This window comes from Agrobacterium sp. AGB01, assembly GCF_014851585.1.
GTDB lineage: Bacteria > Pseudomonadota > Alphaproteobacteria > Rhizobiales > Rhizobiaceae > Agrobacterium.
Genome location: NZ_JACVAB010000002.1, coordinates 345,393 through 806,765, shown reverse-complemented (window position 1 = coordinate 806,765; position 461,373 = coordinate 345,393). Strand labels below are relative to the sequence as shown.

Here is a 461,373-nt window from a genome sequence, read left to right as displayed (position 1 = left end):
CCGTATGCGCTCCAAGGCAGGTCCCGACATTTCCAACTTCCAGCAAAGTTTTGAAGCGACCTATGGTACGTCAGAACAGGATCATTTCGCGGAACTGGCGCAGGATAGTTACGACGAGATGGCCAGTGAAGCGGAACTGGAAAGCTGGAACAAGGAAATCCGCTCAGCGGAATCCGACCAGTCCTATGAGCCCTACCGGCCGGAAATGCTGCCCGGTACCAGCGCCTTCAAAAGCGCTACTACCAATCAGCAGCCGGGCACCTCGTCCGGCCTGCCAAAGGTTGGTTCGCTGAGAGAAAGCTTGTTGAAAAAGCCACTCGGAAGCCTGTATCGCAAGGATTGATCAGGGCGCGATCCGCTCCCAATCATCGCCCATCTGGTTGCGGAACCATGTCATCTGCCGTTTGGCATATTGGCGGGTTGCAGCAGACGCCCGCTCAATCGCCTCTTCGCGTGTCAAACGTCCGGCCAGCATCTCGGCAATCTGCGATACACCGATAGCCTTCATTGCCGTTGCATCCGGTGCAAGGTTAAGTGCCAGAATGGCCTGAACCTCTTCTACCGCGCCATTCTCCATCATAAGTTCAAACCGCCTGTTGATACGGTCATGCAGCACCGCCCGCTCCGGCAGCACCACGAATTTTTGCGCCCGCGCCGGATCGACGATGACGGGGCCGCTGGTTCCCTGAAAATGGGCGATCGATTGGCCGGTCGCGTTGAATATTTCAAGTGCCCGCACGATACGTTGCCCGTCCTGCACATTCAGCACTGCGGCGACTTCAGGGTCCTGCTGCGCCAGCTCGGCATGCAACGCAGCCGAACCTTCATTGGCAAGGCGCGTGCGATACACATCGCGAATATCGTCGGGCACGGCGGGCATGTTGGAAAGCCCGCCGGTCAGCGCCTTGAAATAAAGTCCGGTGCCTCCGACAAAAACCGGAAAACGTCCTTGGCTTTTCAACTGTTCGAGACGTGCGGTCACATCCCGCAGCCACTCGCCGGTGGAATAAAGCTGGCTTGCCGGCACATGGCCATAGAGAAAGTGCGGAACGCCTTCCATCTCCGCCTCGGACGGGCGGGCCGACAACACCTGCAGCGTATCGTAAACCTGCATACTGTCGGCATTTATCACCACACCATTGCGCTCCCGCGCCAGACGAAGTGCAAGCGCGGACTTGCCGCTGGCCGTCGGTCCGGTTATCAGGATCGCATCGATATCGTCATCAAGGTTTTTCATCATGGCTCTCGTTGCCACGCTTATTGCCAATCCGTCAAATCCTGTCGTTACTTCGGCCCTTGGAGAAAAGGTGGCAAAGGCACTCAATGCTTCCGGTCTTTATTGGCTGGCAGATGGCATAGCATGCGATATCGTACTTGCTGATGGCACGGATGCAACGGCAGCCCGCCAGACAGTTGAAACAGCCCTTGATGGCGCGCCTGTCGACATCGTCATTCAGGACCAGGACACCCGCCGCAAGAAACTGCTGATCGCCGATATGGATTCGACCATGATCGGCCAGGAGTGCATTGACGAGCTGGCAGCCGAAGTAGGCCTGAAAGACAAGGTTTCCGCCATTACTGCCCGTGCCATGAATGGCGAGATCGCCTTTGAACCTGCGCTTCGCGAACGTGTTGCCCTGCTCAAAGGTCTGCCGGTTTCCGTTGTTGATGATGTCATTGAAAAGCGCATTACCCTGACACCGGGCGGCAAGGAACTGATCGCCACCATGAAGGCAAAGGGCCATTACACGGCGCTGGTGTCCGGCGGCTTCACCGTCTTTACCAGCCGCGTGGCCGACATGTTGGGCTTTGACGAAAACCGCGCCAATCTGCTGGGCGAAGAAAACGGCGCTCTGGATGGCACGGTCGCAGAACCAATTCTTGGCAAACAGGCAAAGGTCGATTCGCTGATCGACATCGCTGGCAAGCTTGGCATCTCAACCGATGATGCCATCGCCGTCGGTGACGGCGCAAACGATCTCGGTATGCTCGGCCTTGCCGGTTCTGGCGTTGCCATTCACGCCAAGCCCGCCGTTGCCGCCGAAGCAAAAATTCGCATTGACCACGGCGATCTGACCGCCCTTCTTTATATTCAGGGTTATCGCAAATCGGATTTTGTTACCGCTTGATGATGCTTGAAACGCCACGCCTGATCCTGCGCGAATGGAAAGAGAGCGATCGCAATCTTTTCCGTGAGATCAACGCTGACGAAAAGGTCATGGAGTTTTTTCCGTTTCGCCACAGCTATGAGGCCGCCGATGCTGCCCTTGAGCGTGTCAACGACATGATCCGCGCAACCGGCTTTGGTTTCTACGCGGTGGAGCTGCGCGAAAGCCAGGAGCCGATGGGGTTCTGTGGCATTGCCCCCGTCGACATGAAGGGCATATTCCCCTTTGGCACCATGGAAATTGGCTGGCGTTTCGCCACCCGTTTCTGGGGTAATGGTTACGCAACAGAAGCTGCCAATGCCCTGCTGGCCAATGCGTTTGAAGAAAAAGCAATGCCGGAAGTGGTATCCTTTGCGGTTGAAGTCAACAACCGCTCGACTGCCGTCATGAAACGACTTGGCCTATTTCGCAGCCCCGAGCGCGACTTTGACCATCCGCGCGTGCCCGACACCCATCCGCACCTGAAACGGCATGTGACCTATGCGATGACGCGCCAACAATGGTTTGATCGGTCAGTTTGAGCTTTTTAAAAATGCACGCCCGATTTCAGGCTACAGCCATGACGGATGTGATTTAATAAGAGCCATGTTGTTTGCTCTTCCTGACACCCAAACACTCTACAAGGCTCTTCTGGAGCGCGACCAGTCCTATGATGGCCGCGCCTATGTCGGGGTAACTTCGACCGGAATATTCTGCCGTCTCACCTGCCCGGCCCGCAAGCCGAAGCCGGAGAATTGCCGCTTCTTTGCAAGCGTGCCTGAATGTATGTCGGCCGGCTTTCGAGCCTGTCTGAAATGTCACCCGCTCGGCCCGGCCGCAGAGGCTGATCCAGCCATTGCCACCTTGCTAAATGCCTTGAAGGACAAGCCCGGTTATCGCTGGAGCGAACAGGATGTCGAGAGATTGAACCTCGACCCCTCCACAGTCCGCCGCAGCTTCAAGCGGCATTTCGGCATGACCTTTCTGGAAATGGCACGACTGGAACGGCTCCGGCAGGGTTTCGAAACGCTGGGTGATGGTGGCCGCGTTATCGATGCCCAGCAGGATGCAGGCTTTGAATCTCCCACCGCATTTCGTGTCGCCTTCTCGCGCCTGCTCGGGCAAGTCCCAGGGCGGTTGGCAGACAATGCATTGCTGCAGGCAGACTGGCTGACCACGCCGCTTGGCACAATGATCGCCGTCACCGACAACAAGTCCTTGCACCTGCTGGAATTCGCCGACCGTAAAGCCCTTCCGGCTGAACTGAAAAAACTAGTGGATCTGTCAAAGGGCAGTGTCGGTGTTGGTCGTCTTCCACCGCACGACGTGCTGGAGAAGGAACTGGACGCTTACTTCACCGGTAAGTCCTCAGACTTCAAGATACCGCTCGCCTGCCACGGCAGCGAATTTACCCGCACCGTCTGGGATGCCTTGCGTGAGATACCGGCTGGCGCTGTGCGCAGTTACAGCCAGATTGCCGAACAGATTGGCAGACCAACCGCCACGCGCGCCGTTGCCCGCGCCAATGGCGCCAACCAGATCGCGCTGATCATTCCCTGCCACCGCGTCATCGGCGCAGACGGATCCTTGACCGGATATGGCGGTGGACTATGGCGCAAACAGAAACTGATCGAAATCGAACGACAGTTTTTGACCTGACACCTGCGTCACGCCACACAGCGGAATTCAAAACAAAACCCCATGCAGATCATCATCTGCATGGGGTTCTTGATTCTTACTTTCGGTTTAGGACGGCCTATTCGAGCGGCAGAGCCACGAACCTCAGATTGCCCTGCGCATCGGCAATCATCATATGGGCGTTCTTGCGACCTTCGGATTTCAGACCGTTGACGCGAACCATCACATCACCGGGAACTTCCATAAAGTCCTGCCCAACTTCAACGATGATATCACCGGACTTCACACCCTTTTCGCCAGCAACCGAACCGTCGGTCACGCTCTCGACCAGCACGCCTTCAACGCTTGACGCGATGCCACGTGCAGTCCGCAACTCGTCGGTCAACTTCACCAGTTGCATGCCGAGCACGTTTTGTGGCGCGTCATTGCCATCAGTCATCTGATCGTCGACCATCGGCGAACCATCATCCTGCTGGGTCATATCGTTGCCGGTGTCACCATCGGTCTGCTCTTCCGGTGTTGTCTCTTCCGTGGCCGAAGCTGCATCGTCCAGACGGCCCAGCGTGACTTTTACAGTCTGCTGCTTGCCGTCCCGCACGATGATAACGTCTACTTCCTTGCCAACCGGGCTTTCAGCGACAACACGCGGCAGATCACGCATTTCATTGACCGGCTTGCCGTCAAAATTCAGAATGATGTCGCCAGCCTCGATAGGACCGTTTTCAACCGGACCACCCTTCACGACGCCAGAAATCAGCGCACCCTTCGTGCTATCAAGACCAAGACTTGCCGACACGTCATCAGTCACAGGCTGCACACGTACACCGAGCCAGCCGCGGCGTGTCTCACCAAATTCGATCAACTGATTGACGATGTTCTGGGCAAGTTCGGTCGGCACGGCAAAACCGATACCGATGGAACCGCCACTTGGCGAAATGATCGCCGTATTGATGCCGATAACCTCACCCTTGAGGTTAAATAGCGGACCACCGGAGTTACCCTTGTTGATCGCCGCATCCGTCTGGATGAAGTTGTCGTAAGGACCAGCATTGATGTTACGGCCACGCGCCGAAATGATGCCGACGGACAGCGAACCACCGAGGCCAAACGGGTTACCAATGGCCATCACCCAGTCACCAATGCGCATGGCGCGGGAATCACCGAATTTCACAGCCTTGAGCGGCACCTTTGGCTCTACCTTCAAAACGGAAAGGTCGGTCTTGGTATCGGTACCGACAAGTGTTGCCTTCAGCTTCGAGCCGTTTGGAAAAACCACCTCGATATCGTCAGCACCTTCGATGACGTGGTTGTTGGTAACAACAAACCCCTTGGGATCGATAACGAAACCGGAACCAAGCGAGTTGACCTTCTGGCCACCTTGCTGCTCACGCTCGCCATCAAAGAAGTCCTTGAAAAATTCCTGGAACGGCGAACCCTCAGGCACCTGCGGCACAGGACCCTTGCCGGTTTCTTTCACCTTCTGCGAGGTCGAAATATTGACAACAGCGTCCAGCAACGGCTCGGCAAGATCAGCAACCGAGGCTGGTCCCTGGCTTTGCGCATATGCTGGCACCGTCAAAACCAGACCGTTCATCAACATTGCAATTCCTGCTGCCACGGAAACGGTGGAGCGGAAAGGCGAGCGCAGTATCAGGGCCATGGTATCCTCGTGTCGTGAACCGCAAATCGAATTCTAAAAACTTATTCTTCCCGCTTAACGCATGATTTATTCGGGGAATGCAAGCTTTCTCTCAATCCTATTCATCAACCATAAGGCGGAATGATGAAGTGTAAAAATACCTTTTCGTGATCAACAGCATTTTCCTCTATATTTGCCGAGTATTGCCGTCATAGATCACAGGTTCGCCAAGCTTGAACCATGCTTTGGCGATCTTGCCATCTTCAACTTCGTAGATGCAAATCACATCGACTTCACCTTTACCCTGAGGGAAGTTGCGGATCACCGTCTCATGGTCGATCACCACATTGCCGACGGATATACGGCTCAACAACTTGCCCTGAAGATCAGGTTCTTTGAAACGTTCAACGTGGCGAGAGCGAATTTCTGCGGCGCTGTTCGCCAGAAGCGTTGAGGGAAATGCGAAGTATTGGCAATCCTCTGCCCACCACAGCATGAACGTGTCGATGTCGCGGGCATTGTAAGCCTCCAGTTGCTTTTGCACTGGCAGCAGAACCGCATCGTCAGTCTGTTTCGTCATCAATCCAAATCCTGAAAAATCTTTCGCAATAAAAAAGGCCGGTATCAAACCGGCCTTTTTCCTATCAGACTTTCAACATCGATCAGTTGGCAGGAGCCGGCGCAGCCGGTGCAGCCGGTGTCTGTGGCTGCGGCAGTGTGCCCGAGAGGTTGTTGAAATAACGGAAGAACTGCGAATCTGGTGACAGAACCAGCGTCGTGTCCTTGCCGTTCATCGAGGCAGCATAAGCAGCCATTGAACGGTAGAACTCGAAGAAGGACGGATCACGCGTGAAAGCATCCGCGAAAATACGGTTTCTTTCAGCATCGCCCTCACCGCGCATGACTTCGGAATCGCGCTGCGCTTCCGATTCCAGCTCGACGACCTGACGGTCGGCGATAGCGCGACGGCGCTGACCTTGTTCATTACCGCGAGCGCGGATCAGTTCGGCTTCCGCCAGACGTTCAGCCTTCATACGCTCGAAGGTCTGCTGCGAGACTTCCTGCGTCAGGTCAGTACGGCGAATGCGAACATCCACGATGCTGATACCGAGCGATTCCGCGTCAGGACGCAGATCGTCACGAACTTCCTGCATCATCGATGCACGGGCATCAGACAAGGCCGATTCGAAACCGCGCAGACCGTAAACCCGGCGAAGCGAGGCATCGAGGCGGGTGCGAAGACGTGCTTCAGCAGACATCTGGTCACCCGAAACCGTTTCACGGAAACGACGAGCATCGGTAATGCGGTAAACAACGAATGCGTCTACCTCATAGAACTTACCGCCGGAAACCTGCACGCGGATGTCGTCATGATCGAAACGCAGAGCGCGATTTTCAATGTACTGCACACGATCCGCGTCCATGAACGCGAATGGCAGCTTGAAGTACAGACCTGGTTCGGTCTTCACGTCCTTGATCTGACCGAAGCGTACCACGATGGCCTGCTGACGTTCAGTAACCACGAAAATCGACGAATAACCGAAGAACAGCACAAGGCCGATAAAAACGAGGAGTGCAGAGAGACGATTGCTCATATTAGTTGCCTCCCTGCGTCGCGGCAGCCGCTGCGGCACCGCGTGTAATCTCGTTGAGCGGCAGGTAAGGAACAACCCCCTGCTTCTCGTCAATAATGATCTTGCTGGTACTCTTCATGACCTGTTCCATCGTTTCGATGAACAGACGCTGACGGGTAACATCAGGTGCCTTGGTGTATTCATCATAGATGGACACGAAACGCTGCGCTTCACCCTGAGCTTCGTTTACAACACGGCTCTTGTAAGCGTTTGCTTCTTCGCGGATCTGAGCTGCCTGACCGCGTGCCGCACCAAGCTTCTGGTTGGCATACTGGTTGGCTTCTTCAACGAAACGGTCTTCGTCCTGCTCGGCACGCTGCACTTCGTCAAACGCATCTGCCACTTCGCGAGGCGGTGCTGCATCTTCGATAGCAACAGCATTGATCGAAAGGCCAGCTCCGTAACCGTCCATCGTAGCCTGAATGATGTTACGAACATCAGCAGCGATCTGTTGGCGGTTATCACGGAAAATGTCCTGCGCCGGACGGCGACCAACAACTTCACGCATCGCGCTTTCGGAAACCTGTTGCAAGGTTTCAGCAGGCGTGTCGACGTTGAAGAGATAAGACTTTGGATCCGTTACGGTAAACAGCACGGAGAACTGTACGTTCACGATGTTCTGGTCGCCGGAAAGCATGACGCCTGTACCGGTCGACGATGTCGCACGCGAACCAATATTCTGCTGCTGCTCTGTAACCTTAACGATTTCGACCGTTTCAATCGGCCAGAAATGGAAGTGAAGGCCCGGCATGGACACTTCATCCTTCGGCTTGCCGAAACGCAGTTCAACGCCGCGCTCATCTGGCTGCACCGTGTAAATGGACTGCATGGCAACGAAAGCAATCAGCACCAGCGCAAGTATGGCAACAACACCGCCATTAAAACCACCCGGCAATATGTTGCGAAAACGATCCTGTCCGCGTCGGATAATGTCTTCCAGATCCGGTGGGCCACCATTTCCACCACCACCACCACCGCCGCCACGCGGACGGTTTGGTCCCTGCCCCCACGGGCCTCCTTGGTTATTACCACCGCCGCCGCCCCACGGGCCGCCGCCGCCATTTTGATTGCTCCAGGGCATCAATACCTCTTGTGTTATGAATTCTCCCGCCCCCACCCTGCCGATTGCTCGCGCTGAACGGGTATATCGACCCCGTTATAGGGACGCAAACCTGCGGTTTCAACGCAGAGGCGGTAACTTATTCGACAATCAGGGTAAATTGTTCACTTTGCCGCGCCTCTTCGCCTGTAGGTAGCAAAGGTCACAGCATAGTTGTCTTTCTCACCGGCTGGTGCGGCCGTTTCGTCCACCTTTTCAAACCGCTCAAGATCAATGTCCGGAAAATACGTATCCCCATCAATCCGTGCATCAATATGCGTCATATAAAGGCAGTCGGCAAATGGCATCGACTGGGCGTAGATTTCACCGCCACCGGCCACAAAAACCTCGTCCACACCAAGCTCTTTCGCCTTGGCCTTTGCCAGATCAAGTGCGGCCTCTAGCGACGACACCACGTCAACACCATCTGGGCGATAATCGGCATTACGACTGATGATGATATGCGGACGCCCCGGCAAGGGACGCTCGCCGACCGAGATGAATGTCTTGCGACCCATGATCATCGGTTTACCCATGGTCAGCGCCTTGAACCGCTTGAGATCGGTGGACAGTTTCCAAGGCATGTCAAGCTCGCGGCCAATAACACCGTTTTCTGTCACTGCAGCAATCAGGGAAATGTCAGGCGTTCTCATACCGCAATCGGAGCCTTGATGCTTGAATCAGCTTCGTAGTTTTCCAGCGTAAAGTCTTCGAACTTAAAGTCAAAAAGGCTTTTCACGTCAGGGTTGATGCGCAGTGTCGGCAAGGCTTTTGGCGTACGCGTCATCTGCAGTTGCGCCTGCTCGAAATGGTTGGAATAGATATGTGCGTCACCCAGCGTGTGCACGAAGTCACCCGGCTTCAGACCAACCACCTGTGCCACCATCAGTGTCAGCAGAGCATAGGACGCGATGTTAAATGGCACGCCAAGGAAGATGTCAGCCGAACGCTGGTACAACTGGCAGGACAATTTGCCATCGGCGACATAGAACTGGAACAGGCAGTGGCACGGCGGCAGCGCCATGTCATCCACCAGCGCCGGGTTCCATGCCGACACGATATGACGGCGCGAATTGGGATTGGTCTTCAGGCTTTCAATCAACAGGGCAATCTGATCGATATGGCGACCGTCAGGGGCTGGCCAGGAACGCCACTGCGCACCGTAGACCGGACCGAGATCACCATTTTCATCCGCCCACTCGTCCCAGATCGAAACGCCGTTTTCCTTGAGATAGGCGATATTGGTATCACCCTTCAGGAACCACAACAGTTCGTGAATGATAGAGCGCAGATGCAGTTTCTTGGTGGTGAGAACCGGAAACCCCTCAGAGAGATCAAATCGCATCTGATAACCGAACACGGAGCGTGTTCCGGTGCCGGTGCGATCGCCACGGTCGCTTCCAGTGTCCATCACATGTCGGAGAAGATCGAGATATTGCTTCATGAGGGGTCCGCCGCAGATTCCATATTGTCTGGAATATAATAGTGAAAGGCGGCGGAACCAATGTCTATCGGGGGCGCTCCCCCGCTTTTTTAGAGCTCACCCAGTTTGCCAAGTTCCTTGGCAACCAGATAATAAAAGGTCACGCGCGATTTGGAGCGGTCAGCCGCCAGGGTTTTGCACACGGCATCAACGGCATTATCGGCAGCAGCGCCCGTGACGCCAAGTTTTTTGCCGCACCACTTTTCTTTAACGCGCGCCAGTTCTTCAGGATCGGACGTCGAAACCAGCGAGGAATCGCGATTGCGAAGCGCAATACCCAGGTGCTTGACGATTTTGCTGACGATTGCCTCGTCTGCATCAGCGTCGTATTTTTTCACATCTGCAAGATAGTCCGTCATGTCCTCTCCTTCGTGTAGTCAAGCGTCATCTCCACTTAATTCGGGAGGCGCTTGTTAAGTACAATCTATCAGAGCAATGATTGCGTCAAGAACGGCCACGATGTTTTGCCGACTTGTCACATAGCCTGACTTTAAAGGGGTTTTCTGGCCCGTTTGCAAAAACACAATGGCGCAATCGTCCATTCAGGCTTCCAATTGAATTTAACGGATAAAACCAATCAGACCCTTGTTTTGTTCACGTCTCCGGCTTATCTAGAGGGTGCTTCGCAAGAAGATATGGCGATAAATGGTCGGTGTAATAAACCTATTGGACCCGGGGGCGGTACCCGGCGCCTCCACCAAAAACCGGCGGCCTTCTGGCCGGCTTTTGATGGGGGCGAAATAGGATCGACAAGGGCGTAAAGATCGTACTTTTGCTCGGCATGATACCGCCGTTATCGGGTCACAAGTGTAGTTGCAAATGACAACAACGCTAAGGAATACGCTCTCGCTGCCTAATGGCGGTGCGGGAATTCCGCTCTAAGTCCTTACGGTTAGCCCCGTAAGGCGGGGTTCGGAGGTACCTGGCAACAGAAACCTCCACCTTCTTTCTTTCAACAAATTCCTATATAATGACATGACTCATACGCAGGGTTTGGCGTTGCCGTCCCATGCGTCATTGAATATAGTGTCTGCAAAGACAATTGCATGTATAAAGAAAGATAGGATCGCATGGGGCAGGACCATATCCGTTACGATATTCTCGCACAGGATGCTCTTCGCGGCGTTATCCGCAAGGTGCTGAGCGAAGTTGCCGCAACTGGCCGCCTTCCCGGTGATCACCACTTCTTCATCACCTTCCTGACCGGCGCGCCGGGAGTGCGAATCTCCCAGCACCTCAAGGCTAAATATGCCGAGCAGATGACCATCGTCATCCAGCACCAGTTCTGGGATCTGAAGATCACCGAAACACAGTTCGAAATCGGCCTTTCCTTCTCCGACACACCAGAGAAGTTGGTTATTCCGTTTAATGCCATCCGTGGCTTCTACGATCCTTCCGTCAACTTTGAGCTGGAATTCGATGTTCCGCTGTCTGACGAGGAGGAAGAAACCGAAGGCGCAGAAATCACCGCTTACCCGGAAGTGACGGCTGAAAAGGCACCTGCGGTCGAAGGTGAAGCAGGCGAAGAGAAAAAGGCCGGCTCGGTCGTTTCGCTCGACGCATTTCGCAAGAAACATTAATCCGGCAGCACCATTCGCTTTGTGACTGGTGCGTTTACAGAATGAACGAAGCCATTGGTTTTCGTTCAAGGTCGTGGCGGGTGTTCCCGCCACTTTCGTTTTATGTTGACACTTATTGGTCAGGAAACCGAGATGTCCGCTGACGTTGTCAATCTTCGCCAGTTCCGCAAACAGAAGGCGCGCTCTGAAAAAGAGAAGCAGGCGGACCAGAACCGCATTACCTTCGGACGCACCAAGGCGGAAAAGAACCTGACCAGCGCCCTGAATGACAAAGCGGAAAAAACACTGGATCAGGGGCGCCTCGAAAAACCGCAGGATGACAAGTGAGCGGAAACAAACGCTACTTTTCAAACACTTGCAGCAGGTTTCAGACTCAATCTGACAACAGCTTGAATCAGTTTCGAAAGCCGAAACAGTGATCCGCAAACATTCAGCCACCCTGCACGGTCACCGCACCAGCATTTCCCTGGAGGACGCCTTCTGGAGCGAATTGCAGGATATTGCCCGCCACCGTGGCATGAGTTTCGCCGCCTTGCTGGCCGAGATCGATGACAATCGCCCGCCAGAAAGTAACCTTTCCTCCTCGCTTCGGGTCTATGTGCTGGAGTGGATCAAAGCCTCTGTCAAATCCGAGAGCAACGACACCGTCTCCTGACACAGCCAGAAATATGGCCTGAGACATAAAGGCGCTTGCCTCAAAGGTCATATCGCGACCTCCCGCGATATGTACCTGACTGCCAGATGTAAAACACACAGCTCTACTTAACGTCCTCGCAGCACCGGAACTATCGGTGCGGTTTATTCAAAAATTACGCAAAACACATACCGCCAATACTCCACTAAAAAGATGTATTTTGCTGTTTATCCCTGAAACCCGTCACTATGCTCTCAATCCAGGACAACAAATCCGAAACCGGAACCCTGCGAACAAGGTGCTTACATGACGATCAAAAAGTTTCTCACGATTACAGCAGCCACTATGGGTGTGGTCTTTGCAGGAATGACGGCTGAGGCCGCTGACAAGAAGGTTGTTGTCGCCTACCAGACCGACGCGCTGCCTTCCTCCGTAGCCATTGCCAATGGCGAGTTTAAACAGCCGGGTTACGAGATCGATTTCCGCAAGTTCAATTCCGGTGCAGAAATCTTCGCGGCCATTGCGTCGGGAGACGTGCAGATCGGTTACGTCGGCTCCAGCCCGTTCGCATCGGCAACATCCCGCGGTCTGGATGTAAAGGCATTCTACCTGTCATCGATTTCCGGCACTGACGAAGCGCTGGTTGTCAGCAATGCCTCCAAGATCTCATCTCTCGATGACCTCAAGGGCAAGAAGCTGGCCGCCGCTCCCGTGTCGACCGACCATTACCAGCTTCTGGCACTGATCAAGTCGCTGGGCCTCAGCGAAAAGGATGTTCAGGTTCTTGCCATCCCCCAGCCTGAAATCGTTGCCGCCTATACCCGTGGTGACATTGACGGCGGCTTCGTGTGGGACCCGGCGCTGACTGAACTGAAGAAAAACGGCAAGGTGCTGATCACCTCGAAGGAAGTCGCAGAAAAGGGTGCCCCCACCTTCTCCGCCTGGGTCGCGACAGGTGAATTCACCAAAGACAATCCGGACTTCCTGAAGACGTTTTCCGGCGTGATCAACAAATATTACGGCTCCTTCCTCACTGACAAGGCCGCATGGGGACCAGACAGCGACAACGCAAAGACATTGGCGAAATTCCTCGGCGGTACTGCCGAGCAGCAGGCTTCTGCACTGACCAACCTCAATCTTCTGACACCGGAAAAGCAGGCCTCTGCCGACTGGCTGGGCGGCGGTGAAAAGTCGGGTGCTGCCAATATTCTCAAGGAAACCTCGGAGTTCCTGAAAAGCCAGGGCAAGATTTCCGAAGTGCTGCCAAGCTACGCCGCCTTCGTGACGCCGGACGCCTTGAAGTAACGGATAACGCGAAGCAAACCCTGTCCTGCCGGTCGCAACGATCGGCGGGACACTCTGTTACCAGAGCAACAATATCGGGGAACAAAAATGTTGAGCATTCAAAATGCCAGTGTCTATTTCGACGGGCGCGATGGCCGTGACATCCACGCACTTGACCGGGTGAATATCGATATTCCCGAAGGCGCCTTTGTGGTGGCGCTTGGCGCATCAGGCTGCGGCAAGTCAACTTTGCTCAACGCGATCGCCGGTTTCCTGCCGCTGTCAGAAGGCGCAATCACACTGAATGGACGCGCCATTACGGGCCCCGGCGCAGATCGCGGTGTGGTTTTCCAGAAAGATACGCTGCTTCCGTGGTCCAATGTTCTCGACAATGTGGCTCTAGGCTTGAAATTTGCAGGCACCTCCAAACGGCAACGCCACGAAAAAGCGCAGGAATTGCTAGCGCTCGTTGGTTTGAAGGACTTCGCCAAAAGCTTACCCTATGAGCTTTCGGGTGGCATGCGCCAGCGCGTTGGCATTGCGCGCGCACTTGCAACAGAGCCGGACATTCTGTTGATGGACGAACCCTTCGGCGCACTGGACAGCCTGACCAGAGAACAGATGCAGGAACTGCTGATTTCTGTCTGGCACCGCACGGGCAAACGCATCTTTTTCATCACCCATTCCATTGAGGAAGCCTTGTTCCTGGGCACCCATGTCATCGTCATGTCGCCGCGTCCCGGACGGATTGTTGCCCGTTACGAACTGGATTTCGTCAAACGTTTTGTCGAAACCGGCGATGTCAGATCCATACACCTGTCACCGGAATTTGGTCTGTTGCGCGAAGAAATTCGCGAAATTCTGCATGGCGACGACAATAAGGGGCGGTTAAGCGCATGACAACGATAGAGCTAGATAACACCCGGCCACACACATCCGAGACCACCGCGCCAACCCGCAAAAAAACCGTTCGCATGGCAGGTTTCGGCATAGATGGAAAACCGACGCTAGCCATCAGTCTGGTTACCGGCGCAATCATCATTTTGCTGTGGTGGGCTGCAACCGCGTTGAAACTGACACCAAGCCTGTTTCTGCCCAAACCCGGTGAGGTGCTGCGCCAGTTCTTCGTCATCTGGAATGATGGTTATGCCGGTGCATCGCTTGGCGAACATGTCGGCGCAAGCCTGTTTCGCATTGGCCTTGCCGCAATACTTGCACTGGCAACGGCGATTCCGATCGGTCTGTTGATGGGACTGAACCGCTGGGCAAAAGGCATCCTTGATACGCCAATCGAATTTTACTGGCCGCTCCCGCCTCTCTCCTATCTGCCATTGATGATCATATGGCTCGGCATTGGCGAAACCTCGAAAATTGCCCTGCTGTTTCTGGCAATGTTTGCGCCAATTTGTCTCTCTGCACAGGCCGGTGTTCGCTCGGTTTCGATTGAGCGGGCGCAGGCAGCCCGCGCGCTAGGCGCCACGCGCTGGCAGCTGTTCTCCCATATCGTGCTACCAAGTGCGTTGCCGGAAATCCTGACCGGCGTGCGCATTGCCTTCGGTATTGGCTGGGGAACGCTCGTGGCCGCAGAACTGATTGCCTCAACACAGGGCATCGGTTTTCTCATCATGTCGGCAGCACAGTTTCTGGCAACCGACGTGGTGTTTGTCGGCATCGCCATTATCTCCGTCTGCGCCTTCGGTTTCAGCGCATCGGTCCGCTTGCTGGAACGTGTTCTGGTGCCGTGGAAGGGCAAGGCCTGACCAAACAAGGGGGCGGCGCACCCTGCTCCGCTCGCCTGCCTGAAACTGCGATATAGCAAGCATGACATGCATGACTGGAATGACCATGAGCAAGCCCAACATCCTGATCCTGATGGCCGACCAACTTAACGGCCTGTTCTTTCCGGACGGCCCCGCCGACTTTCTGCACGCCCCTAATCTGCGACGGTTGGCATCGAGATCAACACGCTTTGCAACGGCCTATACCGGCAGCCCGCTTTGCGCGCCGGGCCGCGCCTCGTTCATGTCGGGACAATTGCCGAGCCATACTCGTGTCTATGACAATGCAGCCGAGTTTGCCTCCGACATCCCAACCTTTGCCCATCACCTTCGTCGTGGCGGTTATCACACCAGCCTTTCCGGCAAGATGCATTTTGTCGGTCCAGACCAGCTCCACGGGTTTGAGGAACGACTGACCACCGACATCTACCCCGCCGATTTTGGTTGGACACCGGATTATAACAAGCCAGGAGAACGCATCGACTGGTGGTACCACAATATGGGCTCGGTCAAGGATGCGGGCATTGCCGAAATCACCAACCAACTGGAATATGATGACGAGGTCGCCTATCACGCCGTTGCCAAGATCAGGGATCTGTCGCGACGTCTGGATGACCGGCCGTGGAGCCTGACGGTCAGCTTCACCCATCCGCACGATCCGTATGTGACACGGCAGAAATATTGGGATCTCTATGAAGACTGCGCCTTTCTTGACCCCGTGACCGGGCCAATCCCTTATGAGCAGCAATGCCCGCATTCGCGGCGCATTCTCGATGCCTGCGACCACTTGGCGCTCGATATATCTGCCGAGGATGTGCGGCGCTCCCGCCGCGCCTATTTTGCCAATATCAGCTATATCGACGAGAAGATCGGCGAAATTCTTGATGCACTCGAGGCGGGTCGCATGGACAAGGATACGATAATCGTTTTCCTGTCCGACCATGGCGATATGCTTGGCGAGCGGGGCATGTGGTTCAAGATGAGCTTTTATGAAGGTTCGGCGCGTGTACCCTTGATGATCGCCGCTCCCGGCCTGACGTCAGGCCTTGTCGAGCAACCGGTGTCGACGCTGGATGTTCTGCCAACCCTTGCGGCGCTTGCCGGTATCGACATCAGCCCGTTTGCATCCTGGATCGATGGCCAGAGCCTTGTCGATATTGCCAATGGCAAGGCAGACCGCGATCCTGTCTTCATGGAGTATGCTGCCGAGGCCTCCATCGCCCCGCTGGTTGGTGTGCGTGATGGTCAATACAAGCTGGTGCTTTGCCCGGTCGACCCGCCGCAACTTTTTGATCTTGGGGCAGACCCACAGGAAACCACCAACTTTGCGACTAATCCTGCCTATGCCGAGGTTTTTGCGAAGCTGGAAGCGCTGGCATTACAGCGTTGGGACATCGCGCGTTTTGATGCCGATATTCGAACCAGCCAGGCACGTCGGCATGTGGTCTATGATGCGCTCAGAAGCGGTGCCTATTATCCATGGGATTTCCAGCCGTTGCAGAAGGCGTCGGAACGCTACATGCGCAACCACATGGACCTGAATATTCTCGAAAGTTCAAAACGTTATCCGCGAGGAGAATAACGGCACTCATCGCGCTGTTTTCCTTGTCTGTGTGGCTCAAGGTGTTGCGGTCGAAGGCGGCGGTCCTAGCTCCTGACGGATTACACCCTCTTCCGGTGAAACCGGCATGGTGTTCTGCATATCGAACTGCAACTGCTGCGCCTTTTCCTGCTCAGCTTTTTTTCTCGCTTGTTCTGCAAGACGTGCTTTTTCTTCAGCTTCCGCCTTTTCGCGCGCAGCCTGGCGCTCGGCGGCGCGTGTCACGTAAAGGGCTGCCTCGCGGCGCAGGCGCTGTTTTTCCAGAATATTGGCCTGCAAGGTTTCCACCCGGCGGCGTTCTTTTTCAAAGGCCCGCAACGAAAGGTAACCGCTCATTGCCGCCACATCAGTGCCGACCGAAGGCGTAGCAACCGGGCCGGAATAGACAAGTCCGACAGATGGCTCGCCGCCCGCCTGTGCTTCCTGTCCCGGATTGAAAGCAACCGTGACATTGCCATCCACTGTCTGCTCAAGCAGATCGAGGTTCAGCGTACCGGTCAGATTGGCTTCGCCAGCCGGCAGTCCTACATTCTGCAGACGCAGGATGCCATTGTTGATCGTGAACGGCATCACAAGGCTGTCCGCCTTGACTTCACCATTATAGATTAGCGCATCTACAAGTGGCTTGGTTTTGGAGGCATCGATCTCGCCTTCAATCTTGTCGGCCTCAGCCAGCAGCGGGGCAAACGCCGCGACATTGATACCACGTATCGTCAGGCCATTGGCGCGGATGTCACCCGAACCACCGGCAGAAACCAGCATGTCATGCACACTGGCACCGGTTGCCTCCGCATTGAAGCTGGCATCAAAACGCCCAGTCGCGACCGGTGCACCGGCAAACTGCCACATATGCGCCTGCGGATCGACGCCGGTCACTTTGATATTCGAACGGAATATGCCGGCCTTTTCACCCGTTGCCATAACCAGCGAACCGGCCACCTTGCCGCCCATCCAGTCGCCGCTTATTTCTTCCAGCGACAGGCGACCATTGCTCTGGTTCAGGCGGGTCGAAAATCCCGACACAGATTCCAGAGTACCGGCCTGCAGATTGCCTGCCTTCAGCATTACCGATGCCTCAAGGCCCGGGAAAGCTGGAAGAGAAACAGCCTCGGCATTCAAGCCGCCATGGGTGCTGTCAAACACCGGGCCATAGGTGGTGTCACCAAGCCAGGCCAGATCAACCGTACCAAGCGACAGATCGCCCTCGATCTTATGCGGCGATGCCAGTTGCATCGTCAAATTACCGGAAACCGGATTACCGGCCGTCTGCCCGTTGATGCCGGACACCTTGATGGCATCTGGCAGAACCTCAACTCTGGACTTCATTTTCGTGGCCATGCCGCTGCCAATCTGCGGCAACGAAACACCATTCATGATGAGATATGGTTCGATATCCGCGCTCTCCAGCGAAAAGTCACCGGCGCCCTGCCCGAATTTTTCAGTACCAAGGTTGAAAGCACCAACCATGGTTGCATGGGTTTTTTCAGTGGAGAAACGAATGTCCGTATTGGCCGCATTGCCAAGCGTGCCATTGATTTTCAGCGATACCAGCCCTTCGCCATCCGCATCAAACGGCAGCGGATCGAAACCGACCTGCCCGAACAGAATGGCGGTCGACTGGTTCTTCAACACCGATTCCAGCGAAAATGCCGTATCATCGGTGATCGCCAGAACATCAGGTACCTTGCCCACTGCCGAAATACGGCTGCCATTGACCGTGCCGGACAATGCGACGCTCATGCCCTCATTCTCGGAACCGATGGAAAGATCGGCTTTGAGATCGGAATTGACGTACCAGCTGGCGCTATCGAGCATCTTTTGCAAGATAGGATGGCCGGGCAAATGTTTTTGCAGCATGGCAAGGAATGGCTGCGGATCAGCAGCCCGCAGGCTGACGGTTCCTTTCCCTGCGTAATTCAGCAGTGAGCCTTCCAGCCTTGCATTGGCGTCAAGTTGTGCGCCGGCCACATCACCAGCGGTCAGTTTTTCAACATTCAGCACGCCATTGTCGACGCTGAAGGCGGTCTCTACCTCATTTGCGGTCACGCCGGATACGTTGAAGCGGTCAGCCTTGAACCTGGCAGCCATCCGGTGCTGGGAAATGGAGCTGTCGCCCTGCTCGCCCATGACAAGGCCGCCAATGGCTTTCAGCGCATCAAGATCAATCTCGTTACCTGCCAGATCAATCGACAGACTTGGCGCCTGACCTTCGGCCGATTCCCGTTCCAGACGGCCCTTCAACGAGGCATTGCCAATCACCAGCTCAAGATTTTCCAGTCGCTGCAACTGCGTGGTCAGCGATACGGATGCGGAAAAGCCGGCAGAACTCAGCTGTCTGATCGCCGGATCGACCGTACCAGACAGCCAGTTGGCCAGGCCCGACGGCTGGTTGGAGGCAACCAGCAGATCACCATTAAAGGCCGGGCCACCGGTTAGCGTCAGCGCACCGCTTGCCTCAAGCTGCGTGCGCCCCGGCATAATGGCAACCGCATTGACAATCTGCCACCCGGCACCGGCCGGGCGCACATCCAGCTTGATGTCGCGAATGGTCGTGTCATCGGCGACAAGTGCCGGCAGGCGAATGGTGGCCTTGCCCGGTACCTGCGGCACCGGAATGCGGGCAATCAGGGCCGCAAAAGCTTCAATGCGCTGGCGAACCGAGACAACGGGGACACGCGCCGTCTTGCCCGTTTGTACCGGCACGGCGAAGCTGTTGACATCGATTTGCTGGCCATCGGCCGTCAGCAGAAACTCTGGCTGCGTTCCGGTATCGAGCGTGGCTTCGCCGGTAATAATGTAAGGATTTCCGGCATCCCCCAACTCCATGCGGTATTCGGGAACACGCACACTTTCGTTGGTCAACTCAAACTTGCCCTGCGTGCGGGGCGCAGAAAAAATAGACGCCTGCTGCGGCTGTTTTTTATCCTTCTCGTCCTGACGGATCTGGAAGGTAAAATTGCCGCTGTAAACAGGCTTGCCATCGGTAACCGCCAGACCGCCATCGAGATCAACCGCAACGGGATGCTCATCCGGGAGCAGGCGCAGGCGCAAACCGATACGCGCCAGTTTGGCGTCTGGCTCACCGCTCGACAGTGAAAATGTGCCAGCATGTCCATCAATGGCACCGCGTCCCTCCACGCGCCAGGGACCAGCCAGCGAACGGGCGGACATATCCGCCGTCAGGCCGGTAACCGTGCGGTTGCGTCCGGACTGCTCATCGATAAATTCAATCTGGCCACCTTCGATGCTGACCTTTTCCAGCACAACGGTTTTCGCCGGAATATCGGCGCGGCTGCCGCGCATCCAGTCGAGCGTGCCATCCTTTAACAGACGGATTTTTGCCTTCGGCTCTTCAATGCGCATATCAAAGATACGCGCTTCCCCAGACATGAACGGCGCGAGTTCAGCATCCATGGAAAAACGCGCAACCTGAATGAGCGGAGATCCATCCGCGTCCATACCAGCACGCACATCATGCAGCGTAACGGAAGGGAACGGCAGAAGTCGCGCTTCCACAGCACCGTACACAACAACCTTCTTGCCCAGAATGCGGCTTGCCTGATCCTCGAAGTCCCTGCGGAAACTGGTCCAATCGATAAAATACGGCACAAGCAGCGCCGCAAACAGCGCTACTACGAGCAGTCCGCCCAGAAAAACAAGAATGCGTCCGAGCACTGCCCGATATCTCCATAAAAACAGTAAGGAAGTTAGTTCTTTTTGCACCAAGGGCAAGACACGTTTTTGATTGTCCCTTTGATTGCCCGTTTTGATTGGTTTGTTGAACTTAACTCATCCGGAACAACTTACCCGGATTAAATATGTTATCGGGATCAAGTGACGACTTGATGGCGCGCATCAAATCCACTGCATCTCCCAATTCTTCCTGCAGGAAACTCAATTTGCCCTGCCCTATGCCGTGTTCACCCGTGCAGGTGCCATCCATCGACAGCGCGCGGCGATTAAGTCGTGCAACAAACTCTTCTGTCTTGGCTATGCTGTCAGCATCCTTGCCGTCAAACAACACCAGCACGTGGAAATTGCCGTCACCGGCATGACCGACGATCGGTGCAAGGAAGCCGTTTTCAGCAATGTCCTTTTGTGTTTCCACCACGCAATCAGCAAGACGCGAAATCGGCACGCAGACATCGGTGGACAAGGCATCGAGCTGCGGTGCCAACGCCCGGCAAGCCCAATAGGCGTCATGGCGAGCCTTCCACAGCTTGGCACGTTCCTGCGCGTCGCCTGTCCACTGGAAATCGGAGCTGCCAAACTCTGCCGCAATCTCGGCAAACTGCTGAGACTGCAATGCGGTTGTTTCTTCCGTACCGTGAAACTCCAGAAACAGTGTCGGCTTTTCTTGGTAGGAAAGGCCGGAATAGGCATTGCAGGCGCGGATCTGCACCTCGTCCAGAAGCTCGATGCGCGCCACCGGAATGCCCATCTGGATGGTCATGATCACGGCGTCGCAGGCAGCCTTGATCGTATCGAAGGAGCAGACGCCACCGGAAATCTTTTCGGGAATACCCTGCAATCTCAGGGTCACGGAGGTCAAAACGCCAAGTGTCCCTTCCGCCCCCACAAACAGCCGGGTCAAATCGTAACCGGCAGAGGATTTGCGCGCCCGCCTGGCGGTACGGATTTCCTCACCATTCGCTGTCACGGCCGTGACCGACAGCACATTGTCCTTCATGGTGCCGTAGCGTACGGCATTGGTACCAGAGGCACGGGTTGAGGCCATGCCGCCAATAGAGGCATTGGCACCGGGATCAATTGGGAAAAACAGGCCAGTATCACGCAGATAGGTATTGAGCTGCTCGCGCGTCACACCCGGTTCAACCGTCACGTCGAGATCTTCAGCATTGACCTCGATGATGCGGTTCATGCGGGTAAAATCAATAGAGATGCCACCAGATGGCGCATTGACCTGCCCTTCCAGCGACGACCCGGTTCCGAAGGGAATAACCGGCACCTTATGCTCTGCGCATGCTCTGACAACAGTCTTTACATCATAGGCATTTTCAACAAACACAACGCCGTCAGGCAGCTGCGTGGTCAGGTATGTCGTGGTGTGAGCGTGCTGTTCGCGGAAGGACTGGCCAGTCTGGAGCTTGTCACCAAGCTGCTGTGCAAGAACTTTCAAGACATTGGCAATGCCTGCCTCGTTTCTGGTTCCCGAAATTACATCCTTCAAAGCCATCGGCGATCTCCACGGCGGCATCGGTTTTTAGAAAAATCGCAACCGATTTTCAAAAGGTCCGATGCTTATTTCAATAGGCTGGAACAAGCTCCTTAAAGCATCAGCAAGGACGCGAAGTGCTCCAAAATGCACAAGCCGGACTCAACGTTATCACGCGAGCCCGGCTTGGTATGAGACACGATACAATGTTTGTCCAGCACTGGCATTCCCGCCAGCACTATGTTTACCGCAGGTTACTCCGCCGCAAGAAGTTGCTTGTCCTCTTCCAAAGCCCGGCGACGAATGGCCGTTTCCAATTCACGGTGCAGACGGATTTCCTCATCGGCCTGCGGCTTGGCGAAACGGGCCAGCAACACATAGGACACCGGCGTGATGTAGAGTGTCACTAGCGTCGCAAAACCAAGGCCACCCACGATAACCCAGCCGAGTGCAATACGGGCTTCCGCACCAGCACCCTGCGCCAGCACAAGTGGAACACCGCCGAGAATGGTGGCAATCATCGTCATCATGACCGGACGCAAACGAATGCTGCAGGCCTTCTCAATCGCCTCCCTTACCGTTTCCCCCTGGTCACGCAGGTGGTTGGCAAACTCCACAATCAGAATGCCGTTTTTCGCCATGACGCCAACCAGCAACACAAGTCCGATCTGACTGTAAACATTGAGGCTGGAGCCGGTCACCAGCAGCGCAATCACGGCGCAGGCAAGACCAAGCGGCACTGTCGACATGATGATGACGGAACTCAGCACACTTTCAAACTGTGCGGCCAACACCAGGAAAATAATGGCAATGGCAAAACCGAAGGTCAGCAACATGCCACTGGAGTTTTCCTGAAGCGTTGCGGCCTCACCCATTGGCAACAGGCGTGCACCCTGCGGCATGATAGATTGCGCCAGTTCATTGACCTTGGCGACGGCATCACCCAGCGCCACCCCCTCCTTCAGGCTGGCGGTAAAACCGACCGAAGGCAACTGCTGTTCACGGTTAAGCTGCGGTGCAACAGCTGTCTCCTTCAAGGTCGCAATAACCGACATCGGCACCATCCGCCCGTCCTTGGCCTTGAGGAAGATGTTTTCAAGGTCCGTCGGGTCATTGATGGGTCGGGTCGAAGACAACAGACGCACGGGAATGGCGTCGCCATCCACGAACACATCCACGATTGAGCGACCTTCCAGCAGCGACTGCATGGCACGCGCCAGACCGGTGATGTCGATGCCAAGATCGGATGCGCGTTCACGATCGATCGAAACAGAAAGCTGCGCCTGGTTTGGTTCATTGTCAAAACGCGGCGTGTCGAACATGCCGGTTTCGTCCATCGCCAACAGCAGCTTTTGTGTCGCCTGTGTCAGGGACTGATAGTTGCTGCCAACCATCGCCATGCTGAGACCATTACCCGCACCGCGAATACGAAGACTGTTGGGCTGTTGGGCGGTGGCGCGCAAACCTGGCACCTTCTGTGCAACAGCATTCACATCCTGCGCAATCTGGTTTTGCGTGCGTTCACGTTCGGACCAAGGCGCAAGGGTCATCACGATAAAGCCGGTGTTGGACGAACCATTCATGCCGGTGATCGAATAAATATTACGGATCTCGCCGCTGTCGCGCAGCGGCTTCAGCCCCTCTTCCACACGCTGTAATTGGTCACGGGTATATTCAAGGCCGGCACCCTGTGGCGCGGTTACGCGCATGAACAGCGACGAACGGTCTTCGCGCGGCGTCAACTCGCTCTGAACCAAGCCGAACGCAACCCACGAGGCACCCGCAAAAGCGACAGCCACGATAACGACGCTCAGTGGATTGTTGAGGCAGGAAGACAGCGTCCTTTTATAGGTGGAGGCAAAAACCTTCCCAAACCACGCCAGCGGCCCCGTCTGAACCTGCTCACCCTGCTTCAACATGCGCGAGGCAAGCATCGGGCACAGCGTCAAGGCTACGATGGAGGACAGGCCAACCGCAAAGGCCAGCACGAAACCAAACTCGCGGAACAGGCCACCAAGCTGGCCCGGCAGGAAGGACAGTGGAATGAACACCGCAGCCAGCGTTGCAGTTGTGGCAATAACTGCAAAGAAAACTTCCTGCGTGCCAAGAACGGCAGCGGCACGTGGCCCCATGCCTTCGGCGCGGCGACGCACGATGTTTTCAAGCACCACGATCGCATCATCCACCACAAGACCGGTCGCCAGAACGATGGCAAGCAATGTGAGAATGTTGATCGAAAAACCGATCATGTAGATCGCGACAATCGTTCCGATCAAGGCAACTGGCATGGTGATGGCCGGAATAAGCGTTGCCCGCCAGTCCCGAAGGAACAGGTAAAGCACCACCACAACGATGAGGGCGGAGAGGCCAAGCGCCAATTGCACTTCGTGCAGCGCGCCTTCAATGAATACCGCGTCATCACTGGTGATGACGATACGAGTGCCCTCGGGCAGGTTGGCCGACATCGCATCGACAGCGGCTTTGACACCGGTGGAAATATTCAGCGTGTTAGACTGTGCCTGACGCACGATACCAAGACCAACGCCTTGAACACCGTTAGAACGCAGCGATGTGCTTTCATCGTCCGCACCCAGCATGACGCTGGCAACATCGCGCAGCCGCACCTTGTCCTTGACCATCAGGTTTTCAAATTCGGCTGGTGTCGTGAGGTTTGCGGTAGCCCGCACCACAATATCCTGCGTGGCGCTTTTCAGCGACCCGGCCGGCACATCAAGTGCTGCCGTTCCAAGAGCTGTCGAGACATCGGTCACCGTCAGACCACGGCTGGCAAGGGCCGCCTGATCGAGATCAATACGAAAAACCTTGTCCTGGTCACCCGACAGTTCCACGTCGGCCACACCTTCAACGGCGGCCAGACGGTCAATGATCTCGTCATTCACCAGCTTGGTCAGATCTTCCATGCCAAGCGTCGACGAAGTGACCGCCAGTCGCATGATTGGCTGGCTGTCGGAATCCGCCTTTATGATCTGCGGTTCGTCCGCATCGTCAGGCATCTGGTTGGTGACGCGGCCAATGGCATCGCGCACATCATTGGAAGCAACGGCCAGATCAACCTTGTCGCCGAATTCAAGCGTCACACGGCTGCTGCCGAATTGCGACTGGGAAGAAATAGTCTTTACACCGCTGACACGGGCCACGGCACCTTCAATGGTCTGCGTCACTTCCTGGTCAATGGTTTGTGGTGAGGCACCGTCATAGGTGGTGCGCACAGTGATAACCGGACGATCGACGTCAGGCAATTCACGTACATCAACGCCAACCAGTGCCGCCAGACCGGCGACGACCAAAAGCGTATTGATAACGGCCGCAAGAATGGGGCGCCGAACGAAAAGCGCGGTGAAGGCGAGTTTGGAATCCTGGCCGCCTGGAGGCGTCTGGGTGGTCATTGATCCGCTCACTGACTTGCTACCTCCGGTGCTCTCGGCTGATTATTTGTACGCACTGCTCCGCCTTCACGAACGCGCTGCAATCCTTCTGTAACAAGTGGATCGCCTTCGCTAAGTTCCGCCTTCACCAGAACGGAATCCGGGTTACGCTGCACGATCTGGACGCGAACCTTGCTGGATTTGTTATCCACCACACGCCAGACATAGGAACCTTCCGCATCCCACTGCACAGCCAACGGATCGACGGATGGATAGTTTTCACCAGAGAAACGCATGGTCACCGAGAAGGACATGCCTGCTCTCAGATCGTCATTGGCATTGTTGAAGACGGCGCGAACCCGAATGGTTCTGCTAGCTTCATCCACGCGGTTATCAATGGCTTCAACTTCACCTTTGAAAACCTCACCCGGACGGGAGATCGAAATTGCCTCCACAGGCATACCCAATTTTATCGCGGTGGCGAACCGTTCTGGCGCCCAGAAATTCACCAGAATTTTCGAACGGTCATCAAGGCCGACAATGCTGGTTTGCGTCGTGGCGTTGTCACCAATATTGATTGCGACAATACCGGCGATACCTTCAATCGGTGCTACGATATTACGGCGTTTGAAATTGAGTTCGGCGGTGCTGAGCGCCAGCTTGGCAGCTTCCTCGGCAATCTGTGCATCCAGCACATCCAGGCGGGAAACGGATTTCAGATTGCTGTAGGAGGTGGATTTTTCAACCGCACTTTTGAGAGACACCTGCGCCTTTTCACGCTCAATGATTTGCTCGTCATCATCAAGTCGTGCCAGCACGTCGCCCTTTTTGACCTTCTGGCCGGATGCCACGAGAATTTCCGAAATAAGCCCGGATGCCTGTGGTGTGACCACAACCGACTGAATGGCCTCGCCATTACCAATGGCATTCATGCGGTCATTGATGGTGCCCATCTTGACCGGCGCAATGGACACCAGCGTTGCATTGCCGCCCTGACGACCCTGGCCGTTTCCACCACCCTGGCCTTGCGCACCGCCCTGGCGTTGCGAACCACCATTGCCCGTCGCATTGGCTGCCGTTTCCGCAGCCGGCTTTTCGGCCGACAAAATCCCGGCCTTGGCCAGGATATTGCGCCCGTCAGACGTATTAAGTGCCCACAGACAGACACCTGCGCCCACGACAGCCAGACTGACACCAACCTGCTTCCAAGCCTTCATGCAATTCTCCGAATGATATGCTTCGGGGCCAGCATGATAACGCTGCACACACCCCTATGTGATTTGCTCCAGTATCTTTGCTGGATTTGAACAACGCAATGCACAAAACCGTTTGTTACGTAATTGTAATTTGCGTCATTTTTTGAATTGAACCCATCAAATAAGTTCAATTTACAATAGTGTCACGTTCACTATTGTGACTGTTGTAAAACATGCCTTTTTTGATTTCCGCATTCATTTCAAAACCTGCACGGGAGACGTACAACATGTGCAATGCCTGCGTAATAAACGATATTAAAGACCGCATGCTTTCCAGGCGCAGCCTGTTCAAGGCCGCCGCAGCGGGAACGGTAACAGCCGCAGCCGCCACATTCGGAAGCGCACCGGTCGCCATGGCGCAAGCCGCCAGCAGCGTTACAGACATGACCCATGAACTGCATGAGGATTTCCCGACCTTCTTCGGCGAGCAGCAATTTTTCAAGGACCAGAAATTCAATTACGCCGAACACAAATTCAACCTGTTTGAACTGCGGGTCAACGAACACACCGGCACCCATGTAGACGCACCCCTTCACTTCTCCGAAAACGGCACGTCGGTTGCCGAAATTCCGGTTGGCAATCTGGTGGTACCGCTCGCCGTTATCGACATCCGCGAAAAGGCAGCATCCAATCCAGATGCGGAAGTCACGCCCGATGACATCAAGGCTTGGATCTCCAAAAATGGCGACTTGCCGGAAAATGTCTGCGTCGCCATGTTGTCCGGCTGGCAGCAGCATCTGGGCACGGACAAGTTTCGCAATGCAGATGGCGAAGGCAAGATGCACTTTCCCGGCTTCCACGTAGAAGCGGCAAAATACCTGCTGGAAGAAAGCAAGGCCGCAGGCATTGCCGTCGACACACTGTCGCTCGACTTCGGCAAGTCGCCGGATTTCGCCACCCATTACGCCTGGCTTCCGGAAAACCGCTGGGGTCTGGAAGGTATCGCCAATCTGGACAAGGTTCCGGTCAAGGGCGCAACACTTGTCGTCGGCGCACCGAAACACCGTGGCGGCACCGGTGGGCCTGCCCGCGTTTTCACACTCGCATAATTCGGCAACCTGCTGACCAAAAACGGAGGAAACATTGATGAGCACCGTCTCCAAAACACAAGATCCGGAAACAAATCCGCGTGTGAAGGCGGTGTTCGACGATATCCGTGCGACACGAAAGTCCGACTTCATCAACAATATGTGGCTTTACCTCGCCTTTGATGCCGACCTGTTGGAAAAGACATGGGGCGAGGTAAAGGCTGTGATGGCAACACCATCGGCGCTTGATCCTTTGACCAAGGAGCTGCTTTATATTGCCGTGTCCGTCACCAATGGCTGCTCCTATTGCGCCCATTCCCATACCGCTGCCGCCAAGGCGAAGGGCATGACGGATGAACAACATGCCGATCTTGTCAGGGTGATTTCGCTTGCCGCCAAAACCAACCAACTGGCAACGGCGCTGCAAGTGCCGGTCGACACGGTTTTCGACGCCGATCAGAAAAGCTGACCCTCAAAATGCACCGATAGAGGTGTTTTGACGGCTGAAACGGGAATAAAAGCAGAACATGCTTCTGGCCTTTCAGCCCCGAATCACTACATTGGGCCGCATGAGCAACAATTTTGATGATATCCCGTTCTTCGATGAAGAACCGGCAGAGCCACGCAAGCCAGCACCAGCGCCACAACAGGGCAGCGGTCTTGGCATTGCAGCCCGCGCCATGGCAGCGCGTGATCAGGCGCGTCCCGCCCCCGATTATCTCTCTGGCCTGAACGCAGAACAGCGTGAAGCCGTGGAAACACTGGAAGGCCCGGTTCTGGTGCTGGCCGGCGCAGGCACCGGCAAAACTCGCGTGCTGACCACACGTATTGCTCATATTCTGGAAACCAAACGCGCCTTTCCAAGCCAGATCCTGGCGGTGACCTTTACCAACAAGGCCGCACGCGAAATGAAGGAACGTATTGGCGTTCTGGTTGGCGGGGCCGTTGAAGGCATGCCATGGCTCGGCACGTTCCACTCCATCGGTGTCAAGCTGTTACGCCGTCACGCTGAACTCGTCGATCTGCGGTCGGATTTCACCATTCTCGATACTGACGACGTCGTGCGGCTGATCAAACAGCTCATTCAGGCCGAAGGTCTGGATGACAAGCGTTGGCCCGCCAAGCAGTTTGCTGGCATGATCGACAACTGGAAAAACAAGGGGCTAACTCCGAAAGACATTCCGGAGGGTGACGCGCGCGCCTTCGCCAATGGCAAGGGACGTGAGCTCTACACCGCCTATCAGGCCCGGTTGAAGACGCTCAATGCCTGCGACTTCGGTGACCTGCTGCTGCATCCGATCAGCATGTTCCGTCGCAACCCGGATATCCTCAACGAATATCACCAGAAGTTCCGTTACATCTTGGTCGATGAGTATCAGGACACCAACACTGCACAATATATGTGGCTGCGGCTTTTGGCGCAGCGCCCCAAGGGTGAAGTGCAAAACGTCTGCTGCGTGGGTGATGACGACCAGTCCATCTATGGCTGGCGCGGTGCCGAGGTCGATAACATCCTGCGTTTCGACAAGGATTTTCCCGGCGCAAAGGTCATCAAGCTGGAGCGCAACTACCGTTCCACCGAACACATTCTCGGCGCTGCCGGTCATCTGATTTCACACAATGAAGGCCGGCTTGGCAAAACGCTGTTTACCGACCGCGTTGATCCCGATGACGAAAAGGTCATTGTGCACGCCGCCTGGGATTCCGAAGAAGAAGCCCGTGCAGTTGGCGAAGAAATCGAACAGTTGCAGCGTCAGAGCCATAATCTCAACGACATGGCGATCCTCGTGCGCGCCTCGTTTCAGATGCGTGAGTTTGAAGATCGCTTCGTGACGCTGGGGCTGAACTACCGCGTTATCGGCGGCCCACGCTTCTATGAACGCCTCGAAATTCGCGATGCCATGGCCTATTTCCGCCTCGTCTGCCAACCGGCTGACGATCTGGCCTTTGAGCGCATCGTCAACACACCGAAGCGTGGACTTGGTGACACCACCATCCGCAACCTGCATGACTATGCACGGGCCCGCGATATTCCGATGCTGGCGGCTGCCGCCGATATTATCGAAACGGATGAATTGAAACCGAAGGCCCGCAAGGCGCTGTTCGATGTGATTCAATCTTTCAGAAACTGGCAGCAACGGCTTGAAACCACGTCACATATCGAACTGGCCGAGCAAATTCTCGAAGAGTCCGGCTATACCGACATGTGGAAGGCCGACAAGTCGGCCGAAGCACCGGGCCGCCTCGACAACCTGAAGGAACTGATGCGCTCGATGGAAGCATTCGAGAGCATGCGCGGTTTCCTTGAACACGTGGCACTGGTCATGGACGCCGAGCAGAACGAAAACCTCGATGCCGTCTCGATCATGACGCTGCACTCCGCCAAGGGTCTGGAATTCGACACCGTGTTCCTGCCCGGCTGGGAAGAAGGGCTGTTTCCGCATCAGCGCGCACTGGATGAAGGTGGACGCTCCGGGCTCGAAGAAGAACGCCGCCTTGCCTATGTCGGCCTCACCCGCGCCAAGCGCCGCTGCCATATCTGGTTCGTATCCAACCGCCGTATTCACGGCCTGTGGCAATCGACCATGCCGTCGCGCTTCCTTGAGGAGCTACCGGCAAACCATGTCGATGTTGCCGCCTCCGACAATAATTACGGCGGATATGGTGGACGCGGCGGTTACGGCCAGTCCCGTTTCGACAAGGCCGATCCCTTCGCCAATGATTATTCGACCCCCGGCTGGAAACGTGCGCAGGCCAATCGATCTGACGCAACGCGTGACAACTGGGGCAGCCGCTCAGGCCACGCTGTGGAACGTATTGGTTATGGAGAAAGTGGTCCGAAAGCCCGCACCATTGATGGCGAGCTGGTTGCCAAATCCGTATCCGAAACGCCATCGCGCTTTAATGTGGGCGATCGCGTGTTGCACATGAAGTTCGGCAACGGCAACATCACGACAATTGAAGGCAACAAGCTGACCATCGATTTTGATCGCGCCGGCCAGAAACGTGTGCTGGATGGATTTGTTGAGAAGGTCTGAGGCGTCACAAACTGACGTCTCTGGCACCAGCCCTAGCTCACCTCACCCGGTGTAAAACCAAAGATGTAGATGGCAGCGATAACGACTGCGATTGCAAAAATGAAAGCCACAAAGGTAATCATTCGGTGGAGTGGTTTGCGTGTTGTCTGTTTCATGGACAGGAAACGGCCCAGCCGTAAATTCCGTTCCCAACAAAATCGGATACAGTCGTCGCCCACCACCCATTCACGTAATTTGATTCCGTATCAAAGAGATATCGGCTAAAGCTGAATCAGATTTTCAGCATTTGGCCTCCCATGACACAAACGACAAGCTCTCCTCGCCTCAACCCGTTGCATCTGGCGGCCGCCTTCGGTAGCGGCTGCCTATTGACCCTGATGGTGCATTTCAATGGCATGTTGGCCCATTACGGCAACGCCATGTTCTCCTCATGGACCGCCCATGGCACAGGCACAATCGCCGCCCTGATCTATCTTGCCATTCTCTACAAGAAACCCAAGCCGGGTGAGATTGCCAAACCCAAGGCACCGCTCTGGGCCTATTTCGGTGGCGTCGTGGGTGCCGCCATCGTCATGCTGACATCAAGCGCCGTCAACTCACCGCTCGCACTGTCGGGCACCATCGCACTTGGACTGGGTGGACAGGTCATCTTCAGCCTTGCAGCCGACCTCTGGGGTTTCTTTGGCCTGCCACGTCGCCGACCAGATGCGCGCGACCTCTGCGCCGTTGCCCTGATCCTTGGCGGCAGCGCCCTTATCATTCTGGTTGGGAGAGCGGCATGATCCTGTGGATTTCCATGGCCTTCGCAGGCGGCGTCTTCGTCGCTCTCAGCCGCCAGATCAACGGCCGTCTCAGCCTGTCAAACTCGCCGCTGATTGCGTCCTTCTGGAACCATATTGTCGGTTTTGTCGTGCTGACACTGCTTGGCCTCGCAGTTGGCGGCCTGCTGCCTGAAGGTGCGGCTGACGCGCCCTGGTACGCCTTTATCGGCGGACCGATCGGTGTGGTGTTCATTGCCTCGGGAAGCTGGCTCATTCCGCGCATTGGTGCGGTCAATACCGCACTTCTGGTCATCAGCGGTCAGATGGTATCGGGTGTGGTGCTGGATCTGTTCAGCAATCAGCCGCCAAAGATCTGGGCAAGTGCCCTCGGCGTGCTGCTTATTCTGGCAGGAATGGCGCTCACCCAGCGCCGCCCCAAATAAGCGTCTTAAAACGGCCGGTCAGCCTTTTCTTGAAAACAGGCTGGCCAGTGTCTTCGTGGTACCTTTGCTGTCCTTGTCGACAAACACCGGTTTCGATTCCAGGCGAGAAACCACAACAATGCGGTTGACGTCACCACGTTTGAAGGCCGCCAGGAACTTCGGATATTCCTTGAACACCACGCAACCATTGGATTCACCGCGTCTGGCCAGCATGTAGGTATGCGCCAACAGGCCGTTGCGGCCGTGCGGGTTGACGCCGCTTTCCGGTGTCAGACGAAGGGCCTCGACACCGTGGAACAGCGCTTCACGCATCGTCAGCTTGTAGGACGATGGCGGGGTAGACCCTTTCATCTTCACATGCACATATTTCGGATTGTCGCGCATCGAACCGAGGCCGGAATGAGCCTCCAGCTTGTCGCCATTGGGCATGTGCACCGTCGCGGTCTCGATTTCATAGACAGCAGTTCTGGCACCCATGGCAGACGGTCGGGACGCTACGCTTGGAATGATTGGTTTTTCCGGACGCAGCATTGCAACTTCTTTTTCCACCGCTTCCGTGCCGGTTTTCGGCTGGGCAGCAGGTGAGATTTTTGCAATCTGTGGGCGGAATGATGGCAGCGGAATGCTGTCAGGCATATCCTGCGCCGTCTCAGGTGCCGCTTCCGGCGCTGATCCATTCAAAATAAGGTCGAAACGGCGGCTGGCAGAAGCATTGGCATCCGGCTTCACCTCGACAAGCGCCGAGAGCGAGCTTGTGCTTGGTTTCATCGGTGCGGCACTGGCCAGAAGCGTTGCCTCACGCAACGCCTTGTCCATTTTCACCTTCGCCAGTCGAAGCTCGGTGCGTTTATGGGCAGCCTTGATACCTTCAGAAGTCAAACTCGCCATGCGAACCTGGTCTTCCGACGGTTTTCCAAGGCGGGAAAATTTGTTGATACGCACATCATGGCTTCCCGAAGGCAGCGAAACGGGCACATGTGCGGCAATGGCAATCTGCGGCTTGTTAGCGTGCGAAGGCGTCAGAGAAGCGTGCACACTCTGCATCGTGGAGACAGTAAATCCCATCCAGACGGCAACAGTAATGACAACACCGGACACAATGGTAACCGGACTTATCATCTTGTTTTTTCTGAAAGAACGAACTCTACGGCCCGACGATACGGGTTCGCCAAAGGTGTGCACCTTAGTCGCCATGGTACTCATTACCTAACACGTTACTCTGCTCCCGGACACGCAGATAAAAACCGGGCACTCTGCACCGGCCTGCCCCACAGGAAGCGCCGATCACATAAAACAATGGCAAATTATGGTAACCAAACCCTTTACGCCGAAGATTCATTCTTCGATTATTTTTGGATTAGAACTCGCCATTCATTCCAACCTGCACGCCGACAGAGCCGCCGGGCGCATCACCGATCCATTCACCACCAAAGGGTAGTCAACATCCAGCATATGCGCCACGACAAAGCTGGTGGCAAATTCACCGCTATAGGTCGCAACATTGGTCGCCCGGGAAGTTTTTCCAGGTGCTGATGGTGTTGGTGCGCCCGTCATCGCCATGGCCGCAGCAATCCCCTTATCCGCATCCCTGCGGTTGCGATCGACCGTCGTCTTAAGCCTGGATATGTCACTATTAAGGCTAGTAATATCAAAATCCGTGGTGGCGAGATTGCCGTTGGCATCCGCCGTCACCAGTTTGACCGGACCGACCTGTGCCGCACGACTGGCGGCCGAGCCTATGCCCGTCATGGTATAGGTATTGGATGCCGTGCCCAGCGCCACCTGCGCCGATGCAGTTCTGGCACAGATAAGCGCCGACAAACTGAGGGAGGCAATTGACTTGTGTCTTGATTGCACACCGGAAGCAGCGTACCCAAAACGATATCGTCCCCAAGGAGGAGCCAACCATGAAAGCGTTGTTGCTGATCGATATCCAGAACGGGTTTTGCCCCGGAGGTAATCTGCCGGTTGCCGAGGGTGACAGGATCGTTCCCATCGCCAATGCGCTCATTGAAAATGGCGGTTACGACCTGATCATCGCATCACAGGATTGGCACCCGGAAAATCACGGCAGTTTTGCTTCCCAGCATGCCGGAAAAGAACCGTTCGACATGGGTGAACTCTCCGGCAAGCCACAGGTCATGTGGCCGGACCACTGTGTACAGGGTACGTCAGACGCACAATTCCACCCGGATTTAAACACCGACAGTTTCGACTATGTGCAACAAAAGGGTGAGAACCCGGCCGTCGACAGCTACTCTGCCTTTCGGGACAACGATCAGGCTGCCGTCACCGGCCTTGCCGATTATCTGACCCGTCAAGGTGTGACATGCCTCGACATTTGCGGGTTGGCCACCGATTATTGCGTCAACTTTTCCGTACAGGATGCAGTGGATATGCTGCCTGACGTCAAGGTGCGTTTCATTGAGGACGCCAGCCGCGGCATTGATCCAGAAGGCGTCAAGGCAGCCATTGCAGCCATGCGTGCCAAGGGTGCTGACATCATCACCAGCATGGATATTCTGGCCGCCTGAGGCGACGTTTTTACCTTATTACTTAGGGATGGTCTTTTCGAGAATATCGATATCTGACGCAGCGTCTTCCATACGCCGCGTCACGGCGGTCAGCGCATCATTCAGCCCGCGATTGTAAAAGCGTGGGCCGAGTTCGGCAGACAGGAAGTCCAGCAACATTTCGCCCTGAAGCCCGCTGATCTCACAATCCAGTTCTTCACTCAGATGTTTGCGGATACGGCTGACGAGATCGGTTTTTTCCTGTCTGCTAAACTCGATAATACTCAATGCAGCGTCCTTCCCGACTCTCGATTTCAGCGGTTTCGATACCAAAAATGGCGCACCGCAGGCAATGCTTCACAAAATTCAATTTATCAATCAAAGCAATTGCATTGCATCCGCAGGATCACCGCTCTAGAGCGTTGCCTGACTAAATTGATCTGCTGCGGTCATTTGCACCGAACCATCCAACACACATTCGGTTTAGTCAGGAAACGCGCCTGTAGCGCGCAAGGAGAATACCCATCAATGGCACACGCAGACTTCAAAACTGGCCTCAAGGGCGGTTTTCTCATCGCATTGTCAGCGGCACCCTTCGGCTTGCTGTTTGGCGCCGTGGCGGTGGACAACGGCCTGACCATGTTCGAAGCGGTGCTAATGAGCGCAACTCTCTATGCAGGCGCCAGCCAGCTGGTGGGGATTGAACTGTTTGGACAAAAGATCGAGGCCTGGCTGGTCATCCTGTCGATCTTTGCCGTCAACTTCCGGCACATTCTTTATTCGGCAGCCATGGTGCGCCCCCTCGCCCACTGGTCGCTCGGTCGCAAGCTGATCGCCTTCTTTTTCCTGGTCGATCCACAATTTGCTGAATCTGTGCGCCGCAATGAAAACGGTGAAAAGATTTCCTTCTCCTGGTACATGGGTTTTGCCCTTGCCATCTATTTCCCGTGGCTGGTCACCACCGTTCTCGGCGTGATGTTCGGAAAGCTGATCGGTGATCCACGCGCACTCGGTTTTGACGTGCTGTTGCCAATCTATTTTATGGGCATGGTGCTCGGCTTCCGCAAAAGACAGAATTTCTATCCCGTCATGCTCGCAAGTGGCATCGGCGCCATCGTCGCTTTCCATGTGGTGGGTTCGCCCTGGCACGTCAGTCTCGGTGCCTTTGCTGGTATTCTGGTGGCTGTGCTGCTGCCTCCGGCACCGAGCCATATAAACAATATTGAAGATGCCGGGGAGCAGAGCCTGTGAGCGACCTTTTCAACACCTATACGCTCTGGCTGATCATTGCTGGTGCAATCGCCACCTATATGACGCGCATTGGCGGTTATCTTCTGATGACCCGCATGAAGTCCATTCCGCCACGCGTCGAGGCCGGATTGAATGCGGTACCGGTCGCGGTTTTGACCACGCTGGTCACGCCAACCTTTTTTGACGGTGGATACGAGGTCAAGGCCGGCATGATCGTCGCCCTGATCGTCGGTTTGCGCTTTCCCGGTCTGACCATGCTGTTTGCCGGATGGTTGCTTGTCGTCACCACCCGGCATTTTGTCGGTTAAGGCCTAACACCTCAAACTGCGGCAGTGGCCTGATCAAGCCATGCCAGAACAGCCTCGTCGCTCAACAGCGGCGAGATTTTCTCCCGTACATTGGCATGATAGGCATTCAGCCAGTCACGCTCTTCTGCCGTCAGCAACTCTGCCACCACCAGACGGCGATCAATCGGGCACCATGTCAGCGTCTCAAAAGCAAACATCGGCAGATCACCACCCTCAATCTGTTCAGGCTCTGCCACATAGATAAGGTTCTCAATACGAATGCCAAACTGACCGGGACGATAATAACCGGGTTCATTGGACAGGATCATGCCCGGCAGAAACTCCTGTGTGGCAAGACGGGCAATGCGCTGCGGCCCCTCATGCACCGAGAGATAAGAGCCCACGCCGTGGCCTGTACCATGTCCGTAATCGACGCCGGCTTTCCACAGGGCAATACGCGCCAACGGATCGAGATCGCAACCACGCGTGCCCTTGGGGAAACGAGCCGCACTGATGGCAATCATACCTTTCAGAACAAGTGTGAAGAACTTCTTCTGCTCATAGGGCACGTCACCAATTGCAACCGTGCGCGTAATGTCCGTTGTGCCATTCACATATTGAGCGCCGGAATCGATCAGGAACATTTCGCCAGCATTCAACATGCGGTCGGTCGGTGTCGTGACGCGGTAGTGGATGATCGCCGCATGTTCACCGGCACCGGAAATGGTGTCGAAGGAAATATCCTTGAGCGGGTTCTGCATGCGGGACCCGACATGAGACCGAGTACGCTCCAGCATTTTGACCGCTTCGATTTCGCTGACGCTGCCCGGCTTGGCATTATCCAGCCAATAGAGAAACTCCACCATGGCTGCGCCATCCTGTAGATGGGCAGCAACACTGCCGTTCAGTTCGGCTGAGTTTTTGCAAGCACGTGGCAGCTTGGCAGGATCAACAACCTCAACCAACTCCCCACCGGCAAGCGTAATGGCATTGCGTAGGGCAACCGGCGCAAGATCGGCGTCAACGGCAATCCTTGCCCCGTCCTTGGCGTGCCGGCGCAGACGTGCCTCAATTTCGGATGGCGGCAGCTGCACGGCCAGCTGCGCCAGATAGGCCTCTACTTCGATGCCGGTCTTGCGCTTGTCGAGGAAGATTTCGGCCGTGCCATCTGCAAAAACCAATGCACGTGCTAAAGGATGCGGCGTGTGCGGCACGTCATTGCCGCGGATGTTGAAAATCCACGCCACGGAAGACGGCTCACCGATCAGCACAGCCTGCAGGTTTGCAGCGGTCAGATCCTGAGCAATGGTGGCAATCTTCTTACGCGCCAGAACGCCGGCATGCATTTCCGTCTGAATTGTCACCGCGCCCAAAGGCTCGGATGGCCGGTCTTTCCACACGGCATCAAGCGGATTGTGCTGCAGGAGAACGATCTCACCGCCAGCATCTTTCAGCGAAGCCTCAAGTCGGCGCAGTTCAGCACCGGTGTGCAGCCATGGATCAAGACCCAAACGGAAACCCTTCGGGGCATTTTTCTTCAGCCAGATCGGCGGGGGTGCATTAACCAGATCGCCACCGGTGAAGACATCACCATCCACCTGCTCAACCAGCTGCGTGGTGTAGCGTCCGTCAACAAACACGATGGCTTGGGTGCGCGTCACTAGAATGACACCGGCCGAGCCAGTAAAACCGCTGAGCCACGACATGCGCTCGGCCGAGGCCGGTACATATTCGCCTTGATAGTCATCCGCGCGCGGCACCAGAAAACCGTCGATACCAAGAGCATCAAACGAAGCCCTCAAGGCCTCAACCCGCTCACGGCCATATTGCGGGGCGGAAGTGGTTTCGAACGACTGAAACATGAACTGCTTTCCAAAAGATTCCATTGTGGCCGCGAATTTATCGCCGCGCTGCTGATGGGTCCAGCCGAAAGAACGGCGCGAAACCGGCGACACCTAAAAAACCATCAGGAAGGCGCAGCATTTGCATATGTTTTGCGCAAAAAAGCCGCAATCTGCATACGAGCCACCACCAGCCATGCATCATGCGCATAACACCATTGAGGTGAGCCACCTACCTGAAATGAAAAGTATAACTTATGTTGTAGTCATCGAAGGGAACACGACGTTTCCTTCAGTATGTAAGGAACACGGCAATGGCAAAATCTTTCTTCCGCACAGCTTTCGATCGCGTTATTGAAGCTCGCGAGCGTCAGGTCGGCCGTTACGTAAACGGCGCGCTCCTGAACCTTGACGACCAGTCTCTCAAGGCTCTTGGCACCAGCCGCGAAGAACTTCGCCGCAAGGGCACCAGCTACGTATTCTGATTATTAAGCCCGGCTTGCTTTCTCCTCCTCCCGAAGTGGCCTGGCATCGGAATACGTTTCCCGCTCGAGCACCCTCCCAGCTCGCGGGCGATCAGCATGACTGATCGAAAGGCGACGCGAAAGCGTCGCCTTTTTTATTGGCGCCATGTCAAAACATGGACAAACATCTTTGCATTTGATGCATTGCTCTAAAAAAATCCAATTGCAAATCGACGGCGGACACGCCCGCCCACTCGCCAAGACCATCAGATATCAAGCAAAAGCGCGCTTAATTGCGCACGTAGCTGTAATTTGCGAAGGCGGACACTACTTGCGCAGGTGAATCGTCACCCAGCCATTGCGCCAGATGGTGCGAACATGGCTTAGATGCTCGCCATTATAGGCAGCCAGGACCTTCCAGCGCTGCGATGCCAGAATTCCGGACAGGATTACCGAACCACCCGGAGCAAGATGCGCAACCAGTTGCGGCGCCATCTTGATCAGTGGCCGCGCCAAAATATTGGCGATGATCAGATCAAACGGGCCATGTTTGGCAAAGGCATCCGAATGGAAACCAGGGGCCGTTTCCAACGTCATGCCTTGCGCTATACCGTTGAGGCGCACATTTTCCTTGGCGACACGCACCGCAATCGGATCGATATCGGTGGCCAGAATCGGAATGCGGCGCATCTTGGCAACGGCGATTGCCAGAACACCACTGCCGGTGCCCAGATCAAGCGCATTACGCACGGTACGGGCCCGCACAACCGATTCAATCATTTCAAGGCAGCCAGCGGTCGTGCCGTGATGACCGGTTCCGAAGGCCTGCCCGGCTTCGATCTCAATCGAGATATCGTTGACGCGAACCTTGTCGCGATCATGAGAACCGTGAACCAGGAAACGCCCTGCCCTGACCGGCTTCAGGCCTTCAAGCGACTTGGCAATCCAGTCGATGTCGGGAATGATCTCACGCTGTACGGCAAGATGCGGGAACGAGTTTTTCAGAAGTGTGTCGAGACGCTCGCGCACTTCCTCTTCTTCTTCCAGCAAAAGATAGACGGATGCTTCCCAGATGTCCTTCTTTTCATCGACCTCGGTCGTGGCGATGGCAATGCCATCTTCCTCGAACACCTCGGTCATGACATCCAGTACCTGACCGGCCTCGATTTCGGTGGTCGTCACATAGAGGCGGATCTCGCTCACGGCAGCATCTCTTTCGGAAAATATCGGACTTGCCTGCCTTTGCCACAAAAGCAGGCGCAGTCCAATACCACCAGAGAAGAAACCGGCATTAACCCTTCAGGAGATTTTGCAGTTTCTGGACCGCGACATCAGGGTTTTCGCCGTAGGCAATGGTGCTGACGAAACGTCCCTGCGCATCCAGCAGGAAAACCGACGCAGTATGATCCATGGTGTATTCACCGTTCGGATCTTTTTCATCCACTGGCACCCGCTTGGCGTAAACGCGGAAGCTCTTGATCATTTCGGCAATCTTGTCCGGCTCGCCGGCAATACCAGTGATACGGCTGGTGACGTTGGAAATATACTGACCAAGAATTTCCGGCGTATCACGCTCGGGATCAACCGTTACGAAATACCCCTGCATCTTGTCGCCGGCCGGATCAACCTTCTCCATCCAGCCATTCAGCTCGAAAAGGGTTGTCGGGCAGACTTCAGGGCAATGGGTAAATCCGAAAAACAGCGCCGTCGGTTTGCCCTGGAAGGCCTTTTCGGTGATTGGCTGGCCGTTTTGGGCAACAAGCTGGAATGGCGCGCCATAAGGGCCTTCCGTCATATGCTGTTTTGACTCAGACAGCGCAAATGCCAGCCAGGTAACAACACCGCCCAGAAGGACAACAACACACCAGAGAACGATACGGACTTTTTTCATGCCAGATCAGCCTTCACACCAAATTTGATGACCACCAATGCGGCAGCATCCCAGTCTCGAAAGCAAATAATCAAACTTGCCCCTGATCGCAAATCAACAACCAGTTGATTGGAGGGACTGCGCGGATTTGCCGCCCTCGCCTACGCCGTCAGGTCAAAGGCACCAAGAAAGACCGGTCTGCGACAGGGTGAGGAAAATATCGACGCCATGCGTCATCCAGCCCTGGAATGCCAGCAGGCTGACACCCAGAAAGCTCAAGACGGCCACAGCCATCAGCAGCATGTGATTTGTGTTTCGCACTAACGTCGACATGCCCTGATGATAACATCGATGCCCCTCACCAACAACAGGACCAAAAACTGAAAGCCTGAGAAAAGACGCCGTTAGTAAAAGGTTAAACGGTTACAGTGCATGATCATCATGCGGTCTTCCAAGATAGCGACATGACGTCTGCCGGGTTTTCCAACAACCGGTCTTCCGCATTACCTGCCATTATGAACACCCGGACTTTAGCGCGTCCAGAACCGCCAGGAAGAATTCAGACCATGACGAATGCAATCAAGCAATCGGGTTCTCATCTCGAAATCGTTTCCTTCCATCTTGGCGATCAGGAATTCTGCATCGACATCATGGCAATCCGTGAAATTCGTGGCTGGGCACCAGTTACGCCTATGCCGCACACGCCTCCTTACGTTCTCGGCCTTATCAACCTACGTGGCGCCGTTATTCCTGTCATCGACATGGCCTGCCGCCTTGGTATGAAAATGACTGAACCTTCGGAACGCTCTGCCATCATCGTTACCGATATCGGTGGCAAGCTGGTTGGGCTGCTGGTGGAACAGGTTTCCGACATGATGACCATCCGTTCGGAAGACCTGCAGCCGACACCGGAAATCATTCCTGAGACCCAGCGTAGCTTCTCGCACGGCATCGTCGCGCTTGAGAAAAGCATGGTCTGCTTCCTCAACCTCGATACGGTCATCGCGGAAGAACTGTCCCGCGAAGCCGCTTAAGACTTTACATTACTGAGATTTTTGAAACGGCAGGCCTTACGGCTTGCCGTTTTTCCATGTCGGGTTCTGCCCGTAGAGCGGTACGGTTGAAATTGCCATCTTGGCCGAACCATCGGTCAATTCGCGGGTGTGCACCAGATAGATCAAGGTATCATTCGGCTTGTCGTAAATGCGGGTCACCAAAAGCTTCTTCCACACCAGCGACATGCCCTGACGGAACACTTCCTCACCATCCTTGGACAGATCGATATCACCGATCTCGACCGGTCCCGTCTGGTTGCAGGAAATGGCGTTGTTAGACGGGTCTTCAAACCAGTTGCCGTTTTTCAGCCGGTCAATGACGCCACGCTCAAAATAGGTCACGTGGCAGGTCACGCCCTTCACTTCCGGATCGGCTACCGCCTCAACGATAATGTCGTTGCCAATCCAGTCGACGCCGACTTCACCAACCACCTGCGCATGCGCAGCGGTGACCGGAACCGCAACGAGCAAGCCAACCATAAGTTTTCGTAACAGGGATAATGCCATTCCAGCCTCCATTGACTATCCCAAAGATAGGATCACGGAGAAAGATGGCAAGTTGAAAGGCGTGTGTTTTAACGCCGCCGCATGGTGCAGGGCTCATAGCCAGTCGAATGGACCTTACCGGCCACCATGCCGATCTTGCTGGGAATATCCCTGATCTCTGGCACTTCGATCGATTTGGCCATTTGGATGGCCGCAGAGGCACACACCAGAGCGTCCTCGGCGGCATTGTGGTGCACAAAGCGCAGGCCCAGGTGCCCGGCGATGATGTTGAGTTTGTGTGAGGGCAATTGCGGCCAGATCTTCTGGGACATTTTCACGCTGCACAGATAAGAAAACGTCGGATAGCTCTGCCGATACTTGTCAAAGCAGGCGCGCAGCACGCTGAAGTCGAAGGCCGCATTATGGGCAATCATCGTCGCACCCTGAAAATCATCCAGAAACTCGTCCATTACCTCCGGAAATTCCGGCGCATCTTCAACCGTTTCCGGCCGAATGCCGTGAATGGAGATATTGAACGATGAAAAGCGCATGTCACGCGGACGGATCAATCTTTCCTCCACCCGCACCACCTGACCATTCTCTACCCATGCCAGACCGACAGAACAGGCGCTGCCGCGCTCTTCATTGGCAGTTTCAAAGTCGATGGCGATGGTCTTCAAAGGACGATTCCCGATTGGTTCTTGCGCACCGCATAATACAATTTCCCCTGACATAGAACCGCTTCATGCCGGCCCGTTGGCCAGAACGACAAACGCCTTGTTTAAAAGCAAGTTTCGGGTGGCACGACTCACAAATCTCGATACACCAGTATCCATCACACATATTTCGTCGGGGCACGGCAATGGCAGCGATACAACGGCAGATGAACGCCAGCGAATGGGCCATGCTCATTGCCCTGTCGGTCCTGTGGGGCGGTTCCTTTTTCTTCATCGGCGTTGCGGTAAAGGAACTGCCACCGTTGACCATCGTCACGCTCCGTGTCGGTCTGGCGGCTATTGCGCTGCTCATCGTCTGCCGTGTCATGGGGTTGAAGCTGCCAAGAGAAGGCCGCATCTGGCGCGCCTTCTTTGCCATGGGCATACTCAACAACATCATCCCCTTTTGCCTGATCGTCTGGGGCCAGACGCATATCGCCAGTGGCGTTGCCTCCATTCTCAACGCAACAACGCCGTTGTTTACCGTCATTGTCGCGCATTTTCTGACGGTTGATGAAAAGCTGTCACCCAACAAGCTGACCGGCGTGCTGATTGGCTTCGTTGGCGTTGCCACCATGATCGGTCCTTCTGCCCTTGGCGGCAGCGGATCAAATCTTTGGGGCCAGCTTGCCATTTTGGGTGCAGCCACGTCTTACGCCTTTGCCGGTATCTTCGGCCGCCGTTTCAAGACCATGGGTGTTGCACCACTGATGACAGCAACCGGCCAAATTTCATCGTCAACCCTGATGTTGATCCCGGTTGCTCTACTGATCGATCAGCCGTGGACACTGGCCATGCCAAGCGCTGCCACCTGGGGCGCCTTGCTCGGCATCGCCCTGCTCTCCACCGCGCTTGCTTATCTACTGTTCTTCCGCATTCTCTCCACCGCCGGTGCCACCAATCTTGCGCTTGTCACCTTCCTCATTCCGGTCAGCGCCATTCTACTCGGCTCGCTGTTTCTCGGTGAACAGCTGGAAATGAAGCATTTTGTCGGCATGGCGATGATTGCCGCCGGTCTGATTGCCATTGATGGACGCTTGTTGCGCCGCCTGAAAGCGGCGGGCTGATCCAGACCCGACGCTCTCTATTACGGCTCCCAATAGGGCGGTGAACCAAACGCCTTACGCAAATGATCAGCCAGCGCTCTCAGCTTTGCAGACGGCCGCCGTCCCTCCGAATGGGCGATGTAGATAAATTCATCTTCTGCCTGTAAGCCGACATCGATCACGGTCAGGCTGCCATCCCTGATGGCAGGGCCGGCAATAAAGGTTGGCAACAGGGCGATGCCAAGCCCCGCCACCGCAGCGTCGCGGATCATATCGCCATGATTGACCCGCAGGGCGACCTTCGCCCGAACGATGACGGCACCGTTTGGGCCGACAAACCGCCAGTCCGCGACACCACGATTGGTGTAAAAAATTCCGCGATGTCCCTCCAGTTCAGCGGCATTATGGGGCGTTCCATGCTGTTCGAGATAGTCAGTTGATGCCACCAGCAGACGTCGGCTGGGCGCCAGCTTCCATGCCATCAATCGTGAATCAACAATCGGCCCATGCCGCACCACCGCATCAAATCCGGCAGACGACACATCGACACGGCGGTCATCCATATCCAGACTGACTTCGAGCGCCGGGTTCTGTAACAGAAACGGATAAAGCGCCGGGCCAAGATGCAGCCGACCAAAGGTCACAGGCGCAGACAGGCTGAGAGCGCCCTTGAGATCACCACGCCGCTCGGCCATGTCATCCGTGGCATCCCGCACCTCGTTGACGATGCGCACTGCCCTTTCCAGAAAGGCACTGCCATCTTCCGTCAGGCTGAGGCTGCGGGTTGTTCTGTGCAGCAGTGTCGTGCCCAGAACACGCTCGAGCTCTGACAGCCGGTCGCTCACTACCGATTTCGAAAGATTGAGGCGGCGCGATGCCTCGCTGATCGACCTGGATTCTGCAACGGCGACAAATGCGGTTATGCCTTCAAGCTTCATCATTGTTCGGTTTTTCCGGAAAGCTGAGCCAACACTTGCAGACTAATCAGAACGATTGGAAAAAGCCATATTCGCTGCAGGCAAACACGCCACTCCGAACAAAGGAAAATGATCATGACACGCTTGCAGAACAAGACAGCACTTATCACTGGCGGCACCAGCGGCATCGGCCTTGAAACGGCCCGCCAATTTATAAGCGAAGGCGCACGCGTCGCGGTCACCGGCACCAACCCTGCCACCATCGAAAAGGCGAAAGCTGTGTTGGGTGATGATGTGCTTTACATCCGCGCCGATGCCGGAAACGTTGCATCGCAGAAAGAAATTGCTGACCAGATCGCCGCAAAGTTCGGCAAACTCGACATCCTCTTCGTTAACGCAGGTGTGGCTGAATTCCGCACCATGGACCAATGGGATGAAGCGGCCTTTGATCGCTCGGTCTCGGTCAATGTCAAAGGCCCGTTCTTCCTGGTGCAGGCGCTGCTGCCTGTTTTCAGCAACAAAGCCTCCATCGTGCTCAATACCTCGGTCAATGCCCATATCGGCATGCCAAATTCCAGCCTCTATGCGCTGACCAAGGCAGCGCTGCTGTCACTGTCTAAGACATTGTCGGGTGAATTGCTTGGCCGTGGCATCCGCGTTAATGCCGTTAGCCCCGGCCCGGTTGAAACCCCACTGCATGAAAAGTTCGGACTGGATGACGCTGGTAAAAAAGCCATGGCTGACTCGATTGTCGCGCAGATCCCGCTCGGACGATTTGGCCATGTTGCAGAAATTGCCAAGGCCGTTGTTTTCCTGGCATCCGATGAAGCAAGTTTTACGGTTGGCGCGGAACTGATTATCGATGGTGGCATGATTACCCTGTAACGCTTGGCCACTCTCAGCCCTGATTTTCCCGGGGTGGATGCGATCGCTCCGGGAAACAGCATTGACATCAAGGCATAGGCCACGCATTTTCACGCCATGATCACAAACGCAATCATCGTGATGCTCAACATCGTGACCACCGGCACCCCGGCGGGCATAGGATTGTTGACGCGTTAAACCGATCATCCATCCAGCCCTGCCAAAAAGAGCAGGGTTGATGAAACACCTGCTCTCCGGTCCCAAAATAGGAGAACAGGCATGCCGCCAGCCCAAAACCAAAACCTTGACTATGCTGATTTCGACCGTTCCGACATCACGGTACGGGCAACCCGTCTGGATGATGCGGCTGCGATCACCGAAATCATGAACCTGCCCGGCGTTCGCCATGGCACCTTGCGGCAACCATTTCAAAGCGTTGAGAAAACCCGCAAATTCATTGAAAGCGCCTCCCCCAACGATATCCAGATTCTCGCTGAATGGCGTGGCAAGATCATTGGCAATGCTGGCCTTCACCGCAAGGTGGGCCGACAGCTTCACGCGGCTTCGCTTGGCATTGGCATTCACGATGATTTCGCCGGCAAGGGCGTCGGCTCGGTCCTGTTATCAGCCCTGATCGACGCTGCCGACAACTGGCATGATATCCGCCGTATCGAACTGAGCGTCTTCACCGACAACACGGCCGGAATTCATCTCTACGAAAAATTCGGCTTTCAGCACGAGGGCATCCTTAGGCAATACGCCTTTCGCAATGGTGAATATGTCGATGCCTATATGATGGCGCGCCTGCGCGGTTGAAGACAATGCCGCTGCACTGACTGACATGGTCGCAGCGGCACCCGCCGCTCACCCACCAATCAGCGCCAGCCACTCATCCTCATCCATGGTCTGGATACCAAGCTCGACAGCCTTTGCGAGCTTGGAACCGGCACCGGGACCAGCCACCAGAATATCGGTCTTTTTCGATACCGAACCCGCCACCTTCGCACCAAGGCTTTCAGCGCGGGCTTTCGCCTCATCGCGGGTGAATTTCTCCAGCGAGCCGGTAAACACTACCGTTTTGCCGGAGACCGGACTGCCCTCGGTCGATGGCTTTTCGGCCTCCTTGGGCTGCAGCTCGGCAATCAGCTCGTCGATCACTTTCAGATTGCGCGGTTCCTTATAGAACTCGACAATCGAACGGGCGACAACCTCGCCAATACCGTCAATGCTGTTGAGCTCGGCCCATGCCTCACCCGTCAAGGGTGCCGCGGCCTTCATCGCCTCTTCAAAATGTTGGTAAGTGCCGTAAGACCGCGCCAGCAGCTTTGCTGTGGTTTCACCGACGTGGCGAATGCCAAGCGCAAAGATCAAGCGGTGCAGGTCGATTTCACGACGCACATCAATGGCATCGAACAGCTTCTTGACGCTGACCTTACCGAAACCGTCGATATTTTCGAGCTTGGTCAGGTGAGACCCTTCCTGACGTTTTTTCAGCGTGAAAATGTCAGGCGCCGTCTTGATCGACAATGCAGGGTCGTCGCTTTCAAAAAAGAAATCGATCTGCTTGGTGCCAAGCCCCTCAATGTCGAAGGCATTGCGTGACACGAAATGTTTGAGATGCTCCACGGCCTGCGCACGGCAAACGAAACCGCCGGTGCAACGGGTCACCGAATCGAGTTTACCAGTCTTTTCATTGCGTTCACGCACAGCATGGCTCTTGCACACCGGGCAGGTCTGCGGAAACTCGTAAGGCACCGCATCCGCGGCCCGTTTTTCAGGGATGATATCCAGCACCTGCGGAATAACATCGCCGGCGCGCTGCACGATAACGGTATCACCGACGCGGATATCATGCCCGACCGGGCGAATACGTTCGCCGCTATTGCCGATACCTTCGATGTAATCCGCATTGTGTAGCGTGGCGTTGGTCACAACCACACCACCCACCGTTACAGGTGTCAGACGCGCCACTGGTGTCAACGCGCCCGTGCGACCAACCTGAATATCGATGCCCTCGACAATGGTGAAAGCCTGTTCTGCCGGAAATTTATGGGCAGTGGCCCAGCGTGGACTGCGTGAGCGGAAACCAAGACGTTCCTGCAGATCAAGACTATCGACCTTGTAGACCACGCCATCGATATCATAATCGAGATTGGGGCGTTCAACGCCGATTTCACGATAATGCTCAAGCAGTTGTTCAATGGAATTGATTCGACGCATCAGCGGATTGACGGGAAATTTCCACTCCCGGAATTTTTCCACGATGCCATATTGTGTGTCGGACAAACGCGTCGCCTGCCCACCATTGGACACCTCACCCAGTGCGTAGGCAAAGAACCGCAACTTGCGTGCCGCCGTTACCTTCGCATCAAGCTGGCGCAGTGATCCGGACGCCGTGTTGCGCGGGTTCACATAGGTCTGTTTGCCTTCGGCCTCCATCTGGGCGTTGAGCGCCAGAAAGTCGCTCTTGGCCATATAGATTTCGCCGCGCACCTCAACCACATCAGGTGCACCAGCAGGAAGCGTATTGGGAATTTCAGAAATGGTCAGAATGTTGGCTGTGACATTTTCACCAGTTGTGCCGTCACCACGGGTGGCCGCCGTTTTCAGCCTGCCGTTTTCATAGCGGATCGACATCGAAAGACCGTCGATTTTTGGCTCCGCGGTGAAGGCAATCGAGTTATCCGGCAGTCGGCCCAGAAAACGATAAACCGAAGCAATAAAGTCCTGCACATCCTCGTCGGAAAACACGTTGTCGAGCGATAGCATAGGCCGCGCATGCACAATCGGCGCAAATGTCGGCAGTGGTGCAAATCCAACTTTTCTCGATGGACTGTCAGCCCGGACCAGTGTCGGAAACGCCACCTCTATCGCGTCGTTACGACGCTTCAGCGCATCATAATCCGCATCGGAAATCTCCGGTGCATCCTTGCCATGATAGAGCGCATCGTGCCGCGCGAGCTCTGCGGCGAGATAGGCAAGCTCGGAAGAAGCCTCAAGTTCGGTCAGTTTATCAACCGCGGTCAGTTCGTTTGCCATGGATGCCTCGCGCATGAATCTGCAACGCTTTTAGCGAATTATTTCGGCATGCAAAACCATCGCTTTGCAAAACACAGGAATAGATTATCCTGAAAATCCGGATCGATACAGAACCGGAGACACCAATGGAATTTACCACGCTTCTCGCCTTCGCCGCCGCATTTTTTGTCTTCGCAGCCAGTCCCGGCCCCGACAATATGACCATCATCGCTCGCACGATCACCCATGGCGCGGCATCCGGTTTCGCCTATGGTGCAGGCACCGTTGTCGGCATTCTGATGTTTTTGACTTTGGCCGCCTTTGGCCTTTCCATTCTTGCCAGTGAAATGAGCATGGTGATGACCGTTCTGCGTTATGCCGGTGCGGCCTATCTGGTGTGGATGGGCATCAGACTGTGGACAGCAGAACCTGTTGTTCCACAGTTGCAGCCAACTGCCGGCCAGCGTGGCCTGCTGCCGGTTTTCATGACTGGTATTGCCCTAAACCTCGGCAACCCGAAAATGCCGCTGTTTTATGTGGCTCTGCTTCCCAACGTGGTTGGCGCATCCCTGACACTCGATCACCTTGCGGCACTTGCAGCCATCGTCATTGCGGTAGAGATTATCGTGATCGGTGGCCATGTGGCACTTGCCGTGCGGGCTCGCAGGCTGTTACGCCAACCTCACATCGTACGGCGGGTCAATCGCACCGCTGGCTGCGTCATGATCGGTTCGGGCATCTTCGTCGCGACAGCGCGCTAACAGGGGTAGTTTCAGCATGAGCAAGACGATGACCATCAGCACGGACACGATGCGCATCCTGCAACCCTATCCAGACATCTATGCCTATTACGATGGCCGGATGAACAAGCGCCTTTATTCGCCGGAACCGAACTGGCTGGATGACGGTGCCTACACGCTGGGCACCGCCTCCTATGCCATCGTCTCAGAAGGCCATGCACTCGTCTATGATACGCATATGTCGCTTGATCACGCCCGTTTCATCCGCAACCATCTGCAAAGCCTTGATGTCAGCGAAATCACGGTGGTGCTCAGCCACTGGCACACCGACCATATTGCCGGAAACGAGGTGTTTGCCGATTGCGAGATCATAGCGCTGGATTTGACCGCAGATACCATGGCGAAAAACCGTGAGGCTCTTGCCAAGCGAAATCCGCCGATCTCGCCGGTGATCATGCCGACACGCACCTTTAAGACTACGCTCGGCCTTCAGATCGGCAAACGGCTCGTGGAGATGCACCACTTCGATATTCACAGCGCCGATGGCAATGTGCTGTGGCTACCGCACGAAAAAATCCTGTTTGCGGGCGACACGCTGGAAGACACCGTGACCTATATCTCAGAGCCCGAACATATCGCCACCCATATCGAAGAACTGAAGCGTCTGCGCCAATGGCCAATTGCCAGAATTCTTCCCAATCATGGCCTTGAGCAGCGTATCGCCGAAGGAGGTTATGCACCGGAGCTGATTGACGCCAACCAAGCCTATCTGGAACGCCTGACCGGCCCGAATGGCCTGGCACTGGCCGGCAAACAAACGCTGAAGGAGTTTGTGGCCCCGGAACTTGCTGAGGGCGCAATTGTCTATCACGCCGATTACGAAGAGGTTCACCGTCACAATATCGATGCTGTCAGGAAGATACGGGCCCTGTAGGGCCCGTTTGATGACGCTGGTCGCTTCTTAGTCCTTGGCGGCCAGAAGACGGGCTGCAGCTGCCCTCGCCTCATCCGTAACAGAGGCACCCGCCAGCATACGGGCGATTTCCTCGGTGCGGTGCTGCGGTTCCATCGTTGCCACCTTGGTGGCAATCCGCTCGGTGCCATCACCCGTCGGTCCCTTGGAGATCAGCAGATGTGTCGCCGCACGTGCCGCCACCTGCGGGGCATGGGTAACCGACAGAACCTGAACGGTTTTCGACAATCTGCGAAGGCGCTGGCCAATCGCATCAGCAACTGCACCACCCACGCCGGTATCGATTTCATCAAACACCAGTGTCGGCGCAGAACCACGATCTGCCAGAGCAACCTTGAGAGCCAGCAGGAAGCGCGAAAGTTCACCACCCGACGCCACCTTCATGATCGGCCCTGGCCGTGTGCCGGGGTTGGTCTGCACGTGGAATTCAACCACGTCGATCCCTTCGGCTGTCGCCGCCTCGGCATCGGTCGTGACTTCAACGCTAAAACGGGCGCGTTCCAGCTTGAGGGCGGGCAGTTCTGCCATGACAGCGTCCGAAAGCGCGCTGGCTGCAGTGTGCCGCTTGTGCGACAGCGCAACGGCAGCCTGATCGAAATCGGCCTTTACCAGATGCAGATTTGCTTCGAGCCTTGCCAGCGTTTCCTCACCGGCATCAAGCTCGGCAAGATCAGCCACCATCTTTTCGGCCAAGGCAGGCAGCTCGATCACCGGCACGGAATATTTGCGACCCGCTGCACGCAGCGAAAACAACCGCTCTTCAACACGCTCCAGCTCACGCGGATCAAACTCCGTGCGGCGCAGCGCGGCTTCCACTTCGGTTTGCGCATTGGAAAGGTTGTCCAGTGCTGCATCCAGCAACTGCACCGTATCTTCCAAAAGACCCGGCGCTTCGTGGCTCTTGCGCTCCAGACGACGCATCATCGATGCGATCATCGGCACAGGCGACGCGTTGCCATTTAAAAATTCGCTGGCTTCGGCAATATCACCGGCAATCCGCTCAGACTTCTGCATGACGGCGCGGCGTTCCGCCAGCTCGTCTTCCTCGCCGTCCTGCGGCGAGAGCTTTTCAAGCTCTTCGACAGAAGATCGCAAAAATTCAGCCTCACGGGCCGCCGCTTCAACCTTGGCGCGGTGCACTTTCAAACCGCGTTCGGCATCTTTCCATTTGCGGTAAAGTCCCTGTAGCGACAAGGCCTCGTCACTCAAGCCTGCAAAGGCATCGAGAAGCGCGCGGTGCGCATCTGTGTCGACTAGCGCGCGGTCATCATGTTGGCCGTGTATCTCGACCAGCAGCACGCCCAGCTGGCGCATCATCTGCACGCTGACTGCCTGATCATTGACATAGGCTTTGGTGCGGCCATCAGCGGATTGTACGCGGCGGAAAATCAGATCGCCGTCGTCATCAAGGCCATTTTCTCGCAAGAGAAGTCGTGCCGGATGGTCGTTTGCCAGTTCGAAGGTTGCAGTCACCTGCCCCTTATCCTCACCATGACGTACAAGGCCACCATCCCCTCGCCCACCAAGGGCAAGAGACAGACTGTCCAGAAGAATGGATTTACCGGCACCCGTTTCACCTGTTAGCACCGACAGGCCCGCCTCGAACGCAAGATCGAGCCGTTCAATCAGGACGATATCCCGGATCGATAACTGCGTGAGCATGGGTTACACCCTCAGATCAAACGCCAAGAAGCTTGAGGCCAGCCTTGGAAATCCACGATCCCTTGTTCTCGCGTGGCTGAAGTCCGCCGGACTGCAACAGCTTGAACGAATCGGCATACCATTGGCTGTCCGGATAGTTGTTGCCCAGAACCGCAGCGGCGGTCTGTGCTTCGTCCGTCAGACCCATTGCATAATAGGATTCGGTCAGACGCGCCAAGGCTTCTTCGATCTGGTTGGTATTTGGATATGTCTCGACCACAACGCGGAAGCGCTTGATGGCGGCCAGATATTCCTTGCGCTCAAGGTAATAACGGCCGACCTGCATTTCCTTGCCGGCCAGCTGGTCGCGTGCAAAGCGGATCTTCGCCTGCGCATCGCTGACATATTCCGAATTCGGATAATCATTGACCACCTTGGACATCGCTTCGATGGTGCGGGCAGCAGCGCGCTGGTCCTGCGTCACGTCAACGATCTGCTTTGAATAAGCCAGGCCGACCAGATACTGAACGTAAGCGGAATCTTCAGAACGCGGATATTGCTTGAGGTAACGGTTGCCTGCTGCAATGGCTTGCTCGTTACGGTTCATACGGGTGCTGACGAATGTCTGCATCACCAGAGCCTTGCGGCCCCATTCCGTAAACGGATGTTGTTTGTCAATCGCTTCGAACTTGCGCGATGCTTCGGTCATGTTGCCGGAGTTCATGTTGGCGAGACCCTGCTTGTAGAGTGTCTCAGCCGATTCGCTTTCGAAACCAAGTTTGGTGATGTCGATATCTGGGTCCGACTGGCATGCGGTCACGAGCGTTGCAGCCCCGGCCAGCAACATCGATACAAGCGCGACCCGAACCGTTCTATTCATTGCACCAGACCCTACATGCTTCATTATACAGATCCCATTTCGCGCAAATACATCAACATCAGCTTTGCACTGGCGTTTCTAGCCATAAAAGCGTCGGTAGAGCAACGCAATGATGACGCATTAACGCATTTTTATGGCGTACCACTTTGACGAGGACGAATATTTCCTGTTTTTCAGGTCAAAAGACGCCGCGTTTTATTCCCTCACCTGCACATTTTCTTGTCGTCGCTTCTGAGTCGCGACTGGTTCCACCAAGCGGATAAAATGTGAACAGTGCCATGCATTTTCATAGAAAAAAGCCGCATCCAGAGGACGCGGCTTTCAAAATCTTCAATCACGAAATCAGGCAGACCAAGGCGACACGTCAGCAACATTGACGCGGACAAACTCGGCGGCGCGCACGCGCTGGCTGCGGGAAACCGGAGCTTCTACAATTTCATAGGCGGTCGGATCGCTGAGCAGCGCCTTGAGCGCATTGGCGTTGACCTTGTGGCCACCACGGTAGGAACGGTAGCAGCCAATGAACTGCGCACCGGCCAGTGCCAGATCCCCAACAGCGTCCAGCGTCTTGTGACGAACGAACTCGTCCTTCTCGTAACGCAGGCCTTCCATATTGATGACAGTGTGGTCATCGGAAATCACTACGGAGTTCTCAAGCGACGAACCGAGTGCATAACCGGCCGCCCACAGACGCTCCACATCACGCATGAAACCGAAAGTACGGGCGCGAGACAGTTCCTTGGTAAAGGTTTCTGCAGTCAGATCGCCAGCCCAAGTCTGACGGCCGATCAGCGGCGTATCAAAGTCGATCTCAACTTCGAACCGCGTGCCGTTGTATGGACGGAACTCAGCCCAGGATGAACCGGCGTCGATACGAACCGGCTTCAAAACGCGGATATAACGGCGCTTTACGCCGAGATTGACGATGCCAACCTGCTCGATAGCTTCGATGAACGGGAACGAGCTGCCATCCATGATCGGCGCTTCGGGACCATCAACTTCAACAACCAGGTTGTCGAGGCCAAGCGCATAGATCGCGGCCATGACGTGTTCGATGGTGGCAATGGACTGTGTCTGCGAGCGGCCAAGCACCGTGCAGAGATCGGTGTTGCCGACATTGGCGGAAACAGCCTTGATCTCGGTGATATTGCCGTTGTCGTGATGACGCTGGAAAACAATGCCGGTACCGGCTTCAGCCGGATGGAAGGTCATGGAAACCGGATTGCCCGAATGAACGCCAATACCGGAAATCTGCGCAGCAGCGGCGATAGTCGTTTGAAAACCAAGCAATTCGATACTCATTCACATGTGCCTTGTCTAACGGGAACCAAAACGTCAGGGGTTCGGCTCCCCAATTCCAAATTGAGGAAACATACGGTTTTCCTCACAACTTGCAGTCATACATACGTATGGTCAGGCCACATAACAAATCACTGTTTCTTTCGCATTGTTACAAGTTTAAGAAATTGATAAATCGACATCTTTCTTCACATTTGGAAACAGTTTGTAACAAAAAACCCGGGCCTTTCGGTCCGGGTTTGATGTTTAGAAGAATCGCATCTGATCAGTTCGACTGACGGCGCAGGAACGCCGGAATTTCCAACTGGTCGTCTTCGTGCGAGCTTGCAGCCTGCGGTGTGACACGACCCTGATTGTCGAGCTGGCCACGACGCGGTGCGTACAGGCTTGCCTCAGCGGAAAGCTGACGGCGCTGCTGTGGAGCAAGCGATGGTGCGTCCATCAACTCGGAAGGAACGTTGTCGTCTTCTTCACGACGTCCCAGCGAGTTGGTGATGCGCTTCAACAGACCCATCGGGCCACGCTCTTCCGGAACCGTCGATGCCGGATGCGCAGTGCGGTGGTCCATTTCAGCCTTCACGACCGGAGGAAAGTCCTCGATCTTTGGCATGCGAACCGGCTCTACATGGCGAGGTGCCGCTGCAACCGGTTCATGGTGCACAGGTGCCTGTGGCTGCTGCATGCGTGGTGCAGCAACTGGCTCAGGTGCGTGGTGGGCCTGTGGTGCAGGTGCGGCCTGAACTGGAGCCTGACGAACAGGTGCAGGTGCTGGAGCTTCAACCGGAGCAGAAGCAAACAGCTTGCTCTGCGGGCGGAATTCAGCTTCTGCCTGTGCCTGGCGCAGCTGCTGTTCAGCAGCTGCCAGAGCCAATTCGCGTTCCATTTCGACTTCAGCCGTACGGATGGTCTGTGCGATTGGGTCAATCGCCTTAGGGGCCTGCATGACGGGGGCAGGCTGAACTGCGGCCGGAGCCGAAGCAACGGCCGCCGAAGGACGGATAAGGGGCTTTGCAGCAGCGGCCTGCGCCAGGTACTGGTCGTTCTGGCCTGCAACGCGGTCGATACCGGTCGCAACAACAGACACGCGGATGAGGCCTTCGAGCGCTTCGTCGAAGGTCGCGCCGAGGATGATGTTTGCATCCGGGTCGACTTCTTCGCGAATACGGGTCGCAGCTTCGTCCACTTCGAACAGGGTCATGTCGCGACCACCGGTGATGGAGATCAGCAGGCCCTGTGCACCCTTCATGGAGGTTTCGTCCAGCAGCGGGTTGGCAATAGCGGCTTCAGCAGCCTGCATTGCGCGGCCTTCGCCGGAAGCTTCACCCGTACCCATCATCGCACGGCCCATTTCGCGCATGACAGAACGAACGTCAGCGAAGTCGAGGTTGATAAGACCTTCCTTCACCATCAGGTCGGTGATGCAGGCAACGCCCGAATAGAGAACCTGGTCGGCCATTGCGAAGGCATCCGCAAAGGTGGTCTTGTCGTTGGCGATGCGAAACAGGTTCTGGTTTGGAATGACGATCAGCGTGTCGACCGACTTCTGAAGCTCCTGAATGCCCTGTTCGGCAAGGCGCATACGGCGCTGGCCTTCAAAGTGGAACGGCTTGGTCACAACGCCAACCGTCAGAATGCCCTTGTTGCGAGCAGCCTGTGCGACGACAGGAGCTGCACCCGTACCGGTACCACCGCCCATACCAGCAGTAACAAAGCACATGTGTGTTCCGTTGAGGTGATCGACGATTTCATCGATGCACTCTTCAGCAGCAGCGCGACCGACTTCCGGCTGCGAACCAGCGCCGAGACCTTCAGTAACCTGAACGCCCATCTGAATGATGCGTTCGGCCTTGGTCATCGTCAGGGCCTGTGCGTCCGTGTTAGCCACAACAAAATCAACGCCCTGAAGACCAGCCGAGATCATGTTGTTTACGGCGTTGCCACCACCGCCACCAACACCGAATACGGTGATGCGAGGCTTCAACTCGGTGATATCAGGCTTATGCAGCTGTATCGTCATTGTCACATTCCTTCTTTGTCTTGGCCGCATCGCCACGCTGGCCGATTCATTACAACTCTTTACACACCTGCTCCGGCACCACGCCGGTTCAGGTCAAAAACTTTCTTTCAACCACTGCCCTACCCGGGCAATCCGTCCGCCACTTGTGCCGAACGGAGAAAACAGCCCGCCTTGTGAGGCATGTACTTCCGCGTCCGCGATCTGCGGATAAATCATCAGGCCAACCGCCGTCGAAAATGCCGGACCCTTGGCTGCAACCGGCAGACCGGAAACACCAAGCGGACGACCAATACGCACGTTACGGGCTAGAATGCGGCGCGCCGTTTCCGGCAGACCGGTTAGCTGGCTTGCGCCACCGGTCAGAACAACGCGCTTGCCGACAATCGGGCTGAAACCGGACTTCTGGATCCGGTCACGAATCAGTTCCAGGGTTTCTTCGATACGGGCACGCACGATGCGCGTGACCAGAGCGCGGGAAACCTGTGACGGTTGATCGCGGTCATCCTCGCCGATTGGCGGGATCGAAATCATGTCACGTTCGTCTGCACCATTGGCCAGGGCAGAACCGTGAACCACCTTCAGACGCTCGGCGTCCTCGATGCGGGTGGACAGGCCGCGTGCCAGATCGGTGGTGACGTGGTGGCCACCAAGACCGATTGCGTCGGTGTGAATGAGACGGCCTTCAGCGAATACCGAAATCGTCGTGGTGCCGCCGCCCATATCGATGGCTGCGCAACCCAGTTCGACTTCATCGTCAACCAGTGCAGCAAGACCACTTGCGTAAGGAGTCGCAACCATGCCCTCGACCGACAGGTGAGCGCGGTTGACGCACAATTCGAGATTTTTCAGCGCCGAACGTTCTGCGGTGACAACATGCATGTCGACGCCGAGAAGATCGCCATACATCGACAGAGGATCACGGATGCCACGCTCGCCATCCAGCGAATAACCTGTTGGCAGGGAGTGCAGGATTGCCCGGTCCTGACGCAGCGACTGCTGGCTCGCGGCAATGAGAACCTTGCGCAGATCGCCTGCTTCGACTTCCTGGCCACCCAGATCAATACTTGCGGTATAGATGTCGCTGGCCAGACGGCCGGCCGATACGTTGACGATCAGGCTGTCGACTGTCAGGCCTGCCATACGCTCGGCTGCATCGACAGCCAGACGAACGACGCCTTCAACGGCATCCAGATCGGCGATGACACCGGACTTCACACCGCGCGAACGCTGGTGGCCAATGCCGATGATTTCAACCTTGTGGGTACGACCCGGCAGCACTTCTGTTTCCTGACGTGGCGTCAGACGACCGATCATGCAGACGATCTTGGTCGAGCCGATATCCAGCACGGAAACGACATGTGACCGCTTGGAAGAAAGCGGTTTAAGGCGCGGCAGTCCAAAATGGGAAGAACCGAAAAAGCTCATATGTTCCCCGCTTTCTTGAGCGCCTTTTCACGTGCCGTAACGGCGGCCTCACGGCGCTCGGTTGCGGCTTGCGTTAACTGAATGGTGGTGCGATCGGAAAGCCGCAAATCGATTGCTGCGATGTCGCGTGACATAACCTGCTGTTCAGCATCGAGACGCGACAGCAAATGCAAGGCCTTGGCGACATTGACTTCTGGCAGCTTGATGATGATGCCGTTGTTCAGGTGCAGGTCCCAGCGACGACCGGAGATGCGAACATAGGCCTTGACCTTGCTGCGAATTTCCGGCCAGGCGTCCAGCTGCTCCATGAAGCTTGCAGCGCCGGTTTCTGCGTCACGACCAACGAACAGCGGCAGGGCTGCAAATTTATTATCACGCAGCGGTGCAATCACGCTGCCGTTCTTTTCGATAAGCGACAGCTCGGAACCGTGCTGCCAGATACCGAATGCATCGCGCTCCTTGAGACGGATCTCGATGGTGCGCGGATAGATCTTGCGCACATCAACATCTTCCACCCACGGCAGATCAGCCAGACGGCGGCGCGCTGTGTTGACATCCATAGCAACAAGCGAGGTCGTACCGTCGAGGCCGAGCAGCTGCAGGATATCGATTTCGGAGGTCTGCGCGTTGCCGGAAACCTTGACGTCTTCGATGGCAAAACCGGCAGCAGATGTGGTTGCCTGCGCAACGGTCTGCGTGTGGCCACCAAGCGACATGCCATAGAGACCGGTGGCTGCAAAAAATGCGATTGCGGAAATCGTGCCTGTGTGTGCGGGAATGTTGACGCGGCCCGTTGCGAGGCTGACACAAAAGCGCACGACGCGACGCAGCGGACGAGGCAGCACGATGCGCTCGTCAGCGGCAGGAGCGAACTGCTCCACCCGGCGTCTGTTTGCTTTTTTGCCACCGATCATCGCGAACACGAAGCGTCCTCCACCATCCAGCGGACGAATTGACCAAACGTTAAACCATCATGAGCTGCCATTTCCGGCACGAGAGAGGTTGGTGTCATGCCAGGCTGAGTGTTGACCTCAAGCCAGATAATCTCACCATCCTCAGACAGACGGTCATCGTAACGAAAGTCTGACCGGCTCACTCCACGGCACCCGATTGCCCGGTGCGCCATAAGAGCCAATGATTGTATTTTTTGGTAAATTTTCGGTGAAATTTCTGCAGGAATGACATGTTTCGAGCCACCCGCGGCATACTTCGCATCATAATCGTAGAAGCTGTGTCCAACCGGCACCACCTCAGTGACACCAAGCGCACGATCGCCCATGACACCACAGGTCAGCTCACGACCGGGAATATAACGTTCAACCATCACCGCATCACTGTAACGCCATTCAGATGACGTCAGGACCTGCGGAGGATGGGATTGATCCTCTTTGACGATCACAACTCCGAAACTGGAGCCTTCACGAACAGGCTTGACGACATAAGGCGGCGCCAGCGGGTGTTCATTGGTGAAATCAAAACGGTTCATCAGGCGCGCTTCGGCAACCGGCACGCCAGCAGCGGCAGCAACTTTCTTGGCCTGCCCCTTATCCATGGCAAGAGCAGACGCAAGCACACCGGAACCGGTGTAAGGAATTTGCAGATATTCAAGAATGCCCTGAATGGTGCCATCTTCGCCAAAAGGGCCGTGGAGAGCATTAAAGACAACATCAGGATTAAGGCGCGACAGCACGGCCGACACATCACGATCGACGTCGACGCGAGTGACCTCGTAGCCTTCGGCTTCAAGAGCAAGCGCACACGCCTCACCTGAAGAAAGGCTGACCGGCCGCTCCGATGAAAAACCACCCATAAGGACAGCGATATGTTTGCCGCTCATTTAAATCCCCGACATCAAACGTTTCTCTGACGCCACTAACGACCGCCTTACGCCCAAATTCCGGCACTGATTCTCTCAGTACCATCCACTGAACCACTTAAGAGCCATTAAGGTTAATGAAGCGTTTACTTTCGTTAACCAGCGCACCTTCCATGCGGTTTTTTAAACATGAATCATTCAATGTTCGGATTAATGCCTTAGAATCAGAGAGTTGCACTAAATGCAATATGTCTGGGTCAAAAAAAGCAAAAATGAGACCATGTTTCGCTTCAGGACAATCGTTAACAGGCAAGCCTCAAACCGTTAAGATTCAGGCTTATCCACAACTCATGGATGAACATGACAAGATCCAGAAATTTTGCGACGCAACATTGGGCGTCATTTTCGCCTTTCAAACCGGCTTTTCCGCCCTCAAAATGCCTCCAGGAACACCATAAAGCCGGGCAAAAACGCTTATATGATCAAAAAACAATGCTATTTTAAATTTTATTGCGCTTGCAGCATTCCATATTTGCGAAAATTGCGTTAACGCAATCACGCCGTTCAAGGCAATCTCAACACTTGAAGCGTATGTGCCTGTGCCCGAAAGGCCGCACGGCGCTTTGATACAATGGAACCAACACAATGACCGACGCGATATCCCGTGTATCGCCGACCGCTGACATTCCGAACGATGTAAAGACAAATTCGCCTGCACGAGTTCTTACTGCCAGCGTGGTCGGCACGACCATCGAGTTCTTCGACTTTTACGTCTATGCGACAGCCGCAGTTCTCGTGTTCCCAACGCTATTCTTCCCCAACAATGACCCGATGACGGCACTGCTGGCTTCTTTTGCCACGTTCTCCATCGCGTTTTTCGCGCGGCCGCTGGGCGCCGTTGTATTCGGCCACTACGGCGACCGTGTCGGCCGCAAGACAACACTTGTTGCCGCACTTCTGACCATGGGTATCTCCACCGTCATTATCGGCTTGCTGCCGTCCTATGAGACTGCCGGCATCATTGCGCCGTTGCTTCTGGCGCTGTGCCGTTTCGGTCAGGGCTTTGGTCTTGGCGGTGAATGGGGTGGTGCCGTGCTTCTTGCAACGGAAAATGCACCTCCTGGCAAGCGTAGCTGGTACGGCATGTTCCCGCAGCTTGGCGCGCCAATCGGCCTGCTGCTCTCTTCTGGCGTGTTCTGGATTCTGCTGCACTTCATGTCGCAGGAAGCCCTGCTGAGCTGGGGTTGGCGCATTCCGTTCGTCGCATCGATCATTCTGATTGCTGTTGGTCTGTGGGTTCGACTGTCGATCACAGAAACACCGGCCTTCCAGAAGGCGATCGATCAGGAAGAGCGCGTTGCCGTTCCGGTTGCTGAACTGTTCCGCAACCACAAGCGCAGCCTGGCGCTCGGCACATTCGTTGCTCTGGCAACATTCGTGCTGTTCTACATCGGTACCGCCTACTTGCTGTCCTACAACGTTAAGGTTCTGAAAATCCCGTTCCTCGACGCTCTGGAAGTGCAGATCCTCGGCTCTATCGTGTTTGGTATCTTCATTCCGTTCGCTGGGAAGCTCGCAGAGCGTTTCGGTCGTCGTGAAATCCTGATCCTGACCACTGTGCTGATTGGCGCATTCTCGTTCCTGCTGCCCGGCCTGATGAGCGGTGGCGAAGGCTCGATCTTCCTCTTTGCAGCTCTCGCCATGGCACTGATGGGCATGACCTACGGTCTGATCGGCACTGCACTTGCAGCACCCTTCCCGACAACCGTGCGCTACACAGGCTCGTCGATCACCTTCAACATGGCCGGCATCTTCGGCGCCTCGCTGGCACCATACATCGCCACATGGCTGCAGGTGAACTACGGCATGGCCTATGTCGGTTATTACCTCTGCGCCGCAGCGGTCATCACGCTGGCCTGCATTTTGCTGTCACGCAAGAACGAAGTCTGATCCTGAATCAAACTGACAACAAAGCCCGCGAAGTCGCTGACTCCGCGGGCTTTTTCTTTGAGTGAATCATCACATGAACCACAGCGATGTCACGACAACATCAATACACGCACTGGCAAGACACCCCTCTCCCCAGAAACAAAACGGCCGGGTGATAAACCCGGCCGTTCTTAAAATATTGAAAGCGTTTGCGTCAGGCGGCATCAGCCACCGAGGAAGGGCTCGACTTCACGGCCCGGCATGAACAGGCCAAGGCGCTTGATTTCCCATTCCAGCTGAATGCCAGAGTGCTCACGCACACGACGGCGAATGGTCTCGCCGAGATATTCCAGATCATAGCCGGTCGCATTACCGGTATTGATCATGAAGTTGCAGTGCAGCGACGACATCTGCGCGCCACCGATTACCAGGCCACGGCCCCCAGCCTCGTCAATCAATTCCCATGCCGAATGGCCTTCTGGGTTTTTGAAGGTCGAACCACCAGTCTTTTCGCGGATCGGCTGAACAGTCTCACGATGAAGACGCACGGCATCCATATCTGCACGAATTTTTGCTCTGTCTTCAGGATAGCCTTCGAAAAGCGCATCCACAAAGATCAGGCCTTCCGATGCGCTGGAGTGGCGATAGGTGTAACCCATCTCCTCATTCGAAAGCGTGTGGATATTGCCCTGACGGTCAACCGCACGCACTTCCACAACGCGCTCGCGGGTTTCGCCGCCATTGGCACCAGCATTCATGCGCAGCGCACCACCGATTGAACCGGGAATGCCGTAATAGAAATGGAAACCACCGATACCATTGTCCATGGCCATCGCGGCAATATGCTTGTCCGGGCAAATAGCACCAGCGCGAATGCGGTTTTCGCCGGCCAGTTCAAGATTGCCAAAACCCTTGGCGGAAAGACGCACGACAACGCCAGGAATGCCGCCGTCACGCACCAACAGGTTGGAGCCAACGCCAACAACCGTCAGCGGCACATCTTCCGGCAGCAGTTTCAGGAAGGTAACAAGATCATCCACATCGTGAGGCTGGAACATAAGCTCCGCAAGACCACCTGCCCGGAACCACGTAACGCGGTCCATCGGCGCATCCGGCGTCAGGCGTCCACGCAGTTCATTCACTCCCTCGCCGAGCCTTCCCAGCAGCTTAACCCCATCCACCTGTTTCATGCAGACTTTCCTGATATGCTTTCCAGTTCAGAAGGCAGCGACGCCGCCCATTGCGTAATATTACCAGCACCCAACAGAACCACGAAATCACCGGGATTCGCAATGCCTGCGATCAATTTGGCAAGTTCATCCTTGGAAGGCAAAAACCGCGCATCACGATGTCCTGCCGCCTTGATGGCCGAAATCAGAGCTTCGGAGTTTGCGCCTTCGATTGGATCTTCGCCCGCCGCATAAACCGGTGCAAGGATAATCGTGTCTGCATCATTGAAGCAATGCGCAAAGTCGTCAAACAGGCTGGAAAGACGGCTGTAGCGGTGCGGTTGGTGCACGGCGATGATACGGCCCTTGCAGGCTTCACGCGCAGCTCTGAGCACCGCCTTGATTTCTACCGGGTGATGACCGTAGTCATCAAACACCTGAACGTCGTTCCAGGTGCCGGTCAGCGTGAAGCGACGCTTTACGCCACCAAACGAGGCAAGACCCTTCTTGATGTTTTCTTCCGAAATACCGAGACGGTTGGCCACGGCAATGGCCGCGCAGGCGTTCGACACATTGTGACGGCCTGGCATTGGCAGGACAAGATCCTTGAAGGTAAAGATCTTGCCGGTACGACGACGGCGGATTTCAACGTCGAAAATGGAACGCGTGCCATCAATGCGGACATTGGAGAAACGCACGTCGGCCTGCGGGTTTTCACCATAGGTGACAACCTTGCGGTCTTCGATCCTGCCCACCAGCGCCTGAACCTCTGGATGGTCGAGGCACATGACGCCAAAACCGTAAAACGGCACATTTTCCACGAACTGGCGGAAAGCGGCACGCACGGCATCAAAATCACCATAGTGATCGAGATGCTCAGGATCGATATTGGTCACCACGGCCACATCGGCCGGCAGTTTCAGGAATGTGCCGTCAGACTCATCAGCCTCGACAACCATCCACTCACCTTCACCCATACGGGCATTGGTGCCGTAAGCATTGATGATGCCGCCATTGATAACGGTCGGGTCCAGCTCACCGGCTTCCAGCAGCGTCGCGACCATCGATGTGGTCGTGGTCTTGCCATGCGTACCGCCAATGGCGATTGCATTACGGAAGCGCATCAGTTCTGCCAGCATTTCCGCACGACGTACAATCGGCAAATGCTTTTCGCGGGCAGCAATCAGTTCCGGATTGTTCTTCTTGATCGCAGTGGAAACCACGACCACTTCGGCCTCGCCAAGGTTTTCAGCGGTGTGGCCGACAAACACATCGATGCCCTTTTCGCGCAGACGCTGCACATTGGCGCTGTCTGACTGGTCAGAACCCTGAACCTTGTGGCCGAGATTATGCAGCACCTCGGCAATGCCGCTCATGCCGATGCCACCGATACCGATGAAATGAACAAGACCTATGGCTTTTGGCATCTTCATGGATGCTCTCCTTCAATTTTCTTTTTAAATTCGGCAATGGAACCACCCTGCGCAAGCGTTTCCACCATATCGGCGAGAACCGAGGCCGCATGCGGTTTGCCGGTTGCCTTGGCAGCAGCGGCCGTCGTAGCCAGCCGCTCCGGTTGTATCAGCGCGTCTGCCAAAATGGTCGACAGCTTCTGCGGAGAAAGTTCGGATTGCTTGATAACACTTGCGCCACCAGCACTAGCAAGGGCGGCAGCATTGGCGGCCTGGTCATGATCAAGCGCATGCGGATAAGGCACCAGCACCGAAGGTCGGCCAATCACCGACAGTTCCGATACGGTTGAAGCACCTGACCGGCTGATCACCAGATGGGCAGCGCCGATCCTTTCGGCCATGTCGCCAAAAAACGGCGAAACATCGGCCTGCACGCCAAGCTTGGCATAGGCGGCAATGACGTTGTCTTTGTCTTCCGGGCGTGCCTGCTGGGTCACTGAAAGGCGTGAACGCTTCTCATCTCCCAAAAGGCAAATGGCAGCCGGAATGGCGGCAGCGAAAAACTGCGCGCCCTGGCTTCCACCAAACACAACAAGCTTGAACGGCTCGGTGTTTTCCGAAGGGTCATAGGCAACATTAGCCGCCTCGAGGACTGCAGGCCGAACCGGATTGCCGGTTGCCACGGTCTTGTTGGCATATTCACCACGATCCGACGGCAGGAAACCACCGGCAATTGCCTTGACGCGTTTAGCCAGCGCCTTGTTGGCGCGGCCCATCACGGCATTCTGTTCATGCAGCATCGATGGAACGCCAAGCCCCGTGGAGGCGAGCAGCGGCGGAACGGTGGGGTAACCACCAAAGCCAACCACGGCCACCGGCTTCAGTTTCGTGATGAGGCGTCGTGCCGCGCGAAGACCGGTCCACAGCTTCAACAGTGAACGTGCTACCGCAATCGGATTTTTCGAACCGATCGTCGCAGATGGCACGACATGGATTTCATCGGCTGGAAACTTGCCGGCATAGCGTTCAGCGCGGCTGTCGGTGACCAGATGCACCTGATAGCCACGCGCTTTCAGCTCATAAGCCAGAGCCTCTGCCGGAAACACATGACCGCCGGTTCCCCCGGCGGCGAGCAGCACAATACCTTTGTTCATTCATATTACTCCGCGGGCACTGCCCCTACGCGGAAAAAGCTGCGCTCCTGCGCACGTTTTTCCGGCCTGTGGCGCGTCAATGCCAGAAGGAAACCGGCGGTGACGCTGATTGCCATCATTGATGAACCACCATAGGAAATCAGCGGCAATGTCATACCCTTTGCAGGCATGAGTTCAAGATTAACGCCGATGTTGATCATCGACTGAATGCCGATCTGCAAGACAAGACCAGCCACAGCAAAGCGGGCGAAATCGTCTTTTTCCTTAAAGGCATGAGACAGACCGCGCAGCACGATGAAGGCAAAAATCACCACTAGAACCATGCAGAACAGAATGCCGAATTCTTCTGCCGCAACGGAGAAGATAAAGTCGGTATGGCTGTCCGGGATGATGCGCTTGACCACGCCTTCACCCGGGCCCTGACCGAACCAGTTGCCGCGGATGATCGCCTCACGGGCGGTATCCACCTGGAACGTGTCACCTTCACCGGTCAAAAAGCGGTCGATACGACCGGCCACGTGCGGGAAAACGAAATAGGCCGATATGAAACCGGCAACACCCAGACCGCCAAGCAGGATGATCCACAGCCATGGCACGCCGGCCATGAAGAACATGCCGCCCCACACCGCGCTGGTCAGGATCGTCTGACCAAAGTCAGGCTGGGCAATCAAAAGGGCTGCAACAACACCGAAGGTGATGATGGCAAACAGGTTGCCTGGAATTTCCGGATGGCGTGCCCGTTCGGCAAACAGCCATGCGCAGACCACCACAAAGGCCGGCTTCATGAATTCGGACGGCTGGATCGAAAATGTGCCTACGGAAATCCAGCGGCGCGCACCCTTCACTTCCATGCCGAAGAACAGCGCAAAAATCATCATCAGCAGTGACGCGATCAACATGATGATCGCGACACGGCGGATTTGACGCGGCGACAGGAACGACAGGCCGACCATGATTGCAATCGACGGCAGGATAAATACCGCGTGTCGTTCAACGAAAAAGAAGCTGGTGAGGCCGATACGCTCAGCCACCGCCGGAGATGCCGCGAAGGAAAGCATCAGGCCGATGCCCATCAGCGCAATGAACGCGGCCAGGAAAAATCGGTCAATGGTCCAGAACCATTCGGCAACCGGACCTCGGTCAATACGGCTTACCATAGCGTCAGTTTCCCTTTCCAGAACCAATCAGCATTGTCACGCCGTCAAGAGCAGCGACATGTGCAACGAACGCATCACCACGCACTTCAAAGTTCTTATACTGGTCGAAGCTTGCGCAAGCCGGTGATAACATCACGACATTGCCGGTATTTTCGTCTTTTTGCGCATCTGAAGCAGCGTGTTCGACAGCTTTGTCCAGAGTGCCTGAAATTTCATAAGGAACCGTATCCCCCAGCGTCGCGGCAAATTCGGCCGCCGCCTCACCAATCAGGTAGGCTTTTGCAATGCGCGGAAACAGGCTGGACAGGCTGGAGATGCCACCGGATTTCGGCAGGCCACCGGCAATCCAATAGATGCGATCATAGCTCGACAGTGCCGGAGCTGCCGCATCGGCATTGGTCGCCTTGCTGTCATTGATAAAGGAAACGGACCCGCGGCGCGCCACCGGCTGCATGCGATGCTTGAGGCCGGGGAATGTCTTCAAGCCTGCACGAATGTCATCGGCACTGACGCCGACGGCAAGGCAGGCCGCAATCGCAGCCGCCGCATTCTGCGCATTGTGACTGCCGCGCAATGTCTGGATGCCATCAAGATCGACAAACAGCGACGACGTGCCCCCCTGCGCCAGCATGATCTGGCTGTCCTGCGCATAAAGCCCTTCTGCCACAACATTGCGTTTGGAAATGCGCTGCACCTTGACACCAGCCCGTTCAACCCGGTCGGCAATCAACGCGCAGTAACTGTCATCAACCCCGATAATGGCGGTATTGCTGCCAGCAACCAGCCGCTCTTTCACTTCACCATAATGCTGCATGGTGCCATGACGGTCGAGGTGATCGGGTGTCAGGTTGAGGAGAAGACCGGCTGTCGGGTTTAGCGTCGGAGTAAGATCGATCTGGTAGGAGGAGCACTCTACGACGTAGTAACGTTCCGCCTTTGGCGGATCAAGCGTCAGCACGGCGGTACCGATATTGCCGCCAAGTTGCGTGTCACGGCCGCTCGCGCGCAGAATATGGGCGATCAATGCCGTGGTGGTCGATTTGCCATTGGTACCCGTAATGGCGATGAACGGGCAATCGGGCGAGTGCGCTCGGCGCTCACGCACGAACAGTTCCACGTCGCCAATGATTTCGACACCGGCAGCGCGCGCCAGCTCAACCGTCCAGTGCGGTTTGGGGTGTGTCAACGGCACGCCGGGAGCAAGGACAAAGGCCGCCAAAGACGGCCAATGAACAGTTCTGAGATCCGCAACGGTTATGCCTTCGGCCGCCGCCTTGGCTGTACTGTCGGGATTGTCGTCATAAGCAACGACATCAGCCCCGCCAGCAACCAGCGCCTTTGCGGTGGCAAGGCCGGAACCGCCCAGACCGAACAGAGCGGCCTTGCGACCTTTAAAAACCGTAACAGGGATCATGCCATCACCTCAATTTCAGTGTGGCAAGGCCGAGCATGGCAAGGCCAACGGCAATGATCCAGAAGCGAATAACGACCTGACTTTCGGTCCAGCCCTTCTTTTCGAAATGGTGGTGGATTGGCGCCATCAGGAACACACGACGGCCGGTCTTCTTGAACCAGAATACCTGGATGATAACCGACAGGGTTTCCATAACAAACAGGCCACCGACGATGACCATGACAATCTCGTGTTTGGTGGCAACGGCCACAGAACCGATCAAGCCACCCAATGCCAGCGAACCGGTGTCACCCATGAAGATAGCGGCAGGTGGTGCGTTGAACCACAGGAAGCCGAGACCGGCACCAATAACCGCACCAACGATAACGCCAAGCTCACCCGTGCCCGGTACGAAATTGATCTGCAGGTAGTTTGCAAAAACCGCATTACCAACCAGATAGGCAATCACGCCGAAGGTTGCAGCAGCAATCATCACCGGCACGATGGCAAGGCCATCGAGACCATCGGTCAGGTTGACCGCGTTGCCGGCGCCAACAATCACGAATGCACCAAACAGCACAAAGAAGTAGCCGATGTTGAGCACGAATTCCTTGAAGAACGGAAACGCGATCGAGGTACCGAGTGTCGGGTTGTGCGGGCTGGATGCCAGCGACATTTTCATCATGAAAAACACGGCAATCGCTGCGATGACAAATTCAATGCCCAGACGCGCCTTGCCGGAAAAACCCTTGTCGCTCTGCTTTGTAACCTTCAAGTAATCGTCGTAGAAACCGATGGCGCCAAATCCAAGCGTCACCATCAACACACTGACCACGTAAACGTTGGACAGGTCACCCCACAGCAAAGAGCCGCCGAGAATACCGGCCAGGATCATCAGGCCGCCCATGGTCGGCGTTCCTGCCTTCTTGAAATGGGTCTGCGGACCATCGGCACGGATCGGCTGACCCTTGCCCTGCCTGACACGCAACGAGGCGATGATCGAAGGTCCGAAAATAAAGACGATCAGTGCGGAGGTAAACATGGCCGCACCGGCACGGAAGGTGATGTACCTGAACAGGTTGAAAATTTGAATATGGTCAGCCAGTTCGACAAGCCAGATCAGCATAATTGCCCTTTCAGCAAGGCAGTTTTAGTTTTGGGGTTCCGTGTCGGGGAATGGCGAATGCTTGTCAAGCAGAGCTGCGACGATCTTGCCGAAACCAATACCAAGAGACGATTTTAGCATCAGAATGTCGCCCGGTTGCACCGCACTGGCGACGAATTCATTCAATTCCTGCGTGGTCTCAAACCAGAAGACGTTGACACTGTCAGGCAGTGCGTCGCGCAGATGCGCCATGGCTTCGCCCGCCAGCCAGACATTTTCAATGCCTGCCGCAAGCAAGGGACCAGCCAGCTCTTCATGCACCTGCGCAGAAAACTCGCCCATTTCCAGCATGTCGCCCAACACGGCAACACGCCTGCCCTGCGCCTTGGCATCCACGGTTGCAAGAACTGCAATGGCTGCACGCATCGAAGCGGGGTTTGCATTGTAGCTCTCGTCAATCAACACGAAGGAACCATCACCAACCGTCAGGCGGTGGCGCTGGCCACGACCCTTGACGGCTTCCAGACGACGAAGCGCAGAAACGGCATTTTCGAGATCAGCGCCACACAACAGCGCCACACCGAGTGCCGCCATGGCGTTGTCGGCAATATGGCGACCCGGCGCACCGATACGCAATTCGCGGGTTTCGCCATTGATGATTGCCCATAATGTCGAACCGCTAGGGGTGTTTTCATAATCGGCCAGACGGAAATCTGCCTTGGCGTGCTGCCCAAATGTGTAGATGTGTTCGACACCAGCCTTCTGGGCGGCTTCCTCAAGAAAATCGAACTGCGAGTTGTCACGGTTGAGAACAACCGCGCCACCCGGCTCAACGCCCTCAAAAATTTCGGCCTTAGCGGCCGCAATTTCTTCAAGGTCACGGAAGTTGCCCAAATGGGCTGCAGCAATGGTAGTGATGGTTGCCACATGCGGACGCACCAACTTTACCAGCGGACGAATTTCGCCAGGATGATTCATGCCGACTTCAAATACGCCGAAATCACAATCGGCAGGCATACGCGCCAAGGTCAAAGGCACGCCCCAGTGATTGTTGAACGAGGCAACGGCGGCATGCACCTTGCCCGATGGCTCAAGTATCTGGCGCAGGATTTCCTTGGTTGTGGTCTTGCCGACCGAACCCGTCACAGCAATGATCTTGGCCTGACTTCTGGCACGTGCCGCAACGCCGAGCTTGACCAAAGCAGCCAGCACGTCTTCCACCACGATCATCGGCACGGTCAGACGGCCGAGCGCCGGCAGCTTCGCCTCGCTGATAACAAGCAATCCGGCGCCATTGGCAACCGCAAAGCTGGCATAATCATGCCCGTCTACCCGGTCGCCCTTGATCGCAAAGAAGGCTTCACCGGGTTTGACCGTGCGGCTGTCGATGGAAATGCCGGTTATGCCCAGCGGCAAATTGCCGACCGGCCGTCCCGACATAACCGAAATCAATTCCTGCACTGTCCATAACCAGTTCAAAGCGACGTCTCCTCCAATGCACTGCGCACCTGTTGATGGTCCGAGAATGGCAGGACCGTCGTTCCGACGATCTGTCCCTCTTCATGACCCTTGCCGGCAACGATCAACGTGTCGCCGCTTTCCAGCATCGCCACGGCGTGGCGAATGGCCTCAGCGCGGTCAGCAATTTCCAGCGCGCCGGGAGCCGCTGCCATGATTTCGGAACGAATGGTTTCGGGCACTTCGGAGCGCGGGTTATCGTCGGTCACGATCACCACATCCGAAAGGCGTGAGGCAACCTCACCCATGATCGGGCGCTTGCCCTTGTCGCGGTCACCACCGCAACCAAACACCACGACAATGCGGCCAGAGGTGAACGGCCGCACCGAGGTCAGCACGTTTTCCAGCGCGTCGGGCTTATGGGCATAATCCACATAGGCAAGCGCGCCATTTTTTGCATGACCGACGAGCTCAAGGCGACCAGCCGCACCCACCAGCTTTTCCAGTGCTCGCAGCGCAACAGCAACCGGAACGCCGGTCGAAATCGCCAGACCAGCCGACACCAGCGCGTTGGCAACCTGAAAATCACCCGCCAGCGGAATATCGACTTCGAAAATTTCGCCCTGATGATGAATTTCAATCATCTGCTTGTGGCGGAAATGTTCGACGCGCTTCAACGTCAGGAAGTTACCCTTGCGGCCAACGGTGCGCACATCAAGCCCAGCACTTTCAGCGGCATTGATGGCATGTTGCGACCACGGATCGTCAGAGAAAATAACCGCTGGCTGGCCCTTTTCGAGCAACTCGCTAAACAGCCGCATCTTGGCAGCCATATAGTTTTCCATCGTCGGATGGTAATCCATATGATCACGGCCGAGATTGGTGAAGGCACCGGCAACCAGCTTCACGCCGTCAAGACGGTGCTGGTCGAGACCATGGCTGGATGCTTCCATTGCGGCGTGGGTTACACCCTCGCCAGCCAGTTCAGCCAGCAGCGCATGCAGCGATACCGGATCCGGCGTTGTCAGCGAACCATAGTCGGAACGGCTAGGCGAAATAACGCCGGTCGTGCCGATCTGCGCCGCCGCATGACCGGCTGCTGCCCAGATCTGACGTGTAAAGGACGCAACGGAGGTTTTACCCGCAGTGCCGGTAACAGCCACCATGGTCTGTGGCTGTGCGCCGTAGAAACGGGAGGCTGCCAGTGACAGATAGCGGCGAGGATTGGAAACAGCCAGAACCGGCACAGGCGCATCAGCCGGATGACCGGACAAAATGAGGGATGCACCCTTGGCAACAGCATCATTGATAAAGGCTGCGCCATCTGCCTTGGAGCCGGCAAGAGCGACAAATAAACCGCCCGGCTCCATCTTACGGCTGTCAGCCGTGAGGGATTTGATTTCAAGCTCTCCGAGAGTGGAGCGCATAACTTCGTTCAGTTCCGGAAACTCTGTTCCGGACAGATCTCGCAATTTCATCGACTGTTTTCCGTCTTGTCCCCCGACTCGAATCGTCGGTTTATAGTAAGCTCTAACAATCAATAAGACACGAGCAAGGCCGAGCCATCCTCACCGAACTTTGGTTTCACACCGAGTATGGCTGCAGAACGGCTGATGATCTCTTTGACCATTGGTGCCGCAGTGTTACCGGCAAGCGCCGCCCCGTTGCCCTTGTCTGTCTTTGGTTCATCAATAAATGTCAGCACCACATATTGCGGATCGCTGATCGGGAATGCCGCAAGGAACGCGTTGAAGTTCTTGTCATGCGCGTAACGGCCATTGACGACCTTGTCTGCCGTACCGGTCTTACCGCCCACGTCAAATCCGTCGACACGCGCATTACGGCCGGAACCCTTCGTGCCATTCCAGTCAAACAGGAAGCGCATGTCCTTGCTGGTCGATGGCTGGATAACCTGTGTTGCCACAGCATCCGCATCAGCGCGGCTTCTTGGCAGGAATGTCGGCTCGATCAGCTTGCCACCATTGACCAGTGCTGCACCGGCAACCGCCGTCTGCAAAGGCGTCGTCGACACACCGTGACCAAAGGAAATCGTGATCGAGTTGATCTTCTTCCATTCACGCGGCTGGGTTGGCATTGCCACCTCAGGCAATTCCGTCTTCATACGGGTCAACAGACCAAGCTTGGTCAGGAAGTCCTTGTGGCCCTGAATACCCACAACGTCAGCCATCTTGGCCGTGCCGATGTTAGACGAATACTGGAAAATCTCAGGTACCGAGAGAACACGTCCCTTGCCGTGAAAGTCCTTGATGGTGAAGCCACCGATACGGATCGGCGCCGACGCATCAAAGCTGTCGGTAATCCGCACCTTGCCGGTGTCCAGCGCCATGGCTGTGGTGAAGGATTTAAATGTCGAACCCATTTCGAACGTACCGTTCGACATGCGGTTCAACCAGCCTTCCTTGGCGCCTTCGGCCGGATTGTTCGGATCATAATCCGGGGCAGATGCCATGCCGAGAACTTCACCGGTATGGACATCCAGCACTACGGCACCGGCACCAATTGCTTCGGTTTTTGCAATCCAGTTGTAAATGACTTCGCGCAGGATTGCCTGAACGCGCAGATCGATGGACAGCTTGACCGGCTCTAGCGGCTGGTCGGTCGTCATGCCAAGCGCTGTCAGATCAGCCAACCCCTGGCTGTCGACGTAACGCTCCATGCCGGCAACACCACGGTTGTCGATATTGACGTGACCGACAATGTGCGAGGCCGTTGCGCCACCCGGATAGAAGCGACGCTTTTCAGGACGGAAACCGATACCGGGAATACCGAGTGCCAAAATCTGGCTCTGCTGCTTTGGGGTCAGCTGGCGGCGCAGCCACTGGAAGCGCGAATTGGAAGAGAGCTTCTGATAGGTGCCACGCGCATCGAGATCAGGCAGAACCGTTCTCAGCTTTTCGATGGCTTCATCGACATCAACAATACGGTGCGGTTCGGCAAACAGCGAAACGGTCCTGATGTCGGTTGCCAGCACTTCGCCGTTACGGTCCAGGAGGTCAGGACGCGATGCCATCAAGCGGTCGGCCGGTGCAATGCTGGAAACGATTTCCGGCTTTTCCATGCCGTACTGCACCAGACGTCCACCGATAACACAATAAAAGGCTGTAAAGCTCAGCGCGATGATACCAACGCGGCTTTTGGCCTGCCCTGCCCGTTTTTTGCGTGCGCCTTCAAAGGCTGCATGATCGGTCACACCTCCCGTGGATACGGAGTAATGTGCCCGGCTTTTGTGAACCATGATACGGGAAAGAAATGACATCAGCGGTTCACCGATCCTGTTGTCGTTGTATCTACACCAAGCACGGAAGCACGCGGCTGCGGAACGGGAATGCCCTTCGAGGCAAGCCCGCCGGTTGTCGCGCCACGCGAAGCAAGTTTGGTATCATTGGAGCCGGCCGTCGCCGAGGCAATCGCATCCTCAACACTCATGCCTTCCGGCTCTGGCGGCTGCGGCAACTGCGAGCGCAACATTGGCAGTTCACTCGGCTGCGCAAGCTGGGTCGACAATGTCGGTACCAGCTTCAACTCGTCACCATAAACCGTCACAAGGCGGTGCAGACGATTTGGCTGCGTCAGCAAGGCCCAGTCAGCGCGCAGAAGGTCAATCGTGTCCTTCTCCAGCTTGATTTCGGTTTCGAGCTTGCGAACCTCGGCCAGCTTTTCATCCGCCCGATGTTTGATCGTATAGGTAACGACCGCTGCAGAAATCATGACGCCGACCAGAACGAGATCAAAAGTACGCAGCATGTCAGCCTCCTAGTTTTTCGAGGCTGGCCAGATCGGGCAGCTCGAATATCGAGACATCCGCCTTTGGCGCCTTGGCTGTGGTGCGCACGCCGGCTCGCAGCTTTGCGGAACGGGCACGTGGGTTCAATGCAGCTTCTTCTTCGGTGGCTGCAACCATAGGCTTGCCCAGCGCATCAAATATTGGGGACTTCTCTTCGACCATCGGCATGTGACGGGAGCCTGAGGCACGACCGGAACGATCGGCAAAGAACTTCTTGACGATACGGTCTTCCAGCGAATGGAACGTCACCACCACCAGTCGACCGCCTGGTTTCAGCGCCCGTTCGGCAGCAAACAGTGCCGAGGCAAGTTCACCCAGTTCATCATTGACGAATACACGCAACGCCTGAAACACCCGCGTGGCAGGATGGATCTTGTCCTTGGCCTTGCGCGGAGTAACGATTTCAATCAGCCCGGCCAGATCGCGCGTGGTGCGGAAAGGTTCTTCGGCACGCTTCTTTTCAATGGCGCGCGCAATGCGACCCGCCTGCTTTTCTTCTCCGAGAAAACCGAAGATACGCGCCAGATCACCCGGCTTGCAGCGATTGACCACGTCAGCAGCTGATACGCCTGACGATGACATACGCATGTCAAGAGGGCCGTTTTTCTGGAACGAGAAACCGCGATCGGCTTCGTCGATCTGCATGGAAGACACGCCGATATCCAATACCACGCCATCAAGACCGCCTTCCGGCGCATGGTGAGCAAGGTCGGAAAACCGTGACTGAATAAGAGTGAGGCGTCCGCCATTGGCAGCAACCTTTGCCTGACCGGCAGCAATGGCATTCGGATCGCGATCCAGTGCGATCACCTCTGCGCCTTGGTCTATAATTGCTTGGGTGTAGCCGCCTGCCCCGAATGTACCATCGAGAATAATCTTGCCGGGTTGCGGATCAAGAGCGACCAGCACTTCCTTCAACAAAACAGGAATATGACGAACGGTTTCGCCACCGGCATCATCAATGCCTTCGTCGGAATTCACTGTCATCTTGTTTCCCCGTATCAAACCGGACGCGTTACCGCAAAACTGCGCCCGGATCTTGCGGCCACCTGCGCTTCCTGAAAAGCATCCGGTTGCCAAAGCTGAAAATGGTCTGCTCGACCGACGAATGTGACTTCGGAGGAAATCCCGGTAAATTCCCGGATGAAATCCGTCACCATAAGCCGCCCTTCGGAATCGAGCTTCATAAAAACACCGCCGCCATGAACCAGCAACGACATCATGTTGGCCTCCGGCGAAAAAGCATCCATTGCCGAGATTTGCCGCTCGTAACGATCCAGCAAATCCGGCCCACCGACACTGATCGCCGGAAACGCGAAATCCTGCAGACAATACAATTCTTGAACACCGCGCACGGCCAGAACGGAACGAAATGCCGAAGGAACGGAGACCCGTCCCTTTGTATCGATCTTGTTCGTGACGTTCGACAGAAAGCGGTTCATTGCCCGTCTCGTTTAAAACACCACCCGAAAGACGGACCAACCGCCCCACAGGCCACACCGATACACACGACAACACGCCAGCCGTCAGAACAGCATGTTCCACAGCACCCCCAAGGAGGCCTTCCGAAGATTTCAGCGATTGTGGGCCAGAAACACGACCCTTTGCGATGTGCATTTGGGATACCATGGGACACTATGGGCGTCAATGGGAGAAGCCAGCACAATACTGTCTTCCGCATCGTATATTCATAGACCGTTAAGTTTAATGAATGGTTTATGCGGCTTGCGAAAGCGCAACCGAAACGGCGCACAAAACCGAGCTATAAACCACGATTTATTCATACATTTCAGCGAAATAACAGGAAAAGCGGAATCAAATCCGCAAAGGCCCTCATCGGGAGGAAAATCGCCAGTTGGCCTATAAGCCGGGTTTTGTATGGCCCCGGTTTGACCCGGAACGTGGCAGCCATTCATCTGGGACGATGTTTGCACACCGCCTCTCGCAACCCACCCGGATGACTGGCCCGAAAACCGGCTGTAGGCGCTTGCGCGCCCCGCGTCATCCCTATTCGGTCTTGCTCCCGGTGGGGTTTACCTTGCCGCTTCTGTTACCAGTCGCGCGGTGGGCTCTTACCCCACCCTTTCACCCTTACCACGCATGCGTGGCGGTTTGCTCTCTGTGGCACTTTCCCTGGGGTCGCCCCCGCCGGACGTTATCCGGCACCGTGTTTCCGTGGAGCCCGGACTTTCCTCACCCTACCGTCTTTCGACATTGGTAAAGCGCGGCTGCCCGGCCAACTGGCATCGGCTCCTTAAACGGCTTTCGGCAGGAAAGCCACAGTGAAAAACAGGAAAAGGCTGTAAAACCGGCAATCACTTGGGATCGCCGGTTAGTATCACATCGTTGCAAAGGCGGGTTTAAAGTCCGTGACATAGGCAGCATCATCAATCTGCCCCTCTCGTACCAAGGTCGCACCCAACCGCCCAATCTCGTCCGAGCTCTTGGCGGCCGTTCCACATCCACCCGTCAGCACAGCAATACGGGGGGACGATGTAAAGCCGATGGCCGGATACCCACCCGGTGTTTTCGACACCACGCAGGCACCTGTTGAAACACGTGACAAATCAACCGATGGCACAAGGGTCGCAACAATTGCCGTCAGATGATCCTGCGCAACCTGTCGGCCGCCGGCGCGGAACCACTCACGCATGTCGGCATCACCGGAAACCAGCTTATCGTCAGGGTCACCGCCTATTTTGAGGTAAACCTTGCCATCGGGATAACGCACCGGCGGTAACATATAGATGTGCTTTGACGGATCGCTCGGCTCATAAATCAGCGATGGCATGCCGGAATAAGCATCCAGTTCGTCTTCGGGAATTTCAAAAAACGTCACCGTTCTTTTGTAGACATTGAGCTTCACAGGCTGCGGCAGCAGACCTTCCATGATCGAGAACCCACCAGCAGCCACCAGCACATTATCAGCGCGGTATTCATTGCCTTCAGCCGTTGTCACCACGGCAACGCCGCCTTCGTCACGAACAGACACAGCCACTTCGCGCAGAACGGTAGCGCCAGCCTTTTCCGCCAGCGCGCTTTGCGCCTTCACCAGCGCGCGAGGATTGACGTATCCGGCATTTTTGGCCTCAAACACCCCCTCGCAACCCGCTTCAAAGGCGAAATAGGAAAAGTCCTTTGCCAGAGCATCATTGCTCAACAGCTGCGTTTCGACATTCAGTTTGGCAGCCGCACTGCAGATATTCTGGATAAATGGATTGCTGCCGCCACGCTTCGGCCCAACGACGAGGCATCCAACAGGAGCGTAAAATTCAACACCGCTTTCCCGTGCAATGTCACCGTAACGGGCGATCGAGCGATTTGCCATCAATGCCCAATCGGCATCGGGATCAATGGTACGGGTTATGCGCGCTTCATCATAGTGACTGGCAAAAACGCCCTGATGGGTCTTGGCGTCCTGGGGTTCATCGGGACCAATCACCGCAACGCCCTCGGTCTGTCGCGCCAGATATTTGGCAGCGGCGGCCCCCATCATGCCGCGACCAATGACGATATGCTTGAAATGTGCTGACATGCTGTTCCCTTATTATTTTAAATATGCGTCCCGCTTTTTGGATTCAGGATCAATACGTTCTAGCGATCCGCTGTATCAAAGTCAGACGAAAACCGGCGCCATTGCTGCGGCGAATTCACGCTCCTGCAGCGCTCCGTCAAATAACAGCTGCGCACCGAGCCTGCCAATTTCATCTGAGGATTTTGCCGCAACAAAATTGCCACCCGTCAGCACCGCGATATTGGGTGCATCCGTGTAACCAATATAGGGATATCCGGTTTTGGTAATTGATGCGACGCAGGAGCCTGATGTGACCGGCGCACCAGCAAGATTAGGCATCAACGAAAGCGCACGTTTGGTCAGATAGTCGACCTCTGCAAGATTTCCGTCCGACTGGAACCAAGAGACTGCATCACTGAGCGAACCAAGCGCGCTCTTTTCCCCCTCGCCGCCAATCTTCAGATAGACCTTGCCATCCGGGTACCGCACCGGCGGCAGGATATAGACGATATCGTCGTCATTATCGGCCAGCACGATGGTGGACGGCATATTCTTGAACAGCGCCTGTTTTGCCTCATCAAGCTCAAAGAACACGATGGTTCGGCCAGTCGCCGCCATGTCGACCGGGCGCGGCAAGATATCGGCCATATTGGTAAAACCACCGGCCGCCACCAGCACCTTTTCTGCCGTATAGCTGTTGCCATCGGCCGTTTCGACCAGCACATGCGAAGACATGTCATTGACGCGGATTGCCGTGTCCCGCAGCACCGAAACACCCTGTGTTTGCGCGACAGTCAGCTGAGCCTTCACCAAGGCGCGCGGGTTCACATAACCGGCATTCTGCGCTTCGAAATATCCGTTATGAGCTGGCGGCAGCGCAAACATCGGAAAACGCGCCGGCATGGCGTCCGGCCTGACCGTCTCGATATCAAGATCAAGCCTGGAAGCTGTGGCAAAGGCACGACGCACATAATCGGTACTTGAGATTGGTTCTTCGCCCGAGAACAGGCAGCCGACTTCACTGTAGAAGGAAATACCGCTGGCCACTTCGATGTCGGAATACCGGGCAAGAGATCGGACCGCGAGCGTTCCCCAAATCGGGTCGCCATCGAAACCGCGCGTGATGCGGGCTTCATCATAATGGCTGGCAAACACACCGGAATGGTTTTTACGGTTTGCCGGTTCTTCAGGACCAATCAGCGCAATGCCATCGGTCACTTGAGAAAGGTGGCGGGCTGCGGCTGCGCCCATCATGCCCGCACCTATGATTATGTATTTAAAGTCCGTCACTGCATTCTGCTCCATATTCCGGAAACAGAGCTACCATGATCGGCAGTCCGCCTGTCAACACATGATGTGAACGCGACCGCGGAACTCAAACGGCAAGAACACAACCGTTTGATTGACACCAACGTGAAAGGACAATCAACCTTCCAGAAGTGCCTGCACCTTACCACAGTAACGCTTGGAAACCGGGTTCATGCGTTTTGCACCATGGCCTGCATTGTAACGCAGAATGGTGCCGCAGGTCTGGCCGCCGCCAAGCTGATGTGCCCGCGCAAGATATTCCATACCCCAGCGAATGTTGGTCTCAGGGTCGTAAAGGCCCTTTGCCGTACCGCGATAACCAAGCATACGCGCTGTTGCCGGCTTAATCTGCATCAGTCCAACTTCACCGGCACTGCCGCGGGCCTTTGGATTGAACTTGCTCTCGACGCTGACAACAGCATGAGCAAGACCAACAGGCACACCATATTTCTTGGCGTATTTCACGATGATCGGGGAGTAAGAATTGGTAAGAGCCGAAGGAACTGCCTTTTCCGGCATTGGATAACCGGGCTTACGGATCATAGTTTCTAGTGTAACGGTTTTGGTTTTCACCTTCTCATCACGGGCAAACGCAGATCCACCCTGTGCAACGAGCATGGCAATACATGCTGCACCGGCAACAACAACTCTTTTCATATTTAGAAAAATTCTCCAGACGTAAGACGGGAATGGCGCCACAGCGCAACAACTCACCTTGCGGAGTCCATCACGGATACTCCGGCTAAAAAAGTCTTACTTGTTGATATTCACGACAGTTGCTTAAATGAGCGTCCCACCGCAGTTCAATGGTGACGTTTAAACAGCCTATTAAGGATATACTGTGGCAACTCGGAAAAACTGATCTTCACAGCTGCCAATTCAGGAACAAAACGACTGAAAACAACTTAGACAGAGCGGTATTTTGGAAGTTCTGTTAAAAGCCTGTGCAGCGTGTCGATTGTCGAGAAATCGGCGATACCATCCACCCGCAGCGGACGGAAATGGCGCTGGAATGCAGCAACGACACCTTCTGTCTTTTCACAGAAAGACCCTGTAATTTCAACATTGTATCCGTAGAAGGACAGCATGGACTGCAGGGCCTCGACCGGTTGGCCCGCATCACCGCGCTGGAAAAAACGTCCGCCAGTTACCGTACCAGGCTCCACCCAGTGCCCGACCCCGTTTTCATGCAGGACTTTCCAGGGGAAGTTTTCGCCTGGATCAACCTTGCGAACCGGCGCGATATCAGAGTGCGCCAGTATCCTTTCAGGCGCGATAGACCAGCGCTCGCCACAATCTCTGCACAATTCGACAACCGCTTTGATCTGTTCGGCAGGAAACGCGGGCAAGCCGCCGGTGTGGCCAGGATTGGCAATTTCAATGCCGATGGAGCGTGAATTGATATCCGTGGCACCAGCCCAGAAACTTTTGCCCGCATGCCATGCACGGCGCGCCTCTTGCACAAGCTGCACCACACGGCCGTCTTCGTGGACAAAGTAATGGCTGGAAACTTCGCTTTCCGGATTGCACAGCCATGACAGAGCACCATCTGCGCTCGGCATACCCGTGTAATGAAGAATGATCATATCAGGCGGACAGTTATCTACCCGCTCGCCATGGTTAGGCGAAGGTGCGACGGATGCACCCATGTAATCCGGTGTAAAAGCAGTCATGCAGCGCGGCGTTCTTTCTCAATCGCCGCATAAGCGGCATTGAGTGCAGCCATACGTTCATTGGCAGCGGCATGCAACTCCATCGGCACGCCACGGGCAATCAGACGGTCCGGATGGTGTTCTGCCACCAGACTGCGGTAACGCTTGCGGATCTCAGTAAATGCGTCAGAACGCGAAACACCAAGTACCCGGTAAGGGTCACGACCATCGAGATGAACGTGGCGGGCCATGATCGTTTCGAAATGGTCTTCGGTAATATGGAAGATTTCCGCAATACGGCCAAGGAATGCCAGTTCGCGCTCATGGATCAGACCATCCGCCTTGGCGATATGGAAAAGACCGTCAATGACGCTTTCCAGCATCTGGCAATTGTCCTGTCCCGAACCGCAAAGGCCAGCCAGACGCTCGGCATAAGCTTCATAACCGGCCACGTCCTGACGGGCGAGATTATAAAGACGGGCAACGTTTTGCGCTTCTTCTTCCGGAAAATCGAAAATCTGCCTAAAGGCTTTCACCTCGGCATCGTTGACGACACCATCAGCCTTGGCCATCTTGGCAGAGAGCGCGATGATCGCCACAGAAAATGATACTTTACGACGGGTTTCCGGGTCGCCTTCAAACAGCGTGCGGATGGCTTCCACCACGCGACCGAGCGTATTTCCCGCCACGTCGCCGATTGCACCGAGCAGCCGTTCCCACAGAGATGAAAGTTGCAGACAGGCGAAATCTATAATCATCATGCAGATTCACCAGATAATGCCCGAAAAATCAAGGTGCACGGCACTCTGCCAGTATTAAGTTTTATTCATCTTTGGTCGCGATGAAACTGATGATCGAAACTGGCACACACGCACAACCTGCCACGGGACTCAGCACAGACAAGGTTATCCACAGCCCGCCAAATGGCACCACATCACCGTCATCAATTGAAACGATTATATTTGCCCTTGGCCGCAATCGCCTCCAAAAACCGGGCGAAACTCCCGTTTTTCTTGATAAATTCACTTTACAGCCGCGGCCTGCTGTCGCATCCATTTGCCCACAGACCAGATTTTCATGACCTAAAAGGAGTGCCGTTATGGCCAAACAGAAAGTCGCAATGCTGACCGCCGGTGGACTTGCTCCCTGCCTCTCTTCCGCTGTTGGCGGCCTGATTGGCAGATACACGGACATCGCACCGGAGCTCGACATCGTGGCCTACCGTTCCGGTTATCAGGGCGTTCTTCTGGGTGACCGCATCGAAATCAACAAGGACATGCGCGAAAAGGCGCACCTGCTGCACCGTTATGGCGGCTCGCCAATCGGCAACAGCCGCGTCAAGCTGACCAATGCTGCCGACTGTGTGAAGCGCGGCCTCGTCAAGGAAGGCGAAAACCCGTTGCGCGTTGCGGCTGAACGTCTGGCCAATGACGGCGTCACCATCCTGCACACCATTGGTGGTGATGACACCAACACCACCGCTGCCGATCTCGCAGCCTATCTTGGCGCCAACGGTTACAACCTCACTGTGGTTGGCCTTCCAAAGACCGTCGACAATGACGTCGTTCCAATCAAGCAGTCGCTTGGCGCATGGACAGCCGCCGAAGTCGGCGCCAACTTCTTTGACAATGTCAGCAATGAACAGAGTGCCGCACCTCGCACATTGGTGATACATGAAGTCATGGGCCGCCACTGCGGTTGGCTGACGGCCGCAACCGCCCGTTCCTACATTCAGAAAACCAGCGCCAATGAATATGTCGACGGTTTCATGATGAATGCCGCGATGAAGAACATCGACGGCCTTTTCCTGCCGGAAATGGCGTTTGACCTTGAGGCAGAATCTGAGCGTCTGCGCGCCATCATGGACAAATCAGGTTATGTCACGCTGTTCGTGTCGGAAGGTGCAGGCCTCGATACCATCGTTGCCGAACGCGAAGCGGCTGGCGAAAGCGTCAAGCGCGACGCCTTTGGCCACGTCAAGATCGACACCATCAATGTCGGTGGTTGGTTCCAGAAGCAGTTTGCGTCGCTGATCGGCGCGGAACGCTCGATGGTTCAGAAGTCTGGTTATTATGCCCGCTCGGCCCCGGCCAATCAGGATGACCTGCGCCTGATCCAGAGCATGGTCGATCTTGCAGTCGAAAGCGCGCTCAACAAGGTGTCCGGTGTCACCGGCCATGATGAGGAACAGGGTGGCAAGCTGCGCACCATCGAATTCCCGCGCATCAAGGGTGGAAAGCACTTCGATATCTCGGCAAAATGGTTCACCGACGTGATGGATCACATCGGCCAGAAGGCTGTGTCAGCATGACGCATAAGGGCGCTCTGCAACCTGCGGGTGCCCTAACCATTTGAATTTATGCATCGGCATGTCAGGAAAATTTCTTTTTGATTGACGACCCGATGCTTTTTCAGGGTAAATTCCCTTGCAAGACGTCAGGAGCATGGCATCATGCTTCTGATCTTGCTAAATTAAAGCATGGCACACAAAACTGTGTAGCGGTTTTGAGATAAGAACATGCGATAAGAAAGACTTAAGGCGCGCCCGGACTATCTGCTGATCCGTTGCGCTTTGGGAGGAAAGGGAGCCGAAATGATGAACGCCGAGCTATGGATCACATTTGCCGCAGCTTGCGCCATTTTGTTTTCACTTCCCTCGCCGCTTTCACACCGGGTAGCATCCTACCGTGCCATCAGAGGCAAAAAAACCATTATCCCGGCCATTACAGGCGCATCGATTGGCATTGTAACCGCCATGACGGCCGCCGCGGTGCCAACGCTCGGTTTTGCCTATCTCTCCGCATCCCTGCTGGAAATCGTGCAATGGGCCGGCATTGGCTGGCTGTTGCTGTTCATGCTGTGGGTGTTTGCCAGCCCGGCTGTGCGGCTTGCCAAGGCCGACAATGACAACCTTCCTTTCAAGACAGCCAGCGGTGTTTTCACCGACTGTTATTGCCTGGCGCTGACACCACGTTTCATCGCTGTCTTTCTGGCCTTGTTGCCGCAGTTCGTGACAGCAGGTGCAGACAACATTACCTTGCTGGCAGAAATGCAGGCGCTGGCCCTTCTGATGTCGCTTGTTCTGGCCCTCGGACACGCTGTTTTTGCCGAAAAGAGCCTGTCACTTGCGCGGCAGATGAGCAACCAAAAACGCAAGCCTTATCAACGCCGTAGCTACTTCATCAGCGGTCGCGCCGTAACAGCAGGATACCGCCGCATTGCCGCCTGACGTTGCGGGCCTGCTTGCCGCCCGGTTCACAATAGGTTAATGGACGTCACATGTAGTGGCCTGCTTCGTTCGCGACGAGGGCGTCGAAAGACAGGCAAAACGAGAGCGGCAACATGACAAAACGCCTGAGTGCAAGCCGGAGAACGGCGCTCCTGATATCGACCACTTTTGGTATCGCAGCCACTTTGGCAGGTTGCACCAGTGTAGAAATTGCTTCCAAGCCTCAGCTTGAAACCACCCAGCCGACCTTGCAGGCGCAGGCAACGACAGAGCCTGCTGCAGATGGCACGACCCCGGCCGCCGCAACCGTAGCTGCAGGTAACGAAGTTGCTGCACAGGCCGCAACAGCAACCGTCGCCGTTGATGCTGCCGGCAAACTCGTTCTTCCACCAGCCGCAGAAATTGCCGCAGCTGCCGCCCAAGCGCCGACCGATGGCCAGGTAGAAGCACAAATGGTGGCGCAGGCAAACACCCCGGCAGCAGAGCAGGCAACAACCGCACAGGCCACACCTGCTGCAGCCGCAAACACCGTTGCCACAGCAGGCAACACGGCCACTTTCACACAGGTTGCCGCCGTAAAGGGTTCGTTCCCAAGCAAACAATCCGAATCTGCGGCCATGCGCATTTCCATGGCCATGCAGCCGTTTGACGATGGCAAGGCCGCCCAGGCCGCCATTTCCGCGCAGACAGCTGTTCCCTCTCAAAAACCGCAGGGCGTGATGATGGCGTATGCCTCCGCCCCGCAGAACTCGGCCATCGCTGCCATCAACACCCGCGAAGGCATGGAAACTTCTCCTGTCGGACGCGAAAAGCTCAGCACGCTGATTTCCAAATATTCGCAGATGTATGATGTGCCAGAAGATCTGGTGCACCGCGTCGTACAACGCGAAAGCCGTTACGTTCCGTCCGCCTTCAACCGTGGACATTACGGCCTCATGCAGATCAAACACGCCACCGCCCGTTCCATGGGCTTTGATGGCCCTGCGTCCGGTCTGTTCGATGCAGAGACCAACCTGAAATATGCCGTCAAATATCTGCGCGGCGCATGGCTGGTGGCTGACAACGACCGTGACAATGCCGTACGTCTTTATGCACGTGGTTACTACTACGATGCCAAGCGTAAGGGCATGTTGCACGTCCTGCGCAAATAGGCGCTATCCACAGCACGTCATCAAACTGTAGCGTATCAGAGATAAACGCCTCTAACCCAATGTAGAGGTGGAATCATATGACGAGCGCCACACACAAAACCAGCTTTCGTAACAATGGAAAGCTGAAGAATGCCCTTCTCCAGCACAAGACACTTTCTACGGATGGCTTTTCCGAGCGTCTGTTCGGCGTGCTGTTTTCCGGTCTGGTTTACCCGCAAATATGGGAAGATCCGGAAGTCGACATGGAAGCCATGGAATTGCGGGACGGGCACCGCATTGTCACCATCGGCTCCGGTGGCTGCAATGTACTGGCATACCTCTCGCGTAATCCTGAAAGCATTGATGTCGTCGATCTCAATCCGCATCACATCGCCCTCAACAAGCTCAAGCTGACCGCCTTCCATCACCTGCCCGGCCACGGAGATGTTGTTCGCCAGTTCGGCCAGTCCAACATCCGCAGCAACAGTGAAGGCTATGACCGCTTCATCGCCCCTCACCTCGACCACCAGACCCGCGCCTATTGGTCGAAGCGCACGATGACCGGCCGTCGCCGTATTTCGGTGTTCAATCGCAATATCTACCGCACCGGCTTGCTCGGCCGCTTCATCGGCGCAGGTCACGTCATTGCCCGCCTGCACGGCGTCAAATTGACCGAGATGATCCACGCCCGCACCATGGATGAGCAGCGCCGCTTCTTTGATGAGAAGGTAGCACCGCTGTTTGACAAGCCAATGATCCGCTGGCTCACCAAACGCAAAAGCTCGCTGTTTGGCCTTGGCATTCCGCCACGTCAGTATGACGAACTGGCAAGCCTCTCGGATGGCAACACCATTACCCCGGTTCTGCGTGCCCGCCTCGAAAAGCTGGCCTGCGACTTCCCCTTGAAGGATAATTACTTCGCCTGGCAGGCATTTGCTCGCCGGTATCCAGAGCCGCATGAAGGCGATCTGCCAGCCTACCTGAAGCCGGAATATTACGAAGCCATTCGTAACAACGCGCTCAAGGTTTCAGTACACCACGCAACCTTCACGGAGCTTTTGGCTGGCAAACAGGCCGCCAGCCTTGACCGCTATGTGCTATTGGATGCGCAGGACTGGATGAACGACACACAGCTCAACGATCTGTGGAGCCAGATGACCCGCACCGCTGCCCAAGGCGCACGCGTCATCTTCCGTACCGCTGCGGAAAAAAGCGTCATCGAAGGCCGCCTGTCACCGGAAGTCCGCAACAATTGGGTCTATCTGGAAGAACGGTCGCACGAACTGAACCGCAAGGATCGTTCGGCAATTTACGGCGGCTTCCACATCTACGAAAAGACCACGGCATGAGTGGTCAAAGCAAAGGCTTTCAGTCCCTTGATAGCAATGACCATGCCGGCCTGATGGATGATATGTACCGCTACCAGCGGTACATTTACGACCTGACCCGCAAATATTACCTGCTGGGACGCGATGGCACCATTGCTGGCCTGAATATCCCAGCCGACGGCACCATGCTGGAAGTCGGTTGCGGCACAGGTCGCAATCTGCTGCTGACCCGCAAGACGTTTCCTGCCGCCCGTTTGTTCGGTCTGGATATTTCTGCACAAATGCTTGAAACAGCTGCCGCAAACTTCAGATCTGAATCGACAAAACCGGTTTTCAAAGTGGCCGATGCCACGGCCTTTGACGCAGCCGATTTCGGACAGGACGGCGGTTTCGACCGGATCATGATTTCCTATGCGCTGTCGATGATCCCCGACTGGCACGGCGCAATCGATGCGTCATTGTCTGCACTGGCACCGGACGGCAGCCTGCACATCATCGATTTCGGCCAGCAGGAAAAACTGCCCTTGCTGTTCAGGCGCCTGTTGCGGGGGTGGCTTACCCGCTTCCATGTCACGCCGAGAGCTGATCTGCGACACGTTCTCGAGCAGCGCCTCACGCAGCATAACGCCACCTTGCGCTTTGAAACCATTGGCGGTGGCTACGCCTGGCGGGCCGTGATTACCAAAGTCCAGCAGGGATAAACGGCAAAATCGGCCCTCTCACATCCAGCATCATCCTCGGTTAAAAACCGGGGATGATGACATCTCGCTGCAAAGCCTTGCTTAAATACCAAGCAAAACAGTGTTTTGCCCCTTGTCATAACCGGTTGTTTACCACGATATGCTGAATTAAGAATATCCGAACTGCTTCGAAACCGAGGTGGTGTGGGGGTAATATTCCTTTTTTAGACGAGACAGACATGGGGCGACGGCTTTTACCGGTGGTTCTTTCCACATTGATGCTTGTCAGTGGCTGCACTTCCGCCAGCTATGACCTGCTGGAAACGGCATCCGTTGCCAAACCACGCTTTCAGGACACCGATCCGCAGGACTTTGGCGTCAACAATCCGCACCGCCATGATATCCATGGTATCGATGTGTCCAAGTGGAACGGCGATGTCGATTGGCAGCAGGTGCGCAAGTCAGGCGTCTCCTTCGTCTTTATCAAAGCCACCGAAGGTTCGGATCGTATCGACCCGAAATTCAATGACCACTGGCGCCTCGCCGCGAAAGCGGACATCCTGCATGCGCCCTACCATTTCTACTATTTCTGCTCGACGGCGGATGCGCAGGCCGACTGGTTCATCCAGAACGTGCCGAAGGAAGCCGTAACCCTGCCGCCGGTTCTTGATGTCGAGTGGAACCCGTCTTCCCCGACCTGCAAGACGCGCCCTGCCCCGATGGTCGTGCGCGCCGAGATGCAGCGTTTCCTCGACCGTCTCGAGAAACACTACGGCAAACGTCCCATCATCTACACCTCGGTGGACTTCCATCGTGACAATCTGGTTGGCCAGTTCAAGGACTACCATTTCTGGGTGCGCTCGGTGGCCGCCCATCCAACCAAGATCTATGAGGATCGCCGCTGGGCGTTCTGGCAATATACCGCAACCGGCGTTGTGCCCGGTGTGACCGGACCGACGGATATCAACGTGTTCGCGGGCAGCGAAAAGAACTGGAAAAGCTGGGTTACAACCGCTAGCAAGTAATGCTGAAAGGCCTTTGTTAACGAACCTACCATCAAACCGGGTGTTTAGCCCGGTTTTGGGGTGTTTTTATACCAGGCCTCATGCTTTCGTCACAAAGCTTGCCGAAAGCAGGAAAACGTCACCACCAAGGAACCACACGATGTTCATGCCATCCGTCCGCAGCGCGGTTCTCGTCGCTGCCACCTGCCTTCTGACTTCCGGTACTGTTTTTGCGCAGGCGCAGACAACAACACAGGCACCCGCACAGGCCGCAACTTGCGGCGGTGATCTTTCAGCCTTCCTGCAGGGGGTAAAAACAGACGCATTGGCAAAGGGCATTCCGGCTGACGCCATCGACAAGGCTCTGGCAGGCGCGCAGATCGACCAGAAGGTTCTGTCGAGAGACCGCGCGCAAGGCGTTTTCAAACAGACCTTCCTTGAGTTCTCGCAGCGCACCGTCAGCCAGGCTCGCCTTGATATCGGCCGCAAGAAGATCCAGCAGCTATCCAGCACCTTCCAGCGTGCCGAGCAGGAATTTGGTGTTCCAGCTGGCGTCATTGCTGCCTTCTGGGCCATGGAAACCGATTTCGGTGCCGTTCAGGGTGATTTCAACACCCGCAACGCACTTGTGACCCTGTCGCATGACTGCCGCCGTCCGGAACTGTTCCGTCCGCAACTGCTTGCCCTGATTGAAATGGTGCAGCATGGCGATCTCGACCCTGCCACCAACACCGGTGCATGGGCTGGTGAAATCGGCCAGGTACAGATGCTGCCTAAGGACATTATCGCCTTTGGTGTCGACGGTGACGGCGACAACCACATCAACGTCAAGACCAGCGCTCCCGACGCCATCCTGACTGCCGCGAAGTTCATCCAGAGCCTTGGCTTCCGCAAGGGCGAGCCATGGATCCAGGAAGTCAGCGTTCCGGAAAACCTGCCTTGGGAAAAATCTGGTCTCGGTGGTCCTTTGACGGCTGGCGAGTGGTTTGCGCTCGGCGTGACCCCGCGTGATGGCAACAAGAATTTCGCAAACCTGCCAGCCGCACTGGTGCTGCCACAGGGTCGCAAAGGCCCGACCTTCATCACCTACCCTAACTTCAATGTGTATCTGGAGTGGAACCAGTCCTTCATCTACACGACGTCCGCGGCCTATTTCGCCACACGTCTGATGGGCGCACCTGTTTACAACAAGGGTAACCCCGATCAGGGCCTGGATGACGCGGCGATGCGCGAGCTGCAAACCAAGCTCGATAACATGACCCATGACGTTGGCAAGATCGACGGCATTCTCGGTTCAGGGACCCGTGTTGCCGTCCAGCGCGAGCAGAAGCGTCTTGGCATGGCAGCCGATGGTTGGCCTACCCGTGAGCTTCTCGACGCGCTTTAAGGCAAAACTGCCACATTTGGCACCAATTGAACCAAGCGGCCCCTGTTCGAATCTGGGGCCGCATTTACCATCCCGCTTAAGGATTATGTCCTAATCTCGACAAAACGACTGGGGATAAGCGGCCTGGATTTACTTTTTCTCAATAAAACAATTAATTTCTAATATTGAAATATTATTTGATTTTCAATGGATTGAGGAAATTCATTCCTAAAAACCGAACAAATGCACTGCGCTGCGGCATAAAATACGCTTTTCAAGCGACACAAAACGGTCATATTATCCTCCAGTCAACAGAAGGAGGCAGACCATGGGACTCACGAACTCTCTTAATGCCTTGGTAGTCGGTATGGCGTTTGTGTTCGTCGGAGCAATGCTTTTTATCTGACGAGGACTTTAAGGCTCGATCAAGCATCCAAAACAGTTGATGACTTAAAAAAATTTAAAAGCGCAGATTCGGGAGGATCTGCGCTTTTTCCGTATTTGTAAGAACTTAAGTCGGTTCAGGCTGCCGAGCGTCTTTCACGCGACAGGCCAAGATTTTCCAAAACAGCATTGACCAGTGGCGCACGGTTCATGGTGTAAAGGTGAAATTCGCTGAAGCCGCGTCGCTGCAAATCCTCGATCTGCTCAGCGGCCACATCGGCGGCCACCTTGGCCCGGTCTGTCGGGTTGTCATCCAGACCTTCGAAGCGAGTATCCAGGAATGAAGGCACGCTTGTGCCGCAACGACCAGCAAAACGCTTGAGCTGCGTCAGGTTCTGGATCGGCATGATGCCCGGCACCACGGGAATGGTGATGCCAGCAGCCGTTACACGCTCCATGTAACGCTCATAGACGTCGTTATCGAAAAAGAACTGCGTCAGGGCACGCGTTGCACCATTGTCGAACTTGCGCTTCAGCATGTCGATGTCAGCCGCTTCGTCGGTGCTCTCAGGATGTTTTTCCGGATAGGCGGACACAGAGATTTCGAAATCGCTAATCTCGCGCAGCCCCTTCACCAGTTCCGATGCATTGGCGTAACCGTCCGGGTGCGGCTTATATGCCGTGCCTATACCGGTTGACGGATCACCACGCAGCGCCACGAAATGGCGTACACCGGCAGCACGAAATTCGTCCACAACCTTGTGCACGTCCTCGCGGCTGGCATCAACGCAGGTCAGATGGGCCGCGGTATGCAGCTTGGCATCGCCAATCATTCTTCGCACAGCCTCAAGCGTCGGTGCCTTGGTCGTGCCACCAGCGCCATAGGTCACCGACACGAAGTCGGGGTTCCAGCGCGAAAGCTCGGCCACGGTTTCCCACAATTGTTTGTCCATCTCCGGCGATTTCGGTGGAAAGAATTCAAAGGACAGATGAATATGGCCATTGGCGCGATTTTGTTCTGTCGTGGCCATTGTCATGCCCTCCCCGAGGCAACAAACGGAGTGGATGCTGCTGCCTCGTTTGCAATCAGCAAACGTTGGTCCTTTGCAATCCAGATTGTAACATCCAGTGACTGGCTTCCAGCTTTGCCGGAGCGCAGATCAACCGCCTTGAGAAGCTCGAGTTCAGACTTCTTCAGCCAGTCCTCAAGCGTTTGGTGAGAAAATCCGAGCCGCACATGGGCATGGTCTTCCCGCAGATAGTCAAATGAATGCGGTGCCAGATCGATGATGACCAGACGGCCACCGGGACGCAACAAACGCGCAGCTTCGGCAATGGCCCGGTCAGGCTCATCCAGGAAATGCAAAACCTGATGGATAACGATCAGATCGAAATCCTGACCTTCAAGTGGCAGGTTGAAAATGTCACCGTGACGGACGGACGCATTGCTAATGCCCGACTTGTCTAGATTGGAACGCGCCACGGCAAGCATGTCACGGCTGGCATCCACGCCAATCGCACGGCGGTAGACACCGCTGAGCAACTGCAGGATACGGCCGGTGCCCGTGCCAAGATCCAGCATTGAGTCGATCGGCGTCGTACCAATCAGGCCAAGAAGCTGCTCTTCGATCAATTCGTCGCTGACATGCAGCTTGCGCAATTCGTCCCAGGCGGCCGCGTTGCGGCTGAAATAATCCTGCGCGCGCTCAGAGCGGACCCGCTTCACATCGGCCAGACGCTCGCTATCACGCAGTAAAACGGCATCATCCTTGGCAGTTGCGTCCAGCAACTGGCGCACCAGCGAAGCGGCATTACCATCCTGTTTCAGACGGAAATAAGCCCATGCACCTTCCTGATAACGGTCGATCAGATCTTCTTCCGTCAAAAGCTTCAAATGCCGGGACACACGCGGTTGGGATTGACCGAGAATTTCGGTAAGATCGGTTACAGTCAGATCGCCAGCCGACAACAAAGCCAGCAGACGCAACCGCGTCGGCTCACCTGCCGCCTTCAACAAATCCACAAGATTGTTCAATTCAAACTGCACAACACGCCTCGCCAAGACCCAATCAAGACATAAAGATATCTTTATGTGATTTGCTGGGCGGTTGCAAGCGATAATCCAGAAACTGTTAACGCATTTTGTCAGGTCACGACAGCTCCCCAGGGCGGCCGTTTGGCGACGCCCCGGCCGCCCCGAGGTGAGCAATCAAGATCAAACGACGTTGATACCCGCTTGCCAATGCTCATAAAGCGTTTCGATGTCGCCACTGGTCAGCAACGGCATAACCTGATGCAATTGTTCATCGGGCCAGTTCCACCACTGCATTTCCAGCAACATAGCAATCAGGTGCTCATCGAAACGCAGACGAATGTTACGGGCGGGATTACCGCCGACGATTGCGTAAGGCTCGACATCACGGGTTACCAGTGCGCGTGTACCAATCACCGCACCATCCCCGACCTTAACACCCGGCATGATAACGGCCTCGGAGCCGATCCACACATCATTGCCGATGACAGTATCGCCGGCCGGTTTGTAACCGTTCTGCGCGCCTGCAAATGCCGGCACCTCCGACATCCAGTAGAATGGAAAAGTGCTGATCCAGTCGTTTCTGTGGCCCTGATTACCAGCCATGATAAAGGAAGCACCTGATCCAATCGAGCAGAAACTGCCAATGATCAGCCTGTCGGCACCTTCATCCGGCAGAAGATACCGGGCACAGTCATCAAAACTGTGACCGTGATAATAACCGGAATAATAGCTGTAGCAACCAACAACGATGTTAGGATTGGTTATCTGCTTGTCGAGCGTAATGCCCCTGAAAGGGCTTTCAAAATAGTTCTGCATTGAAGTTCTCTCTGCATGTGTTTCGCCGCGACGCACTTGCAGGCACGCGGCACCCTTGCGAAAGACCAGAGGCCTTGTCGCCACAGCCCCTCACGTCAGATGCGCGGGAGCACTATGCAGATGGTACACGGTGCAGATTTCATAGGACGCTTTTAGCCTGTTTCCCGTCTGGAGGAAACCCTCTGCGCGACATCGACGACCAGTCACCCTCCCCCCACAAATCGAGCGGTAGAACAAGAGCTGAATTGACAGCGGCCGCACAAGGCTCCCCTTATGCGGCCGCTATATCGAAGTCAGGTTGAAGGTCAGCCCTCTGCCACGGGCCTATGAGATCAGAACTCGGTCCAATCCTCGGCAACGGCCGCATTGCCATGCGCAACCGCAGCAGAGCGGCGAACCGGCGCCTGTCGGGGAGCCGTCGGCACAGGTGCTGCCACACGACGCATGACATCCGCCGCCGCCTGCAACTGCCCAACCTGCTGGCCAAGCTGGAACTGCGACAGCAGGGAGTTCAGATTGACGCTTTCTTGCGCAAGCGCCGCACCGGCCGCATTCATCTCCTCCACCATCGCCGCATTCTGCTGCGTCGACTGATCCATGTGATTGACGGCCGTATTGACCTGCGCCAGTCCAGCGGACTGTTCATGTGCTGCGGTCGCAATGGCTTCCATATGGACATTGATCGACTGAACCAGACCGGCAATTTCAGCCAGACCTGTACCGGTATCGTTGACGAGGCGCACACCTTCGCTGACGGCAATTTCAGAATTGCCGATCAGCGATTTGATTTCTTTGGCGGCATTGGCAGAACGCTGCGCAAGTTCACGCACTTCCTGTGCGACGACAGCAAAGCCTTTGCCTGCCTCACCCGCACGTGCGGCCTCGACGCCAGCGTTCAGTGCTAGCAGGTTGGTTTGGAAGGCGATCTCGTCGATAACACCTATGATCTGGCTGATCTGCTGGGAGGAGTTTTCAATCTTTTCCATGGCAGAAACGGCATTGCGTACGACATTGCCGGAGTTATCAGCACGATCACGGGCGTTACGCACCACATCGCGCGCCTCGCCTGCCCGTCTGGATGTCGAAGTCACATTGGCGGTGATCTGTTCCAGCGCCGCGGCGGTTTCCTCAAGTGACGCGGCCTGCTGCTCGGTACGCCGTGAGAGATCATCAGATGCAGACGAAACCTCTTTCGATCCACCCGTCACCGTGGATACGGAATGACCAACACTTGCCAGCGTCTCACGCAACTGGCAAACCGAACTGTTGAAGTCCTGCCGTAATGCTTCAAACTGCGAGGACAGTGGTTCATGCAACTCGCACAACAGATCACCAGCGGCCAGACGTTTCATGCTGCTGGCAAAGGTGCTTGTGGCCTCAACCAGTCGCGCTTCTGCTTCCGCCTCCGCAACCCGTTGCATTTCCAGCCGCTCGCGCTCTGCACGGCCCCTTGCCTCTTCCTCTGCCGCTTCCAGTTCACGATTGCGAATAGCGGCCTGACGGAACACCTCGACGGCCTGTTCCATGTCGCCTATTTCGTCCTTGCGGCCGGTCGCGACATCATTGTTGTCGATATCGCCATGCGCCAAACGCCCCATGATCTGAACCATGCGCGCAATCGGACGCACAACGGTCATTGCCATCAGGCCGGAAAACACCACCATGATGAGGCCGCCGATAAGGCAAAGGACGGCAATCACAACAAGATTGCTGAAAGCACCATCGGCATGCGCCTGCGCCAATGCCGCGATGCGCTGCAAATCCTCATTTTCGATCTGTTTGAGCGTTTCAATACGTTTGGTGGAAACAGTGAACCATTTGCCGCTGTCGAGATTGCCCAGCTCGGCATTTTCGCCATTTGCAAGAATAAGCGCGCGGATCGCGACAACGTCTTGGGAAACGTCGGCAATCATCGCCTGATATTTGCTGCGCTGGTTTTCATCCAGAACCGACAGCGAAGAATTGAGAAGCGCGGCCTGACCGCCAGCCATGGCTGCAAACTCTGCGAAGCGGCTTGGGTCCACTCGTTTTGCTGTAATAAAGCCATTGCCAATTGCACGTTCCTGACCGGCAATTTCCTTGGCCTGCATTAGTTGCACATAGCCAGACATCTGCTGGGCAATGTCGGCGTCTTGCGCAGTAGCGGCGATATTGCCGGAAAGACCGACAATCTTGCCAACGACGCCCGTGTAGAAACTGAACGATTGCGCACCGGTCGTTGACAGGCTGTCGACGGATCTACGTAGAACTGCAATTTCGCCAATACCGCTGCTGATTGATTGCTTGGGACCGGCCAGATCAAAATCAACCGCTTTCGCCAGTTCCTGCGACAACGCCTGGAACTCTCCGACCGCTGCATCGGTCTGCGAACGGGCGCTAGCAAGCTGGGACGCATTCTGATTGCCTTTCGAGGCGATAAACCCGGCAGTCAGGCCACGCTCCACTTGTAGGGCGTGCACCATATCGCTCAGCTTTTTCAGCTGTTCACTGGCGACCGTGATCTGCTGCATGTCATTATATATGACCAAGCGATCTGATATCTGGGCATAGGCAAGATAACCGGCAGCAAGCATGGGCAAGGTGACTGCGGTCCACAGCCGCTTGCTGATTGAAATATCGACCAATCTCATGAGACACTCCTGAAGCATGGCCTCATGCCATCTAAAATTGTGCCGATCATGCACTAGAAAAAACTACAAAAATCACCTTAAGAAAAAACTGAAAGTAAAAGTCAAAACAATGGCTTAAAATGACGATCATCAAGCTGCACACATATGTCGCAGGCACTGCTTTTTTTAGAAATCAGCAAGATTTGCCGCACAAAATAAAAGCCTCTGCACACATAGCGTGCAGAGGCTTCATGAAATTGTCCGTTATTCGGACAGGTCTTAGCGTGTCAGGCGCTTGTAGGCCTGGCTGCCCGGATTGAGGGCGTCAGGACCAAGGCGACGAACCTTGTCTTCTTCGTAGTCTTCGAAGTTGCCTTCGAACCATTCGACATGGCCATCACCCTCGAAAGCAAGGATGTGTGTCGCCAGACGGTCAAGGAACATGCGATCGTGGCTGATGATGATGGCGCAGCCTGCGAAAGCTTCCAGCGCGCTTTCCAGCGCACCGAGTGTTTCCGTATCAAGGTCGTTGGTCGGTTCGTCGAGCAGCAGCACGTTGCCGCCAGCCTTCAGCATCTTTGCAAGGTGAACACGGTTACGCTGACCACCCGAGAGATTGCCAACCTTCTGCTGCTGATCGCCGCCCTTGAAGTTGAACGCGCCGCAATATGCTCTGGAGTTCATGTCGAACTTGCCAAGCTTGATCACTTCCGCACCACCGGAAATTTCTTCCCAAACGGTCTTGTTGCCATCCAGCGCATCGCGGCTCTGGTCAACATAACCGAGGTGAACCGTTTCACCGACGCGGATCGAGCCGGCGTCCGGCTTTTCCTGACCGGTGATCATCTTGAACAGCGTCGACTTACCGGCACCGTTCGGACCGATGATACCAACGATACCACCCGGTGGCAGTTTGATCGACAAATCGTTGATCAGCGTGCGGCCTTCAAAGCCCTTGTTGATGCCTTCCAGCTCGATAACGACCTGGCCAAGACGCTCGGAGACAGGAATGATGATCTGCGCGTCGCCTGGACGGATGTTTTCAGCGGCATCCACCAGCTGTTCGTAAGCCTTGATACGGGCCTTCGACTTGGCCTGACGGGCTTTCGGGCTGGATGCAATCCATTCCTGTTCGCGCGACAGTGCCTTCTGGCGGCCTGCTTCTTCGCGGGATTCCTGCTGCATGCGCTTTGCTTTGGCCTGCAGGTAGGCAGAGTAGTTGCCTTCGTAAGGAATGCCACGGCCACGGTCGAGTTCGAGAATCCAGCCCGTGACGTTGTCCAGGAAGTAGCGATCGTGGGTGATCATCATTACGGCGCCCGGATAGTCACGCAGGTGCTTTTCGAGCCAGGCAATGGTTTCGGCGTCAAGATGGTTGGTCGGTTCGTCGAGCAGCAGCAGGTCAGGCTGCGACAGCAGCAGACGGCACAGCGCGATACGACGGCGCTCACCACCCGACAGCGTTTCAACATTGGCGTCCTTTGGCGGGCAGCGCAGTGCTTCCATCGCCATTTCGACCTGCTGTTCCAGATCCCACAGGTTCTGGCTGTCGATGATGTCCTGAAGCTTGGCACCCTCATCCGCAGTTTCGTCGGAATAATTCATCATCAATTCGTTGTAACGATCGATAACGGCTTTCTTATCGGCAACGCCTTCCATGACGTTTTCAAAAGCGGTTTTCGCAGGATCAAGCTTCGGTTCCTGCTCCAGGTAACCAACAGTCGCGCCTTCGGCGAGCCAGGCTTCACCGGTAAATTCCTTGTCCTGACCGGCAATGATGCGCAGCACGGTAGACTTACCGGCACCGTTTGGACCGAGAATACCAATCTTGGCATCCGGGTAGAACGACAGGTTAACGTTTTCGAGGATCTTCTTCGCCCCGTAGGACTTGTTAAGACCAGACATATGATAAATGAACTGACGTGCCATTAAAGGAATGCTCCGCGCCATGAAATGAGGTTTGCCGCTATGTAGGCGAAATGACCGTGTGGGGCAACATGTCAAACCAATTTAGCAAGCGAAGTCTTTGCCGGAGTTATTATGGACAGCACCATGTTCTCGCAGATCAACCGCCTTGAAAGCCCGTCCGGCGCCTCAGTTGCCTATCGCCACATGCCCGCTGAAAACGAGGCACGCGGCGTCTTGATGATCTGCCACGGTCTTGTTGAACATGCTGGCCGCTACGCCCGGTTTGCCGATGTCATGGCAAAACAGGGTTTTGAAGTTTACGCCCATGACCACCGAGGCCACGGACGGACAAAAGCCGATGACGCGCCGCTAGGCCGTTTTGCCTGGAAAGATGGCGTCGACAAGGCGATCAAGGATGTAATGGCTGTGCGCAGCCTGGTTGGCGAGCGTCATCCCGGCCTGCCAGTTGTCCTGTTTGGACATTCGATGGGTGGACTTGTGGCACTGAACACCGCCGTCAGCCATCCGCAATCCTTTGCTGCCCTGTCCATCTGGAACTCCAACTTTAACCCCGGTCTTTCGGGCCGTGCCGCACAGGTGGTGCTTCGCATCGAGAAATGGCTGAAGGGTTCGGATGTGCCGAGCGGCATTCTGCCCAAGGCAACGTTTCGGACATGGAATGCCCGTATGCCGGAAAAGCGCACCACTGCCGACTGGCTGAGCCACGACAAGGCTGCCGTCGACGCCTATGTCGAAGATCCGCTCTGCAGTTTCGATGCAAGTGTCTCTCTCTGGCAGGACGTGTTTGAAATGTCTTATCGTGGCCCAAAACTGATCAGCCGATTACCAAAAGACATGCCGATCCTGCTGGTCAGCGGAGACGAGGATGCCGCCACCAATGACGGCAAGGAAATTGTCTGGCTTGCAGACCAGTTCCGAAATGCCGGCTTCACTGACATCAAGGACATTATTTACAAGGGCATGCGCCACGAAACATTGAATGAAAAAGGCTGGGAAGTGCCCGCAGCCGATTTCGCGGCATGGTGCACAAAGGTCGTCGAGGACTGACCGCTCCTGTGCCGAAACGGAATATCATCATGAGATAATATCGAATGCGCTCCCTTGAAAAGGGTGTTCTATAGTCGCGACACCGTTGCGCATTCGCACGTTGAAAGAAACACCAATGGCATCGAAAATGACCCGCGGAAAAACAGCACCTCAAGCGACAGCTCTGGCATCCGGCAGTGTATCCACCGGGCTGTTCATGATGTTTGCCGCGGTGATGATTTCCCCGATCATCGACATTTTCGCCAAGCTGGCCATCACCACCGTTCCAGCGATTGAAATCAGCGCGGCGCGTTTCCTGATCCAATCGCTTGCAGCCCTGCCTTTTCTCATGATGCGACCGCATCTGTTCTCGATGTCCTGGCGCTCAACCGGCTTTCACATCGTTCGTGGTGGCATCCTTGCCCTGTCGATGATCAGTTTCGTTGCCACGCTGGAATTCATGGAAGTGGCAGATGCAATTGCCATCTTTTTCGTAGAGCCAATCATTCTGACCATCCTCAGCAGCGTCATCCTGAAGGAAGCAATTGGCTGGCGGCGTTATACCGCCTGCGCCGTCGGCTTTTTCGGCGCGTTGCTGGTCATCCAGCCCAGTTTTGCCGAAGTCGGTTACGTTGCGCTTCTGCCAGTTCTTTCGGCATTCTGCATTGCCATTTTCGCCATTCTGACCCGCATCGGTTCGCAGAAGGAAGATCCGTGGAGCATGCAGCTTCAGTCCGGCATGTGGGGTTTCCTGTTCTGCGCCTTGCCAATGCTGTTCAGTGACATGCTTGGCATACCCGGCATTGCCTTTACCTCGGCCGATACCACAATCCTGTTTTATCTCTTGGGTGTTGGTGTTTCAGCCACTCTATCAGGCATTCTCGGCGTTTACGCCTATCGCGCGGCCCCCGCCTCGATGCTGGCCCCGCTGCAATATCTAGAAATTGTTTCTGCGACAATCTTCGGCTGGCTGGTGTTCAACCACTTCCCAGATGCCATCAAATGGCTTGGCATCGCCATCATCGTAGCGTCGGGCCTCTACATCATCTGGCGGGAACGCCGCTTTGCCTCAAAGCCAGTCTCCAATGTCGAGACAACACCGCTGACCCCATGAGATAATGACCCTAGACATGACCCAGCAGACACATGACAGACAACCACCACTTAAAGGCATCCGTGTTATCGAACTGGCCCGTGTCCTGGCCGGACCATGGGCGGGACAAATGCTGGCGGATATGGGCGCCGATGTCATCAAGATTGAAAACCCTGATGGTGGTGATGACACCCGCACATGGGGGCCACCCTTCGTGGAAAGTGTTGATGGCGAGAACCTCTCGGCCGCCTATTATCACGCTACCAACCGCGGCAAACGGTCGATCACCGCTGATCTGCGCACGACTGAGGGCTGCGATCTCGTTCGTCGTCTGGTCGCAACGGCAGATGTGGTCATCGAAAATTTCAAGCGTGGCGGGCTTGTCAAATATGGGCTGGATTATCAAAGCCTGAAAACGCTTAATCCGAAGCTGATCTATTGCTCGATTACTGGCTTCGGCCAAACCGGCCCATATGCGGATTTCGCCGGTTACGATTACATCGTGCAGGGCATGTCAGGTTTCATGTCAATCACCGGTGAACCGGATGGCCAGCCAATGAAGGCGGGCGTTGCAGTCGCAGACATCTTCACCGGCATTTATTCGGTGACCGCCATTCAGGCCGCCCTCATCCACGCGATGCGCACCGGACAGGGCCAGCATGTCGACATGGCCCTGCTGGATGTTCAGTCGGCCGTGCTGGCCAACCAGAACATGAACTATCTCATTTCCGGCAAGCCTCCGGTGCGTCTTGGTAATGCCCATCCCAATATATCCCCTTACGAGGTGGTACCCACAGCCGATGGTTTCCTTATTCTGGCCGTCGGCAATGATGGCCAGTTCAGCCGCCTGTGCAAAATTCTTGGGATTGCCGAAATCGCCACAGACGAGCGTTACGCGACCAACAAGGCGCGCGTCGCACACAAGGGAGACGTCCGCCGCATCATATCCACCGAAACCTTGAAGTGGCAAAAGCGCGATCTGCTGACCGCCTGCGAGAGCAACGCCGTGCCAGCCGGCCCGATCAACTCGATCGAGGAAATGTTTGCCGACCCGCAGGTAGAGGCGCGAGGATTGCGGGTTGATCTGCAGGCCGCAGATGGCACCACCATTCCCGGTGTCCGCACCCCTATCGTGCTGTCCGAAACACCATTGCAATACGAACGCCCCAGCCCGCGACTTGGCGAACATCAGGCTGATGTGCTGGCTGAACTGGAAGAGATTGAAAGGAACATGACGCCATGAAAAGAACCGGCGGACAATTGATTGTCGAGGCACTGAAGGCCAATGGCGTAACACGCGTTTCCTGCGTTCCCGGCGAAAGCTATCTCGCCGTTCTCGATGCACTCTATGAAAGCGGCATTGAGACCATTGTCTGCCGTCAGGAAGGTGGCGCAGCCATGATGGCTGACACCTGGGGTCGCCTGACGGGCCAACCTGGTATCTGCATGGTAACCCGTGGCCCCGGTGCCACCAACGCGTCAGCCGGCCTGCATATCGCCATGCAGGATTCCATTCCGATGATCCTGTTCATCGGTCAGGTGCAGCGTGATGCGCGTGAACGTGAAGCCTTTCAGGAAGTCGAATATCGCCGCGCTTTTACCGAATTCGCCAAATGGGTGGGTGAGATCGATGACGTCAGGCGCATTCCAGAATTTGTAAGCCGTGCCTTTGCCGTTGCCTCCTCCGGCCGTCCCGGCCCTGTTGTTCTCACTCTGCCTGAGGATGTGCTGGTTGAGGAATTCGACGCACCGCAGGCCAAGCCATCGACCCCGGTCGAGGCGCATCCAGGTGCAGCACAGATTGCTGACTTTGCTGAAATGCTGAAGGACGCCAAACGTCCTCTGGTCATTCTTGGTGGCACCCGTTGGACGGACGAAAGCGTGGCACAGTTCCAGGCTTTTGCTGAAAAGTTCAAACTGCCGGTCGGCTGCTCTTTCCGCCGCCAGATGCTATTTGATCATCTGCACCCATCTTACGCCGGTGACATCGGCATTGGCGTCAATCCAGCACTTGGCAAGGAGGTCAAGGAAGCCGACCTCATCGTGCTGCTCGGTGGACGTTTCTCCGAAATGCCGTCCTCCGGCTACACACTGCTTGATATTCCATATCCTGCGCAGAAACTGGTGCATGTCTATCCGGACCCGGATGAACTCGGTCGTGTCTACCGCCCGGATCTGGCCATCTGCGCCAGCCCGAAGGATTTTGTAGCAGCCCTCGCAACACTTGAGGCACCTGCTCATCCCGTCTGGGAACAGCGTACTGTTGCCATGCACGAAACCTATCTCAAGTGGTCTACCCCACCCAAGACAGGTCCCGGTTCGGTTCACATGGGGCCGATCATGGAATGGATCGAGGAAAACACCCCGAAGGATGCCATTTTCACCAATGGCGCTGGCAACTACGCCACATGGCTTCACCGTTTCCATCGCTTCCAGCGCTTCAACACCCAGTCCGCGCCAACATCGGGCTCGATGGGTTACGGTCTGCCGGCTGCCGTTGCCGCCAAACATCTGTTCCCGGAGCGCGAGGTCATCTGCTTTGCCGGTGATGGATGCTTCATGATGCATGGCCAGGAATTCATCACGGCAGTGCGTTATGGCCTGCCCATCATCACGCTGCTGATCAACAATGGCACCTATGGCACCATCCGCATGCATCAGGAGCGGGAATATCCCGGTCGCGTCAGCGGCACGGATCTGGTCAATCCGGATTTCGTGGCTTTTGCCAAGGCCTATGGCGGTCATGGTGAACTTGTCGAAACCACGGATCAGTTTGCACCGGCGTTCGAGCGCGCACGCGCCAGCGGCAAACCGGCAATCATCGAAATCAAGCTGGATGCGGAAGCCATCACGCCGACCCGAACACTGACGCAAATTCGCGAAAAAACCTGATACTTGGCATGGACAGGTTTCCGGAATGGTGCAATTCCTGCGGTCGAATAAACCAACAGGAAGCGCCATGCCGGAAGCACAGTCCCCAGTGATCACCCCTAGAGGAATGAAGATCGAGCCCAGCGCCGGCGCCCCTTTTGAAGCGGTGCGGGTTTCTAAAACCGTTCTTCATACCTGCCGGTTTGCAGCGCTGGCGACCATCGATCCCGTCAGCGGTTATCCCTACACCACAGTCACCAATATCGCGATTGAGCCGGACGGCACGCCATTCTTTTTTGCAGCACGTCTGACACTTCACGCCCGCAACATCGAAGCCGATAACCGCATTTCCCTGACGCTTGCCCCGTTTGGCAAAGGTGATGCGCTGACGGAACCTCGCCTGACACTGGTCGGCCGCGCCGTCTTGATCGAGGCAGATGAATTTGAAACGGCAAAGGCCGCCTATCTCGCTCGTTACCCGAAATCCAAGCTCTATCTGTCACTTCCCGACACGTTGCTGTTCCGGCTGCAGGTTGAGGGCGTGCAGATCAACGGCGGGCCAGCACGCAATGCCAGTAACATTACACCTGTAGACCTGCGGACCGACCTCTCCGGTGCCGACGCGCTGATGGCTGGCGCTACCGACGAAATAAAACGTCTCAACGCCATCAAGGGTGAGGCCACTCGGCTGGCGTCGCTGGCCGGCAAAAAAGCCGGCAACTGGAAAATCACTTCGATTGATCCTGAAGGTATCAACCTCGCGGCCTCGTCCGATCTGGCGCGGCTGTGGTTTGCGGACCGTGTCGAAACATTGAATCAACTTGCAAAGGCGTTGAATCAGGATTCGAAGTAACAGCGACAAGGGATTCACAAACAACGACAATCCCTGGGCGCCCCCTCGACAACCTCATAAAAAAGGCCGGTCAGCATGACACTGACCGGCCTTTTCTGTTTGATCGTTGCGATCAGCGACTTAGAGCGCTGCCGTCACGATAAACTCAACCTTGTAATCCGGCGTTGCCAGAGCAGCTTCGCTGGTTGCACGTGCTGGCGGGTTTGCCGGGTCAATCCAGCCTTCCCAGACAGCATTCATTTCACCGAAGGTCGACATGTCGGAGAGGTAGATGATGGTCTGAAGGATCTTGGATTTGTCAGAACCGGCAGCAGCCAGCAGACGATCAACTTCAGCCAGTGCAGACTTGCTCTGCTCGGCAACCGACGAACCTTCACCAACCTGACCAGCCAGATAAACAGTGTTGCCATGAACGACTGCACCGCTCATACGCTTGCCGGGTTCGATACGCTTGATGCTCATGAAAATGCTCCTGTTATAAGCTTATATGAAATTTCCTGCCCCATTTCGGGCAACGTGCAAAAACGACTTAGCCGCGCAGATGGTGGGTCTTGTCGTAGATGGCAGTCGAGCGCGCGCCAGAGCGGCAATAGCCCAGCATCGGACGCTGCAACTCGTCAAGCGCATCCACCATTCCGGCAACAGCTTCACCATCGACACCGTTCCGGCCAACCGGCACATGTGCAATGGTCAAACCCAGCTCTTCAGCCCGCTCGGCAATATCGGCAAACAGAGGCTGGCCCTCTTCTTCACCGTCTGGGCGGTGGCAAACGATGGATTTAAAGCCGAGCGCCTTGATCTGATCCAGATCGGCAACGCTGATCTGGCCGGTCACTGAATATTCATCGTCAATACGTCGGATATCCATCTTCAAATCCTCCTGAAATGCCTTGGCTCGGCAAGCCTTTCGGCCCTTCGCCTCTAAAATTGAAGTGCCAAGGGTGTAAGGCGAATTGGGCGGTGCGTCAATCGACAAGCAACTGCCAGCATCGGGTTTAAAACCGCATCAGGCAATGTGGAAACGCAAACCGTATGACCGCGTTTCGCCCGGCTGCAACATGTTGAACTCGCCACTGTCGGCAAGCTCCTCACGGCTGACCCAGCGGTGCGAAACCGGCTCGATGCCAAGCACATGGGCAGGCGCCTTCTGGTTACGCCAGATTTGCAGATAAGGCAGAGTATCGGTGCGGAACTGCGCTGTCAGGCTCTTGCCGCCAAGTGAGGCAATCGGCCCCAGACGAAGCGTTGCCCAATCCTCATTGCCGGTGGCTTGCACACAGAACACGCTGCCCGGTTCCTCGCCAAACCGCCAGTTGAAGCCACCCCCCTCCAACATGTCGCCTTCGAGCTGCACCTTGTCATCGAACAGCCTTGCCCCGACATTCATGTGGTACATCAGAAATACCGGTTGCACCGTGTCACTGGTGTTGGTGATCGTGTCGTCCAACGCCACTTCACCAGTTGCCCCGTCAATCGTCCAGACACGCTGCAACAATGCCGTGCCGCCAGTGGCAAGCCGCACCGGAATATCCGCTGCGATCCTTGCCCTTTTCTCGCCGACGTCCCAAGCGGTTATTTCAGCCGGGTGGGACGAGAACGAGCCATGCAGCGGATATTTGCGCCCCGTGGTATCGCCCTCAATCGGCTGAGGATGGCGAATGTGGTCAGGGCCACAGGTGAAAAGGAAACCTTCCAGCGAGTGATCGATGCGCGGGTCGCCATCATCAGGAATAGCCCGGCCCGGTGCGATATTGATTCCCTCGACAATGCAGGAACCGATGTCCAGAACCGACGTTTCATCAAGATGAATAACTGGCGATTTACCGAGTTGAATGTCTCGCATACGGCCTCTCACTGGAAGTTGAACTATATTTTACCGTGAACGTCCACTGAGACATGATGAAATTAACGTAACGTTCACTTCGAATTCATCTTTTTCACAATAGGGTCAATATTGTGATGTGTAGGTGGATGAAAAGAGTGAGGAAAAGCGGAATCGTGAAACAGTTTCTTAAAACAACTTTTTTCGTGGCTGTTACCACTTTGTCCGTCTTGCCGTTCAGTTTCGCTGAGGCGCAGGACCGCTATCGTTATGCCACTCAGGAACAGCCACTGCTGGTAACGCCGGATGGACGCGTGCTTGATTTCATTCCGCAACGCAGTGACATCGTCATCAGCCGCGACCGCATTGGCCGCACCGTTTTCTATGACAGCTATGGCAACCTGCTGGCCACTGAAATGCCGCCGGAGGCTGTACGCAGGCAGCAGCCTTCCCGCGAAACCTATTATCCGCCAGCACCTGGCCACTCACAGCGCGATATCGGCTATTACGACAATGGTAGCGTTCGTGATTACCGCGAATATCGCAATGATGGGACAGACCGTGACGTCTACACCGGCTCTGTGCCCGCACCTGGCGCCATTGAAAGCGCACCGCTGGAACAGCCAATGCCCGGCGAAAGCACGACAGCCGCCGTTCCGCAGCCCGATCGCCTGATCGAGCGCCACGCCCCGGTTACCGCACCGACAAATCGTTCGCGTCAGGAAATTGTCGCACTTCAGACATTCCTCGACCGTGAAGGCATCTCGCCCGGCGTAATCGACGGCAAGATGGGCTCCAACGTCACCAAGGCCATTTCGGCCTGGCAGGATATGACCGGCGAAACACTGGACCCGAACAACTCGGAAGACATTCTGGAGCGCCTGCGCATGTCCGGTGGCATGGCCATCGTCAACTACACGATCACCGCAGCCGATGCTGCCGGTCCGTATGTTGCAGCCATTCCTGACGACTACAGCCAAAAGGCGCAGCTTCCCGCCATGTCGTTTACCTCGGTCACTGAATCGCTTGCCGAGCGTTTCCACATGGATGAAACCTATCTGAAAGAGTTGAACCCTGGCGTTGACTTCACGGTGCCCGGCTCGATCATCAAGGTTATCGATCCGGGCAAACCGAAGGTGGGCTCGGTTGCGCGCATCGTCGCCCACAAGGGCATCAAACAGGTATTCGCCTATGACGAAACCGGCACGCTGGTTGCTGCCTATCCGGCCACCATCGGTTCGTCTGATACACCTTCGCCAAGCGGCATTCACACCGTTGAACGTATCGCACTGAACCCCGGTTATACCTACAACCCGAAAATCAACTTCCAGCAGGGTCAAAATACCCAGATCCTGCAGATCCCACCAGGCCCGAACGGTCCGGTCGGCACCGTCTGGATTGCCCTGTCGAAACCGACTTACGGCATTCACGGCACGCCGGAGCCATCCAAGATTGGTAAGACCAACAGCCACGGTTGTATTCGCCTGACCAACTGGGATGCCACCGAATTGGCCAAGATGGTCAAGCCTGGCGTAGTGGTTGAGTTCGCCGAATAAGGTCTCCAACCATTTCCACGGCATGAAAAAGGCGCGACACTTGTTGGGTGTCGCGCCTTTTCTTTTGTCTTCGTGGAGGCAGGTCTGTCAGACCTTGATCTTGTGTCTGCGACCCTTGCCGATATCCGGCAGCAGCACTGTCAGCAATCCAAGCAGTGGCAGGAACGAGCAAACCTGGTAGACGTAGACGATGCCCTTGTGGTCAGCCACCACGCCAAGTGCCGCAGCACCGATGCCGCCAATACCGAAAGCGAAACCGAAGAACAGTCCGGCAATCATGCCAACCCGGCCCGGCACCAATTCCTGTGCAAACACCACGATTGCCGAGAAGGCCGACGCCATGATCACACCGATGATAAATGTCAGGACAATCGTTGTGTTGTAGCCGACGTAGGGCAGCACCAGCGTAAACGGCAGCGCACCAAGGATCGAGAACCAGATCACGAACTTCGTGCCGAACCAGTCAACAACAGGTCCACCTGCAACCGTACCGATGGCAACGGCGCCGAGGAACACGAACAGCAGGATCTGTGCATACTGCACCGACACATCGAAACGCTCGATCATGTAGAAGGTATAGTAGCTCGAAAGGCTGGTCATGTAGAGGTATTTCGACAATACCAGCAGTGCCAGAACGGCAATGGCCTTCATGACCTTTGCGCGCGGCAGCACGATAGCTGGTGCAGCAGCCATGCGCTTTGCGGTGGCAACACGGTGCTGCGAATACCATCTACCCACCTGGAACAGAATGATCATGCCAGCCAATGCCGCAGCAGAGAACCACGCAACACTTTCCTGTCCGCGCGGCAGCACGATGAATGCAGCCAGCAACGGTCCAAGTGCCGAGCCAAAATTACCGCCCACCTGAAACAGTGACTGCGCCAAACCATGACGGCCACCGGACGCCAGACGGGCAACACGCGAGGATTCCGGATGGAATACCGCAGATCCCAGACCCAACACACCGGCTCCGAGCAGCAGGACCTCGTAGGAATGCGCATAGGCCATTAACAACAGGCCGATCAGCGAAAAGCCCATACCGACCGACAGCGAATATGGCAGCGGACGTTTATCGGTATAGATACCGATCAACGGCTGAAGCAGCGACGCAGTGACCTGAAACACCAGTCCAAGTAGACCGATCTGCGTAAAGTCGAGCGCATATCCATCCTTGAGCATGGGATAAAGCGCCGGGATAAGCGACTGCATCGTGTCATTCAGCAAATGACAGAAGCTGACAGCCATGATGATGCCGAAGACCGTTTCTTCCGCTTTGTGTGTCTCCAGACCTACTGAGTTATTGGCCACTTTCGTCTCCATTATTTGACATAATCCAATAAGAGGATTGTGGCGTCCCCGCTTTCGTGTTTTGGTCCATTTATTACGCGAGTGGGCCAAATGCAGCAAAAGAAGCCACAAGAAATAATGGGACCCCGCAGCAAGCACTATGACAGGCTGTGGGCGATAGAGACTGCGGCTGGTCCGGTTCACACCTCACCCAACCATTACAGTGCTGGCGATCTGGTTGAACGCCACAGCCACAAGAGAACACAATTGCTTTATGCGCGCTCCGGCGTGGTGCTTGTCACCACCGATCAGGGCCGCTGGATGGTGCCACCTGAGCACGCCTTGTGGATACCGCCGGGCGTCGAACATTCTGTGGAGATGTTAGGTGCCGTAACCATGCTGTCGCTTTATCTTGACGCCAGTGCCGTGCCTGACCTCCCCGCCTTCGTGCGCGTGGTTAGCATAACCGGTCTGGCACGAGAGCTGATCATCGAAGCAGTGCAACCGCCGTCGGACGACAACAGCCGAGAACGCGCCGACCTGATCCTGCCGTTGCTGTTGAATGTCGTGGCCAAACTGCCTGACATTTCGCTCGGCCTGCCATTCCCAGAGGATCCCCGCCTTGCTGCCTTGTGCCGTCGGTTCATCGCCAACCCAACGCCGGATCTGATCATCGATAAATGGGCAAGGGAGTTGTCGATGAGCAGGCGCGCCTTTACCCGCGCTTTTCGCCGGCAAACCGGCCTGTCACTGTCCGTGTGGCGCCAGCAGGCCTGCCTGTTTGCAGCATTGCCACGCCTTGCGGCCGGTGAAGCCGTAACCACTGTGGCGCTCGATCTCGGTTATGGCAGCATTCCAGCCTTCACCACCATGTTCAAACGTATGCTCGGCACCTCTCCCCGCTCCTACCTCAACTCGCACAGCAATCACTGAAAACAAAAACGCCCGCTGGTGATGCAGCGGGCGAATATCTGTTTCTGAACTGGGAGCACTATCAAGCAACCTTGCGTCTCAGAATGCTGGGAACGTGAGGTACGCTACGCACGACCCTGACCGGCAAAAGCCGCAGGATTTCCTTGGCAAGCGACTGGGCGTTTTCTTTTGCCTTGTCGAGATTGCTTACCTTGAGTGGATCGAGACCCGAGAGCGTACCGCCGTAATCGAAAATGTCGCGATACGCCGCACGCTCGGCAATCGCTGTGTCGAGCACGCGCACGTTTTTGGTCGCCAGAAGACCTTTGACCAACAGCAACGAACGTGTGGTGATCATCGCATTGACGCGCGTCAGCACAACCGAATGATTAATCTTTCTGCCGGTCTTTTCGGTGAGGAATTCAATCAGTTCCAGAACCTGCGCGCCGCCGCGCGCATCCATCGCACAGCCTTGAATGGGAATAACGACATGGTCAGATATGCCAAGCGCCATCGTCAGCAACGGGCTGCGAGTGCCAGGCATATCAATGATAAAACAGTCCGTATTGGCTTTGTTTTCTCGGATATGGGCCTCAAGCGACGAACTCGTGACGTGCGAAATAACCGAGAGGTTTGGGATATGCCCGGAAAGTTCGTGCCAGCGGGAGATCCAGTGCTGCGGATCGGCATCAAGGATGGTGACGCGATGGCCCATGCGGGCAAGTTCGGTTGAGAGCAGAAGCACGGCGGTGGTTTTACCGGCGCCGCCTTTGGTATTTGCGAATGTAATGACTGGCATGGAGCCCTCGAAGTGATGCAGAGCCTAATTTCATCGCTCCTGAAGGCACCTCACGCTCATGGTGCCAGCCCATATTCTTAACGATTATGGTTAATGAACCGGAAATTTTGGAAAGATTGTAAATTTGCCAAAACGCAAGATCATCGGCTGCAATAATCAGAGAGAAAACATGTAACACATTGTTCCATCGAGATTTTTCGAGGCATAACACGACAAAGGGCCGTATAGAAATTTTCCTATACGGCCCTCATATTCCAACCGCGAAATGCAGTATCGATGCCTTAAAGGTTCAGAATGCGCTCGCCTGTTTTATGCCTGCTTGCGGCAAGACCCGACATCTGAGGCGCGTAACCGTCCGGCCTTCAGGTCTTCATATTGCGGCAGGCTGGCATCCGGCCCTCCGATATTGGCCTCGTAGGTTCCACGATCAATGCTGATTGTGCGACCGCTACTGGTAAAGCCGATCATGCCCTCTTTACCGGAATAGGCCACGCCAACCTTCATTTCGCAGAAGTAGCGTGTCCCGCTTTTCATAAAGGTCCAGCCCCAGATACCTGCCTTGTTTTTGGCAAGTGGTCCGACTGCATAACCCTGTCCTGTCAGGCTTTTGAAGCTCTCTGCTTGCGCACCGGCTGGCAGACAAAAAAGCGCCACTGCAATCAGTGGCGCAAAAGTAGAGTGTTTGAACATTATGAATTTGGCTTTCAGAAGCAGTCTTCGAACAGTTTTTTGGTGTTTTCCAGTGTCATCGGCACCGGATTACCGCCGCAGCTTGGGTCCTTGATGGCTTCGGCTGTCAGCTCATCAATCCGGTCTGGCTTGATGCCCATTGCCGTCAGATTTTCTGGCACACCCAGCTCTTTGCGAAGCTCAAGAACGTAATTGTAGAAACCGTCAAAGCCACCCTCAATGCCGAGATAGGCTGCCGCGCGAGCAATCTTGTCTTCAATGGCGGGGCGATTGAAGCGCAGCACCGCCGGCATCACCACCGCATTGGTCATGCCGTGGTGGGTGTTGTAGACAGCACCGATAGGGTGCGACAGCGAATGGATGGCACCAAGCCCCTTCTGGAAAGCAACAGCGCCCATGGCAGCAGCAGCCATCATATTGGTGCGGGCTTCGATATCGCTGCCATCCTTGTAAGCGCGTGGCAGATATTCCTTCACCAGACGCAGACCTTCCAGCGCAATGCCTTGGCTCATTGGATGAAAGAACGGTGACGAATAGGCCTCAAGGCAATGAGCAAAGGCATCCATGCCGGTACCGGCGGTAATCATCTTCGGCATACCGACCGTCAGTTCCGGATCGCAGATAACAACGCCGGGCAAGAACTTCGGATGGAAGATGATCTTCTTCACATGGGTCTTGGAGTTGGTGATAACGCTGGCGCGCCCGACTTCTGAGCCGGTGCCTGCTGTGGTCGGCACGGCAACGATCGGGGCGATGCCTTCTACATTGGCACGTGTCCACCAGTCGTCAACATCTTCGAAGTCCCATACCGGTCGGGTCTGGCCAGCCATGAAGGCGACCGCCTTGCCAAGATCAAGGCCGGAGCCGCCACCAAAGGCAACAACGCCGTCATGACCACCGTCCTTAAACGCCTTTACACCGGCTTCAAGATTGATTTCATTCGGGTTTGGGTCAACTTCGGCAAAGATTGCACGACCAAGACCTGCCTGCTCCAGAACATCCAGCGCATGGCCGGTAATTGCCATGCTTGCCAGACCACGGTCGGTTACCAGCAGCGGCTTCTTGATGCCCAGTGTCTTGCAGGCATCCGCAAGTTCCTTGATCCGTCCACGGCCCAGCTTGACTGCGGTCGGATAGCTCCAGTTCGCGACAATATTCATTTCGTGACTTTCTTCAGATGGTAGGACTTTGGACGGGTAAGGTTCTGGAAACCGATGACGGACAGCGAACCGCCACGACCGGTTTCCTTCACGCCGGTCCAGCACAGTGCAGGATCGAGGTAGTCGGCCCGGTTCATGAAAACGGTGCCGGTTTCAATCTCGCGACCAATCCGCCCTGCCCTTGCCGGGTCTTGCGTCCACAGGGATGCGGTCAGTCCGTATTTGCTGTCATTCATCAGTGCGATGGCTTCGTCGTCATTCTTGACCTTCATGATGCCGACGGCAGGACCAAAGGTCTCCTCGGTCATGAACTCCATGGAGTGATCGACATTGACCAGGATCTGCGGCGCGACATAGGCGCTTTCACCATCATCGGCAGCAAATAGCTTTGCATCGACCAGCGGCTTTGCACCCTTGGCAACCGCATCGGCAATCTGCTGGCGCACCACCTTGGCAAAACGCTTGTTGGCCATCGGTCCCAGCGTTGTTTCCTGCTCCAGCGGGTTTCCGAGTTTGTAATTGGACACCCAGGCAACGGACTTTTCGACAAACGCATCGTAAAGCGCTTCATTGACATAGATACGTTCGATCCCGCAGCAGCACTGGCCCGAATTATAGGTCGCTCCATCCATCAGCGTATCGACCGCTGCGTCAAGATCGGCATCTTCCATGACATAACCGGGGTCCTTGCCGCCAAGCTCCAGACCAAGGCCGGTAAAGGTGCCAGCCGCAGCGCGCTCGATGGAACGTCCGCCTTCAACAGAACCGGTAAAGTTGACGAAGTTGAACAGTCCTTCGGAAATCAGGGCAGACGTGGTGCCGTGATCCAGAAACACATTGATAAACACGTCTTCGGGTACACCCGCCTCGACAAAGGCACGTACCATGCGCTCACCCACCAGCAGGGTCTGGGCGGCATGTTTGATCACGATCGTGTTGCCTGCCATCAGAGCCGGCGCAACCGTGTTGATCGCAGTCATGTAAGGGTAGTTCCATGGTGCGATAACAAACACGACACCATGTGGTTCGCGCTCAATGCGACGTTCGAAATTGCCGCTTTCTTCGATCACCAGCGGCGCCAAAGCATCAGCCGCAATCGAGGCGACGTAATTGGAGCGCTCGTTGAAACCTTTGAACTCACCACCATAACGTACGGGGCGGCCCATCATATGTGCCAGTTCCGGCACCACCTCACCGACCATTTCATTGAGGCGTGCCACGCCCTTCAGCACCAGTTGCACACGGTCCTCAAGCGGACGCCGCGCCCAATCCTTCTGGGCCTTGCGTGCTTTGGCAACGGCAGCTCGTGCCGCGTCCAGCGACAGCGCCTCGCGTTCGGCATACACCGAACCGTCAATGGGTGAGATATTCTGGATCATAACCACGATCGTTTTCCTGTGTTAACGGAATGACGCAAACCATTGTTTTCGTCGCTCCATATTCTTGTCTTTTAACACCGGACCGAAACCGCATGTCACGGCTCGACCCAGTGTTGCTTATGCTCGCTCAAAACCGCGTGCGACCTCCCAGTCGGTCACGCGACGGTCGTATTCTTCCTGTTCCCACTCGGCAGCGCGCACATAGTGGTCAATCACCTCATCGCCAAAAGCAGACCGCAACATGGCAGATGATTTCAATTCCGCAGTTGCCGCGCGAAGGGTGTGTGGAATTTCCCGCACCTCTTTCGCACCGTAAGCATCTCCTACGAAAGCAGGCTCCAATTCAAGTTTCTTCTCAATGCCATCAATGCCTGCGGCAATCAGCGCCGCCATGGCGAGATACGGATTGAGATCGGAACCACCCACCCGGCACTCGACGCGGATCGCCTTGCTGCCTTCACCGCACAGGCGATACCCTGCCGTGCGGTTGTCCTTGCTCCAGATGGCCTTGGTTGGTGCAAACGTACCAGCCATGAACCGCTTGTAGGAGTTGATATAGGGCGCAAGGAAATAGGTAATCTCGCTGGCATGCGCCAACAGACCCGCCATGTAATGCTTCATTGTGTCAGACATGCCATGCTCTCCCCCCTTGTCGAAGAAGGCTGGCGTCTTGCCGTCAAGGCTCCAAAGGGACTGGTGAATATGTGACGAACTGCCGGCGGAATTATAATTCCACTTGGCAAGGAAGGTGATGGCCTTGCCCTTGGACCAGGCAATTTCCTTGGCAGCATTTTTGATGATCGAATGGCGGTCAGCCATGGTCAGCGCATCGGCATACCGCACGTTGATTTCTTCCTGGCCGGGCGATGCCTCACCCTTGGAGTTTTCCACCGGAATGCCTGCTCCCTGCAGGCCCTTGCGCAGCGCGCGCATTACATCTTCTTCCTTGGTGGTCTGGAAGATGTGGTAATCCTCGTTGTAACCGCTGGCGAGGTGCAGGTTGCGATATCCGCTTTCACGCGCCGCATCATAGGTCTGGTCGAATAGGAAAAACTCCAGCTCCGTTGCCATGAAGGGCTTCAACCCCATCTCGGCCAGTCGCGCCACCTGCTTTTTGAGGATGGCACGCGGTGAATGCGGCACCTCTGCATGAGTGTGATGATCCAGCACGTCGCACAGTACCAGTGCCGTACCTTCCAGCCATGGCACGCGCCGCAGCGTCGAGAGGTCAGGCTTCATGGTATAATCGCCATATCCCTTTTCCCAGCTTGTCGCCTTGTAGCCGGCAACAGTCTCCATCTCCATGTCGGTCGCCAGCAGGTAGTTGCAGCTGTGCGTTTCTTCATGGGCACTTTCCACGAAAAATTCCGCCTGAAAACGCTTGCCCATCAGGCGGCCCTGCATATCAACCAGACATGCCAGCACAGTATCGATACGCCCTTCGGTCACGTCTTTTTTCAGTTCATCGAATGTATAGGTGGCGGTCATTTTTTATCTGATCCCTCAATCGAAAGGAGACGGCCCGAATTGTGGGCCGTCCGTTTCTTTTTATTGGCGTGCGTTAAGCACGCGTAGCGGCCTGCTTGTGCTCCAGAGCAAACTCTTCTTCCGGAGACAGGATCAGACGATGACGGCCGACCAGTGCGAAGTAAGCAATGGCAACGGCAAACCATACGGCCACCCAGACAACACCCTTTGAGAAGTTAGGGTCCTGAACCTGATACAGCAGAGTTACGACAGCAATGATGATGGTCAGCACTGCGCCTGGAATACCGACGGGAGAACGGAATGGCCGTTCAATGTTCGGCAGATTGCGGCGAAGCATGATGAACGAGATCGCCTGCATGATGTAGGAGAACATCGCACCAAACACCGCCATGTTCAGCAGCACGCTGCCAATGATGCTGCCACCCTGGTCTGCGCCCAGCGAGAACCAGATTACCAACATGACGCTGAGGCCGACGAGAGCACCGGTCAGCATTGCAACATGTGGGGTTTTGAATTTCGGGTGGGTGACAGAAAGTGCTGTAGGGAAATATCCGGCACGCGACAGCGAATAGATCTGGCGTCCCTGCGCATAAAGGATCGTATGGAAGCTGGCGATCAGACCGGTCAAGGCAACGAGACCGAGCAGAACCACGCCACCGTCACCATAGACGGCCTTAAAACCATCCAGCAGCGGCTCAAGCGACGAACCGAGATGGAAGGCACCCACGCCTGGCAGCGATGGGTTGAGCAGCACAATCATGAATGCCGAAATCATTAGCGTGATAATGCCGAGAATGATGCCCTTCGGCATATCACGCTTTGGATCAACGGATTCCTCGGCCGTCAGCGGCAACTGTTCGATGGCAAGGAACAACCAAACGGCAAATGGCAGCGTGGCCAGAACACCGGAAAAACCGAATGGGAAGAATGATCCATTGCCCTCTGGCAGTTCAACCGCAGCGCCATCAGGCCCGACGCCGATGTTCAATGCCCAACGCGAAAAGTCCATGTTCGGAATGGCGCTGATCCAGAAGAACACCAGAACACCGAGCGAAATCAGCGTGATGACCAGCGTTACCTTGAAGGAAAGCTCAAGCCCGAAAATGTTGAGAGCAAGAAAGATCACGTAGAACAAGACCCATAAGAAGGGTGAATAGACGGGATCAAGCCCAAGGATTGAGTTCACATAGGCCGTGATGAAAGTCACGATAACGGCGGGGGTGAGAACATATTCGACGTTCTCACAAAGGCCGGTGATAAAACCGCCCCACGGACCCATGGCTGTGCGGGCAAAGGAATAGGCCGCACCCGTATGCGGCAGCGCCGGGCTCATTTCAGCAATGGAAAGAGTAAGGCCGAGATACATGACCGCGATAATTATGCCCGCGACGAGCATGCCACCCCACCCGCCGGTAGAAAACCCGAAGTTCCAGCCGGAAAAATGCCCTGAAATAACCGCGCCAACCCCAAGTGACCAAAGTGACCACACACCGGCGTAGCGTGAAAGTCCTCGTTTTTCGAAATAGGAAGCGTCTGCTTTTTTATAGCTGACGCCTGCTGATGAACTGTCCATGCTCTTCTCTCCTGAAAAAGAAAAAACAGGCAGTCAGCCGGAATGGCCGATTTTGCCCCAGTTGATCGGGTGCGTTCGGAACGATTGATCCGCTAGCGCCCATGCGCATTTACTGTTCCCCTGCAGCACTTCGCGCCTTTTCGGCTGTCTGAACGTGCGGCAGTATTTCCAATATTCTTATTGCGAGTGCGGATCTTTGCCCGCCATCTCCCCAGATTGTTTCATCGTGCCAACGATGACAGTGCCTGTTTCACAAGTCTCGCCACAAAATCCGCGGCAGCTTCCTGCTCCTTTTCATCCCTGATGAGATCGTTGCGAATTTCGATCATCACGTTGAGCAAACCTTCCGGCAGTGCGTGCAGACGCAATGTGTGCGTCACGCCATCTTCCGGTCCGTAAGGCTGGTTTCTTTCCACCTGATAGGATTTACCCCCTTCAGGAGAATCACTGTTTGCCGCCGCCAGCATTCCGTCGGCCAGACGGCTGTCGACGTCATGAAGAATGCCGACCTGAACCTCACGGAGCTGGCCGTAATAAACAGGCGTGAAGCTGTGAATGGTCACGATGACGGGCTGACGCCCCTGCACCAGACGGGCGGCAATAATGTCATCCACTTTCTCGTGAAACGGCATGTAAACCGCCGATGTGCGGGCAAAACGCTCGGCATCGGAAATCTGCCGATTACCCGGTATTTCATAAATCTCGCTGGAAGACGGCATTGCTGCCAAGGATTCCGGCGGGCGGTTGCAGTCGTAGATCAGTCGTGAATATCGTTGATAAACAAGGGTTGCATCAAGCTTGTCCACCAGCAGTCTGGAGACCGCCAGTGCGCCTGGGTCCCAGGCAATGTGGCTGGACAGCACATTGGCATCCAAGCCCAGCGTGCCAAAATACTCCGGAATTTCCCGTGACGCATGTTCGCAGATCAATAGCACATCACCGACGGCATCCGCGTTTTCCACGGCGACAGTGTCACCCTCAGCATCAGTGAAAAACCGTGAACGCAAAGTCATGCAAAGAACCCCGCCAGATCATGCCACGTCCCCACGCAGCAAGAAAAGAATTCTTCACCATTCACATTCTGTCAATGAAATTCTGAAAAAATCTTTTCAAGTTTTCGATTGACTCCCCCAACATCCCCATTGTTAATCTGCAAATCCAGACCGGCAAAAAGACCGGAGGGGGAACAATTTGCAAAGTGCAGCGGCAACCGTATCGGATGTCATCCATAGCCATTATGAAAACCTGACGAGAGCTGAAAAACAGCTCGCGGAAAGCCTGCTTGCCAACTACCCCGTCTCAGGACTGGGCAGCATAACCACGGTCGCGGAAAACGCTGGCGTCTCCACGCCAACCGTCGTGCGCATGGTGCAGAAGCTTGGCTTCAAGGGATATCCGGAATTTCAGGCAAGGTTGCATCAGGAACTGGAAGCAACGATTTCCGGCCCGATTGCCAAACATGACCGCTGGGCATCCAATGCGCCTGGCCTGCACATTCTCAACCGCTTCGCCGATGCCATTACCAGCAATCTGCGCGACACGTTGAGCGATCTCGACACCGCCTCCTTCGACAATGCCGCTGCGCTGCTCGCCGACCGTAAGCGCAGCCTCTATTTCGTGGGTGGCCGCATCACCGGATCGATCGCGGAATATTTCTTCACCCATATGCAGGTCATCCGCCCGAAAACGACGCTGATGTCGTCCAACTCCAGTTCATGGCCGCAATATATGCTGAACATGAGCGCCGGTGACGTGCTGGTGATCTTCGACATCAGGCGTTACGAACATGACATGGCGACCCTTGCAGAGGTTGCCCATGCCAATGGCGTCAGCATTCTGCTGTTTACCGACCAATGGACCTCCCCTGTCGCAAAACATGCACTGCATACATTTAGGGTGCGGATCGAAGCGCCGTCCGCGTGGGATTCGTCCGTTGTTACCCTGTTCGTTGTTGAAGCCCTGATCGAAGCCGTTCAGAGCCGCTCATGGGATGAAACAAAGGAACGCATGAACGCGCTGGAAGGACTTTTCGAGCAGACACGTCTGTTCCGCAGACCCGACAGAACATGAACATCAGTCAGAATGCATATTCCTTGACGAAAATTGCATCTGCTGCTTGGATAACCTTACAACGCTTCCGGCGCGTGATGGGGAGAACATAAGCCGGAATAGACGCCTTGAAATTTTTCACTGAACAAAAAAATATTTTTCCGCTCCATGGGTTGCAACAAAACGCAAAGATGGCGGAAAAAAGGCGAAAAGCGGCGGAATCCGGATAAGGGCAACGCAATCTGATCGTCACATTAAGTTCACGTAACGGAAGTATCAGCGTCCGCCGACGCCTGAGAAACACGAAGAGGAGAAAAAAGTGATCTCTAACAGCCGCCGCCTGCTAGCACTGTCTACAGCCATTGTGATCGCCTCCACGGCCGTCGCATCTGCTCAGCCAAGTGCAGAACTCATCGAAGCAGCCAAGAAGGAAGGCATGCTCACTACCGTCGCCCTGCCACACGACTGGTGTGGTTATGGCGATGTCATCGCAGCCTTCAAAGCCAAGTATCCAGAGATCACCGTCAACGAACTGAACCCAGACGCCGGTTCCGCTGACGAAATCGAAGCCATCAAGGCAAACAAGGACAACAAGGGTCCGCAGGCTCCTGACGTTATCGACGTCGGTCTGGCTTTCGGTCCACAGGCAAAGGCTGAAGGGCTGTTGCAGCCTTACAAGGTCTCCACCTGGGACGAAATTCCAAATGAAGTTAAGGATGCCGAAGGCTATTGGTACGGCGACTACTACGGTGTTATGTCCATCATGGTGAACAAGGATCTCGTATCCAACGTTCCAACCGACTGGGCTGATTTGCTGAAGCCGGAATATGCTGGCCAGGTTGCTCTTGCTGGTGACCCACGTGCTTCCAACCAGGCTATCCTCAGCGTTCTGGCTGCTGGTCTTGCGTCCGACGCCAAGTCTGGCAAGGACGCCGGAGAAGCTGGCCTGAAGTACTTTGCAGAACTCAACAAGGCTGGCAACTTCGTACCAGTTATCGGCAAGGCCGGTACGCTGGCACAGGGCGCAACCCCGATCGTCATCGCGTGGGACTACAATGCTCTGTCCTGGGCAAAGACACTGAATGGCAACCCTCCGACAGAAGTTGTCGTTCCTGCCAAGGGCGTTCTGGCTGGCGTTTACGTACAGGGTATCTCGGCTTACGCGCCACACCCGAACGCTGCCAAGCTCTGGATGGAACACCTGTATTCTGACGAAGGTCAGCTCGGCTGGTTGAAGGGCTTCTGCCACCCGATCCGCTTCAATGCGATGGCAAAGGCCAACAAGATCCCACAGGATCTGCTTGATGCCCTGCCACCAGCAGCTGCTTACGAAAAGGCATACTTCCCGACCCTTCAGGAAGTTGACGACAACAAAGCCGCTGTAACAGCTGGCTGGGATAGCGTTGTCGGCGCAAACGTTCAGTAAGCATTGATACAAGCCGCCCCGGCCATTGCGTGCTGGGGCGGTTTTTATAAAATTGAAGCAAGAGACCGCATCAACTGCGGCGTTTGGGGCACACGGCATGTCATCAGCCAACACTGGCGCGACCCGGCAGACAAGCAAGCGACCTCGTCTTCCGCTTGATTGGCTGGGCGTTGTTCCTTTTCTTATATTTGTTGTTCTTTTCCTTTTTTTGCCGACGATGAAAATCGTCATTGGCGCTTTTCAAAATCCTGATGGCAGTTTTACACTGGACAATATCAAGGGTCTGTACACGCCCTCGATTATCGCCGCCTACTGGATTTCCATCAAAATCAGCATCGCCTCGGCCCTTCTCGGCTGCCTGATCGGTTTTGGTGTGGCCGCAGCCGTTGTGCTGGGTGGCCTGCCCAACTGGATCCGTAGCCCGCTGCTGACCTTTTCCGGTGTTGCCTCGCAGTTTGCCGGTGTGCCACTGGCCTTCGCCTTCATCGCCACACTCGGCCCTGTTGGTCTCGTCACGGTTTTCCTGAAAACACAGCTTGGTCTTGACCTACGCCTGATGGGCTTCAACCTGCTGTCGTTCTGGGGCCTGACCATCACCTATCTGTTCTTCCAGATCCCGCTGATGATCCTCATCATCACCCCTGCCCTGGATGGTTTGAAGCGCGAATGGCGCGAAGCCGCCGAAATCCTCGGCGCCAGCGGTTTCCAATACTGGCGCATGGTTGCATTCCCCATCCTGCTGCCATCCATTCTCGGCACCATGTCGCTGCTGTTTGCCAACGCCTTTGGCGCTGTTGCAACCGCTATCGCATTGACCGGTTCATCGCTCAGCATTGTGCCCATTCTGCTTTTTGCGCAGATCCGTGGCGACGTTCTCGGTAACCCGCATTTGGGTTACGCACTTGCATTCGGCATGATCGTACTGACCGGCATTGCCAACGCGCTTTATATCTGGCTGCGCGCCCGCAGTGAAAGGTGGCTGAAATGAAGCGTATTTTTGCCTGGGGTGCGCTGGTTTTCGGCATTCTATATTTTGCCCTGCCGTTGATCGGCATGACAAACTTCTCCATGAAAATGCGACGCGGCGAATATTCATTCGACGCTTACGCCAAGGTGCTTGGCGATCCGCGTTTTCAGGAAACCTTCAGCTACTCTGTGATGATGGCGCTTTTCACCATCGTGTTCGGCGTGTTGCTGGTGGTTCCTACTGCCTACTGGGTGCGTCTTAAACTGCCAGCGCTTCGCCCTTACGTCGAATTCGTCACGCTGCTGCCACTGGTTATTCCAGCCATCGTTATCGTGTTCGGTTACATCCGCCTTTACAACACCTCGAGCTGGCTGCCGCTGACCGGTTCTGCCTTCGGCACCGACCTGTTGTTGATGTTCGGATATGCAATACTTGCTTTGCCCTACATGTATCGTGCCGTCGATACGGGTCTGCGTACCATCGATATCGGCACACTGACTGAAGCCGCCCAGAGCCTGGGTGCGGGATGGTTTACCATCCTGTCGCGCATCATCCTGCCAAACGTGCTCGTTGCCGTCCTGTCAGGCGCATTCCTGACCTTTGCCATCGTCATTGGTGAATTCACCATGGCAGCGCTTTTGAACCGCCCCGCCTTCGGACCTTACATGCAGTTGCTCGGCGCCAACCGCGCTTATGAGCCTGCCGCCCTTGCCGTGATTTCCTTCGGCATTACATGGGGTTGCCTTGGTCTGATCCAACTCGTCTCACGCTACCAGAAGGGCGCGCCTCCAAAGGCCTGAGGAAGATTTTATGAGCTTTTTGACACTTCAGAACATTAAAAAATCTTTTGGCCCGGTGCAGGTCGTCCATGACTTCAACATGGCGATCGAAAAAGGTGAGTTCATCTCGTTCCTCGGCCCATCGGGATGCGGCAAGACCACCATCCTGCGCATGATCGCCGGTTTCGAGACACCCAGCGACGGTGACATCGTCATCAACGGTCGCAACCAGACGACATTGCGGCCAAACCAACGCAACATTGGCATGGTGTTTCAGGCCTACGCCCTGTTTCCAAACATGAACGTGTTTGAAAACGTCGCATTCGGCCTCAAGGTCGCCGGCAAGCCAAAGAGCGAGATCGACGCACGCGTCAAGGAAATGCTGGCGCTCATTCACCTCGAACATCTGGCAGACCGTTACCCCTATCAGATGTCCGGTGGTCAGCAGCAGCGTGTTGCCTTGGCCCGTGCTCTTGCGCCAAAGCCGGAAGTGCTGCTGCTCGACGAACCGCTCTCGGCTCTCGACGCCAAGATCCGCGTGTCGCTGCGTGAAGAAATTCGCCAGATCCAGCGTCAGCTAGGCATCACCACCATTTTCGTGACCCACGATCAGGAAGAGGCCTTGTCGATTTCCGACCGCATCGTGGTGATGAATGCCGGCCGTGCAGACCAGATCGGCACGCCGTTTGAGGTTTACAACAAGCCGGAAACCCGCTTTGTGGCATCCTTCGTCGGCACGCTCAATATCCTTGAGGCAACGGTGGTTGATCCGGCCAGCGCCACGGTCAAGATCGGCGAAACGACACTGAAGTTGGCAGAACCAATTGCCACTCACAAACAGGGCGATAAGATTTCGCTCGCGCTTCGCCCGGAAGCAGGAACGCTGTCTGCATCGGAAAACAAGGACTCGTCGATTTCCGGAAAGGTGCTAAGCAGCAACTTCCTTGGCTCGGTCATCCGTACGCGTCTGGATGTCGCCGGTCACAAAATCTCGTTCGACATGTTCAATAATCCCGGCATGCAGCCACCAGAACATGATTCTGTCGTGACCTTGTATTTCGACGCACGCGACCTTCTCGTTATCCGCGAGTAGGAAATACAATCGATTTAAACTGGCTTTACGCCGCTTTTGTCCACCGTCGGGCAAAAGCGGCCAGAAACTGCTTGTAATCCCCCTGACGATACCGCATTCAACCGCCCGGACAGTGAGTTTCAGACAATCCGCCCATGGCACCATGCGCCGGACAGTCTCCTCAATGTTGTATGCGCAATCCATTGCCATGACATAATTCAAACGAGCGGCGGGTTGCGTGGGGTCACCTACGAAGAGAACGGCATCATTATGTCTCCCACCACGACACCGGCGGCTGCCCGCCCCCTGAATTCACAGGATTACCGTACACTCGGCCTGTCCGCCCTTGGCGGCGCGCTTGAATTTTACGATTTCATCATTTTCGTCTTTTTCGCCACCGTCATCGGCCACCTGTTCTTCCCGGCCGACATGTCGGACTCGGTGATCATGATCCAGACCTTCGGTATTTTTGCCGCCGGTTATCTGATCCGACCGATCGGTGGCATCGTACTTGCCCATTTCGGTGACCGTTATGGCCGCAAGCGTGTGTTTGCTTTCTCCATTCTGCTGATGGCGCTTTCCACGCTCGGCATGGCGCTGATGCCAACCTATGCATCAATTGGCATTGCGGCACCGATCATGCTGGTTATCCTGCGCATGTTGCAGGGTGCTGCCATTGGTGGCGAAGTACCGGGCGCCTGGACATTCGTGTCTGAACACGTGCCATTCCGCCGTGTTGGCCTCGCCTGCGGTTTCTTGACCTCCGGTCTGTCGCTCGGCATCATGCTAGGTTCGCTCATCGCGACCGCCATCAACAGCATTTTCACGCCTGAGGAAGTTGCCGCTTACGCTTGGCGCATTCCGTTCTTCATTGGTGGCATCTTCGGCCTCGTTGCCGTTTACCTGCGCCGTTGGCTCGAGGAGACCCCGATCTTCAACGAGATGAAGAAGTCGAAGTCGCTGTCGCGCGACCTGCCACTTGGCACCGTTTTGAAGAACCACAGACGCGGCGTCATCATTTCTGCCCTGCTGACCTGGGTTCTGTCTGCGGCAATCGTCGTCACGACACTGATGACCGCTACTTTCCTGCAGAAGCTTTATGGCTACTCGGCGCTTGAGTCACTGGCTGCCACCAGCTTTGGAACGCTATTCCTGATCATCGGTGTCATTCTGGCCGGTGCACTGGTCGACAAGATCGGCAGTGGCCGTTTCTTCATGGGCGCCAGCGTGTTTTTCGGTATTGCGACTTTCACGTTCTACAGCTTTGCCGGTATCTCGCTCACCGCCCTGTTCGGCCTTTACGCGGTTATGGGCTTCTCGGTCGGCATCGTCGGCGCAGTACCATACGTGATGGTCCGTGCCTTCCCGGCATCGGTGCGTTTCTCCGGCATGTCCTTCGCCTACAATGTCTCCTACGCGATCTTTGGCGGCCTGACACCAGTTGCCGTCACTACCGCGCTCGCCTACACCCCGATGGCTCACGCCTGGTATCTGGTGTTCATCGCCGTTCTGGCCTTTGCCATTGGTGTCTACCTGCATCTGCGTGGTGACGAGGTGGAAAGCCATGTCGGCATCGAGGAACTGGAAACACTGCGCGCCTGACAAGGCCGCCGCCTCGCCGTCCCAAAGGGCGGGGCCGACACAGTCTTTGAGGCAACAAAAAAGGCGCGAAGTTTTTCGCGCCTTTTTCTTTTCCTTCAATGCCTTGTCGATAAAACCGGACTCAGATCTTCAACGGCCTGACGCAAACTCTCAGGCCGCATTTTCCACGTCGTCGTCGCCATTGGTCGGCACATAGTTCAGCACCGGTCCAAGCCAACGCTCAACCTCGACAACCGGCATGCCCTTGCGCGCCGCATAGTCGTGAACCTGATCGCGCTCTACCTTGGCAACGCCGAAATAGTAGCTTTCAGGATGGCCGATATAGATGCCGGACACGGAAGAACCCGGCCACATGGCGTAGCTCTCGGTCAACTCGACACCGGCGGCATTTGTCGCGTCCAAAAGTTCGAACAGCGTTTTCTTTTCGGTGTGATCCGGCTGGGCAGGATAACCCGGCGCCGGGCGAATACCGGCATAGGCTTCACCGACCAGATCTTCATTGCTGAGGCTCTCGTCCTTGGCATATCCCCAGAACTCCTTGCGCACACGTTCATGCATGCACTCGGCAAAGGCTTCGGCAAAACGGTCTGCCAGCGCCTTTACGAGAATGGACGAATAGTCGTCGTTGGCGCGCTCAAACCGTTCGGCAATCGCCACTTCCTCGATACCAGCCGTGACAACGAAACCGCCGACATAGTCCTCAACGCCGCTGTCCTTTGGTGCCACGAAGTCAGATAGCGCCACATTCGGACGACCGTCGCGCTTGGACAACTGCTGACGCAGAGTGAAGAACGTCGCCAATTCCTCCGCGCGGCTTTCATCGGTAAACAAGCGGATATCGTCACCAACAGTATTGGCAGGCCAGAAACCGATAACAGCCCGCGGACGGAACCACTTCTCATCAATGATCTTCTTGAGCATGGCTTGTGCGTCAGCATAAAGCTGGCGTGCGGCCTCACCCTGCTTTTCATCGTCGAGGATCGCCGGGTAGCGGCCTTTCAGTTCCCATGTCTGGAAGAATGGGGTCCAGTCAATGTAACGCGACAATTCCTCAAGGTCGTAGCTCTCGAACACCTTGGTGCCATAGAACTGCGGTTTGACCGGCTTGTAATCGCTCCAGTCAACCTTGTGGGCATTATCACGGGCACGCTGCAACGGTAGGCGCAACTTCTCACGCTCGTTACGGGCATGGGCTTCGGCAACTTTGGCGTATTCACCGCGAATGCCATCGATATAGGCAGGCTTCTGCTCGTTGGACAGCAACGCCGACACCACGCCTACGGCACGAGAAGCATCGGTGACGTAAATCGCCTGCCCCTTCTCATAACGCGGGTGGATCTTCACGGCCGTGTGCACACGGCTGGTGGTTGCGCCACCGATCAGCAGTGGGATGTCAAAACCCTGCCGCTCCATTTCGGCAGCAACATGCACCATCTCGTCCAGTGACGGCGTGATCAGGCCGGAAAGACCGATGACATCGACCTTTTCAGCAATCGCCGTTTCCAGAATTTTCGAGGTCGGCACCATCACGCCAAGATCTATGATCTCATAGTTGTTACAGGCCAGCACGACGCCGACAATGTTCTTGCCGATGTCGTGTACGTCGCCCTTCACGGTCGCCATCAGCACCTTGCCGGCAGCACTACGTTCAGAACCGCCATTCAGACGCTTCTCTTCTTCCATGTATGGCAACAACACGGCCACGGCCTGTTTCATGACACGGGCGGATTTCACCACCTGCGGCAGGAACATCTTGCCGGCACCAAACAGGTCACCCACCACATTCATGCCGGCCATCAACGGGCCTTCGATAACGTGCAGCGGACGCTCAGCCTTCTGGCGTGCTTCCTCGGTATCGGCATCGATATAATCGGTAATGCCATTGACCAGCGCATGCGACAGGCGCTTTTCAACCGGCAACTCACGCCAGGACAGGTCCTGCACCTTGGCTTCCTTGGCACCAGAACCACGGAAACGTTCTGCAATTTCCAGCAGTCGCTCAGTGGCATCGTCACGACGGTTCAGCACCACGTCTTCACAGGCGTCACGCAGTTCAGCATCGATATTGTCGTAGACAGCCAACTGGCCAGCATTGACGATACCCATGTCCATGCCAACCTGAATCGCGTGATACAGGAACACCGCATGCATGGCTTCGCGCACCGGCTCATTGCCACGGAACGAGAAGGACAGGTTGGAAACACCGCCGGAGATATGTGTCAGCGGCATGGTCTTGCGGATGGTCTCTGTCGCCTGAATGAAGTCGACACCGTAATTATTGTGCTCTTCAATACCGGTTGCCACCGCAAACACGTTCGGATCGAAGATGATGTCTTCCGGCAGCAGACCAGCCTTTTCGGTCAGCAACTTGTAAGCCCGGCTGCAAATCTCGACCTTGCGCTGATAGGTATCGGCCTGGCCAACTTCGTCAAACGCCATGACGACTACGGCAGCACCGTAATTGCGCACCAACCGTGCCTGCTCGAGAAACTTCTCCTCGCCTTCCTTCAGCGAGATGGAGTTGACGATGGACTTGCCCTGAACGCACTTCAGACCAGCTTCGATGATCTCGAATTTCGACGAATCGATCATGACAGGAACGCGGGCAATATCCGGTTCGGCAGCAATCAGGTTCAGGAACTCGACCATGGCCTTCTGGCTGTCGATCAGGCCTTCATCCATGTTGATGTCGATGACCTGCGCACCGTTTTCCACCTGATCGCGGGCAACGGCAAGTGCAGCCGTATAATCACCAGCGGTAATCAGCTTGCGGAAACGGGCAGAGCCGGTCACGTTGGTACGTTCACCGACGTTGACGAAGGGAATGTCTTTGGTTAGCACGAAAGGCTCAAGGCCAGACAGCGACATGAAGGACCTGTGCTCAGGCACCTGGCGCGGCTTGTGGCCCTTTACGGCCTCGGAAATGGCGCGGATATGGTCAGGCGTCGAACCACAGCAACCGCCGACAATATTGACCAGACCGTCGCGTGCAAAACCTTCAACCTGCTTTGCCATCATCTCAGGCGTTTCGTCATACTGGCCAAATTCGTTTGGCAGGCCAGCATTCGGATAGGCGCAGATGAAGGTATCAGCAACGTCAGACAATTCCTGCAAATGCGGGCGCATGGCGTTGGCACCAAGCGCGCAGTTCAGGCCAATGGTGAAGGGATTTGCGTGACGCACTGAGTTCCAGAACGCCGATGGCGTCTGCCCTGACAGAGTGCGGCCCGAAAGGTCGGTGATCGTACCTGATATCATCACCGGCAGATAAATGCCCTTGGCAGCAAAACGCTCCTGGCAGGCAAAGATCGCCGCCTTCGCGTTCAGCGTGTCGAAGATCGTTTCAATCAGGATGATGTCAGAACCACCATCGATCAGACCATCGATCTGCTCGCCATAGGCAAGACGCAGATCATCGAAGGTCACAGCACGATAACCGGGATTGTTCACATCAGGGGAAATGGATGCGGTACGGTTGGTCGGGCCGATGGCACCAGCCACGAAACGACGCTTGCCATCTTCGCGTTCGGCGCGCTGCGCGGCACGGCGCACGACGGCTGCACCTTCACGGTTCAGGTCATAAACAGCACCTTCCATCTCGTAGTCAGCCTGCGCGATGCTGGTTGACGAGAAGGTATTGGTTTCCAGAATATCGGCGCCGGCAATCGCATAGCGATAATGAATGTCTTCAATCGCACTTGGCTGGGTCAGAATAAGAAGGTCGTTATTGCCCTTCTGATGGCAGGCGCAACCAATGAACCGGTTGCCACGGAAGTCGTCTTCCTCAAATCCCAGCCCCTGGATCTGCGTGCCCATTGCACCATCAAGGATGAGGATACGCTCACGCGCTGCCTGTTGAAGGGCTTTCAGAATTTCTGCGCCATCCTGGCGACCACCTTCTGCGCCGAACACTTCGTCAAACACGGGCACTCTCCTCATTCCAGCTTGCGGTATCGCAAGCATCAACTCACATAAAGATATGTTTATGTCAATATATCTTCAAGGCATAGCTATGGTTTCACATGATGTCGCATCATAAGAGAATGCTCTTCTGCGTGACAGCCAATAGATGAGCAGATATAGCTTTCCCCAACATGGAGGAAGACAATGCCAAAGGCCGAAACACTCTCTGCGAACTGGAGCACCCTGCCCCTGCATAGGCAATGGCTGTTGAAACAGGCGGATGGATTGTATGATTTCTTTCAATATCGTGCCGTCAATCCCAAGGGTGGTTTCTTCGATCTGAACGCCAGTGGCGCGCCTTTGCAGCCGGAAAACCCGGTTCGCGGCATTCACGCCTCTGCCCGGATGGTGCATTGTTTCGCCATTGGCCATTTGCTCGGTCGCCCCGGCTGCGGCGATATCATCGACCATGGCATGACCTATCTCTGGGAAAACCACCGTGACACCCGACATGGCGGTTATTTCTGGCAGGTCGATGACAACGGTCCAGTCGATTCGAGCAAACAGGGTTACGGCCACGCATTCGTACTGCTGGCCGCTTCCTCCGCCAAGGTGGTCGGCCACCCGCTGGCAGATGCCATGCTCGCCGATGTGACCGAGGTTTTGCAGACCCGCTTCTGGGAAGAAAACCACGGCGCAATCAATGAGGAGTTCAACCGCGACTGGTCACCTATCGAAGCATATCGCGGTCAAAACTCCAACATGCACCTAACCGAAGCGCTGATGGCGGCTTATGAGGTGACCGGCGAACGCAGCTATCTCGACAAGGCCGAGCGCATTGCCGACCTCATCATCAACCGCTGCGCGCGCGCGTTGGATTTCCGCGTGCCTGAGCATTTCGATGATAACTGGACGCTGAACAAGGATTATCGCGGCAACGAAATGTTCCGTCCTTCCGGCTCCACTCCCGGCCACTGGCTGGAATGGGCACGCCTCATCCTGCAATTATGGGTGCTGGGAGACCGCAAACACGACTGGATGCCGCTTGCAGCCCAATCCCTGTTCGTACAGTCCATGGCTCTTGGCTGGGACAGACAACAAGGTGGCTTCTTCTATACGCTGGACTGGGACAATGTTCCCGCCAAGACGGAAAAGCTCTGGTGGCCAATGTGTGAGGCAGCCGGTGCTGCCCACTTCCTCAATGAAAATCTGCCGGCTGACGCGTTTTACGAGGACAGCTATCGCAAGATCTGGAGCACCATTTCAAACCGCTTCATCGACCACAAAAATGGCGGCTGGCATGAGGAACTGACCGAAAACCTCGTTCCTGCCAATACACTGTTCCCCGGCAAAGGCGACATTTACCACGCGCTGCAGGCCTGCCTCATTCCGCTATTCCCAGCCGATGGCAGCCTGACCAAGGTTATCACCGAGAAAGGGGCCCGGTTCTGAATTGATTTCAGATCCGCAAACCAACGAAACAGGAAAAACTCTTAATTCTTATGGTTAGCAGCTGTTAAAAATTGAGAGTTTTTTTAATAATTATTCGTATCGATTGCACGACGGGTTGAATTGCAACCCAATACAAAAGGCAACGATATGCGTAAATCTTTTTCAGTTCTTCTGATCGTTACAAGCGCACTTTCAACCAATGCATTTGCCGCCGATCTTTACACACCTGTTCCCGGTGTCACCGACGCGCCGCTGCGCCCGGCTTTTTCATGGCAGGGCGCCTATGTCGGTGGCCAGGCCGGTTACCACTGGGGCAAAGGTTCATTCCAAATGAACGGCATCTCCACCTCTGCTTCCCCTGAAGGGTTGAATGCAGGCGTTTATGCTGGTTACAATTTCGAGATCATGCCGTCCTTCATCCTCGGCCTGGATGCAGACATTGGTTATGATGGCATTCGTTACAACGACAACAATGTTGGCACGACAATTACCGCCGGTCTTGAAAGCTCGATCCGTGCGCGCATGGGTTACGCCTTCGACAGAACCTTGGTCTACGCAGCCGGCGGCTACACCGGCATGAATGCTAAGTTTGAAAATGGCAACTCGACCGCCAAGCAATGGCTGAACGGCTGGACCGTGGGCGCCGGTGTCGATTACGCGCTTGCTGACAACGTCTTCATCCGTGGCGAGTATCGTTATTCCCGATATTCACCTGAAAGCTTCGAATTCCTTGGATCCAACGCGAGGGTTGGTTTTTCCAAACAAACTGTCAAAATCGGCTTTGGCGTAAAATACTGATCAAGACGACTTGAGAGGGCGTATGATCTTTACGCCCTCGTCTAACGCTAGTACCGCATATCGTGGCTAGACGGCTCAAGGATAAGGATGGGTTGCTTGGGGTTAAAACCCGATGCTTTCTTCAAATTCATCCCAGGATTCGTACATCGCATAACGACCAATACCAGGGATCGGCACATGGCCGTAATAAGGTGACAGCTGGAATTCGGAAAACATCTCGCTCTTACCGGCAACGGCACCAACATACATGGCAGACACCAGCCCGGTGCGGTTGGCGCCATGCTCACAATGGATGAGAATGGGCTTTTGGGCGTTTTTCATGATCTCGACCAGAAGCTCAGAATCATCCTGCGTCAGCTTTTCCTTGGAACTGAGCGGAAAATCGACCAGACGAATACCGTGTGCCTTAGCCGCTTCGCTTTCGGCGTTGTACCATGCTTCGCGTTTCTCATCCCGCAGATTGATGATGGTCTTGATGCCGTAGGTTTCGGCATAGGACGTTATGTCCTTGCCGCTTGGCTGCGCCGAGCGGTAAAGCTCACCCGGCAGCACTTCATGGAAATTCCCGATCAACTGATTGATGCCCATATGGGCGCCGGTCAAAACAGGCAATGCGACCAGGCAAACAGCCGCAATCTTCGCTATTTTCAAAATTCGCACAAACATACACTCATATACGCACGCAACAATGGCACTTACTTGTCAGCGCACAGGCGATAAAACAAGTAAGCCAGGGTTGCATTCACAGGCGTAGAGGCGTCACGATTGCGTGATGTTTTCGCCTTGGCTCCACTCGGGCAGTGGGAAAACGCGGTCATAACCCCAATTGAAAACAAAGGCATAGACCATATAAAACAGTGCGAAAGCCGCATCCATGACAAACGCTGCCCAGAGGGTGATGCCGAGATAAGTCGCAATGAACGGCAACAGCACCACAAGCAGACCGGCCTCAAACAGCACCGTATGCAGTACACGGATCGTAATGGTCTTTTCGGTCGTGCCGCGCCAGCGCGTCATCAGTATGTCAAAGGACAGATTGTAAACGTAATTCCACAGGGTGGCGAGCGTTGCACCGACAACTGCAATAACGCCAATGTCTTCAATCGGTTTGTTGAACACCACCGCGCCCAAAGGCGTAACCAGCAAAAGACCAATGATTTCAAAACTGATAGCGTGACGGATTCTGTCGCGAACGGAGCGCATGATATTCCCCCTGCGGGTGGTACCGGGTCGTCCCGATCAATGTTCCCGTTATGGGGGAGGCCGTCCTCTCTTGTGCCCTAAATAGGACATGATGTCGTAAATGCAACTGCTTTTCTTTGGCGAAGTGTCTGAGACAAGGCGCGGGACAAACAGCACCACGAACAGACAAAGGGCAACGGCAAACCGTTGCCCCTCGCCGCTAAAAGATTACTGTTCCAGCGCAAATGTCAGGTTTACAGTCACAGTATAGGTGTTTTCACCAGCCGCGATCGGTACGCCCGCATCCATTTCTTTCATCATGGCTGCGCGCACCATTGGCTGCGCCATCGGGCGTGGCATGTTTTCATTGATTTCAATGATACGGCCAAGCTTTACGCCAGCGGCTGCAGCAAGGGTCTTGGCTTTTTCAACCGCATTGGCAACGGCTGCCTTGCGTGCCTCCTCAACCGTCGCATCCGGCTTGTCGTTAGTGAAGCTGATATCGCCACCCTGATTGATACCAAGCTTGACCGAGGTATCCATGATGCCGCCAAGCTTCGCCAAATCGCGCACCCGCACCGTCAGGCCGTTGCTAACCTGATAACCGATGATCTCAGGCGCAACATAAACGCCATCTTTTGGCTCAACCTGCTTGTAGAGCGGCTGAATGGAGAAGTTGCTGGTCTGCAGATCCTTGTCGTCAATCTTGTCGGCCTTCAGGGCTTTCAAGACTTCGGCCAGTGCGTTGCTGTTGGCATCAAGAGCTGCCGCGGCAGTGTCAGCCTGCTGAACAACGCTGAAGGAGAGAATCGCCATGTCAGGCACAATTGCCGCCTGGCCTTCGCCCGAAACATTGATAACTGCCTCGCGTGGTGTGGAGGCCTGCGCAAAGGCAACACTTGCACCCATTGGCAGTGTCGAAAAGGTCGTGAATGCCGCCAGAATCAAAGCAGTACGGGCATTTTTAGCAATCATGGAATGTCTCCTCATTATTGGATGCACCAAATCGTTGCAAGTTTGAGCGCATCATTATCCTGTGGCAATAGATTGTGAAGCCTTTACGGCAATGGCTTGTAGGTTCCCGCAAATTGGTTTAGAGCCATTTTTGCGCCGATATGAACCATTGCATCCGGCGTACATGAGCACGTGTTGCTCAGTGGGCCTGTAGCTCAATGGTTAGAGCCGGCGGCTCATAACCGCTTGGTTGGGAGTTCGAGTCTCTCCAGGCCCACCAACTTTCTCCAGAACACTTCGATATCACGTATTCTCGAAACGGGGGTGCGGAAAGTTGCGGGCTGATTTGTTGAAACGCCCCGTGCCTGCCCGTGAGAGCAAAGCAAGAGGCGTTCCTTTCAGGCCGTCAAGGGCGGGTGGACCAGACGGCTGATGCTGTGAAATGATTAGCGGCGGATAACCGGGCAACCACGCTGATTGGCGAAGATAACGCGGTCACGGCCGTGACGGTCAAAACCGGCGACAACAACGCGACGTGGCGATACGTCAACAACGCGGGCGCGGCGCAAGCCCATGCGGCTTGCCTTTTCTTCTGCAAACCAAGGTGAGCAATTGTCGCGGCGACGATCGCGCTCACGCTGCCAGCCATGACCACCACCGTGGCCACCGCCGTTGTAGATACCGAAACGAATTTCCGGACCACCGGCAGAAGCTGTCGATGCGGTCGCAGAGAAACCACCAAGAGCGATGAGTGCTGCCAGACCGGCTTTTGCAAAACTATTCAACATTGTGTTTTCTCCAATTTCCTTGAGGGTTGGACCAATAACGATCCCGCATTTCCCAAGCGGTTGAAGAGAACATAGAAAGATCAGGCTGAACGGATTCAGAACCGTCCGTTCAGCTATAGTTCATTATGATTAACTCGGACGAAAATTCGAAATAACGGACTGATTTTCATATAAAAATAAAAAGTCACGCCGATAGGTGAAGTACGATTTCACGCCGGTGAGACTGGTCTCGATGCTCGAAAAGATAGATGCCCTGCCATGTTCCCAAAGACATGCGACCTGCTGACACGGGGACACCGATGGACACCTGTGTCAGAGCTGATTTGATGTGAGCTGGCATATCATCAGACCCCTCCATCGTATGAACAACCCAACGCATGGAAGGGTCGTTTGATGGGGGAACAAGGCGGGCAAAAAACTCCCGCAAATCTCGCTGCACATCCGGATCGGCATTTTCCTGAATCAGCAGAGAACAGGATGTGTGGCGCACGAACAGCGTCAGCAGCCCGTCCTCACCGCCGCAGTCCCGTATAAAAGACGCCGCCTCACGGGTAAATTCGTACAGCCCCTGCCCTCTGGTGGAGATCACTATGGTTTTCTGCGGCATGTATTTTTTCCTGTTTTAAAATGGAACTTAAATGCTTTGGAAATGTTGATGGCCATAAGGGGCAATTTCCATAACGGGACAAACGCGTGACGACTGAAACCTTGGACCGAATTTTTGCCCCGACACGATCGAATCTTGACCGAAGGCAGTCCTCTATGTCGCCTGGCACCGACGCCATCTTCAATCGTTTCCCGCTGATAATTCATCAAAAATCATCAATTGCGACTGTATATCCGTACGGCAACGTGATTGCTTCAGTTCCGGTTCGTTTTGAAAGTATGGCATATGAATATCCCTGACAAACAGGTCAATCTGACCAATTGCGACAAGGAACCAATCCATATACCCGGATTCATACAGCCCCATGGTTGTCTGATCGCCTGTGACAAAACCATGCACACCATCATTCGCCACTCGGAAAACTGTGGTGAAATACTGCGTGAAACTGAGAACCTGAACGGCAAGCCGATTGAAAGCATTCTTGGTGATCAGGCGGTGCATGACCTGCGCAACGCGCTGACCATTATGAACCGCAGCGAAAGACCGGCAGTATTACCGGGCGTCAAAATCAAAGATGGCCTGATTTTCGACATTTCCGTGCATAGGCACAAATCTACTACAATCATCGAACTGGAGCCGGCCAGCGATGAAGTCCATCCCTTGCACTTGGCACAGCGGATGATCGAGCGGATCAAGTCGCTCAATAACATCGAAATATTTGTAGAGCGCGCCGCCAAGCTGGTAAAAGCCACGCTCGGTTATGACCGCGTAATGATCTACCGTTTTGAAGACGACGGCGCGGGCAAAGTCATCTCCGAGGCGAAAGAACGCGAGCTGGAAAGTTTTCTTGGGCAATATTTTCCCGCAAGCGACATTCCTCAGCAGGCTCGCGCGCTTTACCTGAAAAACACCTTGCGCATCATCTCCAATGCCAACGGCGATCGGGTTGCGATAAACCCGGTTCTTGATGCTTCCGGAGAACCGCTCGATCTCTCATTTGCCCATTTGCGCAGCGTTTCGCCCATTCACCTGGAATACTTACGTAACATGGGGGTGTCGGCCTCCATGTCGATCTCCATCATTGTAGATGGTGTGCTCTGGGGCCTTATTGCCTGCCACCACTATTCGCCTCGCATGCTGTCGCTGCCAGGCCGCATCGCTGCAGAAATGTTTGGTGAGTTTTTCTCCCTGCATCTCCAGGCTCTGAAACAGAAACGCAAATTGGACACGGCTAATCAGGCGCATGCTGCACTCGATACGTTTTTGCGTGTTGCAGCCCACCACACGGATATTGAGCAACTTCTCGTCGAGAGTTTCCATGACTTCACCCGGTTGATGCCATGTGATGGGGTTGGGCTTTGGTTGAAGGGCAAGTGGTATAGCCAAGGCTCTACACCGCCAGAAGATGCGATCCCGGGGCTCATCATGTTCACCACATCAATGGTCGAAGGCGCCAAAATCTGGGCAGGTCATTGCCTGTCGCAACAGCATCCGGAAGCAGCAGCTTACAGCAATGTTGCAGCCGGAATGCTTGCCATCCCTCTTTCGCAGGTCGAAGAAAAATACCTGCTGTTTTTCCGCAAGGAACTGATCCAGACTTTGAACTGGGCCGGAAATCCGGAAAAATCCTATGATACAGGTCCTTTGGGCGACCGCCTGACCCCGCGCAAGAGCTTCGCCATCTGGAAAGAAACCGTGGAGATGCAGGCGCAACCGTGGACTGAAGCCGACCGGCAAATTGCCGAAGCCGCACGTGTTGCACTGATGGAAATCGCCTTTCACCACAGCGAATTGATGGCAGGCGAGCGCAAACGCGCCGAGGTGCGTCAGCGCATGCTGAACGAGGAGCTGAACCACCGCGTCAAAAACGTGCTGGCGATTATCAAGTCACTGGTGGGTAATCCGAAACAGCAAGGTCGCACACTAGAGGACTACATCACCTCGCTGAAAGGTCGTATACAGGCACTGTCATTCGCCCACGACCAGATCATTCGTGGTGATGGCGGTGGTGCCCTCAAAGACCTTCTGGACGCCGAATTGACACCGCATAACGCTGGTGAGGGTACAATCAGCCTGGACGGCCCGCATATCGTCCTCGATTCGCGCGCTTTCTCCGTTATGGCGCTGGTCCTGCACGAACTGGCCACCAATGCTGCGAAATATGGCGCCCTCGCCCACAGCGGCGGACAATTGTCCGTAAGCTGGAAGCTGAACGAGGTGGGAGATTGCGTACTGGAATGGCGCGAAGTGCTGCGTACGCCGATGATTGCGCCGTCACGCACCGGCTTTGGCACGGCACTGATCAATCGCAGCATTCCCTACGACCTCGGCGGTAAAAGCACGACGACCTATTTGCTGGATGGTTTGCAGGTACAGATGCTGCTGCCTGCCCGACACATCTCCTCGTCAAAAATCGAAGCCCCGGTTGCGAGCGAAACCAAAAACACTGCCCCATCACACCATCATAAAAAGGGTGAACCTTTGAAAGTGCTCCTCGTTGAAGACCAGATGCTGATTGCTATGGATGTTGAAAATATGCTGGAAGACAATGGTATCTTCGGCGTTGAAACAGCGACATCCTCCGGCATGGCACTGGAAAAGCTGAAAAGCTTCTCACCGGATGTCGCCATTTTGGATATCAATCTTGGCTCGGACACATCCATTCCGGTCGCCCAGGAACTCTTGAGACGCAAGATTCCATTCATGTTTGCGACCGGTTATTCTGATAGCCTGGCCGTACCGGCAGAACTGGCCAATGTGCCAGTTATCCGAAAACCTTATGATGAAGATGCCCTCATGTCAGAAATTGGCAGACTGTCGCAAAAAGCGGAAACTGCCTGAGACGTCAGGTTCAATAAACCGATAAACCACGCTTCACGGCATCGGCCTGCGGCACCGCCGTCTTGCCGATGTCGAACCGAAACGAGGTGACTTTGAAGTTGTCGAGGTCAACCTCACATTGAAATGTAATATCGTACCAACGATTATTGATGTTAAACGCACCACCACTCGCCTCCAGCACATTGCCGGTAATCACACGACCCTTTTCCGAATTTGGTACAACGCCACGCAGTCCATCGGAGTCAGCGCGCGTCTCACGGATCTGCGCCAAGGCCTCAATGCTGCACATCTGCGCGATACGGCGTTTGGGTGGCAAATCACCCAGCATGGAGCGTACGGCAGGATCTTTAATCGTCTGACCTGACAAAAGCTTCTTGGCACTCTTTAATTTCTTTGGTGCATCGGTCGTCGGAGGCGCTGCCGCTGACTTCTGCTCGACAGGTTTCTCCTGTGGCTTGACTTCTTCGGCTTTCTTTGGATCTTCTGCCTTTACAGGATCAGGCGGTGCCAGCTCAGCATCGGCGGCGGTCGGCGGCGGGTTGTCCTTGGCAGCAGCTGGTGCCGTTTTCGCATCGGCAGTCTCAACCGGCTTCTCGTTTGGCTCGGTGGTTGGCTTTTCTTCCGGTTGAGCAGGATCTTCCGAGACGGACGCCTCGTCTTCAGGACTGATGCCAGGATTATCCATGACATCAGTCTGTTGCGGCTCTGGGCGGATCGGGATGTCCGGCAGCGCGGCCAACGGCAAGTTTTGCGCAGCCTCTTCCGCTGGTGGTGGTGGCGGAGGCGCCTGCTCCTCCGGCTGCTTCTGCTCAGGCTCAGGTGGCGGCGGTGGTGGTTCCGGCTCTGGCGGCACCAGATCAACACTTATGCTTTCAGGCTCCGCCATTTCGGTCGGGAAATCCGGAAACTGCAGAAAGAACGCACCAACAATAGCAAGGTGCAGTACGACCGATACCGGGATCGTCCATCCTTTTTGCCACCATTGTTTGTCTGAAATCTTCTGCATTGCACAACATCAATAATGCAAACCAAGCCAAAGTGCGACGGCATCTCGTACAATATACCGTGCGTTCCACGCGTTAGTGCTTTGCCTCACATAAGCTTGAAAGCGCGCAACAAAAAACCGGCCACAAGGGCCGGTTTTTCAAGTGCGATATTTTGCTTTTAGCTATCCAGGAACGAACGCAGCTTGCGCGAACGGCTTGGGTGCTTGAGCTTGCGAAGCGCCTTGGCTTCAATCTGACGAATACGTTCGCGTGTCACCGAGAACTGCTGACCAACTTCTTCCAGAGTGTGGTCGGTGTTCATGCCGATGCCGAAACGCATACGCAGAACGCGCTCTTCACGCGGTGTCAGGGACGCCAGAACGCGCGTGGTTGTTTCACGCAGGTTGGCCTGAATGGCAGCATCGATAGGCAGAAGCGCGTTCTTATCTTCGATGAAGTCACCCAGATGCGAATCTTCTTCGTCACCCACTGGCGTTTCGAGCGAAATCGGCTCCTTGGCGATTTTCAGAACCTTGCGCACCTTTTCAAGCGGCATGGCCAGCTTTTCAGCCAATTCTTCCGGTGTCGGCTCGCGACCAATTTCATGCAGCATCTGGCGCGATGTACGAACGATCTTGTTGATCGTTTCGATCATGTGCACCGGAATACGAATGGTACGCGCCTGGTCCGCAATCGAGCGGGTGATAGCCTGACGAATCCACCATGTCGCATAGGTCGAGAACTTGTAACCACGACGATATTCGAACTTGTCCACCGCCTTCATCAGGCCGATGTTGCCTTCCTGAATAAGGTCGAGAAACTGCAGACCACGGTTCGTGTACTTCTTGGCGATGGAAATAACGAGACGCAGGTTGGCCTCAACCATTTCCTTCTTGGCGATACGCGCTTCGCGCTCACCCTTCTGCACCATCGACACAATGCGGCGGAATTCGGCAATGGAAATGCCGGTTTCTGTGGCCAGATTCTGGATTTCCAGACGGATATCACGGATTGTCTGGTTCTCTTCGCGTGCGAAGTCCTTCCAGCCCTTTGCAACAAGATTGGCAATCGACTTCATCCAGTTCGGATCAAGTTCGGCACCGTGATACTGCTCAAGGAAGCTGTCACGCTTCACGCCGTAGGATTCAGCCAGACGCAGCAGACGACCCTCGTTCTGCATCAGACGCTTGGAAATGTCGTAAAGCTGCTCAACGAGGCTGTCGACGCGGTTCTGGTTCAGAGACAGCGACTTAACGGCCGTGATCAACTGATCCTTCAGTTCCTTGTAACGACGCTCCTGCCCGCTGGACAGGGTGCCCGTACAGGCCAGGCGTGCCTCAACCTGCTGGTCCTGAAGCTTCCGCAGCTTCTTGTAGGTGTCAGCAATCGTATCGAGCGTTTCCATGACCTGCGGACGCAGTTCAGCTTCCATCGCAGCAAGAGAAAGGTTCGATTCGTCATCGTCCTCTTCTTCTTCCTCGAGTGGCAGGCCTTCACCGCCAACATTAGTCACATCGTCATCGCTGACGCGTGCACGGCGGGTCTTTTCTTTTTCTTCGGCAGCCTTGCGGTCAGCCTCGATCTTTTCAGGGCTCTGGAACTGCGGGGCAGCCTTCGCCTCAGGACCGGAATAGGTCGTTTCGAGATCGATGATTTCGCGCAGCAGTGTTGTGCCTTCGTTGAGTTCATCGCGCCAGATAATCAGCGCCTGGAACGTCAACGGGCTCTCACAGAGACCGGAGATCATTGTTTCGCGGCCAGCTTCAATGCGCTTGGCAATGGCAATTTCGCCTTCGCGAGACAGAAGCTCTACCGATCCCATTTCGCGCAGATACATGCGCACCGGATCGTCTGTACGATCGGTCGGTTCTTTCTTCTTCGCCGTGGCCAGTGCCGTGCCGCTTGACGTGCTCAGCTCACCGCCTTCAGATTCCTCCGCTTCGGTATCGCCGTCCTCATCATTGTTGCTGGCTTCTTCGGCTTCTTCATCCTCGACAACATTGATGCCCATATCGGACAACATTGCCATCGTGTCTTCGATCTGCTCCGACGTCACCTCTTCGGAAGGCAGAACAGAGTTCAGCTCATCCATCGTGACATAGCCGCGCTTCTTCGCGGCCTTGATCATTTTTTTGACCGCGTCATCGGAAAGATCGAGAAGCGGACCGTCCGTCGCACCGTCGCGTTCGTTTTCTGCTTCTTCGTTTTCTTTGACTTTGGTTGCCATCTATCTCGTCGCTTTCCCTGACGCTAACATGCCGTTCGCTCCATACCTGTTGCCTTGCTAGGCATCAGGTGTGAAGCGAATCACTGTCACACACCTAACGGAATGATATTTAATTGCCGATTAACCACGACGGCCGTCAGCGTCAAACAATGCGTTCGCATGCAGAAGTGCTCGCTAATGCCGTTCTGATCCACCAAGGGCCATTCCACCTTATTTACCTGAATTGGTGATTCCCGCTATTTCTCATCCAGTCAAGCCTTTCCGGCACAACAGACCACGAAAAGTCAAAAAAGCCGATAATAACAAGGCATTTTACGGGCAGTCACCGACTTATCCACTATTTAGGAAATAGAAGGGTTAAAACAAGCCCCAGAGAAGAACTCAAGGCCTGTCTCTTATCAACTGCGTCCAAATGCCGGTCCCTTCACCCGTCCGGACATCACACCGAAACCATCAATAATCGCTTCCTGGTTCTCCATTCGGGTGATTTCGAGCTGAACCTCGTTAAGCGCCCGCATCAATTGAACAACGCGATCACCATCGCCGGCTTCGGTTGCTTCGGCAATCTCACGCTGTTGTTCTATTTTCTGCCAACGCAGCACTTTGGTGCGTTTATGCAAGGCCAGCGCCTGATTATAACCTTCGCGCGCATCTTCAGGTGCAGCATCGACGGTCGCCGTCCAAAGGCGCGCATTGCGGACCTGCTGCTCCATCGCCTTCAGCAACACACCGAAGCCTTGGCCCTCAAGCCGCTCCATCATGCCTTCGCGCGACAGGCGCTCGGCACTTTCAGCCGCGTAGGTCAAAACCTGCGACCAAAGCCGCTGCAAATCACGGTTTTCATAATCAATGGCGGCAATCTCGTCATATTCCTCCAGCAGCAGCACCGGATGATTGACGATTGTAATGGCCAGCACGCTTTCGCGCAGCGCAGGCGTTGCCTGATATCCCTTGACCAGGCCTGACTGCACAAGGCGATCGGAGAAGCTGGAAGACGCCGCACCGCCACGTCCTGCACCACCAGCCCCAGTAGCACGCCCGCCAGCACCTGCACGTGACTGTGCGCCATTACGGCGCATCTGCCCACCCTGGGATGGGCCACGCTGGAACTGCGGCTGGAAAAAGCCGTTCAACCGGTCGCGCATGTCCTGCTGATAGTGGCGACGCACGCTTTCGTCGGCAATGACAGTCACGATCTGTTTCAGGCGATTTTCAAGTTCGGCCCGCTTTTCCGGCGTATCAAAGCTCATGGCTGCCGTCTCACGGCTCCAGATCATCGCTGCCAGCGGCTTGGCCTCTGCCATGACGCGGTCGAAAGGTGCCCGCCCCTCGTGACGCACCAGATCATCCGGGTCCTTGCCATCGGGCAACAGTGCGAAACTGACCGAACGTCCCGGCTTGATATGCGGCAACGCCAGATCGGCGGCGCGGTTGGCAGCACGGATACCGGCGCCATCACCATCGAAGCACAACACCGGCTGCGGCGACATTTTCCAGAGAAGTTCAAGCTGATTTTCAGTCAACGCAGTGCCAAGCGGTGCAACGGCATTTTCAATACCGGCCTGATGCAACGCGATAACGTCCATATACCCTTCAACGGCAATCACAGTTCCACCGGACTGTTGTCCCGGTGTCTGGCTGGCGCGTCTGGCTCTGGCGAAATTGTAAAGCACATTGCCCTTGTGAAAGAGCTCGGTCTCATTGGAGTTCAGGTATTTGGCCAAGGCGTCCTGCGACATGGCACGACCACCAAAGGCAATCACCTTCTCGCGTGATGACAGGATCGGGAACATGATGCGATCGCGAAACCGGTCATAGGACACCGGCACGTTTTCATGCACCACGAGGCCGCAGGCCTCCATCTGATCCTTGCCGACACCTTTGCCAGCCAGATATTCCTTCAGTGTATTGCGCCCTTCCGGGGCAAAACCCAGCCGAAAAGTTTCAATGGTACGGCCTGTCAGTCCACGGTCGCGCAGATAGGCTCTCGCCTTGGCGCCAGCTGCGGTCTGCAACTGGTCCTGAAAGAACACGGTCGCCATTTCCATGACGTCTTGCAGTGAGGCTCGCTCACGTTCGCGCCGCTCAGCCTGCACATCCGGCTGCGGCATGGCAACACCTGCCATATCGGCAATCTGTTGCACGGCTTCAGGGAAATTGAGACCATCCAGATCGGTCAGAAAACGGAAATGGTCACCGGACACGCCACAACCAAAGCAGTGGTAGCGGCCCTTGCGATCCTCGCAATGGAAGCTTGGGCTTTTTTCACCATGGAACGGGCAGCAGGCCCAGAAGTCACCGCGCGACGGATTGCTCTTCTTCCTGTCCCACGTCACGCGCCGCCCGATAACATCAGAGATGTTAACGCGGTCGCGTATTTCATCGAGAAAGGAATTCGAAAAGCGCATCTGAAACCTCGGCAAGCCTTCCATATAAGCGCGTTAAGGAAATTATACCAACAATGGCGAAAGGTAATGCCCACTATTCACAGGGGATACATTTCCTTCGGACCAAGGGAAATAACGGTGCAGATTTCCTTGGGTAGAGACGCTGCTGGAAGGAAATAAAAAAGGCAGGGCACATACCCTGCCTTTCACAATAACATTTTTGGCTGAAATTACTTCAGCAAATCCTTGACCATGCCGGATGCCTTGGCAAAATCGATCTGGCCCGGATATTTTTCCTTCAGAACGTTCATGCACTTGCCCATGTCACGCAGACCGGCTGCACCGGTTTCGCTGATCACAGACTGGCAAAGCTCACGCACTTTTTCTTCCGGAATCTGCTCCGGCATGAAACCGCGAATAACCTCAATTTCCTCACGCTCCTGCGTAGCAAGCTCGGGACGGTTGGCGCCATCATAAATGGTGGCAGACTCGTCACGCTGCTTGATCATCTTGGTGAGGATCTGCATGATTTCGTCATCCGAGACCGGGTCTTTGCCGACGCCACGGTTGGCGATATCACGGTCCTTGATCGCCGTCTGGATAAGCCGGATGGTGCCAGTGCGGCGCGCATCCCTTGCCTTCAGCGATTCTTTCAGCTCATTTGCGAAAATATCGCGCATCATGGTCTCAATTCTCCTTCGAAAAGCGTTGTTTTGCCTGTCTCGTCAGGCCGCTTTTCCGTGTTATTTTTGGCGTTCTCTTAGACGAGCGAACAACACCCCGCAAATCAATTACACAACCCGTTGAATTTCATGGGCTTTAATTCCACGTAATCCACAAGGCTATGGTTGACCGCCAGCGTCGCTTTGTCTATTTTCCGGCACCTGCACGAGATTTTAATCAAGGGTACTGTCGCGAGGATTTCGCGCGCCCTTGCCTGCGACCAGAGATGGCCCTTGATCCGTCACCTTTCAAGAGGTGAGCGGTTGCGCGAGGGCGGAAACGGAACGATATGACCGCAACAACTCCATGGACCACCCGCAAACCAACTGCCATGCTCGTTCTTGCCGACGGCACAGTCATTGAAGGCTTTGGCATCGGCGCAACTGGCAAGGTTCAGGCCGAAGTCTGCTTCAACACGGCACTGACCGGTTACGAGGAAATCCTCACAGATCCGTCCTACCTTGGCCAGATCGTTACGTTCACCTTCCCGCATATCGGCAACGTCGGCACCAATGATGAAGACATCGAAGACCTGACACCGGCGGCACGCCGCGGTGCGGTTGGCGTCATCTTCAAGGCCGACATCACCGACCCATCCAACTACCGCGCCGCCAAGCATCTCGATGCGTGGCTGAAGGCCCGTGGCATCATCGGCCTGTGCGGCATCGACACACGCGCACTGACTGCATGGATCCGTGAGAACGGTGCACCAAACGCCGTCATCGCCCACGACCCGAACGGCATTTTCGATATCGACGCGCTGAAGGCCGAAGCCAAGGCATGGAGCGGTCTGGTTGGTCTCGACCTCGCCATCGAAGCTACCTCCGGTCAGTCTTCCGTCTGGACCGAGACACCTTGGGTATGGAACGAAGGTTACGGCACGCTCGGCGAAGCTGATGCCAAGTACCACGTCGTCTGCGTTGACTTCGGCGTAAAGCGTAACATCCTGCGCCTGTTTGCCGGCCTTGACTGCAAGGTCACTGTCGTTCCTGCCAAGACCTCTGCCGAAGACATTCTGGCTCTGAAGCCCGACGGCGTGTTCCTGTCCAACGGCCCTGGCGACCCGGCTGCGACAGGCGAATACGCCGTTCCTGTCATTCAGGACCTGATCAAGTCCGATCTGCCGCTGTTCGGCATCTGCCTCGGTCACCAGATGCTTGGTCTGGCGCTTGGTGCAAAGACTGAAAAGATGCATCAGGGCCACCACGGCGCCAACCACCCGGTCAAGGACTTCACCACCGGCAAGGTGGAAATCGTGTCCATGAACCACGGCTTTGCAGTCGACACGAAGTCGCTGCCAGAAGGCGTTGAAGAGACACATATTTCGCTGTTCGACGGCACAAACTGCGGCCTGCGCGTTGTCGGCAAGCCGGTGTTCTCGGTACAGCACCACCCGGAAGCCTCCCCTGGCCCGCAGGACAGCCACTATCTGTTCCGCCGCTTCGTCAATCTCGTTCGCGAGAAAAAAGGCGAAGCCGCTCTTGCAGAGCGTTGATACGACTCTTTTAAAATCAGCAGCTATAAAAAAGGCCCGCATCATGCGGGCCTTTCTTTTTGTAGCATTTCAAAATGTCTTAGATGGCAATGGCCTGTTTCTGCCGCTGCACCAGCGCGATGAAACGCCATGACAGGGTAATCGAAGCGACAGTCAGTCCGACCAGAATGCCGTACCAAACGCCCTCTCCGCCAAGCCCCAGCGGGAAACCGAGAACCCAGGCCAGCAGGAAGCCGACCGGCCAATAGGAAATCAGCGCCATGATCATTGGCACGCGTGCATCTTTCAGGCCGCGCAGAAGACCGCTGGCAATTGCCTGCAACCCATCCATCAGCTGGAAAATACCGGCAATGATCACCAGCTTCGCCGCATAGTCGAGAACCGCCGGTACATTCGGCAGGTGTTCATTGAGGAACCAACGGCTGAGATATTGCGGTGCTGCGGCAAACAGGACACCGCCAGCAATGGCAATGATGCAGGCGAGTGCACTGACCATGATCGCCGCTCGAACCAGATTGGGATAGTCCCCCTGCCCGTAAGCAATACCGACCCGCACCGTTGCTGCCTGCGACAGACCAAGCGGGATCATGAAGGCAATCGAGGCCAGTTGCAGAGCGATACCGTGGGCAGCAAGCTCTGTTGTTCCGATCTGTCCCATCAAAATGGACGCGGCACTGAACAGCGACACCTCGGCCAGAATGGTGACGCTGATTGGCAAACCAAGACGCAGCACTTCAAGCAGCGCCTGCCAGTCAGGCCGCCAGAAACGAACAAAGACCTCGTATTGACGCATTTCCTCGCGGCTTTGCACAAACGCAGCCAGGCAAACGAAGCTGAGGGCCTGCACTATGACAGCGACGATTGCGGCACCGTTCATGCCAAGCGCAGGTAAGCCGAAATGCCCAAGCACCAGACCGTAAGCGAGGATGCCATTCACCACGAGCGTCAGAATGGTGATGTAAAGGACAACGCTGGCCTTGCCGACGGCGCTGACCAGACCACGCATCACGTAAAACAACAGACCGGGCAGAAGCCCGTACTTGGTGATGCCCAGATAATCCCCCGCCAGCCTTGCAACTTCGGCATTCTGACCGAAACCAAGCAGGATACGCTCTGCATTCATGAAGAATGGTAACACCAGAAGCCAGTAGACGATGGCAACCCACATGCCCATGCGCAGGGAGCGGCGCGTCGAACGTACGTCACCACGACCGAAAGCCTGCGCAATCATTGGCACAACGGCAATCGAGAAACCGGAACCGAAGATAAACAGCACAAAGAAGAACTGTCCGGCCAGAACCATGGCTGCCAGTTTTTCCGCGCCAAGCTGACCGACAATCACCATATCCGTCGTGTGAATGCCCAACTGCGCGAGCTGCGCGCCAATCAACGGAACACCAAGCGCAAGCGTGGCTCTCAGATGGGATGACCAGGATTGCGCGTCGGTTTGAACACTGCCTGAAACAACGGACGAGGACATGCGGCACCTTCTCAAAACAAAAGCCGCTTCCACGGAAACGGGAAACGGCGTTGGCCTAATCCATAAAATATTCGGCTTACCGATGCAACCAAGCAATGCAAATGCACAAAAAACTAGCAAAAATCAAAATAGCAAGCAGTCTTGAGTGTTCGCAAATAATTTCACGCTACCGTCAAACTACATTTACAGTTTTGAAATAACGCAAAAGCTAAAACAGCCACATATAACTTGCCCGCATGATGCGTGTATACAACGCCGTTACCCGGCATGATTGTCTCCCCCTCCGAATTCGGTCCGTTTATCCGGCCAAAAGTCGCGAATACCTATAAGGGAAGCTGCGCTTGTCTATTAAATCTAGCCTTATGACGCGCATTATTATCGCTGCGTCGCTCGTTGTCGTGACGGCTTTTGCCGGTTTTTCCATTTACATCGACGCGCTGCAACGGGAAGCCACGACGACTTCCGTTGCCCGCAACATTGACGCCGCCGGCAAACAGGCGGCGCAAAGCATCGCCAACTGGCTGAACGGCCGCGTGATGTTGACCGATGTCGTCACCAAAGCCATGGCCAAAGCGCCAGATGAAAACGCCAAGCTGAACGTGCTGCAAAACGATGTCCTGACCGGTCAGTTCATGTCGACCTATTTTGGCGACAGCGCGACCGGCGTGTTCACCACATGGCCGAGATTGCCTTTGCCAGAAGGATATGATCCACGGACCCGCCCATGGTACCAGGATGCCGTGAAAGCGCAGAAGACCGTGCTGACAGAGCCATATTCCGACGCATCGACAGGCGGCCTGATTATCACTGCCGCCTCGCCTGTCATGATCAACGGCCAATTGGCTGGTGTGACCGGCAGCGACTTCTCGCTTAACTCGCTGGTGACGATGATCAAGTCGGTTGAAGTCGGCACCGACGGTTACGCCTTCCTGGTCAGCAAGGATGGCAAGATACTCATTCACCCGGACGCGAACTTCGTCAACAAGACGCTGACCGACCTGTTCCCGACAGCAACGCCAAGTATTGCCTCAACAATCACTGAAACGGCAATCGACGGCAAAGCCAAGCTCACCAGCTTCATTCCAGTCACCGGCCTGCCGTCTGTTGAATGGTATGTCGGCTTTGTTGTGGATAGCGGCGTTGCTTACGCCTCGATTTCACAGTTCCGTGTCGCCGCAATCATTGCCACCACGCTTGCAGTTATCGGCATGATCGGTTTCCTCGCCTTCCTGCTTGGCCGACTGGTGATCACGCCGGTGACACAGATGACCGCTGCCATGCAGAACCTGGCCTCCGGCCACCTGTCCATCACCATTCCCGGTCAGGATCGCACCGACCAAATCGGTTCGATGGCCGCAGCCGTTGCCGTGTTCCGGACCAACGCACTGGAAAGACAGCGCCTGGAAACCGAAGCCTCTGAATCCCGTTCACTGTCCGAACAGGAACGCGACCAGCGCGAAAGAACTGCAGCCAAGGACAGTGCCGACATTCAGTTTGCCGTTGATGCACTGGCAAAGGGCCTTGAACATCTCTCCAATGGCGATCTGCAATACCGCATTTCGACACCATTCGTTGCGCGTGTTGACCGTCTGCGTGAAGACTTCAACAACTCCATCACCAAGCTCAACGATGCTCTGACCAATGTTGGCCAGAATGCCCGCGCCATCGATGCCGGTGCAACGGAAATCCGCCACTCGGCCGATGACCTTGCCCGCCGCACCGAACAGCAGGCAGCGTCTGTTGAACAAACCGCAGCCGCCCTTGAGGAAATTACAACCACCGTCAAGGATGCTGCCCAGCGCGCCGAAGAAGTTGGAAAACTGGTTGACCGCACCCGCAACAATGCTGAACAGTCCGGCCACGTCGTTAATGACGCCGTGCGCGCCATGGAAGGCATTGAACATTCGTCGACCGAGATTTCCAAGATCATCGGCGTCATCGACGAGATTGCCTTCCAGACCAACCTGCTGGCACTGAACGCCGGTGTGGAAGCCGCCCGTGCCGGGGAAGCCGGTAAGGGTTTTGCGGTGGTTGCGCAGGAAGTTCGTGAACTGGCGCAGCGCTCTGCGACGGCCGCGAAGGAAATCAAGGCGCTGATCAGCACCTCGACCGCTCAGGTACAGGAAGGTGTGACGCTGGTTGATAATGCCGGCAAGGCACTGGAAGCCATCGTTACGCAGGTGCAGGAAATCAACCGCCATATCAATGCGATTGTCATTGCCACCCGTGAACAGTCGACAGGCCTGTCGGAAATCAACACCGCCATCAACACCATCGACCAGGGCACACAGCAGAATGCCGCCATGGTCGAAGAACAGACCGCCGCCAGCCACGGCCTTGCCTCGGAAGCGGCATCGCTCAATGAGCTGCTGGCGCAGTTCAGACTGGGCATGCAGCAGACACAACACAAGTCTTACAGCCACGCTGCCTGATCAGACAAAACGTGGCCGACCAAAGCGGCCACGTCCTTCTTTTATGCGCTCTCGCGCCCTCGTCTCAAAGATCATGACCGAGAGCTGCAAAGCCCCCAAACTGCACTTGCCGAACCCCAAAAAAGCCGACACCTTGCCAGACGACATAGAGAGTCGGGAGAGTGGGAATGTCGGAGATTATTTGGCGCGGCGTGGTCATGGGCATAGGCGGAACCATCCTCATGGATATCTGGGCCTATATTCTCCATTTCGTCTTCAAGCAGCCCGCCCCGAATTGGGGACCTCCCGGTCGCTGGTTCTGGCACCTGCCCAAGGGCAAGGTTTTTCACGACAGTATCGCCAATGCGACACCTTACAAAAACGAAGTGGCACTTGGCTGGTTCATGCATTACGCGATTGGCGTTCTCTATGGCATCATTCTGGCGTTGGTTGTGACACCACTATGGTTCGCTGAGCCGCACTTCATCCAGCCGTGGATCGTCGGCATTGTTACCGTTGGTGCTGGCTGGTTTCTGCTTCAACCGGGCCTCGGCCTCGGATGGGCCGCATCCAAAACTCCAAACCCGACCAAAGTGCGCGTGTTGAACCTTGTTGCGCATACTATTTTTGCGCTCGGCATGTTTTTGTCAGCCCTGCTGCTTGCCGGTTAATCACACCTCTGGCCGGTAATACTGAACCGGATGTGCCGGTTCAGTTATTTTTACGCGATCATCCCGTCGACACATATTCCTTAAGTGCAACTCCAGTGACACCTCACGAGTTTGCAGCAAAATGCATGTCTGCACGGGAGGATAAAATGGAACTGACATTCACAGTGTCCGCCAGAATATCAAAACCGCTTGATGAGGTTTTCGAGGCGATTGCCGATCCAAAGAAATTGTCCAGTTATTTCACAACGGGTGGCGCAGAGGGCAGGCTTGAAACCGGCTCCACCGTCAGCTGGGATTTCCACGATTTCCCCGGCGCATTTCCTGTGAAGGTCATCAAGGCCGAACAGGACAGGCAAATCATCCTGCAATGGCAAGCGAATGAAGAGGGCGTCGATGACGCAGGCAGTTACAACACCACGGTGACAATCAGCTTTGAAGCGATCGGTGATGACAGGACGCTTGTCAGTATCAACGAAAACGGCTGGCGAGAAACGCCAGCCGGGTTGAAAGCTTCCTATGGAAACTGTCAGGGCTGGTCACAAATGCTGTGCGCCCTGAAGGCCTATCTGGAATACGGCATCAATCTGCGCGAAGACATGTATAAATGACCGTCAGATATTGCTGTTGAACGTATCACAGTCAGCAACGCGACCAGTGTCGTAACCACGCTTGAACCATGTCATGCGCTGTTGCGATGTGCCGTGGTTGAAGCTGTCAGGCACGACATACCCTTGCGACTGCTTTTGCAGCGTATCATCACCAATCTGATGCGCAGCATTGAGCGCTTCTTCGAGGTCTCCGGTATCAAGAATACCTTCCTGCTCGGTGAATTTTGCCCAGATGCCGGCATAACAATCCGCCTGCAGCTCAACTTGAACCGACATGCGATTGGCATCCACCTGGCTCATCGACTGGCGACGGCGGTTGAACTCCGGCAACACACCAGTAAGGTTCTGCACGTGATGGCCAACCTCATGTGCAATCACATAGGCCTGCGCAAAGTCGCCGGCTGCGCCAAAACGCTGGTCCAGCTCGCGGAAGAAGGTGGTGTCGAGATAGACCTTGCGATCCCCCGGGCAATAGAACGGGCCAGTTGCCGCAGACGCATATCCGCAAGCCGAAGACACCTGACCGGAAAACAGCACCAGTGTCGGTTCCTGATAGGTCTGACCCGCAGACTTGAAAATGCCGCTCCAGGTATTTTCAGTTTCAGCCAGCACAACACGGACAAAAGCCGTGGTATCGTCGGTGGAATTGCCCTGCGGACGGGTGCCGGTCTGCTGCGATGAGCTATCCCCCATCATGCCCTCACCGCCAGACAGCAGGGTAAGCGGGTTGATGCCGAGAAACCAGCTGACGAGAAGGATGACCAGAAGGCCGCCTATACCGATTCCACCACCAGTGCGCCTGCCGCCCGAAGGAATTCGAAACCCGGTGCGGCTGAAAGGATCATTGCCCAACCCACCCCGGCCTGCTGACATATCACGTTTGTCTTCGACGTTGTCAGACTGACGGCGCCCTTTCCATTCCATGGTCGTTTATCTCCCGACAGAAAATAACGCTAATATATGTCTTGTGTTGTATCAGCGAATTGAGATCATGGAAATGAAGTTGCTCCATGAAATGCATGTCAGATATGCGAATGCATATTTCCTGTCGATTTTTAAACTTTCGGGGTTCCGTTCGTTAAAACATTTGCCTATAAGCCGCTTCTAGCCTGAAAATATTTGAAATTGCGCGCCCCGGCCGGTGAACCTTCACCATGGCCGTTTTTTGCGCAACACGAGAAGCGGAACGAGAGCCATGCCGAAGCGCCAAGATATCAAGTCCATCCTAATTATCGGCGCGGGACCGATTGTTATTGGTCAGGCTTGCGAATTTGACTATTCCGGCACGCAGGCGTGTAAGGCGCTGAAAGAGGAAGGCTACCGCGTCATCCTCGTCAACTCCAACCCGGCCACGATCATGACGGATCCGGGTCTTGCAGACGCCACTTACGTCGAGCCAATCACTCCGGAAGTCGTGGCCAAGATCATCGCCAAGGAGCGCCCAGACGCGCTTCTGCCGACCATGGGTGGTCAAACGGCACTTAACACGGCGCTCTCTCTCAAGCGCATGGGTGTTCTGGACCGCTACAATGTCGAAATGATCGGCGCAAAGCCTGAGGCAATCGACAAGGCTGAAGACCGCGCCCTGTTCCGCGAAGCCATGGCTAAGATCGGCCTTGAAACACCTCGCTCGATGCTGGCCAACGCCACCGAGATCAAGGACGCCGACCGCAAGACACACGAAGCTGCCCGCGCAGAACTGAAGGCCAAGCTTTCCGGTTCTGATCTGGACAAGGCACTCGACGAGCTGGAAAACCAGTGGAACCTGGGTGAAACAGATCGCAAGCAACGCTACATCAGCCACGCAATGGCCATTGCCGCACAGGCAATTGATGTTGTTGGCCTCCCCGCCATCATTCGCCCATCCTTCACCATGGGCGGCACCGGCGGCGGTATTGCTTATAACCGCTCGGAATTCTTTGAGATCATCGGCGGCGGTCTCGACGCATCGCCAACCACTGAAGTGCTGATCGAAGAATCCGTACTCGGCTGGAAAGAATATGAAATGGAAGTGGTCCGCGACAAGGCGGACAACTGCATCATCATCTGCTCGATTGAAAACATCGACCCGATGGGCGTTCACACTGGCGATAGCATCACCGTGGCTCCGGCCCTGACGCTGACGGACAAGGAATACCAGATGATGCGCAATGCATCGATCGCGGTATTGCGCGAAATCGGTGTGGAAACGGGCGGCTCGAACGTTCAGTTCGCGGTTAACCCGAAGGACGGCCGCCTCGTCGTCATCGAAATGAACCCGCGCGTGTCGCGTTCGTCTGCGCTGGCCTCCAAGGCCACCGGCTTCCCGATCGCCAAGGTCGCTGCAAAGCTCGCCATCGGTTACACGCTGGACGAACTGGACAACGACATCACCGGTGGTGCAACCCCGGCCTCGTTCGAACCATCGATCGACTACGTCGTCACCAAGATCCCGCGCTTTGCCTTTGAAAAGTTCCCAGGCGCGTCGCCAATCCTCACCACGGCCATGAAGTCGGTTGGTGAAGTCATGGCGATTGGCCGTACATTTGCAGAATCGCTGCAGAAGGCGCTGCGCGGCATGGAAACCGGCCTGACGGGTCTCGATGAAATCGAAATCCCGGGCTACGAAGAAGGCGAAGGCTCCAAGAACGCCATTCGCGCCGCTATCGGCACACCGACACCGGATCGTCTGCGCATGGTTGCTCAGGCTCTACGTATGGGCATGTCCGAAGAGGAAGTGCACGAAAACAGCAAGATCGACCCATGGTTTATCGCGCAGTTCAAGGCGATCGTTGACACCGAAGCCCGCATCCGCGAACATGGTCTGCCGACCGACGCGGAAAACCTGCGCGCAGTGAAGGCCATGGGCTTCTCCGACGCCCGTCTCGCCAGCCTGACCAACAAGCGTCCAAAGGAAGTTGCCGAGCTTCGCAATAGCCTCAACGTACGCCCGGTCTTCAAGCGCATCGATACCTGCGCTGCTGAATTCGCTTCGCCAACCGCATACATGTATTCGACCTACGAAGCGCCATTTGTTGGCGCACTACGCTCGGAAGCAGAAGTGTCCGACCGCAAGAAGGTCGTCATCCTCGGCGGCGGTCCTAACCGTATCGGCCAGGGCATCGAATTCGACTATTGCTGCTGCCATGCCGCCTTCGCACTGAAGGATGCAGGCTTTGAAGCCATCATGATCAACTGCAACCCGGAAACCGTGTCGACCGACTACGACACCTCCGACTGCCTGTATTTCGAGCCGCTGACAGCTGAAGACGTGATCGAAATCATGCGCGCCGAGCAGGAGAAGGGTGAATTGGTTGGCGTTATCGTACAGTTCGGTGGCCAGACGCCGCTGAAGCTGGCTGAAGCGCTTGAAAAGAACGGTATCCCTATCCTCGGCACTGCGCCTGACATGATCGACCTTGCAGAAGACCGTGACCGCTTCCAGAAGTTGTTGATGAAGCTGGACCTCGCCCAGCCAAACAACGGCATCGCCTACTCGGTTGAGCAGGCGCGTCTGGTTGCCTCTGAAATCGGCTTCCCGCTGGTTGTTCGTCCATCCTACGTTCTGGGTGGCCGCGCCATGCAGATCATTCATTCGGAAAGCCAGTTGCAGGCCTACCTGCTCGACACGGTTCCGGGCCTCGTACCTGAAGACATCAAGCAGCGTTACCCGAACGACAAGACCGGCCAGATCAACACGCTGCTCGGCAAGAACCCGCTATTGTTCGATAGCTACCTGACCAACGCGGTTGAAGTGGACGTTGATGCATTGTGCGATGGCGAAAACGTCTTCGTATCGGGTATCATGGAGCATATCGAAGAAGCCGGCATCCACTCCGGTGACTCCGCCTGCTCGTTACCGGTTCGTTCGCTGTCGAACGAAATCGTTGACGAGCTGGAACGTCAGACAACGGCTCTTGCCAAGGCCCTGAATGTTGGTGGCCTGATGAACGTGCAATACGCCATCAAGGACGGCACGATCTACGTTCTTGAAGTCAACCCACGCGCATCGCGTACCGTGCCATTCGTTGCCAAGACCATCGGCGCACCGATTGCCAAGATCGCGGCCCGTGTCATGACCGGCGAAAAGCTTGATGCAGCCATTGCGGCCTACGGCGAAAAGCCAGATCCACGCAACCTGAAGCACATTGCCGTCAAGGAAGCCGTCTTCCCGTTTGCTCGTTTCCCTGGCGTCGACATTCTGCTCGGACCTGAAATGCGCTCGACCGGTGAAGTCATCGGCCTCGATACCGACTTCGCACTGGCCTTTGCCAAGGCGCAGCTTGGTGCTGGTGTTGATCTGCCTCGCTCCGGCGCCGTGTTCGTATCGGTTCGTGACGAAGACAAGGAACGTGTTCTGCCAGCCATCCGCATTCTCGTGGAAATCGGCTTCAAGGTTCTCGCAACCGGCGGCACCCAGCGCTTCCTCGCAGAACAGGGTATTGAAGCCGAAAAGATCAACAAGGTTCAGGAAGGTCGTCCGCACATCGAAGACGCCATTCGTAACCGTCAGGTCCAGCTGGTTATCAACACCACCGACAGCAACAAGGCGATCTCCGACTCGAAGTCGCTGCGTCGCGCAACGCTGATGCAGAAGGTGCCTTACTACACCACTATGGCTGGTGCAGAGGCCGCAGCCCTCGCCATCAAGGCGCTGAAGGCCGGCAACCTGGAAGTCAGACCGCTGCAAAGCTACTTCTGATCCTTTGCGATACCATCAACCGGCCAACAGCAATGTTGGCCGGTTTTCTTTTGCCCGCAATTTGAGAAACCGATAAGTGCGAGGATCGACATGACCGACAAGATGGAAGTTCTGAACGCACGTCTGTTCAGCGTGGATCGCGACACCCTGTTTCGCGCCTTTGCAGACACCGAGTTACTGTCGCTTTGGTGGGGACCAGATGGTTTTACCAATCGGATCGGTACATTCGATTTCAGACCCGGCGGCACATGGCGGATTACCATGACAGCCTCCAACGGTACCGAATTCCACAATGTCTCTACCTTCCGGGAAGTCATCGTGCCGGAGCGTATTGTCTTTGAACATCACGAACCGATCCACGTCTACACCATGGAAATAGACTTCACGGAGCAGGCTGACGGCACCCGGCTCAACTGGCGTATGTTGTTCGATGCGACAGAAGAAAACCTCGAGCTGAAGAAGTTTATTGCCGCTGCCAATGAACAGAACTTCGACCGGCTGGAAGACCTTCTGCTGCAGATTTCGCAAGATCGATAATCTCCATGATGTTGTCACAGCCTTGCAGCCGGACTGAACGGGCGTAGGTACTAGCCCGAGTTTGATACTTGCCAATTTTGCAATTTCAGGAAAATCTCTCGCCTATGCGGGAGGAACGGCATGACGGACATACCATCAATGCAGGATCACGCCAGCAAGCGTGAATGGATCGGCCTCTGTGTCCTGTCGATTGCCTGCCTGATCTATTCCATGGATCTGTCGGTGCTGTTTCTGGCCATGCCGGCAATCGTCGCCGACCTTGATCCGAATGCCACTGAGCTGCTGTGGATCAACGATATCTATGGCTTCATGGTCGCTGGTTTTCTGGTGACCATGGGCACATTGGGCGACCGGATCGGTCGTCGCAAACTGCTGCTGATTGGCGCGTTCGCATTTGGTGTCGCATCTGCACTGGCCGCCTTTTCCGCCACCTCGCAACAATTGATCATATCACGGGCGCTTCAGGGGATTGCAGGCGCCACTGTTGCGCCATCCACCCTGTCGCTCATCGTCAATATCTTCAAGAACGAGGCCGAACGAAACCGCGCCATCAGTATCTGGGGGTCTGCATTCGCACTTGGCGGCCTGATAGGCCCGCTAATCGGCGGTTTGTTGTTGGAGTATTTTCATTGGGGATCAGTATTTCTGATCAACATCCCGGTGATGTTGTTTCTACTGATCATCGCACCGTTCATTTTACCGGAATACAAGAACGATGAGGCGGAAGGCATTGATCTGCCCAGCGTTCTTTTGTCACTCGCAACCGTGCTGCCAATCATCTACGGTTTCAAACACATGGCGGCAGATGGATTTGCACCCATCCAGTTGTTGCCCGTCGCAATTGGCCTGTTGGTTGGTGTGTTTTTTATTCGCCGTCAGCAACGCCTTAGCCACCCGCTGATTGATCTCAAACTGTTCCGCATTCCGGCGTTTACAGCATCATTAATGGTCAATCTGGCCGGCGTCTTCTTTGTATTCGGCACTTTCCTCTATCAAAATCTGTTCCTGCAGCTGGTCATCGGTCTCACGCCTCTGCAGGCTGCCCTGTGGTCTATTCCATCGGCATCGGTTTTCACCATCATGTCGTTTCAGGCGTACCGCTTCACCAACCATTTCGGCCCGGTCAAAACGGTGCTGATGGGTCTAATGGTCAATGTTGTCGGCACAACAGTCATGGCTATTGCCGCCTATTATGAAAGTCTGGTCGGCATTCTGTTTGCCAGCATGTTGATCGGCCTTGGTTTCGTGCCTGTCATTCTCACCACCACCGGGTTGATCGTTGGCACGGCGCCGCCGGAGCGTGCCGGGTCAGCATCAGCCATCTCCGAAACCAGCTCCGAATTTGGTGGCGCCCTTGGTGTTGCACTGCTTGGCAGTCTTGGCACCGTGTTTTACCGCATGACAATGTCAGGCGTTGATCTGACCGGGCTTGACCAAACGCAAGCAACAGCAGTGTCGGCAACACTGGCGGGAGCCGTGGAAACGGCTAAAGCTCTCGGCGGCTCTACCGATCCGTCCTGGCTCGAACCCGCTAAGCAGGGTTTCTCAACCGGCTTTGCCGCCTGCTGTCTTCTCGCGTCCGTAATCCTGCTCCTGCTAGCCGTCATTGCGCGCAAGGTCTATGCCAAGGCTCATATCGATGAAAGTGCTGTCGGTTCGCATTGAGCGAACCTCATTGACACAGATTTGCTCGGCCATTTTTTTGACCGTCGCCATATCCTCGCGAAACAAGCGCATTTCCTCGGCCTTTTTACCTTCATCGGGAATGCGCAGCAGGTAGGATGGATGCACCGTGACAAACAACAGCCTGTCGCCCTGCATCGGCATTGGTTTGCCGCGCAGGTCTGATAATTTGCCCTTGATGCCCGTTAGCGCAAAAACCGCAGTCGCCCCCATGGCGACGATCAGTTTCGGCTGAACCAGATCGATCTCGCGGGTCAGCCACCAGCGGCAATGTTCAATCTCCGTAACGTCTGGCCGTTTATGAATGCGCAGCTTGCCACGCGGTTCATATTTGAAATGTTTGACGGCGTTGGTGACGTAAAATTTAGAGCGATCCATTCCGGTCTGCGACACGACCTCATTAAACACCTTGCCAGCCGGACCGACAAACGGCCGACCAGCCAAATCTTCCTGATCACCCGGCTGTTCACCAACGATCATCACATCCGCACGGGATGGCCCCTCACCGAATACCGTCTGCGTGGCAGTGCAGTGCAACGGACAGAGCGTGCAACTGCGCGCTTCATGTTTCAAACCCTCGAGCGTATCGGCATCAGGCAAAGCAGGTGCCGGTCGATTTTCCGCCATGGCCTGAATGCGATGATGAAACAGCTGCGGTTCAGTGGCCGCTTTCGCCGCCATTTCCAGTACACGTGCCTCTGCACCTAAAATGAGCTCCGGAATAAGGTTGGCTTCCGGCAGGTTCTTCCAGTATTTTTTCGGCATTTCCGCCGTCATCGCCTTTATCTTCAACCGTGCCGGATTGAAAATATTGGCATAATAGGTTCGCCAAAGCTCATCGGTTTCGTCGGTTAGATCCGGCTTTTCCGCTGCAATTCGCGACGTCTCGAGTGTCTCTCCATCCCAACGCGCAGAACCTTTTGGTGTAGCAATCAGCCAATCCATATCTGTAAATCGCCGCTGGAAAAAATCAGCCTTGCGTTCAACAATGAAATGATCTGGCTCGAACCAGGCAATAAACCGCCGCCGTCCCGCAATGCCCTCCGGCAAAGGTACTTCCTTGAAACGGACAAAGGCCGTCATCTTGTGGCTGTCGCGGCGCACCGATTTTTCCAGGTTGCGGGCACGGGCAACATCCGGATCGGCCTTGAGCTGCAACAGTGTTCGGTCATCGGATAGCCGCCACAACAGCCGATAAAGCAAGGCAAACCGAGACGGGTCACTGTGACAGACTATCGCTTGCGCCAACGGCATGAAGGCTGCGGGAACACTGACCGAAGCATCACCTTTTGCTGCGGGCAGCGCAGAGTCGTCCTCAAAACCAAACAGGCCAGCGCTCTCGTTGCGTAAGCGCCAGTCCATGTCATGAGGCGGAATTTTTGCTGCAAGGCAGGCCCGTGCCGCATCTCGCCACTCGCCAAAATCTCCACGGCCCTCCAGCGAAATCCGGTACATTACAGCAACGTCAGCTGTTCTGGCTGCGGTGCAAACATGGCGCGTAAATCCGGCCGTTCCGTCAATTTGCCCGGCGTCCAACCCTCGGTCACCACAAAGGCTTTGACCTTTTTAATCGACACGCCAAACCGGGCAAGATCCTCCAGACGCAGCCTCCGGAAACGGCGCGATGACAGCACGGAATTGACCGTCTTGGTTCCAAAACCCGGAACACGCAGCAGCATTTCCCTGTCTGCAGTATTCACGTTGACAGGAAAGCTCTGCCGGTTGGCCAGCGCCCAGGCGAGCTTCGGATCGATATCGAGATCCAGCATGCCGTCCTTTTGTGTCGAGGTTATCTCGCCGATATCAAAACCGTAAAAGCGATAAAGCCAGTCAGCCTGATAAAGCCGATGCTCCCGCATCAACGGCGGTTTGATCAAGGGCAGATTCTTTGACGAATCCGGTATAGGGCTGAAGGCTGAATAGTACACACGGCGCAAACCGTAGCTGCCATAGAGCCGCGCGCTGGTGGACAGGATCGTGCTGTCATTTGCGCCGTCTGCACCGACTATCATCTGCGTGCTTTGACCGGCAGGCGCGAATTTTTTGACGCGCTTTGTCTTCAGTGTCGGCTCGCCCGCTTCCTCAATTTTCAGGCGGATATCGGCCATCGATCTCCTGATATTGCCGGGCTGTTTTTCCGGGGCAAAACGGCCGATACCGCTATCGGTTGGCAATTCGATATTGATCGAAAGGCGATCGGCATAAAGCCCCGCCTCCTCCACCAGATGGGCGGACGCTTCGGGAATGGATTTGAGATGAATGTAACCGCGAAAGCCGTGCGTTACGCGCAGCTCCCTCGCCACCCGAACCAGTTCCTCCATCGTGTGATCGGAAGACCGGATAATGCCTGAGGATAGAAAAAGACCTTCTATGTAGTTGCGTCGGTAAAATTCCAGCGTTAGCCATACCACTTCCTCCACAGTAAAGCGGGCGCGCTCGACATTGCTGGATGAGCGGTTAATGCAATAGGCGCAGTCATAGATGCAGAAATTGGTCAGCAGGATTTTCAACAGCGAGATGCAGCGACCGTCCGGCGCATAGGCATGACAAATGCCCGACCCCTCAGTCGAACCCAACCCGCCACCCGCTGCCGAGTTTCGTTTTGTGGTTCCGCTGGAAGCACACGATGCGTCATATTTCGCAGCATCGGAGAGAACCGCGAGTCGTTCTTTAATTGACTTTCCCATATAATGTTCACTATATGTTCTTTTTAGATTTGTCAATTTCCACATTGGAAACCCTCGAAATCCTCACAAAATATGTAAGCGTCAAATCTTCTGGCAATTTGAGGTGGTCTTCTGATATAGTGGTCGGAATTGTTGTTTTTGGGCATGGTTCCGAAGTTTTACTTCGGAACCTGTTTCTTTTTGTGTCTGCGTGAAGCGGATGGAATGCGAAGGAATAAGAAATGGTAGAGAAAGTACCGATGACTCAAGGCGGTTACACCAAGTTGCAGGAGGAGCTGCGCTGGCGTCAACAGGAAGAACGCCCACGCATCATCGAGGCTATCTCGGAAGCACGTGCCCATGGCGATTTGTCTGAAAACGCCGAGTACCACGCTGCCAAGGAAGCACAGAGCCACAATGAAGGTCGCATTTCCGAACTGGAAGACCTGACAGCTCGTGCTGAGATCATCGATCTGTCCAAAATGTCAGGTTCCAAGATCAAGTTCGGTGCCACCGTCAAGCTGATTGACGAGGACACCGACGAAGAAAGAACATACCAGATCGTTGGCGACCAGGAAGCGGACGTCAAGGCCGGCCGTATCTCCATCTCCTCACCGATTGCGCGCGCGCTGATCGGCAAGGAAGTTGGCGACAGCATCGAAGTCAACGCACCCGGCGGCGCCAAGGGTTATGAAATCCTCTCCGTAAACTGGATGTAATAACTACATTCATTTTTTTCGGAGCAAGACGTGACACAAGTCGAATTAAAGGACATTCGGGTCATTGCCCCGAATTTCAAAAAACGTTTATCCGGCGTCACGTCGACGATCATTCAACTGGTACCGGTTCAAAACAGGCTGGGGCAAAAGGTGGCAACCTTAGGCCCCGGCCTGCCAGAAAACCTGCCACATATCCGGTTTCGGGATTTGTGGCGCCTGTGGCAACAGGCTCCCGGTGGTGGCCCGCGCGTCTGGCATGCGCGGCGCAATCTGGAAATGCTGCCGGGCATTTTCATGCGTGATGTCCTACGTATGAAGGTGAAACTGGTTTTCACCTCTGCAGCACAACGCAAGCACTCAGGTTACACCCGTAAGCTCATTGCCCAGATGGATGAGGTTGTCGCAACCAGCGCTCGTTCCGGCTCATTCCTTGAAGTGCCGCATACTGTCATCATGCATGGCGTGGATACCGAACTTTTCCATCCGCCGAAAAGCAACGACGACACAATAGAAGCAACCGGCCTGCCTGGAAAATATCTCGTGGGCTGTTTTGGCCGCGTACGTCATCAAAAAGGCACCGATCTTTTCGTGCAGGCGATGATTGCGCTGCTTCCGTCCTATCCAGATTGGACTGCGGTCATTAGCGGCCGTGTCACCCCTGAACACAAATCCTTTGCCGACAAGCTGAAAGCAGATATCGACGCTGCCGGACTTTCAAAACGCATCGTCTTTCTCGGCGAGGTCGATGACATCAAGCCGTGGTACCGTCGGTTGACGCTGTACGTCGCCCCTTCCCGCAATGAAGGTTTTGGCCTGACGCCACTTGAAGCGATGTCATCGCAAACTGCAGTGGTCACCAGCGATGCCGGCGCCTATGCTGAAATGGTGCTGGCGGGCGAAACAGGCACTGTTGTTGCCGCCGGTGATGGCGATGCCCTTCGCAACGCTATCAAAAATCGTCTTGAGAACCCTGCCGAAACCCTGGAATGGGGAGAAACAGGACGTAGCCACATGCTCAACAATTTCGAACTTCAGGGTGAGGCACGTGCGTTGCAAAAGATTTACGAGCGCGTAGCCCAACAAGGCGGACATCCCAATGACAGACGTTGAGTTCATATATTCTCAGCGAAACAATTACGAACCTCTCAAGGCCGTCCTCCGCTCGGGCATGGACTGCGCCCCCTTCAAACTGACAGAAGGTTTGAAGGAGTTTATCCGCAGCCACGGCGTTGGTGAACTGGGCCGCCTGTTCAGCGACAAGGGATGTTCGATCGATATCCGCCCCAGCATCGAGCATAATCTGTTACGACGCCAAATCCGGCTGCCCTTGCTGTATTCAAACCCGCTGTCCGTTGCCTTTTACCGGGCAACCACTGCCATGAGATCACGCCTGTCGGCCATTTTGATTGAAGACCGGCTGAACGCCTACCCCGACGCAAGTGCGCTGATCTTCAACGGCTTCATGATGCCGGCGTCCCTGCTGATGGAAGCAGCCATCCAGCGCTCACGTCCGATGGTGATGATGGAAAACGGCTTCTTCCCCGATACCATCCAGTGCGACACCAAAGGCATCAATTTCGGCAGCACATTGCCAAGAGATCCTGCCTTTTATTACTGGGCTGCAAGCCATATCACCGGGGATATGCCGCAGACGCTGGTGAAACGCAGCAGCAAACAAAAGGGTGAAGAACTTACCAACCTGCCGGCTGATTATATATTCGTGCCCTTCCAGGTGCCAAGCGACATGCAGATCCTGGCTTATTCGCCGTGGATCAGGGACATGAAGCACTTCTATGAGGTGCTGTATCAACTGGCTGAAAGAATGCCCGACAGGCATTTCGTCATCAAGGAACACCCAAGCTTCCCGCTTTCCATTCAGAAGCACATCGAACCGCATCCGCGTATTATTTTTGCCAACCACAACGAAACCCGCAAGTTGATTGAGGGTTCATCAGCCGTCATCACCATCAATTCTACCGTCGGGCTTGAAGGTCTGGCTATCGGCAAAAAGGTCATCGTGCTGGGTGACGCGCCATATGAGATGGCGGAACTGGTCATCTCGGCGCGTTCGCTTGAACGTTTGCAGCAGGCTATAACGGCGCTCAATGAATGGCAGCCCAATGAAACGCTCAGACAATTGTTCCTGCGTTATGTCTATAATGTTTTCCTGCTGCCCGGCAGCTTCAAGGCTGTCGACGCCGATCTGATAGAGAGAATTAGAAAACGGGGCCGAGGCGAAGACACACATTCGCGTCTGCTGGCAGAATATAACGGCCTGCAACAATCCAGCCGTAGCACGCTCTGAAAAAACACCTCCCGACAACGGCGACCGCTATCGGGAGAGTTTAACCCGTCTTAGACTTCGACCAGACCGATACGCTTGACCTGCCGAATGGTCAGCATCGTTCTAACCGTGTCGACATTTTCGTCAGCCGTCAGCACTTCAATTACGAAGTCTTGAAACTGTGTCAGGTTCTCCGCCACGCAGTGCAGCAGAAAATCACTTTCGCCAGAGACCATCCAGGCCTGACGCACAAGCTGCCAGCGATCTGTCGCCGCAGCAAAGGCCTTGAGGTTGGCTTCCGACTGGCGCTTCAGGCCAACCATGCAGAAAGCAACAAGATCAAAGCCAAGCTTGGGGGCATTGAGCATGGCGTGATACCCTTCGATCACGCCGCCCTCCTCCAGCTTTCTGACGCGACGCAGGCATGGCGGCGCAGAGATCCCGACCTTCTCGGCCAGATCGACATTGGTCATACGACCGTCTCGCTGCAACTCTCGCAAAATTTTAAGATCGATGGCATCGAGTTCTACGCGAGTCACCGGCTATCTCCCGTGGTAATGGTTTTCATTCCTTCTACTCCTGACGCCAAGATTCGCAAGAATGTGAGGCAAACAAGTCATAAAATTACACAACTGCATAACTGCCCTGTTGGTAAAGCACGGCTGCCCTTGAATATCGGTGCTGTACGCCCTTAAATACGGGGCAAAACAGGCGGCGGCGTTTTAGCATTTGCGTCCATTGCACCTGCTTCATCCCGAACCGCATCGAAAGGAAGTCAAATAATGTCCGCGCGCCACAGCAAAGTTCTTATCATCGGTTCCGGCCCAGCAGGTTACACAGCTGCCATTTATGCAGCGCGTGCCATGCTCGAGCCTGTCCTTATTGCCGGTATGGAACAGGGTGGCCAGTTGATGATCACAACCGATGTGGAAAACTATCCTGGTTACGCCGATCCGATCCAGGGTCCATGGCTGATGGACCAGATGCTGAAGCAGGCAACCCATGTCGGCGCAGAAATCGTCAACGATCTGGTGACTGAAGTAGAAACCACCACCCGCCCATTTGTCGTGAAGACAGATTCCGGCACCGTGTGGACCGCTGACACCCTGATCATTGCAACCGGCGCCAAGGCAAAATGGCTTGGTTTGGAAAGCGAACAGCACTTCCAGGGCTTCGGCGTTTCCGCATGTGCAACCTGCGACGGTTTCTTCTACCGCAACAAGGACGTGATCGTGGTCGGTGGCGGCAACTCTGCCGTTGAAGAAGCGCTTTATCTGTCCAACATTGCCAAGACCGTCACGGTCGTTCATCGCCGCGATTCTTTCCGGTCGGAAAAGATCCTGCAGGAACGTTTGTTCGCCAAGGAAAACGTCAAGGTTCTCTGGAACACTGCCGTTGAGGAAATCGTCGGCACACCGGCAAAGCCGCCAATGCCACCATCTGTGACAGGCGCAAAGCTGAAGGACACACGCACCGGCGCGATTACCGAAGTCGAAACGCACGGCGTCTTCGTGGCGATTGGCCATGCGCCAGCGGTTGAGCTGTTCAAGGACAAGCTGCGTCTCAAGCCAAATGGCTACATGTGGACTGCACCGGACTCCACAGCGACCAATGTTGACGGCATTTTTGCTGCAGGCGACGTTACCGACGATACCTACAGACAGGCAATCACCGCAGCCGGCATGGGATGCATGGCGGCACTGGAGGCCGAACGTTTCCTGGCAGGACACCAACCCGCAGCAATAGCGGCCGAGTAAGATAACAACGATAAGGGAACAGCATGGGCATGCCATTAGACTGGGATAAACTGCGCATTTTCCATGCGGCAGCGGAAGCTGGCTCGTTCACACACGCGGCCGATAAACTTCACCTGTCCCAGTCGGCCATCAGCCGGCAAGTCAGCGCGCTGGAGCAGGATGTCGGCGTCAAGCTGTTCCACCGCCATGCGCGCGGTCTTATCCTGACAGAGCAAGGCGAATTGCTCTACCGCACCGCCCATGATGTTCTGCTGAAGCTTGAAACCGTCAAGATGCAGCTGACGGAGACGACCGAGAAGCCAAGCGGCAAACTGCGTGTCACAACGACAGTGGGCCTTGGCCAGGGTTGGTTGACCGACAAAATTCAGGAATTTCTGCAACTTTACCCTGAAATGTCCATCCAGCTTATCCTCGACAATGAGGAGTTGGACGTGAACATGCGACATGCTGACTGCGCAATTCGTCTTCGCCAGCCGCAGCAGTCGGATCTTATCCAACGCAAGCTGTTCACCGTGCATATGCATGTGTATGCTGCACCGTCCTATATCAATCGCTACGGCGAGCCGCAGTCGATCGAGGATCTGGACAACCACCACATCATTTCGTTCGGCGAACCTGCGCCAAACTACCTGTTGGACGTCAATTGGCTGGAATATGCCGGACGCTCGTCTGATAATGCCCGCACACCGCACCTGCAGATCAACAGTCAGACGTCGATCAAACGTGCATGCCTGCTCGGCATCGGCATTGCCTGCTTGCCCGACTACATTGTTGGCCGTGACCCCGGTCTGATCCAGCTACCGATCAGCGCAGACATTCCATCTTTCGATACCTACTTCTGCTATCCGGACGAAATGAAGAATGCCGCAAAGCTTAAGGCTTTCCGTGATTTCATTGTCGCCAAGGCGCGCAACTGGAATTTCTGATTCTGCCCAAAATCCGCACCACCTGAGTAAACTCAACAAAAACAACTAGTTATATCGCAAATCAAGAGAATCGCCTGTCGTTTGACAGGCGAGATTTGCACAGAAATAAGACAAAGTTCTTAAGCGATGCGTTAGACGCATGCCTGACCTGCACAAAAAAGAGTTGCTGTATGCACAAAAAAGCACCATATCGCTCACAGCTAGTGCACACGGTGGCTTTCCTCCCAGTTCCACCGCATTAGCTGTTCCCCTCTGGAGGTTTTTTAACCTTCACACTTATAAGGGCCCTGGAGCAATCCGGCGGCCCTCTTTTTTTACCCATTTTCGAAAAAATCGCGTTTTATTAGAAAATCATCCCTTGCGATTGAGCAACACAACTCCCATATGTGGACTAGCTGATGCGCTGATGAATTTTCCAGTGCACTAGCTGTTCCCCTCTGGAGGTTTTTAACCTTCAAACTTACGGCCGCGGAGAAATCTGGCGGCCTATTTTTTTGCTCGTTTTTCCCGTGAGATTTTTTACGGCGTCGATCTTGAATATCGATAAACGTCGATACACATATCGATCAACGCAAATATGAGGACAAACCCATGAACCATGAGGATGTGCTGAAAGCTCTATCGCATCCCGTGCGGTTGAAGTTTCTGATCTGGCTCAAAGACCCGGAAAACCATTTTTGTGGCCAGGAGCATCCGTTCAGCATGGGCGTTTGCGCCAGACAGTTCGAAGTCAGCGGCCTGTCGCAATCAACTGTATCAACCCACCTCGCCACCCTGCAGGCTGCAGAACTCATCAAATCCCGCAAGGTTGGGCAGTGGATTTTTTACGAGCGCAATGAAGAGACCATTGCGGCATTTCAACAATATCTGAATGAAAATTTGTAGAAAGTTGAGCAACATGAGCAATCTGTTCGATCCAGCGCAGGCCGGAGATATTACTCTCGCAAACCGTGTCGTGATGGCACCTTTGACGCGCAACCGTTCGCCGGGTGAATTCCCGAATGATCTCAATGTCACCTATTATCGCCAGCGCGCTACAGCCGGCCTGATTGTCAGCGAAGGCACCGCAATTACCCAGCAGGGCCAGGGTTATGCCCATGTTCCGGGCCTCTACAAGCCGGAAGCCTTGGCAGGCTGGAAAAAGGTGACGGATGCCGTGCATGAAGAAGGCGGCAAGATTGTTGCCCAGATCTGGCATGTCGGCCGCATCTCGCATACCTCGCTGCAGCCCCAGGAAGGCCAGCCGGTCGCCCCTTCCGCCATTATCGCTAAGTCCAAAACTTATATCATCAATGAAGATGGCAGCGGCGCGTTTGCCGAAACGTCCGCCCCCCGGGAGCTGGACAAGTCTGACATAACAGCCATCCTCGAGGATTACCGCAAGGCTGCCCGCTTTGCTATTGACGCAGGTTTTGACGGCGTCGAAATCCACGCAGCCAACGGATACCTCATTGAGCAGTTCCTGAAATCCAGCACCAATCAGCGCACCGACGAGTACGGCGGCTCGATTGAAAACCGCAGCCGCTTCCTGATTGAGGTGGTAGACACGGTTGCAAAGGAAATCGGTGCTGGTCGTACTGGCATTCGCCTTTCGCCGGTCACCCCGGCAAACGACATCGCCGAACCTGCCCCACAGCCTCTTTACGAATATGTCGTAAAGCAGCTTGGCGGCCGAGGGCTGTCCTTTGTCCACGTCGTGGAAGGCGCGACAGGCGGTCCACGCGATCTGTCCGATAGCGGCAACCCATTTGACTATGACGCGCTGAGAGCCGCCTACGTCAACGCTGGTGGCAAGGGTCTATGGATCGCCAATAACGGGTACACCCGCGAAACCGCAATTGAAGCGGTTGCCAACGGCAAGGCAGATGCCATCGCCTTTGGCCGTCCGTTCATCGCCAACCCGGACCTGGTGCGTCGCCTCAAGGAAAATGCTGAGCTCAACGCATTGCAGCCAGAAAAACTCTACGGCGGTGGCGCTGAAGGTTACACAGACTACCCCGCCCTCGCCTGAGCGGCATGTAAATCCCACTGCGCAATCAACCGATTGCGCAGTGTCTCTGAATCAGTCTGCGAATTGCGCCATCCCAACCAAAACACCAAGCGATCACAATTCCGTTTCAAAACTGGAATGATTTTAGAAATCCGGCTATACGAAATTGACTAATTTCCATGCACATCCATACGGATTTTTATGAACAGCATCGAGCCAAGTTGGGATTTTTACCGCACATTCCTGAGTGTCTTGCGTGACGGTTCTCTGTCCGCTGCCGCCCGTGAGCTGGGCATCACCCAGCCAACCGCCGGGCGCCATATCGGTGCGCTCGAAGAAACGCTCGGTTACCAGCTTTTTATCCGCTCACCTCACGGCCTGATGCCGACGGAGGCAGCGCTGGCCCTTCGACCTTACGCAGAAAACCTCGCGGCGACCGCATCGGCACTGTTGCGCGCAGCATCAGGTGAGGTCGGCAAGGTTGAGGGTTCAGTCCGTATCAGCGCCGCCGATATTATCGGCGTTGAAATTCTGCCCGATATCATCGCGGGCCTTCAGGAAAAATATCCGAAGCTGGAAATCGAACTATCGCTTTCCGACACAATAGAAGACCTGGTGCGTCGCGAGGCTGATATTGCCGTTCGCATGACCGAACCGCTGCAAGAGGCACTGGTCATTCGTTATGTCGGCAATATGCGGCTGGGTTTTCACGCCCACAAATCCTATCTTGCCAAAGCGGGTACACCGCAGGAAAAACAGGATCTCGACAACCATCATTTGATTGGTTTTGATCGGAAAACGCCCTTCATCCGCGGACTGCTGCAAAAGATGCGCAAGGACAATCCCAGTATTCCCGATGCGGAGGCAATCGGCTTTTCGATACGGGCGGACAGCAATCTGGCGCAGCTGTCGATGATCCGTGCAGGTGCAGGTATTGGCGTCTGTCAGATCGGCATTGCCAACAGGGAGGACAATCTGGTGCGCATTTTGCCTGCCATCGAAATTCCGCTCTACACCTGGGTTGCCATGCACGAGAACCTGAGAACATCACCCAAGTGTCGCGCGGTTTTCAGCGCGCTTGTCGACGGCTTGAAAGGCCATCTGAAACAAATGGACCCAGAGGCACTAACACATAGGCCCTGAACAACACGGCAGACTTACGCCACCCTGCTAAACAAGGCAGGCAATATCAAGAATTGGGCATAGTGGGTACGGTTTCGTCCACAATGACAGCCTCTGGCCGGTCGCCGCCATTGCTGTATTCCTCATGCCAGCGTCCGCGCTCATCCTGGTAGCTTATTTCTTCATCTTCGCCACCAACCTGCTGCTCCTGCACCACAATGTTGACGGCAGCCAACGCATCGGCATGGCTTGGAAAGGCTTCCGACCAGGCACCATTCATCCTGTAAGCCCAACCGCCATCATGCGGCACAATCTCGTACACCACTTTTGTCATGCGCATTTCCTCCTGTTTTTTGAAGGACATGTCGCTGGCCGCGAGGATGATACAAAGGACATGGCGTCGCGGCATGGCGGCATGTGTCCTTGGGACGGTACTATCCTATTAAAAAGCAAAAAGTGCAAACATCGCTTGATGTACATCACATCACAAACGAAAAAGCCCGGCACGAAGGCCGGGCTTTTCCTTGGTACCAGACAGAATTACTTGCAGGCTGCGCAGAAACGCTGAATGCGCTTGCACGCCTCTTCGAGAAGCGCTTCCGACGTCGCGTAGGAAATGCGGAAGTTCGGTCCAAGACCAAAGGCCGAACCGTGAACCACGGCAACGCCTTCTGTTTCCAGAAGTTCGGACACAAAATCCTCATCGGTCTCAAGAACCTTGCCGGACGGTGCGGTCTTGCCAATCAGGCCAGCGCAGGACGGGTAAACGTAGAACGCACCTTCCGGCGACGGGCAATTGATACCCTTGGCCTGGTTGAGCATCGAAACCACGAGATCACGACGGCCTTCGAAGATCTTCTTGTTGGCCGGAATGAAATCCTGCGTACCGTTCAGCGCCTCAACAGCCGCCCACTGTGCAATCGATGTTGCACCTGAGGTCTGCTGGCCCTGGATCATGTCCATGGCCTTGATCAGTTGCAGCGGACCTGCGGCGTAACCAATGCGCCAGCCAGTCATGGCATAGGCCTTGGAAACGCCGTTCATGGTCAGGGTGCGGTCGTAGAGCGAAGGCTCAACTTCAACCGGAGTGACGAACTTGAAGTCACCATAGGTCAAGTGTTCATACATGTCGTCGGTCAGAACCCAGACATGTGGATGCTTGACCAACACGTCGGTCAGAGCCTTCAGCTCGGCCTGGCTGTAAGCAGCGCCCGATGGATTGGACGGCGAGTTGAAGATGAACCACTTGGTTTTTGGCGTAATCGCCTTTTCCAGTGCTTCAGGCTTCAGCTTGAAATTGTCTTCCAGCGTGGTGCTGACGAAAACCGGTGTGCCGCCGCAAATGGAAACCATTTCCGGGTAGCTGACCCAGTAAGGTGCAGGGATAACAACTTCATCACCGGCGTTAAGCGTCGCCATGAATGCGTTGAAAAGAATCTGCTTTCCACCGGTACCAACGATTGTCTGCTCAGGCTTGTAATCAAGGCCGTTTTCGCGCTTGAACTTTTCGGCAATTGCCTTGCGCAGTTCAGGAATACCCGAAACTGGCGTGTATTTGGTTTCGCCGCGTTTAATCGCGTCAATGGCAGCTTCCTTGATATTGTCGGGCGTATCGAAATCCGGCTCGCCTGCGCCAAGACCAATAACGTCGCGACCCTGAGCTTTAAGCTCACGAGCTTTCTGGGAAACTGCGATGGTTGCGGATGGCTTTACACGGGAGAGAATGTCGGCAAGGAAGGCCATTTTTATCGGTCCTATTGAAGTTGACATCGGCAGAGGCTCTTCAAGTCACCGTCTGCGGCATGTTCTATGTCGAAAGACTGCCCTGCTTTCAAGCGCAAAAGCACCGCAATATGACAGGTTGACGTCATTTTTCGGTCCCTTGGTCCATAATGGCATCGCTGTTTTTTTGATGCTTAACGGCCAGGTAACGCTTTAGCGATATCGTATATACGATCCAGCGCGGAAGCGAATATTAACTGATATTGTAGCGGCCGATGACCCCAAAGAGCATTTTCTCGAATCTTGCCAAAGAACCGGATGGCACCTGGACAACAGTCTACGGTCCCTTCGTGCTGAAATCCGCACTCCAGCCAATATTCCGGCGGTTGGGGAACGGGCGATTGAACATCGATTCCTTTGAGGGTCTTGTGCGCCCCTACAAGGCTGACGAGGCGGTATCGCCTGCCGAGTTTTTCCCCTTGGTGAACCCGGTTGATATCGAAGCGATCGACAGTCTGCTGCGCACCCTGCATATCCTCAACACGGGATATCTTGATCGCAGCAAGGCGCGTATCTTCGTCAACTTTCATCCCGGCCTTTTCCGCACGCCGGGAAAGATGCGTCAGGAAGTGGAACGCATGCGCCTTGCAGCCCACGAGGCGGGCATGACACCTGATCGCATCGTGTGCGAGTTCTCCGACAAGAAGGCTGAGGATACCCAGCTCATCGCCGATTTCGCCAGTCATATGCATGCCATAGGTTTTCGCGTTGCCATTGATGATTATGGCGCGGGCGATTCCGATATTGAGCGCGTGAAATTGGTCAAGCCGGACTATGTGAAGTTTGAAGCCAGTTGGGTACGCGACTTCATGAGCAACTCGGCGGGGGCTGCACTGCTGCGGGTCATCGTCAGGCAGTTCATGGACGACGGCATAGAGCCGGTTTTTGAAGCATTGGAAGAAAACTGGCAGGTCGAACTTTGCGGCGATCTCGGCGTAAACCTGATGCAGGGATATGCACTGGCCCGCCCCGAACTTGCACCAACCACCTTTGACGAGCGTTTCCCCGAACTCGATGAACACGGCCGGATCATCTACTCCGGTGTCGACCATGTTCAGCAGCACCTCTACCGGGACGTTACACCTGTGGAAAGTCGCATTCTGCGACCTACCAGGGCCTTTGGAAAACGCAAGAATTGACCGCGTTTTACGTTCACAATCCGCTTGCCACAATATGACCATGATAATTGCGGGTTAAAGTCCAAATTCGGTCGCCAAGCAGTCCACATCACAGCCTTTATTCCCTTCATAAGACAGAGGGAATCGAAACATGTTCATTGAAGATCAACAGACAGCACAGCGCGTAAGAACACGCAGAACATTGTTTTCGTTGTGGATGGCAATTGCAGCCCTGACGGTTATCGTCACCATGGCAGCCGGCCTTGCCACCTCTGCCCACGCCTCCGAGATATCGATGGTCATGCAGTCTGTTCCATCAAGCGCGGTGGCGCTGTCTGAAGGCCTCAATGACCGTGTTGTGCTGATGGCATGTCTTGTTGTTTCTTTTTTGCTGATGATGAGCGGAACCGCAGCCTTGGCACGCAGAAGCCTGAAGGACGTCGCCAAAGACCATATTAATCGCCGCACTTGATCTAAAAACTCTGTCGATCAGCAAGTCGTGAACACCAAAAGGTTGAAACCTTTTGCCAGCAATGCACATTTAGCCCGGTATCACACCAAAGGGCGCAATTCGAATTCTCGAACAAAAGACTGGCGCTCCAGATTTTACTTTGATGCATAATCTTGGTCGGTCCTTGTTTGCCTGCCACGGGTTACGCTCTGAACGGAGATAATCCATGACGGAAAGCCGCCATCGCCCCTCCGCGATACCGGGTAAATTCACAGCGCACCACCTACCTTTGGCCGCTTTGATTGCGAGCGCCTCCCTGCTGCTGCCCACCTTTTCCTATGCTGCTGACGAAGCAAGACAGGAAAAAACCGAAAAAGCCGACATTGCGGTACAGGTTGTGGCATCCGGTCTGGAAAATCCTTGGTCGGTCGAAGTGTTGCCGGATGGCTCTTATATCGTCACCGAACGTGCCGGTCGGATGAGGATCATCAAGGACGGCAAACTGTCTGAACCACTTGCTGGCCTTCCCGAGATATCGGCTGGTGGCCAGGGTGGATTGCTCGACATCGCGCTTGATCCGAAATTTGCTGAAAACAAAATGCTTTATTTCACAGCTTCCATCAATGGCGATGGCGGACGCGGCACGGCTGTGTTTCGTGCAAAACTGTCGCCAGACAATTCACGCCTTGAGGGCGCTGAACGTATATTCGCAATGAACCGCTTTACCGGCACCGGCCAGCATTTTGGTTCACGGATCGCAATCTCCAGCGATGGCAAATTGTTCTTCGGCATTGGCGACCGGGGTGATGGTGATCGCGCTCAGGATCTTAAGGACCATGCCGGCAAGATCTTGCGCATCGAGACAGATGGCAAGGTCCCCGCAGACAACCCTTACGCTGTAAATGGTGAAGGTGCGCCAGAGGTCTGGTCCATTGGCCATCGTAACCCGCAAGGATTGGCTTTCGACAGCAAAGACGGCACCCTGTTCACGGTAGAACACGGCGCCCGCGGCGGCGATGAAATCAACATCCCGCAACCCGGTGGCAATTTCGGTTGGCCTGTCATTTCCTATGGCAAACATTATTCCGGTCAGGACTTCCCTGGAGGGACCTCACAGGAAGGTATGATACAGCCTGAATATTATTGGGATCCCTCGATCGCACCCGGCGCCATTGCCGTTTATCACGGCGCCATGTTCCCGGAATGGGATGGCAGCCTGTTTGTCACCGCATTGAAATATCAGTTGCTTGTGCGACTGGAGCGAGATGAAAGCGGCAAGATAGCCTCGGAAGAACGTATGCTGAAAGGCGATTACGGCCGCATGCGTGACGTTATCGTTGCCCCCGATGGCGCGCTTCTCATCCTGACCGATGACAGCAATGGTTCTCTTCTAAGAGTATCACGCGCCAACGCTTCCTGAGCCGTGAGAATAATCAGCACGTTGCGGGTCACAATGAAACGCAACGTGTTGAACGCCGCCCACATCAAAGCGATTAGGGCAGCTTGCCGGACGTTCTGTGACCTGATAGAGCCAAGTCATCACAATCACAGATCTGCAATAAATATGTGCTGAATACCGTTATCAGGTTCCCCGCACTTATGGATCGTTTGGGCAATCATGACGCGCGTTCAGGCAAATCTTATTCTGCTTCTTGCGGCTGCCATTTGGGGTGGCGGTTTTGTTGCACAATCAACTGCCATGCAGAATATCGGACCTTTCTGGTTCGTTGGCTTGAGATTTGGCATAGCCGCACTTGCCGTATTGCCGTTTGCGTTGATGGAAGCTCGCAAGATGAAAAGCCTGCCAACCGGCAAGGAGCTTTCAGGCTTCGGCCTGGTCGGTCTCGCATTGCTCGGTGGCGCCATTACACAGCAGATTGGCCTTGTGACGACTACGGTTACCAATAGTGGCTTTCTGACCGGCCTTTACGTGATCTTCGTTCCGGTGATCGCTGTTGTTGTCTATCGCCGTTTTCCGCACTGGATTGTCTGGCCCGGCGCGCTGATGATGTTGGGCGGGATTTTCCTGCTATCCGGCGGCACCTTCAGCAAGTTGAATGGCGGCGATATCTTCTCGATTATCTGCGCCTTCTTCTGGGCAATCCAGATCACGCTGGCAGGACGGTTCGTCACCACGAGCAATCGACCGCTTGCCCTCTCCTGCGTCCAGTTCGCCGTGTGCTCCATATTATGCTGCTTGATGGCAACCGTTATGGAGCCCTTCTCGCTCAACGCCATTTCCAACGCGTGGCGTGAAATCCTCTATGTCGGCCTGGTATCGTCAGGCCTTGCTTTTGTACTGCAGGTTATCGGACAGCGTTATACGACAGCTCCGCAGGCCGCGATCTTCCTGTCATCAGAGGCACTGTTTGCCGCAATGTTTGCAGCAGCGTTTTTGGGTGAAACCTTGAGCGGCATTGGTTACATTGGATGCGCTCTTATCTTCGCAACCATACTGCTTGTGGAGCTTGTACCGGAGTTCACCCGACAAAGGTCGGCGGTATACACGCAATAAAAGTGTATTTTTAATTTTTTTCGATTTTTCGCCCAAAACTACGCTTTTTGCGCGTAAAATAATAAAAATTCCCGAACGGCGCGATGCTTTTTCCGATGTTAGCGTAAACATAGAAAAAAAGCCTCACACGGTGATTCATAGCCATAAGATGACAGCTATCCGAATAAACAACGGATAAAAACTTTTGCTTGCCAATTTTCTATAAACACAGCACTCTGTTGCGGTTCGGGCAATTTGCGAGCATGGGAAGACCTAAATAATATGCGAACCGGAGGCGCCAAAACTCCGGACGGGGAATAATTAAAGGACGAAAACCTTCAAATATATTTCTCGTGAGTAAGGAGGTCCCTTTTCTCACCATTCAAGAACTGCCTGCCGTACGCCCTTTGGGCAAAACTGAAATGCTGCCTGACGCTGAACACGGGCAGAGCGAAAAGGACCTGATGCATGGCCGAGACTGGCACCGTAAAATTCTTCAACACAGACAAAGGCTTCGGCTTCATCAAGCCAGACAATGGTGGCGCTGATATCTTTGTACACATCTCTGCTGTACAGGCTTCCGGCCTGTCCGGTCTTTCAGAAAACCAGAAAGTGAGCTTCGACACGGAACCTGATCGTCGCGGCAAAGGCCCAAAAGCAGTCAATCTTCAGATTGCCGGCTGAGCCAAAGGACGACTTTCCCGTCCAGTTGAAGCCCGGCAGGAATGCCGGGTTTTTTTATGCCGGCATTTGGCTGGCAAAAGACCTGCGCTTTAACATCTACGCAGACATCAGTTCTCTATAACGCCCCTGTTCAGCAGTCGCCTCCGAAAACCGCAACCGGTTTTCGGAAAGCGTGATGGGGTGTTTCAAAGACCGCGCAGGTAAGGGTTTGTACGGCGCTCTTCACCGATACGGCCACCTGGTCCATGACCACAAATAAAGCCGACCTCGTCTCCCAGTGGAAACAGCTTGTCGCGAATGGATGCCATCAACTGATCATGGTTGCCACCGGGCAAATCGGTGCGTCCGACAGAACCGGCAAACAGCACATCACCCACATGGGCAAAGCCCTGCGCGCGGTTGTAGTAAATCACATGCCCCGGCGCATGGCCCGGCGTGTGGTAGACCTCAAATACATGCTCGCCGAACGAAACGGTCTGCCCCTCTTCCAGCCAGCGATCAGGGATAACATTCTGCAGGCCTTCAATGCCGTATTTCTCGGCCTGCGTTTCAATGCGCTCGAGCAGCGGCAGATCGTCCTTGTGGGGACCGACAACATCGAGCGACAGTTTTTCTTTCAGCTCCTTGGCACCACCAGCATGATCGAGATGACCATGTGTCAGCCAGATTTCCTTGAGCCTGATGCCGTTTTCTTCGATGGTCTGAACAATCACTTCAACATCACCGCCCGGATCGACAATCACGCCCTCTTTGGTGTCTGCATCAAACAGAATGGTGCAGTTTTGCTGAAACGGCGTCACCGGAATAATCCCGGCCTGAAGTTTTCCCATGATCATCTCCAAAGGTTCTGGGTCAGGTGGTACCTTTGTATACGGAGGGTCGCTCCAGCACACAATCCAGTAGCTGCAACAACCAACATCAACCTCTTTTGAGGAGACAAAAAGAATGCCGTTAAAACAGAAACTTACTGAAAAAATGCGTAAGTTTCCGGAACAGGCCCAGCGGAAAGGCGTTCTATTCGCAGTCATAAACGGAGTGATAATGATGACGCATAAGCTCAAACTACTCATCGCCGGCAGCTTTTTGGCGCTGATGGCAGGTGGAGCCAGTGCCGCAATGGTTGCCACCACCGCCGATGATATTTCGGTGCGTTCCGGCCCCGGCGAAGAATATGAAGAAGTTGGCCTTGCCACCCGTGGCAGCAGCGGCGTTCTTGATGGATGCCTTGAAGGCAGCAGTTGGTGCCGCATGGACATTAACGGCATGCGCGGCTGGGTATACGCTGAACAGCTCAACGTGATGTACGAAGGTTCACCAGTGGTGCTGGAGCAGCATATGTCCGAACTGGATGTTCCGGTTGTCGCTTTCGAGAAAACTGGCAGCATCAACGTGCCACAGCCAGGTCCAGGTGACGAGAAGCTGGGTCGCGTCGAGGATATCGATGCGATAACACCACCGGAAAACATCATCACCTATATCGACCAAAACCCTGCCCAGGAAGTCGAGGTCCAAGGTGACGTTGTCATCGGTAGCGCGGTTCCGGCCGAAGCACCGCTGATCGCCATCCCGGATTACCAGTACCGTTATGTGCGCGTAAACAATGTACCCGTACTGGTAGAGCCTGAAAGCCGCCGCATCGTTTATATTTATCAATAAACGCCAAGGCATTTCTGGCTTGAAAAGGAGCGCGAGAGATCGCGCTCCTTTTTCATTTAAACATAGGACCTGAAATGCTGGCACCTCACAGAAATCGTCACTGAAAACGTTGTGTTTACAGATTGATGTGGTTGCAACCGCATATTATGCACGGCAACACAAAATGATTGATTGCATCCTCCCGCAAACATCGAATTTCAGCTAGTATCTGCCGGGATTCGGAAGACTGGACATGTAAGGAAATACGGTGCCACCGCAGTCGCTGAAAAAAGCCGCCAAGGAACTTCATAAACTTCCAAGCGTGGATGAAGGCAAAATCGATTTTGAAACAATCGAGGCTTTGTTTTTTGCCTACAGGGACTTCGTGTCTGACCCTGATGCAATTCTGGAAAAGCTGGATTACGGACGCGCCCATCACCGTGTCGTATATTTCGTCAGCCGCCATCCGGGCATGACCGTGGCAGACCTTCTCGACACCTTGCAAATCACCAAACAGAGCCTGGCGCGCGTTCTCAAGCAATTGATCGATGACGGTTATATTCGTCAGATGACGGGCCCGGAAGACCGTCGCCAGCGCAGGCTTTATCCGACACTGACCGGGCGCGAACTTGCCCTGGCACTCAGCGAACCACAATCCCGTCGCATTGACCATGCGCTTGATGGTATGAAACCGGAAGCACGCACCTTCATACGTGAGTTTCTGAAACGCATGCGGACACCAGCGCCGACAGCAGCGGAGGAATGACATGCCGAAGGCTGAGCAGAAGCAGCAACCAGCAGCCGACGACGCAGCACATTTGCTGATTGTCGATGATGACGCCCGCATTCGTGAACTGCTCCAGCGTTTTCTTGGCGAAAAGGGATACCGCGTCACCGTTGCGGCGGATGCGGCCGAGGCTCGTCGCAAAATGGAAGGCATTCGTTTCGACCTGTTGATCCTCGACGTGATGATGCCGGGCGAAAACGGCCTGTCCCTCACCCGCTCGCTCAACGAGAACAAATCCGTGCCGGTCATCCTGCTGACCGCACGGTCAGAGGCGGACGCTCGTATTGCCGGACTTGAGGCCGGTGCGGACGATTACCTTGCAAAGCCATTTGACCCGCGCGAGCTGGTGCTTCGTATCAACAACATCCTGCGCCGCAATGCATCGCCGGACACACCCAAAATCGAACAGGTGATGTTTGGTCCTTACAGCTTCTCCATTCCGCGAAAGGAACTGCGCAAGGGACCGGAGACGATAAGGCTTACCGATCGTGAGCAGGACATCATGCTGCTGTTTGCCCTGCGGTCTGGCGAAACCATTCCACGCCATGAGTTGGTAGACACCGATGCCGATGTTGGAGAACGCACTATCGACGTGCAGATCAACCGCCTGCGCCGCAAGATCGAGGATGACCCGGCAAACCCGGTCTATTTGCAGACGGTACGCGGCATCGGTTACCGTTTGAGCATCGATTGATATAACCAGCCAGCCCAGAACGCAGGCATTATCTGAACGCCGGAAAGGTTATGACGACCATGGCGAGCCTTGATTTCATGAACAAGATTCAGAACAGCAACATCTGGTCGTGGTGGCGTTTTGCAGCCCGCTGGCTGCGGCACTGGCTACCGACAGGGCTTTACACCCGTTCTCTGCTGATCATCATCTTGCCGATGATCTTGCTGCAGGCTGTTGTCGTCACCCTTGTGATGGAACGTCACTGGCAAATGGTGACCGAGCGCCTGTCTGCCGGGGTCACGCGCGACATCGCCGCCATTATCGAAATTCTGGAGACGGAAGAAGACGAGGCTGATGAGGCACGCATCGTGCGGATTGCCCGTGAGAAGCTGGATCTCAGCATCTACATCGAACCGAAACAGGAACTGCCCGCCCCGCTTCCCAGGCAATACTTCTCCATCCTCGACAATATTCTGGAAGACCAGATCACATTGCAGATCGGCAAGCCGTTCTGGATCGACACCTATGGCAACGGCTCACTGGTCGAAATCCGTATCCAGCTTGAAGATCACACCTTGCGTGTCTTCACCCGCCGCAACCAGGCCTACGCCTCCAACACCCATATCTTCATTGTCTGGATGGTTGGCGCCTCCCTGGTTCTGGTCGGCATTTCCGTCCTGTTCCTGCGTGGCCAAATTCGGCCGATCCTGTCGCTGGCGCAGGCTGCAGAAAGCTTCGGCAAGGGTCAGAAGATCATGCAGTACACGCCACGCGGTGCCGATGAAGTGCGCCGCGCCGGTCTGGCCTTCATTCTGATGCGGGAGCGTATTGAAAGACAGCTTGAGCAACGCACCGCAATGCTGAATGGCGTCAGTCATGACCTTCGCACCATTCTGACGCGCTTCAAGCTGCAGTTGGCGCTGGCAGGTGAAAGTGCCGGACTGGAAGAACTGGACCGTGATGTCGATGACATGCAGTCGATGCTGGAAGCCTACCTCACCTTCGCCCGGGATGGCGCAGAAGAAGATATAGGCAAACTGGCCATCTCACAGGTTCTGGAAAAACTGCGCATCGATTTTGACCTGCACGACAAGGTCATGACCTACAATATCTACGGAAGTGACGTGATCGCGGCCCGGCCCAACGCATTTGCAAGGCTTATCGGCAACATTGCCGGCAATGCCCAGCGTTATGCCAATACGCTGCATGTCGATGTGCGACACGCTCCAAAATCCGTTATTCTGACATTTGATGATGATGGTCCCGGTATTCCGGAAGACCTGCGCGAAGACGTGTTTAAGCCTTTCTTCCGGCTGGATGAGGCCCGCAACCTCAACTCGTCAGGAACCGGCCTTGGTCTGTCGATCGTCAAGGATATTGCCATCAGCCATGGTGGTGAGGTGACGCTGGATAACAGCCCGCTCGGCGGACTTCGCGTCATCGTCAGAATCCCAGCTTAACACACAGCAGTATGCGATCTTAAGCACGGGACGGATAAGAGCTTTGTCAGGTGATACGTGCGTCTCAGCACATCTTCTGGCCGTTCGGCACCGGCTGCTCAACCGCCGCCAGCACGATGTCGCCATTTGCATCAGCAAAGCCGAGCGTCAAAACTTCGGAACGCACAGGGCCGATCTGACGCGGCGGAAAATTCACAACCGCCAACACCTGTCGGCCGACAAGGTTCTCGAGAGTATAATGCACGGTGATCTGTGCGGATGATTTCTTGACGCCGATCTCGGCACCAAAATCTATCTTGAGTTTGAAAGCCGGTTTGCGTGCTTCAGGAAAAGGTTCTGCCTCAATGATCGTTCCAACGCGGATGTCGACCTTTTCAAAGTCAGCGTAGCTTATCTCTTGAGACATGAAATCCTACCCACAATTCTGCGCAGTGAAATGAAGCAACCCGAACCCTAAATCACAGGGCAAGGGCCCCCGCTTCAGTTGGCAAGTTCTTCTGCCCGCTTACGGGCCGCAGCGATGGCTTCGTCAAAAAGCGGCTGCATGCCCTCCGGCGCCATCAGCACCGACAGGGCGGCGGCGGTCGTGCCGCCGGGCGATGTCACATTCTGTCTTAGGCGAGACGCGTCTTCGGGGGACTGATGAAGCAGTTCACCAGCCCCCGCGACAGTCTCTCGCGCAAGTCGCATAGCGAGGTCCGCAGGCAGGCCAAGTTTCCGACCAGCCTCCGCCATGCATTCCACGAGATAAAAGACATAGGCCGGACCACTGCCGGAAACGGCGGTGACGGCATCGATATCGCCCTCGCCAGCAACCCATTCAACAGGGCCACTGACTTTAAGAAGATTGTGAACCTGAGTGCGCTGCTCTTCGCTAACGGCAGCATTGGCATAAGCGCCTGTGACGCCGCGACCAACCATGGCCGGTGTATTGGGCATGGCACGCACCATGGCGGCGGCACCCAGCTGCGTCTCCAGATAGCTCAGTGTTTTACCGGCCGCGATCGACACGATAACCGTGTCACTGCCAACCAACTTCTTGATCGATGGCAGAACCGTATCCATCAGTTGCGGCTTGACCGCAAGAAACACGATACCAGCCGTCATGCCATCAGGTGGGGTAACCGAGTGGGTCGCACCCGCCTCGGCAATCATCCGTTTCATGGCGTCGGATGGGTTGGGATCGAGAACAACGACGGACGCGCCGGCAACACCCTTCTTGAGCCAGCCGGACAGCATGGCGCCACCCATATTGCCAGCTCCAACAAGAACGAGAGGCCTGCCTGTCGTCGTGACCATCTCAGGCTTCTCCAACCGTCTCGAACAGGGCCACATCCATGGCCTGTTTTGCGTCCATGCCGGACCACACAACAAACTGGAATGCCTGGAAGTAGGCTTCGCAAGCGTCAAGCGCGCTGGAAAGCAGCACTTCAACCTGCTGATTGGTTGGCTCTGCGCCGCCGGCAAGCAACAGTGACTGACGGAAGATCACGACATCTTCCTGACGCCACAGATCAAAGTGCCCCATCAACGTTTGTCCGTTGACGAGCGACAGCAAACGAATGACTTCGTTGATCCGTCTCTCTGGCACCTTGATGTCGAAAGCGCAGGCAAGATGCAGCGCTTCGAACTGTTCCATCCACGAGAACGAGACGTGATAATCCGTCCAGCGTCCTTCCACCGTCATGGCAATCTCGTCTTCACCGGATCGCTCGAACGACCAGTCGTTCAAGGAGGCGACGAACTCGATCATATCAACCGGGTTCGTCTGACGTTCAGCTTCAATTTCCACTAGGCTCATACGGCACCTTCTCAACCGGAATGGATTGCGCAGTTTCGTACACAAGGAACAAAACTCACACATACACCCGACACAACATTTGGGACGATTGCCCGAGCCGCCAGAATAACGCAGTCACCCTGTCTGGAGCTTACCAGGTTCGTTTCGAATCATCATTTAAAATCAGTGTATAACGACCGAGTCCGGCTGCCACCCCCTCCTTTGCTAATTTGCGGAATAGGCAGTGGATAGAAGTTGTGACGCGATATCAGTTCAGAGTCATAACCGACTCTGGCGATTGAACTTTTCGCCAATGTCCACAGACCGGAAAATTTTCAGATTTTTTTATCTATTGACGCCAAATAACAGATTCGAATGCCCAAACCGGCCTGTGGACATCTCCGGACGAGGCCCAGGAATCAAAAATGCCGGACCAAACCGGCCCGGCATTCAACAGAATCAACGGGTAATGACCCGGCAGGATTATTTGGACAGCTCTGCGATTTTCGCCTCAAGCGCTTCGATGCGCGCCTGCAAAGCGTCATTTTCGTCGCGCGCCTTGATCGCCATTTCGCGGACAACCTCGAACTCTTCGCGCTTCACCAGATCAAGACCGCTCAACCAGCGGTCTGCCTGTGCGTGAAAAGCGGTCTCGACTTCCTTGCGCACGCTCTGTGCGGCACCTGCCGCATCCGTCACCAGCTTGGCGAATTCATCCACAATACGATTCGGTCCTGTACTCATGACGAAACATCCTTTCTTCCGGGCCGCGACGGCCAGCAAAAACCATGAATTTCAGGTAGGCACTCCCATGCCTCTATGCAAGTAAAATCGAAAGCAGCGGCACGGTTGCATATCAGGGAAAAATTGTGCCCAAAAATCGCCTTGACCCGTTCCTATTCAATCGCCATCTTCCGGCTCCCGGCAGATAAATGCACTTCCATGCAGGAAATCTACCGCACAATAACAAATTGATGGGACATGAGTTTGTATCCAGCCGCGACATCACTTTCGATCATGCCTTTTCCGCAAATCGATCCGATTGCCATCTCCATCGGGCCTTTGGCCGTTCACTGGTATGGACTGGCTTATGTCGTTGGCATCATGCTTGGGTGGCTTTATGCGCGTCACCTCACCCGGAAAAACACCTTGTGGCCCGGCAACACCTCGCCCATCACCGTCGCCCACCTTGATGACTTCATCGTCTGGGCAACAGCGGGCATCGTACTTGGCGGACGCCTCGGATATATATTGGTCTATGATTTTCCGTCAGTTGCAGCCAATCCCTTGCGCGCTTTCGAGATATGGAATGGCGGCATGTCCTTCCATGGCGGCCTGACCGGCACAACCATTGCCATGCTCCTGTTTGCGCGGCGCAACAAAATCCCGATCTGGAGCATGTTTGACATCATTGCAGCTGCGGCACCGATCGGCCTGTTCTTCGGACGCATCGCCAACTTTATCAATGGCGAATTGTGGGGCCGGTTGAGCGACGCTCCCTGGGCCGTCGTGTTCCCGACCGGCGGTCCCTTTGCACGCCATCCAAGCCAGCTTTATGAAGCGGCTCTGGAAGGTCTGGTGCTGTTTATCGTGCTGGTGGTTGCCATTCACGTTTTCAATGCCCTGAAACGACCTGGCATTGTCACAGGCATCTTTGTCACCGGTTACGGCCTGTCGCGTATCCTCGTGGAATTCTTCCGCGAACCAGATGCACAACTCGGTTATCTCGCAGGGAACTGGTTGACCATGGGCATGGTTCTTTCCACACCCATGGTGGCACTCGGCATCTGGGCCATCTTGCGCGCACGTCTGGCACCGGCCAACGTGTGAAGCGGAAAGGCATAACTGATGACGCAACTCGCAGAGCGCCTGAAGTCCATGATCCGCATAAGCGGCCCGTTGAGTGTGACGGATTATTTTTCGCTGTGCCTGGCCGACCCGCAATACGGCTATTACAAGACCCGTGAGCCGTTTGGCCCGACCGGCGACTTCGTCACCGCCCCGGAGATCAGCCAGCTTTTTGGAGAAATGCTCGGCGTCTTTATGGTGCATGCCTGGCAGCGGCATGGCACACCTGTCAATACGCGGCTGATTGAAATCGGTCCCGGACGCGGCACCATGATGGCAGATATGTTGCGGGTGATCTCCCGCATCGCACCGCCGCTTTACGAAACCTGCACCGTGCACCTGGTGGAAACCAGCCCGAGGCTGACCGAAATCCAGCAACAGACGTTGCAGGCCCATGATGGCAAAGTCAGCTGGCACAGCAGTTTTGATGAGGTACCGGCAGGCTTCACGTTAATTGCCGCCAATGAATTGTTCGACGCCATTCCGATCCGACAGTTCATAAAGACAGGCCACGGCTTCCGCGAAAGACTTGTCGGGCTGGATGCTGACGACAATCTGGCATTCACCACAGGTGCAGCGGGCATTGATCCGGACCTGCTACCGCTTGCACCGGAGAAAGAGCCTGTCGGCACGATTTTCGAATATTCGCCTGCGCGCGAAAGCGTGATGATTACCATCTGCGAGCGGTTGAAAAACGAAAACGGTACGGCACTGATCATCGACTACGGCCACCTTGTGACCGGTTTTGGCGACACATTGCAGGCGCTGCGCATGCATGAGTTCGACCCACCGCTTGATCACCCCGGCGAAGCCGACCTGACAAGCCATGTCGATTTCCAGCATCTAGCACAAACGGCGCGCGATCTCGGCGTACATATCAATGGCTGCCTGCATCAGGGTGACTTTCTGTACGGGCTTGGATTGGCTGAACGCGCCACGGCCCTGGCCCGCAATGCAACACCCGAACAGGCCAAGGCAATCACGGAATCCGTATCGAGACTGGCCGGTGAAGGTGCAGGACGAATGGGGGAACTGTTCAAGGTGCTTGCCGTTTCAAGTCCGAACCTTCATCTGCTTCCATTCCGAGCGGTGGATTGACAGGGAACGCTCACGCTGTTCAACATCAAAAAAACGAAGCAGTAAAACTGCACGGGCACCCGCCAGGGTGAATTCAGGGAGTTTTGTCATCACCGGGTCATCCCGTCCCGTTTCAATCGCATTCAATCAAGGAAACCCGATATCATGCAGGATGAGCACATGCCTCTGCCGATAGAAAGCCCCCTGCTCTCATCAGGTTCAAGTGGCGCAATACGCCATGGTTTTTTCACCCGGCAAGGCGGGGTTTCACACGGTATCTATCGCGGACTGAATGTCGGGCTCGGCTCGCAGGATGATCAGGAAGCCGTCATTGAAAACCGTACTCGTGTTGCAAACTGGTTTGGCCTGCCGCTGGAACGGCTTGCAACCGTCCATCAGGTTCACTCCCCAGATGTGACAACCGTCGACAGCCATTTCGATGGTGAGCGTCCTCAATGCGACGCGCTGGTCACCAGAACACCCGGCATCGTGCTTGGTGTATTGAGCGCCGATTGTGGCCCTATACTGTTTTCGGATCCCGAAGCTGGCGTTATCGGTGCGGCTCATGCTGGCTGGAAAGGTGCACTCGGCGGCGTGCTGGAAAACACCATCGAAGCCATGGTCGACCTTGGTGCACGGCGTGAACACATCATCGCCTGCCTTGGCCCGTCGATCAGCCAGAAAAACTATGAGGTCGGGCCAGAATTCATTGATCGTTTCCTGAGCTACGATCCCGCCTACCAGACCTATTTCAGCGCCTCCGACAAACCCGGCTACGCGATGTTCGACCTGCAGCGACTGACGGTAGACCGGTTGTTGAACGCTGGCGTAAAGGCGCACTCCCTCGACATCTGCACCTACCCCGATAAGGAGCTGTTCTTCTCCTATCGTCGCACGACACATGCCGCCGAGCCGGATTACGGTCGGCAGATTTCCGCAATTGCAATCACGGAGAGCTAATCATGGCACTGCACTTCACGACAGGAGAATTCGAAAGCCGCCGCACCCGCCTGATAGAGCGGATGAAGGCGGAAAATCTCGATGCGCTTTTGTTGTTTGCGCAGGAAAGCATGTATTGGCTGACCGGCTATGACACATTCGGCTACTGCTTTTTCCAGACCCTGATTGTGAAGTCCGATGGAACCATGACGCTGTTGACGCGCTCTGCAGATCTGCGGCAGGCCCGTCAAACCTCCAATATTGAGAACATTACCATATGGGTGGACAGGCTGAACGCCGATCCGACGCTGGACCTGAAAAACCTGCTGAGCGAAATGGATCTGCTCGGCGCCAAGGTTGGCATTGAATATGACACCCATGGCATGACTGGCCGCGTCGCAAAGCTGCTTGATAACCAGCTGGCCACTTTCTGCCAGATCAGCGACGCGTCCTATCTGGTCAGCGGACTGCGTCTTGTCAAAAGCGCCGAGGAAATTGTGTATGCCAAACGCGCTGGCGAACTGGCGGATGATGCGCTGGATGCTGCCCTTCCGCTGATCCGCGCCGGTGGTAGCGAGGCCGATATTCTGGCTGCCATGCAGGGTGCCGTCTTTGCCGGCGGCGGCGATTACCCCGCCAACGAGTTCATTATCGGATCTGGTCAGGACGCCCTTCTTTGCCGTTACAAGGCCGGCCGCCGTACTCTGGAGGAAAAAGACCAACTGACACTGGAATGGGCCGGGGTAAGCGCACATTACCACGCTGCGATGATGCGCACCGTCGTCATCGGCACGCCAGACTTCCGTCAGAAGGAGCTATACAACGCCTCCCACGAGAATATCATTGCCATCGAAGAGGTCCTGAGGCCGGGCAAGACATTTGGCGATGTGTTCGATACTCATGCCCGGATCATGGATGAGCGTGGACTGACACGGCACCGCCTCAACGCTTGCGGTTATTCACTCGGCGCACGTTTTTCGCCCTCGTGGATGGAACACCAGATGTTCCATGCCGGCAACACCCAGGAAATCCTGCCTGACATGACCCTGTTCGTACATATGATCATCATGGATTCTGATAGCGGCATCGCCATGACCCTCGGCCAGACCTATCTGACCACAACCGATGCGCCCGTCTCGCTGTCGCGCCATACGCTGGATTTGATTGCAGTCTAAGAGAACCGTTGATTTGACATAACCGGCTTGACGCCCATACATTGCCGCCGGGCAGATGTGCTTCGTTGCGATATCCTCACCGATATCCGGCAAGGCAAAGATGACGGAGACTGACGATGAGGAAAAACCGCGTATGAGGCGGCTGACGACCATGTTGGCCATTCCCGGCCTTACATTCGCTCTTGCAGCCTGCAACACGTCCGATGCACTCACGCCACAGGTCGGTATTGGCGAAGGGCTGCAGCCATCGTCTACTCCCTTGACGCAAAACGATCTTGATCGCGCCTCTGCTGCCGCAGACACCCAGACGGCTTACCAGCCGCCGCAACGGCAGACCTACCGTCCACAAAACACGCTGGATGCGCAGGCGCACGCCCTGTCTAACGGTGCCGGGCAATATCAGGACTATCAGCAGCCGGTAACGTCAGAGCCGCCTGTTCAGCAACAACAGCAGTTGCAACCACCACAACAGCAGCAGCAGCAGAGCGCGTCGCTGGCGCCCGCGTCATCGTCCGGCAGCATTCGTTTCTTGCCAATCATCGGCGCGCCGGTTCAGGCCGTCACACCGTTGTCACGGCAACTCGGCGCAGAAGCCCGCGCCAAAGGCTTGACGATCCGCAGTTCCAACGACACGGCAAGCGACCATATTCTCAAAGGTTACTTCTCCGCCTTCCCGGATGGCGGCAAAGTGACAATCGTCTTTGTGTGGGATGTGCTGGATAACAATGGCGCCCGTCTGCACCGTCTGCAGGGACAGGAAAGCGTGTCGGGCAGAGGCAGTGATCCTTGGGCGGCGGTAACACCAGCCGCGATGGAATCCATCGCCAATAGAACGCTTAACGAGTACATGGCATGGCGCAATGCGAACGCTGGGTGAGTTTTGTCAAAAAGAATTCATGAAAAACGTGAGCAAATCCGCTTCACCCCTTGCATTCACGACCAACGGCGCTATTAAGGCGCGCATGGCAATAAGGCATGTCCGGCGGCGTTTTAGAGCCGGGTGTCCCTTCCCTTGAATAACGCACCGGTCACGAGGTATATCCTTATGATCTCTCACGCGATGGCATGGTAACAGGCGGGCCGCAATGAAGGTTTTCGCAGGCAATTCGAACCGGCATCTCGCCGAAGCGATCTGCAAGTATCTTAATGTTCCTCTCGGAAATGCCACTGTAAGGCGGTTTGCTGACCAGGAAATTTTCGTCGAAATCAGCGAGAATGTTCGCGGTGAAGACGTGTTCATCGTTCAGTCAACATCGTTCCCGGCGAACGATCACCTGATGGAACTGCTGATCATGATCGACGCGATGCGCCGGTCCTCCGCAAAGCGTATCACTGCCGTTCTCCCCTATTTCGGCTATGCGCGTCAGGATCGTAAAGCGGGCCCCCGCACACCGATCTCGGCAAAGCTGGTGGCAAACCTCATCACCGAGGCTGGTGCCGACCGCGTTTTGACGCTGGACCTGCACGCTGGCCAGATCCAGGGTTTCTTCGATATACCGACAGACAATCTGTTTGCTGTTCCAATCCTCGCTCGCGATGTGAAAGAACACTATGACCTGAAAAACGTCATGGTCGTATCTCCAGACGTTGGCGGCGTTGTTCGTGCCCGCTCTCTGGCCAAACGTCTCGACTGTCTGCTGGCAATCGTTGACAAGCGCCGTGACCGTCCAGGTGAATCCGAAGTCATGAACGTTATTGGTGACGTCAATGGCAAGGATTGCATCCTCATCGACGACATCGTCGATTCCGGCGGCACGCTGTGCAACGCCGCTGAAGCTCTGCTCAAGAACGGTGCAACAAGCGTAACAGCTTACATCACGCACGGCGTTCTATCAGGTGGCGCAGTGGCGCGTATCGCCTCTTCCAAACTGCGTGAGCTCGTCATAACCGACAGCATTCAGCCAACCACGTCCGTGCAGTCCGCTCACAACATTCGTGTTGTTTCGACGGCCAACCTGTTGGGTGAAGCTATCAACAGAACCGCACAGGAACAGTCCGTATCCGGTCTGTTTGACTGATATTCGCAAAACCGGTTGGTCTATCCGACCTCGGGAAGGTGCGCGTAATACGCGCACCTTCCCGTAAAAAGCGAATAATTATCATACAATATAGCGATATTTAACGCCCTCGAAAGCAATTGCTGCGAAGACTTTCCCCAATCGTGTTCTCACTGGAGGGGGTAAGTTCATGCCTGTTGGCACATCGCGGGAGGTTACCAAGCGCAGTTCCTTGTCTATCAAGACAAAATTTGCGGCTTTGGTAACGGGAGCAACGCTGGTTTCATGCCTTTCTGTCGGCCTGTTGTCCTATCAAACAGGCAAGGCCGGTCTGATTGACGCAAGCAAATTGCGCCTTGAAACCGTTGAGCAAAATCAGGCAAAGCAGCTTTCGGCCTACACAGACCGGGTGGAGCAAACCCTGGCCGAGATTGCACAGAACAGTGCCCTTGCCCAGGCAACAGAAACAATGACCAACATCATCGCAACCGAACGTGATGAAGTCATCAAATCCTTCCGCCGCACCGATATTCCAGTTGAACAACGCGTCGCATTCGATGGGGAAAAGCTGAAACTGCTCTACGGCATTCAGCACGCCACCATCAACGGAACGATTGCCAGCAACTGGCGCAATGCCCGTGTCAGCGACATCTACGTCGTCGACAAGAATGGCCTCATCATCTACTCCGTCGCCAAGGAGAGCAACTTCCTGACCAATATTTCCGAACCAGGGAATGAAGCGATTAAGGAATTGCATGACCGTATCGCTGCCGGACAGGACGGTGTTGTCCACAAAGGCACATTCAACGGCACAGGTGCAAACGCCTCGACCTATATCGGCATGCCACTTGCCATTTCGTCCTGGGGCCAGGTGCTGCGCAAAGGTGTTGTCATCATCCGCGTATCGGCAGACCGCGTCGCGTCTGTCGTCACGCCAGAGGGCATCGGCACATCGATTGACGATGCATTCCTGCTGAATGAAAAGGGCGCCTTCCGCTCCGGCGTTGTCTCCGGTGGTGCAAACGCGCCGGTGCCACAGGAACTGATCGCCGCCGCCGCAAGTAGCGAAACCGGCTCGGTTTTTGCCAGCAACGGCAGCAACCGCACCTTCTTTGCATACGCTCCGGTGACGATTTTTGGTGAGAAGCATCTGCTTGCCACCGGCCAGGCTGAAAGCAAGGTACTGGCATCTGCCAACAACCTCGCCTTCTCAGCGTTCATTGCCACGCTCGCCGTGCTCGGCATAATGACCCTGATCGGCATTCTAGTGTCCTCGGGTCTGACCAAGCCGCTCACCGAACTGGCAAAGCTGATGAATCGCCTGAACGAAGGCGACAAGTCCATTGACATCAAAGCGGTTTCCCGTGGCGATGAAATTGGCGTCATGGCCAAAGCACTGGAATCTTTCCGCCAGGGCCTGATCGAAAAAGAACGCATGGAAGAAGATTCCGCCCGCAAGAGCGAAGAGCTGGATGAAGAGCGCCAGCAGCGCGAAACGGAAAAGGCACGCAGCGCCAAGGAACTGGAAGACGCGGTGTCGGCTCTGGCCACCGGTCTTGCAAACCTCTCCAACGGCAAACTCGATCTGCGTATCGACCGCCCGTTCGTGCCGTCTCTCGACCACCTGCGTGTTGACTTCAACAACTCGGTTGCAGGGCTCGAAGCCACCATTGCCAATATCGGCAGCAGTGCAAACACCATCCATGCCGGTTCCGGCGAGTTGAAAAGCGCTTCACAGGACTTGTCGCACAGAACAGAACGTCAGGCAGCGGCCCTGGAAGAAGCCGCCGCTGCACTGGGTGATATGACCCAGACCGTCAATGACGCGCTGAGCCGTTGCAACATTGCCGTTCAGGCAACCGCAGAAACGATGGATGGCGCGCACAAGTCGACCGAGGTGGTCCGTGAAGCCATCGTCGCCATGGAACGCATCGAATCCTCATCGTCCAAGATCCGTCAGATCATTGATGTGATCGACCAGATCGCTTTCCAGACCAACCTTCTCGCCCTCAATGCCGGTGTAGAGGCTGCGCGCGCTGGCGAAGCCGGCAAGGGCTTTGCGGTCGTTGCACAGGAAGTGCGTGAACTGGCGCAGAAATCAGCGGCCGCAGCACGCGATATCTCGCAACTAATTGCAGCCTCCGCACAGGACGTTGAAGGCGGTGTAGCGCTGGTTCTGAAGACCGGTGAAAGCCTCGAGCACATTCAGGGTCGCATTCGCTCCGTGAACGATCATATTGGCGCCATTGCCACCGCATCGCGTGACCAGTCGCTGCGTCTCGGCGAGATCAATGCATCCGTCAACTCGCTGGATCAGGTCACCCAGCAGAACGCGGCAATGGTCGAGGAAACCACCGCCTCCGCCTTTGCGCTGGCCAATGAGGCAGACAGCCTCAACGCCCAGATCAGCCAGTTCTCGGTGCGTCGCCAGATCCAGTCGGAAAACCGCTACGCTGCGTAAGCCATAGCAAAGATCAGGAATGAAAAAGGCCGGAGCATCCACTCCGGCCTTTTTGTTTCAGGCGCCATTTTTGCCCTCCTACCAGATCGCGCCTCGCAGAGGGCGAAACGTCTTCTGGACCGGGCTGCCGGAGACCGCAATCTCCGGCAGCACGCCGGCAGGGACACCACCGGCTTCCGGGGAGGATATTCTGCACGTTGCGTGACCTTAAGGCGACGCAACGTGCTTCTGGTCTTCGGGTCTTAGAAGAACCCAAGCTTGTTCGGGCTGTAGGAGACCAGAAGGTTCTTGGTCTGCTGATAGTGGTCCAGCATCATCTTGTGGGTTTCACGACCGATACCCGATTGCTTGTAGCCACCAAATGCCGCGCCTGCCGGATAGGCATGGTAGCAATTGGTCCAGACGCGGCCTGCCTCGATGCCACGGCCAGCGCGGTATGCGAGATTGGTGTCACGGCTCCACACACCGGCACCCAGACCATAGACTGTGTCATTGGCAATCTCGATTGCCTCTTCCACAGTCTTGAAGGTGGTCACCGACACAACTGGGCCGAAGATTTCTTCCTGGAACACCCGCATCTTGTTGTTGCCTTCAAAGATCGTTGGCTGAATGTAATAGCCATCCTTGAGGTTGCCAGGCAGAGACTTTTTGTCACCACCGGTCAGCACCTTGGCGCCTTCCTTACGGCCGATCTCGAGATAACTCATGATCTTGTCGAACTGCTCCTGAGACGCCTGCGCACCGATCATCGTCGATGGGTCAAGCGGATCGTTCTGACTGATGGCCTCAACACGTTTGACGGCTTTTTCCATGAAGCGGTCATAGATCGATTCATGCACCAGAGCGCGGGATGGGCATGTGCAGACTTCGCCCTGATTGAGCGCGAAGAATGCAAAACCTTCCAGTGCCTTGTCGAGGAACGCATCGTCTTCATTCATCACATCGGCGAAGAAGATATTTGGTGACTTGCCACCCAGTTCGAGTGTGATGTTGGTGACGTTGTCAGCCGCATAACGCATGATTTCCTTGCCCACCGAGGTGGAACCGGTAAATGCGATTTTCGCGATGCGATTGCTCTGGGCCAGCGGCTTGCCTGCTTCTGTACCAAGCCCATTGACGATGTTGATTACACCCGGTGGCAGCAGATCTTCGATCAGTTCCATCACCACCAGAATAGAGGCTGGTGTCTGCTCTGCTGGCTTGAGCACCACGCAGTTACCTGCGGCCAATGCCGGAGCAAGTTTCCATGCTGCCATCAGGATAGGGAAGTTCCATGGAATGATCTGGCCAACCACGCCAAGTGGCTCATGGAAATGATAGGCAACCGTGTCATTGTCGATCTGGCCGATTGAGCCTTCCTGCGCCCGAATGCAGCCCGCAAAATAGCGGAAATGGTCGATGGTCAGTGGAATATCGGCATTCATAGTTTCACGAAGCGGCTTGCCGTTGTCCCAGGTTTCAGCGCGTGCAATCTTGTCGAGGTTGTCTTCAATGCGCTGTGCAATTTTCAGCAGAATGTTGGAGCGTTCGGCAACACTTGTCCGGCCCCAGGCGGCACGGGCCTTATGGGCAGCATCAAGTGCCACTTCAATATCCGCAGCATTCGAGCGGGCAACCTCGCAAATCTTCTGCCCTGTGACGGGCGAGAGGTTGTCCATGTATTTTCCGGATTGGGGTTCAACCCATTTTCCACCGACGTAATTGCCGTATTTTGCTTTGAACGGGCTGTCGGCGATCTTTTGAACCTGAATATTCATTGAGTTCATCCTCCCTGATGAAAGCGGTTCTCACAAACCGATGTGGAGAGAATGGGCCTGAAAATCATGGCACGATAGGGTGCAGGCGGCGTATGGCACCGCACACTGTTTCATATCTGATACAATAGCAGATGCTGGATTGCACCAAATGTGTTCGGAAACCGAATGGTTGGCAGCGACGGCATTTATGCCATTCAAACCGATTTGAATCCGGCAAACAAAGCCGATACCGGCCAAAGTTATTCAAAGGCTCACAGACACAGGAGCCTTGGAAAGATACAAACAGCGACCTCCCGCTCAACATCAGACAACCAAAACTAGCGCCTGTGCAAGACGAATGCCTTAGTGAATTTCAAGCTTCTTCAGCTTGCGGTGCAAGGTGGCGCGGCTGATGCCAAGCAGATTGGCGGCATGAGACACATTGCCATTGGCGCGCGACAGAACACGGCGCACAGCCGCCCTCTCCGCCTCCAGCAAATCGGACCGCATATCGCCGCGTTGTTCCTGCAAAGCATCAACAGCTGGAACACCCTGCGCAATCAGCGCATCATCAAGGCGCAGGATTTGCCGTGCCGCGCGAGTAGCACCGAGAATGATGTCGTCATGATCGACGGCAATCAGTGAAAGTGCCGCCGAACCGGCATTCGGCACCATGATGATTCTTGCTTCCGGGAATGCACGGCGAAAAAGATTACCCTCGATGCGCTGTGCGGCGTCGCGAACGGTTTGCGTCAGAATGGACACTGTCAGTTCATTGACGTCATCCCGGCAGGTGGAGATATCAAGGGCACCGGCAATATGCCCCATATGGTCACGAATGGGCGCCGTTGTGCAGGAAAGGCCTATATTGGACGTGAAGAAATGCTGGTCGCGGTAAACGACAACCGCACGCTCATCGGCCAGCGCAGTACCGATACCGTTGGTGCCAACACTGGCTTCGCTCCAGATCGCGCCGGACCACAGGCCCAGTTCACGAAACTCCTTGTCGTCACCGGCTGCACCGCGTCGCTCCAAGGCAACGCCCTTGGCATCTGTTAACATCAGGCAGCAGCCCGCCTTGCCGACAGCCTGGAATATCCGATCGAGTTCGTCAGCGCTTTCCACCAACAGATCGGCAGAGGTCAGACGCGCTTGCTGAAATTCCGAATCCATAAGGAACAGTGGTTTATGGGCTTCTTCCGGCGCCAACCGGTGCATAGTCATGCACCGGCGCCAGGAGGCGACGATGGGTGAACTTGCCGCCGCAGAACGCTGGCGCGCACTTTCATAAACCCTGTCTGCGTGAGCTGTGGCATTTTGCATTGTCCGCTCCTCCCAAAGCTTTTTTGAATGGTGCATGCAGGGAAACTATGTTTCAACGCTAAAATACATCTTATAACACAAACGTCATCTGTACTGTGCGAACATATGTGGCAATCCGCAATAAACCCGCACTTCGCTTGCGTTTCCCCATGCTTTGTACTATAGGCGCGCTGTCCGTGTAGACACCCTTGGAGGCAACGCGGATGAAACATTTATGATGTTTCCAGTTTCAGACTGCAATGGTGGACTGAAACTCTCCATACAACCTCGAAAGGAATAGCCATGAGCAAGGAAACTTACGAGCTCAAGGCCGAGGCGCGCGAACGGGTCGGTAAGGGGTCCTCCCGTGAACTTCGCCGCAACGGTTTGATCCCAGCTGTCATCTATGGTGACAAGCAGGCCCCAATTTCTATCGCGCTCTCGACCAACGAAGTGACCAAGCGTATTCACGCTGGCGGCTTCATGACGACGATTGCAACCATCGACGTCGATGGCAAGAAGATCAAGGTTCTCCCTAAGGTTTACCAGCTTGATCCGGTCCGCGACTTCACCATGCACGTCGACTTCCTGCGTGTTTCTGGCAACACTGCCGTAAACGTTCAGGTTCCGGTTCACTTCATCAACGAAGACAAGTCCGCGATCAAGACCGGCGCTGTTCTCAACATCGTTCGTCACGAAGTTGAACTGCACGTTCCTGCCAACGACATTCCGGAATTCCTCACGGTTGACCTCGCTGGCGCCAAGGTTGGCGACAGCCTGCACATCTCTGCTGTGAAGCTTCCAAAGGGCGCAACTACGGTTATTGCTGATCGTGACTTCACGATTGCAACGATCGTTGCTCCTGCTGCTGGCATTGCTGAAGAAGAAGCTGCATCCGAAGAATAATCGGCCGCATCTGTTTCTGACAGATTGAACACCCTGCTTTCACTCGAAAGCAGGGTGTTTTCGTATGCGCCCAAAACTAATACACGCCATTATTGCTCATAAAAAAACAAACAATCAGAGCGCGTTCAATCAACCTTTAATATAGTTATTTCAGCATCATTTAATGATTATGTGGAATTATGATTGAATATTTGGAGATACTAATTGACCACCATAGCGATTGCTTGAGGACGGAAAGACTTTTTTAAGCATATGCTTGGTGAATATTTATATCTTACGAACGATCGGCGTGGGGGACGCCGGTTTTACAAGGGGTTGCGGGGGCTGGATATATTGACATGACCCATTCGGTAGAAAGTCGTTTTATCGCGATTGTATCGGGAGCGTTGCTCGCTGTCGTCGCGCCGCTTTTTACTTTACTGCTCGCCCTTTCCTATCAGGAAGCGATCAAAAACCAGCGTGATCATATTGAAATCCTGCTGGCCGCCAATTCCCAGGCGCTCAGCCGTCCATTATGGGACATGGATGACGACACCATCAACCAGATCACCGGAACACTGGTCTCCGATCCTGTTATCCGCATGGTTCGCGTCAAGGACACTTCCGGGCAGCTCGATTTGGTACAGACCGCTGGCACCGGGGTTCCCGACGAACCACAGACCGTAACCCGCACGATCAGCTATAAAACGCTGAATGGCCTGGAGACGGTTGGCAGCGTCACGATCTATTATGCGTCGATCAACATCTTCTCCTCGCTCAGCCGCATCGAAGTCGCCTTCATCTCGATCTTCATTCTTGCCATCCTCACGGTGTTTGTCACGGCAATCGTTGGCAACCGTTTGATGATCATAAAACCGTTGTTGCGACTGACGGCGGCCATTGAGGCAACACGCCAGCTTGGCTCCCGTCACCACGTCGACTGGCGGTCCAGCGATGAAATGGGCCGGCTTGCAAAAAGCTTCAACGAAATGCAAATCCAGCTTGAGCGGGAAGAGCGCGAGATCAAGAAGGCGCATAAACGGACGACGGAGATCTACAATCTGACGCCCGCCATGCTGTTTTCACTCGACAAGGCAGACCGTATCTCGGCCGTCAGTGACTACTGGAGCCAGAGAACCGGTTACGACCGTGAAAACATCATCGGCACGCATTTTTCCGATCTTGTTGCCGATGAGGACCGCAAGACTTTCATCCTGCGCAAATTCTCCGGTTCAACCACTGAGAGCGCCTCCGACATTACCATCCGCTTCAAATGTGCGGATGGAAAAACCATGGACGTGCTCATTCAGGAAAAGGCACTCAGCTCCATCGAGGCTGGCCGTCACACGGCATCGCTCAGCGTTATGACCGATGTGACCGAACTGCGCCAATCCGAAAAGCGCAACAAACACCAGGCCATTTCCGACCACCTTACCGGCCTTCTCAATCGCCAGGGCTTTGAAGCCATGCTCGATGAGAAAATCCGTGAAGCCGATGAAAATTGCACGGAACTCGCCTGCCTGTTCATCGACCTTGATCGCTTCAAGACCATTAATGACAGTTTGGGCCACGCCGCTGGCGACGAGGTATTGCAGGAGTTTGTGGACCGCATCAAGCCGCTGCTGGAAGGCAGCGACAGTGCATCGCGTCTTGGCGGCGACGAGTTTGCCATCCTGCTGGCCGGCGACAACACCGAACACCGCGCGACAGTGTTCTGTGAAAAGATCAGTGACATCTTCAACCAGCCATTTGTCACCCACGGCAATATCGTGCGCCTCAGCGCCAGTATTGGTCTTGCACTATATCCAACCCATGCCTCGAATGCGGCAGAGCTGCTGCAAAACTCTGACATGGCGATGTATACGCGCAAGCGTGGCGGCAAAAACGGCGCACAGATGTTTGACCCTTCCATCACCGACAAGGCACGCGAACGCGCCGAGACGGAAAGTGATATAGAACAGGCAATCGCCAATGACTGGTTCGATGCCTATCTGCAGCCAATCGTTCGGCTGGAAAGCGGCGAGACAATCGGCTTTGAAGCGCTGATGCGCCTCAACCACCCGACAAAGGGCATTCTTCCTCCCGCCAATATCATCAATGTGGCAGAGGAAACCGGCACCATAAATCGGATTGGGAACCTGATCCTGGAGCACTCGCTTGCCAATCTCGCAGAGATTTCCACGCTTCCGCATCTGTCGGATTGTTATGTCGCGGTGAACTTCTCGGCCCAGCAGTTTGAGCCGGGCCTGCCGACCAGGATTGCCGGCCTTCTCTACCGTTATAACATTCAGGCCAGCCGTCTGGTGATTGAAATCACCGAGGCCGTGTTGATGAATGACGACCCGCAGATTCGCACGATTCTCAACACCATCCACGACTTTGGCTGCCGTATTGCGCTCGACGACTTTGGAACCGGTTATTCGTCGCTAAGCTACCTGAACCGCTTCCCAGTCGACATCGTCAAGATCGACCAGTCGTTTACCAAGTCGATCATGGATCCGGTGCCCGACATCAGCCAGAAGAGCCACATGCTGATCGAGGGCATCAGTGCAATCTCACACAAGATGAACTGTTCTGTCATCGCCGAGGGCATTGAGACACTGGAACAGCAGGAGTTATTGATGGAAATCGGCGTGGATTGCGGACAGGGTTACCTGTTTGCCAAACCGCAGCCTATTGCCCAGTTGATGCCGATGTTCGCAGCGCAGAACGCGTATATGAAGCCAGCAATTGGTGCTGAGGCCTGAAAATCAGCATGGGGGAAACGGTGTGAAACATATCCTTGTCAGTTTGTTTTTAATCGTCTCTTCCACGTACGCCCACGCACATACCCTCACCTTTTCCACCGAAGACTATCCGCCCTACAGCTTTACCGACGCCAATGGCAACGCCAGGGGTGTATATATGGAACAGCTGGAAATCATGATGGAAAAGGAAAAACTGGACTACAAGGTTACGGTGATGCCATGGGCGCGGGCCTTGGCCCTTGCGGAAACCCAGTCCATGCACTGCGTGTTCGCCACAGCCAGAACCGCAGAACGTGAGCACAGGTTTAAATGGGTCGTACCTATACACACCGATCGCAATGTGCTGATTGCCCTGAAAGCCAAAAAAATCCGTATCGGAAAACTCACCGACAGTTTTGGATACACCATCGGTACGCAACGCAACGATTACACCGAAACCGTTCTTCGGCAGATCGGTTTTCCCAATATCGAATTGAGCGCCGATTTCAATCTGACGCTCAACAAGCTGTTTGCCGGACGCATAGACATGATGCCCATGTCGGAAAGCACATTCATCAAAATCGCCAAGGGCACGACAAATTTCGAAAAAGTCTTCACGCTGTCAGACCAGATCCTCGGCGTGGCCTGCAACAAATCCGTACCTGATAGTATCATAGCCCGTATGCAAAAACGGCTGGATGATCTGATCGCCGATGGTACGCAGCGCAAGATATTTGAAAAATATGGCCTGATTATTCATAACGATCTTCATCTTCCTGCGCATACGCCCTAAGACTTTGCGCAGCGCGTTAATTTCTCAGGCCACAAATGTCGCCTGCGATCATCGGAATATGAGACGACAATGATTATCATCGCTGGCCTTGGTAACCCCGGCAGCCAATATGCTGGAAACCGCCACAATATCGGCTTCATGGCTGTCGACGCATTACAGCGCCTGCCCTCCTTTTCGCCCTGGTCCAGAAAATTCAAATCGGAAATTTCCGAAGGTGAAATTGCCGGCGAAAAAGTCCTGCTGATGAAGCCGCTGACCTATATGAACCTGTCGGGCGAAGCTGTTGGCGAAGCCATGCGCTTTTACAAGCTTGGCCCATCCAACATCATCGCCATTCATGATGAGCTGGACCTGCCAGCTGGTCGCGTGCGCATCAAAACTGCGGGCGGCCATGGCGGCCACAACGGCCTGAAGTCACTTGATGCCCATTGCGGCAAGGATTACCGACGCCTGCGGCTTGGCATTGGTCATCCCGGCGACAAGGACCGTGTGCATGGTCACGTGCTGGGGGATTTCGCCAAGACTGACAAGGTTTGGCTCGAGCCCCTCATCGACGCCATTGCCGACAATGCCAGCATGCTGGTCAAAGGCGAAGATTCGCAGTTGATGAACAAGCTGGCCTTGGCAACCGGAGCCAAGGCAGAACCAGAGAAACAAGTTAAACCGGCAAAGCCTGCCGCCAAATCGCACATTCATCAGGCGCGCAATCACGCCCAACCGATGAAGCTGCCGGAAACCGGCCCCATGGCGGAAATGCTGAAAAAGATGTTCGGCGGCAAGAAAGACTAACTTGGCGACACATAGTGCAGCAGTGATGCTCAACCTCTGCTAACGCAACCTAATTCAGCGCCCTTTCGCCTGTTTGCGGCAACAAGGCTTGACCTTGCGCTGCCGTTTCAGCAAAAGGCTGACAACGGAATTCTTAAAGAGACAGGTTCAAGCCATGGGCTTTAAATGCGGTATTGTTGGATTGCCAAATGTCGGCAAGTCCACCCTCTTCAATGCTCTGACAAAAACAGCCGCCGCTCAGGCAGCAAATTATCCTTTCTGCACCATCGAGCCCAACACCGGTGAAGTTGCGGTACCGGATGCACGCATGAAGGTGCTGGCTGATATTGCCGGTTCCAAGGAAATCATCCCGACCCGTATCTCCTTCGTGGACATTGCCGGTCTGGTGCGTGGCGCCTCGAAGGGCGAAGGCCTTGGCAACAAGTTCCTGGCCAACATCCGCGAAGTGGATGCTGTGGTGCATGTTCTGCGTTGTTTCGAAGACGACGACATCACCCACGTTGAAGGCCGTATCAATCCGGTTGGCGATGCCGACACGATTGAAACCGAACTGATGCTGGCTGACCTTGAAAGCCTTGAGCGCCGCGTTGAGCAGACACGCAAACGCGCTACGCTGAAGGACAAGGATTCGCTGGCGCAGTTGCCGGTCATGGAAGCTGTTATCAAGCTTTTGACCGACGGCAAGCCTGCGCGTCTGCTGCTCAAGACACTGGCGGCTGATGAAATCGAAGTATTGAAGAGCCTCAATCTTCTGACCTCGCATCCAGTTCTCTACGTCTGCAACGTCGCTGAATCCGACGCGGTTGACGGCAACGAGCACACCAAGGCCGTTGCCGAAATGGCAAAGGCACAGGGTGCAGAATGCGTCATCATTTCCGCCGCGATCGAATCCGAAGTTGCGCAGCTTCCAGAAGAAGAAGCCAACGAATTCCTCTCGGCACTTGGCCTTGAAGAAGCTGGCCTCGACCGTCTGATCCGCGCCGGTTACCACCTGCTCGATCTGATCACCTACTTCACCGTTGGTCCGAAGGAATGCCGCGCCTGGACAATCGTTCGCGGCACCAAGGCTCCACAGGCAGCGGGCGTCATCCATACGGACTTCGAACGCGGCTTCATCCGCGCCTTCACCATTGCTTATGACGACTATGTTGCATTCAAGGGTGAAGTCGGCGCCAAGGAAGCTGGCAAGGGCCGTGACGAAGGCAAGGAATATGTCGTCAACGACGGCGACGTGATTCACTTCCGCTTCAACACCTGAAGCAATACAGAATTCGGTCCCATAGATAAAAAGCCCGGCACCTCACAGGTCCGGGCTTTTTTCATGTCATGACCTTAGATCAGATGACCGGCGGGAGCTTTTCCTGCAGGCCCAATGGCAATTGCGCGACGACGACACGTCGCAACGAAGACCAGCCAATACCGATTATCAGCACAAAGACGCCAACGGCCAACAATGCGACAAACACAGCATTGCCACCACTGATCTCACCCTGCCGCAACACAGCCACCACGGTGGCAATCAGCGACACAAGACCTGAGGTAACGAAGGCTCTGCGATCAATAATGATGCCGATCAACATTAGCATCACCACAACGCAGACGACCAGAACGGCGCTGCCGTAGAGCCCGCTTTCCTCTGCACTGAATAGACTGCCGCCGGCGCCTATGAACACGAATGCCAGCAGCGCATAAAGCAAGGCAGGCGCCGTCGCCAGGTGAAGCCAGAAGGCGATGTCTGAGCGCCGCGTTACGCGGTAGCGGTCCGACAGGTCGTAGCGCATTGCAAGGGCAAACAGGCTGAGCGCCGCAATCAGGAAAATCATCAGCGACAGCAGGCGATATTCAACCAACACATCTGCCGAGCCTGTAATTTGCTCCATCACCACAAAGATGCCAGTCAAAGCAAGCAGTGCCGCAGCAACAAACAAACCAGCCAGTGCCAGCGGCACCCTGTATCGCCAGTAGAATATCGCCATGACCGGTGGCAGCAGAAACACCATCAGAAAGACTTGCACAGCCTCTCCAGGAATATTGGCCACGAAGGCATTGTAGATATACTCATTCACGCCGCCCATGGCGATCGCTGTCGCTATGGTCAGCGTCACGGCCGGCAGGGCAAGCCGCTGGCGACGAACGAGAATTTCCGCAAGCACAATGATCGCAGGCAACACCGCAAAGACCGTTGCCACGCCCCACAGACCCGCCAGAACAACCACGACACCGATTGTAATCAGGATATCGTGGAAGCCACGCACGAACCGTGGTGTTTCAGTATCCGAATGTGCTGGCTTGTCTGCTTGGCCACCATCGTGGAAAACCGGTTTTGCCACGAGATATGGCAAAAGCTTATCGGCCTGTACGTCCGAGATAATGCCATCGCTTGCGGCCTGCTTGAGACCTGAGAGAACTTGCTCGTTCACTGTGCACCCTGAATGTTTGTCTATCGAATGGGATTGAACAACGAAGCATCAGCCTTCCAAACTGATGCACCATTTTACCCTCCCCCAGTGTTGCAAGCTCTATTGCATTCGCCCGTGACAATCCAGAGCATGCCGCCTCATCTCCAAGGTAACAAAATTACCTTTACGTAAACGGAAAAATATCTTTATGATCCTCGCGAGAATGGGAGGTTTTTAAAGGTGATCTACACTTACGAAGATTTTACACCGGAGCGGGTTTTTCCCTTTGCCCCGGTTACGGTGACTGCCGAGGACATTATCGAGTTCGCGTCAGAATTTGATCCGCAGCCCATGCATCTATCGGAAGAAGCCGGGCGTGCCAGCATTCTTGGCGGGCTTGCCGCCTCCGGATGGCATACGTGCGCCTTGTCGATGCGCATGATGTGCGACAGCTATATTTCCAACTCCACATCACAGGGTTCACCCGGCATCGAATTTCTAGATTGGAAGCGCCCGGTTCTGGCGGGAGATACCCTGTCTGGCCATTCAAAGGTGGTTGAAAACCGGCCGCTGGCATCGCGCCCGGGCATTGGTCTTGTCAAATTCCGCAATGAGCTGACCAACCAGCGTGGCGAAATCGTCTGCCAGGGTGAACATGTAGTGATGTTTGCCATGCGCAATCAAGGGAGCACTGTGGCATGAGGCTGGCTGAACTTTCCCCCATCGGCACGCGTATCACCCTTGAAACGTTACACTTTTCCGCCGACGATATTATTCGCTTTGCATCGAAATTCGATCCACAGCCGTTTCATCTGGATGCGGAAGCCGCACGCCACTCCGTGCTTGGAGGTCTTTGCGCATCGGGCTGGCACACCGGCTCAAGCTGGATGAAGTCATTCCTGTCATTCTGGATGAAGGAAACCATTCGCCTTAAGTCAGAGGGAATAGAACCCCCAAAACTCGGCCCCTCACCGGGCTTCCGAAATCTGAAATGGATACGCCCGGTCTATGCTGGCGACGACATAACCTATTATGTCACGTTGCTGGAAACCCGCTCCCTCGCCTCTCGGCCCGGACTTTTGCTGAACACCACCTTCAATGAAGGCGTGAACCAGAAGGGCAAAACAGTCATATCGTTTGAGAGCAATGTGCTGGAGTTCGAATAGCGGCAGGTTTATGGGATAGAAGGACCACCGCGCCGGGCAACATCAGCGACATGGACAGATGAACGACATTTTGGAAGGTTACGCAAAGTCCGCGACGCCGGAGTTCATCGCACGTTACAATGAGCTGGATTGCGCGGAGGTCTATTCACCCGTGCTGGACCTTCTTCCGCAAACGCCTCTCCGGATTGCAGATATTGGTGCAGGCACAGGACGAGACGCCGCATGGTTTGCCGCGGCAGGACATAGAGTGCTTGCTGTCGAGCCCGTGAAAGAACTGCGCGAGCCCGGTATGCGCCAACACATTTCACCCAACATAGAGTGGCTTGACGATAAACTGCCAACGCTGAGCAAGGCACAGAACTATGGGCGTTTTGATCTGATAACACTGTGCGGTGTCTGGCAGCATATTGAAGACCGTGATCGTCAGCTTGCCATGCTAAGCCTTGGCAGCATGGCCGCCTCAGGTGGCAAGATGGTCATGTCACTCCGCCATGGACCAGCGCCTTTAGATCGGCCGGTGTTTTCTATCTGCCCGGATGAAACGATTGAGCTAGCCAAGCAGTACGGGTTCAGCCTTTTGAGGCGTGTTGAGACGGGGTCCATTCAGGCTGGCAACAGGGCGCTCGGCGTAAACTGGACATGGCTCGCCTTTCAAATGACTGACCCATCGATATAACGGGTCAGTTGCAGCAAAAGTATCAGTGTCCGGAAAACTCGACCAGTGTGCGAACATCAACGCCGAGGTCTTCAAGTTTCTTGCGACCACCAAGATCCGGCAGGTCGATCACGAAGCAGGCCGAGACAATTTCAGCACCCATCTGGCGCAGCAGCTTGACCGCGCCTTCAGCCGTACCGCCGGTGGCAATCAGATCATCAACCAGAATGACCTTTTCGCCGGGCTGCACTGCATCCACATGCATTTCCATTTCATCGACGCCGTATTCCAGGCTGTAGGCCACACGCACAGTCGTGTGCGGCAGCTTACCTTTTTTGCGGATCGGTACGAACCCGGCAGACAGCTGGTGGGCAACGGCACCACCCAGAATAAAGCCGCGTGCTTCCATACCGGCAATCTTGTCGATCTTCGTGCCGGCATAGGGCTGGACCAACTCATCCACCGCACGGCGGAAAGCCCGAGGATTGCCCAAGAGCGTGGTAATGTCACGGAAAATGATGCCCGGCTTCGGATAGTCGGGAATGGAACGAATGGCAGCGGAAAGCTCCGAAGCGATAGCAGTCATGATATGTCCAATTGAATGGGAGATTGATCGAAAAGCTTTTCGCACATTATCAAGTCAGAACGGCTGAACCAACTAAAAAGGGTGGCACCAGCAGCGGTACCGCGCAGGCGGTTCATTCACCAGCCATGCCCTGCACCTTGGCCCAAGCAGGGCAAAGATCATCAAAGGAATGTGCAGTCGGCCGCAAGGCAGGATCGCTCTTGTCATCGAAGACGCCGAACACCAGCGCCACGGTCGGGGCATCATCAATAGCACCAAGCGTGCTACCGCATTGACCGCAAAATGCACGGGAAGAATAATCCGACGAACGGTAAAGGACTGGCTCACCCGCCTCACCTGTCCAGCGGACATCGCTCTTGGCAAACTCCACCCATGTCAGACTGGTTGCACCGGATTGACGCTGGCACCATTCACAGGAGCATGTGTGCGGATTTTGTGGTTCTCCCTGCGCTTCAAACCGAACCGCACCACAAAGACAGCCGCCAAGAAACGTTTTCGCCATGTTGAACCTCCTCAAAAATCTTGCCGCAAAGCCCTGCCCGATTCCTGATGAAAATCCAATGAACTAACAGTGAATAAAAAAGCCCCCACCGTCTGTGTGACAGTGGGGGCTTTGATTTCCAAACCTCAGCTATTGCAGCTTAATGTTCTTTGCGTGCGTAAACCGACTTCTTCGTCAGGTAAATCAGCGCGGTGAAGATCGCCAGGAACACCATGACCATGAAACCGGTGCGCTTGCGTTCTTCCAGATGCGGCTCTGCAGCCCACATCAGGAATGCCGAAACGTCCTTGGAATACTGATCGAGCGTCTGCGGCGAACCATCATCATAGGTCACCTGATCGTCAGAGATCGGTGGCGCCATGGCAAGGGCAGCAGCATTGGCAAAGTATGGGTTGTAGTGGGTGCCTTCGGCCACTTCCACGCCTTCCGGCGGATCAACATATCCAGTCAGCAGCGAGTAGATGTAATCCGGGCCACCTTCCTGATACTGCGTGAAAATGTCGAACACGAACAGCGGGAAGCCACGAGTTATACCGCGTGCCTTGGCAAGCAACGACATATCAGGCGGTGCGGCACCATTGTTCGATGCAGCAGCAGCTTCGTGGTTCGGGTATGGCGATGGGAAGTGGTCGGATGGAACAGCCTTGCGGGTGAACATTTCACCGTCACCGTTAGGCCCGTCCTGCACTTCATACTCGGCAGCAAATGCCTTTATCTGATCATCCGAGTAGCCCAGATCTTCCAGTGTGCGGAAGGAGACGAGGCTCATCGAATGACAGGCCGAACAGACTTCCTTGTAAACCTTCAGGCCACGCTGAAGCTGTCCCTTGTCGTATTTGCCGAATGGACCGGCAAAGCTCCATTCGAGATTCTTCGGCTTATGGATCGGGTAATGCGGTGTACCACCCTCTTCATGGCCTTCTTCTGCAGCAAATGCTGCACCGACGCCAAGTCCGATAGCCAAGGTCAACGACAGAACGCTTGATACAAGCTTTTTCATATTTTCAATTCCTCTCTGTCGCCACCGTTACGCCTGGGCAGACGCTGGAGCGGAAGCGGTTTTGCCACTCTTTTCCAACACTGCTTCCGTAATCGAATTCGGAATGCGCCGTGGTTTTTCCACGAGGCCCAGAACCGGCATGATCACCAGGAAGAAACCGAAATAATAAAGGGTACCCAACTGAGAGAAGCCAACATAGTTGCCCTTCAGATCGCCACCGAAGATCAGACCGATCAAGCCGCTGCCTTCAGCAGGCTGCGAACCGAGCCAGCCAAGGAAGATGGCGTTTACGACGAAGACCCAGAACAGCATCTTGTACCATGGACGGTACACAGCCGAACGAACCTTGGATGTATCCAGCCAAGGCAGGAAGAACAGCACGATGATCGCACCGAACATCACCAGAACGCCACCGAGCTTGGAATCGATCGGACCGACATTGAAGGTGATCGCACGCAGCATGGCGTAGAACGGCAGGTAGTACCATTCTGGAACGATGTGTGCTGGTGTCTTCAGCGCATCAGCGGGGATGTAATTGTCCGGATGGCCGAGATAGTTCGGCATGTAGAAGATGAACCAGGCATAGACGATAAGGAAGATGGAAACGCCGAATGCATCCTTGAGCGTTGCATAAGGTGTAAACGGAACCGTATCGGTCTTGCTCTTGACTTCAACACCGGTCGGGTTGGTCTGGCCGGTAACGTGCAGCGCCCATACGTGCAGGATAACAACACCTGCAATCATGAACGGCAGCAGGTAGTGCAGCGCAAAGAAGCGGTTCAGCGTTGGCTGGTCAACGGCAAAGCCGCCGAGCAGAAACTGCTGCAACCATTCACCGATCAGCGGGAAGGCTGTGAAGAAGCCGGTGATAACGGTAGCACCCCAGAAGGACATCTGACCCCAAGGCAGAACGTAACCCATGAAGCCGGTTGCCATCATCAGGAGGTAGATGACACAGCCAAGGATCCAGAGGATTTCGCGTGGCGCCTTGTAGGAACCGTAATAGAGACCACGGGCAATGTGGAGATAAACGGCAATAAAGAAGAACGACGCGCCGTTTGCGTGCATGTAACGCAACAGCCAACCGTGGTTGACGTCACGCATGATCTTCTCGACGGAGTTAAAGGCAACCGTTGTTTCGGCGGCATAGTGCATGGCCAGCACAACGCCGGTCAGGATCTGCACGATCAGCATAACCGAAAGCATGGCACCGAAAGTGTAGGCATAGTTCAGGTTGCGCGGAACCGGATAAGCGACAAAACTGTCATAGATCAAACGCGGCAGCGGCAGCCGGGAATCGATCCATCTTTCTAAGCCGGTGGACGGCTGATAACTGGAATGACCACTCATAATATTCTGTCCCTTTATCCGATCTTGATGACGGTATCGGATGCAAAAGCAAACGTCGGAATATGCAGGTTCTCAGGCGCTGGGCCTTTACGAATACGGCCAGCCGTATCGTAATGAGAACCATGGCAGGGACAGAACCACCCGCCGAAATCGCCGGCCTGACCGAGCGGAACGCAACCAAGATGGGTACAGGAACCGATCATCACGATCCAGTTTTCCTTGCCTTCACCAGCAGAGCGGTCAACATCCGTTGCCTGCGCATCGGCAGCAACGTTGGCATTACGCGCAACAGGATCCTTGAGGTCAGCAAGCGCAACGGCCTTTGCCTCTTCGATTTCCTTTTCCGTACGGTTGCGGATGAACACAGGCTTGCCACGCCACTTTACAGTGAGCGACATGCCGGGTTCGAGGCTGGAAACATCCACATCAATAGAAGCAAGAGCCAACGTCGATGCATCTGGACGCATCTGGTCGATGAACGGCCATGCAACAGCCGCAGCCCCGACAACACCCGCCATTCCAGTTGCTAGATAAAGAAAATCGCGACGAGTGGGTTCACCCGACGCATGATTATTTGTTACGTGTTCGCTCACCGCTACACCATCCTCTGCGCTAAATGTGCCGAAAATCGCATGATTCCTCCCACTGCTATTTGATCCAAGACAACTCCATCCCAAAAAGTCCTGGCCAATATGCGCCAATCGAATTCACGCATAATTGTTTGATCGCAAAATATCCCAACCTTTGGCAAGAGGGAACACCACAATACGGCCGTAATTCCACCCTCACAGAGCATTATTTAGGCCACTGTCGTTCTCATGCCATGACATTGGGTGTTCAGCTGGCGAATCAGACGCTTCACTTCCTCCGCCCGTGATTGTGCCCATGCATACCCCATGTTAACAACAGTCGCTTGTCGCTACGGCTCGGAATGATTGATGAAAACACGGCTTACCTGCATTTTTTCCGTTTTACTGACCCTATTTCTTTTCGCCGGAAGTCTTCGTTACGTCAGGGATCACTGGCTTTTTTCATTCACCTACAGCTTCCAGCTTCACATCGGCATTGTCGGCGCGCTCGCAGCCATTGTGCTATTTGTCGTTTTGAGAAGCCGTTACATGCTATTGCTCTTTGTCTGGGCCATAGCAATCACCGCCCATGCCGCGGTTCTACGGTATGAATTTATTGCGCCGGCCGGTGAAAACATTGCTGGTCACCCATTCAAGCTGATGTCTTTCAATATGTTGGGAGACAATGATGCCAATGCGGAGCATATCGCACAGTTCATCATCGGCTCTGCAGCAGATGTGGTCTACATCATGGAAGGTGAGCCTCTAGCCCCATACCTGGCTCGCATCGCTGACGCCTACCCTTATCGAATGGGGTGCCTAGTCGACACAGAGACATGCGATCTTCTGGTGTTTTCAAAACATCCGCTGGACGACGCAAAATTCGTCACCTTGAGCGACCTGCGCCACGATCGCATGGCAATCGCAAAGGTCACTGTTGACGATACAACAGTCAATCTGGTCGCCTTGCATCTAAGCAAACCCTATTTTGACGATTATCATGAGGTGGAACTGTTTAATGCATCCTGGCTCATGATGGGCATGCAAGGTCCACTGATTGTTGCTGGCGACTTCAACTCATCCAGCATCGCGCCGGATATGCTGCGTTTTCAGCGGGTCAACAAACTGCATGTCGCGAACTTTGAACCGGCGACATGGCCGATCAAGGCCGGTAAATTTGGCATCCCAATCGACCATATCTATGCACGCATGCCAACAACGATGACCAGCTTGAAGCGCCTACCCGACGCAATGGGCTCCAACCATTTCGGCCTCGAGGCAGAATTCATCATTCAAAAACAATAATCAGCGCGAGGCGTCGTCAACCGACATCGGCGGCAAGAAAGCCACCGGACTGCCGCTGCCAGAGTGTCGCGTAAAGCCCGCCCTGCCCGATCAGCTGATTATGTGTGCCCTGCTCCACGATTCGGCCATTGTCCATAACAATCAGCCGGTCGAGCGCCGCAATTGTCGAGAGCCGATGGGCAATCGCAAGAACGGTCTTGCCTTGCATCAAATCATCGAGATTGCTCTGGATTGCCGCTTCCACCTCGGAATCCAGGGCAGAGGTCGCTTCATCCAGTACAAGGATCGGTGCATCCTTCAGCATCACCCGCGCAATGGCGATACGCTGACGCTGACCACCCGACAATTTCACGCCACGTTCACCGACATGCGCATCAAACCCGCGGCGTCCACGCTGATCTTCCAACCGTGCGACAAAATCATCAGATTTTGCGCGCCGTACAGCCTCTACCAATTGCGCTTCGGTCGCGTCGGTGCGGCCAAACATGATGTTTTCCCTGATCGAACGGTGCAGCAGTGACGTGTCTTGCGTCACCATGCCGATATGAGCACGCAGGCTTTCCTGCGTGACCTCGGAAATGTCCTGCCCATCAATAAGAATGCGACCGCTTTCGATGTCGTAGAAACGTAAGAGAAGATTGACGAGCGTCGATTTACCGGCACCGGAGCGGCCAACAATGCCAACCTTCTCACCCGCCGCAACCGAAAGGTTCAGCTTGTCGATCACCGACTTTCCATTTCCATAATGGAAGGAGACGTTGTCAAAGCGGATTTCAGGACGACGCACCACAAGCTCGGTTGCATTTGGCGCATCGACGAGATCGATCGGTTTGGAAATCAGTTCCGCAGCATTCTGCACGGTACCGAAGTTGCGCATGATACCGTTAAACTGCGTCATCAGTCTGCCAAGCAGAAAGTTGAGGCGCAGCACCAGCGCCAGTGTGAACGCAACAGCACCAGAACTGATACGCCCGTCCAGCCACAGGTCGATACACAGAGCCGCCATGGAGGTGATCATCACGCCTGAAAGCAAAGCCATCGACGCTCTGACACCCGTGATGAAGCGTGTGAACATCAGCGTTGTCTGCTGAAAAATATCAAAACCCTGCCGCATGTAACGGTCATTGGCATCGTCACGGCCGAACAGCCGCAGCGTCTGGATGTTGCTGTAAGCGTCAACCATACGGCCACTCAGCATCGAAGCCGCTTCGGCCGTTTCCTTGGAATGGTAGCGGATGCGCGGCACGAAATAACGCGCCAGTAGCGAAAACACCCCAACCCAGACAAAGATTACCGCCGCCAGACGCCAATCCAGCCCACCAATAAGGACGAGGGTCGAAACGGAGTAAATGCCAACGAACCACACGCTTTCCATCAGCGACGTCACCAAGTCACCCGTCGCCTGGCCGCCCGACCAGACCTTGGTGACGATACGTCCGGAAAAGTCATTCTGGAAAAAGCTCAGCGATTGCCGGGCGACATGCATATAGGATTGCCAACGCACCAGATTGTAAAAACCTGGCGTAATAATCTGCTGGTCGGTCAGTGCAGTCAGCAAAGCAACAACAAACCGTACCACGGCAATCAACACCAGCATGCCGACAAGTTCAGGGCCATGCTGGCCTAATAATCCTGCCCAGCCATCGCCTGGGTTGACACTGGCAAGCACATCCACCAGCCGCCCGACGAACCAGAACAACGCAGCCTCAATGGCCGCAGTCATTCCGCCCAGGATCAGCATGGCAATGAAGGGAGCCTTGGCCTGCGAAATATAAAACCAGATAAAACCTGATGTGGTTTCAGGTGGCCTCAGATCATCCTTGCGGGCGAAAGGCTGGATCCAGTTCTCGAAAAAGTTGAAAAGCTTCGAAATCACCATGTCACGGATATAGGCCTTTTCCACGAAGACGCAAAGCAGCCTGCCACCTTATATTTTGGTAATGATCAAATACAAAAGGGCGGGGATGCCCCGCCCTTTTGTTCGTTATTCCGCAGCAACGTCGTCATCATTATCCTGGATGAAGCCGCCGGACTGCCGGTGCCAAAGATCGGCGTAGATGCCACCCTTTTCAACCAATTCGCCATGCGATCCAGCCTCAACGATATGGCCGCGGTCAAGAATGATCAGCCGGTCCATTTCGGTCAGTGTCGAAAGCCGGTGAGCAATCGCAATAACCGTCTTGCCCTGCATCAAGGCAAACAGGTTTTCCTGAATGGCAGCTTCCACCTCGGAATCAAGCGCCGATGTCGCTTCATCCAGAATAAGGATTGGCGCATCCTTAAGGAACACACGCGCAATAGCGATACGCTGGCGCTGGCCGCCCGAAAGCTTGACACCACGCTCACCCACCTGCGCATCGAGACCGGTGCGACCATACATGTCCTCCAGCGTTTCGATGAAGTCCCAAGCATTGGCGCGTTTTGCCGCCTCGATGATCTGCGCATCCGTTGCTCCCGGATGACCGTAAGCAATGTTATCACGGATCGAACGATGCAGAAGCGAAGTGTCCTGCGTCACCACACCGATTAACGAACGCAGACTGTCCTGCGAGACGGTGGAGATATCCTGACCGTCAATTGTGATGCGTCCGTCTTCCAGATCGTAAAAGCGCAAAAGCAAGTTCATCAACGTGGTTTTACCGGCACCGGAGCGCCCGACAAGACCAACCTTTTCACCGGCTTTGATATCCAGCGTCAGATTGTCGATAACACCCTTTGTCCCTTCGGCCCGTGCCTTGCCGTAATGGAACTGCACATGCTCATAGCTGATGGCGCCTTTTGGTGCTGCCAATGCAGGCGCATCTGCCTTGTCGACGATATCATGCGCTTTGGTCATCATGCCCATGCCGTCATAGACAGTACCGATGTTTTCAAACAGCGATGTCACTTCCCACATGATCCATTGCGACATGCCATTGACGCGCATGGAAAGACCTATCGCAACGGCAACAGCACCTGTCGTCACCGAACCGTTCAGCCAGAAATAAAGCCCGAGACTGGCGGTCGAAAACAACACAAAGGCATTGTTGAGATCGATGAGAATGTTGAAGCCGGAAATCTTGCGCATCTGGCGATGCACGGTTTCCAGAAACATGTTCATGCCATCACGTGCATAAACCTCTTCACGGCCAGCATGTGAAAACAGCTTGATCGTCGAAATATTGGTGTAGCTGTCGACGATACGGCCGGTCATCAAAGAACGCGCATCAGCCTGCTCCTTGGCCAAACGCCCCAGTTTTGGAACGAAATAGACCAGAATAAGAATGTAGAAACAAAGCCATGCAAGCAGCGGCAGCACAAGACGAATGTCTGCCGCAGCAACAAGAAACAGCATCGAAACAACGAAGCTGATCGCATACACGAACACATCGATAACCTTGAGTGCCACTTCACGGATAGCAAGCGCCGTCTGCATGACTTTGGTCGACACGCGACCTGCAAACTCGTTTGCAAAGAAGGTCATGGAGTGGCGCAGCAGAAACCGGTGCATCTGCCAGCGGGCGATCATGCCAAAGTTACCAGCCAACGTCTGGTGCATGGTCATCGTGTGCAAAGCACCCATCAGCGGCAGGGCAATCAACACGAGTGCGGCCATGCCGATCAGATGCCAGCCTTCATCCTGCAGGAATGTCTCGCGGTTCGCCGTTGCCAGCCAGTCAACAATGTTTCCCAAAAACTGGTAGAGCATGACCTCGGCAATGGCGATACCCATCGACATCAAGCCAAGCAACAACAGCCAGGGCGCAGCCGGTTTTGTGTAATGCCACAGAAAGGGCAGCAACTTCGGAGCCGGAGCAACCGGCGTCGAAGAGGGAAATGGATCAAGACGTTTTTCAAACCAGCCGAACATGGCCAAGCTCCGAAGAAAATGCGCCCGAAATGCGAACACACGGAAAAAACCGGAAGCGCGAACGGGAAAATCATGGAATGCGGCCACGACAGCCACATGACGATACTGAAAAGAGTGAGAAACCGCGTAAGTTCCGCGTTAACGCCTAGGCTCGAAGAAAGCCCACGGGAAACGGAAGGTGACGGCGAACAGATATATTCATGGTGAACCTCCCTTTTTGGCGTTGAAGATGCCACCTTGTAGATCAAAAAACGTTGTCTGCCTAGGGGGCCACGAGACACGCCCTATCAATATGACACTGCCCCACTGACTGGTTGTGGCTTTTCAGGCACAATCTGCCGTGGTAACCGCCTCGAAATTTTTGCAATTGGAAAACACATGCCCGACATCAGGATCGCCCTTTATCAACCCGATATTCCTGGCAACACCGGAACGATCCTGAGACTTTCCGCCTGTCTTGGCATTGCCGTTGACATCATTGAACCAGCCGGTTTTGATATTTCCGACCGCAACCTCAAACGTGCCGGCATGGATTATCTGGCCGTTGCTGCTTTGACCCGCCATATCAGCTGGACACATTTTGAAGAGTGGCGGGCAACGACTGGACGCCGTTTGGTTCTCGCCTCCACCAAGGCTGCCCTTCCTTATACGGACATCCAATACAAGCCAGACGATATTCTGTTGTTTGGCCGCGAAAGTGCGGGGGTGCCTGATCATGTGCATGACAAGGCCGATGAACGCATCATCATTCCGATGATCGAAGGTCAACGTTCCATCAACGTTGCCATGTCCGCCGCCATAATAACAGGCGAAGTGTTGCGTCAGGTTGGTTTTTAACGCGCGGAGGAACTCAGTCGGCGGACGGCAGGCGGCGCATGGTAAATTCGATGCGATCCCCTTCCAACTGGCGCCAGCTTTCCACCTCTGTCCAGTAGGCGGCCTTGGGAAAGGCGTCGAACCATTCACGCGCCTTGGCGCGAGCATCCTCGCGGGTGAGACAAAATGTCTGGCGCACGAACATGCCGTGTTTTTTTGCGCCCTCCCCGACAAGGGCTTGTTCCCTGCGATGGGCGTTAATACGCCGTTTTAGGCCGTCCAGCGGTGGCGGTCCGGTAAATTTCGTCATGACATTCACCTCTGCCGATAGGATATTCTGGCGGAGGGCGATTGGCGAGTCGAAATTGTGCGCAAGCCTCGCGCCTGATAAAGCGGCGACAATAAAGGCGAATCAACGTCAGGCGTTCGCGCGCAAAACATGCAGGAGAGCGGACATGGACCGGCCGCAAATGCCCAAGGGCTTGCCAGAAGACATTGAGGACAAGAAGGAAGCGGCACGCGCCTGGTTTGAAAGCCTGCGCGACACCATCTGCGCATCCTTTGAAAACCTGGAACGCGAACTTCAGGGACCGCTTTCTGACCAGGAGCCGGGTTACTTCGTCGCCAAGGACTGGCAGCGCGAAGGCGGGGCTGGCGGCGGTGGCCGCATGTCGATGATGGAAGGCCGCGTGTTTGAAAAGGTCGGCGTCCACACCTCAACAGTGCACGGCGAATTTTCGCCAGATTTCCGCTCGCAGATCCCAGGCGCCGAGGAAGATCCAACCTTCTGGGCCTCCGGCATTTCGCTAATCGCCCACCCGGTCAATCCCAACGTACCGACTGTCCATATGAACACCCGCATGGTGGTCACATCCAGTCACTGGTTCGGTGGTGGTGCAGACTTGACGCCTATGCTGGCACGCCGCCGCACGCAGGAGGATGGCGATAGCCAGCTTTTCCACAAAGCCATGGAAATCACCTGTCGCCGCCATCCGGCTGCAGATTACGCACATTATAAAAAGTGGTGCGACGACTATTTCTTCGTCAAACACCGCAATGAAGCGCGCGGTATCGGCGGCATCTTTTTTGACTGGCTACACCCGGACGATGAAAAGGGCGACTGGAACGCCAATTTCGCCTTCGTTCAGGATGTCGGTCGCGCCTTCAATCTGGTTTACCCGAAGATTGTACGCAGCAATTTCAATACGCCATGGACGGAAAATGATCGTGACGAGCAGTTGATCCAGCGTGGCCGTTATGTGGAGTTCAATCTGCTCTACGATCGCGGCACACTTTTTGGACTAAAAACCGGTGGCAATGTAGAATCCATCCTGTCGTCCCTGCCACCGGTCGTCCGCTGGCCATAAAATCTTCGCTGAAGCGACCGGCGGTCGGCGGTCGGCGAAAAAACCACGATAACAATGACCTGAAATGCGCAATGGAAGCAGCCTCGTCAAACGGCCCTTTGCGGGTGCCTTGATCAGGTGAAGCACCAAAATGGCGTACGCTGGTTTGGTAGCCGTCATAATATTAATCTTCACGAATATTTCACCGAAACCCCTATAATTAGGGGTTAATGAAATGCATGAGTGGTGTTAGTCTCCAGCCAGACGTACTGGAGGAGCTATCGTCATGATTACTTCAAACAGCATGCAGTTATCCGCGTCCCCCAAAGCCCAGCCACATTCAATCGAAACACCTGAATTGATTGATCGTCTTGCGACGGAACTCCGCGCAAGCGGTGATCGTGATCTGCCACATGCGTTCTATGTGGAGCAGGTCAAACGCACCCTTTCCGGCGACATCAATCCGGAAGCGCTGGTGGCGGCAAATGATGACGAGGGACTTACCCGCGTATCATCCATGTGCAGCCCATCGGTTTTCCAATGCTGGGCGATGCCCGAGTAAGCCGGAATATAACCGGTAACAGCTCGTTACATAACAGGCAGGGCTAAAAATCTGGCTTTCTTCCCTGCCTTCTTAACAGGGAGTTTCAAAATGCGACTATTTGAATGTGGCACACTGGTGCCCGGTTGCGCATGGCACACACGCGCCGACGACGACGCCGAAGTGGTGCGCCGTACAGTTGAGCACATGCGCACCGCTCATGGTGAAACGATTATTCGCGAAAACATGGTTGAGAACATCAAGGCGCGCATTCGCAGCGAAGCGAACGCGGCCTGACTTTTAATCCTGCAGCATGGTTTTCAATCGGGCGGTTAGTGCCGCCCGATCAAGTGAGAAGTTGACCTCAACCCACTTGTCTTCCAGCGCAGAAAGCACCTCGCCCACACGCGGTCCTGCAGCAACGCCTTCTGCCAGCACATCGGCACCGGTCAACGGAAAAGCCGGTTTGACAAATGCGTTCGCTCGATTGTTGAGCGTCGATAGCCGGGCGACTTTGCGCATCGCCTCTTCACCCGCCGACACATCAGCACGGGCCGAAGCCAGCGCAAGTTTCAGCCGCATTACCACGCCATCCTTACCCTGCCGATAAATTAGACGATCAAGCGCCGTTTCTGCCATGGTAGCGTCCGGTGTCTGGGCACCCGCCCACAACAACAGCCGGTTGGTTTCGTTTTTCGACATCCGCAGCCTGCTGGCCATGGCTTCAACTCTTGCCACGTCAGGCGGGATAATCGCCGCAAGGCGTATCAACGGGTCGACCGACCAGTTCAAAGACTGCTCGGCAGCAACGAGGCCATGTATAGAATCGATGCCCCACTTTTCCGTCTCCGGCAGCACCTGCGCCAGAACGCCAGACTGCCTCATCCACAAAAGCGAACGCGACGGATCCGGTGCGGACAACAGTTTCTTCAACTCGCTCCAAACACGCTCGGCCGACAGGGTCGACAGCTTGTCTTTGGCACGTGCGCTTGCCCGGAGCCCGTCCGCGTCTGGACGACCGGACCCATACCAGGCAAAAAACCGGAAGAAGCGCAGTACACGCAGATAGTCTTCCGCCACCCGGGTTGCCGCATCGCCAATAAAGCGCACGGTTCGAGTTTCAATGTCTGGAAGACCATTGATAAGGTCGATAACGTTGCCTTCGACATCGGCGTACAGGCCGTTGATTGTCAGATCTCGGCGCTCGGCATCAATCTGCCAGTCGGTTCCGAACGCAACATCAGCACGTCGGCCGTCAGTCGCCACGTCGCGGCGCAGGGTGGTTACCTCGTAACCTTCCCCCTCCAGAACCAGCGTGACGGTGCCATGCTCAATACCTGTCGGGACGGATTTGATTCCCGCATCTTTCGCCCGTTCCACCACGTCCTGCGGCAGCAATGTCGTGGCAATATCGATATCGCCAACCGGCATATCCATAAGAGCATTGCGGATTGCGCCCCCCACAATCCTTGCCTCGCCGCCATCAGCGTTCAGCAGACCAAGAATGCGCTGAAGGGCCGGTTTGGAAAACCAGTCCTGCCCGGCAATGCTGTTCATGCGTATAGCCTTTCATAAATCATGCGGACGATACCCGCCGTAATGCCCCATATGTAACGTTCGCCGTAAGGCATCTCGTAGAAGTGCCTCTCATGGCCCTGAAACATCCGGCTGGCAAGCACGTGATTGTCGGGATTCATCAGAAAAGACAGCGGTACTTCAAATACCTCATCAACCTCTGCCGGGTTGAGGACCAGATCAAAACCGGGTTTTACAACAGACAGAACAGGCTTGATGCGGAAACCCGTGCCGGACACGTAATCCGGCAAAACGGCCAACGGCTCCACAAAGGAACGTGGCAGCCCTATTTCTTCTTCAGCCTCCCGCAGCGCAGCAATTTCGGCATTTTCATCTTCTTCATCGATACCGCCACCGGGAAAGGCTATCTGCCCGGAATGTTTGCGCAGCGTCGATGTGCGCTGTGTAAAAATCACCCGCGCCTCATTGCCGTCGTCGACGACAGGCACCAGCACGGCCGCATCCTTCAGTTTGACGCCATCAATGGAAAAGCGCACGGCAGGGTTCAAACGGTGGTCGCCATTCACACCCGCCGTCTCGAAAGCGTCTTCATTCATCGAGAGCACGCGACGGCGAAATTCGCCCGCGGAAAACTGCATCACATCACTCATTTCGACAACATATCCAGTTCATTCATCGGCATGACTGGAAAAACATCGTCACCTGATCGAACGCAGAACATCTCGGTACCGTTGATGTCCATCGACTCTCCTAGTGCTGCCAGATCATACATAACCGCTCTTGAAACCAGGGCTTCAAGCCGGCCTCGGACCAGCAGATAGGGTTTCAATTCGTGATTTTCACCGTGGATTTCAAAACGGAGCGGATTATCTTTTCCAACAGCCACTACATCCCCCACATTGGTCCGGAATGTCAGTTGCTGTTTGCCACCCTCGTTCGTCACCATCATCTCGACAGCAAGAAACGGTGCATCCACCACCTTGATGCCGACTTTTTCCACAGGCGTCACAAGATATGTTTTACCATCTTCGTCTTTTCGCAAAACAGTGGAAAACAGCCGTACCAGCGGCGCACGGCCAATGGGCGTGCCCATATAAAACCAGGTGCCATCCGCCCTGATTTCCATGTCGAGATCACCACAAAATGGTGGATTCCAGCGCTCGACTGGGGCCGGCCCGCGCGGTTTATCGCCGGTTTGCTCAGCTGCGCGAGAAATCAGGGCAGCAAGACCTGCCGCATCTTTCGCCGAATTTATCGTTTCGCTTGCCATATTCGAGTCCCGCTTTACACGTAATGGAACATGAGTAACGAGATAGTCATTTGAAACACGCTTGTCAGCCGTCAGGATGGCAATAAGCTATATGCAGTGCAGAAAACGTCTTAAAGTATGCCGCGTACCAGCGTGCAGCGGTTTTGCGGTCACGGCGTACGATAAAACAATGACTTACAGCACGTTACTTGGATATGATGAACCGAAACGTGATTTAAAGCCACGATTCGCCGGAACCGCAGGATGAGCCGAACGGTTCGATGAAAATGTTGAGGAGAGCGACATGGGCATGATGAACACCAGCGAAGCCCTCGATGAAAAGGCGATTATCGCGGCAGCCGAAAAGGCGCTGGCAGATATTGCAGCCATCCGGGCTGATGTTTCCAAGGTAATTTTCGGTCAGGAAAAAGTTGTCCAGAACACCTTGCTCGCCATTTTGTCCGGCGGTCATGCGCTGCTGGTCGGTGTTCCCGGCCTTGCCAAGACAAAGCTGGTGACGACGCTCGGCACGACACTTGGCCTTGATGCCAATCGTATCCAGTTTACGCCCGACCTCATGCCGTCAGATATTGTCGGCTCGGAAGTGATGGACCAGGACGAGAGCGGGCGCCGCTCTTTCCGCTTCATCAAGGGACCCGTCTTTGCGCAGCTGTTGATGGCCGACGAAATCAACCGCGCCAGCCCGCGTACACAGTCCGCTTTGCTGCAATCCATGCAGGAATACCACATCACAGTCGCTGGCCAGCGTTATGATCTGCCCAAACCATTCCACGTTCTGGCCACCCAGAACCCACTGGAGCAGGAAGGCACCTACCCGCTTCCAGAAGCCCAACTTGACCGCTTCCTTCTACAGGTAGACGTTGATTATCCGGACCTTGCCGCCGAGCGCCAGATCCTGCTTGACACCACCGGCACCACATCAGGTGAAGCACGTCGCGTGATTGATGCGGAACGCCTGATAGAAATCCAGACCCTCATTCGCCAGATGCCGGTCAGCGATAAGGTTGTTGATGGCATCCTGTCGCTGGTGCGTTCGGCACGTCCCGGTCACGGCAATGCACTGACCGACAAGAATGTCGCCTGGGGTCCAGGCCCACGTGCCGGTCAGTCCCTGATGCTGACGGCGCGTGCGCGTGCGCTCTACGAAGGCCGTCTCGCACCATCGCTGGACGATGTTTATGCCCTTGCGGAACCTGTACTGGAACACCGTATGGCATTGACCTTCGCTGCGAGAGCAGAGGGCATGTCGGTTCGTGATGTAATTGCAGGACTTGTGGCGCAGGCCAAAGGCTGACCCTTAAGGGCAGAAAAGGAGCGCAAGTGGCATCCATTGGTCAGATCGTCGAGAAGACCCCAGGCCCCGAGGTTCTGGCGCGCGCGCGCCAGCGCGCAAGTCTGGTGCCGGATTGTATGGTGGAAGCCAAACGCATCGCCAACACCGTGATTGCCGGCTGGCACGGCCGCCGCAAACGTGGCATCGGCGAGAATTTCTGGCAATTCCGCCCCTATGCCGAGGGTGAAAGCCTGTCTCGTATCGACTGGCGCCGTTCGGCCCGCGACGATCATACCTATGTCCGTGACCGGGAATGGGAAGCAGCCCATACAATATGGTTGTGGGCTGATCTATCGCCATCGATGATGTTCAAGTCGTCACTGTCACCGGTATCGAAAGAAAGCCGGGCGTTGGTGCTGATGCTGGCATTGGCGGAAATTCTGGCCCGCTCGGGTGAACGGATTGGTTGTCCTGGCATCATGGAACCGGTCTCGGCCCGCAACGCCGCCGAACGACTGGCTGCTGCCCTCATGCATGCACCAATGACTGGTGGACTGCCTGAAACCAACATGATCAAGGGTGCAAGCGATATCGTGCTGATCGGCGACTTCCTGGATGATGCGGCAAGCGTCATGGAGCGTATTTCGCCCTTAGCACGCCGTGGTTTACGCGGGCATGTTGTGGAAATTGCCGACCCTGCGGAAGAGACCTTCCCCTACAGCGGCAGAACCGAATTTTCCGATCCCGAAACCGGTGAGAAGCTGGTGTCAGGCCGCGCCGAAACCATCAAGCAGGATTATACCCGCGCCTATTTTGCCCGCCGTGATGCGCTTGGTTCAGCACTGCGTCGCATGGGCTGGAATTTCGTGTTTCACCGCACCGACCATCTGGCATCCGAAGCGCTGGTGACGATGCACATGTATCTGTCCGGCTCTCCGGCCGGTGCTGTAGGTGGAGGTCGCACATGAGCGCTCTGCCTTTCCTGTTCACCAATCCCTATATTCTCATTGGTCTCGCTGCCCTGCCCGCCATCTGGTGGCTGTTGCGTCTGACACCGCCACGTCCCAAGGCGGAGGTCTTTCCACCGCTCAAAATCCTTGCCACGGTATTGAAGCGTGAGGAAACGCCGTCGCAAAGTCCCTGGTGGCTAACCTTGCTGCGAATGGTTCTGGCGGCCTTGGTCATTCTGGCACTGGCCGATCCCGTCCTTAACCCGCGCAACACATCCGTGGCCAGTGGTGGTCCGCTGGTGTTGGTGGTCGATAATGGCTGGGCGACATCGATTGACTGGGAACGCCGCGTGCAGACCGTATCGGCGATCATTGACGATGCCGAGCGAGCCGATGTGCCGGTTTCGATCAGCTTTACCGCCGAAACCAACAATGACGCCGTGCCCACAACTGCGGCCGTCGCTCGCGAAAAACTGGCCGCTGCAAAACCGCGACCTCTGGTTCCAGACCGGTTCAAGACAGCAGAATCCGTGACCGAGGCATTGAACGGCACCTCGCCCGGCACACTCGTTTTTGTCGCAGATGGCATTGCAACGCCAACGGATCAGGATGCGCTGGCTGATCTTGCCAGCCTCTCGCCTTCGGAACTGCGGCTGATCGAAGGTGACGGCAAACAGATTTCCGCCATTACGTCCGCTACCAACGGCGCCGATTCTATGTCGCTTTCCATTGCCCGCCTGAATACGACAGATGCAGAAAATCTGACGGTGAATGCGCAGGATAGTCAGGGCCGCACACTTGGCACTGGAACAGCAGCTTTTGCTGCTGGCGCTGATGAGGCCACCGGCACCATCGAAGCGCCTTTCGAACTGCGTAACGATTTCGCCCGTCTGTCGATTGAAGGACTGTCAACAGCAGGTTCCGTGCATTTGCTGGATGATGGTTTTCGCCGTCGCCGTGTCGCACTGCTTGCCGGCGATACCGGCAGCGACTTCCAGCCGCTGCTGCTGCCCCTGTTTTACATCAGCCGCGCCCTGCAACCCTACGCCGACCTGATCGAGCAGCGTCAGCCTGACCTTTCGGTTGCCATACCTGAAATCCTGCAGGCCAACCCATCCGTCATCGTCATGGCTGACATTGGCCGCCTGCCTGCCGAAACCTATGAGCCGCTACAACGCTGGTTGCAGCGTGGCGGTACCTTGATCCGTTTTGCTGGCCCACGCCTTGCTGCAGCCCCAGCTGATGACCCGCTTGTACCGGTTACGCTTCGTCAGGGTGAACGTACACTCGGCGGTGCTCTGTCATGGGCAGAACCACAGCCGCTTGCCGATTTCCCGAACTTCGGTGCGTTCGCGGGCATGCCAAAAGCCGACGGTGTACTGGTCAAACGTCAGGTGCTCGCAGAACCAACGCCTGATCTCGCCGAACGGACATGGGCAAGCCTTGCCGATGGAACGCCATTGGTGACCATGCGTGAAAGCGGCGCTGGCCGCATCGTGCTGTTCCACATCAGTGCGGAAGCCACATGGTCGGACCTGCCGATTTCTGGACATTTCGTGGAAATGCTACGCCGTCTCGTACAATTGTCAAAAGCCGCCGGAGCAACCGCAGAAGGCAGCGCCGTTGGCAGCCTTGCCCCTTATCGCCTGCTGATGGCAGATGGCACACTGACCACGGAAACAGGTACGGCACGACCGCTGGAAAACCGTCCTGGCCAGACGCCGATTGCAAATTTCGAAACCCCACCTGGCCTATACGGCACAGAGGATGGCTTTGTGGCCCTCAACCTTTTGCCGGCAGGTGCAAAACTTGCGCCGCTGGATGCCTCGCTTGCCAATGTGCCTGTGCTGCGTGAAGGGTTGATCGGCGAAACAGCCCACTCCCTGCGCCCCGCTCTGTTCATCGCGGCATTCCTGTTGTTGATCGCCGACAGCCTGATCATGCTATTCATGAATGGTGCCTTTGCCCGTCTTCCCCGTGCCAGAGGATCGGCCGCTGCCGTGATGCTTGCCTCCATGGCCGCACTGTCATTGCTGGCACCTGACACGGCCCGTGCTGATGATCCGAAACCCGGCGATGAAGCGATTTTCGAACGCCTCGACACCACGCACCTCGCTTACGTCATCACGGGTGAAAGTGATGTCGATGACATCTCAAAACGTGGTCTGCAGGGCTTGAGCGAGTTCCTGACCTGGCGCACGACGCTGGAACCCGGCGCACCGGTTGGTCTTGATATCTCAAAGGATGAATTGTCCTTTTATCCGATCATCTATTGGCCCATTTCTGCCACCGCACCGATGCCATCCAGTGCCGCGATTTCCCGAATCGACGCTTATATGCGCGCCGGGGGCACTGTGCTGTTTGACACACGCGACCAATTCACCTCGCTGGGCAACGGTGGTGGTACCAGTGCCAATGGCGAACGCCTTCAGGCCATTCTCGCCAATATCGACATCCCACCGTTGGAACCAACACCGGAAGATCACGTACTGACCCGTTCGTTCTATTTGCTGACCAACTTTCCCGGCCGTTACAACGGCAGCCCGCTATGGGTCGAATCCCGTCAGGATTCCGGCAAGACCACGTCCGGCCTGTCTTCGTCGGGCGATGGCGTGACACCCATTCTGATCACCGGCAATGATTTTGCGGGCGCATGGGCGATCGATGACAATGGTGCGCCTTCGCTACCAACCGTGCCTCCGGATGAAGTGCAGCGTGAACATGCGTTCCGCTCTGGCGTGAACATCATGATGTATATGCTGACCGGCAACTACAAGGCAGATCAGGTCCATGTGCCTGCCCTGCTGGAAAGACTGGGGCAATGATATGACACTGACTTTTGCTCCCTTCCTGCCGTGGTTTGCCATTATCATACTCGCCGTTGCAGCGCTGTTGCTGTTCGTCCTCGGACTGTGGCGTGGTGTGCGCGGCGCATGGCTGCGCGGTATTGCGCTTGCCGCCCTGCTGCTTGCCATTCTCAATCCGCTTCTGACGCAAGAGGAGCGTGAGCAGCTTTCAACCATTGTGCCTGTCATCGTTGACCGTTCGCAAAGCCAGGATACGGCTGAGCGTACAAAGATGACCGATGACGCACTGGCGCAGTTGCAGGATCGTCTGTCCAGATTTCCGCGCATAGAGCCACGTATTGTCGAGGTGCAGGATGATGGCACCAGCGATACGCCATCGACACGCCTGTTTTCCTCGCTCAATTCCGCAATATCAGATGTTTCGCCGTCACGGGTTGGCGGTGCCATTTTCCTCAGCGACGGCCAGATCCATGACATTCCAAACCCCGGTCAGGACCTTGGTTTCAAGGCGCCGATCCATGGCTTGATCACCGGCAAGGCGGACGAGTTTGACCGGCGTATCGAAGTTGTCCGTGCACCGCGCTTCGGCATCGTCAACGAAAACCAGCAACTGACCTTCCGGGTGTTTGATGACGGCCGCAGCCAGCGCGGCCCGGCAGAAGTCACCATCCGCATGAATGGCGAAGAACTGGCAAAGGTACAGGCAACGCCCGGACAACCAACACCGTTCGATTTCAAGGTGCCACGTGGTGGCAACAACGTCATGGAATTCTCGGTCGCCGAACTGCCAGGCGAAGTCACCACAGCCAACAACCGCGCTGTGCATCTGATTGAGGGCATTCGCCAGAACCTGCGTGTGCTTCTGGTTTCGGGTGAGCCCCATGCCGGGGAACGCGCATGGCGCAATCTGCTGAAATCCGACGCTTCGGTTGACCTCGTTCATTTTACCATTCTGCGCCCTCCGGAAAAGCAGGATGGTACCCCGATCAACGAGTTGTCGCTGATTGCCTTCCCGACCCGTGAGCTTTTTGTTGAAAAGATCGAGGATTTCGACCTGATCATTTTCGACCGTTACCAGCATCGCGGCGTACTGCCGATCCTGTATTATGATTACATCGCCCAATATGTCGAAAAGGGCGGCGCCCTTCTGATTGCGGCGGGGCCAGAACATGCCGGACAGGATTCCATTGCCCTAACGCCGCTTGCCAGTGTTCTGCCAGCCAATCCGACCGGCCAGATGCACAATTCCGCCTTCTACCCTCGCCTGTCTGAAGCGGGCAAAAAACATCCGGTCACGCGCGGTCTTGAAGGCTCTGGTGATGAACCGCCGGCCTGGGGTCGCTGGTTCCGCACCGTCAGTGTTGATCCTCCGGCCGGCCAGACAGTGATGCTGGGCGATGGGCAGGATCCGTTGCTGGTGCTGAACCGTCAGGGCGAAGGTCGTGTGGCCATGCTGCTGTCCGATCAGGGCTGGCTGTGGGCACGTGGTTTTGAAGGTGGCGGTCCGCACGTGTCGCTTTACCGGCGCATTGCCCACTGGCTGATGAAAGAGCCGGAACTGGAAGAAGAGGCTCTCACCGGCCGCGCCAATGGCCGCACACTTGAGGTCACCCGCCAGACGATTGGCGATGATCCCGGTCAGGCAACCGTCAAGTTCCCATCCGGGAAAACAGAAACCATGGCGTTTACCGAAGCTGGTCCCGGCCTTTACAAGCTGGAACAGCGCATGGACGAAACCGGCCTGTTTGAAATCACCAATGGCGAATTCACAACACTGGTGCATGTCGGTGCCGTTGATGCGCCGGAATTCAAGGCGATGATTTCAACCACCGAGACACTCGCGCCGCTGGCTGCAGAAACAAAAGGCAGCGTGCACCGCGTTGCCGACAATGACGGCCGTCTCACCCTACCGGACATTTTGCCTGTGCGCGGTGAAGTGCGTGTCCCCGACAACAACCGCATACTGATCAGCATGACCAATGAAACGGTGCTGACCGGCGTCAACACACTGCCGCTGTTTGCCGGTTTTGCGGGATTGGGCGTGCTGCTGTTTGCCTTTGCCGCCGTGTGGTGGCGTGAAGGTCGCTGATATCTGCTTCAGCACATATCGACCAAAGAAAAAGACCTGACAGATCGCTCTGCCAGGTCTTTTTGTTGGATCATTCAAGCTATGAACGTAAACTCAGGCAAAAGCCCTTTGAGGTTCCTCATAGGTATCCTCTTCGGCGTCCGGTATTGCCATGACGGCTTCACATTGCCGCCAGCCAATCACGCCCTTCAGCCGCGCATGGATGTCGTGCCCCAGCGGAACAACCAGTACCCGGTTCGGATCAACAGGCCCCGGAAAATCCAGCGCCTTATAGCTGACCTTCTCAAAACCGAGCGGCATGTAATAAGGTGGGTCTCCGATCAGGATAACAGCTTCCGAACCCTTGCGTTTTGCCGCCTCGATGGCAATCCGCACCAGTTCGCGGCCAATGCCCATGCTCTTGTGCGAAGGCCGCACGGCAAGTGGTCCCAACATATGCCCTTTGACACCACCGGCCAGCACCGGCGTCATCCGCACGGAGGCAATGGTTTCACCGTCGTCAGCACAAATGAATGACAAGGTCCGGTCATGAGGTCCCTGCTCGCGAATGCGCGCTGCCGCACGGGTGTGACGGCCCGGACCAAATGCTTCTTCGTTGATGATTTCGATGGCAGCATCGTGAGATGCGTGCTCGGTAAGGTAGACCAGATCGTGCTTGGACATTAAAAGACCCGAACCAAAAAGCGGACATGACAATAGCGACAGCTACGCCTCAAGAGGCGTTTAAGAGCGTCAGCGTCGTCGGAGCATCCGTGGTTCAGTCATTGAATTCGATCAATCCCTAAAAGTTGGTTTTGCCTGATATCAGGATTCATGGGGAGCGTCCAGCCTTTATTGAACACGTGCAGCCATCATAATTGTGAACGGCACAGAACGCAGTGTTCACGATTAGGGTATCGAATACATCAGAAAATAGCCTATTCTTTACTCAGTCAAAAATTGAAACAGGAGGTTGCACCATGGGTATGCTGGTGGAAGGTGTCTGGAAAGACGTATGGTATGACACAAAGGAAACCCGTGGCCATTTCAAGCGCAGCGCATCACAGTTTCGCAACTGGATTACCGCAGACGGCGAGCCCGGCCCATCTGGTAAGGGTGGCTTCAAGGCGGAAAAAGACCGCTATCATCTCTACGTATCGCTGGCCTGTCCCTGGGCGCATCGCACGCTGATCTTTCGCAAGCTCAAAAAGCTGGAGGATCTGATTTCCGTTTCAGTCGTCGATCCGTTGATGCTGGAAAATGGTTGGGAGTTCAAGCCCGAGGCCGACCGCACACCGGGCGCCACACAGGACCATCTGTTCGGCTCGTCCACGCTCTGGCAGGTCTATGTCAAAGCGGATCCCAACTATTCCGGTCGCGTCACCGTGCCAGTCCTCTGGGACAAAAAGAACAACACCATCGTTTCCAATGAATCGGCGGAAATCATCCGCATGTTCAACACCGCCTTCAATGGCCTGACAGGTTCGGAAGAAGACTTCTATCCACAAGCGTTGCAGCAGCAGATCGACGAGCTCAATACCCTCATCTACGACACCGTGAACAACGGTGTTTACAAGGCCGGTTTTGCAACGATACAGGAAGCCTATCAGGAAAACGCCATCAAGGTGTTTGAAACATTGGATATTCTGGAAGCGCGGTTGAAACAGCAACGCTTCCTGTTTGGCGCAAAACAGACCGAGGCTGACTGGCGGCTGTTTACCACGCTGGTGCGCTTTGATGCGGTTTATGTCGGGCACTTCAAGTGCAACATTCGTCGCATTGCCGACTATCCCAATGTGAGCGGTTATCTGCGCGATCTCTATCAGACACCGGGTGTCGCCGAGACGGTCGATATGCGCCATATTAAGGAGCATTATTATCGTAGCCACACGATGATCAACCCAACTGGCATTGTTCCGGCAGGTCCAGTCATCAATCTTGAAATGGCTCATAACCGGCAGGCATTGGTTTAATCCCCGCGCCTACCAGTAATCCGAGACAGTGATCTCACCCTTCAATTCTTGCAGACGGCGGCGCGTTGCCGCCGTTGCATCCTCGGGCAAATTGTCCGGATCAAAAAAACCGCTTTCCTTGATTTCCCAATCCGCCAGCCGCGGTGCCGTCTGCTCTACATTCAACCGGTAGAGCACAACATGGTCGCGCCTGCTGGCCTTGTTGTTGAAATAGACATGGAAAATCTCTGGCGTGCTGGTCGCCGTCAGATTGCCCTCCTCGCGAATTTCCTTGTGCAGCGCTTCAATCACGGTTTCGCCGCGCTCAACGCCGCCACCGGGCAGATACCAGCCCGGCAAATAGGAATGGCGCACGAGAAACACCCGACCTTGTGCGTCAAAACAGGCCGCCCGCACCCCCATTGTCATGCCACGCGTGACCAAGAACACCGCATGCAGGATGCGTGTCACAATCCACGTCAACAAACTCTGTTTTTCGGAGGAACCTTTTTCGCTCATTCTGCCTTTCCGATCATGGCCAAAAACAATTCCGTTTCATGATCTTATGCGATATGTCTGCCACCATGTTCAAACTCGCGCATATCTCAGATGTCCATCTTGGACCCCTGCCCAAGCTTACGTTCCGTGAACTGGCGTCCAAACGCATTACAGGATTTGTGAACTGGCATCGCAACCGTCGCAAGCACCTTTTCACAGATACGCTGGAAAAACTGCTCGATGATCTGGAGGCGAAGCAGCCCGATCATCTGGCGATAACCGGTGACCTCGTCAATCTTGCGACCGGCATTGAAATTCGCGCAGCCGCCGACTGGCTGGAAGAAGTGGGCGAACCATCGTCTGTTTCCGTGGTGCCGGGCAACCATGATGCCTATGTCCCCGGCGCGCACGACAAGGCCATGAACGCCTGGTACCCCTATGTGCGCGGGGATGGCGACCCCGAAGACTGGGATGAAGATCGCAAGATTTTCCCCTATATGCGCGTTCGCGGCCCGGTCGCCCTGATTGGCTGCTCGACATCCATTGCCACCCCGCCCTTTTCAGCGACCGGTTATTTCGGCCGTAGGCAAGCGCGTGCGACAGCTGAACTGCTGAAAAAGGCGGGCGAGATGGGCCTGTTTCGTGTGTTGATGATCCATCATCCGCCAATCCGTGGCGCAGCTGCCACCCACAAGCGCATGATCGGCATTCGCCGTTTCGCCGGCGCCGTTTCAACGGGTGGCGCAGAGCTTGTGCTGCATGGCCACACACATCTGAACACGGTCTATTGGCTCAATACCCACCATGGGCAGGACCACATTCCGGTGGTTGGCATCGCCTCGGCTTCCCAAGGTCCCGGCGGGAAAAAACCGCGTGCCAGTTATAACCTGTTCAACATATCAGGCGAACAGGGCGCATGGAACGTAACCTGCGAACGCCATTCGCTCAACGAGGCAGCAACGGCCATCGAATTTGAGGATGTCAGGGTGTTCTATGAAAATGGCCGGGTGATCGGTTTCCCGCCGCCGGAAGCTTAAGATCCAAACAGCAAAACGTTTATTTTCAGATAAGCGACCGCGGCGCTGTGCCTTCACGTCTGACTTTAAGCTGCCAATTCAATACCTTGAATCAAAGTCAGGTTTGCCATACCCGGGAAAGGACCGGGCATGGCAATGTGAGGTGTAAAAGCCTTATGCGTTTTTGGCGCGCTCTTCCAGAACGCGGTTGGCAGCCGAAACGATCGCTTCCAGCGAGGCCGCCACGATGTTGGTGTTGACGCCAGCACCGTAGAGCTTGCCACCATCATACTCAGCTTCGACATAGGCGATGGCCGATGCGTTGGAACCATGCTGCAGCGAGTGTTCGGAATAGTCGTTTACCGACAGGTCAACGCCCAGATAGACAGACAAAGCGTTGATGAAGCCATCGATCGGACCGGTACCCTTGCCTTCAATCCGCTTGACCTCACCGCGGTCCATGATTTCGGCAGCGACCACACGCACGCCCTTGAAATCACCGGCGGGATAAGTGTGATGGTCAACAAATTTCAGACGTGCGTCAGGTTGGGTCACGTAACGCTCGATGAAACGCTCATAGATGCGCTTGGCTGGCAGTTCCACACCTTCTTCGTCGGTAATGCGCTGAATGTCCTCACGGAATTCGACCTGCAGATTGCGCGGCAGGTTGATGCCGTAATCCTGCTGCAGAATGTAGGCGATACCACCCTTGCCGGACTGTGAGTTGATGCGAATGATCGCCTCGTAGGAACGGCCAACGTCCTTCGGATCGATGGGCAGGTAAGGTACTTCCCAAACGCCGGTATTGGACTGCTTGATTGCCTTCATGCCCTTGTTGATCGCGTCCTGGTGCGAGCCGGAGAACGCAGTATAGACCAGTTCACCAACATAGGGGTGACGCTCAGGGATCGCCATCTCGTTGGAATATTCATAGACCGACTTGATACGTTCGATGTCGCGGCAATCCAGTTCCGGGTCAACGCCCTGGGTGTACATGTTCAATGCCAGTGTCACCACGTCGACATTGCCGGTGCGCTCACCATTGCCGAACAACGTACCTTCCACGCGGTCAGCGCCAGCCATCAGGCCCAGTTCAGTTGCCGCAATGCCCGTGCCACGATCATTGTGCGGGTGCAGGGAAATGATGACGTTTTCGCGGTTATCAATGTTGCGGCACATCCATTCGATCTGGTCGGCGTAAATATTTGGCGTTGCCATTTCGACCGTCGAAGGCAGATTCAGAATCAGCTTGTTGTCAGCGGTGGGTTTCACCACCTCTATCACAGCGTTGCAGATTTCCAGCGCCACTTCCAGCTCGGTGCCGGTGAAGCTTTCCGGAGAATATTCAAAACGGTAACCGCCACCGGCCTTCTCGGCCATGTCAGTAATCATCTTGGCGGCATCAACCGCAATCTGCTTGATGCCATGCACATCCTTGCCGAACACCACGCGGCGCTGCAATTCCGATGTCGAGTTGTAGAAATGGATGATCGGTTTCTTGGCACCAACCAGAGATTCAAACGTGCGCGTGATCAGTTCCGGGCGGCACTGCACCAAGACCTGCAAGGACACGTCGTCAGGCACACCGGCCTCTTCCACGCACCAGCGGGCGAAATCGAAGTCGGTCTGCGACGCCGAAGGAAAACCGATTTCAATTTCCTTGAAACCCATTTCCAGCAACAGCTTGAACATGCGCGCCTTGCGGTCATGTCCCATCGGGTTGATCAGCGACTGGTTACCATCGCGCAGGTCAACCGAACACCAGATCGGTGCCTTGGTAATGGTCTTGGATGGCCACGTGCGGTCAGGAATATTGATGGTTGGATAGGGACGATATTTCGCAGCTGCGTCGGACATGCCGTTTGCGCTGGTGATGATCTTCGAGTCCATGTTACTTCCTCCTTGCGCATCCTTGGCTTGGGAACCAACGTTAGATGCGCGCCCTCGAGCGGGCAAAAAATCCAGTATGTACAGAAATTTCGTATGAGGAGCGTTTGTGCCAGCGGGCTTTCGGCCGCCGGGCGCTCCTCACTGGACCCGGCAACCGCGTGTAAGGTCGAGGCTAAGAAGCGAGAGTGCACCGCATGGGCAAGCATTCGCAGAAATCTGCGCATTCATGCCGAAAAAGGTTGCGGAGCAAGTAATCATGCGTTCGCTTATAATTGCCGAAAGATTCTGATGCAAGCGCATCTTTAATTTTTCATTCGTTTCACGAAACGCGTCAAAACCATCATCAGGCCACCAGCCATCAGCCCCCAGAAAGCACCGGAAATGCCGCCGAATGACAGGCCTGAGGCCGTGATCAGGAAGGTAATAGCGGCCGCTTCCCGCGTGTCAGGTTCCCTAAAGGCCGCAACGGCAGAACCGGAGAATGCACCGACCAGCGCCAGTCCGGCCACCGCCTGAATGAGAATCGGTGGAGCGAGCGCCACAAAGGCCGTCACCACACCGGCCAGCAGACCGAGAATGATATAACCAACCCCGCCAATGATCGCCGCCCAATAACGGCGCTTAGGGTCAGCATGGGCATCTTCACCCGCACACATCGCAGCAGTAATCGCCGCAAGATTAACGGCGTGGCCACCAAATGGAGCCGACAACAGCGAGAAAAAGCCGGTGGTCGCAAACAACGGACCAGGCTGCGGGTCATAATGATTGACCTTCAATACCGCGATCCCGGGAATATTCTGCGATGCCATGGTCACGATGAACAACGGCAATGCAATCGAGATCAGGGCCTGCAGATTAAACGATGGCGTTACAAATTCCATTGGCGGTTTCAGCGACTGTGAAATGCTGTCCAGTGCGCCTGCGGGAATATCGACACCAAAAACCATCACCAACACAAAGGCCAGGAGGGCAGCTGGCACGGCAAACAGGCGCTTGAACGCACCAACCACGATCCATGCCAATATGATCGGCAGACCAAGCGCCGGATTAAAGCCGATGGCCTTGATTGGCGCAAAACACAGGCCGATGATGACGCCGGATAACATGGCATTGGCCAAAGGCGCTGGAATGGATGCCACAGCGCGGCCGAGCGGCTTGAAAAGACCTGCAATCATGATCAGCACGGCACAGATGATGAAGGCACCAACAGCAGCAGAAAACCCGCCCTCGACCACGCCTGTTGTCGCCAGCAGCGCGGCACCGGGCGTCGACCATGCAATACTGACCGGCAATCGGGTGGCGACCGACAAGGCAATCGCGCAAAACCCCATTGATACGGAAAGCGCCATCAATCCGGAGGCTGCCTCGAAATCCGTGGCTCCCACGCCTTTTAGCCCCTGCAACACAACGGCAAAGGAACTGGCAAAGCCAACAAATGCCGTAAGGCAGCCCATGAACAGGCTTTGAACGGAAAAATCTTTCAACATGGCAGGGACTCAGGACAGCGTGTGATTGTACATATCACAGATCAAAAAAACGCATGAGACGCAAGGGAGCCCTGCCCGACAGCTGAAACGGAAACAAAAGCTAAGCTACGGGTCGCAGAAAAACAAAAGCCCGCACAGGTTTTTACCGGTGCGGGCTTTAAAAACGCAAACAGTCGAACAGATTACAGCTCGGACTGGTTTTCCACGATGCGGCTGGTCAGACCGTAGTCTTTGGCTTCTTCAGCCGACAGCCAGTAATCGCGGTCGATGTCCTTGGCGATCTTTTCTTCTGTCTGGCCGGTGGCCTTGGAGAAGATCTTGATCAGGCGCTGGTTCATCTTGATGATTTCGCGTGCCTGGATTTCGATGTCCGATGCCATGCCGCGTGTGCCACCAGATGGTTGGTGAAGCAGGAAACGGGTGTTTGGCAGGCAAAGGCGGCGTTCTTTCGGCACAGAAACATAGATCAGTGCGCCAGCCGATGCGACCCAGCCGGTACCGATGATCCAGACCTTCGGCTTGATGAACTTGATCATGTCGTGGATGCTGTCGCCAGACTCCACGTGACCGCCAGGAGAATTGACGTAAACGCGGATGTCTTCGTCGCTGGCTGCGGCAAGTGCCACGAGCTGCGTGCAGACCTTCTGCGCCAATTCCTGGGTAATGCCACCATAAATGAAGATAGAACGCGACTTGAAAAGATTCGCTTCCGTTTCCTTACCGATCGGCAGTTCCTTGCTCTTGTCGTCGTCTTCTTCGTTCATACACGGATCTCCAACGTAATTCGTCTGTCCTTCGGACATAGTGTGATTTGTGTCGTAAAACAATGAGCGAAAAAGACAAGGCGCAGAACTGTATAATAAACAGCACACCGGCAAATGGCGCATGGACAGCAAGTTCACGCTTACGATATCGTTAAAATCACACCGCTGCGCCGAATTGGGAGGAGCGTCCGCAGCGGCTTGATGCCAAAAAATATTGAGAGGGAACAATGTTCAAACGTATTTCAATTGCCGCCGCAGCACTCGCCGCGACCACCCTGCCAGCCTTCGCCCACCTGAACCCCGAAGAACACGGCTCGTTCATGGCCGGTTTTTCCCATCCGCTTTTCGGTGCCGACCACATTCTTGCGATGGTTGCCGTCGGAATCTGGGCCGCACAGATTGGTGGACGCGCGCTTTGGGTCGTTCCATTCGCCTTCGTTGGCACCATGGCAATCGGCTTCATGATGGCACTTGGTGGCATTGATCTGCCATTTGTGGAGCCGGCCATTCTCGCCTCCGTGATTGCACTTGGCCTTCTGGTTGCCATGGCAGCCCGCTTCCCCGTCTCGGCCGCAGCTGCCGTGGTTGGCATTTTTGCGCTGTTCCATGGCCACGCCCATGGCGGCGAACTGGGCAGTGCCGGCGCACTTCAATTCGGCGTCGGCTTTGTTATCGCGACAGCGCTGCTGCATGTGGCCGGTATTGCTGCCGGTCTCGGTGTCAGCCGCCTTGGCACAGTCGCCAGCCGTATCATCGGCGCGCTCACGGCACTTGCTGGCTTGACACTGGCCTTCGGCGGCTGAAGCATTACAAAAATTTAAACCTCCGGCAGCTTTGAAAAGTCGGATTTAGCGCCTACCTCCTTATCGATACGTTTCTTTGTTCGGTAAGGAGGCATACATGTCGCCGGAAGAAACCAGACTGCTGACCGCCCTGTTCGACAGGGTCAGAACCGCATCATCCACACCGCGAGACAGCGATGCGGAGATCTTGATTGAACGCGCTGTGCGCGACCAGCCAACCGCTCCCTATTATCTGGCGCAAGCGGTCATCGTGCAGGAAAAGGGGCTTGAAGCCGCTGCTGCTCATATTGCGCGACTTGAAGAGCGTATTCATCAACTGGAATCCGGCAACGCTGATCCGCATCACACCCAGCAAGGTGGCTTCCTCAGTTCAATATTCGGTTCCAGTCAACCGCAGGCAACAGCCCCTGCCCCAGCCGCCGCACCACCGACGACAAACTATCGCAATGACACAGCCGACCCAGCTGCCGGTCCGTGGGATCGCGCGCAAAGCCAGCAACCACAAGCACAACAACCAACTGGCCCATGGAGCCCGCAACCCGCGGCCCGTTCTGCGGGCGGGAGTTTCCTGCAGGGCGCGTTGGGCACGGCAGCAGGTGTGGCGGGCGGCATGCTGCTCGCCAATTCCTTGAGTGGAATTTTCGGCAATCACATGTCGCCTCTGGGCTTAGGATCGCCCGTCTCCGGCAACGCACCGGTCGAAGAAACAGTCGTCAACAACTACTTTGGCAATAATACGCCAGATCAGACCGCAGGGTCTGACAACAGTGAAAATGACATCCAGCAAGCCGACGACGACAGCGACAATGATGATGACAGTGCAGACATGGATTTTGATTCAGGCGATGACGGTTCATTCGCCTGAACCCATTTTGCTCGACTGTCAGCCACGACCACGATAGGTCGGCACGCCCTGATCCGGAAGCCAGACACCTTCCGGTACAGCACCCGTCTGCCAGAACACATCGATTGGAATACCGCCACGCGGATACCAGTATGCGCCGATGCGCAGCCATTTCGGTTGCAACAGATCGACAAGCCGCTTGGCAATATAGACCGAGCAATCCTCATGAAATGCACCATGATTGCGGAAAGAATGCAGGAACAGCTTCAATGATTTCGATTCCACCAGGAAATCGCCGGGTATATAATCAATAACGATATGCGCAAAATCCGGCTGGCCGGTCATTGGGCAGAGCGATGTGAACTCAGGCGCCGTAAAGCGCACCACATAATCGGTGCCGGCATTGCCGTTTGGCACCTTTTCCAGCACGGCCTTTTCTGGGCTTTCAGGAGTGTCGACCTTGGTGCCTAGCTGAGACAGACCAGAAACATCGGTCATATTTTTTCTCCTTTGCGAACTTTTACCATGACGCCATGCGCCTTCTCGCCTTCCGGTTCTACGTGGATGGCGAGGCTGGCACCCGGTATCATCGCGCGTATGGCATCTTCAAGGCGGTCGCAAATTTCATGTGCTTTTCCCACGCTCATCTCGGTAGGTACCACCAGATGGAAATCGATGAAAGCGGCAGCGCCTGCCCTCCTTGTCCGCAAATCATGTACGCCAACCGACCCGTTGGCATTGGCACTAATCGCCTGCTTGATCTGCTCTTCCTCTTCCGCTGTCACGGCGCGGTCCATCAAACCACCAATGGAGTTTGAAATGACCTTCCAGCCTTGGAACAGAATGTTGATGGCCACCACGATGGCGAGGATCGGATCGAGAATCGCGTAACCGGTGAGGATGGCCAGCACCAGACCAATTAGAACACCGATCGATGTCACCACGTCAGACATGATGTGATGAGCGTCTGCTTCCAGTGCTGGTGACCGATGCTGTTTGCCGACACGCATAAGTATGGTTGCCCAGACGGCATTGATGACACCGGCAGCAGCGTTGATAGCAAGACCAAGCACCGGCGCTTCCGGCAGGCGTGGTTCAAACAACCCGGCCCAGGCTTCCTTGACGATCAGCAGCGCGGCTAAAACGATCAGCACGCCCTCCACCACGGCGGAAAGATACTCCGCCTTGTGATGGCCGAACTGATGGTCTTCATCGGCCGGCTTTTGCGCGTAACGAATGACGAAATAGGCAATGAAAGCGGCGACCACATTGACGGTCGATTCCAGACCGTCAGACAACAGCGCAACCGAGCCGGTTACCCACCATGCAAGAAGCTTTAGCCCAAGCACCCCGATCGAAAGCGGAATGCCCCAAAACGCCAATGTTCGAACCAGCCCCTTGCCGTCACTCATGATCATAACCTCGTGCAGATGCGAGCGAATTGCAGAAAATTCGCCCCTGAAACGCCAAACCGCGCGCACGGGGTATCGTGCACGCGGTCTGGTTTTCATGTTCTATCGTTCAATCGTCTGAAAACGTCAAGTCTCGCTAGACAGACGCCTCGCCACCATCATCCTGTTCACAGAACCGTATTCGGTTGCTGAAAGGATCAGTGACCTCCATCTGCAATCCCCAAGGCAAGGTCTCAACGCCCGGTTTCATATAGATGTAATGTTTCGCGATCAGCTCTTTCTGGTAGGCCTGAACACCTTTCATCACAACGAAAGTATTGGAGCCTGGAGACGCATCGCCATGATGGCCACTCAAGTGCAAGACGAGGCCTGCACGGGATACCTGCATGTAGAGCGGGAAATTGTCGCCATAGCGGTGTTCCCAATCAAGCTGAAAACCAAGAAAGTCCACGTAGAACTCTCTCGCCTTTTCCTCATCAAAAATACGGATGATCGGGCAAGTGCGCTGAAAGGAGATGAAGGGCTGGTTGGCATCAAGACTGTCACTCATCGGTCTTCCTCTTTCCAATCACGGTGTCGGCACGGCTGCGACATCATTATGCAAATGCAATGATGTTATCAGCAAGGTGGGCAATGGCGTCCACCATCCGGTCTCGACACCCGCTGCACGCAAGGCAGCTGCCGTCCAGGTGTTACAGCCCAGCAAGGCGTTAAAATAACCATTGGCTTCGAAAAACGCATCGTCGGAGCCGTCGGATTTTCCCAAGAGCGGAACGGGCTTGCCTTGTGGTCTGGCAAAACTGACGTCGATAAAGCCAAGCAGCGCTCGATATCCGTGATCGGAAATGTTGAGCGCCGTAACGCTCGCGTCCGTAATTGGAATTTCGCCGGCAAGCGCGACATGCATGACCGATTGATCGAGTGTGAAACTTTTCAACACCGGCATCGGCTTCAAATCCGCCCAGGTTGGCGTTTCCGTGTAAAACGACCGCCCGCCCCAACCGATAATCAGATAACGAAGGCCGGGATGATCGATATCGAGACCACCGTCGCGCAGGAAACCAAAACGCGCCAGCAACTCAGCATCTACGGGAAGCGCGATATCCGTGTGGATGGGATTTTTCAGCACAAGAATAGGGCGTGAATTTACCGCGATATCATCAGCGTGACCTCTCGGCAGTACAGTTCCGGCCGCAACCGCGAAAGCAATCAAAACCAGACCGATACAGAAATATCTAAGAAATTTCACGGCTGTGCATCACCCGGCTGGTTTGCAAATGAAAACGGCGGCGCTTTATCAACGCCGCCGTCTGTAATTGGGTTAAGCAGCCTTGGTTTTAGACCGGCGCGCCAGATGTGCAACCACGTTCTCGATCATCCGCATGCCGGCGTCCTGCCCCAGCGTCATGATTGATTCCGGGTGGAACTGTACGGCAGCAACCGGCTCCTTGGCATGTTCGATGCCCATGATCGTGCCATCTTCGCTTTCCGCGGTGATGATGAAATCACGGTGCAGGGTCGCTGGGTCGGCAAAGATAGAATGGTAGCGGCCAACGGTGACTTCTTTAGCAAGACCTGAGAACACCAGACCTGGCTCAAGGACGCGAATACGCGACGGTTTTCCATGCATGGGCACAGCCAGTTGCCGCAACTCGCCGCCATAGGCTTCCGCCAATGCCTGCAAGCCCAGGCACACACCAAAGATTGGCAGGTCACGGGCTCGTGCCGCCTTGATGGTTGCCTTGCAATCGAAGTCGCTCGGATTGCCCGGTCCGGGCGACAGCACAACCAGATCAGGATCGAAGCGATCAAAGACCTCCGTTGGCACTGGCGTGCGCACAGTGGAAACCGTCGCTCCGGTCTGGCGGAAATAGTTGGCCAGCGTATGCACAAAGCTGTCTTCGTGGTCGACCAGCAGGATTTTGACACCCGCGCCGACCTTGGCAGCATCGCGCTTGGAAGCGGAAGAATTGGCAGCCTTGGCATCACGGATAGCCGCGATCATTGCTGACGCCTTCAGTTCGGTTTCAGCTTCTTCTTCCTGCGGGTTGGAATCGTTGAGCAGTGTTGCCCCTGCCCGCACTTCCGCAATGCCATCCTTCACACGAATGGTGCGCAGGGTAAGACCGGTATTCATGTCGCCATTAAAACCAACCATGCCGATGGCACCGCCGTACCAGGCGCGCGGGCTCTTTTCATGGCTTTCGATAAAGCGCATGGCCCACAACTTCGGCGCACCGGTAACCGTGACAGCCCATGCGTGGCTGAGGAAGCCGTCAAACGCATCCATGCCGTCACGCAGGCGACCTTCAATATGGTCGACCGTATGAATAAGCCGCGAATACATCTCAATCTGACGGCGACCGATAACCTTGACCGAGCCGGGTTCGCAGACGCGGCTCTTGTCATTGCGGTCAACGTCCGAGCACATGGTCAGCTCGGACTCGTCTTTCTTGGAGTTGAGCAGTTTGAGGATCTGCTCCGAGTCAGCAATCGGGTCATCACCACGCTTGATGGTTCCGGAAATCGGGCAGGTTTCAATGCGGCGACCCGAAACGCGAACGAACATTTCCGGCGACGCGCCGATCAGATATTCCTGATGGCCAAGATTGATGAAGAAGGAATACGGCGACGGGTTGATGGCTTTCAGACGACGCGACAGATCGGACGGCTTGCTGTCGCAGCGCTCCATGAACTTCTGGCCCGGCACCACTTCAAACAGGTCACCACGACGGAAGCTTTCCTTGGCCTTGACCACCAGTTCGGAATATTCGCCGGAGCGGTGATCGCCCTTTGGCGGAATAACGTCGGTTGGCTTGAAAGGCTCAGGGGCTATGTCCTCAGCCTTGCCAGCTGTTGTGACGCCGGCCTTTTCAAAGTCATACCGGTCAATCCATGCCTTGGCGGAATAGTGGTCAACGACCAGAATTTCATCCGGCAGGAACAAGACCATGTCGCGCTGGTCCTCAGGGCGCTGCAGCGACAATTTGATGGCATCAAACTGGAATGCGAGGTCGTAACCGAAGGCGCCAAACAGGCCGATGGCTGAATCGGCACTGGAATAGAAGAGGTCAACGACCGCCCGCAGTGCCGTAAATACCGTCGGGATTTTTGAGCGCTCTTCTTCGGTGAAGACACGGTCTGGTTCATTGACCACCAGATCGAGACGACGTTCCGACGATGCACCGAGTGTCAGATCCGGTGTCGCCGCCAGTTTTTCGCGAATAAAGGACAGCAGGACTTCACCGCGCCCATTATAGGCTTCGATCCACATTGTGCGACCGAGGCAGGAAATACCAAGTGGCGGATCGATGATTGCAGTATCCCAACGGGTGTAACGACCGGGATATTCATAGTTGGAGGAAAATACCGCGCCGCGACGTTCGTCCAGCCGTTCAATATAGGAGTCGATTGCACCAGCATAATCAGTGGCACGATGCTGGCGTGTCACTTTCACGCCGCCCTTCGTCTCGTAGATTTCACTGCCATCATCCTGAATGATCGTTACCATTTCTTACTTCCCCGTTTGTTCAGACCCGATGGCAGGCGGCAAGATAACAAAAAAGCCGCCTGAGAATTCGGGCGGCTTGGTCGTCGTCTGAAGACATGACTGGTCAAGGCCGCGTTAGCTGCCCCACCACCAGTTACCGATGTTCTTAGACGTTGTGTTCATGGCGGCAATTGTTAGCGTGCAGAAAATCATATGGCAAGTGCTTTCCAAGCATGCAGTGAACCGGAATGCAGGCAAAGGCGTTGACCCTTCACCGATACGAAGGAGTGCCCGGCAAAATGCCTCATCGTTTTGTTATTCTGGCAGCGAGCCTGCTGCTGATCTCAGCCTCTAAACCACCTGAAACTGTTCCCGTTCCACAACAGAAACCTGCCCAGGAACAGAGCGAAGACACCAAACCCGTAGCCCCCCCAGCTGAGGCAGAAACGCCAAAACCCCAACCTAAGCCAGAGGACAAGGCAGCGCCCTCACCTGCCACTGAACCCGAAAGCAAAGCTGAAGACAAAAAAACAGAGCCTGAGGAAAAAACGGAGGCCGCCATTCCGGTAGAGCAGGAAAACCCTGAGGAATTGCAGGCGTGTCTTGCAGAACTCAAAACACTGGGCGCCGAGTTCAAGGCGCTGGATGCCATCAAGGGCGAAGAAAATGGCTGTGGCATAGCATCTCCTATTGAGTTGTCGTCCATAGGACAGGGCATCAAGCTTGATCCGCCAGGACCCATGCGCTGCGAAACCGCGCTTGCACTCAGCCGCTGGGCAAAGGAAATGCTTGTGCCGGCAGCAAAACTGTCGATGCCGGAGCGCAAGATCACCGCAATCGCCAATGCATCCACCTATGTGTGCAGAAACCGCAACAGCGCTGAAAATGGCAAGATATCGGAACATGCCAAAGGCAACGCCGTCGATGTCTCATCCATTGCTTTTGACAAGGGTGAGCCGCTGATCATGAAACCACGCGATGAAGACGGCACTGTTGAAGGTGCATTTCAACGCACCATCACCACGGCCGCCTGCCTGTTTTTCAAGACTGTGCTATCGCCCGGTAGCGACTCGACCCATCAGGATCACCTCCATCTCGATGTGCTGGAGCGCAAAGGCGATTATCTCTACTGCCGATAGGGCAAGAGACTGCCACAACCAATCAAACAAAAGGGCGGCGCTTTCGCACCGCCCTTTCTTTCCCCGGCCCCCGCCAGTTTTTGGATCAGAATTTCTGGGTGAGAGAAATTTTGAATGAACGACCTGGTTCTGAATAGAACGCAACAGGCTGATTGGACGTCGACGCGGCTCCGCTAGTGCTGACATCACGGACACCAACAGCATTGTAGTAGGTCTTATCAAAGATGTTGTAGACACCAGCCTGAATGCGCAGGCCCTTGGTCTGCGCGGGTTCCCACCAACCTGTCAGATTAACGATGCCATATCCGGGAGCATCGAACGTGTCATACGCAAATGCTGGACCAGTAATAGGGATCACCCGTCCATCTTCTCTCATGCCACCTGACAAGATGGTCGAGAGATCCGCGCCCCAAGTGTCCTGTTCATAACCGATACCGAGAACCGATTTGACCGGTGCAACAGTGCGGATGAATTCGCCTGTATCCTTGTCCTTGCCGTAAGAATAGGCAAGCGAACCATGCAGGAAGATGCCGTTTGCGAAGTCTTTGCGAGCACTGACTTCAACACCTGAAATCTCAACTTTGTTTCGGTTGCGCCACGTGTAGAGTGTCGTTGGCTGCCCAACGCCACCTGGCGTACCAAAAACATCTATGAAATTCGAATAGATGTTGTGATACAGGGTAAGCTTACCCGTCAGATCATCACTCTGATAGCTCGCACCCATTTCAAAACCTTGAGAGGTTTCAGGCTTGAGGTCCGGATTGCCGACATTCGCGTAGAAGCTTCCATTCCGGAAATCAATGTACAGTTCATTGACCGTCGGAGGACGGAACGCCATAGACCACTGGCCAAACAGTTCGACTTCAGGCGTCAGCTGATACGTAGCGAGCAGCTTGGGCGAAATACGAATGCCATCCTGTCCATCCGGCAAACCGAAGACAGGGAAGCCAGTATTGTTGCTAAAGCCTGCGGATGCTTTTGGATCATAGTCATACCAATCCAGGCGAGCACCGGGTGTCAGCGCAAAACCTGAATCTCCAAAGGAAATACGGTCATCAAGATACAGACCGAGACGACGACCATCGACGTCTGGGATGTCGGACTGCGAGACAACTGTCGTTACCGGCACAACACGAAGAAACTGTTCCGTTTGGAAGAACTGGAGGTTTCCACCAAACCGAACTTCGTGGTTCAGATTACCGGTGCTGAATTCGGACAATGCGCCGCCGGTCAAACCGATGGAGCTTTCTTCCATCTGGTTGTAACGACCATAATTCGTGCCGTTGTTGCGGCGGCCATAGGAGCCAGCGTCTTTGGCAAGCTGCTGCCAATAGAGCGTCAGATTTGCACTGTCGATGAGCGCATCGGCGGATGGCGCTTCATATTCATAATCCAGCGAGACGCGATCACGACGCGTATCGTCATAGCCCCAATAGTCGCCGACTCTGTTGGTTGACCCGGCAGTGCCAGCGGTAAACGTCGAGGTCTGCAAGGTTTTAAGATCGGTTTTGGTGTCGAGATTGAACCGTTCCGCCGTCAAACCTATGCGATGGCCGCCTTCCAAGTCCTGACGAACCTTGAAAAGCAAGTTGTACTGATCGTAGTCAGCAGGATTTGCCTCGGTTCGGTTCACGCCGATAATGTCGGCAGTGCCCTGATTTTTGCGCTCATGGCCCTTCTTGTAGCCACCTTGGAAAAGAACAGACGTATTCTGTACTTTTTTGGCGACGGCGACATTACCACCGAAGCTTCTGTCTTCGCTGTCATAGGTAAGCTTGGCAACGCCGCCCCAATCGCGACCCTCTTCAATCAGGTCTTCAGGCTCAAGCGTCCGCAACACCAAAGCACCACCAAGAGCACCAGGCCCAATGCGGCTAGAATCCGAACCACGCAAAACATCGACGCGGGACAGCGACGAGAAGTCGTAGCTGTTATTGGTGTCACTCATGCCAGTCGTCGCAACGGTGCTACGTGCATAGTTCTCAAAGAAGGGAACTGGGATGCCATCGATCAATGTAGTAACGCGTGCGCCACCGAGACCGCGAATAAACAGGCCACCTGTTTTACCAGGCTTCGACTCCACGAAATCAACACCTGGTTCCGTCGTATTACCAAGATCGCGGACGTTGCTGATTTCCTTCTTGCGGATCTGATCAGCCGTTGTCTGGCTGGCAAGTGGCGTGTCGGATGCAGCATTAGCCGCAGTTGTGCGCTTGCCCTTGACCACGATCCTGTTGAGAAGAGTGCTATCGGCGGACTGTGCCTGAGCAGCGTCCTGCGCGTAGGATGCACCGGAGGCGGAGAGCAGAACCATTGCTGTGCAGACAAGAAGTGCTGATCTGGAATGCCCAATTACCATTTACGTCCCCCTTTTATGCAGGCGCATGGAAATAGTCGCTGCGACGATGGCGCAACGCTCTCCCAACCCTGTCGGAATATGCAAAAATTGACGGTGAAACCGCTGTTACGGACGATTAAAAAACATGACTATTATAGTCAATATAGAAAACATGATTGAAAGCTTCATGATTAAATCTGGAATGAAATGTTGCCAAAACACAACAATCACACTTCACCGGAACTGAAAAGCAGTCGTCAATTACAGGTAGAATTACGTAGAAGCTGCAAGCGAAAAGCTGAAAATCAACCGAAACGTTAGTTAGAATATTAAAACAATCAAAAATATAATTTCTTTGTACTCTTGCCGTTCTCATAATTTTATCCGCTCATACTTGCGGATTTGCCGGGTGGCCCCTAAATGCCCGCTAATATTGAAACCTCTATACTTAATCACCAAGCCATTATCGGAAGCCCGTCAATGAAATCGCTGGAACTCCTCGTAGAACGCATAATCCTCTCGAGCCGTTGGATTCTGGTCGTCTTTTATCTGGGGCTGGTCGCAGCTTTGGGAGTTTACGCGTTTTCTTTCGTCCTGAAATTCCTGAAGGTCGCCAAAAACGTCTTCACCTATGATGAAGCCGATATGATCCTAGCCATGTTGGGTTTGATTGACGCAGCGCTTGTTGCAAGTCTGATCGTCATGGTGATGATTTCCGGTTACGAAAACTTCGTCAGCCGTTTTGATGAGGCCGATGCGGAAGTGTCATTCCTTGGAAAGCTGGATTCCGGCAGCCTGAAGATCAAGGTCGCCTCCTCCATTGTGGCAATCTCGTCCATTCACCTGCTGCAAATCTTCCTGAATGCCAACCAGTACACCGACAATAAGCTGATGTGGTTCACCATCATTCATCTGGCTTTTGTGGTCTCGGCCGTCATGCTCGGCTTCCTCGAGAAGCTGATGGCAAAACCAAAGGATCAAACTCCAAAACCATAATGGAGTTTGATTTCTTCAAAACTGGTTTCCCGGAAATGATTCTTCATTTTTTGGCCCTGGCAGGGACATTTTCGGCCGGGTCACCCCGAACGCCAGCAGTGGAAAATCTGTCAGACCAATTGACGTCTCATAACGCTCTGATATACCACAATAAATAAATTCCGTTTAAATCAGCGTTTCAAACTACCAATTTATCAGTAGCGTTTCAGCGTATTTCATATATTTGTTACCGTTAACATACAGGCAAATTGGCCCACCAAAGAAACCCTTTTAATGGCAGTTATCGAACGGCAATCGCAATTGAGCGAAGAGATATCAGCAGCCGACAGTCGTCCGGCTTGGCTGCTTGCCGTTCATAAGGTTGCCAAACAATTCGGGTTTGCCCATGTCTCGCTGATCATATCGCCGACCGTCAATGATCTGCTTTTGGCGCCGCTGGTTGTCGAAAGCACAATTTCGGCACGGTTCGTGCGAGAAATTGACGCCCATCATTTTTTGCCGCTTTGTCCGGTTATTCCGCGTCTCAATCGTTCCCTAGTGCCGCAATTCTGGTCGGTTCATGACTCCGTTCCACCATTCCCGGACGAGATGCGGCGCATCATGACCGATTACGGCATTGCCTGCGGTGTGATGATCCCGATAAACGCCCCATCCGGCGAGCGCTACATCATACGGTTCGATGGTGATACGACGCATCCTTGCCAAAGCGTGATGAATGCGCTGGGCATGATTGGGCTACACGCTTATGATGTCTATGACAGCATGAAGCGCAATGAAATGGCACCGGTCCGCACCCTGACCAAGCGGGAGCTTGAGGTGATCCGCTGGACAGCACAAGGAAAAACATCAGCCGAGATCGGCCAGATCCTCTCGCTGTCAGACCATACCGTCAATGCCTATATGAATAATGCGATCAAGAAGCTGGACTGCGTCAATCGTACGCAATTGGTGGCAAAGGCCATCCGTTCCAAGCTGATCAGCTAAGTCGCCAATCAAAAAAGTCTACCGGAAATAATGATCCTGCCACAGGCTTACCCATGGCAGGAATACGGTTTTTAACGATCCAGAACGGAGCGCAGTTCGACAAGGTTAGAGCGAACACGCAACACGTAAAAGCCCATTGTCGCCAGGTGCGATGGCATCAGCCAGCCACTTTCCTCGCCGTTGGAAATGATTGCGGGCTGAATGCGCAGTGCCGCACGGGTTTGCACCAGCGTGTCATTCCACAGGGTTGTCAGGTTACGTTCACGAATAACCTGCGAGAAATCGGCACCGGCAGCAGACAGAACGCCGTAATAACCGTAAAGCTGGCCATAAGCGAACCAGAACCGGTCATCGGCACGAGTGTCAAACCAGCCGCCATTATAGTTTTCCGATCGTTCACGCAAAATGGCAGAGGTTGAGCCAATATCACCGGCGATACGATCGATAAACTGAATCAGGTTGTCGGCACGTCCATCAAATACCGCATTGCACGCCACCAGTTCGGCGTTGAATGCCTGGAAGCTGCGGATAGCGGAACGGTAATAGCTTGGGGTTGGCGTTTTGGGACCGAATGGATCAAGACCGAAATACCAGGAATATTCGCTGAACTGCATGTTGCCACGCGCTTCCTGAAGATTGGCATTGATGCCCGAAGTGCCGCGAACGCGGCCCAGCGTATCAACGAGCTCAACCGACGTACGGCGAACGGCCTGGTTCACACCACGCTGGAAAGATGCCTTATTGTCGAGAAACGGCGTATTATCCCAATCCATGCCGAACAGGCCAAATCGGTACAGCAGCATGGAGGAAATCCATGCATTCTGATTGACGTTAAAGTCCGTCAGATCAGCAGCAACATCAACGATTGCCGAACGCTGGCACGTGCGGGCCGCACCATCAGTGGCCGGCAATTCCTGCCCTGCCGGAACAGTTCTTTCAGCGAACTTATAGGCCGCAATGTAATCCGGATCAAAATTGGTCCAGCGCTGCGTCTGAATGATGAAATAGCCGTAGGACACGACCAGCACAGCCAGACCCGCAAGGACGATGCCCTTCACTGTCCATGTGCGTTGATTATACCAGCCATGCGCGGCTATAAAAGGCCACAGGACCCAGGCAACTGCGATGCCGACCCCTCGACCTATGGCACTGAAAAGCCGTTGGAAGAATGTGATGATCGGATCAAGCATGGTCATCTTCTCCTATGCCATAAAGTCGCTGGCGAAACTCTCTTTTGTCTTTCAAATATGTTCCGGTCAGTGTCGATACAACATACTCACGAAACTTTTCAGAATATCGCTCGTAAGAAGCGTAAAAACCCTGCTTGTCGAAGATAAACCGCGAAACAAAGTCGGCCGGCACCATCTGCGCAATCAACCGATTGACCAGCCATTGGTCGGCATGCTCGACGCGAGCGCGCACCAGCATGAACCGCCATTCGGGTTTCACATCCTCCATGCGGATGCTGCCGGTGCTGGAAATCTTGCGCATCGCATCCTGCAAAAACGGATAGGCACCGTTGCGGGTCACGGTCGCGCCATTCATGTGCAGCCAGGTCTGCATCCAGATCGGATCCGCCATCAGCGTGCCGGCATCAGGTGCTGCATCATTGACAAGCTGCTTCAGGATCATGTCCGAGCGGTGCCGGAGCAGACCGGAGGTTTCAACCCAGCTGGCCCGAGGCAGTTCTATTCGCCCGGTTTTTGCCAGGAAGTCATAAACTCGTTGGTGGTCATCAATGGCAATATAACTAACCTGCCACGGGCGCGAACGACGGAAACCCGGCGCCTTTGCGTCACAAATGACCGTCGTGTTGCGACCGTCCAGGAAGATGAACACGCCGCCAAAATGATTGGCCCAGAACGCATCGTGGCGGAAAACCAGCTGGTCCGGCACCAGCCGGTTCTGGCGAATATCGCCCGTCAGCTTGGCGAGCTCTACCATGCGGTTAAGCATGTCGTCATCACGCCAGGCATTTTCGTCGCTTTGCAGCCGGTCCACCAGTTGCCGCAGTTCCGCCGCCTTGGCCAGCACGTTTTCAGTCGAAAACATGCGGAAACTCACTTCGTTGATCGACAGCAGATCTTCAAGGCTTTCAACAATAGAGACGCTGTCTTCAATCTCGCCAAACAATGCATCCTTGATGGTTATGGCATTGATTGAGCGGGTATTTGCCGCAAAAAACTCATGCATCAAACCGGCGGTATTGGAAAAGCTGGTATGTACAACCGGCAGGTTTTCCTGCTCCGGCGTCATGATGATGGAACGGCGATTGACCCGGTTGGGGTCCAGATAGTCCTTGTCGCCAAGCTCATCGGCAATTTGCGGAGAAAAGCCGGTCATGTCGATTTCAAAGCTGTCGAGTGTGGTTTTACGCAGACCAAACCCTTCCAGCGCCTTGTTGTAGCGTTCGACCAGATGCGGCTCGGCAATTTCCAGCAAACGCCCGTAAATCAGTTCTGTTTCCAACAGACGGTTCATTGCGACCACCGTCCGTCACGTTTCATCGCCTCGATTTGAGCAATCGCCTTCTCACGCTGACGTTCACGGCGGATGATATCCGTCACCGCAGCATCGTCGGACTTATCGGTGTAGCGGAATTCGCTATCTGCGTAACGATTGATCTCCTGAAGGATCATATCCATCGTCACCGGGCCACGCAGTTCGGCAATCATCGCTTTCTTGTCATCATAGGACTTGTGCATGAAAGCGTCAGGCGTTTCAAACCAGGCATCCGGCAGTTCCACGTCCATCGCACGCATCTTGATGGCGTCGGTAATGTTCTTGATGGCACGACCGGTAAAGCGCGGCTCGGCCAGCTTGATCATATGCAGATAAGCACCGATATCAGCCAGCGTCTGAATGCGGCCATGTGTGCGCTCATAACGTTCCCAGACGGCAACCAGACCGTCTTCCTGCGGCTGCCTGTGTTTTTCATAAGAGCCGGACACGGCCTTCTTGATTTCCTGATCGGCAAACAGCGCGTGCTCGCCCAGCGGAATGGTGTGGTTTTTACCCACCAGCAACGAGAAGATATCGATGTAATCATGCTCGGTCTGTGGGCCATCCACCAACCAGCGCGCCCCTGCCCGCTGGCGCAACGCATCATCGACATTTTCAGGATAGTTGGAGAACATGCCGAAAGAGCAATTGCCGCGAACAACAGTCGAGGCACCGGCAAAACTCTCCATCAGTACTGCTGTCACTTCATGCTGACCGGCAGAGGCGCGGTCATCAGAACGTTTTGCTGCAACCTGGTCGACATCATCAATGGTACCGAAACCGATCGCACGTGGGTTCATCACATTGTTGATGAACGCCTTGGCGTTCTGCCCCGACTTGCCCTGATAGGACGAAATCTGGTCCACGCCGAAGTTTTCGTAATGAAAGGCGTAACCGGCAACTTCACAATAATCGTTCAACATGCCGGCCAGCATTTGGATCAGAATGGTCTTGCCCGTCCCCGGCATGCCATCACCGATGAAGGTGAACAGAAACCCACCCAACTCGACAAACGGGTTCATCTGCCGGTCGAAATCATAGGCCATCATCATCTTGGCCAGTTTCAGCGCCTGATATTTGGCAATGTGGTTGCCAATGATTTCTTCCGGCTTTTTGAAGCTCATCGCAAGCGGCTTGCGCTTTTCACCCGGCGTCACATCAAAACCATCCAGCGTGAAATCATCCTGATCAACACGGATATGGTTGTTCTCAAACACCGAAAGCGCCGCAAAACGTGCCTTACGCGTCAAAAGCCCCTGAATGGCGTCCCGGGCAAAGGCCCGGCTGCGCGCCACAAGGGCGGCCTCGTCTGTGGCCCCTGCCAAACCTGCATCCAGCCCGGCCAGCATGCTCTTCATCGCATCCTGCGGTGTATCGAACAGAAAATCCGGTTCTCTCGTATCATCAACCGGCTCACCGTCACCCGGTAAGGTCGCGAGCAGATAAGCACCCAGCGTAAAGGCGGCAACATAGGACGACGCAGAAAGTAGCGCCTTGAACTGCTCGGCATCGGCGCCGGACAATGGTGCAGCACGATTGCGGGCCTGCAGCTGTTCCAGCGCCGTCTGTCGCGCAAATATATCCGCCACGGCCAAGGCAATCTGCACACCACGCCGCGCACGGTAAAGCACCATGTGCTGCAGCGGAGAAAGCATCGGATCAGATGACTTTATCGCCTGAATGGTCCGCGCCAGTTCCACTTCACGGGTACTGCGCACCGAAGTAGTCGACACGGTTGAAACAAACCGCCTGCCGGTACCGGCCAAAGCAGTACCACTGCCCTGCCCGTTGCCACTGTCCAGCACGATGAATTTTGTCACCAGACTTTGTGCAAGGGTCAGATGGCTGGCAATCTCATTTTCATGGATAGTCGTCAGTCCGGCATTCAAACTGTTCATCGGATCAAACCTCGCTTACCACCTGACGACCTGAAATTACGTGAACCTTGTAATTGCCGAAGATTGCGGTTGCCTCACCTGCGGCGTAAAGCGCTTGGTAGGCTTCATGCGGCACCAGCGCGTGTTTTTCGTAAGCGCTCACACCCATACGCGCCGCTTCCAGATCATTGGTTTCGATATGGAATTCCTGAACGGCCGGCGTGGAAGAGAAAAAGCCACGCGATGCCGGACGTTCATTTTTCGAGAATATCTCCTGCATCGTCCAGCTCATCAGCCAGGCGTTTTCATCCCTGCGGACCTTGGAGAGAATGTCGTTGATCCGGGCATTATTTTCGGTAATGCCGGATGAGTAGAACGGGCCAAGCACGATACGGCGCAACAGCTTTGGATGCAGCGTCTCGAAATCCTTGTCGAGATTGGACGCAATGGTTGCGGGCGTTAAGCCATAGGCTCCGTTGCGGACAATAAAATCATCAAACCGCGTCGCCAGTTCCGGATTCAGCAAACCACCGATTGGCAACGGAATATCGACATCATGTCGCAACTTGCCATCCGGCCCCACCAGCAACCGGTCAACATTTTCAGACGAATCCTCAATGGTGGCGATATAGATCATCGGCAGTGTCTGCGGCCCGTCGAACACGCCCCACGTCACCACATAAACCGGACGAGAATTTTGAGGATTGACTGACACATGAATGGTTTCGGGCAACACGAAGGGTGAGAAGATCTCACCTTTACGGATTTGCTGCAGGTAAAGCCGTTCAGCCATCTGCGTTTGCAGCGTTGCCGGGAATTCCTTGTGGCGCAAAATGAAATCGGCCATTTCTCTGCGCAGAACGTCGGGTTCCGGAATGGAAGCCAGCCGCTTTTCAGCACCATTGCGATCGTTTTCCAGTTCCAGAACGCTTTGGAAAACCGGGAAGCCGCTTTCAGCTCGCGAGATACGAAACTGCTCCATGAACCCGACCCGGTTCTGCCAGCATGTGAAGGAGTTTCGCAGCCGTTCGATGTAAGGCAGCAACAAACGCCCCGCCAACCCGCTGCCCGGCAGCATCAGGTTGGGTTGCGAAAAATAAACATCCATGCCGTTCAGCGCCGCGGCCATGGTATTGAAATACTGCGTCACTGCGGCATTGTTGGCGGAAGGTAGCAACGGAAAACCCCAGTTTATCTTACTGCTTCACGTAGTTAGCCGAATTGTGCTTGTCGAGTACCGCCTGGAAACGGCGCGAGAACGCCTCGTCTGCCAGCTTCTTGCGTCGCTGGATATCCTGGGTCGAAAGCATGTTCTTCTCATGCATTTCCAAGAGGTCGCCAATATGACGCTGTGCGGCAGAGCCGATACCCGCCATTGTTTCCGCAGCGGCCGCATCCACCTGCGTCCCGAGCGTGTTGATCTTGTGCGCAACGTCCTGCTGGGCGGCGGTCTTCAAGCTGTCCTCAAGCGCCTTGTAGAGAACGATACGCTGCTCGGTATCGATGGTCAGCTTGTTGATCAGCGTATTCTGCGCGGCAATCTGGTTGTTGAGCGAATCCACAAAGGTCTGGAACATTGAGGTGTAACGCTCCAGCGTCTGGCTCTCGGCCAGAAGTTCCTGCTCTTTTGCCTGCGCAAGATTATATTCCGTGGCAAGTTTGGAGCGCTGACCCTCAAGTTCTGTGCGCTGCGACTGCTCGGTGGAGGCTGCAATCTTGTTTTCAATATCAAGCAGCGCCGGGTTCAACTGCTCAATTTGCTTCTGGGTCGCTTCCAGCAATGCGATCGTGCCCTTGCGACGCTCGATCACCTGCACAAGGCTTGCCTCAGACGAAGAATAACGCTGGTCGAGAACGCTCTTTTGCTCTTTCAAAATGCCGACAATGCTATCGGACTTGGACAAGAGTTCCTGAAGATTACCGGCCAGCGACATGTTGCGAACACGCTCGGTGCGCATGCGCTGGGCCTTCTGCTTTGAGAAAACGCCGATAAATTTCTCATAACCGGTGTAGTTCTTCATGCTTTCGAATTCGCTGCCAAACACGTTGGTCGCATCCTCAAGCCCGATGATGAGGTCGGCAATGTTTGCTTCCATCACCTTCTGCTGGGTCAGAACGTCCTGAATACGCGCATTTTCAATATCGAAATTCACATCGCCAAGCTTGGTGTCCGCCTTGGAGAACTGATCGAGCACCACACCCGACTGCTCAAGTTTCGTACGCATGTCGTTGACCGCAACTTTGGTCTTTTCGATTTCGGTATCGAAGGATTGCAACGTAGCCATATGAGTTTCTCTCCCCAAACGATGAACAGCAAAAAGGCCGCCTTTCAGATTGAAGGCGACCTTATAGAAAATATCAGCTTTGGAAACTGCAAATTCAAGAGATTGCAGTTAAATCACAAACTTAGAGGCCGAGATTGGCAATCTCTGCATCAAGACGTTCACGTGCCTTCTTTGGCAGTTTACCGGTCTTGATGGCTTCGAGGTTTGCCGGCGCATCACCGGCAACGATGAGTGCAACCATGCCCATGCCAAGGTGCGGGGTGCATTTCACGACGAAAGCGCCTTCCTTGTCGATGGTTACTTTCAGGGTTTCGTTCATCTTGCCTTTGAACTCGGTTACACCTTCAGGGATCATGCCCTTGACCGCAGCGGCGTCATGCCCCTTGTCGACCGGCACGAACACGATAACGTCGCCGACATTGGCCTTAACGGCCTGCGGCTCGAACACCATGGCGTCGCCATTAGCGCCCTTGTTCAGCATCTTGACTTCAATTTCGGCGGCAAGAGCCGGAAAGGCGAACAAGCCGGCAACGGCAACGGCGCTGACAAGACGAAGGAATTTATTTTGCATCTTTTGCACTCCTGAGCGAAGCCGCACCCTGCGGCGTTGAGTGCGTAATACCGCGAAGATGCTGTGCACTCTTTGACCAAAATCAAACACAGAAAACTATATGCGGCGCTCAGCTTTCCTTGACAGCCTCCACCCAGTGGCGACGGCAGAAGGAGACATATTTCTCATTGCCACCGACATCGATCTGCGCACCTTCCTTGATGACCTGGCCGGATGCATCATAACGGGCAACCATTGTCGCCTTCCGGCCGCAATGGCAGATGGTGCGGATTTCACGCAACTCATCGGCAATGGCCAGCAATTCCTTCGATGATGGAAACAGTTTGCCCTGAAAATCGGTGCGCAGGCCGTAGGCCATCACAGGAATGTTCAACTTGTCGGCAATATCGGCCAACTGCCAGACGTGATGTTCGGACAGAAAGTTGGCTTCATCGACAAAGACACATGCCACAGCCTCTTCAGCATGGAGTGCCTTCACTTCTTCGAAAATGTTGGTTTCAGGGTAAAAAAGCAGCGCATCAGAGCAAAGTCCGATTCGCGATGCTACCCGGCCGACGCCTGCGCGGTCATCAAAAGAGGCGGTAAAAATCAATGTGCGCATGCCGCGCTCATGATAATTGTATGAGGCCTGTAGCAGCATTGTCGATTTGCGGGCATTCATCGCGGCATAATTGAAATAAAGCTTGGCCATGTCGTCTCCGGCTGAAATGTAACAAGGCGCCAACACGCCAGATATTCGTCTGCGTAAGGCTTTTGGCGTCCCACAACCGGAATGGGAAGCGCAAAGCATCAAAAACCACAGGATTTATCGGCCAGTGTTGCCAGCAAGATGTTATGCACGGCAAAACATGTCGCAAATGAAGTGAGCCCGCACGCAAATGCACATGAGTTGATTGTGTCGGGCATATATTGATAATGGCACGGGAACAAAAAACAGGGAGTACACAATGCTTGTCAACAAAAGGCGCTGTCTTGCCCTCGCCGCAGCAGTTTCAATCTTGGCTTTTGGCGGTGCAGGAGCCCAGGCGGCAGAGCCTGAAAGCTGTGCAACAGTTCGCTTCTCCGATGTCGGCTGGACTGACATCACCGCAACAACCGCAACAGCTTCCGTTCTTCTGAAAGGCCTTGGCTACCAGACCGACGTGAAGATCCTCTCTGTTCCAGTCACCTATACGTCTTTGAAAAACAAGGACATCGACGTTTTCCTCGGCAACTGGATGCCGACAATGGAAGCCGATATCGCGCCTTTCCGTGACGACAAGTCCGTTGAAACGGTGCGCGAAAACCTGGCAGGCGCGAAATATACGCTCGCCACCAATGCCAAGGGCGCCGAACTCGGCATCAAGGACTTCAAGGACATCGTCACCCAAAAGGACGCGCTGGAAGGCAAGATTTACGGCATCGAGCCAGGCAATGACGGCAACCGCCTGATCCTCGATATGGTCGAGAAGGACACATTCGGCCTGAAAAGTTTCGAAGTGGTGGAATCTTCCGAGCAGGGCATGCTGTCCCAAGTGGCACGCGCCGACAAATCCGGCCAGCCTATCGTCTTCCTCGGCTGGGAGCCGCACCCGATGAATGCCAACTTCAAGCTGACCTATCTCTCGGGCGGCGATGATGTATTTGGCCCGAACTTCGGTGGCGCCACAGTGCACACCAATGTCCGCGCCGGTTACACACAAGAATGCGCCAATGTCGGCACGTTCTTGAAGAACCTGCAGTTCTCTTTGCCTATGGAAAACGAGATCATGGGCAAGATCCTGAACGACGGACAGGACCCGGAAGCTGCCGCAACCGCATGGATGAAAGCCAATCCGACAGCAATCGAACCATGGCTTGCCGGCGTCACCACCTTCAAGGGTGAAGAAGGCCTGCCTGCTGTAAAAACTGCTCTCGGCCTCTAAAAAAACGCTGGATGGAAATCCTGTTGAAACTATAACCGGCCATCACGGTATGGCCGGGTTTTTATAAGATATTTTATCACGAAAGGCTGTCTTTCTGTGGAATGGATCAGCGCATCTGAAAACCGTCTTCCTGTCGGACGTTATGCAAAAGACGCGATCGACTGGCTGACGACAAATCTGGCTTTCTTTTTTGACTGGCTGTCCTTCATTCTGAAGAGCGTCGTTGATGCGTTGCTATTTGTTCTACAGGCGCCGCATCCGTTGCTGATCATTGCCATCATCACCGCGCTGTCCTGTTGGGTGCGCCGTTCGATTGGCGTGCCGCTGTTTACGGCGCTCGGACTGCTGCTGATCGTCAATCTCGGCTACTGGAAAGCCACCACGGAGACGCTTGCACTGGTTCTGGCCGCAAGCGTTGTCTGCATGAGCATCGGTGTGCCGCTCGGTATTCTCGCCGCCCGTCGCAAATGGTTCTACGTCATTCTGCGTCCGGCGCTGGACCTCATGCAGACCATCCCGACCTTCGTATATCTTATTCCGGCGCTGATCCTGTTCGGGCTTGGCATGGTGCCCGGCTTGATCGCTACGGTCATTTTTGCCATTCCGGCCCCCATTCGTCTGACCCGTCTTGGGATTATCTCGACGCCGCCTGCCCTGGTTGAAGCGGCCGTCGCCTTCGGCGCGACACCGGCACAGGTGCTGCGCAAGGTCGAACTGCCTTTTGCCATGCCGCAGATCATGGCCGGCCTGACGCAAACCATCATGCTGTCATTGTCCATGGTGGTCATATCAGCACTGGTGGGCGCAAACGGCCTTGGCGTTCCCGTCGTCCGCGCATTGAACACCGTTAATATTGCCATGGGCTTTGAGGCCGGTCTCTGCATCGTGATCCTTGCGATCATTCTCGACCGTCTGTTTCGCCTTCCAGGCTCGGAGGACGAGGCATGAGTGACGCAATCATCTTCGGCAATGTCGATATCATCTTTGGTGACAAACCGGAAAAGGCCCTTCCCCTGATCGACCGCGGCAAAAGTCGTGACCAGATCAACCGCGAAACCGGCCTTGTGCTGGGCGTGGCCAATGCCTCGCTGAGCGTCAAGGAAGGTGAAATTCTTGTCCTGATGGGGCTGTCTGGCTCAGGAAAATCCACCCTGGTGCGCGCGGTGAACGGCCTGGCACCGGTCGTGCGCGGCAATGTCAGCGTTCGCACCGACGATGGTTATGTCGATCCTTACAAGGCATCGCCTCGCGTACTGCGCGCGTTACGCACGCACACGGTGTCGATGGTATTCCAGCAGTTCAGCCTGCTGCCCTGGCGCAATGTTGCAGATAATATCGGCTTTGGTCTGGAACTGGCCAATGTGCCGGAAGCAGAACGCAAACAGCGCGTCGCCGAGCAGCTTGAACTGGTCAAGCTTGAACAATGGGCAAACCGCAAGGTCGGCGAGCTTTCCGGTGGAATGCAGCAGCGTGTTGGCCTTGCCCGCGCCTTCGCAACAGGCGCACCAATTCTGCTGATGGACGAACCGTTTTCCGCTCTCGATCCACTGATACGCAGCCGCCTGCAAGATGAACTGCTCGAATTCCAGAGCCGCTTGAAAAAGACCATCCTGTTTGTCAGTCACGATCTCGACGAAGCATTTCGTATCGGCAACCGTATTGCTATGATGGAAGGTGGCCACATCATCCAGTGCGGCACACCGCAGGAAATCGTCAAAAATCCGGCCACCTCCTATGTCGCCGACTTCGTGCAGAACATGAACCCAATCTCGATGCTCACCGCAGGTGACATCATGAAGCCGGGCATATCGGAGCAGACAGGCAAACGTTCGATTTCCGGCACGGCGCGCGCCTCCGTTCCGCTCATCGACATTCTCGACGCTTTGAGCAAACATCCGGGCATGATTGGCGTGGTTGAAAACGGCGCCATCATTGGCACGATATCAGCAGATGATGTTGTGAGCGGACTGACACGGCACCGTAATCGCTAACGGCGTGACGCTGATTCGCAGGTGATTCCACATCAGGAGGCAACGCTCTCTGGAACAGGTGACATGTCTTTTTTATCATCTAAAAAAGAATATACGCGAAAATTCGCAGTTGTAACGTTTCAGTAGATAAAATGACGCAGCTGGAAAAAATCACATAATTTGTACAACACACCCGATGAAACCGGCAAACCCTGCAAAAAATGGCATTTTCAAGCCCGAAACCTGCAAATAGAGTACGTTTTCTTAATAAAATTTGCGGATAAACTATTTTTACATGATAATATAAAACGAAACTAATAAAGTGGTCCTATACCTTAGATTTAGGTATATACAACATTGTGTCCATCTTGCTAAATTGGGCACATCAAATTTAATAAGCCAACGTGACGCGTTCGCAGGAGAGCCTCGCATATGAATACCCAATCTCTTTCAGAGCAATCCAACGCGGCTGCGGGGCTTTTGTCGGCAATGGCAAACCCAAAGCGGTTGATGATCCTTTGCAGCCTTGTCGAAGGTGAAGTCCCCGTTGGTGTTTTGGCAACACAGGTTGGCCTCAGCCAGTCCGCTCTCTCCCAGCACCTTTCCAAGCTGCGTGCACAGAGGCTGGTTAAAACCCGTCGCGACGCACAGACGATCTACTATTCCAGCTCGTCTGAAGCTGTGAAGAAAATCCTCGCTTCGCTTGAAGAGATTTATTGCCAGCCGCAGAGCAGCAAGTCTGCCGCCTGAATGATAGCGCGAACATTGTAGGTTTCTCCTGAAAGAAGTCTGCAAAATAATTGCGCCAAATAAGTGTATTTCGATGAAAGCGGTCATTTTTAATGGCCGCTTTTGTCATTTATGGCCTAACGCAGAATAAATATTCATTTCAATCGATATAAATCACATTTTCTACTTCACGTTACGTGAGGTCATAGTCGTCTTTGACGATTATCTTGCCTCAATACAACTGTATTTACGCCATTTGCGCCTTGAGGCGGCTCGCCGCCGTGGCATAACCGCCTGAAGCACCATCGACAAAATGCATGTGATCGTGACTAAGCGCAGTTGGCACGATACAGGTCATCAACGCTGCGTCCTGTTCGTGCATGCCGTAATAACAAACGCCATCGTCCGCAGCCTGCTTTAGCGTAGCCTTTATACGAGCGAGACTGGATACCGAGACATCCACAGTCATTTTCAACCCGTCGTCGAACTTACGGAAATCGGTATTGCTGGCCACTTCTCGCTTATAGTTCGCCGCATTAAAGCGTCCCAGCGATCCCCCAAAGGCATAAAGAACGCGCACCAGAAAAACTTGGCCCAGAATAGACAGGGAGTGCCGCATCCGCGCGGTCAGATCGCCATGAGCGGATTGCGCCCGCGCCTCCATGCCGAGCCCCTCGCGCACAAAACCGAGCTCCGGCCCATCCACGGGTACGGGATGCCCTCCTCGGCCATCTTCATTGGCAAGCATCACCACCCGCGCCACTAGCTTGCGAAAGGCGGTTGGGTCAGCTTTGGGGTGTGGAATGGCAATGATGGAAACAATCTGACCGTGGTTGGATTTGATCGGGTTCCAGCGACAGGAAAGCCCGGTCAAATCCGGCCGCGAACCAGAGGCGGCAGCTTCAATCGTATAAATCCCTTCCTTCATCCGCGCTTCAGCCCAGCTGTTACCGCCGCCCGAAAACATAGCATAGGTCGCATGCTCACTGGCCCGGTAACGGGCAACCCGGACGTCCAGGCCATTCGCTCTGATTTCCGACACCGGCACCAGTGCTGCACGCAATCCGAGATCCATATCGTCGCGCACCCAGCTTTGGGCACGAGACAGCGCGTCCCGCGCTTGATCAAGACCGTCGGGCGGGATTGCAACCACGGCGCCGTCGCCACCAAACACGAATGGAAGGTCGGCCTTGCCAAGCACGTTGGCGATGGCCGAGATGACGCCTGCACCCGCCATATTGACGGCCTTGTAGCGCCCGCTTTCAATTGCCCCGGTCGAATCTATAATATCGGCAACTGCAAGCGCCCAGCCATCTGGCAATGGCAAGTAGAGGGACGCGTCTGCCACATCCTCGAAATCGAGAATAACAGGCAGTTTTTCAAGGAAGTCGTCGGTGGTTTGGCTCATCACTGAAATATCGGTCCGTTTCAGTTCAAACACCAGAGGCTGCATGCGAATATTTATCTTGTCGAGTTGACGAAAGAAGCTGTCCAAGATGCCACAAACAAAACAATAATCGGCACGAAACACCTTGTGGAATCGTGGTCTAATTTCCTAGACTGCGAACAGGATGCTGCCGAACGCAAAAATGAACGGAGCGACCAACGTCTGGTGACGTAAAAACCGTCCAGACCACAAACGGGCGAAAAGCCCACCCCAAGGAGACAGCACATGAAAACTAAGCTACTGGCAAGCGTCGCTTTCGCCGCCTCGTTCGCCTTCGCGCCTCTGGCGCACGCAGAAATCGTGATCGGCCTTATCGCCCCATTGACCGGCCCGGTTGCCGCTTATGGCGAGCAGGTCAAGAACGGCGCACAGGTTGCCGTGAACGAGATCAACAAGAAGGGCGGCATTCTCGGTGAGCAAGTCGTGCTCAAGCTGGCGGACGATGCCGGCGAACCAAAGCAGGGCGTTTCTGCCGCCAACCAGCTGGTTGCTGAAGGCATTCGTTTTGTCGTTGGTCCTGTAACGTCGGGCGTTGCCATTCCAGCATCTGACGTCTTTGCTGAAAACGGCATCCTGATGGTGACGCCGACTGCAACGGCTCCAGACCTGACCAATCGTGGTCTCACCAACATTTTGCGCACCTGCGGTCGCGACGATCAGCAGGCTGAAGTTGCAGCTGCTTATGTCATCAAGAACCTCAAGGACAAGCGCGTTGCCGTGCTGAACGACAAGGGCGCTTACGGCAAGGGCCTGGCAGACTCCTTCAAGAAGACCCTGAACGCCGGTGGCGTAACGGAAGTGTTCGATGACGCCCTGACACCAGGCGAAAAGGATTTGAGCGCGCTCGTTTCCCGTCTGAAGTCTGAAAAGGTTGATGTGGTTTACTTCGGTGGTTACCACCCTGAAGCTGGCCTGCTGGTTCGTCAAATCAACGACGCTGGCGCCAAGATCACCGTAATTGGTGGTGACGGCCTCTCCAACTCCGAGTTCTGGAACATAGGTTCTGAAGCAGCTGCTGGCACCGTTTTCACCAACGCTGCTGACGCCCTGAAGAATGCAGACTCCAAGACTGCCGCTGATGCGCTCGCTGCTGCAAACATTCCTGCGGAAGCATTCACCCTGAACGCCTATGCTGCAGTTGAAGTTCTGAAAGCTGGCATCGAAAAGGCTGGCAGCGCGGAAGATTCCGAAGCAGTTACCACAGCCTTGAAGTCCGGTGAGCCTGTTGCAACAGCAATCGGCGCCGTGACCTACGGTGAAGCTGGTGACCTGACCTCGCAGGCATTCTCGCTCTACAAGTGGGAAGGCGGCAAGATCGTTCCAGCTGAATAAGCTGCAACTTTCGTCACTTACGACACAGAAAAGCCGGGTGTTGCAAAGCGCCCGGTTTTGTTTTTTCAGGAATTGTTCTAGGTTGAGAATCCATATTTTTTGAACAGATGAGGCTGCCGTGACCGCTACTCTTGAAAACAGGATCGATCAGGGCACAGGCCGCCAACCGGCAGATATCGTTCTGAAAGGCGGTCGTTTTTTCGATCTGGTCACCGGTGAACTCGTCGCCTCCGACATCGCGATCTGTGGTGATACCATCGTCGGCACCTGCGAAAACTATGTCGGAAAACAGGAAATCGACATCACCGGCAAGATTGTCGTCCCAGGCTTCATCGATACACATCTGCATATCGAATCCTCACTGGTCACACCGCATGAATTTGACCGCTGTGTGCTGCCCTATGGCGTGACAACAGCGATCTGTGATCCGCATGAAATCGCAAATGTGCTGGGCACGGAAGGTATTCAGTTCTTTCTGGATTCAGCGCTGCAGACGGTCATGGATATCCGCGTGCAGTTGTCATCCTGCGTGCCGGCAACCCATTTGGAAACCGCAGGTGCGGATTTGCCGATCGAACGGCTTTTGCCGTTTCGCAGCCATCCCAAGGTCATCGGCCTTGCCGAATTCATGAATTTCCCCGGCGTTATCCACAAAGACCCGGTTTGCATGGCAAAGCTCGAAGCCTTCCAAGGCCAGCACATTGATGGCCATGCCCCGCTTCTGTCTGGCACCGCGCTCAATGGTTACCTGTCGGCTGGCATTCGCACAGAACATGAATGCACCAATGCACCTGAGGCTTTGGAAAAGATCCGCAAAGGCATGCATATTCTGGTACGCGAAGGGTCTGTCTCCAAGGATCTGCACGCGCTGATGCCCATCATCACCGAACGCCTGTCGCCCTATCTGGCGCTCTGCACCGACGACCGAAATCCGCTAGACATCGCCGAGCAGGGCCATCTGGACTATATGATCCGCACGGCAATTGCCCATGGCATTGAGCCTCTGGCGATCTACCGTGCGGCTTCTATCTCCGCAGCGCGCGCCTTCGGCCTGCGCGACCGCGGCCTCGTCGCACCCGGGTGGCGCGCCGATCTGGTGGTGCTGGACAGCCTTGAAAACTGCAAGGCGGAAATGGTCTTTGCTGCCGGCAGGCGGGTAACCGATGCCTTGTTTGATGCCCGTAAACCCGTGGAGCCCGTCGGTCTGGATAGCGTGAAGGCAAGGCATGTTCTGGCTTCACATTTTGGCGTGCCGGTCAGCGAAGGTGAAACACCCGTCATCGGCGTTATGCCGGGCAAGATCATCACCGAACATCGCCGTTTCCGCCTGCCCTCCAGCGGCAATCAGACGGCCGTTGATCTTGACCGGGATATTATCAAAGTCGCTGTTATCGAGCGCCACGGCAAGAACGGTAACCATGCCAATGGTTTCGTGCAGGGATTTGGTCTGAAGAGCGGTGCGATCGCTTCTACGGTCGGTCATGACAGCCACAATATCTGCGTGGTTGGCGTCAATGAAGACGACATGGCGCTTGCCGCCAACCGACTGGGTGAGATCAAGGGCGGTTTTGTTGTGGTCGCGGACGGCAAGGTCACCGGCGAAATTGCCTTGCCTATCGCCGGTCTGATGAGCCTCGAACCCTATGAAAGCGTGCGCGACACGTTGCACACATTGCGCCAGGCGGCTTACGCACTTGGCACCACGCTCGAAGAGCCGTTCTTGCAGGTGGCATTCCTACCTCTGCCGGTCATCCCTCACCTGAAGATTTCAGACAAGGGCATGGTCGACGTGGATAAATTCGCCCTCATCTAAACGGAGCTGCTTAAATGGGGGCGAGCGAAGTTTCCTTCGCTCACCGTCAAGCGATCAGCGCAGAAAAACCGTCCAGCCCATCCAGCTTGACCACCTGCTGGTTCATCGTTGCGGAGAAACCGGGCATTGGCAGGATATCTTTCACCACGACGCCTTTCGGCAGCAGGAAATCCACTGGCTCCCTCGTCAGGTTGAACACGAAAAGCAGGCTTTCGCCCGCCTTGCTGCGGGTGAATGCCAGAACATCCTGATTGCTGTCCAGGAAGGTCATGTCACCATCAATCAGTGGACCATGGCTTTTGCGGAACGCCAGCGTTTCCCGGTAATGATGCAGCACCGTATCCGGCTTGCGCTCCTGCCCGTCCACCGCCAGCAGACCATGATCATAGGGCACCGGCAACCACGGCTTTTCCGCCGTGGAGAACCCGGCATTGGGGCTGCCTGTTTCCCAGACCATTGGTGTGCGGCATCCATCCCGGCCCTTAAATGCCGGCCAGAAGCGAATGCCATAGGGGTCACGCAAATCCTCAAAGGCAAGTTCGGCTTCCGTCAAACCGAGTTCCTCGCCCTGATAAAGGCAGATAGAACCGCGAAGGCTGGCCAGCACCGAAAATGCCAGTTTGGCAATATGCTCGCGCTCCGCACCGCTTTCGGTGAAACGGCTGACATGCCTGACGACATCATGATTGGAAAAGGCCCAGCACACCCAACCATCCGTTACAGCCTTGTGGAAACCATCGACCGAGTTGCGAATGTGCTCAGCGGTAAAATCCGGGCCTAGAAGGTCGAAGGTGTAACACATGTTCAGCTTGTCATTGCCGGATGTGTAGGCCGCCACAGTTTTGAGTGAGCGCGCACCGTCGCCAACTTCACCCACCGTCATGCGGCCGTCATAGCGGTCCAGCAGCGTGCGGAACCGCTTGAGAAACTCGATATTCTCGCTCTGGGTCTTGTCATAGAGATGGTTCTGCATGCCGTATGGATTGACATCAGGCGCATCCAGACCAAAAGCGCCTTCTTCATCCAGCGGCGGGTTGTTGCGCAGCGCCTTGTCGTGAAAATAATAATTCACCGTGTCCAGACGGAAGCCATCAACGCCGCGATCCAGCCAAAACCGGACGGTGTCCAGCAAGGCATCCTGCACTTCCGTGTTATGGAAATTCAGGTCAGGTTGCGAGGTGAGGAAGTTGTGCATGTAATATTGCTTGCGAACGCCGTCCCACTCCCATGCTGGTCCGCCAAACACTGACAGCCAGTTGTTGGGTGCCGTGCCATCCGGCTTCGGATTGGCCCATACGTACCAGTCCGCCTTGGAGTTCGTCCGGCTGGCTCTGCTGTCCACAAACCACGGATGCTGGTCGGACGTGTGGGATATCACCTGATCGATGATCACTTTCAGTCCAAGACGGTGTGCTTCGGCCACCAAAATATCAAAGTCATCCAGCGTGCCGAAAAGCTTGTCGACGTTGCGGTAATCGGAAACGTCATATCCCATATCTGCCATGGGCGACGTAAAGAATGGCGACAGCCAGATGCCGTCGACACCGAGAGATGCAATGTAGGGCAACCGCTTCGTTACACCCGGCAGATCACCGTAACCGTCGCCGGTCGTGTCCTGAAAAGACCGTGGATAGACTTGGTAGATAACCGCTCCCCTCCACCAGTCTGCATTAATAACGGGCTTGATGGTGGCGGCATTCGGTTGCGTCATGAAAAGGCTCCCTGAAACAGTGAGGGTAACGATATAGGCGCGACTCCCATCCGTAAACCACACTTAAGATTGAACAACGCAGAGGCCGCAAGAAAATGCCTTTGCCCTTGTCAGCCGGGCCAAGGCATCGTAATGGCCACACGTTCAACATATGCGGGAGGACATGGTTTTGGGCGGACGTTTTCTTTCAATCGGCGAATGCATGGTGGAACTCTCGCAAGCTGGCGACAATCTGCTGCGCAAAGGTTTTGCCGGAGATACGTTCAACACCGCATGGTATGCCCGCGCCTGTCTGTCCCGTGATTGGTCGGTCGATTATTTCACCGCACTGGGTGACGACCCACTCTCCGAAGAGATGCTGGCCTTCATCAAGCAGGCCGATATCGGCACTGACGCGGTAACCCGCATTCCCGGCGGCACACCCGGCCTTTACTTGATCAACCTCAAGAATGGCGAGCGCACCTTCAGCTACTGGCGCGGCATGTCCGCAGCCCGGCAGCTTGCCGCGGACGCAGACCACCTGCGCCGCACGATGGACGCCGCCGACCTCATATATTTCTCAGGCATTACGCTGGCGGTTCTGGCAACCCCTGCTCAGGTCGAAACATTCCTTTCCGAACTGCGCCGGGCCCGTGCGGCCGGCAAGATCGTCGCCTTCGACCCCAACATCCGTCAGCGCCTTTGGGCCAACAAGGATGTGATGTTGCAGACAATCACCGATGGCGCACGCGCCGCCTCCATGGTCATGCCAAGCTTTGATGACGAAGCGACCAATTTTGGTGATGCATCGGTTGAAGTAACGATTGAGCGCTACCGCAGCCTCGGCGTTGCAAACATCGTGGTCAAGGATGGTGCAGCAGGTGCGACGCTGGACTTCGAGGGCGTTCGCAGCTTCGCGCCCGCCCATGAGGTCAGCGATGTCGTTGACACGACCAGCGCTGGCGACAGCTTCAACGGCGCCTTCCTGGCACGTCTCCTGTCCGGCGCGACACCCCAGGATGCGGCGGCATTTGCCGCCAAGGCCGCAGCAACCGTTATCGGCCATCACGGCGCCCTCATAAGCCCTGATCTGCTGCCTCTCGTGGGCTAACAAGCCTGCCGTTGCCCTGACATGATCCTGTAACACGCGCACGCCATAGAGGGATTAAATCCCGCAGGTGGATTCGCAAGCGCGGGTAAAAACAGGATCGGCGCAGCAATGACGAGAATTACCATTGTCACGGATGCCTGGCACCCGCAGGTCAACGGTGTGGTCCGCTCGATTGAAAACACCAATGCGGAACTACAGCGCATGGGTGTTGAGGTGTGCATGGTCACACCGCAGAGCTTTCACAACGTGCCCTGCCCGACCTATCCCGAAATTCGCCTCTCGGTCACAAGCTATCGCCACGTTGCGCAGGAAATCGAAAAAAGCCAGCCATCCTATGTGCATATCGCAACAGAAGGCCCGCTTGGTTTTCTGGCGCGCCGCTGGTGTATCAAGAACCATATGCGCTTCTCCACCAGCTACCATACCCGTTTTCCGGAATATGTGGCTGCCCGTTTCCCCGTGCCGGAAAGCTGGCTTTATGCCTTCGTGCGCTGGTTCCACAATGGTGGCAATGCCTGCATGGTAGCCACACAAAGCCTTGAAAACGAATTGGAAGATCGCGGCGTTCGCAATCTCAAGCGCTGGAGCCGCGGCATCGATCTGGCGCAATTTCACCCACGCCAGCGACGCGACGCGCCGTTTGATCTGCCGCGCCCGATCTTCATGACCGTTGGTCGTGTCGCCGTTGAAAAAAACCTGCCGGACTTTTTGAAGCTCGACCTGCCCGGTTCCAAGGTGGTGGTGGGTGATGGCCCAGCCCGCGCTGATCTTCAGGCACAATTCCCAAACGTTCACTTCACCGGCACCAAGACAGGTGAAGACCTGGCCGACGCCTATGCGCAGGCTGATGTGTTCGTGTTCCCATCCAGAACAGATACCTTTGGCAATACCATTCTCGAAGCACTGGCCAGCGGCGTGCCGGTTGCAGCCTATCCGGTCACCGGCCCAATCGATATTATCGGCCCCAATTCCAAGGCTGGTGCCCTGAACCGCGATCTGCGGCAGGCCTGCCTGGATGCGCTGGATTGCTCGTCGAAGGACGCCATAGCTCTTGCCAGAACCTATTCCTGGGAAAAGGCATCCAGGCAGTTTCTGGACAACGTCACGGCTGCCGCCAACAATTGCCTTCCAGATTTTCGAGCAACGCCGGCGGTCTAGGATCGCCTGTCAGCAGATTGCGAAATGAAGTGCTGGACGAAACGCTTGCGGGCTGTCACAAGACGGGCTGGACGCGACTGCCGTTATTGAGAACGGGGTCGGGCTGCTGATTGACGTCAGGCGGCTGCCACGAGATCACGATGGCCGTCCAACTTAATTTACTCCCTTTGAAGCTCCGTTTTCTAAATGCCCTTGTTATGTGTGCAGCATGTAGCAATTCATGTGCTCGGCCCTATATAGAGAACCGTAGCTGATTGCGTAATAAAAACAGGGCCATGCATATGAAAGACCTCCAAGGAAAAACCGTTGTTGTCACCGGCGCAGCACGAGGATTGGGGGCGGCCTTTGCACTTGCGTTTGCCGATGCCGGTTGTGATCTGGTGCTGTGTGGCCGGCGTCTTGCCGACCTTGAAGACATGGCCGACATCATCACAAAGCGTGGCGGCACGCCCCCTTTAGTTGTCGTGCTTGATCTTGCCAATTCTGACAGTGTAAGCCGCGCGGTCACAGAGATCACTGAACGCACATCCAAGGTCGATATTCTGATCAACAACGGTGCCATGTGGCTGGAAAGCAGCGATACGCCTTACGCCGCAGATGCCGTACTGACCACGATCAACGCGGCAATATCAGGCACATTTCTGTTCACACAAGGCTTGTTGCCACGCCTGGAAAGCTCAGACAGACCAGATGTCGTCACGATAGGGTCAATTAGCGGCCTGCCCAATGCCGCACTGCAGAGTGTGTCGGTACCGTTTTATGCAGCCAAGCGCGGACAGACCGCGTTGGCTGATGGTTTCCGGCAGAGTTTTGCTGGCACAAGCATTCGCTCGATCGCCGTTCACCCGCCATACCTCGATGATGCACGCCCTGATCAGGACGATTGGCAGCAGGCGGCAGAGCGCCAAAAGGGTGAGCGCGGAACCAGCCGTGATGTAGTGGAAGCGGTGCTCTTTGCCGTGACGAGACCACGTCATGTGACGCTGAACATCACGATTGATACGGATGATGGCGGTCTGTTTCCCGCTTAAGCCAGAGATCGAGACGATCGCGCCGTGTGAACAAATCCACGGCGCTCCAATTACAGGCATCACCAGGCACCGGTCAGCGCATTCCCAGACAGCGGAATGGTGTTTGTTTCACCATTATGATTTTTGGTAGAAATCGACGTCTGCATCTGCTTGGGCGATTTTCTGAACCATGTTGCGGCGATGCTGGCGAGATCACCGATCATCGCATGTTTATGCCAGTCAGCGAAGCGCTTGGCCGTTGCATCCGGTTCCGACTGAAAGAAGAAGTCCCCGGATTGGCCGAGATCGTTGATCGACTGCGCCATGGCGGACAGCGGCCGCTGAAACATCTTGGAAGGCAAAGACAGTTCTGGCACGGCCTGGCTAAATGCCGGAGACATGAAGTCGATCACCCAGCCATCGGCCTCAACCCAGCAGTGAAAGTTTTCGCCAGCGCCAGTCACGTAACCATCTTCACGATGGTCGGCAAACAACAGCATCGTCCCACCAAGATTAAAGGCAGCAAGGCCGCCTTTGGGTTTGGCCTTGACCTTGAATTGCTGCTCAAGAATAAACGCACCAAAGGTGCTGAAATACATTGATGCGGATGCCGGATTGGCATTTTCGTTAATCAGCAGGCTGTTGATGACACGGTAAATCCGGTGATAGTCGCTCTGCTTGATCAGCATGTCTTGTCTTCCGTTAGAGTGGGACGGTCAGTCTGAACGACCATCATCCCCGGCCCTTTGCCGGGGTTTCGTCATTGCCATGGATCAAACCACCACTGATCTGCGGGTCGAACCCGCAGATGGCACTAAGTGTCTGGCATGTCTGAAGCTAAATGAAGCGGCAGATTACCGCTTCTTTTTGGCCTTGTTCTCGAACGGGTTGTCCGAACCACGGTAATGCACACGGATCGGCACGCCTGGCATGTCGAAGTCATTGCGCAGGTTGTTGACCAGATAACGCGTGTAGGATTCTGGGATCGACTCTGGTCGTGTGCAGGAAATCATGAAAGCAGGTGGACGGGCCTTTACCTGCGTCATGTATTTCAGCTTCAGACGACGGCCAGAAACGGCTGGCGGTGGGTGATGCGTGGTCTGCGATTCCAGCCAACGGTTCAGCTTTGCTGTCGAGATACGGCGGTTCCATACCTTGTCCGTATCGACAATGTTCTGCATCAGGCGATCAAGTCCGTAGCCAGTCTGGCCCGACATTGGAACAGCGCGAATACCGCGTGCCTGTGGCAGCAACCGCTCGGTCTTTTCACGCAAGTCGGCAAGGTACGCCTGAGGGTCTTCAACCAGATCCCACTTGTTGAACGCCAGCACCGCTGCACGACCCTCGCGAATAACGAGGTCCACAAGCTGCAGATCCTGCTTTTCAAACGGGATGGTGGAATCGAATACGATCACCACAGTTTCGGCAAAACGGATGGAACGCAGGGAATCGGCAACCGACAGCTTTTCCAACTTTTCCGTGACCTTGGCCTTGCGGCGCATGCCAGCCGTATCAAACATCTTGATGCTGCGTCCGCGCCAGTCCCACTCAACAGAGATACTGTCGCGGGTAATGCCGGCTTCCGGACCAGTCAACAGGCGGTCTTCACCGAGGAAGCGGTTGATAAGTGTCGATTTACCGGCATTTGGGCGGCCGATGATCGCAACGCGAAGCGGCTTGGTTTCATCGTAAACCGGCTCTTCTTCGTCCTCGTCCTCGTCTTCACCGCGTTCGGAGCGCGGAATGACAACGTCGGTTTCCGCCTCATCGTCTTCAGACGGAAAGGCCATGTCTTCGCCAATGGCTTCGATGATCGCGTCGCGCAAATCATGCATGCCTTGGCCGTGTTCAGCGGAAATAGGGGTCGGTTCGCCAAGGCCCAGAGTGAAGGCATCATAATAGCCGCCATCAGAACCACGCGCTTCAGACTTGTTAGCCACCAACACAACTGGTTTACCACGACGACGCAGCATGGTTGCCAGCGTTTCGTCTGCCGGTGTCAAACCATTCTTGGCATCGACCACGAACAGCGTCAGGTCCGCCTCTTCGATCGCAGCCTCGGTTTGCGCCCACATGCGACCCTGCAGTGTCTCCGGGCCGGACTGTTCAAGACCTGCGGTATCAATGATCGTGAAGCGCAGATCATCAAGCCGTGCCGCACCCGGTCTGCGGTCGCGGGTCACGCCGGGCGTGTCGTCCACAAGCGCCAGCTTCTTGCCAACCAGACGGTTGAAAAGCGTCGACTTTCCGACATTGGGGCGCCCTACGATGGCGACGGTGAAGCTCATGGTGCGTTCTTCCTTGGGGTATATGTTTCTTACGGCGCCTTGCCGGAAGCAGCGATGTTATCGAGCATGATCTGGGCGCGGTTGGCAACATTCCGCGGTGCCTGTGCGTCGGTGGTGATCTGCTGGAACCAGTCTCTGGCCTTCACGAAATCACCCGCCTTATAGGCGGCAAGACCAAGTGCCTCGCGTGCAGAGCTGCGGAACGCCTGGCTTTCGCCAGAGAGAACCTCAACCTGAGCAGACACCTGATCATAGCTGCCATTGTCGACCAGCAGCCATGCGGCGCGGATCTTGGCAGCGTCACGGAACACCTGCGGAGCAGATGTGTCGTTGCCGATGGCGGTGAACGCTTCCGTAGCAGCCGTCGCGTCGCCCTTCTGGGCCTGCAGCGTTGCCGAGCGGAACTTGGCCAGAACCGGGTAGGAACCATGGCCAGCCGTCTCAAGTGCAGCCAGTGCTGCCAGTGCATCATCAGGCTTGTTTTCAGAAGCCAGCTTCATAGCAGCGATAAATTGGTCACCGGAGTTGGAGGCACGGTTGCTGTTCCAGTATTCGTAAATACCAGCGCCCGCAGTTCCCAGCACAATCAATACCGCGCCGCCGATAACAACGATGCCGTATCTGCTCCAGAAATTCGTCATCTTCTCCGAACGAAGCTGCTCGTTCACTTCGCGGATGAAGGTGTCATTTTCATTTGCCATCGAATTCTCCGTAGCCGCATATCCGCATCGATATCCATCGAGAAGGATGAACGGTTATGACTTCACGCTGAAACTTGCCTGTCGGGCACTGAACCGCAGGCATTTGTTCGGCCTTCTAGCGCATTTTGCCTTTTATGTAAGGGGGAAAGCGTCACTTTCCTGTCAGTGACGCCCCATCAGTACATAGATTTTAAAGCGCAAGCGGCTGAACGCCAATCAGCCATTCGTGCAACTTGAATATAAACGCCGCCCAAAGTGCAACCCCGCCGACCACGGCAATCAGGTCATAGCGAGCAGAAACGAAGGCCGGGCGCACCAGCAGACCTGCCCGCTCCCGCCGTTTCAGCGCAATACGCACCACCACACCCCAGGCCAAAAACGCCGCAAACAGAATGACCGACGATGTTTCACCATTGGCAAGAAGGTGCGACAACGCCCAGATTTTAACCGACAAAACCAGCGGGTGTTTGGTCTTGGTTGCAATGTGCCCCGGCGGAAGAAGGCTTGCCACAAGACAGATCATCGCGATCAACATCAGCATCAGGGCAATGTGGCTCATCCAGACGGGAGGATAATACAGCATGCCCGTGATCTGCCGGGCCTGACCAAAAGCATAGATCACCAGCACAAGCGTTATGACGCTGGCAACGGAATAAAGTCCCTTCCATGCACCAGCGCCCAATCTGGCAATTGCGGCATCCCGAAAGCCCGGTGCACCGATGCGTGCCAGGTGGGTGGCGAAGAACAAGCAAAGACAGAGTACGAGCAGCAGCATGGGAAAATCCTCGAAAACAAGCGGCGTTTCAGCCGGATAATTGAGATCGTTACCACGACCTTGCTATAAGAAAATCACAAAAATGCCAGACAATTCAAAGGTTCGCCTTATTCCGGCGGCACAAGGCCATATCACGGCAGTTTTTCTCCTGCTTCAAAATATGGGCGACTTCGCCCGCGCCTTTAGAACATGCATGTCGATTGGTCCTGAAATGTTGCGTAAAATCCTTGTTGCTTCGCTTCTCTGTTCGGTTTTCTCGTCTGCGGCACTCGCTGAGGAACAGCCGCGCAAGCAATTTGTCATCGTGTCGTTCGATGGCGCAGGCGACAACACGCTGTGGGACCGCAGCCGTGCGACAGCCGCCGAGACCGGCGCAAAATTCACCTACTTCCTGTCATGTACCCTCATCATGGACTACAAAACCGGCAAGGCGACCTACCAGGGACCGGGCAAAAAACTCGGCCGCTCGAATGTCGGTTTCGGCCAGACCATTCAGGAGGTGGAAACCCGCCTCAACAACATCTGGCAGGCCCATCAGGAAGGTCATGAAATAGCCAGCCACGCCTGCGGCCACTTTGATGGCAAGGACTGGACGGCAGCCGACTGGGAAGCTGAATTCGAGACGTTCAGCAAAACGCTTGAAAACGCGTGGCAGATGATTGGCAAAAAAGATGCCGAGCCGCAAGGCTGGCGGGAATTTGCCAAAACCGGCATCAAGGGTTTCCGCGCGCCTTACCTCTCGCAAAGCGATGGCCTGACCGCAGCCGAAAAGAAACACGGTTTCATTTATGATGCGAGCCTTGTGACCAAAGGCCCGCAATATCCTGTTACGGCCAAGGATGGCATGACCCGCTTTGGTGTGCCATTGATCCCCGAAGGACCAAACAGCCGCCCGATCATTGCCATGGATTATAATCTGTTTGTGCGCCATTCCGTCGGCGTGGAAACACCGTCCAAGGCGGCGGAATTCGAGGAGCGCGCCTATAAGGCGTTTCGCACAGCTTTCGACAAACAATACAATGGCGAACGAATTCCCCTGCAAATGGGCTTCCACTTCGTGAAAATGAATGGTGGCGCCTATTGGAATGCCTATGAGCGTTTATTGCGGGAAGTCTGCAAAATGCAGGATGTGTCCTGCGTTAATTACGCCAGCTACATGGAAACCTTGAAGACTGAGAAGGCCGAACAAAAACCAGCGGCAGGTTCGTCGTTCTAAAACCGCATCCCCGCGATCATCCATTAGGGATTCACATTATAAATGCCTTGATGCAAGGCATAAAAAACCCGCCTTGAAGGCGGGTTTTTGTTTGAAGGAGAGGCTTATGGGCGGTTGGCAGCCATTTCACCATCTGCAGCTTCACGCTCCAGATAACGCTGATCAATATCTGGCAATGCTTCACCTTCGATTGCCGCTTCAAACGCCACAAGACGCTTGCGGATCGACAGAAGCTCGATGATCGTTGACCAGGAGCTAACCAGATACTGGAAGCTGTCGCTCACCTGACCAAAGGCCGTTGCAATCTGCTGCCACACACCCATGGTAATCTTGGCTGCAACGATTGTCGGGATCAGCATGAAGGTCAGGATAATCGCGTCCAACTGGCCGTAGGTATAGCGGGCAACGTTGAAGTAGAGATAATGCCAGTACATGCGGAAATAGTTTTTACGCACATTGGCAAACAATTCTTTCATCGTCAGAGGATCGGCACGATCCTCATGGTCCTCACCATAGACCAGTTCCTTACGGAACGCCGCCTCCACGCGCTGGTTGCGGAACTGCAGACCCGGAAGCTTCATACCAACAACCGACAGCAGCACAGTACCAAAGATCGACCACAAGAGAGCAAGCCAGAACAGCGAGTGCGGAATTGCGCCCAGCAGCGGCAGCTCGGTGATATTGCCCGACATTTCGAACAGTAGCGGCAGGAACACCACAAGTGTCATGATCGAGTTGATCAGGACAACGCCCAAACTCTCGACAATCGTGGCAAAACGCATCGTGTCTTCCTGCACACGCTGGGAAGCACCTTCGATGTGGCGCAGCTTTTCCCATTTGGACAGGTAAAAATCATTCATCGCTGTACGCCAGCGGAACACGTAGTGACTGGTAAAAAACAACGTGGCAACGCTGAGAGTTACGCCAACAAGGCCGATTTCCAGGAACCGCAACTGGAGTTCATAAAACTGCCCGGCGGTAATTCCTGGCTCACCGTTAAGAGCGCGCTGGAACAGATCAAAGAATGGGCCCCGCCAGTTATTCACCGCAACGGAAACCTGTACGGAGAAATAAGCCATGAAGATGATAAAGGAGGATCCCCAGATTGACCAGTTGGTCCATGGATGATCCTTGGCCATGATTTTCCAAACCGTCCCGAAGATCAGAACGAAAATGGTGAAATACGCGTAGAACCAAAGATTATCTGGCGAGAAAAAATAGGCCAGACCAATCGGTGCTTTTTCACCCGGCGCCAGTGGTGGCAGGCCAATCGCAGCACCCATTTGCGGGCCGGCAAGATACCATACGCCGATACACACGGCAGTCCATAAGACGGCAGACGTGAAGAACAGTTTTGGATTCGGGAAAAATGAATGGAACACGTTTGAAACTCACGCGGACGTTAGGGAGCGGCCGGAATTGGCGAAGCAGTCAAGATGCGGAAAATACGGCAGAAATCAGCGTACAGCAATCAACCATCCGCATCCTTACCAACTTGTAACTGAAAAACCACCAAAACCTTATGTTTGACGCTTACCGCATCAATCCCGCATGCGGGCAACCGGCACCATCAACAGCATGGCAATGCCGAGCGCAGTGGCAGCCAGTATGGTTGGCAGGGTGAAATTGCCGGTGAACTGTGCCACCCATCCGCCAACCAAAGGCCCGGTAATCTGGCCAATTCCGAATGCCGCCGTCATGAATGAAAAAACGCGCCTCGGGCTGTGCGGCGAAAACTGCCGCCCCAATTGCAGGCCATATGCTGTCACGACCATGAATGTCAGGCCAAACAGTAACCCACCGAAAAGCGCACCCACCACAGGTGGCAGCAGTACGGATGCAAGAACACCGACAACTTCAATTGCCAAGGCCATGACGAAGGTCCAGCGATGCCCGGTGAGTTTTGCAACCGGTCGCCAGATGTAAAGAGAAATTGCACTGGCGCTACCTGTGATGAACCATGCCAGACATTCCACCAGGGCGCCCGCATCGGCCATTCGCACAATGGTGATCAGAAAGGTGGCGGTTATCACATAACCAAAACCGAACAGACCATAGGCAATGGTCAGCAACACCAGCGGCATGCGCCAGCGTATTGGCGGCTCAACAGTTGCCACTGCTGTGCGAGGCGGACCAGAGGGTAAAACACGCGCCACGAAGACAAACGCAATAAAAACGAACACCGCCCCGACAATCCATTCCGCTTGCCAGGACGCACCCTCCCCGTGCAGCAGCGAACCGATAACAAAAACGAGAAGTGACGAAACGGCAATGCCGACGCCAACGCCAGCAAAATGCAAAGACTGCACATCTTCCCGCCCGGCGGCAGTGGCGTGGCCGATAACGATCTGCGACGTGAAGATCATTGCCAGAGCGCTGGCCATACCGGCCAGAAAACGAATGAGAATAAAGACTTCGACTGCACGCGTCATGGCCATGGCCAACAGCAGCAGACCGGTAGCCAGCATTCCGCCGAGCGCCACCAGTTTTTCACGTCCGTTCGCCCAACCGTAAGCGGCGAGAATGGCGCCAAGCAAATAACCGGCAAAGTTACCTGCGGCAATCAACCCTGCATCAGAGGCCTTGAGCGACAGGTCGCTGATCATGCCGGGCAGGACTGGCGTATACAAAAAACGCCCGAAACCTTGCGAACAGGCCATGGCCAACGCCCCGGCAAAGCCGATCAGTAGGACACGTGAATGGGATTGTGCAGCAGCGTCAGTCATGTCGCGTCTATGGCAGTGCAACATGGGTCAGGCAAACCATTTATTTTGATGGCACCTGCCAATGCTATTGAACCCGATAATTTGGCGCTGATAAGCAGCCTGCCTATTTCGAAAGTGCCACCAACCGGTCAAGCGCGGTGGAAAACCCCTTCAATGACAGGCCCAACAGCACATTCTGCCCGCTGTCATGGGCTTTAGCGACCAGCTTGACATTACTGCCACCCCGCAAGGTTTGCAGAGTGGGTGCATCAAGAAGCACTTGCACGATACAGCCCGTTGGCAAGCAGGTTGCAAAAGGTGACGGGTTCGACACCACGCCATCATCGACCTGAACCGTCACACCCGCCGCCAGCTGCAGTCCGAATGGCAGAATAATCGTTCCACGTATTTGGTCATTCTGGTCAGTGCTGATTTCGGCTGCAATGACCAGCTGCTTGGTATCGTTCTTGCGTTGTTGTTGCGTCATCAAACAAATTTGTTTTGCCTCAGCCTGTGAACACAGCACGATCCAGTCGCCATGGGTTTCGTTGACGGAGAAGGCATTGTTACCTGCCGCCGCTGGTGCCTCTGTCTGCGCTGCCACGTTGGATGGCTGTGCCACGAACGACACCAGAGCGACTGCGGCAGCCGCCTTTATGTTTTTTCCGAACATGCAGACACCTGTCATTATTCTGAACGTCCAGCGCCACCTACAAGCGACTGGACGTTCAGAATTGCATTGAAATCAAAAACGAACCTGTAACTTGGCGTTGACGCCATGATCATAGGCTTTGGAGCTGAACTGCCCGGTATAGGATATGCTTAAGGTCGAGGCCGACGAAAGTGCAAAATCCATTCCCGTTTGCACAATCGCCGTATTTCTGTCCAGTGGCGTGCCAACCACTCTGAAGCTGTCACCGGAGGAGAACCGGGCAGTGGTTTCCGGCTCCACATCACCAAAGGCGTAGATCCAGCCAAGGGAGCCGCGCAGTGTGGCCGGAACAGACCCGACATCAAGATCGGTCGACGCGCGGACCCCAAGTGTCGTGTAGGTAGTGTTCAAATCGGTCTTACCCATGGTCAGGGCGGAAAGGCCACCGGTTTCGGTAAAGCCATCGGTCTTTACCCGCATATGGCTCAGGCTAACGAAGGGTTCGAATGATGCAGGTGCGAAATCGATACGATAGCTCAGTTCGCCAAACATGTTGAGCGTGCTGGCATCATAGTCAGCTCTCAGCGTCTCACCGAGAAAATCAACCTCGCGCACCGTGTCGACCCTGTGCCAAGTGTAGTTGATGCCAGTACGAAACGAGATGGCATCCCATCGGCTACCGGCATAGACACCGAGATGGTAGTTGTTGCTGTCGCCGTCACTGTCTGACGTGTCGAATGATGACCGGCTGTAGCCACCAAACACACCGACGCGCCAATTGTCGGAGATGCCAACGTCGCCACCGATCAACACACCCGCATTGGAAATATCGGTATCGGGACTGCCAGTCAGACCATCAACCTTGCCCCAGGAACCAAAACCGTTTGTCCAGACGGAGAACCGGTCCTGATCGAAAACATCCGTTTTCTTCTCGAAGGATGCAAACTGGCCGCTTTTCGCCGGTCTTGTTTCTTCGGCGTAGCCGAGGGCTGGAACGGAGGGTGCAGCAACCCCATCGGTCATGGAGCGAATACGGCCATTCACCGTGTTGTTGACTGATTGGGCCGTCTGGAAAAAGGTGGCACGCGGTGCGGTATGAGTTTCGCCCGACAATTGCCGCAGTGCCTCTTCCTGCTCACTGTCAGGCACGGAACCGAGCGAAGACCAGAGACCACCAGGCGCCCCACCGGATTGCAGAACAGACAGCACTGACGACTGGTTCGGCGTCAAATCAGACCCGCCATTGCCAACACTGACCGTTGAGAGAAGCGAAACAATACCATTGTCATAGGAGATCTCGTAATTGGACAAGCCACCCCAATCAATGGTGGAAAATGTTCCGGTCACACTCGTTGCCTTCAGGATGGTGTATCGGCTGGCATTCGCAGCCCCAGAAAGCGAAATTTGCAGCGACGTGCCGGGATTGATAGTCACTGCCCCGCCAGTCAACACCACCGCATCGCTGCTAAGACCTGACACCTGCACGACATAGGTTGAGCCGGTCGAAAAGGCGAGATCACCCACAACCGACAATGTCCCTCTGGAACCCACAAGACCGGGCGACAGTGTGCCACCGTTGCCGATGGAAAGCGTGGAACCCGACTTGCCAACAGTGCCCGTGCCGCCCAGTGTGCCGTCGCTCAAAACGTCGATCATACCGCCGAGCGAACCGGTAACCAGCGCCGTTCCGCCGGAAATATTGGTGGTTCCGCCAAGCGTGGCACTGTTGCCGGAAAACGTCGTCACGCCCGAGACATGATTGATGAAGCCGGTGCCCGAGATAGCGGACGAAAAATCATAGCTGGTATTTGTATGATTGAAAACGAGCGTGCCTGAACCCGGGCCGAATACAACCTTCGGAGATTCGATATGCCCAGCAACACCAGCCGCATCGCCTGCTGCAGCGCCGATATTCAGCGTACCTGTTGAGCCTGCCAAATATCCAATTCGAACACCAGCAGCGCCGGTTACAGCGATGGTCGCGTCATCCCGTACAGTTGCTTCACCGACGCCATAATAACCAACAGCTATGTAATTGGTGTTTACAAATCTGGTATCGGCTCCAGTCAAATCGAGAGTGCCGTTACCGGATGCCAAGAAGCCCAAAACCGCCGTATTGCTATTGAACGATGCTCCATCAGCCAGTTTGACCGTGCCAACACCAGAACTACCGACGGCAAGATAAATGTCGGAGGTCGTACCGTTTATTGTAAAACTGCTGTCGGCTCCGGTGACTGTGATTGTCCCCTCAGCAGTCGATTTGTCACCGACGATTACTCGCTTGAAAGTATTGGTCGTAGCGCCGCCACTCACAGTCAGGCCACCCTCGCCCTCGTACCCAACAACCAATGCGCCGCCTGTGATAGACCATGTGGAATCGTCGCCGTCGATCAGTGCGGCACCAACGCCCCCATCACCATAACCAATCGTTACAGCGTAATCTGTCGCTGTCGCGCCACCGCTGACCGTAAACTTGCCCTCACCTGTATGGCCGATAATTGTGGCTCCACCGCTGGCAGTCCAGGAACTACCCTCACCATCAACGGTAAACGTACCCGACGAGCCGGCAAATTGGCCGAGATGCAGTGCATTGACGGTACTTGCAGATCCGCCATCTTCAATAAGGATCGTACCATCGCCGTAAAATCCTGCTGTAAGCCATCCAGTGGCCAAGGATGCATCTGCGCCCGAGATCGTCAGAGTGCCGATTTCACCGACGGCTTCGCCTACACTCAGACTGGTGCCCGTCAGACTGCCGTTACCCGAAATATCTAAGTAAATTTCGCTCGCCGAACCCACGTAAAGGTTTGTAAAACCGGCCGCATTTGTGATGCTCGTTCGCCCGTCGACGCCGGGAACCTTGATGTTAACAATGCTTCCCGCTACCGGGATGACACCACCAATCCAGTTCACAGGATTGTGCCAATCGCTTGACGTGCCGCCAGCCCAATCAATGGCATAAGCTGGAAAACCGCTGCTAACAGCGACGACGAAAATAGCTGCTGATCCCAGCAACCTGCTTCGGTAGAACCTCATGCTCCCCCCGGAATAGACGATACACAACGCGTAGTGGCTGTCCTCCATCAGGTTTAAATTGATTTAACCTGACCCAACCACTGATTGCGTTAAGGCTTGCATATTTGGAGAGCGGTTGAAAGTTAGCAATTGGAAATATTCGCCTTCCGGATGTGGTTATCCAGCGCGTAAAATAGAATTTATTACGCCGACAACTGAACATCCGGATATCACGTAACGGAAGATGGCGCTTATAGACCAGCCAAAAATCGATAAAGAAAAGCATAGGTCGAGACTTGAGTCGGTGCTTTCATCACCGACTCCATCTCAAATGCAATCACTGCAAAATCAGTCAGCAAGCGTCAAAACGAGCGGACCATTTTTGGTCACCACAACCGTGTGCTCGAACTGGACGGTCGGAGCACTGGGATCGCTATAAAGTGTCCAGGGATCATTATCGCCATCTTCCGCCCAATAGGCACCGGTAGACAGGAAGGGCTCTACGGTAAACACCATGCCCTCTTCCATGATCCGGGTTTCATCCTTGTCCGGCCATGTCGCAAGTTCGCGCGGCTCTTCATGCAATGAGCGGCCAATGCCGTGGCTGGCAAGGTTGGTGATCAGGGTGTAACGGTTCTTGCGGGCAAAGGCGCCAATGGCATTACCGATATCAGCCATCGGCTTGCCGGTTTTCACCTGCTGCAGACCGGTCCACATCGCGCGTTTACCATCCCGGCACAGACGCTCGATTTCCTTTTTCACGGGCGGCACGGCGAAGGACGCGCCAGTGTCACCGAAGAAGCCATCCTTCACAGCCGAAACGTCGATGTTGACGAGGTCACCTGGCTTGATGATGCGCACGCCGGGAATACCATGCGCCACTTCTTCATTGACGCTGATACATGTCGCGCCGGGAAACTGATAACAGAACTCCGGCGCCGATTGCGCACCATTGTCTTCCAGTATTTTACGACCGATATCGTCCAACTCGGCCGTGGTGATACCCGGCTCCAGCGCATCAGCCATGGTATTCAGGGCAACGGCACACAGGCGGCCGATTTCCTTCAGCTTCACCAATTCTTCTTCGGACGAGATCACCAACGCAAACAACCTTATAAAATAAAATTATCGTTATTAATCAATTAAATAACGATAAAATCGACGCACTATTTCTGTGCGTTTTGCTCTCTATAGCCCCAGTAACCAACACCATGCAACACGTGAACGGATTTACATGGAGAGAGCTTCTTCTATTTCGTCGAAAACGACATCTTCAACAAAGAATATGCCTTCTTGAGTACACTCTTTTATGTGTTTAATCCGTCCGATATTCGCCATATCAAACAAGATTAAGCATCGATTGTCTTTTGGTAGTCCGCGATACTCATAATCCTTCAAATCGAAACCGTCCTTACCTATCAAATAAGTATCGGACTGCACTGTGCACGGGAAAGCCACGGTTACCATTTCAATTTTGTTGTTGATGAGCGTATCCGCATAAACTTGCTCTAGTGCGAATACGTTTTTCGCCTTAATGAAATTCATATGATCGTCTTCATCAGGTGACATTACCACATCTACAACTGATGCATTCACGACCATATATTCATCGGAAACGTCTTCTGCATCTAAGCCAAGTGCTTCAATATAGGGCATTTTGTTCCTTTGACTTGATCGGCCATAGTTGCGCATCTTCGGGCGCAACCTACAAATTTGATTAGATTTAACTCGTAATGAGAGTTAAACGAAATGGCCAACGCCCTCAATGAGCATGCGGACTGCGGAGGCGGTCCACCGCAATCCTGTACTTACATCATGCGGTGGCTTTCACCCTATCAGGGCTGCCAGTCAATTCTTTTCTGACAATCGGCGCGACTTTCGTACCGTACAACTCGATACCGCGCATGATCTGATCGTGCGGCATCAGGCCGATGGCCATCTGCAGCAGGAAACGATCATTCTTGAACACGTCATGTGCTTTGATGATTTTTTCCGCAACCAGTTCTGGCTCCCCTAAGAAGAGATTACCTTCCGGCCCACGCGCCATATCGAAATGGGCACGGCTGGTTGGCCCCCATCCGCGTTCACGACCCAGCCGGTTCATAACCTCTGCCTGCGGACCATAGAACTGGTCAGCGGCAAGATCGGTGGTGTCGGCAATAAAGCCATGCACGTTAATGCTGGTTTTCTGTTTGGTCTCCGGCTGGCCAGCGCGGCGGGCCGCTTCGCGGTAAAGATCAAACAGCGGTGCAAACCGACGGTATTCACCGCCGATAATCGCAAGCGCCACCGGCAGGCCCATTGCTCCTGCTCTTGCGACGGATTGCGGAGTGCCGCCAACGGCAATCCACACCGGCAATCTTTCCTGCAAGGGGCGCGGATAAACACCACGGCCATTGATCGGCGTGTGTTTGTTGCCCGACCATGTGACAATCTCGTTTTCACGCAGGGTCAGCAGCAGGTCGAGTTTTTCAGCAAACAATTCGTCATAGTCTTCCAGATTATAGCCGAACAGCGGATAGGATTCGATGAAGGAGCCGCGACCGGCCATGATCTCTGCGCGGCCATTCGACAGCAGGTCAACAGTTGCGAATTGCTGAAAGACGCGGATCGGATCATCGGAACTCAAAACCGAAACTGCGCTCGACAATCGGATATTGTTTGTCTTGACGGCGGCAGCGGCCAGCACGGTGGATGGTGAGGACACCGCATAGTCCGGGCGGTGGTGTTCGCCAAGGCCGAACACATCCAGCCCGACCTGATCGGCAAGCTCGATTTCCTCGATAAGATTTTTAAGACGTCGTGCACCTTCCGGTCCTTTGCCATCCGGTGCGTTCGGATCGACATCCGCAAATGTGTAAAGACCGAGTTCCATGATCGATGCTCCTGTTTCTTCACGCAGAGATAGGCATCGCAAAAGACTATGGCAATTTCAAAATATGGAACGATCCGTTCGATGAAATGGATAGGAAAACTTTGCCCCGAAGCGGGCCGTAAGATCAGAGATGCGATTCTGTTTTCAAACACTTGGCAGCGTAACTTGAATCACTCTGCCAAGCAGTTGAATCAGAATTTGAAGTCTCTTCAGATCTGCTCCAACAGAGCCTCCAGTTGGTCGGCGGCTTTGCCCCAGCCTTCGTCGAAACCCATTTCTTCATGAGTCTTCTTGTCTTCAGCCGTCCAGTGGAGCGCCTTGGCGGTGTAGCGTGTCTGACCGTTTCCAGCCTCCTCAAAACTCACATAACCGGTCATGAATGGCTTTTCGCTGGGCACCCATCCATCCTGATAGGCGTCGGTAAACACAAGAAGCCGGTTGGGGACAACCTCAAGAAAAATGCCGTTATTGGGATAAACCTCACCATCCGGACCGCGCATGGTTACGTTAAAAACGCCACCGGACCGCAAATCCATTTCCACGTCGGAAACGGTATAGGGTCGCGGCGTGAACCATTCTTTCAAAAGATCAGGATCGGTCCACGCCCGATAAACCTTGTTGGGTGGCGCATCAAATATACGGGTTAAGGACAGTTCATGTTCTCCCAGTCTTGGCATGCTGCTTCCTCCTCTGTGTGATGTCGGCCAACCGATACAAGCGCCGTCAGACCTTAACGAGCGTCCTGCGAACGGCGTTCCTCCACCCCTTCACTTTTGTTTTCCGGATACTGGTTTCCATTTTGGGTTCAAACCGCTTATCTCGCGACCACGCCTTTGCAAATGCATCCATGTCTGGCCACACACCAGCCCGGCTGCCCGCAAGCCACGCGGCACCAAGTGCGGTCGTTTCCAGAATAACGGGACGATCAACCGGCGCATCGATAATGTCCGACAGACGCTGCATCGTCCAGTCACTGGCGACCATACCGCCATCCACCCGCAATACAGTCTCACCGTCGCCGTTATTTTTCCAGTCCTTGTGCATGGCATCCAGCAGGTCACCCGTCTGGAAACAAACGGCTTCCAGTGCGGCGCGCGCGAACTCCGCAGGACCGGTTCCACGCGTCAGACCAAAGATCGCGCCGCGAGCTTCCGCATCCCACCAGGGCGCACCAAGCCCGACAAAAGCCGGCACCAGATAAACCTCCTGCGAAGGATCAGCCTTGTCGGCCAACTCGCCGGTCTGCGACGCTTTCTCTATGATCTTCAGGCCATCGCGCAGCCATTGCACGGCGGCGCCAGCCACAAAAATCGAACCCTCCAGTGCATAGGTCGTCTTGCCGTCCAGCCGGTAAGCAATCGTCGTCAACAGGCGGTTCTTGGAGCGCACAATGTCCGCGCCGGTATTCAGCAACGCAAAACATCCGGTGCCGTAAGTTGACTTCAACATGCCCGGCGCAAAACACGCTTGCCCAATGGTGGCCGCATGCTGGTCTCCTGCAACCCCCAAAATGGGTATTTCAGCACCGAACAAATCTTTTTCCGTTGTTCCGAAATCGGCCGCACAATCCTTTACCTCCGGCAGCATGGCCTGCGGCACATCGAGAATGCCAAGCAGTTTTTCATCCCAACGGTTTTTCTCGATGTTGAACATCAGGGTGCGCGAGGCATTGGTCGCATCGGTCACGAAAGACTTCGCGCCCGTCAATCGCCAGATCAGAAACGTATCAATGGTGCCAAAGCACAGTTCGCCCTTTTGTGCGCGTTTGCGTGCGCCCTTGATGTTGGACAGCAGCCAGGACAATTTGGTGCCGGAAAAATAAGGATCGAGTAGCAGCCCGGTCTTGGCCGTGAAGGTCTTTTCATGCCCAGCCCGTTTGAGCTTTTCACAATCCTTTGCGGTGCGGCGGTCCTGCCAGACGATGGCATTGTGTATGGGCTTGCCACTTTCCCGCTCCCACACCACGGTTGTTTCGCGCTGGTTGGTTATGCCGATGGCGGCAATGTCAGCCGCCTTGATACCGGCCTTTTTGATCGCCTCCTTAATCGACCACAGCACGCTTTCCCATATTTCTTCGGGATCATGCTCTACCCAGCCGGACTTCGGAAATATCTGGCGAAATTCCTTCTGCCCTACCCCGGCAACCTGCATCTTTGCATCGAACACGATGGCGCGGCTCGAGGTCGTGCCCTGGTCGATTGCAAGAATGTATTCACCCATAATTTTGCTCCTCACATGTCCCGTCGCAGGGAAATGCGCCTCGCCGTCATTGTCAACCCGCAGCCATATTAGGAAGCTGTGAAAACCCGATTGCCAGCCGCCCCTGTTTGAGCATACCTTCGATGCTCGCAATGCGTCATCAAGTACGCAGGGGAACATATATGACGAGAACAGTCATCGTAACCGGCTCAACGAGTGGTATCGGCCTTGGAATCGCGCAAGCTTTTGCAAGGGACGGTGCGAACATTGTCATGAACGGACTTGGCGATCCCGGTGAAATTGAAAATATTCGCCTGATGATGGAAGCGGAAAACGGGGTGCATGTCATCCACCACGCCGCCGATATGACCAAACCCGACGAGATTGCCGACATGGTGGCGCAAGCCGAACAGAAGTTCGGGCGCATCGACGTATTGGTCAACAATGCCGGTGTGCAGCATGTGGCCCCGGTCGACGAATTTCCGCCGGAAAAATGGGACCAGATCATCGCCATCAATCTGACGAGTTCTTTCCATACCATGCACCACACTATTCCGGTGATGAAGAAGGCCGGAAAAGGCCGCATCATCAACATTTCGTCGGCCCACGGTCTGGTTGCCTCACCGTTCAAGTCAGCCTATGTGGCAGCAAAACATGGTATCATGGGATTGACCAAATCCGCGGCATTGGAGCTGGCGGAAACCGGCATCACCGTTAATGCCATTTGCCCCGGTTACGTGCTGACGCCTTTGGTAGAACAGCAGATACCGGATATGGCAAAGACCAGCGGCATCAGCGAGGAAGCAGTTAAAAACGAGGTACTGTTACGGCTGCAGGCCACCAAAGAATTTGTCAGCATTGAAGACATCGCAGCAACGGCAATATTTCTTGCCAGCGACGCAGCATCACAGATCACCGGAACACATATCTCGGTGGATGGCGGCTGGACCGCCCAATAAACCTGATAAAGAAGGCAGTGCATGAACGACGCGATAAGCTTCATTCTTAATAGTCAGACCGTTTCCCTTGATGACTTCGGGCCAACGGACACTCTCCTTGACTATCTACGGCTGAACCGCAAACTGACCGGCACCAAGGAAGGCTGTGCAGAGGGCGATTGCGGCGCCTGTACGGTATTGGTCGGCCGACTGATCGACGGATCACTGCGCTATGAGAGCGTCAATGCGTGCATCCGCTTTATAGGCTCGCTGCACGGCACCCATGTCGCGACAGTGGAACATCTGGCGTCAAAGGACGGCACGCTTCATCCGGTACAGCAGGCGATGGTGGACTATCACGGTTCGCAGTGCGGTTTCTGCACGCCCGGTTTCATCATGTCGCTGTATGGCCTGTGGCTTTCCGATGAAAAGCCTTCGCGCGCAGCGATTGAAAAAGCACTGCAAGGCAATCTCTGTCGATGCACCGGCTATGAGCCAATCGTGCGCGCCGCTGAGCATGTCTCCTCTGCCCGTCCAAGCGCATTGTTCGATCCGCTGCAGCGTGACCGCTCGGAGATTGTCAGCCGCCTTTGGGCCATTGCGCAGAACGGCACCATCACTGTGGCCAAAGGAAATGAGCGCAGCATCATTCCCGGCTCGGTCACAGAACTTGCCGAAATCCTGAAGCAGGAACCGAAAGCCACCATCGTTGCCGGCAGCACGGATGTTGGCCTGTGGGTCACCAAACAGATGCGTGCCCTCAACCCTGTGGTCTTCATCAACAATCTTGCGGAACTGCAAACCATCGCAGTGGATGAAAATACCATCACCATTGGTGCCGGCGTAACCTACAGTCAGGCCTTTGAAACCATCGCCGCCCGTATTCCGGCATTCGCCCGTTTGATCGACCGTATTGGTGGGCAGCAGGTCCGCAATATGGGCACGATCGGTGGCAACATCGCCAATGGTTCGCCAATCGGCGACACACCGCCGGCTCTGATTGCACTTGGCGCGACACTGACACTGCGTGCAGCGAACGGTCCGCGCACCATATCGCTCGAGAAATATTTCATCGACTACGGCAAGCAGGATCGCCTGTCTGGTGAGTTCGTGGAGAAGGTGACCATTCCTTTGCCCAAACAGGGCAGCCACTATGCGGTCTATAAAATTTCCAAACGGCGTGATGAAGACATCTCCGCACTTTGTGCCGCATTCCATTTGACACTTGGCGAGGACAATACCGTCAGCGATCTGCGTCTTGCTTTTGGCGGCATGGCTGGCACCCCTAAACGGGCGGCCAATCTGGAAGCTGCACTTTCCGGCAAGCCATGGACACAAGCCACCATCGACGAGGTCCGTGACACGCTGGACGAAGATTTCACCCCGCTGACCGACTGGCGCGCCACATCAACCTATCGCCAATTGACTGCCAAGAACCTGCTGACCCGCTTCTTCCTGGAAACCTCCGGCACCCCGCAGGAGATCAAGCGTTTCGAATTGCAGGAGGCCTGAACCCATGGACACCACAACATTCGACACCGCAAAAACCACTGTCGAGGGCCAGATGCATGGCTCGCTCCGACATGATTCAGCACATAAGCATGTCACGGGAAGTGCCGAATATATCGACGATATTCCAGAACCCGCAGGCTTGTTGCACGGCGGCTTGGGCATGTCCGATCGCGCTCATGCCACCATCACATCCATCGACCTTTCCGAGGTGGAAAGCGCGCCAGGTGTGGTCTGGGTCATGACGGCAAAGGATATTCCCGGTGAAAACGATGTGTCCTCCGGTGGCCGTCACGATGAACCCCTGCTGGCAGAAACCAAGGTCGAGTTTCATGGACAGTTGATTTTTGCAGTCTTTGCCGAGACCCGGGATCAAGCACGCCGTGCCGCCCGCAAAGCCAAGATCAGCTATGAAGACCTGCCGCACTGGAGCGATATCGACAGCGCGCTGGAAAACAATGCCCCGCTGGTCGTTGATCCCATGACGCTGAAGCGTGGCGAAGCGGCACTCGAAATAGATGTTGCGCCGCGCCGTCTGACCGGCACGATGCGGATTGGCGGACAGGAGCATTTTTACCTCGAAAGCCACATCGCCATGGCCATTCCGGGCGAAGATGACGAAGTCACGGTGTGGAGCTCTACCCAGCACCCCAGCGAAATCCAGCATATCGTCAGCCACATCATGCAGGTGCCATCCAATGCAGTCACCGTGCAGGTACGTCGGATGGGGGGCGGTTTTGGTGGTAAGGAAACGCAGGGCAACCAGTTTGCCGCCCTATGTGCCATTGCCGCCAAGAAGCTCAACCGCGCCATCAAGATCCGCCCTGATCGCGACGAGGACATGAGCACCACAGGCAAAAGACACGATTTCCGCGTCGATTACGAACTGGGCTTTGATGATGACGGCCGCATCCATGCTGTCGATGCGACCTATGCCGCGCGCTGCGGTTTCTCCTCGGATCTTTCCGGCCCGGTCACCGACCGCGCCCTGTTTCATGCCGATTCCAGCTATTTCTATCCGCATGTAAGACTGACCTCGAAACCGTTGAAAACCCACACGGTTTCCAACACCGCCTTTCGTGGGTTCGGTGGCCCGCAGGGCATGCTGGGTGCGGAACGTTTTATTGAAGAAATCGCCTATGCGGTCGGCAAGGACCCGCTCGAAATCCGCAAGCTGAACTTTTACGGCCAGCCGGAATCCGGACGCACGCTCACCCCCTATCATCAGGAGGTCGAGGACAACATCATCGCCCGTATCGTTGAAGAGCTTGAACAGTCCAGTGACTATCAGGTACGGCGACAGGCAATCATCGAGTTCAACAAGACCAGCCCGATCATTCGCAAGGGCATTGCGCTGACGCCGGTCAAATTCGGCATTTCCTTCACACTGACAGCCTTCAATCAGGCCGGGGCGCTGGTGCACATCTACAATGATGGCTCCATACACCTGAACCACGGCGGCACGGAAATGGGCCAGGGCCTTTACACCAAGGTTGCCCAGGTCATTGCCGATGCGTTCCAGGTCGATATCGGTCGGGTGAAGATCACTGCAACAACGACGGGAAAAGTGCCCAACACCTCGGCAACCGCCGCATCATCCGGTACCGATCTCAACGGCATGGCCGCCTATGATGCTGCCCGCCAGATCAAGGAACGCCTTGTCCAGTTCGCCTGCGAAAAATGGAATGTCGGACCGGAAGAGGTAACCTTTCTGCCAAACCGCATTAGAATCGGTTTGGAAGAAGTTGCCTTTAACGACTTCATAAAACAGGCTTATTTCGGTCGCGTGCAACTCTCTGCCGCCGGCTTCTACAAGACCCCGAAAATCCACTGGGACCGTGCCGCCGGTCGAGGAAAACCGTTTTATTATTTCGCCTATGGTGCGGCAGTCTCGGAAGTTTCCATCGATACGCTGACCGGCGAATATATGGTAGAGCGGGCCGATGTGCTGCATGACGTCGGCAAATCCCTCAACCCTGCCATCGACATTGGCCAGATTGAAGGTGCCTTCGTACAGGGCATGGGCTGGCTGACCACGGAAGAACTGTGGTGGGACAACAAGGGGCGTCTGCGCACCCATGCACCGTCTACCTACAAGATACCGCTGGCATCCGACCGTCCGAAAATCTTCAACGTCAAGCTGGCGGAATGGGCTGAAAATGCCGAGCCAACCATTGGCCGTTCCAAGGCCGTAGGTGAGCCGCCCTTCATGTTGGCCATCTCGGTGCTGGAAGCATTGTCCATGGCAGTGGCCAGCGTCGCCGATTACAAGGTCTGCCCACGACTTGATGCGCCGGCCACACCGGAACGGGTGTTGATGGCCGTCGAACGCTTGAAGAAGGTGTAAAGGGGAGCCTTGATGCGCGACACCTCCCTTGCGGCCTTTCTGGATGGCGCAGAACCAGTCATCCTGATCGAAATCGAATCCGTGAAAGGCTCGTCGCCACGTGAGGCGGGCACCTTCATGCTCGTCTCGAAGGACCGCATCTGGCAAACCATTGGTGGTGGCCAGTTCGAATATATGGCCATTGACCACGCCCGTGCGATGTTAAGCGGCAAGACGGTGGCCGACAGCATGGACATTCCGTTGGGGCCGGAAATTGGCCAGTGCTGTGGTGGGCGCACACTTTTGCGTTTCACCGAGGTCAATGACACGGTGGCGGCAGAATTAAAGGCAAGGTTGGAGCAGGCAAACCGCGCGCAGCCAACGGTTTTCATCTTCGGAGCCGGCCATGTCGGAAAGGCACTTACCCAGGCGTTTTCGCTTTTGCCTGTATCGATCAGCATCGTCGAGACGCGGCAAGACGAGTTACACGATCTGCCAGCTGGCGTGGCAACACATCTGAGTCCCATGCCGGAAGCGATTATTCACGCCATTCCTGCTGGCAGCGCAGTGATTATTGTCACCCATGACCATGCGCTGGATTTCCTGATAGCGAGAGAGGCACTGTTACAGCCCGATCTCGCTTATGTCGGCATGATTGGTTCAAAGACCAAACGCGCAACCTTCGCCCACTGGATAGAGCGGGAAAGCGACGCCGAGGCATCCGTCAATCTTGAAAGGCTGACCCTGCCAATCGGCGGATCAACCGTCAAAGACAAACGCCCGGCGATCATAGCGGCCTTAGTTGCCGCAGAAGTGCTTCACGCATTTCATCGCTCTGCCGCTCCCGTGGAGAGCCCACCCCTCGCCTTCCATCCATAAGACCGAGATCACGTTTGATGTCGTCGCTCAGGCTGTCATCGACAAGGTTCTGGGGTGGTGGTGTCGCGCTTTTAATCCGCATGGACCTGACAAGGTCCAACAGCCGCGAAACCGCAAGCATAGGGCTTCGCACGCGCAAGGTTGCTGCACGCATCGTCGTTTCCTCATAAACTGAATTGTTGTATGAGATCAAAATGCCGTTGTTTTCTTTAAAAAACCAATGAAATATCGCAGGGAATAAATAAAGAGAACTTATCCATGAAGCTGTCACGCCAGTTGCCGTTGAATGCCTTGCGGGTTTTTGAGGCCACCGCCCGCCATATGAGTTTCACCAAGGCGGGTGATGAGCTTGGCATGACGCAGACCGCTGTCAGCTATCAGATAAAACTGCTCGAAGACTTCATTGGCGTGGCGCTGTTTGTGCGCAAACCTCGACAGGTTACCCTTACGGAAAGCGGGCAGAAGCTGGCGCCAAGAGTGGCAGAAGCTTTTGGCGCGTTGCGCAATGCGGTGGCCGATGCGAAGCAGATCAAAAGCGACACGCTCTTTATTCACACCACCCCAACCTTCGCAGCCCGTTGGCTGTCACGCCACATCGGCGCCTTCCAGCTTGAAAATCCCGGCATTGCAGTTCGGCTGGAAACATCGCAGGAATTTGTCAATTTCAGCCAGACGGATGTGGATCTGGCAATCCGCGCCGGCGCCGGTGTCTGGCCGGGCCTGGACTCCCATCTTCTGATGCGCGGTGGGTTTTCACCGATGTTAAGCCCGGCACTGGCCGAGACCATTGGCGGCGTGAAGACACCGGCCGACCTTTTGAAACTGCGCCTTATCGATGCAGGTGATCCATGGTGGCAACAATGGTTTCATCAGGCCGGAGTGAGCGACCCGCCCTTGCAAAACCGCACAGGCAGTCGTCTTGGCGCGCAGACATTCGAGGCTGCTGCCGCCATCGCCGGTCAGGGCGTCGCCATTCTCACGCCCGAGTTTTATACCGATGAGGTGGCGCTTGGGCGCCTCATGCAACCCTTTGACATCACCAGCCACGACGGCGCGAATTATTGGCTTGTTTATCCTGAAAACCGCAAGAACGCGCCAAAGATCAAAGCCTTTCGCGAGTGGATTTTCAAGCTGATGCCATCAGTCGATCAACAGGGTCAGAAACCCATATCCGGCGCGTAAAAACAGCGCGGCGTATTTTCATCCGGATAAAGGCACAGGTGATATTCACCGTCTTCAGAACGACGCGTCTGATTTTGAGACCAGTTGAACACATGGCGTCTCGTGACCAATCGATGATCGCCCGGCACAAGGGAAACCTCGTAACCACCCTGCACGATCCGCACACTTTTCATGGGGATCATTTGGCAGTCACCGGTCTCTGCATTGCCGTTGCAGCAATAGCTTTCATATTTGAAACCCTTGTGTGATTCATGGGCAGACACACTCGGCACGAGTGCAAAAACAAGGGTAACGACGGCGTAGAACCACACCGGTCTGAATCCGGAAAATTTGTAAAAACAAGAAGCTAACGCATTTGCCTGATTCAACTTCGCATGCAAACGCAAAATCACAGTCACAGTATGGCGCATGGGCATTGTCTCCGTTGACATGAACGGCAGTCACCCGAAACGCATTGCGTCCTGTAGTTACGACTTAAGACATGAATTTAACAAAACCGGGACGCAACGCATGCACTGGCATATCTGCAAATCCCTCCCCTTGAACCACCCCCGACCCAAGGATATGCAGCATTGCGATTTCGGAAAACCGCCACGCGAACCATGAGAGCGCCGTGCGTCCTTTGGATCGTACACAAGACACTCTGACTTTCTGAACAACGCATCATGCTGTCACGGAAATCGGCGCCGCGCGGCCTGTTGCGTGCAACAGATTTTAGCTGAGTCGTGGGTAGTCGGCTAACGGCATTTGCGCAAAACAAAATTCGCCGCCATGCAAATTTGCAAGAGCGGATAAAGCTTGCGTGGAGAATGAGAACAATCCGTCGTTCGCACCGGCTTTTCTCTTTTCAGAGACTGTTTTTTTTCGCAATGTGCAAGGCAATAAGCATAAGGGGAACTGCATGTACGAATACGCCATTGCCTGGGAATGGATGGCCTTTGCCGTCCGTTGGGTGCACGTCATCACCGCCATTGCCTGGATCGGCTCATCATTTTATTTCATCGCGCTGGATCTGGGCCTGGTACAACGCGCCCATCTTCCACCGGGTGCCTATGGCGAGGAATGGCAGGTGCATGGCGGTGGTTTCTACCACATCCAGAAATATCTGGTGGCACCGGCCCAGATGCCCGAGCACCTGACCTGGTTCAAGTGGGAAAGCTACGCCACCTGGGTCACTGGTTTTGCCATGCTGTGCGTGGTCTATTACGGTGGCGCAGACCTGTTCCTGATTGACCGCACGGTCATGGACCTTTCGCCAGTTCAGGCCATCTGTCTTTCCATCGCCTCCCTGGCCATCGGCTGGGTGTTTTATGATCTTCTGTGCAAATCCCCGATTGGAAACAACACCTGGGGTCTGATGATTGTGCTTTACATTGCACTGGTCGCCATGGCCTGGGGTTACACGCAGGTCTTTACCGGCCGTGCCGCCTTTCTGCATCTGGGTGCATTTACCGCCACCATCATGTCAGCCAACGTGTTCATGATCATCATTCCCAACCAGAAGATCGTGGTTGCGGACCTGATTGCCGGACGCACGCCAGACCCGAAATACGGACGCATTGCCAAGCAACGGTCGCTGCACAACAACTACCTGACCCTGCCCGTCATCTTCTTCATGTTGTCCAACCACTACCCGCTGGCCTTTGCCACAACCTATAACTGGATCATCGCGGCGCTGGTGTTCCTGATGGGCGTCACCATTCGCCACTGGTTCAACACCACCCATGCCCGCAAAGGCAAACCGACATGGACATGGCTGGCAACGGCGGTGATCTTCATCATCATCATGTGGCTTTCAACCGTGCCGAAGGTACTGACCGGCGAGGAAGAGACCGCATCCTCGCTGACACCAGTGCAACAGATGTTTGCAAGTGACGTCCATTTTGCGTCGGCGCGGGATATCGTGCAGGGACGCTGTTCCATGTGCCATGCCGCCGAGCCGGTCTGGGAAGGAATCAGTTTTACACCGAAGAACGTCAAGCTGGAATCCGATGCGGATATCGCCGCCCATGCCCGAGAGATCTATATTCAGGCAGGCCGCAGCCATGCTATGCCGCCCGGCAACATCACGGATATAACGCCCGAAGAACGCAAGGTGCTGACCGCCTGGTATGAAAGCGCCTTGTCACAAGGAAAAACAGAATGAGCATGCTTCTGCTGCGCGGTCGTCTTTTGAGTTTTCGCCGCGCACCACACTCCATCGATGACACGGCAAGTTATCTTTACCTCGAAGATGGCGGTCTGCTGATTGATGATGGCAAGATTGTCGCGGTTGGCGACTATAACGACATCAAGAAGTCAGCGCCCGAAGATGTGGCAGAAAAAGACCATCGTCCGCACCTCATCGTGCCAGGCCTTATCGACCTGCACCTGCATTTCCCGCAAATGCAGGTCATCGGCTCCTACGCCGCCAATCTGCTGGAATGGCTGAATACCTACACCTTCCCGGAGGAATGCCGCTTCGTGGAAAGCGCGCATGCGCAGCGAATTGCCACGCATTTCTACGATGAGTTGCTGCGCCACGGCACCACCACGGCTGCTGCCTATTGTTCGGTACACAAGACCTCAGCTGACGCCTATTTCGCAGAAGCCATGAAGCGCAACATGCTGATGGTTGGCGGCAAGGTGATGATGGACCGCAACGCACCGCAGGGTCTGCTCGACACACCTGAAGTGTCCTACGATGAAACCAGAGCGGTTATCGCAGACTGGCACGGCAAGGGCCGCAACCACGTCGCCATCACCCCACGTTTCGCCATCACCTCCACCCCACAGCAAATGCAGGCGGCACAGGCGCTGGCGCAGGAATTCCCTGACCTTTTCATCCAGACCCACCTGTCGGAAAACCTGGAAGAGATCAAATACACCTGCGAACTCTATCCAGAGGCCACCGACTACACCGACATCTACGTGCGCTATGGCCTGATGCGCGATACCACCCTTTTGGGTCACGCCATCCACCTGTCGGAACGGGAAGCGGATGTATTGTCGGAAACCGGCGCAGTTGCCGTTCATTGCCCGACCTCAAACCTGTTTATCGGTTCCGGCCTGTTCCCGATGAAAAAACTGCAGCGTCGTGAAAAGCCTGTTCGTATTGCCGTTGCCACCGATATTGGCGGTGGATCGAGCTATTCGATGCTGCGCACCATGGATGAGGCCTATAAAATTCAGCAACTGCTGGGTGAACGTCTGAACCCGCTGGAAAGCTGGTTCCTGATGACGCTGGGTAATGCGCAGGCACTGTCGATGGCAGATCGCATTGGAACGCTGGATGCCGGCACCGACGCCGACATCACCGTGCTCAACGCATCCTCGACGCCTGCCATGGCGTTGAAAATGGAAGTGGTCAACAGCCTGACCGAAGAACTGTTCCTGATGTTGACCATGGGCGATGACCGCACCGTCAGCGAAACCTATGTGGCTGGCAAGGCGATGAAATCGACATTGGCCTGAAGACGATCACGCTGTAACCTCATGCAGGCGATACAGCCTGTATGAGGAATGGCCGTCATGGCACTGACCAGCAAAATCACGGCCTATGATCCGGATTGGCCCCGCCTCTACCAATCAGAGGCACTACGTCTGCGACAGGCATTTGGTCCCACTCTTCTCGAAATCCATCATATTGGCAGCACCGCCGTTACCGGCCTTGCCGCAAAACCCGAAATCGACATCCTCATTCTCGTCGACGATAGCGATGTGGCTGAGAACATGACGGCAGCACTTGTTGATCTCGGTTACCGGCGTGGCGGTGATCTGTCGGCTGGTCACAGCTTTTTCAAGCGGGATGTCGATGGTGTCAGAACCCATAAGCTGCATCTCTGCCTTGCTGGACACGCAAAGGCTATTGAGATGCTCAAATTCCGCGATCATTTGCGAGAAGACAGCGAGGCGCGTGATGCCTATGGACGCCTGAAACTGCAGCTTGAACAGGAAAACACCAAAGGGATCTCCGAGTATCTGCAGGGCAAAGAGCCCTATATCCAGCGCATCGTTGACGGGCTTTAGTCCAGACACATGACGTTAATGTGGAAGAGGATACATCGGCCGTCACCGTAACATCAAGTGGGATATCCGGTTATAAAAAGCCATAAACCGCCACTCACCGTACCGGATGCTCATGCCTGAAATGACAGCTGACTTATCTTTCGCCGCAATCGCCCTCATCACACTCACCTTCTTTCTGGCTGGCACCGTCAAGGGCGTGACAGGCATGGGTCTGCCGACCGTTGCCATGGGTGTGCTTGGGCTGTTCATGCCACCGGTTGCGGCGGCAAGCCTATTGATCCTGCCCTCCTTCATCACCAACATCTGGCAGTTGCTGGCCGGGCCATCCTTCATCATTTTGCTGAAACGGCTGTGGACCTTGATGGTAGCCATCATCATTGGCACATTGCTGGGCGCTTCCTTCATGGCAGGCAATTCAGGCGTCTGGGCAACGGCGGCTCTCGGTGTCGCGCTCGCTTCTTATGCGGCCTACACGCTGTTGGCCCCACCGTTTTCCGTGCCTGAAAAAATCGAGCCCTGGCTGTCACCGATCATCGGTTTGCTGACCGGTTTGATGACAGGCGCAACCGGCGTTTTCGTTATTCCGGCAGTTCCCTATATCCAGGCCCTCCGTTTTGATCGGGAAAATCTGGTGCAGGCCCTTGGCCTCTCCTTCACCGTTTCCACGATTGCGCTGGCCATCGGTCTTGGCTCCCACAGCGTATTCCAGCTGCAGGAGCTGGCAACCTCCACACTGGCGGTTGCCCCTGCGCTTCTTGGCATGTGGGCAGGCCAGATCGTGCGCCGCGCAGTCAGCCCCGCCACCTTCAAGCGATGGTTCCTGATCTGCCTGCTGCTGCTCGGTTTGCAGCTTGCTCTGCGGCCATTGATGGGTTGAACGGCGTCATCGAGCGGTACTTTTAAAGTGCCGCACAATCCGTTGAATCGACTCTGCTTTACCGTGGCAGTTTCGTCAAAGCATGCTAGTCATGGATGCAGAATTTGAACTGTGAAGGCATCATCCATGAGCAAACCACTCGAAATCGCGGACCTGAAAAAGCAGGCGAAAAAGCGCGTGCCAAAAATGTTTTTCGACTATGCCGACAGCGGCGCATGGACGGAAAGCACCTACCGCGCCAACGAAGATGACTTTGCCAAGATCAAGCTGCGTCAGCGTGTGCTGGTGGACATGAGTGACCGTTCGCTGGAAAGCGAAATGATCGGTCAGAAAGTGGCCATGCCCGTTGCACTATCCCCCACCGGCCTCACCGGCATGCAACATGCCGATGGTGAAATGCTGGCAGCACAGGCGGCTGAAGAATTCGGCGTTCCGTTCACCTTGTCCACCATGAGCATCTGCTCGATTGAGGATGTCGCATCCGTCACCAAGAAACCTTTCTGGTTTCAGCTCTACGTGATGAACGACCGTGACTTCGTTTATAATCTGATTGACCGGGCCAAGGCCGCCAAGTGCTCGGCTCTGGTGTTGACGCTTGACCTGCAAATCCTCGGTCAGCGTCACAAGGACATTCGCAACGGTCTGTCTGCTCCACCGAAATTCACACCCAAACATATCTGGCAGATGGCCACGCGCCCGGCATGGTGCCTTGGCATGCTTGGCACCCAGCGTCGTACCTTCGGCAACATCGTTGGCCATGCCAAAAGCGTGACCGATCTGAAATCTCTTTCAGCCTGGACCACGGAACAGTTCGATCCGCGGCTGTCCTGGAAGGACGTCGAATGGATCAAGGAACGTTGGGGTGGTAAGCTCATTCTCAAGGGCATCCTCGATGAGGAAGATGCACGCGCCGCTGCCGGTTCCGGCGCAGATGCGATCATCGTTTCCAACCATGGCGGTCGCCAGCTTGATGGTGCACATTCATCCATCGCCATGCTGCCGAAAATCGTCGAAGCTTTCGGCGATAAAATCGAAGTGCATATGGATGGTGGCATTCGCTCTGGACAGGATGTGTTGAAAGCTCTGGCTCTCGGCGCAAAGGGCACCTATATCGGCCGCCCATTCCTCTACGGCCTCGGCGCTGGTGGCAAACAGGGTGTTACCACTGCACTCGAGATCATTGCCAAGGAAATGGATATCACCATGGCACTGTGCGGCAAACGCCGCATCGTGGATGTTGGCCCCGACATCCTGGCGTGACCGCAGAGTAACAAACACGGGCTGCAACAACCTGCAGCCCGTGTTGGGCACACCATCAGGGCTTAACACAGTCCACCTCACAAAACAGGCTCGAACCAATTGGCGCTGAAATTCGTTTAGCTGATGATCCAGCCTTGAAGGCAGCTGATGGAGGGCCGCCATGACTATCACCATTACCGCTTTTGAAAACTCTCCCGATGGCGGCAAGGGCATGGCGCGGGACATGCGGGTACGATGGGCCTTTGAGGAGGTTGAGCAATCCTATGACGTTCGGCTTTTATCGTTCAAAGCCTTGAAAGAGCCGACGCATCTTGAGCTGCAGCCCTTCGGGCAAATCCCGACCTATCAGGATGGTGATCTTACCCTATTTGATTCGGGCGCAATCGTTTTTCATATCGCCGACCACCATGCGGGCCTGCTACCGAAAGATGACAATGCTAGGGCCCGTGCCATTACTTGGATGTTTACGGCAGTCGGCACCATGGAACCGCCGATGCTGGAACGGGAGGTTGCCCGCTTCCTTGAGGGCGATGAAAGCTGGCACGATGCACGTTTGCCGCTGATCGACAAACGGATCCGCAAACGACTGGGCGAGCTTTCCGTAATATTCGGCCAATCGCAATGGCTCGAAGACACATTTACAGCCGGCGATCTTCTGATGATATCGGTCCTGCTGAGAACTCGTTCGTCGGGCATATTGGCCGAATTTCCCAATCTTCTGGCCTATGTCGAGCGGGGAGAAAAACGCCCCGCCTACCAGCGCGCTTTTGCGGCGCAGCTGGCAGTATTTAATGCGGGTCTGAAAAGATAAATTACTTCACCCAGCCGCCGGTCAGGGCATTGGCAAAGCCGTCCATTCCCTTGTTCCTGGCCAGTTCAGCCATGGCAAGGTTGTCATACCGCACCTGACGGAAGGTTGGCTGCCAGCCGCGTGAGGTCTTTTCGAGAACCGCGTAGCTTGCAAACGGTGTCGCCGTTTCCACCGTGTGAAAAACCGGTTTGTCATCCGTGTAACCGGGGCAACCAACACTGCCGGGGTTAACGATCAAACGCCCGTCAGAAAGCTGCACCGAACGCGGAATATGGGTATGGCCGCACAACATCAACGGATGATCGACGCCTTCTGCCAGAGCCTCGATTTCAGCAAGCGGGCGCAGATGCATGATACCCTCTGCACTGACCGTTTCCAGCCAGTACTGATTATCGTCTTTCGGCGAGCCGTGGCAGCAGAACACCTCGTCCTTGTAGACCATGCTGAATTGTAGCGTCTGCAACCAGTCGAAATGTTCCGGTGACAACTGCTGATACGCCGGTCTTTCCCAGTCGCCCATGTCTTCATAGGCACGGTCAATCAGTGCACGGTCGTGATTGCCGCGCACGGTCGGCACCCAGTTCTTGAGCAGGAGATCGGCTGTCCAGCCAGCCTCCAGCGGCCCACTGAAACAATCCCCGAGATTAACGACATCCTCAATGCCGAGCTTCTCTATATCCGCTAGCACCGCTTCAAGCGCAGCGCAGTTTCCATGAATATCGGCGATGGCAGCGAAGATCATGAGTGGTCAACTTCCCCGGTAGGTCGAATAGCTGAAGGGTGAGAGCAACAGAGGGACATGATAATGTCCCTGTGTATCAGCAATGCCAAAACGGATCGGAATAATGTCAAGAAAAGCGGGTTCCGGCAAAGCAACGCCCTTGCCGCGTAGATAATCCCCGGCATGAAACACCAGTTCATATTGTCCGGCCTGAAAACTGTCGCCAATCAGCAAAGGTCCGCCATCGACGCGGCCGTCATTATTGGTGTGCACACTTTTAAGTTTGGTTCGGCCTTCCCCGTCCAGCCGGTAGAGGTCGATTTTCAAACCTTCCGCCGGCGTGCCATGGGCAGCATCAAGAACATGGGTCGTAAGACCGGTCATAACGTTGGCTCCGCAATGATATAGGGCGACTCGAAAAAATACTCTTCCAGATTGTTGCCCGGGCCTTCCCGGTCGGCAACCAGAAAATCACTGACGACATCCAGTGCCATCAACGGATGATGCCAGACATTGCGTCGATAATTCACGCCCTGATCAGCCCTAGCGAGAAAAACCCTGGGCTTGCCCGGCTTTCCGTCCTCATCTTCCGCGACCACGACCAGAAAGGGGCGCCCGGAAAGGGGCGAGAAACTCTGGCTGCCAAGCGGATGTCTCTCCATCATGTCAATGCCGTATGGAAAGGCGCGTGGCTGGCCACGAAACAGGTTGATGACGACCCGTGCGCCCTCACCGGCTGCCTCCGGCACAAACAAGGCATGGTGGCGTTCTGTGGTGCCACCATTGATCATCCTGACGGATGATGGGGTGGCCTCGATCACCTCACCGAACTGCGAAAATGCCGCGCTGCTCAACGGCTCGATATCGAGACGTTCACCTTTTATCTGCGTGGTCATTCAGGCCTCCGGCAGCATGGATGTCAAACGAAGCAAGGCAATTTTCTCAACCTGTGCAGTTGCAGTCGCAAACTCCGTGTCATGATCATTGCTGATGCGCTTCTCGAATGCCGCGAGAATGTCGTGTCGGTTCAGACCCTTCACTGCGATAATGAAGGGAAACCCATGACTGCTTACATAGGCCGCATTCAACTCGGTAAAACGGGCATGCTCCTCCGGCGTCAAACGGTCGAGCCCGGCACCGGCCTGCTCGTTGCGACTATCATCCGTCAGCTTGCCCGCGATGGCCAGCTTGCCGGCAAGATCGGGATGGGCGCGTAAAACGCCAAGCCGCTCTTCCTGTGAAGCAGTTCGGAACATGGCGACGAGCGCTCCGTGCACACCCTGCGCAGTCAACGGCTCGACAATGGATCCGGCATCATAGGCTCGTTCGGCAATGAAGGGCGAATGCTCGAACACACCGCCAAAGCGGCTGACGAAATCCTCACGTGATATCATCTCAAACCGCCCCGGGCTTATGGTGTTCATGCCAGTGACGGGCAATGTCGATACGCTGTGGTATCCATACCTTGTCGTGTCCGAGCACATATTCGATGAAGCGGCGCAATGCAGCCGCCCGGCCCGGACGCCCGACAAGGCGACAATGCAGGCCAACGCTCAACATCTTCGGCGCACCTTCCTGTCCTTCCTGATAAAGCACGTCGAATGCGTCTTTCAGATAGGTGAAGAACTGGTCGCCCGAGTTGAAACCCTGCGGCGTGGCAAAGCGCATGTCATTGGTTTCAAGTGTGTAGGGAATGATCAGGAACGGATCGTCCTTCGCGCCCTTCACCCAATAGGGCAGATCATCGGCGTAAGAGTCCGAGGAATAAAGGAAACCGCCCTCTTCCATCACCAGCTTCAAGGTGTTGTCGGATGGTTTGCCCTGGTACATGCCATAGGGACGCTCACCGGTTAGTTCAGTGTGAAGACGCACCGCCTCAACAATGTGCTGGCGCTCTTCTTCTTCTGAAAAATCCTTGTACTCAAGCCAGCGGTAGCCATGGCTGGCAATCTCCCAACCGGCCTCTTTCATCGCGGCAACAGCGTCCGGATTGCGGGCCATGGCAGAGGTTACGCCATAAACTGTGGTCGTTACGCCAAGACTGGTAAACATGCGCCACAGGCGCCAGAAGCCGGCACGAGAGCCGTATTCATAAATCGATTCCATATTTAGATTGCGCTGACCAGCCCATGGCTGCGCACCAACGATTTCCGACAGCAGCGACTCGGATGCCTTGTCATTATCGAGAATGCAGCTTTCCCCGCCTTCTTCATAATTGATGACGAACTGAACTGCTATTTTGGCCCCACCGGGCCATTTTGGATCGAAACCGTTACGACCGTAACCAATCAAATCACGCGGGTAATTATCGGATATCATTCACTCACCTTCCGCAAATCTCGCAGAACGGTAACATTCACATTGGGAAAGTCGAGATGAATAATGTCCTCGTCCCGATCTCTTTTTGCATGAGATCAGGACGCGTGGGGATCAATGAAAACGGCGCTGCTCGTCAGGCAGGCTGCATCACGTCAGAAGCAGGCTCTTTGCGTGCCACACGCCGGGCAGAAACCCGGCCCATGGGATGAAGCGAATGCACGCGGAACGGCGCACCCGGTTCATCCTCCACAAACAGCGCAAGATTGTTGAAGGTCAACTTGCGTGACAAATGCGGCTCAAAAACCACGCGCACGGCATGTTCAACCCGCACGAAGTCAGATTGCGACACACTTCCGGTCAACGGCATCTGAAAGCGGAAATCCTCCATCACATAGGGATTACCCCAGCGATGCAGATTGGTCAGCTGCGCTGCCGACAGCTGGTCGGGGTCGGCACGATCAATTTCCGCATCGCTCAGCGGGGCGCGGTAACGGTCAAATGCCTGCACGACACTTGCTGCCAGGAAACCCAGCTTGTCGCATGGCCATGATGGAATAAGGCTGAACACCGAACCGATGCGGGCAATTTCAAGCGGTGGCAATTCGAAAGGCTGCTGCAAACCGGCAAAGCACATCAACTCTCGCAGCAACATGGCTTCAGTAACATCATCGTTTAGCCGGAACGGCGCCTTGACCAGACCATGAAAACCATAACGTCGCGGCAAAGCCGTGTGATAAGAAATTTCCTGCATACCAAGACCGGTTGCAGGCGGCGGATCGACACTCTCACCGGAATAGACATCACGGCCAAGCCAGGCCGCAGCAACCGCCGTCAACGGATCGTTGGGGGTCGGAGTGAAATGAATGGCGTATCGCATGCGTCGTCACCTCGCTCCATTGGCGATTTGCTCAGACCTCGCTTCAACACGCCGCCGCATTCAATATCCATTGAATGCAAAATGCCGCTACACGCATTGAACCGAAGCATCGTACTCTCTGAAAATCGTGGCTCGACTTTCAGGCCGATGATTTAGCGATAGGTGATTTGCATGACAGATTAACGACGAGAAACGCCTGAAAATTATGAAGACTTTGTGGCCACGGCAATGTGACTTTCAAGCAAGAAGCTTTGCGGTAGCCTTGGCTCAATGCCTTGCACGACCGAAAGAGCAGCATCCGCCAACCGGTGTGCCAGACCGAAACTGACTTTGAAACCGCCGGTCAAGGCGACAAGACGCGGGTGCTCTGGCAGGCTACCGACCATTGGATCACGGTCGATCGCCTTGGGCCGCAGCCCGGCCCACCGCTCCACCACCTCAGCATTCTCTAAACCAGGAACAAGCTGCCGGGCTTTCTCTATGAACACGTCGAGTTGGGCATCGGTTGTGAACGGTTCTGCAAAACTCTCCTCGCTGGTGCTGCCAACCGCCACCATGCCATCATCATGCGGAACGACATAAAGGCCGCCGAGAAACAGCACCGGCATTGCGGGGTCGATATCGGCCTTCATCAGTGCAGATTGCCCTTTGACTGCTTGACCAAGTGGCGCTGCACCCGCCAAATTCAAGCTTTGCTGAAGCAGCGGGAATGATTGATAACCGGCAGAGACGATGACATGGCCAAATGATACGGTTTCACCCGTTGATAATGTGGCTTGTGCCCGATCGGGATCGAGAGAACTAACGCCAACCCCTTCAACCACAGTCACGTTTTGCGCGGTTTTGAGAAATGCAGAGAGCGTCCGCCCCATGGACCGCGGCGACATGCGTGCAGCAAGCGTGTCATGAACAAATCCACCCGCCATCGACGCATCTGCCAGATAACCCGCGACCGGTGGCGCATCGAGAACATGCCAGTGAAACTGTCGTCCATCCCGCGCCCAATTCGTTTTGGCATCCTGCTCATGACGCAGCGCGATGTCGCGCAAATGCGGTTTGGGCAGAGGAATGATGCGTCCGCAACGGCGATACCCGGCCGAACACCCGGTCGCAGCCTCCAGCTCGGCGATCTCGGCTTCCAACGCTACCAGCGCATCAAACTGGAATTGCTTTTTCTCTGACCATCTGTCCGGCATATGAGCCATGAGAGCGCCGATAAGGCCACCGCTGGCGCCCTGCCCCAAACGAACTTGCTCGACCAGCAATGTCTTGAGACCAAGTCGCTCTGCTTTTACCGCAGCCCACAGCCCCATAACGCCGCCACCGACGATCAAAAGGTCGAAAGAGGAAGGAGAGGAATGAGATTGACCCGCAGCACTGGCCAGATTATCGGCTTTATTCATGACACATCCAGACGAAAGCACACCGGCCAACCAGAGCCAACCGCAGGATAACACAGCAACCACGCTCGATTGGCGCGAGGGCGATATGCCCTATTCGCTTGCCTTTGGCGACCATTTTTATTGCCAGACCGACGGCCGACTGGAATGTGGACATGTGTTTCTGTCCGGCAACGGCCTACCGGAGCGCTGGCAAACAACGACTGACACCTTCCGCATTGGCGAGCTTGGTTTCGGCACAGCCCTCAATCTTTGCGAGACCTGGCGACAGTGGAAACAGACGCGCCCGACAGGCGGCAAACTGCATTTCGTGTCCTTCGAGCTTTATCCAATGAAGTCAGAGGAAATTGACCGCGCCCTTTCCCGTTGGCCGGAAGTCGACGAAGAACGGAACGCTCTGGTCAAGTTGTGGCCGAAGGAACCGCAAGGTCATGTCGATCTGCAACTGGATGAACAAACTCGCCTGACCGTGGTCTGTGGTGTGGCTTTTGACGGAATTCAGGCCAGCCCACACATGTTCGACGCCTGGTACCTGGATGGTTTCGCACCGGCTCGCAATCCCGACATGTGGTCGATCGAGATCATGACCGCATTATTCGACAAAACGGCGGAAGGCGGCAGTTTCGCGACCTACGCCGCAGCCGGATTTGTACGCCGCAATCTCATTGCCGCCGGTTTCAATCTGGAACGGCGCAAAGGTTTTGCTGGAAAACGTGAAATGCTGTGCGGAACCAAGCGATAGTCACAACACGTCCTGGTTTACTTTTGAGCTGATATCGGTCGCGATCTGTCTGACGGTGCCGATCGCCGCCTGATTGCATTTGATCTCTGTTGTTCAAGCCGCCAGCCATGACAAATAAATGCAGGCGTTAACGGCTATACGGTAGAACTTTCTATATAAGAAACATATAAATTTATTTTATTTCAATGACTTAAGAAAATCTCATTTATAGTATCTCGAATTGCAAAACGTGAAGAACAAAACCGTGGGTTAACGTATTGTTTATAATATCCGCATAATTTTATGCATAATTTCTTCCGCTATTTCTCTCGGAAATTGTTATGACGTCGATATTGACCAACATCGCTGCACAATCAGCCCTTGCAACATTACGCACGATCAATTCGCAAATGCAGAATACGCAAGAAGCGGTTTCGAGCGGCCTGCGGGTCGGTGAAGCAAAAGACAATGCCGCCTATTGGTCAATCGCCACAACCATGCGCTCAGACAATGGTGCCATTAGCGCAGTTGAAGATGCCCTCGGTCTGGGTGCCGCAAAAATCGACACGGCCTATTCCGGCATGGAAGCTGCGATTGATGTCGTCAAAGAAATGAAGAAAAAGCTGGTGACGGCAACGGAAAACTCCGTCGACCGCAGCAAGATTCAGGACGAGATTTCCCAGTTACAGGATCAGTTAAAATCTATAGCAGATTCAGCCTCCTTCTCCGGTGAGAACCTTCTGAAAGCCACCTTTGTGGGATCACTTGGCGCGACAAACGGCTCTATTCTTTCTTTTGCAGTGAAAGACGTCAAAACGATCGTCACAGGTTTTGTCCGGGATTCGAATAACAACGTATCTGTCAAAACAACCGAAGCTGTTCAGACATCTGACACGGTCTTGTTCGGCAACCATACCGAAGGCATGGCGCACGGGATACTCGACATCGGCCTGATCTATGACGGTATTCCGTATGAAGAGGGAAATGGCGGCTGGTTTATTAAAACATTTCAGTACGATTCAAGCTGGACCGTCAATGAAAACGGCGTCTACAGCGACGGAACCAACTACTACACCCGACGTGACGGCCTGTTCGTTAAAGCCCTCGATGCCAGCGGTGGCTTCGATAAAAGCAGCACGACAAACGTTATCATGCACTCCAATGCCAGTATCACCACAATGGATATTACCCAACTGGGCACCTACAGAGACCAGATATTTGGGCCAGACGGTGATGAAGACATGGTGATCGATGTCTTCATTTCCCATACCGATAAACAACTTGCGAAAATGACCGATGCCGCTTCATCTCTGGGCTCATTATCCAAACGCATAGAATTGCAAATGGATTTTGCCTCTAAATTGTCGAATGCAATCGACAGCGGCATTGGACGCCTGGTGGATGCGGACATGAATGAGGAATCCACGCGGCTCAAGGCACTGCAAACTCAGCAGCAACTCGGTATTCAGGCTCTGTCGATTGCCAATACCCAGCCGGACACTGTGACGCAACTGTTCAGATAATCCAACCCAATCTGACGCCGGCTCAAAACCGGGCATCAATTTTCGCTTCCGGAACCGCCATGACGTCGATATTGACCAACATTGCCGCACAATCTGCTCTTGCGACACTGCGCACGATCAATTCGCAAATGCAGACGACTCAGGAAGCCGTTGCAAGTGGTCTGCGCGTCGGCTCGGCAGAAAACAATGCTGCCTACTGGTCCATTGCCACCACCATGCGCTCCGACAATGGCGCGATCAGTGCAGTAGAAGATGCACTTGGTCTAGGGGCAGCCAAAGTAGATGTCGCCTACGCCGGCATGGAAGCGGCCATTGATGTGGTCAAAGAAATCAAGAAGAAGCTGGTCACAGCAACAGAAGGTTCGGTCGACAAGGGAAAAATCCAGGACGAGATATCCCAACTGCAGGATCAGCTACGCTCCATCGCCGAAGGCGCGAACTTTGCTGGCGAAAGTCTGCTGAAAGCAGAAATGACCGGCACTGCTGCTGACAGTGACGCATATGATTCCTATCCCCTGACGGACAAAAAAACAGTCGTCAGCTCGTTTGTCAGAGACTCCAACGGCAACGTCTCGGTAAAGACTGTCGACTTCCTGACATCCTCGCGGGACGTGCTTTTGTCCAGCAACACCAGCGGCCTCTCTTGGGGCATCCTCGATATGGGTGTCATTTTTGACGGGATCGAACCGCGCAGTGGCGAAGAAACAACCCAAAATCTCGAAACATATCATTACAGCTCAAGCTGGCAGTTGAACGATCACGGCGTTTACAGTGATGGAACTGACTTTTACACGCGCCTCAACGGTCTGTTCGTAAAGGCGACAGACGCGAGCGGAAATATCGATTACAATAACACGACATCAGATTTTGCGCACCTGACCAATCTGAGCATCATGACAATCGATGTCACCGCACTGGACCTCTATAGCGGTGTCGTGCTTGGTGCCGATGCGGACCCAGAATGGATGATGGACGTGCTGCTCTATCACGTCGACCGGCAACTTAACGTCATGGCAGAAACTGCCAGCAAATTCGGTTCACTGTCAAAACGCATTGAGCTTCAATCGGGCTTTGCGGCTAAACTGTCTGACGCCATCGACAGTGGCATTGGCCGTCTGGTGGACGCCGACATGAATGAACAGTCCACGCGGCTCAAGGCGCTGCAGACACAGCAACAGCTAGGCATTCAGGCCCTGTCGATCGCCAACACACAGCCAGAAAACGTCATTCAACTGTTCAGGTAAGACGTAAGACTCTGGTGTTTTTACCAGCAATCAAAAACCGGAAAATCAAAGCTGCTGAGGTTTAGATAGCTCCAGCCCGCGGGATCGCATCCTCACCCAGCCACTGCTTCAGCTTCGCTTCCAGCAATTCAGGGCTAATCGGCTTGGAGACATAATCATCCATGCCAACTTCGAGGCAGCGTTCGCGGTCGCTTTCCTGCGCATGCGCAGTCACCCCAACAATCGGCACATGTCGCCCATCACCAGCCTCTTCTTCGCGTTCGCGAATAAGCTGCGTGGCCTGATGACCATTCATGACAGGCATAGACACGTCCATCAAGATCACTGCCGGATTATGCTCCTCCCATGCCGCGACGGCTTTTTTTCCATTATTGACAATCTGGAACCGCAAACCGGTGCCCTGCAGGATTTGTGAAAATACAATCTGGTTGACATCATTGTCTTCAGCCACAAGCACATCGAGAGTGGAGGCAACGACCGGCCGAACAACCTTCGTCAGCGGCTTACGTGACTCTGGCTTCGACGAGGCAGGCGCCGCAGGTGCATCTGTGACTGTTTCCTGGCGTCTCGTCAGCATGCGTCCACGCCGTTGCAGGCGCGATGCACGCACGATTTCGCCAAGGGTGGAGCGCAGCAGCTTAGCGCGGGCCGGCTTCATCAGATGTGCCTGAACATTCATATCGTTCAGGAGACTGTCATCACCGACCACCATATCCATAGAGGTCAGGAAAACGATGCCCATATCCTGCAAACGGTCGTCCGAACGGATTTGCCGAGCGACATCGATGCCGTTCATAACGGGCATGTGATAGTCAAGAATGACAGTATCGATGACGAAACCAATTTCGGCGGCCTGCTGAATGATCGCCAGACCAGCCGCACCACTTTCGGCGGCATAGCTGTCGTAACCCCATTGCGACAACTGTTCGCTGAGGATCTGGCGGTTGATTTCATTGTCGTCGATCACCAGCACGCGTGCACCGCCAAGATCACCGGCCGGAAGCGTTATGGTCTTGTTGCCGCGCAGTGCTGCCGCCTCAAGCGGCAACTTGATGGTGAACAGCGTCCCCTGCCCGACAGCACTTTCGACGTTGATCGATCCTGCAAAAATACCGACCAGACCAACGGTAATGGCAAGACCAAGTCCGGTGCCTTCGTGTCTTCTGGTGGACGAAGAATCCACCTGGCTGAACTTATCGAAAATCGACGCCAGCTTGTCGGCGGGAATACCGATGCCGGTGTCCTGAACCTTAATGGTCAGCAGAACCTCACCCGCCTCCAGCGTCTGTTCGGCAAGCTCGATCAACACGTAACCAGTTTCGGTGAATTTGACGGCATTGCCAACCAGATTGGTAATGATCTGCCGAAAACGGCCGGCATCACTCACCACCATGTGCTGCACGGAAGGATCAATGCGGATGGCAAGCTCGATGTCTTTTTCCGACGCCGTGGATGACAACAGCGAGGCAACATCCTCAACCGCTTCAACTGGATCGAAAAGCACCTTGCGTAACTTCATCTGACCGGCATCGATCTTAGAGAAATCGAGGATGTCGTTGATGATTGTCAGCAGCGCATTGCCGGATTTGACGATGACATCGGTAAAGGTTTTCTGGCGGGTATCGAGATCGGATTTGGCAAGCAACTCCGCCATGCCAAGCACACCGTTCATCGGCGTACGGATCTCATGGCTCATATTGGCCAGGAACTCGGACTTGGCGCGGTCAGCGGCTTCCGCTCTCTGCACCAACCGCTCTAGCTCGGCCTCACGGCGCTTCATCTCCGTCACATCGGTTACGGTGATGACCCAGTAACCAGTGGAACTGATCGTCGCTTCGAGATTAAACCAACTGTTGTTGGCACGTTGGAACAACCATGTAAACGGCTTTGCATTGGTAACATTGCCCCGCCAGGTGGCAAGCATTGCGGACGCCTCCTCCGGACCGCCGAAATCGCCCCGTTGCGCACAGAAGGCAAACATGTCCGCCCAGTCCTGACCCGGCTCGAAATAGCTGGTCGGTACATCGAGCATACGAGGCAACGCATCATTGGAGGTTATGATAACGCCATTCTCGATCAGCAAAAGACCCTGCGCCATCGCGCGGGTGGCTTCCTGCATATATTCACCGACACGTGCCAGCTCGGCCCTTGCCAGACTGATTTCATTGTCGCGCTCACGCACGCTTGTCACGTCGGTGTAGGTGATCAACACCTTGCCGCCGGCGATGCGGGCAGCAGAGATAACCGTGACCTTGCCAGAGACGCTGCGCATTTCCAGCGGCTCAAACTGATCAGGTACTTGTAAACGTGCGATACGGTTGGAGTAGACCTCATCAAAGGACTTGCTGCCGTAATCGTAAATCTCTTCCCGGAAGGTCATCTCCAGAAAATCACGGTAGCTCATACCAACCAGATCGACTGTGGCACGGGTATCCAGTGTCTGATAGAAGGACTTGTTGGCGTATTCGATGACCAGTTCCGGGCCAAGCAACAGAACACCAACAGGCAGAGAGGCAAGAATGCCTTCCAGTTCTGCATGCAGGGCTTCGGTCTCTTTTTGCGCCTGCACGATCCGCGTTTCGCGGTCTTTCAGCACAGAAACATCAGTGATGGAGCCAACCAGATAACGTTCGTCATCAGGTGTCACAATCCGGCCAAGACGGGTGATGACGGGTACGGCCTGACCTTCGCCATGGAAGGAAATAGTTTCTTCCTTTTGCAAGGCGGTTCCGCTTAACAGAACCTCTTCATCCTCGTTGCGAAATGCCTCACGCATTTCCGGGAACATGTCTTCCGCAGTCCGACCGATGAACCTGCGGCGGTCACCGCCCAGCAGACGTTCATAGGCAGCATTGATGAAGGTCAGGCGGCGATCGCTGTCACGTAGAAATACCGGAACCGGAAGTTCTTCCAGAGCTTCGCGATAGAGCCATGTTTCGCGGATGTGGCGGCTCAGCAAAACCTCATGCGCCTTGAACTCGGTCACATCGACGCGCAGACACACCAGCAAACCGCTTTCGAGCCGTTTGTTGACCTGACGCAACCAACTGCCATCACACAACTGCTCAGTGGATTCGAAATAGGGCAGATTGTATTTTTCGAGCCGATCGTTCAGCCAGGCACGCCGGGCAGCCGGATCTCGGCTGACACCCTCTTCACCGTTATTGGCGGCATGGTCATAGATAGCGCCCTGCACTTCCGAGAGGCGCATGCCTGGTTTCAATTCCAGATCGATCATCCGATAGAAATCAGACAGCCGAGCATTGTGATACAGCAGACGGTTTTCTCGGCTGTAAATGCAAATGCCGACATCGATCAGGTCAAGAACACCGCTGCCGACCAGAATTTCAGCCTCATGCCGCCCAAGCGTTTCCAACTCGAAAGCAGGCATGTTCTCAAACACTTCGTAGAGGAACATGGCACCGTCATCGGCGATGAAACGTTCACAACGAATGGCGTGACGGCCGAGCGAAACTGCACCTTGGCAGGCCGCTATTTCTTCTGTCGCGAAAACCAGAGAACGACGTTCCTTATCCTCGCGATCAATATCGCTTGGATTACCAGACAGTTCGTATGTTCCCTTTCCGGGAAAGTCCTGGGGAGGTCTGCCGATAAAACGGGCGTAAGCCTCATTGACGGCAACATAGCGCAATTCGCTGTCCTTGATGCACGCAGGAAGATCCAGGTCGCGGATCCCTTCACACGCCATCGCCAGCAATTCGCCGTTAGTGCTCACCAATAAGCCCTCGTTCGGTCACTACAATCACAACCAGCCTTATTCCATCGAATCAATCCCACACGGATTGCGCAATTCCATTGAATCTATGGATTGATATGCAGGATGGCCAGAACCAGCAGCTGGATAAACAGATTAAATTTAATAAAAATGTATATAACTGAAAAGATGTTCAAAGGGTAAAGTAGTCCCTGAGAATAGGTCCCAGATAGCTTATCCAGAAACAATTGCTTGACTTTTGGTCTTGAAGAGCCCAAATGCACACTGCTTTCACCTTCCGGCAGCCGCGTGAGCTGCATGACGCATACGATTTAAGCGCAGGAAGGAAAAGCGCATATAGCAAGCAGATGGTCTTCGTGACCGCACTTAACGCGCAGAAAGTCATTCCAACCCACAAGTTCCCAATTCACGCGGGGTTCTTGACGCCAAGACAACCGGACAGCATGGGCTGTTCCGGCGACAGCGTTTTGGCGCCCCGAAAGGTTATTTTATTGACCAGTTTTAACGAACTAGGCCTATCCGAAAAGCTCGTGGCCGCTGTTACCCAGCTCGGCTACACCACTCCGACCCCAATTCAGGCAAAAGCAATACCGCTGCTGCTGGAAGGTCGCGACATGATCGGTCTTGCACAGACCGGCACCGGAAAAACGGCAGCTTTTGGTCTGCCAATCATCGAAATGCTGCAGAAGCATGCGGATCGTCCGGCAAATCGCACAACCCGCACCCTCATCCTCGCGCCAACTCGCGAACTGGTAAACCAGATCGGTGAAAGCCTGCGCTCCTTCGTGCGAAAGACCCCACTGCGCATCAACCAGGTTGTTGGTGGTGCATCGATCAACAAGCAGCAGCTGCAGCTTGAAAAGGGCACTGACATTCTGGTGGCAACACCGGGCCGTCTGCTCGATCTCATTGCACGCAACGCAATCAGCTTGTCCAAGGTAACCCACCTTGTACTCGATGAAGCTGACCAGATGCTGGACCTTGGCTTCATTCACGACCTGCGCAAGATTTCGCGTATGGTTCCATCGAAGCGTCACACACTGCTGTTTTCGGCAACCATGCCAAAGGCAATTGCCGATCTGGCTGGCGCCTATCTGACCAACCCGGTAACCGTTGAAGTCACACCTCCCGGCAAGGCTGCCGACAAGGTGGAACAGTATGTTCACTTCGTTGCCGGCAAGAACGACAAGACCGAACTTCTCAAGAAGTCGCTCAACGAAAACCCGGATGGCCGCGCTATCGTGTTCCTTCGCACCAAGCATGGCGCTGAAAAGCTATCCAAGCATCTGGAGCATATTGGCTTCAAGGTTGCCTCTATTCACGGTAACAAGAGCCAAGGCCAGCGTGAACGTGCGTTGAAGGGCTTCAAGGACGGCGAAGTCAAGGTTCTCGTCGCAACCGACGTCGCAGCTCGCGGTATCGACATTCCAGCCGTTACCCACGTCTTCAACTATGACCTCCCAGAAGTACCGGATGCATACGTTCACCGTATTGGCCGTACAGCTCGTGCTGGTCGTGACGGTATTGCAATCGCCTTCTGCGCACCGGACGAAACCCGTTTGCTGCGGGACATCGAACGCCTGATGAACATTGATATTACTGTTGCATCTGGCGAACGGCCTCAGGTTCTTGCGAGCCCGACTCGTGGCGACAATCGCAACCGCAATAATGGCGGTCCGCGCCGTCAGGGTGGCGCAGAACGCGGCCATGGCGAGCGTAATGATCGTGGTCATCGCGAAGGTGGTGCTCAGCGCAACGGCGGACGTCGTAACGGCGATTTCCGCGGGCAGCGCGCTGGCGAATTCACTCCTGCAGAGCGCGACAACGATCTGGAAGTCACGTCCGATTTCAAGCGCGTCAAGCAGGTAGAAGGTGAAACCGGCAGACCCGGTGGTCCTTCCAAGAAGCGCGTCAACCGTCCGGCCCGCAAGCCAGGTGCAAATCGTCATTCTCCAGCCGGCGGCAACGCTGGTGAAAAGCGCGCCTCCGGTAATGGTGGCAACCGCGGTCGCACTCGCTAATTAATCCCGTCGTGGGGCGTCGTTCGTGACAGACCCTGCAATTGGATTTGAGTAGTTTAAAAGCCCGGCAGGTGCCTCACCTGCCGGGCTTTTCTTGTTTTCAAGCCTCTTGAGCGGGACGAGGCTGGCGTTTGGGCAGTGTCATCGCAATCACACCGACCAGTACGCACACCATACCAATCCATGCCTCAGCCGTTGGCATTTCTCCCAGAAAGATCATGCCAACCACAACACCAACTGGCACACGCAAATAGGCCTGTGACGTTGCACCAACGGAGCCAAGCGTCTGCATCAGCCGGAAATAAATGATGAAGGCGACAGCCGTGGAAAACACCGACAGCCCCAGCAATGCCAGAATGGAATGCAATGAGGGATGCAAGGTCCATGGGTGATCAACGGCAATACTGAGTGGCACCAGCATCACCGCGCCACAGATAAGAGAACCTGCGGCTGGTATCATCGGATCAAAACCTTTGAACCCCTTGCCGAAAATGGCTGCAGCGCCGTAACACATGGTCGCAACAATCACCGCCAGCTGCGCCCACAACGCGTCCCCCAGGCCGGAAAGCGCCTGCACGCCGATGATCAGGCACGTTCCCGTCATACCGACAATGATACCGAACAGTTTGCGTCCGGTGACGATTTCGTGTCGCGTGACGAAAGCCGTCAACAGCAGCGTGAAGATTGGCGTTGTCGAATTGAGGATCACGGCGAGGCCCGCATCAATGGTCTGTTCAGCCCAGGCAATCAGCGTAAAGGGAACGGCGCTGTTAAGGCAGGCCTGAATAATGAACCTTCGCCAAACGGCCCTGTCCTTTGGTAGACGCACACCACGCAGATAAAGGACAGCAAGAAGAACCATGCCGGCAATTAAAGTTCTGGCGGCGATTAGAGTAATCGGCGGTATTGTCTCCACCCCGATCTTGATGAACGTATAGGAGGCGCCCCAGAGTGTGGACAACAAGGCCAGAAGTGCGAGCTCTCGAAGAAGACTGTTTTTATTGATCACAACCGATTCCCTGTCTGAATGAATGCCATCCTTCTAGGGCCAAGCGCAGACTTGATGTTTCGGCGCTCACCGAAGTTTCGAAAAAAACCGGATACGAAAAACCCGCATGGAAAACCATGCGGGCCTGTTGTCAAACCGCTGCAGGCGATGCCGTTTAAGGCAGGTCAGCCGCGCCGTTCATCCAGGGAGAAGGCACCGGGACCCGACAGGGCCATGTAAAGAAACACAAAGCAGAAAAGGATTGCCGCATCGCCACCGTTCAACGCCGGGAAAAAGCTCGATGGGGCATGGGCCATGAAGTAGGCCACAGCCATCTGACCGGACAGAATGAAAGCAACGGGACGTGTGAAAAGCCCGACCAAAATCAGAATACCGCCAACCAGTTCAAGAAGTGCTGCAACCATCAAAAGCGGTGGTAGCGAACCTTCCATCTGGGACGCGGGAAAGCCGAATAGTTTCTGTGTACCATGCTGAATAAACAGCAGGGCAACGATAATGCGAAGAGCAGCAAGGCCATAAGGCCGGTATTTGGAGAGATTGTCGAAGATTGCCATGAAGGATGCCCCTGTTGGATTTATTTCCGCTCGATAGCTCTTCGTAAACCCGTCGCGAAGACACGTCTCGAACACCGGAATTCACATTTTCGGCATTTCCAAAGTCAGTCCAAGGACCAAAAAGTCCTTATTCCACAAGTAGTTGAAAGTGAGCCGTGTTTGATGGCCGAATCACGAAATTACAACCTCGACACGTGAAGCAATATTAGCAAAGCCGGATTGTTTACCAACGCATTTTTGATGGTTTTATACGCAATCCAGTGGAAAACCATTAAATGCCTTTATCTCTTTCAGCACAAATGTCGTCTGCATTTCCTTGATTCGCGGAAGGCGGCGAACAACAGACATGGCAAAATCTGCATAGCTATCCAGATCGGGCGCAACAACCTGCAACAGGAAATCCGCGTCACCCGCGATACTGTAGCAGGCAATCACTTCCTTCAGGGCAGACACTTGTTGCGAAAAATCCTCCGCCTCTGCTTCACTGTGACTGTCGATCTTCACACGAATGAACGCTAGAACACCGAGCCCGACCTGCTTGCGGTCTAGTCTTGCGCCATACCCCTGGATAACGCCGGTCTCTTCGAGATTACGAACCCGCCTCCAACAGGGTGAGGTCGACAGTCCTACGGCGTCCGAGAGCGCCTGATTGGTCATGCGACCATCCTGCTGCAAATGATTGAGGATGTGCACATCCTCAGCCTCCAGCCGCTTAATCGACATAAACTACCTCGCAAATCCGTTCATTAGGTAGAGACTACCAAATTAGGCTTGATCTTGGCAATAATAGGTATGATCTACCTGGTTAAACCGCCTATTTTCCTCGCAGCACAATGAGGAAAACCATGACAAACGAGCTTCACACCGCCATCATCGTCAACCCTGCCCTGCCCGCTGGCCTGATTGCCAATACCGTCGGCGCCATCGGCATCGGCATAGGCGCCAAACGCCCGCAATTAGGTGGCGACCGGCTGACTGATAGGCACCAGCGGACAATCGACATAAGTTCCAACAAGCCTGTCCCTATTTTGCAGGCAGATGCAGAAACCATCCGGAACATCATGCTGAAGATCATTGCTTCAGGTACGGAGGGAATCGTGACAGTGCCGTTCCCGGCATTCGCCAGGGCGCTGCACAATTATCAGGATTATCAGCAAACATTCCCCGATCGTGACCTGTCGCAGGAAACGATAGACGGACTGGGACTGGCCGGACCAACCAAATTGGTGAAGTCGCTGACCGGCGCTCTCAAACTGTTGCGCTGACAGTATCAAGCGGATTTGCAGAGAAGCTCTTCGTTGGCATCCGCCAAGCATGGATCGAACGGTGCAAAGGAAATCTTTGCGCCCTTCACCGTGGCAACCGTATCGGCCGGAATCAGTTCCCACGTCTCGTCCCGATCGCCGAAGGGCTCCGATGCAACCGCCACACCATCCGGCATGCGCCGCCAATAGAGCGACGGCGGCCGTTCATCGCTCGACCAGCGAAACGCATGCATCGTATCGCCATTGGCCAGAACCGCACTGAAACGGATGGGTTGGTCAACATTGGAAGAGCGCAGAATGTCGAGGCAGGTCAGCAAGGTACGGGAAAACGCCGAGATCGGATCAGCCGCCAGACCAAATCCCGCAGCGATCAGGAACATTGCCTCACTATCGCTGCTGCCGCTGCGTGCAGCATAGACATCATCGGGAATGAGCGCCTCGACCTTGCGTTTGACATGTTCGTAGCCACCAATCTGGCCATTATGCATGAAGAGGTGCCGATCAAGCCCGAAGGGATGGCAATTCGCCATCGACACGCCTCCGGTGGTGGCCGAACGCACATGTGCCAGAAACATCTGTGCCTGGATTTGGTGACAGAGGGAGGTCAAGTTGCGGTCAGACCAAGCAGGCAGAATGCCCTTGTACATGCCAGGTTCCGTGCGGTCCCCGTACCAGCCAACGCCGCACCCATCGCCGTTAACAACAGTTTTGGCCTCACGCGCCGCCATTGACTGGCTGATGAGTGAGCTCTCAGGCTCGATCAACAACGTGTCGAGCCAGACGGGTGAACCTGAATATGCAAGGAAACGGCACATAACTTTGGTTTCTCGTGTTTTTGCTAACAAGCAGCCACATTATAGAAAAATATGGCGCGAATTGATTAATGATTAGAAAAAGCGACTGCGCTACTCAAACACCTACAGTTTTTGAAACAAAGCGCGATCACTGCGAAGAAACCTTGCGCAATACAACCAGTGATTTTCCGCTGTAAAAAACGCCACACGCCTCTGCATTTCTTCGGAAAGCTGATAGAGCCGAACCACCTTCTTTATCAGCGCAGAATCTCAATGACCACAGCTCCATCCTCAATCAGTTTCCGCGAGCGTATCGCCCTTTATGCCCTGCTGACTTCGCTGACCTCGCTCAGCATCGACGCGCTGTTGCCGGGCCTGCGCCAGATCGCCGATGAGGTCGGTACTGCGCCGCCGCTATCGACCCAGCACATCATCTCGCTGTTTATTTTTGGAATGGCCTTTGGCGAATTGTTTCTCGGACCAATCTCGGATGCATTGGGACGCAAGAAAGCGCTGGTTCTTGGCCTTTGCGTCTACGCAGCGGGAACGGTCATAGCCATGCTGGCCGGATCACTCGAAATGGTCATTCTCGGCCGATTTCTTCAAGGTGTTGGCGTATCCGGACCGAAGATCGCAACCCGCGCCATGATCCGTGACCAGTTTGAGGGCAATGACATGGCACGCGTCATGTCTTTCATGTTCACCCTCTTCATTCTGGTGCCGATGTTGGCCCCTGCGCTGGCGCAGGGCATCATTACCTTGTCGGGATGGCGCACGGTTTTTGTCATTTATCTTGTCATGGCAATGGTACTGGGCCTGTGGATGCTGATCCGACAGCCGGAAACTTTGCCGGTTGAAAAACGTATCCCCTTCCGGCCAAAACCGCTTTTCAGCAATGCCGCGCGCATTCTCGCCAACCGCCGAGTGTTGCTGTTGATCATTACCACGGGCGTCGTATTTGGCGCGCAGCTTCTCTACCTCAGCACTGCGACAGATCTGTTCTTTGATGCTTACGGCATCAAGGAAACCTTTCCGTTTTATTTTGCGGCATTGGCGACCGGCATCGGACTGGCGTCATTCCTCAACGCAAAACTCGTCCAACGCCTTGGCATGGAGGTGATGGCTCGCGCCGCTTTCGTGGCTTTGGCGACAACCGGTTTTTTGATGCTGCTTTCAACGCTTCTATGGACAGGTTATCTGCCGCTCACCGCCTTGATGGCATTCGGTTTTGCGGCATTCTTCGCAATCGGCATCCTGTTTGGCAATCTCAATGCCATGGCGATGCGATCGCTTGGACAGCTTGCTGGCCTTGGCGCATCCCTCATCGCTTCCGGATCCAGCCTTGTTGCCACGGTTTTTGCAGTGGTGATCGGCAGTTTTTACAATGGAACAGCAACCAATCTGGCTGCTGGCTTTTTTGTCGCCGGTATTATCTCGCTAATATTGGCAGAACTTGCTCTGCGCAGCGACGCCTCACCGGTTGAAGCCCTGCGATAGGCACAACAGCCCGGAACACTAAAGCTCCGGGCTGCTGCGGTATAGTCGTGTTGTCAGCGATCTCGGCCTTAATCAGGCCTGAAGAACCACCACGCGTGCGCCAACCGGCACGCGCTCGAAAAGATCAATCACATCGTGGTTCAACATGCGAATACAGCCGCTTGACATGGCGTGGCCGATCGACTGCGGCTGGTTGGTGCCATGCAGACGGAACATCGTGTCGTTGCCACCGCGGTAGAGATAGAGCGCACGCGCGCCGAGCGGGTTGTTCGGACCACCCGGCATGCCGCCAGCGTATTTCAGGTTCTTGGGGTCACGGCGCATCATGTTTGCAGTGGGTGTCCAGCTTGGCCATTCCGACTTGCGGCCGATATAGGCATCACCCTTCAACGCCAGCCCCTGACGACCAACGCCAACGCCGTAACGCATCGCACGACCTTCGCCCATCACGTAATAGAGGCGCCGGGCCGGCGTATCGACGACAACGGTACCAGCCGGATGTGCTGTTTCATATGCCACTTCCTGGCGGCGTAGTTCCGGTTTGATCTTGTCAAGCGGCATGGCTGGAAGCGGGAACTTTTCAGCAGGCTTCGCGGCATATTTCTGCGTCATCGGTACACCGGTGCTCGCGCAACCGGCAACGAAAAGCGGCAATCCGAACAGTACCGCACGGCGTGAGATGGACATAGAACCCCCGTCATCCAATCGAATATGAACAAGAGGTATAATTTTATGGTTAACAATGTACTAAACCCTTACGCGAAAGGTTAATCTTTTCCCCTTTGGGACATGCGCCCTTCTCCGTATTTTTGACGCGGCGCGCCACGCCTCGATTTTGTGCGCTTTGACTGGTGTTTATTCGTTCGCCCAAACTCAAAAAATGCAATTCAGAGTAAAAAATAAGCAATCGCATTTTTATCACGCAGACAGTTCGCAAAGATAATATTTGCCGCCCCGGAACCTTTGCGCAAATGCCGAATTTTTACACAGATCGGGCAATGCAAATTCCTGATTTGCGTGGGCTTTTTCTTGAACCAACGAATAAAAAATCTTTTTGCTGAACTGCGCATGGTTCTTGCATTGCTTCTGTCGTTGTATTCAAATGGTAAAAAATGGGGAACATACCGTTGGCATTTGACGAAATGATAAGTGCGGACAACGCTCCGCGAAGCCCATATCAAAACTATAACGAGTGGTACGACCGCCAGGACAGGGCGCACCTGATCCGCAAGTCAGAAGATGCAGAAAAGATCTTCCGAAAAACTGGCATTACCTTCGCAGTCTACGGACATGCCGACAGCGCCGAAAAGCTTATCCCCTTCGACATTATTCCCCGCATCATTTCAGGCCGTGAGTGGCGAAAGCTGGCACAGGGCATCGAGCAGCGCGTTCTCGCGCTTAACTCTTTCCTTGATGATATCTATCACAAGCAGGAAATCATTCGCGCCGGACGTATTCCGCGGGAATTGATCGAGAAAAACGAAGCCTTTCTGCCAGAAATGATCGGCTTCACACCACCAGGCGGCGTTTACACCCACATTGTCGGCACGGACATTGTCCGCACTGGCGAAGACCAGTTTTACGTGCTGGAGGACAATGCGCGTACACCTTCAGGTGTCAGCTACATGCTGGAAAACCGCGAAACCATGATGCAGATGTTTCCGGAACTTTTCCACGAGAACAAGGTACAGCGGGTTGAGGATTATCCTTATCTGCTGCGTCAGTCTCTTTCGTCTCTGGCACCACCCGGTTGCACCGGCAAACCGCGCGTCGCCGTACTGACACCCGGTATCTACAACTCCGCCTATTATGAACATTCCTTCCTTGCCGACATGATGGGCGTGGAATTGGTGGAAGGCTCTGACCTTCGGGTGATGGATGGTAAGGTCAAGATGCGGACCACACGTGGCTACGAGGCCATCGATGTGCTCTACCGTCGTGTTGACGACGACTTCCTTGATCCGCTCACCTTCCGTCCGGATTCGGCACTGGGCATTCCCGGCATCATGGATGTCTACCGCGCAGGCAACATCACCATTGCCAACGCGCCCGGCACCGGCATTTCCGACGACAAGGCGATCTATTCCTACATGCCTGAAATCGTCGAGTTCTACACCGGCCGCAAACCACTTCTGGAAAACGTGCCAACCTGGCGCTGCTCCGAACCGGACAGTCTGAGATACGTGCTTGATAACCTTGCCGAACTCGTCGTTAAGGAAGTCCATGGCTCCGGTGGTTACGGCATGCTTGTTGGCCCGACAGCCAGCAAGAAGGAACGTACCCAGTTTGCCGAAAAGCTGCGAGCTCGACCCGCAAACTACATTGCCCAGCCAACACTTTCGCTTTCAACAGTTCCAATCATGGTCAAGAACGGCATTGCCCCGCGCCATGTCGATCTGCGCCCTTATGTTTTGGTTTCCGACAAGGTTCGCATTATCCCCGGTGGCTTGACGCGCGTTGCGCTGAAGGCCGGCTCGCTGGTCGTAAATTCCAGTCAGGGCGGCGGCACCAAGGATACATGGGTACTGGAGGACTGAAACATGCTGGGACGGACTGCAAACGGACTTTATTGGATGTTCCGGTACATCGAGCGTGCCGAAAACATCGCACGCCTCATTGATGCGGGATTGCGCGTTTCTCTGACACGCAGTGGTACCGGTGATGAAGACTGGGATGGCGTGTTGCAAAGCGCTGGTGTGCGCGAAAGTTTTGCCGAGATACACGAGCGCGTCACCTCAAGCGACGCCATCGATTATCTGTTACGAGACAGCAGCAACCCTTCCAGCGTGATGTCGTGCATCGAAGCGGGTCGTAACAATGCCCGCATGGTCCGCACCGCGCTAACACGGGAAACATGGGAAGCAACCAACGAGTTCTGGATTGAGGTGAAAGCGATGCTTTCCCGAAAGGTCAAGGCAGCTGAACTTCCACAATGCATCGATGCCATCAAGCAACGCGCCGGACTGGTGCGTGGTGCATTCCATGGCTCGATGTTGCGCAACGATCTCTACAATTTCTCGCGCATCGGCACCTTCATTGAACGTGCTGACAACACCGCCCGAATTCTGGATGTCAAATATTATGTGCTGTTGCCGGCGGCCAGCCATGTCGGTTCTTCGCTGGACAATGCTCAGTGGGAATCCATTCTGCGCTCCGTTTCGGCGCATCGGTCCTATGGCTGGGTTTATGATGCTGAATACAAACCTGCAAACATCGCCGACTTCCTGATCCTCAACGGCCGAATGCCGCGCTCACTCGCCTATTGCTACGAAAAAATCGTCAGCAATCTCGGATATCTTGCTTCGGACTATGATGAAAAGCACAAGGCACATGAAACCGCAGATGCTATTCGCGCAAGTCTTAAAAGCACGACGGTAACCCGCATCATGGATGGCGGCCTGCACGAATTCCTCGAGGAGTTTGTTAACCGGAACAGCCAGCTCGGCCAGGAAATAACGGAAGGGTACCGCTTCTATCAATGAGCGGGAAACGGATGGAACAATGCGTCTGAAGATAAACCACGTTACCCGCTACACATATGATGCCCCTGTGCCCTACGCCTTGCAACGTGTGCGCCTGACCCCGACAACGGGACCAGGCCAGACAGTGAGACATTGGGCGGTCACCGTAGAAGGGGCAACAGTTGAAGCCAACTACGACGATCATTTCGGCAACCGTGTGGAACTTGTCGAGCTTGAAGGACAAGGTCAGACCGTGACCGTGACGGCATCAGGCGAGGTCGAGACTGAAGACCGCGCCGGTGTCTACGGCCCGCACAACACCTATGCGCCGCTCTGGTTGTTCATGCGAGAAACGCTGCTGACAAAACCTGGCAAACTGATCCGAGAATTGGCCCGCAGTGCAAGCGGTGAAAACGAACTTGCGAAACTTCATGGCCTGATGGAGACCATTCACCAGACTGTTGAATATTTGCCTGGTTCAACGGACAGTGAAACAACTGCCGAACAGGCGCTGGAGGCGCAAAAAGGCGTCTGTCAGGATCACACTCACATTTTCATTTCCGCCGCTCGAATGCTCAACATTCCAGCGCGTTACGTATCCGGTTATCTGCTGATGGATGGCGTGAAAGAACAAGCCGCAACCCACGCATGGGCGCAAGCCCATATTACCGGGCTTGGCTGGGTTGGTTTTGATGCCGCCAACAACCTCTGCCCGAACGACCATTACGTCACAATCGCATCCGGCCTATGTTACCGTGATTGTGCGCCTGTTTCCGGCATGCGGATTGGGAACTCGACGGAGGATCTGAACGTCTCGGTGACTGTGGAGCAGGCCCAAAGCCAGTCACAGAGCTAAGGCGGACGCCAGAATGGCAGACGGCAAACACGACATTGCCACGCTGGACTTTTACGCCCGGGAGGCAGGTGCCTATACCTCGCGCGGCGAAAAACCATTGCATGTACAGTTGAAGCAGTTCCTGTCTCAGCTTCAGCCGGAAGCCAGCATTCTTGAACTTGGCTGCGGGGCCGGACAAGACAGCGAAGTGATGATTGCCCAAGGGTTTGACGTGCATCCCACTGACGGCACGGCGGAAATTGCACAAGCCGCAGCGCTGAGGCTTGGCATTCCCGTCAAAACTCTGCTGTTTGACGATATCGATGCCAAGCAAACCTATCATGGCATATGGGCCAATGCCTGCCTTCTGCACGTACCCCGCGCCACCCTTGGTGACATCATCGGTCGCATCCACGCTGCCTTGAAGGACGGCGGCGTTTTCTACGCCAGTTTCAAGGCAGGAGAAAAAGAGGGGCGCGATCAGTTTGATCGCTATTTCAACTACCCCTCGGAAGTCTGGCTACGCGAAGTCTATAACCAATATCCCTGGGCCAGCCTGTCAGTGGTGGCCGCGAACGGCAGTGGCTATGACAGGCAACCCACAAAATGGCTTCAAGTCACTGCGGTTAAACCCTAACCGTTCCGTTTCGCAAGAACGCCACCCGGTTGATGCACATGTGCTGTTGGTCCTCCCGGAATAATTGGTATCTGGCCACCGCGAATTTTGGCAACGCGAGCATTCATCCAATGCCGGATGACGCTGCGATATAACAGGCCCTTCAACCCGGTGATCGCCTGTCTATGCTGGCGATAAAAGACATCCGGACTGTCGAAGAGGCCAAGATCGGTATTGATGCCGGTTTTCTGAATGTAGGTGCTGCGACCATTCCATTCGACGGCCGGCTCCTCAAGACAATCGGTGCCTGCACCGTAACCACACAGTGATGTACCCTGCCCCGCAAACCGACCCTGCAAAACTTTCAGAAATGCCGCGTCCAGAATGAAGCCCTCCAGTTCCACCCAAGTGCCCTCATGATGCACCTCCACCCAACTATGCAGGATATTGTCAGGCGCAAGACCGTAGACCAGTTCTGGTACGATGCCACGTTGCAAACCCTTGTGGATGGTAAAACCATGCAAGCGGCACTGGATGTTGACGACCCGCAACAATGCCATCAGCAGCGTCGCCTTGGTGTTGCACTGGCCGTAACCATCAGCCAACACATCACTGGCCGGAATATCGTCGGCACTGTTGTAGCCAAACCTGATTTCATTTCCGACATAGTCATAGACCGCGCCAATCCGGGCATAAGCAGACAGCTCAGTCCAGCCTCGTGCTTTCACCAGCGATTGAATACTGGCTGATCCGAAATTCAGCAGAGCAGTTTCTGCGAGATATTTCCTTGCTTCGTCTTCCATAATGGCGCCATCCTTCAACTTCATGGTGAAAGCCTACAAGCTACAGCGACTAGAGGTTCAAGCGCTAATTTGAAGAGCGCGAACACAGAGACGTGCTTGATACGTTACTTGGACAACGGAGGAGACCATGCACCCCCCAAAAGCCATTCTCGAAACGGTGATTTACGCCGATGATCTCAATGCAGCAGAGCGCTTCTATCACGACGTATTCGGGCTTGAGATTGTGCGAAAACTGGCCGGGCAATTTGTATTTTTCCGCTGCGGCCAACAGATGCTGCTGATCTTCGACCCGGAGAAATCTCGCATGGCCGATCCCTCCAATCCCATCCCACGTCACGGCACCAATGGCAGCGGCCACTTTTGCTTCCGCGTCGACAGCAAAACCGAGGTCGACAGATGGAGAGACCATTTCCTGTCACTGGGCATCGAGGTTGAGCACTATCAACGCTGGAGCAACGGTTCTTATTCCATCTACATCAGAGACCCCTCGGGCAACTCTGTGGAGGTTGGTGAGGCCGGCCTCTGGAACCCGCAATAACGCCCCCAAAAAGAAAAGCCCCGAACCGCAAGGTTCAGGGCTTTCAATAGTCGTCAAAGAGAGCGCATACGCGCTCGGGAAATCAGAGCTGCTTTACCGCAATGGTCTCTTCAGCTTCAACCTTGAGCGGGTTCTTCAGCGGCAGACCGAAGCCAGCAGCTTCAATCTCGAACACATCGCCAGCCTCAGGCTTCACGCCATCCGCGAAGGAAAGGGTTGCCGTACCGAACATGTGAACATGCACATCGCCCGGTGCGCGGAACAGGCCATATTTGAAATGGTGGTATTCAAGGTTCTCGAACGTATGGGACATGTTGTCCTCACCCGACAGGAATGGCTTTTCGAAGATTGCCTTGCCGTTTCGAAGAATACGCGATGTACCGCGAATGTCGGCAGGTGGCGCACCAACGCGGATTTCTGGACCAAAGCTTGCAGGACGCAGCTTGGAGTGTGCCAGATACAGGTAGTTGACCCGCTCTGTCACGTGGTCGGAAAACTCGTTGGAAACGGCAAAACCGATACGGAAGGGCTCGCCCTTGTCCGAGATAACGTAGATGCCAGCCATTTCAGGCTCTTCACCACCGTCCAAGGCGAACGAAGGAGACAGCAGTGCAGCACCCGGTGCGGTGGCAACGTAACCGTTACCCTTGTAGAACCACTCCGGCTGAACGCCCTTTTCGCCAGCCTTCGGCTTGCCGTTCTCAAGACCCATCTTGAACATCTTCATGGAGTCGGTCAGCGTTTCTTCGGCCGTATCGTTGGCCTTCTTGTGCATGCTGTCACGCGTTGCAGCGGAACCGAGGTGGGTCAGGCCGGTGCCCGTCAGGTGCAGGTGTGCAGGATCCGGATGGGTGATCGGCGGCAGAAAACGACCTTCAGCATAGGCCTTCTCGAGATCCACGACATCGCCAAGACCATGGGCCTTAACAACATCAGCAAGGCTCTTGCCGCTGTTTGCGGCTTCGATTGCCAATGCATAAACGGAATCAGCATTGTTGACGGCACGCGCCTCGCCAGCGTCTTCGCGAACAGCGACCACCAGCTTGCCACTGGCATCCTTGACCTGTGAAATCAGCACGGTATTTCCTTTCCCGGCATTAAAAGCTTTAGACATGAACACGGCCGCTGAACGGCCGTGAAAAACCTCTGTAGTGAAGATGGAAGGCTGATCCGAAGATCAGCCCTTGTTCTTGTTGTAGACGTCGAAGAAGACGGCAGCCAGCAGCACGAGGCCCTTGACCATCTGCTGGAAGTCGATGCCAAGACCGACAATCGACATGCCGTTGTTCATCACACCCATGATGAAAGCGCCGATAACAGCACCGGTGATCTTGCCCACGCCGCCGGATGCCGAGGCGCCACCGATGAAGCAGGCCGCGATCACGTCAAGCTCGAAGCCCACACCGGCCTTCGGCGTTGCCGAGTTGAGGCGGGTTGCGATGATCATGCCAGCAAGGCCGGCCAGAACACCCATGTTGACGAAGGTCAGGAAGCTCAAGCGCTCGGTGTTGATACCGGAAAGCTTGGTTGCCTTTTCGTTGCCACCCAGCGCGTAGATACGGCGGCCAATGGTCGTGCGACGGGTAATGAAGCTGTAGAAAGCAATCAGCACCAGCATGACGATCAGAACGTTCGGCAGACCACGGTTGGCCGACAGCTTATAACCAAGGAACAAGATCGCAGCCGTTACCAGCACGTTCTGGATAACAAAGAAGCTGAGCGGTTCAACATCGATACCGTGGCTCTGGTTGACCACACGGCGACGCCAGCTGAGGAAGAACATAACCAGAGGGATCAGGATGGTTATGATCATCGATGTGGTGTTGAGACCTTCGATGCCACCGATATCCGGCAGGAAGCCGGTGCTGATGATCTGAAAGTCACGTGGGAACGGACCGATGTTCTTGCCACCCAGCACGAACAGCGTCAGACCACGGAACACCAACATGCCCGCCAGCGTCACAATGAACGATGGAATGCGGTGATAGGCAATCCAGTAACCCTGTGCCGCACCGATAACGCCACCGACTGCCAGACAGACAATAGCTGCCAAGAGCGGGTGCCAGCCCCATTGAACGGTCAAGATAGCCGCAATCGCCCCGACAAAAGCAACGATTGAACCGACGGAAAGGTCGATATGCCCTGCCACGATGACCAGCAACATGCCCAGCGCCATGATGACGATGAACGAGTTCTGCAGCACGAGGTTGGTCAGGTTGGTTGGAGCAAACAGAATGCCACCGGTATAAACCTGGAAGAACAGCATGATCGCGACGAGCGCAAGCAGCATCCCGTATTCCCGGATATTACTCCGCAGATAGGACGAGATGGAAACGACGTTGCTTTCTTCGGTATTGGTATTGGCCGAACTCATGAGTTCTTCTCCCCTGAGCGCATGATAGCGCGCATGATGCTTTCCTGGCTCGCCTCTCCCTTCGGCAGTTCAGCGACGATGCGTCCTTCGTTCATGACGTAGATGCGGTCGCAGTTACCGAGCAGTTCAGGCATTTCTGATGAGATCATCAGAACGCCTTTTCCATCGGCGGCAAGCTGGTTGATGATGGTGTAGATTTCGTATTTCGCACCGACGTCGATACCGCGCGTCGGTTCGTCGAGGATAAGAACCTCGGGGTTAGAAAACAGCCACTTAGACAGCACAACCTTTTGCTGGTTGCCGCCGGAGAGATTGACCGTTTCCTGGAAAATGCCGTGTGAACGGATGCGCAGGCGCGAACGGAAATCCGTTGCGACCTTCATTTCTTTGATATCGTCGATGACGGATGCCTTGGAAACACCGGCAAGATTGGCAAGCGTGGTATTGTGCAGAATGTTGTCATTCAACACCAGACCAAGATGTTTACGGTCTTCCGTCACATAGGCAAGCCCGGCATCAATCGCCTTGCGAACCGTGCTGACATCTACCGGCTTGCCATCGATCAGCACGTCTCCGCTGATCTTGTGGCCATAGGACTTGCCGAACACGCTCATGGCGAATTCGGTACGTCCTGCGCCCATCAAACCTGCGATACCGACCACCTCGCCCTTACGGACGGTAACGTTGATATCATGCAAGACCTGACGGTCACGGTGCTGCTGGTGGAAGGCGTTCCAGTTCTTGACCTCAAGAATGGTCTCGCCAATCGGCACGTTGCGTGGCGGATAACGATCTTCGAGATCTCGGCCCACCATGTTGCGGATGATGACGTCTTCGCTGATCTCTTCCTTGTGACAGTCCAGCGTCTTGACGGTCATGCCGTCGCGCAGAACCGTGATCTGGTCGGCCACCTTGCGCACTTCGTTTAGCTTGTGCGTGATGATGATCGAGGTCAGACCCTGATTGCGGAATTCAATCAGCAGGTTGAGAAGTGCATCGGAATCGCTTTCGTTGAGCGAAGCTGTCGGCTCATCGAGAATGAGCAGCTTCACGCTCTTGGACAGCGCCTTGGCGATTTCAACAAGCTGCTGCTTGCCCACGCCAATATCGGTAACCAGAGTTTCAGGCGATTCTTTCAACCCGACCTTCTTCAGAAGCTCACGCGTGCGATTGAACGTCTGCTGCCAGCTGATCACGCCATTGGTGGCGATTTCATTGCCCAGAAAAATGTTCTCGGCAATCGACAGCAGCGGCACGAGCGCCAGCTCCTGGTGAATGATAATGATGCCAATATCTTCACTGTCATTGATGGCGCGGAAATTACGCACCTGACCTTCGTAATGAATTTCGCCGTCGTAAGAGCCCGCGGGATATACACCGGAAAGAACCTTCATCAAGGTCGATTTTCCTGCGCCGTTCTCACCGACGAGTGCGTGAATTTCACCCTTGCGAACCTTGAGGTTCACATTCTCCAGCGCTTTAACGCCGGGGAACGTCTTGGTGATATTCCGCATTTCGAGAATGGTATCGTCCATATCAAAATCCAGCGCCGGTTTAATCCGGCGATTTTTTCAAACAAAATCCGGGGGAGAAGACGATGCTCCACCCCCGGCATTCAGAAACAGATTACTTCAGCTGGTCTTCTGTGTAGTAACCGCCGTCAACCAGAACTTCCTTGTAGTTGTCCTTGGTTACAGCAACTGGCTTCAACAGGTAGGAAGGAACAACCTTCACGCCGTTTTCGTAGGTCTTGGTGTCGTTAACTTCAGGTTCTTTGCCCTGCATAACGGCATTGACCATGCCAACGGTAACCTTGGCCAGCTCGCGTGTGTCCTTGAAGATCGTGGAGTACTGTTCGCCAGCGATGATCGACTTGACGGACGGAACTTCAGCGTCCTGACCGGAAACAACAGGCAGCGGCAGATCGCCAGAACCGTAGCCAACGCCCTTCAGCGAAGACAAGATACCGATGGACAGACCATCGTAAGGCGACAGAACTGCATCAACCTTTGCATCTGTGTAGAATGCGGAGAGCAGGTTATCCATACGGGCCTGGGCCGTTGCTGGGTCCCAACGCAGTGTACCAACCTTGTCCATGCCGGTCTGTCCAGACTTCACGACCAGCTTGCCGCTGTCGATGTAAGGCTGAAGAACAGACATCGCACCATCGTAGAAGAAAAATGCGTTGTTATCGTCCGGAGAACCACCGAACAGTTCGATGTTGAACGGGCCCTTGCCATCCTTGAGGCCGAGCTTGTCCGTGATCGAAGTTGCCTGCAGAACGCCAACCTGGAAGTTGTCGAAGGTTGCGTAGTAGTCAACGTTGCCGCTGTTACGGATCAGGCGGTCGTAAGCGATGACCTTGACGCCCTTGTCAGCAGCCTGCTGCAGAACGTCAGACAGAGTCGTGCCGTCGATCGAAGCGATAACCAGAACCTTGACGCCCTTAGTTACCATGTTTTCAATCTGCGAAAGCTGGTTCGGAATGTCGTCGTCAGCATACTGCAGGTCTGTGGCGTAGCCAGCGTCCTGAAGCTGCTTGACGATGTTGTTGCCGTCGTCGATCCAGCGTGCAGAGGACTTCGTTGGCATTGCGATGCCGACGGTGCCCTTATCCTGAGCGAATACAGGCGCAGCAAAGCTTGCAACGCCGATGGCACAGGCTGCCATTAACGAGACGATGGATTTCATAAATCTCTCCCTTTGAACCCTTGTCAGGCGCGCCCCAGGCGCCGCCTTCAAATCCATGCCAGAATTGTAAGGAGGCAGATTTGGACAGGACGGTTTTTTACTTATCAGTACGCCTGCCCGCCGCTCCTCCACGGCACAGGTGCAAACTGTTCTGAATCCATATAACTGTCAAATAGAATATCTGGCGTTTGTCATATCAATTCTGATATATTAAATCGATATAACACCCGAAATTGGCGAGATGTGACATTATGAGCAACTCAAGAGAGCAAAACGCACTTGATAGGGATGATTTTTTCTCAGCAGTCGAGGATAATCCACTTTTGCGTGCAGGCTTGAAGATGGCCCATCTTCGTATGCTGGTCATGATAAAAGACCATGGACAAGTCAGCGCTGCGGCGGCAGCCCTCAACATGACGCAACCGGCCGCATCACGCATGTTGTCCGAAATGGAATCAATCGTCAAAAGTCCACTCTGTCAGCGCGCCTCCCGTGGCGTCGTCTTGACACAGTTCGGTGAGGCTCTTGCCCTTCGTGCCCGCAAGATACTTTTGGAACTGCGCGAGGCCGGGCGCGAACTTGCCCAGATGAAATCCGGCAGCGGCGGATCGGTGTTTATCGGCTCGGTCACCGCACCCGCCATCAGCATGGTGGTGCCCGCCATCAGCCGCGCCGTGGAGACCTATCCGGGCATTGAAATCAACGTACAGGTAGAAACCAGTAACGTACTGGCGCGCGATCTCTTGGCCGCTCGTCAGGACTTTATCATCGGTCGTATACCCGAAGACTTGAACCCGGCTCCCTTCAACGCCCATGAAATTGGCGTCGAGCGTGCCTGTCTTCTGGTACGAAAGGGCCATCCGCTGCTCGATAATGGCCCTGCCCGCCTGCAGGATCTGTCAAATTTTGACTGGGTTTTCCAGCCGCCGGGCGCCCTGCTTCGTCGCACCATGGAAGAGATTTTTGTGGCGAATGGCGCACCGATGCCACGCAACATCATCAACACACCATCCGTGGTGCTGACGCTGGCGATCGTCTGCAAAACCAACGCCATTGCACCGCTCGCCTATGACATGGCGGAGTTTGTTGCGGGGCAAAGCTCGCAGGTCGGGGAGATTCGCATTCTGCCAACCGACTTTGAGCTGAACCTGAAACCCTACAGCCTGATCACCGCAAAGGACCGCGCCCTGCCGCCCAGCGCTCAACTGCTTTACGACCTTGTTCTCGAAGAAAGCCGCAACGTCGCGTCCACCACCTATTCACCGCTGCAAGCCCTGCGCCATCTTTCCAATGCATAAGGTCTGAAGCGGCAACGCTCACCTCAACGAAGGAGGAAGACATGCTTTTTGGACAATCCGTCTTTCAGTCCGTTATTGAACGGCTGAACCAGGAAGCGGAAGAACTGGCACAGGAAGAAGCAGTTATACCGCACAAGACGGTTACCGGTTTCACGACAAGTTTTGTGCTGGAGACAGAACGACCCGATCCTGAACGGTTTGGCGCAGCCTTCGATGCCTATCTCGACTTTCTGCCCGACCCACCAGAACCTGAGCCGGAGCCCGAACCGGAACCAATGCCCGCCTATCTCGAGCGGACGTCACTGGCTGACGTTTCCGATGAACTGGCAATCGATGACAAAGACACGGTCGAAAGCTTGTCGGAAAAACGTCGCGCTTTTGCCAAGCTCAATCACCCCGACCGGCTGTCACCCGACTTTCGTGCCAACGCCCATGCCCGCATGACAGCGGCCAATCTGCTGATCGATCAGGCCATCAAGCTGATCAGTCGTTAGCCTCGTCGTCTTTGGCCACATCAGGCTTTTGTTCGACCGGTGGTGCGGGCTTGAATGTAAACAACAGCATATAGGCGGAATAGGCAGCAACGCCGCCGACGATCGTGCCCCAGAATGCTTCCTGCGTGATAAAGAACTCAATCAGAGACCACACAGTACAGGAGATAACAATCAAAAGCCGCACCCATAGCGGACGGTAAATCGGATGATTGGTATCAATGAGCTGCATAAATCTCTCCCGTTTGGATCACCCCGCCTGTGCGCTGGGGGGTGTTGTCATTCCCGCCGAGACCATATCTTCATCCATGCGTGACAATGCAAGCCCCATATGCCCCTCAAAAACCAGTTCTGGTTCATTAAGTTCGACGTGAATGGCCGGTAAACCGCCAAAACGCACGGCTTGTGACTGTAAAAGCCCTTCCAGAATGCCGCCCTGCAGCAGATCATAATACCGTGTGCCCGGCCCGGTGACAAAGACCGGCATATGATCATGAAGGCTGAACAGGCGCGCAAGGCCATTGCCGAGCGCAAGTCCGGCCTGCCGGAATGCGAAGGCGGCCATGCGGTTACCATGGCGGGCATTGCTGGCAATCTTGTCCAGTTCAGCCAACGGCACAAATTTCGCCGGTATCGTGTCCGGCGGCACTTCAAAGGCCGTTCGCAAAATGGCGTAGAACCCGCAATAGGCTTCAATACAGCCACGCGAACCACATCGACAAAGCGCAGCGCCCGGCATGTGCAACATGTGCCCGAAATTCGGTGCAACCACTTCAAAACCGCTTGCCGTTGAACGGGCAATACCAAGCCCGATGCTGTGACCAAGCGACAGTGCCGCCAGCATGCCCTTGCCCCCGGTCAACAAACTATCCGGTTTGGTTTGCTGACGCATCCACAAGGCTTCGGCCACCAGAAGAGTTTCATTGTTGACCGCAACGCGATTTTGCCAGACCTCGGCGAGATCGTCATGAAAGTCGACCTGTTCGTCCCCCAGCACCGGCGACCAGACAAGCCGCCCACCGGCTGGATCCACCAGACCCTTGCTGCTGATCGACAAATGGCGGATCGCCTCATGGGTAATCCGCGAACGGCTGGCAAGGCGTGCAAGCCCCGTGTTGATTGCCGCCACGAAATCGCCGCGTTGCGTTTCCTGCCGTCGTTCGGAAAAGCGGTCGATCAGTTTGCCGTTGTAGTCGGCGAGTGAATACTGGATGGCGTCTGATGATATGATGACCACCGCCAGATAGGCGCAGGCGGCATTGGGTGTGAACAGAACACGAGGACGTCCCCGCCCCTGCGCCGACTGCTGCTCGGTGCGCAGGATCAACCTGCTTTTCTCCAACTCGGCTGTAATCGCCGACACGGTGCCCGAGGCAAGGCCGGTAAAGGATGAAATCTCGGTGTGCGAAAGATTGCCGTGATGGCGCAGCGCCGACATCACCAGAAGACTGTTCTTCTGACGAACCAGTTCAGTGCTGGATATGGCCGAAAGCGGCAAAATACGTCCCTCATTACGAACAACACAGCGCTGCCGCCAGCGCCAGATAAGCCCGGCGCCCTCACAGTACAAGTGTTATCCGGCTCCTCCCGAAACCTTGGCTGATCCGACGTGATTGCGAAGCACTACGTCTGGTTGACAGCTTTCGGAATCTCTGCCATTTAATTTCTCGACTGTCGAGAAAAAATGCATAGGGCATACTCGGACAGCAAATTCAGACAGTAGAAAACGCATGGAGGTGCGGACGCTACCTGTCACATCCGGGAGGACATCATGAAATCATTAGCCAAGTTATTGGCCGGAACGGCTTTACTCGTTTCACTGCACGGCGCTGCCATGGCAGCGGACCTCGTTGTTGGCGTGTCTTGGTCCAACTTCCAGGAAGAACGCTGGAAGACTGACGAAGCCGCCATCAAGAAAGCCCTTGAAGCCGCTGGTGCCAAGTACATTTCCGCTGACGCCCAGTCTTCCGCTGCCAAGCAGTTGACCGACGTTGAAGCCCTGATCTCGCAAGGCGCCAACGCCCTGATCGTTCTGGCGCAGGACAGCGATGCCATTGGCCCAGCCGTTGAAAAAGCGGTCGCTGAAGGTATTCCGGTTGTTGGTTACGACCGCCTGATCGAAAACAAGGACGCCTTCTACATCACTTTCGATAACAAGGAAGTTGGTCGTCTGCAGGCGCAGGAAGTGTTCAAGGTCAAGCCGGAAGGCAATTACGTTTTCATCAAGGGCTCGTCTTCTGACCCGAACGCAGACTTCCTGTTTGCCGGCCAGCAGGAAGTGCTGAAGGCTGCGGTTGAAGGCGGCAAGATCAAGAATGTCGGTGAAGCCTATACAGATGGCTGGAAGCCGGAAAATGCCCAGAAGAACATGGAGCAGTTCCTGACCGCCAACAACAACAAGGTTGACGCCGTGGTTGCATCCAACGACGGTACGGCTGGTGGCGCGATTGCCGCGCTCGCAGCGCAGGGCATGGCAGGTTCCGTTCCGGTTTCCGGTCAGGACGCTGACTTTGCAGCCCTGAACCGCGTGGCTCTCGGCACACAGACCGTGTCTGTCTGGAAGGACAGCCGCGAACTGGGCAAGGAAGCAGCCAACATCGCGCTGGAACTGGCCGGTGGCAAAAAGATGTCCGAAATCAAGGGCGTAACAAGCTTTGAAGGCGGACCTAAGAAAGTTGCCATGCAGTCCGTCTTCCTCAAGCCGATTGCCATCACCAAGGACAACTTGAATGTGGTTATCGAAGCAGGCTGGATTCCGAAGGAAACCGCTTGCCAGGGCGTAAAGGCCGGTTCGGTCAAGGCCTGCGAATAATCGCATAGACACCACCCTTTCCAAAGCGCCGCGAAGCCATCTGCTCCGCGGCGCCTTCGGAGTGAAATGACCTTTTTAAAGGTCGTAGTGAGCAGCGGTTTCAGCCGGTAATGCTTAGACATCAGCATGATGTGAGGAGGAACGGCAGCCAATGGCCGACATCACGCAATCAAAATCGTCCCATCCCGCCAATGATGCAGGTCGCAGTTCAATTTCGCGTTTTATCGCGGCAACGGAACTCGACACCCGTCTTCTCGGCATGGTGGGTGCCCTTCTTCTTATATGGCTCGGGTTTCATTTCCTGTCCGGCGGATTGTTTCTGACGCCGCGCAACCTGTGGAACCTCTCTGTTCAGACCGCATCGGTCGCTGTGATGGCGACGGGCATGGTCTTGGTCATCGTCACCCGCAACATTGACCTTTCGGTCGGCTCCATCCTGGGGTTTTCAGGCATGATCATGGGTGTGATGCAGGCTGAACTGCTGCCCAAGGTGCTGGGCTTTGAACATCCGGCGACCTGGATCATCACACTCAGCATTGGCCTGCTTGTCGGTGCCGCGATCGGCGCACTGCATGGCCTCATCATCGCCTTCATGAATGTGCCGTCCTTCATCGTCACCCTTGGCGGCCTGCTGGTCTGGCGCGGTGGCACCTGGTTCATCACCAGCGGTCGTACTGTCGCCCCCATGGATAGCACATTCCGCCTGATGGGCGGCGGCACAAATGGGTCGATCGGCGCGACATGGAGCTGGATCGTTGCGGCATTTGCCTGCGTGGCAATCATTGTCGCCATTCTCAACTCACGCCACCAGCGCCGCCGTTTCGGTTTCCCCTTGCGCCCGGTCTGGGCGGAATATTTCCTCGGTGCACTCGGCTGCGCCATCGTGATCGGTGCGGTTGCCGTGGCCAACAGCTACCCATGGCCGGTTGCCATTGCCCGTAACTATGCCGATGCCAATGGCATTGCATGGCCAGACGGCGGGCTGTTCATCGCCCATGGCATTGCCATTCCGGTGTTGATGGCGCTGTGCGTCGGCGCGGTCATGACTTTCATCGCCACGCGCCTGCGTTTTGGCCGTTACGTGTTTGCCATCGGTGGCAACCCGGAAGCCGCTGAACTCGCCGGCATCAAGACGCGCTGGGTCACCGTAAAGATTTTTGCGCTGATGGGAGCACTTTGCGCCATTGCTGCCGCCATTTCCACGGCACGCCTCAATGCAGCCACCAATGCCCAGGGTGAGCTGGATGAACTTTACACCATCGCAGCAGCCGTTATCGGGGGGACCTCGCTGGCTGGTGGTGTAGGCACGATCGCAGGAGCCATGCTCGGCGCGCTCGTCATGCAGTCGCTGCAATCCGGCATGGTTCTTGTCGGCATCGACACCCCGTTCCAGCGTATCGTCGTCGGTTTCGTTCTGGTGGTGGCCGTCTGGCTCGACACCATTTACCGCGCCCGCGCCAAGTAAGAGATTTAGGAGCTTCCGACATGACGGAACAAACCTCTCCCCTCGTGGAAATGAAAAACATCTCCATATCCTTCGGCGGCATTCACGCAGTCGAAAACGCATCGGTCGATCTTTTTCCCGGTGAAGTCGTCGCCCTGCTTGGGCACAACGGTGCGGGCAAATCGACACTTATCAAGATATTGTCCGGCGCCTACCGCCGCGACCAGGGCGATATTCTCATCAACGGTGAATCGGCAGACATCCGTAATCCGCGTGATGCCAAGAAATACGGCATTGAAACCATCTATCAGACACTTGCTGTCGCCGATAACGTCGATGCGGCTGCCAATCTTTATCTTGGCCGCGAGTTGAAGACAAAATGGGGCACGCTGGACGATGTAGCGATGGAAGCATCTGCCCGTGAAGTCATGGGACGCCTCAACCCCAACTTCCGCCGTTTCAAGGAACCTGTGAAAGCGCTTTCCGGCGGTCAGCGCCAGTCTGTCGCCATTGCCCGCGCCATTCTGTTCGATGCACGCATCCTCATTATGGATGAGCCGACTGCAGCTCTTGGGCCTCAGGAAACCGCTCAGGTCGGCGACCTCATCAAGGAATTGAAAAAACAGGGTATCGGCATCTTCCTCATCAGCCACGACATTCATGACGTGTTTGATCTGGCAGATAGGGTATTCGTGATGAAGAACGGCAAGGTGGTTGGCCATGCCCGCACACAGGACGTCACCAAGGATGAGGTGCTTGGCATGATCATCATGGGCAAAGTACCTGCGGGTGCCACGCCAGGCCCAGGCGCCATGAAAAACTGAAGTACCTAATCGGTTGCATCAACATCAACACAAGAAAAAGCCGCGCTCCGAAGAGCGCGGCTTCTCTCTTTATATATAAGAGAGTGAGTGGTCCGATTAACGGAACAGCGACAGGATGTTCTGCGAGTCCGAGTTTGCAATCGACAGCGACTGGATGGCCAGCTGCTGCTGCGTCTGCAGAGCCTTCAGACGAGTGGACTCTTCGTTCATGTCAGCGTCAACCAAACGGCCGATACCACGCTCAAGCGAAGCGTTCAGCTTGGCGATGAAGTCTTCCTGCATGTCGATACGGGTAGAAACGGAACCGAGCTCAGCGCCAGCACTTGTCATCTTGGTCAGCGCGCTTTCAATAGCTGTCAACGCCTGATCGAGATAACCGGTCGAAGTGTTTGTAACGTCGAGGTTATTGACCGAAATGCCGAGCGCGCCGCTGGTTGCACCGAGAATACCAGCTGTCGTGACGAGAGCGCCAGCAGTGTTGGTGCCGAACAGAACGTTGGCATCGGTGCCCGTGGACTTCATGACATAGTCGGTCTTCTTCACGGAAACGCCGCCGCTGCTGTCACGAACAAAGCCCGAGATAACAGACTGCGTGCCCGAACCAGCGATCATGTTTTCGCCAGAGAAGGAAGCAGATTCAGCAATCGACTTCAGCTGTTCCTGCAGCTGCGTGATTTCTTCCTGAACCTTCTTGCTGTCTACGGAACCTTCCTGGGCCGTAACGAGCTTCTTCTTGATTTCTTTCACAACTTCAATTGCGGATTCCATACCGGAGTAGGCGGTATCAACCTTGGCAGCGCCAAGACCGATAGCGTCCTGAACAGCCGAAAGCGCACCATTGTCAGAACGCATGGTAGTTGCGATTGACCAGTAAGCGGCGTTGTCGGACGCTTGTGAAACGCGCTGACCCGTAGAAATGTTGTTCTGGGTCTTCTCGAGGTTGCTGTTGATCGAGCGCAGCGTCTGCAGAGCGGACATCGCGGAAACGTTGGTCAGAATGCTAGCCATAATTTTTTTGTCCCTGTTTTTACGAAATACTGGTTATGGGGACATACCGGACTGATAATATCCTACCGGAGCACAGCAGTTCGGCATCATGCCACTCAGCTGATTGCTCTTAATGAACGACCAAGCCAAACCTGCTGCGGATGTGAGGAAATTCACATCCAATTGTTTCAGACTTCTTAATTTCGGGGGTTGTTCACATGGCTGAAAATGGGAAGGGTTAACAATCGCTTAACAAAATTCGCCAGATCTTAAAAAAATGTATGAACAAAAGATAAAAAACATCGCTGACAGGTTAATTTTCAGATTGCTAAATCAGGCTCCTCCCCTATTCCATAGGCATGGTCTGGTCACAACTGATTCGGGTCCCTCGCGGCCTCTCCAGAACGCAAGATTCGGCGACAGTTACTCTCTCGAAAACCCTTGTTTTCGGGTCGATTCCGCTATTTTTTGGCATCCTCTCAGGCTGCACGGATAAGGGCGGAATCCAGACATCTGGCGCACCGCAAATGGTGGCAGCCGAACAGGCAATGATTTTCCCCCCGCCTGGCGGACCTGAAATCATGGCCGTGATTAACTACAATTATTCCAATGCCATGAAGCAGGATGTCCTGCTGCGTTCCGAAGGCACCACACCAGGCCAGAATTATCTGAAGATCGAACTGTTTGGACCGCAAAGGCAGGGTACCACCGTGACAGATGGTCTTGGCTTTGAAGGGACACGGGCCAGCCAGATTGCGCGTGAAATCCGTCGTGAGTTTCCCGGCAAGCGCATTTCGATGTCGCAAGAATATCTGCAAAACAGCTACGGCGCATTTTCCTATGCCGTGGGCAACGGACAGGGCAGCGATCTATGCCTTTATGGCTGGCAGGAAATTCGCTCCAAGCAGGACATGCGCCAGGGATTGCGTAACCTTGGCAAGATCAACGTTCGTGCACGCCTTTGCCAGCCATCGGCAACCGTGCAGGAACTGCTGTCACTGATGTATAATTTCACGATCACTGGCAACTACATCAATCCGACGTGGAACCCATACGGCACGCCGCAGGCACCTGATGCCGGCATTGGTCGTTCCAGCAACCCGATTTATCCGGTCACTGGAACATCCTTCCCGATGCAGCCGGGCTCGCAGGCGCCATCGCAGCCGCCAACGCCCCGTCGCGTGTCCGTACCCGCCAACATATCATACCAGCCTCAGACAGTGGTAACTGCCGCACCTCAGGCCGTCGCAACGCAGCCAAAAGTAAATGTCGCCATACCGTCACCGTTGCCTCAATCGCCACAGGCGACAAGGCAGGAAACGGCTGTAAAGCCTGAGAAATCGGTCGTCATTCCTTCGCCAGGATGCCTGTCAGCAAATGGCAGCACGCAAGGATGTCGTTAACCTTTTTCGTTTAGGTTTTGTAAAGAAATGCCCATGCGGGCGATAATTACAAAAGCTCAAAAGAGCATGCGAAACAGAAGGTCGCCGATGAGTAAGGCTATTGCCATCCTAGTCTGGTTGCTGACATCGGTCTGCGTACTGACCATCATTACCTTGCCGGTGAGCCTTCAAACGCATCTTATTGCCACGGCAATCTCGATCGTCCTGCTTGGCACGATCAAGACGCTTGATGGGACCGGCCGTTGGCGGCTGATTGGTCTTGCCTTCGGCACGGCCATCGTGCTGCGTTATGTCTACTGGCGCACCACCAGCACCTTGCCTCCGGTCAATCAACTTGAAAACTTCATTCCAGGCTTCCTGCTTTATCTCGCAGAAATGTACAGCGTGCTGATGCTCGGCCTCAGCCTTGTCATCGTTTCCATGCCATTGCCGTCGCGCACATCGAGACCCGGTTCGGAAGACTATCTGCCAACGGTAGATGTGTTCGTTCCAACCTATAATGAAGATTCCGAACTGTTGGCCAATACGCTGGCCGCAGCCCGCAATATGGACTACCCGGCCGACAAGTTTACCGTCTGGCTGCTGGATGACGGCGGCACCGAGCAGAAGCGTAATTCCAACAACATTCCAGATGCACAGGCCGCCTTGCGCCGTCACGAGGAATTGCAGAAATTATGCGCCGATCTCGATGTGCGTTACCTGACCCGTGCCCGCAACGAACACGCCAAGGCAGGTAATCTAAACAACGGCCTTGCTCATTCGACCGGCGAACTGGTGACGGTGTTCGACGCCGACCACGCCCCTGCCCGTGACTTCCTGCGCGAAACCGTTGGTTACTTCGAAAGTGACCCGAAGCTGTTTCTGGTGCAGACACCACACTTCTTCATCAATCCGGACCCGATTGAACGTAACCTCAATACGTTCGAGACAATGCCAAGTGAAAACGAGATGTTTTACGGCATTATCCAGCGTGGTCTGGATAAATGGAACGGCGCATTCTTCTGTGGATCGGCGGCGGTGCTGCGTCGCACCGCCCTTGCCGATACCGATGGCTTCAGTGGCGTCAGCATTACCGAAGACTGCGAAACCGCTCTGGCCCTGCATTCGCGCGGCTGGAACAGTATCTATGTCGACAAGCCGCTGATTGCCGGCCTGCAGCCAGCAACCTTTGCCAGCTTCATTGGCCAACGCAGCCGCTGGGCACAGGGCATGATGCAGATCCTGATTTTCCGTCAGCCACTGTTCCGCCGCGGCCTTAGCCTCACCCAGCGCCTGTGCTATATGTCGTCGACGCTTTTCTGGCTGTTTCCATTCCCGCGCACGATCTTCCTGTTCGCTCCGCTGTTCTACTTGTTTTTCGACCTGCAGATCTTTGTCGCATCGGGTGGCGAGTTCCTTGCCTACACCGCAGCCTACATGCTGGTGAACCTGATGATGCAGAACTACCTCTACGGCAATTTCCGATGGCCGTGGATTTCCGAACTCTATGAATATGTGCAGACCGTCCATCTCCTGCCGGCCGTGGTATCGGTGATCTTCAATCCGAGCAAACCTACCTTCAAGGTGACGGCCAAGGACGAGTCCATCAAACAAAGCCGCCTGTCGGAAATCAGTCGACCGTTCTTCGTCATCTTTGGCGTGCTGCTGGTGGCCATGGCCTTTGCGATCTATCGCATCTATGCCGAGCCCTATAAGGCCGACGTCACGCTGGTGGTGGGTGGCTGGAACCTGCTCAACCTTATTTTTGCCGGCTGCGCACTTGGCGTGGTTTCTGAACGTGGTGAACGTTCGGCCTCGCGTCGTATCACAGTGAAACGCCGCTGCGATCTGCAAATCGGCGACAGCGACGTATGGCATCCGGCCATCATCGACAACGTTTCGGTTCATGGCCTGCTGATCAACATTTTTGATCGCAACCCGCCAACGGTCGAAAAGAACTCAACGGCCACCATCCGTATCAAGCCCTATGCCGATGGCGTGCCAACGACCATGACCATCAATGTTGTGCGCACCACCAAAAACGACGGTTACACATCGATCGGTGCCACCTTTGCGCCTCAGCAGGCACAGGACCACCGCCTGATCGCTGATCTGATTTTCGCCAACTCCGAACAGTGGACGGCTTTCCAGCGTGCAAGGCGGTCCAATCCAGGCTTGATCCGCGGCACCTTGTCGTTCATGACCATTGCTCTCTATCAGACCAATCGCGGGCTCTATTACCTGTTCCGCGGCATGCGGGGTGAACCACAAGCACCAGCAGCCGGTGCGAAGGGTGGCAAACAATGAAACACCGTCTTGTTTCCGCACTTCTGCTGGCCTCCGTTTCGACATTTGCCTATGCGCAGTCAAACCCGTTTGATATGACCGGCGAGCGTCCAACCAACCCGCCAGCTGCCGCACCACCAGCGGTCACTCCGCCACCTGCTTCTACTTCGGCTGTACCACCTGTCGCTCCACCTGCAACCCGTGTGGTACCTCCCGCTGCAACACCACAGGTATCAACACCGGCTGTCCGGCCACCGGTTGCACCGCAGCCGACATATCAGCCGCCCGCACCCGCCGCGCCAGCTCCGGTACAACAACCGGCCAGCAATCAGGCAACGCGGCAGGTACCGGCAAGGCCTACAGCTGCGGCAGCTGTTGATGACCGCAAACGTTTTCTGTTACCGTTTAAAAGTCTTAGCCTTTCCGGCGAGACCGAACGCAAGCAATGGACAATCTATCTGACGCCAGAACAGGCACAGACGGCGACATCCCTGCGGATCGGGTACCAGAACTCGATCGTAGTGGCGCCTGAAAGCTCTAACCTGAGCGTGCGCATCAACAACACCATGCTGCCACCCAGCCCAATTTCTTCGCCGGATGGTGAAGGCAGCGCCTCGATGCCAATTCCTCCCGGCACCTTGCAGGCGGGAGCCAATGTCATCGCCTTCTCGGCACAGCAGCGGCACCGGACTGACTGCACCGCACAATCGACCTATGATCTGTGGACGGACGTAAATCCCGCTGAGACCTATATCAACTTCGGAGCCGATGTCGCCAATCGCATACAAAGCATCGATGACATCAGCGCAACGGGCCTTGATGCCTCGGGCGTAACCACAATCATCATCGTGGCGCCGACACTGTCCAACCCGGCATTTTCCGACCAGTTGCTGCGCCTGTCACAGGCACTTGCATTGCGCACCCAGATGCCGAACCAGAATGTTGTTGTGACAACAGAAATGCCGGCGACACAGCCTCCCGGCACCTTGACCGTTGTTGTGGGCACCACACGCGAAATTGCACCACTGGCTGGCGAACTGCCACCGGAAGCGCTTGCGGCGTCATTTGCCGGTTTCGAAATGGATGCCAACCGCGCTTATGCGCCTCTGCTTGTCACCGGGCCGACACCACAGGCTGTCCAATCTGCAATCGACACGCTGTTCACGGCCATGGAACGCCCTGCCGGATCGGTCAGAAGCACGCTTTACACCAAGGCATGGCATGGGCCCGATACGCCATTGGTAATGAGTGATCGGCGCATTGCCTTTTCGGAACTTGGTATTCAAAGCAGCGAATTTTCCGGGCGACGTTTCCAAACCGACTTCATGATCGGGGTTCCCTCCGACTTTTTTGCGGATGCCTATGGCGAAGCAACCTTGCTGCTCGACGCCGCCTATTCGGATGAAGTACTGCCGGGCAGCCAGATCAACATCTACGTCAACGGCAATATTGCGTCCACGGTACCGATCTCCAACAATGGCGGCGGTATATTCCGTCACTTGCCGATCAATCTGACGCTTCGTCATTTTGTCCCCGGCGCCAACGCCATTTCTATGGAAGCAGTATTGTTGACCGAGGCGGACAAGGCCTGCCTGCCCGGTGCTACGGCCAGCGAAACGCCGAGATTTGCGTTGTTCGATACGTCCGAATTTTACATGCCGAACTTCGCCCTTCTTGGCAAAAAACCTGATCTCGCTGCTACCAGTGGCGTCGGCCAGCCTTACCGCGCAGACAATAGCCCGGTAGCAATTTCCCTGGACCGCGCCGATAGCGAAAGTCTGTCGACCGCAGCAACGCTGGTCAGCCGCCTCGCCATGTCCGCCGGGCATCCTATTCCGGTTGAAACTGTGGCCTCGGCCTCGGCAGTCGGCGACAGAGATGCAATTTTCGTTGGCACCGTTTCCCAAATGCAGGAGGCATTGCTTGCACAATTCAACATTACACCGTCAAGCCAGGTTTCGTGGCTAGGAGGCCAAGGCGCCAACCAGAATGGCGACAATACCGAAGTGATGTTTGATGACTGGCGTCGCAAGGTTAATAACGGCAAATGGCAAGGTCAGATCTCCTCCTTCGAGGAATGGATGAAGCGCAACTTTGACATCAGTCCGGATACGCTACGCTTCCTGCCATCTGCGGAAGAATCCTATTCTCCGCCAGCCAATGTCTCCTTCATGCTGGCTCAAGGCTTGAGCCCGTCCGGTGACGGTGTGTGGACCATGGCGACAGCACCAAACTCCAGTGATTTGCGCGCCGGCATGGCCGCGATTTCCGAGGAAACCCGCTGGCGCAAAGTGGCAGGTCGCGTCACCACCTATGATGCCGCAACCGACACAGTGCAGAGCATTCCGGTGCAGCAGCCACGTTTTTATGTGACACGCGAATTCTCCTTCTCGAACTGGCGTTTGATTGCTGCCAATTGGCTTTCCACCAATGTCCTCTCCTACTCACTGGCTTTCGTTGGTTTTCTCTGCCTTTTGGGCGTGATCACCACGGCCATGCTGCGCATGATGGGGAGACGCAAATGACGCCCTCTATCTTGCGCGCATTACGTATCGCCGGATTTGCTCTGATGGCCGCCCTTCCCGCCAAATCCTTTGCCGCAACAATCGATGCACCGGCATGGAGCGCCTACAAGGCTGCGTTTCTGGACAACAGCGGTCGGGTCATTGATACCGGCAATGGCAACATCAGTCACAGTGAGGGCCAGGGTTATGGCATGTGGTTGTCTGTATTGGCTGATAATCCAGCGGATTTTGAACTGATCTGGTCCTTTACCAAAACCGAGCTGCTGGTACGCAATGATGGTTTGGCAGCCTGGAAATGGGACCCTCAGGCAAACCCGCATATTACCGACATCAACAATGCGACTGACGGCGATATCCTGATTGCCTACGCGCTGGCTCTGGCGGCTCAACAGTGGAACCGCTCGGACTACCAGCAGACCGCACGCACCATCATCGATACGATCGCACAAAAGGCTGTGATCCAAAACGCGGGGCGTACATTGCTTCTGCCGGCCGTCGAGGGGTTCTCATCCAGCGAGCGCGCTGATGGACCGGTTATCAATCCGTCCTATCTGATTTTCGAAGCGTTTCCGGTGTTTGATGCCCTCTCGCCCTCGCCAGTGTGGCAGGCATTGACAAATGATGGCGTCGCGCTGCTCGACAGCTTCTCTTTCGGTGATCGCAAATTGCCTGCCGACTGGGTGTCCATGAAGCGTAGGCCACAACCTGCCGAAGGTTTTGCCCCTGAGTTCGGTTACAATGCCGTTCGTATTCCGCTTTACCTTGCCCAGGCAAAGGCAGGTACCGCCGCCCTTTATAACCGGCTGCTGACCGGCATGAGTGCAGACAATGGCAATATTGCAACGATTGATCTCAGGCAGAATGCGGTGAAGGACACGTTGTCCGACCCCGGTTATCGTATTGTTGCGGCCATTGCTGCCTGTGCAGCTAATGGCACCAAGATCCCCGAAGATCTGCGCAGCTTCAGTCCAACCCTCTATTACCCCTCGACCCTGCACCTGCTGGCCCTGTCCGCAGCGACGCAGACACATCGGGAGTGCCTATGAAAACTACACCGCTTCTCGTATCCACCGCTCTTCTGGCCGCAGTCGGTTTTGTCGCTGTCGAATGGCGAAGCGAAATCATGGGCCAAGTGACAGGCGTACATGGCAAGTCTGCGCAAAGCGGGCTGCTGGCGTTGCAGCCAACACCGTCTGCAGCACCTGCGCCCTACAGCGTGCCTGACAACAGCCAGAGACCGATTGAAGTGGCACAGCTGTCAAATGATCTGCCAGCGCAGCAAGCCGCACAAGTGCGTGTCCCGCAGACCAACACCGCCCCACAGCCAGCAGCCACAGCTGTGCCGGAGGTGGACGAAAGCGCATTGCGTTATTTCGCAACGCAGGGGGACACGGCCCGCCTGAACGCCGAAATTGCCCGCCTGAAGTCGCTTTATCCCAACTGGGTTCCACCGGAAAATCCGCTTGCTGTACCGCCGGTCGGAGATCCGCAGCTTGAAAACATGTGGAAGCTCTATTCCGAGGCGCGCTACGCGGAAGTTCGCAAGGCCATTGTCGACCGTCAGCAGGCAGAAGCCGGCTGGCAACCTCCCGCCAACCTGCTCGAAATGCTCGACATGGCAGAGGCCCGCATCAAACTCGTCAATGCATCCAACCTCAAACAATATGCGACAGTAATTGAGGTGGCGGCTGCCAACTCCGGCCTTTTGACCTGCAGCGAGGTCGACACGCTGTGGCGTGTTGCAGAAGCTTTCGCCAGCACCAACCGCGATAATCGCGCCCGCGATGCCTACATGTATGTGCTGACCAATTGCACGCAGGAAAATGAACGCCTGGCAACCGTACAGAAGGCCGCCGCTTTGCTGCCGCCCGCAATGACCGAGGAGTTGCTGGCGCAGGAAAAAACCAAGGCAGACGGCACACTCGAATTCGAACCGGTCAAGAATGACCTTGCCCGCCAGTTTGTCGCCAATGGCGGCACGGACGCAAAACTCGCCGTCGCTCCGACCTATGTTAGTCGCTTGGAACGTCTTGCGGAAACCGATGGGCTGGCCAGCGATGATCTTTTGCTTGGCTGGTACTACATTATGCGGGAAAACGTCACCGACGCAGAAAAATGGTTCCGCAAAGCACACAACAAGGAAAACTCTGCATCAGCCTCTCAGGGTTTGGCACTTGCTCTTCTTGCACGTGACAAACCCCAGGAAGCCGAGGAGATCATGTATGAGTGGCGTGATGCATCTGACGATGCTCACAAGACCTATCTGGCAGCAACCGCCAACCTGCTGGCGCTCGAACCGCCTGTTCCCTTGGATGCCGAGGTTCTGAAACGCATTGGCGAGGAAACCGTCAAGGCGAAAGACCCGGCAACCGCCCAGGAATTTGGTTGGTATGCCCGCGCTTTCCAGCAACCACAACTCGCCATTCAGTGGTTTACAACGGCCCTCGGTTGGAAAGCTGATGACGAACCATCTGCCTATGGTCTGGCATTGACCAACTACGAACTTGCCAATCTGCCAGAAACCCGTCGCATTCAACAGGAATGGGCAGGTCGCTCAGAGCGCATTGCCCAGCTTGGTCAGGTTCAGGCGGTCAATACCGCGCCTCGGACGGTCTATACCCAGGCACCTTCACAGGTATCAACCGCGCAATCGCCTGTTGACCAGCAGTCCGCAACTGCAATCGCCACCAGTCAGCCCCGCGCCGTCGCCGCAGATAGAGCCACCTCGAGACAGCAACGTGGCTGCAATCTCAACAGTCGCCCGCAAAATCTGTCATCGCAAACTGCTTTGCAACAGGGTTGGTGCCTGATGGAGGCCAATCGGCCGGCGGAAGCGCTCAAAGCCTTTGAATCGGCCTTGCGCAGCGACCAGTCCAATATTCGCAGTGACGCCGCTTACGGCCAAAGCCTTGCTTACCTGCGCATGGGCCTAACCGACAATGCCGCTGTCTCTGCTGCCAAGGGCGGCATGGACAAAGGCAAGGCGACGGAATTGCAAGTCGCAATCCTGACTGATCGCGCGCTGGCGGCCTATCGCAACGGCCGTTACCCTGAAGCGCTAATCATGCTGGATCAACGGTCGCGTTTTGCCACGGAACGTACCGACCTTATGGTCATCAGGGGGTATTCCTACCTCAACATGAAACGTTACGCTGACGCGATCCAGATATTCGAAAGCGTCGCTGCAACCGGCAACCGCGATGCCGTATTGGGTCTTGCCAACGCCCGCAGCGCCAGAGCTGCGGCCTCCGGCGCCGATTACTAAAACACTCAAAGAGCGAAGTTTGACAGGACTTCGCTCTTTTGATGTTCACGAAAAGCGTTATTCGAACGAATTTGCTTTACGTACCTCACAATGAAGGCTAGCCTTACATAAGGTCATGGTGAGCATGAAAAATGCCACCGAGCCGGAGCTTTGGGAGGAGTTCACGTGCAGCCAGAAAACCGGTGGACGCACAGCTTGTTGCTGGCGGCCTTAGCAGACATGCAGCCTGCGGGAAGCGCCCTATGACGGCGCAGGGCAAAGATTCCGCGTCTTTGATTCTCGAAGCCGCCTCACTCAACAAGTCTTTCGGCCCCGTACAGGTTTTGCACGACATCAATCTTCAGGTTTATGCCGGGGAGGTGCACGCCATCATTGGCGAGAATGGCGCTGGCAAATCGACATTAATGAAGTTATTCGCCGGAAATGAACGTCCCACAAACGGCGAACTGCGCATTGACAAGAAACCGGTTACATTCGCCGGCTCTGTGGATGCGGAAAACCACGGCGTCGTGCTGGTCCATCAGGAAATCCTGCTGGCACCGGATTTGACCGTTGCACAGAATATCTACCTTGGCCGCGAGTTGACCCGTGGCCCGATCGTTGATGATACCGCCATGCGCGAAGGTGCTGCCAAGGCGATCCGTGATCTTGGCGCAGTTATCGATCCGGATGCCATCGTTGGTCGTCTGTCGATTGCCCAAAGGCAGTTGGTGCAGATCGCCCGTGTTCTTCTGGTGCCGCACCGTCTGGTTATTTTCGATGAGCCAACCGCGTCACTCTCCCCTGTCGAAACCGATGCACTGCTGGCTGTCATCCGTGACATCAAGGCCAAGGGTGTCGCCGTTCTCTATATTTCGCACCGTTTGCCGGAGGTGAAGGAGATTGCCGATCGCGTCACCGTCCTGCGTGACGGTCGCCTGATCGGCACCCATGACGCCGCGTCACTCAACCCGGCAGATATGGCTCGACTGATGGTGGGGCGCGATGTTTCCAAGCTCTACCCGGATCGAAAAGCAGCGGCCGCACGGGAACCCGTGCTGGAAGTCGATAACTTCACCGTACCGGGCTACGTCACCGACGCCAGTTTCAAACTGCAAAAGGGTGAAATTCTTGGCTTTGCTGGGCTGGTCGGCGCGGGCCGCACAGAACTAATGGAGGGTGTTGTTGGTCTGCGACCTGCAAGCGGCACTATCCAGCACAATGGCAACCCGGCACGCTTTCGTGACGCACAGGAAAGCCTGAAAGCAGGCATTGTTTACCTGAGTGAAGATCGCAAGGGCAAAGGCTTGCTGCTCGGTAAGGACCTCCGCATCAACCTTACCCTCGCCTCACTTAGACATTTCGTCAGCGGCCTGCAGATTGATGCGCGCAAGGAACGGCAGGCATTGGACGACGCTATCCGTGACTTCGATATCCGCACGGGCCGCAAGGATTTGCTGGCAGGTCAGCTTTCCGGCGGCAACCAGCAAAAACTGTTGCTGGCAAAAATGATGATGCTCAATCCATCCATCGTCATCATCGATGAGCCGACACGCGGCATCGACATCGGCACAAAAGAACAGATCTACCGTTTCATCGTCGGGCTGGCCGAACAGGGAAAATCGGTGATCGTCGTTTCATCGGAAATGCCGGAGCTGATCGGCATCTGCGACCGCATCGTTGTCATGCGCTCCGGCCACATCGCCGGTGAAGTGACAGGCGATGCAATGACGGAACATGAAATCGTTGTGCTGGCAACAGGCGTCAGCTCTGAAAAAGTTGCTTAAGGGGGATTGAATGACAGACGCCGCTGCCGAAAAAACCAAGGCACCCAAAACCTCAAAAGACTGGGATTTACGCGCTGTCGCGCCCTTTGTCGCGCTGGCGCTTTTGCTGGTGCTCGGCACCATTGCCAACCCCAACTTCATCGGCATCGACAATCTGCTCAATGTCATCACCCGCAGCGCCTTCATCGCGATTATCGCACTTGGCGCAACCTATGTGATTTCGGCTGGCGGGCTTGATCTTTCCGTCGGATCCATGGTGGCGTTTGTCGCCAGCCTGATGATCCTGTTCATCAATAGCGGCACGATAGCCGATCCGACATGGATGTTGCTGACAGCCATGTTGCTGGCACTGGTCATTGGCGCGATGTGTGGCCTTGCCAATGGTCTCATCACAACGATCGGGCGCATTGAGCCGTTCATCGCAACACTTGGAACGATGGGCATCTATCGCGGTCTGACGACATGGCTGTCGCAAGGCGGCGCAATCACCCTGCGCAACTCGGAAATTCAGGCCATGTACCGCCCGGTCTATTTCGGCACGGTGTTTGGCGTTCCGGTTCCCGTTCTGGTCATTTTCATCACTGCGGCCATTGCCGCATTCGTGCTGTACCGCACCCGTTATGGCCGCCATGTTATTGCTGTTGGTTCCAGTGAAGACGTCGCCCGTTACTCCGGCATTTCCGTCAACCGGGTTCGCACCATTGCTTATGTCGTGCAGGGTCTGTGCGTCGCAGTTGCGGTACTTCTTTACGTGCCGCGCCTTGGCTCAACGTCCGCAACAACAGGCATGTTGTGGGAATTGCAGGCCATTACCGCAGTGGTCGTGGGTGGCACGGCGCTACGTGGCGGTGTCGGCCGTATATGGGGTACCGTCTGCGGTGCTTTCATCCTCGAAATCGTCGGCAACATCATGCTGCTGTCCAATTTCGTCAGCGAATATCTGATTGGGGCCATTCAGGGCGCCATCATTATCATTGCCATGCTGGTCCAGCGATCCTTGACCCGCAAGTAAACAGGATTGGCCGGGCCGTTGGGGCGAGCTTGGTTGAGGAGGAGACGTGCCCCGCAATCTTTTGGGAGAAAGATCATGCGAACAAAAATATTAGGCATCGCGTTTGCAGCACTGGCGGCATCATTTGCCGGATCCGTGCATGCTCAGGACAAAAAAGTCACCATTGGCGTTTCCATTCCGGCAGCCGACCACGGCTGGACAGCGGGCGTGGTGTATCATGCAGAGCGCGTCGCCAAACTGCTGATGCAGGAACACCCCGGTCTGAACGTTATTGTAAAAACGTCCGCTGACCCGGCCAGCCAGGCCAATGCCCTGCAGGACCTTTCCGTACAGGGATTGGATGCGCTGGTTGTTCTGCCAACCGACCCGGATCCGCTGACAAACGCCATCAAGGAAATCAAGGACAAGAAGACCTTTGTTGCCCTGGTTGACCGCGCACCAAGCGTCAACGACAACACCATCCGCGATCTCTATGTTGCCGGTAACAACCCTGCACTTGGCCAGGTGGCCGGTGAATACATCAAGGCAACAACCCCTGACGCCGAAGTTGTGGTTATCAGAGGTATGCCAATCCCTATTGACCAGCAGCGTCAGGATGGCTTTGACAAGGGTATTGCCAATTCCAACGTCAAGGTTCTCGACCGTCAGTACGGCAACTGGAACCGGGATGATGCCTTCCGCGTCATGCAGGACTACCTGACCAAGTACAAGAAGATCGACGTGGTCTGGTGTCAGGATGATGACATGGCGGTTGGCGTGCTCGAAGCAATTCAGCAGGCAAAACGCACCGATATCCAGTATGTGGTGGCGGGTGCCGGTTCTAAAGACATGATCAAGCGCGTTATGGATGGCGACAAGCTGGTTCCGGTTGACGTGCTTTACCCGCCAGCAATGGTCGCAACAGCCATGCAGCTGACCGCCGCGCATTTCTACGATCAGGTTCCGGTTAGCGGCGAATACATTCTCGACGCAACCCTGATCACCAAGGACAATGCCGAGCAGTTCTACTTCCCGGATTCCCCGTTCTGATATCGCAAACTGCAATGCGCCCGCCTGCGGGCGCATTCACCCCATTCCTATGTTTTTTCGTATATTCGATAATGGAGGGTATTTATGAAGACGATCAAAGGACCTGCCTTGTTTCTGGGCCAGTTCGCGGGCGATGCCGCCCCATTCAACACCTGGGACGGCATTACAAAATGGGCCGCCGAAAAAGGGTATATCGGCGTGCAGGTGCCGACATGGGCAAGCCAGCTGATCGATCTGAAAAAAGCCTCGGAATCCAAAGACTATTGCGATGAATTTGCCGGTGTCGCCCGCCAGAACGGCATCGAAGTAACAGAGCTTTCCACCCACTTGCAGGGACAGTTGGTCGCCGTTCACCCCGCCTATGACGAAGCGTTTGACGGTTTTGCAGTGCCGGAAGTGCGCGGCAATCCCAAGGCGCGTCAGCAATGGGCGGTAGAACAGGTCAAAATGGCCCTGAAAGCTTCCCGCAATATGGGCATCAAGGCCCATGCGACATTTTCGGGCGCGCTGGCATGGCCTTTTGTCTACCCATGGCCACAACGCCCGGCGGGCCTGGTCGAAGCCGCCTTTGACGAACTGGCAAAACGCTGGACACCAATTCTCGACTACGCCGACGAACAGGGTGTCGATATCGCCTACGAAATCCACCCCGGCGAAGACCTGCATGACGGCGTAACATTTGAAATGTTCCTGGAGCGGGTGAAAAACCATCCGCGCGCTAACATGCTCTACGACCCGTCGCACTATGTGCTGCAGTGCCTCGATTATCTCGACAACATCGATATCTATAAGGACCGCATCAAGATGTTCCACGTCAAGGATGCGGAGTTCAACCCGACCGGTCGACAGGGCGTTTATGGTGGTTATCAGGGCTGGGTAAATCGTGCCGGACGTTTTCGTTCGCTGGGCGACGGACAGGTGGACTTCGGCGCAGTGTTTTCCAAAATGGCTGCTAATGATTTTGATGGCTGGGCCGTGGTCGAGTGGGAATGCGCACTCAAACATCCGGAAGATGGTGCCCGCGAAGGCGCAGAATTCGTCAAAGCCCATATCATCCGCGTCACTGAAAAGGCATTTGACGACTTTGCTGCCAGCGGCACCGATGACGCCGCAAACCGCCGCATGTTGGGCCTGTAAAAAAGCTCCAAGAGGAACACGATGACTATTGAAGCAAAAACGACCGAAATAGCCACCAGCCGCATTCGTCTGGGCATGGTCGGCGGCGGTATCGGCGCATTTATCGGCGGTGTGCACCGCATGGCAGCGCGTCTAGACAACCGCTTTGAACTGGTGGCCGGCGCCCTCTCCTCTTCACCTGACAAGGCCGTGGCCTCGGGTCACGAGCTGGGGCTGAGCCCGGACCGCGTCTATTCCAGTTACAAGGATATGGCGATCCGCGAAGCCCGGCTGAAAAACGGCATTGAAGCGGTGGCGATCGTCACGCCGAACAATGTGCATTACGAGGCGGCACGCGAATTTCTCAAACGTGGCATTCACGTCATCTGCGACAAACCGCTGACCTCTTCACTCGCTGACGCCAAAAAACTGAAAAAGGCAGCTGACGAAAGCGGTGCGCTGTTCATCCTAACCCACAATTACACCGGCTACCCCATGGTGCGGCAGGCGCGCGAAATGATAGCGGCCGGCGAGCTTGGCGACCTGCGTGTCGTCCAGGTCGAATATGCGCAGGATTGGTTGACCGAAGCGCTTGAAACAACCGGCGCCAAGGGTGCAGTATGGCGTACCGACCCGAAACAATCAGGCGTTGGCGGCTCCACGGGCGATATCGGCACCCATGCCTTCAATCTAGCCTCCTTCGTCACCGGACTGACACTGGATAGTCTGGCCGCAGATCTCGACAGCTTCGTTGAAGGCCGTCGTGTTGATGACAACGCCCATGTCATGCTGCGTTTTGCCGGCGGGGCCAAAGGCATGTTGTGGTGCAGCCAGGTTGCTCCCGGCAACGAGAACTCCCTGAAACTGCGGGTTTTCGGCACCAAGGGCGGGCTGGAATGGGCGCAGGAAGATCCCAACCGTCTGTGGTTCACACCCTTTGGTCAGGAAAAACGGTTGATTACCCGTGGTGGTGCCGGTGCAGGTGCGGCAGCAGCCCGCGTCACCCGCATTCCTGGCGGCCATCCCGAGGGATATCTGGAAGCCTTTGCCACCATCTACACCGAAGCGGCCCATGCCATCGAGGCAAAGCGCAACGGCAAGAGCGTCGACAAAGCAGTGGTTTATCCAACCGTTGATGATGGTGTAAATGGCGTGGCCTTCATTGAGGCTTGCGTTGCTTCATCGCGGAAAAATGCCGCCTGGGTGAAGCTGTAAGAATGCAAACGCTTCCGGCTTCACTAGGAAACCGGAAGCGTTCTCTAAGTCTCAGAGCGCGCCGTCTACGATGACCAGCGGGCGACCCAGCGAGCAGTTTTCTATACGCGCCTCAATCTTGTAGATATCTCGCAACATATCGGCATTGATCACATCGGATGTGTTGCCGCTGACGATCATCTCACCTTTTGCAATAACGATAGTGCTCTCGCAGTAACGAAGCGCATGGTTGAGGTCGTGCAGTGCAATCAGCACGATCATGCCATTCTTTTTGGCCAGATCGGCCACGAAACCCAGCACCTCGATCTGGCGATGCAGGTCTAGCGCCGACGTCGGCTCATCCATCAGCAGCACCTCCGGCCTGCGCACCAGCGCCTGCGCCAGAGAGACCAGCTGGCGCTGACCGCCGGATAGTTCACCGAGACCACGAAACGCCAGATCTTCAATGCGCAATGCCTTCAAGATGGCATCGATCTCATTGAGCTCACTGTCCTGAACACGCCAGCCACCGCCCTGTTTGGCAGACAGCAGGATGGATTCGTACACGGTCAAAACCGCGTTCGCACCGGTATCCTGCGGCATGTAACAAATGGTGCGATCACCTCGTTCCGTATCGGAAAGCTGCACCAGGCCGGGGCCGGAAATGAGCCCCGCGATGCGTTTGAACAGTGTCGATTTGCCAGCCGCGTTTGGTCCAATAACCGCAGTTACACTGCCGCTTTGCAGAAGATCGATGCCGACCTTTGAAAGAACGGTAACGCGACCGTAGGACGCGCCGACATCCTTGAGAGCAAGGGCTACCATGCGCGCCTCCTGTTGGAAAAGATCAGAACGAAGAAGAAGGGAACGCCAACCAGCGCGGTGATGACACCGATCGGCAGGATAGCGCCGGGAATAAGCATCTTGCTGACAACCGAGGTCACGGACAACAGCAGTGCACCGCAGATGACCGACCCCGGCAGGAAGAAGCGCTGGTCCTCACCCACCACCATACGCGCAATGTGCGGGCCAACCAGACCTACAAAACCGATTGTCCCGACAAAGGACACAGGAATGGCAGCCAGCAGGCTGACGGTCAGCATGGTCTGCAAACGCAGGCGACGAACATTGACGCCCATGCTGGCAGCCTTGTCGTCACCAAGACGAAGTGCAGTCAGCGCCCAGGCGTTTTTCATGAACAAAGGCACCGTCAGCACGATGATGCCACCCGTCACATAGACCTTCATCCATGTTGCCTTGGTCAGGCTGCCCATGGTCCAGAACACAACTGCGGCCAATGCCTGTTCCGATGCCAAATATTCGAGCAGCGACAGCGCCGCGTTGAAGGTGAACACCAAGGCGATCCCAAGAAGGACGATGGTCTCAACACTGACACCGCGCATGGTCGAGGCGAAGTGGATGAACATCGCCGCCAGCATCGCCATCAAAAACGCGTTGATCGGCACCATGTAGTGTACGGCACCAGGAAAAATCGCCACGCCCCCCACCAGTGCCAAAGCAGCGCCAAAGCTGGCGGCGGCCGAGATACCAAGCGTAAACGGGCTGGCAAGCGGGTTCGACAAGATGGTCTGCATCTGCGCACCGGCAACCGAAAGCGATGCCCCGACGGTTACGGCCATCAAGGCAATCGGCATACGAATATCCCAGATAACCACACGAAGCTGGTCAGTGACCGAAGCCGGATCCAGGATCGCACCAACAACCTGCGATAAAGTGTATCGCGCCGGGCCAAGAGCCATGTCTGCCGCAAGACTGAGACACAGGGCAAAAACCAGCCCCGCCAGAATGATAATCCTGCGTGTGGCAAGAGCGCGATATTGATCGCGCCCTGTTACTTTGACCTCGGTTTCACTCAAGGAAGCCATCAGTTCGAACCTTTTTCGAGAGAGACGAAATATCCCGGCTTATACGTCACCGGCAGGAATTTCCTATGGAATTCCTCAAAATTCTTCTCCGGGTCCAGATCGGCAAAGATGTCCGGATGGAACCACTTCGCAAATTGCTGGATTGGGAAAAACTCATATGGCGCGCCATAAAACTGGTGCCAGACACCATGAACCTGACCATTCTTGACGGCAGACAGGTTTGGGAATGGCGTGCGTGTCATGAGATTGGCAAGACGTTCTCGCGCCACCACCATGTCGGCCCCACGACCGAGCGGGACAAACTGGTTGATATCGGATTCAGCGGCCCAATTGGAGCCGGTCACGATGACATGGGCAGGATCCGACACCACGAGTTGTTCCGGATTGAGGTCACCAAAGGTGGTCTTGATAATCCCATCGGCGACATTGTGCCCGCCAGCCAGATCAACCATCGCGCCGAAATTGGCGGGGCCGAATGTGCGGCAGCAGGTGTTCTCACCCGAGATACCTGGCGAGCGTTCGATGAACACATTAGGACGTTTCAGATCCCTGATGCCAGCCAACCTGTCGGTGACGCGGGCAATTTCTGCACGGCGATAGGCAATGAATTCTTCTGCCCGCTTTTCTGCACCAAAAAGCTGGCCAAGAATACGGATTGATTTTTCGCTGTTCTTGTCCGGGTCAATTCGGAAATCGAGATAGATGACCTTGATACCGGCAGCCGCTGCCTTTTCTTCAAAGCCGCTTTCCTTGGCACCCTTTTCGGCCTCAAGGTTCAATGTGATGACGTCAGGTGTCAGCGAAATTGCGGTCTCGAGGCTGAAATCGCCTTGCGGGATGTAACCGAAACGCGGCAAATCCGCCAATGCCGGGAACTTCTCGACATAGGCCGTATAACTATCAGGATCTTTTTTGATCAGGTCATCGCGCCAACCGACAATGCTGTCGAATGTCTGATCACCTTTCAGCGCGGCGATAACGTGGATCTGGCGGGCTTCACCAACAATCACGCGCTTGGCGGGCAACTCGATCTCGACCGTATGTCCCGTGACATCGGTAATTTCAGCAGCAAATGCCGGCATTGCCAGAAGCGAAACGGCGAGCACCGTTACATGGCGAAACATCTTGAACCGCATGGGTGGTCCCTCTCTCTTTAATCAGAAATGGCGAGGCCGCAATTTTGCAGCCTCGCCTGATCAACCGGCACCCCCCCATGCACCGTCAGTCGTCATTTTTTACTCTGCGTCCTTCAGCGACACGAAGTAGCCGGGCTTGTAATCCAGCGGCAGGAAGCGCGCGTGCAGTTCCTTGAAGGTTGCTTCAGGGTCCAGATCTTTGAACAGATCAGGGTGCAGCCACTTGGCAATTTCCTGAATGGCAACGAACTGGTACGGATTATTGTAGAACTGGTGCCAGATGGCATGAACATTGCCATCCTTGACCGCCTGCACACCGGTGAAGGCCGGACGCTTGGTCAGGTTTTCCAGCTTGCGGCGGGCTTCTTTCAGATCAGCGCCATAACCGACACCAACCCAGTTACCACCGGGAACATAAGCGTCCCACTTACCACCCGTCACGATGATCTGGTCAGGGTTCGAAGCAATGACCTGTTCGGGATTAACGGTGCCGAAAGTGCCGGGAATGATGTCCTTGGCCATGTTGATGCCACCGGCAATTTCAACCATCTTGCCGAAGTTCTCGTTGCCGAAAGACATGCAGCAATCATCAGAATAACCACCGGCGCGTTCGATGAAAACAACAGGCTTCTTCGGATTGTTCTTTTCCAGAACGTCCGTGACGCTCTTGATGCTGTCGGCGCGGAACTTGATGAAGTCTTCAGCCAGTTGCTCCTTGCCCATCAGCTTGCCCATGACGCGCATGCTCGGCTCAGTGTTTTCCATCGGCTTTTCACGGAAGTCGACATATACAAGCGGAATGCCAACCTTGCCGAGCTTCTCGATGTAACCGGCCTCTTCCGTTGCGGTCTTGGCATCGATGTTCATCAAGATGACGTCGGGCTTCAGCGCCACCGCCTGCTCAATGTCAAATGTACCATCCTTCATGCCACCAAAAGTCGGCAGCTTGGCGATGTCAGGATATTTGGCCAGATAGGCCTCATAGGTTTCAGGGTCGGCCTTTGGCAGGTCATCGCGCCAGCCAACCACGTGTTCAAACGGGTTGTTCTTGTCCAGAGCAGCAAGGAAATAGATCTGACGGCCTTCGCCAAGAATGACATTTTTGACAGGCACATTCACCTCAACATCACGGCCCGTGACGTCCTTGAGGGTGACCTTGTCCGCAAATGCCGGCCATACGCTCGACACGAGAAGACCCATTGCAAGTACAGTTGATTTGCCTGTAATGCGCATTGAAATTGCTCTCCGGTGAAAACTGCCGGGGCTTTATTATTTTATGACTGATACCGTCAAGTTTTATCTTTTAGACGGTTTCCAAAGTGACGAACGCCAGGGTTGGATACGATGTCGAACATAGACAGACACGGGAATAATTTCGCACTACGTGATGAAATCAAGGCCTATTGGTCATCCCGCGCTGCAACCTTCGATCTATCCCCCGGCCATGAGATTTTCTCCGATGAGGAGCGCGCCGCCTGGCACGCTTTGATCCTCAAACATCTGGGTCCGGGTAACGGTCGGGTTGCACTCGACCTTGCCTGCGGCACCGGCGTAATCTCCCATCTGATGGATGATCTCGGTTTTGCCGTCACCGGCCTCGACTGGTCCGAAACCATGCTGGCATTGGCCCGCTCCAAGGCAATTTCCAGGAGCCGCTCGATCCATTTCAACATGGCAGACGCGGAAAACACCATGGAGCCGGATGGCACCTATGATGTCATTATAACCCGCCATCTGGTGTGGACGCTGGTAGACCCGAAGGCCAGCTTTGCCGAGTGGTTTCGCGTCCTGAAACCCGGCGGTAAACTGCTGATCGTGGACGGCGATTTCGTCAACATCAGTCTTGGCGAAAAGCTGCTCAAGAAGCTTGCCGCGTTTCTGGAAAATGCCGGCTTCCGCAATCCCGGAACACCGCATGCGCCGGGCCACAGTGCCACCGCCCACAACAGCATCCTGTCCCGCGTCTATTTCTCGAATGGGGCACGCGCAGATGCCGTCGCCACACTGTTGAAAGACACGGGTTTCCAATCACTTACTGTCGATGCCAACCTTAAGAAAATCCATAAGGCGCAGGCCAAAGACCTCGGATTTTTCAAGGCAACGGCCCGTGGCCTGCAACACCGTTACGCCATTCTGGCAACCAAACCGGATGCCTGAGCAACAAAAAACCCACGCGTTTCACCAAGGCGTGGGCTTTTGAAAACTCAGACCAAAACGATCAAACCGGCTGCGGGAGACCCGGAGCAACGGCAACCATAGGCGCTGAAAGGTTCATGACCAGGATCGGTGTCTTACCCGGTACCCGGTTATAGAGATCGATGATATCCTGATTGAGCATGCGCACGCAGCCAGACGATACCGATTTGCCAATCGTCCACCATTCCGGCGACCCGTGGATACGGTAGAGCGTATCCTGGTTGTTTTGGAAAATGTAAAGCGCGCGAGCACCAAGCGGGTTGTTCAGACCAGGATCCATGCCGCCATTGGCAATGCTGTAAGGCTGCAACTCAGGCTGGCGCGCCACCATTTCATCCGGCGGTGTCCAGCGTGGCCATTGGCGTTTGTATTGGATAACACCCCTGCCCGCCCATTCAAAACCGGCACGACCAAGGCCAACGCCGTAACGCATGGCCTGGCCACCTTCCATCGTCAGATACAGGAAGTGGTTGCTCGTATCGACAATGATTGTGCCGGGACGCTCACTGGTAGGATTTGCAACCATCTGGCGATGGAAACGCGATGGAATTTTTTGATAAGGAATAGCCGGCAGCGGGAATTGCTCCTCCGGCATCGGGCCATACATGCTGGCCAGCATGGAATTATCCACAGACGGTTCAACTGGTGCCGCAACGGTCTGGTTGGAGGTCGTGGTGCAGCCAGCCAATACGGTGGTTGCCATTCCGGCCGTTCCCAGCAGGAACATGCGTCTTGTGATAATCTCGGTCTTCAATCGACGTCCTCAGTTTATTTTCTTATGCCCGCAAAGGGATCAGCCAGCGCCGCTTCGGGACGGCTGACGGGGTATTTGGTTTTAGATACGCTGGCCGCCATTTTCTTCGCGCCATTCTTCTCGAGGATTGCGCGGAAGCTCGGATGCATGCCACCGTCGGAATATGCCATCACCGGAACCGACGTCGCCTGCGCGATGGCCAGATCCACTTTCTGCTTTTCCAAATCCAGTTTTGCCATGAGTGCCGAATCCGGCTGGTTTACGGCAGGAGGACAAACGGCCAAGGGATCAGAAGGTTCCCCACCGGAAAATTCTGTGTTGAATACATAACGGCGACCGCAGACCGACACCTTCGGCTGGCGTTTTGTCAGCTCGAAGGAATCATATCCTTCTTTCAAGGTGCGCCAGAACGGCATGTTCTCGTCGTCCTTGTGTAGGGCCATATTTTTCGCAGTCATGCGGAACGGATAGGCCTGCACCTGGAAACGGCTTTGACCACTTTCCAGCGCCTTTTGAACGACAGCGTAAATTTCACCAACCTGCTGGTCCGTCATGGCGTAACATCCCGACGATGAGCACGCGCCATGCACCATCAATGCCTCTCCGGTGTAACCGAGGGCCGATTCAAGACGGTTGGGATAACCAAGGTTGAACGATACGTAATATTGCGAGTTCGGGTTCAGCATGCCGGCCGAGACATGATAAAAACCTTCAGGCGCTTGACGATCGCCAGACTTCATCTTCGGCCCAAGTTTGCCGGACCAGCGGCACATCGGGTAAGTTTTAAACAGCGCATAAGCACCAGACTTATCAACCTTCCAGACTTCCAGTTCGCTTTCCTGCTTGAAAATGCGAACAAGAACAGGGCTTTCCTGTTTCATGCCCTTGCTGGCCATCTCGGCCTTCACCTTGCTGGACAGCTTTGGTGCCTCGGCCGTTGCGCTGAGGTCCATAGACGTACAGCTGGCCAGAGAAATGCCCACCAGCGCAGCCGCCGCCAGCTTGTAAACCGATGGCAACATAGAGCGCTTAAGCGAAAGACAGTGGTTTTGTCCTGGTAAAAACATTCCGCAATAATAGTCCGTATTCGAGTGCCGCTTTTATCACAGCTTCCGATGGACACATTACCCATTCGTTAAACATACGGACACAATGTGTTGATCACCGGAAGCATTCTGTCACACCCAACAGGGTATTACTTGGGGATTTTCAGCAACCGCAGCGCATTGAGCGTAACCAGCACCGTTGCCCCCGTATCCGCCAGAATTGCAGGCCAAAGGCCAGTAATTCCAGCAATTGTGGTGACCAGAAACACCGCCTTCAAGCCAAGAGACATGGCGATATTCTGGAAGATGTTGCGCATGGTACGCTGAGACAACGACACCATTTGGGCAACATCCCCAACCCGGCTGTGAAGAATTGCCGCATCGGCGGTTTCCAACGCAACATCCGTTCCGCCACCCATGGCAATGCCGACATTGGCAGCCGCCAGAGCCGGCGCATCATTGATGCCGTCTCCGACCTTGCCAACGATGTAGCCTTCTTTCTGCAGCTCACCGACAATACGCTGCTTGTCCTGAGGCAACAGTTCGGCACGCACATCAATGCCAAGCTGCGCGCCGATGGCAGTCGCGGTGCGTTTGTTATCGCCTGTCAGCATCACAACCTTGATGCCACTGTCCGTCAGCGCCTTCAAACCAGCAACCGCATCGGCACGGGGTTCATCACGCATCGCAATGGCGCCACACAAAACATCACCGGCAATTAACAGCGACACCGTCTTGCCCTGATCGTTCAGCGCGGCAATCGCATCTAGCCGTTCCTGCGAGATCGTAACTCGCTCAGCCGCAGCATTGGGCGACCCAAGGAAGACGTCGATCCCTTCGACCCTCGCAGCAACACCCTTGCCACCCAGTGCCTTTGCATCGTCAACAGGCGGAATTTCAACGCCGTCTTCTTCCGCCTTGGCCAGAATGGCAAGCGCCAGCGGATGGCTCGATCCGGTTTCAAGGGCAGCGGCGAGACGCAGCGTTTCGACCGCCGTTTTCTCAAAGGCCAGCACATCTGTGACCTTCGGCTTGCCTTCGGTCAGAGTGCCCGTCTTGTCCAATGCAACGGCCGTCAGCTTGCCAAGCCCTTCAAGCACTGCGCCACCCTTCAACAACAGGCCACGTCGCGCACCTGACGACAGCGAGGCGGCAATGGCGGCAGGTGTGGAAATAACCAGCGCACAGGGGCAACCAATCAGCAGAATGGCGAGACCCTTGTAGACCCACTCGCTCCAGTCTGCCCCGAGCAGCAGCGGCGGCAGAACGGCAACCAGCGCCGCAACGACCACAACACCCGGAGTGTAATATTTGGAGAAGCGGTCGATGAAACGTTCAGTCGGCGCTTTGCTTTCCTGTGCCTCTTCGACCAGCCGGACCACACGGGCAATGGTATTATCCTGTGCAGCCGCCGTCACACGCACCCGCAAAGCTGCGTCACCATTGACCGTACCTGCAAAGACTGCGTCATCAATAGACTTACGAACGGGAACACTTTCCCCTGTGACCGGTGCTTCATCAATGGCGCTTTCACCCGAAATAACAGTGCCATCGGCAGAAATTCGGTCACCGGGACGAACCAGAATAACCGAACCTACAGCCAGGCTTTCGGCCGGCACTTCGCGTGTTTTGCCGTTTTCTTCCAGCAGAGCAGTTTTAGGCACCAAAGCCGAAAGTGATTTGATGCTGGCGCGGGCCGTTCCAGCCGCCACACCTTCCAGCAGTTCGCCAACCAGAAACAGGAAAACAACGGCAGCCGCCTCTTCCGTAGCGTTAATGATCAGCGCGCCGACGGCGGCAATGGTCATCAGCATTTCAATGGAAAATGGCGTTCCCGCCAAGGCCGCCATGATGGCGCGGCGCGCAATGGGAAACAGGCCAACCAGCATCGCTGCCGTAAAGGCGTAAAGCTGGATTGCCGGGAAAAGGTGGCCAATGCCGTAAGCCAGCACAAGTGCCAGTCCGGCCATGATCGTCAAACGGCCCTTGCGGCTGCGCCACCATGGCCCGTCACTGACGCCGTGGTCATGACCATGCAACCCTTCAATCCCATCATCGGCCGCTGCACTCGCCGCACGGTCATGCCCGTGGTTATGTTTGTGATCATGCCCATGATCGTGGTCATCATGGTCGTGGTCGCTATTATCGTGGCCGGTATGATCATGGCCCGTATGATCATGATTGTGGGAGCATGAGGGACCATGAACATGCGGCTCGGGCGCCGGCTTCACATCACGGTCTGCTAGACGCGTTGCCGGATAGCCTAGGCCTGAGACCTTTTTGCCGATCGCAATCAGGTCGCTCACGTCATCATGCGTCACCGTCATCGTGCCGGCGGTCACAGAAACGGAAACATCCTCCACGCCCCGCATACGGCGAACCGCCGTATCGATCTTGGATGCGCAGGAAGCGCAGTCCATGCCGTCAATCTTGAAACGTGTGTTGTGCGACGTGCCCATAATGAACCCTCATTTTCCAGTCGCTCCTTTTTTAAGACCTATAGCAACTAGAGGTACAAGAGGGTTTTTCACGTAATTCGGCGAAAAATGATAACTATTTGAAACAATAACATAAAAACAGAAAACGATCTGCAATGGTCTGCAGGCCGTCTGCCTATCATCAATCCTTTTACTCCTCACGGAATGCGCGGTTTACCTGATCGGACAAAGGTTTCATCAAATAGGAAAGTGCCGTGCGTTCGCTGGTCTTGATGAAGGCTTCCGCTGGCATGCCAGGCACCAGGGTGGCGTTTTCGAGTTTACTGCGCTCACCTGAGGATACCGCAATACGGGCCACATAATAGGAAAATCCGGTCCGCTGGTCTGTGGTGAGGTCAGCTGCGATACGGCTGATATGCCCTTCGAGCTCTGGCGTTACACGCTGGTTGAAGGCAGACATTCTCAATACGGCTTTTTGTCCCAGTTGCAGTTGATCGATGTCCTTCGGCGCAATTTGCACCTCCAGCGCAAGATCATCCCCTTCCGGCACAACAAGCATGATCGGATCCGCAGGCGTGACCACACCGCCCACGGTATGAACCGCCATTTGGTGCACGACACCGGATTGTGGCGCAACGATATCGATGCGCCTCAACTCATCTTCAGCGGCAACCTTGCGTTCGACATATTCCCCCATCTGGGCCTGAATTTCGCGCAACTCACGCCCAACTTCGGAGCGTAGTTCCTGATCGATCTGCAAAATCTGCAACTTGGTTTCAGTGATACGGCCTGCCGTCTGTGCCTGATAGGCAATCTTTTCACCGCGCTCGCCACCAAATGTGGCGGCCTGCGTCTGCAAACTATTCAGGCGCTGGACGGAAACGATGCCCTGCTCACGCAGTGATGTCTGCGAAACGATTTCCGCTTCCAGCACCGAGAGACCCTTCTCATAGGCCATCTCCTGCGCCTTCAACCCCTCGATTTCATGTTCGAACTGGGTGATGCGTTCGGCCAACTGCGCTTTTCGGCCTTCGCGGAAGGATTTGCGGAATTCAAACAGCTTGGTTTCGCTGCGCATGGCGGCAGCAACATCGGCATCGTCCTGCCGCGAGTGAAGCGCAACCGGAAAAACCAGCTCTGGCAAACCATCTCGCTCCGCTTCCAGCCGCACAAACCGCGCCGTCAACTCATCCAGCCGCTTGGTCACAATGGCAAGATTGGCCTTTGTCTGGGTCGCATCCAGCCGCATGACGATATCACCGGCCTTGACCTCATCTCCTTCGCTGACCAGAATTTCACCCACCACACCGCCGGTTGGATGCTGAACTTTCTTCACATAGGAATCCACCACCAGATGGCCGGATGCAACAATGGCGCCTGCCAGATTTGTTGTTGCTGCCCAGCCACCGACACCGCCCAGCAGAGCGACACTGACCACCAGCGCCATGACAAGATGTTTGCGAATGGAACCGGAAACGTAAGTGCGCTGGTCAATGTTTGACATCAGGGTCTTCCTTCCGGTCATCCGGTTCACTTGCATTTTCAAACCGTGCGGCCTGTGCATTGGCAACCACCCGCAGTGGTGTTACCGCATGGGCAGAAGCGGTGTAGCCACCGGCCGGCTGTTGTGGTGCAGACGGTGTACGCAGCACTTTCGACAGAACCTCGTCACGCGGTCCAAAAGCCTTCATTCGGCCATCTTCCATCATCAGCACAAAATCGACGATACCGATGGCACTGGGGCGGTGAGCAATAACAACAACAATGCCTTTGCGATCCCGCACCGACGCCATGGCACGCACCACAGCAGCCTCACCTTCGGCATCGAGATTGGCATTCGGTTCATCCAGAACGACGAGGAAAGGCTCGCCGTAAAGCGCACGCGCCAGACCGATCCGCTGACGCTGACCGGCGGACAGCGACGAACCGGCCTCACCTATATTGCTGTCGTAACCCTTTTCAAACCGCAGGATCAGTTCATGCGCACCAGCGGCCTTGGCCGCCGCAATAATGGCGTCCGGATCTGCATTGTCCTCAAAGCGGGAGATGTTTTCGGCGATCGTGCCGTCAAAAAGCTCAACGCCCTGCGGCAGATAACCGATGTGACGACCGAGCGCCTCACGATCCCACTGATCAAAGCTGGCCCCATCGATCCGCACCTTACCACCGGCCGGAATCCAGGCACCCGTCAGAATACGCGACAGTGTGGATTTTCCGGAACCCGACGGCCCAATAATGCCAAGCGCCTGACCAGCAGCGACAGCAAAACCAACCCCGGTGACCGTTGGTCGTTTTTCACCGGGCGGCACAATGGTGACATTCTCGACCCGCAAATCCTTGACCGGACGCGGCAAAGCCATTGATGTATCGGTCGATGGCACCTGGGTGAAGAGTGTGTGCAGACGCGCCCAGCTTTGCCGTGCAGCCACGAATGATTTCCAGTTGGAAATGGCGAGATCAACAGGTGCCAAAGCGCGGCCCATCATGATCGAGCTGGCGATCATGATACCACCAGAGGCTTGCTGCTCAATCACCAGCCACGCACCGACCGCCAGAATGGCAGACTGCAACACCATGCGCAGCGATTTGGCGATATTGCCAAGGCTGCCGGCCACATCACCAGCCTTGCGATTGGCAGCAAGATAACCCTCGTTAGACACCTGCCAGCGCCTGCCAAGCCGCCCGGCCAGCCCCATGGCGTGAACAACTTCGGCATTGCGGCGCGAAGCCTCCAGCAGTCGATTGCGCGCCATGTTTTCGGTGATGGTGTCGCGAATAGGTTTTTGCGAATAGATATTGGTGAGAACGGTCAATGCCACCAGCACGATAGCGCCGCTCAACGCCGTCACGCCGATCCAGAAATGGAAAAGAAAACATATGCCGAGATAAAGCGGCATCCACGGCAGATCAAAAAACGCCGTCGGTCCAGTGCCGGACACGAAAGTCCTGACATTGTCGAGATCACGCAACGGCTGCAAACCATCACCAGAGGTCCGGGTGGCAAGCGGCAGACGCACCACGGCATCGTGCACCTGACCGGAATATTGCATGTCGAAATATTCACCGACGCGGATCAGCACGCGCGACCGGATGATATCCAGCATGCACTGGAAGGCATAAAGCCCGACGGCAAGCAGGGCCAGCCCAACAAGGGTTGGCACGCTACCGCTGGCCAGCACCCGGTCATAGACCTGAAGCATGAAGATCGGTGAGGTCAAAGCCAGGATGTTGACCACGCCGCTGACGAGCGCAACACCGCTGAAGGCGCGCTTGAGGGGCGAAACGACCGCCGCAGCCAGAGACTGCGGCGGCGTTTGCTGCTGGTTTTGAAAGCCCACAGCGTTGTCTTCCCTTAGGCGGCCAGAGCCGTTGCGCTTGCGAAGACGAAGTCAGATGCGTCGAGAACACTGGAGTTCACGCCGACGAGCTGGATGGAGTCGGAGCCGTAGGCAACGTAAGCATCTCCAGCGTCATCGAAGATCGTCAGATCGCCGAAGTTGACAGCGCCCCAAGCAGAGATGTCGAGCTTGTCAACGCCGTCCTGGTAACCGGATGTACCAGCAGGGCCATCATTGGTGACAACATCGTTGCCGCCGGAGAACACAAAAGTGTCTGCGCCGCTGAAGCCGACGAGAATGTTGTCACTTGCGGTGTCTTCAATCACCGTGCCGGTGGCACCCAGGTAGGAGTAGAGGTAGCTCAGCGTGTTACCACGAGTGATGCCGTAGATTGCGTAGTCAAATGCATCAAGACCCGTGCCGTTGTAGTTAAAGGACGGATCGAGATCGAGCGAGAGCGCGACATTCGACAGGGTGATGCCAGAAGAGGATTCACCGTAGCCAGTGCCGAAATCCAGCGAGCTGACAGTACCGGTCAGGTTACCGAAGGCATATTCGAAAGCACCACCGACGAGCACACCATTACCGCCGCTTGTGTTGCCATTGCCCCACTGCGTGTAATCCCAGGAAGGATTTGCACCGATAACTGCCGGATCTGTCTGCAGGCCAGGGCCGCTACCGTAGAATGCACCGTAAGTGGAGCTGTATGTCGTGTTGCTCCAGTTCGTCAGATAGGATTTGAAATCTGAAGATGCAGACGTTAGTGAAATAGTGGTAGCCATGATAAATTTCCTTTGCTTGGTTGCTAAGGTTTAGCCTGATCCAACAATCAGGACGGTTACTCCCTTGGCCGGGTTGCCGCCCGGTCAGGGGAACTTGCGTTCGAGCCTGTCACCGGCTCAAAAATTCGTCACAATCTCAGATTCAGACTGGCGAAGAAGGTCCGCCCTGGAGAGGGGTAACGGCTTCCGGCAGGAACGTGGTTGATATCGGTTACGTTATCGATGCTCAGTCGCAACGTGGTGCGATCGTTGAACTGGTAGGAACCGTAGAGATCGAGTTTTGTGTATTTGTTGGATGTGTAACCGCCATCCGGATTAAAGGTTTTCACCTGCGACAATGTCGGCGTCGAATGGGTTACGCGACCACCAATTGCCAGCTTGTTATCGAGGAAACGCACACCGGCATCAAGAGTAGCCTTGAGTTTTGGCGGCACACCCACGCTCGAGTACATCTGAACATTGTCTGAGGAGACGGTTTGACCGTACCAGGTGCTTGGCACCTTTTGCGCCCATTCTGCGTCCAACCAGGTCGCAGAACCACCGACCCAAAAGCGACCGGTGTCGTAGTTGCCCTCAAGTTCGACTCCGCGCATCCGGGTGGCATCAGTTGTATTGACATAACTCTGGAGTTGTCGAGATCCTGCATATGGATAGAAATAACCAATCACAATAAGATCATCGATTTTGCGATTGAAAGCGGACACCTTCAGACGAAGCGTGTCATCCTCTGTAAAGACACCGTCAAAGTTGATGTTAGCACCAATTTCCCAGGTTTCTGCTGTTTCAGGCCGGAGACTTTCGTTCGGTGCATAAACAGACAGCGGAGATACATCTTTTGGCAAGTCTCCAGCAAAGAACGCCTCCGTTACAGTCGGTGGTCGGTAGCTCTTCGAGTAGCTAACATATGGTCGCAACCACTCAACCGGCGCAAACTCGACAGTGAAGGACGGCAACAATGCGCCGCCGGAACGATCGATATTCACGGTGTTTTCGGGATAACCGGCCAGCGTGCTTAAGGCAGCAATGGTTGTGCCAGCTCTGTAAAACTGGCCGTTATAGATTTCACCCTGACGGGTCGACCAGATATTTCTCAGAACGGCGTTAGCGCTGGCAAATCGTGCCGGATCATATGTCGCGACGTAATCATACTCAGTTGTGACGGCGGATGCGATGTAATTTACACGATCTCTGTAGTCGTAGTATTTCGGCGAACCCTTGAGCCGATACCAGTCATATCGCAAGCCTGCCGATAGTTTGACCCAATCGGTTGGCTCAATGTCTCCGTTGACAAAGAGACTTGCCATATCGCGACGACCGGCTGGACTGAACGAAGTAAAGTTCGATGCCAATTCCGGCCACACATCAATTGATGTACTGGACGCACTGGAATTTCCGTGATCACGGAATGCTTCGACGCCATAATTCAGTGTCGCCGGACCGACAGCAGTTTCAAAACGGCTGGTATTGTCGATATTGATACCAAAGCTCATGAAATCAGCGCTGATCAGTGTGTCAGGATAACCTGCAGCACCGCCCCGGGTGTGGCGAAGCGTCTCTTCCATCGTGTCGTTCAGCCAAAATGTTGAACGGAAATCGATCAGGTCATTATCGACGGGGTTCCAGTCAAGATTGGCGGTTACAGTATTAACTGTGGCCTCTTCATCGCTGAGCCCACCCATGAACCATGCAAAATCCTTCTTCTGATGGGTCCATGCTACGCCGGTCGTCACGTCTCCGAAATCACCTTCCAGTTTCAACAGCGACGACATATTGTCTCGTTGCATGAAGGTAACTTCACCGTCTTCATCCCCATCCCACTCAATATCCCCGTGGCTGCCAATCTTGTAATTGCCAAGCTTCTGGCGCGCGAAGCCGCCGGTGATCGAGAATGGGGAATCTCCCATACGCTTCGATGCCAGTATGGAACCGTTGAAATGCTGATTGTTGGTGCCAACAGTCGTATCGATCTCGACACCCCAGTCTTTTCCATCCGAGATGATATCGTCTGCGCCAACCGTGCGGAATGTCACTGCCCCCGCCAACGAGCCTGCAAGACCCGATTTGGCGCCTGTTAACCGTTCAACCTCAACGGCACGAATAAAGGACGTTTCGACATATCCCTTACCAGAACTACCAATGTAGCTATCGCCACCCGCTGAAATGGTACGATTAGCGTTCTGGCGCGCACCATCGACGGAAAGCACCACACGACCCATGTCTTGCACACCGCGAACATTGGGCGACACTGCCGGAGAGTTGGAAACGGAGTTGTTGACGTAGGTCCCCGCGACATTGTCGAAGAGATCGCGCACATCACGTGCACCCAGGTCAGACTGAATGGCCTCGCGGCTGACAACGCTGACGCTGGCAGGAGTTTCGTATACCCAGTCAGGTGTTCCCTGATACCCGGCTCCTGATGCAGCGTTTCTGCCCGATTTACCGGTGATCGTAATGGTTTCAAGCATTGTGGAACCATCCGCTGACGGCACGTCGGCAGCGGCCTGATCTGCACCGATAACCACCGACCGGCCATTGCCCGTGAACCTGAATGTAATGCCCGTGCCACCGAGCAGTTGAGTCAAAGCTTCCTGAACGGTCAGGCTGCCGGTAACGGCATTGGTGCGAACATTGCCAGAGGCCGGAGAGGCAAGCGTCACCTGCAGGCCCGACTGGCGACCAAATGCGCCAACCGCAGCCGACAACGATTGCGCTGGGATATTGAAAGCACGACGTTCAGCCTGAGTTGCATTCGTTACCGGCGTTGCCCCACCGGATGACTGCGCATGCGACGCTGATACCCCGTAAAAAATTGCCATGGCCGTACTGGCCATAAGAAGTACGCGCTTGCCCGTCTGCCCCACGCCAGGCTGCTTTGCACTTTGTTTATTGGAAGAACTCATTACCCTGCCCGTCTTCTTTGCCTACAGCGGCAAATGTTGAATTTCATATTCAACAAAAAGACGATTGCTCTCGGATTTTTTTTCAACCAAAACGAATTTTGTCTGTAACCAACTGTAAACTAATGGAAACTTTTACGCCGCGATAAACTTAAAAGCGCGACACGATCCTGACTGATCCCGATATAGAGCGGATTTTTCCGCCATAGGGCGTGACCAAAGCTTCAAGCGCCTGATCCGGCTCGTTGAGATTGTAAAAACCGGTCACCTTGCTATTGGCCAACGACCTATCCGGCACGCTGATCCAGGCCGAGTGATATCTGCCAATCTTTTCGACAACTTCTGCGATTGTCTCGTCCACAACATAGAGTTCGCCGCGACGCCAGGCACCAATCTCATCGACAGAAACCGCCTGTTTGCTCATGCGTTTTGTCGCACCGTCAACAGTCACCCGTTCACCCGGCACCAATATTTGTGTTGCGGATGGATCGTCACGGAGACTGGCCTTCACCGAGCCACGCGCGAGGGCAACAATGGTTGCGCTGTCGGACATGCCAACATCAAAAGCGGTTCCCAGAACTTCCACTTTGACATCGCCTACATCGACCACGAACGGTCGGGCCTCATCCTTGATCACATCAAAAAATACCTCGCCGGCAAGCACGGCGACATCACGCTGGCCTTGATGATAATTGACTGCAAGCGCACTTTTGGGTGCAAGCACAGCGGTACTGCCATCCGCCAATGTCACGGTGAGACTTTCACCATTGCTGGTGCGGTAATCCGCTTCCAGACGAACGGCCATGTCCGGAATGGACATGGCGACAAGACAGAGCACTGCAAGCGTTGCCCCCCCCAGCGCGAACCGGGAAAAGGTTCGTCTCGGCATGGAGAACCGCCGCATTGCACGACGCTGTGGCGCTGTGGCCTGACCCGCATTCTCCCACTGGGAGCGCATGGCCGGTTCAACCGCCCCGAAAACACTCCAGCCACGACAGGTCTTTTCCCATGCCTGACGGTGGTTCGGACTCAGTTCCAGCCAGTTGCTGAATTCCTTCAGCAGATGTGCATCATCCGAATTTTCCTCGAGACGTAAGAACCAGTCAGCGGCTTCGTCAAAAACATCCAATTCGCCTGCGTCTGTTTTCGCGGGATCGTTCATCGACGTGCTGCCTGTGTTCTCTCATGAGTAAAAGTAACGGTTTCATGCTCTCCTTCTAAAGAGACGACTGAACGCAATATTTTTTTCATGGAAACGTCATTTTTTTGGACGTTCATTTCATTTTCCTGACAAATTCCGCAAGCCCGGTCTTGACCAGACGGTGTGCAGTGGCAACCGAGACACCCAAATGCACCGCAATATCCTCCATGCGATAGCCGCCAAAACGGTGCATTTCCAACGCGAGGCGCGTGTCCGCTGGCATGTCGCTCAGGATTTCGCTGACCTGACGAACTTGATCGCAAAACAAAGCATGGTCTTCGGGTGAGCCATGGTCCTGCGGCAGCCCCCAGAAGGGTGTGTCATCCGGTCTTTCCCGAAGGTCGTAGCGACGACGTTTGCGAACATCTAGCGCCAGATTGCGGACAACACGGAAGAGATAGGCTTTCAGGGCACTCGGCGCTTCGGCCTGCTGCGGTACAAATTTGATAAAGGCTTCCTGCACAACATCCTCGGCCTCCTCTCGGGAGCCAAGAATGGGTGTGGCATATTTAATAAGATCAAGGCGATGCGCGACATAAACGGCGTAACGCTTGTCGTCTTCCCGGATGCCCATTTTATACCAAACAGCTAATCAATATCGGATGCCCCCGACCCAGTCCAAGCTCGTATATCAGCCGGAACAACTCCGATCCAGAATTACATGAATAAAAAACTCATGAAATTCCATTTTCCATTGATTACCTTTATGTGATGTGTCCGATCGGCTGAGATCGGGCACATCAAAATTGAGATCGAGGGCCGGTCCTAGCTCAGGCTTTTGCCATAGCGGGCGAAACTTTCCGCCAGAATGGTGGTGCTGGCGCCTGGACGTTCAGGACGCGCGTAGACACCATCCTTGACCGCGATCGGCTCTTCGAAATGGTCCTTGATCCATGGAATATACTCCAGAATGGTCGAGGCCGGATGCCAATAGCTGAGGTGCACATGCACTTGGCTCATTTCGCCGGCATGCGGCACGACCGGCAAACGATGCGCCAGCGCAAGGTCGGCCACCTGAATATATTCTGTAATGCCACCAAGGCGCGTCACATCAGGCTGTACATATTGAACTGCACCAGCCTCGATGAAGGAACGGAAGGCATCAACCGTATAAAGCTGCTCACCAAGTGCGACAGGAATAGTGGTGTTGCGCGCCAGCGTCGCATGGCTGCCGACATCATCGTACCAGAGTGGTTCCTCAAACCAGAAAATATCCAGCCCCTGCGCTGATGCACAGAACCGTTGGCAGGTTGGCAAATCCCATTTGCCGTTGCCATCAATGGCGATGCGAATGGAACTGCCCAGACGTTTACGCACTGCAGTCAGGCGCTCAATATCGACATTGGGGTCATCATGCCCAACCTTGAGCTTGATGCGTGTGAAGCCATCCTCTTCCACAGCCTTTGCCGATCCGGCAAGCAATTGGTCCTTGCTAAAGGAAAGCCAACCAATATCAGTGTTGTAAGCCTCGACACCTTTGGTTCGGGCACCACCGAGATAACTCCACAGCGGTACGCCTGCCTTCTTGGCCTTCAAATCCCACAGGGCGACATCAACAGCCGCAAGCGCCAGATGGGTGATGCCGGCGCGGCCGACCCATTGCAGTGCCGGATTGCGCGCCAGTTTCGTCCAAAGGCGCGAGTGATCCGACGCATCTTCACCGATCAGTAGCGGTGCGTAACAATTTTGAATGCATGAAGTGATCAACCGGTCTGATGCAAGATGTGAGTGCGTACCGGTAAAACCATAGCCTTCCAGACCATCATCGGTGACGATCTTGGTACCAACCACACCCCAATGGGTGATGTTGTGCGTTGAATCTGAAATGGAATCCGAAGTCAGTGGCAGGTGGAGAATAAAGGGGTGAACTGAGGCAATTTTCATCTGTTTTGCTCCTGGTCGATCCGTGAACGCTGGAAAACGTGGGGGATCGTGAACTGGAATGTCATGGGTGGGGCAGCTGTGCTGCCGCCGCAAGGGTGCAGGCAAACTGGGGCTGCAGGAAAAATCTGGCTAAAACGAAGGCCTCCTCTCCTTCTTTGATCAACATCTAACGCAGAACCATACGTTAGAAAATAAAAAATTTTTTATTTTTTGTTTTTAATTGCACTCGTGAGGAATCTGACAGAAAATAACGCCATGACGATGATTAAAACCACGCTGGCCGAACAGGCCTATCAGGAGCTGCGCAACCGCATCATTCAGGGCCGGCTGCCGGAAGGTTTCCGTCTTTTGCCCAACGAACTTGCTGTCGATCTCGGCATCAGCCCGACCCCCATCAAGGAGGCATGTCTTCGTCTGGAAGCAGACGGCCTTGTCACCACCTCAAGTCGGCGGGGAATGGTTGTCCGCAGCTTCGGTGAAACAGATGTCGAAGCGCTTTATGCCGCGCGTATCCTCATCGAAAAGGGCGCGGTGGAGGCAGCATTTGACGCAGGTCGTTTCGATCTGACCTTACAGAAGAAACTCGCAGAAACACTCGCGCAGCATAAATACTTCGCAACCCGCCATTCCCTCGACGACCTGTCGAAAGCCCTGCACCACGACCGGGCGTTTCACAGCTTGTTGGTGGATGCCGCGCAGATGCCGATCATCTCGGAAACCCATGCACGTATTGTTGCGCAAACCCACACGGTGTTCGTTTCACTGCCGGGAGATTACAGCCGTTCGGTCGCCGAACATCAGTCTATCCTTGATGCTATCAAAGCTGGAGAGAGGGATAAGATCGTGCAGGCGCTCACGACACATCTGGAAATGAGCAGGCGCAATACGCTGCATCAGGTTGCTATTCTGAAAGCCCGTAAATCAACTCCGGCATAAGCGGCGACAGCGCCTCCAAAGCGAATTTGACCGCTCAAGCATTGGCTCTCAATAGTTTTTCCGGAAAACCAGTGCGTATCACGTGCAAAACCATGCCATCTTGCGATAACAACGCTTCATCTCACGCAATTGATGACGCAGGAAGACACCGGGAATGGCAAAAAAGCATGTGGCAATCATTGGCGGCGGACCATCCGGCCTGATGGCCGCTGATATTTTGTCTGCCGCGGGTCATGATGTCAGCGTTTATGAAGCCATGCCCACCGTGGCACGCAAGCTGTTGATGGCCGGAAAGTCCGGTTTGAACATCACCCATTCCGAGCCCTACTCCGCATTCATTGAGCGTTTCGGCGCAGCCAAACAACATCTGCAACCGGCACTTGATGACTTCGGACCATCCGATGTGCGTGACTGGATGGCAGAGCTCGGCCAGCAAACCTTTGTGGGAACCTCCGGCCGGGTATTTCCCGATGTCATGAAAGCCTCGCCTCTGTTACGCGCATGGATGCATCGCCTCGAACAACAGGGCGTCAAACTTCATACCCGCCACCGCTGGACCGGTTTTAACCGTGACCTGCTGTCCTTTGAGACCCCAGCTGGAACAATCGACGTCCGCTCAGACGCCACATTGCTTTCACTTGGCGGCGCAAGTTGGCCCCGGCTTGGCTCCGACGCCGCCTGGGTGCCGACCTTGAGAGACAAAGGCATTGGCATTGCCGACTTCAAACCAGCCAATTGTGGTTTTGATCTTCCGTGGAGCGATGTCTTCCGCAGCCGTTTTGCCGGTGCCGCAATCAAATCCGTGGTGACAAGTTCAGCGGCTGGCAGCTTTCAGGGTGAATTTGTCATCAGCAAACATGGCGTCGAAGGCAGCCTGATCTACGCCCACTCCGCCGTGCTGCGTGAGGCGTTGCTGGACACAGGCAAGGCAACCCTGTTTCTCGATCTTGCGCCGGGCAAGACGGAAGAAAAGTTGGCCAGCGCCCTCGCCAAAGCCAACTCGAAAGACAGCCTTACCAACCGACTGCGCAAAAAGACTGGTCTGAGCGACGTCAAGATTGCCCTGTTGCGTGAACTCACACCTGAGATCAGCCAGCTGAACCCTGCCGCTGTCGCAGCAAAGATCAAAGGGCTTGCACTTCCGGTCACCGCGACCAGACCAATCGCCGAGGCAATATCGGTCGCTGGCGGCATTGCGTGGTCGCAACTGGATGAAAATTACATGCTGCGCCCGTTGCAGGGCATTTTTGCAGCCGGTGAAATGCTGGACTGGGAAGCGCCAACAGGCGGCTATCTGCTGACCGCATGCCTTGCGACAGGCAAAGCCGCAGCCAAAGGCATGCTGAAATTCCTCAAGACGTAAGCCAAACCACCTACAGGTTTCAGGCCACACATTTTCAGCGGCAATTTCGATCAAAATACAGGCAGCCTTGCAACCCAGCATCGTAAAGCGGCATGGGATGCAAAAAACGCATGCCTGCCAATTATACTTATGCATTATTTTTAGGCGCGAAATGTCCTATTATTTAGTCATACCAAACAAAGGAGATGGACATGAAATTCGGCGAAATCGTAAGAAGTTACACAGCAAAACGTCGCGCAGTTCGCGAACTGAACCAGATGGACGAACGTTCGTTGAACGATATCGGCCTGCGTCGTGAGCAGATCAGCCATGCTGTTTGGGGTCGTTGATCCCTTGGCAATGTGCGCAAATACGCACATTGAAATTACTGCACATTAATGGTGGCGGACGCCCAAAAGCCGGCACCATTTGGCTCCCATAAATGAGCCCTTTGACAGGTAACGCACAGTTAGAGCGGCCTGTCCCAGCCTTCCAAAGAAACATCACAGAACCCGGCAGGGCAAACCGTTCCTAAGGTTATGCGTAGCGCAGTTTGTGGAAATTAACCCACACGCATTGGTTTGCAGTTGCGATGATTGGCAACAGCACAGATTTGTTCTATGCAAATGCCATGTCAGAAAACGTTTTAAAATTCGAGCGTCGCCCTCAACCAAAACCACCGCGGCAAACCCCGCCTTGGCAAAAACGTTTACTCGTCATTTTGGCTGTTGTGGCTTTTTTCGCCGCTGCCTTTTTCTATTATTATCTGACCGGCGACCAAAGCGGCACGCTAGGCTGAAGCCTCCCCGTGATGGTGAATGCGCCCACGCATCCCATGATCAGTGAAAAGTACACCCAGGCCGACTGAGTTGGCCCGAGTAACGAGCATTTACCGCGAAAATTTGGGAGAATTCCATGAAGGTATTTTTTGCCGTCGCTTGCGCTGCAGCTGTCCTTTCGAGCTGCTCTGTGGATCCATATGCGAAAGAAAGTCTAGTTTATATTAAAACGCTCTGTGATAGTCAGGGTTTGAAGCCGGGAACTGAAAAATACACCAAGTGCACCAAAGAGTTAGAACAGATACGGATAGACGTACTCCGTCGAAAACGCATTGAAAGAATGAACTTAACTGAAGGTCGCCCAAATGGAGCGATATGCCGTACGCAGGGCGAGTATACCAACTGCAGATTCTATTAACACTGAGGTTATGTTCAAACCCGTTAGAAATCAGAAGTTAGGCCTTGATTGGCCTAGTTCGGTGATAGGTAATAGCCACGCACCAAATCCGACGTACCTTTTAGCGAATTAAATCAAAGATGACGTCCTCAGAGCTACAAACTCAAATCTCCATCGCCGCATACGCGACTTGTACAAGCTCATGGAATAAAACTCGGCCTGAAAAGTAGATGAACTAGTGACAAGTTTTGAAGCTCATAGCGTGGAATTTATGATAATGCCCCGCGAGCAGACAGACTGTCTGGAACAGTTTCATCTCGAAAAATTGGCGTTTTCACGTTATAGCCGCGCTATGTCGTGCGCAGTCCGAATTTATGCGGAGACGTAGAAAAAAATAAGAATGGCGCACCCGACAGGATTCGAACCTGTGACCTTTGGAATCGGAATCCAACACTCTATCCAGCTGAGCTACGGGTGCATCCGTAAGGGCGCTGAATCGCCCTGAACTATGTTGGTTCTTAGACTAGGTTGCGCTTCGCATCAATGCGGAAAATGCAGCTACTTGCATCACTCCACCCTTCAGCATGTATCTGGCCGTTATCGGGCAGGTTGGCGCATGAAACTGGCCAAGCCCGTGACTTCGCCAACAAAACCGCCGACTGTGCTAAGAAGGCATCGTTACCAAAATCACAAAATCATCAGGACATTACTATCAGAAATAGAGCAATATCGTTTATTTTTCATTCGTTATTAAACTTGTTCTAATAAAGATAATTCTGTAATTAATTAATATCACTATCGAATCAGAGGAGTCGATGATGGATGGGAATCTCGCATATGTAACTTCAAAGAGTAAAAGCAAGTATGCAGCGTCCCCCGAGAAGCCGTCCTATGGGGGGAGTGATGTCGATTATTCAATACTGTCGGAGGCAGTATTATACCGTTTGCGTCGCGCACAGCTCGCTGTGGTTCAGGACTTTAATGACAGCCTGGCATCTATCGGGCTGCGGCCCGCAGATTTCTCGGTCCTTATCGTCGTGGCCAATAACACTGATCTCAAGCAAAGCGACGTTGCCGAGGCACTCGGCATACAAAGAGCAAACTTCGTTGCAATCATTGACAATTTGGAAGCCAAGGGGCTGCTGGCCCGCAGAAAATCAGACACGGATCGCCGGGTACATTTTCTGGATATGACACCTGATGGCCGCGAAATGCTCAGCAATCTCTCCGAGATCTGGAAACATAATGAGGAAAAGCTCATCAGCCGCCTTGGAGGAGAAAAGGCGCGCAATCAGCTGATCAATCTTCTACGACGCATAAAAGACTAAGGCATCTAACCTATACGTCACATTACAAACGACACGACTATCGTAGCCGTGTCGTTTCCATTAAGAGCGGACCTCAGCCCCACCTTTCTGTGAGGCCCCTCCCCGCTAACTGCATTACATGTGTTCATGCACAGCCCCTGTGCGCTATGGTTAGCAAAAGATGAATACAAAATCCCCTTATGCCGTTTCACCTGCCCGTTTGGGAACATTTGACCAACTTAAGGACAGCAAAAGACGCATTTTCTTGGCTAAATAATGGTAAAAACGCTCGATTATACGAATTGGCGTAACTTGCAGTTAACTAGTCCAACCCTTTCGCGTTGCAGTTTTGTATTTAAAAAGGCAGTAATATAGTTCGAAACGGGCCAATAACCGTTTGAATCCAAAATGATTTTGTGGGGATGAACACCATGCATGCAAAAGGCCAAGGGAGAAACTGGCCGACGATTGCACTCGCGAGATTGCAAGTCGTTAAAGCAGGCATGGAAGAATCGGCCGACGACTTCATCGAACGTGCCACTCCCACACGTGACCGCACTGCCCGCCCTTATTACTCCACATCTGCAAACGGCCAAGTCATCGCCGAGTGTCACGGCAATCCTGCATTTGAGCAGACCATTGTCGAGGCCGATGAAATCCATGCTGACGGCATGTCGCTTGTGCTGTTCACCCGCTGGTTCTGCAAACAGCAATTGCCGGAACGTGTCGCCACGACGGATCTTGTTCATGCCGTTGCCAAACGGGCTGAAAAGACCGGAACGCGGTTTTATTTCCTTGGTGCAACGCCACAGGTCAATGACGCCGCAGTTGCCAAAATGAAAGAGCTTTATCCTGATCTGATCTTTGCGGGTGCCCGCAATGGCTATTTCACTGCCGATCAGGAAGACGCCGTCATTGAAGAGGTCATCAAATCAGGTACGGACATATTGTGGGTTGGCTTCGGCATTCCGCTTGAGCAGCAATTTGTCAGCCGCAATATCGACAAGCTGAAAGGCGTCGCCGTCATCAAGACCTGTGGCGGCCTGTTCGACTTCCTTGCCGGACGCAACAAACGTGCGCCACAATGGATGCAGGATATGGGGCTGGAATGGCTTCACCGCATGCTGCAGGAACCCCGTCGTTTGGGCAAACGCTATCTACTGACCAATCCGCTGGCGATCTATGCCCTGCTACAGCACCGTTTTTTTCCCAAGCGCGCAGCGGCTGCCAAAAAACTGCCGCGAACGAAGCCCCGGCAGAACCCGAAACCCTACCAGATGAGCCAGCCCAAATAAGGTCTGGCTCTTTTCATTTCTGGAAAGTGGCTGAGACCCTAAGATTTGAAGGGTGACAATTAGACCGGTTTGCAGGCGTTCCGGGCGTTCTTCAATGTTGCCGCATTTCCATGATTGATATAATTTTAATCAATAACTCGGTAAATGAATTTTCTAACGTCCATAGTGGGAAACGACAATGCTCACGACCATTTCGCTTGTTATTTATGTGATCGGCACCGCAATTTCGCTGACCATGACGTATCTGGAAGGTGTGAAGAAGGGCCGCGAATGGGATGTCATGCGCGTCATGGGTCTGGCACTTTGCTTTATCTGGCCAGCCCTGATTGTCGTCATGCTTGTGATCATTAGCGCCTCAGGCCTCAAAATGAAGCTGGCAAGGCACTAACCAAAACCAACTATACCTTGGCAGCCCGCTTCGTCTCTACGAGGCCAAGCTCCTCCAGCGCCGCATCGACAGTCAGAATGCGGCAACCGGCAGCAACCGACCTTTGCACAAGCGATTGCAGACGCTCCTTTGGGCATCCGTAAAATGATGGATCGTCCGAGACGTCATGCGTGAAGAAAATTAGCCAGCCGGGATTTTCAATCGCCGAATTCAGCCAATAATCTGCAGTTTCCAGAAAATGCGGATCAGGACGAAGTTCGACCGCCAGCAGATGGTAGAGATCGGTATTCTCGCGATTGACGCCAGGCAAAATGCCGCGTGATGAACGGAAGCGTCGCTTCAGCATTGGCTGCGATGGCAAATAAGCCTTTCCAAACGGCACTGAGAAATTGCGTGGCGTCTGACGCTGGTCGAAACTTGAAAGCACTTCGCCATTGCGTGTCAGGTCGTTATCCAACTCCTGCTTCGAAAAGCTAATCAGTTTGCGATGAGAATATGTGTGGCAGGCAAGCTCATGCCCGCGCGCGGCAAGTTCTCTGCAGTCGGCAGTGGTTGCCATCTGCTCGCCATTGTCGACCGTATCGATAAAACTGGCCGAGATATAAAACGTACCCTTCCCGCCGGCATCTTCCAGGATCTGCGCACCAGCCCTGCTTGCCGTCTGCGGAATGTCGTCAAACGTAAAGGACACGATTGGTGTGCGGGTCTGCACATTCACACGCTTCGTTGGAATATGCCGGACAAGACGGTTGGAAATTCTCTCAAACAGCGTTCCCTTGCTAGACATGGGTTATGTGCCTTTCCGGATAACGTTGTTTCGAAGAACCTGAAGCAACATTTGCCTCACAGAGTTGGTCATGTGCCTGATGATGCATACAATAGATTGCAATCAACATTGACGACCAGATGGGACCAGTCCCAGTGAAAAAATTGCTTTCAAGGCAAGCTGAAAGCAGTGCGAAGATCCACATACGGGCAAACAGCCGGTTCAAATCCGGCGCTGCACCGTTCTGGATAGCCTTGGTAAGATCGCGTGCCGGCAGGATAACCAGCCAGATGCAGGTGAGAACGAAAGCCGGCAGACCGCCATTCAACAGACTTTCAATGTAACCGTTATGGGCGTGCGCCGCACCAACCGCCCATGTCTCATGAACTGCAAATTGGTCCAGCAAGGCGGTGGTGTTCCAGAAGGACTGGAAACCCTGCCCGAAAATCGGTGAATGGAAAAAGGTAACGAATGACAGTTCCCAGATATCCGTACGTCCGGTGAATGTCGCGTCGACGCCAAGGCTCTCCACCACATCGCGGATCGAGCTGGAGAAGGTAGAGCCAACCGCAAACAAGTTCAAAAGACCGATCAGGCCACCCACAACCAGCAGAACCTGCCGCGGGTGCCGCTCCAGCCACCAGGACAATATCAGCGTAACAGGCAAAAGCATGGCGGCTGTTTTACCATTGGTCTTCATCAAAAAGACGAAGGCCAGCAACGTGATGATCGTTCCCTTCCATTTGGACCAGGAACCGCGCAGGTAAAGTCCAAAAAACACCAGCATGATCATGGCTGGTGCAGCGGCATTTTTGTGGTTGAACACGCCACGCCAGTCCCCGGCAAGCGCCGGTTCTGACAGGTCATAGGCTTGATGAATGGATCGTGCTGGCAGAAGGATGACACCGGCATAACAGACCAGCAGCAACACGCTGGACGCTATGGCCAGCAAACGCGCAAACTGCTGGCGATCAGACGGAAGTACCGCAATGATGCTGGTGATGAGGCACAAAAGGCCGGTAAAAACCAGGCGCTGGATCGCCGTGCCTGGCTGACTGCCCAGCACGGAAGCAATCAACATCCAGCCAAACAACAAAAATATCGGCAAGCGCGGTTTCAGCAAAAGGCCAAGAAGCTGGTAGCGCACTGCAAACAGCAAAAGCACGCCGGTAATGGCAAGGCCAACAAGCTGGTTCAGCGCATTGGAACCGCCAGAAGCAGTCGCAAGATTTTCAAATGGTCGAACGGATATCCACAAGTACAGAAACACGGCTACGAACAAAAAACCGACAAGCCACCGCGGTCGCTCGGAGACGTCATCCGACATAGAAACATCATCCATGTCAGTTAAACGTGCCATAAGGTCCTGCTGTGGTGACGTTAATGTTCATAAAGCCGTTTTCAATTTGCCTGATCTTGCTGACTACTGAGCTATCGACCTGAAATACAGAATCATTTTCTCAGAGATACGATACATAAGCCCCAGTAACCATAAAAACATGAAGCTCTTTAACTCTCTCTTACCGTCGGGCAGTTAAGGTCAGAAGTCAAAACTCAATTCGGGTCTGGCAGGGCGTTGTCGCGCACTGAGAGCCAGATATCCGGATGTGCGGCACGGACGCCGGAAAACAGGAGCAGGACGTGAATACGTCAAACTATAATTTCCGACGTTTGCTGCAAATGGCCCTGTCTTACTCGGCGTCCGGTGGCGCACTGCTGATGTCGAGCGCTGCCCAGCTTTTGACATTCGCCCTGCTCGCCCGCCATCTCGGCGTAGAACAGTTTGCACTGTTTGCCTCGATTACCGCCGTCACCAATCTTGGCGTGCAAATCTGCGGTATCGGCTCCAACGAAACACTGATCCGCCGTGTGGCGCAGGACCGCTCTTCCTATCCGATGATGCTGGGTCATGCCTACATTCTCAGTGCGGCATCCGGCGGCCTGCTGTTTTTGATTGGCATGATCACCATACCGGTGTTTTTCCCGACGTCACCGCTGCTGGTCGACACACTGATCACCGCAGCATTGATCCTGTTCACCAACCTCATTCTGTTGAAGGTGGTGTCGTTATCCACGCAGAGCTTTATCGCTCACTCCGAATTTGCCTCGGCAAACAAGTTGGAAGTGCTGTTTGCGATAACCCGGACCATTGCTGCGGTTGGCGCATGTCTGGTCTTCAATGTCACGACCGTGGAAGGCTGGGCACTGTGGAACTTTGCGGCTCACGCCATCACAGCCGTCATCTGCCTCAAGGCCACCAAAAGGCTGGGCGCGCCGCTGTTTACGATCGTGCGTGAAGAAATCCGTATCGGCATCCTGTTCTCGACCCAGTTTTTCTTCAAGGCTGTGCGCGGTAATGCCGACATCCTGATACTCGGCGCGTTGGCCAGTGCAGAAACTCTCGGCAGCTATTCGATTGCACGTCGTATTCTGGACAGCTCCTACCTTTCTGTAGAAGCGCTCAATCGCCTGATCTATCCGGGCTCCGCGTCACTTGCCATGCAGGGCATGGGCAAGACCATTGAACGCGCCAAGGGTATTTTGAAAGCAGCACTGGTTATCGCTATCGGCAGCGCCGGTGTCATCACCATTTTTGCGCCACTTCTGCCGCTGTTGTTCGGCCAGGAATATGTGTCCCTGCCAACCCTCACCCGCATTCTCTGCTGGGCCGTACTGCCTATGGCAGTCGCAGCCACGGCGCTGGAGGCATTGGGGGCTTCGGGACACCAGAATATCCGCGCAAAAATCTGGAACAGCGGCAACCTCATCGGCTCGCTACTGGTGGCGCTGACCACCTGGGCCTTCGGTATTTATGGAACGCTTGGCAGCTATTTCATTGTCGAAATTGGCATTGCCTTGGCGGTATGGATGGCTCTGCTCAGCCTGCGCAATTCTCCATCGCCTGCACAGGCAAGCGCCTGAACCGGCTTATGATTGCGGTTTTGCCTTATAGGGCGACAGCGTAATACCGATGCTGGCAAGCACACGGCCGACCGAAAGCAAAACCGGGTGTGTGGCAACCAGCGGCTGGCCGGTTTTTGCGAACACCGAGACGGCACGCACGAGCGACAGTCCAAGGCTTATGACATTTTTGGCCTGCAACAGCACCGCTCCCTGCAGGCCGGGCCTGCGAGCACGATCAATCGAATAGTTGATGATGCCGGTACGCAATGAGCGTGTCATGATCCATTTGGGTTCCATACGCTCAACCGGCACAAACTCGGTGATGATGGCTTCCGCAGTCCAGCCAAAACGCAAACCGGCGCGTTTACTGCGTGTGAAAAAATCCATGTCGCCGCCGCCGAGGAAATTGAACTGCACGTCAAATTGCGGCTTTTCCAGCCTCTCGAAAACCCGTTTCGACAGCAGGCAATTTCCAGACCCGTGGATCATATCGACAGGGCCGGTTTTTGCCTCGATCGATCCAAACAGTGGATGCAGTTCCACCCCCTTGGAAGCGGGCTTGTCAAAGGCGCGTATGACTGGACCGCCGACTATGTCGACATCAAGCGTTTCAGCAGTGCGCACCATATTGGCAAGCCAGACCGACGATGCAGTCTCGTCATCATCGATCATCAAAAAGTAAGATGCGGAGGGATAAAGGCTGCGCGCTTTGGCAAAGGCCGAGTTGATGGCGTAACAATTGCCCTGCTGCGGTTCAACAAATGCCTGCCCCAACATGCCTGTCTCAGTAAGAAAGCTTTGCGTGACCGCCAGAGCCTCCTGCCCGACGCCATCATTGTCAATGACCACGATGGCAAACGCAAAATCGACCTGTTGCGTGGCGAGCGACGCCAGCGTCTTTTTCAAACCGTCCGGCCGGCGAAAACTTGGAATACAGACAACGGCGTGAGGAGCCTGAGTGGTCATAAAATCTAACTCCTACAGTCCAGCGAGCGCAGCAGCCGAAAACAGCAATGCGCGCTTGGCCTGCCTTGGCCGGTGAATTAAAGTATCGCTCAATGCCATGAATGCTTTCCCATATCGCTGCGCACGTATGTCTTGGGCAATCGTATAAGCATTCATATGACCTTCCGCCTTCTGCCGCAGGGCTTTTACCCGCTCGGACGGCAGACCTGCCAGAATGGACGGGTCATTAAAAATCGCGTCAATGACAGGAATACAATCGGCAAACTCCAGCGTCTTGGACATCATCACGCTTGAGGTGTGGACACGGTAATCGAGCACATGCGCGCCTTCGACATAGCGGAACGGGCCTCTGGCCGCCAGCAGGCACCAGCCATGCCAGTCTTCGCCATAACGCAGGGTTTCGTCAAAACCGCCTACCGCACGAAACACTGCTGTTTTGACCAGCATGATGCCGCCATTGACGATAAAATTGCCGCCGACCAGATTTTCCTGAATGTGACCTGAAGGCTTGCTGCGTTTGCGGATCAGGTTGCGCCTGCCGATTTTTTCGCCCTGCTCATTTATCCGCTCATAGTCGCCATAAATGGCGACGTCGTCAGCGCCGTCGGCACCGGTGAGCAAGGTCGCAAAAGCCCCCTCACGCAGCCGGTCATCGGCATCGAGAAACATTGTCCATTCACCCGAGGCTTTTGAAAGACCGAAATTGCGAACCGCCGACACACCCTTTCGCCCGGCAAGTCTGGTCAGCAACGTGACGCGCGGGTCTGTAATTGCCTGAACAACTTCAGCCGTTCCGTCCGTCGAACCATCGTCGACTACGATCACTTCCCCGGCCAGCGGACCTTGCGCCAGCACGCTGTTGATGGCTTCGCCGATAAAGGCTTCACCATTGCGTACAGGAATGACGACGGAGACGGACATGGGTGATTTCTGGCCAAATAATAAAACTGGCGGCAGCATGCGCAGAGGGAAGTTACTACGGCATTAAATGAAAAACTGCCGATATATCATGCCAAACAGGGCGTTAACTTCATTTCACAAGAAAACCCTCCGGTAAACAATAGTCTGTTATTATCCGTCCCATCAAAAGACAACGCGGAGCGGGTGCCGATAATGTTTGGCAGAAGAGATTTTTTGCGCACAGCAACTGCAGCAGGTCTGTCACTGACAGGAGCCGGCTCATCCTTCGCCAAATCGACCAAGACCGACAGTAAACTTATTCCTTATGGGGCTGCCGTCTATCTGCCGGACATGCAGGCGGATTCGCGGGTCGGCGAAGCCGTCCTGCAATATTGCTCACGCATCACTCCCGTCAATGAAATGAAGTGGGATGCCATGCGTCCATCCCCTGACGCATATGATTTTACCGCGGTGGATGCGATTGCCGATTTCGCCCGCCAGAATAAACTGACCATGCACGGGCATCCGCTGGTCTGGTATGCGGCGCTGCCAAGCTGGATATCGTCAGTTAGTGGTGCAGCCGCCGTTGAAAAACTGATGGAAGATCACATCAACACCACTGTCACCCGTTACAAGGACGTGACACGAAGCTGGGATGTTGTGAACGAACCAATCCCCGATGCCGCAGACGGCCCCAAGGCCCGGCGCGATGGATTCTGGTTCGAGAACCTCGGCAACGACCATATCGCCAAGGCGTTCCGTTATGCCCATGCGGCAGACCCAACAGCGCAGCTGGTGCTCAACGAATACGACATTGAATTTTCGATCCGCAACTCACCCAATAAGCGCGCGGCCTTCCGCGATCTCGTACTGGAACTGTTGGATCAGGACGTGCCGATCCATGCCATCGGTCTACAGGGCCATTTGCGCGGCGACTGGCCAATTGCCAAACAGGAACTGGCCGCCTTCGTCAGCGAGATGGGTGGGCATGGATTGAAGGTTCTGGTGACCGAGCTTGATGTGATGGACCATGAACTGCCGGGACCGGCAGAGGAACGCGACGCAATTATTTCAGCTCAGGTCAAGGACTTCCTTGAGGCCGCATCGGAAGGCGGCCATCTCGATTCCATCACCACCTGGGGCATTTCCGACCAGTACAGCTGGATACGTTGGGCCTATCCGCGCAAGGACGGCACGGTCAATCGACCATTGCCGTTGGACTGGAGTTTCCAGCCGAAATCCATGTTGTCCGTTATCAACGAATTCCGTAATCGCGGTGCATAATCCATGAATGCTGATCTGGCGCCCGTCCAAACTGCCCTTCAAATCAATATGCATCCATTTGATGCGCCGCATGTCACCCACACATTGCCGCATCAAATCCGGGTATGGGAAAATCAGGTCGACCGCATTTTGCTGACGGTTGATACCGGACAGGTTAATGCTGGCCGCTACAAGGGACAGGGCTTTGACGCAGCCAAGGCACGATTATTTGCCTTTATGGAAAGCCTGAGGATCAAGCATCCCAAACTGCATATCGATACTGTCGACTATGGCGCAGAAGCGCACCGAAAACTCGGGCAACTGTTCTTCTCCCGGGCTCCGCACTACCCCGATAAGGCATTCGATGGCGGTCCTTTCTATGTGTATTTTTATGGGCTGATGCGCGCCAACGCCCGTTACGTGCTGCATATGGACAGCGACATGCTGTTTGGTGGCGCCAGTCAGACATGGATAAGCGAAGCCATCGCCCAGCTTGAAGCGCAACCAAACGCACTGGTCGTGTGTCCCTTCTCCGGCCCACCGAAAGATGGTGGCGACATGAGCCTTTCACTGCATGTTGGGATGCCCGGGGTAAAGCACATTCTTCGCGCAGAAAAACTGCAGCTGGACAGCCCCGCCTGGCGTTTCCCGACTGTCAGCACCCGCATTTTCATGATCGACATGCAACGGTTCACTGACCGCATCGGTTCGCTCGACCTGCTGCGCCCTGACCTCAAGCGTCGCATACGCTCCTACGCCTTTAATCAGAAGCCGATTTCCATGCCGGCAGAAGAAGCCCTGAGCACCAATATGATTGCCAGGGATCTTTATCGACTGGACTATATGGGAACCGGCCAGGGCATGTACTCGTTACACCCTCCCTATCGCTCGCCGCAGTTTTACGCGGCCTTGCCATCACTGATCAAACGCATTGAAGCGGGCAATATCCCGGAAAGCCAGCGCGGCGATTTCGACATCAATTCGTCGATGGTCGACTGGAGTTCGGCAATTGCTGCCAAAAGCCGCTCCAAACGTTATCTCAAGGCGCTCAAGCACCTGATCTCCGCCAATATAGAACGGTTCTCGCGAAAATAATCAGGCGCGCGTGGCAGCCGCTGGGGCAAATCCGTAGCTGCCGCGCAGGTAACGCCACGCACCAAACGTCAATGCCAGGCCAATTCCGAGGAACAGTCCGGCAAAACCACCCAAGATCATCAGCGTCATTTTACCGGGAGGCCAGCTGCGGAAGTTTGGCGCAACCGCACGGGAAATAACCCGGACGTTGGTGGAGTTGATGGCCTGCTGTTCGGCAATCTGGCGCGAACGGGTCAGATAGGTTTCATAAATTGCAGCAACGGTTCTTGCATCACGCTCAAGATCACGCAGCTTTACCTGCGCATCATTGTCGGTAAACACATTGGCACGTTCGGCAACCGCCTTCTGGCGCAATGCATCCAGCGAAGACCGTGATTCAGCAACGCTGGTTTTGACGGTTTCGAGAATACGCTGCGCTTCCTGCGCAAATCCCTGTTCCAGCATCGCCTTTTCTGCATTTGCAGTCGCAAGGCGTGGATGGCGGCTGCCATAGGTCATGGTCATCGCGCCGATCTGCTGCTGCAAGATGCTGTATTGCTCGCGGATCGTGTTCATCGTCTCGCTGTCAAAAATGGCAGAACTCGCCACTCGCTGTTGCGAAATGGCCTGCTCCATCTGCTTCAATCGCGATTCTTCCTGAATAAGCCGCTGTTGCGCAGAGAGTACCTGCGCATTCAGTTCACCAGACAACTGGTTGCTGACCAATTCACCATTATTGACCTGCAAGCCGTTCTGTCGCTTGAACTCCTCGACCTTCTTTTCCGCTTCCGTCACATTGACGCGAAGTTCCTCAAGGCGGGTATTCAGGTCATCGGCAACACGACGACTGCCTTCAGACGTTGTCTGAAACAGTTCATTCTCAAAAGCATTGATGATGGCGTTGGAAAGCGTCACCGACTTTTCGGGGTTTGCTGACCAGACAGCCACCGTCACGACAAACGAACGTGGGTCGCGTTCGGCGACCACCCGGTCGCCCAATGCACGCAATGCTCCAATGCTGTTGTCGCCTTCTTCCGGCGGACGGGACAGCAACATCTTGAAGCGTTCAATCGGGGTAGGGTTGATAAATTCCGGGTCTTTGTCCAGCTTGAGTTCGCTCACCACCTGCGAAAGCACGTTGCGGGATGTCAGGGTTCGAAGCTTGCTTTCGACTTCAAGGATTTGTGTATCGCGCTGCGGGCTGACCGAAAACACACCATCATTGATCACGTTGAGATTGGATGGGTTAACGATGATATCGGTGTAGGCGGTGTAACGCTGTGGTGTCATTGCCGAATAGGCGAGCGCTGCGCCAACACAAGCGATTATCGCAAGAATGATCCATATGATGCCGTCCCGCAGCCACGACAGAATATCACCAATACCAATGCGATCGATGAAGTTGATGCCGGGGAAATAACCCGTAAATGCGGATTGTTGCGGACGGATAAGGTAAGGTTGTTGCGGATCCGGCTTTGGCGCGGGCCGTTCAGATTCCGTGTATGGCGGCTTTTCGGATTCGGCGTTCAGATAGGCGTCAAGCAGCGATCCCTGCGGCCGCGGAGCGTCGTCCATGGGCGAGTGAGCCTGTTTGTCTTTCGCTTTTCCAAGCTTGTACATCCGCTCTTCCAACACACTCCATGATCAACACTCAGCCGTCCAACAAATGGACAGGCAAAGCTTACGCACCAACGATTTGGCAAAGCTGCGCAAAACCGCACACCTCATTTCTAGGTCATCATCATGAATATTGAGTTACTTTAGTTAAAACTTGAAAGACTGGCTTTTAGCAGCGGCCAAACATTTTGTTGCTCTTGCAACGCAGATGGGCCAGAAAATGTGGTAATATGCGCGAACATGGATGCTGGAACCTAACCGGGTTTAATTCATTTAAAAATCTGAATAAAATTCAATTTAGCTGCGTCGCAGCGCAAATTTGGAACGAGGAATTATGAGCCTGAAATTCGGAACGAGTGGTCTTCGCGGCCTCTCAGTCGACCTCGAAGGCAGCGCTTCTGCCGTTTACGCAACTGCCTTTGCAAAACACCTGATTGCTGCTGGTCTTGCCAAGACAGGGTCACCCATATTGATCGGGCGCGACTTTCGTGCGTCCAGCCCTTCTATCGCAGAAACCTGCATTGGCGCGTTGACGCGTGCGGGTTTCAAGCCGATTGACTGCGGCACAGTGCCGACCCCGGCTTTGGCGCTTCACGCCATGTCGCTTGATGCGCCGGCCTTGATGATCACAGGCTCCCATATTCCGGCTGACCGTAACGGCATCAAATTTTACCGTCCTGATGGTGAGATCGACAAGCAGGATGAGACCGCTATCGCTGCGCAAGCACAAAAGGCGGAGCAGGAACTCCGCGATCTGACGCCCGGAACAGCGGAAGACCAATCGGCCAAGACGGCAAAACTGTTCTACGACCGCAACATCGCCCTGCTGCCTGAAAAAGCGCTCGCAGGTCTGAAGATCGGCGTCTATCAGCATAGCACGGTCGCTCGGGATTTGTTTGTCGACGTTCTCAGCCATTATGGCGCCGACGTGGTAGCTCTCGGACGCTCTGAAACTTTCATTCCCGTCGACACGGAAGCAGTTTCTGATGAGACGTTAAAACTCCTGAAAAAATGGGCCTACCAGCAAACGCTCGATGCCATTGTTTCCGCCGATGGTGATGGCGACCGCCCTCTGCTCGCCGACGAAAACGGCACGCCTTTGCGCGGCGACCTGATTGGCCTCATCACTGCTGGTTTCCTCGGTGCCAAAGCTGTCGTCACCCCGGTCACGTCCAACTCCGGTATCGAAGCGAGCGGTGACTTCGATGTTGTCCGCACCAAGGTGGGCTCGCCCTTCGTCATTGCAGGCATGAACGACGCACTAGCGGCGGGCAAGGATGCGGTCATGGGCTTTGAAGCCAATGGCGGCCTGCTGACAGCCTCGACCTTCACCATCAACGGATACAGCCTTTCGCCGCTGCCAACCCGTGACAGTTTCCTGCCGATCCTCGCGGTTCTGTCGCTTGCCGCTGAGCGGAAACAGACACTGTCGGCACTGGCAGAAACATATAATCTGCCCGTTGCAGCAGCCGACAGGCTGGAGAATTTTGCCCAGGAAAAAAGTGCTGCCCTGATGGCGCATTTGCGTGCCTCCGAGGAGAATCTGGCTGGTTTTCTTGCATCTGTCGGCAAGGTGCGGTCCACCAGTGACATAGACGGACTACGTGTTGCCCTGACCGACGGAAGCACCATTCACTTCCGCCCATCCGGCAACGCGCCAGAGATGCGCTGCTACGTGGAAGCCGCCAACGAGCAGGACGCTGAAACGCTGTTGAAAAAGGGCTTGAACCTCATTCGTAATTTCGGCTGAGGTCACCCTGCGAAATTGCCGCATCCCCTGTTTCACTGTTGCGCTTGCGTTTTGTTAGCGCAATAAGTGCGGCAACCAACAAGGGATGACGTCTTGAGCGATGAAACCATCACGCTTTATCAGGCGATTGGCGGCGACGAGACCGTCCGCGCGCTGACAAAACGGTTTTACGAATTGATGGATACCATGCCGGAAGCAGCCCGCTGCCGTGCCATCCATCCACCGGATTTGTCTAAAAGCGAAAGCAAGTTTTACGACTACCTGACCGGTTATCTTGGCGGACCACCGGTCTATGTCGAAAAATATGGCCACCCGATGCTGCGCCGTCGCCATTTCGTGGCACCGATCGGTCCGGCTGAACGGGATGAGTGGCTGCTGTGCTTCCGGCTTGCTATGGAAGAAACCATCGCCAACCCCAAATTGCGCGACATCATCTGGCGGCCGGTCGAACAGCTAGCGCTGCATATGCAAAATCGGGAAGAAAATCCATCATGACCGCACATGAACGATTGCGCCCCGTGGCGCTTTTCCTCGGTGGCATTCTTGGTGCTGCCGGTGTCGCCTTGGCGGCAGCGGCCACCCATACCGGCGAAACCTATATGCTGGGCAATGCGTCAGCGATGAGCCTTGCTCATGCGCCTGTCCTCATTGCACTGTTCATCGGATGGAGTACGGTCAGAACAGCCATGCCCGCCAGCGTTTTAATGGGCCTGGGAACGCTGATCTTCGTTGGCGATCTTGTATCACGCCACTTCTCAGGAAGCAGCCTCTTCCCGATGGCGGCACCATCAGGGGGCCTTGGCATGATCGGTGGATGGCTGGTTCTCGCCGCAGGTGCTTTCTTCAAGGCCAGAACCTGAGCCAGGAAAGCACTCCGATATTGCAAGAGTAACGTTCTACCGCTTGTACCCGCGAAACCTCAGAATATTACCGCCATTTTCCGCATCCGCGCCAAGATCGATCGGAATGTCATCACCGGGATGGCGTGCCCTCAAATAGGGAAAGAGCAATATATTGGTCTTTTCCCGTGCGGCGCGGGAGCGTCTCTCACGCTCGCCGATAATTTCATGCAGATCAGGTACAAACCCTTCGCCATTGCTGGCTGCGATCTTGTGCAGATCGGCAAGTTCGTCGTTCAAAGATAATGAACTGTCACTGTGCTCTTCGCTCATTGCTGGTATTCCGCTCATTCATCGTCTGCAGCGCCCGCTCCAGACTGGATTTGCTACCGTTGCGCAGCGGAATGAAGGTCTTGCCGAATTTCTTGCAGCCCGACTTCACCCGCAGACACGCATCATGACTAATACAGTCGATGGGGCAGAAAACGCAGTCGACAGAGGGAAGCAGTGTATCGATACGCGAGACGGCCTCACGTAACCCGCCATCGTGATGGATCAGTTCAGCATCGAAGTTGCTGGCAATCTGGCGAAGATGTGCAACCTGGCAGTCGCGGCCACCAACATAAAGAAAGCTTTTCGGGCCGGCAGCGACCTGTTCATTGGCAGAAACTACAGATTGAGACTGACTTGCAGCAGCCTTGCCACCACGTTCAGCTTTCTTCTTGTCTTTCCGCGCCATGCCTCACCTTTATGTTGTTTAACACACCCTGAATCATCGGGGTTGCCGGCACCATATTAAAGGTGAGTTTTAGAGTAAAGTATAAAGTTGATGATTTGCATCATGATTTTCATCTGACGTATTTTTCAACCGTAAATTTATCGCGTCACGCGCTCAATGGCTTGATATTGAGGCCACCGACAAACAACTGTTCGAGATAGCGCGCCGCATCTTCAAAGCGCCCCTCCCCGTCATTTTCCTTTCCGAGCACGGCCCGCACCTGCACATCAAAGTCGGCATAATGCTGGGTTGTCGACCAGATCGAGAAAATGAGGTGGTAAGGATCACACTTGGTCATCAGCCCCGCCTTGATCCACACGCGAATGACCTCGGCCTTTTCATCGACCAGTTCTTTCAGCGGGCCCTTCAATTCGTCTTCAATATGCGGTGCGCCCTGCAGGATTTCATTGGCAAACAGTCGGCTTTCACGCGGAAAGTCCCGTGCCATTTCCAGCTTGCGACGAATATAGGACCGGATTTCCGTTTCAGGATTACCATCCGCATTAAACGCCCGGAGCGGATCCAGCCATGTGTCGAGCACCCTTTCGATCAGGCCACGATGCATCGCTTCCTTGGTGCGAAAATAATAGAGCAGATTGGGTTTGGACATTCCCGCCACTTCGGCAATCTGGTCTATTGTGGTGCCGCGGAAACCATGAACGGAAAATACATCCAGTGCCGCTTCCAGAATTGCTTCCTGTTTCTCTTCCTGAATACGGGTGCGTTTTTGGGTTTTCGCGGCACGTGGAATGGCCATGGGCGTCCTGTTTCTTTTAAATGCAATTGCCAACCAGCAATGGCTAGAAAATTGGCACGGTCTATAGTTTAGGCATTATTTGCGGATTTTACCATTGAAATTCTCGACGCAGGGTAAATCAGCAGATAGAAAATTCACAATGTTTACCAAGCGGTCAATTTATCAAACATCCTTGGCAACGGGCAATCCGCGAAAAAGAATTGCGAAAAATCAGGAATGGCATGCCCCTTGCGTCAGCAAGATCAAACAGGTGAGGAAAAGATAAGAATGGTGGCAGCACCGGGACAAAATATGCGGATCAATGCCGACAGGCTTTGGGATGCATTGGAAGACATGGCGAAGATCGGCCCTGGCATTGCTGGCGGCAACAATCGCCAGACATTGACGGATGAAGATGGCGAAGGTCGCCACCTGTTCAAATCATGGTGCGAAGCTGCCGGCATGACGGTTGGCGTCGACCAGATGGGCAGCATGTTTGCCACCCGCCCCGGCTCCGATCCAGATGCCCTTCCGGTCTATATCGGCAGTCACCTCGACACCCAGCCGACGGGTGGCAAATATGACGGTGTTCTCGGCGTATTGGCGGGGCTTGAAGTTGTGCGCAGCCTCAATGACCTGAACATCAGAACCAAACATCCGGTTGTTGTTACCAACTGGGCCAATGAGGAAGGCGCGCGCTTCGCCCCCGCCATGCTGGCGTCGGGCGTATTTGCTGGCGTGCATTCGCTTGACTACGCCTACGGTCGCAAGGACCCGGACGGTAAAACCTACGGCGATGAGCTGAAACGCATCGGCTGGCTTGGCGAGGAAGAGGTCGGTGCGCGCAAGATGCACGCCTATTTCGAATACCACATTGAACAGGGGCCTATTCTGGAGGCCGAAAACCGGCAGATTGGCGTGGTCACCCATGGCCAGGGCCTGTGGTGGCTGGAAGTGACGTTGATAGGCAAAGAAGCCCACACCGGCTCGACGCCAATGGATATGCGCGTCAATGCCGGGCTGGCAATGGGTCGTATTCTGGAAATGGTTCAGGGCGTTGCAATCGACCATCAACCCGGTGCAGTCGGCGGGGTTGGCCAGGTGTTTTTCTCACCGAACTCCCGCAATGTCCTGCCAGGCAAAGTTGTCTTTACCATCGACATCCGTACACCGGATCAGGCAAAACTTGACAGCATGCGCGCGCAAATCGAAGCCGCAGCACCAAAAATTGCCGCCGATCTTGGCGTTGGTTGCTCTATCGAGACCATTGGCCACTTCGACCCTGTAACCTTTGACCCGACGCTGGTGAACTGCGTGCGCAATGCAGCGGACCACCTCGGCTACAGCCACATGGATATCATTTCCGGCGCCGGGCACGACGCGTGCTGGACCGCGAAAGTCGCGCCAACCACCATGATCATGTGCCCCTGCGTTGATGGGCTTTCCCACAATGAAGCCGAAGCCATCTCGAAAGAATGGGCTGCGGCCGGTGCGGATGTCCTGCTGCATGCAGTATTGGAAACAGCGGAGATTGCAGAATGACCACAGTCATCAAGGGCGGCACCATCGTCACAGCTGACCTCAGCTACCGGTCCGATGTGAAGATCGACGACGGCAAGATTATCGAGATCGGCACCGACCTCTCCGGCGACGTGGTCCTGGACGCCACCGGCTGTTACGTGATGCCCGGCGGCATCGACCCGCATGTCCATCTCGAAATGCCCTTCATGGGCACCTATTCGGCGGATGATTTTGAAAGCGGCACAAGAGCGGCTCTGGCCGGCGGCACCACCATGGTGGTCGATTTTTGCCTGCCTGAACCCGGCCAGTCGCTGTTGGAGGCCTTGCAGCGCTGGGACAACAAGACGACCCGCGCCAATTGCGATTATTCCTTCCACATGGCGATTACCTGGTGGGGAGAACAGGTCTTCAACGAAATGAAGACCATCGTTCAGGACAAGGGCATCAACAGTTTCAAACACTTCATGGCCTACAAAGGCGCATTGATGGTCAATGATGACGAGATGTTTGCCTCCTTCCAGCGATGCGCTGAACTGGGCGCCCTACCCTTCGTACATGCTGAAAACGGCGACATCGTTGCCCAGATGCAGGAAAAACTGATTGCAGAAGGCAATTCCGGACCGGAAGCCCACGCCTATTCCCGACCGCCCGAGGTTGAAGGTGAGGCCACCAACCGCGCCATCGTCATCGCGGACATGGCGGGCTCGCCTGTCTATATCGTGCACACCTCCTGTGAACAAAGCCATGAAGCGATCCGGCGCGCCCGCCAGAAGGGGATGCGTGCTTATGGTGAACCGCTGATCCAGCACCTAGTTTTGGATGAAAGCGAATATTTCGACAAGGACTGGGATCATGCCGCCCGCCGCGTCATGTCACCACCATTCCGAAACAAACAACATCAGGATAGCCTGTGGGCTGGCCTATCCAGCGGCTCACTGTCGTGTGTTGCTACCGACCACTGCGCCTTCACAACAGAGCAGAAACGCAATGGCATTGGTGATTTTCGCAAGATACCAAACGGCACCGGCGGCCTTGAGGACCGCATGCCACTTTTGTGGACCCACGGCGTGACGACCGGACGCCTGACCATGAATGAATTCGTGGCAGTGACCTCCACCAATATCGCCAAGATCCTCAACATCTATCCGCGCAAGGGCGCCATTCTGGTTGGCGCCGATGCCGATATCGTTGTCTGGGATCCCAAACGGGAAAAGACCATCTCGGCTGCCCAACAGCAATCCGCCATCGACTACAATGTGTTCGAGGGCCGGAAGGTCAAAGGCCTGCCACGCTTCACCCTGACAAGAGGTGTTGTTTCTATTGAAGAAAACACCATCAAGAACCGTGAGGGACATGGCAAATTTATCGCCCGCGATCCGTTCACGGCAACGGGCAAGGCGCTCTCGACATGGAAAGAACTGACAGCACCACGCAAGGTGGAACGATCAGGCATTCCGGCAAGTGGAGTGTGACATGAGCGACGATACAACACGCGAAATCATTATCTCCGCTGCAATTCTTCTCAACGAAAAACAGGAAATGCTGGTGGTGCGCAAACGCGGCACCAGCCAGTTCATGCAGCCCGGCGGCAAGATCGACGCCGGCGAAACGCCCGGTCAGGCGCTGTGCCGTGAACTGTCGGAGGAGATTTCTCTCGATCTCGACGAAAGCGCCTTCTCCTATCAAGGCGTCTACCGGGAAATGGCAGCCAACGAACCGGGCGCCACCGTTGTCGCCCATGCCTTTGTCGCCATGCTCAACCAAGACGTCACCCCGCAGGCCGAAATCGACGATGTCCGCTGGCTTCCCATTCACGGGCAAAGCTTGCTGCCTCTAGCGAAACTGACAGAGTTCCACATGTTGCCGCTCGCCAGAGAGGCGTTTGGCAGCAACACACCGTAATAAGCAGGACAGTCCGCAAACACCTCAAAACGCAAATTTCACAACAGGTTGGATCAGTCATGACCAGAATTCTGATGTTGATTGCATTGCCTTTATTGTCTGCCACCACAGCCATAAGCGCCACCTTCCTGGATGGCGCTTATGGCGAAAAAGAAGGCTGCCACTATTCCAAAACCGGGGAATCCAGCGGAGCCGATATCTTCTTCCTGCTGAATGACGACGGCATCACCACCTCGACCGCTTATTGCGCGTTTTCAGGCGCACCCGAAAAAACCTCGTCCGGTTTCCGCATTGAAACCCAATGCGAAAGCGAAGGGGAACAGGGCGACAAGGAAATGGTCGATCTCACCAAAAGCACCAAGGGTTACACGATCCGTTTCAAGGATGGCACAAGCTGGGGACCGCTTCCGAAATGCCGATGACAGTACCTTCTCCATACTCCGTTGTTTCCGCCCAAAACCTTGGCCTCACCTTTGAAACGGGTGATGGTCCGGTGCACGCTCTCTCCAACGTCAATCTTGAGGTCAAGAAAGGAGATTTTGTCTCCTTCATTGGCCCATCCGGTTGTGGCAAGACGACATTTTTGCGAGTGATCGCCGATCTGGAAAAACACACCTCTGGCGATATCACCGTCAATGGCACGACACCGGAAAATGCCCGCAAGGATCGCTCCTACGGTTATGTATTTCAGGCCGCCGCCCTTTACCCCTGGCGCAGCATCGAAAAAAACATCGCCTTGCCGCTGGAAATCATGGGCTACACCAAGGCCGAGCAGCAGAGCCGCATTGAGCGCACGCTGAACCTCGTCAACCTCAATGGCTTTGGCAAAAAATATCCATGGCAGCTTTCCGGCGGCATGCAGCAACGCGCCTCGATCGCCCGCGCATTGGCCTTCGACGCCGATCTTCTGCTGATGGACGAACCATTTGGCGCGTTGGATGAAATCGTGCGCGACCACCTCAACGAACAGCTTTTGAAGCTTTGGGACAGCACCGACAAAACCATCTGTTTCGTCACCCACTCCATTCCGGAAGCGGTCTACCTCTCCACCAAGATCGTTGTCATGTCACCGCGGCCCGGCCGCGTGACCGACGTCATTGAATCAACCCTTCCACGCGAACGGCCACTCGATATTCGCGAGAGCCCGGAATTCCTGGAAATCGCCCACCGGGTCCGGGAAGGTCTGAAAGCAGGGCACAGCTATGAGGAATAGTCTGTTTTCCGCCTTGTTTCTCGCCAGCCTTCCCACCTCCAAAGAATTCTCATCACACCCCTCTTCCCCCCATTTATCCTCACCTCGCAACACCTCGAGGGCTGAGGCAAAGGGAGAGATCAAGACAGGGATGACGCCAAAAACAAGGGGCCGGTCATGACCCTCTTCCGTGATCGCATCCTGCCGGTCCTTACCGTTATTCTCGCCATTCTTGTCATCTGGCACCTGTTTGTCATCTATCTGAACGCGCCATTCGTACGTGATCAGGCCGCACGCGCCGGTCAGGACATCGGCTTCTGGCAAGTGCTGCCGCAAACCTTTGCGCAGGAGCGGCCGGTACTGCCCGCCCCGCATCAAATCATCGCCGAACTTTGGGACACCACCGTCAACAAGGCGATCACCTCAAAACGCAGTCTCGTCTATCATGCTGGCATTACACTGTCGGCCACGCTGCTTGGCTTTGGTATCGGCACCGTGCTCGGTGTTGTTCTGGCCATTGCCATTGTGCATAACCGCGCGCTGGACCGCTCACTGATGCCGTGGGTCATTGCCAGCCAGACCATCCCGATCCTCGCAATCGCCCCGATGATCATCGTGGTGCTCAACTCCATCAACATCTCGGGCCTGTTGCCCAAGGCGCTGATCTCCACCTATCTCAGCTTTTTCCCGATTGTTGTTGGCATGGTCAAAGGACTGCGCAGTCCCGAAGCCATTCAGCTTGACCTGATGCGCACCTACAACGCCACACCGCAGCAAACCTTCTGGAAGTTGCGCTGGCCATCAGCCATGCCCTACCTGTTCACCTCATTGAAAATTGCGGTCGCCATTTCTCTGGTCGGCGCCATCGTCGGTGAGCTGCCAACCGGTGCTGTGGCCGGTCTCGGTGCACGGCTTCTTTCTGGCTCCTACTACGGGCAGACCGTGCAGATCTGGGCGGCCCTATTCATGGCAGCTGCCGTTGCTGCCATCCTCGTATCGCTTGTTGGCATTGCCCATCGACGTGTGCTGAAACGCATGGGAGCAAGACCATGACCCAACCCTTATGGATTATCAGCGCAGTCGCATTCTGGATCGCCGCTTGGTCGCTGAATGAATGGCTTGTCCGCCAGAAATTCCAATCCGACGCCTTGAACCGGACAGCCCGTCTTGCCGTGCCGATCCTGTTCGGCGTCACCTTGCTGGTTCTGTGGGAAGGGCTGGTGCGCGGCTTTGCCGTGCCATCGATCCTGCTGCCGGCACCGAGCGCCATTGGTGCGCGGCTTTTTAGCTCACTTCCGATTCTATGGGCAGACTTCCGCCAGACATTCCTGAAGTCGGTTCTCACCGGGTACATCGCAGGCTGCGGTCTTGGTTTCGTCGTCGCAATTCTGATCGATCGCTCTCCTTTCTTGCAAAAGGGCCTGCTGCCAATCGGCAATTTCATCTCCGCCCTGCCCGTCATCGGCGTCGCGCCGATCATGGTCATGTGGTTCGGTTTCGATTGGCCGTCCAAGGTCGCGGTCGTGATCATCATGACCTTCTTCCCGATGCTGGTGAATACCGTGCAGGGGCTGGAAGCATCGAGCCACATGGAGCGGGACCTGATGCACACCTATGCGGCCAGCTGGTGGAAGACGCTGCTGAAGCTGCGCCTGCCTGCCGCCTGGCCGTTCATCTTCAACGCCCTGAAAATCAACTCCACGCTGGCACTGATCGGCGCCATCGTCGCGGAGTTCTTCGGCACGCCCATTGTGGGCATGGGTTTCCGCATCTCCGCTGAAATGGGGCGAAGCAATGTGGATATGGTCTGGGCCGAAATCGCCGTCGCGGCGCTGGCGGGTTCAGGCTTTTACGGATTGGTGGCGCTCGCAGAGCGGGCCGTCACCTTCTGGCATCCGTCCGTCCGTGGTGGGCGAACGTAAATAAGAAAAAGGGAACAGCAATGAAAATGAAACTTGCATCCATTCTTCTGGCGGGCGCATCGCTGATGACTGCGTTCAGCGCTCAAGCTGCCGAAAAGGTGACCCTGCAACTCAAATGGGTCACACAGGCACAGTTTGCCGGGTATTACGTTGCCAAGGACAAGGGTTTTTACGAGGCTGAAGGGCTTGATGTCGACATCAAGCCGGGTGGCCCTGACATTGCACCCGCACAGGTTCTGGCCGGTGGCGGTGCAGATGTCATCGTGGACTGGATGCCATCGGCGCTCGCAACACGCGAAAAAGGCGTGCCACTGGTCAATATTGCCCAGCCATTCAAAAAATCCGGGATGATGCTGACATGCCTGAAAGAAACCGGCATCACCAAACCTGACGATTTCAAGGGCAAGACACTGGGCGTCTGGTTCTTTGGCAACGAATACCCGTTCCTGTCCTGGATGGCGCACCTGAAGATCCCGACCGAAGGTGGTGCAGAAGGTGTCACGGTTCTCAAGCAGGGCTTCAACGTCGATCCACTGTTGCAGAAGCAGGCCGCTTGCATTTCCACCATGACCTACAATGAATATCTGCAGGTCCTCGAAGCTGGCGTGAAGGCCGACGATCTCGTGACCTTCAAATATGAAGATGAAGGCGTCGCAACTCTGGAAGACGGTCTTTACGTTCTGGAGGACAAGCTGAAGGATGCGACGTTTAAGGACAACATGGTCAAGTTCGTCCGTGCGTCACTGAAGGGCTGGAAATACGCCGAGGAAAATCCGGATGAAGCCGCTGATATCGTTCTTGAAAACGACGCCTCCGGCGCACAGACCGAAGCACACCAGAAGGGCATGATGACAGAAGTGGCGAAGCTGACGGCAGGCGCCACCGGTGCACTTGATGCAGCGGATTACGAACGTACCGTCAAAACACTTCTTGGTGGCGGCTCCGATCCGGTCATCACCAAGGAACCAAGCGGTGCCTACACCACTGAAATCACCGATGCTGCTCTGAAATAGTCGCAGGCCCCATAACTGGCGGAACCTGAACACTCATTCCAAAGTGCTTTGGTGCCGAGTCACGTCAACTGACAAAATGAGGTGCGTGGTTTTGGCTACGCACCTCATTTCATTTAAACCCGCGATTTTGATGAACAATACAACCACTGGCGATATTCATAAATGTATAGCAACTAAAGTTGTTGCGTATATTGATTTGTACCAGCTGACTAATTACATTGCGCTGCAGATAAAAATTTTCTGTTTGCGGTTTCGATGGCTGGCATTGGTGCGGGGGATACAGTTTCGCCTTAATGCTCTGGACAATATAGCCTGCGCCAAATGACACGAGTTTTCGTCTCTGGTTTCACAAGTCGTAGTCAATGCCTTCTGACGTGGAGCACGCATAAGAGCATGTGAACGACCTTTCGCGGATATGACACATGCAGCGCAAAACCATCGGCAAGCCATTTGTTGTGGCACTTCTTTCCAGCGTATTTCTGCCCTTTGCAGCGATGGCCGAGAAACAGTCTCCCGCTGAGGCACAAGCAAACCTGCCTTCAATCGTCGTGACAGAAACGGTCAAACGCGATTTGGTGGACCGGATTATCGCCACGGGCACCATTCAGCCGGTTGATGAAATCTACGTGCAGCCTTTGGTCGACGGTCTATCCATTGACAAGCTGAATGTCGATATCGGTGACCAGGTGGAAGCCAACGAAGTTCTGGCTGTGCTGTCCACCGACGCGCTTCTCCTGCAAAAGAGCCAGCTTGAAGCCAACAAGGCGAAGGCTGAAGCTGCCCTTGCACAATTCAAGGCGCAGGTTATCGAAGCGCAGGCCAATTCCGACGATGCCTCCCGCCAAAGCGACCGCGCAGCAAGGCTCGGCAAAAGCGGCTCAGGCTCCGTCTCGCAGGTTGAACAGACCCAGGCACAGGCCGAAGTTGCAGTGGCACGGCTGCAGGCCGCCAGACAGGCCGTCACGGTCGGCGAAGCCGATGTAAAGGTCGTTGATACCCAGATTGATGACATTGATCTGAAACTTGCCCGCACCGGCGTCAAATCTCCGGTTGCCGGTATCATCGCGGCAAAGAACGCCAAGATTGGTGCCATTGCCAGTGGTTCTGGAACACCGCTTTTTACGGTTATCAAGGACGGCGCTATTGAACTGGTCGCCGAACTCTCGGAAACCAGCATTCAGAAAATCAAAATCGGTCAGTCCGCATTTTTGACCATCGCCGGAGCCAGCAACCGTGTCGAAGGCAAGGTGCGGCTTGTGTCGCCAACCGTTGATCCGGTGACCCGTCTTGGCTCTATCCATATTACCATTCCGGCAGATCAGGCGCGCTCGGGCATGTACGCCAACGCCGAAATCATTGTCGCCCAGGAAAATGCTCTGGCGCTTCCTCTTTCCGCTGTTACCACCAATCGTGACGGATCGACCGCACGCAAGGTGGAGGATAATATTGTCCGGCAGGTGAAGATCGAAACCGGCATACAGGACAACGGTTTCGTTGAAGTGTTGAGTGGCCTTTCCGCCGGCGACAAGGTTGTCGAAAAGGCCGGTGCATTTGTGCGTGATGGTGACCATATCAGCCCTGTCGCGGCCTCTGCCGCCGTCTCTAATTAACGGAGCGATCCCATGAACTTCTCAGCATGGTCGATCAAGAATCCGATTGCTCCAATACTCGGCTTTGTGCTGCTGCTTGTTGTCGGCATACAGTCGTTTTATACGTTGCCGATTACCCGCTTCCCGAACATTGACGTTCCCGTGGTGGCCATCACGGTCAACCAGAGTGGCTCCTCGCCATCTGAGCTGGAAATGCAGGTCACCAAGGAAATTGAAGACGCGGTCGCCTCAATCAGCGGTATCGACGAAATCCAGTCAACGGTAACGGATGGCCAGTCGCAGACGACGGTTATCTTCCGTATCGAAAAGCCGACCGAAGAAGCCGTTCAGGACACCAAGGACGCCATCGACAAGATCCGTAGCGATCTTCCGTCTGACATTGAAGAACCTATCGTTACCAAGGTGGATGTCGAAGGCCAGGCCATTCAGACCTTTGCGGTTTCTTCGCCAAACATGACGCTGGAAGAACTGTCATGGTTTGTGGATGACACCGTCAAGCGCGCGCTGCAAGGCCAGTCCGGCATCGGCAAAATCGACCGCTATGGCGGTGCAGACCGCGAAATCCGTGTTTCGCTCAATCCTGCCAAGCTGGATGCCTATGGTATCACCGCAACCGAGGTAAACAGCCAGCTTCGTGGCACCAACATCGACCTCGGTTCCGGTCGTGGACAGGTCGCGGGCAACGAGCAGACCATCCGTACACTGGGCGATGCGCGCAATGTCGCACAGCTTGCCGACACCACCATTTCCCTGCCTAGCGGCCGTTTCGTAAAGCTATCGGAACTTGGCACTATCAACGACACCTACGAGGAGCCGAAGTCCTTCTCGCGCTTCAATGGCACACCGGCTGTAACCTTTGCCGTTTTCCGTTCAAAAGGCGCCAGTGAAGTCTCCGTTGCCGAAACCGTTGCGAAAAGCCTTGATGAAGTGCGTGCCGCACATAAGGACGTTACCATCGAAATGGTCGATGATGCCGTCTACTTCACCTATGGCAACTACGAGTCAGCCCTTCACACGCTGATCGAAGGTGCTGTTCTGGCCATCATCGTGGTGTTGCTGTTCCTTCGCAACTGGCGTGCAACACTGATTGCCGCCGTCGCGCTGCCGCTTTCTGCGATCCCGACATTCTGGATCATGGATGTCATGGGCTTTTCGCTGAACCTTGTCAGCTTCCTCGCCTTGACGCTCGCCACCGGTATTCTGGTGGATGACGCGATCGTGGAAATCGAAAACATCGCCCGCCATATCAAGATGGGCAAAACGCCGTATCGTGCCGCACTGGAAGCCGCCGATGAAATCGGTCTTGCGGTGATTGCCACCAGCTTCACCATCATCGCGGTCTTCGTGCCAGTGTCCTTCATGCCGGGCGTACCCGGCCAGTACTTCATCCAGTTCGGCTTGACCGTTGCCTTCTCGGTGTTCTTCTCGCTGATGGTGGCGCGTCTGATCACACCGTTGATGGCCGCCTATCTGATGCGCGCTGAAGACGCCATGGATGATCATCACGACAATGATGGCGCACTGATGAAGGCATATACCCGCCTCGTCACTGCCACCACACGCAAATGGTGGGCCCGTTATCTGACCCTGGTCGGAGCAGTGGCGTTTCTTGCCGGCTCGCTGTTTCTTCTCAGCGGCGTGCCGGGCAGCTTCATGCCTCCGGAAGATTCCTCACGCGTCGTGCTGTCCATCGAACTGCCGCCCAATGCGACTCTCGATGAAACCGACGCCACCACCACGAAAATCTATGACGCATTACGCGACATAAATGGCGTGGAAAGCGTTTTCGTTCTCGGTGGTGCCTCGCCCAAGGGTGATCTCGAACTGCGCCGTGCCACCGTGCGCGTCATTTTGCAGAACATCGACCACTCACTTGTCAAAATGCTGGTCAACAAAGGTCTAGGCTCCATTCCGCTCATTGGACAGTACTTGCCAAAGGTCGAGGAAACAGGGCGCACCAGACCGCAATGGGATGTTGAACGCGATATTTTCGCTCGCGTGAAAAGCATTCCCGATGTGCGCATCATCAAGCTGAATGACCGCGCAGAACGCGAATTGACCTTCAACTTCCTGTCGTCAAATGAAGCCGATCTCAACGAAGCAACCGGCATCCTGGAATCTCGCCTGCGCGCTTCATCCATTCTGGCAAATGTCAGCTCGGAAGGCGCCCTGCCCCGTCCGGAACTGCAAATTCGTCCACGCAAGGATGAGATTGCCCGCCTCGGCATAACACCCCAGCAGATCGCCCAAACCGTTCGCGTTGCCACTATCGGTGATATCGACGCCTTGTTGACCAAGATTTCGTTGGATGATCGCCAGATCCCGATCCGGGTTCAGGCTTCGCTCGATGTCCGCCGTGATCTCGCACAAATCCGTGCCATAAAAATCAAGACGGCAGCCGGTGCATCCGTACCGCTCTACAGCGTTGCCGACATTGATTATTCGGAAGGTCCAAGCTCCATCAAGCGCAACAACCGTAACCGTGTGGTTGCCATCGGTTCGGACGTTCCATTCGGTACAGCACTTGATACGTCGACGGCGGAATTCAAGCGCATCGTTTCTGAAACCCAGTTGCCACCATCAGTGCATCTGGCCGAAAGCGGTGACGCCAAAATTCAGGCCGAGATGCAGCAGAGCTTCGGCAACGCCATGTTGCTTGGTCTGATGCTGGTTCTGGTGGTCCTGATCCTGCTGTTCAAGGACGTCATCCAGCCATTCACCATCCTGTTCTCTCTGCCGCTGGCAATTGGTGGCGTAGCGGTGGCGCTGATCATCACCCAGAATGCGCTGTCCATGCCTGTTCTGATCGGCATCCTGATGCTGATGGGCATCGTCACCAAGAACGCCATCCTGCTGGTTGATTTCGCCATTGAAATGCGACGCCACGGCATGGAGCGTGTTCACGCCATGGTGGAGGCGGGTCGCAAACGTGCCCGTCCAATCATCATGACATCGATTGCCATGTCAGCCGGCATGCTTCCTTCGGCGCTCGGCGTTGGTGAAGGCGGTTCATTCCGCGCACCAATGGCGATCGCAGTGATAGGCGGCATCATCGTCTCGACAGTCCTGTCACTGGTGGTTGTTCCCGCCTTCTTCCTGATCATGGATGACCTCTCGACACTTCTAGGACGGATTTTCGGTCGCTTTGTCGGCAAGAAGGAAGAAGACCCGGAAGTTCTCTCCAAGGAAGAACTGTCCCAGATGGCGCTCGATAACTCCCGCGCCCTGGCAGAGGTTGAAAAACGGATGGATGCCATGGAGCGTACCGGCTCAGGCTCAACGCGAGACAATACCAAGAACGACAATGTTCTGAGATTGCCGCCTCTCGCAGCAGAATAAAGTCTTGCTCAATGACACGAAAAACGCCGGATGCATAATCCGGCGTTTTTGTTTGAGCAGGCACATAAATGCCAACCAACATTTACAGGGAACTTCACAGTTCGTTGATCGAAATCAAATAGCGGATTTTCCGCCGTGGTATTCTTCCCGAAATTGGCAAGTTTAATGTTGGCAAGACTTGGGCAGACAGTGAGAACACCAGTGGCATGGTGTGCAGGGCCGGAAGCAGTGAACCGGACCGCTGCGTTCACGGTATCGTCTGTCAGGTCAGGGTTTGATCGGGAGCCATGACAAACGTGAACAAAACTGTGAAACTGAGCAATAAGGACAGGAACATCCTTGTCCGCGCTCCCTTCATAGGAGCGGGGGATGATGCGTCGGCGCTGAAACTTCTGGAAGCGGCGGCCATCGTAACATTCGATCCACGCCATATTCTTTTTCGCGAAAATGATCCGGCCGAGCACCTTTACTGTGTGCTGAACGGCTTTGTGCGTATCTATCGTCTGAACAAGGACGGCCGCGAAGCGGATATTCGTGTCTGCGGGCCGGGTGACACTTTTAACGAGTGCCTGATTTGCGGTAGCGACCGTTACCGTTACAATGCCCAGACCGCCGAAAGCACAACGCTGGCGCGTTTCGAGCTGCCGCGTATCCGCAACATGATCGAGCAGGAGCCCGGCGTTGCCAAGGCCGTTATGCAGTGCCTGTCGAATAGCCTTCTCAACGCCATGGACTGTGTGGCCAATGACCGTTTGCAGACAGCACCACAGCGTGTCGCAAACTATCTGATCACCAGCGGCCCTCACGGCGCGACATCCTATTCTCTACGCCTGCCATTCCAGAAAAGTCTTCTGGCAGGCAAGCTGGGCCTCGCGCCAGAAGCGCTGTCCCGCGCTTTTTCCACCCTGCGGGACGCAGGTGTGACAGTTCGTGGTCGCGTCGTTCAGGTGAATGATATCGGCGCGCTGCGCCAGATTTAGCACCGCATCTCTTAACGCTGAGATGGCATTGGGAAAAAAGACAACTGGACAAATCCAAGGCCGTTGCATGACCATTATGCGCAACGTGCTTTGCCTCTTTCCTGCGGGGAGCGGGGGAGTGAAAAGACGGGATGCCTTCGTGGAGCGTTCCGTCTTTTCTGTTTCATGGTACCCAAGGTTTACGCCGTAGGAAACAAGGCAACAGCCTTAAAGACCGCCCTGCACTTTCAGGAAACTGACGATACCATCGACGCCATCGCCGCGCTTCATATCGGTGAACAGGAAAGGCATCTGCTTGCGCATGCGCGTTGCGTCCTTTTCCATCACATCGAGATCAGCCCCGACATAGGACGCCAGGTCTTTCTTGTTGATTACCAGCAAGTCGGAGCGCGTAATGCCCGGACCGCCCTTACGCGGGATTTCTTCGCCCTGGCAAACGGAAATCACATAGATGGTGATGTCAGCGAGATCAGGGGAAAAGGTCGCAGCCAGATTGTCGCCACCCGATTCGATAAACACCACATCGAGATCCGGGAACCGTTCATTGAGACCGGCGATGGCCTGCAGATTGATGGTGGCGTCTTCACGAATGGCGGTGTGCGGACAACCCCCTGTCTCGACCCCGACGATGCGCTCAGATGGCAAAGCCTGCATACGCACCAGCGCCTCGGCATCTTCCTTGGTGTAGATATCATTGGTCACGACAGCGACCGAGTAATCCGCGCTCATCGCCTTGCACAGCTTTTCCGTCAGAGCGGTTTTTCCCGAGCCCACAGGTCCGCCAATACCAACCCGCAAAGGGCCATTTCCCGATTTCATCAGCTGTTCCTTTATATGTTCTGATCGCACGACTTTATGGAGCTTGATCGTCCGGTTCAATATGCTGCGCTGCACCGTCAGAAAAATTGACCTACCTTTGCGGGGGATAATGCGCCCAATGTCAGCGTTCGAAATGCCGCGATAATCAGGACCGAAACAGCCGTGAATGCTGGATTTCATGACGCAAGAACGCGGTATCCGCCAGAATGGTCGAGCTTCCCAGATCATCCAGAGTCGAGCCCTTTGCCTTGACCGAGATGTCAGTCAGAAGCTGCTCGGTGCTTGCGAGAATAGCAACACCGTCCGTCTGACCTGCGAGCCCCAAGCGTATCGCTGCTGACACCATTTGCGAGACACCGGCATGCAGATAGGCGGCAATGGCACTGACCGGATCAATCCCATGGGCTGCCGCAACAGCACCAACGGCAACCGGATATGCGGTTTGCGCTGGCAGCAGCTCAAATACCTGGTGCGGCCAGGCCTTGGCAGCGACAAGAAACGCGTCGCCCAGTTGAACCGTCTCGCGGTAACGTTCCGCAGATCCGGCAAGGGCACGGGCCAGCTCACACAGTTCATGCAGCGCCTGACTGTCTTCATGGCAACGGCTGGCCGCCGCCAGAAACACCGCGTCATTCCACAGCGCACCACGTTCGAGCGATAGTTTCACCCAGACGGAAAGCTCGTGCGGATTGCTGAGCAAGCCATCATGCACCGCCCCTTCCAGGCCAGACGAATAGGAAAACGCTCCGACGGGAAATGCCGGAGACATCCACGCCATCAGCCGCAGCAGCCCGGCAAGATCGCTCTGTGCGCTCATCGATCAGTCGTGATTATGGTGTTGATGACCGTGCCCGTGATCATGTCCGTGGTCATGCCCATGATCATGTTTGTGATCGTGGCCGTGTGAGTGGCTGCCATGCGAATGATAGGCGCCACGCGCTGGCTGGAATGGTTCCTCAACGTCGAGAACCGTTGCGCCAAGGCCTTCAAGCATCGAGCGAATGACATGATCACGCAGGATCAGAATGCGGCCCTCTTCGATCTGCGCCGAAAGATGTCTGTTGCCCAGGTGCCAGGCCAGTTCGATCAGATGAAGTGTATCCCGTCCGGTGATTTCAAACAGTTTCTCATTGGCAGCACGTACTTCGATCAGGTCGCCATTTTCCACCACCAGGAGATCACCATGTGCAAACAATACTGGCTCCTTCAGGTCCAGCATCACCATCTCATCATTCTGTAAATGAAGCAGCTTGCGGCGCAGGTGGCGCTGGTCATGGGCAAGCACCACAAAGTCGGATGTTTCATCGGCAGGCGTGCCAGCTGGCAGGTATGAAGTGACGCGTAACATGGCTTTTCCGGTTCCATTAAAAAGTCTCAAATGAAATAACTGCCGGATCACCTGCCTGATTGCAAGGTTCAACTTGCCCTTGCCTGCCCCTGTTTGACATTACGAACGGCAGAGCCGTTCAACAGCGTAACGCCGCTGCGATACTCCTGCTGTACACCATGCATTTCATTCTCGTGCAGAGCGCGATTGCGGCCACTGGCCTTCGCAAGATAAAGCGCACGGTCCGCAGAAATGAAAATATCGTCCTTGCGCCGACCGGGCACGATCTCCGCCACGCCAACCGACACCGTGGTGCTAACCACATCCGTTTCAAAATTCAGTGTCAGCGCTTCAATTTTCCGACGCGCCAACTCCACGAGTGCCATTCTGTCGCCCTGCTGGCCGCCCTTGATGATGACGGAAAACTCCTCCCCGCCCAACCGTGCGACCGGATGCAGGGAACTGAAAGAATCAGCCAGCGTATTTGCAACGGTGCGAATGACGATGTCGCCAGCGGAATGGCCGTGACAATCATTGATCGCCTTGAAGCGGTCAAGATCGAAGATGGCAAGCGAGGCATTATCCTGCACGCTCTCAAAGGCCTCGTTGAACGCCCGACGGTTCAACAGGCCTGAAAGTGCATCGGTGCGGCTCAACCGTTCGAATTCATCGCGAGAATGATAAAGTTTGCGGATAAGGCGCCATGCACAAAAGGAAATAAACAGCGCAACGCTACCACCAACCAGCCACGACATGGCAATGCCATAGGCAATGGCTAGCGAGAATGTCACCGGCAAAACGTCGAAAACACTCGCCATCAGCAATACTGAAATACTGACGAAAATCGAGAGAATAATTGCAAGAAAAACCGTCTTACCAGCGAATGCGGGAATAGTTCTCGCATTCTCAAGTTCGGCGGAATCAATATCGATTGAAAAGAGTTTTTTCAGACGAGCAAACATCGAAGCACCTCATTTAACCTCCTAACGGATAAGGCCCAGATGTTTGTTCGAAGTTAATACAATGTCTAAAATTTTAGTATTTCCAAGTATAAAATCGAACACACATAGAACATAGCAAAAATCCAAAAACAACTTGACACACCAAGAAGAAGACACGTTTCAGCCTTAAAAACAGGGCTAAACCGAATCGAATTTGGCTTTCAAACCATCATGTTCGGTAATCGAAAGAGCGGTCCAATGCCTTGCTGCATAGGGATAGTTGCTACGGATAACCATTAACACTTTAAAGTCATACATCGTTTGCAAAAAAAGGCCCGGAATTGCTTCCGGGCCTTTGCGTTTAAATCAAAATTTGACGTGGGTCTCAGGCGACCTTGCGAGCCTGCAGATGCTCGAGAATGCTCTGTGGAGAAGACAGGCCGTACGGATCGCTTTCGCAATTGTCGGAATAGCCTTCTTCTTCGAACCACTGCTCGACAACGCCGTCATTAACGACGGCAGCATAACGCCATGAACGCATGCCGAAACCGAGATTGTCCTTGGCAACGAGCATGCCCATCTTGCGGGTGAACTCACCCGAACCATCAGGGATAACCTTGACGTTTTCGAGGTTCTGGCTTTTTGCCCACGCGTTCATGACGAACGCGTCATTGACCGACAGGCAATAGATTTCATCGACGCCCAGCGCGCGGAATTCTGGTGTCAGCTTTTCAAAATCTGGCAGCTGGTAGGTCGAGCATGTTGGCGTGAAAGCACCTGGCAGGGAGAAAAGAACAACCTTCTTGCCTGCAAAGTAGTCGTCGGATGTTACGTCCTGCCAACGGAATGGGTTTGGACCGCCAACAGCTTCGTCGCGAATGCGCGTGCGGAATGTAACGGCGGGAACTTTTTTACCTAGCATGATTTTCTCCTGTCGATGGCGCGCGACAAAGCTTGGGAACAATGCCCGCCTTTAATTCGTGTTTCGAGATAGCGTAAAACGGCGTTCAATGCAGCAGGAAATATCCCTCTGCACAGCAGCCATGCACAATTACGCGGTTTCTGAGGCGCCTTCTTAAAACAGGAAGTAACGTTGCGCCATAGGCAGAACGGTTGCCGGTTCGCAGGTCAACAATTCCCCATCGGCACGCACTTCGTATGTTTCAGGATCGACCTCGATATGCGGTGTCAGATCATTGAGGATCATCGATTTCTTCGAGATGCCGCCACGCGTGTTTTTGACCGCAACAAGGTTCTTTGCAACACCTAGACGCTGCGCCAACCCTGCATCGAGAGAGGCCTGCGACACGAAGGTCACCGAAGAATTGGTACGTGCCTTGCCGTAAGCCCCGAACATCGGACGGTAGTGAACCGGTTGCGGTGTCGGAATAGACGCATTTGGATCACCCATTGGCGCTGCAACAATCATTCCGCCCATCAACACCGTATCCGGCTTGATACCAAAGAAGGCCGGATTCCAGATCACCAGATCCGCACGCTTGCCGACCGCGATCGAGCCGATTTCATGGCTGACGCCATGTGCGATGGCAGGATTGATGGTATATTTGGCAACGTAACGACGCACACGGAAATTGTCGTTATTACCCGTTTCTTCCGGCAAACGACCACGCTGACGTTTCATTTTGTCCGCCGTCTGCCAGGTCCGGATCGCCACTTCACCCACGCGTCCCATCGCCTGACTATCGGACGAAATAATCGAAAACGCGCCGATATCGTGCAGGATGTCTTCTGCAGCGATGGTCTCCTTGCGAATGCGGCTTTCCGCAAAGGCAATATCCTCAGGGATGGATGGCGACAGATGGTGACAAACCATCAGCATGTCCAGATGTTCGGCCAGCGTATTGACCGTATACGGCCGCGTCGGATTGGTGGACGACGGGATAACGTTCATCTGACCGCAAATCTTGATGATGTCGGGCGCGTGGCCACCACCGGCACCTTCGGTGTGGAAGGCATGGATGGTGCGACCCTTGATCGACCCGACCGTGTCTTCCACAAAACCGCTTTCGTTCAACGTGTCCGTATGGATCATCACCTGAACATCATATTCATCCGCAACTGAGAGGCAGCAGTCGATAGCTCCCGGTGTTGTGCCCCAATCTTCGTGCAGCTTGAGCGATGTGGCACCACCAAGCACCATTTCTTCGAGCGCGCCAGGCAGCGAGGCATTGCCCTTGCCGGCAAAGGCAAGGTTCATCGGGAAGGCATCTGCCGCCTCGATCATGCGGGCAATGTGCCATGGCCCCGGCGTGCAGGTCGTCGCCAGCGTGCCATGGGCCGGGCCTGTGCCGCCACCCAACATGCAGGTTATGCCACTCATTAGCGCTTCTTCGATCTGCTGCGGGCAAATGAAGTGAATATGGCTGTCCATACCGCCAGCGGTAACAATCTTGCCCTCACCGGCAATCGCTTCGGTGCCCGGTCCAACAATGATGTTAACGCCCGGCTGCGTGTCCGGGTTACCGGCTTTGCCGATGGCAACAATACGTCCGTCTTTGAGGCCGATATCGGCCTTGACGATACCCGAGTGGTCAACAATGACAGCGTTGGTGATAACCGTATCAACTGCACCATTGGCGCGCGTCACCTGGCTTTGCCCCATACCGTCACGGATAACCTTGCCACCACCAAATTTGACCTCTTCACCATAGGTGGTGTGGTCTTTTTCGATTTCGATAAACAGTTCGGTGTCCGCCAAACGCACCTTGTCGCCCACCGTTGGACCAAACATGCTGGCATAGGCTGCACGGGAAATTTTATAAGCCATTAGATCATGCTCCCTGAAAAGCGGAGAAAAGCTATTCTATTGAAATTCTTACAAGTTTACCTTCGCTTGCGAAGGTATCGACCAATTGTTTTTCAGCCTGAAACGGATGCCCTGCCCACCCCTGATGGCCAAAGCCGGTAATAAAAACCTGGGCCTGATCTTTAGCCGCCATGTCCAGCACCTGGAAAATGGCAATCAAACCACTGCTCGGGCAAATATAGGGTTTTGGCGAATATGCGGCCAAAAATCCGTCCGCACGCTCATGGATGTCACGCGAAATGATCTGGTGCTGTTTGCCGTTGTCTGAAGCGATCACAGCAAAAGCATCACTATAGTCTTCACAGAAATCATCCAGTTCCGGATTCGAAACCTTCAAACCGGAACGCATGTCCAGAAATTTAGCGGGATCGCGTACCGACCAGATGGTTGATGCCGCCTGGACCGGCTGTAGTGATCGCCATTGCGGCTCCTCACTCATCGATTTTCCCGGACGCCCGGTATTACACACGGCAACGATATCAGTTTTGACGCCACCACGACCGAACGAACGGCAATCATTGAAACGGATCACCAGATCCGCAACATCAATCAGTTCATTTGCACCGTCAGGTATGTCGCCATTGCCGACAACCACGATTTTTTGCCCCATCGCGGTTAGAATCCTTCCGAGAGGGAACGTAATTCTTCCGTCCGCTTGCGGCTCATATCGGCAAGACAGGACGACACCAGCAACGGTTCCATGGAGCCGCCGCGCGCCTGAAAGCCAACTGCTTCGCAATTGGCATCACGATAGGCAATCCATGCTCGTTGCGCTGCCAACAACGCTTTGACCGCACCTTCGCCATCTTCACCCGCAGAACTGTCTCGCTCCGCCAGAACCTTACGCACGCTCTGATATTGCGTGTTTAGTTCCGCGTCCGCTGTCTCGTAATCCCGCGCCGCACAGATGTTCATCTCTGCCTGCGTCATCGGCGAATCACAGTCGATGTCAGGTTCACTCTGCGCTAACGCCGTTGTTGCGGAAGCAGCACTGATGATAAGTGCTGCTATTCCGTTATAAATCATCCGTCCTGTCATCGTGACGCGCCGTCATAGGCTTTGGGCGACAGCGCCCTGGCATCCACGCCGTCGAGGCAATTGGCGTTGACGGCGACCATCGGCGTACCATCAGGTGCATCGGCATAAGCAAAGCTTTCAATGCCGCAGGTTGCGCAGAACAGGTGATGGATCTTGTGCTTGTTGAACAGATATTCGCTGAGGCTCTTTTCGCCCGAAACCAGTTTAAAATGATCCTTTGGCACAAATGTCAGTATCGATCCCAGCCGTTTACAGCGAGAGCAGTTACACACCACCGTCTGATCGAGATCGGCATCTGCCTCAAAACTGACTGCGCCGCACTGGCAACTTCCGTGATAATGTTGCGTTGCCATATCAAAGCCTCCCCATGACCTGCTGACGAAAACCATAGACTTCACGTTTGCCGGAAAGCGGCACCAGCGTCACTTCACGGGTCTGCCCCGGCTCAAAGCGCACGGCCGTTCCTGCAGGAATATCCAGGCGCATGCCAAAGGCACGGTCTCGCTCGAAGGCAAGTCCGGCATTGGTTTCTGCGAAGTGATAGTGGCTGCCAACCTGTACCGGCCGATCACCGGTGTTGGAAACCTTGAGAGTGATCGTCTCCAGACCCGCATTGAGTTCGATGGAGCCTTCGGCTGATATAATTTCCCCTGGGATCATTTGATCCTCCTTATAGTTTCGGCCTATGCACTTGTTCGAGAACTACAGCCTTCCGCCTTGAGTATGCGAACCGTGGAGGGCGGATTGTTCACCAGCTTTCCAGCCGGTCTTACCGGCCTGCGCACGAGTTCGCCGCCGCAATTCGGGCATTTTCCTTCAAGAGTGCCCTCAGCGCAATCGCTGCAATAGGTGCATTCGAAAGAGCAGATCACAGCCTCAAGGCTTGCCGGAGGCAAGTCCTTGTCGCAGCACTCACAATTGGGTCTCAGTTCCAGCGCCATGGTGTTCCCCTTGATAAGCGTCAGCGGATTGGTTCGTGAACCGTCACCAGCTTTGTGCCATCGGGAAAGGTCGCCTCCACCTGAACGTCATGGATCATTTCGGCAATGCCTTCCATGACCTGGGCACGGGTAATAACATGGGCGCCAGCCTCCATGAGCTCGGCAACAGCGCGACCGTCGCGCGCGCCTTCCACGACAAAATCCGTGATGAGCGCGATTGCTTCAGGATAGTTCAGCTTCACACCGCGCTCCAGACGACGGCGTGCAACCATGGCCGCCATGGAAATAAGCAGCTTGTCTTTCTCTCTCGGGCTAAGGTTCATTATCGTCCCACTCTTGTTCTTATAGATTCCAGACTTTCGGCACTGGCGCGCCATTACGCAAGTGCGAAATGACCGGCACCAGTATTTTTCTCAACGCAAATCCGTCTTCTGCGGCAACACGCACCACAAGCTTGCCTTGCCACTCGCTTGCCCCACCATGATCGCCCAACGCTTCGCGCACTTTCGGCAACATCGCCTCTGCCAGAGGCCCGATGTACAACAGCGTAGCAAAGGCCACCTGCCCGTTCAGTACGGATGCCGATCCTGCCAGTTCTTCGATCTCGCCATCCAGGAGCAGTTCTTCGGCATGGATAAGTTTACCGCTGTGACGAATGCGCCAACGGTCGCGAAACAGCCCGCCACGCATCATTTCACCCATGGCTTTGCGGCCTAGCAAAACAGCTTCGACGGCCAGAAACTCTGCGGAGGGATCAATATCTGCCTCCAACCTGCGGCTGAGGGAAGCATTGTCGAAAAGAATGGTTTCCTGTGGCAGCCAGTGCAACACAGAACCAGCTTCAGCCGTAACCCGTGCAGTGACGGTAGCAGTACCAAACGACGCTTTGTAGATTTTTTCGCAGGCTTGCGTGGTGACCGTCAGTCTGGAGCCCGCACCTGCAACGGCGCTCCACTCGAGTTCATCGCCGCCAGTCAATCCACCGGAGGAATTGATGAGAATGGCTTCCATTTCATTGGAAAACGTATCAGGAAGGCGGATCTTGGCGCAGCCTTCCTGATACAATGTTTCGAGCCGGGTCTTGCCCTCGGGTGCCTTGGTTACAAGGCGTCCTCTACCACGCGCTCTTTGCTGACGGCTTTGATGGCGGGTATGCTCCCCGAGTTGCTGGTCTGAATGCACGTCGTCTCCGAAGTTTTTGCCGAAGCCGAAGCTGGCACTGCCTGCAAGACGCAATCGCTTTTCTTGACCGCAGCATCAACCACCAGCTGGCCTTCTGTGTTCTGGAAGAAATCCCACATCGTGTCAGCGGCATCAACCTGTCGCGATACCTCAGCCACAGCTTTGCGCTTGCCGTCGGCAGAGGCTTGAATAACCTCGGCTTTTACCGGGCTGCGCGGCCATGCATGGTCCCAACCGTCAATCACGTAGGAATAGACACGTGAACCGGATTTGCAAACATCATAGGTATTGAATGTCACACGACCGGCAGTGCGGCTTTTGACGGCGCCCTTGCAGCCGTCCAATTCCGCCCAGCGCTTCAGCGCGGTTTCACCGCTATAACGCCAATAGGCTTTACCACCACCATGATAAGGGTTGGCAGGATCCTTGGTACCGGCAAAGGCAATAATAGAGATAGGACGTGCTGGTGTGCAGGTCGCACCGTCAGGCATCCATGAACCATCTTTTTCGACCGGATAACCGGCACGAAGCGACGCGACAAAACCGGCTGCCGCAAAGTCCTCGTTACCGTTGCACAGATATTGCGATAGCATGCGGCCGCCACCGGAATAACCGGAGGCATAGATGCGCTGTTCATCGACACACAGTTTTTCTGAAACAGTCTTGATCGCCGCGCGGATGTAGCTGACCTCATCCAACCCGCCTTCGCGGGTGGTGACACCCGGTACATTCCAGGCATTCGTTCCGGTCATTTCGCCGGACAGACTGCCCTGCAGCGCAACTGTGATAAAGCCGTCGCGTTCCGCGACCCGGTCCCAGCCACTGCGGTTCATCTGGCCAATGGCATTGCTGTTGCTGCCATGGAAATCAAACACCACAGGCAATTTTTTCTGTCCGTCATAAGATGATGGAACAAAATAAACGGCCGAGCGTTGATCACTACCGGACACCACGGAAAACTGGTGACGGCCCGGCTCGACAGGTTGACCGCACATCGATGCAGATGCAGCGGCACTCATGGCTGTGAGCGCTAAGAAGCTTGCGGTGATGGTTCGAAGGGGCAAGACAAACCGGACGATCCGGCCAGCATTATCAAGTTTCATCGGCACGCCTTTATTGGCACAAGTTCCCAACCATACGGCAGAGACACGTGGAATGTAAGGGATCGACGGAAGCCGCATGCTTTAAGGCACTTCATGTGTCCTGCATGCGTCAATGTTGCGCCAGATACCACAACTCATTATTCGATGAAATGCTAAAATAATGCATAAATGCCATGCAACAACGCATAGGACTTCACTTTATTATAGCGGCTTTACATGTCCGTGAACGAAACCAGGTTGATTACACTGTCAAATGGCGACGCGCCTCCTGGCTATCCAGCGTTTCAGCCGCCCCTTGATGAACGATCTCACCGCGGTCCATGATGTAAACATAGTCGGCAAGCTCACGGCAGAAATCCAGATATTGCTCCACCAGCAGAATAGCCATTCCGGTGGAATCTCGCAGATATTTGATCGCCCGCCCAATATCCTTGATGATTGATGGCTGAATGCCCTCAGTCGGCTCATCCAGCACCAGAATTTTCGGGCGCGTCACCAATGCACGGCCAATGGCCAACTGCTGCTGCTGCCCACCGGACAAATCCCCGCCACGGCGCGACAGCATGGATTGCAGCACCGGAAACAAGCTGAAAATATCATCCGGAATAAAACGATCCTTGCGCGGCAGCGGCGCATAACCGCTTTCCAGATTTTCCTGCACACTCAACAACGGAAAGATTTCACGTCCCTGCGGCACATAACCAACCCCACGCTTGGCGCGCTGATAGGGGGCGAGGCCGTTGAGGCTTTCACCACCAAAGCTGATGGTGCCGGCACTTAAAGGATGCTGACCAGTAACGGCACGCAACAGCGAGCTTTTACCAACACCATTGCGTCCGAGAACGCAGGTAATCTTGCCCATCTCCGCATTCAGCGAAATGCCACGCAAGGCCTGCGCTGCGCCGTAGTGAAGATTGATATTGTTAACGCTCAGCATGTCATCGCCCCAGATAATTCTCGATCACCTTCGGATCGCTTGACACAAAATCGATGGATCCCTCCGCCAGCACCGAACCTTCGGCAAGGCAGGTCACCTTCACACCCAACTCACGGATGAAGCCCATGTCATGCTCCACCACCACCACGGAGCGGGTCTTGGCGATTTCCTTCAACAGCACAGCCGTTTCGGCGGTTTCAGCATCCGTCATGCCAGCCACCGGTTCGTCGACCAGAAGAAGTTTCGGTTCCTGGGCCAGCAACATGCCGATCTCCAGCCACTGTTTCTGGCCGTGCGAAAGATTGGCTGCCAGATCATGGCGACGATGGCCAAGACGCACGGTGCCGAGAATTTCCTCGATGCGGGCTTTGTCTTCTTCGGTCAGCCGGTAAAACAGGGTGGCGAAAACCCCGCGCTTGCGGTTCAGCGCCAGTTCCAGATTGTCCCACACCGTGTGACTTTCAAATACGGTCGGTTTCTGGAATTTGCGACCGATGCCAAGCTGGGCAATATCCGCCTCATCTTTTTTGGTGAGGTCGACGCTGTCTTCGAACAGCACCTTGCCGGTGTCAGGTCGCGTCTTGCCGGTGATGATATCCATCATTGTCGTCTTCCCGGCACCGTTAGGGCCGATGATGGCACGAAGTTCCCCCGGCTCCACGACGAAAGACAGGGAGTTGAGCGCTTTGAAACCGTCGAACGACACCGACACACCATCAAGATAAAGCAGGCTTTTTGATCTGTTTTCAGCAATCATATTCATGGATATCACTCCGCCGCCTGCTGCGCAGGTGTTGCCGTGTTCACCTCAACCGCAGCTGCCTTTTTGGTGTTTTCCAAGGCATTACGCTTGTCCCGGCGGTTGCCGATGACCTGCTGGATGGTGCCAACAATGCCCTTAGGGAAAAACAGCGTGACGGCAATAAAAAGCCCGCCCAATGCAAACAGCCACAATTCAGGGAAAGCACCGGTGAAATAGCTCTTACCGCCGTTGACCAGCACGGCACCGATAATAGGACCAATCAGGGTGCCGCGACCGCCGACCGCCGTCCACACCACCACTTCAATCGAGTTGGCAGGCGAGAACTCACCGGGGTTGATGATACCGACCTGCGGTACGAACAGAGCACCGGCGATGCCTGCCATCATGGCCGAGACAACAAAGGTAAAAAGCTTGATGTTTTCGACACGGAAGCCCAGGAAACGCACGCGGCTTTCGGCATCGCGCACCCCAACCAGAACCTTGCCGAATTTGGAATTGACGATAGCCGAGGCGATCAACAGGCTGAGCGCCAACATGATGGCCGTCACGGCAAACAGAACGGCACGTGTACCATCGGCCTGCACGGAGAAACCGAGAATATCCTTGAAATCCGTCAGGCCATTATTGCCGCCAAACCCCATGTCGTTGCGGAAAAAGGCCAGCAGCAGCGCGTAGGTCATCGCCTGGGTGATGATCGATAGATAAACGCCGTTGACGCGGGAGCGAAAGGCAAACCAACCGAACACAAAGGCCAGAACACCCGGAACAACCAGCACCATCAGCATGGCAAACCAGAACATATCAAAGCCCTGCCAGAACCAGGGCAATTCTTTCCAGTTCAGGAACACCATGAAATCCGGCAGCACCGGATGGCCGTAGACACCCCGCGTGCCGATCTGGCGCATCAGGTACATGCCCATGGCATAACCACCCAGCGCAAAGAACGCAGCATGCCCCAGCGAGAGAATGCCGCAGTAACCCCACACAAGGTCCAGAGCCAGTGCCAGCAAGGCATAGGCCAGATATTTGCCGAGCATCGACATGATATAGGTCGGCACATGCAGCGGGTTATCGGCAGGCAGCAACAGGTTTGATGCCGGGATGAGCAGGGCAACCGCCAGAAGAATGGCAAGAGCAATGGTGATGTGGCGATCAAGCGCCCGAAGAAGGAAGCCGGTAATCATGCTTCGATGGCCCTTCCCTTGAGTGCGAAGAGACCACGCGGCCGCTTCTGAATGAACAGGATGATGAGCACGAGTACAAGGATTTTGCCGAGAACAGCGCCGACCGTCGGCTCCAGGAACTTGTTGAGCACGCCAAGCGACAGCGCCCCGACAAGCGTCCCCCACAGGTTACCCACACCGCCAAACACCACCACCATGAAACTATCGATGATGTAGCTCTGACCAAGGTTGGGTGACACGTTGTCGATCTGCGAAAGGGCGACGCCAGCAAGACCGGCCACACCAGATCCAAGCGCAAAGGTAAAGGCATCAACCCAGGGCGTTCTAATGCCCATTGACGAAGCCATGCGGCGGTTCTGGGTGACTGCTCGCATTTGCAGACCGAAGGATGACCGTTTCAAAAGCAACAGCAGCGCAAAGAAAACCGAGAGAGAAAAGGCAACGATCCACACGCGATTCCAGGTAAAGTTCAGATAACCGACCCTGAACGAACCGGACATCCAGCTCGGATTGCCAACCTCACGGTTGGTCGGCCCGAAAATCGTCCGAACCGCCTGTTGCAGCACAAGCGAAATGCCCCATGTGGCAAGCAAGGTTTCAAGCGGACGGCCATACAGGAAGCGGATGACACCCCGTTCCATGACCAGTCCGACAAAACCAGTCACCAGAAATGCCACTGGCAGTGCAATGGCCAGAGACCAGTCAAACAAACCAGGGTAATTGCTGCGGATAACCTCCTGCACCATAAAGGTGGAATAGGCACCGATCATCACCATTTCACCATGTGCCATGTTGATGATGCCCATCACACCGAAGGTGATGGCGAGGCCGATGGCCGCCAGCAGCAGCACGGAACCAAGCGACAGGCCGTACCAGACATTTTGAACGCTATCCCAGACAGCCAGCGAGCTTTCAATGTTTGAAATCGCGCTATCGATATCAGCCTTCAGGCTGGTGTCGACAGAAGATGAGGCTGCCATCAGAATGCTGATCGCATCGCGCCCGCCAATCTTGCTGATGGTTTCAATTGCCGCTTTTTTCTCGTCCACCGAACGGTCCGAGGACAAAAGGGAGACAGCCCGCGCCTCTTCCATGCGGCCACGCACTTCTGCGTCCGTTTCCTTGGCAAGGGCAGCATCCAGCAAATCGAGATTTTCGGCACTGGGGGCCTTGAGCACCGCATCTGCCGCGGACAGGCGTACAGATTTTTCCGGGCTCAACAATGTCAAACCGCCCAAAGCGGAACGGATAACCCGGCGCAGATTGTTATTGACCTTGATCTTCGTCACAGCCGCTCTGGGCACTTCTCCAGCCGCCTCACCCGACAGCGGGTCGATCAACGCAAAACTGGAGCCTGCAGGCGTTGCCATGAAAACCAGATTATCGGCTTTGCGCACATAGAGGTCGCCGGATGCAAATGCCTCAAGTGCGGGAACGACACGTGGATCCCCAGTCGCTGCAATCTGCCCGATCAGAACCTCTGCCTGCTTGAAGTCAGCTGTGCCAAGCGCATCGACCAGTGCCTTCGGATCACTTTGCGCCATCGAAGGCGACATCAGACTGAACAGCAGGCCGATCACGACCAATAGACGAAATACCATAGTCCCAAGTCCCCCCTTGGAAGCCTGCACATCAGTTGCGAAAACTGGCAGACGAATTCTGGAGTGAAGGAGCTTTCCTTCATGCCTCAGGGGCTTCCCCCTTAGACGTCATCAGCGGGCCTCGCCCGGTTTATGTGCTTGGTGCCGACCAACTTCACGTTGATCGGCATCCGCATTTTTCGTTTATCAGCTGCCCTTGCCGCCGCACTTGCCCGAGGCCACGTTGAAGTTGCCGCACTCCATTGGCTTGCGCCAATCCGAGATCAGGTCCTTGCTGTCTGGCAGGTAATCGGACCACTCGTCGCCAACCACCTGTGGGGTCTGCTGAACGATATCGAACTGGCCATCGGCCTGGATTTCGCCAATCAGCACCGGCTTGGTGATGTGGTGGTTCGGCATGACGGTGGAGTAACCGCCGGAGAGGTTTGGAACCGATACACCAATGATCGAGTCGAGAACGGCATCCGTCTCGGTCGTGCCAGCGGCCTCAACAGCCTTTACCCATGCACTGAAGCCGATATAGGCCGCTTCCATCGGGTCATTGGTGACGCCCTTGTCATTCTTGGTAAAGGCGTGCCAGGTCTTGATGAACTCTGCATTGACTTCGGAATCGACGGACTGGAAGTAGTTCCAGGCAGCAAGGTGGCCAACCAGTGGTCCAGTGTCGAGACCGGCCAGCTCTTCTTCACCCACCGAGAAGGCAACGACCGGGATGTCTTCAGCCTTGACGCCCTGGTTTGCCAGTTCCTTGTAGAACGGTACGTTGGCATCGCCATTGATGGTGGAAACAACGGCGGTCTTTTTGCCAGCCGAACCGAACTTCTTGATGTCGGAAACAATGGTCTGCCAGTCGGAGTGACCAAATGGCGTGTAGTTGACCATGATATCTTCAGACTTCACGCCCTTGGATTCAAGATAGGCCTTGAGGATCTTGTTGGTGGTCTGCGGATAGACATAGTCAGTACCGGCCAGAACCCAACGCTCAACGCCTTCGGTGCTAGCGAGATAATCAACGGCAGGAATAGCCTGCTGGTTTGGTGCGGCACCGGTATAGAAAATGTTACGCGAGGATTCTTCACCCTCATACTGAACCGGGTAGAACAGGATGGAGTTCAGTTCTTCAAACACCGGCAAAACGGATTTGCGCGAAGACGATGTCCAGCAACCGAACACGGCAGCAACCTTGTCCTGGCTGATCAGCTGGCGTGCCTTTTCGGCAAACAGCGGCCAGTCGGAGGCCGGATCGACAACAACAGCTTCGAGTTTCTTGCCGAGAACGCCACCCTTCTTGTTCTGCTCCTCAATGAGCATCAACATGGCATCCTTCAGCGTCGTCTCGGAGATCGCCATGGTGCCGGAAAGGGAGTGGAGGACGCCAACCTTGATTGTGTCGTCGGCAGCAAACGCGCCGTGGAAGGCTGTGGTGGACAGGATTGCGCCAAGCAGCGCACCTGTAACCTTTGTTCTGAATGTCATCTGATCGAACCCCTCTTATGGTTTGCCTTAAAAGGCACCAGCAGCCTTTTTGACTGCCGCCGTGGGGAACTATCAAACGCACATCCGCAAAACCGTATACGTCAATTGACGTATGCAGGGTGGCGAAACAGGAAGGCAGAAAACTCAGCCATCAAGAAGGCCGCAAAAAGCAGCGGGGAAGGTAGGGACACTATTCGTTTACAGAGAACTTAATTGTGGAACTTAGTTCTGCGGTTTTGGATCTGTAGATGTCTCAAGGATGGCTTCCTGGTGATACCAGCTATCGAAGTCGACCTGAGGCATGGGAGTGGCATGAGGTTCAGGGTGCACAGACCCGTCCTTGCGGAAGCGGTTGTAGCCTGCACGACCACCGACGGGAAACTGATAAATTCTGGCACTTTCCATTTGCGGTTCATTTCTCATGATATTCTCTCTTCGTTAAAAACACCTCAGCATCTTGCTTCACCCTAATATAGCGCATCAGGATCGAAATTTCACCGTGTCGATTAAAAAAAAATCAAAAAGATTAAAAAATAGGCATTCAAAAAATCAAAGACGGGAAAGAGTAGTCTTTATGCAGCTAACGACCTAAAATCGGTCATTCCTGACGCAAAAAGCGCCGCTGCGGGCAAATTTCCGGTCCGAAGCGTCATAATAGCGCCCTTCCCTTTATAAAAACTTCATATTTGCAGGGAATTACGATTTGTCGCTTCCGTTAAACGAACAGCTTAACCAGTCGTTCCACCGCACACGAATCCACTCTCCCAAAAGAATTTTGCAGCCGTTCCGCCAACCAAATTCAAACTGGCACGCCGCGTGCTTGTGTATAGGCAGCCCTTGAAAGCGAAAGCGGTTTCCCTGCGGCCTGAACAGGTCAGGGGATATCAAGGCTTCGCATTATTACCTATGAGAGGTTCGCAATGACTAAGTTTAAACTCGAGTACATCTGGCTCGATGGTTACAAGCCGGTAGCAAACCTGCGTGGCAAAACGCAGGTCAAGGAATTCGACGAATTCCCGACACTCGAGCAGCTTCCGCTTTGGGGCTTTGACGGCTCCTCTACCCAGCAGGCCGAAGGCCACAGCTCGGATTGCGTTCTGAAGCCAGTTGCCATTTATCCTGATCCGGCCCGTACCAACGGCGCGCTCGTCATGTGCGAAGTCATGATGCCAGATGGCGTTACGCCACACGCATCCAACAGCCGCGCGACCATCCTCGACGACGAAGATGCATGGTTCGGCTTCGAGCAGGAATACTTCTTCTACGAAGACGGCCGTCCGCTCGGCTTCCCTGAGCAGGGCTACCCAGCTCCGCAGGGCCCATACTACACAGGCGTTGGCTACAAGAACGTTGGTTCCATCGCCCGCGAAATCGTTGAAGAACACCTCGACCTCTGCCTCGAAGCAGGCATCAACCACGAAGGCATCAACGCCGAAGTGGCCAAGGGTCAGTGGGAATTCCAGGTATTCGGCAAGGGCTCCAAGAAGGCCGCTGACCAGATCTGGATCGCTCGTTACCTGCTTCTGCGCCTTTGCGAAAAGTATGGCATCGACGTTGAATTCCATTGCAAGCCGCTCGGCGACACCGACTGGAACGGTTCGGGCATGCATTGCAACTTCTCCACCAAGTTCATGCGCGAAGTTGGCGGCAAGGAATATTTCGAAGCCCTCATGGCTGCGTTCTCCAAGAACTGGCAGGAGCATATCGACGTATACGGCCCAGACAACCACCTACGTCTGACCGGCAAGCACGAAACAGCCCCATGGAACAAGTTCTCCTACGGTATCGCTGATCGTGGCGCGTCGATCCGCGTTCCACACTCCTTCGTCAACAACGGTTACCGTGGTTACCTGGAAGATCGCCGTCCGAACTCGCAGGGTTGCCCTTACCAGATCGCGTCTGTCGTTTTGAAGACGATCGCAGAAGTACCGACTGCAAAGTCGGCTGCGGCCTAAGATAAAAATGATGGCGTCGTTCGATCCGGACGACGCCATTTTTGTGTCTGCACAGACAGACTGCGTTGCAGACAAACGCAACGACCACAAACTCTGATAACAGTTTCGGAGGCTATGAAATCCGGCATGGCCGCACGACAACGCATCATTCCCGTCAGACGTGAATATAACCGTTGGGTCGCCAACCAGACGCTGGAAGATTACGCGTTGCGCTTTACCGCAAAAAGCGCCCGGCAGTTTTCATCAAACCGAATTTCCCATACCGCCATTGGCGCAATCTCCTTCCTGGCTCTCGAAGCCATCGGCGGTGCGATCACACTGTCTTATGGCACGACCAATGCGTTTTTTGCCACCATAGTCGCGGCTGTCGCCATGTTGGCTGTCGGCCTGCCGATCAGCCGTTACGCCATCCGCCACGGCGTCGATATTGACCTTCTGACCCGCGGTGCAAGCTTTGGCTACATCGGCTCGACGATAACCTCGCTGATCTATGCCGCCTTCACCTTCATGCTGTTTGCCATCGAGGCATCCATCATGTCCGGTGCGCTGGAACTGGCACTCGGCATTCCATTATGGATCGGCTACATCATTTCGGCCGTCATGGTCATACCGCTAGTGACCCACGGTGTGCGGTTGATCAGCAAGTTCCAGATCATGACCCAGCCATTCTGGATCATCCTGAACACATTGCCGTTTATCTTCATTGCTTTTCTGGACTGGGGCAAATTCGATCTTTGGCTGGCCTTTTCCGGCATCCACCACACACCGGCACCAGTTGGAGAGTTTGCGCGGTTCAATCTCGTTGAATTTGGTGCCGCCTCCGCCGTCATTCTGGCATTGATGTCCCAGATCGGCGAACAGGTCGATTTTTTGCGCTTCCTGCCCGCCGAGGGCCAAAGCAAATTGCGGCATCGCATCGCTGTTTTTCTGGCAGGTGCCGGCTGGGTCGTGGTGGGGGTGCCAAAACTGCTGGCCGGCTCCTTCCTTGTCGTTCTGACCCTGTCATCAGGCGTGCCGGTGGACAAGGCGGCCGACCCGTCGCAAATGTACCTCACTGCCTTTGGCTACATGATCCCGAACGAAAATGCTGCCATGCTGTTGATGGTGGCTTTTGTGGTGGTGTCGCAGCTTAAGATCAATGTCATGAATGCCTATGCGGGATCGCTGGCGTGGTCGAATTTCTTCTCCCGCCTCACCCATAGCCATCCCGGTCGCGTTGTGTGGCTGGTGTTTAACGTTGCCATCGCCCTGCTGCTGATGGAACTCGGCATTTACAAGTTGCTGGAAGAAACGCTCGGCATCTTTTCCATTGTTGCAATGGCATGGCTGTGCACGATCTCGGCCGACTTGTTCGTCAACAAACCACTTGGCCTCGCCCCACCCGGTATCGAATTCAAGCGCGCCCACCTCTACGACATCAACCCGGTTGGTGTCGGCAGCATGATGCTGTCAGCAACCATTGCACTTGCCGCCCATTTTGGCCTGTTCGGCTCAATGGCAGCTTCACTTGCACCCTACATCACGCTGGTGGTTGCCTTCATCGCCTCCCCGCTGATTGCGTGGGGTACGAAGGGAAAGTTTTATCTCGCTCGTAAGCCGCGCCAGAAATGGCATGAAGAAAGCAGCATTACCTGCTCTATCTGCGAGCACCCATTTGAGCCGGAGGACATGGCGTGGTGCCCTGCCTATGCCGCACCGATCTGTTCGCTCTGCTGTTCGCTGGACAGCCGTTGTCATGACATGTGCAAACCCAAGGCAAAGCTCAATTATCAGGTAGCGACGGTCGCCAAGTCCTTCCTGCCAAATGAGCTGGTGGCCAAACTTGCCACGCGCCTTGGTCGCTATGGCATGTCAGCAGCATTGGCCATCGCAGCCCTTGGCGGCATTCTGGCGTTGATTGCCCATCAGGTCGCCACAGCATCACCGGAAACTGCTGATGTCGTGAACCGCACCATTCTCATCGTGTTTTTTGTTTTTGCAGTCATTGCCGGCATCGTCTGCTGGTTTCTGGTCCTTGCCCACGACAGCCGCGTGGTCGCGGAAGAAGAATCATCGCGCCAAAACACGTTGCTGCTTAAGGAAATTGCCGCCCACCGCAAAACAGATGCCGCGCTGCAGACCGCCAAGGAAACAGCCGAGGCGGCAAACCGCGCCAAAAGTCGGTATGTGGTTGGCCTCAGTCATGAACTGCGCACGCCGCTCAATGCCGTGCTGGGTTACGCACAAATTCTCGAACGGGATGAAACCATCCCGGCGCCGCGCCAATCTGCCATCAAGGTCATCAAACGTTCGGCAGACCACTTGTCCGGACTGATCGATGGCCTGCTGGATATTTCCAAGATTGAGGCTGGCCGCCTGCAGGTCTACTCCAACGAAATCAATATCCAGGATTTTCTGGATCAAATCGTCGATATGTTTCGCCCGCAGGCGCAGGCCAAGGGGCTGACATTTCATCACATCAGGGCAAAGTCACTGCCGCAATATGTGCGCAACGATGAAAAACGTCTGCGCCAGATCCTCGTCAACCTTCTGTCCAATGCCATTAAATTCACCGATGCAGGCAGCGTGACCTTCGAGGTTGCCTATCGCAGCCAGGTCGCCACCTTCACGGTGACGGACAGCGGACGCGGTATTTCCCCCAAGGATTTGGCGCGTATCTACGAACCGTTCCAGCGCGGTGAAGCGGACAACATCAAACCCATGCCCGGTCTTGGCCTTGGCCTCACCATCACCCAGCTATTGACCAACACACTTGGCGGCGAGATTTCCGCCACCAGCGAAAAGGATGTAGGTTCGACATTCCGCGTGCGTCTTATGTTGTCGGCCATCGACCGCCCGAGCACGGCACCGGCCGCTGAAAAGAAGATCGTGTCCTACGCCGGGCCTCGTCGGACTATCATGGTGGTGGATGATAATGAGGACCACCGAGACCTGATGCAGGAAGTCCTGTCTCCGCTCGATTTTGTGGTGCTAACTGCCCAGAGTGGTCCGGACTGCCTGACTCTCATCGAAGGATTAAGTCCGGATGCATTCCCCATCGACATTTCCATGCCGGGCATGAACGGCTGGCAACTGGTCGCCAAGTTGCGCGATGCCGGCCAGACCGCCCCAATCATCATGTTGTCAGCCAATATTGGGGACACGGCCATTATTGGCGCGGGTACCGATGGCCATAATGATGCCATTGCCAAACCGGTCGACATTCGCAAGCTCTGTGACCGCCTCGCCGTGCATCTGGGCCTGCACTGGGTGTATGAAAAAGACCTTTCCACGGTCATTGTTTCGACAGCTCCGCCAGCCCCGTTGAAGGCACCGGCTTCCGTTCATCTGCAGGATTTGTTACGCCTTGGGGAAATTGGCTACATCCGCGGCATCGAGGCCAAGCTGGATGATCTTGACCGCACCCAGGAAAATTTGCCGTTTACCGCACAAGCCCGCAACTTCGTACGCGCTTTCGACCTTACGGGTTACGCGGCCTTTATAAAGAAATTCGAAGACAAAAGGACGGGCACGGATGACTGAGCCGATGAACCCGCGCGATATCGTGCTGCTGGTGGATGACAGCCCGGAGGCCCTGGGCTTTCTGACAGAGGCACTGGAGCAATCCGGATTCTCCGTCCTGATCGCCACCTCCGGTCAGGCAGCTCTCAATATCGTAGAACGCATTACCCCAGATATCATTCTGCTGGACGCGATCATGCCCTCGATAGACGGTTTTGAAACCTGCCGTCGTCTCAAGGCAAACGCCTCGGTCGCACAGGTGCCGGTTATCTTCATGACTGGCCTGACGGAGACCGAACATGTGGTGCACGCATTGGGTTCCGGCGGCGTCGACTATCTGACAAAGCCAATCAATATCGACGAATTGCGCGCCCGCATTCGTGTTCACTTGTCCAATGCCCGCTCAGCCCAAAGTGCCCGTGTGGCACTGGATGCCGCCGGACGCCATCTGTTGGCAGTGAGGGCCAATGGTGCAATCCACTGGTCAACACCGCAGGCGACACGGCTGATCAACGCAGCAACGGGCAGTGATACCGGATTGGAAATTATCTCTGCCGAAATTGCCACCTGGCTTGGCTCTCCCGACCGCGCCCAGCACATGCGGGATGCAGCCTTAAGCATTTCTAACAATGGGCAGGCGATCCTGCAGCTTACCTTTTTGGGAGCAATGGGGGCTGACGAATATCTGTTCCGCCTGATGGCAACCAATGACAAACCAGCCGATGCCTTGCTGCGGCAACATTTTGGCCTGACGTTGCGGGAATCCGAAGTTTTATTGTGGATTGCCAAGGGTAAATCCAATCGCGACATCGGCGATATACTCGGCCTGTCTGCCCGCACGGTGAACAAACATCTGGAGCAGATCTATGTGAAGCTTGGTGTTGAAAACCGCGCATCAGCGGCTGTGAAAGCAACGCAGGTCATCCATAACAACGGCTGAGCCCTCCTAAGTCTAGGGTGCCTCGTCAGCACGGCTGGCGAGTAGCTGCGAAACGGTCACGAATTCAAAACCGCGCTGTCTCAGACCCTCAACAATCTTCGGCACGGCCGCACGGCTTGCCTCTCCGCTGCGATACATCACATGCAGCAAAATGATCGACCCATTCTGCGCTTTTTCAAGCACATGCGTAGCCATAGCATCAGCATTGCCCGCAATGTCAGGATAACTTTCCGGCTCTATATCCCAGGTGATTGTTTTGCGATTATTCTGCGATAGATACCACGGCAAGGTCACCAGCTTTTTGCCATAGGGAGGGCGGAAATCAATTTCACCTTGATAGCCAGCGTCGCGGATAGCGGCGTCGGTCCTCTCAATTTCGTCGGCAACGGTTGCAGGCCCAGTCAGCAACATGCGGGAATGCGTGTAGGAATGATTGCCCACCTGATGCCCTGCCTCGACAATCGACCGCGCCTGCGCCGGATTTTCCTGCATCTCCCTGCCGGTCAGGAAAAACGTTGCCGGGACATCATGCTCTTTCAGCAAGTCCAGCACATCCTGTGTGAAACGAACGGTCGGACCATCATCAAATGTCAGGGCAACGAGGGGCTTGCTGGTTTCGACCCGGGCGAAAATCTCGCCAAACAACTGTGTGGTGCGAGAATTGCCAAGTGTGTAAAGGCCAAACAGACCGCCGCCCAGCCCAAGCACAACCAAACCGACTGTAAAAAGTCGCCGCATCACCATCGAATCTCTCCCGTTAGTTGTCCCCTCCACATTCATTGCAACGACAATGTCGCCTTTGTGGCAAAAACAATCTGGTGCGCAGGAAAGTCAGAAACCAGCTGCTATTCTGTGCCCTCAAAAGCAAAAAGCCCGGCATCTCTGCCGGGCTTCTTGGATGTATTAGCAGAAACCTAGCTGCCCTGCTGGAAGTAGCTGAACTTGCCGTCCGGACCCTTCTTCCACTCGTACATAACGTAACCAGGAAGCTTTGGATCGCCCTTTTCGTCGAAGGAGATATCGCCAAGAACGGTCTTGAACGTGCCCTTCTTCATTGCTTCGGCAACAGCTTCAGCGTCGGTCGAACCGGCAGCCTTGGCAGCTTCAGCAATCGTCTGGAGCGCAGCGTAGGAGTACAGAGTGTAAGCTTCAGGGTTGAAGCCGGCAGCCTTGAACTTCTCTACCAGTTCCTTGTTTTCAGGACGCAGGGTTGGATCAGGACCGAATGTGTTGAGGGTCCCTTCAACAGCGTCACCAGCAATCGAGGCCAGTTCGTTGGACACGATACCGTCACCCGAAATGAGCGTTGCCTTCAGACCCTGGTCGGCAGCCTGACGGATGATCAGACCAGCTTCAGTGTGCAGGCCGCCCCAATAGATGATGGAAACGCCGGCTTCCTTCATCTTTGCGATCAGTGCGGAGAAGTCCTTGTCGCCGACGTTAACGCCTTCGTACATGGCTTCAGTCACACCGGCAGCGTTTGCAGCCTTTTTGGTTTCGTCGGCAAGGCCCTGACCATATGGGGTCTTGTCGTGAATGATGGCGATCTTTGCATCCTTGAAGTGGTCAGCAAGATACTTGCCGGCAATGCCGCCCTGCTGGTCGTCACGACCGCACGTACGGAAAGTGTTCCACAGGCCGCGTTCGGTGAAAACCGGGTTGGTCGCAGCAGGCGTCACTTCGAGAATGCCGTTTTCTGCGTACACTTCGGAAGCCGGGATCGAAACGCCCGAGTTGAAGTGACCAACAACAAACTTCACGCCGTCAGCAACGAACTTGTTGGCAACGGAGATGCCCTGCTTGGGGTCGGACACGTCGTCACCAAGGACGATCTTGATCTGTTCGCCGTTAATACCGCCAGCGGCATTAATGTCTGCTGCCGCTTGCTCGGCACCCTTCTGGAGCTGTGCACCGAACGCTGCGTTCGGGCCAGTCAGCGGGCCACCAACGGCGACGAGAATATCAGCCCAGGCAGAGCCGCTGAACGCGACCATTGCAGTCAGCGCTACTGCGGAAAGAAGAGACTTCTTCATTATGTTACTCCCAGTTCCTTTTGGATGGGTATTGTTGTTCACCTGTCCAGCCCCATCATCACTAAACAGGAAAGCTGTTCCACCTTTGCGAGCAGTCTGAGGTCAGAGACCCTGCCCTGTCAATCTTTCTTCTTCCAGGAAAAAGCAGAACTTTTTTCGTACAGCCAATAGTAGTTATTGACCATTTGGCTCGTTCTGCGAGTACGGAAACCGGCAACGGAAAAAACAAGCAACAACACCACATCGATTGTGTAGTAGAAGCCATTTAGCATCGGGCCGTTAAACAGCGCGTGATGCAAAAAGCGCATGGCGAAGCCCAGAAGTAACGTATAGACGATGACCCGAGGCATTTCGCCCCAACTATCGGCTACCGACTTGCCGGTCCGCCATGCTGTCCAGAACCCCAGAAGCAGAACCAATGCCCGCAAGATGTAACGAGGCATCGTATCTGTTTCGAAAAAAAGTCCCTGCATTTCGTTTTCCCCTTTAGCGCGGTCGCCCTTACGACAGACGCTCCGTTATTCTTATTTTAAAACCGGTCCTTGCAGACCGGGAATTCCATTTCCCACCCCTTCAAATCTGTTGCCAGCTTTGAGGCCAAAGACGGGAAAGTATTTTGCGGCATGACATTTCTCAGAAAGAGAAACACCATTCCGATTGCAGGGGTGCCAGCTTCTTTTTGATGGCTGGCGACACCTGAATTTCTTTTTTAAAACGGCGACTTCGTAGAAATCTCGCCGTTCAAAATCTCGTTGCCTCACCTTTTATCGTCTTGAAAACCGCCAAAAGTTTTCGTGACGCATATCAGTGGCGGCCACCTTCCAGATAGGCCGCACGCACTTCAGGATCGGCCAGAAGTTCCTTGCCGGAACCGCTCATGGTTACCTTGCCGTTCACCATCACATAAGCGCGGTCGGAAAGCTTGAGGGCAGCAAAAGCGTTCTGTTCGACAAGAAACACGGTCAGACCTTCTTCCCTGTTCAGTTTCTTGATCGCTTCAAAAATACCCTTCACAATCAGTGGCGCCAAACCCAGTGAAGGTTCGTCCAGCAACAGCAATTTCGGGCGGGCCATCAGCGCGCGGCCGATGGACAGCATCTGCTGCTCACCACCCGACAATGTACCGCCACGCTGGCTCTGACGTTCCTTCAGGCGCGGGAACATCACAAAGATCTTCTCCACATCCTCCTTGAAGTATTTCAGATTATCCAGACCAGCGCCCATCTGAAGGTTTTCCAGAACTGTCATGCGCGGAAAAATGCGACGACCTTCAGGAGACTGCGCAATACGCCTGCGCGCAATCAGGTGTGTTGGAACACGGGTAATGTCCTCGCCATCGAATATGACCGAACCGGAGCGGGCCTGTGGGCTACCGCAAATGGTCATCATCAACGTGGATTTGCCAGCACCGTTAGCGCCGATAAGGCTGACGATCTTGCCCCTGTTCACCTCGATATCGACACCGGCGAGCGCACGGATATTGCCGTAATAGGTTTCAACATTCTGGACTTTAAGAAGGGATTCACCGGACATCAGACCGCTCCCCCGTCAAGTTCTTCAGCAATAATTTCTTCCACTTCATCGTCCTCGACACCGAGGTAGGCGGCGATGACCTTGGGGTCATTCTTGACATGGTCCGGCGTCCCGTCAGAAATCTTCTGACCGTATTCAAGCACCACCACATGGTCGGAAATTTCCATAACCACCGACATGTCGTGCTCGATCAGCAGAAGCGATGTTCCTTCATCGCGAATGCCACGCAGCAATGCGTTCAGTGCCAGAGATTCCTTTGGGTTCAGACCAGCGGCCGGCTCGTCGAGGCACAACAGCTCAGGACCGGTGCACATGGCACGGGCAATTTCCAGACGACGCTGCGCGCCATAGGAAAGATCACCTGCCGGATCATCAGCACGATCCGTCAGATTGGCCTTGTCGAGCCAGTACTTTGCCTTCTCGATGGCATCGGCTGCAGCGTTTTTGTAAGCCGCGAAACCTAGCAAGCCGAGAATGGTGTAACCGGATGCCTTCATCAGCACGTTGTGCTGCGCAACCAGCAGGTTTTCGAGCACCGTCAGACCGGAGAAAAGCCGGATATTCTGGAAGGTTCTCGCAACCTTTGCTTTTTTGGTGATCTCGAAATCCGGCAAACGTTCCAGAAGGTGCTGCTGCCCCTCCTTCCCGTTCATGGTGATCATGCCCATTGTCGGCTTGTAAAAACCGGTGATGCAGTTGAACACCGTTGTTTTGCCAGCGCCGTTCGGCCCGATCAACGCGGTGATTTCACCACGCTTGGCTTCGAAGGAAAAATCGTTGATGGCCATCAAGCCGCCGAACTTCATCGAGAGATGCTCGACCTTCAGTATCGTATCTTTTTTCATGGAACTTGCTCCGGATGCCATCAGCCGTGACCTTCCTTCGTAAAGCTGCCGGAGACAGCCTTGCGTTTTTTCAAGAAGGCAGTTGGTTCGCGTGAACCCACAAAACCACGTGGCTTGAACAGCATCACGATAATCATTGCCAGACCGAACAGCAGCATACGGTAGAGTTCGGGCGTGAAGTCATTTCCGAAGAAATGTTTGAGGAACTCCATTTCGCGCAGCGCTTCCGTGCCACCCACCATCACCACAGCCGCAATGGCAATGCCGGTGAGTGATCCCATGCCACCGAGAACCACGATGGCCAGAATGACCGCAGATTCAAGGAACACGAAGGATTCAGGCGATACGAACCCCTGACGAGCTGCGAAGAATGAACCGGCAAAACCACCAAACATCGCGCCTGTTGCAAAGGCGGTGAGTTTGGTCGCAACCGTATCGATACCAAGCGAGCGGCAGGCAATTTCATCTTCACGCAGGGCTTCCCATGCACGACCGATCGGCATGCGACGCAGGCGGATCGTGACGTAGGCAGTCAGAAGGCAAAGCGCCAGGATGACGTAGAACAGGAAGATTTTATAATAGGCCGACGACATCGACAGGCCAAAAGCCTTGGCGAAGTTGTTCGGCGCACCGGTATCGAACGACCAGATGCCGAAGACCGATGCCTTGGCGATGCTCGAGATACCGAACGTGCCCTTGGTCACATCTGTCCAGTTTATCAAAACAAGACGAATGATTTCACCGAAGGCAAGTGTCACGATGGCTAGATAGTCACCACGCAGGCGCAGAACGGGGAAGCCGAGGATAACACCCCAAAACGCCGCCAGAATACCGGACATTGGCAAGAGCAGCCAGAACGAGAAGCCGAAGTAGCTGGACAGCAGTGCGTAGGAATAGGCACCAACCGCGTAGAACGCCACATATCCCAGATCGAGCAAACCGGCCAGACCGACAACGATATTCAAGCCCCATGCCAGCATGACGTATATCAGGATCTGGATGCCGAAGTTATCAACGTATTTCAGTGAACCCTGGAAGCCGTTAATTGCGACCATAGCAGGTGGGTAGAGAAGCAACGCAACAAGCGCGATCTTCAGAAAATACTTTTGGAAATCACTTTTTTCTTCAGTGATATCCAGTACGCCAGTGCGTGCTTTTTTCAGTTTACGTGAATCAAGCGCTGGCTTGATAAAACCAACAACCAGAAAACGACCGACAGCAGCGATGGCGACAAAAATCGCCAGGAGGTCCCAACGGGTCTCCCAGACAAGTGCGTTATTGATATCCTGAAAGGTACGAATACCAACGAACAGCAGGAACATGCCGAAGGAAATCAAGCCCGCGTAGAGGCCTTCCTTCAGCGCCACGACCGTAAGATCGGGGCTGGAGGATTTTGTTTCAGAGCCAAAATTTGCCATGTTTTTATACCTTCTCGACTTCGGGACGTCCGAGGATGCCCGTAGGCTTGAAGATCAGAACGAATGCAAGAATGGCAAAAGCTGCAACATCCTTGTAGGCAATCGAGAAATAGGCAGACCAAAGGCTTTCGATCAGTCCGATCAGAAGACCACCGAGCACAGCGCCTGGCAGTGAGCCAATGCCACCAAGAACCGCAGCCGTGAACGCCTTTACGCCCGGAATGAACCCGTCATTGAACGAGGCAACACCATAATACATGAGGTACAGCGTGCCAGCGACGGCTGCGAGAGCAGCGCCCATAACAAAGGTAATCGAAATGGTGCGGTCTACATCGACACCCAGAAGTGCCGCCATCTTGCGGTCCTGCTCGGTTGCACGTTGCGCACGGCCAAGCGGTGTCTTGTTGACGATATACCAGAACACGAACAACAGCACGGATGTGACTGCCACAATGATAAGCTGCTTCAACGAGATGGTGATTGCGCCGAAGTGGAAGACATCTGTCACAAGCGACGGGATCGGCTTGTTACGTGGACCCTGTGTAACCTGAATGAAGTTGGACAGCACAATCGACATGCCGATCGCGGTGATCAGCGGTGCGAGGCGGAAGGAACCACGCAGCGGCCGGTAAGCCACGCGCTCAATCGTCCAGTTCCACAAACCGGTCATCAGCATCGCAACAACCATCATAAGAAGAAGGAGCAGCGCCACCGGAATACCGGCAAAAAACGATGTGAGAATGAGGAAGACGATAAGGGCTGCGAAGCCACCCAGCATGAAGATGTCGCCATGGGCGAAGTTGATCATGCCGATAATGCCGTAAACCATCGTATAGCCAATTGCGATCAGGCCATAGATAGAACCAAGAGTCAGCCCGTTTATGAGCTGCTGGATAAAATACTCCATATTTTCCCCCGGATGCACCCTCTAAAGGAGCACATCTCTTTTATTACGTTCCCGCGATCCTGTAAGACAGATCCGTATGAAATGCATAACGCGTTCGAAAGAAATGTGAAGCCCAAAAGGAAAATTTCAGCCAAATATTTGGAGTTTTCATATTCACTGCCGCATTTGGGATCACAAAGAGCAGGAATTCGGCAGAAGCTGAGCAAAAACCACTCATTTCGCAGTGTAATACAACGTTATCACTTAACATAACTCGAAATGATACCCGTACCATTTCCAGACACAATTTAATGCTGTATTTATCAATATTATATATCGTAAATACTTGAAATGAATGCGATATATCTGAGACAACGCTGGGAACCCGAGGACACATCGTCAAAATGCTGGAGCATCTGACACACGCAGCCTTTGCAGCAGGTCGAGAAATCATGGCCATCCACACGGCTGGGCCACATGTGCTCTATAAGAATGACTGCTCCCCCGTCACAGAGGCGGATCAGCGTGCCGAAGACGTTATTCTGGCAGCGCTGGAACAGGCATTTCCCACTATTCCGGTTATTGCCGAAGAGGCCGTATCATCTGGCATCATGCCGGAAATATCCGGCGGCGATTTCTTTCTGGTCGACCCGCTTGATGGCACCAAGGAGTTCATCGCCGGAAACGACGATTTCACCGTCAATATTGCGCTGATTCGCGATGGAAAACCGGTAATCGGTGTGGTGCTGGCGCCTCTGCTCAGAACACTCTGGACCGGTCACGAAGGTATTGCCGAAAAGCTCACACTCGACGAGGATTTCAACATCGTCTCGCGGGAAGAGATCAACACGAGAAGCTGTCCTGACGCGATGATGGCGCTCATCAGTCGCTCGCACAGCACGCCGGAAACGACAGCTTTCGTCACACAGCACGGCATTCGCAACTTCAATTCGGTCGGATCATCGCTGAAATTCTGTCTTATTGCCGAAGGTCAGGCCGATGTTTACCCACGGTTCAGCCGTACCATGTTGTGGGATACGGCGGCAGGTGACGCCATCTTGCGCGCGGCCGGCGGCATCACAGTAACACCGGAAGGTGCCCCACTGGTCTATCTGCCCAAGATCTGCACGGAAGAAGGTCTTGCCAACGGCCATTTCGTGGCCTGGGGCACGCCCGCCATGGCGGAAAACACCTGATTATTGCTTTGAGAAGCAAGGACGGTTGATTGCTCCAATCATCCGTCCTGCGCGTCACCAAATTCACAGCAATCGATAACGATAGGCGCGCGCCACCGCTTGCATGCGGTTGACTGCCTCAAGCTTGCGCATGGCGCTTTTCAGGTAGCTGATCACGGTATGGCTGGAAATGGAGAGAATGATGGCGATCTCTTCACTGCTTTTACCGGCAGCAGACCAACGCAAACACTCAATTTCACGAGCCGTCAGTTTTTCCCGTGGCCCAGCCTGCAACAGACTGTCGCCAGATGCCCTGTCCAGAATCTCCACAGCTTCAAAATATAATGCCGCCATATCCGGCTGCGTCGAGTCGACAGCGTCGCTGCTGAGAGCCAACACATAGATATTCATATGTGCGTCATGCAGTGAGCAGGCCAGGACATTGGCGTAACCAAACCGGGCAAACTCCTTGCCAAGATCGGCCACATCACGACCATTCTCGTCCTGCCAGAAACACAAACCTGGTAGCAACACCGGAACGACCTTGCGCTTCAGCATGGCAATCAGCTTGCTGCTCCGAAACGCATCACTGAGCGAATAGGCATTTACCAGCCCCGTCGGCCAGTTGCTGTGAACGATATTGTCCCGGAAGCCGGATTTATCCGCCCGTGGAAAAGCCGTCAGAATATAACGGTCAAAGCCATGTCTCTTGCATAAGTCTGCGAGGTCACTTTCCAAACGGTTTGCAAACTCGCTATCGCCCTTGTCTGTCATCACGGCCCCGGTCACACCCCGCACTCCGACGAAAACAAACCCTGAACTGCCATATCAATTGCATCAGTCGTTGAAACGTTGCCCGACACGTTTCTTCTCCCCTCTATAAAAGCGTCTGGAAATTCACATTTGAAAATGGTGCTGGATTTTTGCATTGGCATATCGGTTGGAACAGTACACGGAATCGCTGTGCAACCGACCATACTGCACGCATGAGAATAATAACATTAAAACATTCGAATATATTACAATTACAGTAATCGCCAGAAACAACAAATAAGAAATACTTAAATCAGCAGACGCAGATATATCCGGCGGGGTTTATGTCGAAGTTGTGCCTTTTTATTGGCACGACAAAGACTGCGCTTTTTTGACACGACCGTATTCTTTCGGCCAGATTTGAACCGTTTTCCTCACAGAACACCCGAAATAGTTCAAATTGTTAACAAATTCTCTCGAACAGCTTAGTTCTTTTTTAAAGTTAGCGCGCTAGGTTGATCCTATATGGTCTTGAGTTTGTATAGAGTGTCCAATGACCGAAATGATACGTCCACGAGTAAAATATGTCATCGGCCCAGATGGCAGCCCGCTAACAATTGCCGACCTTCCTCCGGCTGATACCCGTCGTTGGGTGATCCGTAGAAAGGCAGAAGTAGTTGCCGCGGTTCGGGGTGGGCTTTTGAGCCTGGAAGAAGCCTGTGAGCGATATACGCTGACGGTTGAAGAATTCCTGTCCTGGCAGTCTTCGATTTCCGATCACGGCCTTGCAGGTCTGCGCACCACGCGCATCCAGCAGTACCGTCACTAGTTAAAGTCCTGTTGCGGCTTAAGCCGCATCGAGACCATTATACAAGATAGCGCCACGGCATGTTTCAAAACATGCACCGTGGCGTATCTGTTTTCAGCCGCCGTAAGAATGGCTCGCCTCGCGCTCCCTACCCACGGCAGTCAGCGGCGTAGCACAAGCTGGACATGCCAAATTGTAACATCACTGTTCACAAACTGCGGTCACCTTTTCCCGTCTGCTGCTCATGTGGCATGGTATACCTACGCCATCACAAACGTTAAGCGGGAGAAGATGATGGAATTCAAAAGCAGTGAAACGGGCTCAAAAGGTCTCTACACAGCAACGCTTGAGGGCCATACTGGAGAGATGACCTATTCTCGCGCATCGGAAAAGTTAATCATTCTTGATCACACCGGTGTTCCCGACGAACTTCGTGGCAAGGGCGTTGGCCAGGCATTGGCAGCGCACGCAATCGAAGAGGCGCGAAAAGGTGGCTGGAAAATAATGCCGCTTTGCCCTTTTTTCAAAGCGCAGGTGCTTCGTCACCCAGAATGGAACGACGTCATCTCCGGTTAAGCAGATTTCAGGTGCATAAAAATTGCCATTTTTTTGGATTTAAAACCCAACATTCGCATCGCTGGTCGTCAGGTCTTAACCATTTCAGCGGCGCGTTAACCGTTATAGATGGCCCCGGAACGCAAATCCAAGGTCGGGTTCTCGGCTGAAGCATCACAAAAATCGCCAGCGCGCGCCAAACGAATCACTTTCATCGCGAAAATGATAAAAGAATCCCAAAATGGGTTCAGGCACGCGCCTTCGATGAAGGCGCCTGCCTGAAAATAGTCATCAGTACAGCCTTTGCGAGAAAACGGATTTATCGTTTTTCCAGCAAATAAAGGTGGCTTATGCCCGTGCCCGCATGGCGCCATCGCGGCTTTCGAGAGCAGCAGCCTTTTCATAATCGGCCACGACTTCCTCAAGCGATGCTTCGGCCGCCTCCTGCTGTACCCTCAGTTCCCGAATGGAAACCTGAAGGTTATCAGCACGTTGACGTGCCGCCTTGGCAAAGGTCGGATACGCAAAATGTGTTGGGTCCGTAATACCCGACTTGGATTCTTCAAGACTGATCTGGTGAACCAGTTCCTTAGCCATCCGGTCGAACTCCGCCATCATGAGTTGCAACTGCTGCAACTGGCGGCGTTTCTCGTTGACCTGAAATTCCTTCAGGCGAATTAGGCTGTCACGCGACTTCATACGCAATACTCCGTGGATGTCGAAACCCCGGTTCAAGACAATTTTAACCCGTTGATGCCGGTGTGAGCCGAAATCGTTCAAAAAAATAACAAGACGTTAATAAAAAAACGTCCGCGTTAACCTTTCGTTTACGGGCATCATTAATGATAACGACGATCATTTAAGGGTCGGTAAATGCCATGTCCAAAAATTTGGACGCGACAATGTACGAGTCGGTTGAATCACTTAGCACGATATCCTCATGTTAAGATTCAATGTTGGCGATGGTGGATTCATATGGAAAATCAGTGGCGTGCCATTTATATTTAACAAATTCGATACACTTGCCAGAGGCGATTAGAATTTGTTAACCATTTGATGGCAGCCTGCAAATCAGGCAACGTCTGGATCCGTATCGCGCAAGGCACTTACCTTCCGGCGGGCGGCAAAGGGGATAATTATGCGGGTTCTACTCATCGAAGACGACAGCGCGACAGCTCAGAGCATCGAGCTAATGCTGAAGTCAGAAAGCTTTAATGTCTATACGACCGATCTCGGCGAAGAGGGCGTGGATTTAGGCAAGCTGTATGACTACGATATCATTCTTCTCGACCTCAATCTTCCGGACATGTCCGGTTATGAAGTTTTGAGAACACTTCGCCTGTCCAAGGTGAAGACACCTATCCTTATTCTCTCCGGCATGGCCGGCATTGAAGACAAGGTACGTGGTCTCGGCTTCGGCGCAGACGACTACATGACTAAGCCATTCCATAAGGATGAGCTTGTTGCCCGTATCCACGCTATCGTGCGTCGTTCGAAGGGCCATGCCCAGTCGATCATCGCAACTGGCGAGCTGATCGTGAACCTCGACGCCAAGACTGTAGAAGTCGGCGGCCAGCGTGTTCACCTGACCGGCAAGGAATACCAGATGCTGGAGCTGCTTTCGCTCCGCAAGGGCACCACCCTTACCAAGGAAATGTTCCTGAACCACCTTTACGGCGGTATGGATGAGCCTGAACTGAAGATCATCGACGTGTTTATCTGTAAACTTCGCAAGAAGTTGGCAAATGCCGCAGGCGGCGCGAACTACATCGAAACGGTGTGGGGTCGTGGTTACGTTCTGCGCGAGCCGGATGGCGCGACAGAATATCTTGAAACTGCCTGATACCGCATTCCCCAATGCAAAAGCCCGCCTTCATGGCGGGCTTTTTTGTTTCAAGCGGTGACACATACGGTCAGTTCAGTGCCTCATGCAAAAATGAGACAATACCGTCAGCGATCTCGCGGTGAATATCCGCCCGGTTTCGCCCGCCACCATCGCGGCAAACAAAACTTTCCCCGGGCGATTCTTGTTCAATGATCTTGTCCGCACCAGGTTTGCACGTCTGGACAAAACTGAAATGCGTTGCATCGCCAACTTCGCGGTAAAGCGTTGAAGAAGCTGGCAAATGTTGCCGCAAGTATTCCGAATCGTTTTTTATCGCGGCAATCTCGGCCGTCTGATGACCCGCTGCATAGACCAGAACCGGTATATCGATCCCTGCAAGACTGTCAGGCACAAAGCCGGAGGCAGGCCCGAGATCAAGCGCGACAGCAGCCCTGATGCGTTTATCTTTCAAATCCTGAGAAAGCTCTGGACGGGCTTTGCCACCGCCGACAATACCGATCCGCGCCATAAGTTTCAGGTCTTTGCATTGCGCAGGCATGACATCGCCCGTGCAGTCCTTGAGAGCGCGATCCGCCTGATAACGACCGCCAGCCAGTTCGATTGCCGTCCAACCACCCAAAGAGTGGCCTATGACGGCGATTTTCCCGTCATCTATCTCACCAGCCAGCGACGTATTCTCCAGCACAGCCGTTAACGTGCGGCTGATATCGCGCGGACGCTCCCAAAGCCGCAAGGCTTCTGCGTCGTCCATATTCTGGAATGTCGTGCCAGGATGGTCTGGCGCCGCAACAATATACCCGCTTTGCACAAGCTCACCAGCCAACCAATTAAGGTTTCGCCAGCTGCCGCCATAACCATGCGACAGTAAAACCAACGGATGTTTGCCCGGGGCTGCCAAGACATCCTGCTCGACACCAAGACCATAAAAGACAGGATTTTCTCCAACGGTCTCGGCTTTCGTGACCGTCTCGTTTGCCGGGTACCACAATGAAATCTTCAGCGGCCGATCATTACCTTTTTCAGCCTGCTCGATTTGTTTGAAACCTACCGCCGTGCCCGCCAGGGCAACCTGCCCTGTCAAAGTCAACACCAGCATCGCCAATGAGAAACAGCGCATTTCCGTCTCCATATGTTGAACTCGGTCAATCCAATGAGACAGTTGTGCAAATGCGGCGACCTGAATCAGGTTTGAGGCCGACTGGAACATGATCAAGGACCAGCGGCTCTATATAAAGTGGCACAAACAAAAACGGCGCCCATTGGACGCCGTTTTTTAAGAATAGCCGGAGACCTGATCAGGCCTTGAGTGTCGCCACGAACACGATCTTGTCTTCGTGCACCGTATAATCCAGTGCCATGTCAGCTTCCTGTGCCAACAGCAGCGTATAATATGGCTGCACGGAATGGGCGTCGACCGCCTCTTCAAGGGCACCTTTGCAAAGTTCGGCGAACTTTGCCGGAACGCGCAGCATGCGGCCCTTAACGGTGATTTCAAATCGGGCATCGGTTTCTGGATTTTCCAAGACAACGTCGAGATTGCCACCGCGTGGAATAGCGCCGTAAGCGACCAGGAAAAGGTTCAGAAGCAACTTCACCCGGTTCTTGGCGACGATAGCGCGCGGCCCGGTCCAGCTAACCTCAACCTTCTTGTCGGCGCCGGCGAAATCCTTAGCCGCTTTTTCACCCTCGCCCGTGTCAATAGACGCACCGGCCGAACCGGAAGCACCAAAGGCCAGGCGGGCAAATTTCAGTCGCACAGAAGCGTTCAACGCGGATGTACGGATCAGATCCATTGCATCTTCATCCGCGCCACCTTCATCAAGAAGCTCAAGGCCGTTGTTAATCGCGCCCACGGGCGAAATGACGTCGTGGCACACACGACTGCAAAGCAACGCCGCAAGATCGGCTCCCGAGAGTGTCAGGTTCGGGTTAATGGTCATAAATATCTCCTGCGCCGTCGGCTCTTCGGTCGTGCGTTATTTCAAGAATAACCTGCCGTCATAATGACACCATATTTGGTAAACCGATTATTAAGACCATGCTTCCAAAATGGTCAGATGTCATGATACGGCAAGTAAAACGAAACAGACGGACGGAAATGACGATGAGCCTCCACCAAATTCGCACTTTTGCGCACCTGGGACTGATCAGGATTTTCATGGTCGTTGCAGGAATGATTCTGCCGGCACAGGCCATGGCGCAAAGCAGTGACCAATACACGATGCAAGAAATCGTGGATGCGGGACACGGCTTTTTTGGCTCCACCACCGGTGGCCTTGCAAAGGTCGTTGAACAGGCATTCCAGCGTTACGGCCTGCCAAACGGTTATATTCTGGGCCAGGAAGGCTCGGGCGCATTTGTTGCCGGCCTCACCTACGGCGAAGGTCAGCTCTACACAAAGAACGCAGGTCAGCACCCGGTTTTCTGGCAAGGCCCATCGCTCGGCCTTGATTACGGTGGCCAGGGCACACGCACCATGATGCTGGTTTATAACCTTGCATCCGTGGATGGTCTTTACCGCCGCTTTGGCGGTGTCAGTGGCTCTGCATTCGTTATTGCAGGTGTCGGCATGACCGTTTTGAAGAACAACGACGTAACCATTGCACCGATTCGCACCGGCATCGGCGCACGTCTCGGCATCAATGTCGGCTATCTCAAGCTGACGCAGCAGCCGACTTGGAACCCTTTCTGACATTTTTTGCAGTTGATATCGGCCGACGGTAAAAGCCAGCGTCGATTCGCCATCCCTTTAACGCAGGTATGGAACGGCCAGCGCAAGCTCCGCGTGTGACACATGCGGCAGCTTTTTGCGTCGGTGGTGGCGACAAAAGTCAGAACGGTATAGCGTGTCTTAGTTTGGAGATCCCGGCGTGATCGAGTTTGCGATTTTATTTGGATTGGGTTTTTTGAGTGCCGCTCTTGTTGCAGCTCTCATAGCGCCCGCCATTCATCGCCGCATCGTCGCCTATACCGAAAAGCGCCTGCGCGCCACCATGCCCATCAGCCCCCAGGAAGTGCGTGCACAGAAGGATATGGCGCGTGCGCTGTACGCCGCTGAAAATGCCAGAACCCGCCAAGAGCTTGAAAATGAGCGTGCCAAGTCAGTTCAGATTTCCGTGCGCAGCAACAGCCTTGCCGATGATGCCAGCAAAATCCTGACCGAGAACCGCGAACTTCGCCAGCATCTCGAAGAAATGTCTGTCGAGACCGGCGACCTGCGCTCCAGATTGCGCAAGCAGGAAGATGCCGCTGAAAAACTGAAAAGCACCTTGCGCCATGCAGAAGAAAGTAATCAGCTCAAGGCCGCAGAACTGGCCGACCTGATGAAGCGCGCCAGCCGCATCACCAGCGAGTTGGATGAGTTGAAAATTAACCTGTCAGCCAGTGAACTCGAGGTGGAACAGGCGCGTCAGCGCAATGATTCCTGGCGCAAGGAAAAAGATACCATTACCCGCGATCTGAACAGCTCCACCGACAAAAGCCGCGACATGGCAAATCAGATCACCCGCGACAGCCGCAAGATCCACCGCCTGGAAGAACAGCTGGCGCAAGAAGCTGCTCGCAATGCCGACAATGAAAATCTGATTGAACGCCGCAACCAGGAAATCGCACGCCTCAAGGAGCGGTTAGCAACATCCAGTCCACAGTCCGGCGAAATGGTCATTCGCTTGCCCAACCCGGCCGTGGCCAATAAAAGTGCTGCTTCCACCCTACCAGAGGTGCCTGTCGTGGCAGCAAAACCGCCCATCATCGATATCGCCAGCAGCGCCGCAACGTCGGCCACAGCAGCTGACAAAGCTGATCTGAACAGCGAAATCGAAGAAATCCGCAATCAGGGAACGGCGCTCACCGAGCGTCTCATCAACATCAAGAATACCAACAATGATGAAGCGATCCGTCAGGAGATTGCCATCATTGCCGCAAGGATGATTGCCCTGACTGCCCGCCTTGAAGGGGACAACTCACCAATTCCGGAAATTCTGGCGCGTGACACCGCCAATCCAGATGCAAAGCGCCAGAGCCTTGCGCAACGGGCAAACGAGCTTCTGTCGCAGAAACCAAACTAATCGAGATACCGCTTTACAAGCGGCCGAGTGCCGCCGCCATCTGGTAAAGCGCAAGACCGGATGACGTACCGGCATTCAGGCTGTCCAACCGCGCCGATTGCGAGATACGCGCCGTTCGAAAACGCGACAGCACCTCCGGTGGCAAACCGTCGCCTTCTGTTCCGATAACCAGCGCCATACGCTCGGAAACCGGAATATTGCGAATTTCCGTTTCGCCGGCAGGAGACAACGCCCAGATAGTAAAACCTTCTGCCGCCAATTTTTCCAGCAGCGACACCGCCTTGCCTTCACGGATGTAGGGCACCGCAAGCACAGAACCGACAGAGACACGCAATGCCTTGCGATACAGCGGATCGCAGCATGTCTCGTCCAGGAGAACCGCATCGGCATAGAAGGCCGCTGCATTGCGGAACATGCCACCGATGTTATCGTGGTTCGAAATGCCACAGCCAACCACCACCAGCGATGATTTTGGCAGCCTGGCAATCAGACTATCCAGCCCATGCCCTGTCGCGTCGCCGTCAGCCTGAGGAGTTGCCAGACGTCGACCGAGCGCCAGGATACCGCGATGCAGGTGAAAACCGGCAATCGCATCCAGAACCGCAGCATCGGCAATGTAGAGCGGCACAGAGGCCGGAAAATCCTCCAGAATGCTGGCAACACCCTCCAGCCGGTTCTTCAGCACCAGAATGCATTCAGCCTCAAAAGCAACGCCCGCGCGGTGAGCGGCTGCCAGCATGCGCAACACCACGGTGCCCTCGGCAATAAAACGGCCCTGCCGTCCCGTCAGATCTCGTTCCCTGATGTTGCAGAACGCTTCTATACGCGGATCATCGGCAGAGGTTATCTCGATGACAGCACGGCCGGTCGCAGCCGTTGCCTCATTGTGCATCGATTGTCACATCGGCCACGAAGCGGCCCGTTGCGATATCAAACACCATTGCCTTGCGTGTGCCATTGGCAAGCCTGCCGGTAAACAGCAACTGACCCGCAGCAAGCGAGGTATTTTCAATGACAAAGCCCTGTGGCAGGCTTGCGGTGGCAGAAACAGGTCCATCAGATGGCACTGCACCGTTCACCGCAGCAACCGGAGCCTGCGTTTGCGTCTTGGATGGCCCCATAGCCTTGTAGACAACGGCTCCGAACACCGCCATAAGGCTGATGAACATCACGGACCCTGAAACGATCTGCAAGCGTATCATCTTGCGACGAACGCTTTCCATGGCCGGGTCGAGCGGCTTGTCTTCCTGTTCTTCTGGCTCGATCTGCGTCATCTGAGGTCCTGTCATTACTATTTGATCGGAAAGTTGAATGAACGACCCCTTTAAACAAGGCGCAGACGCAAGAAAAGTCCTGATTGCCGAAGAAGATGCCGAAGGTCGTCTGGATTCGTGGCTGACGACGGCTGTTGAGGGCGATTTTTCACGCAACCGCCTCAAATCTCTCATTGAGCAAGGCGCTGTCACCGTCAATGGTGTCGCCATCACTGAACCAAAAAAGAAGATCCGCCCTGGCGACCGGGTGGAAATCAACATGCCGGAACCAGAAGATCCTGAACCGCAGGGCGAAGACATCCCGCTTGATGTTCTCTATGAGGACGAAGATTTGATCGTGCTCGTCAAACCGGCTGGCCTTGTCGTTCATCCCGGTGCTGGCAACTGGACGGGCACACTGGTCAACGCGTTGATACATCACTGCGGTGATAGCCTTTCCGGTATCGGTGGCGTCAAACGCCCTGGCATCGTGCACCGCCTGGATAAGGAGACCAGCGGCGTTATGGTGGTTGCCAAAAACGACAATGCCCATCGCCATCTTGCTGCGCAGTTTGCCGACCATGGCCGCACAGGCCCACTGGAACGCGCTTACAAGGCAATCGTCTGGGGCCGCCCGAAACAGCTTCGTGGCACCATCGATGCGGCGCTCGGCCGTTCGGGCAATGATCGCACAAAGCGCACCGTGAAGCGCGAGGAGGCGGAAGATGCTCGCGAGGCCATTACGCATTACGAAGTCATGGAACGCTTCCGGGAGAAGCCGGACGCTTCCTGCCTTGCCTCCATGGTGGAGTGCCATCTGGAAACTGGCCGTACACACCAGATCCGCGTACATATGGCACATATCGGCAATCCATTACTTGGCGATCCCGAATACGGTGCAGCCTTCCGCACCAAGGCAAACCTGCTGGATGACGAAGCAAAAGCCGTGGTCAACCGTTTTCCCCGCCAGGCCCTGCATGCTTTCCTTTTGTGTTTTGAACATCCGCGCACCGGTGAGGTGATGGAGTTTGAAACCGACATGCCTGACGACATGGAGGAATTGGTGCAAGCGCTGCGAAACGACAAAGAGGCGTGACATCAAGAAAGGGACCGTTATCGGTCCTTTTTTATCGAAAAAGCAAACCGTAACGGCTTCGTGATGCAACCGTATTCTTGAAACGCCGTTCACTCCTACATATCTGTAACGGGAAATTGTGCGTGATACATTGTATGCGCACGCAGCGGTCTGCCTGAAAAGCTATTATTAGGGGGCCGTAGTTCAAGGATAGGGGGTGCTTTATGGCCCGCAATAGTTTGCCTTCAATTACCGCCGGTGAAGCCGGTCTTAATCGTTATCTCGATGAAATTCGCAAGTTTCCTATGCTGGAGCCGCAGGAAGAGTACATGCTCGGCAAACGCTATGCCGAACATGGCGACCGCGACGCCGCGCATAAACTCGTCACCAGCCACCTGCGACTGGTCGCCAAGATTGCCATGGGTTATCGCGGCTACGGCCTGCCGATCGGTGAAGTCGTGTCCGAAGGCAATGTCGGCCTGATGCAGGCCGTCAAGAAGTTTGACCCGGAGCGTGGTTTCCGTCTGGCGACTTATGCCATGTGGTGGATCAAGGCCTCGATCCAGGAATATATCCTGAGATCCTGGTCGCTCGTTAAAATGGGCACCACCGCAAACCAGAAGCGTCTCTTCTTCAACCTGCGCCGCCTCAAGGGCCGTATTCAGGCCATCGATGATGGCGACCTGAAGCCCGAACACGTCGCTGAGATTGCCAGAAAGCTGAAGGTTTCCGAAGAGGAAGTTGTATCGATGAACCGCCGCCTGCATGGCGATGCTTCGTTGAATGCCCCAATCAAGGCAGCGGAAGGCGAATCCGGCCAGTGGCAGGATTGGCTGGTCGATGACCACGACAGCCAGGAACAGGTGCTGATTGAGCAGGACGAGCTCGAAACGCGCCGCCACATGTTGGCGCGTGCCATGAGCGTTCTGAACGATCGTGAACGCCGTATCTTCGAAGCTCGCCGCCTCGCAGAAGATCCGATCACTTTGGAAGAACTTTCCGAGGAGTTCGATATCAGCCGCGAGCGCGTACGCCAGATCGAAGTCCGTGCCTTTGAAAAGGTACAGGAAGCGGTGCAGAAACAAGCTCTGGAAGCAGCCAAGGCCCTTCGGGTGGTGGACGCCTGATTACTGAAGTTCGCTCCTCCCAAGCGACCTCGGCTGTAAAAGCCAAAAGAAAAGCCCCCGAACACTGTTCGGGGGCTTTTTTAATGGTTGGGCGTTGAAACCTTACTGGCCAGCGGCGGGTGCGGTTGACGCCCAGTCCTTGAGCGCGGCATCAAAAGCAGCACGACCCTCAGGACCCTTCTGCATAGTCAGCAATGCACGACGGCCATTGCGATATGACACTGGAATATCGATCCAATCACGGGTGGCTAGCAGCTCCAGATTGGTCTTCATCGCATCTGGGAAGTCATTGAGGGCGATCATATGGAAATCGTCCGTGATCTTCGCTGGAACGGCAATCAAGGCGTTACCGCGGTCCTGTTCAGTCTGCTTCATGGCAATACGCTGAACGCTGTCGATCGCGCCGCCTTCAAAGCCAGGCGTAACAGAGAAGACGATTTCCACCAGGTGGCTGGCAGGCAGCGACGAGTCCAGATTACGCTTGAAGGTAATCAGTGCACTCAAACCGCGTGCAGGAATGCTCATCTGACCCTGAACGGTCGCAAGCTGCTTGCCGTCTTCACCCTGCTCATGCTGCAGGGTCCAGGCCACGCTGCCTTCGATTGCAGTCGGAACCGTTTGGCCAAGCACCTCTTCATAGAGGAACATGCGTTCTGCACCGGCTGCAAGTGGCGCACCCACGCCAGGTGCCGCAGCAGCGCCCTGAGTGGCTGGCGGTGTTGTAGTGGCAGCATCTGGTGTCTGCGCAGGAGCAGCTTCATTCTGCTCATACACAGATTGACCTTCAGCGGTAACCGGCTGGCCGTTGGCGCCAGGTGCCGGACCTTCGTCCCGCTCTGTGCCGTCAGGAAGCAGACGCTGGGTAAACTTGCTACCCTGCACCGAACCGTCATCCGTCTGCGGCGTGGCAGGCGGTGTCTGTTCCGTCGTTGCAGGTGGTGTCGTCGTTGTTTCGCCTGCACCGTTCTGGGCCGGCTGCTCTGTCGTGGCAGGTGTTTCTGGCTGCGCAGACTGCGTCAATCCGCTGACCATGTCATTCATGGCATCGCGGTTGAGCCACAGCGCGTAACCACCACCTGCCAGAAGCAGAACACCCAGCAGAGCAAGCACATAGCTTGCATAATTGCGGCGCGGCTTTTTCTTGACCATGTAGGACGCAGGCGGAACACCATCGGCAGAAATGCCAGAGGCCCCAGCCTCGTAGGAACCGACCTTGCCGGCAACCTTGGCATCGGTGCCAATGCCGTCATAACCGATCAGTTCTTCCAGATCGTCCCAAGGAGTGCGTTTCTTGTTGGCGGCTTCCTTTGTGGTGTCAGCAGGTGCCTGCTTAAAGTCCAGCGGCACTTCCTGCAAGGACGGCTTGCCGGTTCCAGCAGCCGCAGCAACTGCAGCGCTGGAAGCCTGCCCAGCGGTCGGCAGATCAACAGTCGCGTCTTCAAAATAGGAGGAGAAATCCTCATCCTGTGCCGATTGTTTGCGTGGCTGCTCGACTGCAGGCGTCGCAAACACATCATCATGATAGTCCGCACGCGCGGCGAAAGGATCGGATTCGTCTTCGAAGCTGTGGCGATTGTCGGGCTCTACAGCACCATAAGCAGGAGCAGCAACAATTTCCGGCTCTTGCTCGACTTCTGGTTCATTGTCGGCAACAGGCGCGACATATACGGGCTCGACCACTTCCGGATAGGAACGTGGCGCCTGCAGAACAGGCTCTTCCGATTCTATGCGGACGTCATCGGCGTACACGGCATCATCGGCAGGCTTGCGCCATTCATCTTCCGCAGCCGGTGCATCATCATCCACCCAATGCGGCTCTTGCGCATGGACGACGGGCTCCTGATAAGCGGTTTCTTGTTCTGGTGTCGGTTCGTCTTCTACCGGCTCCTCATAACGAGGCTCATCGACGTAGACAGGTTCAACGGTCTGCGGTTTGAAGTAGGAAACTTCAGGCGCGGGCTCGTAAGCCTGTTCGTAAACAGGCTCAACCGGCTCTGGCTCTTGTTCAGTCTCGGGTTCATAGGAAGGAGCCGCTGCATAGGCAGCAGGCTCTTCCTCCTCAACCTGCGGCTCTTCAACCGCAGGTGCAGGTTCTTCTTCAACCACATCGGCAGGCTCTTGCACATAGGACTGCTGTCCGGAGGTTGTTTCCTCCGGCGCAGCATAGTCGTCATGCACATAGTCATCATCTTCTTCAAGCGGCGGTAAGGCTTCGGCATATTCGCCTTCAACCTCTGCAATCGCCGCATCAAGTTTGACGACCTGACGTCGCAGCAACTCTTCCGGTGGACGTGGGTTCATATTCTCCAGTTGCCGAACAACGGCACTGCGAGCTTTTTCGTAAACCTTCGCCCGGGTTTCGGGAGTGTTGTTCGCCAAGCCATCAACGGCTTTGCGAATGACCGCTACAAAATCTGCCATAAGCACTTTCTCGTCGTCACCGGCGACGTACCGGCCCGATATGGTTTATTAATTGTGACATTAATCCTCAAAAGGATCAGTCACAAGTATCGTATCGTCACGCTCAGGGCTGGTGGAAAGAAGCGCAACGGGTGCACCGATCAGTTCTTCGACCTGACGAACGTATTTAATCGCCTGAGCAGGCAAATCCGCCCATTTTCGGGCACCGACGGTCGATTCTTTCCAGCCTTCCAGCGTGATGTAGATTGGTTCGACGCGAGCTTGCGCTCCCTGGCTTGCCGGAAGGTGATCGATCTCCTTGCCGTCGAGCTTGTAGCCAATGCAAATCTTCAGCTCATCAAGGCCATCAAGAACATCGAGCTTGGTCAGCGCGATGCCGGTAATGCCGTTGGTTGCCACCGACTGACGAACCAGTGCAGCGTCAAACCAGCCGCAACGGCGCTTGCGTCCGGTAACGGTGCCGAACTCATGTCCCTTTTCACCCAGGAACTGACCGATTTCATCGTTCAGCTCGGTCGGGAATGGACCTTCACCAACGCGGGTCGTGTAGGCCTTGGTGATACCAAGAATGTAACCGAGCGCGCCAGGCCCCATGCCCGAACCAGCAGCAGCCTGACCGGCAACAGTGTTGGACGAGGTCACGAACGGATATGTGCCGTGGTCTATATCGAGCAGCGAACCCTGCGCGCCTTCAAACAGGATGCGTGCGCCAGCGCGACGCTTCTTGTCGAGCAGAAGCCATACGGTTTCACGGAACGGCAGGATCTTGTCGGCGATCGATGTCAGCTCTTCCATGATTGTTTCATGGCTGACTTCAGCCACACCAAAACCACGACGCAGCGCATTATGGTGGTTGAGGATGCGGTCAACCTTGGCAGCCAGCGCCTCGGTGTCTTCCAGATCCATCACGCGGATAGCACGACGACCGACCTTGTCCTCATAGGCAGGGCCGATACCACGGCGCGTGGTGCCGATTTTTGTACCGCTGTTGGAGGCCGCGTCTTCGCGCATGCCGTCCAGTTCGCGGTGCAGAGAAAGGATAAGGGTGGCGTTGTCGGCGATACGCAGATTATCCGGCGTAACTGTTACACCTTGTGCAGCCAGACGGCCCATTTCAGCAATCAGCGCATGTGGGTCGACCACAACGCCATTACCGATCACGGCCAACTTGCCAGGACGCACGACACCCGAAGGCAGAAGAGACAGCTTGTAGCTGACGCCATCAATGACAAGTGTATGACCGGCATTATGCCCACCCTGGTAACGAACGACAACGTCCGCACGCTCGGAGAGCCAATCAACAATCTTACCCTTGCCTTCGTCGCCCCACTGAGAGCCGACCACTACGACATTCGTCATTATCTTGCTTTCCTGCTTATGGCGCGTGTCTGCGCCCTAACCCAAACCCGCGAATGTATACTGCGTTGTTTTAAGGAAAGCGACCCTGTTTATGCTAGCGTTTTTTGCTTTTTGCATGACAAAATCCGTGACAAAGCACGCTTTGCGGCTTTATCTCGGCACCGAGGTGGCAAAAACGTTGTCGATGTCCGACGATTCCCGCCCTGCGCCTGCATACAACCACCGAAAGATTCCCTCGTGCCTTCAAGAGCCTACCTCGCCCTGATCATCGCCACACTTTGCTGGGGCGGCAATGCTGTCGCCGGAAAACTCGCCCTTGGCCATGTCAGTCCTATGGTGCTGACATATCTGCGCTGGGTATTTGCGGTCGTTTTCATCTTTGCCATTTCCGTGCCGCAACTGGTCCGTGACTGGCCGGTGGTCAAAAAGAACCTGCCCTATTTCTTCGGGTTGGGGATCATCGGTTACACCAGCTTCAACGCCTTTCTCTACACCGCGCTGCAATACACCTCCGCCATCAATGCCGCCGTTATCCAGGCTGGCATTCCCATGGTGATTTTTGCGCTGAACTTCGCGCTGTTTGGAACACGCGTGATGAGTGGCCAGATCATTGGGTTCTTCATGACGATTGCCGGTGTTGCCCTGCTGGCCTCGCATGGCGATCCGTGGTCGTTACTGGCGCTGGACTTGAATGCCGGGGATGCCATCATGCTGATGGCGGTGCTGGTATATGCCGTCTACACCATCATGTTGCGCTGGAAACCACTGGTAAACTGGCGCACCTTGATGGCCATACCGGCGCTTGGCGCACTCATCTCATCTTTCCCGCTGATGGGGTGGGAGGTCATGCAACAGACAGCCGTCTGGCCGGATCAGAAGGGTTGGATAATCACGCTTTATACGGCGATTTTAGCGTCGCTTCTGGCACAGATTCTTTACATCAGAGGCGTCGAAAGCATTGGCCCAAACCGCGCCGGACTGTTTATCAATCTCGTACCGGTGTTCGGCACGTTGCTTTCCGTCATCATTATTGGAGAAACGCTGCACACCTACCAGATCATGGCTCTGCTTTTGACGCTGGGTGGCATTGCGGTGGCAGAACGAAAAAAGCTGCCAGTCCCTTGAAAGGGAGCCGGCAGCCAAGTCAGTCATGAATAGTGTGAACGCTTAAAGCGTAATTTCGCTGGCAGTCGGGCTGGCGTTGCGCGAACCGTTGCCGAGGACGACGCCGCCCTTTGCCGTTTCGACAATCAGAACCTTTTGCAGCGAGCCATCATCACCAAGCGCGTAACCGATGCGCAACGCATGTGATGGCCAACCACGATGGATCAATTCCTGGCGCTTGATGGTGGCGCAATCACCGCAATTGTCGGCTTGCATAAAGGCCGGCACCGAATTGTTGCTGTCGAAAGAGCCGAAAAAGTCATCCAGTGCCTGCATTGGCTCATTGACCGCCTTGTTGACGCGCAACAGGTCCTTGCGACGAGCCTCAGTCAGCGAAAGGGCGGCGCGCGGTGCACACTGACCGGCAACCAGCAGGCAATCGCCGAAACGCACGCCCTTGCTGGCTGATGCCTCCACGGCCATTGCCTGCGCCTTTTCAGCCGAGGCAAAACCACGTGCGAAACCAGCAGGCCCGGCCGCATCGGCTTCGCCACTGACAGATGCTACAAATACACCGCAAATTGCGGCAGCTATGATCTTCTTCAACATTTCATACCCCGTTTCGGTATCAGCCAGCTTGCCCGCCGGTCTTGAATAACGTTTCTGGAGTTTGCTTCGGTATCTGCCGCCCTCGGGCAACAGATCCCTTCTCCAGTAACACCCAACTTACAGGGCAGTCTTTTCGGGGCATTTAAATCGATAGCTACAATTTTATCGGAATTTGTTTTTATTGCCATCTAACGCATTTTTTTTGAAATCACCGTCTGGGACGGCACCAGCACCCTCTCTCTTTCGGTAGCTGTCCATTAACATTTGCAACACGCGACGAGACGCTCTTGTTAATAAACGGCCCTGTTGTTGCTGCCGGTTTTCGGCATCCAGAGACCCGGTTTCTCCTGCTAAAAACCCATGTGCTGTTAAGCTGAAAAATGGCCAAAATCCGGCAATTTCCGGACGCAAAACAAGCTTGAAACCATGCCCGTTTCACACATGTTTTCATAAGGTTAAACTGGCAGTGGACAAGCGGTCCAGCGTTAACCTTATCTAAAAACCTAACGTTAGTATTTACCAATTAGTAATCAGCAAAACGTGAGGTTTTGCGATGCGTAAACTATTTGTCGCGCTCTTTTTGACCGCTTTATTGGCAGGCTGTGCGACAGCCCCTACCCAGACGCGCAACATATGCGCCGTGTTTGAACAGCGTGATGGCCTGTTTAACAACTGGCGTCGTGACGCGCAGGCGGCAGAACGCACTTGGGGTGTGCCTGTACCTGTGCTGATGGCAACGATCTACACAGAATCCAGTTTCCGTCAGTATGCGCGCCCGGCACGCACCAAGCTGTTTGGTTTCATACCGTGGAAACGTCGTTCCACCGCCTATGGTTATGCCCAGGCACTGGACGGCACATGGAAAGAATATCAGCGTGACACCGGCCGCTGGAGTGCAAGCCGCACTGATTTCACCGACGCGATCCACTTCGTTGGCTGGTATCATAACAAGAGCAACAAGCGGAATGGCATCGCCTTGCGCGACACCTATAACCTCTATCTGGCCTATTACTCCGGCCACGGGGGTTATGCCCAGGGTGTTTGGAAAAGCAAACCTGCCATCCGCGAAGCTGCACGCCGTTCCGCCAACATTGCCGATAACTATGCACGGCAACTGCGAAACTGCGGCTACTGAAGCAGTTTCAGCGAAAACGAGAGCCGGCTCCGATTCCGGAATTGCGTGAAAAGAAAAAGATGGAGCGCTTCCAGCGATGTGATGTCCGCCAGAAGCGCTCTTAAAAATTATGCGTAAGGCGCTACGAATTCGCGCACGGCATCAACTTCACCCGAGCGGATTTCATGGCCGCCCGGATGCCAGACCAGCGACACATCTGCGCCAGTTCCGGTGAAATGCTCGGCGAGCGCCTGCGTCAACTGTACCGGGCTGATGGGATCGCGTTCACCAGCAGTGATCAGGATACGTAGCGTCTTGGCGGAGGGCTTAACGACCGGCTGGAACGGGATGAGCGGGTGCATCAGGACCGCCGCATCAAACAGGTCTGGAAATTCGATCAACACATTGGCGAGGATATTGGCACCATTGGAAAAACCGAGTCCAATAACCTTTCCCGCCTTATAATGATCGCGGTGCGCCTCAACAAAGTCGGCCATATTTTTCGTGGCACGTTCAAGATCATCCAGATCATAGACGCCTTCCGCCTTGCGACGGAAAAAACGCGCAGCACCATGTTCGGAAACATCGCCAAGCGGCGAAACGACGGTTGCCTGCGGCAACAACCGGCTGCCAAAGTCGAAGAACTGGTTTTCATCCCCACCCGTGCCATGCAGCACGACAAAAAGCGGCTGACCAGCAGCACCGGCCCTGACATTGTGAATGTAGTTATCCTTACCCATGGAAAGGTTCCTTTTTTCGCTCGCGTCATGGCAAGATTTGATCTGACCATCCATGCCAATGGGCTGACCCTCGGGCAAATCCCGAGGGTGACGTCATCGTTTCATCAATAGTTTCAGTGAAGGCCGTTACGCGGCCTTTTCGTCACCAAGCGGTTCCAGATGCTGTTCCAGAATGCCGCGCATATGCGCATGCTGTTCAGGCAGTTTCAGTGCTTCACCGAGATGCGCCGTGTCTTCGTCCCGGTCAAAGCCCGGCTCATTGGTGGCAACCTCAAACAATACGCCGCCCGGTGTGCGGAAATAGATCGCCCAGAAATAGTCTCGGTCGATCACGGGCGTGACCTGATAGCCGGTATCCATCAATGCCTTGCGCACCTCGAGCTGCTTTTCACGGTTTTCGACCGCAAAGGCGATGTGATGAACGGAACCGGCACCAAGACGTGCACCCGAAATATTGGGCATGGTTTCGATGTCTATGAAGTCGGCACCGTTGCCGCCGGCAATACCAAGGCGCAACACCCCGTCTTGCCGGTCAACTTCTTCATACCCCATGAATTTCAGCAGTTCGCCAGTTGCACCTTCGTCACGAAGACGCAGCGACGCACCCTGAAAACCATGGATCGCATGATCCGCCGTCACACCATTACCAACCCACTGGCCACGATTATCGTCAGGCACTTCAACCAGCGCAAAACCATCGCCATCAGGACCTGCAAAATGCAGGCGCTTGTTGCCAAAGGCTTCGTCGGTTTTCAGACCATCCGCACCGGCCTTGGTCAGGCGGTCCTGCCAGTAACCGAGCGATCCCTGCGGAACGGAAAACAGTGTTGTACCAACCTCGCCTGTCCCCGGCCGGCCGCGTGCAATGTGCGGGAATGGGAAGTAGGTCATGACCGAGCCGGGCGTACCAACCTCATCACCATAATAAAGGTGATAGACGTCGGGCGCATCGAAGTTGACGGTCTTTTTGACGCGGCGCAGGCCAAGCGTGTCGGTGAAGAATGCATTATTGATGCGGGCGCTCGCTGCCATCGACGTGACGTGGTGCAGTCCCTTGATCTGGTTCAGCATGATAAAACCCCTTGTGCCTGATCCCTGAGACAGGATCGTTGCTCTTGATGGGCTTATAATTAGGCCGATCTGCCACAAAGCATAGACCGAGCTCTCAGAACGCATTGTTCACAAAATGAGAACGAAAAATCAAACCCGTTCAGCAATCCATAAGGCTTCAAAACAAGAAAGCCGCCAGTTTACGGCGGCTTGAGAAGATCTATGGAAGTCTTTGCAGCTACCAACGACTACGTTCAGTGATCGTCCGCCTCACCCAGCACCCAGTATCCAGCTGTGCGGAAATCGTTCTTCGGCAGTTTTGCCTCATCGCTGAGGAATTTCTTGATCTCGCGAACCTCACCCTTTTCACAGGCAATGAAAATATGGCGGCTGTCGCTATCCTCGCTCCAGTCATGCCGGCGCAAAGCCTGTTCCAAAAGGCCGGATGTACCGGCAGCCTTGCCATTGCGGTAAAGCCATGTCCAGTTGACATCGGCTTCTGACTTGATGTCCTGACGTTCATTTTCGTCTGCCACTTCGGCGTAAACAGTGATCTTCTTACCCGCGGGCAACTCTTCCACCATACGCGAGATAACTGGAAGCGCCGTTTCATCGCCAGCGAACACACAGGCATCCACCTCGACCGGAACGACGCCACCACCGGGACCGATAATACCGACCAGATCACCGGCCTTGGCAGTTGCCCCGAAATGCGCACCAGGCATGTGGTTTCCCTCATGCATGACGAAATCCAGTTCGATTTCCTGACGCTCCACATTGCCGTAACGAATGGTGTAAACGCGCCGGATCAACTCGTCATCACCTTCCGGCCAGACAACAGCACCGGTTTGGGACAGGTGAGGCCAGACCGGTGTGCGACCCTGCGGCACGATCAGAATGCGGACATGCAGACCACCGGTCATCAGACGTTCAATGCCCTCACTAACCGAAATGACCAGACGACGCATGTTGGGTGTGACGTTAAACGCCCTGACCACGCGACCTTCAAACAGATTTGGTAGCTGGTTCAGATCAGCCCCGTGGCCCTGCCAACGAAAACGAAGATGCTTATCGCCCGAAAACTCCAGCAGATGTTCCGCAAGCATTGCCTTGATCGACATCAGGACATGGGCGTCATAACAATTGACCTCGGCTTGGAAGCGGCCCTTCTCGCCAGCCATCCAGACTTTGCCGTATTCCGTTTCGTAATGGAGAACAGTACCTTCACGGATGACAGGAAAATGCTCGGCAAAGTGCTGCTGAAACTTGTCAACAATCAACTCCGCATTGGCAATTTCAACAGAAGTTTCCGCAAATAACACAGACACAACAAAAATCCTTCGCCCGTAAGTCCACTTATCTCATAGACCAACGAACTAGAACTTTAAAGTCAAGAATTGCAGAAAATACTGCTTACGAGGCGTCGGCCACATCCGCCGGCAATGCCCATTCAACCGGCGTGCGGCCGTGGGAAACGAGATAATCATTAGCCTGCGAAAAGTGCCGGCTACCAAAAAAGCCATTATGGGCCGATAGTGGAGAAGGATGTGGTGCCTTCAAGACCAGATGGCGGTTGCGGTCCACGAAGGATGCTTTTTTCTGGGCGTAGGAGCCCCACAACATGAAGACAACATGGTCACATTCGTCATTCACCACGCGGATAACAGCGTCAGTGAATTTTTCCCAGCCCTGCCCCTGGTGAGAAGCGGCACGCGCCTCTTCAACAGTCAAAACGCTGTTGAGCAACAACACGCCCTGCTGCGCCCAGCTTTCCAGAAAGCCGTGGCGGACCGGCTGGATGCCGAGATCGCTTTGCAGTTCCTTGTAGATATTCACCAGTGATGGCGGTGTGCGGACACCGGGGCGGACGGAAAAGCACAGGCCATGCGCCTGACCGTAACCGTGATATGGGTCCTGTCCGAGAATGACCACCTTGACTTTGCCGAGCGGCGTCAGGTCAAGAGCACGGAAATATTCATGCCCCTTGGGAAAGATGTGCTTTCCTGCCTGTTTCTGTTCAAGCAGGAAAGCCTTGAGCTGAGACATATAGGGACTGGAAAATTCCGGAAGAAGCTTCTGCCGCCAGCTCTCTTCGAGCTTCACACTCTCTTCGGTCATATCCTGCCCCCTTTGGCGAACCTGTTACTTGAAGCGCCCGCGACGCTCGAGAACTTCGATCTTGTAACCATCCGGATCGCAGATGAAGAAGTAACGGGCAAACACGTCGTCCTTGCGGACAAACTCGATGATTTTGCCCGGTGCCAGACCGGCTTCGATCAGGCGTGCGTGTTCTGCGTCAAGGTTGTCGACGGAAACGGCCAGATGGCCATAACCATCGCCAAGCGCATAGGGAACATCACGGCCTCGGTTGATCGTCAACTCAAGTTCGAAACTCTCCTCTTCATCGCTCATATAGACCAATGTGAAAGTTTCCTGCTCCACACGCTCCGCCACATTCAGGCCGAATGCGAGAGAGTAAAAGTCAACCGAACGCTTTTCGTCCAGCACCCGGACCATCGAGTGGATCATTTTGGCCATGGTGTTTTCCTTCTTCTGTTGGCACTTCGACTTGGAGCCAAATAATTGCCGCATCGGGATAAAGGCATATACAGACGCGAAGCAAGCCCCTTATCACAACCCTTAATATAGGAATGCAACTCGGGCGACGCAAATTCACACATCCTACCCGCTGTGACAGTGCCCAGCCTCACCTGTGAAACGAAAACGGGCTGATCATTTCAAGCCTTTTACGCGGCGTCCTAGCCAATTTGTCTCACGCCATTTGTTCAAAAAACAAAGGTCCAAACCTAGACATCACAAGCCTATCATGAGAATTGCACTCATAAAGACAAAAGGCAGCAAACGACATGCGGTACGTGTATCTCTGTTTGGGATGGATTATGGTGGCGACCGGCGTTGCTGGTGCATTCTTGCCTGTTCTGCCGACCACGCCGTTTCTGCTTTTGGCCGTCTGGTGTTTTTCCCGCTCGTCCCCGAAACTCGAAGCATGGCTGCTGTCTCACCCGCGTTTTGGCCAGTCTCTGCGCAACTGGAAAGAAACTGGCTCGATTGCCCGCCGTGCCAAGATTGCCGCCGTCTCCGTCATGACCGCCAGCTACGCGATCTTCTGGTTCACCACAGATCCACCCGCCTTGCGGGCGGTGATTGTACTCGTTGTCATGCTCTGTTCCGCCGCCTTCATCGTCACGAGGCCGGAACCAAAGGCGTGAATTCCAACCCGTTATCTGTGGCGTGACTGCGGTAAAACATAGGGGATGTGCGCCGCCGGCAGACGTCCCACCGCACCGCCAATGCCATAGACCCGTGCAATGGTCTCATCGCTGATCGTATCGAAGGATGCACCCTGTGCAGTGATCCTGCCATTGTGCATCACGATCAGGTGATCTGCGAACTCGGCTGCCAGATTAAGGTCGTGCAAAATGGCCAGTACTAGACCGCCCTTTTCAGCGAAATCACGTGCTGTCTCCAGAACGCTGATCTGATGGCCGATATCGAGGCTTGCGGTGGGCTCATCAAGAAACAGCGCCCGCGCCTCACCGTCTTCAACGGCATGCGGGACCTGCGCCAAAGCGCGGGCAAATTGCACACGCTGCTGTTCACCGCCAGACAGGTAATTATAGGAACGACTTTCGAAACCACGCAGACCGACATTGACAAGCGCCGTCTGAGCCTGGGCGTCAGGGTCAAGCCCGCCATAGGCAACAGCGCCCATCCGAACAATTTCAAACGCTGTAAACGGAAATGCCAATGTTGTGTTTTGTGGCAGGACGGCACGTTGACGTGCCAGTTGCCGAGGCGAGAACAGGCTTATGTCCGCGCCACCATAAGAAACGGTGCCGACATCCGGTTTGGTTTCTCCACACAGCACCTTCATCAATGTCGACTTTCCAGCACCGTTCGGGCCGATAATCACATTGAATTTGCCCGGTTCAAGTTTCAATGAAACTTCGTGGAGCAGCCTGCGTCCCGACCGGGTGAGATTGATACCGCTTGCCGTAATCATGACAGGTTCCTCATACCCATACCGCCCTTACCAAACAGCAGGAACAGAAACACCGGCGCCCCGATCAGCGCCGTGACGATGCCGATCGGCAGTTCCGCAGGCGCAGCAACAGTGCGGGCAAAACTGTCGGCCAGCAACAGCAACGCGCCGCCACCCAGCGCTGATGCCGGCAGCAGAAAGCGATGCGAGGGACCAATAGCAAGACGCAGCAGATGCGGCACGACAATGCCGACAAAACCGATCGAGCCGGCCGCCGCAACAGCTGCACCACAGGCGGCAGCAACCGCCAGAATGACCAGACGCTTCAAGCGTTGCACCGGCACGCCCATGTGGAAGGCAGCCGCATCCCCCAGGATCAGTGCGTCCAGCCCCTTGGCAACAAAGGGTATGATGACCAGAACCACCAAAATAAACGGCAATGTCGCCAGAACTTTTGCAGGCGTTGCGCCACCCAATGAGCCGAGGCTCCAGAAGGTGATGTCGCGCAGCGCACGATCATCGGCCACAAAAATCATCAGACCGGTCAGGGCACCACTCAAGGCCCCCACCGCGATACCGGCCAGAACCAGCGTCGTGGTTGACGTCATGCCGTTGCGCGTAGCAATCACATACAGGAGGATGGTGTTGATCAGGCCACCAAAAAACGCCATGACGGGTAGGAACTGCGAGCCGAAAAACGCCGCCAGCGGCGCAAGCATGCCACCACCCAGCGCCAGTGCGGCAACCGCAAACAAGGCGGCACCCGAGGTGACACCGACAATACCCGGATCGGCCAACGGGTTGCGGAACAGACCCTGCATCATGGCGCCGGACACACCGAGCCCAGCACCAATGAGAAGGCCAAGCGCGGTGCGCGGCAAACGCACGGCTTCGAGAATAATCCGGTCACGCGGTTCCATATCGGCCGCATGACCGGTGAAATAGGCCCAGAGTTCTGCCGGCCCTACCCCGGTTGGCCCGCTGACCAACGACACCAGACAGGCCAGAAACAACAGGCCGACAAGCACGGCAAGTGCAATGCCGCCAACGCGCGATCTCTTGCCTTCAACGGGAGCTGTAGCGGCCGTCACGGCAAGCGATTTCACGGCTTCACCACATCCGGATACAATTTGGAGGCCAGTTCATGTGCCGCCGCAGGTGTGCGCGGACCAAAACCGATCAGATAAAGACCGTCCATGCTGATCAGAGCCTTGTTGGCTGCGGCAGGTGTGCTCTGGAATGCAGGCAGCGCAAACACTTCATCGGGAGAGGCCTGATGATTGCCACGCGCCATGGTCAGCACCACGTCAGGTGCTGCTGCTATGACAGCCTCGTCGGTCAGCGGCTTGTAACCGGTAATCGCCGACGCAGCATTTACACCACCGGCCATTTCGATAATGGCCGCAGCTTCTGTATCCTGACCGCCGGCCATGATGCGACCACCCGCGGTCGACAACACGAACAGTACGCGCTTTTTCTTCTCGCCAACCGCCGAAACATCCTTGGCCAGGGCTGCTAGACCAGTGTCCACTTCTTCCGCCAGGTTCTTTGCCTTGTCTTCAAGACCAACGGCTGCTCCGACATCCTGGATCTTCTTGGCAATCGCGGCACCCGATGGCGGAGTGTCGATTGTCACGACAGGCACTTCGCTGTCCTTGAGAATATTAAGAACATCGGCCGGACCGGCACCGTCTTCCGTCAGGATGAGATCGGGCTTCTGTGACAGAATGCCCTCAGCGGAAAGCGCACGCATGTAGCCGACATCCGGCTTGGCCAGCGCATCAACAGGAAAGCTGCTGGTGGAATCACGTGCCACGATGCGGTCCTGCGCGCCGAGCGCATAGAGTATTTCCGTAATGGTGCCACCGACAGACACAATACGTTGTGCCTTGACGTTACCGCCATCGGCCGCCTGCGCAAAAGTGGATGTTACCAGCGCCACCGGCATGAACACGCCGAAAGCCATAGATCGAAGCGAACGTTTTGAAGACATCATGAGCTTTTCATCCAGATAAAAGTGGCAAGCTGCCATGGGCAGTTCATTTAAGTGGAGTTTGGTACACATGTTTAAAAACCCGCGCAAGAGTAGACAAACCAAGAAATGAAAACTGTCAAAAAGCACTGGATTTCTTCCACATGCGGGCTTTTCAACCTTGGGAACCACCTATATCCTGACAATTACAGGAAACTTATTTCATTCAAGGGAGTTATGAATGTTCATCGCAATGAACCGCTTTCGCGTGGTACCGGGTTTTGAGGAAGCGTTTGAAACAATCTGGCGCGAGCGCAAGACGCAGCTCAACGAATTGAAGGGCTATGTCGAATTTCACATGCTGAAAGGCCCGAAGTCTGACGACCATACGCTGTATGCATCGCATACCGTTTGGGAAACCCGCGAAGATTTCACCGCATGGACCAAGTCCGAGCAGTTCCGCGCAGCACATGCCAATGCTGGCAACAACCGTGGCAAGGTCGAATACCTCTCCGGTCCGCATTTTGAAGGTTTTGACGTGATCATTCACGACGACAAGAACGGCCAACGCATTTTTGATGCGGCATGAGGAAACCATGACAGCTGTTGCATACAACACGCCAGAGCGTCGTGAACGAGCCCTTGCCGCCTTGAACGAGAAGCCAGACGGCATCGTTGAGGCGATTGCCGGCAAGGCAGACGTCACGCCGGCCGAAGTTCTGGAAATCCTGCCGCAGGGCGCTGCAGTCACCATTCCGGCCGAACAGTTCTCCGCAATCTGGTCCGACATGATGACCTGGGGCGAAGTGCTGATGATCGTGCAGACCGCCGATATCGTACTGGAAGTGCCGGGTTTTCTGCCGGAAGGTACCGAAAGCCATGGCTGGTTCAACATTCACGGCGACAGCCCGATTGGTGGCCACATCAAGAAGGACAACTGTCACGCCATCAGCTTTGTGGACCGTGCATTCCACGGCCGTCGCTCCTGCTCCGTATGGTTCATGAATGCCAATGGCCAGGCGATGTTCAAGGTTTTTGTCCGTCGTGATGAAAACAAGGAACTGAAGGCAGACCAGCTTTCGAAGTTCGAGACTTTGCGCGACAGTCTGTCACGCTAAACAACAACAACGCTGCCAGACACGGCCCGGCAGCGTTGCTTATCCGGGCAGTTCATCCCGGATTCATCTGGCTTCCTTATTATCGAAGACGAATATTCGGACATCGTGATCATGGGGGTTTGGAAATGACCGACAAAAATACAATGAGTGGCAAAACGCCAATCTCTCGCCGCGGCTTTGCCAGCCTTCTTGGCCTGTCCGCCGTTCTGGTTGCATCACCATCGCTTGCAGCCCCGGCCTCCATTCGCGGCACAGTCAGCTACCGTGAGCGCATGGCATTACCACCTTCTGCGACAGTCACGGTTCAGTTGATTGATGTCTCACGCGCCGGCGCAAGTTTCAGCATCATTGCAGAAACCACCCCCCTGCCGGGACGCAACGTACCTATTCCCTATGTCATTCGTTACAACGACCGGGACATCCGCTCCAACCGACGTTATGCGCTTCGCGCCGAAATCCGCGATGGTCGCCGCCTGCTCTTTACCACCACGCAGAACTACCCGATCCTCAACAATCGCCGCGAGACCACGGACCTGATGCTTGAACGTGCCGGTGCGGCACCACGACCGGAGCCGGACCGTGAACCATCTCTGGTCGGCTCCTGGGTTGTCGTCGACATTGCGGGTGAACGTGTCACCGACAGAAAACCACCGGTCCTGCAAATTGGGCCTGATAACCGCGTATCCGGCAACACCGGCTGCAATGGTTTTGGTGCTGAACTCAGGGTAAACCGTCGCGAGATTGATTTCAGTCGCGCCATTTCCACGCAAATGGCCTGCGAACCGCCAATCATGCGCCAGGAAAGAGCGTTTCTTTCTGCGCTTGAGCAAGCACGCGGGTATGATTTGAGCCCGCGCAGCAATCAGCTGGAGTTACGAGACCGTCGGGGTCGCCCACTGATGCGCCTTCGCCGGGCCTGAACGGAATCTGTTTCCGCCCCGTTTGATCCTGATATCAGACGGGGCGTTTTTATCTCACGTCAGAAACTCGTTATCCGATGTCGTTTTGCGCAACACAGAACGGCAGCAAGCGCCGTATGACTATGGGCGCTTCATCGCTCTTCCACCCGCACACATGTCGCGGATATTCAAATTGCGACAAAGCCACTATGCCACGGCCAGCGACTGCGCTAATGCAGGACGCCCGAATTGTGGCGCGTGACGTAAAACCAGAGGCACCGGAAATGGCGCTTCCAGAGGAATAGACCGATGACGACTTATGTTCTGACTGTAACCTGCAAATCCACCCGCGGCATCGTGGCGGCAATATCGGGTTATCTGGCAGACAAGGGTTGCAACATCGTCGACAGCTCGCAATTCGATGACCTTCAGACCGGCATGTTCTTCATGCGCGTCAGCTTCATTTCCGAACAGGGCGAAAGCCGCGAAGCCATCACCGAAGGCTTTGCACCCGTCGCTGAGAAATTCGGCATGGATGCCAAGATCGAAAGCTCGGCCGAGCGCATGAAAGTGCTGTTGATGGTGTCGCGTTTTGGCCATTGCCTGAACGACCTGCTGTACCGCTGGAAGATCGGTGCGCTGCCAATCGATATCGTCGGTGTCGTCTCCAACCACTTCGATTACCAGAAAGTTGTCGTCAACCACGACATTCCTTTCCACCACATCAAGGTGACCAAGGATAACAAACCCAAGGCCGAAGCACAGCTGTTGGATCTGGTTGAACAAACCGGTACCGAACTGATCGTTCTTGCCCGTTACATGCAGGTACTGTCCGATGAGCTCTGCCAGAAAATGTCCGGCAAGATCATCAATATTCACCACTCGTTCTTGCCAAGTTTCAAGGGTGCAAACCCTTACAAGCAAGCCTATGAGCGCGGTGTGAAGCTGATTGGGGCGACTGCCCATTACGTGACAGCCGACCTTGATGAAGGCCCGATCATCGAGCAGGAGACCGTACGTATTACCCACGCACAAAGCGCAGATGACTATGTGTCGCTGGGCCGCGATGTCGAAAGCCAGGTGCTGGCACGCGCTATCCACGCACATATCCATCACCGGACCTTTATCAACGGCAACCGCACGGTCGTTTTCCCGCCAAGCCCCGGCAGCTACGCATCCGAGCGCATGGGC

At 55.0% G+C, this 461,373-nt stretch carries 416 protein-coding genes, 2 tRNA genes, 2 other RNA genes and 1 pseudogene (2 of these 421 running past the window's edge); 198 read left to right on the top strand and 223 right to left on the bottom strand.

Annotation, left to right across the window (positions count from 1 at the left end; genetic code table 11):
* On the top strand, positions 1-343 hold the 3' portion of the coding sequence (locus IB237_RS10475; protein ID WP_192488567.1) for an ATP-binding protein. Its footprint begins 1,640 nt before the window's first position; only the last 343 of its 1,983 coding nucleotides appear in the window; its start codon lies beyond the left edge, outside the window; it ends in the stop codon at positions 341-343.
* On the opposite strand, the gene miaA is transcribed toward IB237_RS10475, so the two are convergent.
* Complete coding sequence (gene miaA, locus IB237_RS10470) at positions 344-1,240, bottom strand: tRNA (adenosine(37)-N6)-dimethylallyltransferase MiaA (RefSeq protein ID WP_192488566.1); 897 nt, start codon at positions 1,238-1,240, stop codon at positions 344-346.
* Between miaA and serB the strand changes: the two genes are divergently transcribed.
* The 3 genes from serB (at position 1,239) to IB237_RS10455 (ending at position 3,806) form a co-directional block, all read left to right on the top strand.
* Positions 1,239-2,129: a phosphoserine phosphatase SerB gene (gene serB / locus IB237_RS10465; RefSeq protein ID WP_192488565.1), complete on the top strand. Its 891-nt coding sequence runs from the start codon at positions 1,239-1,241 to the stop codon at positions 2,127-2,129. The genes miaA and serB overlap by 2 nt on opposite strands.
* Complete coding sequence (locus IB237_RS10460) at positions 2,126-2,689, top strand: GNAT family N-acetyltransferase (RefSeq protein WP_192488564.1); 564 nt, start codon at positions 2,126-2,128, stop codon at positions 2,687-2,689. The genes serB and IB237_RS10460 overlap by 4 nt, the downstream gene beginning before the upstream one ends.
* 64 nt (positions 2,690-2,753) lie before the next feature.
* Positions 2,754-3,806 carry a bifunctional transcriptional activator/DNA repair enzyme AdaA gene (locus tag IB237_RS10455; protein WP_192488563.1) on the top strand — a complete coding sequence of 351 codons (1,053 nt, stop codon included), beginning with the start codon at positions 2,754-2,756 and terminating at the stop codon, positions 3,804-3,806.
* Between the two features lie 97 nt (positions 3,807-3,903).
* On the opposite strand, the gene IB237_RS10450 is transcribed toward IB237_RS10455, so the two are convergent.
* From IB237_RS10450 to IB237_RS10420, 7 genes are all read right to left on the bottom strand, one after another.
* Complete coding sequence (locus IB237_RS10450; protein WP_192488562.1) at positions 3,904-5,445, bottom strand: Do family serine endopeptidase; 1,542 nt, start codon at positions 5,443-5,445, stop codon at positions 3,904-3,906.
* 166 nt (positions 5,446-5,611) lie between these two features.
* Positions 5,612-6,004: a nuclear transport factor 2 family protein gene (locus tag IB237_RS10445; RefSeq protein ID WP_192488561.1), complete on the bottom strand. Its 393-nt coding sequence runs from the start codon at positions 6,002-6,004 to the stop codon at positions 5,612-5,614.
* Positions 6,005-6,086: 82 nt separating this feature from the next.
* The gene (gene hflC, locus IB237_RS10440; RefSeq protein WP_192488560.1) at positions 6,087-7,019 is read right to left on the bottom strand and encodes a protease modulator HflC; all 933 of its coding nucleotides are present in this window, start codon (positions 7,017-7,019) and stop codon (positions 6,087-6,089) included.
* A 1-nt stretch (position 7,020) separates the two neighbouring features.
* Positions 7,021-8,139: an FtsH protease activity modulator HflK gene (hflK, locus tag IB237_RS10435; protein ID WP_192488559.1), complete on the bottom strand. Its 1,119-nt coding sequence runs from the start codon at positions 8,137-8,139 to the stop codon at positions 7,021-7,023.
* A gap of 143 nt (positions 8,140-8,282) precedes the next feature.
* Entirely contained in the window at positions 8,283-8,810 is a 528-nt protein-coding gene (locus IB237_RS10430; RefSeq protein ID WP_192488558.1) for a dihydrofolate reductase, read from the bottom strand.
* A complete protein-coding gene (locus IB237_RS10425) occupies positions 8,807-9,601 on the bottom strand; it encodes a thymidylate synthase (protein ID WP_192488557.1) in 795 nt (264 codons plus the stop codon). The genes IB237_RS10430 and IB237_RS10425 overlap by 4 nt, the downstream gene beginning before the upstream one ends.
* Before the next feature lie 89 nt (positions 9,602-9,690).
* The gene (locus IB237_RS10420; RefSeq protein ID WP_192488556.1) at positions 9,691-9,999 is read right to left on the bottom strand and encodes a DUF2853 family protein; all 309 of its coding nucleotides are present in this window, start codon (positions 9,997-9,999) and stop codon (positions 9,691-9,693) included.
* Between the two features lie 222 nt (positions 10,000-10,221).
* Between IB237_RS10420 and ssrA the strand changes: the two genes are divergently transcribed.
* The 8 genes from ssrA (at position 10,222) to betC (ending at position 16,498) form a co-directional block, all read left to right on the top strand.
* Positions 10,222-10,583: a transfer-messenger RNA gene (gene ssrA / locus IB237_RS10415) on the top strand.
* Positions 10,584-10,710: 127 nt separating this feature from the next.
* On the top strand, positions 10,711-11,220 hold the full coding sequence (locus IB237_RS10410; RefSeq protein ID WP_192488555.1) for an SspB family protein: 510 nt from the start codon (positions 10,711-10,713) through the stop codon (positions 11,218-11,220).
* 132 nt (positions 11,221-11,352) lie between these two features.
* Positions 11,353-11,547, top strand: coding sequence for a DUF4169 family protein (locus tag IB237_RS10405; RefSeq protein ID WP_192488554.1), 195 nt, complete (start codon positions 11,353-11,355; stop codon positions 11,545-11,547).
* Positions 11,548-11,635: 88 nt separating this feature from the next.
* A complete protein-coding gene (locus IB237_RS10400) occupies positions 11,636-11,875 on the top strand; it encodes a ribbon-helix-helix domain-containing protein (RefSeq protein ID WP_192488553.1) in 240 nt (79 codons plus the stop codon).
* Between the two features lie 324 nt (positions 11,876-12,199).
* Entirely contained in the window at positions 12,200-13,159 is a 960-nt protein-coding gene (gene tauA / locus IB237_RS10395; RefSeq protein WP_246787848.1) for a taurine ABC transporter substrate-binding protein, read from the top strand.
* Between the two features lie 87 nt (positions 13,160-13,246).
* Positions 13,247-14,038 (top strand): taurine ABC transporter ATP-binding protein, encoded by a 792-nt coding sequence (locus IB237_RS10390; protein ID WP_192488551.1) that lies wholly within the window; start codon positions 13,247-13,249, stop codon positions 14,036-14,038.
* A gap of 74 nt (positions 14,039-14,112) precedes the next feature.
* Entirely contained in the window at positions 14,113-14,898 is a 786-nt protein-coding gene (locus IB237_RS10385; protein WP_192488875.1) for an ABC transporter permease subunit, read from the top strand.
* An 85-nt stretch (positions 14,899-14,983) separates the two neighbouring features.
* A complete protein-coding gene (gene betC, locus IB237_RS10380; RefSeq protein WP_192488550.1) occupies positions 14,984-16,498 on the top strand; it encodes a choline-sulfatase in 1,515 nt (504 codons plus the stop codon).
* A 36-nt stretch (positions 16,499-16,534) separates the two neighbouring features.
* On the opposite strand, the gene IB237_RS10375 is transcribed toward betC, so the two are convergent.
* The 4 genes from IB237_RS10375 to IB237_RS10360 form a co-directional block, all read right to left on the bottom strand.
* Positions 16,535-20,191 (bottom strand): AsmA-like C-terminal region-containing protein, encoded by a 3,657-nt coding sequence (locus tag IB237_RS10375; RefSeq protein ID WP_192488549.1) that lies wholly within the window; start codon positions 20,189-20,191, stop codon positions 16,535-16,537.
* Between the two features lie 109 nt (positions 20,192-20,300).
* On the bottom strand, positions 20,301-21,713 hold the full coding sequence (locus IB237_RS10370) for an FAD-binding oxidoreductase (RefSeq protein ID WP_192488548.1): 1,413 nt from the start codon (positions 21,711-21,713) through the stop codon (positions 20,301-20,303).
* A 233-nt stretch (positions 21,714-21,946) separates the two neighbouring features.
* Positions 21,947-25,099 carry an efflux RND transporter permease subunit gene (locus tag IB237_RS10365; RefSeq protein ID WP_192488547.1) on the bottom strand — a complete coding sequence of 1,051 codons (3,153 nt, stop codon included), beginning with the start codon at positions 25,097-25,099 and terminating at the stop codon, positions 21,947-21,949.
* Positions 25,100-25,107: 8 nt separating this feature from the next.
* Complete coding sequence (locus IB237_RS10360; RefSeq protein ID WP_192488546.1) at positions 25,108-26,295, bottom strand: efflux RND transporter periplasmic adaptor subunit; 1,188 nt, start codon at positions 26,293-26,295, stop codon at positions 25,108-25,110.
* Between the two features lie 266 nt (positions 26,296-26,561).
* Between IB237_RS10360 and IB237_RS10355 the strand changes: the two genes are divergently transcribed.
* The 5 genes from IB237_RS10355 to IB237_RS10335 all read left to right on the top strand — a co-directional run bounded on the left by IB237_RS10355 (position 26,562) and on the right by IB237_RS10335 (position 31,604).
* Positions 26,562-27,383: a cyclase family protein gene (locus tag IB237_RS10355; RefSeq protein ID WP_192488545.1), complete on the top strand. Its 822-nt coding sequence runs from the start codon at positions 26,562-26,564 to the stop codon at positions 27,381-27,383.
* Between the two features lie 37 nt (positions 27,384-27,420).
* On the top strand, positions 27,421-27,831 hold the full coding sequence (locus IB237_RS10350) for a carboxymuconolactone decarboxylase family protein (RefSeq protein WP_192488544.1): 411 nt from the start codon (positions 27,421-27,423) through the stop codon (positions 27,829-27,831).
* A gap of 100 nt (positions 27,832-27,931) precedes the next feature.
* A complete protein-coding gene (locus IB237_RS10345) occupies positions 27,932-30,400 on the top strand; it encodes an ATP-dependent helicase (protein ID WP_192488543.1) in 2,469 nt (822 codons plus the stop codon).
* A gap of 296 nt (positions 30,401-30,696) precedes the next feature.
* On the top strand, positions 30,697-31,182 hold the full coding sequence (locus IB237_RS10340; RefSeq protein WP_192488542.1) for a DMT family transporter: 486 nt from the start codon (positions 30,697-30,699) through the stop codon (positions 31,180-31,182).
* The gene (locus IB237_RS10335; protein WP_192488541.1) at positions 31,179-31,604 is read left to right on the top strand and encodes a DMT family transporter; all 426 of its coding nucleotides are present in this window, start codon (positions 31,179-31,181) and stop codon (positions 31,602-31,604) included. The genes IB237_RS10340 and IB237_RS10335 overlap by 4 nt, the downstream gene beginning before the upstream one ends.
* Before the next feature lie 18 nt (positions 31,605-31,622).
* Here IB237_RS10335 and IB237_RS10330 read toward each other — a convergent pair whose 3' ends face one another.
* Together IB237_RS10330 and IB237_RS10325 are read right to left on the bottom strand one after the other, a co-directional pair.
* Positions 31,623-32,723, bottom strand: a complete 1,101-nt coding sequence (locus tag IB237_RS10330; RefSeq protein ID WP_246787789.1) for a DUF2778 domain-containing protein — start codon at positions 32,721-32,723, stop codon at positions 31,623-31,625.
* 252 nt (positions 32,724-32,975) lie between these two features.
* On the bottom strand, positions 32,976-33,425 hold the full coding sequence (locus tag IB237_RS10325; protein ID WP_192488905.1) for a hypothetical protein: 450 nt from the start codon (positions 33,423-33,425) through the stop codon (positions 32,976-32,978).
* A gap of 86 nt (positions 33,426-33,511) precedes the next feature.
* Here IB237_RS10325 and pncA point away from each other — a divergent pair, with 86 nt between their 5' ends.
* Complete coding sequence (gene pncA / locus IB237_RS10320) at positions 33,512-34,138, top strand: bifunctional nicotinamidase/pyrazinamidase (protein ID WP_192488539.1); 627 nt, start codon at positions 33,512-33,514, stop codon at positions 34,136-34,138.
* Between the two features lie 18 nt (positions 34,139-34,156).
* On the opposite strand, the gene IB237_RS10315 is transcribed toward pncA, so the two are convergent.
* Complete coding sequence (locus tag IB237_RS10315) at positions 34,157-34,405, bottom strand: DUF2164 domain-containing protein (protein WP_192488538.1); 249 nt, start codon at positions 34,403-34,405, stop codon at positions 34,157-34,159.
* A gap of 240 nt (positions 34,406-34,645) precedes the next feature.
* Between IB237_RS10315 and IB237_RS10310 the strand changes: the two genes are divergently transcribed.
* Positions 34,646-35,368, top strand: a complete 723-nt coding sequence (locus IB237_RS10310) for an AzlC family ABC transporter permease (protein WP_192488537.1) — start codon at positions 34,646-34,648, stop codon at positions 35,366-35,368.
* Positions 35,365-35,676, top strand: a complete 312-nt coding sequence (locus IB237_RS10305) for an AzlD family protein (protein ID WP_192488536.1) — start codon at positions 35,365-35,367, stop codon at positions 35,674-35,676. The genes IB237_RS10310 and IB237_RS10305 overlap by 4 nt, the downstream gene beginning before the upstream one ends.
* A gap of 11 nt (positions 35,677-35,687) precedes the next feature.
* Here the strand turns inward: IB237_RS10305 and IB237_RS10300 are convergent, their stop codons facing one another.
* Positions 35,688-37,517 (bottom strand): aminopeptidase P family protein, encoded by a 1,830-nt coding sequence (locus IB237_RS10300; protein ID WP_192488535.1) that lies wholly within the window; start codon positions 37,515-37,517, stop codon positions 35,688-35,690.
* A gap of 293 nt (positions 37,518-37,810) precedes the next feature.
* Here IB237_RS10300 and IB237_RS10295 point away from each other — a divergent pair, with 293 nt between their 5' ends.
* Positions 37,811-37,981, top strand: a complete 171-nt coding sequence (locus IB237_RS10295; RefSeq protein ID WP_192488534.1) for a hypothetical protein — start codon at positions 37,811-37,813, stop codon at positions 37,979-37,981.
* 306 nt (positions 37,982-38,287) lie between these two features.
* On the opposite strand, the gene IB237_RS10290 is transcribed toward IB237_RS10295, so the two are convergent.
* The 3 genes from IB237_RS10290 to IB237_RS26430 form a co-directional block, all read right to left on the bottom strand.
* Positions 38,288-39,163 (bottom strand): 50S ribosomal protein L11 methyltransferase, encoded by an 876-nt coding sequence (locus IB237_RS10290; protein ID WP_192488533.1) that lies wholly within the window; start codon positions 39,161-39,163, stop codon positions 38,288-38,290.
* 88 nt (positions 39,164-39,251) lie between these two features.
* The gene (locus tag IB237_RS10285; protein ID WP_192488532.1) at positions 39,252-39,851 is read right to left on the bottom strand and encodes an SCO family protein; all 600 of its coding nucleotides are present in this window, start codon (positions 39,849-39,851) and stop codon (positions 39,252-39,254) included.
* A 153-nt stretch (positions 39,852-40,004) separates the two neighbouring features.
* Positions 40,005-40,133, bottom strand: a complete 129-nt coding sequence (locus IB237_RS26430; RefSeq protein WP_256435703.1) for a hypothetical protein — start codon at positions 40,131-40,133, stop codon at positions 40,005-40,007.
* Positions 40,134-40,396: 263 nt separating this feature from the next.
* Here IB237_RS26430 and IB237_RS10280 point away from each other — a divergent pair, with 263 nt between their 5' ends.
* Positions 40,397-40,864 (top strand): chemotaxis protein CheW, encoded by a 468-nt coding sequence (locus tag IB237_RS10280; RefSeq protein ID WP_192488531.1) that lies wholly within the window; start codon positions 40,397-40,399, stop codon positions 40,862-40,864.
* A 36-nt stretch (positions 40,865-40,900) separates the two neighbouring features.
* On the opposite strand, the gene IB237_RS10275 is transcribed toward IB237_RS10280, so the two are convergent.
* Entirely contained in the window at positions 40,901-41,392 is a 492-nt protein-coding gene (locus tag IB237_RS10275; protein ID WP_192488530.1) for a CreA family protein, read from the bottom strand.
* A 68-nt stretch (positions 41,393-41,460) separates the two neighbouring features.
* The gene (locus IB237_RS10270) at positions 41,461-42,051 is read right to left on the bottom strand and encodes a 3'-5' exonuclease (RefSeq protein ID WP_192488529.1); all 591 of its coding nucleotides are present in this window, start codon (positions 42,049-42,051) and stop codon (positions 41,461-41,463) included.
* Between the two features lie 182 nt (positions 42,052-42,233).
* On the opposite strand from IB237_RS10270, the gene IB237_RS10265 reads away from it, so the two are divergent.
* Positions 42,234-43,154 carry a DMT family transporter gene (locus IB237_RS10265; protein ID WP_246787787.1) on the top strand — a complete coding sequence of 307 codons (921 nt, stop codon included), beginning with the start codon at positions 42,234-42,236 and terminating at the stop codon, positions 43,152-43,154.
* Positions 43,155-43,174: 20 nt separating this feature from the next.
* On the opposite strand, the gene IB237_RS10260 is transcribed toward IB237_RS10265, so the two are convergent.
* On the bottom strand, positions 43,175-44,074 hold the full coding sequence (locus IB237_RS10260; RefSeq protein WP_192488528.1) for a LysR family transcriptional regulator: 900 nt from the start codon (positions 44,072-44,074) through the stop codon (positions 43,175-43,177).
* 111 nt (positions 44,075-44,185) lie between these two features.
* Between IB237_RS10260 and IB237_RS10255 the strand changes: the two genes are divergently transcribed.
* Together IB237_RS10255 and IB237_RS10250 are read left to right on the top strand one after the other, a co-directional pair.
* Positions 44,186-44,935 (top strand): SDR family oxidoreductase, encoded by a 750-nt coding sequence (locus IB237_RS10255; RefSeq protein WP_192488527.1) that lies wholly within the window; start codon positions 44,186-44,188, stop codon positions 44,933-44,935.
* A gap of 258 nt (positions 44,936-45,193) precedes the next feature.
* Positions 45,194-45,730, top strand: coding sequence for a GNAT family N-acetyltransferase (locus IB237_RS10250; protein ID WP_192488526.1), 537 nt, complete (start codon positions 45,194-45,196; stop codon positions 45,728-45,730).
* Between the two features lie 48 nt (positions 45,731-45,778).
* Here the strand turns inward: IB237_RS10250 and ligA are convergent, their stop codons facing one another.
* Positions 45,779-47,953, bottom strand: coding sequence for an NAD-dependent DNA ligase LigA (gene ligA, locus IB237_RS10245; protein ID WP_192488525.1), 2,175 nt, complete (start codon positions 47,951-47,953; stop codon positions 45,779-45,781).
* A 125-nt stretch (positions 47,954-48,078) separates the two neighbouring features.
* On the opposite strand from ligA, the gene IB237_RS10240 reads away from it, so the two are divergent.
* Together IB237_RS10240 and IB237_RS10235 are read left to right on the top strand one after the other, a co-directional pair.
* Positions 48,079-48,693 carry a LysE family translocator gene (locus tag IB237_RS10240; protein WP_192488524.1) on the top strand — a complete coding sequence of 205 codons (615 nt, stop codon included), beginning with the start codon at positions 48,079-48,081 and terminating at the stop codon, positions 48,691-48,693.
* Between the two features lie 16 nt (positions 48,694-48,709).
* Complete coding sequence (locus IB237_RS10235) at positions 48,710-49,606, top strand: MBL fold metallo-hydrolase (protein ID WP_246787784.1); 897 nt, start codon at positions 48,710-48,712, stop codon at positions 49,604-49,606.
* Between the two features lie 27 nt (positions 49,607-49,633).
* Here IB237_RS10235 and recN read toward each other — a convergent pair whose 3' ends face one another.
* From recN to IB237_RS10195, 8 genes are all read right to left on the bottom strand, one after another.
* Positions 49,634-51,307, bottom strand: a complete 1,674-nt coding sequence (gene recN, locus IB237_RS10230; RefSeq protein WP_192488523.1) for a DNA repair protein RecN — start codon at positions 51,305-51,307, stop codon at positions 49,634-49,636.
* A 16-nt stretch (positions 51,308-51,323) separates the two neighbouring features.
* Complete coding sequence (locus IB237_RS10225) at positions 51,324-52,190, bottom strand: outer membrane protein assembly factor BamD (protein WP_192488522.1); 867 nt, start codon at positions 52,188-52,190, stop codon at positions 51,324-51,326.
* A 318-nt stretch (positions 52,191-52,508) separates the two neighbouring features.
* A complete protein-coding gene (lpxC, locus tag IB237_RS10220; protein WP_192488521.1) occupies positions 52,509-53,468 on the bottom strand; it encodes a UDP-3-O-acyl-N-acetylglucosamine deacetylase in 960 nt (319 codons plus the stop codon).
* Positions 53,469-53,730: 262 nt separating this feature from the next.
* Positions 53,731-55,482 carry a cell division protein FtsZ gene (gene ftsZ, locus IB237_RS10215; protein ID WP_192488520.1) on the bottom strand — a complete coding sequence of 584 codons (1,752 nt, stop codon included), beginning with the start codon at positions 55,480-55,482 and terminating at the stop codon, positions 53,731-53,733.
* A 93-nt stretch (positions 55,483-55,575) separates the two neighbouring features.
* Positions 55,576-56,907, bottom strand: coding sequence for a cell division protein FtsA (gene ftsA / locus IB237_RS10210; RefSeq protein WP_192488519.1), 1,332 nt, complete (start codon positions 56,905-56,907; stop codon positions 55,576-55,578).
* Entirely contained in the window at positions 56,904-57,821 is a 918-nt protein-coding gene (locus IB237_RS10205) for a cell division protein FtsQ/DivIB (protein ID WP_192488872.1), read from the bottom strand. Before IB237_RS10205 ends, ftsA begins: the two co-directional genes overlap by 4 nt.
* Positions 57,818-58,744: a D-alanine--D-alanine ligase gene (locus tag IB237_RS10200; protein WP_192488518.1), complete on the bottom strand. Its 927-nt coding sequence runs from the start codon at positions 58,742-58,744 to the stop codon at positions 57,818-57,820. Before IB237_RS10200 ends, IB237_RS10205 begins: the two co-directional genes overlap by 4 nt.
* 391 nt (positions 58,745-59,135) lie before the next feature.
* A complete protein-coding gene (locus IB237_RS10195; RefSeq protein WP_192488517.1) occupies positions 59,136-59,291 on the bottom strand; it encodes a hypothetical protein in 156 nt (51 codons plus the stop codon).
* A 77-nt stretch (positions 59,292-59,368) separates the two neighbouring features.
* On the opposite strand from IB237_RS10195, the gene IB237_RS10190 reads away from it, so the two are divergent.
* Complete coding sequence (locus tag IB237_RS10190) at positions 59,369-60,673, top strand: MFS transporter (protein ID WP_192488516.1); 1,305 nt, start codon at positions 59,369-59,371, stop codon at positions 60,671-60,673.
* Between the two features lie 203 nt (positions 60,674-60,876).
* On the opposite strand, the gene murB is transcribed toward IB237_RS10190, so the two are convergent.
* From murB to IB237_RS10100, 18 genes are all read right to left on the bottom strand, one after another.
* On the bottom strand, positions 60,877-61,842 hold the full coding sequence (gene murB, locus IB237_RS10185; protein WP_192488515.1) for a UDP-N-acetylmuramate dehydrogenase: 966 nt from the start codon (positions 61,840-61,842) through the stop codon (positions 60,877-60,879).
* Positions 61,839-63,254 (bottom strand): UDP-N-acetylmuramate--L-alanine ligase, encoded by a 1,416-nt coding sequence (gene murC / locus IB237_RS10180; protein WP_192488514.1) that lies wholly within the window; start codon positions 63,252-63,254, stop codon positions 61,839-61,841. Before murC ends, murB begins: the two co-directional genes overlap by 4 nt.
* Entirely contained in the window at positions 63,251-64,387 is a 1,137-nt protein-coding gene (murG, locus tag IB237_RS10175) for an undecaprenyldiphospho-muramoylpentapeptide beta-N-acetylglucosaminyltransferase (protein WP_192488513.1), read from the bottom strand. Before murG ends, murC begins: the two co-directional genes overlap by 4 nt.
* Positions 64,388-64,392: 5 nt before the next feature.
* Positions 64,393-65,544, bottom strand: coding sequence for a putative lipid II flippase FtsW (gene ftsW / locus IB237_RS10170; RefSeq protein ID WP_192488512.1), 1,152 nt, complete (start codon positions 65,542-65,544; stop codon positions 64,393-64,395).
* Positions 65,545-65,548: 4 nt separating this feature from the next.
* On the bottom strand, positions 65,549-66,958 hold the full coding sequence (gene murD, locus IB237_RS10165; RefSeq protein WP_192488511.1) for a UDP-N-acetylmuramoyl-L-alanine--D-glutamate ligase: 1,410 nt from the start codon (positions 66,956-66,958) through the stop codon (positions 65,549-65,551).
* Positions 66,959-66,962: 4 nt separating this feature from the next.
* Positions 66,963-68,063, bottom strand: a complete 1,101-nt coding sequence (mraY, locus tag IB237_RS10160; RefSeq protein WP_192488510.1) for a phospho-N-acetylmuramoyl-pentapeptide-transferase — start codon at positions 68,061-68,063, stop codon at positions 66,963-66,965.
* Between the two features lie 24 nt (positions 68,064-68,087).
* Positions 68,088-69,521 carry a UDP-N-acetylmuramoylalanyl-D-glutamyl-2,6-diaminopimelate--D-alanyl-D-alanine ligase gene (locus IB237_RS10155; RefSeq protein WP_192488509.1) on the bottom strand — a complete coding sequence of 478 codons (1,434 nt, stop codon included), beginning with the start codon at positions 69,519-69,521 and terminating at the stop codon, positions 68,088-68,090.
* Positions 69,518-70,978 carry a UDP-N-acetylmuramoyl-L-alanyl-D-glutamate--2,6-diaminopimelate ligase gene (locus IB237_RS10150; protein WP_192488508.1) on the bottom strand — a complete coding sequence of 487 codons (1,461 nt, stop codon included), beginning with the start codon at positions 70,976-70,978 and terminating at the stop codon, positions 69,518-69,520. Before IB237_RS10150 ends, IB237_RS10155 begins: the two co-directional genes overlap by 4 nt.
* A gap of 59 nt (positions 70,979-71,037) precedes the next feature.
* Positions 71,038-72,777: a penicillin-binding protein 2 gene (locus tag IB237_RS10145; RefSeq protein ID WP_192488507.1), complete on the bottom strand. Its 1,740-nt coding sequence runs from the start codon at positions 72,775-72,777 to the stop codon at positions 71,038-71,040.
* Entirely contained in the window at positions 72,777-73,265 is a 489-nt protein-coding gene (locus tag IB237_RS10140; RefSeq protein WP_192488506.1) for a hypothetical protein, read from the bottom strand. Before IB237_RS10140 ends, IB237_RS10145 begins: the two co-directional genes overlap by 1 nt.
* A gap of 1 nt (position 73,266) precedes the next feature.
* Positions 73,267-74,292: a 16S rRNA (cytosine(1402)-N(4))-methyltransferase RsmH gene (gene rsmH, locus IB237_RS10135; protein WP_192488505.1), complete on the bottom strand. Its 1,026-nt coding sequence runs from the start codon at positions 74,290-74,292 to the stop codon at positions 73,267-73,269.
* Positions 74,293-74,306: 14 nt separating this feature from the next.
* Positions 74,307-74,747, bottom strand: coding sequence for a division/cell wall cluster transcriptional repressor MraZ (mraZ, locus tag IB237_RS10130; protein WP_192488504.1), 441 nt, complete (start codon positions 74,745-74,747; stop codon positions 74,307-74,309).
* A 405-nt stretch (positions 74,748-75,152) separates the two neighbouring features.
* Positions 75,153-75,549, bottom strand: an RNA gene (gene rnpB, locus IB237_RS10125) — RNase P RNA component class A.
* Between the two features lie 94 nt (positions 75,550-75,643).
* Positions 75,644-76,840, bottom strand: coding sequence for an FAD-dependent oxidoreductase (locus IB237_RS10120; protein WP_192488503.1), 1,197 nt, complete (start codon positions 76,838-76,840; stop codon positions 75,644-75,646).
* A gap of 81 nt (positions 76,841-76,921) precedes the next feature.
* Positions 76,922-78,109, bottom strand: a complete 1,188-nt coding sequence (locus IB237_RS10115) for an FAD-dependent oxidoreductase (protein WP_192488502.1) — start codon at positions 78,107-78,109, stop codon at positions 76,922-76,924.
* A gap of 135 nt (positions 78,110-78,244) precedes the next feature.
* Positions 78,245-78,784 carry a lytic transglycosylase domain-containing protein gene (locus IB237_RS10110; RefSeq protein ID WP_192488501.1) on the bottom strand — a complete coding sequence of 180 codons (540 nt, stop codon included), beginning with the start codon at positions 78,782-78,784 and terminating at the stop codon, positions 78,245-78,247.
* Between the two features lie 248 nt (positions 78,785-79,032).
* The gene (locus tag IB237_RS10105; RefSeq protein ID WP_192488500.1) at positions 79,033-79,800 is read right to left on the bottom strand and encodes an N-acetylmuramoyl-L-alanine amidase; all 768 of its coding nucleotides are present in this window, start codon (positions 79,798-79,800) and stop codon (positions 79,033-79,035) included.
* Positions 79,797-80,537: a DnaJ family molecular chaperone gene (locus IB237_RS10100; RefSeq protein ID WP_192488871.1), complete on the bottom strand. Its 741-nt coding sequence runs from the start codon at positions 80,535-80,537 to the stop codon at positions 79,797-79,799. Before IB237_RS10100 ends, IB237_RS10105 begins: the two co-directional genes overlap by 4 nt.
* A gap of 341 nt (positions 80,538-80,878) precedes the next feature.
* Here IB237_RS10100 and IB237_RS10095 point away from each other — a divergent pair, with 341 nt between their 5' ends.
* From IB237_RS10095 to IB237_RS10065, 7 genes are all read left to right on the top strand, one after another.
* Complete coding sequence (locus tag IB237_RS10095) at positions 80,879-82,090, top strand: pyrophosphate--fructose-6-phosphate 1-phosphotransferase (protein ID WP_192488499.1); 1,212 nt, start codon at positions 80,879-80,881, stop codon at positions 82,088-82,090.
* A gap of 282 nt (positions 82,091-82,372) precedes the next feature.
* Positions 82,373-83,008 (top strand): LysE family translocator, encoded by a 636-nt coding sequence (locus tag IB237_RS10090; RefSeq protein WP_246787782.1) that lies wholly within the window; start codon positions 82,373-82,375, stop codon positions 83,006-83,008.
* Between the two features lie 113 nt (positions 83,009-83,121).
* A complete protein-coding gene (locus tag IB237_RS10085; protein WP_192488498.1) occupies positions 83,122-84,159 on the top strand; it encodes a lytic transglycosylase domain-containing protein in 1,038 nt (345 codons plus the stop codon).
* Positions 84,160-84,236: 77 nt separating this feature from the next.
* Positions 84,237-85,487, top strand: a complete 1,251-nt coding sequence (locus IB237_RS10080; RefSeq protein WP_192488497.1) for a DUF3419 family protein — start codon at positions 84,237-84,239, stop codon at positions 85,485-85,487.
* Complete coding sequence (locus IB237_RS10075; protein WP_192488496.1) at positions 85,484-86,167, top strand: class I SAM-dependent methyltransferase; 684 nt, start codon at positions 85,484-85,486, stop codon at positions 86,165-86,167. Before IB237_RS10080 ends, IB237_RS10075 begins: the two co-directional genes overlap by 4 nt.
* Positions 86,168-86,385: 218 nt before the next feature.
* The gene (locus tag IB237_RS10070; RefSeq protein WP_192488495.1) at positions 86,386-87,171 is read left to right on the top strand and encodes a GH25 family lysozyme; all 786 of its coding nucleotides are present in this window, start codon (positions 86,386-86,388) and stop codon (positions 87,169-87,171) included.
* Positions 87,172-87,316: 145 nt separating this feature from the next.
* Positions 87,317-88,537: a lytic murein transglycosylase gene (locus IB237_RS10065; protein WP_192488869.1), complete on the top strand. Its 1,221-nt coding sequence runs from the start codon at positions 87,317-87,319 to the stop codon at positions 88,535-88,537.
* A gap of 500 nt (positions 88,538-89,037) precedes the next feature.
* Here the strand turns inward: IB237_RS10065 and metF are convergent, their stop codons facing one another.
* The 5 genes from metF to ettA form a co-directional block, all read right to left on the bottom strand.
* Complete coding sequence (gene metF, locus IB237_RS10060; protein ID WP_192488494.1) at positions 89,038-89,931, bottom strand: methylenetetrahydrofolate reductase [NAD(P)H]; 894 nt, start codon at positions 89,929-89,931, stop codon at positions 89,038-89,040.
* Positions 89,932-89,933: 2 nt separating this feature from the next.
* Positions 89,934-90,947, bottom strand: a complete 1,014-nt coding sequence (locus tag IB237_RS10055; protein WP_192488493.1) for a metalloregulator ArsR/SmtB family transcription factor — start codon at positions 90,945-90,947, stop codon at positions 89,934-89,936.
* Positions 90,948-91,115: 168 nt separating this feature from the next.
* Positions 91,116-91,751: a type B chloramphenicol O-acetyltransferase gene (gene catB / locus IB237_RS10050; RefSeq protein WP_192488492.1), complete on the bottom strand. Its 636-nt coding sequence runs from the start codon at positions 91,749-91,751 to the stop codon at positions 91,116-91,118.
* 332 nt (positions 91,752-92,083) lie between these two features.
* Positions 92,084-94,381, bottom strand: a complete 2,298-nt coding sequence (locus tag IB237_RS10045; RefSeq protein ID WP_246787780.1) for a methyl-accepting chemotaxis protein — start codon at positions 94,379-94,381, stop codon at positions 92,084-92,086.
* Between the two features lie 258 nt (positions 94,382-94,639).
* A complete protein-coding gene (gene ettA, locus IB237_RS10040; RefSeq protein ID WP_192488491.1) occupies positions 94,640-96,289 on the bottom strand; it encodes an energy-dependent translational throttle protein EttA in 1,650 nt (549 codons plus the stop codon).
* 111 nt (positions 96,290-96,400) lie between these two features.
* Between ettA and IB237_RS10035 the strand changes: the two genes are divergently transcribed.
* The 5 genes from IB237_RS10035 to IB237_RS10015 all read left to right on the top strand — a co-directional run bounded on the left by IB237_RS10035 (position 96,401) and on the right by IB237_RS10015 (position 102,132).
* A complete protein-coding gene (locus IB237_RS10035) occupies positions 96,401-97,336 on the top strand; it encodes an alpha/beta hydrolase (protein ID WP_246787777.1) in 936 nt (311 codons plus the stop codon).
* 115 nt (positions 97,337-97,451) lie between these two features.
* Positions 97,452-98,429 carry a DMT family transporter gene (locus IB237_RS10030; RefSeq protein ID WP_246787776.1) on the top strand — a complete coding sequence of 326 codons (978 nt, stop codon included), beginning with the start codon at positions 97,452-97,454 and terminating at the stop codon, positions 98,427-98,429.
* A gap of 16 nt (positions 98,430-98,445) precedes the next feature.
* Positions 98,446-99,651 carry a CaiB/BaiF CoA-transferase family protein gene (locus IB237_RS10025; RefSeq protein ID WP_192488490.1) on the top strand — a complete coding sequence of 402 codons (1,206 nt, stop codon included), beginning with the start codon at positions 98,446-98,448 and terminating at the stop codon, positions 99,649-99,651.
* Positions 99,648-101,300: a thiamine pyrophosphate-binding protein gene (locus IB237_RS10020; protein WP_192488489.1), complete on the top strand. Its 1,653-nt coding sequence runs from the start codon at positions 99,648-99,650 to the stop codon at positions 101,298-101,300. Before IB237_RS10025 ends, IB237_RS10020 begins: the two co-directional genes overlap by 4 nt.
* A gap of 67 nt (positions 101,301-101,367) precedes the next feature.
* Entirely contained in the window at positions 101,368-102,132 is a 765-nt protein-coding gene (locus tag IB237_RS10015; RefSeq protein ID WP_192488488.1) for a HugZ family protein, read from the top strand.
* Positions 102,133-102,252: 120 nt separating this feature from the next.
* Here IB237_RS10015 and IB237_RS10010 read toward each other — a convergent pair whose 3' ends face one another.
* The 3 genes from IB237_RS10010 to IB237_RS10000 all read right to left on the bottom strand — a co-directional run bounded on the left by IB237_RS10010 (position 102,253) and on the right by IB237_RS10000 (position 103,975).
* Positions 102,253-102,594, bottom strand: a complete 342-nt coding sequence (locus IB237_RS10010; protein ID WP_192488487.1) for a RidA family protein — start codon at positions 102,592-102,594, stop codon at positions 102,253-102,255.
* Positions 102,595-102,661: 67 nt separating this feature from the next.
* Positions 102,662-103,000 carry a TIGR01244 family sulfur transferase gene (locus IB237_RS10005; RefSeq protein ID WP_192488486.1) on the bottom strand — a complete coding sequence of 113 codons (339 nt, stop codon included), beginning with the start codon at positions 102,998-103,000 and terminating at the stop codon, positions 102,662-102,664.
* 138 nt (positions 103,001-103,138) lie between these two features.
* Positions 103,139-103,975 (bottom strand): aldose 1-epimerase family protein, encoded by an 837-nt coding sequence (locus IB237_RS10000; RefSeq protein ID WP_192488485.1) that lies wholly within the window; start codon positions 103,973-103,975, stop codon positions 103,139-103,141.
* 155 nt (positions 103,976-104,130) lie between these two features.
* Between IB237_RS10000 and IB237_RS09995 the strand changes: the two genes are divergently transcribed.
* Positions 104,131-105,510, top strand: a complete 1,380-nt coding sequence (locus tag IB237_RS09995) for a L,D-transpeptidase family protein (RefSeq protein WP_371815280.1) — start codon at positions 104,131-104,133, stop codon at positions 105,508-105,510.
* Between the two features lie 87 nt (positions 105,511-105,597).
* On the opposite strand, the gene IB237_RS09990 is transcribed toward IB237_RS09995, so the two are convergent.
* Positions 105,598-106,755, bottom strand: a complete 1,158-nt coding sequence (locus IB237_RS09990) for an MFS transporter (protein WP_246787844.1) — start codon at positions 106,753-106,755, stop codon at positions 105,598-105,600.
* 180 nt (positions 106,756-106,935) lie between these two features.
* On the opposite strand from IB237_RS09990, the gene IB237_RS09985 reads away from it, so the two are divergent.
* Positions 106,936-107,730, top strand: coding sequence for a helix-turn-helix domain-containing protein (locus IB237_RS09985; protein WP_246787774.1), 795 nt, complete (start codon positions 106,936-106,938; stop codon positions 107,728-107,730).
* Positions 107,731-107,791: 61 nt separating this feature from the next.
* Here IB237_RS09985 and IB237_RS09980 read toward each other — a convergent pair whose 3' ends face one another.
* From IB237_RS09980 to IB237_RS09950, 7 genes are all read right to left on the bottom strand, one after another.
* Entirely contained in the window at positions 107,792-108,508 is a 717-nt protein-coding gene (locus tag IB237_RS09980; protein ID WP_192488481.1) for a ParA family protein, read from the bottom strand.
* A 309-nt stretch (positions 108,509-108,817) separates the two neighbouring features.
* Positions 108,818-109,198: a hypothetical protein gene (locus IB237_RS09975; RefSeq protein ID WP_192488480.1), complete on the bottom strand. Its 381-nt coding sequence runs from the start codon at positions 109,196-109,198 to the stop codon at positions 108,818-108,820.
* Between the two features lie 14 nt (positions 109,199-109,212).
* Positions 109,213-110,358: an iron-containing alcohol dehydrogenase gene (locus IB237_RS09970; RefSeq protein ID WP_192488479.1), complete on the bottom strand. Its 1,146-nt coding sequence runs from the start codon at positions 110,356-110,358 to the stop codon at positions 109,213-109,215.
* Positions 110,355-111,743: an aldehyde dehydrogenase family protein gene (locus tag IB237_RS09965; RefSeq protein WP_192488478.1), complete on the bottom strand. Its 1,389-nt coding sequence runs from the start codon at positions 111,741-111,743 to the stop codon at positions 110,355-110,357. Before IB237_RS09965 ends, IB237_RS09970 begins: the two co-directional genes overlap by 4 nt.
* Before the next feature lie 111 nt (positions 111,744-111,854).
* Positions 111,855-113,225, bottom strand: coding sequence for a glutamine synthetase family protein (locus IB237_RS09960; protein ID WP_192488477.1), 1,371 nt, complete (start codon positions 113,223-113,225; stop codon positions 111,855-111,857).
* A 73-nt stretch (positions 113,226-113,298) separates the two neighbouring features.
* Positions 113,299-114,798 carry an amino acid permease gene (locus IB237_RS09955; protein ID WP_192488476.1) on the bottom strand — a complete coding sequence of 500 codons (1,500 nt, stop codon included), beginning with the start codon at positions 114,796-114,798 and terminating at the stop codon, positions 113,299-113,301.
* A gap of 221 nt (positions 114,799-115,019) precedes the next feature.
* A complete protein-coding gene (locus tag IB237_RS09950) occupies positions 115,020-115,811 on the bottom strand; it encodes an N-formylglutamate amidohydrolase (RefSeq protein ID WP_192488475.1) in 792 nt (263 codons plus the stop codon).
* 178 nt (positions 115,812-115,989) lie between these two features.
* Between IB237_RS09950 and IB237_RS09945 the strand changes: the two genes are divergently transcribed.
* The 6 genes from IB237_RS09945 to IB237_RS09920 all read left to right on the top strand — a co-directional run bounded on the left by IB237_RS09945 (position 115,990) and on the right by IB237_RS09920 (position 122,693).
* Entirely contained in the window at positions 115,990-116,868 is an 879-nt protein-coding gene (locus tag IB237_RS09945) for a MurR/RpiR family transcriptional regulator (protein ID WP_192488474.1), read from the top strand.
* A 298-nt stretch (positions 116,869-117,166) separates the two neighbouring features.
* Entirely contained in the window at positions 117,167-118,273 is a 1,107-nt protein-coding gene (locus IB237_RS09940; RefSeq protein WP_192488473.1) for an ABC transporter substrate-binding protein, read from the top strand.
* A gap of 97 nt (positions 118,274-118,370) precedes the next feature.
* Positions 118,371-119,261 carry an ABC transporter permease subunit gene (locus IB237_RS09935; protein ID WP_192488472.1) on the top strand — a complete coding sequence of 297 codons (891 nt, stop codon included), beginning with the start codon at positions 118,371-118,373 and terminating at the stop codon, positions 119,259-119,261.
* On the top strand, positions 119,258-120,040 hold the full coding sequence (locus IB237_RS09930) for an iron ABC transporter permease (RefSeq protein WP_192488471.1): 783 nt from the start codon (positions 119,258-119,260) through the stop codon (positions 120,038-120,040). Before IB237_RS09935 ends, IB237_RS09930 begins: the two co-directional genes overlap by 4 nt.
* Positions 120,041-120,050: 10 nt before the next feature.
* Positions 120,051-121,112, top strand: coding sequence for an ABC transporter ATP-binding protein (locus IB237_RS09925; protein ID WP_192488470.1), 1,062 nt, complete (start codon positions 120,051-120,053; stop codon positions 121,110-121,112).
* 249 nt (positions 121,113-121,361) lie between these two features.
* Positions 121,362-122,693, top strand: a complete 1,332-nt coding sequence (locus IB237_RS09920; protein ID WP_192488469.1) for an MFS transporter — start codon at positions 121,362-121,364, stop codon at positions 122,691-122,693.
* Positions 122,694-122,843: 150 nt separating this feature from the next.
* Here IB237_RS09920 and metH read toward each other — a convergent pair whose 3' ends face one another.
* A complete protein-coding gene (metH, locus tag IB237_RS09915; RefSeq protein WP_192488468.1) occupies positions 122,844-126,617 on the bottom strand; it encodes a methionine synthase in 3,774 nt (1,257 codons plus the stop codon).
* Positions 126,618-126,800: 183 nt separating this feature from the next.
* Here metH and IB237_RS09910 point away from each other — a divergent pair, with 183 nt between their 5' ends.
* Both IB237_RS09910 and IB237_RS09905 read left to right on the top strand, forming a co-directional pair.
* Positions 126,801-128,048: an AGE family epimerase/isomerase gene (locus tag IB237_RS09910; protein WP_192488467.1), complete on the top strand. Its 1,248-nt coding sequence runs from the start codon at positions 126,801-126,803 to the stop codon at positions 128,046-128,048.
* A 147-nt stretch (positions 128,049-128,195) separates the two neighbouring features.
* Positions 128,196-128,846, top strand: coding sequence for an outer membrane protein (locus IB237_RS09905; protein WP_192488466.1), 651 nt, complete (start codon positions 128,196-128,198; stop codon positions 128,844-128,846).
* Between the two features lie 102 nt (positions 128,847-128,948).
* On the opposite strand, the gene IB237_RS09900 is transcribed toward IB237_RS09905, so the two are convergent.
* The 3 genes from IB237_RS09900 to IB237_RS09890 all read right to left on the bottom strand — a co-directional run bounded on the left by IB237_RS09900 (position 128,949) and on the right by IB237_RS09890 (position 131,003).
* On the bottom strand, positions 128,949-129,512 hold the full coding sequence (locus IB237_RS09900) for a dual specificity protein phosphatase family protein (protein ID WP_210323871.1): 564 nt from the start codon (positions 129,510-129,512) through the stop codon (positions 128,949-128,951).
* A 93-nt stretch (positions 129,513-129,605) separates the two neighbouring features.
* On the bottom strand, positions 129,606-130,049 hold the full coding sequence (locus tag IB237_RS09895; RefSeq protein ID WP_192488464.1) for a PACE efflux transporter: 444 nt from the start codon (positions 130,047-130,049) through the stop codon (positions 129,606-129,608).
* Positions 130,050-130,256: 207 nt separating this feature from the next.
* A complete protein-coding gene (locus IB237_RS09890) occupies positions 130,257-131,003 on the bottom strand; it encodes an SIMPL domain-containing protein (RefSeq protein ID WP_192488463.1) in 747 nt (248 codons plus the stop codon).
* A 183-nt stretch (positions 131,004-131,186) separates the two neighbouring features.
* Here IB237_RS09890 and IB237_RS09885 point away from each other — a divergent pair.
* Positions 131,187-131,262: transfer RNA gene (locus tag IB237_RS09885), tRNA-Ile, on the top strand.
* A 166-nt stretch (positions 131,263-131,428) separates the two neighbouring features.
* On the opposite strand, the gene IB237_RS09880 is transcribed toward IB237_RS09885, so the two are convergent.
* Both IB237_RS09880 and IB237_RS09875 read right to left on the bottom strand, forming a co-directional pair.
* Positions 131,429-131,770, bottom strand: coding sequence for a hypothetical protein (locus tag IB237_RS09880; RefSeq protein WP_192488462.1), 342 nt, complete (start codon positions 131,768-131,770; stop codon positions 131,429-131,431).
* 184 nt (positions 131,771-131,954) lie between these two features.
* Positions 131,955-132,377 carry a secondary thiamine-phosphate synthase enzyme YjbQ gene (locus IB237_RS09875; protein WP_192488461.1) on the bottom strand — a complete coding sequence of 141 codons (423 nt, stop codon included), beginning with the start codon at positions 132,375-132,377 and terminating at the stop codon, positions 131,955-131,957.
* Positions 132,378-132,662: 285 nt separating this feature from the next.
* Between IB237_RS09875 and IB237_RS09870 the strand changes: the two genes are divergently transcribed.
* Positions 132,663-135,218 carry an HWE histidine kinase domain-containing protein gene (locus IB237_RS09870; protein WP_192488460.1) on the top strand — a complete coding sequence of 852 codons (2,556 nt, stop codon included), beginning with the start codon at positions 132,663-132,665 and terminating at the stop codon, positions 135,216-135,218.
* 10 nt (positions 135,219-135,228) lie between these two features.
* Here IB237_RS09870 and IB237_RS09865 read toward each other — a convergent pair whose 3' ends face one another.
* The 4 genes from IB237_RS09865 to IB237_RS09850 form a co-directional block, all read right to left on the bottom strand.
* The gene (locus IB237_RS09865; protein WP_210323870.1) at positions 135,229-136,224 is read right to left on the bottom strand and encodes a DUF930 domain-containing protein; all 996 of its coding nucleotides are present in this window, start codon (positions 136,222-136,224) and stop codon (positions 135,229-135,231) included.
* 158 nt (positions 136,225-136,382) lie between these two features.
* Positions 136,383-138,431: an RNA polymerase sigma factor RpoD gene (rpoD, locus tag IB237_RS09860; protein WP_192488459.1), complete on the bottom strand. Its 2,049-nt coding sequence runs from the start codon at positions 138,429-138,431 to the stop codon at positions 136,383-136,385.
* A 398-nt stretch (positions 138,432-138,829) separates the two neighbouring features.
* Positions 138,830-140,839, bottom strand: a complete 2,010-nt coding sequence (gene dnaG / locus IB237_RS09855; protein WP_192488458.1) for a DNA primase — start codon at positions 140,837-140,839, stop codon at positions 138,830-138,832.
* A 209-nt stretch (positions 140,840-141,048) separates the two neighbouring features.
* Positions 141,049-141,498, bottom strand: coding sequence for a GatB/YqeY domain-containing protein (locus IB237_RS09850; RefSeq protein ID WP_192488864.1), 450 nt, complete (start codon positions 141,496-141,498; stop codon positions 141,049-141,051).
* Between the two features lie 332 nt (positions 141,499-141,830).
* On the opposite strand from IB237_RS09850, the gene carA reads away from it, so the two are divergent.
* Positions 141,831-143,036: a glutamine-hydrolyzing carbamoyl-phosphate synthase small subunit gene (gene carA / locus IB237_RS09845; RefSeq protein ID WP_192488457.1), complete on the top strand. Its 1,206-nt coding sequence runs from the start codon at positions 141,831-141,833 to the stop codon at positions 143,034-143,036.
* A gap of 79 nt (positions 143,037-143,115) precedes the next feature.
* Here the strand turns inward: carA and IB237_RS09840 are convergent, their stop codons facing one another.
* The gene (locus IB237_RS09840) at positions 143,116-144,516 is read right to left on the bottom strand and encodes an MATE family efflux transporter (RefSeq protein WP_192488456.1); all 1,401 of its coding nucleotides are present in this window, start codon (positions 144,514-144,516) and stop codon (positions 143,116-143,118) included.
* 341 nt (positions 144,517-144,857) lie between these two features.
* Here IB237_RS09840 and IB237_RS09835 point away from each other — a divergent pair, with 341 nt between their 5' ends.
* The 3 genes from IB237_RS09835 to IB237_RS09825 all read left to right on the top strand — a co-directional run bounded on the left by IB237_RS09835 (position 144,858) and on the right by IB237_RS09825 (position 148,206).
* Positions 144,858-146,948, top strand: coding sequence for a methyl-accepting chemotaxis protein (locus IB237_RS09835; protein ID WP_192488455.1), 2,091 nt, complete (start codon positions 144,858-144,860; stop codon positions 146,946-146,948).
* Between the two features lie 167 nt (positions 146,949-147,115).
* Positions 147,116-147,598 carry a DUF2938 domain-containing protein gene (locus tag IB237_RS09830; RefSeq protein WP_192488454.1) on the top strand — a complete coding sequence of 161 codons (483 nt, stop codon included), beginning with the start codon at positions 147,116-147,118 and terminating at the stop codon, positions 147,596-147,598.
* A gap of 146 nt (positions 147,599-147,744) precedes the next feature.
* On the top strand, positions 147,745-148,206 hold the full coding sequence (locus tag IB237_RS09825) for an SRPBCC family protein (protein WP_192488453.1): 462 nt from the start codon (positions 147,745-147,747) through the stop codon (positions 148,204-148,206).
* A gap of 3 nt (positions 148,207-148,209) precedes the next feature.
* Here the strand turns inward: IB237_RS09825 and IB237_RS09820 are convergent, their stop codons facing one another.
* Positions 148,210-149,130 (bottom strand): neutral zinc metallopeptidase, encoded by a 921-nt coding sequence (locus tag IB237_RS09820; protein ID WP_192488452.1) that lies wholly within the window; start codon positions 149,128-149,130, stop codon positions 148,210-148,212.
* Between the two features lie 271 nt (positions 149,131-149,401).
* On the opposite strand from IB237_RS09820, the gene carB reads away from it, so the two are divergent.
* The 3 genes from carB to IB237_RS09805 all read left to right on the top strand — a co-directional run bounded on the left by carB (position 149,402) and on the right by IB237_RS09805 (position 155,089).
* The gene (gene carB, locus IB237_RS09815; protein ID WP_192488451.1) at positions 149,402-152,887 is read left to right on the top strand and encodes a carbamoyl-phosphate synthase large subunit; all 3,486 of its coding nucleotides are present in this window, start codon (positions 149,402-149,404) and stop codon (positions 152,885-152,887) included.
* A gap of 90 nt (positions 152,888-152,977) precedes the next feature.
* A complete protein-coding gene (locus IB237_RS09810; protein WP_192488450.1) occupies positions 152,978-153,424 on the top strand; it encodes an SRPBCC domain-containing protein in 447 nt (148 codons plus the stop codon).
* A 120-nt stretch (positions 153,425-153,544) separates the two neighbouring features.
* Complete coding sequence (locus IB237_RS09805; RefSeq protein WP_192488449.1) at positions 153,545-155,089, top strand: MFS transporter; 1,545 nt, start codon at positions 153,545-153,547, stop codon at positions 155,087-155,089.
* On the opposite strand, the gene IB237_RS09800 is transcribed toward IB237_RS09805, so the two are convergent.
* Both IB237_RS09800 and IB237_RS09795 read right to left on the bottom strand, forming a co-directional pair.
* Positions 155,021-156,562, bottom strand: a complete 1,542-nt coding sequence (locus IB237_RS09800; protein ID WP_192488448.1) for a UdgX family uracil-DNA binding protein — start codon at positions 156,560-156,562, stop codon at positions 155,021-155,023. The two genes, IB237_RS09805 and IB237_RS09800, sit on opposite strands and share 69 nt — an antisense overlap.
* Complete coding sequence (locus tag IB237_RS09795) at positions 156,562-157,794, bottom strand: putative DNA modification/repair radical SAM protein (RefSeq protein ID WP_192488447.1); 1,233 nt, start codon at positions 157,792-157,794, stop codon at positions 156,562-156,564. The genes IB237_RS09800 and IB237_RS09795 overlap by 1 nt, the downstream gene beginning before the upstream one ends.
* A 221-nt stretch (positions 157,795-158,015) precedes the next feature.
* Between IB237_RS09795 and greA the strand changes: the two genes are divergently transcribed.
* The 3 genes from greA to IB237_RS09780 are packed head-to-tail and all read left to right on the top strand — an operon-like array spanning position 158,016 to position 160,797.
* The gene (greA, locus tag IB237_RS09790; RefSeq protein WP_192488446.1) at positions 158,016-158,492 is read left to right on the top strand and encodes a transcription elongation factor GreA; all 477 of its coding nucleotides are present in this window, start codon (positions 158,016-158,018) and stop codon (positions 158,490-158,492) included.
* 30 nt (positions 158,493-158,522) lie between these two features.
* Positions 158,523-159,602, top strand: a complete 1,080-nt coding sequence (locus IB237_RS09785) for a glycosyltransferase family 4 protein (protein ID WP_192488445.1) — start codon at positions 158,523-158,525, stop codon at positions 159,600-159,602.
* Positions 159,589-160,797, top strand: a complete 1,209-nt coding sequence (locus tag IB237_RS09780) for a nitrogen fixation protein FixF (RefSeq protein ID WP_192488444.1) — start codon at positions 159,589-159,591, stop codon at positions 160,795-160,797. The genes IB237_RS09785 and IB237_RS09780 overlap by 14 nt, the downstream gene beginning before the upstream one ends.
* A gap of 50 nt (positions 160,798-160,847) precedes the next feature.
* Here the strand turns inward: IB237_RS09780 and IB237_RS09775 are convergent, their stop codons facing one another.
* On the bottom strand, positions 160,848-161,315 hold the full coding sequence (locus tag IB237_RS09775) for an Lrp/AsnC family transcriptional regulator (protein WP_192488443.1): 468 nt from the start codon (positions 161,313-161,315) through the stop codon (positions 160,848-160,850).
* A 243-nt stretch (positions 161,316-161,558) separates the two neighbouring features.
* On the opposite strand from IB237_RS09775, the gene trxB reads away from it, so the two are divergent.
* From trxB to IB237_RS09750, 5 genes are all read left to right on the top strand, one after another.
* On the top strand, positions 161,559-162,533 hold the full coding sequence (trxB, locus tag IB237_RS09770) for a thioredoxin-disulfide reductase (RefSeq protein WP_192488442.1): 975 nt from the start codon (positions 161,559-161,561) through the stop codon (positions 162,531-162,533).
* A gap of 29 nt (positions 162,534-162,562) precedes the next feature.
* Positions 162,563-163,459, top strand: coding sequence for a LysR family transcriptional regulator VtlR (locus IB237_RS09765; RefSeq protein WP_352230544.1), 897 nt, complete (start codon positions 162,563-162,565; stop codon positions 163,457-163,459).
* A gap of 591 nt (positions 163,460-164,050) precedes the next feature.
* A complete protein-coding gene (locus IB237_RS09760) occupies positions 164,051-164,344 on the top strand; it encodes a helix-turn-helix transcriptional regulator (protein WP_192488440.1) in 294 nt (97 codons plus the stop codon).
* A 13-nt stretch (positions 164,345-164,357) separates the two neighbouring features.
* Entirely contained in the window at positions 164,358-165,470 is a 1,113-nt protein-coding gene (locus tag IB237_RS09755; protein WP_192488439.1) for an alkene reductase, read from the top strand.
* A gap of 180 nt (positions 165,471-165,650) precedes the next feature.
* Positions 165,651-166,592, top strand: coding sequence for a LysR family transcriptional regulator (locus tag IB237_RS09750; protein ID WP_192488438.1), 942 nt, complete (start codon positions 165,651-165,653; stop codon positions 166,590-166,592).
* A 46-nt stretch (positions 166,593-166,638) separates the two neighbouring features.
* On the opposite strand, the gene IB237_RS09745 is transcribed toward IB237_RS09750, so the two are convergent.
* Both IB237_RS09745 and IB237_RS09740 read right to left on the bottom strand, forming a co-directional pair.
* Entirely contained in the window at positions 166,639-166,905 is a 267-nt protein-coding gene (locus tag IB237_RS09745) for a DUF2188 domain-containing protein (protein ID WP_192488437.1), read from the bottom strand.
* Between the two features lie 206 nt (positions 166,906-167,111).
* Entirely contained in the window at positions 167,112-168,314 is a 1,203-nt protein-coding gene (locus tag IB237_RS09740; RefSeq protein ID WP_192488863.1) for a pyridoxal phosphate-dependent aminotransferase, read from the bottom strand.
* A gap of 254 nt (positions 168,315-168,568) precedes the next feature.
* Here IB237_RS09740 and IB237_RS09735 point away from each other — a divergent pair, with 254 nt between their 5' ends.
* From IB237_RS09735 to IB237_RS09715, 5 genes are all read left to right on the top strand, one after another.
* The gene (locus IB237_RS09735; RefSeq protein ID WP_192488436.1) at positions 168,569-169,492 is read left to right on the top strand and encodes an EAL domain-containing protein; all 924 of its coding nucleotides are present in this window, start codon (positions 168,569-168,571) and stop codon (positions 169,490-169,492) included.
* A gap of 130 nt (positions 169,493-169,622) precedes the next feature.
* Positions 169,623-169,943, top strand: coding sequence for a hypothetical protein (locus IB237_RS09730; RefSeq protein ID WP_192488435.1), 321 nt, complete (start codon positions 169,623-169,625; stop codon positions 169,941-169,943).
* A gap of 205 nt (positions 169,944-170,148) precedes the next feature.
* Positions 170,149-171,342 (top strand): PQQ-dependent sugar dehydrogenase, encoded by a 1,194-nt coding sequence (locus tag IB237_RS09725; protein ID WP_192488434.1) that lies wholly within the window; start codon positions 170,149-170,151, stop codon positions 171,340-171,342.
* A gap of 198 nt (positions 171,343-171,540) precedes the next feature.
* Positions 171,541-172,437, top strand: coding sequence for a DMT family transporter (locus IB237_RS09720; protein ID WP_192488433.1), 897 nt, complete (start codon positions 171,541-171,543; stop codon positions 172,435-172,437).
* Positions 172,438-172,884: 447 nt separating this feature from the next.
* Positions 172,885-173,100, top strand: a complete 216-nt coding sequence (locus IB237_RS09715) for a cold-shock protein (protein ID WP_003494703.1) — start codon at positions 172,885-172,887, stop codon at positions 173,098-173,100.
* A 185-nt stretch (positions 173,101-173,285) separates the two neighbouring features.
* On the opposite strand, the gene IB237_RS09710 is transcribed toward IB237_RS09715, so the two are convergent.
* On the bottom strand, positions 173,286-173,930 hold the full coding sequence (locus IB237_RS09710) for an MBL fold metallo-hydrolase (RefSeq protein WP_192488432.1): 645 nt from the start codon (positions 173,928-173,930) through the stop codon (positions 173,286-173,288).
* 214 nt (positions 173,931-174,144) lie between these two features.
* Between IB237_RS09710 and IB237_RS09705 the strand changes: the two genes are divergently transcribed.
* The 4 genes from IB237_RS09705 (at position 174,145) to IB237_RS09690 (ending at position 177,655) form a co-directional block, all read left to right on the top strand.
* Positions 174,145-174,756, top strand: a complete 612-nt coding sequence (locus IB237_RS09705; RefSeq protein WP_192488862.1) for a DUF1236 domain-containing protein — start codon at positions 174,145-174,147, stop codon at positions 174,754-174,756.
* Between the two features lie 247 nt (positions 174,757-175,003).
* Positions 175,004-175,501, top strand: a complete 498-nt coding sequence (locus IB237_RS09700; RefSeq protein ID WP_192488431.1) for a MarR family winged helix-turn-helix transcriptional regulator — start codon at positions 175,004-175,006, stop codon at positions 175,499-175,501.
* A 1-nt stretch (position 175,502) separates the two neighbouring features.
* Positions 175,503-176,216 (top strand): response regulator, encoded by a 714-nt coding sequence (locus IB237_RS09695; RefSeq protein WP_192488430.1) that lies wholly within the window; start codon positions 175,503-175,505, stop codon positions 176,214-176,216.
* A gap of 59 nt (positions 176,217-176,275) precedes the next feature.
* Complete coding sequence (locus IB237_RS09690; protein ID WP_192488861.1) at positions 176,276-177,655, top strand: ATP-binding protein; 1,380 nt, start codon at positions 176,276-176,278, stop codon at positions 177,653-177,655.
* A gap of 64 nt (positions 177,656-177,719) precedes the next feature.
* On the opposite strand, the gene IB237_RS09685 is transcribed toward IB237_RS09690, so the two are convergent.
* From IB237_RS09685 to IB237_RS09670, 4 genes are all read right to left on the bottom strand, one after another.
* Positions 177,720-178,061 (bottom strand): tRNA-binding protein, encoded by a 342-nt coding sequence (locus IB237_RS09685; RefSeq protein ID WP_192488429.1) that lies wholly within the window; start codon positions 178,059-178,061, stop codon positions 177,720-177,722.
* 74 nt (positions 178,062-178,135) lie between these two features.
* The gene (gene proC, locus IB237_RS09680) at positions 178,136-178,954 is read right to left on the bottom strand and encodes a pyrroline-5-carboxylate reductase (RefSeq protein WP_192488428.1); all 819 of its coding nucleotides are present in this window, start codon (positions 178,952-178,954) and stop codon (positions 178,136-178,138) included.
* Position 178,955: 1 nt separating this feature from the next.
* Positions 178,956-179,456 (bottom strand): YbjN domain-containing protein, encoded by a 501-nt coding sequence (locus IB237_RS09675; protein ID WP_192488427.1) that lies wholly within the window; start codon positions 179,454-179,456, stop codon positions 178,956-178,958.
* A 462-nt stretch (positions 179,457-179,918) separates the two neighbouring features.
* Positions 179,919-180,179 (bottom strand): accessory factor UbiK family protein, encoded by a 261-nt coding sequence (locus IB237_RS09670; RefSeq protein ID WP_192488426.1) that lies wholly within the window; start codon positions 180,177-180,179, stop codon positions 179,919-179,921.
* Positions 180,180-180,416: 237 nt separating this feature from the next.
* Here IB237_RS09670 and lgt point away from each other — a divergent pair, with 237 nt between their 5' ends.
* The 7 genes from lgt (at position 180,417) to IB237_RS09635 (ending at position 188,932) form a co-directional block, all read left to right on the top strand.
* Positions 180,417-181,265 (top strand): prolipoprotein diacylglyceryl transferase, encoded by an 849-nt coding sequence (lgt, locus tag IB237_RS09665; protein ID WP_371815278.1) that lies wholly within the window; start codon positions 180,417-180,419, stop codon positions 181,263-181,265.
* Positions 181,266-181,280: 15 nt separating this feature from the next.
* Positions 181,281-182,381, top strand: a complete 1,101-nt coding sequence (locus IB237_RS09660) for a class I SAM-dependent methyltransferase (protein ID WP_192488859.1) — start codon at positions 181,281-181,283, stop codon at positions 182,379-182,381.
* A 144-nt stretch (positions 182,382-182,525) separates the two neighbouring features.
* Positions 182,526-183,320, top strand: a complete 795-nt coding sequence (gene pgeF, locus IB237_RS09655) for a peptidoglycan editing factor PgeF (RefSeq protein ID WP_192488425.1) — start codon at positions 182,526-182,528, stop codon at positions 183,318-183,320.
* A gap of 2 nt (positions 183,321-183,322) precedes the next feature.
* The gene (locus IB237_RS09650; protein WP_192488424.1) at positions 183,323-184,474 is read left to right on the top strand and encodes a Xaa-Pro peptidase family protein; all 1,152 of its coding nucleotides are present in this window, start codon (positions 183,323-183,325) and stop codon (positions 184,472-184,474) included.
* Positions 184,475-184,574: 100 nt separating this feature from the next.
* The gene (locus IB237_RS09645) at positions 184,575-185,351 is read left to right on the top strand and encodes a hypothetical protein (protein WP_246787769.1); all 777 of its coding nucleotides are present in this window, start codon (positions 184,575-184,577) and stop codon (positions 185,349-185,351) included.
* 208 nt (positions 185,352-185,559) lie between these two features.
* Positions 185,560-186,492, top strand: a complete 933-nt coding sequence (locus IB237_RS09640; RefSeq protein WP_192488423.1) for a ribose-phosphate pyrophosphokinase — start codon at positions 185,560-185,562, stop codon at positions 186,490-186,492.
* Between the two features lie 169 nt (positions 186,493-186,661).
* Positions 186,662-188,932 carry a methyl-accepting chemotaxis protein gene (locus IB237_RS09635; RefSeq protein WP_192488422.1) on the top strand — a complete coding sequence of 757 codons (2,271 nt, stop codon included), beginning with the start codon at positions 186,662-186,664 and terminating at the stop codon, positions 188,930-188,932.
* Positions 188,933-189,174: 242 nt separating this feature from the next.
* Here IB237_RS09635 and adh read toward each other — a convergent pair whose 3' ends face one another.
* Positions 189,175-190,689 (bottom strand): aldehyde dehydrogenase, encoded by a 1,515-nt coding sequence (gene adh, locus IB237_RS09630; RefSeq protein WP_210323869.1) that lies wholly within the window; start codon positions 190,687-190,689, stop codon positions 189,175-189,177.
* A gap of 342 nt (positions 190,690-191,031) precedes the next feature.
* Entirely contained in the window at positions 191,032-191,991 is a 960-nt protein-coding gene (locus tag IB237_RS09625; protein ID WP_192488421.1) for a helix-turn-helix domain-containing protein, read from the bottom strand.
* Positions 191,992-192,273: 282 nt separating this feature from the next.
* Here IB237_RS09625 and IB237_RS09620 point away from each other — a divergent pair, with 282 nt between their 5' ends.
* The 5 genes from IB237_RS09620 to ychF all read left to right on the top strand — a co-directional run bounded on the left by IB237_RS09620 (position 192,274) and on the right by ychF (position 198,421).
* Entirely contained in the window at positions 192,274-192,876 is a 603-nt protein-coding gene (locus IB237_RS09620; protein WP_192488420.1) for a 50S ribosomal protein L25/general stress protein Ctc, read from the top strand.
* A 338-nt stretch (positions 192,877-193,214) separates the two neighbouring features.
* Entirely contained in the window at positions 193,215-195,602 is a 2,388-nt protein-coding gene (locus tag IB237_RS09615) for an EAL domain-containing protein (protein WP_192488419.1), read from the top strand.
* On the top strand, positions 195,589-196,374 hold the full coding sequence (locus IB237_RS09610) for a substrate-binding periplasmic protein (protein ID WP_371815302.1): 786 nt from the start codon (positions 195,589-195,591) through the stop codon (positions 196,372-196,374). Before IB237_RS09615 ends, IB237_RS09610 begins: the two co-directional genes overlap by 14 nt.
* Positions 196,375-196,443: 69 nt before the next feature.
* Positions 196,444-197,163, top strand: coding sequence for an aminoacyl-tRNA hydrolase (pth, locus tag IB237_RS09605; protein WP_192488418.1), 720 nt, complete (start codon positions 196,444-196,446; stop codon positions 197,161-197,163).
* 154 nt (positions 197,164-197,317) lie between these two features.
* Complete coding sequence (ychF, locus tag IB237_RS09600; protein WP_192488417.1) at positions 197,318-198,421, top strand: redox-regulated ATPase YchF; 1,104 nt, start codon at positions 197,318-197,320, stop codon at positions 198,419-198,421.
* 79 nt (positions 198,422-198,500) lie between these two features.
* Here ychF and IB237_RS09595 read toward each other — a convergent pair whose 3' ends face one another.
* Complete coding sequence (locus tag IB237_RS09595; protein ID WP_192488416.1) at positions 198,501-199,583, bottom strand: hypothetical protein; 1,083 nt, start codon at positions 199,581-199,583, stop codon at positions 198,501-198,503.
* Between the two features lie 219 nt (positions 199,584-199,802).
* Here IB237_RS09595 and IB237_RS09590 point away from each other — a divergent pair, with 219 nt between their 5' ends.
* The 3 genes from IB237_RS09590 to IB237_RS09580 are packed head-to-tail and all read left to right on the top strand — an operon-like array spanning position 199,803 to position 201,404.
* Complete coding sequence (locus IB237_RS09590) at positions 199,803-200,264, top strand: MaoC family dehydratase (protein WP_192488415.1); 462 nt, start codon at positions 199,803-199,805, stop codon at positions 200,262-200,264.
* Positions 200,261-200,728 carry a MaoC family dehydratase gene (locus IB237_RS09585; RefSeq protein ID WP_192488414.1) on the top strand — a complete coding sequence of 156 codons (468 nt, stop codon included), beginning with the start codon at positions 200,261-200,263 and terminating at the stop codon, positions 200,726-200,728. The genes IB237_RS09590 and IB237_RS09585 overlap by 4 nt, the downstream gene beginning before the upstream one ends.
* 58 nt (positions 200,729-200,786) lie before the next feature.
* The gene (locus tag IB237_RS09580) at positions 200,787-201,404 is read left to right on the top strand and encodes a bifunctional 2-polyprenyl-6-hydroxyphenol methylase/3-demethylubiquinol 3-O-methyltransferase UbiG (RefSeq protein WP_192488413.1); all 618 of its coding nucleotides are present in this window, start codon (positions 200,787-200,789) and stop codon (positions 201,402-201,404) included.
* Positions 201,405-201,426: 22 nt separating this feature from the next.
* Here the strand turns inward: IB237_RS09580 and IB237_RS09575 are convergent, their stop codons facing one another.
* The 5 genes from IB237_RS09575 to petA all read right to left on the bottom strand — a co-directional run bounded on the left by IB237_RS09575 (position 201,427) and on the right by petA (position 205,414).
* Complete coding sequence (locus tag IB237_RS09575; protein ID WP_192488412.1) at positions 201,427-201,969, bottom strand: adenine phosphoribosyltransferase; 543 nt, start codon at positions 201,967-201,969, stop codon at positions 201,427-201,429.
* 112 nt (positions 201,970-202,081) lie between these two features.
* Positions 202,082-202,471, bottom strand: coding sequence for a GFA family protein (locus IB237_RS09570; protein WP_192488411.1), 390 nt, complete (start codon positions 202,469-202,471; stop codon positions 202,082-202,084).
* Between the two features lie 139 nt (positions 202,472-202,610).
* Complete coding sequence (locus IB237_RS09565; protein WP_192488410.1) at positions 202,611-203,471, bottom strand: cytochrome c1; 861 nt, start codon at positions 203,469-203,471, stop codon at positions 202,611-202,613.
* A gap of 27 nt (positions 203,472-203,498) precedes the next feature.
* Positions 203,499-204,821 carry a cytochrome b N-terminal domain-containing protein gene (locus IB237_RS09560; protein WP_192488409.1) on the bottom strand — a complete coding sequence of 441 codons (1,323 nt, stop codon included), beginning with the start codon at positions 204,819-204,821 and terminating at the stop codon, positions 203,499-203,501.
* A 14-nt stretch (positions 204,822-204,835) separates the two neighbouring features.
* Entirely contained in the window at positions 204,836-205,414 is a 579-nt protein-coding gene (gene petA, locus IB237_RS09555; RefSeq protein ID WP_192488408.1) for a ubiquinol-cytochrome c reductase iron-sulfur subunit, read from the bottom strand.
* A gap of 345 nt (positions 205,415-205,759) precedes the next feature.
* On the opposite strand from petA, the gene IB237_RS09550 reads away from it, so the two are divergent.
* The gene (locus tag IB237_RS09550; protein ID WP_192488407.1) at positions 205,760-206,695 is read left to right on the top strand and encodes an endonuclease/exonuclease/phosphatase family protein; all 936 of its coding nucleotides are present in this window, start codon (positions 205,760-205,762) and stop codon (positions 206,693-206,695) included.
* A 16-nt stretch (positions 206,696-206,711) separates the two neighbouring features.
* Here IB237_RS09550 and IB237_RS09545 read toward each other — a convergent pair whose 3' ends face one another.
* Together IB237_RS09545 and IB237_RS09540 are read right to left on the bottom strand one after the other, a co-directional pair.
* Positions 206,712-208,574 (bottom strand): ABC transporter ATP-binding protein, encoded by a 1,863-nt coding sequence (locus IB237_RS09545; RefSeq protein ID WP_192488855.1) that lies wholly within the window; start codon positions 208,572-208,574, stop codon positions 206,712-206,714.
* Positions 208,575-208,679: 105 nt separating this feature from the next.
* A complete protein-coding gene (locus IB237_RS09540; protein ID WP_192488406.1) occupies positions 208,680-210,545 on the bottom strand; it encodes an ABC transporter ATP-binding protein in 1,866 nt (621 codons plus the stop codon).
* Between the two features lie 378 nt (positions 210,546-210,923).
* Here IB237_RS09540 and IB237_RS09535 point away from each other — a divergent pair, with 378 nt between their 5' ends.
* Positions 210,924-211,382: a tRNA (cytidine(34)-2'-O)-methyltransferase gene (locus IB237_RS09535; protein WP_192488405.1), complete on the top strand. Its 459-nt coding sequence runs from the start codon at positions 210,924-210,926 to the stop codon at positions 211,380-211,382.
* A gap of 13 nt (positions 211,383-211,395) precedes the next feature.
* Here the strand turns inward: IB237_RS09535 and IB237_RS09530 are convergent, their stop codons facing one another.
* Positions 211,396-211,671, bottom strand: coding sequence for a hypothetical protein (locus IB237_RS09530; protein WP_192488404.1), 276 nt, complete (start codon positions 211,669-211,671; stop codon positions 211,396-211,398).
* Positions 211,672-211,816: 145 nt separating this feature from the next.
* On the opposite strand from IB237_RS09530, the gene hemF reads away from it, so the two are divergent.
* The 3 genes from hemF (at position 211,817) to IB237_RS09515 (ending at position 213,545) form a co-directional block, all read left to right on the top strand.
* On the top strand, positions 211,817-212,728 hold the full coding sequence (gene hemF / locus IB237_RS09525; RefSeq protein ID WP_192488403.1) for an oxygen-dependent coproporphyrinogen oxidase: 912 nt from the start codon (positions 211,817-211,819) through the stop codon (positions 212,726-212,728).
* Between the two features lie 265 nt (positions 212,729-212,993).
* Positions 212,994-213,269: a hypothetical protein gene (locus tag IB237_RS09520; RefSeq protein WP_192488402.1), complete on the top strand. Its 276-nt coding sequence runs from the start codon at positions 212,994-212,996 to the stop codon at positions 213,267-213,269.
* 90 nt (positions 213,270-213,359) lie between these two features.
* Positions 213,360-213,545 carry a DUF1059 domain-containing protein gene (locus IB237_RS09515; protein ID WP_192488401.1) on the top strand — a complete coding sequence of 62 codons (186 nt, stop codon included), beginning with the start codon at positions 213,360-213,362 and terminating at the stop codon, positions 213,543-213,545.
* 3 nt (positions 213,546-213,548) lie between these two features.
* Here the strand turns inward: IB237_RS09515 and IB237_RS09510 are convergent, their stop codons facing one another.
* Genes IB237_RS09510 through IB237_RS09500 form a run of 3 tightly spaced genes read right to left on the bottom strand, consistent with a single transcriptional unit; the run spans position 213,549 to position 216,054 of the window.
* Positions 213,549-214,805 carry a CCA tRNA nucleotidyltransferase gene (locus IB237_RS09510; RefSeq protein WP_192488400.1) on the bottom strand — a complete coding sequence of 419 codons (1,257 nt, stop codon included), beginning with the start codon at positions 214,803-214,805 and terminating at the stop codon, positions 213,549-213,551.
* Positions 214,802-215,434 carry a CoA pyrophosphatase gene (locus IB237_RS09505; protein WP_192488399.1) on the bottom strand — a complete coding sequence of 211 codons (633 nt, stop codon included), beginning with the start codon at positions 215,432-215,434 and terminating at the stop codon, positions 214,802-214,804. Before IB237_RS09505 ends, IB237_RS09510 begins: the two co-directional genes overlap by 4 nt.
* Positions 215,431-216,054, bottom strand: a complete 624-nt coding sequence (locus IB237_RS09500; RefSeq protein WP_192488398.1) for a DUF1285 domain-containing protein — start codon at positions 216,052-216,054, stop codon at positions 215,431-215,433. Before IB237_RS09500 ends, IB237_RS09505 begins: the two co-directional genes overlap by 4 nt.
* 283 nt (positions 216,055-216,337) lie before the next feature.
* Here IB237_RS09500 and IB237_RS09495 point away from each other — a divergent pair, with 283 nt between their 5' ends.
* From IB237_RS09495 to IB237_RS09480, 4 genes are read left to right on the top strand one after another with little or no spacing between them, the layout of a single operon-like run.
* A complete protein-coding gene (locus IB237_RS09495; RefSeq protein WP_192488397.1) occupies positions 216,338-217,348 on the top strand; it encodes a MoxR family ATPase in 1,011 nt (336 codons plus the stop codon).
* Between the two features lie 26 nt (positions 217,349-217,374).
* Positions 217,375-218,295 (top strand): DUF58 domain-containing protein, encoded by a 921-nt coding sequence (locus tag IB237_RS09490; RefSeq protein ID WP_192488396.1) that lies wholly within the window; start codon positions 217,375-217,377, stop codon positions 218,293-218,295.
* Complete coding sequence (locus tag IB237_RS09485; RefSeq protein ID WP_192488395.1) at positions 218,292-221,102, top strand: DUF4159 domain-containing protein; 2,811 nt, start codon at positions 218,292-218,294, stop codon at positions 221,100-221,102. Before IB237_RS09490 ends, IB237_RS09485 begins: the two co-directional genes overlap by 4 nt.
* A gap of 1 nt (position 221,103) precedes the next feature.
* On the top strand, positions 221,104-223,173 hold the full coding sequence (locus tag IB237_RS09480) for a hypothetical protein (protein WP_192488394.1): 2,070 nt from the start codon (positions 221,104-221,106) through the stop codon (positions 223,171-223,173).
* A 93-nt stretch (positions 223,174-223,266) separates the two neighbouring features.
* Here IB237_RS09480 and IB237_RS09475 read toward each other — a convergent pair whose 3' ends face one another.
* Positions 223,267-223,836 carry a GNAT family N-acetyltransferase gene (locus IB237_RS09475; protein ID WP_192488393.1) on the bottom strand — a complete coding sequence of 190 codons (570 nt, stop codon included), beginning with the start codon at positions 223,834-223,836 and terminating at the stop codon, positions 223,267-223,269.
* Between the two features lie 296 nt (positions 223,837-224,132).
* Between IB237_RS09475 and IB237_RS09470 the strand changes: the two genes are divergently transcribed.
* Positions 224,133-225,125: a glutathione S-transferase family protein gene (locus IB237_RS09470; protein WP_192488392.1), complete on the top strand. Its 993-nt coding sequence runs from the start codon at positions 224,133-224,135 to the stop codon at positions 225,123-225,125.
* Between the two features lie 9 nt (positions 225,126-225,134).
* On the opposite strand, the gene IB237_RS09465 is transcribed toward IB237_RS09470, so the two are convergent.
* Positions 225,135-225,623 (bottom strand): NUDIX domain-containing protein, encoded by a 489-nt coding sequence (locus IB237_RS09465; protein ID WP_192488391.1) that lies wholly within the window; start codon positions 225,621-225,623, stop codon positions 225,135-225,137.
* A gap of 65 nt (positions 225,624-225,688) precedes the next feature.
* Between IB237_RS09465 and IB237_RS09460 the strand changes: the two genes are divergently transcribed.
* The gene (locus IB237_RS09460) at positions 225,689-226,639 is read left to right on the top strand and encodes a metallophosphoesterase (protein WP_192488854.1); all 951 of its coding nucleotides are present in this window, start codon (positions 225,689-225,691) and stop codon (positions 226,637-226,639) included.
* Positions 226,640-226,792: 153 nt separating this feature from the next.
* Here IB237_RS09460 and leuA read toward each other — a convergent pair whose 3' ends face one another.
* The 3 genes from leuA to IB237_RS09445 form a co-directional block, all read right to left on the bottom strand.
* Complete coding sequence (leuA, locus tag IB237_RS09455) at positions 226,793-228,508, bottom strand: 2-isopropylmalate synthase (protein WP_192488390.1); 1,716 nt, start codon at positions 228,506-228,508, stop codon at positions 226,793-226,795.
* A gap of 302 nt (positions 228,509-228,810) precedes the next feature.
* Positions 228,811-229,995 carry a benzoate/H(+) symporter BenE family transporter gene (locus IB237_RS09450; protein ID WP_192488389.1) on the bottom strand — a complete coding sequence of 395 codons (1,185 nt, stop codon included), beginning with the start codon at positions 229,993-229,995 and terminating at the stop codon, positions 228,811-228,813.
* 182 nt (positions 229,996-230,177) lie between these two features.
* The gene (locus tag IB237_RS09445) at positions 230,178-230,759 is read right to left on the bottom strand and encodes an ATP-dependent Clp protease proteolytic subunit (RefSeq protein ID WP_192488388.1); all 582 of its coding nucleotides are present in this window, start codon (positions 230,757-230,759) and stop codon (positions 230,178-230,180) included.
* Positions 230,760-230,986: 227 nt separating this feature from the next.
* Here IB237_RS09445 and IB237_RS09440 point away from each other — a divergent pair, with 227 nt between their 5' ends.
* Positions 230,987-231,562: a HupE/UreJ family protein gene (locus IB237_RS09440; RefSeq protein WP_192488387.1), complete on the top strand. Its 576-nt coding sequence runs from the start codon at positions 230,987-230,989 to the stop codon at positions 231,560-231,562.
* Positions 231,563-231,659: 97 nt separating this feature from the next.
* Complete coding sequence (locus IB237_RS09435) at positions 231,660-232,427, top strand: DUF2076 domain-containing protein (RefSeq protein WP_192488386.1); 768 nt, start codon at positions 231,660-231,662, stop codon at positions 232,425-232,427.
* Between the two features lie 18 nt (positions 232,428-232,445).
* On the opposite strand, the gene queF is transcribed toward IB237_RS09435, so the two are convergent.
* From queF to IB237_RS09410, 5 genes are all read right to left on the bottom strand, one after another.
* Positions 232,446-232,904, bottom strand: a complete 459-nt coding sequence (queF, locus tag IB237_RS09430) for a preQ(1) synthase (RefSeq protein WP_192488385.1) — start codon at positions 232,902-232,904, stop codon at positions 232,446-232,448.
* Positions 232,901-233,818 carry a cation diffusion facilitator family transporter gene (locus tag IB237_RS09425; RefSeq protein ID WP_192488384.1) on the bottom strand — a complete coding sequence of 306 codons (918 nt, stop codon included), beginning with the start codon at positions 233,816-233,818 and terminating at the stop codon, positions 232,901-232,903. The genes queF and IB237_RS09425 overlap by 4 nt, the downstream gene beginning before the upstream one ends.
* A 136-nt stretch (positions 233,819-233,954) precedes the next feature.
* The gene (locus IB237_RS09420) at positions 233,955-234,368 is read right to left on the bottom strand and encodes a glyoxalase superfamily protein (protein WP_192488383.1); all 414 of its coding nucleotides are present in this window, start codon (positions 234,366-234,368) and stop codon (positions 233,955-233,957) included.
* 18 nt (positions 234,369-234,386) lie between these two features.
* Positions 234,387-235,067, bottom strand: a complete 681-nt coding sequence (locus IB237_RS09415; protein ID WP_371815276.1) for a TIGR02117 family protein — start codon at positions 235,065-235,067, stop codon at positions 234,387-234,389.
* A gap of 72 nt (positions 235,068-235,139) precedes the next feature.
* Positions 235,140-237,329, bottom strand: a complete 2,190-nt coding sequence (locus IB237_RS09410; RefSeq protein ID WP_192488382.1) for an anthranilate synthase — start codon at positions 237,327-237,329, stop codon at positions 235,140-235,142.
* 278 nt (positions 237,330-237,607) lie between these two features.
* Here IB237_RS09410 and IB237_RS09405 point away from each other — a divergent pair, with 278 nt between their 5' ends.
* Positions 237,608-238,447: an extensin family protein gene (locus IB237_RS09405; protein ID WP_192488381.1), complete on the top strand. Its 840-nt coding sequence runs from the start codon at positions 237,608-237,610 to the stop codon at positions 238,445-238,447.
* Between the two features lie 85 nt (positions 238,448-238,532).
* Here IB237_RS09405 and IB237_RS09400 read toward each other — a convergent pair whose 3' ends face one another.
* The gene (locus IB237_RS09400) at positions 238,533-240,806 is read right to left on the bottom strand and encodes a TonB-dependent hemoglobin/transferrin/lactoferrin family receptor (RefSeq protein WP_192488380.1); all 2,274 of its coding nucleotides are present in this window, start codon (positions 240,804-240,806) and stop codon (positions 238,533-238,535) included.
* A gap of 459 nt (positions 240,807-241,265) precedes the next feature.
* Between IB237_RS09400 and IB237_RS09395 the strand changes: the two genes are divergently transcribed.
* Together IB237_RS09395 and IB237_RS09390 are read left to right on the top strand one after the other, a co-directional pair.
* The gene (locus IB237_RS09395) at positions 241,266-241,781 is read left to right on the top strand and encodes a TIGR00645 family protein (protein WP_192488379.1); all 516 of its coding nucleotides are present in this window, start codon (positions 241,266-241,268) and stop codon (positions 241,779-241,781) included.
* Between the two features lie 273 nt (positions 241,782-242,054).
* Positions 242,055-242,765 (top strand): LuxR family transcriptional regulator, encoded by a 711-nt coding sequence (locus IB237_RS09390; RefSeq protein WP_192488378.1) that lies wholly within the window; start codon positions 242,055-242,057, stop codon positions 242,763-242,765.
* A 71-nt stretch (positions 242,766-242,836) separates the two neighbouring features.
* On the opposite strand, the gene IB237_RS09385 is transcribed toward IB237_RS09390, so the two are convergent.
* The 7 genes from IB237_RS09385 to IB237_RS09355 form a co-directional block, all read right to left on the bottom strand.
* Positions 242,837-243,955: a DUF2333 family protein gene (locus IB237_RS09385; RefSeq protein WP_192488852.1), complete on the bottom strand. Its 1,119-nt coding sequence runs from the start codon at positions 243,953-243,955 to the stop codon at positions 242,837-242,839.
* Positions 243,948-245,246, bottom strand: a complete 1,299-nt coding sequence (locus tag IB237_RS09380) for a DUF6638 family protein (protein ID WP_192488377.1) — start codon at positions 245,244-245,246, stop codon at positions 243,948-243,950. The genes IB237_RS09385 and IB237_RS09380 overlap by 8 nt, the downstream gene beginning before the upstream one ends.
* Complete coding sequence (locus IB237_RS09375; RefSeq protein ID WP_192488376.1) at positions 245,243-247,165, bottom strand: AAA family ATPase; 1,923 nt, start codon at positions 247,163-247,165, stop codon at positions 245,243-245,245. The genes IB237_RS09380 and IB237_RS09375 overlap by 4 nt, the downstream gene beginning before the upstream one ends.
* 4 nt (positions 247,166-247,169) lie before the next feature.
* Positions 247,170-248,273, bottom strand: a complete 1,104-nt coding sequence (locus tag IB237_RS09370; RefSeq protein WP_192488851.1) for a hypothetical protein — start codon at positions 248,271-248,273, stop codon at positions 247,170-247,172.
* Positions 248,274-248,340: 67 nt separating this feature from the next.
* Positions 248,341-249,429: a hypothetical protein gene (locus IB237_RS09365; RefSeq protein WP_192488375.1), complete on the bottom strand. Its 1,089-nt coding sequence runs from the start codon at positions 249,427-249,429 to the stop codon at positions 248,341-248,343.
* Positions 249,430-249,550: 121 nt separating this feature from the next.
* Positions 249,551-250,000, bottom strand: a complete 450-nt coding sequence (locus tag IB237_RS09360) for a pseudoazurin (protein ID WP_192488374.1) — start codon at positions 249,998-250,000, stop codon at positions 249,551-249,553.
* 109 nt (positions 250,001-250,109) lie between these two features.
* Positions 250,110-250,691, bottom strand: coding sequence for a thymidine kinase (locus IB237_RS09355; RefSeq protein ID WP_192488373.1), 582 nt, complete (start codon positions 250,689-250,691; stop codon positions 250,110-250,112).
* Positions 250,692-250,947: 256 nt separating this feature from the next.
* Between IB237_RS09355 and IB237_RS09350 the strand changes: the two genes are divergently transcribed.
* From IB237_RS09350 to IB237_RS09335, 4 genes are all read left to right on the top strand, one after another.
* Entirely contained in the window at positions 250,948-251,904 is a 957-nt protein-coding gene (locus IB237_RS09350; RefSeq protein WP_192488372.1) for a choline ABC transporter substrate-binding protein, read from the top strand.
* A 63-nt stretch (positions 251,905-251,967) separates the two neighbouring features.
* A complete protein-coding gene (choW, locus tag IB237_RS09345) occupies positions 251,968-252,852 on the top strand; it encodes a choline ABC transporter permease subunit (RefSeq protein ID WP_250982397.1) in 885 nt (294 codons plus the stop codon).
* Positions 252,849-253,895 (top strand): choline ABC transporter ATP-binding protein, encoded by a 1,047-nt coding sequence (gene choV / locus IB237_RS09340; RefSeq protein ID WP_192488370.1) that lies wholly within the window; start codon positions 252,849-252,851, stop codon positions 253,893-253,895. Before choW ends, choV begins: the two co-directional genes overlap by 4 nt.
* 411 nt (positions 253,896-254,306) lie before the next feature.
* Positions 254,307-254,624: a helix-turn-helix transcriptional regulator gene (locus IB237_RS09335; RefSeq protein ID WP_192488369.1), complete on the top strand. Its 318-nt coding sequence runs from the start codon at positions 254,307-254,309 to the stop codon at positions 254,622-254,624.
* A gap of 226 nt (positions 254,625-254,850) precedes the next feature.
* Here the strand turns inward: IB237_RS09335 and IB237_RS09330 are convergent, their stop codons facing one another.
* Positions 254,851-256,011: a DUF3095 domain-containing protein gene (locus tag IB237_RS09330; protein WP_192488850.1), complete on the bottom strand. Its 1,161-nt coding sequence runs from the start codon at positions 256,009-256,011 to the stop codon at positions 254,851-254,853.
* A gap of 264 nt (positions 256,012-256,275) precedes the next feature.
* Here IB237_RS09330 and IB237_RS09325 point away from each other — a divergent pair, with 264 nt between their 5' ends.
* Both IB237_RS09325 and ade read left to right on the top strand, forming a co-directional pair.
* Positions 256,276-257,382, top strand: coding sequence for a branched-chain amino acid ABC transporter substrate-binding protein (locus tag IB237_RS09325; RefSeq protein ID WP_192488368.1), 1,107 nt, complete (start codon positions 256,276-256,278; stop codon positions 257,380-257,382).
* Between the two features lie 118 nt (positions 257,383-257,500).
* A complete protein-coding gene (gene ade, locus IB237_RS09320; RefSeq protein ID WP_192488367.1) occupies positions 257,501-259,195 on the top strand; it encodes an adenine deaminase in 1,695 nt (564 codons plus the stop codon).
* 46 nt (positions 259,196-259,241) lie between these two features.
* On the opposite strand, the gene IB237_RS09315 is transcribed toward ade, so the two are convergent.
* A complete protein-coding gene (locus tag IB237_RS09315) occupies positions 259,242-260,906 on the bottom strand; it encodes an alpha-glucosidase family protein (RefSeq protein ID WP_192488366.1) in 1,665 nt (554 codons plus the stop codon).
* Between the two features lie 169 nt (positions 260,907-261,075).
* On the opposite strand from IB237_RS09315, the gene IB237_RS09310 reads away from it, so the two are divergent.
* The 3 genes from IB237_RS09310 (at position 261,076) to IB237_RS09300 (ending at position 264,185) form a co-directional block, all read left to right on the top strand.
* Positions 261,076-261,996, top strand: coding sequence for a sugar kinase (locus tag IB237_RS09310; protein ID WP_192488365.1), 921 nt, complete (start codon positions 261,076-261,078; stop codon positions 261,994-261,996).
* Between the two features lie 108 nt (positions 261,997-262,104).
* Complete coding sequence (locus IB237_RS09305; protein ID WP_192488364.1) at positions 262,105-263,154, top strand: bifunctional monoglucosyl/glucuronosyl diacylglycerol synthase; 1,050 nt, start codon at positions 262,105-262,107, stop codon at positions 263,152-263,154.
* Positions 263,155-263,435: 281 nt separating this feature from the next.
* Positions 263,436-264,185, top strand: coding sequence for an SDR family oxidoreductase (locus IB237_RS09300; RefSeq protein ID WP_192488363.1), 750 nt, complete (start codon positions 263,436-263,438; stop codon positions 264,183-264,185).
* Positions 264,186-264,244: 59 nt separating this feature from the next.
* Here IB237_RS09300 and IB237_RS09295 read toward each other — a convergent pair whose 3' ends face one another.
* From IB237_RS09295 to IB237_RS09280, 4 genes are all read right to left on the bottom strand, one after another.
* Positions 264,245-264,853: a DUF2026 family protein gene (locus IB237_RS09295; protein ID WP_192488362.1), complete on the bottom strand. Its 609-nt coding sequence runs from the start codon at positions 264,851-264,853 to the stop codon at positions 264,245-264,247.
* Between the two features lie 165 nt (positions 264,854-265,018).
* Positions 265,019-266,452 (bottom strand): ribosome biogenesis GTPase Der, encoded by a 1,434-nt coding sequence (der, locus tag IB237_RS09290; RefSeq protein WP_192488361.1) that lies wholly within the window; start codon positions 266,450-266,452, stop codon positions 265,019-265,021.
* A 29-nt stretch (positions 266,453-266,481) separates the two neighbouring features.
* Complete coding sequence (locus IB237_RS09285) at positions 266,482-267,153, bottom strand: tetratricopeptide repeat protein (RefSeq protein WP_192488360.1); 672 nt, start codon at positions 267,151-267,153, stop codon at positions 266,482-266,484.
* A gap of 190 nt (positions 267,154-267,343) precedes the next feature.
* Complete coding sequence (locus tag IB237_RS09280) at positions 267,344-267,928, bottom strand: NnrU family protein (protein WP_192488359.1); 585 nt, start codon at positions 267,926-267,928, stop codon at positions 267,344-267,346.
* A gap of 211 nt (positions 267,929-268,139) precedes the next feature.
* On the opposite strand from IB237_RS09280, the gene IB237_RS09275 reads away from it, so the two are divergent.
* Positions 268,140-269,144 carry a polysaccharide deacetylase family protein gene (locus tag IB237_RS09275; protein ID WP_192488849.1) on the top strand — a complete coding sequence of 335 codons (1,005 nt, stop codon included), beginning with the start codon at positions 268,140-268,142 and terminating at the stop codon, positions 269,142-269,144.
* 104 nt (positions 269,145-269,248) lie between these two features.
* On the opposite strand, the gene sbmA is transcribed toward IB237_RS09275, so the two are convergent.
* The 9 genes from sbmA to glpK all read right to left on the bottom strand — a co-directional run bounded on the left by sbmA (position 269,249) and on the right by glpK (position 280,611).
* Entirely contained in the window at positions 269,249-270,526 is a 1,278-nt protein-coding gene (sbmA, locus tag IB237_RS09270) for a peptide antibiotic transporter SbmA (protein ID WP_192488358.1), read from the bottom strand.
* 159 nt (positions 270,527-270,685) lie between these two features.
* Positions 270,686-271,870 (bottom strand): MFS transporter, encoded by a 1,185-nt coding sequence (locus IB237_RS09265; protein ID WP_192488357.1) that lies wholly within the window; start codon positions 271,868-271,870, stop codon positions 270,686-270,688.
* A gap of 103 nt (positions 271,871-271,973) precedes the next feature.
* Positions 271,974-272,522, bottom strand: a complete 549-nt coding sequence (locus IB237_RS09260; protein ID WP_192488356.1) for an invasion associated locus B family protein — start codon at positions 272,520-272,522, stop codon at positions 271,974-271,976.
* A 72-nt stretch (positions 272,523-272,594) separates the two neighbouring features.
* Positions 272,595-275,537, bottom strand: coding sequence for an autotransporter domain-containing protein (locus tag IB237_RS09255; RefSeq protein ID WP_192488355.1), 2,943 nt, complete (start codon positions 275,535-275,537; stop codon positions 272,595-272,597).
* A gap of 327 nt (positions 275,538-275,864) precedes the next feature.
* Positions 275,865-276,617: a type I methionyl aminopeptidase gene (gene map / locus IB237_RS09250; protein WP_192488354.1), complete on the bottom strand. Its 753-nt coding sequence runs from the start codon at positions 276,615-276,617 to the stop codon at positions 275,865-275,867.
* Positions 276,618-276,746: 129 nt separating this feature from the next.
* A complete protein-coding gene (locus tag IB237_RS09245) occupies positions 276,747-277,172 on the bottom strand; it encodes a hypothetical protein (protein ID WP_192488353.1) in 426 nt (141 codons plus the stop codon).
* A 157-nt stretch (positions 277,173-277,329) separates the two neighbouring features.
* On the bottom strand, positions 277,330-278,391 hold the full coding sequence (locus tag IB237_RS09240) for an LLM class flavin-dependent oxidoreductase (protein ID WP_192488352.1): 1,062 nt from the start codon (positions 278,389-278,391) through the stop codon (positions 277,330-277,332).
* A gap of 209 nt (positions 278,392-278,600) precedes the next feature.
* Entirely contained in the window at positions 278,601-279,068 is a 468-nt protein-coding gene (locus IB237_RS09235) for an SRPBCC family protein (RefSeq protein WP_192488351.1), read from the bottom strand.
* Between the two features lie 46 nt (positions 279,069-279,114).
* Positions 279,115-280,611 (bottom strand): glycerol kinase GlpK, encoded by a 1,497-nt coding sequence (gene glpK / locus IB237_RS09230; RefSeq protein WP_192488350.1) that lies wholly within the window; start codon positions 280,609-280,611, stop codon positions 279,115-279,117.
* Positions 280,612-280,772: 161 nt separating this feature from the next.
* Here glpK and IB237_RS09225 point away from each other — a divergent pair, with 161 nt between their 5' ends.
* From IB237_RS09225 to IB237_RS09200, 6 genes are all read left to right on the top strand, one after another.
* A complete protein-coding gene (locus tag IB237_RS09225) occupies positions 280,773-281,549 on the top strand; it encodes a 3-hydroxybutyrate dehydrogenase (RefSeq protein ID WP_192488349.1) in 777 nt (258 codons plus the stop codon).
* Positions 281,550-281,570: 21 nt separating this feature from the next.
* The gene (gene xdhA / locus IB237_RS09220; RefSeq protein ID WP_192488348.1) at positions 281,571-283,040 is read left to right on the top strand and encodes a xanthine dehydrogenase small subunit; all 1,470 of its coding nucleotides are present in this window, start codon (positions 281,571-281,573) and stop codon (positions 283,038-283,040) included.
* 4 nt (positions 283,041-283,044) lie between these two features.
* Positions 283,045-285,384 (top strand): xanthine dehydrogenase molybdopterin binding subunit, encoded by a 2,340-nt coding sequence (xdhB, locus tag IB237_RS09215; RefSeq protein WP_192488347.1) that lies wholly within the window; start codon positions 283,045-283,047, stop codon positions 285,382-285,384.
* A 12-nt stretch (positions 285,385-285,396) separates the two neighbouring features.
* Entirely contained in the window at positions 285,397-286,242 is an 846-nt protein-coding gene (xdhC, locus tag IB237_RS09210) for a xanthine dehydrogenase accessory protein XdhC (RefSeq protein ID WP_192488346.1), read from the top strand.
* A gap of 17 nt (positions 286,243-286,259) precedes the next feature.
* A complete protein-coding gene (locus IB237_RS09205; RefSeq protein WP_192488345.1) occupies positions 286,260-286,412 on the top strand; it encodes a hypothetical protein in 153 nt (50 codons plus the stop codon).
* 88 nt (positions 286,413-286,500) lie between these two features.
* A complete protein-coding gene (locus IB237_RS09200; protein WP_192488344.1) occupies positions 286,501-287,424 on the top strand; it encodes a LysR substrate-binding domain-containing protein in 924 nt (307 codons plus the stop codon).
* Here IB237_RS09200 and IB237_RS09195 read toward each other — a convergent pair.
* Positions 287,400-287,735, bottom strand: coding sequence for a hypothetical protein (locus IB237_RS09195; protein WP_192488848.1), 336 nt, complete (start codon positions 287,733-287,735; stop codon positions 287,400-287,402). The genes IB237_RS09200 and IB237_RS09195 overlap by 25 nt on opposite strands.
* A gap of 590 nt (positions 287,736-288,325) precedes the next feature.
* Between IB237_RS09195 and puuD the strand changes: the two genes are divergently transcribed.
* The 6 genes from puuD (at position 288,326) to IB237_RS09165 (ending at position 294,380) form a co-directional block, all read left to right on the top strand.
* Positions 288,326-289,570, top strand: a complete 1,245-nt coding sequence (gene puuD / locus IB237_RS09190; protein ID WP_192488343.1) for a urate hydroxylase PuuD — start codon at positions 288,326-288,328, stop codon at positions 289,568-289,570.
* On the top strand, positions 289,567-290,877 hold the full coding sequence (gene guaD / locus IB237_RS09185; RefSeq protein ID WP_192488342.1) for a guanine deaminase: 1,311 nt from the start codon (positions 289,567-289,569) through the stop codon (positions 290,875-290,877). Before puuD ends, guaD begins: the two co-directional genes overlap by 4 nt.
* 57 nt (positions 290,878-290,934) lie before the next feature.
* Positions 290,935-291,432 carry a GrpB family protein gene (locus IB237_RS09180; RefSeq protein WP_192488341.1) on the top strand — a complete coding sequence of 166 codons (498 nt, stop codon included), beginning with the start codon at positions 290,935-290,937 and terminating at the stop codon, positions 291,430-291,432.
* A 121-nt stretch (positions 291,433-291,553) separates the two neighbouring features.
* On the top strand, positions 291,554-292,309 hold the full coding sequence (locus tag IB237_RS09175; RefSeq protein ID WP_192488340.1) for a sulfite exporter TauE/SafE family protein: 756 nt from the start codon (positions 291,554-291,556) through the stop codon (positions 292,307-292,309).
* A gap of 126 nt (positions 292,310-292,435) precedes the next feature.
* A complete protein-coding gene (locus tag IB237_RS09170; RefSeq protein WP_192488339.1) occupies positions 292,436-293,569 on the top strand; it encodes an alpha-hydroxy acid oxidase in 1,134 nt (377 codons plus the stop codon).
* 160 nt (positions 293,570-293,729) lie between these two features.
* Positions 293,730-294,380: a glutathione S-transferase family protein gene (locus tag IB237_RS09165; RefSeq protein ID WP_192488338.1), complete on the top strand. Its 651-nt coding sequence runs from the start codon at positions 293,730-293,732 to the stop codon at positions 294,378-294,380.
* Between the two features lies 1 nt (position 294,381).
* Here the strand turns inward: IB237_RS09165 and IB237_RS09160 are convergent, their stop codons facing one another.
* From IB237_RS09160 to IB237_RS09130, 7 genes are all read right to left on the bottom strand, one after another.
* Positions 294,382-295,122 carry a metallophosphoesterase gene (locus IB237_RS09160; RefSeq protein WP_192488337.1) on the bottom strand — a complete coding sequence of 247 codons (741 nt, stop codon included), beginning with the start codon at positions 295,120-295,122 and terminating at the stop codon, positions 294,382-294,384.
* Between the two features lie 6 nt (positions 295,123-295,128).
* Positions 295,129-295,485 (bottom strand): hydroxyisourate hydrolase, encoded by a 357-nt coding sequence (uraH, locus tag IB237_RS09155; protein ID WP_192488336.1) that lies wholly within the window; start codon positions 295,483-295,485, stop codon positions 295,129-295,131.
* Positions 295,482-295,997: an ureidoglycolate lyase gene (locus IB237_RS09150; RefSeq protein ID WP_192488335.1), complete on the bottom strand. Its 516-nt coding sequence runs from the start codon at positions 295,995-295,997 to the stop codon at positions 295,482-295,484. Before IB237_RS09150 ends, uraH begins: the two co-directional genes overlap by 4 nt.
* Positions 295,998-296,495: a 2-oxo-4-hydroxy-4-carboxy-5-ureidoimidazoline decarboxylase gene (uraD, locus tag IB237_RS09145; protein WP_192488334.1), complete on the bottom strand. Its 498-nt coding sequence runs from the start codon at positions 296,493-296,495 to the stop codon at positions 295,998-296,000. It abuts the gene before it with no gap.
* A gap of 1 nt (position 296,496) precedes the next feature.
* Entirely contained in the window at positions 296,497-297,420 is a 924-nt protein-coding gene (gene puuE / locus IB237_RS09140) for an allantoinase PuuE (RefSeq protein ID WP_192488333.1), read from the bottom strand.
* A 133-nt stretch (positions 297,421-297,553) separates the two neighbouring features.
* On the bottom strand, positions 297,554-298,297 hold the full coding sequence (locus IB237_RS09135; RefSeq protein WP_192488332.1) for a DUF1045 domain-containing protein: 744 nt from the start codon (positions 298,295-298,297) through the stop codon (positions 297,554-297,556).
* Positions 298,298-298,500: 203 nt separating this feature from the next.
* Entirely contained in the window at positions 298,501-299,700 is a 1,200-nt protein-coding gene (locus IB237_RS09130; RefSeq protein WP_192488331.1) for an FAD-binding oxidoreductase, read from the bottom strand.
* On the opposite strand from IB237_RS09130, the gene mnmD reads away from it, so the two are divergent.
* From mnmD to IB237_RS09115, 3 genes are all read left to right on the top strand, one after another.
* A complete protein-coding gene (gene mnmD, locus IB237_RS09125) occupies positions 299,699-300,439 on the top strand; it encodes a tRNA (5-methylaminomethyl-2-thiouridine)(34)-methyltransferase MnmD (protein ID WP_192488330.1) in 741 nt (246 codons plus the stop codon). The two genes, IB237_RS09130 and mnmD, sit on opposite strands and share 2 nt — an antisense overlap.
* Before the next feature lie 320 nt (positions 300,440-300,759).
* Complete coding sequence (locus IB237_RS09120) at positions 300,760-301,941, top strand: flagellin (protein ID WP_192488329.1); 1,182 nt, start codon at positions 300,760-300,762, stop codon at positions 301,939-301,941.
* A 59-nt stretch (positions 301,942-302,000) separates the two neighbouring features.
* Positions 302,001-303,185: a flagellin gene (locus IB237_RS09115; RefSeq protein WP_192488328.1), complete on the top strand. Its 1,185-nt coding sequence runs from the start codon at positions 302,001-302,003 to the stop codon at positions 303,183-303,185.
* A 61-nt stretch (positions 303,186-303,246) separates the two neighbouring features.
* On the opposite strand, the gene IB237_RS09110 is transcribed toward IB237_RS09115, so the two are convergent.
* On the bottom strand, positions 303,247-306,894 hold the full coding sequence (locus IB237_RS09110; RefSeq protein ID WP_192488847.1) for a response regulator: 3,648 nt from the start codon (positions 306,892-306,894) through the stop codon (positions 303,247-303,249).
* A 518-nt stretch (positions 306,895-307,412) separates the two neighbouring features.
* Here IB237_RS09110 and IB237_RS09105 point away from each other — a divergent pair.
* Positions 307,413-308,942, top strand: coding sequence for a DEAD/DEAH box helicase (locus IB237_RS09105; RefSeq protein WP_192488327.1), 1,530 nt, complete (start codon positions 307,413-307,415; stop codon positions 308,940-308,942).
* 100 nt (positions 308,943-309,042) lie between these two features.
* On the opposite strand, the gene IB237_RS09100 is transcribed toward IB237_RS09105, so the two are convergent.
* From IB237_RS09100 to IB237_RS09090, 3 genes are all read right to left on the bottom strand, one after another.
* Complete coding sequence (locus IB237_RS09100) at positions 309,043-309,951, bottom strand: EamA family transporter (RefSeq protein ID WP_192488326.1); 909 nt, start codon at positions 309,949-309,951, stop codon at positions 309,043-309,045.
* Between the two features lie 164 nt (positions 309,952-310,115).
* Positions 310,116-310,505, bottom strand: coding sequence for a DoxX family protein (locus IB237_RS09095; RefSeq protein ID WP_192488325.1), 390 nt, complete (start codon positions 310,503-310,505; stop codon positions 310,116-310,118).
* A 246-nt stretch (positions 310,506-310,751) separates the two neighbouring features.
* The gene (locus tag IB237_RS09090) at positions 310,752-311,228 is read right to left on the bottom strand and encodes an Lrp/AsnC family transcriptional regulator (protein WP_192488324.1); all 477 of its coding nucleotides are present in this window, start codon (positions 311,226-311,228) and stop codon (positions 310,752-310,754) included.
* Between the two features lie 122 nt (positions 311,229-311,350).
* On the opposite strand from IB237_RS09090, the gene IB237_RS09085 reads away from it, so the two are divergent.
* Positions 311,351-311,770: a DUF2000 domain-containing protein gene (locus IB237_RS09085; RefSeq protein ID WP_192488323.1), complete on the top strand. Its 420-nt coding sequence runs from the start codon at positions 311,351-311,353 to the stop codon at positions 311,768-311,770.
* Positions 311,771-311,775: 5 nt separating this feature from the next.
* Here the strand turns inward: IB237_RS09085 and IB237_RS09080 are convergent, their stop codons facing one another.
* Positions 311,776-312,585 carry a class II glutamine amidotransferase gene (locus tag IB237_RS09080; protein ID WP_192488322.1) on the bottom strand — a complete coding sequence of 270 codons (810 nt, stop codon included), beginning with the start codon at positions 312,583-312,585 and terminating at the stop codon, positions 311,776-311,778.
* A 252-nt stretch (positions 312,586-312,837) separates the two neighbouring features.
* Between IB237_RS09080 and IB237_RS09075 the strand changes: the two genes are divergently transcribed.
* Complete coding sequence (locus IB237_RS09075) at positions 312,838-314,061, top strand: multidrug effflux MFS transporter (RefSeq protein WP_192488321.1); 1,224 nt, start codon at positions 312,838-312,840, stop codon at positions 314,059-314,061.
* A gap of 72 nt (positions 314,062-314,133) precedes the next feature.
* Here IB237_RS09075 and IB237_RS09070 read toward each other — a convergent pair whose 3' ends face one another.
* A complete protein-coding gene (locus IB237_RS09070; protein ID WP_192488320.1) occupies positions 314,134-314,748 on the bottom strand; it encodes a L,D-transpeptidase in 615 nt (204 codons plus the stop codon).
* A gap of 440 nt (positions 314,749-315,188) precedes the next feature.
* On the opposite strand from IB237_RS09070, the gene IB237_RS09065 reads away from it, so the two are divergent.
* The 4 genes from IB237_RS09065 to IB237_RS09050 are packed head-to-tail and all read left to right on the top strand — an operon-like array spanning position 315,189 to position 318,994.
* Positions 315,189-316,598: a circularly permuted type 2 ATP-grasp protein gene (locus IB237_RS09065; RefSeq protein ID WP_192488319.1), complete on the top strand. Its 1,410-nt coding sequence runs from the start codon at positions 315,189-315,191 to the stop codon at positions 316,596-316,598.
* Positions 316,599-316,601: 3 nt separating this feature from the next.
* Positions 316,602-317,543, top strand: coding sequence for an alpha-E domain-containing protein (locus tag IB237_RS09060; RefSeq protein ID WP_192488318.1), 942 nt, complete (start codon positions 316,602-316,604; stop codon positions 317,541-317,543).
* Between the two features lie 19 nt (positions 317,544-317,562).
* Positions 317,563-318,378: a transglutaminase family protein gene (locus IB237_RS09055; protein ID WP_192488317.1), complete on the top strand. Its 816-nt coding sequence runs from the start codon at positions 317,563-317,565 to the stop codon at positions 318,376-318,378.
* A gap of 13 nt (positions 318,379-318,391) precedes the next feature.
* Complete coding sequence (locus IB237_RS09050) at positions 318,392-318,994, top strand: bifunctional 2-polyprenyl-6-hydroxyphenol methylase/3-demethylubiquinol 3-O-methyltransferase UbiG (RefSeq protein ID WP_192488316.1); 603 nt, start codon at positions 318,392-318,394, stop codon at positions 318,992-318,994.
* Here the strand turns inward: IB237_RS09050 and IB237_RS09045 are convergent.
* Positions 318,991-319,800, bottom strand: a complete 810-nt coding sequence (locus IB237_RS09045; RefSeq protein WP_246787764.1) for a transglutaminase family protein — start codon at positions 319,798-319,800, stop codon at positions 318,991-318,993. The two genes, IB237_RS09050 and IB237_RS09045, sit on opposite strands and share 4 nt — an antisense overlap.
* A 103-nt stretch (positions 319,801-319,903) precedes the next feature.
* Here IB237_RS09045 and IB237_RS09040 point away from each other — a divergent pair, with 103 nt between their 5' ends.
* Positions 319,904-320,314 (top strand): VOC family protein, encoded by a 411-nt coding sequence (locus tag IB237_RS09040; protein ID WP_192488315.1) that lies wholly within the window; start codon positions 319,904-319,906, stop codon positions 320,312-320,314.
* A gap of 82 nt (positions 320,315-320,396) precedes the next feature.
* Here the strand turns inward: IB237_RS09040 and araD1 are convergent, their stop codons facing one another.
* The 4 genes from araD1 to chvE form a co-directional block, all read right to left on the bottom strand.
* Positions 320,397-321,392 (bottom strand): AraD1 family protein, encoded by a 996-nt coding sequence (gene araD1, locus IB237_RS09035; protein WP_192488314.1) that lies wholly within the window; start codon positions 321,390-321,392, stop codon positions 320,397-320,399.
* Between the two features lie 99 nt (positions 321,393-321,491).
* On the bottom strand, positions 321,492-322,688 hold the full coding sequence (mmsB, locus tag IB237_RS09030) for a multiple monosaccharide ABC transporter permease (protein WP_192488313.1): 1,197 nt from the start codon (positions 322,686-322,688) through the stop codon (positions 321,492-321,494).
* A complete protein-coding gene (gguA, locus tag IB237_RS09025; RefSeq protein ID WP_192488312.1) occupies positions 322,685-324,223 on the bottom strand; it encodes a sugar ABC transporter ATP-binding protein GguA in 1,539 nt (512 codons plus the stop codon). The genes mmsB and gguA overlap by 4 nt, the downstream gene beginning before the upstream one ends.
* Positions 324,224-324,314: 91 nt before the next feature.
* Entirely contained in the window at positions 324,315-325,379 is a 1,065-nt protein-coding gene (gene chvE / locus IB237_RS09020) for a multiple monosaccharide ABC transporter substrate-binding protein (protein ID WP_192488311.1), read from the bottom strand.
* Between the two features lie 251 nt (positions 325,380-325,630).
* On the opposite strand from chvE, the gene IB237_RS09015 reads away from it, so the two are divergent.
* Both IB237_RS09015 and IB237_RS09010 read left to right on the top strand, forming a co-directional pair.
* Complete coding sequence (locus IB237_RS09015) at positions 325,631-326,677, top strand: LysR family transcriptional regulator (RefSeq protein WP_192488310.1); 1,047 nt, start codon at positions 325,631-325,633, stop codon at positions 326,675-326,677.
* A 41-nt stretch (positions 326,678-326,718) separates the two neighbouring features.
* Positions 326,719-327,171 (top strand): hypothetical protein, encoded by a 453-nt coding sequence (locus tag IB237_RS09010; protein WP_192488309.1) that lies wholly within the window; start codon positions 326,719-326,721, stop codon positions 327,169-327,171.
* On the opposite strand, the gene IB237_RS09005 is transcribed toward IB237_RS09010, so the two are convergent.
* A complete protein-coding gene (locus IB237_RS09005) occupies positions 327,161-327,400 on the bottom strand; it encodes a hypothetical protein (RefSeq protein ID WP_192488308.1) in 240 nt (79 codons plus the stop codon). The two genes, IB237_RS09010 and IB237_RS09005, sit on opposite strands and share 11 nt — an antisense overlap.
* A gap of 18 nt (positions 327,401-327,418) precedes the next feature.
* Complete coding sequence (locus IB237_RS09000) at positions 327,419-328,606, bottom strand: ROK family transcriptional regulator (RefSeq protein ID WP_192488845.1); 1,188 nt, start codon at positions 328,604-328,606, stop codon at positions 327,419-327,421.
* Between the two features lie 333 nt (positions 328,607-328,939).
* Between IB237_RS09000 and xylF the strand changes: the two genes are divergently transcribed.
* The 3 genes from xylF to IB237_RS08985 all read left to right on the top strand — a co-directional run bounded on the left by xylF (position 328,940) and on the right by IB237_RS08985 (position 332,248).
* Positions 328,940-329,980, top strand: coding sequence for a D-xylose ABC transporter substrate-binding protein (gene xylF, locus IB237_RS08995; RefSeq protein ID WP_192488307.1), 1,041 nt, complete (start codon positions 328,940-328,942; stop codon positions 329,978-329,980).
* A gap of 151 nt (positions 329,981-330,131) precedes the next feature.
* Positions 330,132-331,445: a sugar ABC transporter permease gene (locus IB237_RS08990; RefSeq protein ID WP_192488306.1), complete on the top strand. Its 1,314-nt coding sequence runs from the start codon at positions 330,132-330,134 to the stop codon at positions 331,443-331,445.
* A 20-nt stretch (positions 331,446-331,465) separates the two neighbouring features.
* The gene (locus IB237_RS08985) at positions 331,466-332,248 is read left to right on the top strand and encodes an ATP-binding cassette domain-containing protein (protein ID WP_192488305.1); all 783 of its coding nucleotides are present in this window, start codon (positions 331,466-331,468) and stop codon (positions 332,246-332,248) included.
* 96 nt (positions 332,249-332,344) lie between these two features.
* Here IB237_RS08985 and IB237_RS08980 read toward each other — a convergent pair whose 3' ends face one another.
* On the bottom strand, positions 332,345-333,256 hold the full coding sequence (locus IB237_RS08980; RefSeq protein ID WP_192488304.1) for a flagellin: 912 nt from the start codon (positions 333,254-333,256) through the stop codon (positions 332,345-332,347).
* Positions 333,257-333,762: 506 nt separating this feature from the next.
* On the opposite strand from IB237_RS08980, the gene bcsN reads away from it, so the two are divergent.
* The 10 genes from bcsN to IB237_RS08930 all read left to right on the top strand — a co-directional run bounded on the left by bcsN (position 333,763) and on the right by IB237_RS08930 (position 348,831).
* A complete protein-coding gene (bcsN, locus tag IB237_RS08975; RefSeq protein WP_192488303.1) occupies positions 333,763-334,638 on the top strand; it encodes a cellulose biosynthesis protein BcsN in 876 nt (291 codons plus the stop codon).
* Between the two features lie 87 nt (positions 334,639-334,725).
* A complete protein-coding gene (gene bcsA, locus IB237_RS08970) occupies positions 334,726-336,924 on the top strand; it encodes a UDP-forming cellulose synthase catalytic subunit (protein ID WP_192488302.1) in 2,199 nt (732 codons plus the stop codon).
* On the top strand, positions 336,921-339,428 hold the full coding sequence (locus tag IB237_RS08965; protein ID WP_192488301.1) for a cellulose biosynthesis cyclic di-GMP-binding regulatory protein BcsB: 2,508 nt from the start codon (positions 336,921-336,923) through the stop codon (positions 339,426-339,428). The genes bcsA and IB237_RS08965 overlap by 4 nt, the downstream gene beginning before the upstream one ends.
* The gene (locus IB237_RS08960; protein WP_192488300.1) at positions 339,425-340,474 is read left to right on the top strand and encodes a glycosyl hydrolase family 8; all 1,050 of its coding nucleotides are present in this window, start codon (positions 339,425-339,427) and stop codon (positions 340,472-340,474) included. The genes IB237_RS08965 and IB237_RS08960 overlap by 4 nt, the downstream gene beginning before the upstream one ends.
* Positions 340,471-342,693, top strand: a complete 2,223-nt coding sequence (locus IB237_RS08955) for a tetratricopeptide repeat protein (RefSeq protein WP_192488299.1) — start codon at positions 340,471-340,473, stop codon at positions 342,691-342,693. Before IB237_RS08960 ends, IB237_RS08955 begins: the two co-directional genes overlap by 4 nt.
* 242 nt (positions 342,694-342,935) lie before the next feature.
* Complete coding sequence (locus IB237_RS08950) at positions 342,936-344,459, top strand: sugar ABC transporter ATP-binding protein (RefSeq protein ID WP_192488298.1); 1,524 nt, start codon at positions 342,936-342,938, stop codon at positions 344,457-344,459.
* A gap of 10 nt (positions 344,460-344,469) precedes the next feature.
* Positions 344,470-345,471 carry an ABC transporter permease gene (locus IB237_RS08945; RefSeq protein WP_192488297.1) on the top strand — a complete coding sequence of 334 codons (1,002 nt, stop codon included), beginning with the start codon at positions 344,470-344,472 and terminating at the stop codon, positions 345,469-345,471.
* A 75-nt stretch (positions 345,472-345,546) separates the two neighbouring features.
* Positions 345,547-346,500 (top strand): substrate-binding domain-containing protein, encoded by a 954-nt coding sequence (locus IB237_RS08940; protein ID WP_192488296.1) that lies wholly within the window; start codon positions 345,547-345,549, stop codon positions 346,498-346,500.
* 84 nt (positions 346,501-346,584) lie between these two features.
* Positions 346,585-347,637: a sugar phosphate isomerase/epimerase gene (locus IB237_RS08935; protein WP_192488295.1), complete on the top strand. Its 1,053-nt coding sequence runs from the start codon at positions 346,585-346,587 to the stop codon at positions 347,635-347,637.
* 21 nt (positions 347,638-347,658) lie between these two features.
* Positions 347,659-348,831, top strand: a complete 1,173-nt coding sequence (locus tag IB237_RS08930) for a Gfo/Idh/MocA family protein (RefSeq protein WP_192488294.1) — start codon at positions 347,659-347,661, stop codon at positions 348,829-348,831.
* A 51-nt stretch (positions 348,832-348,882) separates the two neighbouring features.
* On the opposite strand, the gene IB237_RS08925 is transcribed toward IB237_RS08930, so the two are convergent.
* The 4 genes from IB237_RS08925 to IB237_RS08910 all read right to left on the bottom strand — a co-directional run bounded on the left by IB237_RS08925 (position 348,883) and on the right by IB237_RS08910 (position 353,065).
* Positions 348,883-349,635 (bottom strand): ABC transporter ATP-binding protein, encoded by a 753-nt coding sequence (locus IB237_RS08925; RefSeq protein ID WP_192488293.1) that lies wholly within the window; start codon positions 349,633-349,635, stop codon positions 348,883-348,885.
* A complete protein-coding gene (locus tag IB237_RS08920) occupies positions 349,629-350,696 on the bottom strand; it encodes an iron ABC transporter permease (RefSeq protein ID WP_192488292.1) in 1,068 nt (355 codons plus the stop codon). Before IB237_RS08920 ends, IB237_RS08925 begins: the two co-directional genes overlap by 7 nt.
* Positions 350,696-351,832 carry an ABC transporter substrate-binding protein gene (locus IB237_RS08915; protein WP_192488291.1) on the bottom strand — a complete coding sequence of 379 codons (1,137 nt, stop codon included), beginning with the start codon at positions 351,830-351,832 and terminating at the stop codon, positions 350,696-350,698. The genes IB237_RS08920 and IB237_RS08915 overlap by 1 nt, the downstream gene beginning before the upstream one ends.
* A 99-nt stretch (positions 351,833-351,931) precedes the next feature.
* Complete coding sequence (locus IB237_RS08910) at positions 351,932-353,065, bottom strand: ABC transporter substrate-binding protein (protein WP_192488290.1); 1,134 nt, start codon at positions 353,063-353,065, stop codon at positions 351,932-351,934.
* Positions 353,066-353,176: 111 nt separating this feature from the next.
* On the opposite strand from IB237_RS08910, the gene IB237_RS08905 reads away from it, so the two are divergent.
* Positions 353,177-353,989 carry a class I SAM-dependent methyltransferase gene (locus IB237_RS08905; protein WP_192488289.1) on the top strand — a complete coding sequence of 271 codons (813 nt, stop codon included), beginning with the start codon at positions 353,177-353,179 and terminating at the stop codon, positions 353,987-353,989.
* A gap of 61 nt (positions 353,990-354,050) precedes the next feature.
* Here IB237_RS08905 and IB237_RS08900 read toward each other — a convergent pair whose 3' ends face one another.
* From IB237_RS08900 to IB237_RS08855, 10 genes are all read right to left on the bottom strand, one after another.
* Positions 354,051-354,782: a L,D-transpeptidase gene (locus IB237_RS08900; RefSeq protein WP_371815274.1), complete on the bottom strand. Its 732-nt coding sequence runs from the start codon at positions 354,780-354,782 to the stop codon at positions 354,051-354,053.
* Positions 354,783-354,796: 14 nt separating this feature from the next.
* Positions 354,797-355,804 carry a murein L,D-transpeptidase family protein gene (locus IB237_RS08895; protein WP_246787762.1) on the bottom strand — a complete coding sequence of 336 codons (1,008 nt, stop codon included), beginning with the start codon at positions 355,802-355,804 and terminating at the stop codon, positions 354,797-354,799.
* Positions 355,805-355,977: 173 nt separating this feature from the next.
* A complete protein-coding gene (locus IB237_RS08890; RefSeq protein ID WP_192488288.1) occupies positions 355,978-358,287 on the bottom strand; it encodes a heavy metal translocating P-type ATPase in 2,310 nt (769 codons plus the stop codon).
* A 169-nt stretch (positions 358,288-358,456) separates the two neighbouring features.
* Positions 358,457-359,770 carry an HlyD family type I secretion periplasmic adaptor subunit gene (locus tag IB237_RS08885; protein ID WP_192488287.1) on the bottom strand — a complete coding sequence of 438 codons (1,314 nt, stop codon included), beginning with the start codon at positions 359,768-359,770 and terminating at the stop codon, positions 358,457-358,459.
* Positions 359,757-361,604 (bottom strand): type I secretion system permease/ATPase, encoded by a 1,848-nt coding sequence (locus IB237_RS08880; protein WP_192488286.1) that lies wholly within the window; start codon positions 361,602-361,604, stop codon positions 359,757-359,759. The genes IB237_RS08885 and IB237_RS08880 overlap by 14 nt, the downstream gene beginning before the upstream one ends.
* 14 nt (positions 361,605-361,618) lie before the next feature.
* The gene (locus IB237_RS08875) at positions 361,619-362,386 is read right to left on the bottom strand and encodes a hypothetical protein (RefSeq protein WP_192488285.1); all 768 of its coding nucleotides are present in this window, start codon (positions 362,384-362,386) and stop codon (positions 361,619-361,621) included.
* 128 nt (positions 362,387-362,514) lie between these two features.
* Complete coding sequence (locus tag IB237_RS08870; protein ID WP_246787760.1) at positions 362,515-365,286, bottom strand: TonB-dependent receptor; 2,772 nt, start codon at positions 365,284-365,286, stop codon at positions 362,515-362,517.
* 148 nt (positions 365,287-365,434) lie between these two features.
* Positions 365,435-366,445 (bottom strand): FecR family protein, encoded by a 1,011-nt coding sequence (locus IB237_RS08865; protein WP_192488284.1) that lies wholly within the window; start codon positions 366,443-366,445, stop codon positions 365,435-365,437.
* A 112-nt stretch (positions 366,446-366,557) separates the two neighbouring features.
* A complete protein-coding gene (locus tag IB237_RS08860; RefSeq protein WP_192488283.1) occupies positions 366,558-367,058 on the bottom strand; it encodes an RNA polymerase sigma factor in 501 nt (166 codons plus the stop codon).
* Positions 367,059-367,249: 191 nt separating this feature from the next.
* A complete protein-coding gene (locus IB237_RS08855; RefSeq protein WP_192488282.1) occupies positions 367,250-368,368 on the bottom strand; it encodes a mandelate racemase/muconate lactonizing enzyme family protein in 1,119 nt (372 codons plus the stop codon).
* Positions 368,369-368,623: 255 nt separating this feature from the next.
* On the opposite strand from IB237_RS08855, the gene IB237_RS08850 reads away from it, so the two are divergent.
* The 4 genes from IB237_RS08850 (at position 368,624) to IB237_RS08835 (ending at position 371,445) form a co-directional block, all read left to right on the top strand.
* Positions 368,624-369,304: a GntR family transcriptional regulator gene (locus IB237_RS08850; RefSeq protein WP_192488281.1), complete on the top strand. Its 681-nt coding sequence runs from the start codon at positions 368,624-368,626 to the stop codon at positions 369,302-369,304.
* Positions 369,305-369,458: 154 nt separating this feature from the next.
* The gene (locus tag IB237_RS08845) at positions 369,459-370,667 is read left to right on the top strand and encodes a TIGR03862 family flavoprotein (protein ID WP_192488280.1); all 1,209 of its coding nucleotides are present in this window, start codon (positions 369,459-369,461) and stop codon (positions 370,665-370,667) included.
* A gap of 191 nt (positions 370,668-370,858) precedes the next feature.
* The gene (locus tag IB237_RS08840; protein ID WP_192488279.1) at positions 370,859-370,996 is read left to right on the top strand and encodes a DUF1127 domain-containing protein; all 138 of its coding nucleotides are present in this window, start codon (positions 370,859-370,861) and stop codon (positions 370,994-370,996) included.
* Positions 370,997-371,238: 242 nt separating this feature from the next.
* A complete protein-coding gene (locus tag IB237_RS08835; protein ID WP_192488904.1) occupies positions 371,239-371,445 on the top strand; it encodes a hypothetical protein in 207 nt (68 codons plus the stop codon).
* 778 nt (positions 371,446-372,223) lie between these two features.
* On the opposite strand, the gene IB237_RS08830 is transcribed toward IB237_RS08835, so the two are convergent.
* Positions 372,224-372,300 (bottom strand) — tRNA-Arg (locus IB237_RS08830).
* 340 nt (positions 372,301-372,640) lie between these two features.
* Here IB237_RS08830 and IB237_RS08825 point away from each other — a divergent pair.
* The 3 genes from IB237_RS08825 to IB237_RS08815 all read left to right on the top strand — a co-directional run bounded on the left by IB237_RS08825 (position 372,641) and on the right by IB237_RS08815 (position 374,812).
* A complete protein-coding gene (locus tag IB237_RS08825) occupies positions 372,641-373,150 on the top strand; it encodes a MarR family winged helix-turn-helix transcriptional regulator (RefSeq protein ID WP_192488278.1) in 510 nt (169 codons plus the stop codon).
* Between the two features lie 410 nt (positions 373,151-373,560).
* Positions 373,561-374,424 (top strand): WecB/TagA/CpsF family glycosyltransferase, encoded by an 864-nt coding sequence (locus tag IB237_RS08820; protein WP_192488277.1) that lies wholly within the window; start codon positions 373,561-373,563, stop codon positions 374,422-374,424.
* Positions 374,425-374,602: 178 nt separating this feature from the next.
* Positions 374,603-374,812: a hypothetical protein gene (locus tag IB237_RS08815; protein ID WP_192488276.1), complete on the top strand. Its 210-nt coding sequence runs from the start codon at positions 374,603-374,605 to the stop codon at positions 374,810-374,812.
* Positions 374,813-374,822: 10 nt separating this feature from the next.
* Here IB237_RS08815 and IB237_RS08810 read toward each other — a convergent pair whose 3' ends face one another.
* A complete protein-coding gene (locus IB237_RS08810; RefSeq protein WP_192488275.1) occupies positions 374,823-375,599 on the bottom strand; it encodes a polysaccharide deacetylase family protein in 777 nt (258 codons plus the stop codon).
* Complete coding sequence (locus IB237_RS08805) at positions 375,592-376,905, bottom strand: O-antigen ligase family protein (protein WP_371815300.1); 1,314 nt, start codon at positions 376,903-376,905, stop codon at positions 375,592-375,594. The genes IB237_RS08810 and IB237_RS08805 overlap by 8 nt, the downstream gene beginning before the upstream one ends.
* Before the next feature lie 353 nt (positions 376,906-377,258).
* Here IB237_RS08805 and IB237_RS08800 point away from each other — a divergent pair, with 353 nt between their 5' ends.
* Positions 377,259-378,500, top strand: coding sequence for a lipopolysaccharide biosynthesis protein (locus IB237_RS08800; protein WP_371815299.1), 1,242 nt, complete (start codon positions 377,259-377,261; stop codon positions 378,498-378,500).
* A 6-nt stretch (positions 378,501-378,506) separates the two neighbouring features.
* On the opposite strand, the gene IB237_RS08795 is transcribed toward IB237_RS08800, so the two are convergent.
* Positions 378,507-379,448 (bottom strand): glycosyltransferase family 2 protein, encoded by a 942-nt coding sequence (locus tag IB237_RS08795; protein ID WP_192488273.1) that lies wholly within the window; start codon positions 379,446-379,448, stop codon positions 378,507-378,509.
* Between the two features lie 12 nt (positions 379,449-379,460).
* Positions 379,461-380,369, bottom strand: a complete 909-nt coding sequence (locus IB237_RS08790; protein WP_246787758.1) for a glycosyltransferase — start codon at positions 380,367-380,369, stop codon at positions 379,461-379,463.
* A 189-nt stretch (positions 380,370-380,558) separates the two neighbouring features.
* Here IB237_RS08790 and IB237_RS08785 point away from each other — a divergent pair, with 189 nt between their 5' ends.
* Together IB237_RS08785 and IB237_RS08780 are read left to right on the top strand one after the other, a co-directional pair.
* Entirely contained in the window at positions 380,559-381,632 is a 1,074-nt protein-coding gene (locus IB237_RS08785) for an endo-1,4-beta-xylanase (RefSeq protein WP_192488840.1), read from the top strand.
* A gap of 3 nt (positions 381,633-381,635) precedes the next feature.
* A complete protein-coding gene (locus tag IB237_RS08780; protein WP_192488271.1) occupies positions 381,636-382,706 on the top strand; it encodes a glycosyltransferase family 2 protein in 1,071 nt (356 codons plus the stop codon).
* Here the strand turns inward: IB237_RS08780 and IB237_RS08775 are convergent, their stop codons facing one another.
* Entirely contained in the window at positions 382,707-384,305 is a 1,599-nt protein-coding gene (locus IB237_RS08775; protein ID WP_192488270.1) for a GumC family protein, read from the bottom strand.
* A 331-nt stretch (positions 384,306-384,636) separates the two neighbouring features.
* Here IB237_RS08775 and IB237_RS08770 point away from each other — a divergent pair, with 331 nt between their 5' ends.
* The 3 genes from IB237_RS08770 (at position 384,637) to IB237_RS08760 (ending at position 386,912) form a co-directional block, all read left to right on the top strand.
* Positions 384,637-386,052 carry a phosphomannomutase gene (locus IB237_RS08770; protein WP_192488269.1) on the top strand — a complete coding sequence of 472 codons (1,416 nt, stop codon included), beginning with the start codon at positions 384,637-384,639 and terminating at the stop codon, positions 386,050-386,052.
* A gap of 93 nt (positions 386,053-386,145) precedes the next feature.
* Positions 386,146-386,547 carry a group II truncated hemoglobin gene (locus IB237_RS08765; protein WP_192488268.1) on the top strand — a complete coding sequence of 134 codons (402 nt, stop codon included), beginning with the start codon at positions 386,146-386,148 and terminating at the stop codon, positions 386,545-386,547.
* Positions 386,544-386,912: a DUF423 domain-containing protein gene (locus IB237_RS08760; protein ID WP_192488267.1), complete on the top strand. Its 369-nt coding sequence runs from the start codon at positions 386,544-386,546 to the stop codon at positions 386,910-386,912. Before IB237_RS08765 ends, IB237_RS08760 begins: the two co-directional genes overlap by 4 nt.
* A gap of 36 nt (positions 386,913-386,948) precedes the next feature.
* Here the strand turns inward: IB237_RS08760 and IB237_RS08755 are convergent, their stop codons facing one another.
* The 3 genes and pseudogenes from IB237_RS08755 to IB237_RS08745 form a co-directional block, all read right to left on the bottom strand.
* A complete protein-coding gene (locus IB237_RS08755; RefSeq protein ID WP_192488266.1) occupies positions 386,949-387,224 on the bottom strand; it encodes a hypothetical protein in 276 nt (91 codons plus the stop codon).
* Positions 387,205-387,528 (bottom strand): annotated as a pseudogene (locus IB237_RS08750) (DUF2325 domain-containing protein); the annotation flags it as partial. The gene IB237_RS08755 and the pseudogene IB237_RS08750, both read right to left, overlap by 20 nt.
* Positions 387,529-387,775: 247 nt before the next feature.
* Complete coding sequence (locus tag IB237_RS08745; RefSeq protein WP_192488264.1) at positions 387,776-388,426, bottom strand: TetR family transcriptional regulator C-terminal domain-containing protein; 651 nt, start codon at positions 388,424-388,426, stop codon at positions 387,776-387,778.
* A gap of 267 nt (positions 388,427-388,693) precedes the next feature.
* On the opposite strand from IB237_RS08745, the gene IB237_RS08740 reads away from it, so the two are divergent.
* The 11 genes from IB237_RS08740 to IB237_RS08690 all read left to right on the top strand — a co-directional run bounded on the left by IB237_RS08740 (position 388,694) and on the right by IB237_RS08690 (position 401,884).
* A complete protein-coding gene (locus tag IB237_RS08740) occupies positions 388,694-389,947 on the top strand; it encodes a Zn-dependent hydrolase (protein WP_192488263.1) in 1,254 nt (417 codons plus the stop codon).
* Positions 389,944-391,398: a dihydropyrimidinase gene (hydA, locus tag IB237_RS08735; protein ID WP_192488262.1), complete on the top strand. Its 1,455-nt coding sequence runs from the start codon at positions 389,944-389,946 to the stop codon at positions 391,396-391,398. Before IB237_RS08740 ends, hydA begins: the two co-directional genes overlap by 4 nt.
* 1 nt (position 391,399) lies before the next feature.
* Positions 391,400-391,828, top strand: coding sequence for an NUDIX domain-containing protein (locus IB237_RS08730; protein WP_192488261.1), 429 nt, complete (start codon positions 391,400-391,402; stop codon positions 391,826-391,828).
* A gap of 59 nt (positions 391,829-391,887) precedes the next feature.
* The gene (locus IB237_RS08725) at positions 391,888-392,250 is read left to right on the top strand and encodes a hypothetical protein (RefSeq protein WP_192488260.1); all 363 of its coding nucleotides are present in this window, start codon (positions 391,888-391,890) and stop codon (positions 392,248-392,250) included.
* Positions 392,247-393,041, top strand: coding sequence for an ABC transporter ATP-binding protein (locus IB237_RS08720; protein WP_192488259.1), 795 nt, complete (start codon positions 392,247-392,249; stop codon positions 393,039-393,041). The genes IB237_RS08725 and IB237_RS08720 overlap by 4 nt, the downstream gene beginning before the upstream one ends.
* A gap of 156 nt (positions 393,042-393,197) precedes the next feature.
* Positions 393,198-394,073, top strand: a complete 876-nt coding sequence (locus tag IB237_RS08715; protein ID WP_192488258.1) for an ABC transporter permease — start codon at positions 393,198-393,200, stop codon at positions 394,071-394,073.
* Positions 394,070-394,942 (top strand): ABC transporter permease, encoded by an 873-nt coding sequence (locus IB237_RS08710; protein ID WP_192488257.1) that lies wholly within the window; start codon positions 394,070-394,072, stop codon positions 394,940-394,942. The genes IB237_RS08715 and IB237_RS08710 overlap by 4 nt, the downstream gene beginning before the upstream one ends.
* A 20-nt stretch (positions 394,943-394,962) precedes the next feature.
* A complete protein-coding gene (locus IB237_RS08705; protein ID WP_192488256.1) occupies positions 394,963-395,955 on the top strand; it encodes an ABC transporter substrate-binding protein in 993 nt (330 codons plus the stop codon).
* Between the two features lie 422 nt (positions 395,956-396,377).
* A complete protein-coding gene (locus IB237_RS08700; protein ID WP_192488255.1) occupies positions 396,378-397,565 on the top strand; it encodes an efflux RND transporter periplasmic adaptor subunit in 1,188 nt (395 codons plus the stop codon).
* A gap of 12 nt (positions 397,566-397,577) precedes the next feature.
* Positions 397,578-400,904, top strand: coding sequence for an efflux RND transporter permease subunit (locus IB237_RS08695; protein WP_192488254.1), 3,327 nt, complete (start codon positions 397,578-397,580; stop codon positions 400,902-400,904).
* Positions 400,905-401,191: 287 nt separating this feature from the next.
* Complete coding sequence (locus tag IB237_RS08690) at positions 401,192-401,884, top strand: Crp/Fnr family transcriptional regulator (RefSeq protein WP_192488253.1); 693 nt, start codon at positions 401,192-401,194, stop codon at positions 401,882-401,884.
* 207 nt (positions 401,885-402,091) lie between these two features.
* On the opposite strand, the gene ureG is transcribed toward IB237_RS08690, so the two are convergent.
* The 20 genes from ureG to IB237_RS08590 form a co-directional block, all read right to left on the bottom strand.
* On the bottom strand, positions 402,092-402,703 hold the full coding sequence (gene ureG, locus IB237_RS08685; protein ID WP_192488252.1) for an urease accessory protein UreG: 612 nt from the start codon (positions 402,701-402,703) through the stop codon (positions 402,092-402,094).
* 145 nt (positions 402,704-402,848) lie between these two features.
* The gene (locus IB237_RS08680) at positions 402,849-403,520 is read right to left on the bottom strand and encodes an urease accessory protein UreF (RefSeq protein ID WP_192488251.1); all 672 of its coding nucleotides are present in this window, start codon (positions 403,518-403,520) and stop codon (positions 402,849-402,851) included.
* A 3-nt stretch (positions 403,521-403,523) separates the two neighbouring features.
* A complete protein-coding gene (ureE, locus tag IB237_RS08675) occupies positions 403,524-404,051 on the bottom strand; it encodes an urease accessory protein UreE (protein WP_192488250.1) in 528 nt (175 codons plus the stop codon).
* Between the two features lie 68 nt (positions 404,052-404,119).
* The gene (locus IB237_RS08670; protein ID WP_192488249.1) at positions 404,120-404,992 is read right to left on the bottom strand and encodes a GGDEF domain-containing protein; all 873 of its coding nucleotides are present in this window, start codon (positions 404,990-404,992) and stop codon (positions 404,120-404,122) included.
* A 364-nt stretch (positions 404,993-405,356) separates the two neighbouring features.
* On the bottom strand, positions 405,357-405,893 hold the full coding sequence (locus IB237_RS08665; protein WP_192488248.1) for a peroxiredoxin: 537 nt from the start codon (positions 405,891-405,893) through the stop codon (positions 405,357-405,359).
* A 153-nt stretch (positions 405,894-406,046) separates the two neighbouring features.
* Positions 406,047-407,759, bottom strand: coding sequence for an urease subunit alpha (gene ureC, locus IB237_RS08660; protein ID WP_192488247.1), 1,713 nt, complete (start codon positions 407,757-407,759; stop codon positions 406,047-406,049).
* A gap of 31 nt (positions 407,760-407,790) precedes the next feature.
* Positions 407,791-408,408, bottom strand: coding sequence for a Urease operon accessory protein (locus IB237_RS08655; RefSeq protein ID WP_192488246.1), 618 nt, complete (start codon positions 408,406-408,408; stop codon positions 407,791-407,793).
* Between the two features lie 5 nt (positions 408,409-408,413).
* Positions 408,414-408,824 (bottom strand): lysozyme inhibitor LprI family protein, encoded by a 411-nt coding sequence (locus IB237_RS08650; protein WP_246787757.1) that lies wholly within the window; start codon positions 408,822-408,824, stop codon positions 408,414-408,416.
* An 8-nt stretch (positions 408,825-408,832) separates the two neighbouring features.
* Positions 408,833-409,189, bottom strand: coding sequence for a GFA family protein (locus IB237_RS08645; protein WP_192488244.1), 357 nt, complete (start codon positions 409,187-409,189; stop codon positions 408,833-408,835).
* 1 nt (position 409,190) lies between these two features.
* Positions 409,191-409,496 carry an urease subunit beta gene (locus IB237_RS08640; protein ID WP_192488243.1) on the bottom strand — a complete coding sequence of 102 codons (306 nt, stop codon included), beginning with the start codon at positions 409,494-409,496 and terminating at the stop codon, positions 409,191-409,193.
* Positions 409,497-409,519: 23 nt separating this feature from the next.
* Positions 409,520-409,777, bottom strand: a complete 258-nt coding sequence (locus tag IB237_RS08635; RefSeq protein ID WP_192488242.1) for a DUF1272 domain-containing protein — start codon at positions 409,775-409,777, stop codon at positions 409,520-409,522.
* A 20-nt stretch (positions 409,778-409,797) separates the two neighbouring features.
* A complete protein-coding gene (locus IB237_RS08630; protein ID WP_192488241.1) occupies positions 409,798-410,100 on the bottom strand; it encodes an urease subunit gamma in 303 nt (100 codons plus the stop codon).
* Between the two features lie 19 nt (positions 410,101-410,119).
* The gene (locus IB237_RS08625) at positions 410,120-410,959 is read right to left on the bottom strand and encodes an urease accessory protein UreD (protein ID WP_371815272.1); all 840 of its coding nucleotides are present in this window, start codon (positions 410,957-410,959) and stop codon (positions 410,120-410,122) included.
* Positions 410,878-412,062, bottom strand: coding sequence for a PHB depolymerase family esterase (locus IB237_RS08620; protein ID WP_192488240.1), 1,185 nt, complete (start codon positions 412,060-412,062; stop codon positions 410,878-410,880). The genes IB237_RS08625 and IB237_RS08620 overlap by 82 nt, the downstream gene beginning before the upstream one ends.
* Positions 412,063-412,303: 241 nt before the next feature.
* Entirely contained in the window at positions 412,304-412,999 is a 696-nt protein-coding gene (gene urtE / locus IB237_RS08615) for an urea ABC transporter ATP-binding subunit UrtE (protein ID WP_192488239.1), read from the bottom strand.
* A gap of 1 nt (position 413,000) precedes the next feature.
* Positions 413,001-413,762 carry an urea ABC transporter ATP-binding protein UrtD gene (gene urtD / locus IB237_RS08610; RefSeq protein ID WP_371815271.1) on the bottom strand — a complete coding sequence of 254 codons (762 nt, stop codon included), beginning with the start codon at positions 413,760-413,762 and terminating at the stop codon, positions 413,001-413,003.
* A gap of 5 nt (positions 413,763-413,767) precedes the next feature.
* A complete protein-coding gene (gene urtC / locus IB237_RS08605) occupies positions 413,768-414,946 on the bottom strand; it encodes an urea ABC transporter permease subunit UrtC (protein ID WP_192488238.1) in 1,179 nt (392 codons plus the stop codon).
* Entirely contained in the window at positions 414,943-416,547 is a 1,605-nt protein-coding gene (gene urtB / locus IB237_RS08600) for an urea ABC transporter permease subunit UrtB (protein WP_192488237.1), read from the bottom strand. Before urtB ends, urtC begins: the two co-directional genes overlap by 4 nt.
* A 186-nt stretch (positions 416,548-416,733) precedes the next feature.
* Positions 416,734-418,023 (bottom strand): urea ABC transporter substrate-binding protein, encoded by a 1,290-nt coding sequence (gene urtA, locus IB237_RS08595; protein ID WP_192488236.1) that lies wholly within the window; start codon positions 418,021-418,023, stop codon positions 416,734-416,736.
* Positions 418,024-418,245: 222 nt separating this feature from the next.
* Entirely contained in the window at positions 418,246-418,446 is a 201-nt protein-coding gene (locus IB237_RS08590; RefSeq protein WP_192488235.1) for a DUF2735 domain-containing protein, read from the bottom strand.
* Between the two features lie 497 nt (positions 418,447-418,943).
* On the opposite strand from IB237_RS08590, the gene IB237_RS08585 reads away from it, so the two are divergent.
* From IB237_RS08585 to IB237_RS08575, 3 genes are all read left to right on the top strand, one after another.
* Positions 418,944-419,978, top strand: a complete 1,035-nt coding sequence (locus IB237_RS08585) for a glutamine synthetase beta-grasp domain-containing protein (RefSeq protein WP_192488234.1) — start codon at positions 418,944-418,946, stop codon at positions 419,976-419,978.
* Between the two features lie 126 nt (positions 419,979-420,104).
* Entirely contained in the window at positions 420,105-423,500 is a 3,396-nt protein-coding gene (locus IB237_RS08580; protein WP_192488233.1) for an ATP-binding protein, read from the top strand.
* The gene (locus IB237_RS08575; RefSeq protein WP_192488232.1) at positions 423,493-424,419 is read left to right on the top strand and encodes a response regulator transcription factor; all 927 of its coding nucleotides are present in this window, start codon (positions 423,493-423,495) and stop codon (positions 424,417-424,419) included. The genes IB237_RS08580 and IB237_RS08575 overlap by 8 nt, the downstream gene beginning before the upstream one ends.
* A 12-nt stretch (positions 424,420-424,431) precedes the next feature.
* Here IB237_RS08575 and IB237_RS08570 read toward each other — a convergent pair whose 3' ends face one another.
* The 7 genes from IB237_RS08570 to IB237_RS08540 form a co-directional block, all read right to left on the bottom strand.
* Complete coding sequence (locus IB237_RS08570) at positions 424,432-425,157, bottom strand: polysaccharide deacetylase family protein (protein ID WP_371815270.1); 726 nt, start codon at positions 425,155-425,157, stop codon at positions 424,432-424,434.
* 176 nt (positions 425,158-425,333) lie between these two features.
* Positions 425,334-426,452 carry a branched-chain amino acid ABC transporter substrate-binding protein gene (locus IB237_RS08565; RefSeq protein ID WP_192488230.1) on the bottom strand — a complete coding sequence of 373 codons (1,119 nt, stop codon included), beginning with the start codon at positions 426,450-426,452 and terminating at the stop codon, positions 425,334-425,336.
* 119 nt (positions 426,453-426,571) lie between these two features.
* Positions 426,572-426,925, bottom strand: coding sequence for a DUF6867 family protein (locus tag IB237_RS08560; protein WP_192488229.1), 354 nt, complete (start codon positions 426,923-426,925; stop codon positions 426,572-426,574).
* A 331-nt stretch (positions 426,926-427,256) separates the two neighbouring features.
* Entirely contained in the window at positions 427,257-427,985 is a 729-nt protein-coding gene (locus tag IB237_RS08555; protein ID WP_192488228.1) for an ABC transporter ATP-binding protein, read from the bottom strand.
* Positions 427,985-428,830 (bottom strand): ABC transporter ATP-binding protein, encoded by an 846-nt coding sequence (locus tag IB237_RS08550; RefSeq protein WP_371815269.1) that lies wholly within the window; start codon positions 428,828-428,830, stop codon positions 427,985-427,987. The genes IB237_RS08555 and IB237_RS08550 overlap by 1 nt, the downstream gene beginning before the upstream one ends.
* A 20-nt stretch (positions 428,831-428,850) precedes the next feature.
* Positions 428,851-430,248, bottom strand: coding sequence for a high-affinity branched-chain amino acid ABC transporter permease LivM (gene livM, locus IB237_RS08545; protein ID WP_192488226.1), 1,398 nt, complete (start codon positions 430,246-430,248; stop codon positions 428,851-428,853).
* Between the two features lie 4 nt (positions 430,249-430,252).
* Positions 430,253-431,155 carry a branched-chain amino acid ABC transporter permease gene (locus tag IB237_RS08540; protein ID WP_192488225.1) on the bottom strand — a complete coding sequence of 301 codons (903 nt, stop codon included), beginning with the start codon at positions 431,153-431,155 and terminating at the stop codon, positions 430,253-430,255.
* A gap of 383 nt (positions 431,156-431,538) precedes the next feature.
* Here IB237_RS08540 and cysQ point away from each other — a divergent pair, with 383 nt between their 5' ends.
* Positions 431,539-432,330 carry a 3'(2'),5'-bisphosphate nucleotidase CysQ gene (cysQ, locus tag IB237_RS08535; RefSeq protein WP_192488224.1) on the top strand — a complete coding sequence of 264 codons (792 nt, stop codon included), beginning with the start codon at positions 431,539-431,541 and terminating at the stop codon, positions 432,328-432,330.
* Between the two features lie 63 nt (positions 432,331-432,393).
* Here the strand turns inward: cysQ and IB237_RS08530 are convergent, their stop codons facing one another.
* Positions 432,394-433,083 carry a LuxR C-terminal-related transcriptional regulator gene (locus tag IB237_RS08530; RefSeq protein ID WP_192488223.1) on the bottom strand — a complete coding sequence of 230 codons (690 nt, stop codon included), beginning with the start codon at positions 433,081-433,083 and terminating at the stop codon, positions 432,394-432,396.
* Positions 433,084-433,615: 532 nt separating this feature from the next.
* On the opposite strand from IB237_RS08530, the gene IB237_RS08525 reads away from it, so the two are divergent.
* The gene (locus IB237_RS08525; protein ID WP_027675777.1) at positions 433,616-433,891 is read left to right on the top strand and encodes a DUF1153 domain-containing protein; all 276 of its coding nucleotides are present in this window, start codon (positions 433,616-433,618) and stop codon (positions 433,889-433,891) included.
* A gap of 273 nt (positions 433,892-434,164) precedes the next feature.
* Positions 434,165-434,446 carry a GNAT family N-acetyltransferase gene (locus IB237_RS08520; RefSeq protein WP_192488222.1) on the top strand — a complete coding sequence of 94 codons (282 nt, stop codon included), beginning with the start codon at positions 434,165-434,167 and terminating at the stop codon, positions 434,444-434,446.
* 327 nt (positions 434,447-434,773) lie between these two features.
* Here the strand turns inward: IB237_RS08520 and IB237_RS08515 are convergent, their stop codons facing one another.
* Positions 434,774-435,124 carry a flagellar export protein FliJ gene (locus IB237_RS08515; protein ID WP_192488221.1) on the bottom strand — a complete coding sequence of 117 codons (351 nt, stop codon included), beginning with the start codon at positions 435,122-435,124 and terminating at the stop codon, positions 434,774-434,776.
* A 439-nt stretch (positions 435,125-435,563) separates the two neighbouring features.
* Here IB237_RS08515 and ctrA point away from each other — a divergent pair, with 439 nt between their 5' ends.
* The gene (ctrA, locus tag IB237_RS08510) at positions 435,564-436,268 is read left to right on the top strand and encodes a response regulator transcription factor CtrA (protein ID WP_192488220.1); all 705 of its coding nucleotides are present in this window, start codon (positions 435,564-435,566) and stop codon (positions 436,266-436,268) included.
* 70 nt (positions 436,269-436,338) lie between these two features.
* On the opposite strand, the gene IB237_RS08505 is transcribed toward ctrA, so the two are convergent.
* Both IB237_RS08505 and chpT read right to left on the bottom strand, forming a co-directional pair.
* Positions 436,339-437,388, bottom strand: coding sequence for an alpha/beta fold hydrolase (locus IB237_RS08505; RefSeq protein ID WP_192488219.1), 1,050 nt, complete (start codon positions 437,386-437,388; stop codon positions 436,339-436,341).
* A 178-nt stretch (positions 437,389-437,566) separates the two neighbouring features.
* Positions 437,567-438,211 (bottom strand): histidine phosphotransferase ChpT, encoded by a 645-nt coding sequence (chpT, locus tag IB237_RS08500; protein WP_192488218.1) that lies wholly within the window; start codon positions 438,209-438,211, stop codon positions 437,567-437,569.
* Between the two features lie 158 nt (positions 438,212-438,369).
* Here chpT and IB237_RS08495 point away from each other — a divergent pair, with 158 nt between their 5' ends.
* Both IB237_RS08495 and IB237_RS08490 read left to right on the top strand, forming a co-directional pair.
* Positions 438,370-438,963 (top strand): DUF1134 domain-containing protein, encoded by a 594-nt coding sequence (locus IB237_RS08495; RefSeq protein ID WP_192488217.1) that lies wholly within the window; start codon positions 438,370-438,372, stop codon positions 438,961-438,963.
* Between the two features lie 214 nt (positions 438,964-439,177).
* Positions 439,178-440,338: a hypothetical protein gene (locus tag IB237_RS08490; protein ID WP_246787755.1), complete on the top strand. Its 1,161-nt coding sequence runs from the start codon at positions 439,178-439,180 to the stop codon at positions 440,336-440,338.
* A gap of 13 nt (positions 440,339-440,351) precedes the next feature.
* Here the strand turns inward: IB237_RS08490 and IB237_RS08485 are convergent, their stop codons facing one another.
* Together IB237_RS08485 and IB237_RS08480 are read right to left on the bottom strand one after the other, a co-directional pair.
* On the bottom strand, positions 440,352-441,230 hold the full coding sequence (locus IB237_RS08485) for an RNA methyltransferase (RefSeq protein ID WP_192488215.1): 879 nt from the start codon (positions 441,228-441,230) through the stop codon (positions 440,352-440,354).
* Positions 441,220-441,612 carry a hypothetical protein gene (locus IB237_RS08480; protein ID WP_192488214.1) on the bottom strand — a complete coding sequence of 131 codons (393 nt, stop codon included), beginning with the start codon at positions 441,610-441,612 and terminating at the stop codon, positions 441,220-441,222. The genes IB237_RS08485 and IB237_RS08480 overlap by 11 nt, the downstream gene beginning before the upstream one ends.
* Before the next feature lie 37 nt (positions 441,613-441,649).
* Between IB237_RS08480 and IB237_RS08475 the strand changes: the two genes are divergently transcribed.
* Together IB237_RS08475 and rpoH are read left to right on the top strand one after the other, a co-directional pair.
* The gene (locus tag IB237_RS08475; RefSeq protein ID WP_192488213.1) at positions 441,650-442,687 is read left to right on the top strand and encodes an RluA family pseudouridine synthase; all 1,038 of its coding nucleotides are present in this window, start codon (positions 441,650-441,652) and stop codon (positions 442,685-442,687) included.
* A 203-nt stretch (positions 442,688-442,890) separates the two neighbouring features.
* Entirely contained in the window at positions 442,891-443,793 is a 903-nt protein-coding gene (rpoH, locus tag IB237_RS08470) for an RNA polymerase sigma factor RpoH (RefSeq protein WP_192488212.1), read from the top strand.
* Between the two features lie 102 nt (positions 443,794-443,895).
* Here the strand turns inward: rpoH and IB237_RS08465 are convergent, their stop codons facing one another.
* Both IB237_RS08465 and IB237_RS08460 read right to left on the bottom strand, forming a co-directional pair.
* Positions 443,896-446,214, bottom strand: a complete 2,319-nt coding sequence (locus tag IB237_RS08465) for a hypothetical protein (RefSeq protein ID WP_192488211.1) — start codon at positions 446,212-446,214, stop codon at positions 443,896-443,898.
* Between the two features lie 60 nt (positions 446,215-446,274).
* Positions 446,275-447,573 (bottom strand): adenylosuccinate synthase, encoded by a 1,299-nt coding sequence (locus tag IB237_RS08460; protein WP_192488210.1) that lies wholly within the window; start codon positions 447,571-447,573, stop codon positions 446,275-446,277.
* 237 nt (positions 447,574-447,810) lie between these two features.
* Between IB237_RS08460 and IB237_RS08455 the strand changes: the two genes are divergently transcribed.
* Positions 447,811-448,698, top strand: coding sequence for a DMT family transporter (locus tag IB237_RS08455; protein ID WP_192488209.1), 888 nt, complete (start codon positions 447,811-447,813; stop codon positions 448,696-448,698).
* Positions 448,699-448,740: 42 nt separating this feature from the next.
* On the opposite strand, the gene IB237_RS08450 is transcribed toward IB237_RS08455, so the two are convergent.
* Positions 448,741-449,286 (bottom strand): transglutaminase-like cysteine peptidase, encoded by a 546-nt coding sequence (locus IB237_RS08450; RefSeq protein WP_192488208.1) that lies wholly within the window; start codon positions 449,284-449,286, stop codon positions 448,741-448,743.
* Between the two features lie 553 nt (positions 449,287-449,839).
* Here IB237_RS08450 and IB237_RS08445 point away from each other — a divergent pair.
* A complete protein-coding gene (locus IB237_RS08445) occupies positions 449,840-450,421 on the top strand; it encodes a transglycosylase SLT domain-containing protein (protein ID WP_192488207.1) in 582 nt (193 codons plus the stop codon).
* Positions 450,422-450,528: 107 nt separating this feature from the next.
* Here IB237_RS08445 and IB237_RS08440 read toward each other — a convergent pair whose 3' ends face one another.
* From IB237_RS08440 to IB237_RS08420, 5 genes are all read right to left on the bottom strand, one after another.
* Positions 450,529-451,140: an alpha/beta hydrolase gene (locus IB237_RS08440; RefSeq protein ID WP_192488206.1), complete on the bottom strand. Its 612-nt coding sequence runs from the start codon at positions 451,138-451,140 to the stop codon at positions 450,529-450,531.
* 126 nt (positions 451,141-451,266) lie between these two features.
* On the bottom strand, positions 451,267-452,211 hold the full coding sequence (locus IB237_RS08435) for a VOC family protein (RefSeq protein ID WP_192488205.1): 945 nt from the start codon (positions 452,209-452,211) through the stop codon (positions 451,267-451,269).
* Positions 452,212-452,444: 233 nt separating this feature from the next.
* The gene (locus tag IB237_RS26545) at positions 452,445-453,518 is read right to left on the bottom strand and encodes a DUF2218 domain-containing protein (RefSeq protein WP_192488204.1); all 1,074 of its coding nucleotides are present in this window, start codon (positions 453,516-453,518) and stop codon (positions 452,445-452,447) included.
* A gap of 85 nt (positions 453,519-453,603) precedes the next feature.
* Positions 453,604-454,308, bottom strand: a complete 705-nt coding sequence (gene ung, locus IB237_RS08425; protein WP_192488203.1) for a uracil-DNA glycosylase — start codon at positions 454,306-454,308, stop codon at positions 453,604-453,606.
* A gap of 24 nt (positions 454,309-454,332) precedes the next feature.
* Entirely contained in the window at positions 454,333-454,728 is a 396-nt protein-coding gene (locus tag IB237_RS08420; RefSeq protein ID WP_192488202.1) for a VOC family protein, read from the bottom strand.
* 329 nt (positions 454,729-455,057) lie between these two features.
* Between IB237_RS08420 and IB237_RS08415 the strand changes: the two genes are divergently transcribed.
* A complete protein-coding gene (locus IB237_RS08415; RefSeq protein ID WP_192488201.1) occupies positions 455,058-455,420 on the top strand; it encodes a YbaN family protein in 363 nt (120 codons plus the stop codon).
* Positions 455,421-455,431: 11 nt separating this feature from the next.
* On the opposite strand, the gene IB237_RS08410 is transcribed toward IB237_RS08415, so the two are convergent.
* From IB237_RS08410 to IB237_RS08400, 3 genes are read right to left on the bottom strand one after another with little or no spacing between them, the layout of a single operon-like run.
* Complete coding sequence (locus IB237_RS08410; protein WP_192488200.1) at positions 455,432-456,214, bottom strand: heme ABC transporter ATP-binding protein; 783 nt, start codon at positions 456,212-456,214, stop codon at positions 455,432-455,434.
* Positions 456,211-457,299, bottom strand: coding sequence for an iron ABC transporter permease (locus IB237_RS08405; protein WP_192488199.1), 1,089 nt, complete (start codon positions 457,297-457,299; stop codon positions 456,211-456,213). The genes IB237_RS08410 and IB237_RS08405 overlap by 4 nt, the downstream gene beginning before the upstream one ends.
* Positions 457,296-458,189 carry a hemin ABC transporter substrate-binding protein gene (locus IB237_RS08400; RefSeq protein WP_192488198.1) on the bottom strand — a complete coding sequence of 298 codons (894 nt, stop codon included), beginning with the start codon at positions 458,187-458,189 and terminating at the stop codon, positions 457,296-457,298. The genes IB237_RS08405 and IB237_RS08400 overlap by 4 nt, the downstream gene beginning before the upstream one ends.
* Positions 458,190-458,406: 217 nt before the next feature.
* Between IB237_RS08400 and IB237_RS08395 the strand changes: the two genes are divergently transcribed.
* From IB237_RS08395 to purU, 4 genes are all read left to right on the top strand, one after another.
* Positions 458,407-458,754, top strand: a complete 348-nt coding sequence (locus tag IB237_RS08395) for an antibiotic biosynthesis monooxygenase (RefSeq protein WP_192488197.1) — start codon at positions 458,407-458,409, stop codon at positions 458,752-458,754.
* A gap of 7 nt (positions 458,755-458,761) precedes the next feature.
* Entirely contained in the window at positions 458,762-459,283 is a 522-nt protein-coding gene (hutX, locus tag IB237_RS08390; protein ID WP_192488196.1) for a heme utilization cystosolic carrier protein HutX, read from the top strand.
* Positions 459,284-459,408: 125 nt separating this feature from the next.
* Positions 459,409-460,203: a YbaY family lipoprotein gene (locus IB237_RS08385; RefSeq protein WP_246787753.1), complete on the top strand. Its 795-nt coding sequence runs from the start codon at positions 459,409-459,411 to the stop codon at positions 460,201-460,203.
* 288 nt (positions 460,204-460,491) lie between these two features.
* On the top strand, positions 460,492-461,373 hold the 5' portion of the coding sequence (purU, locus tag IB237_RS08380; protein WP_192488195.1) for a formyltetrahydrofolate deformylase. Its footprint extends 3 nt past the window's final position; 882 of the gene's 885 nt are visible here — the first part of the coding sequence; the start codon lies at positions 460,492-460,494; its stop codon lies off the right edge, out of view.

Coding starts and splice junctions, on each gene's coding strand:
- IB237_RS09735 (WP_192488436.1), top strand. CDS start 168,569: ATGACCCCAAAGAGCATTTTCTCGAATCTTGCCAAAGAACCGGATGGC.
- IB237_RS09110 (WP_192488847.1), bottom strand. CDS start 306,894: ATGGCGTGTGAAGGGATCCGCGACCTGGATCTTCCTGCGTGCATCAAG.
- IB237_RS08840 (WP_192488279.1), top strand. CDS start 370,859: ATGAAATTCGGCGAAATCGTAAGAAGTTACACAGCAAAACGTCGCGCA.
- IB237_RS08635 (WP_192488242.1), bottom strand. CDS start 409,777: ATGGCGCTGGAACTGAGACCCAATTGTGAGTGCTGCGACAAGGACTTG.
- IB237_RS10190 (WP_192488516.1), top strand. CDS start 59,369: ATGACCGACGCGATATCCCGTGTATCGCCGACCGCTGACATTCCGAAC.
- IB237_RS09440 (WP_192488387.1), top strand. CDS start 230,987: ATGTTCAAACGTATTTCAATTGCCGCCGCAGCACTCGCCGCGACCACC.
- IB237_RS09470 (WP_192488392.1), top strand. CDS start 224,133: ATGGGTATGCTGGTGGAAGGTGTCTGGAAAGACGTATGGTATGACACA.
- IB237_RS10000 (WP_192488485.1), bottom strand. CDS start 103,975: ATGCGAGACATTCAACTCGGTAAATCGCCAGTTATTCATCTTGATGAA.
- IB237_RS09805 (WP_192488449.1), top strand. CDS start 153,545: ATGACGGACATACCATCAATGCAGGATCACGCCAGCAAGCGTGAATGG.
- IB237_RS08925 (WP_192488293.1), bottom strand. CDS start 349,635: ATGGTAGCCCTTGCTCTCAAGGATGTCGGCGCGTCCTACGGTCGCGTT.
- ftsW (WP_192488512.1), bottom strand. CDS start 65,544: ATGGTAAGCCGTATTGACCGAGGTCCGGTTGCCGAATGGTTCTGGACC.
- IB237_RS09755 (WP_192488439.1), top strand. CDS start 164,358: ATGAGCAATCTGTTCGATCCAGCGCAGGCCGGAGATATTACTCTCGCA.
- IB237_RS09675 (WP_192488427.1), bottom strand. CDS start 179,456: ATGAGCCTAGTGGAAATTGAAGCTGAACGTCAGACGAACCCGGTTGAT.
- IB237_RS09165 (WP_192488338.1), top strand. CDS start 293,730: ATGACTATCACCATTACCGCTTTTGAAAACTCTCCCGATGGCGGCAAG.
- IB237_RS09385 (WP_192488852.1), bottom strand. CDS start 243,955: ATGCTTGATCCGATCATCACATTCTTCCAACGGCTTTTCAGTGCCATA.
- IB237_RS10225 (WP_192488522.1), bottom strand. CDS start 52,190: ATGAAGCATGTAGGGTCTGGTGCAATGAATAGAACGGTTCGGGTCGCG.
- IB237_RS08860 (WP_192488283.1), bottom strand. CDS start 367,058: ATGGGCATCCGGGAAGACGACAAGCGTTACGCCGTTTATGTCGCGCAT.
- xylF (WP_192488307.1), top strand. CDS start 328,940: ATGAAATCATTAGCCAAGTTATTGGCCGGAACGGCTTTACTCGTTTCA.
- IB237_RS10140 (WP_192488506.1), bottom strand. CDS start 73,265: ATGCTGCGTACTTTTGATCTCGTTCTGGTCGGCGTCATGATTTCTGCA.
- IB237_RS10385 (WP_192488875.1), top strand. CDS start 14,113: ATGGCAGGTTTCGGCATAGATGGAAAACCGACGCTAGCCATCAGTCTG.
- ctrA (WP_192488220.1), top strand. CDS start 435,564: ATGCGGGTTCTACTCATCGAAGACGACAGCGCGACAGCTCAGAGCATC.
- IB237_RS08665 (WP_192488248.1), bottom strand. CDS start 405,893: ATGCTAGGTAAAAAAGTTCCCGCCGTTACATTCCGCACGCGCATTCGC.
- IB237_RS10065 (WP_192488869.1), top strand. CDS start 87,317: ATGCCATCCGTCCGCAGCGCGGTTCTCGTCGCTGCCACCTGCCTTCTG.
- IB237_RS10330 (WP_246787789.1), bottom strand. CDS start 32,723: ATGATAAGTCCGGTTACCATTGTGTCCGGTGTTGTCATTACTGTTGCC.
- IB237_RS08400 (WP_192488198.1), bottom strand. CDS start 458,189: ATGATGTCTTCAAAACGTTCGCTTCGATCTATGGCTTTCGGCGTGTTC.
- IB237_RS08960 (WP_192488300.1), top strand. CDS start 339,425: ATGACGCCCTCTATCTTGCGCGCATTACGTATCGCCGGATTTGCTCTG.
- IB237_RS09000 (WP_192488845.1), bottom strand. CDS start 328,606: ATGTCGGCGCTGCGCCATCACGGCAATCTTTCGCACACCGAGATTTCA.
- IB237_RS09545 (WP_192488855.1), bottom strand. CDS start 208,574: ATGGTGATTTCGAAGCTTTTCAACTTTTTCGAGAACTGGATCCAGCCT.
- IB237_RS10090 (WP_246787782.1), top strand. CDS start 82,373: ATGATGAACGCCGAGCTATGGATCACATTTGCCGCAGCTTGCGCCATT.
- IB237_RS10450 (WP_192488562.1), bottom strand. CDS start 5,445: ATGGCCCTGATACTGCGCTCGCCTTTCCGCTCCACCGTTTCCGTGGCA.
- IB237_RS10260 (WP_192488528.1), bottom strand. CDS start 44,074: ATGATGAAGCTTGAAGGCATAACCGCATTTGTCGCCGTTGCAGAATCC.
- IB237_RS08950 (WP_192488298.1), top strand. CDS start 342,936: ATGACGGCGCAGGGCAAAGATTCCGCGTCTTTGATTCTCGAAGCCGCC.
- IB237_RS10410 (WP_192488555.1), top strand. CDS start 10,711: ATGGGGCAGGACCATATCCGTTACGATATTCTCGCACAGGATGCTCTT.
- IB237_RS09400 (WP_192488380.1), bottom strand. CDS start 240,806: ATGGTAATTGGGCATTCCAGATCAGCACTTCTTGTCTGCACAGCAATG.
- IB237_RS09925 (WP_192488470.1), top strand. CDS start 120,051: ATGAGCTTTTTGACACTTCAGAACATTAAAAAATCTTTTGGCCCGGTG.
- IB237_RS09450 (WP_192488389.1), bottom strand. CDS start 229,995: ATGTTGAAAGATTTTTCCGTTCAAAGCCTGTTCATGGGCTGCCTTACG.
- IB237_RS09690 (WP_192488861.1), top strand. CDS start 176,276: ATGGCGAGCCTTGATTTCATGAACAAGATTCAGAACAGCAACATCTGG.
- IB237_RS09780 (WP_192488444.1), top strand. CDS start 159,589: ATGACAGACGTTGAGTTCATATATTCTCAGCGAAACAATTACGAACCT.
- recN (WP_192488523.1), bottom strand. CDS start 51,307: ATGCTCACGCAGTTATCGATCCGGGATATCGTCCTGATTGAACGGCTC.
- IB237_RS09295 (WP_192488362.1), bottom strand. CDS start 264,853: ATGCTGATCAAGCAGAGCGACTATCACCGGATTTACCGTGTCATCAAC.
- tauA (WP_246787848.1), top strand. CDS start 12,200: ATGGGTGTGGTCTTTGCAGGAATGACGGCTGAGGCCGCTGACAAGAAG.
- IB237_RS09800 (WP_192488448.1), bottom strand. CDS start 156,562: ATGTACCGGATTTCGCTGGAGGGCCGTGGAGATTTTGGCGAGTGGCGA.
- hutX (WP_192488196.1), top strand. CDS start 458,762: ATGACAGCTGTTGCATACAACACGCCAGAGCGTCGTGAACGAGCCCTT.
- IB237_RS08770 (WP_192488269.1), top strand. CDS start 384,637: ATGAGCCTGAAATTCGGAACGAGTGGTCTTCGCGGCCTCTCAGTCGAC.
- IB237_RS08865 (WP_192488284.1), bottom strand. CDS start 366,445: ATGAACGATCCCGCGAAAACAGACGCAGGCGAATTGGATGTTTTTGAC.
- IB237_RS09970 (WP_192488479.1), bottom strand. CDS start 110,358: ATGAATATTGTCGCGAACTGGAGCTATCCGACCGCAGTCAAGCTGGGC.
- betC (WP_192488550.1), top strand. CDS start 14,984: ATGAGCAAGCCCAACATCCTGATCCTGATGGCCGACCAACTTAACGGC.
- IB237_RS08620 (WP_192488240.1), bottom strand. CDS start 412,062: ATGAAACTTGATAATGCTGGCCGGATCGTCCGGTTTGTCTTGCCCCTT.
- lpxC (WP_192488521.1), bottom strand. CDS start 53,468: ATGAGTATCGAATTGCTTGGTTTTCAAACGACTATCGCCGCTGCTGCG.
- IB237_RS09960 (WP_192488477.1), bottom strand. CDS start 113,225: ATGACCGCCACCTATACATTCGATGAACTGAAAAAAGACGTGACCGAA.
- IB237_RS09710 (WP_192488432.1), bottom strand. CDS start 173,930: ATGGGAAAACTTCAGGCCGGGATTATTCCGGTGACGCCGTTTCAGCAA.
- IB237_RS09460 (WP_192488854.1), top strand. CDS start 225,689: ATGTTCAAACTCGCGCATATCTCAGATGTCCATCTTGGACCCCTGCCC.
- IB237_RS09395 (WP_192488379.1), top strand. CDS start 241,266: ATGAAATCGCTGGAACTCCTCGTAGAACGCATAATCCTCTCGAGCCGT.
- IB237_RS09535 (WP_192488405.1), top strand. CDS start 210,924: ATGCCCGACATCAGGATCGCCCTTTATCAACCCGATATTCCTGGCAAC.
- IB237_RS08395 (WP_192488197.1), top strand. CDS start 458,407: ATGTTCATCGCAATGAACCGCTTTCGCGTGGTACCGGGTTTTGAGGAA.
- IB237_RS08460 (WP_192488210.1), bottom strand. CDS start 447,573: ATGACGAATGTCGTAGTGGTCGGCTCTCAGTGGGGCGACGAAGGCAAG.
- IB237_RS10145 (WP_192488507.1), bottom strand. CDS start 72,777: ATGTCATTTCTTTCCCGTATCATGGTTCACAAAAGCCGGGCACATTAC.
- IB237_RS08485 (WP_192488215.1), bottom strand. CDS start 441,230: ATGCACAATGAGGCAACGGCTGCGACCGGCCGTGCTGTCATCGAGATA.
- queF (WP_192488385.1), bottom strand. CDS start 232,904: ATGACCGATGTTTCTGGTCTGTCTCAGCTAGGCACCAAGGTCGACACT.
- IB237_RS09200 (WP_192488344.1), top strand. CDS start 286,501: ATGAAGCTGTCACGCCAGTTGCCGTTGAATGCCTTGCGGGTTTTTGAG.
- IB237_RS09375 (WP_192488376.1), bottom strand. CDS start 247,165: ATGAACAGTTTGAATGCCGGACTGACGACTATCCATGAAAATGAGATT.
- IB237_RS09275 (WP_192488849.1), top strand. CDS start 268,140: ATGTTGCGTAAAATCCTTGTTGCTTCGCTTCTCTGTTCGGTTTTCTCG.
- IB237_RS09820 (WP_192488452.1), bottom strand. CDS start 149,130: ATGGAATGGAAAGGGCGCCGTCAGTCTGACAACGTCGAAGACAAACGT.
- IB237_RS08905 (WP_192488289.1), top strand. CDS start 353,177: ATGTCGAACATAGACAGACACGGGAATAATTTCGCACTACGTGATGAA.
- xdhC (WP_192488346.1), top strand. CDS start 285,397: ATGCGCGACACCTCCCTTGCGGCCTTTCTGGATGGCGCAGAACCAGTC.
- IB237_RS10335 (WP_192488541.1), top strand. CDS start 31,179: ATGATCCTGTGGATTTCCATGGCCTTCGCAGGCGGCGTCTTCGTCGCT.
- IB237_RS10340 (WP_192488542.1), top strand. CDS start 30,697: ATGACACAAACGACAAGCTCTCCTCGCCTCAACCCGTTGCATCTGGCG.
- IB237_RS08540 (WP_192488225.1), bottom strand. CDS start 431,155: ATGGAGTATTTTATCCAGCAGCTCATAAACGGGCTGACTCTTGGTTCT.
- IB237_RS10350 (WP_192488544.1), top strand. CDS start 27,421: ATGAGCACCGTCTCCAAAACACAAGATCCGGAAACAAATCCGCGTGTG.
- IB237_RS10285 (WP_192488532.1), bottom strand. CDS start 39,851: ATGAAAAAAGTCCGTATCGTTCTCTGGTGTGTTGTTGTCCTTCTGGGC.
- uraH (WP_192488336.1), bottom strand. CDS start 295,485: ATGACCGGTCTTACGACCCATGTTCTTGATGCTGCCCATGGCACGCCG.
- IB237_RS10015 (WP_192488488.1), top strand. CDS start 101,368: ATGCCGGAAGCACAGTCCCCAGTGATCACCCCTAGAGGAATGAAGATC.
- rpoH (WP_192488212.1), top strand. CDS start 442,891: ATGGCCCGCAATAGTTTGCCTTCAATTACCGCCGGTGAAGCCGGTCTT.
- IB237_RS10275 (WP_192488530.1), bottom strand. CDS start 41,392: ATGGCATTATCCCTGTTACGAAAACTTATGGTTGGCTTGCTCGTTGCG.
- IB237_RS08985 (WP_192488305.1), top strand. CDS start 331,466: ATGACGGAACAAACCTCTCCCCTCGTGGAAATGAAAAACATCTCCATA.
- IB237_RS09910 (WP_192488467.1), top strand. CDS start 126,801: ATGCCAAAGGCCGAAACACTCTCTGCGAACTGGAGCACCCTGCCCCTG.
- IB237_RS09090 (WP_192488324.1), bottom strand. CDS start 311,228: ATGTCGATTAAGCGGCTGGAGGCTGAGGATGTGCACATCCTCAATCAT.
- IB237_RS09720 (WP_192488433.1), top strand. CDS start 171,541: ATGACGCGCGTTCAGGCAAATCTTATTCTGCTTCTTGCGGCTGCCATT.
- IB237_RS08705 (WP_192488256.1), top strand. CDS start 394,963: ATGAAAATGAAACTTGCATCCATTCTTCTGGCGGGCGCATCGCTGATG.
- IB237_RS26430 (WP_256435703.1), bottom strand. CDS start 40,133: ATGCTGCTGATGGCTGTGGCCGTCTTGAGCTTTCTGGGTGTCAGCCTG.
- IB237_RS09715 (WP_003494703.1), top strand. CDS start 172,885: ATGGCCGAGACTGGCACCGTAAAATTCTTCAACACAGACAAAGGCTTC.
- IB237_RS09360 (WP_192488374.1), bottom strand. CDS start 250,000: ATGCAAAATAAATTCCTTCGTCTTGTCAGCGCCGTTGCCGTTGCCGGC.
- ychF (WP_192488417.1), top strand. CDS start 197,318: ATGGGCTTTAAATGCGGTATTGTTGGATTGCCAAATGTCGGCAAGTCC.
- IB237_RS09500 (WP_192488398.1), bottom strand. CDS start 216,054: ATGGCAAGCGAAACGATAAATTCGGCGAAAGATGCGGCAGGTCTTGCT.
- murC (WP_192488514.1), bottom strand. CDS start 63,254: ATGAAGATGCCAAAAGCCATAGGTCTTGTTCATTTCATCGGTATCGGT.
- IB237_RS09175 (WP_192488340.1), top strand. CDS start 291,554: ATGACAGCTGACTTATCTTTCGCCGCAATCGCCCTCATCACACTCACC.
- IB237_RS10150 (WP_192488508.1), bottom strand. CDS start 70,978: ATGAAATTGCGAGATCTGTCCGGAACAGAGTTTCCGGAACTGAACGAA.
- IB237_RS10075 (WP_192488496.1), top strand. CDS start 85,484: ATGAGTGGTCAAAGCAAAGGCTTTCAGTCCCTTGATAGCAATGACCAT.
- serB (WP_192488565.1), top strand. CDS start 1,239: ATGGCTCTCGTTGCCACGCTTATTGCCAATCCGTCAAATCCTGTCGTT.
- IB237_RS08825 (WP_192488278.1), top strand. CDS start 372,641: ATGGATGGGAATCTCGCATATGTAACTTCAAAGAGTAAAAGCAAGTAT.
- IB237_RS08805 (WP_371815300.1), bottom strand. CDS start 376,905: ATGTCGGATGACGTCTCCGAGCGACCGCGGTGGCTTGTCGGTTTTTTG.
- IB237_RS09095 (WP_192488325.1), bottom strand. CDS start 310,505: ATGGCAATCTTCGACAATCTCTCCAAATACCGGCCTTATGGCCTTGCT.
- IB237_RS09045 (WP_246787764.1), bottom strand. CDS start 319,800: ATGAAGTTGAAGGATGGCGCCATTATGGAAGACGAAGCAAGGAAATAT.
- IB237_RS08630 (WP_192488241.1), bottom strand. CDS start 410,100: ATGAACCTTAGCCCGAGAGAGAAAGACAAGCTGCTTATTTCCATGGCG.
- IB237_RS09990 (WP_246787844.1), bottom strand. CDS start 106,755: ATGGCTGTCAGCTTCTGTCATTTGCTGAATGACACGATGCAGTCGCTT.
- der (WP_192488361.1), bottom strand. CDS start 266,452: ATGAGCTTCACCGTCGCCATCGTAGGGCGCCCCAATGTCGGAAAGTCG.
- IB237_RS10030 (WP_246787776.1), top strand. CDS start 97,452: ATGGCATCGAAAATGACCCGCGGAAAAACAGCACCTCAAGCGACAGCT.
- carA (WP_192488457.1), top strand. CDS start 141,831: ATGACCGCAACAACTCCATGGACCACCCGCAAACCAACTGCCATGCTC.
- IB237_RS09010 (WP_192488309.1), top strand. CDS start 326,719: ATGCTTTTTGGACAATCCGTCTTTCAGTCCGTTATTGAACGGCTGAAC.
- IB237_RS08945 (WP_192488297.1), top strand. CDS start 344,470: ATGACAGACGCCGCTGCCGAAAAAACCAAGGCACCCAAAACCTCAAAA.
- IB237_RS08870 (WP_246787760.1), bottom strand. CDS start 365,286: ATGAGTTCTTCCAATAAACAAAGTGCAAAGCAGCCTGGCGTGGGGCAG.
- IB237_RS09530 (WP_192488404.1), bottom strand. CDS start 211,671: ATGACGAAATTTACCGGACCGCCACCGCTGGACGGCCTAAAACGGCGT.
- pgeF (WP_192488425.1), top strand. CDS start 182,526: ATGCAGGATGAGCACATGCCTCTGCCGATAGAAAGCCCCCTGCTCTCA.
- IB237_RS08560 (WP_192488229.1), bottom strand. CDS start 426,925: ATGCAGGGACTTTTTTTCGAAACAGATACGATGCCTCGTTACATCTTG.
- IB237_RS09745 (WP_192488437.1), bottom strand. CDS start 166,905: ATGACAAAAGTGGTGTACGAGATTGTGCCGCATGATGGCGGTTGGGCT.
- IB237_RS08515 (WP_192488221.1), bottom strand. CDS start 435,124: ATGAAGTCGCGTGACAGCCTAATTCGCCTGAAGGAATTTCAGGTCAAC.
- IB237_RS09650 (WP_192488424.1), top strand. CDS start 183,323: ATGGCACTGCACTTCACGACAGGAGAATTCGAAAGCCGCCGCACCCGC.
- IB237_RS08690 (WP_192488253.1), top strand. CDS start 401,192: ATGACAAACGTGAACAAAACTGTGAAACTGAGCAATAAGGACAGGAAC.
- IB237_RS08800 (WP_371815299.1), top strand. CDS start 377,259: ATGGCCCTGTCTTACTCGGCGTCCGGTGGCGCACTGCTGATGTCGAGC.
- hflK (WP_192488559.1), bottom strand. CDS start 8,139: ATGCCCTGGAGCAATCAAAATGGCGGCGGCGGCCCGTGGGGCGGCGGC.
- IB237_RS10070 (WP_192488495.1), top strand. CDS start 86,386: ATGGGGCGACGGCTTTTACCGGTGGTTCTTTCCACATTGATGCTTGTC.
- IB237_RS09880 (WP_192488462.1), bottom strand. CDS start 131,770: ATGTTGAATAGTTTTGCAAAAGCCGGTCTGGCAGCACTCATCGCTCTT.
- uraD (WP_192488334.1), bottom strand. CDS start 296,495: ATGATATCACGTGAGGATTTCGTCAGCCGCTTTGGCGGTGTGTTCGAG.
- IB237_RS09705 (WP_192488862.1), top strand. CDS start 174,145: ATGACGCATAAGCTCAAACTACTCATCGCCGGCAGCTTTTTGGCGCTG.
- IB237_RS10345 (WP_192488543.1), top strand. CDS start 27,932: ATGAGCAACAATTTTGATGATATCCCGTTCTTCGATGAAGAACCGGCA.
- murG (WP_192488513.1), bottom strand. CDS start 64,387: ATGAACAAAGGTATTGTGCTGCTCGCCGCCGGGGGAACCGGCGGTCAT.
- ftsZ (WP_192488520.1), bottom strand. CDS start 55,482: ATGACGATACAGCTGCATAAGCCTGATATCACCGAGTTGAAGCCTCGC.
- trxB (WP_192488442.1), top strand. CDS start 161,559: ATGTCCGCGCGCCACAGCAAAGTTCTTATCATCGGTTCCGGCCCAGCA.
- IB237_RS10295 (WP_192488534.1), top strand. CDS start 37,811: ATGGCAAAATCTTTCTTCCGCACAGCTTTCGATCGCGTTATTGAAGCT.
- hydA (WP_192488262.1), top strand. CDS start 389,944: ATGACCACAGTCATCAAGGGCGGCACCATCGTCACAGCTGACCTCAGC.
- IB237_RS09950 (WP_192488475.1), bottom strand. CDS start 115,811: ATGACTTTGCGTTCACGGTTTTTCACTGATGCTGAGGGTGACACTGTC.
- IB237_RS09795 (WP_192488447.1), bottom strand. CDS start 157,794: ATGGGAAAGTCAATTAAAGAACGACTCGCGGTTCTCTCCGATGCTGCG.
- IB237_RS09370 (WP_192488851.1), bottom strand. CDS start 248,273: ATGGCCGCGGCGCTGAACGGCATGGATGTTTATTTTTCGCAACCCAAC.
- IB237_RS09080 (WP_192488322.1), bottom strand. CDS start 312,585: ATGTGCCGTTTCCTTGCATATTCAGGTTCACCCGTCTGGCTCGACACG.
- IB237_RS08440 (WP_192488206.1), bottom strand. CDS start 451,140: ATGGGTAAGGATAACTACATTCACAATGTCAGGGCCGGTGCTGCTGGT.
- IB237_RS08920 (WP_192488292.1), bottom strand. CDS start 350,696: ATGGCTTCCTTGAGTGAAACCGAGGTCAAAGTAACAGGGCGCGATCAA.
- IB237_RS08755 (WP_192488266.1), bottom strand. CDS start 387,224: ATGAGCGAAGAGCACAGTGACAGTTCATTATCTTTGAACGACGAACTT.
- IB237_RS09620 (WP_192488420.1), top strand. CDS start 192,274: ATGAGCAAGGAAACTTACGAGCTCAAGGCCGAGGCGCGCGAACGGGTC.
- hemF (WP_192488403.1), top strand. CDS start 211,817: ATGGACCGGCCGCAAATGCCCAAGGGCTTGCCAGAAGACATTGAGGAC.
- IB237_RS08760 (WP_192488267.1), top strand. CDS start 386,544: ATGACCGCACATGAACGATTGCGCCCCGTGGCGCTTTTCCTCGGTGGC.
- IB237_RS08890 (WP_192488288.1), bottom strand. CDS start 358,287: ATGGGCACGTCGCACAACACACGTTTCAAGATTGACGGCATGGACTGC.
- IB237_RS08480 (WP_192488214.1), bottom strand. CDS start 441,612: ATGACGCAGATCGAGCCAGAAGAACAGGAAGACAAGCCGCTCGACCCG.
- greA (WP_192488446.1), top strand. CDS start 158,016: ATGGTAGAGAAAGTACCGATGACTCAAGGCGGTTACACCAAGTTGCAG.
- IB237_RS09840 (WP_192488456.1), bottom strand. CDS start 144,516: ATGTCCTCGTCCGTTGTTTCAGGCAGTGTTCAAACCGACGCGCAATCC.
- IB237_RS08965 (WP_192488301.1), top strand. CDS start 336,921: ATGAAACACCGTCTTGTTTCCGCACTTCTGCTGGCCTCCGTTTCGACA.
- pncA (WP_192488539.1), top strand. CDS start 33,512: ATGAAAGCGTTGTTGCTGATCGATATCCAGAACGGGTTTTGCCCCGGA.
- IB237_RS10405 (WP_192488554.1), top strand. CDS start 11,353: ATGTCCGCTGACGTTGTCAATCTTCGCCAGTTCCGCAAACAGAAGGCG.
- IB237_RS10025 (WP_192488490.1), top strand. CDS start 98,446: ATGACCCAGCAGACACATGACAGACAACCACCACTTAAAGGCATCCGT.
- IB237_RS09640 (WP_192488423.1), top strand. CDS start 185,560: ATGAAGGTTTTCGCAGGCAATTCGAACCGGCATCTCGCCGAAGCGATC.
- IB237_RS09510 (WP_192488400.1), bottom strand. CDS start 214,805: ATGAACAGCATTGCCGGGCAGGACTGGTTTTCCAAACCGGCCCTTCAG.
- catB (WP_192488492.1), bottom strand. CDS start 91,751: ATGCAGAACTATTTTGAAAGCCCTTTCAGGGGCATTACGCTCGACAAG.
- IB237_RS08580 (WP_192488233.1), top strand. CDS start 420,105: ATGGCCGCACGACAACGCATCATTCCCGTCAGACGTGAATATAACCGT.
- proC (WP_192488428.1), bottom strand. CDS start 178,954: ATGGTCACGACGACAGGCAGGCCTCTCGTTCTTGTTGGAGCTGGCAAT.
- IB237_RS08930 (WP_192488294.1), top strand. CDS start 347,659: ATGACTATTGAAGCAAAAACGACCGAAATAGCCACCAGCCGCATTCGT.
- xdhB (WP_192488347.1), top strand. CDS start 283,045: ATGGACACCACAACATTCGACACCGCAAAAACCACTGTCGAGGGCCAG.
- IB237_RS08385 (WP_246787753.1), top strand. CDS start 459,409: ATGACCGACAAAAATACAATGAGTGGCAAAACGCCAATCTCTCGCCGC.
- ureG (WP_192488252.1), bottom strand. CDS start 402,703: ATGAAATCGGGAAATGGCCCTTTGCGGGTTGGTATTGGCGGACCTGTG.
- IB237_RS09280 (WP_192488359.1), bottom strand. CDS start 267,928: ATGCTGCTGCTCGTACTCTGTCTTTGCTTGTTCTTCGCCACCCACCTG.
- IB237_RS08505 (WP_192488219.1), bottom strand. CDS start 437,388: ATGCGCTGTTTCTCATTGGCGATGCTGGTGTTGACTTTGACAGGGCAG.
- ureE (WP_192488250.1), bottom strand. CDS start 404,051: ATGTTACGCGTCACTTCATACCTGCCAGCTGGCACGCCTGCCGATGAA.
- IB237_RS09920 (WP_192488469.1), top strand. CDS start 121,362: ATGTCTCCCACCACGACACCGGCGGCTGCCCGCCCCCTGAATTCACAG.
- mnmD (WP_192488330.1), top strand. CDS start 299,699: ATGACACATCCAGACGAAAGCACACCGGCCAACCAGAGCCAACCGCAG.
- IB237_RS08465 (WP_192488211.1), bottom strand. CDS start 446,214: ATGGCAGATTTTGTAGCGGTCATTCGCAAAGCCGTTGATGGCTTGGCG.
- lgt (WP_371815278.1), top strand. CDS start 180,417: ATGAGTTTGTATCCAGCCGCGACATCACTTTCGATCATGCCTTTTCCG.
- IB237_RS09465 (WP_192488391.1), bottom strand. CDS start 225,623: ATGAGCGAAAAAGGTTCCTCCGAAAAACAGAGTTTGTTGACGTGGATT.
- IB237_RS10035 (WP_246787777.1), top strand. CDS start 96,401: ATGGACAGCACCATGTTCTCGCAGATCAACCGCCTTGAAAGCCCGTCC.
- IB237_RS08940 (WP_192488296.1), top strand. CDS start 345,547: ATGCGAACAAAAATATTAGGCATCGCGTTTGCAGCACTGGCGGCATCA.
- IB237_RS09955 (WP_192488476.1), bottom strand. CDS start 114,798: ATGGACAGTTCATCAGCAGGCGTCAGCTATAAAAAAGCAGACGCTTCC.
- IB237_RS08655 (WP_192488246.1), bottom strand. CDS start 408,408: ATGGGGCAAAAAATCGTGGTTGTCGGCAATGGCGACATACCTGACGGT.
- IB237_RS10085 (WP_192488498.1), top strand. CDS start 83,122: ATGACAAAACGCCTGAGTGCAAGCCGGAGAACGGCGCTCCTGATATCG.
- IB237_RS10310 (WP_192488537.1), top strand. CDS start 34,646: ATGGCACACGCAGACTTCAAAACTGGCCTCAAGGGCGGTTTTCTCATC.
- IB237_RS09355 (WP_192488373.1), bottom strand. CDS start 250,691: ATGGCCAAGCTTTATTTCAATTATGCCGCGATGAATGCCCGCAAATCG.
- IB237_RS09315 (WP_192488366.1), bottom strand. CDS start 260,906: ATGACGCAACCGAATGCCGCCACCATCAAGCCCGTTATTAATGCAGAC.
- choV (WP_192488370.1), top strand. CDS start 252,849: ATGAGTGACGCAATCATCTTCGGCAATGTCGATATCATCTTTGGTGAC.
- IB237_RS10205 (WP_192488872.1), bottom strand. CDS start 57,821: ATGATCGGTGGCAAAAAAGCAAACAGACGCCGGGTGGAGCAGTTCGCT.
- IB237_RS09300 (WP_192488363.1), top strand. CDS start 263,436: ATGAAAGACCTCCAAGGAAAAACCGTTGTTGTCACCGGCGCAGCACGA.
- rsmH (WP_192488505.1), bottom strand. CDS start 74,292: ATGACAGTGAATTCCGACGAAGGCATTGATGATGCCGGTGGCGAAACC.
- IB237_RS09930 (WP_192488471.1), top strand. CDS start 119,258: ATGAAGCGTATTTTTGCCTGGGGTGCGCTGGTTTTCGGCATTCTATAT.
- IB237_RS10420 (WP_192488556.1), bottom strand. CDS start 9,999: ATGACGGACTATCTTGCAGATGTGAAAAAATACGACGCTGATGCAGAC.
- IB237_RS09135 (WP_192488332.1), bottom strand. CDS start 298,297: ATGCGATACGCCATTCATTTCACTCCGACCCCCAACGATCCGTTGACG.
- gguA (WP_192488312.1), bottom strand. CDS start 324,223: ATGGACGATACCATTCTCGAAATGCGGAATATCACCAAGACGTTCCCC.
- IB237_RS08885 (WP_192488287.1), bottom strand. CDS start 359,770: ATGTCAAACATTGACCAGCGCACTTACGTTTCCGGTTCCATTCGCAAA.
- IB237_RS09870 (WP_192488460.1), top strand. CDS start 132,663: ATGAATATCCCTGACAAACAGGTCAATCTGACCAATTGCGACAAGGAA.
- IB237_RS10280 (WP_192488531.1), top strand. CDS start 40,397: ATGACGAATGCAATCAAGCAATCGGGTTCTCATCTCGAAATCGTTTCC.
- IB237_RS08745 (WP_192488264.1), bottom strand. CDS start 388,426: ATGGCCATTCCACGTGCCGCGAAAACCCAAAAACGCACCCGTATTCAG.
- IB237_RS09445 (WP_192488388.1), bottom strand. CDS start 230,759: ATGAACGAAGAAGACGACGACAAGAGCAAGGAACTGCCGATCGGTAAG.
- IB237_RS09890 (WP_192488463.1), bottom strand. CDS start 131,003: ATGATTGCTAAAAATGCCCGTACTGCTTTGATTCTGGCGGCATTCACG.
- IB237_RS08810 (WP_192488275.1), bottom strand. CDS start 375,599: ATGTCTAGCAAGGGAACGCTGTTTGAGAGAATTTCCAACCGTCTTGTC.
- glpK (WP_192488350.1), bottom strand. CDS start 280,611: ATGGGTGAATACATTCTTGCAATCGACCAGGGCACGACCTCGAGCCGC.
- IB237_RS09830 (WP_192488454.1), top strand. CDS start 147,116: ATGTCGGAGATTATTTGGCGCGGCGTGGTCATGGGCATAGGCGGAACC.
- IB237_RS10390 (WP_192488551.1), top strand. CDS start 13,247: ATGTTGAGCATTCAAAATGCCAGTGTCTATTTCGACGGGCGCGATGGC.
- IB237_RS08680 (WP_192488251.1), bottom strand. CDS start 403,520: ATGAGCGCACAGAGCGATCTTGCCGGGCTGCTGCGGCTGATGGCGTGG.
- IB237_RS08820 (WP_192488277.1), top strand. CDS start 373,561: ATGCATGCAAAAGGCCAAGGGAGAAACTGGCCGACGATTGCACTCGCG.
- IB237_RS10425 (WP_192488557.1), bottom strand. CDS start 9,601: ATGAAGCAATATCTCGATCTTCTCCGACATGTGATGGACACTGGAAGC.
- IB237_RS09160 (WP_192488337.1), bottom strand. CDS start 295,122: ATGATCTTCGCTGCCATCGCCGATATTCATGGAAACTGCGCTGCGCTT.
- IB237_RS10430 (WP_192488558.1), bottom strand. CDS start 8,810: ATGAGAACGCCTGACATTTCCCTGATTGCTGCAGTGACAGAAAACGGT.
- rpoD (WP_192488459.1), bottom strand. CDS start 138,431: ATGGCAACCAAAGTCAAAGAAAACGAAGAAGCAGAAAACGAACGCGAC.
- IB237_RS09475 (WP_192488393.1), bottom strand. CDS start 223,836: ATGTCCAAGCACGATCTGGTCTACCTTACCGAGCACGCATCTCACGAT.
- ung (WP_192488203.1), bottom strand. CDS start 454,308: ATGACCGAAGAGAGTGTGAAGCTCGAAGAGAGCTGGCGGCAGAAGCTT.
- IB237_RS09050 (WP_192488316.1), top strand. CDS start 318,392: ATGGCAGACGGCAAACACGACATTGCCACGCTGGACTTTTACGCCCGG.
- IB237_RS10005 (WP_192488486.1), bottom strand. CDS start 103,000: ATGGATATCCGACGTATTGACGATGAATATTCAGTGACCGGCCAGATC.
- IB237_RS09120 (WP_192488329.1), top strand. CDS start 300,760: ATGACGTCGATATTGACCAACATCGCTGCACAATCAGCCCTTGCAACA.
- IB237_RS08990 (WP_192488306.1), top strand. CDS start 330,132: ATGGCCGACATCACGCAATCAAAATCGTCCCATCCCGCCAATGATGCA.
- IB237_RS09900 (WP_210323871.1), bottom strand. CDS start 129,512: ATGTTTGTGCGAATTTTGAAAATAGCGAAGATTGCGGCTGTTTGCCTG.
- metF (WP_192488494.1), bottom strand. CDS start 89,931: ATGGCCACGACAGAACAAAATCGCGCCAATGGCCATATTCATCTGTCC.
- pth (WP_192488418.1), top strand. CDS start 196,444: ATGATTATCATCGCTGGCCTTGGTAACCCCGGCAGCCAATATGCTGGA.
- IB237_RS09075 (WP_192488321.1), top strand. CDS start 312,838: ATGACCACAGCTCCATCCTCAATCAGTTTCCGCGAGCGTATCGCCCTT.
- IB237_RS09070 (WP_192488320.1), bottom strand. CDS start 314,748: ATGTCCATCTCACGCCGTGCGGTACTGTTCGGATTGCCGCTTTTCGTT.
- IB237_RS09485 (WP_192488395.1), top strand. CDS start 218,292: ATGAGCGCTCTGCCTTTCCTGTTCACCAATCCCTATATTCTCATTGGT.
- IB237_RS10255 (WP_192488527.1), top strand. CDS start 44,186: ATGACACGCTTGCAGAACAAGACAGCACTTATCACTGGCGGCACCAGC.
- IB237_RS09255 (WP_192488355.1), bottom strand. CDS start 275,537: ATGAGGTTCTACCGAAGCAGGTTGCTGGGATCAGCAGCTATTTTCGTC.
- cysQ (WP_192488224.1), top strand. CDS start 431,539: ATGCTGGAGCATCTGACACACGCAGCCTTTGCAGCAGGTCGAGAAATC.
- IB237_RS08590 (WP_192488235.1), bottom strand. CDS start 418,446: ATGAGAAATGAACCGCAAATGGAAAGTGCCAGAATTTATCAGTTTCCC.
- urtE (WP_192488239.1), bottom strand. CDS start 412,999: ATGCTGAGCGTTAACAATATCAATCTTCACTACGGCGCAGCGCAGGCC.
- IB237_RS10455 (WP_192488563.1), top strand. CDS start 2,754: ATGTTGTTTGCTCTTCCTGACACCCAAACACTCTACAAGGCTCTTCTG.
- IB237_RS10110 (WP_192488501.1), bottom strand. CDS start 78,784: ATGAAAAGAGTTGTTGTTGCCGGTGCAGCATGTATTGCCATGCTCGTT.
- IB237_RS09725 (WP_192488434.1), top strand. CDS start 170,149: ATGACGGAAAGCCGCCATCGCCCCTCCGCGATACCGGGTAAATTCACA.
- IB237_RS09380 (WP_192488377.1), bottom strand. CDS start 245,246: ATGAACCGTCTGTTGGAAACAGAACTGATTTACGGGCGTTTGCTGGAA.
- IB237_RS09540 (WP_192488406.1), bottom strand. CDS start 210,545: ATGTTCGGCTGGTTTGAAAAACGTCTTGATCCATTTCCCTCTTCGACG.
- IB237_RS08775 (WP_192488270.1), bottom strand. CDS start 384,305: ATGTACAAGCTTGGAAAAGCGAAAGACAAACAGGCTCACTCGCCCATG.
- IB237_RS08935 (WP_192488295.1), top strand. CDS start 346,585: ATGAAGACGATCAAAGGACCTGCCTTGTTTCTGGGCCAGTTCGCGGGC.
- IB237_RS09495 (WP_192488397.1), top strand. CDS start 216,338: ATGGGCATGATGAACACCAGCGAAGCCCTCGATGAAAAGGCGATTATC.
- IB237_RS09985 (WP_246787774.1), top strand. CDS start 106,936: ATGGGACCCCGCAGCAAGCACTATGACAGGCTGTGGGCGATAGAGACT.
- IB237_RS09265 (WP_192488357.1), bottom strand. CDS start 271,870: ATGACTGACGCTGCTGCACAATCCCATTCACGTGTCCTACTGATCGGC.
- ettA (WP_192488491.1), bottom strand. CDS start 96,289: ATGGCACGTCAGTTCATTTATCATATGTCTGGTCTTAACAAGTCCTAC.
- IB237_RS10080 (WP_192488497.1), top strand. CDS start 84,237: ATGACGAGCGCCACACACAAAACCAGCTTTCGTAACAATGGAAAGCTG.
- IB237_RS09330 (WP_192488850.1), bottom strand. CDS start 256,011: ATGAGCCAAACCACCGACGACTTCCTTGAAAAACTGCCTGTTATTCTC.
- IB237_RS09865 (WP_210323870.1), bottom strand. CDS start 136,224: ATGCAGAAGATTTCAGACAAACAATGGTGGCAAAAAGGATGGACGATC.
- IB237_RS08895 (WP_246787762.1), bottom strand. CDS start 355,804: ATGTTGCCATCGGTTTACAAGCTGGCGGCGGCTGCGCTGGTGGGCATT.
- IB237_RS09420 (WP_192488383.1), bottom strand. CDS start 234,368: ATGAGTGACAGTCTTGATGCCAACCAGCCCTTCATCTCCTTTCAGCGC.
- IB237_RS09150 (WP_192488335.1), bottom strand. CDS start 295,997: ATGACCACGCAGATAAAAGGTGAACGTCTCGATATCGAGCCGTTGAGC.
- IB237_RS09235 (WP_192488351.1), bottom strand. CDS start 279,068: ATGCCAAGACTGGGAGAACATGAACTGTCCTTAACCCGTATATTTGAT.
- IB237_RS09670 (WP_192488426.1), bottom strand. CDS start 180,179: ATGAGTACAGGACCGAATCGTATTGTGGATGAATTCGCCAAGCTGGTG.
- mraZ (WP_192488504.1), bottom strand. CDS start 74,747: ATGAACCGCTTTCTGTCGAACGTCACGAACAAGATCGATACAAAGGGA.
- IB237_RS09825 (WP_192488453.1), top strand. CDS start 147,745: ATGGAACTGACATTCACAGTGTCCGCCAGAATATCAAAACCGCTTGAT.
- IB237_RS08910 (WP_192488290.1), bottom strand. CDS start 353,065: ATGCGCATTACAGGCAAATCAACTGTACTTGCAATGGGTCTTCTCGTG.
- ureC (WP_192488247.1), bottom strand. CDS start 407,759: ATGGCTTATAAAATTTCCCGTGCAGCCTATGCCAGCATGTTTGGTCCA.
- IB237_RS09810 (WP_192488450.1), top strand. CDS start 152,978: ATGACCGACAAGATGGAAGTTCTGAACGCACGTCTGTTCAGCGTGGAT.
- IB237_RS09875 (WP_192488461.1), bottom strand. CDS start 132,377: ATGCCGCAGAAAACCATAGTGATCTCCACCAGAGGGCAGGGGCTGTAC.
- IB237_RS09435 (WP_192488386.1), top strand. CDS start 231,660: ATGTCGCCGGAAGAAACCAGACTGCTGACCGCCCTGTTCGACAGGGTC.
- livM (WP_192488226.1), bottom strand. CDS start 430,248: ATGGCAAATTTTGGCTCTGAAACAAAATCCTCCAGCCCCGATCTTACG.
- IB237_RS08955 (WP_192488299.1), top strand. CDS start 340,471: ATGAAAACTACACCGCTTCTCGTATCCACCGCTCTTCTGGCCGCAGTC.
- IB237_RS09625 (WP_192488421.1), bottom strand. CDS start 191,991: ATGCAAAATGCCACAGCTCACGCAGACAGGGTTTATGAAAGTGCGCGC.
- IB237_RS08780 (WP_192488271.1), top strand. CDS start 381,636: ATGAATGCTGATCTGGCGCCCGTCCAAACTGCCCTTCAAATCAATATG.
- IB237_RS08720 (WP_192488259.1), top strand. CDS start 392,247: ATGACAGTACCTTCTCCATACTCCGTTGTTTCCGCCCAAAACCTTGGC.
- IB237_RS09005 (WP_192488308.1), bottom strand. CDS start 327,400: ATGCAGCTCATTGATACCAATCATCCGATTTACCGTCCGCTATGGGTG.
- IB237_RS09245 (WP_192488353.1), bottom strand. CDS start 277,172: ATGCCCTATATTGAAGCACTTGGCTTAGATGCAGAAGACGTTTCCGAT.
- IB237_RS08475 (WP_192488213.1), top strand. CDS start 441,650: ATGAACGACCCCTTTAAACAAGGCGCAGACGCAAGAAAAGTCCTGATT.
- IB237_RS08410 (WP_192488200.1), bottom strand. CDS start 456,214: ATGATTACGGCAAGCGGTATCAATCTCACCCGGTCGGGACGCAGGCTG.
- urtC (WP_192488238.1), bottom strand. CDS start 414,946: ATGATTACCGGCTTCCTTCTTCGGGCGCTTGATCGCCACATCACCATT.
- IB237_RS09115 (WP_192488328.1), top strand. CDS start 302,001: ATGACGTCGATATTGACCAACATTGCCGCACAATCTGCTCTTGCGACA.
- IB237_RS08570 (WP_371815270.1), bottom strand. CDS start 425,157: ATGCGGCGACTTTTTACAGTCGGTTTGGTTGTGCTTGGGCTGGGCGGC.
- IB237_RS08435 (WP_192488205.1), bottom strand. CDS start 452,211: ATGCTGAACCAGATCAAGGGACTGCACCACGTCACGTCGATGGCAGCG.
- IB237_RS08550 (WP_371815269.1), bottom strand. CDS start 428,830: ATGAAAAAAGATACGATACTGAAGGTCGAGCATCTCTCGATGAAGTTC.
- IB237_RS08530 (WP_192488223.1), bottom strand. CDS start 433,083: ATGACAGACAAGGGCGATAGCGAGTTTGCAAACCGTTTGGAAAGTGAC.
- IB237_RS09765 (WP_352230544.1), top strand. CDS start 162,563: ATGCCATTAGACTGGGATAAACTGCGCATTTTCCATGCGGCAGCGGAA.
- chpT (WP_192488218.1), bottom strand. CDS start 438,211: ATGACCATTAACCCGAACCTGACACTCTCGGGAGCCGATCTTGCGGCG.
- urtA (WP_192488236.1), bottom strand. CDS start 418,023: ATGACATTCAGAACAAAGGTTACAGGTGCGCTGCTTGGCGCAATCCTG.
- IB237_RS08495 (WP_192488217.1), top strand. CDS start 438,370: ATGACGATGAGCCTCCACCAAATTCGCACTTTTGCGCACCTGGGACTG.
- urtB (WP_192488237.1), bottom strand. CDS start 416,547: ATGGTATTTCGTCTATTGGTCGTGATCGGCCTGCTGTTCAGTCTGATG.
- IB237_RS09240 (WP_192488352.1), bottom strand. CDS start 278,391: ATGGAACTCGGTCTTTACACATTTGCGGATGTCGATCCGAACGCACCG.
- IB237_RS08525 (WP_027675777.1), top strand. CDS start 433,616: ATGACCGAAATGATACGTCCACGAGTAAAATATGTCATCGGCCCAGAT.
- puuE (WP_192488333.1), bottom strand. CDS start 297,420: ATGATATCCGATAATTACCCGCGTGATTTGATTGGTTACGGTCGTAAC.
- bcsA (WP_192488302.1), top strand. CDS start 334,726: ATGAGTAAGGCTATTGCCATCCTAGTCTGGTTGCTGACATCGGTCTGC.
- IB237_RS09515 (WP_192488401.1), top strand. CDS start 213,360: ATGCGACTATTTGAATGTGGCACACTGGTGCCCGGTTGCGCATGGCAC.
- IB237_RS10105 (WP_192488500.1), bottom strand. CDS start 79,800: ATGACTGCTTTTACACCGGATTACATGGGTGCATCCGTCGCACCTTCG.
- urtD (WP_371815271.1), bottom strand. CDS start 413,762: ATGAATATGATTGCTGAAAACAGATCAAAAAGCCTGCTTTATCTTGAT.
- IB237_RS09520 (WP_192488402.1), top strand. CDS start 212,994: ATGATTACTTCAAACAGCATGCAGTTATCCGCGTCCCCCAAAGCCCAG.
- dnaG (WP_192488458.1), bottom strand. CDS start 140,839: ATGCGCTTTTCGAATTCCTTTCTCGATGAAATACGCGACCGCGTTAAC.
- IB237_RS09850 (WP_192488864.1), bottom strand. CDS start 141,498: ATGCGCGATATTTTCGCAAATGAGCTGAAAGAATCGCTGAAGGCAAGG.
- IB237_RS09635 (WP_192488422.1), top strand. CDS start 186,662: ATGCCTGTTGGCACATCGCGGGAGGTTACCAAGCGCAGTTCCTTGTCT.
- IB237_RS10100 (WP_192488871.1), bottom strand. CDS start 80,537: ATGATTATAGATTTCGCCTGTCTGCAACTTTCATCTCTGTGGGAACGG.
- IB237_RS09040 (WP_192488315.1), top strand. CDS start 319,904: ATGCACCCCCCAAAAGCCATTCTCGAAACGGTGATTTACGCCGATGAT.
- IB237_RS08815 (WP_192488276.1), top strand. CDS start 374,603: ATGCTCACGACCATTTCGCTTGTTATTTATGTGATCGGCACCGCAATT.
- IB237_RS09585 (WP_192488414.1), top strand. CDS start 200,261: ATGAGGCTGGCTGAACTTTCCCCCATCGGCACGCGTATCACCCTTGAA.
- mraY (WP_192488510.1), bottom strand. CDS start 68,063: ATGCTGATCTGGCTTGTCGAACTGGCTGACCATATTCAAATTTTCAAC.
- IB237_RS08450 (WP_192488208.1), bottom strand. CDS start 449,286: ATGTTGAAGAAGATCATAGCTGCCGCAATTTGCGGTGTATTTGTAGCA.
- IB237_RS09410 (WP_192488382.1), bottom strand. CDS start 237,329: ATGGTAACGATCATTCAGGATGATGGCAGTGAAATCTACGAGACGAAG.
- IB237_RS09980 (WP_192488481.1), bottom strand. CDS start 108,508: ATGCCAGTCATTACATTCGCAAATACCAAAGGCGGCGCCGGTAAAACC.
- adh (WP_210323869.1), bottom strand. CDS start 190,689: ATGAATATTCAGGTTCAAAAGATCGCCGACAGCCCGTTCAAAGCAAAA.
- IB237_RS08585 (WP_192488234.1), top strand. CDS start 418,944: ATGACTAAGTTTAAACTCGAGTACATCTGGCTCGATGGTTACAAGCCG.
- IB237_RS09760 (WP_192488440.1), top strand. CDS start 164,051: ATGAACCATGAGGATGTGCTGAAAGCTCTATCGCATCCCGTGCGGTTG.
- IB237_RS10370 (WP_192488548.1), bottom strand. CDS start 21,713: ATGGCTTTGAAGGATGTAATTTCGGGAACCAGAAACGAGGCAGGCATT.
- IB237_RS10445 (WP_192488561.1), bottom strand. CDS start 6,004: ATGACGAAACAGACTGACGATGCGGTTCTGCTGCCAGTGCAAAAGCAA.
- IB237_RS08915 (WP_192488291.1), bottom strand. CDS start 351,832: ATGCGGTTCAAGATGTTTCGCCATGTAACGGTGCTCGCCGTTTCGCTT.
- IB237_RS09350 (WP_192488372.1), top strand. CDS start 250,948: ATGCTTGTCAACAAAAGGCGCTGTCTTGCCCTCGCCGCAGCAGTTTCA.
- IB237_RS08575 (WP_192488232.1), top strand. CDS start 423,493: ATGACTGAGCCGATGAACCCGCGCGATATCGTGCTGCTGGTGGATGAC.
- IB237_RS09575 (WP_192488412.1), bottom strand. CDS start 201,969: ATGACTGCTATCGCTTCGGAGCTTTCCGCTGCCATTCGTTCCATTCCC.
- IB237_RS08415 (WP_192488201.1), top strand. CDS start 455,058: ATGCGGTACGTGTATCTCTGTTTGGGATGGATTATGGTGGCGACCGGC.
- IB237_RS09085 (WP_192488323.1), top strand. CDS start 311,351: ATGACAAACGAGCTTCACACCGCCATCATCGTCAACCCTGCCCTGCCC.
- carB (WP_192488451.1), top strand. CDS start 149,402: ATGCCGAAGCGCCAAGATATCAAGTCCATCCTAATTATCGGCGCGGGA.
- puuD (WP_192488343.1), top strand. CDS start 288,326: ATGTACGAATACGCCATTGCCTGGGAATGGATGGCCTTTGCCGTCCGT.
- IB237_RS09425 (WP_192488384.1), bottom strand. CDS start 233,818: ATGAGTGACGGCAAGGGGCTGGTTCGAACATTGGCGTTTTGGGGCATT.
- IB237_RS08835 (WP_192488904.1), top strand. CDS start 371,239: ATGATTGGCAACAGCACAGATTTGTTCTATGCAAATGCCATGTCAGAA.
- bcsN (WP_192488303.1), top strand. CDS start 333,763: ATGGTGGCAGCCGAACAGGCAATGATTTTCCCCCCGCCTGGCGGACCT.
- IB237_RS08520 (WP_192488222.1), top strand. CDS start 434,165: ATGGAATTCAAAAGCAGTGAAACGGGCTCAAAAGGTCTCTACACAGCA.
- IB237_RS09365 (WP_192488375.1), bottom strand. CDS start 249,429: ATGGCTACGTTGCAATCCTTCGATACCGAAATCGAAAAGACCAAAGTT.
- IB237_RS08740 (WP_192488263.1), top strand. CDS start 388,694: ATGGTGGCAGCACCGGGACAAAATATGCGGATCAATGCCGACAGGCTT.
- IB237_RS09055 (WP_192488317.1), top strand. CDS start 317,563: ATGCGTCTGAAGATAAACCACGTTACCCGCTACACATATGATGCCCCT.
- IB237_RS09260 (WP_192488356.1), bottom strand. CDS start 272,522: ATGTTCGGAAAAAACATAAAGGCGGCTGCCGCAGTCGCTCTGGTGTCG.
- IB237_RS08640 (WP_192488243.1), bottom strand. CDS start 409,496: ATGATCCCAGGGGAAATTATATCAGCCGAAGGCTCCATCGAACTCAAT.
- IB237_RS09740 (WP_192488863.1), bottom strand. CDS start 168,314: ATGGCCTTCCTTGCCGACATTCTCTCCCGTGTAAAGCCATCCGCAACC.
- murD (WP_192488511.1), bottom strand. CDS start 66,958: ATGATCCCTGTTACGGTTTTTAAAGGTCGCAAGGCCGCTCTGTTCGGT.
- IB237_RS09130 (WP_192488331.1), bottom strand. CDS start 299,700: ATGAATAAAGCCGATAATCTGGCCAGTGCTGCGGGTCAATCTCATTCC.
- IB237_RS10010 (WP_192488487.1), bottom strand. CDS start 102,594: ATGAGCATCAAGCGTATCGAACCCGGCAAGCGTATGAGCGGTGCAGTC.
- IB237_RS08715 (WP_192488258.1), top strand. CDS start 393,198: ATGACCCTCTTCCGTGATCGCATCCTGCCGGTCCTTACCGTTATTCTC.
- IB237_RS09335 (WP_192488369.1), top strand. CDS start 254,307: ATGAATACCCAATCTCTTTCAGAGCAATCCAACGCGGCTGCGGGGCTT.
- IB237_RS10250 (WP_192488526.1), top strand. CDS start 45,194: ATGCCGCCAGCCCAAAACCAAAACCTTGACTATGCTGATTTCGACCGT.
- IB237_RS10360 (WP_192488546.1), bottom strand. CDS start 26,295: ATGAAGGCTTGGAAGCAGGTTGGTGTCAGTCTGGCTGTCGTGGGCGCA.
- IB237_RS09905 (WP_192488466.1), top strand. CDS start 128,196: ATGCGTAAATCTTTTTCAGTTCTTCTGATCGTTACAAGCGCACTTTCA.
- IB237_RS10355 (WP_192488545.1), top strand. CDS start 26,562: ATGTGCAATGCCTGCGTAATAAACGATATTAAAGACCGCATGCTTTCC.
- IB237_RS09695 (WP_192488430.1), top strand. CDS start 175,503: ATGCCGAAGGCTGAGCAGAAGCAGCAACCAGCAGCCGACGACGCAGCA.
- IB237_RS08790 (WP_246787758.1), bottom strand. CDS start 380,369: ATGTCCGTCTCCGTCGTCATTCCTGTACGCAATGGTGAAGCCTTTATC.
- IB237_RS08700 (WP_192488255.1), top strand. CDS start 396,378: ATGCAGCGCAAAACCATCGGCAAGCCATTTGTTGTGGCACTTCTTTCC.
- IB237_RS09205 (WP_192488345.1), top strand. CDS start 286,260: ATGTCGTCGCTCAGGCTGTCATCGACAAGGTTCTGGGGTGGTGGTGTC.
- IB237_RS08650 (WP_246787757.1), bottom strand. CDS start 408,824: ATGATTTATAACGGAATAGCAGCACTTATCATCAGTGCTGCTTCCGCA.
- IB237_RS08730 (WP_192488261.1), top strand. CDS start 391,400: ATGAGCGACGATACAACACGCGAAATCATTATCTCCGCTGCAATTCTT.
- IB237_RS10095 (WP_192488499.1), top strand. CDS start 80,879: ATGGCCAAACAGAAAGTCGCAATGCTGACCGCCGGTGGACTTGCTCCC.
- IB237_RS10265 (WP_246787787.1), top strand. CDS start 42,234: ATGGCAGCGATACAACGGCAGATGAACGCCAGCGAATGGGCCATGCTC.
- miaA (WP_192488566.1), bottom strand. CDS start 1,240: ATGATGAAAAACCTTGATGACGATATCGATGCGATCCTGATAACCGGA.
- IB237_RS08695 (WP_192488254.1), top strand. CDS start 397,578: ATGAACTTCTCAGCATGGTCGATCAAGAATCCGATTGCTCCAATACTC.
- IB237_RS09170 (WP_192488339.1), top strand. CDS start 292,436: ATGAGCAAACCACTCGAAATCGCGGACCTGAAAAAGCAGGCGAAAAAG.
- IB237_RS09505 (WP_192488399.1), bottom strand. CDS start 215,434: ATGAGTGATGTGATGCAGTTTTCCGCGGGCGAATTTCGCCGTCGCGTG.
- IB237_RS08850 (WP_192488281.1), top strand. CDS start 368,624: ATGACGATGATTAAAACCACGCTGGCCGAACAGGCCTATCAGGAGCTG.
- guaD (WP_192488342.1), top strand. CDS start 289,567: ATGAGCATGCTTCTGCTGCGCGGTCGTCTTTTGAGTTTTCGCCGCGCA.
- leuA (WP_192488390.1), bottom strand. CDS start 228,508: ATGGACTCGAAGATCATCACCAGCGCAAACGGCATGTCCGACGCAGCT.
- IB237_RS10240 (WP_192488524.1), top strand. CDS start 48,079: ATGGAATTTACCACGCTTCTCGCCTTCGCCGCCGCATTTTTTGTCTTC.
- IB237_RS09975 (WP_192488480.1), bottom strand. CDS start 109,198: ATGTTCAAACACTCTACTTTTGCGCCACTGATTGCAGTGGCGCTTTTT.
- IB237_RS08980 (WP_192488304.1), bottom strand. CDS start 333,256: ATGGCTAGCATTCTGACCAACGTTTCCGCGATGTCCGCTCTGCAGACG.
- IB237_RS09565 (WP_192488410.1), bottom strand. CDS start 203,471: ATGAAAAAGCTTGTATCAAGCGTTCTGTCGTTGACCTTGGCTATCGGA.
- IB237_RS10120 (WP_192488503.1), bottom strand. CDS start 76,840: ATGTCAGCACATTTCAAGCATATCGTCATTGGTCGCGGCATGATGGGG.
- IB237_RS09750 (WP_192488438.1), top strand. CDS start 165,651: ATGAACAGCATCGAGCCAAGTTGGGATTTTTACCGCACATTCCTGAGT.
- IB237_RS08645 (WP_192488244.1), bottom strand. CDS start 409,189: ATGGCAACGCAACATTATCACGGAAGTTGCCAGTGCGGCGCAGTCAGT.
- chvE (WP_192488311.1), bottom strand. CDS start 325,379: ATGAAATCCATCGTCTCGTTAATGGCAGCCTGTGCCATCGGCGTTGCA.
- IB237_RS10235 (WP_246787784.1), top strand. CDS start 48,710: ATGAGCAAGACGATGACCATCAGCACGGACACGATGCGCATCCTGCAA.
- IB237_RS10365 (WP_192488547.1), bottom strand. CDS start 25,099: ATGACCACCCAGACGCCTCCAGGCGGCCAGGATTCCAAACTCGCCTTC.
- IB237_RS10020 (WP_192488489.1), top strand. CDS start 99,648: ATGAAAAGAACCGGCGGACAATTGATTGTCGAGGCACTGAAGGCCAAT.
- IB237_RS08795 (WP_192488273.1), bottom strand. CDS start 379,448: ATGACCACTCAGGCTCCTCACGCCGTTGTCTGTATTCCAAGTTTTCGC.
- IB237_RS08855 (WP_192488282.1), bottom strand. CDS start 368,368: ATGAAAATTGCCTCAGTTCACCCCTTTATTCTCCACCTGCCACTGACT.
- IB237_RS09285 (WP_192488360.1), bottom strand. CDS start 267,153: ATGGCAAATGAAAATGACACCTTCATCCGCGAAGTGAACGAGCAGCTT.
- IB237_RS08555 (WP_192488228.1), bottom strand. CDS start 427,985: ATGTCCGGTGAATCCCTTCTTAAAGTCCAGAATGTTGAAACCTATTAC.
- IB237_RS09305 (WP_192488364.1), top strand. CDS start 262,105: ATGACGAGAATTACCATTGTCACGGATGCCTGGCACCCGCAGGTCAAC.
- IB237_RS08420 (WP_192488202.1), bottom strand. CDS start 454,728: ATGGCCAAAATGATCCACTCGATGGTCCGGGTGCTGGACGAAAAGCGT.
- IB237_RS09730 (WP_192488435.1), top strand. CDS start 169,623: ATGTTCATTGAAGATCAACAGACAGCACAGCGCGTAAGAACACGCAGA.
- murB (WP_192488515.1), bottom strand. CDS start 61,842: ATGAAACAGGTGGATGGGGTTAAGCTGCTGGGAAGGCTCGGCGAGGGA.
- IB237_RS09060 (WP_192488318.1), top strand. CDS start 316,602: ATGCTGGGACGGACTGCAAACGGACTTTATTGGATGTTCCGGTACATC.
- IB237_RS08445 (WP_192488207.1), top strand. CDS start 449,840: ATGCGTAAACTATTTGTCGCGCTCTTTTTGACCGCTTTATTGGCAGGC.
- IB237_RS09550 (WP_192488407.1), top strand. CDS start 205,760: ATGAAAACACGGCTTACCTGCATTTTTTCCGTTTTACTGACCCTATTT.
- IB237_RS10300 (WP_192488535.1), bottom strand. CDS start 37,517: ATGTTTCAGTCGTTCGAAACCACTTCCGCCCCGCAATATGGCCGTGAG.
- IB237_RS09615 (WP_192488419.1), top strand. CDS start 193,215: ATGACCCATTCGGTAGAAAGTCGTTTTATCGCGATTGTATCGGGAGCG.
- IB237_RS09935 (WP_192488472.1), top strand. CDS start 118,371: ATGTCATCAGCCAACACTGGCGCGACCCGGCAGACAAGCAAGCGACCT.
- IB237_RS09570 (WP_192488411.1), bottom strand. CDS start 202,471: ATGGCGAAAACGTTTCTTGGCGGCTGTCTTTGTGGTGCGGTTCGGTTT.
- IB237_RS09405 (WP_192488381.1), top strand. CDS start 237,608: ATGCCTCATCGTTTTGTTATTCTGGCAGCGAGCCTGCTGCTGATCTCA.
- IB237_RS09645 (WP_246787769.1), top strand. CDS start 184,575: ATGACGGAGACTGACGATGAGGAAAAACCGCGTATGAGGCGGCTGACG.
- IB237_RS09180 (WP_192488341.1), top strand. CDS start 290,935: ATGGCACTGACCAGCAAAATCACGGCCTATGATCCGGATTGGCCCCGC.
- ligA (WP_192488525.1), bottom strand. CDS start 47,953: ATGGCAAACGAACTGACCGCGGTTGATAAACTGACCGAACTTGAGGCT.
- IB237_RS09560 (WP_192488409.1), bottom strand. CDS start 204,821: ATGAGTGGTCATTCCAGTTATCAGCCGTCCACCGGCTTAGAAAGATGG.
- IB237_RS09580 (WP_192488413.1), top strand. CDS start 200,787: ATGAACGACATTTTGGAAGGTTACGCAAAGTCCGCGACGCCGGAGTTC.
- IB237_RS09225 (WP_192488349.1), top strand. CDS start 280,773: ATGACGAGAACAGTCATCGTAACCGGCTCAACGAGTGGTATCGGCCTT.
- IB237_RS09015 (WP_192488310.1), top strand. CDS start 325,631: ATGAGCAACTCAAGAGAGCAAAACGCACTTGATAGGGATGATTTTTTC.
- IB237_RS08845 (WP_192488280.1), top strand. CDS start 369,459: ATGGCAAAAAAGCATGTGGCAATCATTGGCGGCGGACCATCCGGCCTG.
- IB237_RS08565 (WP_192488230.1), bottom strand. CDS start 426,452: ATGAAGAAGTCTCTTCTTTCCGCAGTAGCGCTGACTGCAATGGTCGCG.
- xdhA (WP_192488348.1), top strand. CDS start 281,571: ATGAACGACGCGATAAGCTTCATTCTTAATAGTCAGACCGTTTCCCTT.
- IB237_RS08710 (WP_192488257.1), top strand. CDS start 394,070: ATGACCCAACCCTTATGGATTATCAGCGCAGTCGCATTCTGGATCGCC.
- ftsA (WP_192488519.1), bottom strand. CDS start 56,907: ATGAGCTTTTTCGGTTCTTCCCATTTTGGACTGCCGCGCCTTAAACCG.
- IB237_RS10200 (WP_192488518.1), bottom strand. CDS start 58,744: ATGAGCGGCAAACATATCGCTGTCCTTATGGGTGGTTTTTCATCGGAG.
- IB237_RS09895 (WP_192488464.1), bottom strand. CDS start 130,049: ATGCGCTCCGTTCGCGACAGAATCCGTCACGCTATCAGTTTTGAAATC.
- mmsB (WP_192488313.1), bottom strand. CDS start 322,688: ATGAGTTCGGCCAATACCAATACCGAAGAAAGCAACGTCGTTTCCATC.
- IB237_RS09390 (WP_192488378.1), top strand. CDS start 242,055: ATGGCAGTTATCGAACGGCAATCGCAATTGAGCGAAGAGATATCAGCA.
- IB237_RS09325 (WP_192488368.1), top strand. CDS start 256,276: ATGAAAACTAAGCTACTGGCAAGCGTCGCTTTCGCCGCCTCGTTCGCC.
- IB237_RS08670 (WP_192488249.1), bottom strand. CDS start 404,992: ATGTTTGCTCGTCTGAAAAAACTCTTTTCAATCGATATTGATTCCGCC.
- IB237_RS10045 (WP_246787780.1), bottom strand. CDS start 94,381: ATGAGATTGGTCGATATTTCAATCAGCAAGCGGCTGTGGACCGCAGTC.
- IB237_RS08875 (WP_192488285.1), bottom strand. CDS start 362,386: ATGGCTACCACTATTTCACTAACGTCTGCATCTTCAGATTTCAAATCC.
- IB237_RS09685 (WP_192488429.1), bottom strand. CDS start 178,061: ATGTCTCAAGAGATAAGCTACGCTGACTTTGAAAAGGTCGACATCCGC.
- IB237_RS08725 (WP_192488260.1), top strand. CDS start 391,888: ATGACCAGAATTCTGATGTTGATTGCATTGCCTTTATTGTCTGCCACC.
- IB237_RS09480 (WP_192488394.1), top strand. CDS start 221,104: ATGACACTGACTTTTGCTCCCTTCCTGCCGTGGTTTGCCATTATCATA.
- hflC (WP_192488560.1), bottom strand. CDS start 7,019: ATGAGCAATCGTCTCTCTGCACTCCTCGTTTTTATCGGCCTTGTGCTG.